Raw genomic sequence first — 461,373 nt, forward strand, 5'->3', positions numbered from 1 at the left:
CAGGACCGTGAAACAACTTTGCGCCGATGATAGTGCTGCAACCAGTGTGAAAGTAGGTTATCGTCAGGCTTGTTATTTGCAGTAGAGAAAAACCCCGCCAGCAATGGTGGGGTTTTTTTTCGTCTGGACATTGACGGGGCAACCCAACAGCAAAGGCTGGGGTCAGACCCCCTCCTGCGTTGGCGTCGAATCTGGCGTTGGCGGTGTGGAGGGTATGACCCCGGTGGTTCGGTTCAGCAGGCGAAAAAAAAGGCAGCGCTGCGCGCTGCCTTTTTTACTTAACGTCGCTTAACTCCCGCGATAAGTCGAATACGACCACGGCGATACCACCAGCGGCACGTGGTAGTTCTCGTCTGTATGCGCAATGCCGAAGGACAGGGTGACCAGGTCGATGAAGCGGGGGGAGGGCAGTTCCACGCCTTGGGCGGCGAAATAGTCTCCTGCATTGAAGACCAGTTCATACTGGCCCGCCTTCATGCTGTCGCCTTCCAGCAAGGGCGTGCTGCAGCGGCCATCGCTATTGGTCATATCCATCTTCAATAACACTTTGCCTTCCTGCGCGACTGAAAACAGGGCCACCTTGACGCCGGCTCCCGGCCTGCCGTGGGCGATATCGAGTACATGCGTGCTGAGTTTTCCCATTTGCTATCCTGTATATAGGGTGAGTGAATGTGCTTATCGTGCAAATCATATACCGGTGACTGCGCCGGGCTATATGATTGGGCATATAGCCAACATTGTCCTCCCATAGGCGCGCCTCCGCATGAACAATTACGAACATTATCCACGCGACTTGATCGGCTATGGCCGCACGCCACCCCATCCGCAATGGCCGGGCAAGGCCCGCATCGCGCTGCAATTCGTCCTCAATTACGAGGAAGGGGCGGAAAACAGCGTGCTGCATGGCGATCCCGCCTCGGAAACGTTTTTGTCGGAAATGATCGGGGCGGCCGCTTTTCCTGCGCGCCACCTGAGCATGGAGTCGATTTATGAATATGGCTCGCGCGCCGGGTTGTGGCGCCTGCTGCGCATGTTCGAGGAGCGGCGCCTGCCGCTGACCGTATTCGGCGTCTCGATGGCATTGAAGCGCAATCCGGAAGCGGTGGCCGCCTTTCAGGAACTGGGGCATGAAATCGCCTGTCATGGCTTGCGCTGGATTTCCTATCAAAACATGGACGAGGCAACGGAACGCGAACACATGCGCGAAGCCGTGCAGATCATCCGCGAATTGACGGGTTCGGCCCCGCAAGGCTGGTACACGGGGCGCGATTCTCCGAATACGCGCAAACTGGTGGTCGAGCATGGCGGTTTCCGCTACGACGCCGATTATTACGGCGATGATCTGCCATTCTGGGACAAGGTAGCGTACACGGATGCCTCCGGCATGCCTGCCGTGCAGCCGCAACTGATCGTGCCTTATACACTGGACACGAACGACATGCGCTTTGCCGCCATGCAGGGCTTTAATTCGGGCACGCAGTTTTTTGATTATTTGAAGGATGCCTTCGATGTGCTGTATGCGGAAGGCGATCCGAATGGCTTGAATCAGCCGAAGATGCTGTCGGTGGGCTTGCATTGCCGCCTGGTAGGACGGCCTGGCCGCGCGGCCGCCCTGGCGCGCTTTCTCGACTATGTGCAGGGCCATGAGCATGTGTGGATCACGCGCCGCATCGATATTGCCGAACATTGGCACGCGACGCATCCCTGTACCGGTTGATAGGTATTGAAATTGGATGATAAGTAAAATCAGTCTTTGCATATAGTTGTCCCATATGCCGGTGTTAATCTCCTATACTGGGACTATACCGAGGCCAGCATGTCAGAACCGATCCGCTTTTACTACCGTGGTGCCGTACAGGAAGTACGCAACGCCGCCCCTACGCAGACTGTGTTGCAGCACCTGCGCGAGGATTTGCATTGCACGGGCACCAAGGAAGGCTGCGCCGAAGGCGATTGCGGCGCCTGCACCGTCGTCATCGGCAGCCTGGTGGATGGGCAAATCGAGATGAAGGCCGTCAACGCCTGCATCCAGCTCACGCCTACACTCGATGGCAAGGCCCTGTTTTCCGTGGAAGACTTGCAACAGCCCGACGGCGCCCTGCACCCGGTGCAGCAGGCGATGGTCGAGTGTCACGGTTCCCAGTGCGGTTTTTGCACGCCCGGTTTTGTCATGTCCTTGTGGGGCATGTATCTGAAAAAAAACGGCGAGACACCCACGCGCGGCGAAATCGACGATACCCTGTCGGGCAATCTGTGCCGCTGCACGGGCTACCGGCCCATCATCGATGCAGCCAGACGCATGGGCGACTTGCCGCACGTCACGTTCGATCGCGATGCCGTGGCGCAGCAATTGCAGGCGTTGCAGCGCAGCAGCCTGACTACGTATGAACATGGCGGCCAGCAATTTCACGCGCCGCGCAGCATCGATGAACTGGTGGCACTGCGCGCGGCAAAGCCGCAAGCCTGCCTGCTGGCCGGTTCCACCGACGTGGGCTTGTGGGTGACCAAGCAATTGCGCGACCTGGGCGACATCATTTATTTGGGCAACGTCGCTGCGCTGAAAACCATCGCCGTGGACGATGGCAAGTTGCACATCGGCGCCGGCGCCAGCCTCAACGATGCCTATGCGGCCCTGTGCGGGCATTATCCGCAGGAATTGTCGGAACTATGGCAACGCTTTGCTTCCTTGCCGATCCGTAACGCCGGTACGCTGGGCGGCAATGTGGCCAATGGTTCCCCCATCGGCGACTCGATGCCGTGGCTGATTGCGCTGGGCAGCGAGATCGTGCTGCGCGGCCCAGGCGGCCAGCGGATCATGCCGCTGGAAAACTTCTATCTGGCTTATCAAAAGAAAGATATGCAGCCAGGCGAATTCGTCGAAGCCGTGCGCGTGCCCTTGCCGCGTGCCGGTGTGCAATTTCGCACCTATAAACTGGCGAAACGCTTCGACCAGGATATTTCGGCCGTGTGCGCCGCGTTTGCTTTTGAGCTCGACGGTGAGCGCATCGTCGATGCGCGCATCGCCTTTGGCGGCATGGCGGCCACGCCGCAGCGCGCCGCGCAAACGGAAGCGTTTTTGCGCGGACAAGCATGGATGGAAGACAATCTCGTCATCGCCATGCGCTTGCTGGCCGACGATTACGCGCCCCTGTCGGACATGCGCGCGTCGAATACTTACCGCATGACGACGGCGCAAAACCTGTTGCGCCGCTTCTGGCTGGAAACACGCCCCGGTGCGCCGCTGTTGCGCACTGCCGTCAACGCCTACGCTTGCCGCGCCTGAAAGGACCAGCATGAACCATCCTGCCACGCCCGAACTGCAAGCGGCCGCCTGGGCCGCCGTGGGCAAGCCCAGGCCGCATGAATCGGCGCAATTGCATGTGCTGGGGCAAGCCACATACACGGACGATATCGCCGAGTTGCAAGGTACCTTGCACGCGGCGCTGGGCCTGTCGCAAAAGCCCCATGCACGCATCACGGCCATGGATTTGTCGGCCGTGCGCAGTGCGAACGGTGTCGCCGCCGTCTACACGGCGCAGGACATTCCCGGCACCAATGACTGCGGCCCGATCATCCATGACGATCCCATCCTGGCTGCGGAACTGGTGCAATACGTGGGCCAGCCCATCTTCATCGTGGTGGCCGATACGCACGACCATGCGCGCCGCGCCGCCCGCCTGGCACAGGTATCGTACGAGGAATTGCCCGCGATCATGACGCCGCAAGCGGCCAAGGCCGCGCAATCATACGTGCTGCCGCCGATGCAGCTGACACGCGGCGATTATCAGGCGGCGTTCGAGAAGGCGCCGCATGTGGTCAAGGGCCAGCTGTATGTAGGTGGCCAGGAACAGTTTTATCTGGAAGGACAGATTTCCTACGCCATCCCGAAGGAAGCGCAAGGCATGCTGGTGCTGTGTTCGACCCAGCATCCGAGCGAGATGCAGCACGTGGTGGCGCATGCGCTGGGCGTGCATTCGCACAACATCACCGTCGAATGCCGGCGCATGGGCGGCGGTTTTGGCGGCAAGGAATCGCAGTCGGCCCTGTGGGCGGCGGCAGCATCGATTGCGGCGGCCAAACTGAAGCGACCCGTGAAATTGCGCGCCGACCGCGATGACGACATGCTGGTGACGGGCAAGCGCCACTGTTTCTACTATGAATACGAAGTGGGCTACGACGATGAGGGCAGGATACTTGCCGCCAAGGTCGATATGACCACGCGCGCCGGTTACTCGGCGGACTTGTCCGGCCCCGTCGCCACGCGCGCCGTCTGCCACTTCGACAACACATATTACCTGTCCGACGTGGATATCCGCGCCGCCTGCGGCAAGACGAATACCCAGTCGAACACGGCTTTCCGGGGCTTTGGCGGGCCGCAGGGCGCCATTGCCATCGAGTATGTGATCGATGAAATCGCCCGCCATTTGCAACGCGATGCGCTCGATATCCGCCTGCTCAATTTCTATGGGCGCAACGATGCCGAGGGGCGCAATGTCACGCCGTATGGGCAGACCATCGTCGACAACGTCATCCACGATCTCGTCGCTGAGCTAGAGGAGAGCAGCGACTACCGCGCGCGCCGCCGCGCCATCGACGCCTTCAACGAGGCCAGCCCGATCCTGAAGAAGGGCCTCGCGTTCACGCCGCTGAAATTCGGCATCGCCTTCAACGTCACGCATCTGAACCAGGCCGGTGCCTTGGTCCATGTGTATGTGGATGGCTCCGTACTGGTCAACCATGGCGGCACGGAAATGGGACAGGGTATCAATACCAAGGTGATGCAAGTGGTGGCCCACGAACTGGGGCTGGACCTGGAGCGCGTACGGGCCACGGCCACGGATACCAGCAAGGTGGCGAACACGTCGGCCACGGCGGCGTCCACCGGCGCCGACCTGAATGGCAAGGCGGCGCAGGATGCGGCGCGGCAGATCCGTGAACGCCTGGCCGATTACGCGGTCAAACTGTACGGCGGCGACGTTGCTGCAGTGCGCTTCTTCAATAACCATATCCACGTGCATGGCCATGTCGTCGCGTTTGCCGAGCTGGTGCAGAAGGCTTATCTGGCCCGGGTGCAACTGTGGTCGGACGGCTTTTATGCCACGCCTGGCCTGTCGTGGGATGCGAAGACGATGACGGGCCATCCTTTTTCCTACTATGCGTATGGCGCGGCAGTGGCTGAAGTGGTGGTCGATACCTTGACGGGGGAATGGAAGCTGCTGCGTGCGGACGCCTTGTACGATGCTGGCCAGTCATTGAATCCCGCGATTGATCTGGGTCAGGTGGAAGGCGCATTTATCCAGGGCATGGGTTGGCTGACGACGGAGCAGCTGTGGTGGAACGCGGCGGGCAAGCTGATGACGCACGCGCCATCGACATACAAAATTCCCGGCATTTCGGATTGCCCCGAAGATTTTCGCGTCAAGCTGTTCCAGAACCGCAATGTGGAAGACAGCATTCACCGCTCGAAAGCCGTGGGCGAACCGCCGTTGCTGCTGCCGTTCTCCGTCTTCTTCGCCATTCGCGACGCCATTTCCAGCGTGGGCCATCACGCCGTGCAGCCACCGCTGAATGCCCCCGCTACCAGCGAGGAAATCCTCAAGGCGGTCATGGCCGTGCAAGCGGCGCATGCCGGCGCCTAGGAGCAGAGGATGAGCGACTGGCTGACAGCAATCGAGAATGACACGCAGGCATCCGTGCTGGTGACGGTCGCCCTGGTGGAAGGCTCGGGGCCGCGCGAGGCGGGCGCGAAGATGCGCGTCACCCTTGAAGGCCAGGCGGACACCATCGGTGGCGGCCACCTGGAATTGCGCGCCGTGGAAATCGCCAAGACCATGCTGGCCACGGCAGAGACCCATGCGCGGCTCGAGCGTTTTGCGCTCGGCCCCAGCCTGGGACAATGCTGCGGTGGCGTCGTCCACCTGGCGTTCGAGTATGTCGATGCCAGCTTGAACGAATTGCTGGCCGCCTTGCGCGAACGGCGCCAGCATGACAGCTGGAAAGTCACGGCGCTTGACGGCGATGCCGCGTCGGCCCTGTTCGATGCTGCCGGTAAACTGATTGCCGGCGCACCAGGCCAGGCACCCAATACGTTCGCGCGCGAACGCAGTACCCATGTCGCTCAGGATGGCAAGGGGCGGCGCTGGCTGGTCGACCCCTGCCTGGCGCCGCGCGCGCACCTGACCTTGTTTGGCGCCGGTCACGTGGGTGCCGCCATCGTGCGCGCGCTGGCTGATTTACCCTGCAATATCACCTGGGTTGATGAGCGCGAAGACATGTTTCCCCTGCAAATGCCGGATAACGTGCGCATCGCCGCCACCGACACGCCCGAGGAATTTGTCGCCATGGCGCCGCCGGGCGGCAGTTTTCTCGTCATGACGCACAGCCATGCGCTCGATCAACGCTTGACTGAAGCGATCATGGCGCGCATGGACGTCGGCTGGTTCGGCTTGATCGGTTCGCACACGAAACGCAAGCAATTCGAGCACCGCCTGCAGGCGCGCGGCGTACCGGACGAACGCATTGCCGCCATGGTCTGTCCGATCGGCATGCCCGGCATCCGCAACAAGGCGCCGGCCGTGATCGCCGCTTCCGTTGCCTGTCAACTACTCATGGTGTGGGAGGAAGCGGCCGCGGCCGCCCTGGCCGCACCGCTGCGGCTGGCTACTGCCAGTGCGCCACCGCGACGCGAGAAACGCGCCGCCATTCACCCGTTATAGAAAGAAGTCATGCCGATAGTTCCTGCCACATTGCAAGCTTACAGTGCCAGCTTGCTGCACTTTCACGCCGATCCCGCTTTCACCGAGGAGGCGCACGCCTGGCATGCGGACGGCTTGCTGATCGTGGCCGACGGCAAGGTCGTGGCCGCTGGCGATTATGCATCGCTGCAACCGACTTTGCCGCCAGGTACCGAGATCGTCGATTACCGCGGCAAGCTGATCGTGCCCGGCTTTATCGACACGCATCTGCATTTTCCGCAGACGGAAATGATCGCCTCGCCTGCCCCGGGTTTGCTGCCATGGCTGGAGACGTACACCTTCCCTACCGAGCGGGCGTTTGAGAATCCCGAGCACGCGCGCAACGTGGCCGAGTTTTTCCTCGATGAACTGCTGCGCTGCGGCACCACCACGGCCATGGTGTATGGCAGCGTGCATCCGCAATCGGTCGATGCCTTCTTTGGCGCCAGCGATGCGCGCGGCTTGCGCATGGTGGCGGGCAAGGTCATGATGGACCGCAACTGCCCCGAGTTCCTGCGCGACACGGCCGAGTCCGGCGCACGCGAAAGCGAAGAGCTGATCCGGCGCTGGCACAAGCACGGCCGCTCGCTGTATGCGATCACGCCCCGTTTCGTGCCGACGTCCACGAATGAGCAGATGCACCTGGCGGGCGAACTGGCGCGCGCCTATCCGGATACGTATTTGCAGACCCACGTATCGGAAAACGAGGATGAATGCCGCTGGGTGCGCGAACTGCATCCGCAGGCGCGCAGCTACCTCGATGTGTATGACCAGTACGGCATGCTGCGCCCGCGCGCCATGTTTGGCCACTGCATCTGGCTCGACGAGCGCGACCGCGCACGCATGGCGGAAACGTCGTCGGCGGCCGCCATTTGTCCTACGTCAAACCTGTTCCTCGGTAGCGGCCTGTTCGATTTCGAGCGGGCCGATGCGGCGAAAGTGCTGCTGTCGCTGGCGACCGATGTGGGCGGCGGCACCTCGTTCTCGATGTTGCAAACCATGAACGAAGCCTATAAAGTAGCACGCTTGAAAGGCAGCTATCTGCCCGCCTTGCGCATGTTTTACCTGGCGACCTTGGGCGCCGCGCGCGCCATGCAGCTGGAAGGCACCCTCGGCAATTTTACGGCAGGCACGGAAGCGGATTTTATTGTGCTCGACAAGCAATCGACGCCGTTGCTCGAACGCCGCACGGCCGGCTGTCAAAGCCTGGAGGAATTGCTGTTTGCCTTTGCGCTGCTGGGCGACGACCGCGCCGTGGCCGCCACCTATTCAGGCGGGCAATGCGTGCATGTGCGGGGGCAGGGCTGACCTACCCGTTGTTCAACACGAATTATCCTGAGCGAGAACGCGAATGCACAAGAAACTCACTGGCCTGGCGCTTGGCGCCGCGCTGGCATTGACTGGAACGGCGCAGGCCGCCAAGGCGCAGGCCACCCCGTCTTCCAACGAAGCGGCCACCGCGCGCCATTTTGCCGCCCTGGTTGCCGGTGCGCAGCCGAAGACAGCCGAGTTGAGCCTGTTCTTTTCCATGATGCCCAAGGGCGGTGATCTGCATCACCATTACTCGGGCGCCATTTACGCCGAGCAATTCCTCGACTGGATCGACAAGGAAAACTATTGCGTCAACAAGACGACGTACCGCATCGAAAGCAACAAGGACGTTGTGGCAGCCGAGCGCGCCAAGCCGGCCGCGCAGCGTGGATGCCTGTCATCCACGGAAGTGTTTGCCGATGCGGGCCTGTATGCGGAATTGCTGCAGCGCTGGTCGACCAAGGATTTCTATAATCACGGCGCCATCCAGACGCCGCCTGACCGTACCTTTTTTGATACCTTCGGCTATTTCGGTCCCGTGGCGTCGAGCAACACGGCTGACGGCTTGAAAACCCTGAAGCAGCGCGCCATCGCGGAAAACCTCAGCTACATCGAGACGATTTTCGAACTGTCGCCATTCGTGCAGAATGCGCAGTTCGACCAGCAGGTGCTGGCGCCCGGCTTGCAGCCGGCAGCATTGCAAGCCGTGCTGGCCAACTGGACAGGCAGCCTGGAGCAGGATGCCAGCTTCCAGAAAAGCATCACTGCCTATAACGACAACGTCAACGCCAGCAGCGCCGGCATCGACGATGCGAACTTCACCATGCGTTACCAGGCGTATGTGCTGCGTTTCCTGTCGCCATCGCAAGTGTTCTCGTCCATGGTGGCCGCGTTCAAGGCAGCGAGCCTGAATCCGCTGCTGGTGGGCGTGAACATCGTGGGCCAGGAAAGCGTGAACGTGTCGATGCGCGATTACAGCCTGCACATGGAAATGTTCAAGTTCCTCAAGGCAAAGTATCCAAACGTCAAGATCGCACTGCACGCCGGCGAGCTGGCGCTGGGCATGGTGCCGCCGGAAGGCATGACTTTCCATATCGCCGAAGCCGTCGATGTGGCAGGCGCCGACCGTATCGGTCACGGCATGGATATCGCGTACGAAAACAATGCGCTGGCAACCATGCAGAAAATGCGCGAGCGTAACATTCCCGTGGAAGTGAACCTGACCAGCAACGATTACATTCTCGGTATCAAGGGCCAGGCGCATCCGATCACCCTGTACCGCAAATATGGCGTGCCATTCGTGATTTCTACCGATGACGCGGGCGTATCGCGCAATACCTTGTCGAATGAATACGTGCTGTTTGCCAGCCAGTACAAGACGGATTATGCGGAAATCAAAAAGCTGTCCTACAACAGCCTGCGCTATTCCTTCTTGGCGGAAGCGGACAAGCAACGTTTGCTGAAAGCGCTCGATGCCCGTTTCACCCGTTTCGAAGCCTTGATCGCAAATAGTGATCGCAAAGCAACTGTTGTAAAACCGTAAAAGTATTTCACCTCTCTTCCTTGCCACGCGACCGCGACTAGCGGTCGCGTAACCTCCTGTTCTTCATAGTTACAAAACCCTCCTTTTATCCTTTTTGTTGTGCCTTTACGACAAAAAATGATGCGCTAGTAGTGCTTTCTTGCAATTATTTTCTGAAACAATTTCCAAGTCTTGCCGCTCATCTATAATTTCGCCCCGATGAGGTGAGCTTGCTCGGTTGATACAAAAAATGCGGCTTCCAGCGGTGATTTATATTTTTTATATATAAATTACTAAAAAAAAACGTATTTGTCAGCCTACAGACCTTAATGCATAGTTGGACGGCGAAGAATTGAATAAGTCATTTTTGATATCGCTTTTGTGACAATTCAGGATGTCTAGCGGCTCCTGTCACATTGCGGTCATATCCGTGTAATGGATTTGAAATATTCGATCTTTATACTGCCGTGTCTAGTTGGATAGTTTCCGTGTTTCACCACAATATAAGCAAGTCAAAATCTTGTAAGTTACAACACACTCTAGGGGGTTCAAATGCAGTTCATTCAACAACCAAAATTGCGACTAAGTATGATCGCAGTGGCATGCCAACTGGCTTGCTTCGGCATCTCTACTGCGCATGCGCAAACCGACGGCGAAGCCGCAAAAGTGGTCATTACCGCGAAAAAAACCGGTATGGGCCTGATGGTGACGGAAGATGCTCCAAAGGCACGCAGCACGATTACGGCAGAAGAACTGGAAAAGCAACGTCCAACGGGCAATGCGTACGAAGCCCTGGAGATGTTGCCAGCTGTTAATAGCTACAACTACGATGCAACTGGCCTGTTCGGCGGCGGCCTGACACTGCGCGGCTTTAACTCCGACCAGATCGGCGCCACGATCAATGGCGTGCCGGTGAATGACTCCGGTAGTTTTGCCATCTACCCACAAGAATATGTTGACCAGGAAAATACCTGCTCGCAAACCGTGACCCAGGGTTCGACCGATGCCGATTCGCCACAAGTGGGCGCCACCGGCGGCAACTTCGGTATCAACACCTGCAATCCTGAAGACAAGCACCGCCTGCGCATGATGCAGACCATCGGTCAACTGAACATGAAGAAAACCTTCGTGCGCGTCGACACCGGCCTGTTCTCGGACAAGCGCACCAAGATGTTCGTGTCCGCTTCGCATGCGGAAGCCGACAAATGGAAAGGCAAGGGCGGCGCCAAGCGCGACCATATCGATGCCGGCATCAACTACGACTGGGATCGTTTCAACTATATTCACGCCACCTTGCTGTACAACGAGGCGATGAACAACAACATCAATAACCTGACCTTGGCTGAAATCAACAAGAACGGTTATAACTTCGACTATGCCGATACCTTCAAAGGCCATCTGAAGCCGGTCAAAGGCACTGCCCAAGTGGAAACCACGCAGTCGCCAGCCTTCTACAAGCTGGGCATCAACCCGTTCAAGAATGCCATCGCATCGGCAACGGCCAAGTTCCGCCTGAACGAGAACCTGGACTTGAAAGTACTGCCATACATCTGGTACGGCTATGGTAATGGCGGCGTGCAACAGCGCGCCCAGTCGGAAAAAGCTTTCTATGACGCAGCCACTGGCATGCGTAATGGCACCGTGGACTTGAACGGCGACGGCGACACCCTCGACACCGTCCTGGTCGCTAACGCCAGCGTCACCAAGACCTTCCGTCCAGGCGTGACCGCGTCGTTGAACTGGTCGTCCGGTAACCATGATGTGCTCGGTGGCTTCTGGTACGAGCGCGCTCGCCATCAGCAAACGGGCCCGATGCTGGCATTGAGCAATGATGGTATCTCGCAAGATCCTTGGCTGCAAAACGGCCAGATCCTGCGTCCGGATGGCACGCCAGCGCAAAGCCGTAACTGGATGTCGATTTCGACCGCTTATCAGTTCTTCCTGCAAGATACGATCAGCCTGAACGATGACAAGCTGAAGATCAATATCGGCGTACGTAGCCCGAACGTGAAGCGTGACTTCACCAACTACGGCGACGAAAACAACAACGTCAAGCCGTACAACCTGATCAAGAAATACAACACCCTGCTGCCGCAACTGGGTGCCCGTTACCGCATCACCAACGACGATCAATTGTTCATTTCGGTCGCCAAGAACGTCAAAGCACCACCTAACTTCGTGTTCGGCAACATCGGTACCAGCGTAAAAGTGGTCAATGGCGTTGCCAACTTTGTTGGTGATGTGAAACAAGAATCGTCGTGGAATACCGATATCGGCTATCGCCACCAGGATGACAAGTTCATCGCTTCGGTGACGGCGTTCTTCGTCGACTTCAAGGATCGCCAGGCAACCACCTTCGATCCAATCACGCAGTCGAGTAGCTACACCAACGTGGGCCGCGTCAGCAACAAGGGTCTGGAATTTGAAATCGGCAATACGCCGATCAATGGCTGGGCAATGTACGGTTCGCTGGGTTTCAATAACAGCAAAATCAAGGACGACATGCTGTCCGCGACGAATGTGTACCTGCCGACTGCTGGCAAGGAAATGATCAACACGCCGAAGAAGAAAGCCGGCCTGTCGATCGAGTACCAGAATGGTTCGTTCTGGACCCGCGTGAAAGCGCGCGCCACCGGCCAGCAGCAAGCATCGATGGTCAATGATGAAACGGCACCAGGCTACACCACCTTCGGTATCGATGGCGGCTACACCTTTGCCAACTTCGGTTACATCAAGCGTCCCAAGCTGACATTTAACCTGAGCAACATCACGGACAAGCAGTACCGCAATCCGTCCTCGACCACCGTCAAGAACACCCAGCCTATCGCTGGCGTGACGACGTCGGTTGATACCCAGCGTTACTACCTGGGCGCACCACGCTTCGTATCGGTCACCCTGTCGATCGATATCTAATCGACGCTGACGCGCAGCCTGCAGGCCAGGCTGCGCGCGATGTGTTGCAACGGGCCTCAGGGCCCGTTTTTCTTTTCTGGCGGCGTTGTGCAGCCGGACCTTGTTTAACCCGTTTGCGCAATGCCGTACCCCGGCCGTTGCGCTATGCTGCGAAGCCTATGAAAACACTGCCCTTATCCCTGATCGCGGTGGCCATCGCCGCCGCCATGACCGGTTGCGCCACCCATCCCGTGGCGCCCGTCGATATCAACCTGGTCGCCCTGAACGATTTTCACGGCAATCTCGACCGCAGCAAATTTACCTACACGAGCGTCGCCGATGCCGAGCGCAAGACGGTGCAGGCCGGCGGCATCGATACCTTGTCCGGCGCATTGACGGCGTGGCGGCGCGAAGATGCGCAGCTGATCTTTGTCGGCAATGGCGACCTGGTCGGCGCCAGTCCCGCCATGTCGGCGCTGTGGGCGGACGAGCCGAGCATCGTCGCCATGAACATGCTGGGCATGAAGGCCAGTTCCGTCGGCAACCATGAATTTGACCAGGGCAAGGCGGAATTGCTGCGCCAGCAGCGCGGCGGCTGTGAATCATCGCGCGCCGACAAGGCGTGCAAATTCACGCCCGACTTCAAGGGCGCCAGCTACACCTATATGGCGGCCAATGTCATCGACACGCAAACGGGCAAGCCCCTGCTGCCCGCCTACCGCATCGAAGAGGCGCATGGCGTCAAGGTGGGCCTGATCGGCGCCGTGCTGAAGGATACGCCGTCCGTGGTGACGGCCGCCGGCATTGCCGGCCTGCAGTTCGGCGATGAAGCGGATGCCATCAACGCCACCTTGCCGCAACTGCGGGCGCAGGGCGTGGGCGTGTTCGTGGTGCTGCTGCACCAGGGCGGCGAGACCAAGGAAGCCGTCGACCGGCCCGACTGCAGCCACCTGAAGGGCGAAGTGGTGGATGTCGTGAAACGTCTCGACCCGGCGATTCAGCTGGTCATCAGCGGCCATTCGCACCAGGGTTATCTGTGCCGTGTCGATGGCCGCCTGGTGACCCAGGCGCAGATGGGCGGACACATGCTGACGCGCATCAAGCTCAAGGTCGATCCCGTCAAGAATGCGGTGATCGATGCCAGCGCGCAAAACGTCGTCATGCTGCCAGGCATGTATGAGCCGGACCCGGCCGTGGCAGCCTACCTGGAATCGGTCAAGCAGCGCAGTGCGGCTGAATTGTCGCGTCCCGTGGCCAGTATCGCCGTGCCGAACGTGGGCCGCAGCACCAAGGGCGGCGGCGCTTCCCCGCTGGGCGACCTGGTGGCCGACAGCACCCTGTTCGGCGCGCGCGCTGCCGGTGCGCAAATCGGCCTGATGAACAATGGCGGCATCCGCAAGGACCTGGAAGCGGGTGCCGACCTGATGACGAACGCGGGCCAGAACCAGGCCGTGGTACCGTTCGGCAATACCCTGATCGTCGTGAGTCTTTCCGGCGCGCAAATCCGTACCTTGCTCGAGCAGCAATGGCCGGGCGAAGAGGCAGGCGAGGGCAACCTGTTGCAAGTGTCCGAAGGTTTTAGTTACCGCTGGGACAGCACGCGGCCGCAGGGCCAGCGCGTGCTGCCGGGCAGCATCATGCTCAATGGCAGCCCTCTTGAAGACAATCAACAATACCGTGTCGCCGCCAACAGTTTCCTGGCCGGCGGCGGCGACCGTTTCACGGTGCTGGCGGCCGGCACGCGCCGGCTCGACACGGGCGTGCGCGACATCGACGCCTTCAGCAATTACCTGATCGACCGTGCGCGCGTCGGCAAACCGGCTGGCAGCGCCACGGCGGCCGGCCGCATCGTGCGCGTCCAATAATCTTTACAAGGAAAAACCATGCGTCGTTTATTTGTTTCCCTGCTCGTCACTACCCTGTTCGCGGGCACGGCCCACGCCGATTTCACTATTCCCGGCTTTGAGCTGGTGCACACTTCGCCCGTGGAAACGAGCTTGACCAATCCCGACCTGCGCGAACCCGTCGCCGTGTGGAGCGAGCTGTTTGATTCGGCCAAGAAAGAAATCGTCATCGCCCAGTTCTACGCCGTCAGCAAGCCGGGCACGGCTTTTGAAAAGGTGCTGGCCAGCCTGACGGCCGCCGGCCAGCGCGGCGTGAAGATCCGTTTCCTGCTGGACCAGAAGGGCGTGGGCCTGTCGGAAGCGGCCACCATTGCCCGGATCAAGGCGATTCCGAACCTGGACTTGCGCCTCATCGACTTCAATAAAATCACGGGCAACGGCATCGTGCATGCGAAATACCTGGCCGTCGATGGCCAGGTGGCGTACATCGGCAGCCAGAATTTCGACTGGCGCTCGTTCGAGCACATCCATGAGACGGGCTTGAAGATCACGGATCCGGCCATGGTGAGCCAGGTGCAAGCCATCTTCGAGCAGGATTGGCAGGCCCAGGCATTGACGTCGCAAGGCAGCCGCGCCACGGTGCTCAACAGCAAGGTCGTGCCGGCCAACTACGCGCAAAACGCTTTCCTGCTGGCCAGCCCGAATGCCTACAACCCGGCCGGCGTGGGCGACTCGGAAACAGGCTTGCCCGCCTTGCTGGCGGAAGCGAAAAGCGAAGTGCGCATCCAGCTGCTCGACTATGCGCCGCTGTCCTATGGCCCGAACCGCACGCGGCCGTATTACGCCGTGATCGACAACGCCGTGCGCGCAGCCGCCCAGCGTGGCGTGAAAATCAAGCTGATGGTGTCCGCCTGGAATACGGAAGCGCCGGCCATCGCCTACCTGAAAAGCCTGGCCCTGGTGCCGAACGTGGAAATCCGCATCGTGACGATACCCACGGCGTCGACGGGTTTTATCCCGTTCGCGCGCGTGATCCACAGCAAGACCATGAGCATCGACGGCAAGCTGGCCTGGGTCGGCACGAGCAACTGGGCGGGCGGTTATTTCGACTTGTCGCGCAACCTGGAAGTGGTGCTGCGCAACGAACAGATGGCGCAGCGCATTGCCGCGCTGCATGAGCAGACGTGGAGCTCGGCGTATGCGCAGCCCATCGACATCAACAAGCAGTATCCGAAACCAGCCAAGGCCGCGCCGCAAGGCAAGGAGTGAACATGAAAAAATTACTGTGCGTGCTGGCGCTGGGTGCCGCTTTCGCTTCCGGCAATGTGCTGGCGTGGGGTAATGACGGCCACCGCGCCGTGGGCGCCATTGCCGATCAATTGCTCAAGGGTAGCGCGGCCCAGGCACAGGTGGCCAAGTTGCTGTTGCCTGGCGAAAGCCTGGAAAAGATCGCCAACTGGCCCGATTGCGTGAAGGGCACGTATTGCGGTCCGCAATCGCCGGAAATGCTGAGCTATGTGGCGGCGAATCCGAAACATGGCGAATACCATTACACGAATGTGCCGTTCCAGAACGCGCACTACCATGACCATGGCGTAGGCACGGCCGACGACGATATCGTGCAAACGCTCAAGCAGGCGATCCTGGTGTTGCAAGGCAAGGCTGACGCGGCCAGCAATCCGCACGGCTTCAGCCAGCGCGAAGCCCTGATCCTGATCACGCACCTGGTAGGCGATATCCACCAGCCACTGCATGTTGGCAATGCGTTTCTCGGCAAGGATGGCCAGTTCTTTGTGCCCGCCACGCAGGCGCAGATCGACGACATCGCCATTTTCAATGCGCGCGGCGGCAACGATTTGCTGCTCGACGATGCGAAGATGACGGCGCTGTCCGATGCCGTGATTCCCGCGCCGCTGCCGGCGGAAGAGGGCACGGCCAAGCCAGCCAGCGCGTATCCGAAGTCGCCCACCAAGCCCCTGCATTCGTACTGGGACACGACCGTGGTCGACTATGCCATGCGCCGCCTGAGCACGCGCACGCCGCAGCAGTTCGCCCGCACGGTGATCGCCAGCGCGCCTGTGGTGAGCGCGAATAGCGGCGACCCCGCCACCTGGCCGTATCAGTGGGCCGATGCCTCGCTGGCGGCGTCAAAGATTGCTTTCACGGACGTGGTGGCTGGCCCTGCCACGCAGCAGACCAGCCGCAAGGGCGAGGTCTACAACGTCTGGACCTTGACGGTGCCCGATAATTATCCGGTGCCCAGCTCGGCGCTGGCGAAGCAGCAGCTGATCGAGGGCGGCTATCACCTGGCGGCCGTGCTGCAGGCGATCTGGCCGCAGTAAGATGGCATTCGAAAGCGGCCTGCGGGCCGCTTTTTTCATGCCAGGATGACGGCGATTCCCATCTCGCGGTAGGGCGCGACCAGCGCATCATCCACGTCGCGGTGCACGATGATGTCGTTGACCTGGCTCAAGGGGGCGATCTGGAACGGCGAGGCCGTATTGAACTTTTCCGGCGAAGCCAGCACGACAGTGCGGCTTGACGCCGCGCTCAGTGCGCGCTTCACGCATGCTTCCTCATAATCGCCGGTGGTGATGCCCGCTTGCGGATGCAGGCTGGACACGCCCATGAAATACAGGTCGGCGCGGATGCGGCCGATGGCTTCCACGGTCGCCGCGCCGACGCCCACGATCGAGTGTTTGTACAGGCGCCCGCCCAGCATCAGCACTTCGATCGATGGGTGATTCACCAGTTCGACGGCAATCGACGGGCTGTGCGTGACGATGGTGGCGCGCAAGTCGCGCGGCAGCTGGCGCGCCAGCTGCACGACGGTCGTGCCGCCATCGAGGAATACCACTTGTCCCGTTTGTATCATGGCGCCCGCCGCGCGGCCGATGGCGGGCTTGGCTTCGGGGGAGATCTGTTCGCGTCCCGCAAACGGCGCCAGCGCGGGCGAGCGCGGCAGCAAGGGCAGGGCGCCGCCATGCACGCGCTCCAATAGTCCTTCTTTTGCCAGCTCGCGCAGGTCGCGCCGTATCGTGTCTTCCGACAAGCCCAGGCTATCGCTGACGGCCTTGGCGACGATCTGTCCTTCGCGCTGGAGCAAATCCAGCAGATATTGCTTGCGTTGATGTGTCAGCATGGTTTTTCTTGTTAATTCTTGATATTGCACGAGTTTGCATGATAAAGTCGAAAAATACAAGCACAAGGAGATGATATGCGCGAAGACAATTTGGGGCAGGAGAGGGTACGCATCCAGCAGGTGCAGACCCTGTCACATGACTGGTATCTATTGCAAAAGACCACGTTCGACTATCTGCGCCACGATGGCGAATGGCAGACGCAGACTCGGGAAACCTATGACCGCGGCGATGGCGCCACCATCCTGCTTTACAACAAGGTAAAACGCACGGTGATTTTGATCCGCCAGTTCCGTTTTCCCACCTACCGCGAAGGCCATGATGGTTTCCTGATCGAATCGGCGGCCGGCTTGCTGGAAGAGGTCAGTGCTGAAGAGCGCATCCGCGCCGAGGTGGAAGAGGAAACCGGTTACCGGGTGGGGCAGGTGCAAAAGATATTCCAGGCCTTCATGAGTCCCGGTTCCGTGACGGAGCGCTTGCACTTCTTTGTCGCCGAATACGACCCCGCCAGCCGCATCGGCGACGGCGGCGGTCTGGCGCACGAGGGCGAGGATATCGAAGTGCTGGAACTGCCCCTGGCGCAGGCGCTGCAGATGGTGGCCGATGGGCGCATCTGCGATGGCAAGACCATCATACTGCTGCAGCATGCGCAATTGCAACTGATGCCGGTCAAACGTGGCATGCAGATACTGGTTGCCGGCCCCTACCGTTCAGGCACGGGCGACGATCCGCTCTTGATGCAGCGCAATGTGGACGCCATGCAAGCCGCTTGCCTGCCGCTGTATGCCATGGGGCACATGCCCGTGCTCGGTGAATGGCTGGCTCTGCCCATGCTGGCGCTGGCCGGTTCCACCCGGGTGGGCGATGCCGTGTACGAGCAACTGTTCCACGCGCATGCGACGCGTTTATTGAGCCATTGCAATGCCGTGCTGCGGATCGGTGGCGCGTCGCAGGGTGCCGACCAGATGGTGGCGGTGGCGCAAGATCTTGGTTTGCCCGTGTATTTCTCGCTGGACGAGATTTCGCAGGCGTAAAAAAAGCGAAGCCCGCGGGCTTCGCTTTTTTGCATCAAGTCACAGCCAGACTTAACGAGACTTGACGAAGGGAATGCCGATCGCTTTCGGTGCGATGGATTTCGCCATCAAGCCCGCCAGCACGATCACGGTGACGACGTACGGCACCATCTGGATCAGCGAGCCGGGGATACGGCCCACGACCGGCAAGTCCACGCCTTCGATTTGAATCTGGATGGCGGCAAAGAAGCCGAACATCAGGCAGCCGAGGAAGGTGTAGACGGGGCGCCAGTTGCCGAACACCATGGCCGTCAAGGCCAGGTAGCCGGCGCCGGCCGACATGTCGCGCAGGAAGAAGCCGCTTTGCACGATGGCCAGGTAGGCGCCCGAGAACGAGCACAGGATGCCGGCCACCAGCATGGCAAGGTAGCGCGTCGCTTCCACGCTCACGCCGGCCGAATCGGCCGCGTGCGGGTTTTCGCCGCAGGCGCGCAGGCGCAGGCCGAAGCGCGTGTGGTACAGCAGCCAGTGCACGAGCGGGATCAGCAGGAACGCCACATAGACGAGGATGGAATGGCCGCCGATCAGATGGGCATATACCCAGCCGATGAAGGGAATGTGCTCCACGTACTGCGTGCCCGGCAAGACCACGTCGAACAGCCGCGCCGAACCGAGGTCGGGCGTGCGGCCGCCTTGCTGGAAGAAGAACTGCGCCAGCACAAACGTCAGCCCGCTCATGGCGATATTGATCGCCATGCCGGCCACCAGCTGGTTGCCCTTTTGCGTAATGCTGACGTAAGCCTGCAGCAAGGCCAGGGCGACGCACACGAGCATGCCGGCAGCCATGCCGTAATACGGGTTTTGCGTCGTGTAGGCCACGGCGGCGGAAGCGAATGCGCTGGCCAGGATCTTGCCTTCCAGGCCGATGTCGATCATGCCGCTGCGTTCGGCAAACAGGCCGGCCATGGCGGCAAAGATCAGGACGGGCGCATTGCGCACGGTCGATACCAGGATGCTGGCGAATTGAAAGTCGTCGAGTGTCATGGTGTTAGCCTTTGGTGCGCTTGAGCAGGGCGGAAATGGCCGGTGCGTAGAAGTTTTCCATGGCGCCGCAGAACAGGATGATCAAGCCCTGGATGAAAATGAAAGTTTCCGTCGGGATATTCGGTTTTTCCAGCGACAGGTCGAAGCCACCCTGGATCAGCGCACCGAACAGCACGGCCGACAAAAAGATGCCGACCGGATGCTGGCGGCCCATCAGGGCGATGGCGATGCCGATGAAGCCGGCGCCGCCGACGAAATTGAGCGACAGATAATGCGTCGAACCCATGATGGAATTGACGGAACCGAGGCCCGCCAGCGCGCCGGAGATCAGCATGACGATGATGATCATCTTGCTGATCGACACGCCAGCATAGTGGGCCGCATGCTTGTTCAAGCCCGTGGCGCGCAGTTTGAAGCCCCATGACGAGCGCCACACCATCACGCCATAGATCACCAGCGCGGCGATCGCCAGAATAAAACTGATGTTCAGCGGCGTGTCGCCCAGCGACGGGAACCAGGTGGAGAGGCGCGGCATTTCGCCGCTTTCCGCAAACACGCGGCTGGCCGTATTCTGTTCGCCAGGCGGGATCAGGTATTTCACGATCACGAAGTTCATCAGGCTGGCAGCGATGAAGTTGAACATGATGGTGGTGACGACGATGTGGCTGCCGCGCTTCGCTTGCAGGTAGCCGGGCAGGAAGCCCCACAGCGCGCCAAACAGGGCCGCGCCGATCATGGCGGCTGGAATCAGGAGCCATGCGGGCAGGGTCTGGTCGAAGGCCAGCATGGCCACCGTCAAGCCCAGGCCGCCGATATACATCTGGCCTTCGGAACCGATATTGAACAGCCCGGCCTGCATCGCCACGGACACCGACAGGCCCGTGAAGATGAAGGTGCTGGCGTAGAACAGGGTGTAGCTCAAGCCTTCCGGATTGAGGACGGCGCTGTTGACGAGGATACCCAGCGATTCGGCGGGATCTTCGCCCAGCATATAAATCACCAGGGCTGCGACCAGCAAGGCCGACAGCAGGTTTAACATGGGCATGACAAAGGCTGTCGCCCAGCGTGGCAAGTCGTTATTCATGATTTATGCATTCCCCCCATCAACAGACCGATGCGGGTGGTATCGAATTCTTCAATTTTCAGTTCGCCGGTGATGCGTCCGCCGCACATGACGAGAATGCGGTCCGCCAGCGCCCGCACCTCCTCCAGTTCAACGGACACCAGCAGGATCGCCACGCCCGCGTCGCGCAGGGCCAGCAATTGCGTATGGATGCTTTCGATGGTGCCGATGTCGACGCCGCGCGTGGGCTGGCCCACGAGCATCAGTTTCGGCTTGGCCAGCACTTCGCGCGCGATCACCACCTTTTGCTGGTTACCGCCCGACAGCAGGCCGATGCGCAGGTCCGGATTGGCCGGGCGCACGTCGAAAGTCTTCAGCAGTTCCGCGCAGCGGGCGCCGATGGCCTTGAAGTTGAACAGGCCCCAGCGGTTTTTCAGGTGATCCTGGTAGCCGAGGATGGTGTTTTGCATGACGGAGAAATTCTTCACCACGCCATCGCGCAAGCGGTCTTCCGGAATGTGGGCGATGCCCAGCTCGCGGAAGGCCAGCGGCAAGCCGTCGGCATCGTGGCGCTTGGCAAACGGCAAGTCCTTGTCGAGAAAACGCAGCTTGCCCGAGGTGGGCAAGCGCATGCCCGACAGAATTTCCAGCAGCTCGCTCTGGCCATTGCCCGAGACCCCCGCGATGGCGACGATTTCGCCGGCGCGCAAGTTGAAACCAATGTCGGCCAGCAGTTTGACCTGTTGCTCGTCGGCCAGTTGCAGACCGTCCACTTCCAGCACCGTGGCGCCCGGATTGTACGGGGCACGCGGCAAGTGGCTCTGGATGGGGCGGCCGACCATCATGTTGGCCAGTTCCTCTTTCGAGGTAGTTGCCGTGGCAACGGCGCCCACCACCGTGCCGCCGCGCATGACGGTGACGTTGTCGGTGATTTCCAGGATCTCTTGCAGCTTGTGCGTGATCAGGATGATGGTCTTGCCCTGCTCCTTGAACAGGCGCAGGATTTCAAACAGCGAGGCCGTTTCCTGGGCCGTCAGCACGGCCGTCGGCTCGTCGAGGATCAGGATATTGGCGCTGCGGTAAATCTGCTTGAGGATTTCCACGCGCTGCTGCGCGCCGACTGACAGGTCTTCGATCTTCGCCAGCGGGTCGACGTCGAGGCGGTAGCGCGCGCAAATCTCGCGCAGCTTGGCTTCCGCTTCCGTGCGGTGGCTGGCCAGGCGAAAGCCGCCTTCCGTGCCCAGCATGATATTGTCGAGGACGGTGAAGTTCTCGACGAGCATGAAATGCTGGTGCACCATGCCAATGCCGAGGTTGATCGCTTCCTGGCTGTTGCGGATAGGCTGTACTTTTCCGTCGAGCAGGATTTCTCCGCCGTCGGCACGGTAATACCCGTACAGGATGCTCATCAAGGTCGATTTGCCTGCACCATTTTCCCCCACCAGGCCATGGATACTGCCCTTGGCGATGGAGAAGCTGACGTCGGCGTTCGCCTTCACATGTCCAAACTGCTTGGAAATGCTGCGAAATTCTACTGCTGGCTGCATAGGTTCATAACTGGATAGTTTCATGGAAACGCGCCGCGCGGAGACTGGCCCCGGCGGCGCGCTAAAAGATACGGAGAAAAATTAAACCGGGCAGCTGCTGCCGACGCGGTAATCGATCACTTTGATCTTGCCATCGATAATGTCCTTACGCGCACCCAACACGCGCTTTTCGATTTCCGGCGTGATCAGCTTGCGGTTGTTCGCGTCGAGCGCCCAATCCACGCCGCCTTCTTTCAAGCCTTTATAGCTGACGCCGCCCTTCCAGGTGCCGTCCTTGACTTGCATGAAGCTGTCGTAGACCGTGTTGTCGACGCGCTTGACCATCGAGGTCAGGATGCTGCCTGGATACAGATGATTCTGGTTCGAATCGACGCCGATGGCCAGCTTGCCTTTTTCCTTGGCCATTTGCAGGGTACCCATGCCGCTGCCGCCAGCGACGGCGAAGACGACATCGACGCCGCGCTCGAATTGCGAGCGGGCCAGTTCGCCACCCTTGGCCGGGTCATTCCAGGCGCCGGACGTGGTGCCGACCATGTTTTGCGTGATTTCCATCTTCGGATTGACGGCCTTCGCGCCCTGCGCGTAGCCGCAGGCAAAGTTGCGGATCAGTGGAATATCGATGCCGCCGATGAAGCCGACTTTCTTGCTCTTGCTGGCCATGGCCGCTGCCACGCCCACCAGGTAGGAACCTTCTTCTTCCTTGAAGACGACGGAATTGACGTTGCTGCCGGCGGCCTGGCCGTCGATCAGCACGAATTTTACGTTCGGGAATTCCTTGGCGACCTTTTGCACGGCTTGCGTTTGCGCAAAGCCGATGGCGGCGATCATGTCGAGTTTCTTGCGGGCCAGGCCACGCATGACTTGTTCAGCCTGCGTATCGCTCGATGCCTGCACTTCGATGAAGGAAATGCCCGTGTCTTTTTTGAAGCGCGATGCGCCTTCGAAAGCGGATTGGTTGAACGACTTGTCGAACTTGCCGCCCGCGTCATACACGACACCCAGTTTTGGGGTAGCCGCGGACGCTTGAGCAGTCAGAAATACGGCTGCGATCGTCAAACTAAATTGTGTAAGTTTCATGAATTGGCTCCTGGAAGATCGATATTGTATATTTTTTATAGGTGAAACATATAATTTGGGGCCGATTTAGCCTGTTTTTGATGCACGAGGTGATAATTCCTTATCAACATTGCACTGTATTGCACAAGATCATTGCTGGCCTCGTGTGCTTTTATGTCGTCAGTGTGATGCTCATGCAACAGTCGCGCCCCGTCTATAGGTACAACATCGAATGGGGCTGCCGGAGCGGGCTGGGATGCGCCGTCAGTTGACGGGCAGGGCAAGCACGGGACCGGCGCCGCGATGGGCGTCCGAATCACTATGCATCATGCCAGATATGTATGACAAATACGTTTTTGTTTATGTATTTATATGCAGTGCATATAAATAGCTAGTGCCGCAGCTTAGACGGCCGGGGGATTGAGGATATTCAGGAAGGCCCGCACGACGGGAGCGTCGTCCAGCGTGGTGTAGCTGATGTACAGGTTGGCCGACGGGGGATTCGTCTTGATCGGCAGAAACACGACGCCGGGCCAGCCGATGCGGCTTGTCGTTTCCGGCACCAGGGTCACGCCCAGGCCCGCGCCGACCATGGCCAGCAGGGTTTGCGGCTCGCTCGCTTCCTGGAAGATTACGGGTTCGAAACCGGCATTGATGCAGCATTGCACCAGGTAGCGGGGAAACGCGGATTTATCGAGGTTCAGGGTGAGCATCGGCTCGTGGGCGATGTCGATCAGCTCGATGGCCGTGTTTTTCGCCAGCGGATGGTGTTCATTGACGGCCACGCAGACATTTTCGCGGAAGCACAGTTCCTGGCGCAGATTATCGTGACGCAAGTCGTCGTCGTTGAGCTTGGGTTCGCGCCAGAAGCCCACGTCGATCTGCTTGGCGCGCAAGGCTTCGTATTGCACCGTGGGACCGAATTCATGGATGGTCCAGGTGACGCGGGGGAATTTGGTCTGGAATTCTTCCAGCAGGCTGGGGATGGGCCCCCACATGGCCGAGCCAACGATGCCCACGCGCAAGCGGCCCACTTCGCCGCGGTCGATCTGGCGGATGGTGTCGATGGTCATGCGCATCTTGGCCAGCAGGTCGGCCGCCTCGTTCATCAGCGCCTTGCCCGCCACGGTCAGCTCGAACGTGCGCGTGGTGCGGGCAAAAAGGCGCACGCCCAGTTCGCTTTCCAGTTTCATGATCTGCTGGCTCAGGGGCGGCTGCGAGATATGCAGGCGCTCGGCGGCGCGGCTGAAGCTTTTCTCCTCGGCAACGGCAAGAAAATACTTTAACTGTTTCAGATCGATGGACATGCTTTCCTTGGCGTTGCGTGTTGCTAGGCGATGGAACGGCGCGCGGACCCGTAAAGGCGCGCGCGCTTTCTTTACAGCAGTCCTATTATCGTGCCACGACTGCCTGCATGGCAATGGCCAGCGCGGTGCCGACCTGGGCATTGTGCTTGACCAGCGCGATATTCGTCGCCAGGCTGCGGCCATCCGTCAGTTGCTTGATGCGCGACAACAGGAATGGCGTGACTTGCTTGCCCTTCACTCCGCCCGCGTCCGCTTCCTGCAGCGCTTGCGTGGTGATGGCATCGATTTCTTCCTTGGGCATGGCTTGCGCGGCTGGCACGGGGTTGCTGACGACCACGCCGCCTGTCAAGCCCAGCTGCCACTTGGTGCCGATGAAGGCGGCTTGTTCGGCGGCCGTGTCGAGGCGGAAATCGGCCTTGAAGCCGCTTTCGCGCGTGAAGAATGCCGGAAAACCTTCCTGGCCCACGCTGATGACGGGCACGCCGTGGGTTTCCAGGTATTCCAGGGTCAGGCCGATGTCGAGGATGGATTTCACGCCCGCGCAGACGACGGCCACCGAGGTTTGCGCCAGTTCCTGCAGGTCGGCGGAAATGTCGAAGCTCGTTTCCGCGCCGCGGTGCACGCCGCCGATACCGCCCGTGACGAACACGGAAATACCGGCCAGTTCCGCACAGATCATGGTGGCAGCCACGGTGGTGGCGCCCAGTTTGCGCTGCGACAGGACGAACGGCAGGTCGCGGCGGCTGACCTTCATGGCGTCGGGCGAGGTGCCCAGCAATTCCAGCTGTTCGGGCGACAGGCCCACGCAGATCTTGCCGTCGATGATGGCGATGGTGGCCGGCACGGCGCCGCCGTCGCGGATGATCTGCTCCACTTCGCGCGCCATTTCCACGTTTTGCGGATACGGCATGCCGTGCGAAATAATGGTCGATTCCAGCGCCACGATGGCCTTGCCGGCGGCGCGCGCGTCGAGCACTTCTTGCGAGAACAAGAGGAAATTCTGTAATTGGGTCATGTTTAATCCTGTTGAAAGAGGGTAGGGGGAGGCGGCGCCAGGTCGGCGTCGTCAATGCTGTCGAGCGCGCCGGCGGAAATCTGGGGGGAGACGGTGGCAGCCGATTCCAGGGTCATGGCGGCCAGCTTCAGGCCGCGCCGGCAAGCCAGTTTCAAATCGCTGCTGTCGTGGTAGAGCGACCAGCAGACGGCGGCGGAAAACGCGTCGCCGGCGCCCGTCACGTCGACGGCGTCCACTTCGCGCGCGGCCAGGTGGACGATAGGCGCGTCCGGGCTGTCGCCATCCGTGAAGTACACGCCTTCGCCGCCGCAGGTGACGATCACCTGGCGCGCGCCCTGGCGCTGTACTTCGCGGCAGGCGGCGCGCAGGTCCGCTGCCGTGGGCAGGGTCCGCGCCACGCGCGTTTCCAGTTCGCCCCGGTTCAGGATCAGCAGGTACAAGCCCGTCAGGTCTTGCGGCAGGTGCGCCATCTTCGGCTGCGAGACGGCGACGATGACGAGCGGCGTCGCGTGGGCCGCATCCTGGCGCGCGTCGGCCAGCAGTGCCTGCACGCTGTCGTGGCCCAGGTTCAGGTCGCAGACGGTGAGGGCGGCGGCGGCGCGCTGCGGCTGGCGGCTATGCAAAAAGGCCGGTGTCAGCTGTTCATAGAGTTGCATGTTGGCCATCGCTAACAGCATTTCGCCATGTTCGTCGAGCACGGCCGTGTAGGTGCCGCTGCTGGTGTTGCTCAAATGTAAGCTGCCGCGCATGTCGATGCCGGCGTCTTCCGCATGCGTCTGCAGGGCGTGGCCGGCCGCATCGTCGCCCAGCGCCGTCAGCAGGGCCACGGGGATCGACAATCGGGCCAGGTTTTCCGCGATGTTGCGGCCCACGCCGCCAAATACTTCTTCCGAGCGCACGGGATTTGAGGTGCCCATCTGCAAGGTCGCCAGGGTGCGCATCTTGCGGTCGAGATTGGCGGCGCCTATGCACAGCACGGGGCGGCTGTCGGGCAGCACGTAGGCGCGTCCCAGCAGGCGCCGCTCGCGGATCAATCCGGCGATGTGGCCGGCGACGGCCGAGCGCGACAAGCCCAGTTCGCTCGCCAGGTCTTGCTGCGAGATGAAGGGGTTGTTGCGGATCAGCGTATACAGCTGGTCTTTTTTATTGGTATCGGTCACTGGGTTTTAGTCGAAGGGTTAAACATTTGTCTGAAACTGTAAACATTTGTCTTGTCGGTGTCAAGCGTGTGTGAAGTTCGTGTCGGGCATGCGCCAAAAGTGGTCGTATGGAGCTTGTATGCAAGCATTTCCCGGGCATGGCGAACCTGGGCTTGTCTCGACTATAATATCGGCCATTTATATTTGAATTGTATAAATGGGCAAGAAAAATGGTATTTGCCATACATATTCCGTTTGATGCATAGTGGCGGCAAATAGAGGCAATACGCATTTCGATATACCTGTAACACCATACTTACCCGATACCTGGGCCGCAGTCCTTCACCGGGCCCGGCCGTGCAGGCAGCAACCCATCATCATTAGTCAATCAGAGGATAACCATGTCGAACAACACCCCTTTCCACGCCGCCGAAATCATCCGTGCCCGCGCTCCTGAAAATTTCAAGCCGCGCGTGGCGATGATCCTCGGCTCCGGCCTGGGCGTGTTGGCCGAGCAGATGACGGACGCCGTCAGCATCAGCTTTGACGAATTGCCAGGCTTCCCGATCAGCACCGTGCACGGCCATGCCGGCGAACTGGTGATCGGCACCCTGTCGGGCGTCGCCGTCGTCTGCATGAAGGGCCGTGGCCACTTCTACGAAGGCTATGGCATGGGCGTGATGACGAGCGCCATCCGCACCCTGAAACTGCTGGGCTGCGAAATGCTGTTCGTCACCAACGCCGCCGGTTCCCTGCGCCCTGAAGTGGACGCCGGCAGCCTGGTGGCCATCAGCGACCACATCAACCTGTTGCCAGGCACGCCGATGGTCGGCCCGAACGACGACCGCTTCGGTCCGCGCTTCTTCAGCATGGCCAACGCCTACGATGCGGACCTGCGCAAGCTGGTCGCGGACACGGCTGCCTCGAACGGCATCACCTTGCACGAAGGCGTGTTCGTCGCCTACCCTGGCCCGAACTTCGAGACGGCCGCCGAAATCCGCATGATGGCCCGCCTGGGCGCCGACACGGTCGGCATGTCGGTGGTGCCGGAAGTGGTCTCGGCCCGCCATTGCGACCTGAAAGTGGTGGGCGTGTCCGTCATCACCAACCTGGCCGAAGGCATGTCGCCATTCGCCCTGTCGCACGAGCAAACCCTGAAATACGCGGCCATCGGCGCGAAAGACCTGGTCAAGCTGATCCTGGCTTTCCTCTCCAAAGTAGCTGAAAAACCGCAAGCCTAAGCACTTTTTTACGCAGTAGCGGCGCGCCGGCCACCGGCGCTGCCGCGCGGCAGGCCGGGAAAAACCGGCCTACACTGTCCGCATCACCCCGCATCAATCCATAAAGCGAGCCTTATCATGTCACGCGCATTTATCCTCCTGCTTGATTCCTTCGGCCTTGGCGCGACGCCAGACGCCGCCAAGTATGGCGACGCAGGTGCCAATACCTTTGGCCACATTGCCAGCACTGTCGCCAAAAGCGGCAAGACCTTGAAACTCCCGAACATGGAACGCCTGGGCCTGGGCGCCGCGGCGCACCTGGCCAGCGGCGAATGGGCCACGGGCTTCGACCAGCGCGACGGTTTCACCGGCGCCTACGGCGCGGCGCGCGAGCGCTCCACCGGCAAGGACACGCAGAGCGGCCACTGGGAAATCGCCGGCGTGCCCGTCGAATTCGACTGGGGCTACTTTCCACGCACCACGCCATCGTTCCCGGCCGACCTGACCGACAAACTGAAAGCCATGTCGGGCGTGCCGGGCTTCCTCGGCGACTGCCATGCCTCGGGCACGGACATCATCAACAAGCATGGCGACGAGCACGTCGCCACCGGCAAGCTGATTATCTATACGTCGGGCGACTCGGTGATGCAGATCGCCGCGCATGAAGAATCGTTCGGCCTCGAGCGCCTGTACCAGGTGTGCGAAATGGCCTTCAAGCTGGTCGAGCCGTACAACATCGGCCGCGTCATCGCCCGCCCGTTCACTGGCAGCAATGGCAACTACACGCGTACGTCGAACCGCCACGACTACGCCGTCGCGCCGCCCGCGCCGACCCTGCTCGATCACGTGAAGAACGCGGGCGGCGAAGTCGTCGGCCTGGGCAAGATCAGCGACATTTTCGCTACCCAGGGCATCTCCAGAGTCGTCAAGGGCGTCGACAACATGGCGCTGTTCGAAGCGCTGTTGAAAACGGCCGATGAAGTGCAGGACAAGTCGCTCACCTTTGTAAACTTCGTCGATTTCGACCAGGCTTTCGGCCACCGCCGCAACGTCGAGGGCTATGCCGACGCGCTGCGCGAAATGGATGCGCGCCTGCCGGAATTCATGGCCAAGCTCAAGGAAGGCGACCTGGTCGTGATCACCGCCGACCATGGCTGCGACCCGACCTGGCACGGCTCCGACCACACCCGCGAACATATACCGATGATCTTCTTCGGCCCCGGCGTCGCCCCGCGCACGCTGGGTATTTCCGAGACCTTCTCCGATATTGGCCAAACCCTCGCCAAGCACCTTGGCGTACCACCACTTGCTAATGGAACCAGCTTGTTATGACACTCATGCACCCCGAATTCAAGCGTAACGAGGCCGTCGGCCTCGACCTGGGCTGGATCAACCAGATCCGCGTCAACCGCGCCGCAACAGACCGCCGCGCGGCCAGCCTGGCGAACCGCCGCACCGTGAAAAAGGAATACCAGGCCGCCTGGCTGGTGAAAGCCATCCAGATGATCGACCTGACCACTCTGGGCGGTGACGATACGCCGGGCCGCGTGGAACGCCTGTGCATGAAGGCCATGCGCCCGCTGCGCGCCGACCTGATGGACGCACTGGGCTTGACGGAACTGAGCACCGGTGCCGTGTGCGTGTATCACGAGATGATCCAGCCGGCCGTGAAGGTCATCCAGGGCCGTTTGCCCATCGCTGCCGTGTCGACGGGTTTCCCGGCCGGCCTGACGAGCATGGAAACGAAGCTGCGCGAGATCGAACTGTCGGTCGCCGCCGGCGCTTCGGAGATCGATATCGTCATCACGCGCCAGCACGTCCTGAACGGCAACTGGCAAGTGCTGTACGACGAAATGCTCGCTTACCGCAAGGCTTGCGGCGAAGCGCACGTGAAGGCGATTCTCGCCACGGGCGACTTGCTGACCATGGAAAACGTGGCCAAGGCGTCGTGGGTCTGCATGATGGCAGGCGCCGATTTCATCAAGACTTCCACCGGCAAGGAGGGCGTGAACGCCACCATTCCCGTGGCCCTGACGATGGTGCGCACGATCCGCGAATACCACGAGCAGACGGGCTTCCAGGTGGGCTTCAAGCCGGCCGGCGGCGTCAGCTCGGCCAAGAGCGCGCTGCAATACCTGACCCTGATGAAGGAAGAACTGGGCAACGAATGGCTGCAGCCGCACCTGTTCCGCATCGGCGCTTCCAGCCTGCTGACCGACATCGAGCGCCAGCTTGAGCACTACGTCACCGGCAGCTACTCGGCCAATCATCGTCACGCACAACCTTAAAGAACAATCGTCATGCCAACAATTAACGAGATTCTCAATACTATGGACTACGGCCCTGCTCCCGAAAGTCAAAAAGAAGCGCAGGCGTGGCTTGATGGCCACCAGCGCACATTCGGTTTGTTCATCGACAATGCCTGGAGCGAGCCTGCGGAACTGTTCGCCTCGACCAATCCTGCCGACGGCACGCAACTGGCGGAACTGACGCAAGCGAGCGATGCAGACGTGGAACGCGCCGTGGAAGCGGCGCGCCGCGCGCTGCCCGTATGGCAAGGCATGGGTGGCCACGGCCGCGCGAAAGTCATGTACGCGCTGGCCCGTCTGCTGCAAAAGCATTCGCGCCTGTTCGCCGTGCTGGAAACCCTGGACAACGGCAAGACCATCCGCGAAACGCGCGATATCGACCTGCCGCTGGCCGCGCGCCATTTCTATCATCACGCCGGCTGGGCGCAGCTGCAGTCGGAAGAATTCGCCGACTACCGCGCCGTGGGCGTGGTGGGCCAGATCGTGCCGTGGAATTTCCCCCTGCTGATGCTGTCGTGGAAAATCGCCCCGGCCCTGGCGGCCGGTAACACGGTCGTCTTCAAGCCGGCCGAATTCACGTCGCTGACCGCCATGCTGTTCGCCGAACTGTGCGTGCAGGCGGGCGTGCCGGCTGGCGTGGTCAATATCGTCACCGGCGATGGCCGCGTGGGCTCGGCCATCGTCAACCATCCTGGCGTCGACAAGATCGCGTTTACGGGTTCCACCGAAGTGGGCCGCCTCATTCGTGAAGCGACGGCCGGCAGCGGCAAGAAGCTGTCGCTGGAGCTGGGCGGCAAGTCGCCGTTCATCGTCTTTGAAGACGCTGACCTGGACGGCGCCGTGGAAGGCCTGGTCGATTCGATCTGGTTCAACCAGGGGCAAGTGTGCTGCGCCGGTTCGCGCCTGCTGGTGCAGGAATCGATCCAGGAGCGCTTCCTGAACAAGGTGCGCGCGCGCATGGAAAACCTGCGCCTCGGCTCGCCCCTGGACAAATCGATGGACGTGGGCGCGCTGGTCGACCCCGTGCAGCGCCAGCGCATCGCCGCGCTGGTCGATTCGGCCCGTGCCGAAGGCTGCGATGTATGGCAGCCGGCGTGTGAATTGCCTGCCGACGGTTCGTGGTTCCCGCCCACCCTGATCACGGGCGCGTCGACCTCGGCCGCCGTGGCGCAGGCTGAGATCTTTGGCCCCGTGCTGGTGGCCATGAGCTTCCGCACGCCGCCTGAAGCGGTGCAACTGGCGAACAACACGGTGTACGGCCTGGCCGCCAGCGTGTGGACCGAGTCGATCAGCCTGGCGCTCGATATCGCTCCCGCCATCAAGGCTGGCGTGGTGTGGATCAACAGCGCCAACCAGTTCGACGCCGCGTGCGGCTTCGGCGGCTACCGCGAATCGGGCTTCGGCCGCGAAGGCGGCCGCGAAGGCATGCTGGAATACATGACTGCCCTGGCCGAAGATGCGCGTCCGGCCTTGCCGGTGGTGGAAGCGAAAGCCAAGGGCAATGTGAAGCCGGCGGCAGCCGATCCGTTCGCCATCGACCGCACGGCCAAGATGTACATCGGCGGCAAGCAGGCGCGCCCTGACAGCGCCTACAGCACCCCCGTGTTCGGCGCGAATGGCACCCTGCTGGCCGAAGTGGGCGTGGGCAGCCGCAAGGATATCCGCAACGCCGTCGAAGCGGCCCATAAAGCGTCCGGCTGGACCGGCGCCACGGCGCACAACCGCGCGCAAGTGCTGTACTACATCGCTGAAAACCTGGCCGCGCGCGCCGACGAATTTGCCGCCCGCATCGCCGCCATGACGGGCAGTAAAAATCCTGAGAAGGAAGTACAGGCATCGATCGAACGCCTGTTCTACTACGCTGCCTGGGCCGACAAGTACGACGGCCTGGCGCACCAGCCGCCAACAAAAGGCATCACCGTGGCGCTGAACGAAGCGGTCGGCGTGATCGGCATCGTTTGCCCGAATGAAGCGCCTTTGCTCGGCTTCATTTCGCTGGTGGCGCCGGCCATCGCGCTGGGCAACCGCGTGGTGGTGGTGCCGTCGGAAGCGCATCCGCTCTCCGCGCTGGACCTGTACCAGGTGTTCGATACGTCCGACTTGCCGGGCGGCGTCGTCAACATCATCAGCGGCAACGCCGATGAACTGGCGCGTACCCTGGCCACACACGCCGACATCGACGCCGTCTGGCGCCATGACGGTTCCGCCGAAGGTTGCGCGGAAGTCGAGCGCCTGTCGGCCGGCACCCTGAAGCGCACCTGGGTAGGCGGCGCGAAGGGCCGCGACTGGTACAGCGCCGCGCAAAGCGGCGGCCGTGCCGTGCTGGCGCATGCGTCGCAAGTGAAAAACGTGTGGATTCCTTACGGCGTCTGATAAGTCACCAGCGTTACAAAGCTGGGGTCAGATCCGCAGGGACTGACCCCAGATCTCATGATTGGAGTTATTCCATGTTGTTAACCCAGGAAATCATTCGCAAGAAACGCGACAAGGGCGTGCTGAGCGCCGAGGAAATCCAGTTTTTTGTGCGCGGCATTACTGACGGCAGCGTCAGCGAAGGCCAGATCGCGGCGCTGGGCATGGCCGTCTATTTCAACGACATGAACATGGACGAGCGCGTGGCGTTCACCCTGGCCATGCGCGATTCCGGTCAGGTGCTGGACTGGCGCTCGCTGAACCTGCCGGGCCCCATCGTCGACAAGCATTCGACGGGCGGCGTGGGCGATGTCGTCTCCCTGCTGCTGGGCCCCATGGTCGCCGCGTGCGGCGGCTACGTGCCGATGATCTCGGGCCGCGGCCTGGGCCACACTGGCGGCACGCTCGACAAGTTCGACGCCATTCCCGGCTATTGCACGGTGCCGGACAATGAACTGTTCCGCAAGGTAGTGCAGGAGATCGGCGTGGCCATCATCGGCCAGACGGCGCAGCTGGCGCCGGCCGACAAGCGTTTCTACAGTATCCGCGACGTCACCGCCACGGTGGAATCGGTGGCCATGATCACCGGCTCCATCCTGTCGAAGAAACTGTCGGCTGGCCTGGATGCGCTGGTGATGGACGTGAAAGTGGGCACGGGCGCCTTCATGCCGACCTACGACAAGTCGGTGGAACTGGCCGAAAGCATCGTCGCCGTCGGCAACGGCGCGGGCATGCAGACGTCGGCGATTCTGACGGACATGAACGAGTCGCTGGCGCCGTATGCGGGCAATGCGCTGGAAGTGCGCGGCGCCATGGATTACCTGACGGGCCGTTCGCGTCCCGCGCGCCTGCATGAAGTCACCTTGGCGCTGTGCGCCGAGATGCTGGTGCTGGGCGGCCTGGCTGCCACGGAAGAAGAAGCGCGCGTGAAATTGATGGCGGCCCTCGATTCGGGTGAAGCGGCCGAGCGCTTTTCGCGCATGGTGTCTGCCCTGGGCGGCCCGGCCGACCTGGTCGAACATCCGGACAAGCACCTGGAACAGGCACCATTCATCGTGCCGGCACCGGCGCTGTCCGCCGGCTTTGCCAACGTGCGCGATTGCCGCGCCATCGGCCTGGCCGTGGTGGCCCTGGGTGGTGGCCGCCGCCGTCCGACGGACAGCATTGATTTCGCTGTCGGCCTGACGGACCTGGTCGGCCTGGGCGAGCAGGTGGCTGTCGGCCAGCCGCTGGCCATGGTGCACGCGCGCACGGAAGCGGCGGCGCAGCAAGCCGTCAGGGAAATCCAGCAAGCGTATGCCATCAGTGCGGTGGCGCTGACGGCCAATCCGGTGATTTACCGTACCATTCGACCGTAACTATTTTTAGCCCCAAAGCAGAGTCCGGGGTCGTACCCTGAGGGTACGACCCCAGCCCTTGCGGGTTTTACAGGTAAATAATCAAATGAACAACCAAGAACTGATCGCCGAAGCCAACGCTGGCCGCGAACTGGCCTACGCGCCATACTCGCGTTTCAAGGTGGGCGCGGCGCTGCTGTGCAAGGATGGCCGCGTCTTCCGCGGCTGTAACGTGGAAAATGCCGCGTATGGCCTGTGCAACTGCGCCGAACGCACGGCGTTTTTCAGCGCCATCGCGCATGGCTGCAAGCCGGGCGACTTTGCCAGGCTGGCCGTCACGGGCGACACGGCGGAACCGATCTCGCCATGCGGCGCCTGCCGCCAGGTGATCTTCGAGATGGGCGGCGCCGACCTGCCGGTGATCCTCACCAATCTGAAAAACGATGTCATGGAAGTGACGGCGGGCTGGCTGCTGCCGCACGGCTTCGGCAATTCCGACCTGGACATGAAGTAACAGGATCCGCTTGAACAAGACGATCGACATCCAGGCCGCCGTGGCGATTGCCGCGGCCGAAGCCATGGCAGCCAAGACGCAGGGGACCTTCGGCGTGGGCGGCGTGCTGCTCGATGGCGCCGGCAACGTGCTGCAATCGATGCACAACAACGTCGTGCGCCAGGGCCTGGTGTTCGACCCCACCGCGCATGGCGAGCGCCAGCTGGTGGATTGGTATTTCGCCGAACGGGCCAAGGGCACGCCCTTGCCGCCGCCGGGCGAACTGACCATCGTCACCTCGCTCGATCCGTGCTGCATGTGTACGGGGGCGATTTTGGCGGCCGGTTTCAACGTGGTGGTGGCCGCTCCCGACGTCAAGGCGGGCATCAATTACGATGGCAGCGCCAGTTTTACCGCCTTGCCGGCGCCGCTGCAGGCGCAGGCCGGCCGCAGCTTTTGCTATCCGGCCGTGCGTGGCGCCACCGAGTATGCGCGCCTGCCTTCCGGCGCCGCGCCCAAATCTTTTTTCATCGGCAAGAGCATCCACGAGGCGACGCAGGCACTGTGCTCGCTCGTGTTCGAGTCGACATCGGCGCAGGTGATGCAGTTGCTGAACGCCGGCGACGACGTGTACTTGCGCGATCCCGCCACCTTGCCGTCCGAGCATGCCGTGGTGCGCGCCCTGCGCCGCCGCTATCCTGATGCCCTCACTTACCGCTGCGCGCCGCATGCGCCGGATGCCGGCCTGGCGCCATTTTTGCAGGCGGCCATGGAGCAGGATGTGCGCGATGGCGGGCAGGGCGACGCGGCCGCCTTGCTCGATTCCTTTGGCAATCTGTTGTTGTGCATGCCGGGAAAATTGGCGCAGTCGGTCATCCGCACGCCATTCATGGAATGCACGCGCCAGTACGCGCAGCTGCGCTTTGAGTTGATGGCGAACGCGGAGCCGGCGCTGCAGGAAGAAATCAAAAGCTACCTGGGGCATCCCAAGCATGGCACCTTCGTGCTGGCCATCGGCCCGGACGACAGCGCCGCCAGCTTCATGACCCTGGGCGCCTACGGCTCCACCATGGAGGGGGCGCTGCCGGAAAATAATCCCGCGCAATTCCAGTATGTGCGCCCGGCCATGGATGAAGACGCGCTGCTGGCGCTGTGCGAGTCGATGCCGCCGTTGTACCGCAAGCTGATACGCATCCGGCCACGCCAGGTGGCGGACCATGCGTTGATCAGCGCACTCGGTTAGGCGTCGTCGTCCGGCAGGTTCTTCAGCAGGAAGTCGCGTACGTTTTCGCCCGCCACGCGGCGGATCTGCGCTTCCGACAGGCCAGCGTCGAGCAGCGCCTGCGTCAATCGCGGCAAGCCCGTCGCATCGATGGCCGTGGTGACGGCGCCGTCGAAGTCCGAGCCATAGGCCACGTGTTCGGCGCCGATCAGTTTGACCGTGTACTTGATGGCGCGCGCGATGGACGCCACGTCCTTGCCGCAGACGGCCGTGTTCCAGAAGCCGATGCCCACCAGGCCACCCTGGGCGGCGATGCGTTTCAACTGGCTGTCGCTGAGGTTGCGGCCGTTGGCGCAAGTGCCGCGCACGCCCGTGTGCGAGACCATCACGGGGCGTTTCGCCATCGTTAACACGTCGTCGATGGTGGCCGGCGAGGCGTGCGCCAGGTCGATGATCATCTTGCGCTGCTCCATGGCGCGCAGCCATTGCCGGCCCAGCGGCGTCAGACCGCCTTTTTTCAGGCCGTGCTGGGAACCGGAGAGTTCCGTGTCGAAGAAATGCGTGGGCGCGGCCATGCGGAATCCGGCCCGGTACAGGGGATCGAGGTTGTCCAGCTTGCCTTCGAGCGCATGCGCGCCTTCCAGTGTCAGCCAGCCGGCCAGCAGGGCGGGGTCTTTTTCGCGCGCGGCGATGAAGCTGCGCAGCTGGGCGCGGCTGCCGATCACCCGGACCTTGCCATGGCTCTTGGCCGCTTGCTGGCGCAGTTCGTCGGCCTGCCAGGTGGCGCGCGCCAGCAGGCTGCTCCAGGTAGCGGGCGGCAAGCCTTGTGCCACCACCAGGGCCGTGATGTTGTCCGTGTCACTGCCATTGCGCTCGATATTCATCTTGCGCGGCGTCTTGGTCACGACGGAAAAGGCTTGTAGCGCCACGTTGGCCCGTTGCAGGCGCGGGAAGTCGACATGCCCGCGCTGGCTGTCGCGGTTCAGGTTGCGTTGCCACAGCAGACTGTCCGCATGCAGGTCGGCGATCCACAGGCTCTGGTGCAGGGCCACGGTGGCTGCCGATGGCGCCTTGCCGGACGGAAGGTGGACACGGTTGAGGTGCTCGTCGACGAGGACGGGAGCGGACAGGAAACCGCCGATCAGCGCAAGGCTGGCGGCGGCGAGGGTACTGATAATCATTGTTCTCCGTTTTACCATGGATCGTAGGTGCCCAGGCTCCAGATATGGCCTTCCGGGTCGCGGCAGGTAAATCCCCGTCCGCCGTAATCTTCATCCTTGATGTCGAGCACGATCTCGGCGCCGGCTTCGCGCGCGCTGCGGTAGACGGCATCGGCATCGCTGACGACCAGGTAGCAGCTTTGCGTATTGGCGCCGCCGATGTCGCCAGGCAGTTTCATCAGGCGGCCATAGTCGCTGTCGAGGGCCGGTGCTACCATGACCATGCCATTGCCGAAGCTCAGCTGCGCATGGGCGACGCCACCGTTGCCGTCAGGCACGATCAATTGTTTTTCAAAGCCGAGCGCCTTGCACAGCCATTCAATGGCGGCGGGCGCGTCGCGGTAGCGCAGGCAGGGAATGGTCGTCGCTGCTGTAGCTTTTGCTGTCGTGGTCATCAGAAAACTCCTATGGCGGTGGGGGAGTAGCTTCGATCATGGATACTGCGTGGCGTTCCGTACCCATACCGTCCATCGGGATGGGTTTGATGCCTGTCAGTGCTGTGCCCATCCATAGTGCCATAGAACAATCATTGCACTCTTGCCACGGCGCAAATTTTTATTGCGGCGACTGCTGCGAGCCCGGCGCTTTTTCGTCTGCGCCGGCATCATCGCTGTTGCTTGCCCATTTCAGCAGCATGACGAGGGCAAACAGCATGATGGCTAGCGGCAAGATGGTAATCAGGAACGCCAGGCCCAGGCAGCACGCCAGCAGCATGGGCCACGACATGGCCCGCAAGGCGGCCATGCCCTGGCGCGTGTAAGCGCACAGCTCGTTCCAGAAAGCGCTGAAGGAAGTGCTGCCCGGTGCGGAATTGATGTCTTTCATGCCGTTCTCCTGTCGTGTGGGTGCCGCTGCCGTATGCATGCTGGCGATGAGTCCACTATAGGCAGAACTATACTGCCGGGCATCGCGTATGCGACGAATGGCAGGAATGGCGGACCGAACGGCGACAGGGCGGGACAAACGGTCAAGTAACCCCCAATAAATTTTTGTGATTTCTGACTTCCATAACCGGCGCTCTACGGCGTTACCCGCTACTAGCAGTGCTCGCACTGCGTCGCAGCGGGTGCCTTGCATAGCATCCAGTTCTGTTCGTCATAACTTCACAATAATTTCCTGAGGATTACTTACTCAAACACCTTGAGTTTCAGCTGGAAACTGAGGGCGCCATACAGGCGGTCCTTGTAGGAAGGCACGACGGCGATATTCACGCCCACGCGCTGGTATTCATAGCTGATGGTGGGGACCAGGGCCGGGAACCAACCGCCATCGCGCATCTTCGGATAGCCGCTGAAGCCGCCAACGACGGCGCCGACGCGCAGCGGGCCTACCTTGATCGGCTGGTAGTACACGCCCAGGTAGTTCGAGTAGGCACGGTCGCTATTGTAGAAGCGGCCCGCCGTGACCGACGCGACCGTGGAAAAGCGGTATTCGGCGCCCAGGCCCGGATTGCTGTCATTCAGGTTCTTGTCGCGCTGAAAGTGGTACGAATAAAAGCCCGCGTTGAGCCAGGTTTCGCTCAGCGGCTGGTTATCGATCATGTTCACAACATCGGCGTGTGCGCCGCAGGCATATGCCAGCATCAGTGCGCCTAGGGACAATCGTTTCATGCGTGCTTCATCCTTATGATTTCGTATTCTGTGGCCTGGCCTGTCTGGCGCTGCCGCGATCGTATCACCAAGTTGGCTGCGCTTCTAAGCAATATTGAAAGAGCAGAACAGACGGCTGTTTTCCCATCTGTTCAAAGCGCCATCCGGATGGCTAAGGCCTTCTCCGGGCAGCGACAGGAAAATAATTTCCATTGTGCAACTGTGTTTGCATAATCGTTACAAAAGTTGTTGATTTGCGACATCTCAAATCAACTAGATATGATATTCTGGCGTCAAGTTAATTTTCTTTTTGGAAATAAAAATGCCAAGCATGCCTAAATTGCCACTCCTTCTCGTTCTGTCGACCGTGTTCGCTGCCGGCGCCGCGCAAGCCGGTGTTGTCGATCTGGGTATCGGTGGCGCCAATTTGTATTCCCTGAGCAACTTCAGCGCGTCCGGCAGCGATGTCGAAGGCGGCGTGCTGGTTGCCGGTAACCTGTCCGCGTCGAGCTATTCGATTAATGACAAGAACAAGGACGCCTACGTCACGCACGGTAATACCGGCTATGCGCTGGTGGTTGGCGGCAACCTGAACTACAGCTCCGGTTCGATCAAGAACGGCAACTATTTTGTGGGTGGCAGCACGACGACGAGCAGCGTGGGCCTGAACACGGCGACCAAGACCACGGCGTCGCCCGTATCGTTTGCCTCCACCTCGGCCCAACTGAAAAGCACCTCGACCTCGCTGGCGAAAGTGGCGTCCACGGGCAGCAGCTCCGTGGCCTACGGCGGCATGACCCTGAAGGGCGGCACGGGTAGCGTGCAAGTGTTCGATCTGACTTCCGCGGCGTTGGGTTCGGTGAACAACTTCAAGTTCAGCAACCTGCACACGAACGACACCCTGATCCTCAATATCAGCGGCAAGAATGTGAACCTGTCCGGCGGCTACGGCGATTTCAGCAAATACAATGTGCTGTACAACTTCTATGAAGCGCAAAACATCACCTTGAACGGTGTGGGCCTGTATGGCAGCATTCTCGCGCCGCTGGCGACCCTGGCCGGCGGCAATGGCCAGATCAACGGCAACGTGGTGGTGGGTAACTGGGCTTCGAACATCCAGGTCAACGCCAACCATTATTTCAACGTCACCAACGTGGCCGGTTATGTTTCGGCCGTGCCGGAACCGGAAACCTATGCGATGTTGTTGGCAGGCCTGGGCCTGGTTGGCTTCATGGCGCGCCGCCGCAAGGGCAAGACGGCAGCATGAGCGTTTGCGCTGTTCAGGAAACCGCCTTGCAAGGCGGTTTTTTTTCGCCTGCGGGCGGCATGGACACGGCCGCCAGCACCATGTGCGCGATCAGGATTTCCGCATCCTCGTAATCCTTGCGCGTGAGCTGCTTGCGCTCCAGCACCAGGGCCATCTGCGCTGAAAAATCCGCATACGATTGCGTCATGGCCCAGATGGCGAACATCAGGTGCGTGGCGTTGACGGGCGCGATCCTGCCGGCCGCGATCCAGGCTTCGAAGACGGCGATATCCTTGCGCAGCAGGGGCACGACCCGGTCGCGTATCTGCGCGCCGTACAGGGGCGCGCCATTGATCACTTCCAGCGCATACACGCGCGAAGCCCACGGCTGTTCGCGCGAAAAACGCAGCTTGGCGCCGATGTAGGCGCGCAGCACGTCGCGCGGCTCGTCGTGTTCATTGGCCAGCGACTCCATGCGCGCCAGCCAGTCGTCGAGCACATCGTCGAGCACGCGCTGGTACAGCAGCTGCTTGGACGGGAAGTAATACATCAGGTTTTGCTTCGACAGGCCGGCCCGTTCGGCGATGGTGGCGATCGACGCGCCCTCATAGCCGCTTTCCGCGAACGCGCGCACGGCTTGTTCCAGGATGTCCGCTTCCAGGCGGTCGCGGTTTTGCAGGCGCCGCCCGCCGGCATTTTTCACGGGAAGGGCAGGGGATTTTTCGCTGGCCATGGCAGGTTCTTTAGCGTGGGCGGATCGATTGCAGGAACGCTTGCAGCACGGGGGTATCGGTGTAGGCCACGTTGAAGCGGAACCACACCGTCTCGGGCGCGCGCAGCATGAAAAATTCGTTCGGCGAGAGCAGGATGCCGGCCTTCAAGGCCATGTCGGCGATGATCTTGCCATTCCATTCCGGCGTTTGCACGTCGGGCCAGCCGGCGCTGACGAACATGCCGCCGCGGGGCCGTGCCACGGGCGCCATGCCCGCCTGCGCCAGGCAGTCTATGCTGCGCTCGCGGGCCGCATCGAGCTGCGCCACCAGCCGCTCGACCATCCGCTTGTAGGGCCGCGCGGAGATGGCGTGGTAGACGGCGCGCTCGTTGATTTCCGACGTCGTCAGTCCCGCCAGCATTTTCACGCGTACCAGTTCGGCCACCAGCGAAGGCGAGGCGCAAATCGACCCCACGCGCAGCACGGGCGACAGGGTCTTGGAAAAGCTGCCCACGCGGATCACGCGGCGCAAGCCATCCATGGCCGCCAGCGATGCGTCGCCGCGCGCCGCCATTTCGCGGTAGATATCGTCCTCCACCAGCCAGAAATCGAATTGCTCGGCCAGCGCCAGCAGCCGGTGCGTCTGCGCCTGGCTGAGCGAGGTGCCGAGCGGGTTTTGCAGTACCGTGTTGACGAACATCAGCTTGGGCTGGGTGCGCGCAGCCTCGCTGGCCAGCGCATCGAGGTCGAGGCCCGCCTCGCCGCGGCTGATGCCGACGGGGATGCAGCCGTGGTGGCGGATCAGCGACTGCAGATTGCTGTAGCCGGGGTCTTCCACCAGCACCGTGTCGCCCGGCTTGGTCAGGCTGCGCAGGATCAAATCGAAGGCATGCGTGGCGCCATGCGTCAGCAAGACCTGGTCCGCCTCCACCTGAAACAGTTCTTCCGACAGGCTGGTGGCCAGGTGCTGGCGCAGCGAGGGAAAACCGAGAGGATGGCCATAGCCGCGCAGCCTGCTGGCGGGAATGCGCATGGCCTGGCGCACGGCATCGAGCACGGTCGCTTCGCCATACATCTCGGGCGGTAGCCAGCCCGCCCCCACGGGCAGGGCATCGGACACGCCCGAATACAGGTCCGGCGTGAGGGCGTCGATGGCGGTGGGACTCGCGTGTACGGCCGCGTGCGGCGAGGCGGCGATATCGTGGCGCGCGACGAAATAGCCGGAACCGCGGCGCGACGACAGCAAGCCCAGGTTGACCAGGCGGTCGTACGATTCGACGACGGTAAACGTCGACACGCCATTGCAGCGGGCGAACTGGCGCACGGACGGCATGCGTGTGCCGATGCGCAGGGCGCGGCTGCCCACCATGACGCTGATGGCGATGACGATCTGCTCGACGAGGCCGCCCTTTTTCTGGCGGTCGATGTCCAGCACGGGCCAGCCGCTTGCTTGCTCGGGGGCATCGTCTGTGCTGTCGCTGTGCTTCACGGTGGCTCCTTATGCTGCCTTGCACAAAACTGTAGTGGTTTTCCGACCTGTACGGTTGGGGTACTTTGCCGTTTGTGTATCTGTGCCATTGGGGATGGCCTGTCTATTATTACATCAGCTTTTTGCCAACTGGTAAATTATTTTACGCTTCGTCAAAAACGATCCTGGCCCCGCGCCAGCCCATCCCAAGGAGAAGGTCATGAACGAAACAAGGCCGGAATCGATGTCGGCATTCTGGATGCCGTTTACGAACAACCGTGATTTCAAGGCCAACCCGCGCCTGCTCGTGTCGGCTGAAGGCATGTACTACAAGGACGTCGATGGCAACGCTATCCTCGATGGCACGGCCGGCCTGTGGTGTGTGCCGTGCGGCCATGCGCAGCCGAAAATCGTCGCTGCCATCCGCGACATGGTGGGCCAACTGGACTTCGCGCCGACCTTTCAGATGGGCCATCCGGCCGCTTTCGACCTGGCGGAAAAGCTGATGGACTACACGGGCCACAAGTTCGGCCACGTGTTTTATACGAACTCCGGTTCCGAAGCGGTCGACACGGCGTTGAAGATCGCGCTGGCCTATCACCGGGCGCGCGGCGAGGGCGCGCGCACCCGCCTGATCGGCCGCGAACGCGGTTACCACGGCGTGGGCTTTGGCGGCATTTCCGTGGGCGGCATCGGCGGCAATCGCAAGACCTTCGGTCCCCTGCTGCCGGGCGTGGACCACCTGCCGCACACGCATAACCTGGACAAGAACGCCTACACGGTGGGCGAGCCCGAATACGGCACCCACCTGGCCGATGAACTGGAACGCATCGTCGCCCTGCACGACGCCTCGACGATTGCCGCCGTCATCGTCGAACCGGTGGCCGGTTCCACGGGTGTGCTGATCCCGCCGAAAGGCTATCTGAAACGCTTGCGCGAACTGTGCACCAAGCACGGCATCCTGCTGATCTTCGATGAGGTGATCACGGGTTTCGGCCGCATGACGACGCCGTTCGCTGCCGACTATTTCGATGTCGAGCCGGACCTGATGACGACGGCCAAGGGCCTGACCAACGGCATGGTGCCCATGGGCGCCGTGTTCAGCAAACAATACATCCACGACGCCTTCATGGACGCGCCGGCCGGCATCGAACTGTTCCACGGCTACACGTATTCCGGCCACCCGCTGGCTTGCGCCGCCTCGCTGGCGACCCTGCAAGTGTTCGAGGAACAGGACATCCTGGGCCACGCTAAAGCGATGCAGGGGTATTGGAGCGACGCCGTGCATTCCCTGAAGGGCCTGCCGCACGTGATCGACTTGCGCAGCATCGGCCTGATCGCCGGCATCGAGCTCGATCCCATCGCCGGCAAACCCGGCACGCGCGCCTTCAACGCCTTCAAGCAGGCGTTCGCCGACGGCGTGCTGATACGCACGACCGGCGACATCATCGCCCTGTCGCCGCCGCTGGTGCTGGAAAAACAGCATGTCGACGAGCTGTTTGGCAAGCTGGCCAAGGTACTCAAAAATCTCGATTGAACTGCGACCCCAAGCAAAACCTGGGGTCGGACCCTGAGGGTCCGACCCCGGCACTTGTTTTTGGGTTTGAAAAAGGAACACCATGAACACTCTCGACACCATCACCCACTTCATCAACGGCGCCAAAGTCGACACCCAGAGCGGCCGCTATGGCGACGTGTATAACCCCGCGCTCGGCGAACCCGTCGCCCGCGTCGCGCTGGGCACCGTGGCAGACGTGGACGCTGCCGTGCAGGCCGCCGCTGCCGCCTTTCCCTCCTGGTCGGCCACGCCGCCCTTGACGCGCGCGCGGGTGCTGTTCCGCTACCTGCAACTGTGCCAGCAGCACACAGACGACTTTGCCGCCATGCTCACGCGCGAGCATGGCAAGACCTTTGCCGATGCGCAGGGCGAGGTGGCGCGCGGCATCGAAATGGTGGAATTTGCCGTCGGCATTCCGCAATTGTTAAAGGGTGAATTCACGGACCAGATTTCGCGCGGCATCGATGCCTGGTCCATGCGCCAGGCGCTCGGCGTGGTGGCCGGCATCACGCCGTTCAATTTCCCCGTGATGGTGCCGATGTGGATGTTCCCCGTTGCCATCGCCTGCGGCAATACCTTCGTCCTGAAACCATCCGAGCGCGATCCATCCGCCTCCCTGCTGCACGCGAAACTGCTGAAAGAAGCGGGTTTGCCCGACGGCGTCTTCAACGTGGTACAGGGAGACAAGGTCACGGTCGATGCCTTGCTCGACCATCCCGTGGTGCAGGCGATCAGCTTTGTCGGCTCCACGCCGATCGCCGAATACATCTATGCGCGCGGCAGCGCCAGCGGCAAGCGCGTGCAGGCGCTGGGCGGCGCGAAGAACCACATGGTGGTGATGCCTGACGCGGACATGGACATGACGGTCGATGCGCTGATCGGCGCGGCCTACGGTTCGGCGGGCGAGCGCTGCATGGCCATCTCGGTGGTGGTGGCCGTGGGCGACGCGGGCGATAAGTTGATCGACGCACTGGCAACGCGCACGGCCGCACTGAAAGTGCGCGACGGCATGGCCGACGGTGCGGAAATGGGGCCGGTCGTATCGCTGGCCGCCAAGCAGCGCATCGAAAAACTGATCGCCTCGGGTGTGGAGCAGGGCGCAACTTTGGTGGTCGATGGCCGCAACCATGTGGTGCCGGGACGCGAGAATGGCTTCTTTGTCGGCGGTACTTTATTTGACCATGTGACGCGCGACATGAGCATCTACAAGGAAGAGATTTTCGGCCCCGTGCTGTGCGTGCTCCGGTGTCCTGACGTGGTGCATGCGGTGGAGCTGATCAACGCCAACGAGTATGGCAACGGCGTGGCTATTTACACGCGCGACGGCGGCGTGGCGCGTGAATTCGTGCGCCAGATCCAGGTCGGCATGGTGGGCGTCAACATCCCCTTGCCCGTGCCGATGGCCTTCAACAGCTTTGGCGGCTGGAAGCGCAGCATGTTCGGCGACCACCATGCGTATGGCCCCGAAGGCGTGCGTTTCTACACGCGGCACAAGGCCGTGATGCAGCGCTGGCCGAATACGGCAAGCGCTGGTGTGGAATTTGCTTTTCCCCAGATGAAGTAAAGGTTTCAAACTACAAGCCGGCCGCACATAACAAGAGGAATACGCGATGATCGAGTCTTTGAACTATTTGCCGCATCCCGCCCTGCCCAACGAGGAACTGGCAGGCCATTTCACCGACCTGGCGCCTCCCTTGAGCGCGCGCCAGGCGGCCATCGAAAGCGCCCGCTGCCTGTACTGCTATGACGCGCCGTGCAGCCGCATCTGTCCGTCGGAAATCGACGTGGCCAGCTTCATCCGCAATATCCACGACAAGAACATCAACGGCGCCGCGGCAGGCATCCTGAAACAGAACATCCTGGGCGGCAGCTGCGCCCGCGTCTGTCCCACGGAAATCCTGTGTGAAGATGTCTGCGTGCGCAACCACGACGCGGAGGGGCAGCCCGTCAAGATCGGCCTCTTGCAGCGCTACGCCATCGACCACATGCATTTCGCAAGCCACCCGTTCAAACGGGCTGCAAGCACCGGCAGGACGATAGCCATCGTCGGCGCGGGGCCGGCGGGCCTGTCATGCGCGCACCGCCTGGCCATGCTGGGCCACGACGTGGTGATCTTTGAAAAGGAAGGCAAGGCAGGAGGCCTGAATGAGTACGGCATCGCCAAATACAAGCTGACGGACGATTTCGCGCAAAAGGAAATCGACTTCCTGCTCGATATCGGCGGTATCGAGATCCGATGTCGCCAGGCGCTGGGCGAGAACCTGCAACTGCGCGACTTGCACGCGCAGTATGACGCCGTGTTCCTGGGCCTGGGCCTGGGCGCCAGCCGCAAGCTGGGTCTGACAGGCGAGGACGCACCGGGCTTGCTGGCCGCCGTCGATTACATCGCCGCGCTGCGCCAGGCCAACGACCTGGCCGCGCTGCCCGTGCCGAAACGGGCGATTGTGATTGGCGCCGGCAATACGGCCATCGACATGGCCGTGCAGATCCAACGCCTGGGCGCCGAGGAAGTCACCCTCGTCTACCGGCGCGGCTTCGACGCCATGACGGCCACCCACCATGAACAGGAGATTGCCAAGGCCAACCAGGTGCGCATGCTGACGTGGGCCCAGCCGCAGCAGGTGCTGCTCGATACTGACGGCAAGGTCGCCGGCATGCGTTTCGAGAAGACGCGCATGCAGGGCACGCGTTTGGCGGGGACGGGTGAAACGTTCGACGTGGCGGCCGACGCCATCTTCAAGGCCATCGGCCAGAGCCTCGACACCGACGTGCTGCATGATCCGATGGCGTCGCTGCTGCAGCGCGAAGGCGACAAGATCGCCGTCGATGCGGGTTTTCGCACGGTGCTGCCGGGGATCTACGCGGGTGGCGACTGCGTGGCGCCGGGGCAGGACCTGACGGTGCAAGCCGTCCAGCATGGCAAGCTGGCCGCACTGGCCATCCATTCCGATTTGTTGAATAAAGTGGAGGCTGCATAATGGCTGATCTCAGCATCGAATTTTGCGGCATCAAGGCGCCGAATCCCTTCTGGCTGGCGTCCGCACCGCCGACCGACAAGGCCTACAACGTGGTGCGCGCCTTCGAAGCGGGTTGGGGCGGCGTCGTGTGGAAAACCCTGGGTGAAGACCCGGCCGCCGTCAACGTCTCGTCGCGCTACTCGGCCCTGTATGGCAAGAACCGCGAAGTGGTCGGTTTCAATAACATCGAGCTGATCACCGACCGCTCGCTGGAGATCAACCTGCGCGAAATCACGCAGGTGAAAAAGGATTGGCCCGACCGCGCCATGATCGTCTCCCTGATGCTGCCCTGCGAAGAGCACTATTGGGCCGACATCCTGCCCAAGGTCGAGGCGACAGGGGCGGACGGCATCGAGCTCAATTTCGGCTGCCCGCACGGCATGCCGGAACGGGGCATGGGCGCGGCCGTGGGCCAGGTGCCCGAGTACGTGCAGATGGTGACCGCCTGGTGCAAGAAGCACAGCCATCTTCCCGTCATCGTCAAGCTCACGCCCAACATCACGGACGTGCGCATGCCGGCGCGCGCGGCCAAGGCGGGCGGCGCGGACGCCGTCTCGCTGATCAACACCATCAATTCCATCACCTCGCTGGACCTGGACCGTATGGTGGCCTTGCCGATTGTCGGTGGCGCCAGCACGCACGGCGGCTATTGCGGGTCTGCCGTCAAACCGATCGCCCTGAACATGGTGGCGGAAATCGCCCGCGATCCGCAGACGCGCGGCTTGCCCATTTCCGGCATCGGCGGCATCGGCAACTGGCGAGACGCGGCCGAATTCCTCGCCCTGGGCGCGGGCTGCGTGCAGGTGTGCACGGCCGCCATGTTGCATGGCTTCCGCATCGTCGAAGAGATGAAGGATGGCCTGTCGCGCTGGATGGACGAGAAGGGCTACGAGCGCATCAGCGACTTTGCCGGCAAGGCCGTGCCCAACACGACGGACTGGAAATACCTGGACATGAATTACCAGGTCATCGCGCAGATCAACCAGGACGACTGCATCAAATGCGGCAAGTGCTACGTGGCTTGCGAAGACACATCGCACCAGTCGATTGCGCAACTGATCGACGCCGCCGGCACGCGCACGTATGAGGTGATCAAGGAGGAATGCGTGGGCTGCAACCTGTGCGAAATCACCTGTCCGGTGCAGGGCTGCATCACGATGGTGCCGCAAGCCACGGGCAAGCCGTACATGAACTGGACGCAGGATCCGCGAAATCCAAGAGCGCTGGCGGAGACGGCATAGGGCACGGTTATTGCGTGCGTTTATTTTTATAAACAGCGGCGCGTCTTTGCAGTAAGCTAGATTACTTAAAAGCCGAGCCGTTTCCACATTGCCGTATCCCTGGCGCCTTCGCGTGCCAGCGGTCTAACCGATGGAGCAACCCTGTGAACCACGACTATTCAGGCAACACGCAACTCTGGAATGAAGACCTGGCGCCCACCACGGCGGCACAGCGCACCTGGCGCTGGTATCACTTCGCCGCGCTGTGGGTCGGCATGGTGATGTGCATTCCCGCCTACACCCTGTCGGCCAGCCTGATTGACAGCGGCATGTCCGGTTACCAGGCCGTGCTCACGGTGTTTCTCGCCAATGCCATCGTGCTCCTGCCGATGCTGCTGATCGGCCATGCGGGCACCAAGTACGGCATCCCGTATGCCGTGCTGGCGCGTGCCTCGTTCGGCACCATGGGCGCGCGGTTGCCGGCCCTGATGCGCGCCATCGTCGCCTGCGGCTGGTATGGCATCCAGACCTGGTTCGGCGGGCAGATGATCTATACCCTGATGGGCGTGCTGGTAGGCCATGAACTGGGCGGCGAGAAGATCGCGGGCCTGGGCATCAACGGCAGCCAGCTATTGTGCTTCCTGGCTTTCTGGGCCATCCAGTTCTATTACATCCTGCATGGCATGGAGTCGATCCGCAAACTCGAAACCTACACTGCGCCGCTGAAAATCCTCATCTGCTTCGTACTGCTATACTGGGTGCACAGCAAGGCCGGCGGCGTGGCCAGCCTGCTGGACCAGCCATCGCAATTCATCCCCGGCGGTAAAAAGGCGGGCCAGTTCTGGAGCGTCTTCTGGCCGTCGCTGACGGCCATGGTGGGTTTCTGGGCTACCCTGGCCTTGAACATCCCCGACTTCACGCGCTTTGCCAAGACGCAGCGCGACCAGGTGATCGGCCAGTCGATCGGCTTGCCGGTGCCTATGGGATTGCTGGCCATGCTGGCCGTGATCGTCACTGCCGGCTCCGTCGTCATGTACGGCAAGGCCATCTGGGACCCGGTCGACCTGGCCAGCCGCATGACGGGCGCCGCCGTGCTGATCGCCTTGATCATCCTCCTGATCGACACGGTCAGCGTCAACCTGGCCGCCAACCTGGTGGGCCCGGCGTACGACTTTTCCTCGCTGGCACCGAAGCAGATTTCCTACAAGATGGGCGGCTACATCACGGCTTTCATCGCCATCGTCATGATGCCGTGGAAGGTGCTCGAATCGACGCAGGGCTATATCTTCACATGGCTGATCGGCTACTCGGCCCTGCTGGGCCCCATCGCCGGCATCCTCATCGTCGACTATTATTTTGTGCGCAAGACGCAGCTCGACGTCAGGCAGCTGTACCGCGACGACGGCGTCTACTCGTATGGCAATGGCTGGAATATGGCGGCGCTGATCGCCTTTGTCATCGCCGTGCTGCCGAATATCCCGGGCTTTTTGAACGCGGCCTTTCCCACGGCGTTTCCCGACGTGGCCGAAGGCTTTAAAACCATCTACACCTACGCCTGGTTCGTGGGCGTGGCCATCGCCGCCGTCGTGTACGGCGTCATGATGAAGGGCAAGGCCGTGGCGCACGTGCAGCAGGCGCCGCAGTCGTAATCACAAAGGAGACAAGATGGCTACACTGATACGTGGCGGTACCGTCGTCAACGCCGACCGCGCATTCCGCGCCGATGTGCTGATTGAGGGCGACACCATCGCCGCCGTCGGCGAGAACCTTTTGGCACCCGCCGGCGCCACGGTGATCGACGCGGGCGGCCTGTACGTGATGCCAGGCGGGATCGACACGCACACGCACATGAACCTGCCCTTCATGGGCACCGTGACGTCCGACGATTTTTTCACGGGCACGGCGGCGGGACTGGCCGGCGGCACCACCACCATCATGGACTTCGTCATCCCGGCACCCAAGCAATCCTTGATCGAGGCCTATCACCAGTGGCGTGTATGGTCGGCCAAGGCGGCTGGCGACTACACCTTCCATGTGGCGATCACATGGTGGAGTGAGCAGGTACATGAAGAGATGGGCACCCTCGTGCGCGAGCATGGCGTGAACAGCTTCAAGCACTTCATGGCGTATAAAAACGCCATCATGGCCGACGATGAAACCCTGGTGAAAAGTTTTACCCGTTCGCTGGAACTGGGCGCGCTGCCCACCGTGCATGCGGAAAACGGCGAGCTGGTTTTTCAATTGCAGCAAGCTTTGCTCAAGAAGGGGATTACCGGGCCGCAGGCGCATCCGCGGTCGCGCCCGCCGGCCGTGGAAGCGGAGGCTGCCAACCGCGCCATCGCAATTGCCAACGTACTCAATACCCCCGTGTACATCGTGCACGTTTCGTGCGCCGAGTCGCTCGACGCCATCACGCGGGCGCGCGCCAATGGCCAGCGCGTGTATGGCGAAGCGCTGGCGGGCCACCTGGTGATCGACGACAGCGTCTACCAGAGCGACGATTTCGACTACGTGGCGGGCCACGTCATGAGCCCGCCGTTTCGCGGCAAGCACCATCAATCGGCGCTGTGGCACGGCCTGCAAAGCGGCAACCTGCAGACGACGGCCACCGACCACTGCACCTTTTGCGCCGAACAGAAGGCGGCGGGCAAGCAGGACTTTACGCGCATCCCGAACGGTTGCGGCGGCGTAGAGGAACGCATGGCCGTCGTGTGGGACGCCGGCGTCAATTCCGGCATGCTGACGCCCTCCGAATTCGTCAAGGTGAGCTCCACCAATGCGGCGCAGATCTTCAATATGTATCCGCGCAAGGGCGTCATTGCCGCTGGCAGCGATGCCGACATCGTGCTGTGGGACCCGCAGGGCACGCGCACCATTTCCGCCGCCACGCAGTTCGCCAAGGGAGGCTTCAACGTCTTCGAAGGGCGCACCGTGCGCGGCATCCCCAGCACCACGATTGCCGCCGGCAAGGTGGTCTTCCACCAGGGCGAACTGACGGCCGTCGAAGGGGCGGGGCGCTATGTCGAACGGCCCGCCTTTTCCGTTACCACCGCATAAGGAGTTGACGATGGATGAATTGCGTATCAATGGCGAGCGCTTGTGGGCAGCCCTGATGGAGCTGGCGCAGATCGGCGCGACAGCGAAGGGCGGCGTCAAGCGCCTGGCCCTGACGGACCTGGACAAGCAGGGGCGCGACCTGGTGGTGGGATGGGGCCGCGAAGCGGGCATGAGCATCACGATCGACCAGATCGGCAATGTCTTCATGCGCCGCGACGGCGCCGACAACAGCCTGCCGCCCGTGATGACGGGCAGCCATATCGACACGCAACCCACGGGTGGCAAGTTTGATGGCAATTACGGTGTGCTGGCGGGCCTGGAAGTGGTGCGCACCCTGAACGACTTGAAAATAAAGACGCAGGCGCCCATCGAGGTGGCTTTCTGGACCAACGAGGAGGGATCGCGCTTCGTGCCCGTGATGATGGGGTCCGGCGTATTTTGCGGCGCCTTCTCGCTGGAGACGGCGTATGCGGCCAAGGATACGGAGGGGAAAACCGTGGGCGAGGAACTGGCGCGCATCGGCTACAAAGGCGAGCAGGTGCCGGGAGACCATCCCATCGGCGCCTATTTTGAAACGCATATCGAGCAGGGACCCGTGCTGGAAGACGCCGATAAAGTCATTGGCGTGGTACCGGCCGTGATGGGCCTGTCGTGGTACGACTGCGTGGTAACGGGCATGGAAGCGCATGCTGGCCCCACCCCCATGGGATTGCGCAAGGATGCGCTGCAGGTGGCCACGACGATCATGCAGGAAGTGGTGGCGATTGCCAACCGCTACCCGCCGTATGGCCGCGGCACGGTGGGCATGGTGCAGGTCTTCCCGAACAGCCGTAACGTGATCCCCGGCGAAGTCACATTCAGCATCGACCTGCGCAATGTGAACGACGAACTGCTCAACACCATGCATGGCGAGATCACGGCCTTCATCGATGCCACGCGTATTGCTACGGGACTGGATATATCTCTTGAACGTGTTTCCTATTACCCGCCATGCCCGTTCCATCCGGACTGCGTGGGCGCCGTGCGCAACGCCACGGAAAAGCTGGGCTACTCGGTGATGGACGTGGTGTCCGGCGCCGGACACGATGCCATCTACGCGGCCCGGCTGGCGCCGGCCGGCATGATCTTCGTGCCGTGCAAGGATGGCATCAGCCACAATGAAATCGAAGACGCCAAGCCCGAGCACCTGGAAGCGGGCTGCAATGTCCTGCTGCACGCGATGCTGGAGCGGGCCGTGGCCGTGTAGCTCCACCGGCCCATGCCCGCTTCAGGGCTTGGGCTGGAAGTTGCGCAGGAACGCCAGCAGCGCGCGCGCCGCGATGTCGGCGTCGTCCGCCGTCATGGTTTCCAGTGGGTTGTGGCTGATGCCGCCATTGCCGCAGCGGGTAAACAGCATGGCCACGTCGGTGATGGCGGCCATGGCCATGGCGTCGTGGCCGGCGCCAGACAGCAGCGCATACGGTTCGATGCCGACCGATTCCACGGCCTGCGCCAGCTGCGCCATCAGCCATGGCGCGCATGGCGCGGCACGCGCCGACAGCAGCAGTTCCAGCTGATAGTCGATCTGGCGCCGCGCGCAGATGGCGGCGATGCCATCGAGAATATCGTCGACGGCCGCCTGGCGTACCGCGTCAACGGCCGCGCGGATGTCGAGCGACAGGGTGCAGGCGCCGGCGATCACGTTGACGGAGCCGTTGGGCACGTGCAGCTGCCCTACGGTGCCCACCAGCGCCTCGCCCTGGTTGCAGCGCTGTTCCACCAGCAGGATGATTTCGGCTGCCGCGCTGGCGGCATCCTTGCGCATGGTCATGGGTGTGGTGCCCGCGTGGCTGGCCACGCCGCCAAGATTGACCAGGTAGCGCGAGCTGCCGGCAATCGCCGTGACGATCCCCAGCGGCAGGTCGCGTTCCAGCAGTACGGGACCCTGCTCGATATGCACTTCCACATAACCGAGCAAGTCGGCGGTATCGCGCGCGATGGCGCCGATGGCGCTTGCCTCGTGGCCGGCGGCGGCCAGCGCGTCGCGCATGCTCACGCCATCCGCATCCACCTGTTCCAGCAGCGATACGTCGAACTTGCCCGTGACAGCCGTGCTGCCCAAAAACGTGCTCTTGAAGCGCACGCCTTCTTCCTCGGCGAAGCCGACGATCTCGAAGTGGAAGGGCAGTTTTTCGCCCCGCTCATGCAGGTGGCGCACGACGGCGATGGGCAGCACGATGCCCAGGCGGCCATCGTACTTGCCGCCGTTGCGCACCGTGTCGTAATGCGATCCCGTCATCAGGGTTTTTGCGTCGGGCGCGTCTGACAGATAGCGCCCGACGACATTGCCGACGGCGTCGATGTGCACCTGCATGCCCGCATCCCGCATCCATTCGGCCAGCTGCGCGGCCGTTTTCTGGTGCGCCGGCGTCAGGTAGGCGCACGTCAGGTTGTAATCGCTGTCGCTCCAGCCAGCCAGCGTTTCCGCCTGCTGCATGATGGCCGGGCCGAAGTCCAGGCGCACGTCGAACAAGTCGTTCAGGCGCAGCTCGGCGATGCGCTTGATCTGCCGCAGCGACTCGGCCAGTTCATCGGCGCGCCGGTTTTTCAGGCGCCGCGCAAACGTGGCGATGATGTCCTGGCGCGTCAAGCCTTCACCCGTCGGGCCCTTGACGGCCAGGATGAAGGGAAAGCCGAACTTGGCGTTGTAGTCGTCGTTCAGGCGCTGCAGGGTGGCGAATTCATCGGCGCTGCACAGGTTCAGGCCGGACTTGGCCTGCTCGCGCGTCGATTCCGCCGTCAGCTGCCCTGCGATGGCGGCCTTGCCGGCCAGCTCCGGGTGGGCGCGTATCAGCCCCAGCTGCTCTTCGGGCGAGGCATGCGCCAGCACGCGCTGCAGCTCCGTCTTGAGTGCCGTCAGGCTGGCAAACGGCCGGGCGGGGGCCGCGCGCTGGGCGATCCAGGGCGAGTGTTCGTAGATGCCATGCAGCCGTGCGATAAAGTCTGCCGGGCTGCCGGCGTTCAGGTCTGAAAGGGTGGTCATGGTTTTCCGATCATGCAAGCGGTGATGATAGCGCCCCGTTCCTGCGTCCATTATATGCGCGTGCTGATAGCGGCTATCGCTGCACCAGCGCCTTGGCGGCCGCGCTGACCTGGTCGCGCAGCCATTTGTGCTCGGGCGCCTGGTGTACGCGCTGGTGCCACAGCTGGTAAAAGCGCATCGGCGGGAATTTCAGCGGCACGGTATACGTTTTCAGCGGCAGCGTCTTTTCATAGAAGCGCATGAATTGCCGGCCCGTGGTGAGTACCAGGTCCGTCTGCGTCAGCATGTAGGGGATCAGGCCGAAATACGCCGATTCCACAACCACGTTACGCTGCAGGTTTTGCCGCTCGAGGAAGGAATCGATCACGCCGTGATAGCCGGGCATCATCTGCGACGGCGCCACGTGGGGCAGGCTCAAATAGTCGTCGAGGGTCATGGCGTCGCTGGCCGTGCGGCGCGCATAGGCATTTTCCGCATGCATGGCGCAGATGATGGGGTCTTCGAACAGCTTCGAAATGTGCAGATGCGCGGGCGGCTCGTCCCAGTTGGCGATGACCAGGTCCAGGCCCCCGTCGGAGAGTTGGCGGATATGGTCGATGCCCGGCCCCAGGCTATGCAGCACGACGCGGCTTTTCGGCGAGCCGCGGCGCAGCAGGGCCACCACGTTGGGCAGGAACTGGCTGTCCAGGTAATCGGGCGCGGCGATATGGAAGGTGCGTGCCTCTTCCTGCGCCACGAACGGCGTCTTCTTGACGAACAGGCTCTCCGTCTGGTCGAGGATACGCTTGGCCGGATTGAGCAGGCTTTCGCCATGCTGGGTCGGCACCATGCCGCGCGCGCCGCGCACGAGCAGCGGGTCGCCCGTCAATTCACGCAGCTTGCGCAAGGAGGCGGAAATCGATGGCTGCGGCTGATTGAGTTTCAGCGCCACGCGCGAGACATTCTTTTCCACCAGCAGCAGGTAGAGGATGCGGATCAGGTGCAGGTCGAGGTGTTGCGGCAGGCTGGACATGTGGCGGCGCCTCTGTTGTATATCGATTTGAATATGTCAAATATACGATATTTTTCATGTGGTGAGCGGTAAATCCGTTTATCTTGTGTAGATTGGCACGAATATTGGTTCGGTCTGACTAGAGGAAATTTATGGAAGTATTTGCCTACCTGATCCCGTACGGCCTTGAGTGGCTGAACCTGATCGTCCGCTGGCTGCACGTCATCACGGGCATCGCCTGGATCGGTGCTTCCTTCTATTTCGTCTGGCTCGATAACTCGATCCGCCCGCCCGCGCCCGGCTCAGAGCTGGCGAAGAAGGGCGTGTCGGGAGAACTGTGGGCCGTGCATGGCGGCGGTTTCTACAACCCGCAAAAATACCTGGTGGCGCCCGCCGAACTGCCGAAGGAACTGCACTGGTTCAAATGGGAAGCGTATTCGACCTGGCTGTCCGGTTTCGCGCTGCTGACCATCGCGTATTATTTCAATGCCCAGGCCATGATGATCGACAAATCCGTGGCGGACATCTCCAGCGGGCAGGCAGTCGGTATCGGCATCGCCACCCTCGTCATTGGCTGGACCGTGTACGATTTGCTGTGCAGGTCAACATTAGCGCAATATGAACTGTGGTTCGGCGTGACCGTGTTCGCGCTGATCGTCGGTGCCGCCTACGTGCTCACGCATTTGCTCAGCGGACGCGCCGCCTATATCCATGTGGGCGCCATGATCGGCACCATCATGGTGGCCAATGTGCTGATGCTGATCATTCCCGGCCAGCGCAAGATGGTCGAGGCCATGGCCGCCGGAAAGCTGCCCGATCCCAAGCACGGCCTGAAAGCCAAGCAGCGCAGTGTGCATAACAATTATTTTACCTTGCCGGTGCTGTTCATCATGATCAGCAACCATTATGCGATGACCTACCGGAACGACCACGCGTGGCTGGTGCTGGCGCTGATCATGGCGGCCGGCGTCTTCATCCGCCACTTTTTCAACCTGCGCCACAAGGGAAGAGTGGAATGGCGCTATCCGGCCATCGGCGTGGCCCTGTTGCTGGCCGTAGCTATCGCCATCGCGCCGAAAGCGCCCGTGGCCGTGGCGGCCGCGCCGGCGGTGGATCCGGCGGCGCAATTCAAAAGCGTGCATGCCATCATCGCCCAGCGCTGCGCCACCTGTCATTCGGCCCAGCCCACGCAACCGGGTTTCGCCACGGCGCCGGCCGGCATGATGCTGGATAATGAAACTGAAATCCGCCAGCACGCGGCGCAAATCTACAAGCAGGCCATCGAATTGAAGGCCATGCCGATCGGGAACCTGACCAATATGACGGAGGCCGAGCGCAGCGAACTTGGCGCCTGGCTGCAACAGACCATGCAAGGAGCAAAATGACAACGCACGCAGAAAAAATCACGGCCTGGATCGATGATCACTTCGACGAGGAAGTCGCATTTTTACAGAAGGTGGTGCAGCAGCCGACGGATACGCCGCCCGGCAACAACGCGCCCCATGCGGAACTGGTGGCGCAGCTGCTGCAGGCGTATGGCTGGCAGGCGGAAAAGCACGCCGTCCCAAACGATCAGGTGGAAGCGTACGGCATGCAAAGCATCACCAATTTGATCGTGCGCCGGCCGTATACGGCAGGCGGGCCGACCGTGGCCCTGAATGCGCATGGCGACGTGGTGCCGCCCGGCGACAACTGGACGTATCCGCCGTATGGCGGCCAGATAGACGGCGGCTATATGTATGGCCGCGCGACGGCCGTCTCGAAAGGCGATTTCGCCACCTATGTATTTGCCGCCCGCGCGCTCGAAGCGCTGGGCATTCCACTCAAAGGCCAGCTTGAGCTGCACTTCACGTATGACGAGGAATTCGGCGGCTTGCTGGGGCCGGGCTGGCTGCTGGAACAGCAGCTGACGAAGCCCGATTTCGTCATCGCCGCCGGTTTCAGCTACGGCATCGTCACGGCGCACAACGCCTGCCTGCAGCTGGAAATCACCGTGCACGGCAAGGCTGGCCATGGTTCCATGCCGGAGACGGGCCATGACGCGCTGCAGGCGGCCAACAAGATACTCAACGCCATCTACGGCCAGTTGCCGGAGCTGAAAAAGATCAAATCCAAAGTGGCCGGCATCGACTCGCCCACCATGCTGGTGGGGCGCATCGACGGCGGCACGAATACCAATGTGGTGCCGGGCAAGGTCGTCATGAAGATGGACCGCCGCATGATTCCCGAAGAAGATCCTGTGGCGGTGGAAGCGCAGGTGCGCGCGCTGATCGAAGACGCCGTGCGGGGCGAGCCTGGCATCCGCATCGAGATCCGCCGCCTGCTGCTGTCGCACGCGCTGCGACCCTTGCCCGGTTCCGAACAACTGGTCGGCAGCCTGCAAAAGAATGCGCAAGCCATCCTCGGCGAGACGATTCCCGCCGTCGGCACGCCCCTGTATGCGGACGCGCGCCTGTATGGCGAGCGGGGCATCCCCGCCGTGCTGTATGGCGCCGGGCCGCGCACGGTGCCCGAATCGAACGCGAAGAAGGCTGACGAGCGCCTGGCGCTCGATGATTTGCGCAGGGCCAGCAAGATCGTCGCCCTGACCCTGCTGGACTTCCTGGGCCAGAAATAAGGCAGCGCGCTTTGGCTTACAATGGGGCGACCACATATTCTGTGAAGAAGTGCCCCCATTGATTGAAGAGCCAAATTGAATACCCGTTTTCTCGAAGCGTTTGTCTGGGCAGCGCGGCTGGGCAGCTTTCGCACGGCCGCCGACAAGCTGCACATCACGCAGGCGGCCATCTCAAACCGCATCGCTTCGCTGGAGCAGGATTTCGGCACGCGCCTGTTCGACCGCGACGCGCGTGAAATCCGCCTGACCTTCGCCGGACGCAACCTGCTCGTGTATGCCGAACGCATGCTGGAACTGTGCCGCGATATGTATGCGGCCAATTCCTCGCCCGCGCAGATCACGGGCGAAGTGCGCATCGGCGTCATCGAAACCATCGTGCATACGTGGCTGATCCCGTTCCTGCAGCGCGTGCAGGAGCGCTATCCGGGCATCGAGATTCAATTGACGTCCGAATCGACGCGCCGCCTGCACGAACAGCTGCAGCAGGGCGAACTCGATATCGCGCTGCAGACGGACATGCTGACGGGCGACCATATCCGCAGCACGGGCAGCGGCGCCATCGCCATGGGCTGGGCCGGCAGGGCCGCCGACTGGCCCGATACGGGCGCGCCATTCACGGTGGCGCAACTGGCGCAGCACCCCATCATCACCATGAACCGCGGTTCGCAGCCGCATTCCGCCTTGAAGGCGCTGTGCCAGGACGAGGGCGTGCAGCTGGGAAGGGTCCACTGCGTCAGCTCGATCTCCGCCATCGTGCGCCTGGTCAAAGCGGGCTTCGGCATCGCCGTGCTGCCGCTGGCGCCCCTGCGCGAGGAAATTGAACAGGGCCACATCGCCCTGATTCCCTGCACCAGCAGCCTGGCGCCGCAGCGCATCGTCATCAGCTACAGCGAAGACATCACGACGGAAGCGATCCAGCTGGTGGCCATGTTGGCGTGCGAGGAGGCGGCCAGGTTCACTTTGGCGCTGGGTGAGGAATATGGGGCAGGGTGATGTCGGCTTACGCTGGCGCTAAGCCGACCTACGATGCCGTGGTCGAGGTGAGTCGCGTAGGTCGGATGAGCGCCCAGGCGCGTAATCCGACAGCATTGTTGGCTCCACCCACAAGAAAAACTTATCAGTCGCGTTCAGAATAACCCGTTTGCCAAGTGACGGCGCGCCACCTATTCTGGGTTGGCACACCATCCATCACGCAGAACGGAACCATCATGACGACGTCCCCCACCTTGCCAGGCATCCTGTTTGTCTGGACCAGCGCCGACCCGGAACACGAGCTCGATTTCAACCGCTGGTACGACCGCGAGCACGTGGAAGAGCGCGTGCGCATTCCCGGCTTCGTCAGCGGCACGCGCTACCAGAGCGTGCGCGGTTCGCGCAAATACCTGGGCCTGTACCGCACCGATTCGCTGGGCGCCTTCCAGACCCCCGACTATTTCAAGGCCTTCGGCCAGCAGACCCCATGGTCGGTGACGAATCTGCAGCGCATGCTCGATCCGATGCGCCGCGTCTGCGCCATCGAGGCGGAAACGGGCATGGGCACGGGCGCCTGGCTGGCCGTGCTGCGCTTGGGCGCGCCCGCCATCGGCCAGGATGCCGCAGCCGTGGCCAGCATGGCAGCGCTGGGCGCGCAGCTTTTGCAGATCGATGGCGTCATTGCCACGCGCTTGCTCACGCCTGACGCGAATCTGTCCGGCCCCCTGCCGGCGGAGCAGAAGGAGGGCCGCGTGCTCGACCCGATCTTCCTGATCGACGCGTCCTCCGAAAGCGCCGCCTTGGCGGCGGCCGATGCCGCCAGCGCGGCGCTGGGCCTGGACGCTGAGCAGGCAGCCATCCTGCAACTGTCCTGGCAACTGCGCGAGGCCGACCTGCACGCTGCCTGACACGGCGGCGCGCATCTTGCCGGCACTGATAACACGAGACACGGGCCACGGCGCAGGGCAACGCATCCTGCGCCGGGCCTGCAATAAAACTGACGAGAGAGGTAGGCAATGACCACATATACAACGGCAAACGCTGCGCATCCGGCGGCCCAGGCGCCGGGCGACAAGCCGAAAACGGGCCGCCTGGCCACGGCCAGCATGGTCGGCACGACCCTGGAATGGTATGACTTCACCGTCTACAACACCATGGCCGCGCTGATCTTCAACCATCTGTTCTTTCCCTCGTTCGATCCGCTGACGGGCACCATCCTGGCCTTTTCCACGTATGCCGTCGGCTATATCTCGCGTCCCATCGGTGGCGTGATCTTCGGCCACCTGGGCGACAAGCTGGGACGCCGCTGGGTGCTGGTGGTGACCCTGATGCTGATGGGCGTGACGACGGGCCTGATGGGCCTCTTGCCGACTTACGCGACGGCCGGCATCTGGAGCCCCATCCTGCTGGTGGCGCTGCGCTTCGTGCAGGGCATCGCTTTGGGCGGCGAATGGGCGGGTGCCGTGCTGATCTCCGTCGAACACGGGGCAGCGGACAAGCGGGGCCGCAACGCGTCGTGGACGCAGGTGGGACCGTCGTTCGGCACCTTGCTGGCGACCGGTTGCATCGGCCTGATCACCTACCTGCTGCCGCATGAAGCGTTCATGGACTGGGGCTGGCGCATGCCGTTCATCGCCAGCCTGCTGCTGGTGGCCTTCGGCATGTGGATACGCAGCGGCATCGAGGAAACCCCGCTGTTCAAGGAACTCGACCAGCAGGATGCGAAGGCGGAAGCGCCGATCGGCGACGTGCTGCGCATCTACTGGCGCCGTCTGCTGATCGCCGGCGGCGTGCGCATCGGTTCGGACGTGCTGTATGCGCTGGTGGTGGTGTTCACGCTCACGTATGTGACGACGGTGCTGCACCTGTCGTCGACGCTGGCACTGACCGCCATCATGATCGGCACGGCTTGCAATGCGCTGGCGGTGCCCGTGTTTGGCGCGCTGTCGGACAAGATCGGCCGCCGTCCCGTGTATGCGCTGGGCGCCATCCTGGGTCTCGTGTGGGCGTTTGCCTTCTTTACCTTGCTCGATACTGCCAGCCCGGCTGCCATCGTCACGGCTGTCGTCGTGGGCCTGGTCATCCACGCCATCATGTACGGCCCGCAGGCCGCCTTCGTCATCGAGCAATTCCCGACCAAGGTGCGCTATGCGGGGTCCTCGCTGGCCTACACCCTGGCCGGCGTCATCGGCGGCGGCTTCGCCCCGCTCGTCATCGCCAGCCTGTACCGCTCGTACAACAGCAGCATGGCCGTCTCGCTGTATGTGGCGGCGGCCTTGCTGATCACCGGCGCCGCCGTTTTTGCTGCACGCGAAACGGGCCGCGGCCCCCTTGAGGAATAAAATCATGACGACATTGAGTTTTCAACTGGCCGGCCACGGCCCCGTCACCTTCGATATCGATCAGTTGATTATCGCCGGCTGGACGGGCCGCGACATGGCGATGGTGGAACACCATATCGCCGAACTGGAAGCCATCGGCGTGGCGCGCCCGAAAAGCGTGCCGACGTTTTACCGGGTTTCGGCAGCGCTGCTCTCGAGCGACGCCGCCATCGAAGTGCCGGGCCTGGACTCGTCCGGCGAGGCGGAATTCGTGCTGTTCTCCACGGAATACGGCTTGCTGGTGGGGATCGGTTCCGACCATACGGAACGCAGGGTGGAAAGCTATGGCGTGACGGTGTCGAAGCAGATGTGCGGCAAGCCCGTGGGCGATACCTTGTGGCGCTATGCCGACGTGGCCGGCCACTGGGACCAGTTGCAGATGCGCTCCTGGCGCGAGCGCGCCGGCGTGCCGGCCCTGTACCAGGATGGTCCCGTGACGCGCATGCTGTCGCCGGAAGATTTGATTTTGCGCTACACGGGGCAAGCGACCCTGCCAGTGGGCAGCGCCATGTTCTGCGGCACGCAGCCCATCATCGGTGAAATGGGCCACGGCGACGCCTTCGAGCTGGAGCTGTATGATCCAGCCTTGCAGCGCCGCTTGCAGCACCGCTATGCCGTGCAAACCCTGCCCGTGGAAGGATAAGAGAATGACCCAGTTGACCAAGACTATCCGCGAACTGGCGGCCGACCTGGCCGCCGGACGCATCACCAGCGTGGAACTGACGCAGCGCATGCTGGCGCGCGCCGAGGCGCACCGGGCGCAGGGCGGCCATGCGTATGTCAGCCTCGATGGCGAACAGGCCCTGGCCGAGGCGCGGGCCAGCGATGCGGCGCGCGCGGCCGGTATCGTTGCCTCGCCCCTGGCCGGCGTGCCCATCTCGATCAAGGACCTGTTCGACGTCGAGGGGCAAACCAGCAGCGCCGCTTCGCTGGCGCTGGCCGACTCCCCGCCCGCCGTGGCCGATGCGGGCGCCGTGGCGCGCCTGCGAGCGGCCGGCGCCGTCCTGCTGGGCCGCACCAACATGAGCGAATTCGCGTTTTCCGGCCTGGGCTTGAATCCCCATTACGGCACGCCGCGCAATCCGCTGGACCATGAACGTGTGGCGGGCGGCTCCACTTCGGGCGGCGCCGTCACGGTGGCTTTGGCAATGGCGGCCGGCGCGCTGGGCACGGACACGGGCGGCTCGATCCGCATCCCTTCCGCCTTTTGCGGTTTGACGGGTTTCAAGCCGACGGCCGCTTCCGTGTCGCTGGCGGGCACGGTGCCTTTGTCGCGCTCTCTCGACTCGGCAGGGCCCATTGCCCGCAGCGTCGACTGCTGCGCCATTCTGTACGCGGCGCTGTCGGGCCATGACATCGGCGTGCAGGCGCCAGCACTGAAAGGCTTGCGCTTCGGCTTTACCCTTGACTATGTCGGTACGCACGTGGAGCCGCAGGTGCAGCGGGCTTTCGACGCCGCGCTGGACAAGCTGCGGCAAGCCGGCGCCCTGGTGGAACAGTTCGATTTCCCCGAGTTGCTGGAACTGCCGGAGATCAATGGCGGCGGCGGCCTGGTGGCGGCGGAAGCCTGGCACTGGCATAAGGTGCTGCTTGAAGAGAAGGGCGCGCAATACGACCAGCGCGTGGCGGCGCGCATCCGACGCGGCCAGCAGCAGGGCGCGGCCGATTACATCGATTTGCTCGATGCGCGCGCGCGCCTGATCGCCGTCGCCCGGCGGCGCCTGGCGCCATTCGACGCCTGGCTGATGCCCAGCGTGGCGATTCTGGCGCCGCAGGTTGCGCCCCTGGAAGCGGATGACGCCACCTTCTTTGCCACGAATGGCCTGGTGCTGCGCAACGCCAGCGTGATCAACTTCCTCGATGGCTGCGCGCTGTCGCTGCCGTGCCATGCCGAGGACGAGCTGCCCGTGGGGCTGGGCATTTGCGGCCTGGCCGGCGCGGATGAAAGAGTGCTGCAAATTGGCCGTGCGGTGGAGGCACTGTTGCTCGAACGTTAACCTTGCAGTGGCGCAAGGGGGGCCTTTGTAATATGATGGCTGGCACTGATATGGAATAGGCACGCACTGTGTACCGGTAAACTTCACACTGTGTTCTGAAACAAGCTGATCATTTGTCATGAATGTGGCTGTTGTAGCGAAAGCGCCCGCTGCGTCTGAGTGAAAATCCGCAAAAGTAACGTGGTCTGTAACATACGCGGATCGCGACGTTGAATGACATTGAGTGTCTTCCACTGTCCTGTGCCCACATACTTTATGCAAAAATTTGTTTCGGGTGCCGGAATTTATCCAAAAAAATCATAACGCCGGAGTTTATTCATGCTGAGAAGTAATTGCGTAGACTTTTACAAGGGGATGTTGATTTTTCTGGTGTCGATCGGACATGCGGTGCAATGTGCAGCATATCAGGAAGAGGGATTCTTCCAAGACCCTACCTTTAAAGCTATCTACATGTTTCACATGCCGTTGTTTATCGCTATTAGCGGTTATGTGAGCCGTAATAGTGTACTCCGCACACCGCCTTTGGAGTTCATTAAATCGAAAATATTTTCCTTACTGGTTCCTATTGCCATATGGGAGATTTTATTTCGGGTTGCGCTTACCCTTGTTTTTAAAAAAAAGATTGACCAGGATTTTCCTTTCTCCTTGCTTCTCAGCATACTGCAGAGCCTTTGGTTTCTATGGGCGTTGTTCGCTAGTCTCGTATTGGTGACGATTGCCAATGTCTTTGGCCGCTATTCGTTCTGGGTATCGTTGATCCTGTTTTTTTTCAGTCTGTTCATTCCGGACTGGGGTATTTTGCCGTTAATTAAATATACATGTCCTTTTTTCTTGGCCGGCTATTATCTGGCCGCTGGCTCGTATGTTGAAAAATTGATGCCATATAAAAATGTAATTTTTCCTGTTTCAGGTGTTCTTGCGCTGATTTGTTTCTTCTTGTGGAATAATCAGACTTATATTTATGTTACAGGAATGGAGTTAAGTTCTGAAAACTTTCAAAATATTGCGCTGCGTTATATTGCCGGTGCAATAGCCTCTGTATTCGCATTGTGTGTGTTTTATGTAGCCTACTTGAAGCTTGGTGAGAGGATCATCCAAGGGTTTATTATCTTTGGTAAAAATTCATTGTATATTTATATCATCGGCCAGTATGCTTTTATCGGTGTCACTAAAATTTCGGTGCGCTATTTTGAGCCGGTGGCGTTTGCGCCGCTTGCCACTCTGGTGGGGTTCAGTATCGGCTTGCTGGTCACATGTATTTGCTGCGCGACTGGTGTCTTGCTGGCAAAAAATAAAATCGCCGCCAAACTGCTTTTTGGCAAAGTGAGCAAGCCGGCGCCAACAGTGGCGACTATCGCCTGAGGCTGCTCGTCTGTCTTCTTTTGCCTGCGGTAGAAGGTTGCTTTGACGTATGATGCAGGGGACTCAACTGCTCATCGTGAACCTGTGCACCGATACGACCTGATTAGCTGTCATGACTGTGGCGTGCTGTACCGCAAACGTCCGCTGCGTCCCCGCGAAAAGGCGCGCTGCATCCGTTGCCGCTCGGTGCTGTACCGCGGCTCGCATGCGCGCGGCGCATCGGCGGAATTGAGCAAGGTGGTGGCGCTGACTCTGGGCGCCGCCTTTGTCTTCCTGATCGCCCAGTTTTTTCCCATCGTCGAACTCGACGTCAATGGCCTGACGTCCAGCGCCACCTTGCTCGGTTCCATCCGCGTGCTGTGGTCCGAGCAGATGCATATCGTGGCGACGATGGTCTTCCTGTTTACCATACTCTTTCCCGCCATCGAACTCGGTTCGCTGCTGTATGTGGCGCTGGGCTTGCGCGGCGGCGTCAAGGTGCCGGGTTTTAACCGCGTGCTGCGCGCCGTGCAGACGGCGCGCGAATGGGGCATGACGGAAGTGCTGATGATCGGCATCTTGATCACCGTCGTCAAGATGACCAGCCTGGCCACGGTGCTGCCACAACCGGGGCTGTTCGCGTTTGGCGCGCTGACCTTGATGCTGGCCATCGTCGTCTCGTTCGACCCCAAGGCCCTGTGGAACCTGGGCGACGACCTGACCCGGCAAGCGCTGCCCGGCATCCGCTACAAGGCCTTTGCGCCCGGCGAGAAGGTCGTGCCCTGCCATGCCTGCGGCCTGGTGGCGCCGCCCTTGGGCAAGGGCAAGCACCTGGCGTGCGTGCGCTGTGGCACGGCCCTGCACGTGCGCAAACCGGACAGCATCAACCGCACCTGGGCCTTGCTGATCGCCGCCATGATCCTCTATATTCCCGCCAACCTGCTGCCCGTGATGGTGACGTATTCCCTGTTTGGCGCACAAAACGATACCATCATGAGTGGCGTGGTGCTGTTCTGGACCAGCGGCTCGAAGGGCCTGGCCATCATCATTTTCATCGCCAGCGTGGTCGTGCCCATGCTCAAGCTGGGCGTGCTGGCGCTGCTGGCGTTCACCGCGCAGCGGCGTTCGCGCTGGCGCCCGCGTCAGCGCACCATTTTGTACCGCATGGTCGAGTTCATCGGCCGCTGGTCCATGCTCGACATCTTTGTCGTCACCCTGACGGTGGCGCTGGTGCGCTTCAAGTCGCTGGCCGTGATCACGGCCGGACCCGGCGCGCTGGCGTTTGGCGCCGTGGTGGTGCTGACCATGCTGGCGGCGATGCAGTTCGACCCGCGCCTGATCTGGGACCCCGTCGACGGGCAGGTGCCTGGCGAGGAAGAACCCGTGGTGGTGGCAAATACCGGAAACAATACAGTGATTGGAGAACAGCATGTCTGACAAAGAAGCGGGCGGCCTTGCCGAAACGGGTGGCCGTCCATTGCCGGAACCCGATGTGGAACAGGGCAGCCGCTGGCTGCCGTCGCTGGTATGGCTCATTCCGCTGCTGGCCGCCCTGATAGGCGCCGGCCTGGCTGCCAGGTCCATCCTTGACCAGGGGCCCACGGTGACGGTCAGCTTCAAGAGCGCCGAAGGCCTGGAGCCGGGCAAGACCAAGGTCAAATACAAGGATGTCGATATCGGCCAGGTGCGCGCCATCACCCTGGGCGACGATTTGAGCAATGTCCTCGTGACGATCGACATGAGCAAGGAGGCGCGCCGTTTCGCCACCGCCGATTCGCGCTTCTGGGTGGTGCGCCCGCAGATCGGCGCCAGCGGCGTGACGGGCCTGGGTACCTTGCTGTCGGGCGCCTATATCGGCGTCGACACGGGCAAGTCGGAAGCCAAAAAGGAGAATTTCGTCGGCATGGAGAGTCCGCCCGCCGTGGCTGGTGACCAGAAGGGCAAGCTGTACACCCTGCATGCGGAAAGTCTCGGTTCCGTCGACGTGGGTTCGCCCCTGTTCTTCCACCGCCTGCGCGTGGGCAAGGTGGTCAGCTTTGCGCTGGACAAGGATGGCAACGGCATTACCATGTCGGTCTTCGTGAACGCGCCATACGACCAGTTCGTCGGCAAGAATGCGCGCTGGTGGCATGCCAGCGGCGTCGATGTGCGCTTGGATTCCAACGGCTTCAAGTTGAACACGCAGTCGCTGGCCGCCATGCTGGTGGGCGGCATCGCCTTCGAGGCGGAAAATGGCCGCAAACCCGAGGAACCGGCGCCGGCCAATACCAATTTCCGCTTGGCGGCCGACGAGGCCAGCGCCATGCGCGAGCCCGATGGCCAGGCGATTACCACCGTGTTCTATTTCGACCAGTCGCTGCGCGGCTTGCAGCCTGGCGCCACGGTGGATTTCCGCGGCATCGTATTGGGCGAGGTGCGTTCGGTCGGCATCGAGTTCGATCCCGTGAAGAAGAACTTCCGCATGCCGGTCACCGTCAATCTGTACCCGGCCCGCCTGGGCATGCGCTTCAAGGCCGCCGTCGACGATGAGGAAGGCTCGGCCGGCCACCAACTGCTCGAACGCATGGTCAGCCGTGGCTTGCGCGCCCAGCTACGCACGGGCAACCTGCTCACCAGCCAGCTGTACATCGCGCTGGACTTCTTCCCGAAAGCGCCGAAGGTGGCGCTCGATCCGAACAAGTATCCGCTGGAAGTGCCGACCGTGCCCAATACCCTCGATGAACTGCAGACGCAGATCGCCAGCATCGCCCGCAAGCTCGATCAGGTGCCTTATGCGGAGATCGGCAATAACCTGAACGCCACCATCAAGCAGGCCAATACCCTGTTCAGGCAGCTCGATGGCCAGGTGGTGCCGGAAATGCGCGATACCCTGACGGCGGCGAAACAGACCTTCGGCACCGCCGAACAGGTGCTGCAAAAGGATTCGCCACTGCAGTCGGACGTGCGCCAGGCTTTGCAGCAGCTGACGCAAACCCTGCAATCGCTGAACGCGCTGTCGGATTACCTGGAACGTCATCCCGAGTCCCTGATCCGCGGTAAAAAAGGAGATGAAAAAAAATGATGAAACCAATTTTTTCCGCGCTGCTGGCGGCCAGCCTGCTGGGCGCCTGCTCCACGCCCCAGCCCGAGCATTTCTATACGCTCAGCGGCGGCGCCGACGCGCAGCCGGCCAAACCCGTCAAATACTATGTCGAGGTGCTGGCCGTCAGCGTGCCGCAGCAGGTGAGCCGCAACCAGTTTGTCGTGACGGGGCCATCGGGGCGCATCGAACTGCTGGAGCAGCAGCGCTGGGCCGGGCCGCTGGCCGGCGAGATCGGCCAGGCCCTGTCGACGGCCGTGACGAATGACCTGGGCGCCATCGATGTGTTCCGCACGCCGCATCCGGACAACCTGCCCGTGTACCGTATCAGCACCAATGTGCAGCGTTTCGAGTCGGTGATGGGCCAGTATGCGCTGATCGATGCCGTGTGGAGCGTGCGCCAGCTGGCCAGCAGCAAGGTGGTCACTTGCCGCACGATAGCCAATGAAAAGGTGGGCGCCGGCTACGATGAACTGGTGCTCGGTCACCGCCGCGCCGTGAACCGTATCGCCGCCGATACGGCGAGCGTGGTGCGCGCTTTTGACAACGGCAACGCCGCTTGCCCGGCCGCCTGAGCCGCTTTCCGCTACCCAGTCCCGGCGGCCGCTGGTAAAATGCGGCCATGGGAATGACCTTGTTCACGCGCCGCTTTGCCGCCTGGATCGCCTGTTTCGCGATCCTGCTGGCGGCGCTCGCGCCGTCGATTTCCCAGGCTGTCGCCAACGCCAAGCAGGAGTCCGGCTCCGGCTGGGCGGAAATCTGTTCGGTGGCCGGCATCCGTTTCGTCCAGGTCGACAATGACGGCGCCGCCGATGAAAAATCCGGCGGCAAGGCCATGCAGATGGAGCATTGTGCCTTCTGTTCCACGCACGCGGGTTCCGTCGGCCTGCCGCCCGCCAGTCCCGTGCTGCCGCTGCTTGTGGCCAGCGGCACGGCCATTTTCCCGGCCCTGTACTACCAGTCCCCGTCACCGCTGTTCATCTGGTCCACCGCGCAGTCGCGCGCGCCGCCCGCTCTCGTCTAGGTTTTTGCATTTTCAATGCTGGCGCTGCCCACCTTGCGGTGTGACGCGCCGCATCCGCACACTTATACGAGAATCACATGAACAAGAAATTATTGGTGCTGGCCGTCGCCATCACCCTCGCTTACCCCTGCGCGCAGGCGCAGCAAACTGACCAAACCGACCACGCCATCGACACCGTCGTCGTTTCCGGTTCGCGCGCGCAATCGTGGCTGTCCGAGACGCCGCAGGCCATCGGTGCCGTCAATGCCAAAATGCTGGAACGCGACAAGCCCAAGACCATGGGCGATATCCTCAACCGCATCGCCGGCGTGTACTGGAATGACCTGGGCAACGAGCAGCACAGCATGAGCATCCGCCAGCCCATCGGCACGAATGCCGTCTACCAGTACCTCGAAGACGGCATTCCCATCCGCCCGCTGGGCGTCTTCAACCATAACTCGCTCAACGAGATGAACATGGCGGGCGCCAGCGGCGTGGAAGTGGTGAAGGGCGCCGCCTCGTCGCTGTACGGCAGCAATGCCGTCGGCGGCGCCGTCAATTTCCTCACGGCCGGCGCCAGCGCGACACCCACGGCAAGCGTGGGCGTGCGGCGCGATAACGTGGGCGGCTACACCCGCTACGACACTTCCGCCAGCGATACCTGGGGTCCGCTGGGACTGCGCTTTTCCCATTACAGCTCGCGCCGTTCGCGCGATAACTGGCAGGAGTACAGCTATGGCGACAAGGATTCGTTCTCGCTGCGCGCCGACTATGCGCTCAGTTCCACCTCGCAGCTGCGCGCCACCATCGTCCACACGGATCTCGATGCGGCCATGACGGGCAGCCTGTTCGAAAACGATTACCGCAGCAATCCCGGCAAGAGTCTGAACACGTTTACCTACCGCAAGGACAAGACCACGCGCATGAACCTGGCGTGGGAAGGCGCGACGACAGCCAATGGCACGAGCACCGTCACCGTGTTTACGCGCAAGAACGACCATGGGCAGATTCCCGCGTATTCCATAGGCAGTTGCGCGGGCATGCTGTGCAAGGGCGTCATCAACAACAACCACGTCGATTCGCTGGGGCTGGACGTGAAGCACCAGCAGGAATTCGCGTGGCTGCGTTCGCGCCTGATCGCTGGTGTGTACGTGGACAAGAGCGACAATCCCTTTGTCAGCGACAATCTGTCCATCGTGCGCGATGCCGCCACGGGCCGCTACCTGCGCTACTCCCTGGCCAATGCCAGCAATCCGCAGGGCGTGCGCGACTACCAGACGGATATCCTCAACACGGCCGTCTTCGCGCAATGGGAATTTTCTCCGCTGGTGGGCACGCGCGTGGTGCTGGGTGGCCGTTCTGACGCCATCCGCTACGACTACCATAACAAGCTGGCGCCCGGCGGCAGCGTCAATTACGGCGCGCCCGACGAGTCGCGCAGTTTTTCGCATGTGAGTCCGAAACTGGGCGCCACCTACGCCATCGGCCATGCGGGCAGCGCGTATGCGAACGTCAGCCAGGGCTTCACGCCGCCGGAAGTGAGCCAGTTGTATGGCAAGACGGGCATCGCCAACTTGCAGCCGTCCGTCTACAACAACTATGAACTGGGCCTGCGCTGGGCCTTTTTGCAGGGCCGTTTGAAACTCGATACGGCCCTGTACCGGCTCGAAGGGCGCGACACGATCGTCAGCTACACGCTCTCGCCGGGCAACAGCGAAAACCGCAATGCGGGGCGCACGCGCAGCGAAGGGCTGGAGCTGGGCCTGAATTACGACAGCGGCCCGTTCGACGCGCGCTTCGCCACGGCCATCGCGCGCCACCGCTACCTGCGCTACCAGCTCTCCAGTACTCTCGATTACAGCGGCCGCGCCATGCCGCAGGCGCCGCGCGACATCACCTCGTTCGAGATCGGCTACAAGCTCGTGGCCGGCGCGCGTATCGCACTTGAAGCCGTGCACCAGGGGCGCTACTGGATGAACAATGCCAACACGGTGGAGTACAAGGGCCACGCCTTGCTGAACCTGCGCGCCAGCTATCAGGTCGCGCGCGGGCTGGAAGCGTGGGCGCAGGTGCGCAACCTGGCCGATAAACGCTATGCCGATTCGGCCAGCAGCAGCTATGCGGGCACGGGCAGCTATGCGCCGAACAGCCAGAACCAGTACACGCCTGGTGCGCCGCGCAGCGTGATGTTGGGCCTGTCCTATACCTATAACGCACTGTGAGGATGGCCATGGACGATTTCACCTTTCTCATCGCGCGGCGCAAAAGCCTGTACTGGCGCATCCACTTCTGGGCCGCGCTGATCGCCTCGCCGTTTGCCCTGCTAGCTACCCTGACGGGCATTTTGTACGTGTTCACGCCGCAGATCGAGGCAAGGCTGTACCAGCACCTGGACCATGTGGCGCCGCAAGCGTCCATGCTGCCGCTGGACGCCGCCGTGGCGGCTGCGGAGCGGGCTGCGCCTCGAGGCTGGGCGGTGCAGCACGTGGTGCCGCCGTTTCAACAGGATGATGCGGTGCAGGTGGCGTTTGCGCCGCCCGGCGGCGCGCAGGATGAACATGCGGGCCACGGCGGACATGCAGCGCCGCTCACGCCCGCCAGGCCGAAGTTCGGCCTGCCCGCGCAGGCCATCGTCGTGTATGTGAATCCCCATGACGCGCGCGTGCTGGGCAGCCTGGCCAGCAGCGAGCGCTTCGGCAACTGGGCGAAAAAGCTGCATTCGCGCCTGCTGCAAAACGATGGCTGGCGCTGGATGATCGAGCTGGCGGCCAGCTGGCTGATGGTGATGCTGGTGACGGGCGTGGTGCTGTGGTGGCCGCGTGGCGCGCAATCGGGCTTGCCGAAGCGGGGCGCGCGGGGCCGCAATGGCTGGCGCCAGTGGCATGCTTTCCTGGGCGTGGCGCTCGGCATCGTCAGCGTTGTGATCCTGACGACGGGCCTGACGTGGAGCCAGCAGGCGGGCGGGCGCATCCGCGCGTTGCGCGACGTCAGCGGCCAGGCGCCGCCGCCCGTGCCACGTGATTTGCACTCGCGCGAGGAGGGCGCTCCGCTCGACTGGCAGGATGCGTGGCAGGTAGCGCGCAGCCACGCGCCCGCCATCGCCGTGCAGCTGACGGCGCCGGCCAGCCAGGACGATGTGTGGCGCGCCACCATGGCTGACCGCAGCCAGCCCACCTTGCGCTTCGACCTGCAATTCGATGCCTATAGCGGCAAGCCCCTGTATTACGCGGGGTGGGAAGCGCAGACGGCGTTCGGCAAGGCCACCGCCATCGGCATTCCGTTTCACCGCGGCGAATTCGGCTGGTGGAACCAGGCCGTGCTGCTGCTGTTCGGCGCCAGCGTGCTGTTCTCGCTGGTGTCGGGCTGGGTGATGTTTTTCAAACGGCGCTTGCCTGGCTCGCTGGGTTTACCCAGGCTGCTGCCGGGCGCCTGGACGTCGCCTTCCGCGCTGGCCTGGCTGGCGGCAGCCGCCATGTGCGCGCTGATGCCGCTGCTGCTCGTTTCCGGCGGCATGCTGTTGCTGCTGGAGCTGTTCCTGGCACGGGCTAGCCGCCGACGATGGGCTGCGCGATGATCCAGAGACTGAGCAAAGTGTAGGCGATCATCAGGGCCAGCATCGGATACTGGCTGCGCAGGGCCGCGCGGCGACTGGCGTACAGGCGCAGCGCGCAGACATGGGCCAGCCAGACGGCCGCCACGTGGCCTGCGACGATGGCGAACAGGGATACGTACCACACCACCTTGGCGTCGATGATGCCAAGGCGGATGAAGTACAGCTTCGTGCCGAACAGGTCCCAGTCCAGGCCCAGCGGGTCCGACGCCAGCGGAATCAGGTACTGGCCCGCCATCGCCAGGAAAGACAGGTAGTGGGCGAAATGGTAGGCGATGGCGATCGGCACCAGGGTCAGCACGAAGTGGCCGGCCACGCGCAGCAAGGGTATGGCCGGCTGGCCATCGCTGGCGCCGCAGCGGGCGATCAGCGCGCAAAACAGCAGGAACACCAGCAGGAACAGGGCCGGCATCAGCAGCAGGGCGGCCGTGGTGATACATGCCAGTGCACCAGGCGCCACGGCGAGGACGGCGTCGACGATGTCGTACCACGTTTGCGTTTCCATCATGCCGTCGAAGCTGACGGAGGCCAGCATGAGGATCACCAGCACCAGGCAGGCAGGGCGCACGGGTTCCACCGCCAGCAGGCCCGCCGCATACGGGCGCACGTAGCAGGCGCCGTCGCGGAATGTCACGGGCGCGAAGCGGGCCAGCAGACCGAAGACGACGTTGAAAACTTCCGCATGGCGCAGCCAGGCGGCGCGGCCGAACAGCGCCATGCCTGCCCACGTGCAGGCGGAATACAGCAGCATGGTCCAGGCCAGGCTGGCCGGCTGCTCGCTGCCTTCCCAGTTCAGCTCCATCCAGATAAAGCCGAAGAACAGGGCCGCCGCCGGCCAGCTGTCGAGCCAGCGCGGCCACGCCAGCGGTGCGCGCCAGCGGGGGAACAGTTGCTGGGCCGCGCGCGCCACGCTGTCGAGCGGATTGACCAGCGCCCACAAGTCGCCCAGCAGCGCCGACACGTAGGCCATGCCGACCCACCAGATGGCCCACACCATGGCGGGCGCGATATTTTTCACGGGGTTTTGCACGCCCACCAGTCCCGCCACGATCACCAGGATATACAACGCCAGCACCAGCAGGCGCAGTGCGAAAGCGATGGCGCGCGCGCCAGGAACCTGCCGCAGGACGAGGCGCGCATAGTCGCCCTGGCAGGCCGCTGTGCCATCCCGGCGCCACAGTGCCAGGAAGGCAAACGACAGCGCCACCGTCAGTCCCGCGCCCAGCAAATATAGCCAGAGCGGCAAGGGCAGGTCGTAGCGCTGGCCGAAGCCGTGCGCATGGGCGATGCCTGGCGCGGCCAGCAGGACGAAAGCGATGGCGCGCCGCATCATCGCGGCAGCACTTCCAGGTACATCAGGGGCGCCTCGCGGTGATGCTTGTGCTGCTTGCCCTTGCCCTCCGTTTGCGCGCCATAGCCGTGCGCGGAAACAGGGAAGCGTCCCGGCACCGTGGCGTCGATGCGCATGGCTTTTGTCTCGCCCGGCTTGACCTCCAGCAGCTGATCGTAGCCATGCAAGTGGATACTGACTATTTCGTCGGTACTCCAATCCACGGTGATCCGGGTGTCCTGCCGGACCCGTATCGTCGGTGGCTTCGCGGCGATTTTGCGCTGCGCGATGGCCAGCGCCACATGCTGTTCCAGTTGCTGCGGTTTTGCCGCAGAGCCGCCCTGCGACTGGCTTTGCGCCGATATGCACAGCAGGAAGATGGCCAGGCCCAGGCTGGCAAGCGGAGGGCGGACTGAGTATTTTTTCATGCTTAAATTTTAGGAAAGATTTCCAGCATTGGCCATCTGAAAAAAAACGCCAGTTTGAAAAAGTGCGGCCGTAGAATGATCGGCGCGGATCCGACGACACTTGGAAAAGGTGGGGGAGATGATGAAAAAAGCGATGTTTGCATTGGCCGTGACATGCCTGGCGGTGTTGCCTGCGTCGGCCGAAATCCTGGCCATGGTCAATTACGAGAGCAAGGCGCCCGAGTCATTGAAGTCGCTGAAAAGCCCTGTCGCGCCGCCGTCGCGCAAGGAGGGCATCGCCATCATCGATGTCGATCCCGAGTCGAAAAACTTCGGCAAGATCGTGCGCGACATCGCCCTGCCGCCGGACCTGGTGGCGCACCATATCTTCTACAACCACGACATGAGCAAGGCTTACATCACGGCGCTGGGCAAGACGCAGCTGCGCGTGATGGACATGCGCCACAAGGACTTTCCCATCAAGGTGATCGAGGTACCGACTTGCCAGGTGGGCGAGGACATCGTCTTTTCGGATGACCACAAGCGCTGGTATCTGAGCTGCATGGGATCGCAGGCCATGCTGGAAGGCGACGCCGTGCACGACAAGCCGGGACGCACCGTCAGGCTGCCGGCGCCATATCCGCATGGCCTGGCCGTCCACGATGGCATCGACCGCACCCTGCTGACGAGCACCATCCGCCCCACGGACCTGGGCGACGCGGGGGAGGTGATCAGCGTGCTGGAAACGAGCACGGGCAAGGTGCTGGGCACGCACAAGCTGTCGAAAAAGCCGTCGCCGTCTGGCGAAGCGCCGGTGGAAGTGCTGTTCGTCCCGGGCAGCAAACCGCCTGTCGCCTACGTCGCCAATATGTACGGCGGCACCGTGTGGACCGCCACGTGGAATCCGGCAACCAGGGATTTCGACACGGCCCAGGTGCATGACTTTGCCGAACAAAAGGCGGGCGTGCCGCTGGAGCTGTATTTCAACAAGGGCGCGACGCGGCTGTACCTGACGACGGCCAAGCCGGGCCACCTGCATATCTTCGACCTGACGGGCGGCATCGGCAAGCCCCGGCTATTGAAATCGATCACTGCCGCCGAAGGCGCGCACCACGTGGCGTTCACCAGGGATGGCCGCTATGCCTTCGTGCAGAATGCGCTGCTCAACCTGCCGGGCATGAGCGATGGCAGCATCACCGTCATCGACATGAAAAAGGAGGTGGTGGCGGGGAGTGTCGACACCCTGAAAAACAAGGGGCTCAATCCGAACAGCATCGTGCTGCTGCCGAAGTGGAATGACTTCATGGGGCATTGAAAGATGCATTCCGCTAGAATGAAAGGGCGCGGCCAGGCTCGTTGCCACAGGCCGCACCTTTGCAATGGCTGAACATGATATTCCTCGACTTTCCCGCCTTGTCCGCGCTGGCCACCGCTTCGGCCACGATCACCAAAAAATGCAGCTGCTGCGCCGTCCCGCTGCACGCCTGGCAGCGCCTGCCTACTTCGCTGGAGCTGGACCGCTTTGAAGAAATCGGCACCCTGCGCGAAGATCCGTACGAGGAACCGACGTTTGCCGAATACCACCCGCACGGCACGCGCTACGACAGCATCGATGCGCCCATCGCCCCGCGCTACTATCCCGCGAACCTGAGCCAGGTGGCCCGCTGCCTGAACTGCGGCCGTTACTACCTGCGCTACAACGAGGCGGGCGGCTACTTCACGGAACTGCGCATCCGCGCGCTGCGCCCGGAATTGCTGGCCGACGCGGCGTAGTCACTGCTACAGGCTTTCCTTGACGTGCGCGATGCCGTGTTCATCGTAGATCGAGTACACGGCGGCGAGGATGTTTTCCAGTTCAGGCGAGCGGTCCATATGCCGCATGCTGAATAAAATCGGCGAGAACGCATGCTTGTCGTCCAGCTTGCGGTATACGACGTTCCGGTGATGCATGGCTTGCACGCTTTCCGGCACGATGGAAATGCCCTGGCCGGCCGCCACCAGTCCCATGGAAATCTGCAGCTCGCGCACTTCCGTGACGGGGCCGGGCGTGACATTGCCTTCGCTGAACATGGCCAGCACCTGGTCTGCAAAGCTGGGGCGGGGCGCTTTCGGATACACGAGCAGGGTTTCGTGGATCAGGTCAGTGAGGCGCAATCCGCCTTCCCCCCTGGCCAGCCGGTGGCCGGGCGGCAGGGCCACCACCAGCCGCTCCTCGCGCAGCAGGATGCGGCGGATGCTGGGGTCTTCGCTTTTCAGGCGCCCGAAACCCACGTCGATGCGGCCTTCCTTCAGGGCCTTGAGCTGCTGCACCGTCGTCATTTCATGCAGGGTCACGTCGACCTCGGGATGGCGCTCGCAAAAGCGGTGCACGATGTCTGGCAATTCCCCATACAGGGTCGACGCGACAAAGCCGATCGACAGGGTGCGTTCCAGTTTGCCGACACGCTGCGTCATCGCCTGCAGGTCGCGCACCTGGTCGAGCAGTGGCCGCGCATGGGCGAGGAAAAACTCGCCCGCTTCCGTCAGGCGCAAGGGACGCGAACCCTTTTCGATCAGCGCCACGCCCAGGATTTCTTCCAGCTGCTGCATCTGCCGGCTCAGCGGCGGCTGCGCGATGTGCAAGCGCGCGGCGGCCCGCGTGAAGTTTCTTTCCTCCGCGACCGCAACGAAGTAGCGCAAGTGCCGTAATTCCATCTTCATACCTTTCAGGTATAGGTTTGATACCAACTCGGTGTTGGACGTGGGGAGATTCGGGGAATATCGTGTCACCACTCCACAGAATTATACGGAATAAATATGATTCAAAATATCGAGACCTACCTGGTCGATGTGCCAACCATTCGTCCGCACCGGATGTCCGTCGCCACCATGAATACGCAAACCCTGGTGCTGGTGCGGCTGCGCTGCGCTGACGGCATCACGGGCTGGGGCGAAGCGACCACCATCGGCGGCTTGAGCTACGGCGGAGAAAGCCCGGAAAGCATCAAGACGAATATCGATACCTATATCGCGCCGCTGCTGGTCGGCATGGAAGCGAGCGAAGTGGCCAAGGCCATGGCCAGGGTGCGCAAGGTCATACAGGGCAACCGCTTCGCCAAGTGCGCGATCGAGACGGCGCTGCTCGATGCGCAGGCGCGCCGCCTGAACGTGCCGCTGTCGGAATTGCTGGGCGGCCGCGTGCGCGATGCACTGCCTGTGGCCTGGGTGCTGGCCAGCGGCGACACCGCGCGCGATATCGCCGAAGGGGAAAAAATGCTGGACTTGCGCCGGCACCGCATCTTCAAGCTGAAGATCGGCATGCGCGACGTGATGGATGACGTGGCCCACGTGCTGGAGATCAAGCGGGCGCTGGGCGAACGGGCCAGCGTGCGCGTCGATGTCAACCAGGCCTGGAGCGAGACGGACGCCGTGCGCGGCATCGCCGCACTGGAAGCCGGCGGCATCGATCTGATCGAACAGCCCGTGAAAGCCGGCAACCGCGCCGCGCTGGCGCGCCTGACGCGGCGCTTCGACGTGGCCATCATGGCCGACGAAGCCTTGCACGGTCCCGCCGATGCGCTGGCGCTGGCCCAGGCCGATGCGGCCGATGTGTATGCGGTGAAAATCACCCAGTCGGGCGGCTTGCTGCCCGCGCTGGAAGTGGCCACCGTGGCGCGCCTGGCTGGCGTGGGACTGTACGGCGGCACCATGCTCGAAGGCGGCGTCGGCACCGCCGCCACGGCCCACGTGTGCTCCACGTTCGCGGAACTGGCCTGGGGCACGGAGCTGTTCGGGCCACTGCTGCTGACGCAGGAAGTCCTGCGCGAGCCGCTGGTCTACCGCGATTTCATGCTGCAAGTGCCGACGGGGCCGGGCCTGGGTGTCGAGATCGATATGGACAAGCTGCGTTCCATGCAGCGCGCCTGAGGACGCCTATCAAAACCTACTGCGCGTCGTGATTTACGGTCTGCGATGCTCACTGTACCTTCGTACAGTTGCGCTTCTCGACCGCAACTCTCTTCCGCTCGCTACGGTTTTGTTTGGCGTTGTAAGTGCCTATAAAAATCTTAAGGAGAAACCATGTTATTCCATGTACGCATGAACGTGAACCTGCCATTGAGCATGCCCGCCGAGCAGGCGGCGCAGCTCAAGCAGACGGAAAAGGCACTGGCGCAGCGCCTGCAGCACGAAGGCAAGTGGCGCCACCTGTGGCGCATCGCCGGCCAGTACGCCAACATCAGCGTCTTCGACGTGGACAGCGTGGAGGAGCTGCACAACTTGCTCACCTCCTTGCCGCTGTTTCCCTACATGCAGATCGACGTGATGCCGCTGTGCCGCCATCCCTCGTCGGTGCGCGACGACGATTCCTGAGGAGACATGCGATGACGGATACAGGCAACGACACTGCCGGGAAAATGTGCGAGGTGGACGGTATCGGCCTGCATCACCGCACGGATGGCGAGCGCAGCAAGCCCTGCCTCGTCCTGTCGAATTCCCTCGGCACGGACCTATCCATGTGGGATGCGCAAGCGGCCGCGCTGGCCGGCGATTTTTTTGTCGTGCGCTACGACACGCGCGGCCATGGCCGGTCGGCCAGCGGCAGCGCGCCGTTCGGCATCGGGCGGCTGGGACTGGACGTGGTGGCACTGCTCGACCACCTCGATATTGCCCGTGCCGCCTTCTGCGGCATTTCCATGGGCGGCTTGACGGGCCAGTGGCTGGGCATTCACCAGCCGCAGCGCCTGACGCAGCTCGTACTGGCAAATACGGCGGCGCGCATCGGTGGCGCCGCGCCGTGGCAGCTGCGGGCGGAGCAAGTGCGCCGCGACGGCATGGCTGCGGTGGCCGGGAGCGCCGCCGCGCGCTGGTTCACGCCGCCGTTCATCGCGCGCGAAGCGGCCACGGTGGCGCGCCTGGCCGGCATTTTGCGCAGCCAGGATGCCGGCGGCTACGCGGCCTGCTGCGACATGCTGGCCCAGGCGGACTTGCACGCCTGCGTCGGCACGATCGCCTTGCCGACCCTGATCATCGCGGGCGAGCACGATCCCGTGACCACCGTCGACGACGGGCGCTGGCTGCAGCAGCAGATCGCGGGCGCCCGCCTGGCAAGCCTGCCCGCCTCGCATATCTCGAACATCGAGGCGGCGGACTTGTTTACGGCGCAGTTGCGCACTTTTTTAGTGTGAGGCTTGCTGTACCGTATCGGTACGGCAGGAATGTGGTTTTCCTCTGAGCACCGCCGCCGGCTGGTCCGGCGTGCGGCAGGGGAAGCTTTCTTGAAAAATAATAATAAGAAAAGCAGACTTGGAGTAGACGGATGGAAAACAGATTGATCATTATCGCGGCAGTCACGGTGGGCTATTTCGCCCTCATGTCGTACATTACGTATAGCGTGCGCAAGCATGCCAACAGCGCCGAGGGCATGACGGCGGGCGGGCGCAACTATCCCGCCTACCTGATCGGCGCGCTCTTGTTGTCGGAATTTATTGGCAGCTCCGTCAGCATCGGCACGGCCCAGAAGGGTTATGAACTGGGTATTTCCGCCGCCTGGAATCTGGTGGCGCTGTCGCTGGGCTTCTTGCTGCTGGCCATCGTGCTGGTGAAAAAATACAAGGAAAGCGGGCAGTCGACGATTTCCGGCATCCTGGCGCAAACCTACGGCGAACCCGTGCGCTATGCGGCGTCCATCCTCACCATCGTTGCGCTGAGCATCGTTGCCGTGGCCCTGTACGCGAGTGGCGGCGCCGTGCTGGCAGCCGTGCTGCATATCAACAAGACCGTGGCCATCTTGCTGGTGGGCGCCATTACCGTGATCTATGTCAGCCTGGGCGGCATGCGCTCGGTGGTGTACACCAATTTTGCCCACTCCATCGTCAAGTACCTGGGCGTGATCCTGGCGCTGGCGTATGCGCTGGAAGCCACAGGCGGCATCGGCGCGCTGCAGGCGCAGCTGCCGGCCAAGATGTTCAACTGGGTCGAGATTGGCTGGGGCCAGATCATCGCCTGGATGATCGGCGGCATCGGTTCCATCTTCGCCACGCAATACGTGATCCAGGCCCTGGTCAGCACGGACAATCCGGCCGTGGCCAAGCGCGCCTGTTACTACGTGTCGTCGCTGATGATCCCGTTCGGCCTGATGGCGGCCCTGATCGGCATGTGCAGTGCCGTGCTGTATCCGGGCATGAAGTCGATCGACGCCTTCCCGACCCTGATCGCCCACATGCCGGCGTTTTCCGCCAGTATCATGATCGTCGGCCTGGCCGGCGCCCTGTTCGGCGGCATTTCCGCCACCACCCTGGCATCGGCCACCCTGGCCATGAAGGATTTTTATGATCCCTGGTACAACAAGGCGAAGAACGACGCGAAATCGCTGATGTTCCTGCGCATCGCCATCGTCGTGGCCGGCTTGCTGCCGCTGGTGCTGGCGCTGTATGCGGAAAAACTGCTGATGATCGCCTTCCTGGGCAAGGCCCTGCGCGCCACCCTGGCCGTGCTGGTGCTGATGGCCTTCTATGCGCCGAAGTTCGGCACGCCGCGCGGCGCCTTCGTTGGCGTGATCGTCTCCGTGATCGCCACCATCGGCTGGTTCCTGGCGGGCAATCCGTACGGTGTCGACAGTTCCTACCTGGCGCTGGCCGGCCCGCTGCTGACCATGGGCATCAGCCATCTGTTCAAGCCGGCGCAAGCGTTGGCGAAGCCGGCATCGTCGTCGCGGCTGTAGCTTGCCCAACCCTCACACCAGTCCCGTCATGTAATAGATGGCAATGACGAGGAACACGGCCACCGTCTTGATGACGGTGATGCCGAAAATGTCGCGGTAGGACTGGCGGTGCGTGAGGCCCGTGACGGCCAGCAGGGTGATCACGGCGCCATTGTGCGGCAAGGTATCCATGCCGCCGCTGGCCATGGCCACCACGCGGTGCATGACTTCGAGCGGAATGTGCGCCTGCTGCGCGGCCTGGATAAAACTGTCCGACATGGCCGCCAGCGCAATGCTCATGCCGCCCGAAGCCGAGCCCGTAATGCCGGCCAGGGTCGTCACGGAGACCGCTGCGTTGACGAGCGGATCGGGCACGCTGCGCAAGGTGTTGCTGACGGCAAGAAAACCGGGCAGGGCGGCGATGACGCCGCCAAAGCCATATTCGGATGCCGTATTCATGGCCGCCAGCAGGGCGCCGCCCACGGCCGCCTTGGTGCCTTCGGCAAAGGCGGCACGGATACGCCCGAAGGCCGTCACGCACACGAGCAAGATGCCCAGCAATAAGGCGCCTTCCACGGCCCAGATACCGGTCACGGACGCTATCGACGTCGACACGGGTGCATGCAAGCCGGGCAGTGCCTCGGCGGTGAGTACGTAACTGTCGCCATACCAGTGGGGAATCAGCTTGGTCAGCGCAAAGTTGGCCACGCCCACCAGCACCAAAGGCGCCACCGACAGCAGCGGATGGGGCAAGTCGCCACCGCCGGTCTTGGCCTGTTCCGCTTCCACGCCATAACCTTCGCCCGTCGCCATGACGGACCGGCGGCGCCATTCCAGGAAGGCCAGTCCCATGATCACCGTCAGCACGGCGCCGATGGTGCCCAGCCATGGCGCGGCCCAGCCGGTCGTATTGAAAAAGGTGGTGGGGATGATGTTCTGGATTTGCGGCGTGCCGGGCAAGGTATCCATGGTGAAGGAAAATGCGCCCAGGGCGATGGCGCCCGGCATCAGGCGCTTGGGGATATTGCTCTGGCGGTACAGCTCGGCCGCGAACGGGTACACGGCAAACACCACCACGAACAGCGACACGCCGCCGTACGTCAGGGCGGCGCACACGGCAACGATGACGGCATTCGCGCGCGAACTGCCGATATAGCGGATGGCGGCCACGACGATGGACTGTGAAAAGCCGGACAGCTCGATCAGCTTGCCGAACACGGCGCCGAGCAAAAAGACGGGGAAATACAGCTTGATAAAGCCGACCATCTTTTCCATGAAGATACCGCTGAAGACAGCCGGCACGGCGGACGGATCGGTGAGCAGCACGGCACCCAGCGCGGCGACCGGCGCAAACAGGATCACGCTGTAGCCACGGTAGGCGGCCAGCATCAGGAAGGCCAGTGCGGCCAGAACTATCAGGAAAGACATCGGTCAGGCCCTTGCGCGAGAAGTGATCAAGATATTAATAATGCAGTTAATATCATACTTCCCGGCAACCTGCCAACGCGCAGATCAAGGTGACGGCAGTTCACGTCAGCCTAGTAAGGAAAAAGCTGGTCGGGGTGAGAGGATTCGAACCTCCGGCCTCTGCGTCCCGAACGCAGCGCTCTACCAGGCTGAGCCACACCCCGCTCCTTCATTACAGCAGATGGTGGCACGGCTTTCAAGCGGCTGCATCAAGGTCTATTTCTTTTCCTGCTGCGCCTTCCTGATTTCCGCTTCGCTCACTTTCTTGGCTGGCGCATTCGTCGCAGGCGAAGTCGGGGCTTTGCGGGTGGCGTTGGCTTGCGCCATGACGGCGGCGCAGTCCGTGTCGGGGGCCTTGTCGACGCTGACCAGCGGCAGCAGGGCGGCCAGCGGCGTGACGACGGTGGCCAGGGCCACGGCGGCGCCGGCTTTCAACGCCAGCGGGCCTTTCTGCGGGCCCACGTCCGGGTTCTTGAACGTGCCTTTCGCATACAGCGGCGTGCGCAGGGTGATGATGCGGGCGCCCTTGGTACGGGGGCGCACGTCGAGGTCCAGGGTTTCGCTTGCCAGGTTGACGTTGCCCGTGACATTCACGACGGCGCTGTCCGTGTCGAGCACGAAGCGGCGCACGTTGGCCTGGCCATTCGTGACGGCGAAGTCGCTGGCCAGGCAGTTCAGGTGGACTTGCTTGTCGCCAAAGATTTTCACGAAAACGGCGTTGGCCAGGTTCAGGCCAGCCAGTTCCAGCATGAACTGGCTGACGGAGCCTTCGCTGACGGTGGCCGCCAGCTCGCCATTCGCGCTGGCCAGCATGGCCGAGACGGAATTGCCGTGGCCCGTCAGCGCCGCATCGCCATACACTTCGCCGAAGCTCGCTTGCATCGATTGCAGCTTGGGAAACAGTTCGCGAATTTTGAGGTGGCGCGCTGCCACCTTGGCTTGCGCGGCGATGGTCTTTTGACGGCCATCGAGCGTGATGTTCGAGGTGATGTCGCCGCCGGCCATGCCGAAGTTGAGCGGCGTCAGACTCAGCACCTTGTCTTTCATGTGGATGTTGGCGACGACATTGTTGAGCGGGATATCGTGCGTGCGCACCAGTTTCTTGCCCGTGAATTTCACGTCGGCGTCGAGCGCATTCCATTTGGCTGTATTGAACTGTTCCACGGGCAAGGCTTTGTTGTCGGGCTGCACAGGCGCCTTGCCGCGCGCCTGTTTCTGCGCATTGCTGTCGGCGCCGATGGTAGGGCCCAGGTCTTCCAGGCGCAATTGCTGCGACGTCACTTCGCCGCGCAGCAAGGGACGCGGCTGGCGCGGCAAGTACTGCAGGGTACCGGCCAGGTCGCTCTGGCCCACCGTGCCCTTGAAGTTTTGATAGGTCCAGTTCCAGATGGCGCCGTCCTTCTTGCCCAGCAGGCGGCCTTTGGTGGCGTAGTCCGGGGTTTCCGGCAGCAGTACACCCGTCAGCGGATACAGGTCGGCCATGCTGGCGCCGGCCAGGCTCAGCTGCAAATCGATGCCCGACAGCGAGCGCGGGTCCGTCAGGGTGCCATCGATGCTGGCCTTGTTCTTGCCCAGCACGGCATGCGCCTGCACGGGATAGACAGTGTTGTTGTCGGTCAAGGACAGCACGGCACCGGCCTTGCCTCCACCCGTCACGGGCGCCTTGCGGTAGCTGCCGCCCAGGGTGAATTCGATGCCGTATTTCTGCACGGGCGCGCTGCCTGGCGCGTCGCCCGGCGTGGCGTCGGGCGCTGTCGAGCTGACCTTGGCGCGCAGGTCCAGCGCGATGCCCTCGTCGAGGTAGCGGATGGCGCCGTCGCCGAAGGCCATGCGCTGGATTTCCACGTCCCATGCCGAAGGGCCGTTATCCTTCAAGGTCCAGCTGTTGCTGCCATCGGCGCGCCGCTGCAGGGCAATATTGGGAGAGTCGAGCGCCAGGTCCGTCAGCACCAGCCTGTGTTGCAGCAGGGGCAGCGGATGGATGGCCACGTCGATGCGTTTCGCGCTGGCCAGTTGCGGGCCGGCCGTCGCCCAGTCCGGGTTGCTCATGCGCACGTCCTGCGCGCTGATGATGGGACGCGGCACGTAGCGGCGCCAGCCCGGCTCCGTTTTCAGCCCTTGCTTCCATTGCACCTGCAAATCGCCACCGATGACGAAAGTGCGGCCCGTGCTTTCCGACACCTTTTCGTTGATGTAGGGGCGGGCGCGGTTCCAGTCGAAGGTCAGCACGAAGATGACCACGATGGCGATCAGGGCCAGCAGGGCGGCCAGGCTCCAGCCGAGGATTTTCAGGGGTGTCGAGCGTGTCATGGGGATGCCAATCGCAGTGATTTTTTCATCAAGATAGACCGATTGATCATGACAGTCGGTGCGCTGGGTTACGTACGCATCGTGATTACTGGCATTGATTCCATAATTCGAGTATTATTGAATTATGGAAAACAACAATACTATCGCAACGCAGGCTGCGCCGCTGACAAGCACGGCCGCCATCGCTGCCCTGGCTGCGCTGGCACAGGAATCGCGGCTGGCCGTGTTCCGCCTGCTGGTGCAAGCGGGGCCGCAAGGCATGGCGGCGACGAAAATCGCCGAAGCGCTGGCGATCGCACCATCGTCGCTGTCGTTTCATTTGAAGGAGTTGGCGCACGCCAACCTGGTGACGGCGAGCAAGGCGGGCCGCTCCATCATCTACGCCGCCAACTATGCGGGCATGAATGGCTTGCTGGCCTTCTTGACCGAGAATTGCTGTGCTGGCGCCTCTTGTTGCGTCAATGAATCTCATTTACTCAAGGACATCACGACATGACGATCACGATCTATCACAACACGGCGTGCGGCACCTCGCGCAATACCCTGGCCCTGATCCGCAACACGGGTGTCGAGCCCGTCATCATCGATTACGTCAAGCATCCGCCGTCGCGCGACGAGCTGGTCGACCTGATCAGCCGCGCGGGCCTGTCCGTGCGCGCGGCGATGCGCGACAAGGGTGCCCTGTATGACGAGCTGGGCCTGGCCAATCCGGACTTGCCGGACGCGGCCCTGCTGGACGCCATGCAAGCCCATCCTATCTTGATCAACCGCCCCATCGTCGTCACGGAACTGGGCGTGCGCCTGTGCCGGCCGTCGGAAAAAGTGCTGGACATCCTGCCGCTGCCGCAGCAAGGGGCCTTCGTCAAGGAAGACGGCCAGGCCGTGGTCGGCGCCGACGGCAAGCCGGTGGCCTGAATGAATGATTTGCCGAATATCAATGCTGCGCACCTGGACGTGCCGGACCTGGACAAGCTGGCGCCGGCCAGCGTGTCCACCCATGCGCCGCGCATCCTGCTGCTGTACGGTTCCTTGCGCGAGCGCTCGTACAGCAAGCTGCTGACCCTGGAAGCGGAGCGCATCCTGCGCCACTTTGGCGCCGACACGCGCGTGTTCGATCCGCATGGCTTGCCCATGGTCGACAGCGTGTCGCCCGAGCATCCGAAGGTGCAGGAATTGCGCGCGCTGTCGCTATGGTCGGAAGGGCAAGTGTGGTGCAGCCCGGAACGCCATGGCGCCGTCACGGGCGTGTTCAAGTCGCAGATCGACTGGCTGCCGCTGGAAACGGGCAGCGTGCGGCCCACGCAGGGCCGGACCCTGGCCGTGATGCAAGTGTCGGGCGGTTCGCAATCGTTCAATGCCGTCAACGGCTTGCGCGTGCTGGGACGCTGGATGCGCATGGTGACGATACCGAACCAGTCTTCGGTTGCCAAGGCGTATCAGGAATTCGACGATGACGGCCGCATGAAGCCATCGCCGTATTACGAGCGCCTGGTCGACGTGATGGAGGAGCTGTATAAATTCACCCTGCTGGTGCGCGACCGCCGCGATTACCTGGGCAGCCGCTACAGCGAGCGGCTGGAAGCGGCGCCGGCCATCGTCCAGGCATTGGCGGGCGCCGCGATGGAGCATGAGCGCAGCAAATAAGCGGCACATAAAGAAAACGGCGCCAGTGGCGCCGTTTTGTATTGCATGGGATGAAACGCGATCAGTGATTGCGGTCCACGGCAAACGAGCACAGCTGCAGCATGGATTGCTTGTAGACGCTGTCCGGCCAGCCGGCGATGGCATCGGCGGCGCGCTGGCCGGCGATTTCCGCCTGCTTGCGCGTGTAGTCGAGGGCGCCGCTGCTGGTGATGGCCGTCAGGACAGCGTCGAAATGCTGTTCGTCGCCTTGCTCGATGCAGCTGCGCACCAGTTCGCGTTGCTCTGGCGTACCGTTTTCCATCAGCCAGATCAGCGGCATGGTCGGTTTGCCTTCGCGCAAGTCGTCGCCCACGTTCTTGCCGATTTCGGCGGCGTCGCCTGCATAGTCGAGCACGTCATCGATCAGCTGGAAGGCCGTGCCCAGCGAGCGGCCGTATTCGGCTGCCGCTTCGATATCGTCTTCGCTGGCGCCGGCGATCAGGGCGCCCAGTTGCGCCGACGCTTCGAACAGCTTGGCTGTCTTCGAGCGGATGACGTTCAGATAGCTTTCCTGTGTCACGTCCGGATCGTGCATGTTCAACAACTGCAGCACTTCGCCTTCGGCGATCACGTTGGTGGCGTCGGACAGGATTTGCATGACGCGCATATTATTCAGCGATACCATCAGCTGGAACGAGCGCGAGTGCAGGAAGTCGCCCACCAGCACCGAAGCGGCATTGCCGAACAGGGCATTGGCCGTCTGGCGTCCGCGGCGCATCGACGATTCATCGACGACGTCGTCGTGCAGCAAGGTGGCGGTGTGGATGAATTCGACCACGGCGGCCAGTTCATGGTGCGCCGTGCCGCGATAGGCGTGGGCATTGGCCACCAGCAAGATCAGCACGGGACGGATGCGTTTGCCGCCTGCGCTGATGATGTATTCAGCGATCTGGTTGATCAGAATCACATCGGAGTGCAACTTTTGGCGGATCACCGTATTGACTGCGTCCATATCGGCGGCAATCGTTTGCACGATGGTGTTTTGGTTAACGTGTTTGTTAGCGTCAGACAAGGCGAACCTGCATTAGATTGTGGGTGCCGCGATTATACGACAAGGCTTGCGCGTGCGTGACGTTTGCCTATGACTGTAGAGCAATTGATTGACCTTGTTGGCACTGGCGCGCGTTTTGCTGTCCGCCTGGCGCAAGCCTGACATGATGGTCAGGTTGTCGACATACCACGATCATCAAGCTTTGTGAATAGTTTTTGACGCAATTTCTCAGTCCGTGTATAATCGCTGGTTCCCCCTGTTGTGCACGGCTTGCTTTTCATGGCAGTGGGACAAATTCTTTCAACATTTGATGAGGTTTCAAATCATGTACGCGGTCATAAAAACCGGTGGCAAACAATACAAAGTTGTCGCTGGCGAAAAACTTAAAGTAGAACAGATACCGGCAGACATTGGTTCCGAAATCACCATCGATCAAGTTCTCGCAGTAGGCGCGGGCGACAGCATCAAGTTTGGTGCTCCATTGGTCGAAGGTGCAACGGTACTGGTTACGGTTGTGGCGCATGGTCGCCATGATAAGGTCAAAATTTTCAAGATGCGTCGTCGTAAGCATTACCAAAAGCATCAAGGCCATCGCCAGAATTTTACCGAAATCCAAATCGTTTCGATCAACGGCTAATCGCCGCTGTTTGAATTAATCAGCTATCAAGGAGTCTTAAATGGCACATAAAAAAGGCGGCGGCACAACGCGAAACGGCCGTGATTCAGAATCAAAACGTCTGGGCGTTAAAGTCTACGGCGGCCAAGCTATCAATGCTGGCGGCATCATCATTCGTCAACGCGGCACCCCAGTGCGCGCTGGCGAAGGCGTAGGCATGGGCAAGGACCACACGTTGTTCGCGCTGATCGCGGGCAAAGTGAAGTTCGTTGTCAAAGGTGCTGGCTCGAAGCAATTCGTGACCGTTGTACCTAACGCAGCAGTACCAGCGTAATTCGTCGCGGAGCGCCAGTTCGCTCCGCAATGATCGCATGATGTAAGGCGCAAGCCTTCAATCGAAAGGCTCTGCCCAAGGTAGAGCCTTTTTAGTTTTATGGCGGCAAAATTATGAAGTTTATCGACGAAGCAAAAATCGAAGTCATCGCGGGCGATGGCGGCAACGGCTGCGCCTCTTTCTGCCGTGAAAAATTCCGGCCTTTCGGCGGTCCCGATGGCGGCGATGGCGGCAAGGGCGGCACCATTTGGGCAGTCGCCGACCGCAATATCAACACGCTCGTCGATTTCCGCTTCTCCAAAATGCACAAGGCTCGCAATGGCGAGCCTGGCCGTGGCGCAGATTGCTATGGCAAGGGCGCCGATGACATCCACCTGCGCATGCCGGTCGGCACCTTGATCATCGACAACGCGAGCGGCGAAATCCTGGCCGATCTGACCGAGCACGGCCAGACCGAAATGCTGGCCAAGGGCGGCGAAGGCGGCTGGGGCAATATCCACTTCAAGTCCTCGACCAACCGCGCACCGCGCCAAAAAGGCGAGGGCAAGGAAGGCGAACGCCGCGAACTGCGCCTGGAACTGAAAGTGCTGGCTGACGTGGGCCTGCTGGGCATGCCGAACGCCGGCAAGTCGACCTTCATTTCGGCCGTCTCGAACGCGCGTCCGAAAATTGCCGATTATCCATTTACCACCCTGCACCCGAACCTGGGCGTGGTGCGCGTGTCGCACGAGAAGAGCTTTGTGATTGCCGACATTCCCGGCTTGATCGAAGGCGCTTCCGAAGGCGCGGGCCTGGGCCATCAATTCCTGCGCCACTTGCAGCGCACGGGCTTGCTGTTGCACATTGTCGACCTGGCGCCGTTTGAAACCAACGTCGATCCTGTCAAGGAAGCCAAGGCGCTGGTCAAGGAATTGAAAAAGTACGACGAGTCGCTGGTCGACAAACCGCGCTGGCTGGTGTTGAACAAGCTCGACATGGTGCCGGAAGAAGAGCGCAAGAAGATCGTCAAGGACTTCCTCAAGCGTTTCGCCTGGAAAGGTCCCGTCTTCGAGATCTCCGCGCTGAACCATCAGGGTTGCCCGGAACTGGTGAATGCGATTTACCAGCATCTGGAAGAGAAGAAACACAGCGAAAGCCGTGCCGAAGAAACGCAGATGACCGAAGAAGCACGCGGTATCTCGTCGATCGACCCGGATGATCCGCGTTTCAAGATCCTCGACTAAGGCTTTACCCTGATGTCGGTACAGACGGCCGCTGTCGCGCCAGCGCGCAAGCAAGCGTGGCAGCGCCGTGTATTGCATCTGATCGCGTATGCTTACGGGCTGAGCGCGGTCGCCTGCCTGTTGTTCGCCGATGAAATGGCGGCCGGCATGGGCATCTTCCTCAATGGCGTCAACGGCTACAGCCAGTTCTACGCTACTCATGTCGGTGTCTGGGGCGCTACCGCGCTCCTGGCACTGTTCGCGGCACGGCAGGGCGAACCGCCTGTCCTCGGCGATATCACTGCAATGTTGGTCCTGGCGCAGCCCGCCGGCCGTTTATTCGCGGCCATCAGCTTCGGCTTGCCTCAGGGTTTTGTGTTGTTCATGTGCGCAATGGAGCTGACGGCGGGGCTGGCCTTGCTGCTGCTGCGTCCTGCGCGCTGACGTCTATTAAGTGAAGAGCGCCGCCCCATGGATTCCGTGATTCAAAAAGCTACCCGCATCATCATCAAAGTTGGTTCTTCGCTGGTCACCAACGATGGCCGCGGACTCGATCATGCCGCCATCGCGCGCTGGGCCGCGCAGATTTCCGGCTTGCGCGCCCTGGGCAAGGAAGTCGTGCTGGTGAGCTCCGGCGCCATCGCCGAAGGCATGCTGCGCCTCGGTTTCGAGCAGCGCCCCACCGATATCCACGAATTGCAGGCTTGCGCCGCCGTCGGCCAGATGGGCCTGGCGCAAATCTATGAAAGCAGCTTCCGCGCCCACAGCCTCGGCACGGCGCAAGTGCTGCTCACGCACGCCGACCTGGCCGACCGCGAACGCTACCTGAATGCCCGTTCCACCCTGACGACCCTGCTGCGCCTGGGCGTGGTGCCGATCATCAATGAAAACGACACCGTCGTCACCGATGAAATCAAGTTCGGCGACAACGACACCCTGGGTGCCCTGGTGGCCAACCTGATCGAAGCCGATGCGCTGGTCATCCTGACGGACCAGCACGGCCTGTTCTCGGCCGATCCGCGCAAGGACCCGGACGCTTACCTGATCACGCAAGGCATCGCCGGCGATCCGGCCCTGGAAGCGATGGCCGGCGGTGCCGGCAGCAGCCTGGGGCGTGGCGGCATGCTGACGAAAATCCTTGCCGCCAAGCGCGCCGCCAAGTCCGGCGCCCATACCATCATCGCCTGGGGCCGCGACAGCGACGTGCTCAGCCGCCTGGCACAGGGCGAAGCGATCGGTACGGAGTTGCGGGCGCAAACGGGGCAATTGACGGCGCGCAAGCAGTGGATGGCCGATCATTTGCATACGGCCGGCGCCGTCGTGCTCGATGCGGGCGCCGTGCAAAAGCTGCGCCAGGAAGGCAAGTCACTGTTGCCTATCGGCGTGACGGGCGTGAATGGCGAATTCGGCCGCGGCGCCGTGATCACCTGCGTCGATGCCGATGGCGCGCCCGTGGCGCGCGGCCTGTCCAATTACACGAGCGGCGAAGCGCGCCGCATCATGCGCAAGCCTTCCACCGAGATCGAGTCCATCCTCGGCTATATGGAAGGCCATGAGCTGATTCATCGCGATAATATGGTCTTGCTGTAAGCTCCCGCTTGCTGCGAATCAAAAAACGGCCCTTGCGGGCCGTTTTTTTTTGCTCTATACCACGGCCGGCATCGGCGACTTGTCCTTGTAATCGCACAGGTCGGCAATCATGCAGTTCCAGCATTGGGGCTTGCGCGCCGTGCACGTGTAGCGGCCGTGCAAGATGAGCCAGTGGTGGGCGTCGTGCAGGAATTCCTTGGGGATGAATTTCAGCAGTTTTTGCTCGACGATATCGACATTCTTGCCCGGCGCGATGCCGGTGCGGTTCGAGACGCGGAAGATATGCGTATCCACGGCCATGGTCGGTTCGCCAAACGCCGTGTTCATGACCACATTCGCCGTCTTGCGGCCCACGCCGGGCAAGGCTTCCAGCGAGGCGCGGTCGCGCGGCACTTCGCCGCCGTGCTGCTCCAGCAGTATCTGGCAGGTGGCGATGACGTTCTTCGCCTTGGTGCGGAACAGGCCGATGGTGCGGATGTAGCTGGCCAGCTCGTCCACGCCCAGGGCCAGTATCGTGGCCGGCGTATTGGCGACCGGATACAGCAAGCGGGTCGCCTTGTTGACGGACACGTCCGTTGCCTGCGCCGACAGCAGCACGGCGATCAGCAGCTCGAACGGCGTCGTGTAGTCGAGTTCCGTTTTCGGGGAAGGGTTGGCGGCGCGAAAGCGCGTAAAGATTTCCAGGCGTTTGGCGGCGTTCATGCGTCTTTTTTCGGGGTGATGGTGGCTGGCTGGGCGGTGTCCGTGCTGGCGGCAGCGGCCTTGGCGCGCGCGCGCTCCATGGCGGCGGCGATGATGGCGCGCTTGCGTTCCTTTTCGGCCTGTTCGTCTGGCGTGACGGGCACTTCCTGCGTCACTTCATGCATCTTGGCGACGGCCTTGGCGGCCAGGCGTGCTTCATTTTCCTCTGTTTCGCGGCGCAAACGCTGCGTGCGGAAATCGTGGCGCGCGCGCGCGTCGTCCGCCTCGGCCTGGCTCCAGGCATCCCAGCCCGTGGCGTCGCCGCTGACCGGGTACATGACGATGCAGTCGACGGGGCAGGGCGCCACGCACAGGTCGCAGCCCGTGCACAGGCTTGTCACCACCGTATGCATCTGCTTGGCGGCGCCGACGATGGCGTCGACGGGACAGGCCTGGATGCACAGGGTACAGCCGATACACAGCGATTCGTCGATATAGGCGACAGATCGCGGACGTTCGAGGCCGTTGACGGGATTGAGCGGGATGACTTTTTTGCCCAGCAAGCCGGCCAGACGCACGATGCCTTGCGCACCGCCCGGTGGGCACTGGTTGATGTCGGCGCTGCCGGCGGCAATCGCTTCCGCATACGGGCGGCAACCGTTGTAGCCGCATTTGGTGCATTGCGTTTGCGGCAGCAAGTCTTCGATCTGGTCGGCAAGTGAGGGAGGGGCAGGGTGCGGCACGGTCATCTTCCACGGTAAAACGCCATTATCGGCCATCCGGCGCGCGCACAAGTAAAAACCTGTTGCGCGAGAGGGGATAGCCGGCGCCATGACAGCCTGTTGCAGGCGCGCCGCAATCGTATTTTATTTCCCATGGGAATGTCAAAGTGCAAATAAACAACTTTGCAATTTCTTTTTTTTGTGGGAGCATGATTTTTATCAAGCCAGTGATCAAAAAAGCCGACCGCCAGTCCTGTTGCCGCGCCTGCATTGCAAGGTGCGCCAGGCCATAGGAGCCAAACATGCGTTTCCTCCGGACAGTTGGTTTGCCCTTCTGTTTGTTCATGCACGCTGCACTTGCCCTTGCACACGGGCAGGCTGGCTCCCCCATGGCGGCGCCGGGCGCTGCCAGCTCGCGCATCGTCCGCTTCGCCGCGGAAGACTGGCCGCCCTTTATTTCCCGCAGCCTGCCTGCCGACGGCATGTCCGGGGCGATGGTCAGCGCCATCTTCGAACGCATGGGCTATGTCGTCAAATATGAGTATTTCCCGTGGAAGCGTGCCATGCAGTTTGGCCTGGCCAGTTCCCGCTATGCGGGGTTTCTGGCTGTCTGGCGTACGCCAGAACGGGAAAAACTCTGCCACTTTTCTGTTCCGGTTGGCAATACGCAAGGCGTGCTGGCCTACCTGAAGGAGGATGGCGTGCCCGGTACCGCCCTGGCCGACCTGGGCAAGCTGCGTATCGGCACCGTGGCCGGCTATTCGAATGGCGAGCAGTTCGACGGCATGGTGGCGCGCGGCGAGTTGAAGACGGAAGAGGGCTTGAACGATGCGACGAATCTGAAGAAACTGCTCATCAAGCGTTACCGCGTGATCGTCATCGAACGCCATGTCCTGCAGCACTTGCTGATGGGACGCAACTTCAGCAAGGCCGAGCGGGAGCGCATCGCCATCATCGATACCGTCTTCAAGGAGCGTCCCGTGCACGTGTGCTTCCAGCGCGACACGGAAGGGGCGGCGCGGCAAAAGCGCTTCAACGAGGCGGCGCGCGACATCGATACGGCCCGGCTGGAACGCGATTACTGGAAGCGGCTCGACCAGAGCCTGGCGACCGCCCCGCCCAGTCCCTGATACGGCGCGCCGCTGTTGTTAGTTGCCAAAACGAAATATCTAAATACGAAACCATTCGTTCTTGTTTGTTTGTCCATCCTTTAGTCTGCAACCACTGTGTTGACGACTTGAAAAGGATGTTTCCGTATGCTGGAATTGATTCACAAGCAAGACCCCATCCCGCGCCTGCGGCAACTGGCGTACGCCGTCTCGGTGGCCGTGCTCGTGCTGGGGGCGCCTGGCGTGGTCCACGCGCAGGCCGCCGCGCCGTTTGACACCGTCATTGTCACGGGGGCGCGCGGCACGGGCCGCACGGTGGCCAACAGCGCCGCACCGATCGACGTGATCAGCGCGCAGCAATTGCAGGCCACGGGCAAATTGAACTTGCTCGATGCGCTGGATACGGCCTTGCCGTCATTCAACTTGCCGGCCCGCGTGCAGCCGGACCTGGGCAGCATCGTGCGCGCCGGGCAGCTGCGCAACCTCGATCCATCGCATACTCTGGTGCTGGTCAACGGCAAGCGCCGCCATACGACGGCCATCGTCAATGAGGATGGTTTTCCGGGTTCCGTCGCCACCGACCTGGCCCTGATCCCCACGGGAGCGATTGCCCGCGTGGAAATCCTGCGCGACGGTGCTTCCGCCATCTACGGCTCGGACGCCATCGCCGGTGTCATCAACATCATCCTGAAGTCGGATGACAAGGGCAATTTCAGCACGCAACTCGGTTCCACCTACGAGGGCGACGGCACGAACGGGTCGGCGCGCATCGATGGCGGCATGCGCCTGGGCGAACACGGCTTTGCCCACTTCGGCGCCGAAGTCCAGCGCCAAGGCATCGCCGTGCGCAATTTTGGACTGAATCCCGCTTATCTGTCGTATCCGGCCGTGCGCAACAGCGATGGCCAACTGGTGAAATTGGGACCGAACAACAGCTTGCCGGCCGGCGCTTCGCCGAACCCGGCCGAAGCAAACCGCAACAGCAATCCATGGCGCAATACGGGCGTGCCGCAAAGCACGACCGCCTCGCTCAGCGCCAACCTCGGCTATGACGTGTCGAACGAGGTGCAACTGTATGGTTTCGGCACCTATGCGCACCGCAATGCCCGCTCGGCGCAGAATTTCCGCCTGCCCAATACCATTTTTAATAACAACAAAGGTTTGCTGGCCGTGTATCCCGACGGTTTCACGCCATATGAAACGACGAGCGAAAACGACTTTTCGCTGACGGGCGGTGTCAAGGGCGAGACGGCGGGCTGGTCCTGGGACCTGAGCACGACGTATGGCCGCGACGATATCGACGTGGGTGTCGAACACTCGGCCAATTACTCGCTGACCTATCCCGGTGGCAAGACCGATTTTACTATCGGCAATCAGCGCTACAGCCGCTCGACCACGAATGCCGATGTGCGCCGCCCCGTGCAACTGGGCTTGAGCGAGCCGGCCGACCTGAGCCTGGGCCTCGAGTATTCGCATGAAACGCAGCAGCGCAGCCCCGGCGAGCCCGCTTCCTGGCAGGGCAGTGGCTCGTCGGCGCTGGCCGGCTATCTGCCCGTCGATGCATCCGACACGGCGCGCCACAGCCATGCGGCGTATATCGGCCTGGGGGCGAAACTGACGCCGCAATTGCTGCTCGACACGGCTCTGCGCGCCGAGAAATATTCCGATTTCGGCAGCAAGACGACGGGCCGCTTGTCCACCCGTTATGACGTGACGTCCACGGTCGCCGTGCGCGCTACCGTCAGCAACGGTTTCCATGCACCTAGCCTGGTGACGCAATCGTATTCGAACACGTCCGACCATGCGGGCGTGCCGTACACCCTGGCGCAGCCCAATTCCGCTGCCGCACGGGCCCTGGGTGCGCAAGCATTAAAACCGGAAAAATCGACGAATCTGTCAGCAGGGCTGACCTTCAATCCTACGCCCACCCTGCGCCTGGCCGTTGACGCGTATCAAATCAAGGTCAGCGACCGCCTGGGCGTGTCGTCGAACATCGGCATCGACCGCAGCTCGGGCGTGGCGCTCGACGGCAGCGGCCGGCCATTGACGGGGGCGCAAGCGAGCGTCATTGAAAACCTGCTGCGCTCGGCGGGGCTGACGGTAGGCAATGGCCTGGTCGCGCATTACTTTGCCAACGTGGGCGACACGCGCACGCGCGGCATCGACTTGACGGCCGAGGATGTCCTGCGCGTGGCCGATGGGAAGCTGCGCTGGACGGCGGCCGCGAATATCAACCATACGAGCCTGGTCGGCAAGGCGGCACTGCCGGCCGTGCTGCAAGGTTTGCCGAACATCGGCACCTTGAGCAAGTCGGCCGAGTACGACTTGCTGTACCGGGCGCCGCGCGACAAGGAGATCGTCACCCTGGCGTATGAAAAAGCCGGCTGGACATTCAACCTGCGCGAAACGCGCTACGGCAAGCTCAAGCGCCTGAACGCCATCACGGGCGGCGACTACCAGCTGAAGGCCGCCTTCGTGACGGATGTCAGCGTCGGCTACGACATCAGCAAGCGCATCAACGTGACGGTGGGCGCCAACAATGTCTTTGACCAGAAGCCCAGCCAGGTGCCGCGCGCAGCGCGCAGCGCCGCGAATCTGGCGCAGTACACGGGCGCCTACGACAATTCGGGACCATTGGGCGTATTGGGCGGTTACTACTACGCCCGCGCCACTGTTCACTTTTGATCTGCCTTCGCTCTCTCCATACTTATCATCAAGAACAGGAACGGATATGTCTGACAATACTCAACACGCGGCCATCGATCTGGAATGGGCCAATCTCCTCTCACCGCAGCGTCGCACGGTCTTGCGCGGCGGCGGTCTGGTGGCGGCATTGGCCGCATCCGGCTTGGCGGGCACAGCCCTGGCGCAGGAAGCCAAACCGTCGCGTGTGAAACCAGCGCCCGGCAAGAGCCCGTGGGGCGAGCATACGGACAAGGCGCCCACGCCGCGCCCCGTCAGCGTGCGGCCCGGCGAGGAAACCTTGCCGTCGACCCCGCGCGCCTACACGGATATCGAGAGCTATCACGCGCATATCTATTTTGACGAAGACAGTTACCAGAAAGCGGCGCTGATACGCAAGTGGGCGGCCGAGCGTTTCCAGATCGAGCTGGGCGACTGGAACCTGGAGCCGCGCGGCCCCCACGTGACGCCGTCGTTTTATTTTGGCTTTACCAATGATCTGCTGCCCGTGATCGTGCCGTGGCTGCAGCTGAACAGCCTGGGCCTGACGATACTGATCCACCCGAATACGGAAGATCCGCGCGCCGACCACCTGTATTACGCGCTGTGGGTAAACCGCTCGCAGCCTGTGAATGGCTATGCGATGAAGAAGCCGGGACCGGGCGAGCCGAGAGTCGAGCAGATCTTTGTCAATACGCGTCCGACGGTGAAAATCGAGCGCGCATGAAAAAAAGCCACACCAGTGTGAACTGGGGTGGCTTTTTGATGGATATGCCGTGTATTAGCCGTGTTTCTGGATGAATTCGCCGATTTTCGGGCAAATGATCTCGCGCCAGCGGCGGCCCGAGAAGATGCCGTAATGGCCGCATTTCGGCGCCACGAAGTCTTGTTGCATCTCGGCAGGGATGCCGGAACACAAGTCATGCGCCGCCTGCGTCTGGCCGGCGCCGGAAATGTCGTCCAGTTCGCCTTCCACGGTGAACAGCGCCACATTCGTGATGTCTTGCGGACGCACCAGCTGGCCGCCCACTTTCCAGGTGCCCATCGGCAGGCTGAATTCCTGGAAAACCGTTTTAATGGTTTCCAGATAGTACTCGGCCGGCATGTCCAGTACGGCGTTGTACTCGTTGTAGAACTGGCGGTGGCCTTCCGCCGGCTCGTCGTCGCCCGTCACCAGGTGCATGTAGAACTCGCGGTGGCTTTGTGCGTGGCGGCCCGGGTTCATGGCGATGAAGCCGGCATGCTGCAGGAAGCCCGGATACACCTTGCGGCCAAAGCCCGGGTAGTTCGGCGGCACCGCGTAGATCACGGTGTTTTCAAACCACGAGAATTTCTTTTCCGTCGCCAGGTTGTTCACTTGCGTGGGCGAGCGGCGCGGGTCGATCGGGCCGCCCATCATCGTCATGGTTTTCGGCATGTGCGGATCTTTGGCTGTCGCCATCAGCGAGATGGCGGCCAGCACGGGCACGGTCGGTTGACAGACGGAAATAACGTGCAAGTCAGGTGCCAGCAGGCGGATGAATTCCTGCACATAGTAAATGTAGTCATCCAGGTGGAACGGGCCTTCCGTCAGCGGTACCATGCGCGCGTCCGTCCAGTCGGTGATGTAGACATCGTGCTCGGCCAGCAAGCCGCGCACGGTATCGCGCAGCAGGGTCGAGTGGTGACCGGACAGGGGGGCAACCAGCAAAACTTTGGGCTGTTGCAAGCCAGTGGCTTCTTTTTTGAAGTGAATCAGGCGGCAAAACGGTTTTGTCACGACAACGTGTTCGCGGATGTCGACGCTCTCGCCTTGGACGAGAACGGATTGGATGTCGAATTGTGGTTTTTCGTAGTCTTTGCCAAGGCGGTACATCAGCTCGTAGCCGGCTGCGATGCGTTGCGAAAACGGGGTGTGGGCCAGTGGAGAAACCGGGTTGGTAAATAACTTGGAGGACATGTCTGCCCATTGCATCACCGGAGTGAGGAAAGAGCGTTGCAGTTCGTGCAGTTGGTAAAGCATATAGAGTCCTTGTTTAATTCCAAGCGCCAATATCGGCTCAAATATCATAATCCAATTCTACGATATTTGTTGAGGACAAAATGTGCTTTACCGCGCACAGGTCCACAGTTTGCGCTTTGGTGTGACAGGGCGCCACACTTGCGTGGATAGAGCTGCAACGATGCTTTAAAAGCAAAAAAAGCAGCGTTTCCGCTGCTTTTCGTCTGTTTTTTCGCCGCCCCGCCCCTGCGGAGAGGAGTCTCTCCGCCAGAACGGCCGCGGCAAGTGCCGTGCGCTTAGCGCACCAGCATGTCGAGCTTGTCCTTGACGTCCTTGAATTGCTCGGCTTCCGGCAAGGCAGCCTTCGTCTTGGTGATCGAAGGCCAGTTACGGGCCAGATCGACGTTGATCTTGATGAAGGCTTGCTGGTCGCCCGGCACGTCTTCTTCCGCGAAAATCGCGTTCACCGGGCACTCTGCCACGCAGACTGCGCAGTCAATACATTCGTCCGGATCGATTGCCAGGAAGTTCGGGCCTTCCCGGAAACAATCTACCGGGCAGACATCGACGCAGTCGGTATAGCGACAGGCGATGCAGGATTCGGTGACAACGTGGGTCATAACAGTCCTATCAATTTGGGGGAGGTGCTGTAGCGCCTGCAGGAAACTCGGCGGCGCATACTAAAGCAAAGCATTGTATTTTAAGGCAATTCGCTATTTCTCACAAATCCCGCTTATATACAATACATATAAGCAAATTCATTTTTTGACAGTGCCGTTGCCGCGCAGAGCGGGTAATTCAGCGACTATCCGGGACGTTGCCATAAAGAACGCGGCAAGAAAGCGACAGTCACCCGATGCGGCAGGGTGCAGGGTGGGCGGTGTGCTGGCTTGCCGTGTGGTGTTTTTGTTTTACTCAAATCAAGACCGGCACAAAATAAGCGCCGGAACAATCAGGCCAAGTGTCGGAACATTCAGGCGCTGGCGCGTATTTGCGTCAGTAACTGTTGCCAACGTGCATTTTCAGCACTGCCATCCTCGGCAAATGTGATGGTGCGGCGCGCGGTGGGCGCGTCGACGGTGATCTGCCATTGGGGGATATCGGCACCCACCTGCTGGCCCGTCGCCTGCGAGTGCGTGAAAAAGCCGCTGCTGGCCAGTGCCGCTTCCAGTCCGGGGCCGGCCGGATGGGCTTGCGTATCGATGTCGTACTGTTCGCTCAGGCCGGCAAAGCCGCCGCTGCTGCGGGCTGAAATTTTCATGCTGCTCCTTCTGGTGGACGGTGGTGGGGACGTGGTGCGGCATGTCATCGCCTGCTGCTGACTATTGACTGGCTTGCGGCGTATGGCATTTATCGGGGCGCGTAGCTGCGGCACCAGGCCGCCAGCGCTTCGCGCTCCGCTTCCAGCAAGTGGTCCGATTCGCTGTATTCCGCATGGTTCATGGTACCGCAGCAGGCGCGCCTGTCTTGCACGGCACCCTCGTCATCGACGATGCCTGCGGCAAAGGTCATTTGCCCATCTTCCGTCATGGAATTGTTCTTGAGCACTTCGCGCACGGTAAAACTGTTGCGGATGAAGTCCAGGTAGGCGGTATAGCCGTCGGCCTGCGCCAGGGTCAGCATCTGGCCGGCCACGTCGGCATACGTGGCCGCATGGTCGGGAGACGCCACCAGGGCGCGCAAGACCAGGCTGCGCAGGTAGTCGCCGCAGCGGTGCAGCACGGCAGCGTCGTCTTCCAGCTGGGGCTGGCGTTCATGGGCAAAGATGTCGGCCAGGATGTCGTAGATGGCGCCTGTAAACACTTGCGAGATGGCGTGCACTTCCGTGCCTGCCTCCGACAATTTGATGTCATTGTCGGCATTGCGCAAACCGTTAGGCCGGCCCAGCGCCAGACCGAACTGTTCCGCCAGGTCGGCCAGGAAGGTTTTGTCGTGCAGATCGGACTTGGTTTGCGCGATCACGGCTTCGACCTGGTCCAGCTGCGACAGGGCCAGGAAGATGGCCGTCAGGTCGCCGAACGATTCGTGCAAGCCGCCCGTCTGCGGCGGGTTATTGTTGAGCAGCCAATTCGGTTTGAGGCCATCGAGGATGGCATGCCCAGTTTCATGCGAGACGATGTCGAGCGAACGGCAGGTATAGACGCGCTCGGTGGCGCCGCTGGGAATGAAATCGCCGAACTTGAGGGCCTTGTCGCTGCGGCTGTAGTACGCATTCATGACATTGGGCAAGCCGTGCGGAAACACGCGCAGCGGGGCCGTATTGCTGGCGCTATTCCATTGCCAGGGCAGGGGAGAGGCCGTGCCGTTGCTGGCCAGCGCACGCTGGTACATGGTGAGCGTCATGCGCACGATGGCAAACGTGTGCACGGCGTCGAACTGGTCGGTATTGGGCGAGACGATGAAGTCGCCAAAGGCGTTCGGGCTGACCTGGGCGATGCCCGGCTCGCCAAAGGTGATGCGTGCATCGCGCGGGCCTTGCAGGGTCAGGCCGGCGAGGAAGGTCTTGCGCGTGCCCAGCTCGCTCACGGACGGGTCTTGCTTCCAGATCAGCACGCGCGAACCGACCGGCACGGCTTCGAGCTTGCGGGTGGTGGGGTCGAGCACGCGAGGCGGACCCGGCTGCAAGGTCAGCTGTGCATTCTTGCGGTGCTGGCGGTAGGGCGCCGATGGGGTGGGGACATAGCCGACGGGCAGGGACACGCATTTGGTCAGCACGGCTTCGACCGGCACGATGACTTTCTGGTCCATGGTAGCTCTCCAAGACACTCGCAACTGGAACTGAGATAGTCGGCCCGCTTCGGTGGTTTCGGTTTGATGCGGCGCAAGTGCGGCGCAGGAAAGCGCGGTTTTTTCTGCGTGCCCGCGCCACCGATGGCCGCGGCTGCCGCATGGCGGCTGGTATGATGCTGGCCGTATTGCCCCCGTTTTTATAATAAAAGGATCGTTTGATGGCGGATATAAATATAGTTCAGCAACATAAGCTGACAGCAGAAAAGGCGCGCGAAGCGGCGCAGCAAGTGGCCGACAAGCTGGCCCAGGAATATGACTTGGCGTGCGCCTGGGATGGCGACGTGCTGCGTTTCGAGCGCAGCGGCGTCGATGGGTCGCTGACCCTGGAAAAAGAGCAGGCGCAACTGCAAATCAAGCTGGGCTTCATGCTCAGCGCCTTCGCCTCCACGATTGAAGGCAAGATTGCCGAGAAGATGCGCAAGGTGTTTGCCGAGCCGGCTTGACGGCCTTGCAACCGCTTGTCTGGCGCCCTGTTTGGTGCTAGGGAACGCGTCGCAGCGATGGGCGAAAAGACGATGAAAACACGTCGCTTTTCGCCTTTTTTACGTCTGACTGTACGCTGGCGAACATTGCTAGCACATTTCTATTTGGAAAGCCATTGGACTTTGATGGCTTTTTGCGTTATACTTGAGTCATATTTACAACAGCTACACAGCGTTTCACCTTCTGCTTCGCAGTACTCCCCACTCGCTGAGTGGTGAATAATTCTTCGGGTTTTACACCCGCATCCAGTTAAAAGTAGCTTGGTCGATTTTTTTTCGGTCAAATACATTTGGTACCATGTATTTGCATGGCGCTAGCGTTGTTAAAAGTCCTGAACCACAGCCTCTTTTAGCCCGCACACGGCACCCCGGCACCGGCTTTGGCCATCCGCTGGTCACACGCGTGTCACCCCCTGTTTCCTGTCGCTCCCGTGCGCTTTTTGCTCCGTGGCGTAGCCGACGCAACAGGGTTTGCTGATTCCCGCCGCAAGCTAGCAGCTTGCTGGGTTTCATTCCATTCGTCAAATCGAGGGAGAACCACATCGTGGCAAAACAAATCATTATCGACCATGTGTTCAAAGTGTTCGGCGACAAGCCAGAAGAAGCACTTGAACTCGTCCACCAAGGCGCCAGCAAGCAGGATATCCTGGCCAAGACGGACTGCACCATCGGCGTTTTCGACGCCACCTTTACCATTGAAGCGGGCGAGATCTTCGTCATCATGGGCCTGTCCGGTTCGGGCAAGTCGACCCTGGTGCGCATGCTGAACCGCCTGATCGAGCCGACCGCCGGCCGCATCCTGATCGACGGCAACGACATCAATACCTTGCCGGACGCCCAGCTGCGCGCTCTGCGCCGCAAGGACATCAGCATGGTGTTCCAGTCGTTCGCGCTGCTGCCGCAAATTACCGTGCTCGACAACACTGCCTTCGGCATGGAACTGGCCGGCATGCCGAAAGCGGAACGCCATGCGCTGGCCCAGCAAGCGCTGGAACAGGTAGGCCTGGACGGCTACGGCGCCAGCTATCCCGACGAATTGTCGGGTGGCATGCAGCAGCGCGTGGGCCTGGCCCGTGCGCTGGCTTGCGATCCATCAATTTTGCTGATGGATGAAGCATTTTCCGCGCTCGATCCGATTATTCGTACGGAAATGCAATCGGAGCTGCTGCGCTTGCAGCAAATCAAGCGCCGCACCATCGTCTTCATTTCGCATGACCTCGACGAAGCCATGCGCATCGGCGACCGCGTCGCCATCATGAAAGACGGCCACGTGGTGCAAGTGGGCACGCCGGAAGAAATCCTGCGCAAGCCTGCCAACGATTACGTGCGCAATTTCGTGCGCGGCGTGGATGCGGCGGCCGTGTTCAAGGCCAGCGATATCGCCCGCAAGAGCCAGATCGTCGTGTCCGAGTCGCCGAGCCGCGGTTCGCGCGCCGCGCTGTCGATGCTGGAAGAGCAGGATCGCGCCTTTGCGTATGTCGTCAATCCGCAGCGCAAGTTCCTCGGCGTCGTCTCGGCCGATTCGCTGCGCAGTGCGCTCGACGGCCATGTGGGACCGCTGGGCCTGGCGCATGCCTATCTGCCCGACGTGCAGACCATCAATGCAGATGAGCCAGTCGCCGGCCTGTTCGGCCAGGTGGCGCAACTGCCTTACGCCGTCCCTGTGGTGGCCAATGACGGCAGCTTCCGCGGCGCCATCAGCAAGACGACCTTGCTGAAGTTTCTCGACCGCGACACGCCAGCCATTGCCGAGCCACAACAACAGAAAGGACAAGCATGAACCCAAGCACCGTTTCCACAGTAGAACCTGTTGTTGAACAGGCCGCCCAAATCAATCCCTGGGCGCTGACGCCACCCACCGACGCCAGCACCGCCTGGCTGGACGCCGCCGCGCCTGCCGTGCAGCCGGAACATGCGAGCGGCTTTCACCTGACACAGATCTTCGACGGCTCGCTGCCGCTGGAAAGCTGGATCAACCAGGGCCTGGGCTGGGTCGTCGCCCATTTCCGTCCTTTCTTCCAGGCCGTGCGCGCACCGATCGACAGCGTGCTGTCCGGCGTGGAAGGCGTGCTGCTGGCGGCCCCGTCGCTGACGGTGATCGCCATCATCGGCTTGCTGGCGTGGCAATTTACCAGCCGTACCCTGGCCATCGGTACCGTGCTGGCGCTGCTGGTGGTGTCGATGCTGGGCATCTGGCCGGAAGCCATGACCACCCTGTCGCTGGTATTGACGTCGCTGGCTTTCTGTCTGGCCATCGGCTTGCCGCTGGGTATTTTCCTTGCCAGCAGCGACCGCGCGCAGAATATCCTGCGTCCCCTGCTGGACGCCATGCAGACGACGCCTGCCTTCGTCTACCTGGTACCCGTGGTGATGCTGTTTGGTATCGGTAATGCGCCAGGCGTGATCGTGACGATCATCTTTGCCCTGCCGCCGCTGGTGCGTTTGACCAACCTCGGTATCCGCCAGGTGCGTCCCGACCTGATCGAAGCGGCCCGCGCCTATGGCGCCTCGCCGTGGCAGCTGCTGACCCGCGTGCAATTTCCGCTGGCCATGCCGTCCATCATGGCCGGTATCAACCAGTCGCTGATGCTGTCGCTGTCGATGGTCGTGATCGCCTCTATGATCGCCGTGGGTGGCCTGGGCCAGATGGTATTGCGCGGCATTGGCCGCCTGGACATGGGCCTGGCAACCGTGGGTGGCCTGGGCATCGTGCTGCTGGCCATCACCCTGGACCGATTGACGCAAGCGATGGGCCAGCCACGCCGTGGCGTGCGCCATTGGTACCAGACGGGTCCTGCCGGTTTCGTGCTGCGCCTGGTGCGCGGCAACACGGACAAAAATAATGTTGAACAGCAAGCAACGCTGGCCAACGCACAATAAGAAAGGATTTACATGCATCAAATCGCACATTTTAAAGTGACGCAAAAATCGCAACGCAAGTTCCAGCTGTTTTCCGCCCTGGCGATCGCCGCCCTGGCCCTGACCACCAGCCTGGCCATGGCGCAGACGCCGGCCGTGGCCGCCGATGCGCTGCCCGGCAAGGGCGTCAAGGTGCAGCCGCTGCAAAGCTCGATCGCGGAAGAAACCTTCCAGACCATGCTGGTCGACAAGGCCCTGGAAAAGCTGGGCTACGAAGTGCAGCCGATCAAGGAAGTGGAGTATCCGACCGCGCATATCGCCATCGCCAACGGCGACGCCACCTTCATGGCCGTGCACTGGGATCCGATGCACAAGGATTTCTATAACAATGCGGGCGGCGACGCCAAGCTGTTGCGCACGGGCCAATACGCCGGTCCTGCCGCGCAAGGTTATCTGATCGACAAGGCGACGGCCGAGAAGTACAACATCACGAATATCGACCAGTTGCGCGATCCCACCTTGGCCAAGCTGTTCGACCACGATGGCGACGGCAAGGCCGACTTGACGGGCTGCAACCCCGGCTGGGGCTGCGAAGCGCTGATCGAGAACCACATGGATGCGTATAAATTACGCGAGACGGTGACGCACGTGCAGGGCAGCTATGCGGCCCTGATCGCCGATACCCTGGGCCGCTACAAGCGTGGCGAATCCATCCTGTATTACACGTGGACGCCGTACTGGGTTAGCGGCGTGCTGGTGCCGGGCAAGGACGTGGTCTGGCTGAAAGTGCCGTTCTCGGCCAATCCGGACAAGGTGAATACCCGCCTCGACGATGGCAGCGACTACGGTTTTGCCGTCAACACGGCGCGCATCGTGTCGAACAAGGCCTGGGCGGAGAAAAATCCCGCCGCGGCCAAGCTGTTCGAAGTGATGCAATTGCCCGTGGCGGACATCAATGCGCAGAACGAGCGCATGCGCCGCGGCGAAAACACGCAGGCCGATATCGCCCGCCATACGGCTGGCTGGATCAAGTTCCACCAGCAAAAATTTGATGGCTGGATCGCGCAAGCGCTGGCGGCGGCGAAGAAGTAAGTTTCAGCGCTACCCGGCATTGAAAGAAGTGGCTACCGATTCGGTAGCCACTTTTGCGTTAACGGCCTGTTTTGGTGGTTTTTGGTGAGTTTTTAGGCCCTTTCGGCCAGTTTCAGGTGCAAAATGGGGAAAGGCTTGCCGAACGGGTCGCATTCCGAGCGGTTTTCCTCGATAAAGCCCAGGTGCCGGTAAAAACCGTGCGCTTGCGTGTTGTGCTCGTTGACGTCGACGGCCGTGGCGCCCAGGGCCGCGATGGCGTGACGGACCAGCGCGCGGCCGGCGCCGCTGCCCCGGTGATCCGGATGGACGAACAGCATCTCGATCTTGGCGTGCTCGACGCACAGGAAGGCCTGAGCGACGCCGTCATCGGCGCGCAGCACGTGCAGCAGGCGTTCCGCCGTCACCCTGGCCAGCTCATCGCGCACGAAGGGCATCAGGAAGGCGATATCGCTATCGGCGAGAAAATCGTGGGTGGCGCGTACGGACAGGTGCCAGACGTCGAACAAACGGGGCAGGTCGTCGGCATGGGCCAGGGAAACTGGGGAAAGCGGGGATGGGGTCATGCAGAAATTATACTGCCCCGGCAAGTGCCGGGGCAGGGGAAGATCAGTCCTTCAAGTCTTCGATCAGGTCGATGTATTGCTGTTGCGCCTCTTCCTTCGAGGTGCCGGCCAGGGCCGCCCAGGCGTCGAACTTGGCGCGGTTGACAAAGTCGGTCATGCCAGGACGCTCGCCCGTGGCGTCGCCGCTCGAGGCTTGCTTGAACAAGGCATAGATTTTCAACAAGGTCATATTGTCCGGACGCTCGGACAGGGTCTTGGAATCGAGCTGCGCTTGTTCGAATTGCTCTTGTAAACTCATGATGGCTCCTGTGTGCTGATGGAATCGCTGGAAAAGTGCGGCAGGCCCGGCGGAGTGGCCACCGTGCGTGCTGCAGTGCCTGACATCATAGTGAAAAAAGCGCGCCGTGCATTAGAGGACACACTCAAAACAAAAACGCCGCCGCTGCGTGAACAGGGGCGGCGTCTGGTACAGTCGCTTGCGCGCTGCGGAGTCTGTTCTTATACGCCCAGCAGTTCAACGTCGAAAATCAGGGTGGCGTTCGGTGGAATCACGCCGCCGGCGCCGCGTGCGCCATAGCCCAGTGCTGCAGGGATGATCAGCTGGCGCTTGCCGCCCACTTTCATGCCTTGCACGCCTTCGTCCCAGCCTTGAATGACGCGGCCGGCGCCCAGCGGGAATTCGAATGGGTCGTTGCGGTCCTTGCTCGAGTCAAATTTCGCGCCGGCGCTGCCGTCGTCGTTTTGCAGCCAGCCCGTGTAATGCACGACAACATTGTTGCCGGCTTGCGCTTCAGCGCCTTCGCCAACGGTGGTATCGATGTATTGCAGGCCGGAAGCGGTAGTGGTGGTGGTCATGATAATCCTTGTGTAGGCGATGAAAGCTTCAGATTGTAGAGCAATGAGTTGCAAAGCGCCATTCCAGGCCCGGCGCAGGGAAAAACCAGAAATTACGACGATGTGTGGCTGCCGGTCGCATTTAAGGGGGGATTTAACACAATAAATACAGTGTTCCACGTAAAATGCATGTTTTGTATTTAACAGTGATTTCTTCCATGTTCCGCAGTCTATGCCGCCTTGTTTTTTCCTCGCTGTGCCTGGTTTCCGCAATATCGACGGCGCAAGCCGAAGTGGTGGTGGTGCTCAATTCCCGTGATGCTACGGTGCAACTGTTGGACCAGAAAACCTATGCTCCCCTGTCTACCTTTGCTGTCGGCAAGGAACCGCACCATCTGATGGAAACGCCGGATGGCAAGTCGCTGATCGTCGCCAGTTCCGTCGGCAACGAGCTGATTTTCCTCGACCCTGTCTCGGGCCAGATCCAGCGCCGCATCAGCAATATCCTCGATCCTTACCAGATCGGCTTTTCGCCAGACCAGAAGTGGTTCATTTCAAATTCGCTGCGCCTGGACCGCATCGACCTGTACCGCTACGACGGCAAGAACCTGACCCTGGCCAAGCGCATTCCGCTGCCGAAGTTGCCCAGCCATATGGCGTTCACGGCCGACAGCACCATGGCTTTCATCACGCAGCAGGGCAGCAACCAGGTCAGCGCCATCGACCTGGCCACGCAAACAGTCAAGTGGACCATGCCCGTCGGCCCGGCGCCAGCCGGCATCACGATGACGCCCGATGGCAAGCATTTGCTGGTCGGCATCATGGGCAGCGATTATGTGGAAGTGATCGACTGGCGCACGCAAAAGACCGTCAAGCGCATCAAGGCGGGCGCCGGCACGCATAATTTCCGCGCGCTGGGGGATAACCGCATGACGTTCGTCTCGAACCGCGTGTCGAACACGATCAACATCATCGACCAGAAGACCCTGGAAAACGTGGGCACCATCAATGTGCCGGGCGGCCCCGACTGCATGGAAATCACGCCCGATGGCAAGACCATGTGGGTAACCCTGCGCTGGATCAAGAAAGTGGCCGTGATCGACCTGACGACGCGCAAGGTCATCAAGACCATACCGGTGGGCCGCTCGCCCCATGGCGTGTATTTCGCCACCCACTCGCCGCGCATGTGATGGCGGGTGTACTGATGAAACGTCTGATTCCCGCGTGCCACTTGCCCGCCATGCTGTTGTGCGCCAGCGCCATGCTGTCGCCCGCGCAGGCCGCCGCACCTGTTGCCCCGGCCGCCTGCAAGGGCACCATCTACATGACTTTCGACACGGGCAGCCAGTCGCAAGCGCAACTGATCGCCGACGTGCTGAATCAACGCCATGTGAAGGCAACTTTCTTTCTCGCCAATGAAAAGACCACGCGCGGCGATTATTCGCTCGATGCCTCGTGGGCGCCGTACTGGAAAGCCCGGGTCGCCGAAGGCCATGCGTTCGGCACGCATACGTTTGACCATGTGTACTGGAAGAAGGATCTGGCCAACGGTTTGATCCAGGTCAAGCCCCAGTTCGGCAAGGATGGCGGCAAGCTGGCGTCGTTCACGGATAAACAGTTCTGCGAGGAATTGCGCCGCGTCGATACGCGCTTCCAGGAACTGACCGGGCACAAGCTCGACCCATTCTGGCGCGCGCCGGGCGGTTACACGTCGCCGCGCACCCTGGCGGCCGGCAGCGCCTGCGGCTACCAGCATGCGGGCTGGGCGCCGGCGGGGTATTCCGGCGATGAGCTGCCCAGCGACAAGTATCCGAACGCCATGTTGCTGAAAAAAGCGCTGGCGAACTTGCGCAGCGGCGACATTTTCATTTCGCACATGGGCATCTGGTCGCGCAAGGATGCGTGGGCGCCCGCCAACCTCGACGCCTTGATTTCCGGCTTGCAAGACAAAGGGTTCTGCTTTGCCACCCTGCGCGAGCATCCTGCCTACGCGCAGAAGAAGGGCCAGCCATGATCGCCGCCGACATCCTCGGCCACGTCACTCCCGTCATCGACGCCATGGTCGACGCCTTTGGCGTGGCGCAAGGCTGGCTGTTCCAGACCATCGTGAACCCCCTCGTATATCACCTGGGCTTTGGCGAATTCACGGAAGAAGCGTTCGAGGGCACGGAGTGGTTGCTGATCGGCCTGTGCGAACTGGTGCTGCTGTTTCTCGTGCTGCGCCCGCTCGAAGCCTTGATTCCCGCGCAAAAGATCACCGATCCGCGCGCCCGCTGGAACGATTTTATCTACACCGTGCTGCACCGCATCGGCCTGTTTTCTGTCGTGGTCTTCTTCACGCTCGATCCGCTGATGGATGCATTGGCGGGCGCCTTGCGTTTCGACAATATTCATCCCCTGAACCTGGAATCGCTGTTGCCCGGCATCAGTCCCTTGCTCAGTTTTATCATTTATTTTGTGATACTGGACTTCGTCGACTATTGCTACCACCGGGCCTCGCACCATTTCGGCTGGTGGTGGGGCTTGCACAGCTTGCATCACAGCCAGCAAAACATGAACTTGTGGAGCGATGATCGCAACCACCTGCTCGATGACTTCCTGCGCGACGTGGTGATGGCCCTGGTGGCGCTCGGTATCGGCGTGCCGCCGGGCCAGTATGTGCTGCTGGTGTCGATTTCGCGCATTCTGCAAAGCTTGCAGCATGCAAATGTGAGGATACACTTCGGCCGCATCGGCGAGCGGCTGCTGATCTCGCCCCGTTTCCACCGCACGCATCACGCGATCGGCGTGGGGCACGAGTCGAAAGGCAAGGGCAGCATGGGCGGTTGCAACTTCGGCGTGGTCTTGCCGATTTGGGATATGCTGCTGGGCACCGCGAATTTCTCGGCCGGCTATGCGCGCACGGGCGTGCGCGACCAGCTGGCCCGTATCGATAGCAAGGGCATGGGCCGGCCGGGGCGCAGCTATGGCCACGGCTTCTGGCAACAGCAATGGCTGGGCCTGCGCCGCATGGTGGAATTTGCAAGAATCAAACGAAAAGGACGCCGTTGATGCGTAATGTGTTGAATTCGTATGGCCGTGCTTTCCTGTCGCAATTGCACGGCAGGATATTGCTGCTGAGCGTGGCGCCGTTCATCCTGTCGCTGGTGCTGTGGGGCGGACTGCTGTATGTGGGCTTGCAGCCGCTGATCGACAGCCTGCATGCGCTGTTTACGCAGTACGATTTCTTCCGCACCAGCGGGCAGGTGCTGTCCACCTTTGGCCTGGGCGTGCTGAAGGCCGTGATCGTGCCGCTGATCGCCATGTTCATGCTGCTGCCGCTGATGATCTTGACGGCGCTGATCTTCATGGGCCTGTTCGCCATGCCGGCCATCGGCCGCCATATCGGCGGACGGCACTTTCCTGAGCTGGAAAAGAAACATGGCGGCAGCCTGCTGGGCAGCGTGGGGACGTCCCTGGCCACCTTTTTGCTGTTCATCATCGCCTGGGTCATCATGCTGCCCCTGTACGCGTTTCCGCCGGCCGCGCTGGCGGGACAAGCCGTGCTGTGGGGCTGGCTGACCTACCGCGTGATGGCGTATGACGCCATGGCCGACTACGCCAGCGCGGAAGAGCGCCACGCCATCATGCGCACGCAGCGCTGGCCCCTGCTGGCCATCGGCATGGTGTCCGGCGCGGCCGGCGCCGTGCCGGGCATGCTGTGGATGGGCGGCGTGATGTCGGTGGTGTTCTTCCCCTTCCTGGCGGCGTTCGCCATCTGGCTGTATGTGCTGATCTTTATCTTCACGGGCCTGTGGTTCCAGTATTACTGCCTGGAAGCACTGTCGCGTTTGCGGGGCGTACGCGGCATGACCGACGTGGCGCCGGCGGACGCCTGAGTATTTTTATCGAATTCTACGAGGGAGCTTCATGGCTATCGGATTGATCATCATCGGCGACGAAATCCTGTCGGGCAAGCGCACGGACCAGCATTTCCCGAAAGTAGTGAGCATGCTCAAGGCACGGGGCTTGCAGCTGAGCTGGGCGGAATACGTGGGCGACGAGCCGGCCCGCCTGGTCGCCTTGCTCAAGCGCAGCTTTGCCAGCGGCGACATCGTCTTCAGCTTTGGCGGCATCGGCGCCACGCCGGATGACCATACGCGCCAGGCTGCGGCCGATGCGCTGGGCTTGCCGCTGGTGCTGCATCCGCAGGGCAAGGTCAATATCCAGCAGCGCATCACGGAAATGGGCGTAGAGGCGGGTGTGCCGGCCGATTTGAACTCGCCGGAAAACCTGCACCGCCTGAAAATGGCGGAATTTGTCGAAGGCGCCGAGCTGATTCCGAATCCGTACAACAAGATTGCCGGCTTTGCCGTACGCGAACATTATTTCGTGCCGGGTTTTCCCGTCATGTCCTGGCCCATGATCGAATGGGTGCTCGACACGCATTATGCGCACCTGTTCAACCAGGTGCCGCATGCGGAACACGCCTTGCTCGTGTATGAAACGGCCGAATCCCTGCTGACGCCGCTGATGGTGCGCCTGGAAACAGATTTTCCGCTGATTAAGGTGTTCAGCCTGCCCAGCGTGGGCGATGCGCAGACGCGCCGGCATATCGAACTGGGCGTCAAGGGCGAGCCCGCGCAGGCAGAGGCCGCCTTCGCGCAGATGTGCGCCGCGCTCGATACCTTGCAAGCGGAATACACCACCATCTGACATGCAGCCAGCCCGGCGCCGGCGGCTTTTTCGCCGGCGTTCAGCCCGCCTTGCATCTATGTACGCAAGCGTACATTCCAAGACGTTGTTTTTTTGCGAAAATCTTCAATGAAGCAAGATTTTTGTGTGCGCTCGTCAGTCGTTCCCATGCCGATGTGGTGGAATGGTGAACAGGAGCCTGGCGTGTCAAACGCGGGGTTGCCTGCCTGTGCAGTAGCGTGTTTTTTTGATTCACCGGTATGGACATCATGTTAAGCAAGCTTTGTCGTGACCGGCCCTGGCCGGCCCTGGTCTTATCCCGCGCGGAGCGGTATCGCTACCGCATTTCCCGCGCCGTCCAAACCCAACCTTACCCCAGCATCCCATGAAAGACACAGGCGTCAATCTGGCCGCGCAAGAGCGGCCCCCCTCTGATCCACTCTCCGACACGGGCGCCGAGGCGCCGCCGCCGGCGCGCCCGCCGAAGAAGCGCCGTTCACGCATCTGGCCCATCTTTGCCATTATCGTGCTGGCGCTGATCGCCGGCGCGGCGTGGTTCGTCATGCGCGAAGTGCGCACCTCGGCCCTGCAGGCGGAGTTTTTCACGCGCCTGGACCGCCAGTTGGCGTTCAAGGTCGAGCCTGGCCCGGCACCGGCGGGCGCCATCCGCTATCCGCAGCACGGCCCCTATGACGAGCGGCTCGGCTATGCCAGCCTGCCGGATTTTATTAGCAAGCTCAATGCGCGCGACTATGAAGTGACGGCGCAGGCGCGCATGTCGCCGAAAATGGTGCAACTGGTCGACCGGGGCATCTTTGCCACGTACCACGAGAAAAACCGCGCCGGACTGACCATCCTCGATTGCCGCGCCGCGCCCCTGTTCGCGGCCAGCTATCCCGAGCGCATGTTCGACGGCTTTGCCGAAGCGCCGCCCGCGCTCGTGCAAAGCCTGCTGTTCATCGAAAACCGCGAATTGCTCGACCCGGGCACGCCCGAGCGCAATCCCGCCGTGGAATGGGACCGCCTGAGCAAGGCCGTCCTCGACAAGGCGCTGAACCTGTTCGGCGGCCATCGCAGTGGCGGCGGCAGCACTCTGGCTACCCAAATTGAAAAATACCGGCATTCGGAAGACGGCCGCACCAGTTCCATGCAGGACAAGTTGCTGCAGATGATTTCGGCCAGCCTGCGCTCGTACCAGGATGGCGAAAATACCATGGAAGCGCGGCGCAAGATCGTCGTCAATTACCTCAATACCGTGCCGCTGTCGGCAAAGAGCGGTTTTGGCGAAGTCAACGGTATTGGCGACGGCATGTGGGTCTGGTATGGCAGGCCATTTGCCGAAGTAAAGACTTTGCTCAAGGGTAATATGGACCAGCCGGGCAGCGCGCTGGCCTACAAGCAGGCGCTGAGCCTCTTGATCGCGCAGCGCCGTCCATCGCATTACCTGGTGGCCGGCGGCGCCGACCTGGAAGAATTGACCAACAGCCATCTGCGCCTGCTGGCGCAAGCGGGCGTGATTTCGCCGCAGCTGCGCAATGCGGCCATCGCCGAGAAGCTGCGTCCGTCGACGGCGTCCGGCGTGCAATCGGAAGCATCGACCTCGTTTGTCACGCGCAAGGCCTCGAATGCCGTGCGCAATCACCTGGCCAGCATGCTGGGCGACCCGCGCTTGTACAACCTCGACCGCCTCGACCTGAAAGTGGTCAGCACGCTCGACGCGCAGGCGCAAAACGCCGTCACCAAGGTCTTGCGAGAATTGCGCGATCCGGAAGTGGCGAAAGCGGCCGGCCTGACGGGCAAGGGCATGCTGGGCAATGGCGACCCGGCCAACGTGGTCTACAGCTTTACCCTGCTGCAAAAGGGCGAGCAAGCCAACTTGCTGCGCGTGCAGACGGATAACTACGACCAGCCGCTCGACATCAACGAAGGCGCCAAGCTGGACCTCGGTTCCACGGCCAAGCTGCGCACCCTGGTCACCTACCTGGACATCATCGACCAGTTGCACCAGCGCTACAGTGGCATGGGCGCCGCCGAGCTGAATAAAATCGCCGTCGATCCCAAGGACATGCTGTCGCAGTGGGCGATTGCCTATCTGAAACCGTTGGCACTCGGCGAGGCGCGCAACCTGCCGGCCATGCTGGCGGCCGCCATGGAGCGCAAATACTCGGGCAACCCGGGCGAAGGCTTCTTCACGGGCGGCGGCTTGCACCATTTCGGCAACTTCTCCAAGCTCGACGACAGCCGCATCATGACCTTGCAGCAGGCGCTGCGCCAGTCGACCAACCTGGTGTTCGTGCGCCTGATGCGCGACGTGGCCCGCTATTACATGTTTTCGCGTCCCGATTCCTCGGCCTCGCTGCTGGCGGATGCGGATGATCCGCGCCGGGCCCAGTACCTGAGCCGTTTTGCCGACAAGGAAGGGCGTGAATTCCTGCACCGCTTCTATCAGAAATACCGCGGCAAGAGCGTTGACGAGCAGGAAAAGATTTTGTTGGCCAGCATCCGCCCGACCCCCGTGCGCCTGGCCAATATCTTCCGCACCGTGAATCCGAAGGGGACCGTGGCGGAATTTGGCGATTTCCTCAATGCCAACTTGACGTCGCAAAACGAAGTACCGCCCGAGCGCGTCGCCAAGATGTACCAGCAGTACGCAATGGAAAACTGGTCGCTGGCCGACCGTGGCTACCTGGCCAATGTGCATCCGCTGGAACTGTGGATGGTGGCGTATCTGCGCCAGCACGAAGGTTCCACCCTGTCGCAGATGGTGGCGGCCAGCGAGAAGGAACGCCAGGAAGTCTATAAATGGCTGTTCAATACGCACCGCAAGCATGCGCAGGACCGCCGCATCGCCAACTTGCTGGAAGTGGAAGGGTTCCTGGAAATCCACCGCCAGTGGAAGAAGATGGGCTATCCGTTCGACTCGCTCGTGCCGTCGTACGCGACGACCCTGGGCGCATCGGCCGACCGTCCCGCCGCACTGGCCGAGTTGATGGGCATCATCATCAACGATGGCGTGCGTAAACCGAGCGTGCGCATCGATTCCATGCATTTCGCCGCCAATACGCCATACGACACCATGGTCAAGCGTGGCAGCAAGGTGGAAGCGGAGCAAGTGCTGTCGCCGGACGTGGCCAAGGCAGTGGCCAAGGCCATCCGCGAAGTGGTGTCGGACGGTACGGCGAAACGGGCGAAGACGGCGTTTGTCGGCGCCGACGGCGTGCCGATCCCGATGGGCGGCAAGACGGGTACGGGCGACCAGCGCTTCGACGTGTACGGCGCCGGTGGCCGCCTGATCGAGTCGCGCTATGTGAACCGCTCGGCGACATTTGTGTTCAATATCGGCGAGCGCTTCTATGGCAGCATGACGGCGTATGTGCGGGGGCCGGAATCGAAGAACTACGATTTCACCAGTGCCTTGCCGGTGCAATTGCTGGTCTCGCTGGCGCCGAGCCTGATGCCGTTGATCGAGGCGCCCGCGCCGGCCGAAGGTGTGGCCAAGCAGTGCACGAATTAAATCGTTGCTGCAATTAAAAGCCGGCCTGAATGGGCCGGTTTTTTTATGGAGGAGAAAGAATCCATGGAAAGAACACAGCAGATCTTTGCGCAATATCACCGCTTTGACGATGGCGCGCTCGTGTCATTCGAGCAAGCATATGGACCCCGGGGCGTGCAGAGCGTGCGCATCGTGGTGTACGCAAGAAATCATGGGCTGGAAGGCAATGTCTGGCGCAAAGTCGCCATCACGGTGGGCGCAGTGCGCGAAGTGCTGGTCAGGACGCCGGGCAACTTCATCAACCGCATCTGCTGCGGCGTGAAGTTGCTGCGTTTCGGCGACGTCTGGTGCGTCGATATCGACGGCACCTACACGCACGATGACCCGGCGACCCTGGATGAGGTGCGCCGCGATGGCGATTGCTACGTCATCGGCGGCACGGTCGAGGCTATCGAACTGGACTAGCCGGCAAACACGGCGGTTTTACCTTCCAGGCGCGCGTGATACGCGGCGATGGCCGGATAGTCGGGGCGCTGCATCGGCGCCATCAACCAGCGCTTGACGGACAGGCCCAGCACGATATCGGCCAGGGTGAACGCCTCGCCGCAGACGAAGGCGCCCGTGCGCTGCAACTGCTGTTCCAGCACGCCCATCATCTTGTTCCAGCCGGCAATACCGGCCGCCAGTTGCGCCGCATCCTGGTGCGCGGGGCTGTGGCGCACCAGCGACATGAAGGCGTAGCGCCAGCTGTTGTTCAAATCACCCATTTGCCAGTCCATCCATTTTTCCACTTCCGCGCGGGCACGCGGATTACTCGGCAGCAAGTCGTCGCGGCCCGCCTGGGCACACAGGTAGCGGCAAATCGTGTTTGATTCCCACAGCACCAGGTCGCCATCGAGCAGCACGGGCACCATGGCGTTCGGGTTCAAGGCCAGGAAAGCGGGGTCGTTCGTGCTGCGAAAGCCGCTGCCCCAGTCTTCGCGTTCATACGGCAGGTCGAGTTCCTCGCACGTCCACAGGACTTTGCGGACATTGATCGAGGCGGCTTTTCCAAGAATTTTCAGCATGCGGGGCTCCATAGGCAGGTGGTCGATCCAGAACTGTAGCCGAATTGGCCACGCCGCGCATGTGAAAGTGCCTTGCATAGTTGGGGTTTTCTTGGCATCGTAGCCACCCATGAAACCTATGCGCCACCACATGTCCAAAATCCTCGCGTTCAGCCGCTTTTCCGTGCGCGACTTCCTCGCCACCGCCGGTCCCACCTTGCTGCTGGTCGGCGCGTTTTGCGCGCTCGCCTACTGGCTGGTCGACCCGGCGCCGCCACGCCAGGTGAGCCTGTCGACGGGGCAGGACAATAGCGCGTATGAGGAGTTCGGCAAGAAATATGCGGCCACCTTGGCCAAGCACGGCATCAAGGTGACCTTGCAGCCGTCGCTGGGTTCGCAGGAAAACCTGCAGCGCTTAAATAGCGGCACGACCGATATCGCCTTCGTGCAAAGCGGCTCGACGGAACATGACGATGCCGAGCGCCATGGCTTGATTTCCCTGGGCAGCCTGTTTACGGAGCCCGTCTGGCTGTTCATGCGCGAAGACAAGGCCGTGACGGAGCTGACGCAACTGAAGGGCATGAAGATCAACCTGGGACCGGAAGGCACGGGCGTGCCCGGCCTGTTTCGCCAGTTGCTGTCTGTCAATGGCGTCGAAGCCAAGGAGCTGACCGTCAGCGACTTGCAGAACACGCCTGCCACGGTGGAGTTGCTGGAAGGGCGCATCGACGGTCTCGTGTTCAGCTCGGCCCCGGAAGCGCCGTTGATCCAGATGCTGTTGCAAACGCCGGGCATCAAGCTGTTTGATTTTTCGCAAGCGGAAGCGTATACGCGGCGCCTGCCTTTCCTCACCCATGTCGTCTTGCCGCGCGGCATCGTCGACCTGGGGCAGAACATTCCCGCGCAGGATTATCACCTGATCGCGCCGACCGCCACTTTGGTCGCGCGCGAAGACTTGCATCCTGCCCTGGTCGACCTGTTCGTGCAGGCGGCGGCCGGCATCCATGGCGGCACCGGCTGGTTCCAGCAGCAGGGGCAGTTCCCATCCGCGCGCTACACGGAAATTCCCGTGGCACCGGAAGCGCTGAAATTCTACAAGGATGGCGCGCCCGTGTTGCAGCGCTACATGAGTTTCTGGCTGGCCAATTTCTTTGACCGCATGTGGGTGCTGGTGGTGGCGCTCGGCGCCTTGATATTGCCCCTGTCGCGCGTGGTGCCGCCCCTGTACGTGTGGCGCATCCGCTCGCGCGTGTACCGCTGGTACGGCCAGCTGCGCACGGTCGAGCAGGCGCTGGAAGACGTGCCGCAAGAGCAGCGCGCGCAAGTCTATGCGGCGCAATTGCAACGGTTGGACCAGATCGAGGAAATGGTCAACCAGATCTCGATTCCCCTGTCGTTTGCCGATGGTTTGTATGGCTTGCGTAGCCACATCAATTTCGTGCGCAAGCGCATCTTGACCCTGATGGGCGAACATCCGGCGCTGGAAACGGGCGAGCCGGCCTGAACGTTGAACCCGCTTAAACGAGGGTGATCGACAGCTTGCGCCCGACCAGCGCGGCGGCCCGCTCCAGGGTGGAGAGCGTCACGTCGCTGCTGGGGTCGAGCAGGCGGTCGAGTTGCGAACGGCTCGTCTGCAGCAGTGCCGCCATGCGCGTCTTCGACAGCGATTGTTCCTGCATGGCCTGCGTCAGTTGCCAGGCGATCACTTCCTTGATAGCACGGGTTTGCGTTTGCTCAAAGATGCCTTCTTCCTTGAGGAAGTCGTCGAGACTGCTGCCGAGGTGGGGAGCGGTGGCGTTCATGTCAATTCCTTGTGGCGTTTGCGGGCCAGCGCCAGGTCGTTGTCCGGCGTGGCGCGGGTTTTCTTGATAAAGCCGTGCAGCGCCACCAGGCAATCGCCGTGATGGCAGATCAGCACGCGCGCGATGCGGTTGCCGGGCAAGCTGCTGCGCACTTCCGACACACCGTGCCCCAAGTGGCGGCACAGGGGCATGCCCACGGGCCAGCGCCATTGCGCATGCATCAAGTCTTGCCCGATCACATGACGCTCTTCGATGGGTAAGGATTTGAGCCAGTCGCGCACGGGTTCGCCGCCATTGCCGTTCGCATAGAACAGCAGGGTAATCTGCCGCAAGCCGGAAGCATCCATGACGCACCTCTACGTTGTACTATATAAGGTACATGTTCGCAAGGAGAATCGGCGCCGCTCTTGAAAAATCGGCGCGCATGGATGGTTGTAGCCGATGGCGGACCGCATGGTGGCCCGCCAGATCAAACACTGTTCAGATAGTTCGGCTGCCAGTGTCAGGCGCCCAGCCACGGCAGGCCCGCCTTGCACCAGCCGCCGATCTGTTTGCGGTGGCCGTCGGCGTCCTTGTCGCCCTCGAAGCCTTCGAGGATGTCGAAGCAGTTCATGTAGCCGTGCTCGGTCGCCAGCTTGGCGGCATGGCGCGAACGCACGCCGGAGCGGCACAGGAACAGCAGCACCTCATCCTTGCCGGCCTGGGCCGCCAGTTGTGCGAGGAAGTCGGGATTCGGCACGCCGCCCGGGTAGGTGGCCCACTGCACCGCACCATGCTGGGTATCGGCGATGTCGACCCGGCCGACCCAGTCGCGCTCGGCATTCGTGCGTACATCGATGAGCTTGGCGGCGGCATCGCCTTGCAGCAGGTCGTACGCCTCCTGCGGCGTGACGGCGCCGGCATACGGCGTGCCTTCATTGGCCCGGCTGCGGGCGGTGGTCAGGATGTCGGCGGCGGTAGTCATGGCGTCCTCGATGAAAGTGGGCAGGTGTGTACGATTATAGTGCGCTGTCCGCGCCCCGCAAACGGGAAACCATGGTGCACAGTCTTTGCACCACAACGAGGCATTTTCCAGAAATCCGCACAAAATGCACGATAATGGTGCGTTATTCGTTTTTTGCACTTGCATAGTGCATTCTTGATTTGACGCAAACGCAGCAGGAAAATCGCGGGCATGAAACTTTCACTGGGATGGCAGTAATTTTGTTGCCGGCACCAGGGGGCTCCTGGAGCTGGCATGGAATCTGCTATGATCCTTATGAGTTTTGGTGGCACGCAATGTTTGCTTCGCTTCATCAGCCCAGACGCACTAAGGTCGGCTCACCCCACATTCATTTAGGAGATACGCATGGCAATGACAGCCGCAGAAGTCTTGAAGATGGTAGAAGAAAACGAAGTCAAATTCGTTGATTTCCGCTTTGCCGATACCCGTGGTAAAGAGCAGCACGTGACGGTTCCCGTGTCGCACTTCGACATGGACAAATTCGAGTCGGGCCACGCCTTTGACGGTTCTTCGATCGCTGGCTGGAAAGGCATTGAAGCGTCCGACATGATCTTGCTGCCGGATCCAAACACGGCCAATATCGATCCGTTCATGGAAGAAACGACCCTGTTCATGCAGTGCGACGTGATCGAACCGTCGGACGGCAAGGGCTATGACCGCGACCCGCGCTCGATCGCGAAACGCGCCGAAGCCTACCTGAAATCGTCGGGCATGGGCGACACCGCCTACTTCGGCCCTGAGCCGGAATTCTTCATCTTCGACAGCGTGCGCTGGAAGATCGACATGTCGGGCTGCTTCGTCAAGATCGGTTCGGACGAAGGTTCGTGGTCGACCGGCAAGGACATCGAAGGCGGCAACAGCGGCCACCGTCCTACCGTCAAGGGCGGCTACTTCCCCGTGCCACCAGTGGACAGCTTCCAGGACATGCGTTCGGAAATGTGCCTGATCCTTGAGTCCTTGGGCATCCCGGTTGAGGTACATCATCACGAAGTGGCCGGCGCCGGCCAGAATGAAATCGGCACCAAGTTCTCGACCCTGGTCGAGCGCGCCGACTGGACGCAAAACCTGAAATACGTGGTGTGGAACGTGGCGCACAGCTATGGCAAGACCGCCACCTTCATGCCGAAACCTATCGTTGGCGACAACGGTTCGGGCATGCACGTGCATCAATCCGTATGGAAAGATGGCAAAAACCTGTTCGCTGGCGACGGCTATGCCGGCCTGTCCGATTTCGCCCTGTACTACATCGGCGGCATCATCAAGCACGCCAAGGCACTGAACGCGATCACCAACCCGGGCACCAACTCGTACAAGCGTCTGGTACCAGGCTACGAAGCCCCAGTGAAACTGGCGTATTCGGCGAAAAACCGTTCCGCCTCGATCCGCATCCCGCACGTGGCCAATCCAAAAGGCCGCCGCGTCGAAGCGCGCTTCCCGGATCCACTGGCGAACCCGTACCTGTGCTTCGCCGCACTGCTGATGGCCGGCCTGGACGGCGTTGCCAACAAGATCCATCCGGGCGAAGCCGCCTCGAAAGATCTGTACCATCTGCCGCCGGAAGAAGACGCACTGATCCCGACCGTGTGCGCTTCGCTGGAAGAAGCTCTGGACGCACTGGACAAGGACCGTGAGTTCCTGACCCGTGGCGGCGTGTTCAGCGATTCGATGATCGACGCTTACCTGGAACTGAAAATGCAGGACGTACAGCGCATGCGCATGACCACGCATCCTGCCGAGTTCGACATGTACTACTCGCTGTAATGGCGCCATGCCGGCAATGTGCCGGTAGTGAATAAAAAACGCGGGTGAGGCGATGGTCTTGCCCGCGTTTTTTTATGCAGTACGCCAAGGCGGTGATCGTGCGGTGTTGTATAGTCGGCCCAGGAACGATGCGGCATGTGCCGACAGGAGTGAAGATTGACCAAGCATTACAGAATGGCGCTGATGGCAGGATTGCTGGGCGCGGCGGCACAGGCGCACGGGCAGCTGTATGTGTGCGCCGATGCGCAAGGACACAAGACGTACACGGACAAGCGGGCTGGCGCGCATTGCCAGTTGCTCGATTTACCGGGCGCCATGACGGAGCCGCCACGCAAGACGGCGCCGCTGGCCGGCGCGCCTGCCCGGCCCGCCATGCAGGCGGCGGCCACGGCGGCGCCTGCCGCCGGCGCGTTTCCCAAGGTCGATGGCGCCGAGCAGCGCGCGCGCGACCTGGACCGGCGCCAGATCCTGCAGGACGAATTGCGCAGCGAAGAGCTGAAATTGGCGGCACAGCGCCTGGAGTTCAACGCCGGCCAGCCCGAGCGTCAGGGCAATGAGCGCAACTATGCGAAATACCAGGAACGGGTGGCGCAATTGAAGGACAACATTAGCCGAACACAGCAGAACGTCGAGGCCCTGAAACGCGAGATCGCGAATATTCGGTAAAGCACATGACACCAGACAACCATTCCAGCCGTCCCGCCCACCTGGCCGGCCTTGATTTGCTCGCTTCAGCCGTGATCCTGCTCGACGGCGACGGCCGCATCAGCTATGCCAACGCGGCGGCGGAAAACCTGCTGGAAAGCTCATTGAAAGCCCTGTCGCGGCAAAAGCTGACGGCGCTGTTCCTCAATCCCGACGAGCTGTCCGGTATTTGCGCGCAGGCGCTCGAACATAAATTTTCCGACTTGCGGCAGGACCTGAGCCTGGAACGCCTGGGGCGCGAACCGCTGCGTGTGCACAGCATCATCAGCGCGCTCGACGCGCCGCGCGACGGCGTGCTGATCGAGCTGCGCGAAAACGTGCAGCAGCTAAAGCTCGACCGCGAGGAGCGCATCCTCGACCAGAGCCAGGTCAACAAGGAGCTGATCCGCAACCTGGCGCATGAAATCAAGAACCCGCTGGGCGGCATCCGCGGCGCGGCCCAGCTGCTGGAGCTGGAATTGCCGGCCCTGCACCTGAGCGAGCTGCGCGAATACACGCAAGTCATCATCAAGGAAGCGGACCGCCTGCAAACCCTGGTCGACCGCCTGCTGGCGCCGCACCGCCGCCCGCATATCGTGGGCGACGTGAATATCCACGAAGTGTGCGAGCGCGTGCGCAGCCTGATCCTGGCCGAATTTCCCAGTGGCTTGACTATTTCGCGCGATTACGATGCCTCGATCCCCGAGTTTCGCGGCGACAAGGAACAATTGATACAAACCGTGCTCAACATCGCGCACAACGCGGCGCAAGCCCTGGCCGAGCGCATCGAGGCGGGCGATGCGGAGCTGATTTTCAAGACGCGCGTGGCGCGCCAGGTGACCTTGGCCAAGGTCCGTTACGGCCTGGCATTAGACTTGCATATCATTGACAATGGACCGGGCATCGCACCCCAGATCCGCGACCGGATTTTCTACCCGCTGGTGTCGGGCAGGGAAGGCGGCAGCGGGTTGGGACTGACCTTGGCGCAAACCTTCGTGCAACAGCACCTGGGCGTGATCGAGTGCGAAAGCCGGCCTGGATACACCGATTTCAGGATCGTTCTACCCTTGCCATAAGCGAGGAGGTATCCCACCCATGAAATCCATTGCGGGACGCACACACTAATGAAGCCAATCTGGATAGTTGACGACGACGAATCAATCCGCTGGGTGCTGGAAAAAGCCCTGGCGCGGGAAAATCTCGCCACCAAGAGTTTTGCCAATGCGCGCGACGCCATCGCCGCACTGGAATTTGACACGCCGCAAGTGCTCGTGTCCGATATCCGCATGCCGGGCGCATCCGGCCTGGAATTGCTGCAGACGGTCAAGTCGCGTTTTCCCGGCTTGCCGGTCATCATCATCACGGCCTTTTCCGACCTCGATTCGGCCGTCGCAGCCTTCCAGGGCGGCGCCTTCGAATACCTGGCGAAACCCTTCGATATCGACAAGGCCGTCGAGCTGATCCGCCGCGCGCTGGAAGAAAGCCTGCGCGAGACCAGCGTCGAGTCGGGCCCGTCGGAGACGCCGGAAATCCTCGGCCAGGCGCCGGCCATGCAGGAAGTCTTCCGCGCCATCGGCCGCTTGTCGCAATCGAATGTGACGGTGCTGATCACGGGTGAATCCGGTTCCGGCAAGGAACTCGTGGCGCGCGCGCTGCACAAGCACAGCCCACGCGCGGCGCAGCCTTTCATTGCCCTGAACACGGCGGCGATCCCGAAGGATTTGCTGGAGTCCGAACTGTTCGGCCACGAACGGGGCGCATTTACGGGCGCGCAAACGACGCGCCGGGGCCGCTTCGAGCAAGCCGAGAACGGCACTTTGTTCCTCGATGAAATCGGCGACATGCCGTTCGACCTGCAGACCCGCTTGCTGCGCGTGCTGTCCGACGGCCATTTCTACCGCGTCGGCGGGCATCAGCCCATGAAGGCGAACGTGCGCGTCATTACCGCCACGCACCAGAATCTCGAGCAGCGCGTGCGCGACGGCCTGTTCCGCGAAGACTTGTATCACCGCCTGAACGTGATCCGCCTGCGCCTGCCCAGTTTGAGGGAGCGGCGCGAGGATATCCCCATCCTGGTGCGCCACTTCCTGGTGCAAAGCGCGCGCCAGCTGGGTGTGGAAGCCAAGCGCATGAGCGAGCCGACGATGCAGTTCCTCAGCAGCCTCGATTTGCCCGGCAATGTGCGCCAGCTGGAAAACCTGTGCAACTGGATCACCGTCATGGCGCCGGGCCAGACGGTGGAAATCAAGGACTTGCCGCTGGAATTGACGCAGGGGCAGGGCGATGGCGCGGCCACCGCGGCGGCGGGCGAAGCTGCGCCGGCGGCCGTGGCTCATCCGCATGGCGGCCAGGTCTTCGAGGCGGCCGCACCCGCCAACGGCGCGCCGCCGGGCTGGATCGGTTTACTGGAATTGCAGGCGGCCGGCATGCTGGGGGCAGGGCAGCAGGAGGTCATGGCCGTGCTGGGACGCCAGTTCGAGTCGGCCCTGATCAAGACGGCGCTCAAGCATACGCACGGGCGCAAGAACGATGCCGCCGTGCGCCTGGGCATCGGCCGCAACACCATCACCCGCAAGATATCCGAACTGGGCATCGACGGCGCCAAGGAAGATTGACGTCTTGCCGGACGGGGGCTCCCCCCGTCCGCTTTTTCTTGCGGTGTTCCTTGCACGCCACAACACCCACAGCAGGCGATAAGGTAAGCTGGCGCCTGCCGGACTGTTTCGTCCGGTGTTAACTTGAACTGTGGAATAGCATGCTCATAAACTGCGTGGCCTACCAGGATGGCAAAAAACTGGCCGACTTGCCGATCGACGACATCAGCGACTACGTCGAGCGCCCCGATTGCTTCGTCTGGGTAGCCCTGCTCGACGCTACGCCGGACGAGCTGAAACAGATGCAGCACGAGTTTTGCCTGCATGAACTGGCGGTGGAAGACGCGCAACGGGGTCACCAGCGCCCGAAGATCGAGGAATATGGCGATTCCCTGTTTGCCGTCGTGAAAACTGTGGAAATGGTCGAGAACGAACTGGTGTTGGGCGAAGTCGACATTTTCGTGGGCGCCAATTACGTGCTTTCGTCGCGCAGCAACAGCTCGCAAGGGTTCCTTGGCGTCCGTGCGCGCGCCGAGCGTGAACCGCACTTGCTGCGTCAGGGCTCCGCCTTTGTGCTGTATGCGCTGATGGACGCCGTCGTCGACCGTTACTTTCCCGTGCTCGACGCGCTGGAATCGGAACTGGAACTGATCGAGGACCGCATCTTCGACCGTGGCACCGAGCGCGACAATATCGAACGCCTGTATCAATTGAAGCGCAAGGTCATGGTCTTGCGCCACGTGGTGGCGCCCCTGATGGAAGCGGTGGGCAAGCTGCATGGCGGCCGCGTGCCGCCCCTGTGCCACGATACCCAGGAGTATTTCCGTGACGTGCATGACCATCTGGCACGCATCAACGGCACGCTCGACACGATCCGCGACACGATCAGCACGGCGATTCAGGTGAATCTGTCGATGGTGGCCATCGACGAGAGCGAAGTGAACAAGCAATTGGCGGCCTGGGCCGCTATTTTCGCCGTGTTCACGGCGTTTGCCGGCATCTGGGGCATGAACTTCAAGTTCATGCCGGAGCTGGACTGGCATTATGGCTACCCGGCCGCCGTGGCAGTGATGAGCTGTGTCTGCGGTTATATGTATTACTTGTTCAAGCGTTCCGGCTGGCTATAAAAAATTCCTGTGTATCTGTATTATTAAACAATAGCCAGGGGTACAATCGCGGCAGGTCCGCTGGGGCGGGCCATGGCTGAGAGTCGCCGCGCCGGCAAGTGTGCCTGCGCTTCCGGTGCTGCGCAGGAGCATTCATGAGTATTCCGTTGTTTGATGTGAATTCGCAAGAACCCCTGTTCGATGCCGAGCAGCGGCGCACCTTGGCGGAAGCGGCGCTGCGCTCGATTACCGCCTCGACGGCGCATGCCCGTGGCGACGACTTCCTGCGCATCCTCGTCAAGGACCTGGCCGAAGCGCTCGACGTGCGCTATGTGATCGCCGGGCGGCTGGTGCGCCTGGACGACGGCAGCGAAGGCATCCGCACCCTCGCCCTGTGGGGCGGCGACGGCTACCAGCCGAATATCGAATACAGCCTGCAGCACACGCCTTGCCAGGACGTGACTTGCCAGAGCATGTGTTTTCATGGCAGCGACATCCAGCGTCGCTTTCCATTCGATAGCCTCCTCGTCGACATGCGGGCGGAAAGCTATGTCGGCATGCCGCTGATCGATACCGATGGCAAGACCCTGGGCATCCTGTCGGCCATCGACACGCGGCCCATCGATGAAAACAAGCGCTTGCTGGCGCTGCTGCTGCTGTCGATCTTCTCGGCGCGCGGCGCGGCCGAGCTGCAGCACCAGGAGCGCACCCAGCAGCTGGAAGAAATCGTGCGCGTGCGCACCGAGTCGCTGCTGGCGGCGCAAGCGAACCTGATCGAGCAGGAACAGATGGCGGCGCTCGGTTCGCTGGTGGCCGGCGTCTCGCATGAAGTCAACACGCCCATCGGCGTGGCGCTGACGGCGGCGTCGAGCATGGGCAGCTATGCCGACCAGCTGGTACAGCTGCTGGGCGGCGCCAAGGTCAGCCGCGCCGAACTGATCGACATTGCCGAATCCTTGAAAGGCGCGGCCGCCCTGGTCGAGCGCAACCTGGCGCGCGCTGCCGACCTGATCGGCAATTTCAAGCAGCTGGCAGTGGACCAGGTCAGCGAATACGTGGCCGACCTGGCCCTGCACGACTATGTGCACGGCCTGGTATCGGCGCACAGTCCGGAACTGCGCAAGGCGGCGCTCGGCGTGGAACTCGATATCGCCCCCGATTGCCAGGTGCGCCTGGCGGCCGGCAAGCTGTCGCAAATCCTCTCGAACCTGCTGATGAACAGCGCCCGCCATGGCTATCCGCAAGGCGGGCCGGGGCGCATCACGATACGCGCGCGCATCGAGGCGGATGGCACTGACGCGCCTGCGCGCTGGCTGCTGCTGGATTTTTCCGACGACGGCATCGGCCTCGCGCCGGCCGTGCGCGAGCATATGTTTGAACCGTTTTTCACTACCAAGCGGGGCCAGGGCGGCTCCGGCCTGGGCATGCACATCGTCTACACGATCGTGCAGCAACTGGGCGGCCAGGTGTGCGCCATCGACAGCACTCCCGGCTGTCATATACAGATCAGGCTGCCGCTGGCCGGCTAGGCTGCTGACCAGGCCTGCGTTTGCGCCACCTCCAGGTGGCCTGCTTGATCCATCCTCCTTTGTTTTCACAATGTTGTATGCACGCCATACACGTGCTGAGTTCTGTTGACACCAAGATTGGCATTGTGATTCTATGTAGTTTCCAAGTTAACTTTCAGTTGTCTAGTGTCTTTTTCCGCGCAAATACGTGGAGCTCCCTGCTGGGGCCGGGACCTGAAAAATGTGCGGTGCAAGAGTGCCTTGAAGTGAACGACTGCAGTGCGGATACCAGATCCGTTGCTTGTATAACGTACAATGAAAAGGGGTCACCATGCTTAAAGAAACCGTCATCTCCCATGCCGTGCGCATCGTTTGCGCTGGCGGCGTGGCAGCGGCGCTGTCCGTTGCGTCACAGTCGGCGATCGCGCAGGATGCGCAAGGGGCCGATACGCAGATCCAGCGCGTGGAAGTCACGGGCTCGTCGATCAAGCGCATCGCCGCCGAAGGCGCCTTGCCGGTCACCGTCCTGACCGCTGAAGCCATCCGAACCTCGGGTGCCACCTCGGTCACCGATCTGGTCAAGAAACTCTCTTCCGCCCAGGGCGCCACCAGTGAAAGTTCCTCGGTGGGCGGCAGCACCTTTGGTTTCTCCGGTATTTCCGTGCATAACGTGGGTGAGACGCGTACGCTCGTCTTGCTGAACGGCAAGCGCCTGGCCCAGTTCGGCGGCCAGACGCTGACCGGTTTTGCCGCCGGTTTCGATTTGAATTCGATTCCCATTTCAGCCATTCAGCGCGTCGAACTGCTGACTGACGGCGCTTCCGCGCTGTACGGCGCCGACGCCATTGCCGGCGTGGTCAACTTCATTACCAAGCACGACACGACAGAAGGCGATGTGTCCATCGGCTATTCCGCACCAAAAAACGGTGCGCGCGAGAAACGCATCAGCGCCACCAAGGGCTTTGGCAACCTGGAAGACGATGGCTACAATGTGGTGCTGACCTTTGGCCACGACGAGCGCGACAAGCTCGCTTCCGTCGACCGCAAGTTCGCCAGCACGGGCAAGGTGCAATTTTCGGCCAACGGCAAGCGCTATCAGAAGCAGCAATTCTCGGCCAGCCCGATTCCGGCCAACGCCACCGATGACAATGGCCAGTTGATCAGTCCTTTCCAGAAGAGCAACGGGTCCTGTCCCGAGAAGACGTTCCGCGTGATCGAACCGTATAACGATGGCAGCGGCCTGGTCGATGACTACTGCGGCTACGATTTCACCAAGGATCTGGAAATCTATCCGGAACGCAAGCGTGACAACTTCATGGCCTCTGGCACCTTCAAGATTGCCGGCCACGAAGTGTTTGCGGACGTGCTGCTGTCGCGCACCAAGCAAACCTCGCGCATCGCGCCCGTCCCTGGCGCCATTGCCGTGGATGCAGGCACGCCCCTGCATGACAAGTATTTATTGCCAATCGGTATTACTGGCGACAGCACGGCTTTTTACCGGCTGTTCGACATGGGCCAGCGTACCTCGAAGGATACGGCTGACTTCGCCAGCGTGGTGGTCGGTACGCGCGGCGTCGCTGCCGGCTGGGATTACAACGCCTCGTACAACTTCTCGGAAAGCCGCGTAAAAGGCAGTATTTCCGGCTATCCTGGCGCCATCGCCGTCAACAATCTCACGTCAAGCGGCTTGCTCGACCCCTTCGTCGGCCCGGGCAAGCAGTCCACTGCGGCGCAGGAAGCCATCAAAAGCGCCACTTTCTCCGGTTACTGGGATGGCGGCACCTCGCGCTTGCAAACCATCAATTTGAATGGGTCGACGGAAGTGCGGCGTCTGGCTGGCGGCGCCATGATGTTGGGCGTGGGCGCCAACATCAACCGCGAGGAATTCTCGGCCAAGCCGAGCCCGTTTGCGCAAGGCATCCTGGCCGATCCCGTAAAAGGCACTTTGTGCGGCGGTACGACGGGCCTGGAATGCGACCAGCGTTTCGGCGACGCGGCCAGCAGCCAGCCATACAGCGCCAGCCGCACCTCGAAGGGCATCTTTGGCGAAGTTATCGCACCTGTGCTGAAAGAACTGGAACTGGGTGCGGCCTTGCGTTTCGATGACTTCTCGGACTTCGGCGGCGCCACCACGGCCAAGGCCAGCTTCAAGTGGACGCCGGCGCCCACCTTGCTGATCCGCGGTTCGGTCGGTAATGGCTTCCATGCGCCGACCGTGCCGCAAGTGAATGCCTTGCAGCGCGGCTATGGTGTCACCAGCGACAAGTACACGTGCTCGCCAGCCTTGCAAGCCATCGCCACGCGCCTGAATGCACAATGCCAGCCAGGCAATCGCCAGTACGATCAGCTGGCCGGCGGCAACCGCGACTTGCAGCCCGAGAAATCGAAACAGGCGACCATCGGTTTCCGTTACGAGCCGATCAGCGCCATCACCCTGGGCGCCGACCTGTGGCATGTGCAGATCCGCGATTCCTTCGGCCAGCTGACGGAACAGCTGGTATTCGCCAATCCGGCCAACTTCCCGAAATCCTGGGGCGTCAACAAGGACGTGGGCACGGGGACGACCTACCTGGCCTTCCTGGCGGATAACCAGAACCTCGGTAAATCGTTTGCCACCGGCGTCGATATCGACGTCAGCGCCCGTTACCGCTCCGGCATCGGCCTGTTCACGTCGCAGCTGAATGCGACGCAGATGCTGCGCGAGGATGTGCAGCTGGAACGCGATGGCCAATATTATTCGGCGCTGGGCAACTTTGCCGATCTGGGCACGGTGACTTTCCGCACGCGCGGCCAGTGGACGAATACCCTGAAAACGGGCAACTGGGCCAATTCGCTGACGGTCAACTTCCTGTCCGGCTACAAGGACCAGGAAACGTCGGTCGATGTGCTTGACGCTTCGGGCGCCGTGACGGGCCAGGAAAAGATCCGAATGAAAGTGGGCTTCTATTCGACGCTCGACTGGCAAACGGTATGGACGCCCAGCAAGAGCTGGGTCCTCACCGCAGGCGTGCTGAACTTGACCGACAAGAGCCCGCCATTCGTGCCATCGACGTCCGGCGCGAACCGCGGCCAGCAATTCGGCTATGACGACCGCTACTACGATCCGCGCGGCCGCACTGGCTACCTGAATGCCTCGTACAAGTTTTAAGCAGCGCGCAGGCGTAAAAAAACCGGCACATGGTGCCGGTTTTTTTTCGTCACGCTGCAGGGCGGGGACAGCGTGCTTAGCCGCGTGCCGCCATCGACAGCGCCACCGCTTCAGCCACCTTGATGCCATCGACGGCCGCCGACAGGATGCCGCCCGCATAGCCGGCGCCTTCGCCCGCGGGGAACAGTCCCCGTGTATTCAGGCTTTGCAGGTCGTCGTCGCGGCGCTTGATGCGGATCGGCGAAGAGGTGCGCGTTTCCACGCCCGTCAGCACGGCGTCGGCCTTGTAATAGCCCTTGATCTGCTTGTTGAACGCCGGAAACGCTTCGCGCAGGGCCGTGATCGCGTATTCGGGCAGTGATGGCGCCAGGTCCGTCAAGTGTACGGCCGGCTTGTACGATGGCACCACGCTGCCAAATTCGGTCGAGGCGCGGCCTGCGACGAAGTCGCCGACCAATTGCCCTGGCGCATCGTAGTTGCCGCCTCCCAGGGCAAACGCGCGCTCTTCCAGTTCGCGTTGCAGGGCGATGCCGGCCAGCGGGTCGCCCGGGTAGTCGGCCGGCGTGATGCCGACCACGATGGCGCTGTTGGCGTTGCGCTCGTTGCGCGAATACTGGCTCATGCCGTTCGTCACCAGGCGCCCCGGTTCCGACGCGGCCGCCACCACGGTGCCGCCCGGGCACATGCAGAAGCTGTAGACGGAACGGCCATTGCTGGCATGGTGTACCAGCTTGTAGTCGGCCGCGCCCAGGATCGGGTGGCCCGCGCTGGGTCCGAAGCGGCAGCTGTCGATCAGGGATTGCGGGTGTTCCACGCGGAAGCCGATCGAAAACGGTTTCGCTTCGATGTACACGCCGCGGCGGTGCAGCATCTCGAAGGTGTCGCGCGCGCTGTGGCCGATGGCCAGCACGACGTGGTTGCTGGCGATGGTTTCGCCATTGTCCAGCACCACGCCACGCACCTGGCCGCCATCGCTGCCTGGCACGATGTCGAGATCGACCACTTTGCTGCTGAAGCGATATTCGCCGCCCAGCCGTTCGATATTGGCGCGCATTTCTTCCACCATCTTGACCAGGCGGAAGGTGCCGATGTGCGGTTTGCTCACGTACATGATTTCTTCAGGCGCGCCCGCCTTCACGAATTCCGTCAAGACCTTGCGGCCGTAGTGCTTGGGGTCCTTGATCTGGCTGTACAGCTTGCCGTCGGAAAAGGTGCCGGCGCCGCCTTCGCCGAACTGCACGTTCGATTCCGGGTTCAGTTCGCGCTTGCGCCAGAAGCCGAAGGTGTCGACCGTGCGTTCGCGCACCTGCTTGCCCCGCTCCAGGATGAGGGGGCGCAAGCCCATCTGCGCCAGGATCAGCGCCACGAACAAGCCGCAGGGGCCCGTGCCGATGACGATGGGGCGCGGTTCATTGGTGTGGCCGGCCAGCTGTTCGCCGCCGGCGACGAATTTATAGTCGGTGTCGGGCGCGGGCATCAGGTGCACATCGTGCTGCAGGCGCGCCAGCACGGCGGCCTCGTTCCTGACTTCAACGTGCAGCGAGTAAATCAGCACCACGGCGCTGCGCTTGCGCGCGTCATAGCTGCGTTTGAAGACGGTAAAGCCGAGCAAATCGGCGGCGGCTATGCCCAGGCGCGCCAGGATGGCGGCGGGCAGGGCCGCTTCGTCGTGTTCGAGGGGGAGTTTTACTTCGTTGAGTCGCAACATAATGATGGGTCCAAGGTTGGGGGCTATCTAGGCCCCATGAATAAAGCACGCAAAGACTGCCTGGCAAGCTGTTGCACCTTGCCAACCATAACTTGCGATGAGAAGGTTTTGCCAGGGAGGGAAGAGCGCAGTCCAGGCGCTATTTTACCCCTAGCGCTGCTATTTGCAGAGCATGTCAATGATGGCTGGCGGGTATGTGGGGCGGACGTTGCATGACGGCTGCGTCGTCGTCGATTTGCCATGGATGGTTCGGTTGTGTGTAAACAATATAAATAGTTAACGAGGTGTGACGGTTTGCTTGTCTTTTTTATTTAACAGTGCCGTAAAAATGTGATCCTTTTGCCAAACTTATTAATTGCGGAACCCGTATTTCTGAGCTACGATTAAAGCACTCGTCGGGCTGTATTTGCCTTCTGGGAACTGCTACTGTTTCCGTACGAGCAACGAACCTGCCAGCAGAAAATTCTTTTATTCCGATCAACTTTCTAGTGGACGTCAAGATGAAAAAAATTACACTCAGCTTTTGCTTAATGATGGCATTCGGGGCTGTACATGCAGATGACCTTGCCGATGCTCAGAAGTCGTGGGAAGCCAAGGATTTTTCAACTGCGTTCCAGAAGTTCACGAAATTGGCTAAGCAGGGTAACAGTGCCGCGCAATTGCAGCTGGGTGAAATGTACGGTTTTGGTGAAGGCACGACAGAGGACGTAGCGCAGGCGACGTACTGGCTCAAGCAGGCTGCTGCCAGCGGCAACCCGGAAGCGGCCGCATCACTGGATCTGGTGCAACAACGGAGCGCACGCAAAACCGACATCGCTTACTACACCACCAACTTTGACGGTGCCAATGTCGCCTATGGAAAATTTAATTGTACCCATCCAGTAATTCCCAAGGTGTCTACTAAAAATACTGAAATTACTTCGGTGAATTCTGCCGTTAATGCATGGGTGGATTGTTATGGGCGTTTCGTAAAGAATCTGAATGCGGCGATGCCAATAACAAATACTATTCCGCCAGATATCCTTAAGCTGATGAGCAATGAGGAATTTGTCAAGGCAGATGTACTGATTTCTGAGACGTATAAAAAAATAGCAAATGACAGCCAGAAGGTCGCGGATGGAATCATTGCCGATAATGTTCGCTGGAAAAAAGATACTGAAGAATTTGTTTATAACAGCAATGCGCAACATAAAGCCCAGTTGGTGAAATTGGAAAATGATAATGATCAGGAAGAGAGAAACTTGCGCAACCTGCAAGAGATGAAGCGTATTGCATATAAAAAGAAATAATTATTTAAATGATAATTCATTTATTTTGAATCCTACTCCAGAGCAGAAACGTTTAGCCATCTGATAGCGGCTGCATATTTCGTTCGATCCCCGTCAGCGTACCCCCTATTCGTGAGGTTTTGGGCGGTGCGTGGCGGGCAGCGGGTCTCTATTTGCGCACTCGCACATAACCGCTTCCTGCGGCCGCACTCCTCCCTTTTTTCATACATGCAAGAGCTGGCAACGCGCTAAAAACGTAATTGCATATGCATTTTTATGCCTTTTCCACGCATCAAAATTGTGCATTGCCGCACCATTTTTGGGTGTGTTTATTTTTTCTGACCTTTTTTGTGCAGGTGTGTTGTTTCTGCGCACCATTCTGTTCTGTTTGTTGACAGTTAAGGTTTGCATATGTTTCCATATGTTGTCTAGTCAGCTAGCTAGGGGACCGGCTATAGGACTATATGACCTGTCATAAAATGACGGAGTGGGGAAAATCGGGACTTAAAATAATATTGACCGTGATTTGTTGTATGCATTCTATCCAAGCTGATCCACGAGAAAAGCTTAACTATAATTAGGAAATCACATGTTTAGAAAAACTGTCTTAGTGCGTGCATTGGCGATTGCATTTAGTGCGACTGCGGTGACTGCAGCTGTCGTTCCTGTCGCAATGGCGCAATCTAACGCTGCCGGTAATATTTACGGTACGGTCGATGGCGCAGCCGCTGGCGCTTCCGTTGTCTTGCAAAATATCGGTACTGGTACCAAACGTACCGTGACGGTCGATGCCGAGGGTCGCTATTTTGCGTCGGGCATGGCTCCAGGCCATTACAAGATTGACTTGGTGCGCGACGGCAAGACCGTCAACACCGTCGAAACCGATGTTATCGTGGGTCAAGGCGTTGATGCATCGTTCGCCAGCAGCGCGGTACAGGCAGTGCAGGTTACCGGTCGTCGTAGTCGCATCGACGTTTCGAGCTCGAACAATGGCGCGACGTTTACCGCCAAAGAACTGGCAAAATTGCCTATCGCGCAAAACGTTGCCGCGATCATTCAGTTGGCGCCTAACACGACCCGTGCTGACTCCCGTTACTCTGCCGGCGCATCGTTCGGCGGCGGCGGCGCTTCGGAAAATGCGTATTACATCAATGGTTTCCCAGTTACCAATCCGCTGACCCAATTGGGCGCATCGGAACTGCCATTCGGCGCGATCGCCCAGGCACAGATCCTGACCGGCGGCTTCGGCGCCGAGTTTGGCCGTTCGGTTGGCGGCGTGGTCAACGTCACGACGAAGAGCGGTACCAACAACTGGGAATTCGGTGCCCAGGTTGCCATCGAGCCTAACGGTTTGCGCTCGACGCCAAAAGACTATTACTACCCGAATACGGGCGCGACCTCGAACGCCGCGACCGACAATACGCTGTACCTGCGCCGCAACGACAGCTCGCGCTCGGAAAAGACGTATGGCGCCTATGTGGGTGGCCCGATCATCAAAGACAAACTGTTCATGTTTGCCGCGTTTGAATCGCGCAGTCTCGATACCGACGCCGCGCTGGGTACCCGTACCTCGGCATCGAACGCCACCACTGGCTGGCAGTCGAACCAGCACAAGATCGACCGCTACATGGCGAAGTTTGACTGGAATATCACGGATGATCACCGTCTGGAAATGACGTTGCTGGGCGACGAAGCCAAGACCGACCGTCAATTGTATGGCTACGACTACACGAACAGCCGTCGTCTTGCCAAGACCGCATCGCAGCACTACAAGAACAGCGAAGACTTCTCGCCATCGGTTGGTGCAGAAACGCAAATTATTCGCTACACGGGTAACCTGACTGAAAACTTGACGGTCAATGCCCTGTACGGTCAAAGCAAAACGCCGAACTCGGCTGTTTATGATCCGATCGGTACCGCACCTGCGGATCTGTTCCAGATCAGCGCCGCCAGCAATGTCCGCGCGCCTGGCTTGAACTACAGCAGCCCGCAAACCTTGAACGGTGCTGTTTCCGCTAACGACTCGGCCAGCAAAATCAAGTCTACCCGTCTGGATCTGGAATACAAGATTGGCAACCACACCATCCGTGGCGGTTTGGATGACAACAAGCTGACCTCGACCAACGTCGGTGACATCTATGGCGGCGGCGGTATCTGGGTGTATGGCCAAACCCGTAAAAACGGTGTTGGTGACGGTACTGTGCCGCTGCAGTTGGGTGGTAGCACCGTGAAGACCTCGAACAATCCTGGTCTGCTGGCTTCCCAGGGTTACTGGGTCAGCAAGCGCCTGTTCTCCAGCGTGACGGATGCTCGTTCCGAGCAAAGCGCACAATACCTGGAAGACCGCTGGCAAACCACGAAGGACCTGTTGCTGACCTTGGGCATTCGTAACGAAGGCTTTAAAAACGTCAACGGCGACGGTGATACCTTCCTGGAAGTGAAGAACATGATCTCGCCACGCTTTGCCGCGGCATGGGACGTCAACGGTGATGCCTCGTTGAAAGTGTACGGTAGCGCTGGTCGTTATGCTCTGCAAATCCCGACCCACCTTGCCGTTCGCGGTGGCAGCCGTTCGACACTGACACGTGAAGGCTACACCTACACGGGTACCGACGCTTACGGTCAGCCGACGGGCCTGCAATCGCTGGCACCGGTTTACTCGGTCAACAACGAATTGGGTCAGTACAAGGATCCAAAAACCGTTGTTGCCCAGGATATCAAGGCAACGTATCAGGATGAGTTGACCATCGGTTTCGAAAAAGCGTTTTCGCCTAGCCTGAACTTTGGCGCGAAAGTGACTTATCGCCAATTGAAAGCCACCATCGATGATTACTGCGATACCCGTTTGATCGATGCTTACGCTGTTGATAACAATATCGATACGTCGAACTACTCCGGCTTTTCGTGTGCATCGTTTAACCCAGGTAAAGACAACACCTTCCTGGTCGACTATGCTGGTACCCGCAGCAACTACACGAAAGTTCACCTGACCAAAGCACAGCTGGGCTTTGACGAAGCGAAACGTACGTACACGGCAATCGATCTGTTTGCTGAGCATCCGATGCGTGATGGCTGGTATGGCCGTGTGAACTACACGTGGTCGCGCAGCAAAGGTAATACCGAAGGTCAAACCCGTTCGGACAATGCCCAAACCGACGTTGCCGCAACGTCGACCTGGGATAATCCAGAGTTGATGGTGAATGCCAACGGCTTGCTGCCAAACAACCGCGAGCACCAAATCAAGGCCTTCGGTTTCTATGAACTGAACCCTGAGTGGACTGTCGGCGCGAACGCCTTGCTGGCTTCGGGTCGTCCGAAGAACTGCTTCGGCTGGAACCCTAACGTTCCTGGCGAAGTGGACTATGGTTCGGTCTACTTCTACTGCGATGGTGCTGCTTCGCCACGCGGCTCCAAAGGCACCCTGCCGTGGGATACGCGTCTGGACATGAATCTGTCCTACCGTCCGCAACTGGTGAAAGGTCTGGCATTGAAAGTTGACGTATTTAACGTACTCAACAAGCAAACCGTGCAGACCCTGGACGAAACGTACAACGTGGACAGCTCGTTGAACGTCAGCCCAACCTACGGCCGCGTTATCAGCTACACCGCACCGCGTTCCGTGCGTCTGACCGCCGAGTACAACTACAAGTTTTAATTGACTTGTTTTTCACCCCTTGCCGTGTCTCACGGCAAGAGGGGAAAAGAAAAACCCCGCTAGCGCAAGCTAGCGGGGTTTTTTTTGCCTGCTCGTCCAGTCTTGACTGCTTACATCCCGCCCCACAAGGCACTCAGCGTGGCCAATGCCGTCAGGCCCGCCGTTTCCGTGCGCAGGATGCGCGGGCCCATGGCCAGGCCGATGGCGCCGGCGGCGAGGGCCGCCTTTTCTTCCGCCTCCGAAAACCCGCCTTCCGGTCCTACCATCACGGTGATGGCTTGCGGCGGCTGGTGGCGGGCCCAGTCGGCCAGGGACTGCTCCGCGCGCGGCGTCAAAATGATGCGTTTATGTAAATCTTGCTGGCTACTCCAGCTATTGAAATCCTGCAGCGGTGCCAGCTGCGCCAGGCGGTTGCGCCCGCATTGTTCCGAAGCGGAAACGATAATGCCTTGCCAATGCGCGAGTTTTTTTTCGGCCCGTTCGCTTGACAAGCGCACGACGCAGCGCTGGGCCGACAGCGGCACGATGCCCGCCGCGCCCAGTTCGATGGCTTTTTCGATGATCCAGTCCATTTTGGATGCTTCCGGCAGCGCCTGCGCCAGGGTCACGGCGTAGGGCAGCTCCGCTTCGCGCGCTATGTGCGTCTGGATTTCAGCCGTCACGCTGCGCTTGGCAACCGTCACCAGGCTCGCTTGCACTTCGCCGCCTTCGCCATTGAACAGGGTGATGACATCGCCCGGCGCCAGGCGCACGACCTGGATATGGTGGGCGACAGCCTCCGGCAGGGCGATGGTGGTGCCGGCAACGAGCGGCTGGGGGCAGAAAAAACGCGGCATGCAAATCCTCAACGGGGGTATATGTGGGGTGGAAAGACGTCAAAGTATAGCCATTTGGCTGGCCAGTACGCCGCAATTCTAATTTGCGGCCCCCCAGTCTGGTAAAATACTTGACCACAGAAAGCAGCCGGCTTCCCTGTCCGTGCTGTTGCAAACGAATCCCAAACTCGCGACTGACCCACACCATCATGACAACTACGCTCCCGACTACCAAAATGGCCAATGCGATCCGCGCACTGGCAATGGACGCTGTACAAAAGGCCAACTCCGGCCATCCAGGCATGCCGATGGGCATGGCCGAGATCGCAGTTGCTCTGTGGAGTGGTCACTATCGCCACAATCCCGCGAATCCAAAATGGCAGAACCGCGACCGTTTCCTGTTGTCGAACGGCCACGGCTCGATGCTGCATTACGCGCTGCTGCACCTGACCGGTTACGACCTGTCGATGGATGACATCAAGGCTTTCCGCCAGATGCATTCGAAAACCCCGGGCCACCCGGAAGTCGATATCACGCCAGGCATCGAGACGACTACCGGCCCGCTGGGCCAGGGCATCGCCAACGCCGTCGGCATGGCCCTGTCGGAGCAATTGCTGGCTGCTGAATTCAACAAGCCTGGCTACGACATCGTCAACCACTACACTTATGCTTTCGTTGGCGACGGTTGCCTGATGGAAGGTATTTCGCACGAAGTGTGCGCGCTGGCCGGCACCCTGGGCTTGAACAAGCTGATCGCCTTGTACGATGACAACGGCATTTCCATCGACGGCAAAGTCGAAGGCTGGTTCACGGACGACACCCCGGCCCGCTTCGAAGCGTACGGCTGGAACGTCATCCGCGCCGTCGATGGCCACGATGTTGCCGCCGTGGCTGCCGCCATCGCCGCCGCCAAGACCGCATCGAAGCCAACCCTGATCTGCTGCAAGACCATCATCGGCAAGGGTTCGCCGAACCTGCAAGGCGGCGACAAGGTCCACGGCGCCGCGCTGGGCGACAAGGAAATCGCTGCCGTGCGCGAATACATCGGCTGGGATGCCGCGCCATTTGAGATGCCGGCCGACGTGTACGCGGCCTGGGATGCCAAGAAACAAGGCGCCTTGCTGGAAGCGGACTGGAACGAGCGCTTTGCCGCCTACAGCCGTGAATTCCCGCAGCAAGCCGCAGAATTGTCGCGCCGCATGCAGGGCGAGTTGCCAGCCGCGTTTGAAACGGCGCTGTCGGCCGCCATCGCTTCCTGCGTCGAGAAAAAAGAAAACATCGCCACCCGCAAGGCCAGCCAGAACGCCATCCAGGCACTGGCGTCGTCCCTGCCGGAATTCCTCGGCGGTTCGGCCGACCTGACCGGTTCGAACCTGACCAACTGGAAAGAGTGCGTGGCCGTGCGCTCGGGCCAGCCGGGCAACCATATCAACTATGGCGTGCGCGAATTCGGCATGAGCGCCATCATGAACGGCATCACCTTGCACGGTGGCTACATCCCGTTCGGCGCCACGTTCCTGACGTTCTCCGACTACAGCCGCAATGCCCTGCGCATGGCTGCCCTGATGAAGCTGCGTTCGATCTTCGTGTTCACCCACGATTCGATCGGCCTGGGCGAAGACGGCCCGACGCACCAATCGGTCGAGCACGTCTCGTCGATGCGCCTGATCCCGAACCTGGACAACTGGCGTCCATGCGACACCGTCGAGTCGGCCGCTGCCTGGGGCGCCGCCGTGCGCCGCAAGGATGGCCCGTCGACCCTGATCTTCTCGCGCCAGAATCTGCCGTACCAGGAGCGTAGCGCCGAACAGATCGACAACATCTACCGCGGCGGCTATGTGCTGAACGACGTGGCCGATGCCAAGGCGATCCTGATCGCCACCGGTTCCGAAGTGGAACTGGCTGTCGCCGCCGCCAGCGCGCTGGCCGCCGAAGGCATCAACGTGCGCGTGGTGTCGATGCCGTCGACCGACGTGTATGACCGCCAGGACGCAGCCTACAAGGCCAGCGTGCTGACGAAAGGCGTGCCGCGCGTGGCCATCGAAGCGGGTGTGACCAGCTTCTGGTACAAATACGTGGGCCTGGAAGGCGCCGTGGTCGGTATCGACACGTTTGGCGAATCGGCTCCGGCTGGCGTGCTGTTCAAGCACTTCGGCTTCACGGTCGAGAACGTCGTGGCCAAGGTCAAAGCCGTTATCGCTGGCTAATATTGATTTCTAACGTCCCTGGCGATGCATTTGCCAGGGTCGTGCATGTACCTTCTTTTTTAATCAGGAGCAGAGTATGACGATCAAAGTTGCAATCAATGGCTACGGCCGCATCGGCCGTAATGTGTTGCGCGCTTTCTACGAAGGCGGCAAGAAACAGGATATCCAGATCGTTGCCATCAACGACCTGGGCGATGCCAAATCGAACGCCCACCTGACCCGCTATGACACCGCGCACGGCAAGTTCCCGGGCACGGTCACCGTCGAAGGCGACAACATGATCGTCAATGGCGATCCGATCCGCGTATTCGCACAGCGCAATCCGGCTGAAATCCCATGGGGCGAGCTGGGCGTGGACGTCGTGCTGGAATGCACGGGCTTCTTCACCACCAAAGAGAAAGCTTCGGCTCACTTGAAGGGCGGCGCGAAAAAAGTCATCATTTCGGCACCCGGCGGCAAGGATGTCGACGCAACCGTCGTGTTCGGCGTCAACCACTCGGTACTGAAATCGACCGACACCGTCATCTCGAACGCTTCATGCACCACTAACTGCCTGGCACCGCTGGTCAAGCCGCTCAACGACGCCATCGGCATCGAAACGGGCCTGATGACCACCGTGCACGCCTACACCAACGACCAGGTGCTGTCCGACGTGATGCATGAAGACCTGCGCCGCGCCCGTTCGGCCACCATGAGCATGATCCCGACCAAGACGGGTGCCGCTGCCGCCGTGGGCCTGGTCTTGCCTGAGCTGAATGGCAAGCTGGACGGCTTCGCCATCCGCGTGCCGACCATCAACGTGTCGCTGGTCGATCTGTCCTTCATCGCCAAGCGTGACACCACCGTGGAAGAAGTCAACGCCCTGATGAAGGCCGCTTCGGAAGGCGCCCTGGAAGGCATCCTGACGTACCAGACCGAACCGCTGGTCTCGATCGACTTCAACCACAACCCGGCTTCGTCGAACTTCGATTCGACCCTGACCAAAGTGTCGGGCCGCCTGGTGAAAGTATCGTCGTGGTACGACAACGAGTGGGGTTTCTCGAACCGCATGCTCGACACCACCGTCGCACTGATGTCGGCCAAGTAATTCCTGGCTAGCATACAAAAAACGCCCTTCGGGGCGTTTTTTTTCGTCTGTTGCCAGGCTTATTCCTTGGGTTCGCACTGGTTGCGCCACTGCTCGCACGACGCCTCGACGCCCTGGTAGCACATGTTGAGGATGTAGTCGCAGTTTTCCGACGGAATCCACGCGCGCACGGCGGCCGTGCTGGAGAACGAAGCTGCGGCGCCGACGGCGATGGCAAAGATAAACAGGGCTTTTTTAATGGAAATCATTTTTCTCGCTTTCACAATTGGACAACGGTAGGGTGTCAAATCAAAAGGCCGTCACGGCAGGCATGGTGAACCGGCCAGACGCAGAAAAATATTAGCATTAAAATCAGTAATTTATTGCTATAAAGAAAAATATTCCTGCTAACGCCAGGCGTGCAGGCGGCGCCGGTAAAAGCGCCATAGCAGGCGCAAGTCGCGCAGCACGGGCACGCCGGAGAGCAGGGTCAGCACGGCGGCGAGCAGGATGGTGGCGGCGGGAAAGCCGATGTGCTTGAAGGCCAGGGCGCCGCTGACGCCGCCGAGGAAGAAGCAGGCGATCAGCAGGCTGTGCGTTCTCAGCTTGCCGCGGTTGACCTTCACCATCCGGTCCGGCAGGTGGCGCCGGTTGTAATATGCCATCTTGCCCAGTTCGATGCCGATATCGGTGGACAGGCCCGTCACGTGCGTGGTGCGGATGACGGCGCCCGAAATCTTGGTGATGATGGCGTTTTGCAATCCCATCACAAAGCACAGCAGCAAGATGGTGACGGGGCCCAGCACGTCGGGCATGGCGGCTAGGTAATTACCCGTCAAGCCGAACAGCAACAGCAAGGCTGCTTCCAGCAGCAGGCTGGCGGCAAACTGGCTGTGCAGCCGGCGCCGCTTGCCCCAGTTCACCATGATGGCCGTGACGGCCGCACCGCTGACAAAGGCCAGCCATGCGCCCAGCGCTGCCAGGGCCACGGTGATATTGCCCAGCGCCAGGTCATCGGCCATGCCCGAGACGATGCCCGTCATGTGCGAGGTATAGCCGCCGATGGCGAGAAAACCTCCCGCATTCACGGCGCCCGCCACCAGCGCCAGCACGCAGCCCAGCTGCAGGTTGGCTTGCGTATCGCGCGCCGATCCGCTCAGGCGCGACAGGTAATGGAGCGGCATGCCCGGGCCGGCCTCAGGCTGCGGCGCCGAAGATGGCTTGCCACAGGCGCACGACGTTATCCGCATGTACGCGCACGCGCTCCGGTTCCACGCGGGCCAGGTCCTGCCCCTGCAGGCGCAACTGGTGCTGCAGCTTGCGCAGCGTGCGGTAGGCGTCGGCGACCAGGGCGGCCAGCTGGGCGTCGATCAGTCCCAGTTCGCCGCACAGGCGCAGCAGGGCGATATTGCCCGAGTTGGCCGTCAGTTGCGGATACTGCGCCGCATGCTGGAGCACCAGGTATTGCACCATGAACTCGATGTCGATCATGCCGCCCGGATCCTGCTTCAAGTCAAAGCTGCCCGGGCGTGGCGGATGCGCATCGAGCATCTTCTTGCGCATGGCCACCACTTCGCCCTTGAGCGGGCCGTTTTCCGGGCGCTCCTTGCGCAAGATCGTGTCGCGGATGCGCTCAAAATGCTTGCCGATGGTGGTATCTCCGGCGCAAAAGCGCGCGCGCGTGAGCGCCTGGTGTTCCCACACCCAGGCTGCGCTGCCCTGGTAGCGCTCGAATGCCTGCACGCTGGAAACCAGCATGCCCGAGGCGCCGTCGGGACGCAGGGCGATGTCGATATCGAACAGAATGCCGGCCGACGTGTGCGAGGTCATCCAGGTAATGAAACGTTGCGCCAGCTTGGCGTACAGGCCGGGCGCTTCCTGGTCGTCGTCGTCGAAGAGGAAAATGACGTCCAGGTCGGACACATAGCCCAGTTCCTTGCCGCCCAGCTTGCCGTACGCGATGACGGCGAATTTCGGCACGTCGCGGTGGCGCGTCGGCAAGGTTTGCCAGACGGCTTGCACGGTGGCCGCGACGATGATATCGGCCAGCTGCGACAGGTAGTCGGCCAGTTTTTCCACGCTCAGGTCGCCCGCCAGGTCTTGCGCCAGGCACTGGAACAGCTGTGCATGGTGCATTTCGCGCAGGATATCCATCTGCCGCTCCGTGTCGCCGGGCGCGTCGTCGAGCTGGCGCTGCAGGTCGAGCGCCAGGGCGGCCGGGTCCGGCACCGTGTTGCGGATGCGCTCATCGAGCAACTCGTCGAGCAGGATCGGGTGCTGCGTGAGGAAGGTGGCGGCCCAGCCGCTGGCGCACACCATGCGCACGACGCGCTCGAGCGTATGCGGGTATTCCGTCAGCAGCGACAGATAGGCCGAGCGGCGCGCAATCGCTTCCAGGAAATCGAGCAGCCGGCCCAGGGTGGCCAGCTGGCTGGCATTACCGTTGGAAACGGAGCAATCGGTGATCAGGGGCAGGGCGGAATTGACGAGGGCGACGAGGCGCGTGCGGCTCGCTTCGGGCAAGGACTGTAAACGGGGCGCCTGCCACGTGGCCAGCAGGCGGCGCGCGCAGGCGGCGGGCTCATGGAAACCCAGGGCGGCAAAGCGCGCTTCGATGGCTTCCTGCTGGTCGGACGCGGCGCAGTCGTTCGACGTTTGCGGGTCGATGCCCGTGTCGGCCGGCGGCGTGCCGCTGCTCTTGTCGCTGAACATCTCGTCGAACTGCCCGGCGACAAATACGCGGTGTGCTTCCAGCTGGGCCAGCAGGGTGGGCGTGTCGGGCAAGCCCATCATCTGCGCCACGGTCAGGCGGTCGGCGTCATTCGCGGGCAGGGTGTGGGTTTGCGCATCATCCAGGTATTGCAGCCGGTGTTCGAGGTTGCGCAGGAAGGTGTAGGAACCCAGCAACTGTTCCACGATGGCCGGCTCCAGCAAGCCCTTGTCTGCCACCGTGCGCAGGGTGGCGCGCGTGGAACGTTCTCGCAGCTCGGCGTCGCGCCCGCCCCGTATCAACTGAAACACTTGCGCGAGGAATTCGATTTCGCGGATGCCGCCACGTCCCAGCTTGACGTTGTTGCTGCGGTCCGGGTGCAGCCGTTCCTGGCGGTTGACCTCGGCGCGGATCTGGCCATGCATGGTGCGGATGGCATCGATGACGCCGAAATCGAGGTAGCGGCGGAAGACAAACGGGCGCACGATGGCGTCGAGCGAGGCGATATCCTCGGCCTTGCCCGTTACGGCGCGCGCCTTGACCCAGGCGTAGCGCTCCCATTCGCGCCCTTGCACGATCAGGTACTGTTCCACCATGCTGAGGCTGGCGGCCAGCGGCCCCGAGTTGCCGTTCGGACGCAAGGCCATGTCCACGCGGAAAGTAAAACCGTCCTGCGTGATCTCGGCCAGGGCGGCGATCAGTTTCTTGCCCATGCGAATGAAAAACTCGTGGTTGGACAGGCTGCGCTGGCCCGCCACGGTGACTTGCGTGTCGCCATCTTCCGGGTAGACAAAGATCAGGTCGATATCCGACGAGACATTCAGTTCGCCGCCGCCTTGCTTGCCCATCGCCAATACCATCAAGGCCTGTTCCTCGCCGGACTCCTCGCCGACAGGCATGCCGTGCAGGGCCACCATTTCGGCCATGATGGCGTCCACATGCGTGCGGATGGCGAAATCGGCAAAGCCCGTCATGGCCGTGACGACTTCGTTCAAGTCGGCCTGGCCGCCAAGATCGCGCGCGATCAGGCCGCAGACGAGCAGGTTGCGAAGGCGGCGCATGGCCCGCTCGGGCGGCAGCGGCGGCGTGGCGGCATTCGCCTGGGCGGCCAACTCGGCGGCAAAGTCGAGCCCGTCCAGCGGCGCGCGCACCAGTTGCGCCACCTGCGCGGCGCGCTCGGGGGCGGCGTCCAGCCAGCGCTGGTAGAAACGGGAGGCGGAGATCAAAGGCTGTGTGCTCATGGTATCGGTAACTGTCTCGTGGATGCTGCGTGCATGTTCTTGCTTAACTTGGCTGCGAACGGCGGGGGATGCGGTAAAATTGTGCCGCCGGTCCAATACCGCCGGCAGTGCGTGCTCTTCCGGACGATGGTAAGGGAGGCTTTGCTCAGACGCAAGCGCAAGGATGCAGGTGCGCACCACGAATGCAGACGATTTTTGCCATTATTTGACGCCGGGCCAGTTTATTAGCTTATTGATGCAAAAACCGCCAGAAGCAAGCGTGACAGAACATGTGCCATTGGCCCTGCGCTGGCAGCGGCTGCGTGCCGCCTATCGCATGGCCAACCTGGCCACCCACCATGTGTTGGGTTTTACCATTAAACTGGTATTGCTGGCGTACTTCGCCTTCGCCGTGCTGTTTTTATTCCTGCGCTACGCGATCCTGCCGAATATCGATTACTACAAAGGCGATATCGAGCGGGCGGCCAGCCGCGCGCTGGGCAACCCTGTCAGCATTGCGCGCATTTATGCCTCCTGGCATGGGGTGCGGCCGAATCTCTTCCTTGGCGACGTGACCCTGCGCGACCAGGCGGGCCGCCAGGCGTTGAGCCTGCCGAGCATATCGGCCACCGTGTCGTGGTGGAGCGTGCTTGGCTCCGTGCGCTTTACTACCCTGGAAATCACGCGGCCCGACCTGGACGTGCGGCGCAGCAAGGATGGCAAGCTGTACGTAGCCGGGGTATTGATCGACAGCACGCAAGGCAGCGATGGCAAGGGCGCCGACTGGCTGCTGTCGCAGCATGACATCATCATTCGCGACGGCAAGGTGCGCTGGACGGACGAAGCGCGCGGCACACCCGAGCTGGCTTTATCGCAGGTCAATGTGCTGTTGCGCAACCGCTGGCGCAGCCACCGGCTGGGCTTGCAGGCCACGCCGCCCCCCAGCCTGGCCGCGCCCATCGATGTGCGCGCCCACTTCACACATCCGCCTTTCAGCACGCGCATCTCGGATGTGTCGATGTGGAAGGGTGAGCTGTACGCCGACCTGAAAAATGCCGACCTGGCCGCCTGGCGCCGCTATCTCGACTATCCGTTTGAACTGAGCCAGGGCAAGGGCGCCCTGCGCGCCTGGTTGAGCCTGGATCACGCGCGCCTGGCCGGCTTCACGGCCGACGTGGGCTTGACGGATGTGCAGGCGCAGCTGGGCGAACATATCGCGCCGCTCGACTTGCTGTCGGTCAGCGGGCGCATTTCGGCAAAAGAAGAGCTGTCGGCGCAGGTGCCGGACGGCAAGCCTACCTTTGGCGCGAATGGGCACCAGGTTGAGTTGACGAATTTTGCGGTGGAAACCCGCGATGGCCTCAGCTTGCCACCCACGACCCTGTCCGAACGCTTTGTTGCCGCCACGAAGCGCAAGCCGGCGCGTACGGAAATCACGGCCAGGTCGCTCGATTTGCAGACCCTGGCCGCATTGGCCGACAAGCTGCCGCTGGGTGAACAGCAGCGCCAGCGCCTCGACGCCCTGGCGCCGCGCGGGCGTTTGCAGGATTTTTCTGCGCAATGGGAAGGCGAGATGGCGACGCCGGCCAGCTACCGTTTGCGTGGCAAGCTCATCGATCTGGGCCTGAATGCGCAGCCGGCGCGCCTGGCCGTGGCGAAGACGGCGACCAACCCCGCGCAGGCGGCCGCACCGGCTATCCCCGGTTTCGATTATTTGACTGGCAGTATCGACGCCAGCGACAAGGGCGGCAAGATCGATATCGATGCACAGGGATTGGTATTGCAACTGGCCTCCTACTTGAGTGAGCCGGCCTTGCCGTTCGAACAATTCGAAATGGAGGCGCGCTGGGCTTTCCAAGCAGACAATATGCTGCAAGTTGACCTGGACAGGCTTGATTTTAATCAACAAGGCATGCGGGTCGCCTTGCATGGTTCGCAGCGTTTGCCGCTCGACGGCAGCAAATTGGGTCAGGTGGATGTGACGGGCACGATCGACAACTTCCAGATCAACACCATCGGCCGCTATCTGCCGCTGCAAACGCCCGAGCACCTGCGCCACTGGCTGATGGGCGCATTGGAGGGCGGCGTGGCGCGCGATGTCAGCCTGCGCCTGCGCGGCGAACTCGAACATTTCCCTTTCAAGGCCGACACCCCGGCCCAGCGCAACCGCGGCGACTTCCGCGTGGCCGGCAAGATCGAGAATGGCACGCTGAACTACGCGCCCGGCGAATTTGCGGAAAGCGGCCCCCTGGCCGGCAAGGCACCGCTGTGGCCGCAGGCGGAAAAGATCAAGGGCAGTTTCGTGTTCGAGCGGGCGCGCATGGAAATCCGCGGCGACACGGCCACCACGGGCGGCGTGGCCTTGACGAATGTCAAAGCCGTGATTCCCGACCTGACCGTCTTCGACACCTTGCTCGATATCGAGGGCAATGCGGCCGGCCCGATGCAGGAATTCCTCAAGTACGTGACGGCCAGCCCCGTGCTCGGCTGGATCGAGCATTTCACGGATGAAACGACGGCAACGGGCAATGCCAAGCTGGCCCTCAAATTGCACTTGCCGACAGAGCGCATGCTCGAGTCGACCGTGCAGGGCAGCTTGCAGCTGGCGGGCAACGACGTGGTGCTGTTCCACGACATGCCGCCCGTGCTCGGCACGCAGGGCAAGATCGAATTCAACGAAAAAGGCGTCAACCTGAATGGCTTGAATGGCAGCCTGCTGGGCGGGCCGCTGGCCATTTCGGGCGGCACGCAGCCGGACAGTTCCATCCAGGTGAAACTGGCCGGCAACATGACGATCGACGGCTTGCGCAAGACCTATCCGGCGCCCGTGCTGCAGCGCCTGGCGAAACATTTGAATGGCGGCGCCCGTTACAGCGGCCTGATCACGGCGCGCGACCACCAGGTGGTCGTCAATGTCGAGTCGCCGCTGACGGGCCTGGGTCTGGATTTCCCCGCCCCCCTGAAAAAGCCGGCCGGCGACAGCCTGCCCGTGAAATTCACCCTGACGGGCAATGCAGCCAACGGCGCGGGCTTGCGCACGGACGATATCCGCATCGCGCTGGGTTCCGGCATCGCTGCCCGCTACCAGCGCCAGAAGCAGGGCAAGGATGCCTGGCGCCTGGTGCGCGGCGGCATCGGCGTGAATGTGCCGGCGCCGGAACCGGACAGCGGCATGATGTTCAACGTCAACATGAAAACCCTGGACGTGGACAGCTGGATTGCCGCCGGCAGTGAAATCGCCGGCAGCGGCACGGCCCCCGCCGACAGCGGCGCTGCCGATGATGCGCCCGATATTGCGCAATACGTGGTGCCTGACATGATGGCGGCCCGTGCCAGCGAACTGATGCTGGGCGAGCGCAAGCTGGAAAACGTGGTCGTGGGCGCCACCCATCAAAAGGATGTGTGGCAAGCCAATATTGACGCGAAGCAGGTGTCCGGCTATGTGACGTGGCTGGAAACGCCGTCCGGCCTGGGCAAGATGACGGCGCGCCTGTCGTCGCTGATCATTCCCGAGTCGGCCGCCAATGACGTGAAGAATCTGTTGGAAGGAAAAAGCGGCGCCCAGTCGATCCCTTCGCTCGATATCGTCGCCGAGCAGTTTGAACTGTTCAACAAGAAGATCGGCCGGCTGGAATTGCAGGCCTATAACACCATGGCGGCGGGCGGGAGAGAATGGCGCGTGGGTAAGCTGCAGCTGTCAAACCCCGATGGCGCGCTGAGCGGCAATGGCAAATGGGTCATCAAGGATGGGCAAAGCACGACCAGCCTGCGTTTTGGCCTCGATATCGTCGATGCGGGCAAGTTGCTCGACCGCTTCGGCTTTGCCGATACGGTGCGTCGCGGCAAGGGCCGCCTGAGCGGTGACATCGCCTGGAATGGCTTGCCGTATTCGCTCGACATTCCCACCTTGTCGGGGCAGATCGAGATGAACGTGGAATCGGGCCAGTTCCTCAAGCAGGATCCGGGCGCGGCCAAGCTGTTGGGCGTGCTCAGCCTGCAAGCCTTGCCCCGTTTGCTGAAACTCGATTTCCACGACGTGTTTTCCGAAGGCCTGGCCTTCGACGGCATCACGGCCAACGCCAGCATCAAGCGCGGCGTCGTGACCACGGACAACCTCAAGATGCATGGCGTGGCGGCCACCGTGCTGATGGATGGTACGGCCGATATCGCCAATGAAACGACGAATTTGCACGTGGTGGTGATCCCCGAATTTAACCTGGGCACGGGGCCGCTCGTGTACGCGCTGGCCGTCAACCCCGTCATCGGCCTGGGCAGTTTCCTGGCGCAATTGTTCCTGCGCGCTCCCGTGATGAAGGCGCTCACTTACCACATGCAGATCGCCGGCCCGTGGAAATCGCCCGTCGTGACCAAGCTCGATGGTGGTAAATTGGAACCTGTCGCCGTGCCTGCCGCTGAAGCCGTGGAGGCCGTGGCGAAATAGGCGAGGCGTTCGAATGGATAAGAGGTGGCAATGATGCATACAGTCGCAGCAGTACAAATGATTTCCTCGCCTTCCGTGGAAGACAACCTGGCCACGGCGCGCCGGCTCGTGGCGCAGGCCGCCGCCGGTGGCGCGCAGCTGGTGGTGCTGCCCGAATACTGGGCCATCATGGGCAAGCAGGAAACGGACAAGCTGGCCCACGCGGAACAGCCCGGCAGCGGCCCCATCCAGGATGGCATGGCGCAGATGGCGCGCCAGCACGGCATCTGGCTGATCGGCGGCACCTTGCCCCTGATTTCCGGCGAGGAGGGCAAGGTACTCAATACGACGCTGGTGTACGACCCGCAAGGCGCGCCGGCCGGGCGCTACGACAAGATCCACCTGTTCGGTTTTACGCGCGGCACCGAGTCGTACAATGAATCGCGCACCATCGTGCCGGGCGCGCAGGTGCGCTCGATCGAGACGCCGTTCGGTCGGGTCGGCCTGTCCATCTGCTATGACCTGCGCTTTCCCGAGCTGTACCGCGCCATGGGCGATTGCGCGCTGATCGTCGTGCCGGCCGCGTTTACCCATACGACGGGCAGCGCCCACTGGGAAGTGCTGCTGCGCGCGCGCGCCATCGAAAACCAGTGCTATGTGCTGGCCTCGGCGCAAGGCGGCTTGCATCCGAACGGCCGCCGCACCTGGGGCCACAGCATGCTGATCGACCCGTGGGGCGAAGTGAAAGCCGTGCTGCCCGAAGGCGAGGGCGTGGTCAGCGGCGAGATCGACCTGGTGTTCCTGGCCGGCGTGCGCGAGTCGCTGCCCGCCCTGGCGCACCGCACCATGTGAATTGAATTGTGAGAAAGAACCATGATCCCATTTGAACCCAATCTGTCCAGCCTGGCTGTGGCGCGCGATATCCTGCTCACGCCGTTCGGCCTGGATGAAGACAAGCTGTTGAAAGCCCTGGGCACGATGTTTACGCACAAGGTCGACTATGCCGACCTGTACTTCCAGTCGACCAAGAGCGAAGGCTGGAGCCTGGAAGAGGGCATCGTCAAGACGGGCAGTTTTTCCATCGACCAGGGTGTGGGCGTGCGTGCCGTGTCTGGCGACAAGACGGCCTTTGCGTACTCCGACGATATTTCCGAGCGGGCCCTGCTGGAAGCGGCGGCGGCCACGCGTACCATTGCGCGCGCAGGTAGCGGCAAAATCAAGATCGCGGGCCAGATGCTTGCGCAGGGCGGCCGTTCCTTGTACCTGCCCAACGATCCGCTCGCCTCGCTGGATGCCACGGCCAAGGTGCAATTGCTGGAACGCGTGGAAAAGATGGCGCGGGCGCAAGATCCCAGAGTGGTGCAAGTGATGGCGGGCCTGGCCGGCGAATACGACGTGGTGCTGGTGCTGCGCAGCGATGGCGTGCTGGCGGCCGACATCCGCCCGCTGGTGCGCGTCTCGCTGACGGTGATCGCGGAACAGAATGGCCGCCGCGAAACGGGCTCGGCCGGCGGCGGCGGGCGTTTCAGCTATGACTATTTCAGCGATGCCGTGCTGGAACAATACGCAACGGACGCCGTCAATTCGGCCCTGGTGAACCTGGAAGCGCGCCCGGCGCCCGCCGGCCCCATGACCATCGTGCTGGGACCGGGCTGGCCCGGCATCCTGCTGCACGAAGCGATCGGCCACGGCCTGGAAGGCGATTTCAACCGCAAGGGTTCGTCCGCGTTTTCGGGCCGCATCGGCGAACGCGTGGCCGCCAAGGGCGTCACCGTGGTCGATGACGGCACCCTGGCGGGCCGGCGCGGCTCGCTGAATATCGATGACGAGGGCAATCCGACGCAGTGCACGACCCTGATCGAGGACGGCATCCTGAAGGGTTACATCCAGGACACCATGAATGCGCGCCTGATGAAGATGCCCGTGACGGGCAATGCGCGCCGCGAATCGTTCGCCCACCTGCCCATGCCGCGCATGACGAATACATATATGCTGGGCGGCGACAAGGACCCGGGCGAGATCCTCGCGTCCGTCAAGAACGGTTTGTACGCCGTCAACTTCGGCGGTGGCCAGGTCGACATCACGAACGGCAAGTTCGTCTTCTCGGCCAGCGAAGCGTACATGATTGAAAACGGCAAGCTCAGCTACCCGGTGAAGGGCGCCACCCTGATCGGCAACGGCCCGGACGTGCTCAACCGCGTTTCCATGATCGGCAACGACATGCGCCTCGATTCGGGCGTGGGCGTGTGCGGCAAGGAGGGGCAAAGCGTACCCGTGGGCGTGGGGCAGCCGACCTTGCGCCTGGATGGCATTACGGTCGGCGGGACGGCTTAGATCGCCATTTCAGGAACCTACTGCGCAGCCCACTCTTGAGTTTGCGTTGCTCGCTGTACCTGAAGTACAGCTGCGCTACTCAACCCAATATTGGGCTTGCTCGCTACGGTTCCTGAAACGCCTGATACGTTGAAAATATGACGAAATTCAGAACTTGTACTTCACCCCCGCGCTGATGAAGCGTCCTGCCGCGCCCGCGTAGTCGAGCGGGTTGTAGCCCGTGGCGCCATATGTGAGCGGATCGAGCGGGGCGATCTTGTCGAACAGGTTTTGCACCGTTGCAAACACTTCCAGCTTGGGCGTGGCCAGCCAGCGGGCCGTCAGGTCCACCGTGGTGAACGAGGCGATGCGGCAGCCGCGAGGGGCATCCGTGCCGTCGGCGAAATGCGTGGCGCAGCCGTCCGGATCATTCTTGAACAGCACGTTGTCGAGCGGCGCGCGGTAGTTGAGGTTGGCCGTGACCCGCCAGTCCTGGCGCTCCCAGGTGGCACCCAGGTTGATGCGGTCGTCCGGCGTGCCCATGCAGTTGGACACATCGCAATTGCCATGCGTGCCGGCAAAATCGCGCTGCGTGCCATCCTGCTCCGTGCGCAGCCATTTGTACAGATGCGTCCATTTCAGGTCGAACACCAGGCTGCCATAGTCGCTGCCCAGGCTGAAGCGCTGACGCGCGTCGATATCGATGCCGCGCACCGTCGTTTGCGCCGAATTCACATAATTGGCCAGCACGGCCGTGATGGCACCCGGATCGCCGGCGATGCCCGTGGCCGTCGACGGGTCGCGCGCCACATGGCCTTCGGCGATGGCGGTGTCCGTTTGCTCCTGGTTGATTTCATTCTTGCGGCGGATTTGCCACAGATCCACGGAAATACTGGTGCGCGGCAGCGGGTCCCACACGGCGCCCACGGAATAGCTGCGCGAACGTTCGGGCGACAGCTTGGGATTGGGCGACGTGATGACGGCGATGGAGGCGGGATCGCAAGCCACCTCCACGCCGAGCCCGCAGCGCAGCGGATCGCTGGCGGTGGAGAACGCGGCCAGGCCGCCGACGCCGTTTTCCGCCGCGCTGGGCGCGCGAAAGCCCTTGGCGAAGGTGCCGCGCAGGGCCAGTTCGCGCAGGGGCGTCCATTTCACGCCCGCTTTCGGGGTATAGGAATTGCCCACGTCGGTGAAATGGTCGGCGCGCAGCGCGCCCGACAGTTCCACGGTTTTCAGCACGGGCGCCAGCACCTCGGCATAGATGGCCGAGGCATTGCGGCTGCCCTTGTAGGCGGAATAGCCGAGGCCAATGATATTGCCCCGTTCCGTGCCCGTGGTAGGTTTCAGTTCCGTCGATTCGTGGCGGAATTCGGCGCCCACGGCCACGCCCAGGCCGCCGCCGTCCAGCTTGGCCACCTCGCGGCTGGCCTTGAAGTCGATCTGCGCGATATGCGTCTTGGCATCGTTGGAAATGCGCGGCGACAGGGCCGCGTACAGCTCGGCTGAGTTGAGGCCCGCGTTTTCCGCGATGCGCCACAGGCTGCCGGCCGGCAGGGCTGCATACGCGGGGTTCAGGCTGGCCGCCGCCACATTCGCGGTAGTCGGGTTGAGCAGGGCGAAGGCGACGTCGCGCTGCAGGTAGCCGTTCAAGTCGTTCGACACCTTGTTCTGCGAGTACAGCAAGGCGCTGTCGATATCCCAGCCCGCCACCGCGCCCTTGATGCCGGCGACAAAGCGCGTGAAGGTGGAATTGACTTCCGACAGGCGCGGCCCCACGTCGGCGGCCAGGTAGCGCAGCCGCGCCGCCGTGCCGAAATACGGATTGTCCGGGTGGGCGGCACCGAGCGACACGCCCGCATTGCTGACAGGGCCGCCCGGGTAGCCGACCGAGCCGCTGACCGTCGATGGCGTGGTGGCCGAGTGCGATTCGCTGTGATATACGTTCAATTCGGCATACGTCTGCAACGCTGGCGTCAGTTGCCAGGCGGCGCGGCCAAAGAAATTGATGTTCTTCTGTTTCGGCTGGATCTGGCCGTATTGTTGCGCCGCATCGGTCAGGCAGCCGCCGCCCGGGTCGCCTTGCGGGTGCGTGGTGAAGTTGCCGCAGGCGGCGCCGGGGAAGGCGCGCGTAAAACCCGCGCCGGCGAGATTGCCGCGGTTGTAGTAGTCGAGCGTGTCGGGATTGCGCACATTGCCATTGACGGCGCTGCCGGCCGCATTGTTGGTGGTGATGGCGCCCGCGCCGCTGAGCGACTCCTGCGCGCTGAAGCCCAGGTCGCGCAAGTCGCTGCGGCCGACGGCACCCCGCCCGGCCCGGTCGCGGTTCCAGATGGCGGCCTTTTCGCTGTATTCGAGATTCAGCAGCACGTTGTAGCGGTCGCTGTCGATGTCGCCGAAGCCGTGCGTGATGGCGGCGCGCGCGTCGCGCCCATCCCATTCCTTGGTCTTGCCGTAATTGCCCTTGATGGCCGTGCCCTGGTAGTCGCGCCGCAGGATCACGTTGACCACGCCGGCGATGGCGTCCGAACCGTAGATGGCCGAGGCGCCATCCTTGAGGATTTCCACCCGTTCCACCGCTTCCAGGGGAATGATGTTCAGGTCGGCAAACACTTTCTGGCCATCGTCGGCCAGGCCGTACGGCGCCACCCTGCGGCCATTCAGCAAGACCAGGGTCGAGGCCGTGCCCAGGCCCCGCAGCGACACGCCGGAAGCGCCGGCGGCAAAGCCGTTGCCGAAGGACGTGGGCACGGAACCCTGGTTGTCGACGGCCAGGGTCTGCAGCAGTTCGGCCACGCTGGACTTGCCCGACTTTTCAATGTCGGCCGCGTTCAGGGTTTGTACGGCCGAAGCCGTTTCCGCCTGCGCGCGGCGGATGTTCGAGCCGGTGATTTCCACGCGGGCAATCGGCGCGGCATCCTGCGCCAGGACGGGTAGACTCAGCAGCGCACTGGCCAGTGCCAGGCCCAGTCTGGGTGGTGAAAAGGTGGTGGACTGTAAGGATGGTGTCGGGATCATGCGGTTCTCCGGAAAGGTCAGGCAGTCAAAGGTCATCGATACGTCCTTGAGTTTTCTCCGTCCCGCGACGCTGGAATTGATCTAGATCAAGTAGTGCCCCGCTTCTCGTCGATAGAATGGCTGGCGTGGCGTGGTTGCCACGACGGACACAGCGGTGGCGTCCGGTATGCAGAGTCACAGCGCAGATGCACAGCGAGAGTCATAGCGCGCAACTTTTTATGCTTTTTTGCGTGTTGTGCAGTGTAAAACGGCGGTGGCATGCGGCTTTGCCGACAAATATGCTTGCCAACCCTTGCAATTTAGGTTTATAGTCGTTCATCACTTACGGATGACTCGCATGTTCGCTCGCCACTTTTTTACCGCTTATTTTTACTTTAGCAATTCCAACCCAAAGGCGGTGGAGTAGCGGTCGGTTCACGTAGCAGCAAAACGAGATCCCAGCAAATTCTAAAAAACCGCCACTCATGGCGGTTTTTTTTTACCCAGATGTTTTACCCATCCTTAAATTTTGGAGAAAATGATGCCCCGCACCGATGATTTGCGTATTCGCGAAATGAAGGAATTGACCCCGCCGTCCCACCTGATCCGCGAATTTGCCTGCTCGGAGCAAGCCGAACAGACCGCTGCCAGCGCCCGCATTGCCCTGCACCGTATCCTGCATGGCCAGGACGACCGCCTGATGGTGGTGATCGGGCCTTGCTCCATCCACGATACCAAGGCGGCCATGGAATATGCGCGTCTGCTGGTCAAGGAGCGCGCGCGTTTCGCGGGCGAACTGGAAATCGTCATGCGCGTGTACTTCGAGAAGCCGCGCACCACGGTGGGATGGAAGGGCCTGATCAACGATCCGTACATGGACAACAGCTTCCGCATCAACGACGGCTTGCGCATGGCGCGCGAACTGTTGCGCGATATCAATGAGCTGGGTTTGCCGGCTGGCACCGAGTTCCTCGACGTGATCAGCCCGCAATACATCGCCGACCTGATCAGCTGGGGCGCCATCGGCGCGCGCACGACGGAATCGCAGGTGCACCGCGAGCTGGCGTCGGGGCTGTCCTGTCCGGTCGGCTTCAAGAATGGCACGGACGGCAATGTGAAGATCGCCGTGGAAGCCATCAAGGCCGCCTCGCAGCCGCACCATTTTCTTTCCGTCACGAAGGGCGGCCACTCGGCCATCGTCTCGACCAACGGCAACGAGGATTGCCACATCATCTTGCGCGGCGGGAAAACCCCGAACTATGACGCAGCCAGCGTGGACGAGGCGTGCAAGGCGATCGCGGCACAAGGCCTGGCGGCGCGCCTGATGATCGACGCCTCGCATGCGAACAGCTCGAAAAAACCGGAAAACCAGATCCCCGTGTGCGCCGACATCGCCAGCCAGGTGGCGGCGGGCGATGGCCGCATCGTTGGCGTGATGGTGGAATCGCACCTGGTGGCGGGACGCCAGGATTTGATCCCGGGCAAGGAATTGATCTATGGCCAGTCTGTCACGGATGGCTGCATCGACTGGAGCGCCAGCGTGGCCGTGCTGGAAAACCTGGCGGCGGCCGTCAAGCAGCGCCGCTTGCAGGGCGACGCGGAATAACGTGGCGCGCAGCATGAAAAAAAGCCCGGAAAGCTAAGCTTTCCGGGCTTTTTTAATGCATTCAAGACGCCTGACAGAAGCGTAGCGAGCGGCAGCAAGTTGCGGCCGAGACGCGGAACTGTGCTTGAGCACAGTGAGCATCGCAGGCCGCAAATCGCGACGCGCAGTAGCTTATGACAGGTGTACTTAGAACTTGTAGGTAGCGCGCACGTAGAAAGTACGGCCCAGCGGATCAGCGTAACGCGGATCGTAGCCGGATTGGAATGTGCCGATCTGGTTACTGAACGGTGGATCTTCGTTCAGCAGGTTTTTCACGCCCACGGTGACTTCGGTGTTCTTGAAGCCCGAGTACGCGCCCGACAGCGACCATACCGAGTAAGCCTTGACGCTTTGCTCGAATTGCGGATCGACATAATTCTGGTCGCGGTAGCCGCTCATGTACTTGTTCGACAGCGTGGCATTCCACTTGTCCATATTCCATTGCAGGGAGGCATTGTGTCTCCAGCGGAATACCGGTGCATTGTCGCCATACACGCCCACGTTTTGCACGAATTCACCGCCGCGCTCATTCTGGTACTCATACTTCTGTACCCAGGTGCCATCGAAGTTGAAGGTGAAGTTGCCGTACTGGCTGCGTGGCAATTTCCAGTTCAGGCCCAGGTCGATGCCCGAAGTGTGCATTTCGCCAAGGTTGCCCAGGGTCGCCAGCACGTAATCGAGCTTGCCGTCAGCCGTGTAGATGAAGTTGCTTTGATATTTATCGTAGTTGTCGAACAGGGTCTGTTCGGCCACGGTGCCGATCTTGTCGCGCAGCTTGATTTTAAAGTAATCGAGCGAGACGGTCAGCGATTTCGTCGGTTCGATGACGATACCGGCGCTGAAGGTTTTCGATTTTTCCGGGCCGACGTCCGGATTACCGCCCGAACGGATGTATTGCTGCGCGCCGCAGGCGACGTTGCTGTTGGCGCCAGGGATCGGTACGCCGCCTGGGCACAGGCGTGGATCGTCATACTTGTTGGCCGTAAAGGTCTTGGTTTGCGGACCATGCAGGTCATACAGCGTTGGCGCGCGGAAACCTGTGTTGTAGGAGCCGCGCAGCAGCACCTGGCTCGTTGGCTGCCAGCGCACGCCGACTTTCGGGTTGAAGCTGCCGCCGACGTCGTTGTAGTGGTCATAACGGGCTGCCAGAGACAGTTCCAGGTCTTTCACGACAGGAATGCTCAGTTCCGAGAAGATGGCGGCGATGTTGCGGCTGCCCGACTGGTTCTGCGCTTCGGCGTAGCCGGAGCTCGATGCCTGGCCAGCCAGGTCGCGGTTCACATTGTATTCCGCCTTGTCGTTGCGGAATTCCGTACCGACGGCGAAACCGACGGCGCCTGCCGGCAGGGTGAACAGCTCACGGCTGACTTTGGCGTCGACCGCAGTGCTGGTCATCTTGGCGCTCAGGTACTCGCCTTTCAGGACGGAGTCATTCAGGTAGGCCTGGCCGGCGGCGCTTTGCTCGCCGAAAGGGTTCAGGATACCATTGCCGATACCGTCGATGATGCGCTGGTCATTCAGGTAGCCGCCCGTGAAGGCGCTGGTGGCCTTGCTGACGGAGTAGCTCAGGCCGACGTTGTAGTCCCATGCGCCCAGGACGCCTTCGGAAGCCAGTACCAGGCGATCCGAGGTGCTGGTGTCGAAACCGCTGCGCTGGCCCGACGCCACTGGACGCCAGCTGATGTCCAGCGGCTCGCCCGACAGGCCTGCCATGGCTGGCACACCGCCGCTGCCGCCCGGGTAGTACGGCGAGCTCGACGACATGAGGATACCGATGTTCGACATCGGCGGCGGCGAGATGCGCGCTTCGTTGGTGCTGCGCGAGTGCAGGTATTCGATGGTGGCCAGGTGATCCTGGTTCAGCTTGAAGCTGGCCTTGCCCAGGAAGGATTCCTGCTGGGTTTTCGGAATGGCCTGGATGAATGGCGTGACATCCATGGCGCACGTGCTCTTGCCCGAGGTATTCTTGTACAGGTTTTCACCCACGCAACCGCCGGCAAAGGCTGGGTTGCCGATCAGGCCATTGCCCGTATCGTAGAAGTTGGCCGGGAAGGTGGTGCCGCTCAGGTTATCCACGCCCTTGCTCGGGATGTAGCCGCTCTTCGAGAAGGAACGGTCGGCCGTGCTCAGCGCCGACTGGCGATGTACGTCGACAACACCGAAGACGTTGAAGCCATCTTTGTTCAGGTCGCCATAGCCGCCGGACAGGTTCAGGCGCGACTCGTCGCCGCCGCCCGATTTCTGTGGCTCGTAATGTTCGACCGTGACGGAGCCGCCTTTGACGGAACGCTTGGTGATGAAGTTGATCACGCCGCCGATGGCGTCGGTGCCGTAGATGGCGGAAGCGCCGTCACGCAGCACTTCGACGCGCTCCAGGGCGGAAATCGGGATGATGTTCAGGTCGACAGACGAACCGTTGAACGGGTGGCTGGCGATACGGCGGCCGTTCAGCAGGACCAGGGTCTTGTCGCCGCCGATGCCGCGCAGGTCGGCGACGGACTGGCCGCCAGTACCGGAACCAACGGATTGCGAGCTGCTTTGCGAGCTCTGGTTCATGGAAATGGTGGACAGGACTTCTTGCGCCGTCGTCAAGCCTTGCTTGGCGAAATCGTCGGCCTTGATCGAGGTGATCGGCAGCGCTGTTTCCGATGCCAGACGCTTGATGCTCGAACCCGTGACTTCCACGCGTTGCATGGGGCTATCTGTTGTTTCTTGTGCATACGCGGCGTGCATGCTCAGGGCCATGCCGCCTGCAAACATCAGGCGCAGCGACCGCGATATTACATTTTCTATCATCATCTGAAATTCCTTGTTATTGTGATAAAGGCGGCAATTATTTTGAAATAACTTGTTGCTAACCAACAATTTATTTGCCTTTTTGAAAATCCACCAATGAAAATTCTGTAAATTTTCAGGGCCCTCATCAAAACATTCACGATTCAGATTGTCAATTTCGCGCGGACTTTTTGGACGAAATGCAACATTTCCCTGTTTTTTTTATAATCCTTCAGTAATAAAGTATCGCGAACCCTTGTCAGACTTGCTCAGATGCGTAAAATAAAACGGCGCACATCATCGCTGATGGCGCCGCTTTTCTGTCGCTGCTACGCTGTTGCCAGCGCTGCCTGTTTTATTTGCCGATCTGAATTTCTCTCCTTAAAACGTATAGCTGCCGCGCAGGTACCAGGCGCGCCCGATCGGGTCCGTATAGCGCGGGTCATAGCCTTTCTGGAACAAGGTGCCCTGGTTCGAAAACGGCGGCTCCTTGTCCAGCAGGTTCTTCACGCCGGCCGTCAGCAGCAAGCCTTTCCACGTATAGCTGCCCGACAGCCCAAGCAGGCTGTACGAGGGCACATCGTGCCGGTATGGCGGCGCGACCAGATTCTGGTCCGTGTAGCCGGACTTGAACGATTGCGACAAGGTGGCGCCCCAGTTACCTTTGCGCCAGTTCAGCGCCGCCGTATGCTTCCAGCGAAACACGGGATTGTTGTCCGCATAGCGGCCCACGTTGGCGATGAAGGCGCCGCCGCGCTCGTTCTGGTAGTCGTACTTGCGGGTCCACGTGCCATCGACCGATACGCTGACATCGCCATACGCGCCGCGTCCCAGCCGCGCATTCAGGCTGACATCGATGCCGTCCGTTTTCACTTCACCGAGGTTGTCGTTCAGGTCGAGAATGGCGTAGGGCGAACCGTCGGGATTGCGCAGGAACAAGGCCTTGTATTTCTCGTAGTTGCCGAAGATCGATTGCTCGGGCAAGGATGCAATCTTGTCCTTCAGATGGATGTTCCAGTAATCGATGGCCACCGTCACTTCCTTCACCGGTTCGAGCACCAGGCCGAAGGCGAAGGTGGTGGATTTTTCCGGTTTCAGGTTTTCATTGCCGCCTTGTAGCTTGAACTGCTGCAAGTCGCAATCGCGCAAGGGATTGGCACCGGGCTGCGGCACGCCACCGGGGCACAAGATCGGGTCGTCATAGCTATCGTTGGTATCGTTCTTCGACGGCGGCGCATTCTTTTCAAACAGGGTGGGGGCACGGAAACCCGTGCTGGCCGAGCCGCGCAGCACCAGCGCGCTGCTGGCCTGGTAGCGCAGGGCCAGCTTGGGATTGGTGGTGCTGCCCACGTCGCTGTAATGGTCGAAACGGGCGGCCAGCTGCACTTCCAGGTCCTTGATCAGCGGCAAGTTGATTTCGCCGAAGACGGCCTGGATCGTGCGCGCACCGCTCTTCGACAGCGAGCCGGACAAGCCGGAACTGGCGGCCTGGCCGGCGATATCGCGGTTCACGTTGAAGTCGGCCTTTTCGCGCCGCACTTCGCCGCCGAGCGCGATGGCCAGCGGGCCGCCGGCCAGCTGCATCAGGTCGCGGCTGCCCTTGAGGTCGACACCCGTGGTGGTGACCTTGGCGTTCTGCACTTCGCCGCGCAGGGCCGTGCTGGCCAGGTAAGCCTTGCCGGCCGCATCCTGCACGCCAAACGGGTTCAGGATGCCGTTCAGCACGCCAGCGGCAAAGCCCGCATCCTGCACATAGCCGTTCGTGAACTTTTCCGACGACTTGCTGATTGCATGGCTGAGCCCCGTCTTGTAATCCCAGCCCGCCAGTTCGCCTTCCAGCGCCAGCACCAGGCGGTCGGCCTTGCCGGTGGAATCGATTTGCCGCTGGCCTGCCTCGACGGGACGCCAGTTGACGCTCAGGGGCTGGCCCGACAAGCCTGGCTGGGCTGGCACGCCACCCGCATTGCCCGGATAGTAGGGGCTGGTGCTGGGCAGGATCAAGCCCGTTTGCGGCGGCGGTGCCGTGCGCGCCTTGACCTTGTTTTCCGAATGCAGATATTCCAGCGTAGCCAGGTGGCCGCCACCGAGCTTGAAGGTGCCCTTGCCGAAGAAAGCCAGTTGTTGCTGGGCCGGCAAGTCGTCGATCTGGCGCGTGTAATCCTGGCGGCAAGTGCCATTCGCCGGCACGGCCGGCACCGACAGCGGCGGCAGGCAGCCGCTGGCCGCGTAGGGATTGCCGGCCAGGCCGTCGCCGCCGTTGGCCGCCGCATCGAAGTAATTGCCGGGGAAAGTCGTGCCGCTGGTGATGGACAGGCCGCGCGAGGGAACGATGCCGGTGGCCGAGAAGGCGCGGTCTTGCGAGGTCAGCACTTTTTGCTTGTGATAGTCGAGCACGCCAAAAATATTGTAGCCATCGGTGTCGAGCTCGCCATAGCCCGTCGACAGGTTGATGCGGTGCTCGCCGCCGCCCTTGTGCTGTGGCGCAACGACCTCGGCGGTGATATTCGTGACGTTGACGGAGCGCTTCGTGATGAAGTTGATGACGCCGCCGATGGCGTCCGTGCCGTAGATGGCCGAGGCGCCGTCGCGCAGCACTTCGACCCGTTCCAGGGCGGCGATGGGAATGATGTTCAGGTCGACACTGGCACCGTCATACGGATGGTTGGCGATGCGCCGGCCATTGAGCAGCACCAGCGTCTTGTCGCCGCCCAGGCCACGCAAGTCGGCGCTGGCCTGGCCGCCCGTGGGCAAGCCGCTGGTATTGCCGCCCACGGCATTGCCGCTGCCCATGCTCGACGCATTCGAGGGGATCCTGCCCAGCACTTCCTGGGCCGTCGTCAAGCCCTGCTTGGCGAAATCCTCGGCCTTGAAGATGGACAGGGGCGTCGCCGTTTCCGAGACGAGGCGCTTGATGGAGGAACCGGTGACTTCGACTCTTTGCATGGCGGGCGTGCCGGCTGCGTCGGTTTCCTGCGCCATGGCCGCATGGCCGAACGCGCCGAGCAAGGCTGCGCACAGCAGGCGCAAGGTAGGGGAGGGACTGCGGGTTTGCGTCATCTGACACTCCTGTGGCATGGTCATGGGCCAAGTGGCTTGCAAGGGAGTTTTACAGGCGCGCAGGAGATAAGGTTTGCGCTGGCGCAATAGGCGTGTGGATGAGTGAACTGGCGCCACAGTCGCCGACGAAAAAAAGGCGGTGATTGCTCACCGCCTCGCGTCAGGATGCCTGTGCCAGCTTAGAAGAACTTGTAGCTGGCGCCCAGTTTGAAGTAGCGGCCGATGGCGCCGCTGGCATCCATCGGGTTGTAGCTCATGCCGCCGTAGGTCAGCGGGTCGAGCGGAGCGATCTTGTCGGTCACGTTGTTGATCGAGGCAAACAGTTGCAACTGTTTGTTGACGTTCCAACGGGAGGACAGGTCGAGCGTGGTGAACGAGGCGAGCTTGCAACCGTTCGGCGCCGGTGTGCCGTTCGCCAGTTTGGAGGCGCAAGGGTCGCCTTCAAACTTGATATTTTTCATGTCCGAACGGTAGTTCAGCACGCCGCTGACGTTCCAGTTGCCCAGGTCCCACGAGCCGGTGAGATTGATCTTGTCCTTCGGCGTGCCGGCGCAGTTGGAGGTATCGCAATTGCCGTGCGTGCCGGCGAACTGGTAGCGCACAGTGGACGACTCGGCCCGCACCCATGAGGCGATGTGGGTCCAGGTCAGGCCGAACGTGGCGCGGCCGTAGTCGCCCAGGCGCACGCGCTGCTTGACGTCCAGATCGATACCCTTGATCTCCGTAAAGCTGGAGTTGCGGTACGGTGCCTTGGTGATCAGCAAAGTGCCCGTGTTCGGCGTGACGACGCCATTGATGGTCAGGTTGTTGTCCGAACGGATGGCGGTCGGCAGGGCGGCCGCTTCGTTGTACGGCAGCGGATTGATCTCGTTTTCACGCTTGATTTTCCAGGCATCGAGCGACAGGCTGGTATCGTTGAACGGATCCCACACCAGGCCCAGGGTGTAGCCCTTGGATTTTTCCGGTTTGAGGCTGGGGTCGCCGACCTTGACGGCCGCCACTTGCAGTTCGCAGTCGCTGGCATTGGCGCCCGGCAGGCGGTTGCCGCCAGGGCAGCGCACGGGGTCGGTCACGGTCGAGGTACCCGTCGATTGCGAATCGGCATTGCTTTCGGCGGGGCCTGGGGCGCGGAAGCCTTCCGAATACGTGCCGCGCACGGCGAAGGTTTTCAGCGGCGTCCACTTGGCGCCCAGTTTCGGCGTGGTCGACGAGAAACGGTCGTATTTGTCGTAACGCAAGGCGCCGGACAGTTCCACCGTCTTGATCACGGGTGCCAGCACTTCGAGGAACACGGCCGAGACCTTGCTGTCGCCCTTGGCCGCCACGTAACTGGCGTTGATGGAGCCGTCTTCCGTGCCCGTCAGGGAGGGATTGTCGAGCTTGTCGCGGCGGTGTTCCGCGCCCACGGCCAGGCCCAGGGCGCCGCCCGGCAACTGCATCAGTTCGCGCGTGGCCTTGACGTCGATGATGTCGAGCTTGGTCGTGGAATCGGAGGTGGCGTTGGTGACCATGGCCGCGTACAGCGAGGCGGGATTCTTGTTTGCCTGCGCACCGATGTAGTATGGGAAATACGGGTTTTTTGGACTGGAATCGCCCAGGGCATCCCTGACAACGGCCATGTTCAGCATGTTGCTGTAATCGAGGTGCAGCTTCGATTCCGAATGCGTATAGCCGGCATCGTAGTCCCAGCCCATGGCATTGCCCTTGACGCCGAGCACGATGCGGTTGAACTCGTTGTTGGCCTTGCGCGTGCTGGGGCCGACGTCGAAAGCCTGGTAGCGCACGCGCACCGGCACGCCATACGGATTTTGCGGGTGGTTGGCCGCCAGCACGATGCTGGTGCCGCTGCCGCTAGCGTAGTTGATGACGCCCGCCTTGTTGCCGGCATTCGGCGGGAAGGCGACGGTGGGCGTGACCGATGGCGGGATCATGGTGAACGCCGTATCGCGTTTCGAGTAGCCCGCTTCCGCATATACCTGGGTGTCGGCATTGACTTGCCAGGTACCGCGCGTGTACAGGTTGACCGATTCGATTTTCGGCTGCATCGAACGGAACTGGTCGTGGTGCCACACGCAGCCGCCTTTCGGATCTTGCGGCGAAGACACGGACAAGGTGGAGCAACCGGGCAGGGAGACATAGTTGTTGGTGACGGGGTCGCGGATCAGGCCTGTCGGCGCGGCATTCGCATCGTTGTTGCTATTGATGTAGCCGCCGGCGAACTGGGTGTTGATCGCATAGCCATACGGGCGCAGGTCGCCCTTGCCTATCCATTTGCGGCCGGCGCGGTCGCTGTTCATCAGCATGTCCGATTTGCTGTATTCGGCATTGACGACGAAGTTGAATTTATCCGTGTCCAGGTTGCCTTTGCCGAAGGTCAGCGAGGCGCGGTGCTGTTTGGCGTCGCTGTCGCCGGAGATGCCCGTGTCGCCCTTCAGGGTCAGGCCTTCGAAGTCCTTGCGCAGGATGATGTTGACGACGCCGGCGATGGCGTCCGCGCCGTAGGTGGACGAAGCGCCATCCTTGAGGATTTCGATGCGTTCGACGATCTGCATCGGCACGGTGGACAGGTCGGTAAAGCTCTTCTGGCCATCGTCGGCGCGCGCGAACGGGGCCATGCGGCGGCCATTGAGCAAGACCAGGGTCGAGGTGGCGCCCAGGCCGCGCAGCGAGATGGCCGTGGAGCCGGCGGCAAAACCGTTGCCGAAGCCCGTCGGCAGGGAGCCGGCGCCATCGGCGGTGAGGGTTTGCAGGTATTCGGCGACGGTGGCCTTGCCCGATTTCATCAAGTCGTCGCGGGTGATCAGCTGTACCGGCGATGCGGTCTCGGCCGTGGCCCGTTTGATGCTCGAGCCGGTAATTTCCACACGTTGCACATTGGCGTCTTGCGCCATTGCCGGCGCAGCCATCATGCCAAGGCCGAGCGCTGCTACGCTACCCGAAAAAATCAGGCGTACGGAGCGGGATATCACTGTTTCCATCATCATTCTCTGAACTCCGAAAGTAAGCTCGGCTGGCCTTCGTGTGGCACAGCTTTGCCAGGGTGATAAAGATTGCTGCGTCGGCAATCGCTGTGGATAAGGCGGCATTTTTATAAGTGCCGTCATCGATAAGACCACTTGCCGAGAAACCTTGTCAACGCGCACACATGCTCTTTCAGCATGGAAACAACAGTGTTTTTTATAATGTTGATGTGTTTCAATATGTGCAATTATTTTAATGTTGCACTGCGCCGCATATTTTCCGTACTGCCATAAAAACCGTTGTCATTCTGGGCCGTAAGGGTTTCTACCAAGTCGGTTTTTCATGGTGGTGAGCCGCCTTTGTTGCACTGCGGAAGATTTCCTCCACGAGGCAGGCGGGCGTGGCTGCGTGCCATGCCCTTGCTGCGGCTTTTCGCCCGGCGAACAAAATATGCGTTATCGTTACGCCTTTTTCCAGCTCGCCTGCATGCAGACGGGACGGACGATGAACAAGGCATAGATCTTGCGAGGATGGACTGGTTTTGGCGGTGGAATCCTGTATCCCAGGGGGAAGCCAGTACAAGCGCACCAATACGGTGCGACAGATAATCGAGATGAAGGGTATTACATGAAGTCACCATGGATGCGGCGCGTGGCGCTGCTCGCCTGCCTGGCCACCCTGCCGCTGGCGGCCGTTGCCGCCGATGCCCCAAGCGCCGCGGCCGCGCCGGTCAAAACCTTGCGCTATATCCTGCCGGCCGCCGAGACGGGCTTCGATCCGGCCACCGCGCGCGACCTGTATTCGAACCACATCACGCAGGCCGTCTTCGACACCCTGTACACCTACGATTACCTGGCGCGCCCCGTCAAGGTGGTGCCCGGCGCGGCCGCCGCCATGCCGGAAGTATCCGCCGACGGCAAGACCTACACCATCCGCCTGAAAAAAGGCATCCTGTTCACGCCCGACGCCGCGTTTGGCGGCAAGCGCCGCGAACTGACGATGGCCGATTACGTGTATTCGTGGAAGCGACTGTTCGATCCGCGCCTGGCTTCGCCGCACAGCTGGCTGTTTGAAGGCAAGGTGGTGGGGCTCGACGACCTGGCCAAGGAAGCGGCCAAGGCGAACAAGCTGGACTTCAACAAGAAGGTGGCCGGCCTGGAAATCCTCGACCCGTACACCTTGCGCATCACGCTGACCAAGACGGATTTCAATTTCCCCATGATCCTCGCCTACGTGCCGACAGCCGCCGTGGCGCGCGAAGTGGTGGACAAATACGGCGACGTGAAGGGCGAAGTAGGCTCGAATCCCGTCGGCACCGGCTACTACACGCTCGGTGAATGGACGCGCGGCAACCGCATCGTCCTGAACCGCAATCCGCAACACTTGCCGGAAACGTGGAATTTCATGGCCGGCGACGACCCGGACGACCAGCGCATCGTGCGCCAGATGCAAGGTAAACGCATTCCCGCCATCGACCGCATCGAAATTTCCGTGATGATCGAAGACCAGTCGCGCTGGCTGTCCTTCCAGAGCGGCGGCACGGACGTGTTCTGGCTCGACGGCCCGCTGGCGCCGAAAGCATTGCTGAACGGCAAGCTGCGTCCCGAACTGGCGGAGAAGGGCGTGCAACTGTCGCGCCTGCTCGACCCTGAGATCAGCTATTACTACTGGAATATGGAAGACCCGACCTTGGGTGGCTTCAGCAAGGAAAAGATCGCCCTGCGCCGCGCCATTGCCATGGCGCACAATATCGATGAAGAAATCCGCATCATCTGGAATGGCCAGGCCAAGCGCCTCGACTATCCGATACCGCCTGGCGTCGTCGGCTACGATCCGCACTACAAATCCCTGCTGCAATACGATCCCGTGCTGGCGAACAAACTGCTGGATAAATTCGGCTACAAGAAGGGCGCCGATGGCTGGCGTACTTTGCCGGACGGCAAGCCGCTGCTGATCCGCTACGCTTCGCGCAACGAAGCCAATGGCGTGCTGCAGGCGGAAATGTGGCGCAAGACGTACAACTCGCTGGGCATCCGCATGGAAAACGACCGCATGATCTTTTCCGACATTTTAAAAACGGAAAAGCAGTGCAAGATGCAGACGCGCACGGCGCCATGGCTGGCCGACTATCCGGACGGCGACAACTTCATGCAGCTGTTCTATGGTCCGAACACGCACCAGAACAACAATGGCTGCTACCAGGATCCCGAATACGACAAGTGGTACGCGGCCAGCCAGGCCATGCCTGCCAGCCCCGAGCGCGACGAGCTGTTCCACAAGATGGCGCGCCGCCTGGAAGTGAACGCGGGCGCCCTGATCGGCTATGCGCGCTACCGCAACATGCTGGCGCAAAAGTCGGTGCAGGGCTACAAGAAGCACCCGATCCTGTTCCAGGAATGGGCGTACATGGATATCGACAGCACGGGTACGCCGGTTGTTACTCCGGCTCCCGCCAGCAAATAAGCGCGGCTTATAACGACAAGGAATCATTATGTTTGCTTATATCCTGCGCCGCTTGTGGCAGATGCTGCCCACCATGCTGGGCGTCGTCCTGCTGGTGTTTATCCTGTTCAACTGGGTGGGCGGCGATCCCGCCTACATCCTGGCCGGCAAGATGTCTAGTGCGGAAAGCATCGCCAACATCCGCCGGCAACTGGGCGTCGACCAGCCGTACTACGTGCAACTGTGGATCTTCATCAAGCAGATCGTCACGTTCGATTTCGGCCAGAGCTGGGCCACGGGCGAATCCGTGTCGCACATCATCACCTCGCGCCTGGGGCCGTCGATGATGGTGCTGATCCCGCTGACCGTGCTGGAAACGTTCTTTGGCGTGGCGCTGGCGCTGGCCATCGCTTTCGTGCGCGGCTCGCTGACGGACCGCGCCGTCATGATCGCCTGCACGGTGGGCATGTCGATTTCCATCCTCGTCTACATCATCGTCTTCCAGTACGGCTTCGCCTATAAACTGGGCCTGTTCCCAGTGCAGGGCTGGGGCGACAGCTTCTGGGAAAACCTGCTGCGCTATGCCACCTTGCCCATCCTGATCGGCCTGGCCGTGTCGATTGCGCCGACCCTGCGCTTGTTCCGCACCTTCGTGCTGGACGAGGCCAACCAGGATTACGTGCGCACGGCGCGCGCCAAGGGCCTCAAGGAAGGCCGCATCATGTGGGTGCACGTGCTGCGCAACGCCGGCATTCCCATCATTACCTATGTGATGTCGAACTTGCCGGCCCTGCTGATCGGCGCCTTCCTGTTGGAACGCTTTTTCGGCATCCCCGGCATCGGGCGTGAAGTGATCCTGGCCGTCGAGCGCAGCGACTTTCCGGTGATCAAGGCGATCACCGTGTATGTCGCCGCCGCCACCATGCTCTTCAACCTGCTCACCGACCTGCTGTACCAGGCGGTCGATCCTCGCGTACAACTGAAGTAGAAAGAGACGATGTCGAAACCTCATACATCGCCCGGCCTGTGGGCCCTGGCGTGGCGCCGTTTGCGCGGCGACAAGATTGCAATGGTATCGCTGGCCGTGGTCGGCGCCTTTTTCCTGCTGGTGCTGGCGTCCGCCAGCGGCCTGGTCGCCTCGAACTGGGAAGACGAAGTGGCCGTCAGCTATGCGCCGCCCACGTTTATGGGTGCCGACAGGGATGTCGCCGTTGATGGCGCGATGCCCGTGACGGACGAGCGCAGCGCACCCACCCCCGTCAACGTGCTCGATCCGCTGGCCGACGATATCGCCGAACTGCGCGCCCAGATGGGCAGTAACCCATCGGCTGGCGTCGAGATGTACGGCGTCACCGACCCGCTGGCCGACGACTTGACGGCCTTGCGCGCCGGCATGGGCAAGGCCAAGAAACTCGTCACGCACAAGGCGGCCACCTTGCCGTTCGGCGCCGACAAGTGGGGCCATGACATTTTGCAGAAAACCGTCAAGGGCGGCGAAACGTCGATCGTCGTGGGCCTGGTGGCCGCCTTGCTGGCCGTCGTGCTGGGCACGATTTTTGGCGCCGTGTCCGGCTACTTTGGCGGTGTCGTCGATGACTTCTTCAACTGGTTCTACAGCATCTTTACGTCGATTCCGTCCATCCTGATGATCTTGACGGTGGCGGCCGTGCTGCAGCAGAAGGGCGTGCTGACCATCGTGCTGATCCTGGGGTTGACGGGCTGGACGGGGCCGTACCGCTTGATCCGCGCCGAATACATCAAGCACAAGGCGCGCGAGTACGTGATGGCGGCCGACGCCATCGGCGCTTCGCACTGGCGCAAGATGTTTTCCCACATCTTCCCCAACGTCAGTCACGTTGCCTTGGTGCAAATGTCGATTCTCGTGGTGGGCTTCATCAAGGCGGAAGTGATCTTGAGCTTCCTCGGCTTTGGCGTGCCGGTGGGTACCGTCTCGTGGGGCAGCATGCTCAACGAGGCACAAAATGAACTGATCCTGGGCAAATGGTGGCAGCTGACAGCGGCCGCCACGGCGATGGCCGTGCTGGTGACGGCGTTCTCGCTGTTTACCGATGCCTTGCGCGATGCGCTCGACCCCAAAGTGAAATAGGAGTTGCTCATGGACCAGAATAACCTGTTGGAAGTGCGCGACCTGCGCGTCACCTTCCGCCTGGACAAGAAGACCACGTTCGAAGCCGTCAAGGGCATCTCGTTCAACGTGCCGCGCAACAGCACCGTCGCGCTGGTGGGAGAATCGGGCAGCGGCAAGTCCGTCAGTTCGCTGGCTGTGATGGGCTTATTGCCCCCGGATAACACCATCATCGATACCGCCTCGAGCATCCAGTTTGGCGGGCGCGATCTGCTCAAATTGTCGATCGCCGAGCGGCGCACCATGTGCGGCAAGGATATCTCGATGATCTTCCAGGAGCCGATGTCGTCGCTGAACCCCGTGTTTACGGTCGGGTTCCAGATCGCCGAAGTGTTGCGCCAGCATATGGGCATGAACCGCAAGCAGGCGCGTGCGCGCACGCTGGCGCTGCTCGAGGAAGTGGGCATACCCGATCCGGCTACCAAGATCGACGCCTACCCGAGCCAGATGTCGGGCGGCCAGCAGCAGCGCGTGATGATCGCCATGGCGATCGCCTGCGAACCGAAACTGCTGATCGCGGACGAGCCGACAACGGCGCTGGACGTGACGATCCAGAAGCAGATCATGGACCTGATCGCGGCGCTGCAAAAGAAGCATCAGATGTCCGTGCTGTTCATTACCCACGACCTGGGCCTGGTGGGCGAGATCGCCGACCAGGTGATCGTCATGCGCCACGGCGAAGTGCGCGAGACGGGGGAGGTGCGGCAAGTGTTTGAAGCGCCGCAAGACAGTTATACCAAGGCGCTGTTGCATTGCCGCCCATCGCTGGACGAGCGCCCATGGCGCCTGCCCGTCATCGCCGATTATATGGACGGCAAGGCGGGCCCCGGCATCGAGGTGAAACAGCGCACGCGCGGCTACACGCCCGGTGACGAACCCGTGCTGGTGGTGAATAACTTGAGTAAAAGTTTTTACACGCGCGAGGGACTGTTCGGCAAGCGCGAGTTCCAGGCCGTCAAGGATGTGTCGTTCACTTTGCCGCGCGGCAAGACGCTGGGCGTGGTGGGCGAGTCCGGCTCCGGCAAGACGACGGTGGGCTTGACCCTGCTGCGCCTGCACCAGGCAACGGGCGGTACGGCCATGTTCCACGGCAAGGATCTGATTGCCATGCCGAACAGGGAATATTTGCCGTATAAACGCCGCATCCAGATCATCTTCCAGAATCCGTATGCGTCGCTGAACCCGCGCTTTACGGTGGGACAGATCCTCCTGGAACCTATGCGCATCCACAAGATCGGCGCGAACGACCAGGAACGTATCGCCAAGGCTTACTGGCTGCTCGACAAGGTTGGCTTGCCGGAACAGGCCTTCCACCGCTATCCGCACGAGTTTTCCGGTGGACAACGCCAGCGCATCGCCATTGCCCGCTGCCTGACCATGCAGCCGGAAATCCTCGTCTGCGACGAATCCGTGTCGGCGCTGGACGTGTCGGTGCAGGCGCAGGTGCTCAATCTGCTGCAGGACTTGCAGGATGAATTCGGCCTGTCCTACATCTTCATTTCGCACGATTTGTCCGTGGTGAAATATATCGCCGACCAGGTGATGGTGATGCACAAGGGGCAAGTGGTGGAATTGGCCGATTCGGATGAGCTGTACCGCAATCCCGTGCATCCGTACACGCGCACTTTGCTCAGCGCCATACCGAAGGGCGTGCAGTTGTAAGGGGCTTTTTACGGTAAGATAGCGGCCATGCCCAACCTCATTTATCTGCTCGAACATTACGGTGTCCTGATTGTCTTTGGCATCGTGCTGGTGGAGCAGCTCGGCCTGCCGATTCCCGCCTTTCCCATCCTTGTGGTGGCGGGCGCGCTGGCCGTCGATGGCGACATGAATGGGGGCCTGGTGCTGGCCGCCGCGCTAAGCGCTTGCCTGATCAGCGACTTCACGTGGTTCCGCGCGGGCCGCCATTTCGGCAAGCGCATCCTGCGGCTGCTGTGCCGCATCTCGCTGTCGCCCGATTACTGCGTCAGCCAGACGGAAGACAAATTCAAGCGCTGGGGCCCGAAAGCCCTGATCGTCTCCAAATTCGTGCCGGGATTCAATACCGTGGCCGCGCCGATGTCGGGCGCGCTGGGCACGCCGCCGGGACTGTTCTTCCTGTACGCGGGCCTGGGCGCCCTGCTGTGGAGCGGCACGGGCATCATCGTCGGCGTGATTTTCCATGCCAGCGTGCAGCAGGTGCTCGACTTGCTCAGCACCATGGGCAGCACGGCCTTGCTGATGCTGGCCACCTTGCTGGGCTTGTTCCTGCTGTACAAATTCCTCGAACGCCGGCGTTTCCGCCAGGCTTTGCAGATCGAACGCATCGGCATCGATGAGTTGCTTGAACTCATAGAGCAGGGCGCAGAGCCGCTGATGGTCGACGCGCGCAGCGCCACGGCGCAGGCGCTGGAGCCGGCCGTGCCGGGCGCCTTGTTTTTCAATGGCAAGGAACCCGTGCCAGCCATGATCGCCATGGACAAGGACCGCCACATCATCGTGTATTGCAGCTGTCCCAACGACGTGACGGCCGCGCAAGTGGCCAAGCTGCTGCACCAGCACGGCTTTCACCGCGCCAAGCCCCTGCATGGCGGCCTCGATGCGTGGAATGCCGCCTACCGCTCGGACCAGCCGGCGCCCGCCAGCCTGCTGGGCGAAGGCTTGCCGTCCTGATCCGGGCTGCCGCCGGCACGCCAGGCTGGCAGTAAGACCCGCAATAAAAAACGGTAGTAATAATACGAAAACACCTTTGCGGCGCCGCCAGGACGGGAGCGCCGCACCGCCGCCGCCGCGTACAAAGCGCCTTTGCGCAAACTCCGGCATACTCTGCTTTCAAGGTGATTCCTGCTGCTGTGCAGCATGCTTTTCGCGTGCCTGGTGAGTGCAAGTACTTACTATAAATCATTGTTTCTAAGCAATTTTGGCGCTGCCTGTTGCATTTGGAGTGGAACTACCAATAAAGGCTTGTTTTGATGTACTTAAACTACAAACTTTGCTTGCCTCCGGGCGCATTCATCCTTTAAGCTTGGCGTCCCATGCGTCCCACTTCATCATTTAAAATCATGAGCGCTTCGTCTTCTCCCGTACTGCCGACTTCCGCCTTCGCCGATGGACCGCGCCTGCTGGCCGACGTGGGCGGCACCAATGCCCGTTTCGCCCTGGAAGTGGCCGCCGGCCACATCACCCTGGTGGAAGTGTTGCCCTGTGCCGATTACCCTAGCCTGTCCGCCGCCCTGCAAGCCTACCTGGCCCTGCCGCACATCGCCGCCGCCGGCGGGCAAGCCGTGCGCCATGCCGTGATCGCCATCGCCAATCCGGTCGACGGCGATTTCCTCAGCATGACGAACCACCACTGGTCGTTCTCGATCCGCGCCATGCGCGACGAGTGCGGTTTCACGACCCTGGACGTGGTCAACGATTTCACGGCCCTGGCGCGCGCCTTGCCGCAGCTGTCGAACGAGCAAAAGCACCAGGTGGGCGCGGGCACGGCCCGTCCGAACACGGCCATCGGCCTGATCGGCGCCGGCACGGGCCTGGGCGTGTCGGGCCTGATCCCGTCGCACGGCGGCTGGATCGCCCTGCAAAGCGAGGGCGGCCACGTCAGCTTCGCGCCGTTCAATGAAGTGGAAGTGAGCATTCTGCAATTTGCCTGGCGCGAATACGAGCACGTCTCGGCCGAGCGCCTGATTTCCGGCGATGGCCTGGAACTGATCTACCGCGCCCTGGCCGACCGCGCGGGCGTGCCGGCGGAAGACTTGCCGGCGGCGGAAATCACGCGCCGCGCGCTGGCTGGCGAGTCCCAGCTGTGTGACGACGTCATCGAAGCATTCTGCTGCATGCTGGGCACGGTGGCGGGCAACGTCGCCGTCACCCTGGGCGCGCTGGGCGGCATCTATATCGGCGGCGGCATCGTGCCACGCCTGGGCGCGCGTTTCGACCGTTCCGGCTTCCGCGCCCGCTTCGAGCGCAAGGGCCGTTTCGCCAATTATGTCTCGCAAGTGCCGACCTTCGTCATCACGGCGCAATACCCAGCTTTCCTGGGTGCATCGGCCATTCTCTCGGAGAAACTCGCCTCCCTGTGATATGCAGGGTGCGGGCGATGTGTCGCGCCAGGGCCGGGTAAAACGCGTGTTTTACCCGGTTTTGCGCTTTTCCGCTTTTTATCAGGTACAATTGGCATCGTTGGATGAAACGACGACTGTCGCTCTCCTGTCTGGCTGGTTCGCCGCCACGGGAAAAGCAGCTGCTCCGGAGTTCGTTTCATTGCTGGTTATTTAAGGCCAGCACCATGGATGGCAGGACTTTCACTGCATCCGCTTTAGTCCCGCTTTGCGCGCATCGGCCAAGGCGTCGGAAAAACAGCCTCAACTAGTAACCCAGCACGGCGTCATCATGATGTCTGCCATCTGTTACGTTGAAATGAACGTTTTTGATTTCTTTCTCTGCATACGAATTGCAACACACATCCGCACAGAATTGCTATGAATACAATTGAGGCTAAAAAAGTCCTCGAAACCGCGTTGCTGTGCGCTCGTGAATCGCTGACGATCCACAGCTTGAAGAAGCTGTTCGTCGATGCGGACGAGAATGGTCGCGTGCGTGGCGTCGGCGTCGGCGCCGACACGATCAAGCAATTGCTGGAAGAGTTGCGGCAGGAGTGGGAAGGGCGCGGCATCGAGATCGTCAGTCTCGCTTCGGGCTGGCGCTTTCAAAGCCGCCCGGAAATGAAGATGTATCTCGATCGCATGACGCCCGAGCGGCCGCCCAAGTATTCGCGGGCGACCCTGGAAACCCTGGCCATCATCGCCTACCGCCAGCCGGTGACGCGCGGCGATATCGAGGAGATTCGCGGCGTTGCCGTCAATTCGCAGACGATCAAGATGCTGGAAGACCGTGGCTGGGTCGATGCCATCGGCTACCGCGACGTGGTGGGGCGGCCGGCCTTGCTGGCCACCACCAAGCAGTTTTTGGATGACCTGGGTTTGCATTCGCTGTCCCAGCTGCCGCCTTTGCAGCAAATCAGTGAAATGCAGGGCAATGGGCTCGAAGCCCTGGAAGCGGCCCTGCAAGAAAATTTTGACAAGGCAAGCAATGAGCTTGTCCCCCAGCTTGGTGCAGGTAGCAATACGGCTGTGACAGATGTAGATGTGACAGCAAGCCTTGATGCCGGCCCCGATGCTTCGCCCACGGACGAAGCCTACACTCACGACCCTGCGCCAGAACTAACGGTTGACGCTGCGCCAGGTCAGCACAGCCAAGAAACGAAGAATGAATAATCCGAACACACCCGAGACAGTAACCGCCAGCGACGAAGCCATCGTTGCCAAGCCCAAGCGCCGCACCAAGGCCCAGATCGAAGCCGATACGGCTGCTGCTGCAGTTGCCGGCGATACCGCCGCTGCCAAGCCGAAGCGCCGCACGAAAGCCGACGTGGCTGCCGACGCGCCCGTTGCCGCTGCTGCGGTAGAAGAAGCTGCGCCTGTCGTCAAGAAAACCCGCGCCAAGCCAGCCCTGAAGGCCGTGGCCGACGCCGCCGAAGCGGCTGCCGAAGCCGTCGCCGCACCTGCGCCGCGTCCACCGCGCGCCCGCGCCGCCGCCAAGGCCGCTGCCGCCGTCGCTGAAACGGCGCCGGAAGCCGTCGCCGACAAGCCGGCCGAAGCACGCCCGACCCGCGGTCCGCGCCAGATGCGTGGCGTGCAGGCGGAACGCGCGCTGCGCCAGCCGCCGCGCGCGGAAGCGCCGCAGGCAGCCGATGCCGTTGCCGCAGCGCCTGCCGCGGAGCAAGCTGCCGCGCCTGTCGCCGACGTGTTCGATGCCGAAGGCAATCTCGTGTCCGGCCCGCGCCTGCCGCGCGGTCCGCGCAACGATGTGCCGGGCGCTGGCAAGAATGCCGGCAAGAGCCGCAAGAAGGGCAAGGGCCGCCAGGCTGCGCCAGGCAAGCTCAGTGACGCTGACGCCGTGTTCTCGTTTGTCACTTCCGACGCTTTCGACAGCGAAGAGGGCGGCACGGGCCGCGTGCAGAAAGCGGCCGTGCGCCGCGACCTGACGTCCGACGACGACGCGCCGAAGCTGCACAAGGTGCTGGCCGAAGCCGGTCTCGGTTCGCGCCGCGACATGGAAGACCTGATCATTTCGGGCCGCGTGTCCGTGAATGGCGAGCCGGCCCACATCGGCCAGCGCATCCTGCCGAGCGACCACGTGCGCATCAACGGCAAGTTGATCCAGCGCCGCGTCAGCAAGAAGCCGCCACGCGTATTGGTCTACCACAAGCCGGCCGGCGAAATCGTCAGCCACAACGACCCTGACGGCCGTCCATCCGTGTTCGACCGCCTGCCGACCATGAAAGCGGGCAAGTGGCTGGCCGTTGGCCGCCTCGACTTCAACACGGAAGGCTTGCTGCTGTTTACCACGTCCGGTGACCTGGCCAACCGCCTGATGCACCCGCGCTACGGCATCGACCGCGAGTACGCCGTGCGTACCCTGGGCGAGCTGGAAGAGGGCATGCGCCAGAAACTGCTGGCCGGCGTCGAGCTGGAAGACGGCCTGGCGCAGTTCTCGAAGATCGCCGATGGCGGCGGCGAAGGCATCAACAAGTGGTACCGCGTGGTGATCGGCGAAGGCCGTAACCGCGAAGTGCGCCGCATGTTCGAGGCGATCGGCCTGACCGTTTCGCGCCTGATCCGTACCCGCTACGGCGCCATGACCCTGCCGAGCGGCCTGAAACGCGGCCGTTGGGAAGAGATGGATGAAAACACCGTGCGCGACCTGCTGACCGCCTACGGCATCGAAAAGAAAATGCCGGCATCGGGCGACCCTCGTGCCGCTGGCGCCGCCAAGGGCCGCGAAGCGCGCAAGGCCAGCCGTGATGACGAGCCGAATGGCAACCGCATCGATGTGAGCAACCGCAACGCCGATCCTTTCCCGGTCGCGCCGCGCCGTGGCCAGCCGCAAGGCCAGTTTGCCCGTCCGCAAGGCCAGGGTCGTCCGGGCGGCGCAGGCCGTCCAGGCGAAGCGCGTGGTCCTGGCCGCGGCCAGCCGCAAGGTCCGTTCCAGGGCGGCCAACCCCGCTCGTCGGCATCGTTCGAAGGTTCGCCGCAAGGCCAGGGTCGTCCGCCGCGTGCGGCAGGCCAGGGCCGTCCGGCCGGTGGTGGCGAAGGCCGCGCGCCGCAGCGCGGTCCGCGCCAGCCCGATCCGCTGCAAACGGCATTCGGCTTCGCCAACACGGGTCCGCGCCGCAATACGGGCGGTGGTGCCGGTGGGCAAGCGCGTTCCGGTGGTCAGCCGCGTGGCGGCATGGACCGTGGCGGCATGGATGGCATGCCGCGCCGCCGCAGCAAAGGTTAATCGGGAAGAGTTTCTTCTTGCGCGCCCGCTGATCTGCCGCGGGTGCGCGCTCTTGTAACTGTTGTAAGCCGGGCCGCTCCTTGCGTGCGGCATTGCGGCGAAGTTAATAAGAGGTTATAATCTGCAGCCTAATAAAAGTTCTCCGCAGGGTTGTTTGGTGGGGAGTGCTTTCATCTGGTTGGGAAAATACAAGAAGATGGGCAGATGCCCATTTTTTTTTTGTTGAACCGTTTGTAATGGCTCCGCAAGGGGCCATATATGACTTGAATGCGTGTTTTTGCATGTTGTCGGCGCTCAATGCGGCGTTCTCATGCTGAAAACGGGCCTTATTTCTGGAGAATTTCTTGCAGCAGTTGGGATTAATTGAAAAGACAGTGATTGGTCTGGGCTATGAGCTCGTTGATGTCGAACGTGCCGAGCGCGGACTGCTGCGCGTCTTTATTGATTTCAGCGCCGCCGATGCCGCTGAAAAAGGTCCGATCACGGTCGAAGACTGTGCCACGGTGAGTCACCAGTTATCGCATGTGTTGACGGTAGAGAACGTTCCTTACGAGCGTCTCGAAATTTCTTCCCCGGGTCTGGATCGTCCGGTGCGCAAGCTGGAAGACTTTGTCCGTTTCGCAGGCCAGGAAATCATCGTCAAGCTGATGGTGGCGATGCCGGGTACGAACAACCGGAAATCGTTCCAGGGGATCTTGCAAGAACCCGTGGGCGATAAATTGTCGTTGGAATTTGAAGGTAAGGATGGTCCGGCGATGTTGGAGTTTACGCTCGCGGATGTGGATAAGGCACGCTTGGTGCCGCAGGTGGTTTTTAAGGGACGCAAAGCATGAGCCGCGAAGTTTTATTATTGGTTGACGCGCTGGCGCGCGAAAAAAACGTCGATAAAGATGTCGTCTTCGGCGCCCTCGAATTCGCGTTGGCGCAAGCCACGAAGAAACGGTATGAGGGTGAGGTAGACATCCGCGTTTCGATCGACCGCGAAACGGGCGAATTCGAATCGTTCCGCCGCTGGCACGTCGTGCCCGATGAAGCGGGCCTGCAATTGCCGGATCAGGAGATCCTGCATTTCGAGGCAAAAGAACAGATTTCCGATATCGAAGTCGATGACCATATCGAAGAACCGATTGAATCCGTTGAATTCGGCCGCCGTTTCGCCCAGGATACCAAACAGGTCGTCCTGCAGCGCGTACGTGACGCCGAACGCGAGCAGATCCTGGTCGACTTCCTGGAACGTGGCGATTCGCTCGTCACCGGCACCATCAAGCGCATGGAACGCGGCGACGCCATCGTCGAATCGGGCAAGATCGAAGCGCGTCTGCCACGCGACCAGATGATCCCGAAAGAGAATCTGCGTATCGGCGACCGTGTGCGTGCCTTCATCTTGCGCATTGACCGCAACATGCGCGGCCCGCAAGTGATTCTGTCGCGCACCGCGCCGGAATTCATCATGAAGCTGTTCGAACTGGAAGTGCCGGAAATCGAGCAAGGCATGCTGGAGATCAAATCCGCAGCCCGCGATGCCGGCGTGCGCGCCAAGATCGCCGTCTACACGGCCGACAAGCGCATCGATCCGATCGGTACTTGCGTCGGCATGCGCGGTTCGCGCGTGCAGGCCGTGACTGGCGAACTCGGTGGCGAACGCGTCGACATCGTGCTGTGGTCGGAAGATCCGGCGCAGTTCGTCATCGGCGCCCTGGCGCCGGCGAACGTGTCGTCGATCATGGTCGATGAAGAAAAACACGCGATGGATGTCGTCGTGGACGAAGAAAACCTGGCAATCGCGATCGGCCGCTCCGGCCAGAACGTGCGCCTGGCTTCGGACCTGACCGGCTGGAAGATCAACATCATGACGGCCGAAGAATCGGCTGACAAAGCTGCCCAGGAAACGGCTGCCGTGCGCATCCTGTTCATGGAAAAGCTCGATGTCGACCAGGAAGTGGCCGATATTCTGGTGGAAGAAGGTTTCGCCAGTCTGGAAGAAATCGCTTACGTGCCAATTTCCGAAATGCTGGAAATCGAATCGTTTGACGAAGATACCGTCAATGAACTCCGTACCCGTGCGCGTGATGCGCTGGTTACCGAAGCGATTGCTTCGGAAGAGGGTCTGGAAGGCATGGACGAGGCGTTGGTGGGTCTGGAAGGCATGGACCGCATTACCGCCGGCAAGCTGGGTCTGGCTGGTATCAAGACCGTTGAAGCATTTGCAGCACTGGCATACGACGAATTTGGCGCAATCCTGGCCTTGTCTGCGGACCGTGCGCGTGAACTGATTACAAGTGAATTTAAAGATGTGACCGACGATGAGATGAAGTTGGTTGACTCGAAATACGACGATCGTGCCAAGGCGTTGCAAGCCAAGGCATGGAGTCTGGCCGAATCCGCAAAGGCTTAATTTGAGTATCTTTATCATCTCCGCGACACATAGAAAAGAGGACTGAATGGCGAGTAACAACGTAGCCCAATTTGCCACCGAACTGAAGATGCCTGCAGATTTGCTGCTGACGCAGCTGCGTTCTGCCGGCGTCGAGAAAAGTTCGACGTCAGATCCATTGTCGAAAGATGATAAGGACAAGCTTTTGGATCATCTGCGCCGCACACACGGCGCAGCGGCTGACACAGAAAAGAAAAAAATCACCGTGACCCGCAAGGAAACGACTGAAATCAAGCAAGCTGACGCAACCGGCAAATCGCGCACCATCCAGGTGGAAGTGCGCAAGAAACGCACTTTCGTCCAGCGTGACGAAGCTGCGCCGGTCGCAGCAGAACCGGTCGCGCCTGCCGCACCGGTGATCGATCCAGCCGACGTGGCGCGCCGTGAAGAAGAAGCCCGTAAACAGGCTGAACTGATCGCCCGCCAGGAAGCCGATCTGCGCGAAAAGCAAGAACGTCTGGCCAAGCTCGACGCGGAAAAAGAAGCCCAGGCGAAAGCCACGCAACAGGCTGAACTGGCTGCGAAGAAAGAAGCTGAAGCGGAAGCGAAGAAAGCCGCTGCCAAGGCTGCTGCCGCGCCTGCCGCCAGCGCTGCTGCGCCTGTCGTTGACGACGCCGCCGCCGAAGCGAAAAAAGCTGCTGCCGCCGAAGAAGCGAAGAAGAAAGCGGCTGCCGCTGCTGTTGCCGCCAAGGAAGCCGCTGACAAAGCGGAAGCCACCGAGCGTGCACGCAAGGCCGTTGCCGACGAAGTTGCCCAGATCAAGGCCATGATGAACGCGCCACGCCGCGCCATCAAGGCACCTGAACCCGTACCGGTTCCGGTCAAGCCGAAGGCGCCGGAAGGCACCCTGCACAAGCCTGCTGACAAGAAACCTGGCGACAAGCCGGGCGACAAGAAGCCTGCTGTTGCAGACAAGAAATCCATCAAGTCGGCCAATGTGTCGTCCACCTGGTCCGATGACGCGAAAAAACGCGGCACCACCGGTGGTCCCAAGCCACGCGGCAATAGCGGCCCAGGCGGCCGTGACAGCTGGCGCGGTGGCGCGAAGGGCCGTCGCCCGACGCACCATGACGACCGTGAATCGAACTTCCAGGCTCCTACGGAAGCCGTCGTCAAAGACGTGCACGTACCGGAAACGATCACCGTGGCCGAACTGGCGCACAAAATGTCCGTCAAGGCATCCGAAGTCATCAAGCATTTGATGAAATTGGGCCAGATGTGCACGATCAACCAGGTGCTGGACCAGGAAACCGCCATGATTCTGGTGGAAGAAATGGGCCACAAGGCGTTCGCCGCCGAACTGGACGATCCGGAAGCGCTGCTGGCCGATGTGGGCGAACACGCGCACTTCGAAACCAAGCCACGCGCACCGGTGGTCACCGTCATGGGTCACGTCGACCATGGCAAGACCTCGCTGCTGGACTATATTCGTCGCGCCAAGGTTGCCTCCGGCGAAGCGGGCGGGATTACGCAGCATATCGGCGCTTACCACGTCGATACGCCACGCGGCATGATCACTTTCCTCGACACCCCGGGCCACGAAGCGTTTACCGCCATGCGTGCCCGTGGCGCCAAGGCAACCGACATCGTGATTCTGGTGGTTGCCGCCGACGATGGCGTGATGCCGCAAACAAAAGAAGCGATTGCCCATGCGAAAGCAGCTGGCGTACCGCTGGTCGTGGCGATCAACAAGGTCGACAAACCGGGCGGCAACGTGGATCGCGTGACGCAGGAACTGGTCGCAGAACAAGTCGTGCCGGAAGAATACGGTGGCGAGTCGCCATTCGTGCCGGTTTCGGCCAAAACGGGTCAAGGTATCGACGACCTGCTGGAACAAGTGCTGTTGCAAGCCGAAGTGCTGGAACTGACGGCACCGGTCGATGCGCCTGCGCGCGGCCTGGTAGTCGAGGCACGTCTGGACAAGGGCCGTGGTCCTGTCGCGACGATCCTGGTGCAGTCCGGTACCTTGAAGCGCGGCGACGTGATTCTGGCGGGCTCTTCGTATGGCCGTGTTCGCGCCATGCTGGACGAGAACGGCAAGTCCATCGCTGAAGCGGGTCCTTCGATTCCGGTCGAAATCCAGGGCTTGACGGAAGTGCCGGTTGCCGGTGAAGAAGTCGTCGTCATGGCTGACGAGCGCAAGGCCCGTGAAATCGGTCTGTTCCGTCAAGGTAAGTTCCGCGACGTGAAACTGGCCAAGCAGCAAGCTGCGAAACTGGAAAACATGTTCGACCAGATGGCCGAAGGCGAAGTGAAAAACTTGCCGTTGATCATCAAAACCGACGTGCAAGGTTCGCAAGAAGCGCTGGTTGGTTCGCTGCAGAAACTGTCGACCTCCGAAGTGCGCGTACAAGTCGTTCACGCAGCCGTCGGCGGCATCACGGAATCGGACGTCAACCTGGCAGTCGCCTCGAAAGCGGTCATCATCGGCTTTAACGCCCGTGCTGATGCCCAGGCACGCAAGCTGGCCGAGTCGAATGGCGTGGACATTCGCTACTACAACATTATTTACGATGCGATCGACGAGATCAAATCGGCGTTGTCGGGCATGTTGGCACCAGAGAAACGCGAAACCGTCATCGGTCAGGTCGAGATCCGCCAGGTTATCCTGGTCTCGAAAGTGGGCGCGATTGCCGGTTGCCTGGTCACCGATGGCGTGGTCAAGCGTGCTTCTTCCGTCCGCCTGTTGCGCAACAACATCGTGGTGTGGAGTGGCGAGATCGACTCCCTGAAACGCTTCAAGGACGATGCGAAAGAAGTTCGCGCCGGTCTGGAGTGCGGCCTGTCGCTGAAGAACTACAACGACATTCAGGTTGGCGACACGCTGGAAGTGTTCGAAGTCCAGGAAATCGCTCGTACCCTGTAATCACAGAAGTAATGGCGCGGACATATCGTTGTCCGCGCAAACACGTGGGGCGCATTGGTCAACGGGCAACCGTTTGACCCATGCGCCCTGCGGCACTTAGGACAGCATAATAATCATGGCTAAACATAGCAAAACCATGCCAGCGCGCGGCTTGCGCGTGGCCGACCAGATCCAGCGCGATCTGGCTGAAATCGTCGCCTACGAATTGAAGGACCCACGCGTCGGCACGATGATCACCATCACCGAAGTGCAGATCACCCCCGATTACGCGCACGCCAAGGTGTTTTTCACGATGTTGAAAGACAGCAAGGAAGCCATCAAGAACACCACCGAAGGCCTGATGGCCGCGTCTGGCTTCATCCGTGGCTTGCTGGGCAAGCGCCTGCACATCCACACCCTGCCGATGCTGCATTTCGTGCATGACAGCTCGACTTCGCGCGGCATGGAAATGTCCTTGCTGATCGACAAGGCCAACGCCACGCGCGCGGCCGACGCCGAGCCGGATGTGAAACCAGAAGCGGACGAGCATGGCGGGTAGTAAGCGGCCGCCCGGCATCAAGCGGGTGCGCGACCTGGTCGATGGTGTCTTGCTCCTGGATAAGCCTGTCGGCTGGTCCAGCAACGATGCCCTGATCAAGGCCAAGCGCGTCTTGAACGCGAAGAAGGCGGGCCATACGGGCACGCTGGATCCGTTCGCCACGGGTTTGCTGCCGCTGTGCTTTGGCGAAGCGACCAAGTTCTCGCAGGACTTGCTGGAAGCCGATAAAACCTACGAGACCCTGGTGCACCTGGGGCAGACGACGGATACGGGCGACACGGAAGGCGAAGTGCTGGAAACGCGCGACGTCAACGTCACCGACGAGCAGATCGAAGCCGTGCTGGCGCAGTTCCGCGGGCCTATCCTGCAGACGCCGCCCATGTACTCGGCCTTGAAAAGGGACGGCAAGCCCCTATATGAGTATGCAAGGGCAGGCATCACCCTGGAGCGCGAAGCGCGCCCGGTGACCATCCACAAGCTGGAGTTCCTCGGCTATGACGCCCCGTTCCTGAAATTGTCCGTGATGTGCAGCAAAGGCACGTATATCCGCGTGCTGGGCGAAGACATCGGCCATGCCCTCGGTTGCGGCGGCCATTTGAACGCCTTGCGCCGCACGCAGGTGGGCAGCCTGACGTTGGACGGCGTGGTCACGCTCGACGAATTGACGGCGCATGCCGAACCGCTGAGCCTGTTGGCGCCCGTCGATGCCTTGCTGTCGAGCTTTCCCGCCGTCCAGCTGACGGAAGAATTGGCCAAGCGTTTCCTGCATGGCCAGCGCATCGCGCTGGGCAAGGAAGACGTCGTCGTACCGGCCGAACCGGGCCGTGTGCGCGTGTATCACGACAGCAAGCTGCTGGGCACGGGCCAGTTGCAGGAGTACAGCATCCTGGCCCCGGAGCGTCTGATCGCCACCGCGCATCAGTGAACACCTGACCAAACCTACTGCGCGTCGTGATTTGCAGCCTGCGATGCTCACTGTGCATGCGCACAGCTGCGCTTCTTAGCCACAACTCACTTCCGCTCGCTACGGTTTTGTCAGGTGTCGTTAAGTCATAGGTAAGTCATATTGATCAGCGACACTGCTAACCCGGTGTCGCATTTTTAAACAAATCGTCCCCGACTGCGGGAGCCGCCAGCATTTTTAGATAGCGTTGCAACGCAACATGCTATACTACGCGGTTCCGGAAATAGATTAGCATTCGGGTATCTCGTACACCTTGTACGCACTCCGCAGTTTTTCAGTAACTACTACGACCATGTCAAATACAAAACGCGCAATTCGTAATATCGCCATTATCGCCCACGTTGACCACGGCAAAACCACGCTGGTGGATCAGCTGCTGCGCCAGTCCGGCACCTTCCGTGAAAACCAAGCGGTCGACACCCGAGTCATGGACTCGAACGACCTGGAAAAGGAGCGCGGCATTACGATTCTGTCGAAGAACTGCGCCGTTGAGTACGAAGGCACCCACATCAACATCGTCGACACCCCAGGCCACGCCGACTTCGGCGGCGAAGTGGAACGTGTTCTGTCGATGGTGGACTCGGTTCTGCTGCTGATCGATGCACAAGAAGGCCCGATGCCGCAAACCCGTTTCGTCACGCGCAAGGCGCTGGCACTGGGTCTGAAGCCTATCGTTATCGTCAACAAGATCGACCGTCCAGGCGCACGTCCGGACTGGGCCATCAACCAGACGTTCGAACTGTTCGACAAGCTGGGCGCTACCGACGAACAACTGGACTTCCCTATCATTTACGCTTCGGGCCTGAACGGCTACGCCGGCCTGACCGAAGACGTGCGCGGCGGCGACATGAAGCCGATGTTTGACGCCATCCTGGAACACGTTCCAGTACGCGACGACAATCCTGAAGGCCCGCTGCAAATGCAGATCACCTCGCTGGACTACTCGTCGTACGTCGGCAAGATCGGCATTGGCCGCGTCAACCGCGGTACCGTCAAGGTCGGCCAGGACGTGCTGGTCATCAATGGCCCAGGCGCCACGCCAATCAAAGGCCGCATCAACCAGGTGCTGAACTTCAAGGGCCTGGAGCGCGTGCTGGTGGACGAAGCCGTCGCCGGCGACATCTGCCTGATCAACGGTATCGACGAAATCGGCATCGGTTCGACCCTGTGCGCAGTGGATACTCCAGAAGCGCTGCCTATGCTGACCGTCGACGAGCCGACCCTGACCATGAACTTCATGGTCAACAACTCGCCACTGGCTGGCCGCGAAGGCAAGTTTGTTACCTCGCGTCAACTGCGTGACCGTCTGGAAAAAGAATTGAAAGCCAACGTTGCTCTGCGCGTGGCACCAACCGACGACGACACGATCTTTGAAGTATCGGGCCGCGGCGAGCTGCACCTGACGATTCTGATCGAAAACATGCGTCGCGAAGGCTTCGAGCTGGCCGTTTCGCGTCCACGCGTGGTCTTCAAAATGGTCGATGGCGTGCGCCACGAGCCGTTTGAAAACCTGTCGGTTGACGTGGAAGAAGTCAACCAGGGCGGCGTCATGGAAGAACTGGGCCGTCGTCGTGGCGACCTGCAAAACATGGAATCGGATGGCAAGGGCCGCGTGCGTCTCGAGTACCTGATCCCGGCGCGTGGCCTGATCGGCTTCCAGGGCGAATTCATGACCCTGACCCGCGGCACCGGCCTGATGAGCCACGTATTCCATGAATACGCGCCAGTCGACAACACCCGTGGCGAAATGGCTGGCCGTCGTAACGGCGTGCTGATCTCGCAAGATGACGGCGCTGCTGTTGCCTACGCTATCTGGAAACTGCAAGACCGCGGCCGCATGTTCGTGTCGCACAATGACCCAGTCTACGAAGGCATGGTCATCGGTATCCACTCGCGCGACAACGACCTGGTCGTCAACCCGATCAAGGGCAAGCAGCTGACCAACGTGCGTTCGTCGGGTACCGACGAAGCGGTGCGCCTGGTACCGCCAATTCAGATGTCGCTGGAATACGCAGTCGAATTCATCGAGGACGACGAACTGGTGGAAATCACGCCTAAATCGATCCGTCTGCGCAAGCGCTTCCTGAAAGAGCACGAGCGTAAAAAAGCGTCGCGTGATTCGTAATCTGTTGTAGAGCATGGCCTGCGGGCCATGCCGCTCCCGGCCCGCTGCGCCGCGTCACCATCACTGGTGAGGCGCGCAGCGGGTTTGTCATTTGCAGCTCCTGTTTTTTTGTAGACACCATGACTTCCTCTTCTTTGCCTTCCCGCCGCCTGTCCGTTGCCCCGATGATGGACTGGACCGACCGCCATTGCCGCAAGTTCCACCGCGAAATCACGCGCCACACCTGGCTCTACACCGAGATGGTGACGACGGGCGCGCTGGTATACGGCGACGTGGAGCGCCATTTGCGCTTCAACGAGGAAGAGCATCCGGTGGCGCTGCAGCTAGGCGGCAGCGATCCGAAGGACCTGGCCACCAGCGCCAAGCTGGGCCAGCAGTGGGGCTACGACGAAGTCAATCTGAACTGCGGCTGCCCGTCCGAGCGCGTGCAAAAGGGCGCGTTTGGCGCTTGCCTGATGGCCGAGCCGCAACTGGTGGCCGACTGCGTGAAAGCCATGCGCGACGTGGTCGATATCGACGTCACGGTGAAACACCGCATCGGCATCGATGACAGCGAATCGTACGACTTCGTGCGCGACTTCGTCGGCACCGTGGCCGACGCCGGCTGCAAGACGTTTATCGTGCATGCGCGCAACGCCATCCTGAAAGGCCTGAGCCCGAAGGAGAACCGCGAAGTGCCGCCCCTCAAGTATGACTATGCCTACCGCTTGAAGCGTGATTTTCCCCAGTTCGAGTTCATCATCAATGGCGGCATCAAGACGCCCGACGAGATCGACCTGCACCTGCAGCACCTGGACGGCGTCATGCTGGGCCGCGAGGCGTACCACAACCCGTATGTGATGGCGCAGTTCGACCAGCGCTACTACGGCGACGACGCTCCCGTCAAAACGCGCGAACAGGTGCTCGAAGCGATGATTCCGTATATCAGCGCGCAGCTGGAAAAAGAAGCGGGGCGCTTGAAACTGAATAGCGTCACGCGCCACATGCTGGGCCTGATGCAGAACCTGCCCGGCGCGCGCGGCTTCCGCCAGACCTTGTCGGATTCGAAGAAGCTGGCTTCGGGCGACCCGCGTTTGCTGCTGGAAGCGGCGGCGCGCTTGTCCTTGCCTGCCTGATGCGCGGCGACTGCCACGCCCATGCACAGCAGTTGCATGGCTACCTGCAAGCCGTCACCGCGCTGAAGGATGATGGCAGTCTGTTTCTTTGCGAGTATCTGGGGCCCATCGCGCCGCAGGCGTCGCTTGACGCGCTGTGCCGCACGCTGAAGCTGCCGCCGGACGGCATGCGCCTGCAGCCGATCGAAAGCATGATATGCAGCGGTGCCTTGTGCACGCCGCGCCAGTGGCTGCTCGAGCGCTTGCTCCCGACGAACGAGGCCGACCGTGAGCCGCTCGACGCCCGTTTATATGATGGTTTCGAGGGCGAACTGGCCGAACTGCTGGGCAGCGAGCCGTACTGGTATCAATTGGTATCATCGGGCCAGGGCATCGTGGCTGGTCGCTTGGGTGCCATCTGGAGCATCTTTGTCTTCGGCACGGACAGCCACACCTATATGATGTATTGCAGCTGGGACCGCTGATCCAAGTTGTCTATACCGCTGCCCCGGCGCAGTGGTATTGTCCGCACCACCCCTTCCTCTGAGTACCTTTCCCAAAACGATGTCACCGGCTATGCCATGTGTTGTAAATGCGCTGTTTCGGCGCACGCCCGCACTGTCGTGGGGCATTTCTAAGGGGCAAGAAACGGCATTGTTGCCATTTCCCCGAAGAAAGTTAATCAGCTATTTATTCAGGTACTTATTGCTTGCTTTGAGGCAAAATTTACACCTATAATTGATTATAGACAAATATTTCTCATATGAATGTTTGATGTTGATCTCACATCAACGGTGTCAAAAATTCAGTGTGTGGAACAAATTTGCATTCGCAGTCACTGGCGTTTTCAGGGCTGTTGTAGACCAGGAAGTACCCCAGGCTGCGTGCGGCCGGAGACCGCCAGCATACCAATGGGTAAGGGCGGATACCGGTGTTACGCAGCCTTCGTCTTGTCGTGCCGGGCAAAATTCTTATCAATAGTTTCATTTACGAAGAGCCGAAATGAATTTAGCAAAAATGAAGGTTGGTACCCGCCTGGGCCTGGGTTTCGCCCTGGTACTGGTTCTGCTGGTGGCCGTGACCGTCCTCGGCATCGCGCGCATGGCGCAAATCCAGGAACGTCTCGATCACGTGATCAATGTCAACAACGTCGTCACCCGCCTGGTGATCGACATGCGTGGCAACGTCAGCGACCGCATCACTTCGCTGCGCATCCTGACCCTGATGACCGATGCGGGCGATATGGAACCTGAAATGGCGCGTATCAAGACGCAGACCAGCACCTATCAGGAAACGCAGAAGAAGCTCGAAGAGAAATTCGCCGTCGAGTCGACTCCTGAAGAAAAAGCCCTGCTGGCCTCGATCAAGGAATATGAAGCCGCCGCCATGCCGGCCATCGCCAAGGCATCCGCGCTGTGGATGGCCAACGATGCGGAAGGCGCCACGCGCGTGATGATCAAGGAAATCCGCCCGGTACAGAAAAAATGGATGGAAGCGCTGGAGCAGCTGGCCGTGCTGGAAGACAAGCTCAATGAGCAGATGCAATCGGACGCCCGCAAGGCCTTCGACAGCGCGCGCCTGTTCATGATCATCCTCGGCGTACTGGCCGTGGCGATGGGCGTGGCAGCGGCACTGGTGATTACCCGCGGCCTGCTGAAACAGCTGGGCGGCGAACCGGACTACACGGCATCGATCGCCGGCAGCATCGCCAATGGCGACCTGTCGATCGGCATCCACACGCAGCCTTCCGATACCTCCAGCCTGCTGGCGGAAATGAAGGAAATGCGCAACAGCCTGGTGGGCATCGTCGGCCAGGTGCGCGTCGGTACGGAAACCATCGGCACGGCCTCGCGTGAAATTGCCGACGGCAATATCGACCTGTCGTCGCGTACGGAAATGCAGGCCAGCGCGCTGGAAAAAACGGCGTCGGCGATGGAAGAGCTGACCTCGACCGTGAAACAGAATGCGGACAATGCGCGGGAAGCCAACAAGCTGGCCGCCACCGCTTCGGATGTCGCCATCAAGGGCGGCTCCGTGGTGTCGCAAGTGGTTGACACCATGAGCTCGATCAATGAGTCGGCGAAGAAGATTGTCGACATCATTGGCGTGATCGATGGCATCGCCTTCCAGACCAACATCCTGGCGCTGAACGCGGCCGTGGAAGCGGCACGTGCCGGCGAGCAAGGCCGCGGCTTTGCCGTGGTGGCGTCGGAAGTGCGCAACCTGGCCCAGCGCTCCGCTGGCGCGGCGAAAGAAATCAAGATCCTCATCGACGATTCGGCCGAGAAAACGGAACGGGGCACGCGCCTGGTCGGCCAGGCTGGCGTGACGATGGGCGAAGTGGTCGACAGCGTGCGCCGCGTGACCGACATCATGAGCGAGATCGCCAGTGCCAGCCAGGAACAAAGCGCCGGCATCGAACAGGTCAACCTGTCGATCATCGAGATGGATGGCATGACGCAGCAAAATGCCGCCCTGGTGGAGCAGGCAGCCGCCGCGGCGCAAAGTTTGCAAGACCAGGCGGCCGAACTGGCCCACGTGGTCAGCATCTTCAAACTGGTCGAAGGCGAAGAGAAGCCGGCAGCGTATGTGCCGGCTCCCGTGGCCGCCGCACCAGTGGCCGTGCGCAAGCCGGCAGCGGCATTGCGCCCGGTGAAGTCGCTGACCCGCAAGGCGGAAGCGGCCGCTCCCGTGGCCGCCGCGGCGCCACGCAAGGCGGCAGGCGCCGGCAGCAATGACGAGTGGGAAGAGTTTTAAGCGCGGTCAACAGCGCACCGGAAATTGTAATTACCGTATCTGATAATCATGGGGAAGCACATGTTTGAGAATAAGCGTTTTATGAGTGTTGCAGCAGCCTTGCTGGTGTTCGTTTCTTCCGCGGCCTTTGCTGCCGAGGTGCCGGCGTCGTTCGATGCCAAGAACTGCAAGGCCGACTATCCGAAAGCCTCGCTGATGAACGAAGAGCAGGGCACCGTGTCGATGTCTTTCCTGGTCAATGCCGATGGTACTGTTGCCGATTCGAAAGTCGACAAGAGCAGCGGCTTTAAGAACCTGGACAAGGCCGCCATCAAGGCCCTGTCCGCGTGCAAGTTCAAGCCGGGCACCAAGGATGGCGCCGCAGCGCAAACCTGGACCAAGGTTGACTACGCCTGGAAGCTGGACTGATCCACGTATTGCAGGGAGCGGGGCTCCCTGCATGGCCATATCCGCTACGGGCGGCGCCTGCAAGGGTGCCGCCCGTACTGTTATGTGCGCCAGCCAACGGCACTGTCGCCGCCGATTCTGTTACCCTCGAAATATACCTTCGGGATCTCCCATTACAAGAGGCCTACCATGCAGCGCATCCTGACACTTTTTTCCCTGGCCGCCAGCGGCTTGCTGCTTTCCGCCTGCGCATCGCTGGGCACGCCCGTGGGCTTGCAGGCGGGGCAGACCGTGGCCGTCGTCAATAGCCTGAGCTGGGATAATCCCCTGACGGGCAAGCGCGACGGCGTGCGCACCAGCTGGCCCATCAAGGATGGCAAGATTGCCCCTGAATATTTTCCACTGGCGCAATTGAAGCAATGCGAGGCCGGCGGCAAGCCTTGCGCCTGGGGCGTGATGCGGGCGCAGCGCAGCGCGCCCACGCTGAGCTATGTGGACGGCGGCGTGGACCTGGCCGTGAGCGTATCGACCGACGTGGCGCGGCGCCAGGATGCGCGCCAGGGCGAGACGCAAACGGCGATGGCGATTCCGCAGGATGTGGCCGCGCTGGCTGGCCGGCAACAGGTGCAGCCCAGCTGGAAATTGAAGTATGGCAAGGTCGAGCAGGTCGAGCTCGATTACGGCGTGCGCTACCAGGTGTGCGTGCAGCGCTACGATGCGGCCGGCAAGGCCATCGATACGTGCGCGATTCCGTTTATTTGAGGAAACATGCCGCACGAGTGGCTTGTGGCGGCTTTGCCACATTTCATGTTGCGGCGTGCGTCGGCGTGTAACAATCGGTAAAAGCGCAGCAAAGCTCGACGTAATTTCTTATAGTACTTAATTAAGGTAGTACATGGAATTGGTACTCGAGGAGAATTGCAATGAAAACCCTGTTGGCAGTAATTTCGCTGGCCGCCCTGGGTGGCTGCGCCGTGGCACCCCCCGGTCCCGCATATTACGGTTCGCGCGCGCCGCAGGGGGCCTACAATCCCTATGAATGGCATACGGTCTCGTCCGAGCCGGTGCAGTCGGGCCGCGTGATGAGTGCACCGCGCGTGGAATACACGAATGAACCCGTGTACGTGCAACAGCAGCAGCCGGTGTACGTGCAGCAACCCGTATATGTGCCGGCGCCCGTGTACGCGCCGCAACCGTATTATTACAATCCGCCCGTGACGATCGGGCTGGACTTCATGTTCGGCTTTGGGCGCTACGGTGGACATCGCGGCGGCTGGGGCGGGCATGGACGCTACCACGGCCGCCGCTAGACTATTGCACTTGCATGCAGGACAAAGCCGGACAAGCGTTGCTTGCCCGGCTTTGTCATTTTATTAGTGGAAATAAACCGAACCCTGGTGCAGCACGTCCGCCGAACACAGGATGTACATCGCCGCCGCTGCCAGACCTATTTGCAAGGCGCCAAAGCTGATCGGGATGAGGCGAGACATGTCGTACTCCTGAGTGGTGTGAGGTGTGGTCAGGCTTTCATCATAGGATGAGTTGATGCCTTTGGGCATCGGATGAATGTCCGCCGCCATGTAGGACAACACCTCGTGCCTGGCGCCCCGCCTCGCTCTCCGGCTGCCAGAGTAACCCCCAATAAATTATTGCGATTTCTGACTTCCATAACCGGCGCTCTGCGGCGTTGCCCACTGCTAGCAGTGCTCGCACTGCGTCGCAGTGGGCGCCTTGCATAGCATCCGGTTCTGTTCGTCATAACTTCACAATAATTTCCTGAGGATTACTTAGCGGTTTTTCCAGCGCACCACCGGCTCTTCCGGCGCCGTGTCCGGCACGTTCGAGATCGCCAGCCAGTGCGTCAGGCGTTCCGGGTGCTTGAGATTGATGCCCATGCCATCGATGATGCCGACCTGTTCCAGCATGCGCGCATCGATTTTCGCTTTCGACACCGTGGGCGCGCCCATGACCATGCGGTCATACGCCTTGCGCGCCTTGTGTTCCCACTTGTGCAGATTGCTTTCGTCGAAGCGGTTCGCTTCGAAATATACGGTCAGGGTGCCATCGAGGTTGCCGAAGCCGACAATGCCCGCGCCCTTGCGGATGGTGGTGTTGTTGATGTCAAATTCCGCCGTGGGCACGAAAATGCCGGCGCGGCCATCGATGTCAGGACGCCCTACGGGCGTTTCCTTGCCGTAGGAACTCGTTTCGGTAATGGTTTTTTCTGCGGACATGGTGCGTGTGTGGTGGCCGTGCCGGGAGCGCGATCGGGCCCGGCAGCGCCAGTCATCCTGTTCAAAAAATGCGTGCTGATGATCAGGGCGGGGTAGGGGCCCTGGCGGAGCGATGCTTGGCATTGCTTGATACCCCGCTATTGTAGCGTCAATTTAATTCTTCTTGGCAACATTTACTGATGTGATGCTCCCGTTTTCCCATGAAAAAAGCCGCCTGGTCAGGCGGCGGAGCGGCTGTTGCGCGACGGCTTTTCAGATTCAGGCGGCTGCCTTGCGGCGCACCATGAAACCCAGCAAGCCCAGGCCCAGCTGCAATTTTTCCCCACAGCGAATGCGGCCTGCAGCGTGCTTGCAGCAAAGAATTTTTGTGACATCGGGGGTGTAAAAAAACCTGCACCATTACAACAATGGTGCAGGTTTTTGCGTGCAGCAAGCGTGCGCCCTCGCCTATCGACTCGATAGGCGGAGGCAGCAATCAGGTCAGAACGCCAGGCGGCCCTGCAGGTAGACCATGCGCGGCGCACCCACCATCTTGCCCAGGTTGCCGTCCGATGTGCGCGTGAAGTAGCGTTTGTCGCTCAGGTTGTTGACGCCGGCGACCAGCTCCAGGCCCGCCTGGCCCGGCACTTTCCATTTCACTTGCGTGTTCCAGGTGCGGAAGCCGGGAATGACGCCCAGGTTGCCGGCCGGGTTTTCCGCCACGGTGTTGGCTTCGTCGGCGAACTGGCGGCTCTGATGGTTGCTCGACAAATCGAAGCCCCAGGCGCCCAGCTGGTAGTGGGCGCCGACGGTATCCGTGTTGCGCGAATAGAAGGGCACGTCATTGCCCGCGTTTACGCCATCCTGCAAGGTCGCCTTCGTATAGGTGTAGGTGGCGTAGGCATTCAATCCGGCCAGCGGGCCGGACTTGTCGAAATGGTAGTCGATGGCCGTTTCCAGGCCCCGGTGATGCGTGGCGCCCACGTTGTAGAAGACGGCGCTTTCGCCGCTGCCGACGGACTGGATCTGGTTGTCGAACTTGATGTTGAACAAGGTCGCTTCGGCCGACAGCTGGCTACTCTTCCAGCGCGCGCCCAGTTCGGCCGTCTTGGCCAGTTCCGGTTGCAGCGGATTCTTGTCCGATTGCGAGTTCAGCTGCGTGTTTTGCACGGCGCCAAACGAGCTGTTGTAGTTGCTGAACAGGGTCACGTTGTTGTTGAGCAAGTACGCCACGTTCAGCGAAGGCAGGGCCTTGTTGTTGAGCAACTCGATCTTCTGGTCGGCCGGCAAGTGGTTGAAGCGTTCCGTCTTGATGTGTTCGTAGCGCACGCCGGGCGTGATGCGCCAGGCATCGATGGCGATCTTGTCATCGATATACACGGCTTGCGCATCGGTGGAATTGTCGGCGAAGCGCGTCGGCTTTTGCTTTACACCGCTGGCAATGACGATGTTGTAGATGGTTTCGTCGGCCCGTTCGGCCAGGTAGCGATAGCCGACGGTGATGTCCTGCGATACCTTGCCGGTCGTGAAGCGCTGCGTGTAGCGCGGCTCGATGGCCGTCGTTTCATAGTTGCGCGGCTGGCGGCCCAGGCCCGTGCGGCCAGTGTTGATCAGGGTGCTTTCGCGCGAGCTCTTGTTGTAATAGGCGCGCACTTCGAATTCCTGCGTGCTGGAAATGGCGTTCAGGTAGCCGATGTCGAAGGCCTTGCGCTCGCCGCTCCAGTAATCGGTCGGGCGCGTGTTCTGGAACGGGTCCTGCTTGTACTGGGCGGCGGTCAGGCCGCCCGGCGTGCGCGACGTCACATCGTAGTAGGACAGCTTGGCGTATACCTCGGCCGTCGGGCTCAGGTCGTAGCGGAATTTCAGGGCGAAATCGTTGACTTTTTCATCGCTGCCCACGCGCCAGTCGCTGCCGCGGATGCCGGAATACAGCACCGCCAGGCCCAGGCCGCTGTCGAGCTGGGTGCCGGCAAAGACACTGGCCTGCGTATTGTGGCCCACTTCGCTGTACGAGTTGTAGCGCACGGTGGCGTCGCCCGTGATGCCTGGCGTGGTGGGCACGCGGCGTGTCTTGAAGTTGATGATGCCGCCCACGTTTTGCGGGCCGAAGCGCACGGCGCCGCCGCCGCGCACCACGTCGACCGTCTCGACATTGGCCAGGCTGACGGGTGCGAATGACAGTTGCGGCTGGCCATACGGCGCCACCGACATCGGGATGCCGTCCAGCAAGACCGTGCTGCGCGGCGAATAGCGTCCGGCCAGGCCGCGCACGCCGATGTTCAGTGAAATGGCGCTGCCGGCGCTGCCCGAGTTGTCGCTGATCTGCACGCCGGGAATGCGGCGCATCACGTCGCTGAGGCTGGTCGCGCCCGAGTTCTCGATGTCATCCTTTTGCACCACGGTGCGTGCGCCCGCGAAATTCTTCGTGCTGGCGGCCATGCTGGTGCCCAGCAGATTGCTGCTGACCTGGATGGATTCCAGGATGGTGCCGGCGTTATCGGCGGTATTGGCCGCATTGGCCTCCTGTGCCTGCGCGGAAAAAGAAGCGCCCAGGCAGGCGAGGGCGATGGCCAGCGCGCACGGGCGCAGCGAAAAGGGCAGTGTGAAAGGTGTGGCAGCCATGCATGGATCTCCGTAATGACAATGTTTGCGCGGGCAATCGGGCGGCGCGACAACATCGTGGCGTGGACATCCGGCGCAAGGGGATGATAATGATAATGATTCTCATTTTATCCGTCAATTGCGAATATTGCGTAGTGGCCATATGGCTGCCAGCGGGCGGGGAAGTGTTGCTGGCCCGGTACAGCGGGCGGCTTGGATTGCCGCCTGGCACCATTGCTCGGGTGCGGCGGCATTGCGCGCGCTTCTTGTATACTCCCGCTTTTGCAGCCGTCAGACGTAAACGTACAATGAGCCAGACAACTGAAACGACACCAGGCAATCCCCCCGTGGAACGCCGTCAAGGCGACCAGCCGGCAAGTGCTGCTCGCAAATTGAATCTGCTGGTGGTCGACGACAACCAGGAAGTGGGCGAATCGCTGGCCATGCTGCTCGAAGCGCTGGGCCACCACGCGGTGGTGGTGCGCAACTGGCAGATGGCCGTCGAGCAAGTCAAGCTGTGCGTGCCCGATGCCGTCTACCTCGACATCGAAATGCCCGGCATCAGCGGCATCGAAATCGGCCGCCGCCTGCACCACAATCCCGAGACGGCCAACGCCGTGCTGATCGCCGTCACGGGCCACAGCCTGCCCATGTACATGGACGATGCGCTGGCCGTGGGCTTCCGCCACTTCCTCGTCAAACCCGTGCGTCTGGACGACCTGGCGACGACGGTGCAGTCGGTGCTGGCGGGCTAGTTCCCGATCCTACGGCCGGCTCAGCGACCACTGCTGGTTGTTCGCGTTGGTCAGATTCCACTGGATGATCTGCGCGTTTTCCGCCGTGCTCAGGTTGAGTACGTCCAGGGTCAGGTTGCTGTAGCGGTTGCTGATCGTCTGGTAGCCGGCAGCGGGACTGGCGAAACGCCATTGCTGGCCCAGTCCGCCCCAGTAGTTCCATTGCGCGATATTCGTGCCGGCCGTGGTCGAATTGTTGTAGTCGTCCAGGCCCAGCAGGCTGTTCGCATTGATCAGGCTATAGTAGCCATCGCCGTGTCCCACTACATACCATTGCTGGTGTTTTGCTCCCGTATAGGTTTGCTGCTGCACCAGCGCGCCATTCGTCGTGCCGGCGCCCGCCACGGCCAGCGCCTTGCCGCTCAGGCGCGAGCGCAGCACCGTGGGGCCGTCCGAGATGCCGCCGCAGCTGGCGACTGAGAAATTGCGCGTCAGGCTGGGCCAGCCGCTGTCATACGTCATCTTCAAAATGTCGAGCTTGGCCGCGCCATTGTCGTTGACGTCGTAGTAGTGGATCGAGGTGTAGTTGCAGCCATCCTGCTTGAGCACGCCGATATGGCCCGGTCCCTTGTATTTGCCATCGAGGTTAGGCAGCAGCGTGCGCGTGCCGCTGTACGGCCCCGTCACGCTGCTGGCGCGCAGCACTTCCACGTAATACGTGCTGGCGGCGCCCTGGCAGCATTTGCCGCGGTTGACGAACAGATAGTAATACTCGCCGTCGTGCGTGATGTAGGGCGCTTCGATATCCTTGCCGCCGCCACCGACGATGGTGGTGACGTTGCCGCTCGTCTTGCCTGTGGCCTGGTTGATTTCCGTCACGCCGATGCCGCCAAAGAACGAGCCGTACGACATGTAGACCTTGCCGTCATGATCGCGGAACAGGGCCGGGTCGATGGCATTGATTTCCGCACCGCCCCCATACGATTGCACGACGATGCCCAGGTCCGTCCAGCTGGGATTTTTCAGCGACGCCGAGCGGGCCACGCCGATGGCCGACACGGACGTGCCGAAGGTGGAGACCGAGTAATACAGGTAATAGTAGCCGTTCATGTGGATCACGTCCGGTGCCCAGTACGAGCCGCTGAAGTTGGGGATTTTATTGGCGATCCAGGCCGGCGGCGTGCTGAACACGGGCGCGGGGCCGGCCGACCATTTCAGCAGGTCCGTCGAGGTGGAATACCAGATGCCGTCGCCCGTCGTGAAATTGAAATACGTGTCGCCGTCGCGCGTGAGGGTGCCGGGGTCGTGCGCGTTCGGCACCCCCGTCAGGTTGATCGCGTGCGCATGGGCGCAGAACATCAGGCACAGTGCTGCCAGGATTTGCTTCATCGTTGTCTCCGTACTGTTTTTATGGGGCGGTCCAGGCCGCACCCCAGAGTAGGGCGATGGTCAAATTTGCACTAATGAATTTTTTGCAGGAAGCGATACCGGGGCCGGTATCGGTGAAGAAATCGCTGAAGAAATAAAAGCGGCGCCGGAATAGAAAAAGCCCGGTTCGAAAACCGGGCTCTTCTTTATTCTGTGGGGTGGCTGATGGGGCTCGAACCCACGACAACAGGAATCACAATCCTGGACTCTACCAACTGAGCTACAGCCACCACTGTCTTACTTACCTGTTTAGCTGTTTTGCTGAACAGGTGCCGAATTATACAAAGAACTCGGCAAAGTGGCAAATCTAAATGCAGTCTTTTTTAAAGAATCGAAAGATTGCATGAAAACGGTCGCTTTTGCTCACGCCGCTCACACGGACAGGTGTTCGACGGGCGGCTGCAAGTCCAGCAAACCGGCGAAGGCTTTCGCCAGGGATTCGACCTTGGCCGTCGTGTAGCCTTGCAGTCGTGGTGCGTCGTTGTTGATGCGGCGTAAACTTGCCGCATCGAGCAGACGGGCCAGCTGGCGCGCCACGGCGTCGCCCGTGTCCACCAGCGTGATCTGTTCCTGCGTATGCGCGCGTACCGTGCGTTCGATGGCGTCCTGCACGAAAGGGTAGTGCGTGCAGCCGAGCACAAGCGTGTCGACGCCTTGTTCCAGCATGGGAGCGATGTAGCGTTCCAGCATGGCGTTGGTGGCGTCCAGCGGATCGGTGCCCAGCTCGCACTGCTCGATGCGGTCGGCCAAGCCGATGCAGGGCTGCAAGATGAACGTGGCGCCCGTGGTGGCGCTGACCTGCTCGCGCAAGGCCAGCAGCTTGTCGCCGCGCAAGGCGCGTTCCGTGGCCAGCACGGCGATCTTGCCATTGCGGCTGATGGCGGCCGCCGGTTTCAATCCCGGTTCGACGCCGACGATGGGCAGGTCGGGATAGCGCGCGCGCAGCGCCTTGATGGCGGCGATGGTGGCCGTGTTGCATGCCACCACCAGCGCCTTCGCGCCTTGCTGCAATAAAAAGGCGGTGATCGCCAGCGAACGGTCGACCACTTGCTGTTCCGTCTTGTCGCCATACGGCGCATAGCCGGAATCGGCAAAGTAAATCAGGTCTTCCTGCGGCAGCTGCGCGCGGATATGGCGCAGCACCGACAGGCCGCCCACGCCGGAGTCAAAAATGCCGATGGGGGCGTCCGGGCGGGCATTGCTTGCAATAGAAGTCATATAAAGCCGAAGAAGATAAAAAAACGCCGCGCTGTGTTGCCGCGCGGCGTTAATGGTAGTGCTTGTTTAAGCGACCGTCACGGGAATCTTGCTGACGCTATTGAGTTGCTCGATCTTCGCCTGCCACTCTTTCGGACCCGTGTTGTGCACCGAAGTGCCTTTCGCATCCACGGCCACCGTCACCGGCATGTCGACCACGTCGAATTCGTAGATCGCTTCCATGCCCATGTCGGCAAAGCCCAGCACCTTGGCGTGCTTGATGGCTTTCGACACCAGGTAGGCGGCGCCGCCCACGGCCATCAGATAGGCCGACTGGTGTTTCTGGATCGATTCGATGGCCACTGGTCCCCGTTCGGCCTTGCCGATCATGGCGATCAGGCCCGTTTTTTCCAGCATCATGTCGGTGAACTTGTCCATGCGCGTGGCGGTCGTCGGACCGGCCGGGCCGACGGCTTCGTCGCGCACCGGGTCGACTGGGCCGACGTAGTAGATCACGCGGTTCTTGAAATCGACCGGCAACTCTTCGCCCTTGGCCAGCATGTCCTGGATGCGCTTGTGCGCGGCGTCGCGGCCCGTCAGCATCTTGCCGTTCAACAGCAAGGTCTGGCCCGGCGTCCACGAAGCGACTTCTTCTTTCGTCAGGGTGTTCAGGTCGACGCGCTTGGATTTTTCCGTGTCCGGCGTCCAGTGCACTTCCGGCCACGACGACAGCGATGGCGGTTCCATGTAGGCTGGGCCCGAGCCGTCCAGCACGAAGTGGCCGTGGCGCGTGGCGGCGCAGTTCGGGATCATGGCGACGGGCTTCGACGCGGCGTGCGTCGGGTGCATCATGATTTTCACGTCGAGCACGGTCGTCAGGCCACCCAGGCCTTGCGCGCCGATGCCCAGCGAGTTGATCTTGTCGCACAGTTCGATACGCAATTCTTCCAGCTTGTTCTGCGGGCCGCGTTGTTTCAGCTCAAACATGTCGATGTCTTCCATCAACACCTCTTTTGCCATCAGCATGGCTTTTTCGGCCGTGCCGCCGATGCCGATGCCCAGCATGCCAGGCGGGCACCAGCCGGCGCCCATGGTCGGCACGGTCTTCATGACCCAGTCCACCAGCGAGTCGGACGGGTTCATCATGATCATCTTGGATTTGTTTTCCGAGCCGCCGCCCTTGGCAGCCACTTTCACGTCGACGGTATTGCCTTCGACCAGTTCCATGTGCACGACGGCTGGCGTGTTGTCCTTGGTGTTCTTGCGGTCGAAATGCGGGTCGGCCACGATGGAAGCGCGCAGCTTGTTGTCGTCGAAGTTGTACGCGCGGCGCACGCCTTCGTTGACGGCGTCGGTAACCGTGCCGCTGAAACCTTCGAAGCGCACGCCCATGCCGATTTTCAGGAAGACGTTGACGATACCCGTGTCCTGGCAGATAGGACGCTTGCCTTCCGCGCACATGCGCGAGTTGGTCAGGATTTGCGCGATCGCATCTTTTGCCGCCGGGCTTTGCTCGGCCGCGTAGGCGCGCGCCAGGTGCTCGATGTAATCAGCAGGGTGGTAGTAGCTAATGTACTGCAACGCTGCGGCGACGGATTCGATCAGGTCTTCTTGCTTTATGACAGTCATGGTGTTCTCGCGGTGGATAAGAAGGGTAAGACTTTTGCTAATTAATGGTTACTGGTTGCGGCATCGGAAATGACAAAGCCCATGGCCGCCGCTGGCAGCCATGGGCTTCGGATTTAATGCGGTCGTGCCTGGTTCTGGGTTACCGTCATGATGCGGTCGGTGTACGCAATGGCCATGGCCGAAATGATGAAGACCATGTGGATCACCGTTTGCGCAATGATCACTTCCATCTTGTAGGAATTGGCATTGATAAATGTCTTCAGCAGGTGGATGGACGAGATGCCGATGATGGCCATCGCCAATTTCGTCTTCAGCACGGAAGCATTGACGTGCGACAACCATTCCGGCTGGTCTGGGTGGTCATCGAGGTGCATGCGCGAAACGAAGGTTTCGTAGCCGCCAATAATGACCATGATCAACAGGTTAGAAATCATGACCACGTCGATCAGGCCTAATACCACCAGCATGATGGTCGCTTCATTGAGCTTGGTCGGCAGGGCGCTGCCCGGCACGGCAACGGCCGTCAGCACGTGCTGCAGAGCTGCATCATTGCCGAACACGGCGCCGATCAGGTCGGACAATTCCACCCAGAAATGGAAGACATACACGCATTGTGCGAGGATCAGGCCCAGGTACAGCGGTAACTGCAGCCAGCGCGACATAAAGATGAAGGAGGACAGCGGGTGCAGCTTGGTATGTTTGGATGACGGTGGTAGGTGGTCGATCATGTGGGGTTTCCTGGGGGAGTAAATACCAATTTTTGGTATGCCCGACATTTTACACTTGCTGCTGATTACTGCGCATGGCCTTGCTCCTGATTATTAGGTTTGATGAAACACGAAGTGGTATTGAACCTTCGGCACAGCATGCATTTTTCCAGTGAAAATACTGTACGGCGTCCCCTTGACTCCCATTGCCGAAGGCGCTTATGGTTAGCCTTGATAGGGGTAAAACGCTGCATAAACGCGACATGTAAGGCGTCCGTAAGACACGGGGTCTATCGTGTTAGCAAACAATTACTACACTGGAGACAAGCATGAGCGCTACAGAAAACCAAGGGCAGGGCACGGAACAGCAGGGACCGGAAGAGTCGCGCGTATTTGACCCGTCGGCGTCGTTTGCCGCACAGGCCACCATTTCCGGCATGGGCGCCTACCGCGCCATGGTGAAAGAGGCGGAAACCGACTATGAAGGCTTCTGGGCCAAGCTGGCGCGCGAAAACCTGAGCTGGAAGAAACCGTTCACCCGCACCCTGAACGAAGACAATGCCCCGTTCTACAAATGGTTCGAAGACGGCCAGCTGAACGTATCGTACAACTGCCTGGACCGCAATATCGAAAATGGCCTGGGAGACAAGACGGCCATCATCTTCGAAGCGGACGATGGCACCGTCACCAGGGCAACATATACAGAGCTGCACGAAAAAGTCTGCAAGTTCGCCAACGGCCTGAAAGCCAAGGGCATCGCCAAGGGCGACCGCGTGATCATCTATATGTCGATGTCCGTCGAAGGCGTTGCTGCAATGCAAGCCTGCGCGCGTATCGGCGCCACCCACTCGGTGGTCTTCGGCGGCTTCTCGGCGAAATCCCTGCAGGAACGCATCATCGACGCGGGTGCCGTGGCCGTCATCACGGGCGACGAGCAATTGCGCGGCGGCAAGAAGTTGCCATTGAAATCCATCGTCGACGAAGCGCTGGCGCTGGGCGGCTGCGACTCCGTGAAAAACGTCATCGTGTATAAACGTACGGGCAGCGACTTGTCGATGGTGGCCGGCCGCGACACGTGGCTGCACGACCTGGTCGAAGGCCAGTCGGCGCAATGCGAGCCGGAATGGGTCGATGCCGAGCATCCACTGTTCATCTTGTATACCTCCGGCTCGACGGGCACGCCGAAGGGCGTGCAGCACTCGAGCGGCGGCTACCTGCTGTGGGCCGCGCTGACGATGAAGTGGAGTTTCGACATCAAGCCGGACGACGTGTTCTGGTGCACGGCCGACATCGGCTGGGTGACGGGCCACAGCTACATCGCGTATGGCCCGATGGCCGTGGGCGCCACGCAAGTGGTGTTCGAAGGCATCCCGACCTACCCGAACGCGGGCCGTTTCTGGGAAACCATCAAGAAGCACAACGTCAGCATTTTCTACACGGCGCCCACGGCCATCCGTTCGCTGATCAAAGCGGCCGACGTGGACCCGAAAGTCCATCCGGGCAACTACGACCTGACCAGCCTGCGCCTGCTGGGCACGGTCGGCGAGCCGATCAATCCGGAAGCGTGGATGTGGTACTACAAGCACATCGGCGGCGAGAAATGCCCGATCGTCGATACCTTCTGGCAAACGGAAACGGGCGGCCACATGATCACCCCGCTGCCGGGCGCCACGCCGATGGTGCCCGGTTCCTGCACCCTGCCATTGCCGGGAATCATGGCTGCCATCGTCGACGAAGCGGGCCAGGACGTGCCGAACGGCCAGGGCGGTATTCTGGTGGTAAAACGCCCATGGCCATCGATGATCCGCACGATCTGGAATAACCCCGAGCGTTTCAAGTCCAGTTATTTCCCGGAAGAACTGGGCGGCAAGATGTACCTGGCAGGCGACGGCGCCATCCGCAACAAGGACACGGGCTACTTCACCATCACGGGCCGCATCGATGACGTCTTGAACGTGTCGGGCCACCGCATGGGCACGATGGAAATCGAATCGGCCTTGGTCGCCAACCCGCTGGTGGCCGAAGCGGCCGTGGTGGGCCGTCCGGACGACACGACAGGCGAATCGATCTGCGCCTTCGTGGTGCTCAAGCAAGCGCGTCCGACGGGCGAGGAAGCGAAGAAGCTGGCCCTGGAGCTGCGCAACTGGGTCGGCAAGGAAATCGGCCCGATCGCGAAACCGAAGGAAATCCGTTTCGGTGACAACCTGCCGAAAACCCGTTCCGGCAAAATCATGCGCCGCCTGCTGCGCGTGCTGGCCAAGGGCGAGACGATCACGCAAGACGTGTCGACCCTGGAAAACCCGGCGATTCTGGATCAGCTGAAGGAAACGTCTTGATGTTGCTTGGGTCGCCGAAACCCAGAGCAATATCTGGGGTCGGACCCTCAGGGTCCGACCCCAGCCCTTACCGGGTTACTGTCTGGCGCTACTTTTACCCCAGGGTAAATAACTTTGGCAGTCTGTAGAATCTTTGCTATAATCTGCGGCTTCGCGACAAGCGATATGCAGTACACAATGTGAGCAAGCAAGACGCGCGCATTGCCTTCAGGAGAGATGGCTGAGCGGCTGAAGGCGCACGCCTGGAAAGCGTGTATAGGGTAATACTCTATCGGGGGTTCGAATCCCCCTCTCTCCGCCACGGATAGCAATTAAGTAACATCAGGACGTCTCAGGAAGTCCCTCAAAAACCGCTTAGAGCCTTGATTCTAAGCGGTTTTTTCGTTTTTCAGCGTCTCGAAATGTGCCAAGACGTTTCGGTACGTCTAACTTTTTTGAGGGAAGGCGCCGGGCCGCATTCCCCCATCCTTGACTACCATTCCCGCATAACTGTCCTATAGTGGTTTCAGACGCATTTGCGAAGGAGGCCACCATGGCAAAGCTCATCGTACCGCTGTCCGAACTTCAGGTCAAAAACGCCAAACCAAAGGATAAACCATACAAGCTATCCGACGGCGGCGGCCTGTTCGTAGAAGTTATGCCGAGCGGGTCTCGCATCTGGCGCTGGAAGTTTCGCCAGGCCAACGGCAAGGAGAACGCACTGACGTTTGGTCCTTATCCGGAAATTACGTTGCAGGATGCGCGTGAAAAGCGCTTGGCAGCGCGGCGCCTGGTGCTGCAAGGGATCGACCCGGCTAAGCATCGCGACGACGCCAAACGACTGTTGAAAGAGCGCGCCGCCAACACATTTGAAAAGATCGCCCGCGAGTGGCACGCCAACAAGGTGCCAACCTGGAGCGAGCGCACCGCCAAGAACGTCCTGCAACGGCTGGAGGCAGATATCTTCCCGGCCATTGGCCGCAGGCCCATCGATGAACTCAAGCACCTCGATGTAATCGCTGCGCTGCGCAAGATCGAGGAGCGCGGCGCAAGCGAAATCGCCCATCGCCAGAAGGCCGTATGTGCTTCAATTTTCAGTTACGCGATTCAATGCGGATTCACAGAGCGCAATCTGGTCACCGATATGAAGGATGTGTTGAAGACCGTCCGTGCCGGACACTTCGCCGCCATTGAAACCGATGAACTGCCGAAGTTTCTGGCCATTCTAGACCGCAACGAAGCACGCATGTTCGCGCCGACCCGCATTGCGCTGCGTCTGATGCTGCTGTGCTTTGTACGCACCAGCGAGTTGATCGAGACACCCTGGAGTGAAATTGACCTGGAGCGCGGTGAGTGGATCATTCCATGGCAACGCATGAAGCGTGGCAAGCTGACCGTCAATCCGGATATGACCAACCATCACGTATGCCTGTCGCGCCAGGCGCTGGAGCTGTTGCGTGAACTGCATGCGATCACGGGCCGCAGCAAGTATCTGTTCCCGAATCAGCGCGACCACGAAAAGTCGATCAGCAATAACACGATACTGGTGGCGCTTGGACGCATGGGATACAAGGGCAAGATGACCGGCCATGGCTTCCGGGCGCTGGCCATGAGCACCATCAAGGAGCGCCTGGGCTACCGGCATGAAGTCGTGGACCGGCAACTCGCACATGCACCGAAGGATAAGGTGGCCAGCGCCTATGACCGCGCCCAGTTCCTGGCGGAACGGCGCCGGATGATGCAGGATTGGGCCGACTACATCGATGCCGTCAGCGGCAAGGGCGCGCCGCCGCAGGCGCCAAGATTAACGCTGGTCAGCGGCGAATTCAGCCGGGATGGCGGAACAGGAGGGCACCATGTCTGAGTATGTACTGCGCCTCACGGATGCGCTTATCAAGCAGACCGCTTCCAAGGAAAAATTACATAAACTAGCTATCGGAGCCTTTGTCCGGGCTGCAACGCTGCCGGTCAATCCAGTAGCAGCAGCCCAGTCCGCGCCGGTCCCAATTCTGCGTACTACGAAAAGCGCACTTGACGAAACGAACCACTTGCAAACGTCGATATCAGGCATAGAATGAAGCTCTCTTATGTGGGAATCGCTCCCACGAGGGCATGCATCGAGCATGTCCCTATGCTTAGCGGCATAGGCGTTGCGGTCGTCACCCGCCACCATGATACTTAGCAGTTTCTGCTAGATATATCGCCGGGCCATGCAGAAGCATGCACATCTCGGCACGATAAAGCGCTGCCTTCAGCGTCTTCATATCCCACAATCCGCAAGTCGGATTGCCTGGATGATTGCGCCCGATGGGCGCTTCCTCAAACAGGAGCAAGACTCCTGCCCCGATTGGTTCGCATGCCCCACGAGGTAGCGCACCGTATGAAGCACAGCATGGCTTTGCCGCAAGCCGCACCGTCAGCAGAAATGCCAGCGATGCGATGCCATCGCGGCTGCCGCCAGCGCATGTGCTTCAGAGTCGCCAGTATCGTCACCGCGAGTGCGATGCTGGCGTGTATGCCGTCACATGCCATGGCTACGTGCGCGCGTCGTTACTGGCGGCTTGCTGCCAGTGACGACGCGCCGCCGATGGCATAGGCCCAGGCGGCAAGTACAGAGCATCCGCGTGAGGGTGCTCAGTGACGAGGCCAGATGCCTCTCCATCGCAGGCTAGCCTTGCGATGTCCTTTGCCCGCTACGGGCTGATTAGTAGAAGTTGATCCGTGCACGATGTGCACTCCATGGACCCTGGGTGATTGGTCCCCGCTGCGGCAGCTCCCTCCGGGAGCGCGCAGCGGTGCCACACGCGCATGCGGCGCGGGCAGGCAGTAACAGCAACCGCATACACGGGAGTGGTGTCCCGAGGCCCTTGATTCAACCTTTTCTGCTGAGGCAGTGAGGGTGGCCAGAAACACTTACCTGACAGGATTACACCACGCGGCATCGATGTGAGAACCAAAGATCGAAAGGATGACTTTGCCATGCGCGACCTGAACTACCAGCTCAAGCAACTGTGTCACCGCAACCGGGATGGCAGCTTTGCGACGCAGGCCGACCGCGAGCGCTTATTGAACCTGTGCGCCAACGACCTGGCGGAACGGGGCTTCCAGCATATGAGCGTGGACAGCCTGAAACCGAAGCATGTGGCGGCGCTGCTCGACAAGTGGAAGCAGGATGGCGTCAGTACCGGAACGATCAAGAATCGCATGAGCGCCCTGCGCTGGTGGGCCGAGAAGATCGGCAAGGAAAACATCATTGCGCGCACCAACGGCGAATACGGCATCGCGGAGCGGGTGTTTGTCACCAATATCTCGAAGGCGAAGGTGCTGGACGCCGACACGCTGGCCCGCGTGAATGATCCGTATACGCGCATGTCCCTGCAGTTGCAGGCGGCGTTTGGTTTGCGGCGCGAGGAAAGCATCAAGATCAAGCCGGGATGGGCCGATGGCGGGAACATCCTGCGGCTGCAGGATAGCTGGACCAAGGGCGGCAAGTACCGGGAGGTGCCGATTACCACCATGCAGCAGCGCGCCGTGCTGGAGGCGGCCAAGGCGCTGGCGGGAAAAGGCAGCTTGATTCCGGCGCAGTTGCGGTATCGGGACCAGTTGAACCGCTTTCGTGCGCAGTGCGACAAGGCTGGCATCCATGGCGTGCATGGGCTGCGCCATGAGTACGCGCAACGCCGCTATGCCGAGTTGACTGGCCGACCTAGCCCAGCCTGTGGCGGCGCGACTTCCAGACAGCTGGATGCGTCGCAAAAATTGGTGGATAACGCTGCGCGACTGAAGATTTCGGCGGAGATGGGGCATGGTCGTGAACAGGTCACCTCAATCTATCTAGGCAGATGACCGCCCACTTGTATCAGAGGCAGCGTATGGAGCGGAAGATATGTAAGGGGTGCAGCCCTGACGCTGCCGGAAATATCGCGGAGAGTCGGCATGACTCTCCATTGTTTGCTGTTCATCAATCGAAGGAGAATCGTATGACCACGACTAAAAAATTCCTCCGCTTGCCTGCGGTAATCGAGGCCACCGGCTGGTCCCGTGCCACGATCTGGCGCAAGGTGAAGGCAGGTGTGTTGCCAGCACCAATTCCTATCGGCCCTAAGTCCATCGCCTGGGACGCAGAGGAAATCGCTCAATGGCAGCAGCGCTGTATTGACGCTAGGCGTGGAGTCGCTTGAGTGGTAGTTAATACTGGCTGGATTAGAAGCGCCTCACCTCGTAAGACGTCACGGGGCGGGCCTACCGGACCTCTCCGAATCGTCCAACTGCTGCCGCTGTGCGGCTGCCACGCGCGCCTATGGCGCGCGTTCGTGGTTCTAATTAGGTATCGACTGAGCATGCTTTACGGCGTCCAATGCATCAGCCTGTGTCCGAATGGCGGAAATGACCCTGCGGCACTTTCGTACCTGCAAAAAAATGGTTCGGTCGAAGTTGCGTCCGATGATTTTTGTGGTTCAGTCGCAGCGCGAAGCGGGGCAGGAGAGGTGAAGTTAGCTAACCTCCGGTTAGCTAACTTCACACCTGCTTATTCGCACTTCGTGCTCAACCGGTACCAAGCGCAGCACCAGCTTCGGCTCCGCCAAGCGCGGCGGCGGCGCTACCGGTCGCGCCTGCGGCCGCGCCCACAGCACCGCAGGACTTACGGCCATAATCCCGCGTGGCAATGCGGGTCGAGTTACAGCGGGGGTATAAAAGGGAATGATTCATATCGGCCTCATCTGGGGCTAGGGCAAACGGAAATGCCCAAGCAATCCAGGCGGATGCTCGATGAGGTGATATGTGTCTGAAAATTTCTGCAACTCGAAAGAGACGTATGCCGCCGTACCCAGTTTCCTAACGGTTGATCCAGCTGTTGCAAACCTAGAACAAACTAGCCTCATCTTGTAATCTAGTAAAATGCAGTACATTTGCAGCACAAACCTTTCAGGCCTCTGTCGTGAAACATACCAAGAACGAAACTCTATCCATCCGCACGTCAGCAAACATCAAAGATTTGCTGCGAATGGCTGCCGAAATAGAACACCGTTCCATTGCGTCGATGATGGAAGTGCTGATCCTGAATTATGCAAAAGAGCATGACCTAAAGGTCGATGCGCAGCTAACGGATGGTGCAAAAAAGAAGAAGGTAAGCGATGGAACTCATTGACAACATCAGTCGCCTTCTCGGAGATGACCTGAAGCAAACCCTCAACCCGGGAGTGCGATTAAAAATCGCCGCTTCCTGCTTTTCGATGTACGCATTCGAAGCCCTGAAGACGGAATTGGAAATGATCGAGGGATTGGATTTCATTTTCACCTCGCCGACCTTTGTTACCAATGAGGTCGCTGACAAAATCCGCAAGGAGCGCCGGGAATTCCACATCCCCAAGGTTGATCGTGAGCGCAGCTTGTACGGCAGTGAGTTTGAAATCCAGCTGCGCAATAAGCTTACCCAGCGGGCGATTGCGAAGGAGTGCGCAGACTGGATGCGGCGCAAAACCCGCTTCAAGAGCAATCGCACCAAGGCCCCCATGCAGCAGTTCGCCTGCGTACAGTCTCCGGCTGGGGATAAGTGCGACGCTGCTTACATGCCACTGCATGGGTTCACGGCAGTCGATCTGGGCTACCAACAAGGGAATGCGGTGTCGAACTTCGTCAACAAGATGAACGAGCCGACCTTCGCGGCCACATACCTCAGCTTGTTCGACCAGATCTGGAACGACCCAGAAAAGCTGGAAGATGTGACGCAGCAAATCAGCGAGCACATCGCCTCGGTCTACCAAGAAAATTCCCCGGAGAGCATCTACTTCCTGATGCTCTACAACATCTTCGGTGAATTCCTGGACGACATTGATGAAGACGTGCTGCCCAATGATCGGACCGGCTATCAAGATACGTTGATCTGGAACAAGCTCTTCAATTACCAGAAAGATGCGGCCATCGGCATCATCAACAAGTTGGAAACCTACAACGGTTGCATCCTGGCCGATAGTGTCGGCTTGGGCAAGACCTTCACGGCGCTGGCTGTGATCAAGTATTACGAGCTGCGGAACCGTTCCGTGCTGGTTTTATGCCCGAAGAAGCTGGCTGACAACTGGCTTAACTACAATCGCAACCTCAAAACCAACATCTTCGCCAGGGATCGCTTCAACTACGACGTGCTGTGCCATACCGACCTAAGCCGCACTAGCGGAGAGTCGTTCGGCACACCGCTGAACCGTATCAACTGGGGCAATTACGACCTGGTGGTCATTGATGAGTCGCACAACTTCCGCAACAACGATGCTTACAAAGACAAGGAAACGCGCTATCAGAAGTTGATGAACAAGGTCATCCGGGAAGGCGTAAAAACTAAAGTGCTGATGCTCTCAGCTACTCCAGTCAACAACCGCTTTGCTGACTTGCGCAATCAGTTGGCCTTGGCCTACGAAGGCGATTCGGAAAACCTGAGCAAGAAGCTCAAAACCAGCAAGAGCGTGGAAGAAATTTTCCGTCTCGCACAGGCCGCCTTCACCGCGTGGTCAAAGCTGCCGGCAGAAGAACGAACGGCCCGCGCCATTTTGGATTCGCTTGATTTCGACTTCTTCGAGTTGCTAGACAGCGTAACCATTGCACGCTCCCGCAGGCACATCCAGACCTTCTACGACACGAAGGACATCGGGCAATTCCCGGAGCGCCGTAAGCCGCTTTCCTTCCATTGTGCGCTGACCCAACGCGCGGATGTGCTGGGCTTCAACGAGATTTTCGAGCAGCTTTCCCTGCTGAAGCTGTGCGTCTACACGCCAGCAGCCTACATCCTTCAAAGTCGCGTCAAAAAGTACATTGACCTCTATAACGCGCAATCGGGCGACAACAAGGAAAACCTAAGCCTGTACGGGCGCGAGAAAGGCTTGCAGGCGCTGATGACCACGAACTTGCTTAAGCGCCTGGAAAGCTCCATCGAATCGTTCCGGCTGACCTTACGCTCCCTGCGCGCCAATCATGCAAACATGTTGGCGAGCATCCGCCGCTTTAACGAAGGGGGTGGTGGGGCAGAAATTACTGACCTCTCCGATGTACTGGAAAGCCTGGACGCCGAAGACGACGATCTGTCGATGCTTAACGGCGGCGAGATCGGCGGTAAGGTCAAGATCGGCCTAACGGACATGGACCTGCCTTCTTGGGAACACGACCTGAGTGTCGATCTGGAGATCATCGATGCTTTACTGGCTTCGATGAACAAGATCACCATCGAAGACGACGCCAAGCTGCAGCACCTCAAGGCACGCGTGCTGGACAAGATCGCCAACCCGATCAACACCGGCAACAAGAAGATCATCATATTCACGGCTTTCGCTGATACTGCCGACTATCTCTACGCCAACCTCGCGCCGGACTTGTTGCTCCACCATCAGCTTCACAGTGCTAAGATCACGGGCACAGGATCGCCCAAGTCCACTCTCAAGAAGAGCTATGATTTCCAGGAGTTGCTGACCCTTTTCTCGCCGCGCTCCAAGTCAAAGGAGCAAGTACTTCCCCAAGAGCCTGCCGAGATCGATCTGCTGATTGGTACCGACTGTATTTCCGAAGGCCAGAACCTTCAGGACTGCGACTACCTGATCAATTACGACATCCACTGGAACCCGGTCCGCATCATCCAGCGCTTCGGGCGCGTGGATCGCATCGGCTCACCCAACGCCAGTATCCAGCTGGTGAACTATTGGCCCGACATTTCTCTTGACGAGTACATCAACCTGAAGGAGCGGGTAGAAAGTCGGATGATGATCGCCGACGTTACTGCTACCGGCGACGACAACGTGCTTTCCGCGCAGGCCAACGACGTCACCTATCGCAAGGAACAGCTACGCCGGCTGCAAGAAGAAGTAATCGAGCTGGAAGACTTGAAAACCGGCGTGTCGATTACAGACCTCGGGCTCAACGACTTCCGCATGGACTTGCTCAACTACGTGAAGGCACATGGCGAACCCAGCCATTTGCCTAACGGGATGCACGCCGTAGTACCCGCCAATTCCACACTCGGCCTAGAGCCTGGCGTGATCTTCACCCTGCGCAACCGTAACCCCGAGGTAAACGTTAACCTGCACAACCGGCTGCACCCGTACTACCTCGTCTACATCGGGCGCAATGGTGAGGTCATCAACGATCACACCGAGGTCAAACGCCTGCTGGACCTCGTGCGCAGCGGCTGCAAGGATCGCCCTGAATCCATTTCTATGGCATATGAATCGTTCAATACAGAAACTAACGACGGCAGGAAAATGCAGCTCTACTCCGAGCTGCTGAGCAAGACCATTCGCTCCATGATCGAGGTGAATGAAGAAAAGGACTTGGACAGCCTGTTCAGCAGCGGCAAGACTACGGCACTGACCAACAACATCAGCGGCTTGGATGACTTTGAACTCATTACCTTCCTTGTGATTCAGGAGGTCGGATGAGTGGAAGGATGAATACAGCCAAGCGCTCGGCTCTGATCAACTACCCGAATCAGGCCTCGTTTGGACGCGTGCTGCCAAAAAACAAGATTTACGAACATAGTGGGGCCAACACACGCCTGAAAGCCCTGTTCGTAGAGCAAGTCGAGCAAATTGTGTGGCAGTACAAACTTGCGCCAGAAACCGTTAACCTCCCCGCCAAGCCGGGGGTGCCGGAGGTGCAGATTTTACGAGTCGTGCTGAAGAAGCCGGAGGTGTCATTCGAAGTACTGAAGTGCATCGACGGTGCAGTGCAGTTCCCCATCGTGTTCGAGCTGGAGCACGAGGGAAAGATTAGGGTCATCGCTGCCCACAAGCGCCCCAGTGAAGCCGACGCTAGCAAGTGGGTCGTCAGCGACTATTTTTCTACCGCATGGGTTTCCGCCGACTGTGAGCGCGACAGTATGCCCATGGTACTAGACCTGGCCGGACTCTACGAAGCGCTGCTACAGCGATTGATTCCGCTGTCACCGCGTACGGGAGAAAGCTTTGCGGCCTTGGTTGAGCGCTTAGCGGGCCTGAGAGCCATGCAGCGCGAAATCGAAAAAATCCGCGCCAAACTAGCGAGGGAAAAGCAATTTAATCGCAAAGTGGAAATCAACGCCACTCTGCGCCAACTTAACAACGAACTTAAGGAACTGAGCCACTGACAAGCCGTGGACAGAAAAAATGGATAAATTAAAAATGCATTCTCCTGATTTAACGCAAAAAAACATTGCTCATATTCGAGAGTTGTTTCCCTGTTGCGTGACGGAAGCCAAGGGCGAAGACGGTAGCCTAAAGCTGGTTGTAGATTTTGATCAGCTGCGCCAGGAGCTTTCGGGAGCGATCGTTGAAGGCCCGCAGGAGCGTTACCAGTTGAGTTGGCCGGGTAAGCGCGAAGCGCTGCTGACGGCCAACGCACCGATTGCCAAAACGCTCCGCCCTTGCCGCGCAGAAAGCGTAGACTTCGACAGCACGAAAAATCTGTTTATTGAGGGTGACAACCTTGATGCGCTGAAGTTGCTGCAGGAGGCTTATCTTGGTAAGGTCAAACTAATCTACATTGACCCACCGTATAACACGGGCAAGGATTTTATCTACAGAGATGACTTTGCGGAAGATACTGAGGAATACCTCGCCCGCTCTAATCAGAAGGATGAGTATGGAAACCGACTTGTAGCAAACCCTGAATCCAATGGACGGATGCACTCGGATTGGTTAACTTTGATGTATTCAAGACTAAGGCTTGCTCGCAATTTGTTGAAAGATGATGGAGCGATCTTTATATCTATCAATCACAAAGAGGTTGCAAATATCCGAAAGATCGCCGATGAGATTTTTGGTGAAGACAATATGCTTTGCTTGTTTGCTTGGCGCACCGATGGCAATTTCGATAATCAGGCAAAATTCAAGTACTGCCACGAATACGTAATAGCCTACGCAAAACAGGAGGCGGCATTTCCGCATCCACTTGTTGTTGATCCGGGAACGGCCGCAGATAGCAAAATATTCCGCCCTGAGATCAGAAACACTATTGTCAAGAATGGCCCAAAAAATCCCCCCAGCGAGATAACGCTTCCAATCGGCTTTCCTGCTGCATTTGATAGCGGTGTAATCGCAGTTCGCACAGATTCTTGGCCGAATATTTGCGAAGAAATTACCGTTAAAGATGGAAAATTAACACATGGTGCGAAGGTTTATAGCGGCTGGAGTTCAAAGGAACTTGTTGAAGAATTTATAAATAATAAGTGCCAAGCCATTCTTGATGCAAAGAGTCAGAAGACTGTATTCGAGATCACATCAACTGGCGCCATTGAAGCTGTTAAAGTTAGGGGTGAGCCTAGTCATGTAATCTCAATGCTATCTGGGTTTGGTGGCCCACAGAAGGCCACGGCTGATTTGCTGGAATTAGGGGTGCCATTTGACGACTATCCAAAGCCGGTCGAACTGATTAAATACCTTTCAAAAATGATTAGAGAGAAAGACTTTATTGCAGTCGATTTTTTCTCAGGATCGGCGACAACAGCTCATGCAATTCTAAATCTTAATGCCGAGGATGGTGGGACGCGGAGATTCATTATGGTGCAGCTTCCTGAACCATGCGATGAGAGTACGGAAGCCTTCAAGGCTGGGTATAAGACAATTGCTGAAATAGGAAAAGAGCGTATTCGAGGCGCTGGCAGGCAAATCGGTGAATTAGGGCAACTTGATGTTGGATTCCGCGTATTGAAGATCGACACATCTAACATGGCTGACGTTTTCTACGAGCCTGATACGCTAAACAAGGCTAACCTCGATTTTTTTGTGGATAACATCAAGCCAGACAGGACAGCGGAAGACCTGCTTTTTCAAGTGATGCTCGATTGGGGCGTTGATTTGGCACTGCCTATTTCCAAAAAAGTAGTCCAAGGTAAAGAGGTATTCTTTGTCGATGGCAATGCACTGGTGGCTTGCTTCGATGACCATGGCAGCATCGATGAAGGCTTCGTCAAGGAACTGGCGAAGCATCAGTCCCTGCGTGTGGTGTTCCGCGATGCCGGGTTCAAGGACAGTGCCGTCAAAATCAACGTCGAGCAGATTTTCAAGTCGCTCTCTCCTTCCACTGAAGTGAAATGCATCTAAGGGTTGAGAGATGAAACTGAAATTTAAGACACAGTCCTACCAGACCGCTGCCGTTCAGGCAGTGGTGGATTGTTTCAAGGGTCAAACGCCGCAACATGGCGGGGTTCGCTATCGCCTGGACCCTGGCGTGAAAAAGGCGGCACTGGTCAGTCCGCAGTCCGCCCTTGATTTGGCGGCGGACTCGGGTTTTGACCAAGATGCTGCGTTCCGCAATGCCGATGTGACCTTGTCCGAGTATGCCCTGCTGGAGAACATCCAGCAGGTGCAACGCTTACAGAACTTGCCCGTTTCGAGCTTACTTGATGGTTACTTCACCATCAATGGAAACAAGGAGCGCGTTCCCGCCACAAAACAGTATAAAGACAGCGCTAAGTCCATATCCAAAATCCATCTCGACATCGAGATGGAAACCGGTACCGGAAAGACCTACTGCTACATCAAGACCATTTTCGAACTGAACAAGCGATACGGCTGGAGCAAGTTCATCATTGTGGTGCCCAGCATCGCCATCCGCGAAGGCGTGACCAAATCGCTGGAGATCACGGCTGATCACTTCTTGGAGACGTACCAGAAGAAGGCCCGTTTCTTCATCTACAACTCTAAGGCGCTGCATCATCTGGAGAGCTTTTCGTCCGACGCGGGCATCAACGTGATGGTAATCAACGTTCAGGCCTTCAATGCGACGGGCAAGGATGCCCGTCGCATCTACGAAAAGCTGGACGATTTCCAATCACGCAAGCCAATCGATGTGATCAATGCCAATCGCCCCATCTTGATCCTTGACGAACCCCAGAAGATGGAAGGAGGCAAGACGCTGGATTCGCTGGTCAATTTCAGGCCATTGATGGTGTTGCGCTACTCTGCCACGCATAAAACCACGCACAACAAGATTCACCGTCTGGACGCGCTGGACGCCTACAATCAGAAGCTGGTCAAAAAAATTGCCGTGCGCGGTATCTCGGTCAAGGGCCTGGCTGGCACCAATGCATATTTGTATCTGCAAGGCATCGACATATCAACTAAGAAGTCACCAGAGGCTCGTGTCGAGTTCGAGCGAAAATTCGAGAGCGGGATTATCAAGCCTGTAGTGAAAAAACTCTCCAAGGGCGACAACCTCTTTGTGCTGTCGAACGAACTGAACCAGTACCGTGGCTATGTGGTGTCCGACATTAACGCCATTACCGACACATTGAGCTTCACCAACGGTGTCGAGTTGTCAGTGGGCGAGGCAGACGGAGATGTGAACGAAGCCGCTCTGCGCCGCATCCAGATTCGGGAGGCGATCAAGGCGCACTTCGACAAAGAACAAGCCCTGTTCCAGCAGGGCATCAAAGTGCTGACCCTCTTCTTCATTGATGAAGTGGCGAAGTACCGCGATTACAACGCCAGCGATGAGAAGGGGGAGTATGCTCACGTCTTCGAAGAGGAATACCAGCTCTACCTAAACGAAGTTCTGGACCAGGATGAAACACCTTACATCAAGCACCTAAAGAGCATTCCCGTCGAGAAGACCCACAAGGGCTATTTCTCAATCGATAAAAAGACCAAGAGACTGGTTGACCCAGAGATGGGGAGGAAGGTCACCGAGGCCGACGATGTAGACGCTTATGACCTAATCTTGAAGGAAAAAGAGCGCCTGTTGTCGCTGAGCGAGCCGGTGCGTTTCATCTTCTCGCATTCGGCCCTGCGTGAAGGCTGGGACAACCCAAACGTGTTTGTCATCTGTGCACTCAAGCACAGCGACAACACGATTTCCCGACGTCAGGAAGTGGGCCGGGGGTTACGCTTGTCTGTGAACCAGCATGGCGACCGGATCGACCACCCTTCCATCGTTCACGACATAAACGTGCTGACCGTGGTGGCAAGCGAAAGCTACAAGGACTTCGTGGCCGCTCTGCAAAGGGACATCAGCGAATCGCTGTCGGCTCGCCCTCGTATTGCAGACAAGGCCTACTTCACAGGCAAGGTGCTCAACACCACAGAAGGTCCGGTTACGGTTTCCGACGAACAAGCCACAGACATCGATTTCTACCTGATCCAGAACGGCTACGTTGATAAGAAGCGCAATATCACTGAGAAGTACCATCAGGCCAAGAAGGACGGCGTGCTGGTGGCGTTGCCAGACGAACTGCTGCCGTACTCAGAGCAAGTTTTCCAGCTGATCGACAGTGTGTTCAGCGAAAGCCAAATCATGCATCCCGAAGATGGCCGTAAGGCGAAGAAGCTGGAGCCTAACGCCAACTTCGAGAAGAAGGAATTCAAGGAACTGTGGGCCAGGATCAACCGCAAGGCGGCATACAGCGTACAGTTCGACTCTGGTGAGCTTGTCTCCAAGGCAGTCAAAGCCTTGGACGAGCATCTGCACGTGACGCCTTTGCAGTACACCATTCAGCGCGGTGAGCAGTATGCACAAATAACTTATGATGGTATCAAGAACGGCGACGCCTTCGTGCTGAAGGTCACGGAGACAGAGCACAACGCACACTCCATCCATTCAGCCGTGAAGTATGACCTGATTGGGAAATTGGCTGAAGGCACACAGCTCACGCGGCGTGCCGTGGCAGACATCCTGCGCGGCATCGGCATGGCCGTGTTTTCTCAGTTCAAGACCAACCCTGAAAACTTCATCGCTGAAGCGGTTCGGTTGATCAACGAGCAGAAGGCGACGGTGATCATCGAACACCTAGCCTATGACCCAGTAGCCGATCAATTCGATCTGGACATATTCACGGCTGGGCAAACCAAGCAGGATTTCAGCAAAGTCGGAGGTAAGCTCCAGCGCCACATTTATGACTATGTGCTGACCGACTCCAACATCGAGCGTGAGTTCGTAAAGGAGCTGGACACCTGCACCGATGTGGTAGTTTACGCCAAGCTGCCGCGAGGCTTCCTGATCCCCACCCCAGTGGGAGACTACAATCCGGACTGGGCCATTTCCTTTAAGGAAGGGACAGTCAAGCATGTGTACTTCGTGGCGGAAACCAAAGGTTCCATGTCATCGATGGTTCTCAATGAGATCGAGAAAACCAAGATTCGTTGTGCCCGTAAGTTCTTCGACGAGATAAACAAGAAGTATGCACCTGAGAACGTGAGGTACGACGTCGTAAATAGCTTTGGGAAGCTTATGGAATTGGTGAAGTGACGGAATATCCTGAGAAGACCGCATCGATTCCTGAGCGGCGCAGGAAGCGGTGGCTACAACACAGACCTGTCGGAGGTCATTCAGAGCATGCTTGAGGCAAAAAAAAATTGTCATCGTAGATGAGGTGCATTTGCGTCTGGACAAGTAAAGTATAAAGAACAGCTAGGACGGGGATACCCGTCCTAGCTGATCATTGTAGTAGCTGAGACTTGACCTGACACAAGCTGTCAGATGGGTTAGAGTTCTGATATGCCCGCCACCGGCCAAGAGCGGACGTTGCTGCAATAAATACTGAGGAAGGCAAGAATGTGTTCCTTTGCTCCCAAACTTGCCTCGTTCCAGCTGCCCGCCTCCCACTGTCCTGGCAAAGGCAGCCAAGCAGTTGTATGACTTTTCAGTATGACTCTTTCATTCCCCAGTTCTTTCAAATTTAGGCGAAGCTGTTTTAAGTTGCTCCGTTGCTTACGAGACTTCGTGGCCTCGGCCGTGGCGGTGCTTACAGAGAAGTTACTGAGTAAACGATGTTTTTGGTGGCTTAGAGAGGAATCGAGCCAGCAACACAATGATTTCAATCTTCAGCTTGAATAGATATATTGATTGTTGAACCAATTTACGGTGAGGTTAGGCAACCTTCTGGTGTGGGTAAGATTAGGGGTATTCTTAAATTTACCATCCATCAAAATTAGCTAGTTATGCGGGTTGCTGGCTATGATTTGAATCCCCCTCTCCCATCTTCACCACCAACCCCGTCAACATGCCCACCATCATCCACCGTTGCACGGCCACTCAAGTTGGACGCTGGGCTTGGAATCCTGCCATCGACCCCAGCATCATTGCAATCACCGAATTCACGGCGATGCCGACGATGATCTGCACGCAACCAAGTTACGCATTCCGCTAACCCAACCGACAAAACTGCCGCCTTCCCGCAGCTCAGACGCAAAAAAGCCCGCCAAAGCGGGCCTTCTTACTCTACAACCAAACCAAAAGCTCAGAACTGGTTCATCGTGTTGTCTTTACCAGCCGCCTTCAGCGCCGCTTCGCCGCTGAAGTAATCCTTGTGATCGTCGCCGATGTCCGAGCCGGACATGTTTTGATGTTTCACGCAGGCGATGCCCTGGCGGATTTCCTTGCGCTGCACGCCGGCCACGTAGCCCAGCATGCCCTGGTCGCCGAAGTATTCCTTGGCCAGGTTGTCGGTCGACAAGGCGGCCGTGTGGTAGGTCGGCAGGGTGATCAGGTGGTGGAAGATGCCGGCTTCGCGGGCCGAGTCGGCCTGGAAGGTGCGGATTTTCTCGTCGGCGGCGATCGCCAGTTCCGTCTGGTCGTATTCCACGCTCATCAGCTGGGCACGGTCGTAGGCGGACACGTCCTTGCCTGCCGCTTTCATGCCGTCGAAGATTTGCTGGCGGAAGTTCAGGGTCCAGTTGAACGACGGGCTGTTGTTGTACACCAGCTTGGCGTTCGGGATGACCTTGCGGATTTCGCTGACCATGCCGCCGATTTGCGCGATATGCGGTTTTTCCGTTTCGATCCACAGCAGGTCGGCGCCGTTTTGCAAGGAGGTGATGCAGTCGAGCACGCAACGCTCTTCGCCGGAACCGGCGCGGAACTGGAACAGGTTGCTCGGCAGGCGTTTCGGACGCAGCAGCTTGCCTTCGCGCTTGATGATGACGTCGCCATTGCCCAGCGCATCGGCCGACACTTCTTCGCAGTCGAGGAAGGAGTTGTATTGGTCGCCCAGGTCGCCTGGTTCGTTGGTGACGGCGATCTGCTTGGTCAGGCCGGCGCCCAGCGAATCGGTGCGGGCGACGATGATGCCGTCGTCCACGCCCAGTTCCAGGAAGGCGTAGCGGATGGCGCGGATCTTGGCCAGGAAATCTTCGTGCGGTACCGTGACTTTACCGTCCTGGTGGCCGCATTGTTTCTCGTCGGACACCTGGTTTTCGATCTGGATGCAGCAGGCGCCCGCTTCGATGAACTGTTTCGCCAGCAAATAGGTGGCTTCGGCATTGCCGAAACCGGCATCGATGTCGGCGATGATGGGCACGACGTGGGTCACGTGGCCGTCGATCTTCGCCTGGATGGCTTGCTTGGCATCACCTTGGGCCGCGTCCAGCTGACGGAACAGGCCGCCCAGTTCGCGGGCATCGGCCTGGCGCAGGAAGGTGTACAGCTCCTTGATCAAGGCGGAAACGGCGGTTTTCTCGTGCATCGACTGGTCCGGCAGCGGGCCGAACTCGGAGCGCAGGGCGGCGACCATCCAGCCTGACAGGTAGAGGTAGCGGCGGTCGGTGCTGTTGAAGTGCTTCTTGATCGAGATCATCTTCTGTTGACCGATGAAACCATGCCAGCAACCGAGCGACTGAGTGTACTTGGATGGGTCCGCATCGTAGGCGGCCATGTCGTTGCGCATGATCTTTGCCGTGTACTTGGCGATATCCAGGCCGGTCTTGAACTTGTTCTGGGCGCGCATGCGGGCGGCGGACTCGGGATTGATGGCGTTCCAGGCGCTACCTTGTTGGTCTTTCAAACCAGCAACAGCCTTGATGTCGTCTTGATATTGGGACATGTGAATCTCCTAAAAAGAAAAGCTATGTTTGAGAAAATCGCCGAGTGCGCCACAACGTCTTGTCGAAGCAAACTGCATGACTAAATAGTAGGCCGATTCGCGCCGATCTTCAAGTCTTATATAAGACATATAACTTAAATTTAATCGTTCTTTTTCAACGACTTAATTATAATTTTTCAGGATGTGAAATGAATTTTCAAAAAGTGAGAGCATTAATGGATGAGTCTGCCGTTTGAAATCCCGCGATGTGAAACGCCTTTTCAGATTTTGGTGCAGCGCGACAAATCGGCGCGAAAAAAAAGCCACCCGAAGGTGGCCTGGGCCGCTGGCGGCTGATCTAGCGTCCCACGGTCTGCCGCTGGTCCTTGATGAACAGCGCCGTCAGCATGCCCACCACGCACACGCCGATCACATAATAGGCGGGACCCAGCACGTTGTTCTTCAGCATCAGGGTCACGACCACGGGCGTCAAGCCGCCGAAAATCGCGTACGACAAGTTGTAGGAAAACGACAGTCCCGAGAAGCGCACCTGGGCCGGAAATGCTTGCACCAGCACGTAGGGCACGGCGCCGACGACGCCGACGAACAGGCCCGTCATCGCGTACAGAGGCAGCAGCAGGTCGGGGCGCGTGCCGACGGTGGTGTAGAAGATATATGTACTGATGGCCAGCAGCACGGAGCCGACGAAGATCACGCGCTTGCCGCCCAGGCGGTCGGCCAGCATGCCGGCGATGATGCAGCCGAAAGCCAGGCACAGGGTGGCCACGGTATTGGCGACCAGGGTGGTGCGCGGCGCGATGTGGTGGATCTTTTGCAGCAGGGCAGGCGTCATCAAAATGACGACGACGATGCCGGCCGACAGCATCCAGGTCAGCAGCATCGACACGACGACGGCGCCGCGGTGGCTGCGCAGCACGGATTTCAAGGGCATTTCCGTCGCCAGGGCCTTGCGCTGCTGCATTTCGGCAAACACCGGCGTTTCATGCAGCCAGCGGCGCAAATACATGGCGCCGAAGCCGAAGATACCGCCCAGCAGGAATGGATAGCGCCAGGCGCCATCGGTGATTTCTTGCGGCGTGTAGACGGTGTTCAAGCCCGTCGCCACCAGCGAACCGAGCAGAATGCCGACGGTCAGGCCGGCCGTCAGTACGCCGCAGGCAAAACCCGTGAAACGGCTGGGCACGTGTTCGGAGACAAATACCCAGGCGCCCGGCACTTCGCCGCCCACGGCCGCACCCTGGAAGATGCGCATCAGGAGCAGCAGCAGCGGGGCGGCCAGGCCGATGGTGGCGTAGGTGGGCAGCAGGCCGATCAGCAGTGTCGGCACGGCCATCATCAGGATGGACAGGGTGAACATGCGTTTGCGGCCCAGCAAGTCGCCGAAGTGGGCCATGACGATGCCGCCCAGCGGACGCACGACGTAGCCGGCGGCGAAGATGCCGAAGGTTTGCAGCAAGCGCAGCCATTCCGGCATTTCCGGCGGGAAGAACAACTGGCCGATGGCGTTGGCAAAGAAGACGAAGATGATGAAATCGTAGAATTCCAGCGCGCCACCGAGGGCGGCCAGCGACAGGGTTTTATAGTCTTGTTGGGTGAGGGGACGCGTTGCGGCGTTGCTTGCGGCGGTGTCGGAAGTAGGCATGTGTCTCGTTCTTGTGTGTTATCGGAGATTGCCAGATCTAGCATACGCATTTCCGCCGCGTGAGTAAATGCTGTGACAGGCGCGCGCGTAGGGGGAGCCGCCTCAGCTGTGCTTAATACAACGCCGCTATCATCGGCGTTGACTTCATTGGAAAGGACACAGTATGCATATCATGATCGTGGGCGCCAGCCGGGGCCTGGGACGCGCGCTGGTGGACGGCTTGCTCGCTGACGGACATGCCGTTATCGGCGTATCGCGCCAGCAACCTGCCGACTTGCCCGCAGGCCAGGGGACGCAACTGCAATGGATCGCGGCGGACCTGGCGGCGCCGTCGGAGGCCGTCGAACGCATCGCGCGTGCAGCGCCCGCCGCGCTGGACGCGGTGATCTATAACCTGGGCGTGTGGGAAGAAAAAGCCTTCTGCGACGAGTATGCTTTTCTCGGCGATGCGGACGATGCCATCGTCGACATGGTCAATACCAATATTACGGCGACGATATTGCTGCTCAAGCGCCTCGTGCCCCGCTTGCTGGCCAGCAGCAAGCCGCAACTGATACTCACGGGCTCGACGTCCGGCCTGCGCCAGAGCGGCCGCCCGGAAGTGACGTTCAGCGCGTCGAAATTCGCCCTGAACGGCATCGCCGATGCCTTGCGTGAAGGTTTCCGCGAACAAGGACTGGCCGTGACGGCGCTGCAGCTGGGCTACTTGAATACCTACGACGGCTTGTCCGTGCCGCTGGCGGACGCCGCCGTGCGGGGCGAAGGCGAGCTGATTCCCGTGCATGATGTCGTCGCCGTCGTGCGCACCTTGCTGAGCTTGTCGAATGCCTCGTTCGTGCGCGAACTGGTGATGCCGGCGCTGCGCGACGAGCGTTTCTGACTCTTAAGCGTCCTTGCCGTAGACTTCGGACCAGCCGAGATGCTCTTCCAGCCATTCGTCCACTTCCGAGCTATCCATGTGCATCAGGGCGGCGCCCAGCCGCAGCTTGCCCTTGGCCAGGGCCAGCACGGCGAACACGGATTCCAGCATGACGGGATCGAGCTGGCCCTGCAAGTCGCGCGCGGCGATGGCGGGCAGTTGCGCCCAGGCATCGCGGTAGCTGTCGGCCAGCCAGTCCGGCAGAGGCGGATTGTGCTGGCGGTGGCGCTCGATTTCAATCAGGGCGATGAGCGCATAGAAATCTTCCTCGCGCGACTCGGCGCCGCCCAACATGTGCACGAGCTGGGGCACGGCAGCATACGAGGCGACGCCCACGTCGCCCTGGTGGTGCAACTCTTCCCATAGCTCATGCCAGACGTCTTCGCCCGCCAGCATGGCCTTGAGCGCCTCGGCCACGTCGTAAGGTACGCGGTAGCCGCCTTCCAGGGTGGGCCAGAGGGGATCGTCGAGTGATAACAGCATGGTTTTCCTTGATGGGACAGCTCGGCTGAGCAAACGCGCACTATACAAGCACCCGGCGCACGCAGCGCGCATAGCCGTCAAACTCGCGCGCGTTCTGATAGGCGACGCCCGTGTCAAAGTCCTTGCACCAGGCTTCGTCTTCGATGTCGCCCGGCTCGCTCGACCAGTGCCAGTTTGGCCGGAATGCATCTTTCAATGTCGCATACAGCAAGGTCTGCTCGCGCCGATCCGGCAAGCTGTGGCCCAGGCTGGCGGCCCAGTCTGATGCGGCTTGCCACGAGTTGTACTCCGACTCGAACTTGTCCGGCTGCAACAGCAGATGGTAATCGGGCGCGCCATCCGTGCCGAGGATCAGCCCGGCATAGCGTTCGCCCTGCCGCAAAGGGACGGGCGCGGCGGCCGATGGCGGCAGCGCCACCCGGCGAACGGCGCAGGCGCGGCCCGAGTAGGTCTTGCGAAAGTTGTACTGGGTGCCGTTATCGAAATCGTGGCTCCAGGCCATGCGGGGCAGGATGGCGTCCGCTTCCGACGACCAGTACCAGGCGTCCGGGAAGACGTGGCGCAAGTTGGCGTGCAGCAGGGCCAATTCGCTGCGCGTCGGCAGGCAGGCATCGCGTGCCGCGGCCCAGTCGAGCGCGGCTTGCCAGGGCAGGGCATCGGCTTCGCTGGGCAGCAGGAACAGCCGGTAGCCGGCGCCGCCAGCGTGGCCAGGCATGATGCCCGCGTAGCGCTCGCCGTCAATGGCGCCCTGGTGGTTATGGCTGGCGCGCATACGCAAACATATGTTGTACATACTCGGCCTTGCCAAGCGGCACGCCGTTATGGCGCAGGATGTTATACGCCGTCACCAGGTGAAAATAGAACTGCGGCGTGGCCCAGTTGAGCGCGTATTCCTGGCCCGCCATGTCGAAGGTCAGGCCACCGGCCAGGGTGATCGACACTGGCTGCTGCGCGCCAGCGTCGATGGCTGCACGGTCCGCCGAAGCGAGCATCGCCAGGGTGTCGTCGATCAACGCCTTGGCTTGCGGCATGTTGGCGGGCGTGGCGAGTCGGGGCAGCGCTTGCTGTGTCAGCCGGCACACGGCTTCCTGCGCCTGGGTACACGTGAATTCCACCTGGCGCGCCAGGGTGTGCATGTCGGGCGCCAGCCGCGCGTCGAGCAAATTTTGGGGATCGAAACCCAGCGTCTGGGCGCGCTCCTCGCCTTTATTTAACAGCGTCGTCAGGGAGCGCAGCATCTGTGCAAAGCAGGGGATGGTAATGGCGTAGACCGACATGCATATTCCTCAAGTAATGATATTGACAGGGAGTGGAAAGGCGCCCGGCCTTGACGGTTGCCCCAGTACGCCAGGGCAATGGTCGAACCAGCCGTCGTCTTCTTCCTGTGCAATAAAGGCCGCGATCAGCGCCTGATGCGCCGGTGGCGTGGTGGCCAGCACGGTGTTGAAGCAGGTGATGGTCGAGGCGCTGGGCGTGCCGGCGCCGTTGGCGATACCGACGAGAAATTCTCCAGCCCAGTCGGGCAGGCTGGCGATCAGGCGCGGCAGTTCGTGTAGTAGTGCCGTGCAATACACTGTTTCACCGAAGCGCCAGGCGGCGCGGTTGGCCGTCTGATAGGCGCCGTAGTCGTGCTCGGCCTGCACAGATTGAAAAATGGCCAGTGCGTAGTGCGCGCCTTCCGCGCCCGTCAGCGCATCGAGCATGGCGCAGTAGCGCTGGAAGCGCCGATGGGCCTCATCGGGCGGCGTGGAGGTATCGTCATCCTGGACGATGTTACCCACAATTAAAAGTTCGGCTTTCCAGAGTTCAAAGGCGGTTGGCATGGCTGTGACTGGCGAGAGTGGCGGCGGCCATTATTATGCCTCGCTCATTGGTGTTTCAGCGTGTTAATTGAACATGTTACAGTCCGCCACTGCCGCCAGCCTGGCGCGGCTTTGCCTGGATCAATGACCGATGCCCACCTGGACTTCCCCGCCACAACTCGTCGCCCTTGCCGCCTTTTATGCGCAGGCGCAAGCCCATCCGGAAACGCTCAGTGATGCTGTCTTCCTGGAAAATGTGAAAAACGCCCACTGGCCCACCAATTGCTGGAATTATGCGGAAGCGTCGTTCGCCATCATCGCGCCTGCCTGCCTGCTGCGTCCGCATCTGACCGCCGAGCTGATCATCTTGCCCATCGACGCCATGATCGCGGGCGGCCTGGAAGATGCGGGGCAAGTCATCGCGATTGGCCTGGCCTGCGCCACGCGCGACGCGCCGTATGTGGCGGTGAGCGAGGAGGGCAAGCGCTGGCTGACGCAGGTGTGGCCGACCTTGGACGAGATGGCCGGGGCAGTGTTCCGAGCCAGGCTGCAAGCGGCGCTGGCCGATGAAGATTGATATAAATATAAACTGAAAGGTTACTCATGATTGCAGGAAATTTCTTCCCTCCCGACTATAAAACTTTTCCTTTCGAGCAAGGAGACCTGCTGCTTTCCCAAGACGAGGGCGGCAAGTTTTCTGTTTCCAAGGTCTTGAAGATAGATACAGTCGAGGTCGGCCGCGGCGAGGCGATTTACATGGGCGGCAAGGACATCGTGGCAACGGAGGACGATTACCTGCTGATCATCGGCTGTGCATACGGCGAATACGAGTTCGACTCGGCCGAAGAGGCGCAGGCCGCTGCGCTGGAAGGCAGCTGGACGGTCAGGATAGGCCACGCTCCGAATCGCAGTCCGGGCGCGGCGGAGGGGCAGTCATTGATAGGCCATGAAGCTGTTCATGAAAGCGAACTGGAGGGCTACCATCTGTGGAAAGAAGCCTTTGATGCGGGCAAGGCTGGCGTGTTTTGACTTCGACGTGCCTGTCGTGCGGCGAATACTTCTTCTTGACCAAGGAAACTGGTTTACGTTAGGGTATACGTAACTACTTACATATATCCTGCCAAACATGTCTTCCACCCTGCAAACCTATGGCTCCCTGATGCTGGCCAGCCGCCTGCGCCGTCTTTCCGATCAACTGTATGCCGGCGTCGATACTAGCTATCTGGCGGCCGGTGTCGAGCTGACGTCGCGCTGTTTCCCTTTGTTATTGCTGCTGCGCGACAATGGCCCGACGGCGATCACGGCCCTGGCCGCGCAGATCGGGCAGACGCACCCTGTGGTGGTGCAGCTGGGGCGCAAGCTGCTCGATGCGGGCGTGGTGGCGGAGATGCCGGACGCCAAGGATGAACGGCGCCGCCTGCTGGCGCTGTCCGACGCCGGGCAAGCCTTGCTGCGCAACATGGCGCCCCTGTGGGACGATGTGCGCGCGGCCGTCGATGTGGTGTTCGAGCAGGGCGCGCCGCAACTGATGGCCAGCCTGGACCGGGCCGAGGCGCGCCTGCAATCGCAGGGATTCGGCGAGACGATCGCCACCTGTCGGCGCCAGCGCGAACGGGCTGCCGTGGAGATCATCGATTACGCGGCGCAGTACGGAGCAGATTTCAAGCGCCTGAATATCGAATGGCTGGAACGCTATTTCTATGTCGAGGCGCTGGACGACAAGGTGCTGTCCGATCCGCAACGCTCGATCCTCGACGACGGCGGACAGATTTTCCTGGCGCGTTTGGACGGCAAGATCGTCGGCACTTGCGCCCTCATCCACGCCGGCGATGGCAGTATCGAGCTGTCGAAGATGGCCGTCACGCCCGAATGCCAGGGCCTGGGCATCGCGCGCTGGCTGATCGAACGGGCTTTCGATGCCTTCGAGGCCAGCGGCGCGCAATTGCTGTTCCTGGAGTCGAACAGCAAGCTGGCGCCCGCCATCCGCCTGTATGAAAGCAGCGGCTTTACCCACGTGGCGCGGCCCGCCGGCGACGCCCATTACCAGCGTGCCGACGTCTACATGGAGTGGCAGGGCAGGTAGCACACGCGAGGGCGCCACGCGGCGCTCCCCATCGGCCGTCTCCCGCGTTACAATACGCGCACCCATAACGGAACCCAGGTTCCACTATTTCGAGACGCCGACGCCGCATGCCTTCCTTCCCGATGCCCTTCCCGCAGTTGATCGTTCCACCCGAGCCCACCCAGGCGCGCAGCAAGCTGGCCTTCGAACGCCTGCTGCTGGTGGGTGAACAGTTGTTGGCGGAAAACCGTTTCGATGAAATCGGCGTGGCTGACCTGGCCAAGCTGGCGGAAACCTCGGTGGGTACGTTTTACCGTTTATTGGGCGATAAGGACACCCTGAGCCGCTTGCTGCTGCAGCGCTTTTTTTCCGACATGGTGGAAAAGGTCGAGACCCTGACGGAGCTGCGCCAGTGGGAAGGGCGCAGCCTGGAAGAGTTCATCCGCGCCATGGTGGCCATGTTCGTGGCCGTCAACATGGGCCGGCGCGGCGTGTTGCGCGCCCTGATCACCCGTTGCTCGCAGGATGCGCAATTCCGCGACAAGGTGCACCAGATCAACCATCTGATCTCGCAGCGCACGGTGGCCGTGCTGGCCAGCAAGTCGGCCAGCATCCGCCACCCGAACCCCACGCAGGCGATGATGGTGGTGCCGCCCGTGCTGCTGGGCATCCTGAACCAGCACGTGTTGTCGGGCTCGCTCTCCTTTTTATCGGCCGCCGCGCTGGAGGATGAGCTGGTGCGTGTTGCTTTAAATTACCTGACTTGAGATATTTAGCGATTTAACTTGAAATCGGAATTCGGATTCCGTATTATGTTTTCCAACAGCAGGAAAATATATTCCTGCACCTGAACACAAAGCATGTTCAACAGCAAGGAGACAGAATGCGGCGTCACACGACATCCGATGTTCCATTGCATTACCTCGACCTCGATCTGGGCACCGAGACAGGGCAGGGCGATCCCGTGTTTTTGTTGCACGGCCTCGGTTCCTGCGCCGAAGACTGGCGCCCGCAAATCGACGCCCTCGGCAGCAGCTACCGCCTCATCGTGCCCGACCTGCGTGGCCATGGCGCCAGTCCCGCGCCAAATGGCGACTGGCAGATCGGCGACTTCGCCAACGACCTCTTCAACCTGATGGACCAGCTAGACGTGCCGCGCGCGCACATCGTCGGCTTTTCCCTGGGCGGCATGGTGGGCCTGGAAATGGCCAACCGCGCCCCCGGCCGCGTGGCCAGCTTGTGCCTGATCAATTCCCAGCCATTCCAGGGCAGCAAGCCGGTGGCGCTGCTGTTTGCCTACTGGCTGCGCCGCACGGTGATCGCCACTTTCGGCCTGAAAGCCATGGGCAAGATCATCGGCAAGAAACTGTTTCCCGATCCTGCCCAGCAAGCCCTCGTCGAGCGCTTCGCCACGCAGATGGCGGGCATGGACAAGCGCGCCTACCTGGCGGCGCTGGACGCCATTTTCCACTGGGATATCGACATTCATTTCCAGGCCCTGGCCATGCCCGTCTTCATCATGGCGGCGGACCAGGATTACACGCCCGTCGCCAGCAAGCGGGCCTTTGCCGCACAGTTTCAGCAGTGCGAGATCGAGATCATCGCGAACTCGCGCCACGCCACGCCTCTGGACCAGGCGCAGCGTGTGAATACCTTGTTGCAGTCCTTCCTTACTCTACATTCAAAATAAACAGGCCACTCGCCGCACGGGCCGAGGGTCGGGAAACAGTCATCGCAGGGCAGGTGCTCGCATTGCGCGCGCGGGTACCGTTACGTCTTGCGATTCTGGAATCCGGCCGTCTTCCCTGGCGGTAAGCAAGCCTGACATTGGAGACGCTATGAAACTTGCTTTGAAATTGATGCCCGCCGCCCTTGCCGTTGCCGGTGCCTTCAGCTTTTCCACCCAGGCCCTGGCACAGGAGGCCACCACGTCTGGCGCCGCCAGCGCCCAAAGCGCCAGCGAGGCCAGCGATGCGAAAGAACGCATGGAAACCGTCACCGTTTCCGCCCGCCGCCGCGAAGAGCGGCTGCAGGACGTGCCGCTGGCCGTCACGGCGTTTTCCGCCAAGGCCCTGGAACGGGCGAATATCCAGAACCTGGCCGACTTGCAGGAGCGCGTGCCGAACCTGACCGTGTACGCTTCGCGCGGCACGAATACCACCCTGACGGCCTTCATTCGCGGCGTGGGCCAGGCCGACCCCGTCTGGGGCGTGGACCCGGGCGTGGGCATATATTTTGACGATGTCTACATGGCCCGTCCGCAAGGCGCCCTGCTCGACGTGTTCGACGTGCAGCGCATCGAAGTGCTGCGCGGTCCGCAAGGCACCTTGTACGGCAAGAACACCATCGGCGGCGCCATCAAGTACATCTCGCGCCCATTGGCGAAGGAAAACGGCGCCTCGGCGGAAGTGGGCATCGGCAACTACAACCAGCGCAACTTCAAGGCCGCCTTTAACCTGGCCAACGAGAACGGTACCTGGCGCGCGCGCCTGGCAGCTGCCAAGCTGGACCGCGACGGTTTCGGCCGCAACACCTTCAATGGCGAACAGGTCAGCGACCAGGACAGCACGGCCGCGCGCCTGTCCGTCGGCTATTTTCCGCAGGACATCCCGCTCACCGTCGTGCTGAGCCTGGACGCCACGGACGACAAATCGGGCGTGCGCGGTTTCCAGCGCATGGGCGTGAGCGCCTTCGATCCGCTCAAGCGGCCGGCCAGCACGGATGCCTATGACATCCAGAGCGGCATGCCTGGCAACAACTTCACGCACAACCGGGGCGGTTCGCTGGTGGCCAATTACACCTTGTCAAATGACTGGTCCGTCAAAGTGATCGGCGCCAAGCGGCGCAGCACGTCCGAGCAAACCATCGACTTCGACGGCTTGCCGCTGCCCATTGCCGACGTGTTCGGCGACTCGCGCGACGAGCAGAAAAGCCTGGAATTGCAGGCCTCGTACAGCGGCGACTATGGCGCCGGCGTGATCGGCCTGTACCGCTTCGAAGGCATGGCCGGCGGCGGCATCTACAACAATTTCCTGGGGCGCCAGTTCACGGCCGCCGTCAGCACGGTGGAGACGGACAGCACGGCGCTGTACACGGACTGGACCTGGCCGCTGGGCAAGGTGTGGAGCATCAATGCGGGCTTGCGCCACACGCGCGAGGAAAAGCGGGCCATCGTGCTCAACCGTGCTTTCGCCGACGTGGGCTTTACGCGGCCTATCCAGACGGCGGCCGACTTCGACAAGTCCTTGTCGGTCAGCAATACCTCGCCGAAACTGTCCGTGCGCTACGAAGCGTCAAAGACGACGAATTTCTACAGCAACCTGTCGCGCGGTTTCAAGTCGGGCGGCTACAACGTGCGCGCCAACAACCTGGTGGTGCCAGACTCGGCGCGGCCGTACAAGGATGAAAAACTCGACGCGCTGGAAGTGGGCATGAAGTACGCGGCGCCGGACGACACGTTTGACGCCAACGTGGCCCTGTTCTACAACCGCTACAAGGATATCCAGTTGTCCGTGTTCACCAGCTATGTGCAGCCGGGCGGCGTGCCGGGCTTCTATGGCGACTTCACGAATGCGGGCAAGGCCACCGTCAAAGGCGCCGAGTTCGAATTCTCATGGCGTCCCAACCGCCAGTGGGAAGTCAACGGCTTCCTCGCCCTGCTGAGCGCCGGCTATGACGAGTTCATGAGCGGCGGCAAGAATATCGCGGATACGCAAAAGTTCAGCAATACGCCAGCCCGGCAAGTGGGCTTGAACCTGACGCGCACGGACCGCGACGTGTTCGGCGGCGCGCTGCGCAGCATGGTCGGCTACGGCTACCGCAGCAAGGTGTATCCGACCACGGACTTGAGCGAAACCCTGGCGCAGGGCGGCTACAGCATCTGGACGGCTGGCGTCGTGTGGGAAGCGCCGAAGAACTGGACCTTCAGCTTGCATGGCAGCAACCTGGGTAATAAACGCTACCGTACGGATGGCTACAACATTCCCGCCGTGTTCATCCTCGACGGTTTCTATGGTCCGCCACGCCAGATCATCGCCAAGGCTGGCTACAAATTTTAAGAAGTTGTAGAAGTGCCGGCTTGACGGGCGTCAAGCCGGTTGGTTGTCGCTGTTTTCGTCGTGAATAATAATCAGGAGACTGGCATGGCAAATCTGCATCAACAACTGCGTCATTTATTATCTGCACTGATCACCGCCTGCGGCTTGCTGGCCGCGCTGCCGGCTGCTGCCGGGCAGTGGGATTTCGGCCTGTACGCGAGCCTGTGGGGTACGCGTGAATACCAGGTCTGGCTACCGAGCAACTACAACGCCAACACGCCGCTGCCCGTCGTGTTGATGCTGCACGGCTGCGGTTCCGAGCCCAACAGCATGGCCGCCGTCAGCCGCTACAACCAGCTGGCCGACAGCGAAAACTTTATTGTTGTCTATCCGCGCCAGAACGCCACGGCCAATCCCATGCGCTGCTGGAATTTCATGTTGCCGCTGAACCAGGAGCGGGGTACGGGCGAGCCGGCCGTGCTGATGGGCATCTTGAACAAGGTCAAGAACAAGTATGCGGTGCAGGACAGCCGCGTGTATGTGACGGGCATCTCGGCCGGTGGCGCCATGGCTTCCATCATGGCCGCCTGTTATTCCGATGTGTTCGCCGCCGTGATGGTGCATTCGGGCGGCATGTACAAGGGCGCCATCGGCATGATCACGGCTGCCGACTCGCTGTTCAACGGCAGCTCGTTCGACCCGAAAGTACGGGGCAAGGATGCCTGGCGCTGCTCCGGTTCGCCGCGCCGCCTGATGCCGACAATGGTGTTCCATGGCACCTCGGACATCGTCGTCAATCCCGTCAACGGCGAGCAAACCATCGAGCAATTCCTGCAGACCAGCGATTATGGCGACGATGGCCTCGACAATGACAGCGTGCGCTACCGTGCCGACAGCATCGTGCGCCAGACGGTGCCGTACGGCCGCAGCTATTCCATCGACACGTACCTGCACAACGGCGCCGTCATCGCGCAAAAGTACACGGTGGAAGGCATGAACCACGCGTGGAGCGGCGGTCCTCCCGGCTGGCCGTTCAGCGATGAGCTGGGTCCGGACGCCACCGTGATCAGCTGGAATTTCTTCAAGAATTACCAGCGCTGATGGGTTGAGAAACTTGCAGCTTGTACAATGGGGCGCAGTGATTGCGCCCCATTGTGCCGCTCAAGGCCCGTCCTGCTGGCCAAGCGGCAAAGGTTGACGGAAGTTATGGGAACCTTGTCGGGTTCTTACTAAATATCAAGTATTTCCTTGCCATCCCATGGCATTGTCGGTTCTCCAGCTTGATGAGATGCAAGCGCGCATGAGGAGAATGCCATGGACGGTGACGAGTCGATATCGGGTGCCCAGCGTCCCTTGCGCCTGCGCCTGGGGGTATCGCCCAAGGTGCCCGCCGATGTGCTGATACCGCAGCGTATCGCCGGCAGCGAGGCCATCTGTGGTGGCGTCGAGTACCGTGTGCTGTGCGTCTCGACGCATGCGGACTTGCCGCTGAATAGTTTGATCGCCTTGCCCGCCGCTATCGATATCGTTACCGACCAGGGGCAGCTGCGCAGTATTTGCGGCATCGTCGCGCAAGCGAGTGCCGGTGACAGCGATGGCGCGCTGGCCAGCTACCAGCTGGTGCTGGAGGACGCCTTCGCCATCATGGAAAAGCGCTGCAATACGCGCGTCTTCCGGCGCCTGACGGATATCGAGATCGTCAAGACCCTGCTCGACGAATGGATACGCAGCAATACCGTGCTGGCGCACGCCTTCCAGTATGCGTTTGCCGATTTCTTCGAAGCGCAGGCATACCCGCAGCGCGAATTTGTCATGCAGCACAATGAGTCCGATGCGGCCTTTGTGCGGCGCCTGCTCAAGCGCAGTGGGGTCGCCTGGTTTTTTCGTGCCGCAGACAATACGGATGCACATGCCGAGCCGGCGCATACCCTGGTGCTGTTCAACCATGCCGACGGCTTGCGGAAAAACATGGCGGACACCGTGCGCTATCACGCGGACCGCGCGACGGAGCAGCGCGATACCCTGACGTCGTGGAGCGAAGTGCGCAAGCTGCAGGCGGGCAAGGTGACGCGCCATAGCTGGAATGAGGAACACCCGCGTGCGCGGCCGTTCATGACTGCCGATGCCTTGGGGCGGGGGCAGCAAGGCATGCATGGCAATGCCATTGCCGCCACCCTCGATGATTACCGCGTGCTGCCGCCGCGCGCGGGCGCGGATCATGAGGCTTTGTGCCAGCTGGGCATGCTGGCCATGCAGCAGCACGATTACGAGAGCCACTGCTTTCACGCCGAAGGCAGCGTGCGCGACCTGTGCCCAGGCGAGTACTTCAGCCTGGCCGAGCATCCCGATATCGACGCCTTGCCAGCGGCCGAGCGGGATTTTGTCGTCACGTCGCTGCAGGTGGCGGCGCAAAATAATCTACCCAGGGAGCTTGCCGTCAGGGTGGAGCGCCTGTTTGCGCGCAACCGTTGGCTGGCCGATGACGGATCGCTGCCGCAGCGCGAGCTGGCGGCGGCGGTGGACGATGGCCCCTTGCGCATGCATATTGAACTGGCTGCCGTGCGGCGCGGCGTGCCCATCGTTCCAGCCTACGATCCGTGCATCGACCTGCCGCCAGTTCCCATGCAAAGCGCCGTGGTGGTGGGGCCTGCGAATGAGGAAGTCCATTGCGACGCCATGGGGCGGGTCAAGGTGCGCTTTCCCGCCACGCGCACGCTGGATCACGAGCATGCAGGCGGCACGGGCGCCTCCGACACGGATGCCGATTCGGCCTGGGTGCGCGTCGCGTCGAGCTGGGCGGGTAACGGTCCCGGCAGCATGCTGCAATGCGGCTATCTGGGCTTGCCCCGCGTGGGCAGCGAAGTCTTGCTGGCCTTTCTCGGTGGTGATCCGGACCGGCCCATTATCGTGGGCCAGTTGTACAACCACAACGCGCAGCCGGCTGCCTTGAGCAAGGCAGGCGACTTGCCCGGCAACCGTTATTTGTCCGGCATGAAGAGCCGCGAAATCAAGGGCACGCGTGGCAACCAGCTGCGCTTTGATGATGTCCACGGACAAATCAATACCCAACTTGCCAGCGATCATGGTTCCACCCAGCTCAACCTGGGCTGGCTGACGCAGGACCGGCGCAATGGCCAGGGCGATGCGCGGGGCGAGGGCGCTGAATTGCGCACCGACGAGCAGTTGGCGATGCGGGCGGGCAAGGGCATGCTGATTTCCGCCTGGAAGCGCCTGAACGGCGATGGCGGCCACATGGCGCGCAGCGAATATCTGGGCTTGATGGAAAACTGCCTGGAATTGTTTCGTTCGCTGGGCAGCTATGCGGCGACGCATCAGGCACTGGAACAGGAAGATCACGCGCAGCAGGAGTTGCAGCACAGCTTGAAAGGCTGGGAAGGCGGCAGCAATACGGCGCCCCGTGCCGAGTTGGGTGGGGCGGCGGCGATAGCCGTCACGGCGCCCGCCGGCATCAGCTTTGCCAGTTCGAAGGCTATCGTCAGCTACGCCGCCGGCAGCATCGATACCGTGGCGCAGCAGCACCTGCAGGCGGTGGCTGGCCAGCGCTACAGCGTGAATGCGGGCAAGGGTATCTCGCTGTTTTCCCACGCGGACGGCATCCGCGCCATCGCCCACCATGGCAAGTTCCTGCTGCAAAGCCAGCATGACGACATGGAACTCAATGCGGCGAAAAACCTGAAGCTGACGGCCAGCGAAGGCAAGGTGATTGGCATGGCCGATGAAATCGTGTTGATTTCCAAGCACGGCGCTTTCATCCGCATCGCCGACGGCATCACCTTTGGCAGCAAGTCGCCGCTGCAGTTCAATGCGCCCAACTTTGTCTTCAACGACCCGCAAAGCATGGCAGTGCAATTGCCAAGCTTTGCCGAAGGCAAGGCCGATCAGCAATTCATCTTTCAGTACGCGGGCGACGACAGTGCCGTCGATGGCGTGCCGCCAGCGCCGCAATTGGCGCCGCAGGCGCACTTCGCCGTGAAGCTGGGCGATGGTTCGGCGGCCGATGGGCGCAGCGATGGGAGCGGCAAGACGGACGTGCTGGAGCGCGCGGCAATGCACCTGGCCGCCATCGAAGTATTCAACAACAAGGATTGATGAGGCCAGGAGAGTGCGATGGGCAGCTATCCGAAAGTACCGTACGTCGTGGGTGAGGACGTGGCGATCCTGCATTGCGAACGCAGCGTGTGCAAAAAGGTCAAGATACGCCGCAACCTGCCGGGAAATGTCATCGTCATCCATGGCGTCAACGATGTGGGCGTCAGCTACAAGGCGGTGGAACATGGCTTGTGCGAAGGCTTGACGCAAAGGCTGGGGCGCGGCTTTACGCCAGCTTCTTACCGCATGCCCGTGGCGGCGGACAAGGACAGGCTGGAAGACGATCCCGACGCCGTATTCTTCAAGCGCACGATAGCCAAGGACACCGATAGCCCCGTGATTCCGTTTTACTGGGGCTACCGTGAAGTCGAAGGTAAGACGAGTATCGTCAACGGCCAGTTTGTCGACCGTTACGGTAACCGCCTCGACAAGGACCTGTCCAAGGAAGGAGGTCCCTTCGGCAACGCCACCAGTAATTTGCCCGATATGTGGCGTCCGGGAATCTATGCGCCAGCCGATCCCATGGGGGATGCCTTGCGGCCACTGAGGACGGCGCCTGGACGCATGTACATGGTGCTGGCGGCCCAGCGGCTGGCCGCGCTCATTGCCATGATTCGCGATTACGATGCGGATGATACCGTCAGCATCGTTGCGCATAGCCAGGGTTGCCTGCTGTCGCTGCTGGCGCAAGCCATGTTGATGGAGAAGGGACTGGCGCCAGCCGATAATTTGATACTCACGCATCCGCCGTACAGCCTGGTGGACAGCCTGCCTCTGTTGATGCGAGGCGCTGCCTGGTTCGATGGCGGTGAGGATGCGGCGATGAAGCCCTATTACCATTTGCTCAGTGGTGCGCAGACGCTGGGTGCGCGTCTGAAGACCTTGGTGAATATAGTTGCCGGGGTGGCGAAGGGTAACGGTCAGCCCTGCATGCCGCCGTTTGCCGACCTGAAGAAAGACGAACATCGCGGCATGGTCGGCGGCCGCTGGCAGAGTGCAGAGGACCGCGACAATCGCCGCAAGGTCTATCTGTATTTTTGCCCTGAAGATATGACGGTGGCGCTGGATAATATCCAGGGCATAGGATGGGATGGCGTGCCCGATTATGCCTCGGGAAGTGAATTGATAGAAGAAGAGGAGACATCCAGTCTTGATGGGTACAGTATCTCCTCCGGGCATACCAAGATGGTGGAGCACAAGCAGGTACGCGGCGCGCTGGCGGAACTGGGCGGCAGGTTTTATCAGCGGGTATTCAGCAACAAGACCAGACTGGATCCGGCTACGGGAAAGACCACGGTGTCGTTGGTTGGGAGACCGCCGCCTTTTGATTTTCCACTAAGGCTCGCGACAGAAAGCGAACAGTCCCATGTGGAGGTTTCCTTGCGTAGTCATCGTGCGCTACACAAGGCGGTGGCGTGGCCTGTCAATACCAGGTTGAGCAAGGCGGAACAGCGCAATGGCGTACGCACCATCACTGGCGAAGCGTTGAAACAACCGGTACCGGCCGACTTGCGTGGCACCTCGCAAATTGATCCCGCCAATATTCCCACAACGTCCATGATGCGAAACCGTAAACCTGAAGATCAGGGACCTGTGGAAGAAGTCGATCCCTGCGATGCGTCGGTAGCACCGACCAGCGGAAGCGGCATGCAGATACGCAGCGAATATCGTCCTGACCCGGGAGGTTATCAAAAGTTTCCCGAAAGGGAAGAATATCTCAGTCAACGAGAGTTGGCATTGATGACGGCAAGCTACAACAAGGAAAAAGGACTGCACGTGAAAGACAAGCGGGATCAACGCGAAGTTGTTTCCGCGAAACGCTACCCAGACAGCAAGGTCGTGGCACAGATTCAGGAAAGCCCGAATGAGTCACGCTTGCGCTGGCAACGTGAGGTGAGTCCAAGATCCTTCCATAGTTCCATCATCGGCAGCGCGAAGAATCACAGCCAGGTGACGGCGTATGACGTGGCCATAGGCAGTGGCAAGGCGTCGTCAGATCCGCAGTTTTATGCATATCTGTGTGCGGTGGCGGATTGGCGAGTGAAGATTCTGAAGAAAGGTGAGCAACCGAGAGACGGAATACTATTAATGCATCGATTTCGTGCTTTGTATTCTTCTTATCTGGATGTTGAGCCAGCATGGCGGCAATCAATTATTGAAGGGAATATTGGCTATTACAACAGCGGAAGTTTGCCTGCAGGACTTCCATTACTGTCGGGCGCTTTATGGAAGATTGTCGTATCGCAAACAAAAAATATGAAAATAGTGGCCGAAAAAAAGATAAGTAGCGTGTCCAAGACGCATCGATAACAGATGATTTGAACTGACTGTGCTTCCTTCGGAATTGCTGACTCAAAAGGTGAGAACTATGATGATGCTTCGTTGGTTGGGGATATCGATAGTTGTTGTAATTCTATTTGCTGGCTGGTTATGGCTAGGCGCCGCATCTAAGAGTCAGGCACGTGAAATTGCGTCACAGTTGCAGGCGCAACAGAAAAAGCTGCCTTTGGAATTAGGACGAGAGTATGTGCTGGAAGTGATCGGATTTGGCGTGACGTTGGATAAATATCGGCAGGGTAAATTGTGGGAATCCTTACAAAAGGGAAGTGCTTATACCAGCATACGTGAGCAGGATCCGACGAAGTATCCGTGGAAAGGGATGGATAAGGATGGGCAAGGGGGAGGCCGAGCCTGCGACGCATTGGAAAACGGCGTTAATTTCACGCCCATGTATTGGGGCTTGCCATCGTTTTATGCTGGTTCTCCCATTCTTGATCCTGATGAGCAGCCCAGTTTGTACGAGCCGATGGCCGGACTGGTAGCAGGTGCATCGACAATTGGTCTGCCGGCACATTTATTTTCCATAGGACCTTGGAAACTGGATGAGAGACCGGATCGCTTGTTGATTGAAGTCTTTGAATTTTTCGACCAACATCCAGAGCTGCCTTATGTTGTTGTACATTCCGAAGATAGTTTGGGTACGCGCGATGGAGGTCGCAAGCCGGGTGATGCAATGAAACTAAAGGATGGCTATTACGTCCCCGAGATGCCCGATACCACCGCCGTGTTTGTGTTGGCGCGCCGCGAAAGAATAGATCCTTTGCGTCCTTACGTATGGGAGGATCCCGAGAATAAGTTTGTACAGGGGCAATTCAAGGCCATGTATTACGATTTGAAGAGTTCATTGGCCAGGCCAGTCAAATCAATATGGTCCAGTTTTAGCATGTCTCGTCAACCCACCGTCGCCGAATGGCTCGACGCTGCTGCCGCCTTCGCCCAGCGGCCCGATATCCGCGGGGCGGGCTTGCATACTTTCGACAAACTCAACCCCTGGGAAAATCGTCCCCCGCGTGACTGGAAACCGACGCCTTGGTTTCCCATTCCGTGGAACCGGGAACAGATGGAAACCTTTGACCGTTTGCCCTCGTTCGGTTTCGTGCATCGGCCCGTGTTTGTCAAATTTGCGGATGAAGAGGGCAAGCCCGTCACGCGGCGTGACCAGCGCCAGAAGATGTTCAATGCAGGCTGGCAGCAGGCGCTGCAGACCTTGCCGGAAGCAGAGCGCGGCAAGGGGGCGGCGCGCATCGTGGCAGGGACGGGAAACCAGCCCGAGCAGTTACTGATGTTGGAAAGCATGCTGCACGACTACGCGTCACAGGGTGGACCGGAAATCGACAGCAGCAAGAGCGCGCAGTTCATCAATACCGACCATCGCCTGGGCAATACCGGTGCGGCGACCTGGTTCATGCAGATGGCCATTGGCGTGATGGGCAGCTATCGCGATGGCGGCGCCAGTGCGGCGATCAATCTGCGCGACAATAATGAAGCGAGCATCATCTTCATCACGCCGCCATCGGACACCAAACGCCGGCAGCAGGATGCCAATGGCGATATCTTCCGCAGCCGCGTCACGCCGGCCGTCGATCCGGCCAACTACGCGGCGCCATCGGTGGAAGCCATCCTGGAAAGCCAGGCGGGGCAATAATTCGGGAGGCAGCATGCGCAAAGTCATCCGTTTGGGCGACGCCACGTCGCATGGCGGCAAGGTGCTCAGTTGTGCCGCCACGCATTGTACGGTCAACGGGATTCCTGTCGCCTGCGTCGGGGATTTGTGCAGCTGCCCCATCAAGGGACATCAGGGCTGCAAGATTGCCAGCGGCTCGTCCCGGCACAGCATCAACGGCATTGCCATCGCCTTCGAAGGCGATACCACCACCTGTGGCGCCAAGTTGCTCGCTGGCGGCGCCACCTTGCGCACCTCCTGACGCCGCGTCCGCCTGCCATTTCCCGGTAACTATATAATCTGCGCTTGGGCGATACCCGCCCTGGACTCAGATTGAAGGAATGCCATGCCAGGATATTTCGTGCGCCCCTTGGCGCTGTGTGTAGTGTCGGCCATGTGCCTCTCTGCCAGTGCCGCCGAGGCGGTGGCGGTGGATGCGCAGCAGCGCGCGTCCTTGCTGGAATTTTATGCGCAGCAATATCCGGACGAGCCGGCTGCACGCACCGTGTTCGAGAGCGTGCCCGTGGTGGGGGGACGTGGCAGCGAAGTGGTGGGCAGCGTGGAAACGTCGCCGTATCGTGGACATGGCGCGCTGTGCCGTACGCAGCGCACCAAGTTCGTGCTGCACGGCGAGGGCAAGCAGGCGCGCTGGCAAGAGGCGGGCATGGAGTATTACGCCTGGCTCGACCGTGGCGCCTGCCGCGCGGTGGCCGAACCCGTGCGCATGCTGCAGCGCGTCCCCGATGTGGAACTGGAAGGCGTGTTGTTGTACCAGAAGCCGCTGCTGGAGCGGGCGCGATTATTGATGGCAGGTAATACGGCCTGCGCCCCGTTGCGGGCGCTGAAGTTTGCGCTGGCAGCTGTCGACGTGGGCACGGCCGCACCGCGTGCCGAAGAGCGCTATGCGCTGGTGTTCAAGAGCGACCGCGACAGCTACGCCCGCGTCTGGCTGCGCAAGAGCGGTGCCCAGTATGACGCGTGGAATGTGACTTGCCCGCCAGTGCTGTAGACTGCTCGCCCTTTGCCCGATTTCACTTTTTGACTGTTGCAACCATGAACGAAAATTCCACTTCCGCCCGCAGTTGGGGCACCATCGTCACGCATAGCGACGAGATGGCCATCATCTACCGCTATGTCGACGCCTTCCATGACGACTGGGACCTGTCGTCCCAGCCGGACCGCATCATCATCGCCTGGCGTTACGAGGACGAGACGGGCATGCCCGCACCGAACGAGCGCGAGCACATGGAAGAGCTGGAAGCGGCGCTGGCGCCCGTGGTGGAAGAAGACGGCTTCGCCACCCTGGCCCTCGTATCGACGGGTGAAAATCTGCGCGAATGGATTTATTACACGCAGTCGGGCGAAGAATTCTTCAATCGCCTGAACACGGCGCTGGCGCCGCGTCCAAAGTTCCCGATTGAAATCCGTAGCGCGGCCGACCCTGCCTGGTCCACGTATGCGGGCTTCATGGCTGCGCTACCGAAATAATCAGACCAACGCGGCCGTCACGATCCGCGTGGCGGCCGTGATGATGTCCTGATTCGTGTCCGCTTTTTTCTGTTCGCGCGTGTAGTACACGGCGATCACCAGCGGCGCGCCGCTGGCCGGGTAGGCCACGCCGATATCGTTGACGCTGCCATACGCGCCCGAGCCCGTCTTGTCGGCCACCTGCCAGCCGGCCGGTACGCCGGCGCGGATGCGTTTGTCGCCTGTCGTGTTGCCGCGCATCCAGGCGTCCAGTTGCTGGCGCTGCGGCGCTGGCAAGCTATTTCCCAATAACAATTGCTGCAAGCTGTGCGCCATCGACGCGGGGCTGGCCGTGTCGCGCACTTCGCCGGGGATGGCGCTATTCAATTCCGTTTCCCAACGCTCCAGCTGGAACACCGTATTGCCGATGCTGCGCGCAAACGCCGTCACGGCTTGCGGCCCGCCTAATAATGTCATCAAGAAATTGGCCGCGCTATTGTCGCTGTACTGCAAGGTGGCGGCGCACAGATCGGCCACGTTCATGCCGTCGGCCAGATGCTTTTCCGTGATGGGCGAGTAGGTGACCAGGTCTTTTTTCTCGTAACGCACGTGCTGGTCCTGCAAGCCCGGCTGGCTGACGCTGCGGGCCAGCACGGCGGCCGCCAGCATCGCCTTGAAGGTGCTGGCCAGGGGAAATCGTTCGTCGGCGCGATAGGCAACGCGCAGGTCGCTGCCCTGGCGCCAGGCGGCAACGCCGAGGCGTCCGCCGGCGGCCTGTTCCAGCGCGGCCAGTTGTGTCTGTGCTGCGGCGATGCTGGTGGCGGGCGCGGCAAACAGCAGCGGTGCCGGGCACAGCAGGGCGGCGCCGCCGGCCAGCAGGAGGTTGCGGCGGACGTGGTTCAGGGATTCAGTCATGGTTTGTGGGAGTGTTGGGAGTGGAAAGGGCGGCCAGCAGTTCGCCGATGGCGAGCAGGTTGGCCGGTTTGGTCAAATGGTGGTCGAAGCCGGCCGCGCTCGATTGACTGCGGTCGTTTTCGGCGCCCCAGCCCGTCAATGCCACGAGCACGACGTTGGCGCCGGCCGGTATCCGGCGCAGCGTGCGTGCCACTTCATAGCCGCTCATGCCGGGCAGGCCGATATCGAGGAATATAACGTCTGGCAGGAATTGCGGCACCAAGGCCAGGGCTTGCGCGCCATCGTGGGCCACTTGCGCGGCATGGCCCATCATGTCGAGCACGGCGGCGAGGGTATCGGCCGCATCGACATTGTCGTCGACCACCAGCACGCGGAAGTGCGGGCCGCCGGTGGTGTTGGCAGGCGCAGCCAGTACGGCAGGCGCCTTCGCTTCCTCCTCCAGCAGTGGCAGGCGCACGCTGAAGGTGCTGCCCAGGCCGGCGCCTGGACTGGCCGCCGTGGCGCTGCCGCCATGCAGCTCGGCCAGGCGCCGCACCAGCGACAGGCCGATGCCCAGGCCGCCCTGAGCCCTGCCCATGTTCTGCCCCACCTGTGTAAACATATCAAACACGGTCGTGATCGATTCGGCGGGAATGCCGACGCCGCTGTCTTTGACTTCAATCAATGCCTCGTTGCCATCGCGTAAGGCGCGCAAGCTGATATGACCGCCGGCAGGTGTGTACTTGGCGGCATTGTTGAGCAAATTGCCCAGTACTTGCGCCAGGCGCGTGGGGTCGGCCTCAAGCGGCAGCGGCTCTTCAGCAAGTTGCACCTGCAACTGGTGGCGGCCCGCTTCGATCAGCGGCATGCTCGTTTCCACGGCGCCCGCGATGATGGTTTTCAAGTCCGCGCGTTCCAGCTTGAGTTCGATCTGGCCCCGCGTGATGCGGGCCACGTCCAGCAAGTCGTTGACCAGATGCACCATCTGATTGACTTGCCGCTCCATCACGTCGCGCACTCTCGCCACGGTGGCGGGCTTGTCGGCGGCCAGGCGCATGATCTGCAAGCCGTTGCGGATGGGGGCCAGCGGGTTGCGCAGTTCGTGCGCCAGGGTGGCAAGGAATTCCGTCTTGCGCCGGTCCATTTCGGACAGGTTGTCGGCCAGCTGGCGCAATTGCTGCTCAGAACGCTTGCGCTCGCTGATGTCGCTGAACAGCACCGTCAGCAGGCGGCTGCCGGGGCCGCCCAGGCGCGCGGCGAAGACTTCGAACCAGCGTTCCATGGCCACGGCTTCGTTTTCGTAGCGCACGGGTTCGCCCGTCTTGACGACCTGCTCGTACAGGTCGAACCAGTGCTGGTCGTGGTCGGGCACGAAGCTGCGGATGGTCTTGCCGATGGCATTGTCCAGTCCCGATTGCTTGACGAAGGCGGCGTTGCCTTCCAGGTAGCGGAAGTCGACAGGGCGGCCTTGTTCGTCGTACAGCATTTCGATGACGCAAAAGGCCTGGTCCATCAGCTCGATCAGGGTGCGGTAGCGTTCCTCGCTGCGGCGCAGCGCATCTTCCACCTGTTTCTGGCGCGTGATGTCGAGCAGGACGCCGGGAAATTGCAAGGGCGTGCCATCGGGGGCGTATTCCGCGCGGCCCCGCGCGATGACCGAGCGGTACTGGCCATCGCCGGCAGCGACGCGGTAGCTGGCCTCGAACGGCGCGTGTGCGTGCAGCGCCTGGGCAATCTGCGCGCTGACTTGCTCGCGGTCATCGGGATGGATGATGTCCAGGTAGCGCGCCAGCGGCGCCGCCGTCGCCGCATCGGCATTGACGGGGAACAAGCGTGCCAAATTGCTGTCGGCCGTGACCCGGTCGGCCACGATGTCCCAGTTCCAGGTGGCCACTTCGCCGGCCGCCAGGGTCAGGCGCAGGGTTTCCTCGTTCTGCTTGCTGGTCGTCAGGTCGAGCGAGATGCCGGACAGGGCGATTACATTGCCGGCGCCATCGCTGGCGCAGGTGCCGCGCATGTGCGCCCAGTGCAGCGATCCATCGGGCCAGCGCACGCGGATGTCGATTTCGAAATCGCTGGCGCTGGCGATGGCGGCGTGCACCACCGCCTGCCAATGCTGCAGGTCGCCGTCGAGCATGGCGCCCGTCAGTTGCGCGTAATCGATGTGGCTGGCAGGCGGCAGGCCCAGGTTGGCCTTGAAGGCATCGGAGGCGGCCATGCTGCCGCTGCCCAGGTCGATTTCCCACGTGCCCATGCGACCGCCCTGCATGGCCAGGCGCAGCCGCTGTTCCGTCTGCCGTTGCTGCGTCACGTCGCAATGCGAGCCCAGCCATTCAACGATGCTGCCGTCGGGCGCCAGCACAGGCAGCATGCGCACGAGCATGTTGCGGTAGGCGCCGCTGATGTGGCGCAGCCGGTATTCCGCTTCGAACACGCTGGTCAGGTGCGACGGCATGACGTAAGGCAAGTTGCGGTCGTCGGGATGCAGGGCATTGACCCAGCCGCGACCCAGCAGTTCGGCCTCGGTCTGGCCTGTGAAGGCGCGCCAGGATGGCTGGTCGGCATCGAACTGGCCGAAGGTTTTCGTGCTCCAGACGATGTCGCAATGGGCGCTCAGCAGTAAATGCGCCGCCTGGGCGGCGACGGTGGAGGACGGGGCGGCGTTGCTGGGCTGGCTGGGTTCTGGCATGGAGGTGATGGACGATGGTGCAGGGGGCCCCGCCGCACCGGAATGGGGCGGCCTGGCAACTCAATTCTGGCGATATTACAACTATTTATACGCTCTGGGCTGTCTTGCAGGACGCCGTTTCCACTTTCTCAGGGTTGGCGAAAAAATCGCGCCAGGCGGCAAGTGATCGGGGGAAATAGCAAGGAAATAGCAAGACAAGGGCGCTATTGTGGCTGAATAACCACTAGTCAGCGCATTATGTTGATGAATGAATATTTTACATAACAATATTCTTGCAGCGCATAAGGCGCTTGAATTAAATTGGCGCCTTACTCAAAAGTTGGTGTTCATCAGACATCCCAGAGATGCGGCCAGACCGCTGTCGGCGTGGACGACAGCCAGGGCAGAGCCAGTGACGCCATGGGCGGAGAAACATCCGCTCGCGCTGCTGCACCGTGATGGTGCAGACGATCATCCAGCGCCGTACATAACCCGGAGACAGGTTTCGCAATTCTTTTTTAAACTTCTGGGAAACAACATGATCAAGATGTCCAAGATGCACAAGCGTTTGTGCGCCAAAAGCGCTGCTATGCTGGCACTGTCCGCTGCCTTGCCTATCGGCTCGGCTTATGCTGATGAAGTCGCTGCTGATACGACCCCTGCCGCCAGCCAGCTGGAAACCGTGACCGTGACGGCGCAGCGCCGCAAGGAAAATATCCGCGACGTGCCCGTCTCCGTGTCGCTGCTGCGCGACGAGAAGCTCGACGTGCTGGTGTCCAGCGGACAAGACATTCGCGTGCTGGCCGGCAAAGTGCCGAGCCTGAACGTGGAATCGTCGAATGGCCGCACCTTCCCCCGCTTCTACATCCGCGGCTACGGCAATACCGACTTCAACATTTTTGCATCGCAACCTGTTTCCCTGATTTACGACGATGTCGTGCAAGAAAATCCGATCCTCAAGGGCTATCCGATTTTCGACGTGGCTGGCGTGGAAGTGTTGCGCGGCCCGCAAGGCACCTTGTTCGGCCGCAATACGCCTGCCGGCGTGGTCAAGTTCGAATCCGTGAAGCCGAACCTGGACAAGGTTGAAGGCTACTACAACGTTTCCGCCGCCACGCACAACACGACCAACTTCGACGGCGCCGTCAACGTGCCGCTGAGCAAAGAATGGGCGCTGCGCTTCTCGACCCTGCGCCAGCACCGCGACGATTACGTCGACAACACCTTTACCGGCCAGAAAAACGCGCTGGACGGCTACAACGAACACGCCGAGCGGGTGCAACTGATGTACGCACCGAACACCACCTTCAATGCCCTGTTCAATGTGCACCAGCGCAACACCACGGGCAGCGCGCGCGTCTTCTACGCCAACATGATCAAGCAGGGCACGAACGACATCGTCGACGGTTTCGACCCGAACAAGTCGTTCACGAATGCGCCGAACTTCCAGCGCCTGCGCACCAACGGCGCCAGCGCCCGCCTGAGCTGGGACCTGGACGGTATTAAACTGTACTCGATCACGGGCTTTGAACAGGTCGGCAATTACGTGTCGCATGGCGATATCGACGGCGGCACGCCGACGGGCCCAGGCTTCATTCCTTTCCAGGTTGAAACGGCTGGCGGCATCACCAGCGTGAAACAATACTCCCAAGAATTCCGCGCCGAATCGAAGAATGCCGGTCCCCTCAACTGGCAGGCAGGCGTGTACTACTTCAACGAAGATGCCAACGGTTTCACCGACAACTTCAATACCGACACGCATGTGCTGACCACGCACCTGGCCAGCCGCCAGAAGAACTCGGCCTGGGCAACGTTTGGTTCCGTCAACTACGCCGTCAGCGATGACTTCATGCTGCGCGCCGGCTTGCGCTACACCAAGGACAAGAAGGATTTCAACACGGTGGAAGCGACCAACATCGTGCAGGTCAACCCGACCAGCGCCGATGTCAGCAAAGCCAAGGTCAACTGGGACTTGAGCGGTACCTATAAATACAACAAGGACGTGAACTTCTACGGCCGTGTCGCTACCGGTTTCCGCGCGCCAAGTATCGCCCCGGCCAGCACCAGCGTGCCTGTCACCGTGGCCGATGCTGAAACGATCACCTCGTTCGAAGCGGGCATCAAGGCCGACCTGTTCGAGCGCCGCGCCCGCGTTGCCTTCAGCCTGTACAACTACCAGGTGAAGAACCAGCAATTGACGGTCGTTGGCGGCACTTCGAACGTGACGCGCCTGATCAATGCAGCCAAGACGAATGGCCGTGGCGCCGAGCTGGAACTGGAAGGTTTTGTCACGCCTAGCCTGAAGATGTCCCTGGGCGGCAGCTACAACTTCACGGAAATCAAGGACCCGAGCCTGTCGATCGCCACCTGCGCCCAAACGCGTTGCACCGTGACCGATTCGCTGACCACCGGCAACCGTGCCATCATCGACGGCAATCCATTGCCGCAAGCGCCGAAGTGGACGATCACCGCCACGGGCCGTTATTCGATCCCGATGGAAAACGGCGAATTCTTCGTCTTCACGGACTGGGCTTACCGCAGCAAGATCAACTTCTTCCTGTATGAAGCAACCGAGTTCACCGGCAAGCCGATGGTCGAAGGCGGCTTGCGCGTAGGCTACACTTGGGATGCCGGCAAGTATGAAGTGGCCGCTTTTGGCCGCAACATCACCGACACCCAGCGTATCACGGGCGCCATCGACTTCAACAACCGCACGGGCTTCATCAATGAGCCACGTCAGTTTGGGGTGCAATTTAAAGGCAACTTCTAATTGCCAGACTTCAGGCGCCGGCCATGTGCTGGCGCCTGCATTGCAACCCGCCCGGTTCGCCGCGGCGGGTTTTTTTATGCCCGCTCGGGAAGTTGTGCCAGCCGCTGTGCCCAGGCGGGAATGGCTTGCTGCCAGAAATCTTCCACCTTGTCGGCGCGCACGTCGAGTCCCAGGAAGCGGGCGGCCGGCTGCAGCGCCGACGCCAGAAGGTCGGCAGCATTGCTTGCCGTATCGAAGGCGAGGGCGCCCGTCTGCTTGGACAGTTTTTCGCCGCTGTCGTTCGTGACGACGGGCACGTGCAGGAAGCCGGGATGCGGCAAGCCCAGCACGTCCTGCAGATACAGTTGGCGCGGCGTGGAATCGAGCAAGTCCGCGCCGCGCACCACCTGCGTGATGCCCTGCGCGCCATCGTCGACCACCACGGCCAGCTGGTACGCCCAGTAGCCATCGCCGCGCAGCACGATGAAGTCGCCCACTTCACTGGCCAGATCCTGCCGCTGCGGACCCGCCCAGCGGTCGGCAAACGCGTACACCGCATCGGCCCCCTGCGGTACCCGCAGCCGCAAGGCCCGCGCCGCCTTGCCCGGTGCCAGTCCATGACGGCAGGTGCCCGGATACACGGCGGCCCCACCCTTGGGTCCGCCCGCCTGCAGCACCGAATCCTGGATCTCCTTGCGCGAACAGCCGCACGCATACACGAGGCCATCATCCTGCAACTGTTTCAGCGCCGCCTCGTACAGCGGCAAGCGCTTGCTCTGCCACGTCGCCTCGCCATCCCAGTACATGCCGCAGCGCTGCAGGCTGGCCAGGATGCCGAGATCGGCGCCCTCGACATTGCGGTCATAGTCCAGGTCCTCGATGCGCAGCAGCCACGTGCCCCGATGCACCTTCGCATCGAGATAACTGGCCATGGCGGCAACGAGCGAGCCCATGTGCAGAGGGCCGGAGGGGGAGGGGGCGAAGCGGCCGATGTAGGGGGAGGAGGGAGAGGGCATGCGTGGATGTCGTATTTGGATCTGATGTGCTGATTGTGTCGCTGAATGGCCTGTCTTAAGGCAGTCAATGCGAAGTATGGTTCAGCTTGAAAACCAAGTCAAACAGTTAAGAATCTTATTGATGTCATCTATGATAATTTGACTTGATAATTTCTTTTGTTTTTTTTGAAATGGTATAGGTGATGGATCTTCCTAAAGATGTTTTTCCACCTAGTATTTTTTCTCCTGGTGAGAAATTTGGTACGAAGGTTATTTCAACATCTTCGTTGTTGTCTTGGATGTAGATTTCGAAATCGGAAATATTTTTTTGCATTTTTTTGAATTCATAAAAAGCTATAAGTAATATTTCAAATTTTTTTCCGGAAATTTTTTCTTCTGAGTTTTCTGTGTTGGACATATATTTTTTCACATTCGTATTTTGATCGGGAAAATTTTTTGAAATACTTTGCTGGTTGATAAATTCTAGGTTAAGTGCAAAAAAACAAGATATGATTTTTCTCATAGCGTATAGGTGATTCCACTCTTCGAATTATATCCTTTGAATACGCCACTTGGAGTGCCTACGTATCCTCGATACTCTGTTTTTCCTTGGCCGCTCAATTTTGCTGCATTTTTATCTGCTGGGGAAAAATCGTTGCTGTTGAAGTAATCATTTTCTTTTGTTGTCGGTGTTCCATCTCTTTTTGAATAATTTCCGTGCGTATGCCAATATCCTGTTTCTTCACAATTCTTGGAAATTTTTTTTCCACTCCAGGGATCTACTCCATCAAGATCGCCTCGCGTCGCTTTTGTGAAATCGTATTTTCCATTTTTACCTTTGTAAATTAGCCCACCATACTCAAGATTGTCTCGAATTGACTTTGAATTGTAGCGAGTTAACGCTGCTCGGGCAGCTCCGTCAGCACTGGAGAACCGGCCACCGATACAACAGGGATTACATTTTTTTTGTAGTCCGAGTGGATCAATCCACATCGTGGGATTAGGGGCGTAGGTATACAAATTAACCCCGCCAGAGAGTCCCACTGGATCCTGACTGAGATATCTTGAAGTTTCAGGTTCGTAATAGCGATACCGGTTGTAAAACAGTCCAGTCTCTTGATCCTCATACTGCCCCTGAAACCGCAGCGGCTGCTCGATTTCCCCTTCCACATAAAGCAAGCGTCCCCAGGCCTTGTAGCGCCCGCTCCAGACCAGGTTCCCTTGCGCATCCGTCAACTCGCGCGGCGTGCCCAGGTGGTCGCAGTGGTAGTGGGTGATGCGGTCGTGTGCTGCCGCGCCGTCGGCTAACGCCTGGGTACGCTGCCATACCGATACATGCTGCGCTTCGGTGTCCGCCTGTTCTTGCGTAATGGCTGCCTGGAGTTCGGTGTCGTGCCGGGAGGCAGGTAAATCCCATTGCGCGATGCGCGGCAGGTGGACGGCGCTTGCCTGGCGACAGGCTGGCGAACCGATCCTGGCCAGCGGCACGAAGCTGTCCGGCTCGTACAGGTATGTGACCGTCTCGTCGCGCCCAAGTTCCTGCGCCAGCGTGTCGCCATCCCAGACGAAGAAGGTGGTGCTGCTACCCCAGTGGGCGGGCTGGTCTTTGGTGATGTCTTGCTGCTTGCCCCAGTGTGCTTCCTCGACGCGTTTGGCGATGCGGCGGCTGAAGGCGTCATAAAAGTAGCGGGCGCGGTGGCGCGATTGGCGTTCCGTTCGGGTGGCATGGCTGAGGCGGTTTTCGGCGTCGTATTCAAGCTCCAGGTCGCTCCAGCTCGACTCCCTGCCCGGCGGATGGAAGCGCTTGGCGGTGGCATTGCCTTGTTCGTCGTAGTCGTATTCGGAATTGCCGTAGCGTTTCAGTACGTTGCCGGAGGCGGGCGCAGTGTCGACCAGATTGCCTGCCGGGTCGAAGGCGAAGTGTTCGGCCAGGCCGGGTTGCACGGCGGACAGCAATTGCCCGACGGGGTCATAGGCGTAGCGCAGTTTGCCGAGCGGGCCGGCGGCCGTAATGCCCGTCTGCGAGATGGTGCGCAAGTTGCCCTGCGCATCGTAGTCAAAGTATCGCTCGCGCACGGGGACGGGCGCGTCGGCGCCGCGTGCCAGGGTCAGCCGGGTGAGGCGCGATTGCGGGTCGTACTGGCGCGTGGCGAGCAAGCCGCTGGTGCCCAGCTGCCGCTGCTTTTCGCGGTGCAGTTTGTCGCGTTCGACATCGACCACGGTCTTGCCATGCCACAGCACGCCGTGCCAGTGGCCGGAGCCGTAGCGCAGGGTGTCGACGCGGCGTCCATTCGGCAGGACGGTCTGGATACGGTTGCCCAGTTCGTCATAAGAGTGCGTCATGACAAAGCTGGCGTCCGGCGCGCGCGGGGTATTCGGCAGCCTGGCCGCTTCGGGCAGCGTTTGCAAAAAGCAGGCGCTGCGTTCTTCGATCAGTTGGCCCAGCGCATCATGGAAGAAACGCTGTTCGGCTTGTGGCGCGGAGACGGCCGTCAGGCGGCCCAGCGCATCGTAGGCGTAGCGCAGCGCACCGTCCGCCGTGGTCTTGACTTGCAACAAACCGAGCGCGTCGCGCAGCAACTGCGTGCGCTGGCTGCCGCACTCGGTGGCAGTGAGGTTGCCGGCAGGATCATAGCTGTAGTGCGTGCGCTTGCCGTCGAAGCCCGTTTCCGACGACAGCCAGCCTTCCGCGTGATATGCGAGTTGGTAGCTTTCGCCCTTGGCGTTGATCAATTCTGTCAGTTGCAGCGCAGCATCGTAGCGATACTGCAAGGTCTGGCCGATGGCGTCCGTGCGCTCCACGGGCAAGCCCTGGCCGTTGTAGCGGTAGCGTGTCTGCTGACCGGCCGCATCGACGTGCAAGACCAGATTGCCGTCCCCATCGTAGGCATATTGCTCCCGGATCTGATCGGGCGCCGTGAGGCGGATCAGGCGGCCCAGCGCGTCATATTCGTAGCGGGTGGCATGGCCGAGCGCATCGCGGGCCGCTTCCAGCCGGCCCAGCGCATCGTAGGCGAATTTGCTGGTGTGGCCGGAGCAATCCGTGTAGCTGGTGAGCCAGCCATGACGGTTGTACTGGAAATGTTTGCTGCCGCCCCTGGCGTCGATCAGTTCCACCAGCTGGCCGCGCGGGTCGTAGCGGTAGCGCGTGACGTGGCCCAAGGCGTCCGTGATGCTGACGGGGCGGCCTGCAGCATCGTAGTCGCGGCGTGTGGTGTTGCCCAGCGCATCCGTGAAGGCGACGGGCTGGTTCTGACTGTCGTAGTCGATGCTGTTGCTGTGTCCTTTGGCATCGGTGCTGCGGGTCAGGTTGCCGGCCGCATCGTAGGCATAGCGCGTGGCGGCGCCGTTGGCGTCGATATCGGCCAGCAGCATGCCATCGCGGTCCCACTCGCGCCGGCCCAGCGAAGCAGCCTTGCCGTCGAGCACGCGGCGCACTTCGGTGACCAGCCAGTTGGCGTCGAAGGTGTACTCGAGGACACCGCCGTTTTCAGTGACGCGGCTGGTGTCGTTGTCCACGTAATCGATGCGCGTGTGCTCGCTGCCATCGCACGCCCGCGTGGCGATGGCGCGCGCCTGGTAGCTGTTGGCCAGGGTCACGGGATGGTGCTGCGGCAGCTCCTGCTCGCTCAGCGGCGATCCGCTCCAGCGGGCGCGCAGCGCGTCCAGGCTGATCCATTCCAGCTCGTACGTAAAACCCGTGTAGCTGCCGCACGACGTGAGCAGGTGGTGGCGATAGCTGTAGCGGCGCGTGTCGCCCAGCGCATTCGACTGGCTGACCAGGTTGTGGCGGGGCGGGAAGGGCGGCTGCGTCTCGTTTGTTTCGGCTGCGTATTCGTAGCGTACGTGGCAGAGGCGGCCGCCGTCGGGCAATATCTCGTCGATGCTGCCGATGTGGATGGCCTTTTCTGCTTCCCCGCGCATGGCTTCGAGCACGCCGCCATCGTCGCTGCGCAGGCGCAGCAGCACGTCGCCCGGCTTGGCATCGATCAAGCGGTCGATGCTGATGCCGCGCCCATCGCGTCCCTCGCTACGCACGAGTGCAAAGCGTTGCGTGGCGACGGGAGCGGACGGGACCAGCATGGCGTTGACGCCGTCGTAGCCGTGCGGCAGCCAGCCGCCTTCCGCGCGCGCAAAGCGGTCGACGCTGCCATCGCGCCACAGCAGGCTGAAGCTGTCGGCACTGTCGCGCGTGAGCGTAAAACCTTCCTTGCGGCTGTCGTGTTGCTGACCCGGTTCCAGGCCAGGCAGGCGCAGGGCGCGGCCGCTGTCGTCGTGGTAGACGATGCCGGCATCGCATAGCGACAGGCTGGTGGTGTAGGGCGTGGACCAGCGCGCGCCCAGCAAGCCCCAGTCTTCGCATTCGGCACCGGAGCGGTAACAGCGCGTCCAGGCGATGGGGATGCTGCGTTCGAGCGCGAAATCCGTCTGGTACAGGATTTCCTGGCCCGTGCCGAAATGCACGGGCTTGCGGCCCTTGACGGGTTTTTTCGCGGGGCCGCTATCCTTGGGGCAGCAGTCGGACGGCGGCTCCGATTTCGGCTCCTTCCTGCCACGGCTCTTGCCGTCGTCGCCGCCGTTTTTTGGGGGCGGTTTGTCGAGTTTTGGCGGTGGCTTGTCCGGCTTTTTCCCGACCAGCTTTTCCTTGACCTTGTCGATGGTCGGCGCCGCCTTTTTGCCGAGGAACTTGCTCAGTATTTTCCCGCCCGGAACCTTGCTGAACACCGCCGTTTGCAATACTGTGCCTGCAGCATTCGTGACGATGTCTGCGGCCGTATTGAGTAAATCGGGGGTCTTGCCTGTCAATATGTAGTCGGCCGCCTGGTCGAGCACCGTGGACGATGCATCCATGGCCGTGCCTGTCGCAACGGTCGCCGTGCCGGCCACAGCGCCCGCTGCCGCGCCCGCTTCCATCGCGGCAGCAGCGGGGGCGCCGACCCCCGTTGCCGCAACGCCCACTCCGGCGACGCCCAGCACGGCGCTGCCTGTCAGGACGGTGCCGCCCACGTCTACCAGATCTTCGGCGGCGCCATGCATTTTCTTCGATCCATGCTCCTTGTAATCGTGTGCCGCTTCCCGTATCGCCGCCTTCAGTTCCTTGAGCACGGGCTTGGCCGCCTCCCCACCCCGCTCATAAATCTTGCCCACGGTATTGCGCGAATTCATCCATACTTCGCGCCCCATCTGCACCAGGTAGGCGCCGTTGGCGCGGTGGATGCTGCTGGCGACCTTGGTGTCGACCTGCTTGCCGACGGTGCCGCTCTTGACGCCGCCCGCCTTGCCGGCCGCGTCGCCCTTGACGATGGGAATGATGCTGCGCTGGTGCAGGATGACGGGCTCGCTGTGCGACTTGACGTTGGGCGAAGCGTTCTGCGTATCCGCAAATTCGCCGGTGATGCTGTAGGGAATGGGGGGCGTGCTGGAGCCGACGGGCGTCTTGCAAATATCGGGGCTGAGGCTGACGCAATAGAAACGCGCCGACTTGGTGACGGTTTCATTCGTCATGGTTTCTTGCCTTGCCCGGTGGCTTCGCTTAGCGCTTCCTGCGCCTGCTCCAGCAGTTCGATGCGGGCGATCTGCGCCGGCTCCATCACGTGCAGCAGGCGCGACGCGACCTGGCCCGCGTCGGCCGGCACGATGGCGCGCCAGACCAGTTCCACGCTGGCCGCCTCGGGGTCGACCAGCACCGTATCGATGGCCAGGCGCCAGACGAGCAACTGGTCGTTCCTGTCCGCCAGCAGCAGGCACAGCACTTGTCGCGGCAGGGCGAAGCGCAGCACGGTGTTGCCGCGCGGGTCGATGCGGGCCGACGGATGGTCGTGGCGGCACAGATTGGTCAAGGTGACTTGTTCCAGTCCCGCCAGGTAGGGGCATTGCTGGTCGGGCGGCGTGCTGTTCCAGTAGGCAAAATCGAAGTCTTCCGGCAATGTGGGGACTTCATCGGCATCCCATTTGTCCTTGATTGCGATGTGACCCGCCAGCGCGCGGCGCGGCAGCCAGCCACGGCCGATAGCTGCCAGCCCCGTCGGTGCCGGCAGCTCCTTGCCGCCCGCGCCTTGCCAGAACTGGTCGGCCGTGCACGGCTGCGACGGCTGCGTGATGCGGGGAGCGGGCACCTCATTGATATGCTGCGCATCGAGGTACCAGTGGCGCGCAAAGCCCCGCCCCAGCGGATTGGCCTGGCAAGAGTCATGCGCCGCCGCGTTGCAGTCATCGGCCTCGATGCGGCATTGCCCGCCATATGCGTAAGCATAGTGCAGCGGCAATTGCTGGAATGGTTCTGGCGCCGACAGGTGCCAGGGGTTGGGCCGCAGCCAGCCCACGGTGCCGATGCGGATGCAGCCCTGCGCCAGGCGCGTGAGGACGGCTTTCTTGCGGAAAGCGCGTTCGCCACTCACTTGCAGAGTCTTGCCGATCAGGGTTTTCTTTTCCGACTGCACCTTCAGGTTGACGAGAAATTGCGGCATCGCTTGCCCGCGCGGTGCGTGCGCCACGCCATTGACGATCACGTCGCAACGCGGCTTGTAGGGCGCGAAGTCGCTCTCCTGCACGGTGCCCGCCTGCGTGTCGCCATCCAGGTGCCGGTCTTCCGTGGCCAGCGGCGATGGCCGTGCCATGGGCAGCAGGCTGGCCAGGCCGTCCGCGCCGCAGGGAGCAAGCGTGTAGCCCATGCGCGCCACCACCACGTGGAAGGCTGCGCCAAACTGGTCAATCATGTCGAACTGGCTGGCCGCATGCGGCGTGCGGTTGTCGAAAAGCAGGTTGGGAATGTTGAAATGGGCTGTGCCGGCGTTGTTCATCGTCAGCCCGGATTGTTGTCGATGTCGTCGCCATGGATCTGCACCTTCGATCTGCCGCGGATGATGATTTCATCGGCAATCAGTTCGATGCGGCCTGGCGTCATGGTGATGCTGGACGTGCCCACCGTCATCGTGTGCGAATCGGTGGCCGTGAGCGTACTGTCGGCGCCGACGATGACGCTTTTCGCCAGGCCGATCTGCTCCGCCTGCGCCAGCACCACGGTGGTGTTCATGGCGCCGATGACGGTGGTCTGGTAGGCGGCGCCGATGGTCAGCACTTTGGCCAGGCCGATGCTCTCTTCCTTGGCCAGGGTCACCCGTTCCGAACGGTGGCCGTCGATCTGCACCTGCTCGTTGCCGCCCACGTGTTCGCGGCGGTTGTCGCCGATGTCGATGTGTTCGTCATGGTCGACGCGCTCCCTGCGGTTGTTATGCACGGTGATGTCTTCATCGTGGTCCACGGTTTCCGTGCGGTCGCGCTTGACGTGCACGGTTTCATCGCGATCCACGGTTTTCCTGCGGTCATTGCCCACCCAGTGCGATTCATCATGTTCGACCTCGATGCGCTGGTCTTTTTCCGCATGCAGCCACAGTTCTTCCGCATCCTTGCGGTCTTCGAAACGCAGGGCGTTGGCGTGCGCGGTGGAACCCTTTTTTGAGGAACGGCTCAGCATGCCGCTTTGCGTCTTGTTGGCCGGCAAATCCCACGGCGGCATATTGCGCGCGTTGTAGACGCAGCCGATGATGAGGGGCATGGCGACGTTACCGTCGAGAAATTGCACGGCTACTTCCATGCCGACCCTGGGCAGGCTGATGTGGCCGAAATTCGGGCCGGCCCAGTTCGATATCACCCGTATCCACGGCGAACTCTTGTCGTCGAAGGTACCGAGTCGGTCCCAGTGAAATTGCAGCTTCACCCGTCCGTAACCATCCGTATGGATTTCCTCGCCGGGCGGCCCGACGACGGTGGCCGTTTGCACGCCGTAGATCTTCGGTTCGCGGCTGTGGAAGTTGCGTCCCGGGCGCCAGGGGATGGCGCGGGGGATGCAGGTAAATGTGTTGCTGTATTGCGAGGTGGCGCCGTGCCCTTGCTGGTAGTTGTTGCTGGCGTGGTGGTGCACAGAGAGGATCAGATATTCGCTGGCTGCACTGTCGAAATGCCCGCCCAGCGTGAACCAGCGTCCCGGTTGCGCCGTGCGGTCATTGCCTTGCGCTTCGAACAGCTGTCCCTGCGCGTCAACCTCTTCCATGCGGCGCCGCGCCAGCGCCTCGCCATCGTCGATGTTTTTAAAACCGTAGCTGCCCGTGTTTTCATACACTTCCAGCGATGGCACGGCCCCCTGCCTGTTCAGCGAGTCGCGGCTGGCGCGGGCACTGCGCGGGTTCTTGAAATTGAAGCTGGCCACCGTCATCTGGCTTGGCGCCATGCGCCGCACCGTGCTCCATTGATGCACACCATCGTCCTCCAGGGAACCGGCCTGGTGCTGGAAGGGCATTTCGCTGAGATCGCCATCGATGGGCTTGCCGGTAGTGCTGTCGTCGGACAGCCACAAGGTGTGGCCGTCAGGGCGGTGTTCGTAGCGGTAGTGCCAGCCCAGTTGCTCCCAATGGCGGTGCAGGAGGTTGTGGTCGCTCTCGTTGTGCTGGCACGTGTAGGTGATGGCAGGGTCGATGCCGCTGGCGGCAAGCTTGTAGTCGCGCATCAGGTAGTCATCGAAGACCTTGTCCGTCAGCGCCGCCACCGTCACGCCGTGGAAGGCAACATTGTTTTGCCGCAAGTGCAGGTGCGACAGCCACGGTTCCAGCACCATTTCATAAAAGGCGAAGCCGCCGTCCGTGCGCAGGAAGCGGAATTCGAACACATAGCCATTGAAGTAGCGCAAGGTGCCGTCTTCGCGCACCAGTTCGATGCTCACCATCTTGCCCATCACCTTGTCGAGCGCGATGCTGGCATTATCGGACAGCACTTCCACCACATAGGAAAAGTCGCGCGACAGGCTTTCGCTCGCGTCGAGGCTGTTGGCGAGGAACTGGATGCCGGCAGGCCCGTCGCCATGCGGAAACTGCAGGCGCAGCAGGCGCTGGCCCTGCATGTCGCCCGTTAATGCCGTCCATGCCGCCGTCGTATCGGGGAACAGGCTCATCGCACATCGCTTCACGGTAGGGATCGTTGGCCGACTGTAGCAATAGCAAACACAAGCGTTTTGTGCGGCCGCAAGGATCAATCGTTGAATGAGGGCATCAATTGCATCTCGTAATGTTTGTCATCGCGGTGGCGTGGCGTTGCCGCACTGCCAAGGAAACTGTTGCAGCCCAGGCCAGCTTGCCTGGTGGCCGTCAATGCCGTCCCCCGCACATCGCTGGCGCGCAGCACCAGCACGATGTCGTAGCGCACGAGCGGCTGGCCGAACAGCATCAGCATGTGCCGCAACGCCTGGCTACCAGGGGCGCGCGGCAGGAAGCTGGCGTGCTGCTGCGCCGTGAGCGGACCGAGGCGCAGGCGTACGGCCAGGTCGGGACGGCGGCAGCGTTCGCCGACGAGGGCGCGCTGGCCCAGCATGGCATTTTCCATGCCCAGCGCCGTTTGTTCGCGCGGCGCCAGCACGTCCATGGCGCCCGTCGCTTCGTCGATATGGCAAGGCACGCCGAAGTGGTCGCCGAGGATGCGCGCCATGACGATGGACGAGATGTTGTGCTGCTGTAGCAAGCCGCTGTACAAGCCGGCCGCTGCCTCGTCCTGGCCCTGGTCCTGGCCCGGTTGGCATGCGGCCAGGGCCAGCAGGCGCGACAGGAAGTCCCCGCTGTGGCCGGCCTGCTCGATGCGGTATTTTCGCCATGCCTGGTAAAACAGGGCGATGGTGCGGCTGGAAAACAGGTCGAGGAAAGCGCGCGGGCTATTCTCGCGTTCGCTATGCTGGTGCGCGGCAATGCGCTCCGAATAGTGGCTGGGCAAGCTGCCTTGGCAGCCCAGGAGGCCCATGAAGGTGGGCGTGAGGTGGATGTGCTGGCCGTGACCGGACAGCAGCGCTTGCAGCAGGGCATCCGCATCGCCGATGCTGTTTGCCGTGAGCGTTTCGACCTGGCTGGCGGGAAAACGCAGCGAGACGCTGTTGTCGAAGCGTATGTGCTTTGCCAGCGCCGTGTGCTCATCGATGCCGTGTTCGGCCAGCCACGCCAGCAGCAGGCGCAGCGCCTGGAAGCACTCGAAGCGCTGCGGCGCATCGAGCAATTGCTGGATCACGCTGGCGTGGCGTCGGCGCTGCGTTCTGGGCATCGCAGGAGTTCCTCGCCGCTGCGATGAGACAGCAGCGTCAGTTGGCTAAAGCAGTTGAGCTGGCTGTTCAGGGCGAAATAGCGTTGCAGCACCTGGGCAAAAATATAGATGCTGCTGCCGACGAAGGCTTGCTCGTCGATGCCCAGGCGGATGGCGATGCCGGGCATCAGGGTGGGAAACGGGACCGTTGGCATCCACGCGCGCGTGCTGCCGTGCTCGAGCGTGACGATGCCCTGGATCAGGCGTTGCGTGGCGGGCGAGCGGGGCAGGTCGTACAGACTCAGCATTTTCTGGAATTCACCCAGGCCCGCCTGCGTGAGGCTCGAGTAATTGAGCGACAGGTGCGCGATCAGGCGCCAGTGCGTGTCCGCCAGGAAACGCATGCTGGGTGACGGTTTGCGCAGGAAGCGCGCGGGGATGCCGTCGGGTACGTCCTCGGCCAGCAGGTCGCCGCCGGGCAAACCGTAGTGCAACTGCACGGGCAAGTCGCGGTTGCTGCACAGCAGTTGCGTCGAGACGGTGGCGCAGGCCGCGCTGCTTGGTGAAAACTGCGGGTCGATCAGGCTCAGGCGCATTTCATGGCCTGGGCTGATGGCCGCCACGGTTTCGTCGCGGCGCGTCAGCCAAAACTGTCCATGCTCCTGGCCACGCTCTTGACCGTGTTCGGCCTGGGCGCCTTGCAGCGAGGCATACAGCGGCAAGAAGCTGCTCAGGCGCTCGCCGGCCTCGTCCTTGCGCACTACGGTGACGGCTTCGATGCTGTGGATGTCATAGGCAAACGCATGCGTGGCATCGGCCGCCAGGGCGTAGTCGGGTTCGGTATGCGTGAGGCGGATCGGCACGCCGGATTTGGCAAACAGGTTGACGACGGGCGTGCAGCCCAGCAAGAGGTTGTCGCGGCTGACGCCGGACAAGAGCCGCGCTTCGTGGCTGTCGCTGCGCACGCCCTTGAGCGGCAGGTGCAAGGTGAACTGGCGGCACTGTTTTGGCAGTAGGGCAGCCAGCAGGGACCATCCGATATCGATGAAGTGAAATTTTTCCGGAAACGCAAAGTACTCGGTCAGCAGGCGCAGGGCCGGGTGCGAGCGGGCGGAAATGGGGATCAGTGCGTCGTCTTCCGCATAGCCGGCCGGCGCCAGCGGCGTGCCATCGACGGCTTGCCACGGGCTGTGTTCGTCCAGCGCCACGTACGCGCCCGCGCCGCGCAGGAACAGGGCGTCGAGCAGGGCCGCGCGCACGGACGGTTCGCCATCGGCAAACAGGCGCAAGCTGGCAAAACCCGGCTGATCCAGATGATAGTTGTCGCTGCTGCTGGTGAACTGGATGCTGAGCAAGGCGCTGGCGCCAGCGGGCAGGCGCAGGCCGGGCGGCGCGTCGATGACAGGTGAGAAATGCAGGCGAGAAATGACCAGCGGCGCCAGGGTCACGTCATACGCGCTCGTAAATTTGCAAGCCACGCCCTGCACCGGCTGCGAGCGCAGCACCGTGCCGCGCGCCACATGCGCCACCTGGTCCAGCTGGCCGCCGCCCGGCGCTTCGTCGGTGGCGATGCGCACGATGGAGCACGAGGGAAACGGCCGCAGGTAGTGCGGGTACAGGGTGTCGAGCAGGGAATGGGTAAATTGCGGATAGGCGTCGTCGAGGCGCTTGGCGACCCTGGCCGTGAGCAGGGCGACGGACTGGATCAGGCGCTCGATGTGCGGGTCTTCGCAGGTTTCTCCGGCGATCAGCAGTCGCCCGGCCGCCTTCGGATAGCGGCTGGAAAACTCGCGCGTGTACTGGCGAAACAGGCCCAGCTCGCGCTCGTAATACGGCAGTAGTTGTTCCACGGTCGCGCTCTCCGCCAGTGGGAAAGCTTCATGCTGGCATCAGGCGCGATCGTGGGTGTTGATGCGTAACAATGAATTTTAGAAATGGTACTCCGCGCGTATCATCGGCGTCTTTGCCGTCTGGCCCACATTGCCCGTGGTGGCGGGCGAATTGCCGAACTTGTTCTTCCAGTACTGGTATTCGAGGCCCACGCGGAAGGTGTTCTTGGCGCTGCCCAAGGCAGCGCCCACGTCGTACATTACTTGCATGTCGATATTCGTTTCCACCGCCGTGTCGCGACCCACTTCATCCTTGCCTTTCGAGTCGATGAGGTTGAAGAAACCTTCGAACGAGAACAGCGGCGACAGGGGGATGGCCCAGGCGCCCGTCAGCATGGCGTGCGTTTTATACGTGTAGCGGCCCGTCACCTGCGAGATGGGCGGGAAGGCGCCGCTGGGGGCGTTGCTTTCGCGCAGCAACAGCAGGCTGGTATTGAAGAAGCCGGGCACGTCCCACATCAGGGTGGGGCCAGCCACCAACATGCGCTTGCGCGAGTTGTAGCCGACGTCATTTTTCGTGTTGACGTCGAAGCCCAGGGTGACGCCGACGCCGCGCACGGGGCCGAACTTGATGTCGCTGCCGCGCACCTTGCCGATGTCGATGGTGTTGCGGTAGACCAGGTACGCCTCCTGTGCGCCCGACGTTTTGCCCAGTGCGCCAGGGTCCTTGCTGTCGGACATGAGGAAATCGAGGTTGACGAAATTGCTGCCGTATTTGTAGCCGCTGGCGTGCGTGATGGCAAAGATGTTTTTCTTGATGTCGTCCGGATTGAACGGCTCGCGGTAATCATTGCCGGCGCGCCAGCTCAGCGCGGTATCGCTCCATTCGGCAGCCTGGGCGGTCGCGCCCACGCCGAGGATGGTAGTGAGGCAGAGCAACAGACACGGTATGGTTTTTGGCACTTTCGGCTCCTGATGGCGGTGTGGGAAAACGGGAACTGGGGATGGCTGGACGCGTAGTCTGCATGTAGCGCTGCAATGGGTTAACGCGCGCCGTTCAATCCATGATGCGAGCATCGCCGCGCCGGGCGATATGTCTTGTGCGCATACTTACTATCAGTTCCTGCATATAATCATCGCACCTTCTCGTCCTTGCGGGGCAAGGCGGACGCTGCAAAGCTGATAATTTTTTTCAAAATTGTATACAGGTGTTGTTTTTTTGTGGAAATAGAAATGCACGCCGCCGCGCCCGCCCCCCAAGCGCCGCGGATGCCGATACGATAGAGACTGAGTGTTGATTTTTTCCACCGATCGGCATCCCGCATACCACGCAGCGAGGCACGAAAAAAACAATGACGGCACGCCTGGAACTCATCGATATCAGCAAGCGCTATCCGGCCGTGGTGGCCAATGACGGCATCTGTCTCACTGTCGCGCCCGGACAGATCCATGCCGTGCTTGGCGAAAACGGCGCCGGCAAATCGACCTTGATGAAAATCATCTACGGCGCCGTGCAGCCCGATGGCGGCCGCATCCTGTGGAATGGCCGCGAAGTGGACATCGCCAACCCGTCGGCCGCGCGGGCGCTGGGCATCGCCATGGTGTTCCAGCACTTTTCCCTGTTCGACACCTTGACGGTCACGGAAAACATCGCCCTCGGTTTGCCCGCGGGCACCAACATGGCGGAGCTGGCGCAGCGCATCGAAGCGACGGCGCGCCAGTACGGCCTGGACCTGGAGCCGCAGCGCCACGTGCACACGCTTTCCGTTGGCGAATGCCAGCGCGTGGAAATCGTGCGCGCCTTGCTGGCCAAGCCGCAACTGCTGATCCTCGATGAACCGACGTCCGTGCTGACGCCGGGCGCCGTGGAAAAGCTGTTTAGCACCTTGCGCCAGTTGGCCGCCGAAGGCTGCAGCATCCTGTACATCAGCCACAAGCTCGACGAGATCCGCGCCCTGTGCCATACCTGCACGGTGGTGCGCGCCGGCAAGAATGCGGGCATGTGCGATCCTTCGCAAGAGTCGGCGGCCAGCCTGTCGCGCATGATGATCGGCGCCGAGCCGCCCGCCGTCACGCGCGTGGCGCGCACGCCCGGCGCGGCCATGTTGAGCGTCAAGAATTTGCAGTTGCCGAAGAGCCATCCGTTCGCCACGCAGTTGACGGACATCAGCTTCGACGTGCGCGCAGGCGAGATCGTCGGCATTGCAGGCGTGTCCGGCAATGGCCAGCAGGAATTGCTCGCCACCCTGTCGGGCGAGGACATGCGCGCAGCCGCCGGCAGCATCGTGCTGAACGGCACGCCGGCGGGACGCTTGCCGCCGGGACGCCGGCGCGCCCTGGGCTTCGGCTTCGTGCCGGAAGAAAGGCTGGGGCGGGGCGCCGTGCCCGACATGGCGCTGGCCGACAACGTGCTGTTGAGCTTGCAGACACAAGCCACCATCCGCCACGGCTTCCTGCGCCGTGGCGCGATTGCGCAGCGGTCGGCCGCCATCATCGCGCGCTTTCAGGTGAAGGCGGGCGGGCCGCAGGCGCTGGCGCGCAGCCTGTCGGGTGGCAACTTGCAGAAATACATAGTCGGACGCGAAGTCATGCGCGAACCCACCGTGCTGGTGGTGGCGCAGCCGACTTGGGGCGTGGACGTGGGCGCGGCCGCGCAAATCCGCGCCGAATTGCTGGCCTTGCGCGACGCGGGCTGCGCGCTGCTGGTCGTGTCGGAGGAGCTCGATGAATTGTTCGAGATCAGCGACCGCTTGCTGGTGATGGCGAAAGGAAAGATTTCACCATCGCTCGATGTGGGCGAGGCCAGCGTCGATCTCGTTGGGCAATGGATGAGCGGGCTGTGGCCGCAGGAGGCAATCAATGGCTAAGTTCGCCTTGCGCCTGGAAGCCCGTCCTTCTCCGTCGCGGCTGATGTCGTGGCTGTCGCCCGTGCTGGCCGTGCTGCTTACCGTGCTGTGCGGCGCGCTGCTATTTATTGCACTGGGACACGATCCGCTGGCGGGACTGGCCGTCTTCTTTGTCGAACCCTTGCGCGACGCGCACGGCTGGTCCGAGCTGGGCATTAAAGTCGCGCCTTTGCTCCTGATCGCCGTCGGCCTGGCCATCTGCTTTCGCGCCAACATCTATAACATCGGCGCGGAAGGTCAGCTGACCCTGGGCGCCATCTGCGGCGGCGCGGCGGCCCTGTACCTCGATGACGGTGTCGGCGGCGCGGGGAGTATTGCCATCATCGGCGTGTCCTTGCTGGCCGGCATGGCGGGCGGCATGGCGTGGGCGGGACTGGTGGCCTGGCTGCGCGACCGCTACAACGCCAGCGAAATCCTCGTTTCGCTGATGCTGGTCTATATCGCTCAATTGCTGCTCAGCTATCTCGTGTATGGCGTGCTACGCGACCCGGAAGGATTCAACTTCCCTCAATCGAAACTGCTGTCCGACGGCTTGCTGTTGCCGATGGTGATCAGCGACACGCGCTTGCATGTGGGCATCGTGTTTGCCTTGCTGGCCTCGCTGGGCGGCTGGCTGTACTTATCCAGAAGCATTGCGGGTTTCCGCCTGCGCGTGGGCGGCATGGCGCCTGCCGCCGCCCGCTATGCGGGCTTTTCCTCGCGCAAGACCTTGTGGTCGTCCCTGCTGATCTGCGGCGCCCTGTCCGGCCTGGCGGGTGCGTGCGAAGTGCTGGGACCGATGGGGCAGTTGACGCCCACGGTCTCGCCCGGCTACGGCTTTGCCGCCATCATCGTCGCCTTTGTCGGGCGCCTGCATCCGGTAGGCGTGATTTTCTCCAGCTTCGTCATGGCCCTGTTCTATATCGGCGGCGAACTGGCGCAGTCGCGCCTGGGCTTGCCCAGCGCGATCACGGGTGTGTTCCAGGGCATCTTGCTGTTCGCCTTGCTCGCTTGCGATGTGCTGATCCAATACAAACTGCGCTGGAGGAAACATGGATAACCTGGCCCTGACGATAGCGCCGCTGGTCGCTGCCAGCATCAATGCGGGCACGCCGCTGATGCTCGCTGCGCTGGGGCTGCTCGTCAATGAAAAGGCGGGCGTGGTCAACCTGGGGGCGGAAGGCATGATGCTGGTCTCGGCCATCACGGGTTTTGCCGTGGCTGTCAACACGGGTAGCCCCACCCTGGGCTTTCTGGCGGGCGCGGGCGCCAGCATGGCGCTGTCCGGCTTCTTTGCCTGGCTGACCGTATGGCTGGGCACGAACCAGTACGCGACGGGCCTGGCCTTGTCGCTGTTCGGCGCGGGCGCCTCGACGTACATCGGCTTGAAGTACGTGGGCAACAGCTTGCAGAATGGGCGCTTCGGCATCCCCTTCCTGGAAGACATTCCCGTGCTGGGCCCGGCCCTGTTCCGCCAGCATCCGATGGTCTATCTGTCGTTGCTGCTGTGCCTGGCCATCGCCTGGTTTCTGTACCGCACGCGGGCCGGCCTCGTGCTGCGCGCCGTGGGCGAGTCGCCCGCTTCCGCGCATGCGCTCGGCTACCCCGTGCGCCGTATCCGTCTGGCGGCCGTGCTGTTCGGCGGCGCCTGCTGCGGCCTGGCCGGCACCTTCCTGTCGCTCGTCTACACGCCGCTGTGGGTCGAAGGCATGGTGGCGGGACGGGGCTGGATCGCGCTGGCGCTGACCACCTTTGCCACCTGGCGTCCCGCGCGCGTGGTGGGCGGCGCCTACCTGTTCGGCGGCATCACGATTCTGACCTTCCACGCGCAGGCGCTGGGCGTGCCCATCGCGTCGCAACTGCTGTCGATGCTGCCGTATGTGGCAGCCATCGTCGTGCTGGTTTTGATCTCCAGCAACGCCAATTACATCAAGCTCAATATGCCCGCTTCGCTGGGCAAGAATTTCAATCCGGGAAATTAATCACTCACCACAAGGAAAACCATGTCCAAGAAACTAGTATGCGCCGCCGTTTGCAGTGCTGTTTTGATGCCCGTCATGGCCGCCGCTCCCGCCACCGCGCCGCTGAATGTCGGCTTCGTGTATATCAGCCCCATCGGCGACGCGGGCTGGACCACCCAGCATGACCTGGCCCGCAAGGAAATGGAAAAGGCGCTGGGTAGCAAGATCACCACCAAGTACGTGGAAAACGTGCCGGAAAGCGCCGATGCGGAACGGGTGATCCGCGACCTGGCGCAAACGGGCAGCAAGCTCGTCATCACAACCTCGTTCGGCTACATGAATCCCACCTTGAAAGTGGCGAAGCAATTTCCTAATGTGAAGTTCATTCATTTGACGGGCTACAAGACGGCCGTCAACGTGGCCAATACCAACGCCCGTTTCTACGAGGGCCGCTACCTGGCCGGCGTGTTGGCAGGCAAGATGAGCAAGACCCATGTGGCCGGCTACGTGGCGGCATTCCCGATCCCGGAGGTGTTGCAGGGCGTTAACGCTTTTACGCGCGGCATGCGCAGCGTCGACCCGAAGGCGGAAGTGAAAGTGGTGTGGGTGAATAGCTGGTTCGATCCGGGCAAGGAACGCGACGCCGCCATCACCCTGATCGGCCAGGGCGCCGACGTGGTTACCCACCACACGGATTCGACCGCCGTGGTGCAGGCGGCGGAAGAAAAGGGCAAGTACGCGATCGCCTACCATTCGGACATGAAAAAGTACGGGCCGAAGGCGCAGCTTGCTGCCGTCACCCACCATTGGGGCGACTACTATACGAAGCAGGCGCAAGCCGTGCTGGACGGCACGTGGAAGTCCAGCAGCACCTGGGGCGGCATCAAGGATGGCATGGTCAAGCTGGAAGGCATCAACGCCACAGTGCCGGCCGACGTGAAACAGTTTGTATTGGCACGCGAGAAAGACTTGGTAGCTGGCAAGCTCAATCCTTTCAGCGCGCCGATCAAGGATAACGATGGCAAGGTGCGCCTGGACAAAGGCGTGCTGGACGATGCGGCGCTGACTAAGATGGATTATTTTGTCGAAGGCGTGGCAGGAAAAGTTTCCGGAAAGTAATAGGTTTGAGTTTGAACTTGCTGTAATATTGCCGGAAACGGGAGCCGGGCCGGGAGTGCATTCCCGGCCCACCCACACAGCAGAGCCTGAACAGGCCCGTACCGGAGATTGACCCATGGACAGACTGGAAGTATTCAAGATTATCGCGCTGCAAGCGAGCAAGGGCGAGCTGACGTTCCCCGCCAACGTCAAGGCCACCTTGAAGCTGCAGGAAGCGCTGGACGACCCCGATTGCCATATCGAGGCGGCCGCCCGCATGGTCATGGCCGAGCCGCTGCTGTCGGCGCGGGTCGTGGCATTGGCCAACTCGGCCGCCTACAACCGTTCCGGCAATGAAATCGCCAATGTGCGCGCAGCCGTCTCGCGCCTGGGCTTTGCCACCCTGAAATCGATGGTGGCATCCGTCATCGTGCGCCAGCTGGGCAGCCAGATTACCGACCCGCAATTGCGCGCCAAGGCGGCCAAGCTGTGGGAACACACGGCTCACGTGGCCGCGCTGAGCCAGGTAATCGCCAAGAAAGTCACGCATGTGGACGTGGAAACGGCCATGTTCGCCGCCATCGTGCACGAAGTGGGCGGCTTTTATCTGCTGTCGCGCGCCGAGGAATATCCAGGTTTGCTGGACGACAATACGGAAGACTGGATCGAATACGGCGAAAAACTGATCGGCCGCGGCGTGCTGCGCCAGTTGCAAGTGCCGGACATGGTCTTGCAGGCCGTGGAAGGCATGTGGCACGGCGGCAGCACGTTCCCGCCCCGCACCCTGGGCGCGACCCTGGTGCTGGCCAACGATCTGTCGCCCGTCGGCTCGCCCCTGCACCCGCCGGAAAGCGCCGCGCGGCGCCAGGCTGCAGCGAAGATCGACTTCGGCATCGGCGGCAGCACCTTGCACACCATCCTCGAGGAATCGGCGGAAGAGATCGAATCCCTGGCGGCCGCTTTGCTGGTCTGAACGTTTCCCCTGCAAAATCCCCGCCCTTGCCGCGGGGATTTTTTTCGTCCGCATTTTGATGCATCTTTCCCTATGGCATACAATCGCCGGCTCGGCCATCCGCCGGACTGAATGTCTCCTCTTACCCAAAGGATCTTATGCAGAAGCTGTTTTCTTCCCTGGCCGTCACGGCGCTCGCTTCCAGCCTGGCGCTGGCGTTTTCCGCGCACGCCGCGACCGGCTTGCCCGTGGTGCAGGAAGCGCCGCTGCGCGCCCACCTGGCCTTCCTGTCCAACGATTTGCTGGAAGGCCGGGGCACGGGCCAGCGCGGCGCCGACCTGACGGTGGCTTACCTGGAAACCCAGGCGCAGATGGCCGGACTGCAACCCGTGCGCGGCAATAGCTACCGCCAAAGCGTGCAGATCGCCGGCGTGAAATCCTTGCCACAAGACAGCAGCCTGCAAGCCGTGGCGGGCGGCAAGCCCGTGCCGCTGGCTTTCGGCCCGGACTGGGTGTGGGCCACGGGCGACTCCGTTGCCGCCCACACCTTCGATGCGCCGCTCGTCTTCGTCGGCTATGGCATCACGGCGCCGGAAGAAGGCTGGAACGATTTCAAGGGCGCCGATGTCAAAGGCAAGATCGTCGTCATGATGGTCAACGACCCGCAACCGACTAGTGCCGAGCCGAACCGCTTTGCCGGCAAGGCGCTGACCTATTACGGCCGCTGGACCTACAAATTCGAGGAAGCCAAGCGCCAGGGCGCGGCTGGCGTATTGCTGATCCACACGAAACCGTCCGCATCGTACGACTGGAGCGTGGTGCAGAACAGCTGGAGCGGCAGCGAGCGTTTCCAGTTGGCCGACCGCACGGCCGGCACACCGCTGCAGGGCTGGATCGCGGAAGACGCGGCGCGCCGCCTGTTCGCGGCCGGTGGGCTGGACCTGGACGCCTTGCGCGCGCAAGCGGAAAGCAAGGATTTCAAGGCCGTCGCCTTGAATGCCAAGCTGAGCGGCGAAATGAAGTCCGCCGTGCGCAAGGTGGAGCAATTCAATATCGCCGGCATGGTGCCGGGTACCGACCCGGCATTGAAGGATGAAGCCGTCATCTACAGCGGTCATTGGGACCACCTGGGCAAGCAGGGTGACAGTGGCGACACCATCTACAACGGCGCCGTCGACAACGCTTCCGGCACGGCCGGCTTGCTGGCCATGGCGCAGGAAGCTGTGAAAAAGCCTGCGAAGCGCACGCAGATCTTCCTGTGGGTGGCGGCCGAAGAGCAGGGCTTGCTGGGTAGCGCCGCCTACGCGGCCGACCCCTTGTGGCCCTTGAACAAGACGGCCGCCGCGCTGAACCTGGACAGCCTGAACTTTGTCGGTGCCACGCATGACATCGGCGCGCAGGGCAGCGAGCGCACGGAGCTGGGCGCCATGGCGGCCACGGTGGCCAAAGCCATGGGCATGCATATCGCGCCAGCCCGTCCCGACCTGGCCGGCGGCTACTTCCGCAGCGACCATTTCAGCTTTGCCAAGGCGGGCGTGCCCGCGTTTTCCATCAATGGCGGACGCGAGTACATCAAGGACGTGGCAGCGTCGAAAGCCAAGGCGGCCGCGTATGGCCCCCGCTACCATCAGGTTACCGATGAGTACGATGCCAGCTGGGATTTGTCCGGCATGACGCAGCAGGCGCAATTTACCCTGAACCTGGGGCAAGCCGTGGCGAATGCGGCCAGGATGCCGGCGTGGAAGGCGGGCGATGCGTTTGGCAAGGCGCGTGCGTCAACGAAGTAACTGTCCCGGCATAAAAAAACCGCTCAATCGTGAGCGGTTTTTTTTTTTGCGCCTCAGGCTTGACTTGCGCGTTCCAGCCGGCGCTGCGCGTGCCGGTACTTGCTCCACACGATCAGCATCAGCAGCGGCATGGCGCCGCCCACCATGCACAGGGCGGGCCAGCCGCCGGCGGCAAAGCTGGCGCTGGCCAGTGCCGAGCCTGCCGACGCGCCGATGAAGCCGCCCGCGATGAACACGGTGGTGACCCGCGCCCGCGCATGCGGCGCCAGTTTATAGATGATGGATTGGTGCGTCACTTGCAAGCCCATCACGCCCATGTCCAGCAGGACGATACCGATCAGCAGCAGCACCAGCGAATGGGCGCCAAAGCCGATCAATGCCCAGCCCGCGATGGAAGCCACGGCCAGCAGCCAGGTGGCCTGGCGCGCATAGCCGCGGTCGGCCATGCGGCCCGCCGTGTTGGCGGCAAAGGCGCCCGTGGCACCGGCCAGGCCGAACAGGCCGATCTGCATTTCCGAGTAGTGGTACGGCGCGCCGCTGAGCAAAAAAGTCAGGCCCGTCCAGAACACGCTGAAGGTGCCCAGGCCCAGGCCCGAGAACAGGGCGCGTTGGCGCAGCAACGGTTCCTGGCGGATGATGTCGGCCAGCGAGGCCAGCAATTTTCCGTATTGCAGCTTGCCCCGTGGCGCCTCGTTCGGCAGGATGCGGCGCAGCATGACGAGCAGGGCGGCCACGACGATGGCGGCCAGCACGTACACGGTGCGCCAGCCGCCGCTGATCTGCGACACGGTGCCGGACACGGTACGCGCCAGCAGAATCCCCAGCAACAAGCCCGTCATGACGGTGCCCACCATGCGGCCCCGGCTGTGGTCGGGTGCATACGACGCGACCATGGCCGTGACTACCATCAAGGCACTGGACGTGATCCCCATCAAGACACTGGCGATGGCAAAGATAATAATGTTCTGGCTGGTGGCGGCCAGCAGCAGGGCGCCGATCTTGGCGATCAGCATCCACGTCAGCAACTGGCGGCGGTTCAGCACGTCGCTGAGGGGGACCAGGAACACGATGCCCAGCACATAGCCGATTTGCGTGGCCGTGACCAGGTAGCCCGCCTGCGGCACGCTGACGCCGAACGAGGCGGCCAGCATGGAAGTGAGCGGCTGCACATAGTAGAGGCTGGCGACGAGCACGCCGGCGGACAGGGCGAACAACAGGATGCGGGTCGACGTCAGCAGGGCGCTGGCATCGACGGTGGATGGTGCAGATTTCATGCGAGACAACTTTCTTGGAGTGATGCTTTTGGATGAGCATGATAGCGGGGCTGCGCATTTCTTGCCGGACGCGGCCGATTTTGCGGTGGGGCGGCAGGCAACGCAGCAGGCAAAAAAATCCCGGCGATCGTTGCCGACGGCCGGGAAAAGGGTATAGGGGGATATACCAGGGGAGACTTAAAACTTACTGTGCGCGCGCCAGCTCCGCATGCACCTGCGCCGTGATTTCATACGAACGCAGCCGGTGCTGGTGGTCGAAGATCTGCGAGGTGATCATCAGCTCGTCGGCGCCCGTTTCGGCAATGAACGCGGCCATCTTCGCCTTGACGGTACCCGGCGCGCCGATGGCCGTGCAGGACAGCACGGAATCGAGCATGGCGCGTTCCTGCGGGCCCAATTGCTCCAGATAGCCGGGCACGGGCGGCTGCAGGCGCGACGGGCGGCCCGTGCGCAGGTTGACGAAGGCTTGCTGCATCGACGTGGCGCGCAGGTGCGCCTCGGCATCCGTGTCGGCGGCAAACACGTTAAAGCCCAGCATCACGTACGGTTTCGCCAATTGTTTTGAAGGCTTGAAATGTTCGCGGTAATAGGCCACGGCTTGCAGCATCATTTGCGGCGCGAAGTGCGAGGCAAACGCATACGGCAAGCCCAGGTGGGCGGCCAGCTGGGCGCCGAACAGGCTCGAGCCAAGTATCCACACGGGCACTTTCGCACCCTTGCCGGGCACGGCCAGCACGCGCTGGCGCGGCTCGTCGGACATATAGTCGATCAATTCCAGCACGTCTTGCGGGAACTGTTCCGCATCGGACTGCAGGTCGCGGCGCAGGGCGCGCGCCGTCGTCTGGTCGGAGCCGGGCGCGCGGCCCAGGCCCAGGTCGATGCGGCCCGGGTGCAGCGCTTCCAGGGTACCGAACTGTTCCGCGATGACCAACGGAGAATGGTTGGGCAGCATGACACCGCCCGCGCCCACGCGGATGGTCCTGGTGCCGGCCGCCACATGGGCGATGACGACGGCCGTGGCGGCGCTGGCGATGCCGGGCATGCCGTGGTGTTCGGCCAGCCAGTAGCGGTTGTAACCCCAGCGTTCGCCGTGCTGCGCCAGGTCGAGCGTGTTCTTGAACGACTGGCTGGCGTCGCTGCCTTCGGCGATGGGGGCCAGGTCGAGTATGGAAAATGGAATCATGGTAGCGATATCGGGACGTGGTGGAAAATCACAATGGACGATTTGTCTATCCCCTGACGACAATAGGGTCGGCCTTGGAAGCGGCAGGGATGACAGGCTGTGCACATGATAATGCGAATCGGGAATTTGCGTACTGATCGGTAAAAAACTCGTATCGATTGGAAATCGGTGCGGGCAATGCTAGAGTGGGCCTCCCCACTTTATGCGCCCCGCCATGTTCAAGAAACCCGTCCTGCTGACTTTGATAAGCCTGCTGCTGCAGCCCTCCGTTCACGCCGCGCCCATCAGCCTGCAGGCGCAGGAAACGGCGCGCTACGCGTTGGCCACTTATCCCGAACCGCTGATCGCCAGCCTGGCGAAGATGGTCAGTTTCAACACGGTGGCAGACCCGGCCGTGCCGTTTGCCGCGAATCCCCAGCACACGGGCTTCAAGCGCTACCTGGCGGCCGAGGCGCAGCGCCTGGGATTCGACTTCCAGGAGCATGGCCATGTGGTGATCATCGGCATGGGCAGCGGCAGCGAGCGCGTGGGCGTGATCACGCACGGCGACGTCCAGCCCGTGAATCCCGCCAAATGGGCCCGCTCGCCGTTCGAGCTGGACCGCACCAGCGAACCGGGAAAATTACTGGGACGGGGCACGGAAGACGACAAGGGGCCGATCGCCACGGCCCTGTACGCGATGAAGGCTATCCAGGACCAGCAGGTGCCGCTGAGCAAGCGTATCGAGCTGTACGTCTACATGGCCGAGGAATCGGACTGGGAACCGCTGAAACAGTTCCTGAAAACCCATACGCCGCCGCAAGTGAACATCACCATCGATGCGGAATACCCGGTGGTGACCGCCGAGAAGGGCTACGGTTCCATCAAGCTGACCTTGCCGCCGCGCACGGCCATGCCGGCGGGGAAGGGCCCTGTGCTGACGCAACTGACAGGCGGCTTTTTCGGCAGTCAGATCCCGGAAGATGCACAAGCCGTGATCGACCACGCGCCAGCCGCGCTGGAAGCGGCCATCCGCGCCCGCGCGCAGCAGCAACAGGGCGTGCGCTACAGCTATGCGCGCGATGGCGACACCTTGACGGTGACGGCGCTGGGCGTGTCGGCCCACTCGTCGAAACCGGAAGATGGTGTCAACGCCATCAGCATGCTGGCCGACGCGCTGGCCGTGCAGCCGTGGCAGGGCACGCAGGCGGCCGACATGCTGTCGTTCCTGAATGAACTGGTGGGCACTGGCATCTACGGCGAACGCTTTGGGCAGATCGCTTACCGCGACGGCTTCATGGGGCCGATGACGGTAGCACCGACCGTGCTCAAGCAGAACGGCGGCGCGCTGGAGCTGACTATCAATTTGCGCCGTCCGCAAGGCAAGACGACGGCCGTGCTGCAACAGCAGGTGACGGCCGCGTTCGACGGCTGGAAGGCACGGCGCCGCGTGCCGGCTACCCTGCAGGTGCAGATCGGTGAACCGTGGCTGCAGACGGCGGCGCCGCAGATTCCCACCTTGTTGTCCGTCTTCGAACACTACACGGGCATCGCCAATCCGCAACCGGTGGCCATCGGCGGCGGCACCAATTCGCGCCTGTTCCCGAATGCCGTGAGCTTTGGCCCGGCCATGCCGCACACGGTCTACACGGGGCATTCCGAACATGAGTTCATCACGGAAAAGCAGTTGCTGTTGAACTTGCAGATGTACACGGCCGTGTTGATTGAACTGGCGAAATAGCCGCTTGCAAAAATAGCGGGAAGTCATAGACTGCAAGCCTGAGACGAGGCCAGGCACTGAACTTTTTATGCGCGTGCCGGTCTTAAGTTTCCATGTAGGAAGAGGGGGCAGCTATGCATGCACAACAGGATTCCCGGCTGGTGCCAGGCAGGGCAGGCGGGGTGGCGCCGTGCCGCATCCCGCACGCGGGGCGGTCATGAACTGGCCGCTGGAGCTGGAAGTGGCGCACAAGCTGGCGCAGATGCGGGGCTGGCTGGAAGACCAGCGTGCCGGTGCCGTGCGCCTGCGCGGCGTGGACTGGTTTGCTTGGGCCACGGCGGGCGCATCGAACAGCCATTGCCAGACAGCCGAGTGCGGCTGCGCGGAAGTACTGGTGACGCGCGATGCCGCCTACATCCTGACGGACGAAGCCGAAGCCATGCGCATGCGCGAGGAAGAAGTGCGCGGGCCATGGACGTGGCAGGTGTCGCCCTGGATGCAGCCGCAGCTGTATGAATTGCGCGAGCATTTCGTGCAGCATGTGGCCGGCGGCGCGCCTGTCCTGTCCGACCGGCCCGGCTTGCACGAACGCAGCCTGCCTGTGGCCCTGCGCGAAGAGCGGCTGGTGCTGCTGGAATCGGAGCAGTTACGCTACCGGCAGGTGGGGCTGCTGGCAGCTGGTGCGGCCGCGGATGCGCTGCGCCAGGCCCGCCCCGACTGGAGCGAGCTGGAACTGGCTGCCGCGTGTGCGCGCGCGCTGTGGCTGCGCGGCTTGCAAGCCGTGTACGTGCTGGCCAGCGGTGGAGAGCGCCAAAACCGTTATCGGCGCGCGCCGCCAGCCCAGGCGGTGCTGGGCAAGCAAGCCGTGCTGGCCTTGTGCGCGCGGCGTTTCGGCCTGTGCGCCAGTCTCAGCCGTCAACGGCGCTTCGGCCCGGCGCAGCATCGGGCCGACGGCGCGGCGGTGGTCATGGACGATGCCGATGCGGCCATGCTGGCGCTGGAAGCGGTGGCGCTCGACGCTTGCGAAACGGGCCATGCGCTGAGCATGGTGTATCACGCGCTCGACAGCGCCTACGCCTATGCCGGCCAGCCCGACACGGTGCGCACCAGCCGGCAGGGCGGTATCCATGGCTACCTGGCGCCCGAAGTGGCGGCCGGCGCGCACACGGAAATCATCCTCAAGCGGGGCATGGCGCTGGCCTTTCACCCCAGCCTGCCCGGCAGCACGGTGGAAGACACGTTTTTGCTCGACGGCAGCCATTTGCACAATCTGACGCACGACCCGGCCTGGCCTTCGGCCGTGGTGCAGGGGCGCAGCCGGCCGTTGACCCTGGCGCTGGCTTGATGCGGTCAGTTGCGACCAGCATCGGCCAGTGCCGGTACATATCAATAGCGCTGCATCACGCCTTTTTGCACGCTGACCCGCTCGCCGATCTGGAAGGCGGGCTGGGTATTTTGCACAAAGGTGCGCGTCGTGCCGTCGTCCAGGCGCAAGGTGACGCGATACAGCATATTGCCCGCCGCCCCCGAGGTGCTGCCGGCCGTGCCCGACGTGCCCGCTTGCATGTCGGCACTGCCTTGGTCCATGCTGCGCGGCACGGTTTCTATCGACTGCACCGTGGCCGAGCTGATGTTCAGGGTGGACTGGTTCGCGTCATTGCGCATGTCGCTGCTCATGGCGTTGCCGGTATCGGTGGCCGTGCTGCTGGTGGCGCTGGCCGTACTGCTTGGCGGTGTCGTGCCGGCCGGTGCGGCATAGGTTTCGCCGCTATTGCTGCGTGCCAGGCTAGTTTTGTCCGTGGACTGGCAGGCCGCCAGCAAGGCGCATGTCAGGCCGGTCAGCAGCAGGGTTGTTTTCGATCTCATCTTGGTCTCCTCATGGTCGCACACTAGGATCGGCACCCGCGGTGATTGCGGATAGCCGCGATTGCTGCATGTAAGAGCATGGCGGGGCAGGGATGTTCGGCGCCCGTCATTGTCGATTGAGCTAGATCAAGAGTCCAATTGCCGTGCTTGGTATAAAAGATGCTGGCAATTACCACTTCGTGCGGCTGCACGCTTCCTCACTGTTGAATCGGGAGAAAAAATGTCATCTGGCCCTACCGCAAAACTGATCGATGAGTTGGTGCTGGCCGTCGGCGGCACCGCGCGCGATGCCCGCGCGCGCCATGTCCTGGCCCAGGCCTTGCATGGCCTGGTGCGGCTGGCGCGCTCGGAACAGTTGCTGGACATGCAGCGCGATGCGGCACGCGCCATGGGGGCCGGCAGCCGGCGCGAGGCGCGCGCCCTGATGCGCCGCCTGGGCACGCGCAGCGCGCGTGGCCAGGGACAGTTGCGGCTGGAATTGCAAGATAGCGAAGCGGACCGCGCCTGACGGGCGCGAGTCATCTCACCGTTCAGGCTTCAGGCCGCGGCACGCCCTTGCCAAGGGCAGCGGCGACCATTTTCGGCCAGAGGAAATACAGCGGCAGGCAGACCGCCACGGCGGCCGTGATATCGACCACCCAGTCGCTGACGGCGCCACGGCGGTAGGGCAGGAAACTCTGGATGAATTCGTCCAGCGCGCCCATGGCCGCCACCATCAGCACCGACAGCAGCGCCCGGCGCGCCATGCCGCCGCCCGTGCCGCTGAACAGGATCAGGGCCAGCACGCCATAGCCGACGGAATGCAGCACGCCGCCTGACGCATACTGGCCCACATCTGCGCGCACGCCGGGAATGTCGCCGATCAGGATCACCAGCACATACAGCAGCAGCGCAGTGCGGTAGCGCAGGCGTTCGTAGCGGTCGGCAAAACAGAGTTCGAGCAATGGTGCAGGCATGATGCGTCAGGACAGGTGGAAAGGCCGTCACAATATCATGTGCATGGCAGGCCGCCATGTTTTTGCGCAAGAGCTTGCCGTGCAGGCAAAAAAAGGCCCGCGGGGAGGCGGGCCAAAAACCCAAATGAAATGGGTCAAGAGTTGAGAGTTGCTCGGTACTCACCATGTCGCGCGCCTTGCCGGCGCCCGCCACGGTCATGAAAGGGGAGTGGTGTGCCATCGCGGCACACCTGTCTGTAGTCAGGCATATCGGTTGCCTGTACAGCAGATGAAGCAAGTATAGGGGGCGAAGATGACGGGCTGATGACACGCCGCAACATTTTTTTGCGGCGAGCAGAAGGACAGTGAAGAACGTCTGTCATGGCAAGAATGTCCATGTTTCAGCAGTGATAGCAAAAAAAAGCCCGCTGGTGAAAGCGGGCTTAAAACTATTTTCTTGGAGGAGAATAGTGGAGACAGGTGCATTATGCTGCGTCGCACGATATGTGTCTAATGGTCTTTTCAGATAACCATTATCGTTTTTTGATATAACTGCCTGTCGTTCTGCCTGTCGCTGCCTTCATTCCTTCACGGCCACCGTGTAGTTGAGCGCCATGCGCCCGCCATCGACATAGATGGTCTGGCCCGTCATGTAGGTGGCGTCGTCGCTGGCCAGGAAGGCGGCGATGCCAGCCACTTCTTCCGGTTCGCCGCAGCGGCCCAGCGGCGTGCGCGACAGGATCGTATGGCGCGCCTCCGGGCTCGACAGCACTGCCTGCTTGGCCAGTTCCGTCAGGATGGTGCCCGGCCCGATGCCGTTCACGCGCACGCCATGCGAGGCCAGGTTCAAGGCCATGACCTTGGTCAACTGGTTGATGGCGCCCTTCGACACCACGTACGGTACCTGGTTCGGGATCGCCAGTTCCGCATTCACGCTGGACATGTTGATGATGCAGCCAGTGTTGCGCTTGACCATTTCGCGCGCCACGGCCTGGCCGCACAGGAACATCGATTTCAGGTTGATGCGCATGACCCGGTCGAAATCGTCTTCGCAGACGTCGAGGAAATCGGCCGCGTGCGTGACGCCCGCATTGTTGACGAGGATATCGATGTGGCCGAACTGGGCCAGGGTTTCCTTCAGCATGGCATCGACGTCCGCCTTCTGGCTGACGTCGGCGCAAAAAAAGCGCGCCTGCGGGCCGAGGGCGCTCGCCGCCTGTGCGCCTTCTTCCTTGATGTCGACCAGCATCACCTGCGCCCCTTCGGCGATCAGGCGGGTGGCGCAAGCCAGGCCGATGCCTTGCGTGGCGCCCGTGACGATGGCGGTTTTATTGACTAGTTTCATGTGTGCTCCTCGGCGGTAATAGGGGCCGCTGCCCGGGCCACCGGCCCGCGCGGCAATGGGCAGATTTTAATCCCTGGGCGGGAATCAGAGGAGGATGGGTTCGTTTGGCAACTGGTTGCCGCGCGTGCCATCGGCAGGGAAGTGGCTTTGCAACAAGGTATTCAACTGCTGCAAGGCATCCAGCGTGCTGTCGTGGTAATTGCCGTCCTTGAAGCCTTTGGTCATGGTGCGGCACACGGCTTGCCATTGTTCCGGCGTGACGCGCCGGCCCACGTTGCGGTCGGCGACGATATCGACCTGGTGCTCGGCCAGGTTGATATAGATCAGTACGCCGACGTTGTCTTCCGTATCCCACACGCCATACTGGGCAAACAGTTCGCGCGCCCGCTCGCGGTTGCTCACGCCCTGGTACGCCATGCCCGGCGTCAGGGCCGCTTCGACGATCAGGCGCACTTCCGCCTGGTGCATCGCTTCACCGTTGGCAATCGCTGTCTCGATGGCTTTCAGGGTGCGTTCCGGAAAGGCCTGGCGTGCCGTCGCCGGCGTGCCCCGCAAATGTTTCAAGGCCCGTCCGCAGCGCTGTCCGAATGTCAGTTGTTTCGTCATTACCAATCTCCCGAGGCGCCGCCGCCGTCAAAACCGCCGCCGCCGCCACCGAAACCACCGCCGCCACCGCCACCGCCAAAACCACCACCGCCGCCGAAGCCTCCGCCGCCGCCGCGGTTGTTCAGCGCCTGGCTCAAAATGCTGCCCAGCACGACGCCGGTGGCGCCGCTGGACCAGTTGCTGCCGCGCTGCAGCCGCGTGGGGCCGCCGCGCGAGCGGAACAGGGTCAGCACGACGAGGAAGCCGAAGAACAGCAGCGGCAGCCAGAAGGTCATGCCGCCCGCTTCCACGGTCGCCGGCGCTTTCTGCTGTGCCGGGGCGGGGAATTGCTCCTGGTTCAGCAGGGTGGCAATCGAGCCCACGCCGGCCACCAGGCCGCCGTAATAATCATTCTGCTTGAAATGCGGCGCGATCACGTCTTGCAGGATGCGTTTCGATTGCGCATCCGTCAGTACGCCCTGCACGCCGCGGCCCGCTTCGATGCGCAGGCGGCGCAGCGACGATGGGTTGTCCTTTGCCACCATCAGCAGCACGCCGTCATCGACGCCCTTGCGGCCCAGCTTCCAGGCATCCGTCACGCGGATGCTGTATTGCTCGATCGCTTCCGGCTCCGTGCTCTTGACCAGCAGCACGGCGATCTGGCTACCCGTCTTGGCTTCGTAATCGGCCAGCACGCCTTCCAGCGCCGCTTTCTGTTTGGCGTCCAGCATGCCGGCGTTGTCCGTCACGCGCGCGGCCAGCGGCGGCACGGGCTGCAAGCCCTGTGCGCCGGCCGGCGGCATCGTCCACAGCAGCAGTGCCGTCGCCAGCGCCGCCAGATAAGACCAGGCTTTCATCTTATTTGCCGAAGTTGACGGTCGGTGCGGTCGAGATGGCTTTTTCATTTTCCACCGTGAACGATGGCTTGACCTTGTAGCCGAAGACCATGGCCGTCAGGTTGTTCGGGAAGCTGCGCGCATGCACGTTGTAATCCTGCACGGCAACGATGTAACGCTGGCGCGCCACGGTGATGCGGTTTTCCGTGCCTTCCAGCTGCGACTGCAAGTCGCGGAAGCTGGTGTCAGCCTTCAAGTCCGGGTATTTCTCGGACACCACCATCAGGCGCGACAGGGCCGACGACAGCTGGCCTTGTACCTGCTGGAATTTCTCGAACGCGGCCGGGTCGTTCAGCACTTCGGGCGTGATCTGGAAACTGGTGGCGGCGGCGCGCGCCTTGGTCACCGCTTCCAGGGTTTCGCGCTCGTGCGTCGCATAGCCCTTGACGGTGTTGACCAGGTTGGGGATCAGGTCGGCGCGGCGCTGGTACTGGTTGACTACTTCGCCCCAGGCTGCCTTGGTGGCTTCATCCTTGCTCTGGAAGTCGTTGTAGCCGCAGCCCGTCAGGATGCCGGCCAGGACGGTGACGCTCAGCGCCAGGCGCAGCCATTTGGTGAATTGATTGGTGATTTGCATGATGGGTTCCGTGCAGAGTAAGGGAGGTGAGGCAAATATACCTGAAACGGCCCGCAATGTCGGTTTAATAAGCGCTGGCCGCCGCGTCTGGCCGCGTTGCCACGCCGTGGCAACCCCGCGCCGCGTTACAATACGGGGTTTGCAACTGAATATAGAGAAGGTGTGCCGTGAATTTCATCAATAAATTATCCGCCGCGTGGACGGCCAATAATTCCCTGCTGTGCGTGGGCCTGGACCCCGACCTGGCGAAACTGCCGGCCGAACTGCGCGATCTGCCTGATGGAATCACCACCTTTTGCACGCGCATCATCGATGCCACGGCCGACCTGGCCTGCGCCTTCAAACCGCAGATCGCGTATTTTGGCGCGCTGGGCGCGGAAAAGCAGCTGGAAGACATCTGCCGCTACGTGCGCGAAAACTATCCGCACATCCCGCTGATCCTCGACGCGAAACGGGGCGACATTGGCGCGACGGCCACGCAGTACGCGCGCGAAGCGTTCGAGCGCTACGGCGCCGACGCCGTCACCGTGAACCCGTACATGGGCGAGGATTCGCTCGATCCCTACCTGGCGTGGCAAGACCGCGGCGTGATCATCCTGTGCCGCACCTCGAACCCGGGCGGCTCGGACCTGCAATTCCTTGACACGGATGGCGTGCCCTTGTACCAGCGCGTGGCGCGCCTGGTGGCCGACAAATGGAACAAGAACGGCCAGTGCGCGCTCGTCGTCGGCGCCACTTTCCCGGAAGAACTGGCGCAAGTGCGCGCCATCGTCGGCGACATGCCGCTGCTGGTGCCCGGCATCGGCGCCCAGGGCGGCGACATTGCCGCCACGGTCGGCGCGGGCCAGACGGCCAACGGCATGGGCATGATGATCAGTTCGTCGCGCGCCATCATCTATGCCACGCCGCAGGCTGGCGAAGACTACGCCGACGCGGCACGCCGCGTGGCCATTGAAACGCGCGATGCGATCAATGCGCATCGTTCGGTCTAAGAACGATATACAGTCAGCTACACAGCGCCTGACAAAACCGTAGCGAGCGGAAGGGATAGGTGGCCGAGAAGCGCAACCGTACTGGAGTACGGTGAGCATCGCAGGCCACCTATACCGACGCGCAGTAGGTTTGGTTAGGTGCCACTAATCGCGCATGGGCGCCACCATCTCCACGTAATCGTACAACTCCCCCAGAATTTCCTCGCCACGCTCATCCACGGATTCCGACAGCATGTCGATTTCCGTAAACAGCATTTCGATGGTGCGGGCGCCGCCGTCGCCGTCGAACAGGCGGGCAGCGCGGTGCTGCTCCCAGCGCAGGCTTTCCGCTTCGCTCAGGGTTTGCGGGAAATTGCGGGCGCGGTAGCGGAACAGCAGTTCCTGCAGGCGTTCGTCGGCAAACGAGGGACGGGCCGTGGCCAGCTTGGCCGGCGTGTCGCGGCGCAGGGATTCGAGCAGGCGGCGGTCGTCGTTGCTGACGAAACCATTGTACAAATCCTCATCCACGTCCAGCGCGACATTTGCGCCTGGGCGCTGGAACACTTCGGCCCAGATGGCATCCATGTTCGGCGCCGTGGCGGCCAATTGCGCGTTGACCTTCGCCGCGTCCAGATCGATGCCCCACTGCGCGGCCATGGCCGGCGACAGGGTCTTTAAATTGCCAACCAGCATGGGCGACTTGTTCAAGTGCACGCTTTTCACGGGCAGGCGCGTCATGCCTTCCGGCATGGCGTCCTTGCGCGTAAACAAACGCGTGCGGATGGTGTCGGCGTCCAGGGCGAACAGTTCGCGCGGATCGTAGGCGCAATCCCAGACGAGGATTTCGTTTTTATTGCTCGGATGCGTGGCCAGCGGCCAGACGACGCCCAGGCAGCCCCGTTCGGCGGGGAACATGCCGGACACGTGCAGGAAAGGCTGGCGCTCGCTGGCGGCCAGGTGCATGCCCATTTCGCTGGCGACCCTGTCCTTCTTGTGCAGTGCCAGGCAGAATTCGAACAGTTTCGGCTGTTTTTCCTTGATCAGGCGTGCCAGGGCGATGGTGGCGCGCACGTCGGACAGCGCATCGTGCGCCGCTTCGTGGGCCAGGCCATTGGCCTTGCTCAAGTGTTCCAGCCTGAAACTGGTCTGGCCATCGTCGCGCTTCGGCCATTCGATGCCTTCCGGGCGCAGCGCGTGCGTCATGCGCACGACGTCGAGGATGTCCCAGCGGCCGCAATGGTTTTTCCATTCGCGCGCATATGGATCGATCAGGTTGCGCCAGAACAGGAAACGCGTGACTTCATCGTCGAAACGGATGGTGTTGTAGCCCACGCCGATGGTGCCCGGTTCCGAAAAGGCCGCTTCGACGGTGGCGGCGAACTGGTGTTCGGGTACGCCCAGCTGCAGACATTGCTGCGGCGTGATGCCCGTGATCAGGCACGATTGCGGGTCGGGCAGGAAATCATTGGCAGGCTGGCAATACAGCATGATCGGTTCGCCGATCTCGTTGAGGTCTGCATCCGTGCGGATGGCGGCGAACTGGGCCGGGCGGTCGCGGCGCGGCTGGGCGCCAAAGGTTTCGTAGTCGTGCCAAAGAAAGGTCTGGTTAGTCATTGATGGTCGTTGCTTGATGGGTTATCCGGGCCCGTGAAAGGGCCGCTGCTACAGTTTTCTGAAAACCTGCCGATACTACACGAGAGGATGGTCATCATCGCGTTTCCCGCATGGTGGCATACATTGCCCGTTCAAGGAGGTCTATCGTGTCAATTCCCATCGCCGCAAGCGGCAATTCCAACCCTTCCGTGACTTCCGTCAGTACGGGCGTTGCCGGCAAGGACGATAAAGTCCAGCACGGCGTCAACACTGAAATGAGCGTGAATGACCGTACCAAGCTGCAATTGAACGCGTCCATCATGCAGGCGTCGCTGAGCGTGTCGATCGGCGCGGAAAACGAGCCGTTGGCGCTGCTGTACAAGACGGCCATCACCAACATCAATGAAGCGCTGAGGGGCCAGTACGGCGAAGACGCGATCCAGAACGCGGCTTCGCAGGATAACAGCGCCGAAGCGACGGCGAACCGCATTGTATCGCTGTCGACGGGATTTTTTGACGCCTTCAAGAAACAGAATCCCGGCCTGGACGACGATACTGCCCTGAGCAAGTTCATGGACACCATCAGCGGCGGCATGGAAAAAGGCTTCAAGGAAGCGCGCGATATCCTGGGCGGCTTGAAAGTGTTGCAAGGCGATATCGCCGGCAATATCGACAAGACGTATGAACTGGTGCAGAAAGGCTATGCGGACTTCATCGCCGCGCACAGCAGCAAGAAGGATGATGCCGCCAAGCCGGCCGACAGCAAGGCTGCCTGAACTACAGCATGACCCTGTTGCGCCCGCCCGCCTTCGCGCGATATAGCGCCGCGTCGGCCGCGGCGATCAGCGCATGGTCGTCCTGTTCGGCCGCCAGGCTGGCTACGCCGAAGGAACCCGTGATGTGCGGCAACGCGCTGCGCATGTCGGCGAAGATGACGGCGAGCTGCATGCGTTCGCACAGGCGCTCGGCGACCCGCAGGGCCACGTGTTCGTTGGTATCGGGCAAGATCACCATCATTTCCTCGCCTCCGTAGCGCACGGCAAAATCCGTGGGCCGCAGGGCCGCGCCCAGCACTTGCGCGGCGATGCGCAGTGCCTGGTCGCCAGCCTGGTGGCCATGCGTGTCGTTGAAGCGCTTGAAATGGTCGAGGTCGATCATCACCAGTGACAGCGGAGAGCCGCTGGCGTGGGCCGTGACGATCATGTTCGGCAGTAAATCCGTCAGCCAGGCGCGGTTGTACAAGCCCGTCAGGCTGTCGACCATCGACAGCTGGCGGTAGAATTCGCCCAGTTTCTGCCGGCGGCGCAGCAGGGCATTGGCGGCGCGGATGCGGAAGGACAGCAGCCGCAGCAGGTTGCGCGCCAGGCCGTTCGACTGTTCGATCAATTCCCAGACGATGGCCGCGTCGATCACCAGCAAATCGGTTTCTTCCAGGGCGGAAATGGCGGCCAGGTTGCTCGCTTCATCGAGCACCGATTGTTCGCCCACGCTTTCTCCGGGCAAGACTTTGCTGACGGTGCCGTCATCCATGCCCGTGTGGGTGTCGGCGGCCACGGCCAGCGAGCCGCGCAGGACGATGTACAGGCTGGCGCCTTGCGTGTCGGCAATGGCTTCGCCCGCTTCGAGGCGCATGACGGGGCAGGGCGCCAGCATGGCAGCCGTCTGGCTATCCGCCCCATCGCGAAATAGCTGTAAATCGCCGATGTTGCAGCCTGAAGCGCCGAAGTTGCCGATCTGTTCCACAATCACACTTTCAAAAAGCCGGCGCGCGAGCAGGGTGCCGGTATCTTCATGATAGCGTAAAGCAGCCTTGGCTGTAACGGCAAAGGCTTGCTTGAGGTCACTTACTGTGAGAAATACGACAATTATTTCATTGCCGCGTTAATACGTTGGAACACTTGCTGTTTTAGTATGAATGTTGCCGCGCGTGAACTGCGGGGCAGATGTGCAAAGGCAGCCTTGAACGGCTGCCTCAGTCTCTGGAAATCCTGCGGGTGGGGAGTTACTCGGCGGTTTCTTCCGCTTCGGCCGTATCGATCACGGCATTCTTGCCGGTGGCGTGGCGCTTGCTGTCTTGCAGGCGGCCCAGGGCGCTATCGATGGCGCGTTTCAGTTTATCGGTGGCGCCGGCAACGGATTGATGCACGGTGGCGTTCTGTTCGGTCACGGCAATCGGTTGATAGCCAGCAACGCGTGCTTCCATGACGCAGCGGATATCGTCGGCGCCGCCTTTCGGGCCATTCGTATCGCTGATGTGGACTTCGATGCGGGTCAGGTTGTCGCGGAAGCGGTTCAGTGCGCTTTCAAGTACGGATTGCACATGTTCGTTCAGTCCAGCGGTGTTGGCGATGGTGCTGTCGGTATGAATATTGATTTGCATATGCTTACTCCTGTCAATTCAAAAAAAACCCATCTCAGGCGTGATGCGGCCTGGTTGCTGCCTCATGCACATGACCTCGTGCATGGAACTTATCTTACTCCTCTTTCCAGTATTTCAAGAGGGTGCGCACGATTAAGATGGGCTTAACCCTTCAGCCAGGTCAAGTTTCCACTACGAAATTATTTACCCTCAGCCATTAATGAGACCGGCCGCGATATTGATCGACAGCCCCAGCACGACCAGGTTGAAGAAAAAGCTCAGCACGGATTGTCCCAGCACGATCTGCCGCATCATGCGCGTCTGCACGGAAACGTCCGACGTTTGCACGGCCACGGCGATGGTGAAGGCGAAATACAGGAAATCCCAGTAATCGGGGTCTTGTTCGTCGTCGGGAAACTTCAGGGGGCGCAGTGCGGGGTCGGCCTGGTAATACAGGTGGGCGTAATGAAAGCAGAACAGGGTGCCGACGAGGAACCAGGAACCGACCAGGGTGAGGATGGTCAGGCCGTAGTGCAGCGCGCGCTCGTCCGGCGCCATGTCTTTCATCGAGGACAGCTGCGAGACGATGGCCACCAGGCTCATCACGGATGCGACGGACAGGGCCGACAGGACGGTTGCCGCCCGCTCGTCCTGGCGCGCCGCCATGGCTTTGACCTTGTGATGGTTGGCGCGCATCATCATCCAGGCCATCGTCGCCAGGTAGAACCAGACGGCCACGTTCCACGCCGTCAGCAAACGCGTCATCTGTTGCCAGGAGGCGGGCAACAGCAGGCCGGCCGCCACGCCGATGGCCGTGGCCATGCTCAGGTGGGGGCGGCTGCGGATGAAGCTGTGGAACGGAAGCGTGATTTTCATGGTGCGGGTTCGTCAGTGGCGATAGCGCATCTTAGACCTTATGGGCTTGCCGTGGTGGCCGTCCTGGCGGCCGCTTCCTTCTCGTGGTGGGGGAAGCGGTCCATGCGCGACAGCACGGGGAACATCACGGCCCAGATGCCCGTCACGGCCAGGGTGGCGGCGCCGCCGAAGAGCACAGCGCGTACCAGGCCGAACCAGCCGGCCGTCAGGCCCGATTCGAATTCGCCCAGTTCGTTCGAGGCGCCGATGAAGACGGCATTCACGGCGCTGACCCGGCCGCGGATCTCGTCCGGCGTCTCGAACTGCACCAGCAGGTGGCGGATGTAGACGCTGACCATGTCGCCGGCGCCCATCAGGAACAGCGCCGCCAGCGCCAGCGGGAAATAGCTGGTGCTGCCCAGCACCAGGGTGCCCAGGCCGAAGACGGCCACGCCGCCGAACATCCAGGCGCCCACGCGGCGCGTGATGGGGAAGATGGCCAGCGCGATCGAGCACAGGGCCGCGCCGGCCCCCGGCGCCGTGCGCAGCAAGCCCAGGCCGCTGGGGCCGATATGCAGCACGTCATGCGCCAGCGCCGGCAGCAGCGCCGTGGCGCCGCCGAACAGCACGGCAAACAGATCGAGCGAAATGGCGCCCAGTACGATGGGTTTCGACCAGACGAAGCGCAAGCCTTCGAGCAGGGTATGCCAGCTGACGGGTTCGCGCTTGACCACTTGCGGCGCGGGCGTGGTGGCGCGCATCAGCAGGACGGACACGACCAGCAGTGCGGACGAGATCAGATACACCACCTTGGGGCCGAAGTAGTACAGCAAGCCGCCCAGGGTGGGGCCCAGGATGATGGCCACGTGGGAACTGGACGAGCTGAGCGCCACGGCGCGGCTGAAATGTTGCGTGGGCACCATGTTGACCAGCACGGCTTGCGTGGCCGGCATCATGAAGGCGCGCGCGCTGCCGAACAGCACCAGCACGGCAAACACGGGCCAGACGATGGACAGGCCGCTCAGGGTGAACGCCAGCAGGGCCAGCGCGCAAGCCAGTTGCGCCGCCAGGCACCAGGCGATGATATTGCGCCGGTTATAGCGGTCGGCCACGTGGCCGGCAGGCAGAATCAGCACGAGGAAGGGGGCGAATTGCGCCAGGCCGATCAAGCCCAGGTCGAACAGGCTGCCCGTGATCTGGTACACCTGCCAGCCGATGGCCACGCTTTGCATCTGCACGGCCACCGTGCCCAGCACGCGGGCGGAAAGATAAAAGGCGAAGTTGCGGTGACGCAGGATACTGAAGCCGTTGCCGGCAGAGGCGAGAGACATGAATACTTTCCAGGACACGACGGGGTGAGGCGGGTGGCGGCAGCGGATGCCGCGCCAGCAGCACCCCGCTGTCTGGATGCTTACTTGGCCAGGTCGGCTTCCGTGGTGAAGGCGTCCGCGTAGAACTCGTCGGCTGGCAGCTGGCACAGTTGCACGAAGTCGCGGTGGGCCGCATCGACCATCACGGGCGCGCCGCAGGCATACACCTGATACGCGGACATGTCGGGCAAGTCGGCGATGACGGCCTGGTGCACGAAGCCCGTGCGGCCTTCCCACGCGTCTTCCGGCAGCGCGTCCGATACGACGGGCACATAGGTGAACTGCGGCAAGTCGGCGGCCCACTGGCGGCACAGCGCATCCATGTACAGATCGTGCGGACGGCGGCCGCCCCAGTACAGGGTGATCGGGCGCGTGGATTGCTCGTTGATCATGTGCTCGACGATGGCTTTCAAGGGAGCAAAGCCCGTGCCCGAGGCCAGCAGCACGACGGGCTTGTCGGAATCTTCGCGCAGGAAGAAAGTGCCCATCGGGCCTTCGAAGCGCAGGATGTCGCGCTCCTTCATGCTGCCAAACACCTGGTCGGTGAACAGGCCGCCCGGCAGGTGGCGGATGTGCAGGGTCATCGGGCCGCCATCGGCGGGCGCGCTGGCCATGCTGTAGCTGCGGCGTTTGTTGTCGCGTAACAGGATTTCGATATACTGTCCGGCGCGGTAGTTGAGGCGCTCGCTGGCTGGCAACTGCAGGGTCAGCACGACGACGTCGGGCGCGACTTTCTCGATGGTGGTCACGCGCGACGGCATTTTCTTGATCGGGTAGTCGCTGCTGCCCGCCACTTCGCGCGCTTCGATGACGAGGTCGGCGTTGGTGGTGGCGCAGCAGAACAGGGAAAAGCCGGCCGCTTCCTCTTCCGGCGTCAGGGCGCGCTGCTGGTGCGCCTTGTGCTGGACGGTGCCGGAAACCACTTTGCCCTTGCAGGAACCGCAGGCGCCATTTTTACAGCCATACGGCAGGCCGACGCCGGCGCGTATCGCCGCCGCCAGCACGGTTTCGTCCGCTTCGCAGCTGAACTGGTGGCCGCTGGGCTGAACAGTAACTTGAAAAGTCATACAATCCTTGAGATGAAAAATATGTTAATGCACTCTTTGCGCAAGCCGTCAGGCTTGCCGCGCCTGCTGATCCTGGGCTGCGGCGACGTCGGCATGCGGTTGCTGCCCTTGCTGCGTACGCGCTTTCGCGTCTTTGCCGTCACCAGCCAGCCGGCGCGCTGCGCGCAGCTGCGGGCGGCCGGCGCCGTGCCCATCGTGGCCAACCTCGACGAGCGCGCCAGCCTGAAGCGGCTGGCGGGACTGGCGACGATGATCGTGCACCTGGCGCCGCCCCGGTCGTCGGGCTTGCTGGACCGGCGCACGCGCAATCTGGCCGCCATTTTACCCGAGCACGCACGCATGGTGTATGTGAGTACCAGCGGCGTGTATGGCGATTGCGGCGGCGCCTGGGTCGATGAGACGCGGCCGACGGCGCCGGCGAATGCGCGCGCGAAGCGGCGCGTCGATGCCGAGCAGGTCTTGCGCGGCTGGGGCGCGCGCCGCCGCGCCAGCGTGGCCATCCTGCGCGTGCCCGGCATCTATGCGGATGACCGCCTGCCGCTGAAGCGCCTGCGCGAAGGCACGCCGGCCCTGGCGGCAAGCGACGATGTATACACCAACCATATCCATGCCGATGACCTGGCGCGCATCATCGAACGGGCCTTGTGGCGCGGCAAGCCGGGGCGCGTGTATCACGCCAGCGATGACAGCGAACTCAAAATGGCGGAGTATTTCGATGCCGTGGCCGACACGTTCGGCTTGCCGCGCCCGCCGCGCCTGCCGCGCGCCGAACTGCAGCAGGTGGTCACGCCTATGCTGCTGTCATTCATGTCCGAATCGCGCCGCCTGCACAATACGCGCATCAAGCGCGAGCTGGGCGTGCGCTTGCGCTACGCGCGCGTGGCCGATGCCTTGCGGCCGCTGTCTGCCGACGGGGCCGGCATCGGGTAAAATGGCCGGTTATCTGCGCACTTTTCCTGGGCCGGCGCGCAGCGCGCCGTTCCGGCGGTGCGCCATTCACTTAAGGAATACCGCATGAGCACCCTCACTTACGAAGAATACCTGGACGAGGTCACCACCGTCCTGACGGAACTGTATGACCTCGACGACGACGCCGCCATCAAGCTGGTCGTGGCGGCGCAGGACGCCGAATTTTTTGTCCCGCACGATGCCCATGAAGAAATGCGTACCGCCGAACAAGCCAAGAAGGATGCGGTCACATTGTTCGAGCGCAAGCAGAATCGCCAGCAAACGCAGGAAAAACAGCAGCAGCGCGTGCGCCAGCAAAAGAAATAAGAACGGATCACCGGGCTTCTGGCCGCCAGGCCGTGGGGCAACATGGGCTTCGGCGCAATGCCGGGGCCCGGCCATTTGATGCAGCGCAAACGTGCCATGGCACGCTGGCGATATGGTGAGCAATGTCGTCACGCGTCTGGGCTCTTGTGGCGGGCTCGGCATCCACAATGAGCGTGACGTTGTTTCCCGTCAGCAGGAGCGAGCCATGCGAGCTACGAGTCACCCCAGCAAGGAACAGGTACGCGCCTATATGCGCCGGCGCGAACGCGCGCTGCAGCCGCCGCCGCCTCCCGATGAAATCCGCCGGCAACTGGCCTGGTGCCGCGTGGATGCCATTCCGGGCACTTGCCCGCTTGCCACCCCGGCCGGCGTGGCTGTGCAAGGCTGGCATTTATCAGCGGAAATGGCCCGCCTGAGCACCCTCATGGCCATAGCCTGGCTCATGCATAGCGGTGTTGCTCATCGTAAAAATTGATGACGTGCAGCAAATTTTTTCAATTTGAGTTATCCTCTAGCACATTCCAAGTGCGTCAATTCTCTTCAATTATCACAATTTTGCTTTAAGTTACGCAAAAATCAACAATAGCGTGTATTATATTGTTTGCGGCGTAAAAGCCGCATAAGTGATGGCGCTTTTTAGTGTGTTTACCCTGAATTATTGCAGAAGAGACATTCGGTTTCTTTTTGCCTTAATACAACAAGTACGGATTTTCGATCATGTCTCTCAAACAAATTACCTCTTTGCCTACCTACAACCCGAATCGCGTCCTCGATGCGATCATCGACAAGCTGCAACTGAAGAACGATGCCGCCCTGTCGCGAGCACTGGAAGTGGCGCCACCGGTCATCAGCAAGATTCGTCACAACACCTTGCCGATCGGCGCCACGATCCTCATCCGCATGCATGAAATCAGCGATTTCAGCATCCGTGAACTGCGCGAGTTGATGGCTGCCTAAGAGCGCCTGACAGACGGCAAACTGAGAGGTGCCGTCTGCGTTAGCCAAGCTTGCCGCGTGCGGCAGCCATACCTGCCTTCCCGTTTTCTATTGCGTGTCCGGGCTCAGCGTCGGACGATCTGTATAGAAGCGCCCTGTTTCCAGACCAGTCGGGGATGACTCGACCAGCGCTGCGGCCACTTTGCCGGGCGCGCTGGAAAATGCGGTCTGGGCAGCACCGGTGGCGCGGCCCGAATACGCGGTCGCTTGCACCGCAGCACTGGAAAACGCCGTCTGCACGGCCCGGCCAGAATACGCCGTTGCCTGTACCGCGGCACTGGAAAACGCCGTTTGTACGGCGCGCCCCGAATACGCCGTCGCCTGCACGGCCGCGCTGGAAAATGCCGTCGCCTGCACGGCCGCGCTGGAAAATGCCGTCGCCTGTACTGCCGCACTGGAAAATGCCGCCTGCACGGCGCGTCCCGAATACGCCGTCTCCGCGCGGAGATAATCTTCCCCGAATGTCTGCTCGTACAACTGCTTCATGCGTTCGCCCACGCGGTGGTGCGCCGCTTCGTCGTCTTCGCCGCGCAAGCCGATGTACGGGAAGTGATGCAGGAAGTAGCCGAACACCTGTTCGCAATCCGCCGCATATTTGAGGGTATCGAGGATGTGGTAGTGCCAGAAGGTATCGACGTCCATCAGCGGCGCCGTTTCTTCCTGCGGAAACTGTTTCATCAGGATCAGGAAGCGGCGGTATTCGAATTCCACCGCATTCGCCTTCTCGAGGCTCCATCCTTCGCCTGACTCCCGGTGCATCAGCTTGACCTTGATCGCGTCCAAATTCAAATCGGCAATTGCCTTGAAACTGTCGTTCGTATCCATGAATGTCCTTTGGTAAAGAGCGTTGTGGGAACTGCGGTAAAACAAGGGAAAGCGGTGGCTGTGTACTCCTGGCAAGTAGTCGGGAAATGCCTGGCCGATGGCGGGCAGGCGCTAAGTTGTTCTACATCAATATTGCATCTAATTACAAAATACGCAAGCTGAGCTTGTTTCATGCGGAACGCGCGCCGCTCAGCTGCTGGCCCGGCTTTCTTCCTGGTAGGGAAACGCGGTGGCGTCCGCGCCCAGCGGTACGCTGACATGCACGCTCATGCCGGCGCCGGGGCTGCTTTCAATGTAGAAAGTACCGCCCAGCAACTTTATACGTTCTTCGATACCCACCAGGCCAAACGAGCCCAGCTTGTTGCGCCCGTCGATGGCCGCGCCCACGCCGTTGTCGCTGATGCTCATCGACACCGTATCGCGGCACTTTTCCAATTTGACTTGGACGCGGCTGGCATTCGCATGCTGGGAAATATTGCTGAGCGACTCTTGCAGGATGCGGAACAGGGCCGTCGCGCATTGGTCGCTGAGGCAAATGTCGTCATGGCTTTCGCTCACTTCGCAGGCGATGCCCGTGCGCTGGCGAAATTGCGCCACCTGCCATTCGACGGCCGCATTCACGCCCAGGTCCAGCACGGTAGGGCGCAAGTCGTTGATGATCTGCCGCACGCTCTTGATGGTGGCGTCGATCTGCTCCAGGGTGGAGCGGGCGCGGGCGTTCAGGCGCGGGTGGCGGCGCTGCGTGCGCGAGGCCAGCATGTCGGCGTCGATGCGCAGCACCAGCAGGTTCTGTCCCAGGTCGTCGTGGATTTCGCGCGCGATGCGCTTGCGCTCTTCTTCCTTGATCTGGTCGGCGTGGGCCGCCAGGCGGCGCAGTTTCTGGTGCGACAGCTGCAGGCGGATCTGGCTGGCGCGCAATTCTTCCGTCATGCCTGTCGCCATCTGGATGGCGCGCCGGCGCGACGATGCCAGGGTGTGGAACAGCACATACAACAGCATGGTGCTGGCAAAGCCGATCAGCAGGGCCAGCCACGGCAGGAAGGCGTCGAAGCGCGAATACAGGTCGCTCTTGCGCACGCTGAACAGCGCTTGCCAGGCGCGGCCATTGTGCTCGATCAGCAGCGTGCTGCTCAGGTAGCGGCCCGAACTGCCGGGCTGCCACCATGGCGCATGCATGCCCGCCGCCGTGCTGTCGAAGATGGGGCGCATGTCGTGCGGCAACTGCAGCGGCACCTCTCGCTGTTGCAGCGCCTGCGGGCCGATATCGAACAGGGTCAGGCGGACGTTGCGTACCGGCATGTCGGCCAGCGCGCTGCGCATCATCGTCACCAGGTCGTAGCCGATGCCGACGGAACCCTGGTAAGCCGCGCGCCTCTGCTCCACCGTATCGACGGGCATGCCGAAGCGGTACACGGGCAGGCGCATGGCCATGCCCGTCAGCTGGGGACGGCTGTCCATCGGCACGGGCACGCCGGAATTGCTGATGCGGCCGGAATCGCGCGACTCCGCCAGCGCTTCCGCGATCTGCGGGCGCGAGGCGATGTCATGGCCATACTTTTCCGGGGCGCTGGCGATCGGCTCGATGTATACGAGCACGGAATACTGGGCGCGCGGCCCGGGCGGGTGGATGGCAAACGCCGGATAGCCGTCGCGCCCGGGCGGATAGTCGCGTCGCATGGTCGCTTCGTAGGCGGCGCGCTGCGTCTCGTCGAGTTCCTGGCTGTAATTGAGGTTCATCACGCCCGGGTAGTTCTGTTGCAGGGCGATGTTAGCCACGTAGCGGTGGAATTGCTCGCGGCTCACGTGTTCGTTGGCCTGGAACAGGCTGGCCGTGCCGCGCAGCAGGTTGGCATACGACTTGGTGCGCGATTCGATGTTTTTCTGGGTGTTGTGCGCCAGATTGTTGAATTCTTCGCTGGCATCGCTTTCGATCGACAGCGAAGCGGCCATGTAGAACAGCAGGCCCACCATCGTCGACACGACAAAGCCGAACAGCCACAGCGGTCTTTTTTCAGCAGCTAAGGGGTGTTCGCCGGCAGTAGAAGGCATTGCCATCCGCATCAGGAAGAGGAATCGGGTGCCGCCTGGTGGCGGAGGCTAGGCTAGGTTGTACAAGCACTATTAAAATTGCAAATTGCTCAATAGCTGCCTAATATACAAAATTATCGTTATTATAGTCAACAGGCAATATTTCCCGTTGAAACGAAAAAAAACCGCCGCAGCGGTTTTTTTGTGGGTCGTCCCGGTGCCTTACTTGGCGGGCTGCCAGCTGTCTTTCAGGGTGACGATGCGGTTGAAGACGGGCTTGCCAGGCTGGCTGTCTACCCGGTCGGCCGCAAAGTAGCCGTGGCGCTCGAACTGGAAGCGCTGTTCCGGCTGGGCCAGTTCCGCGCCCGGTTCCAGCCACGCTTGCACCACTTCCTTGGCCAGCGGATTCAAGGCCAGCTTGAAGTCCTTGCCGCCCGCGTCCGGCTGCGGGTCCGTAAACAGGCGGTCGTACAGGCGCACTTCGGCGGGAATCGCCGTCGGCGCGCTGACCCAGTGCATATTGCCCTTGACCTTGTAGTTGGCGCTGCCTTCCGTGCCCGACTTGCTGTCCGGGAAATAGGTGCAATGCACGGCGATGACCTTGCCGTCCGCATCCTTGTCAAAGCCCGTGCACTCGATCACGTAGCCGTAGCGCAAGCGTACCTTGCTGCCCGGCTTGTCGTCGATCGGCGGATACAGGCGGAAATAGCCTTTGTTCGGCACTTCCATGAAGTCGTCTTCCTCGATCCACAGCTCGCGCGAGATGGGGAAGGTGCGCAAGCCGCGTTCCGGGAAGTGTGGGTGCACGGGCGCCGTGCATTCCACGCTTTCGTTTTCAGGGAAATTGTCGATGATCAGTTTCAACGGACGCAGCACAGCCACCGTACGCGGTGCCTTCGGATCCAGGTCTTCGCGCAGGCAGCCTTCCAGCACGCTGTAGTCGATCCAGCCGTCGGATTTCGTCACGCCCGTGCGTTCGCACATCAATTGAATCGCTTCCGGCGTGTAGCCGCGGCGGCGCATGCCCACCAGGGTCGGCATGCGCGGATCGTCCCAGCCGTCGACGATTTTTTCTTCCACCAGCTGGCGCAGCTTGCGCTTGCTGGTGACGATGTAGGTCAGGTTCAGGCGCGAGAATTCGAACTGGTGCGGCACCGGCTTGGCGAAGAAGCCGCCGGCCGACAGGGTTTCCAGCAGCCAGTCGTAGAATGGGCGGTGGTCCTGGAATTCCAGCGTGCAGATCGAATGCGTGATGTTTTCCAGCGCGTCCGAGATCGGGTGCGTGTAGTCGTACATCGGATAGATGCACCAGGCGTCGCCCGTGCGGTGATGGTGCGCATGGCGGATGCGGTAGATGGCCGGATCGCGCAAATTCATGTTCGGCGAACTCATGGCATCTTCGCTCATCTTCGCGCGCAGGATGTGCTCGCCATCCTTGAACTGGCCCGCCTTCATGGCGCGGAACAGGGCCAGCGATTCGTCGCGCGGACGGTCGCGGAACGGCGAGTTCTTGCCGGCCTGGCCGAAATTGCCGCGGTTGGCGGCCATGTCTTCGGCGCTCTGGCTGTCCACATAGGCAAAGCCGGCCGTGATCAGGTATTCGGCCATCGCGTACAGCTGGTCGAAATAGTCGCTCGCGTAGTGCAGGTGGCTCTGGCCATCGGCATGCTTCGGCTCCCAGTCAAAGCCCAGCCATTTCACGCTGTCCATGATGGTGTCGACGTATTCCTGCTCTTCCTTCGCCGGATTGGTGTCGTCGAAGCGCAGGTTGCACTGGCCGGCGTAATCGCGCGCCAGGCCGAAGTTGACGCAGATCGACTTGGCGTGGCCCACGTGCAGGTAGCCGTTCGGCTCCGGCGGGAAACGCGTGATCACCTGGGGCAGGCCGGGACGCACGTGGGCGCCGGCAGCCAGGTCGGCTTCGATGATGTTACGCAAGAAATTGGGCGCCAGCGCTGGCGCGGCGGTATTCGGTTTATCGTTGCTCATTGATCAATGCGGAAGAGTGACAGTAAAAAGCATTTTACCGTACCGCAAGCGCTTTATAAGCACGTATTTGCCCCCATATCCCAGCATGCAAGCGACGCGGGCGCCGTTCTATAGGATAATTCGCCTTTAATTAGTAGAAAAACGTGACCCCGGAGCCTTTTATGGAAAATTTATATAACGTCCTCGGTGTCGCGCCCAATGCCAGCGACGATGAAATCAAGAAGGTTTACCGTTCGCTGGCCATGCGCTTCCACCCCGACCGCAACCAGGCCCCCGGCGCCGAGGCGCGCTTCAAGAGCGTCACCAAGGCGTATGAAATCCTGGCCGACCCGGCCAAGCGCGCCGAGTACGACCAGAGCGTGAACCACCGCATCATCATCGACCCGGAAGCGGAAGCCTATGCCCTGTGGTGCGGCGTGTTCCGCCTGCATGGCACCGTCCTACCGGCAGATTAAGCCTGCTGGCGGCTGTCCGGCCAGCCTGAATGATTTGAAAAACAACAAACAATGGTGCTTTTGCTTCTAAGTAAAAGTGCCGCGCACCACATTGGAAAGCACAGCATGAGAAGAGTACACCCTGAATTCGCGTACCAGTCGCGCGAGCTGGAAGGCCAGATCGAAGGCATCCTCGGCGACCCGCCGAACCGCAAGAACTACAAAAGCATGGTCGACGCCCTGGTCGGTGAATACGCGAGCGGCGGCGGCATCGAAGACGTGAACATGCTGGCCTTCGCGCTGGTCGACCACATCACCTTCAGCGACCCGAAAGGCTTGCTGGCCGAAAGCGAAGACTACGAATTCGGCGATACGGCCCGCGTGTTTTCCATGGCCGCGTGCGCCGCGCCGGAAGCGGCGAAGATGTACGCCGCCATCGAAGAGAGCTTCCCCGACCTGGCGCGCCAGGCCATCATCACGGCCTTCCTGCACAAGAATCCGCGCCTGTGGGACGACGACGACCAGTCGCTCGACCAGCTGGCCGCCAATGACGACGGCGACGACGATCACGACGAAGACGAAGCCACCGACGATTTCGCCCAGATGTTTGACCAGGATGGAGATGACCATGGCAGATAATGACAAGCAAAATGCGGATCAAAAGAGCAATCTTCCCGCGCTGACGAAACAGGTCACGGAATTGGTGCTGTCCGGTTCGCTGGGCCACGCCGAGCAGGCGTTTGCCGATGCGGCCGACCAGTATGGCGATCTTGCCGTGGTGGAAGTGTTGAATGCCATCCCGCCACAGGTGACGGCCCTGCATTTGGCCGGTTTCGACGGCGGCAAGATGTCGCTGGCGACCTTGCTGGTGCCGCCGAAAGCGTGGGCCGACAGCCTGGCCTTCATCGCCGCCACCTGGAGCGACGACCAGATCGAGGACGATCCTGAACGCATCGCCGAAGCCCTGTTCGCGCACATCCACGGCGTGGTGTTTTCCACCGACGACGCCGAGCGCCGCCGCGAACTGCTGCTGGAAGCATCGGCCACCGACTGGGGCGCCACGGCGTTTGCGATCCTGTTCTCGATGGCGCCGAAGGAAATCCTCGAAGTGGCGGGCGAGATCGTCATCAAGGGACCGTATGTGACGGGCGTGACCTCGTCCGACAACGACGTCGTGCCGCTGGCCATTGAACTGGCGCAAGCGAATGAAGACGGCTGGGACCGCTCGTTGTTCGAACTGTTCCCCGACTTCCGCCATAGCGCCGACCTGGCCGACGCGGAATACTCGGACGACCCGGACGAAGAGCCGACCATGTTGCAGCGTAGCACCAAGGAATTGCTGTACCGCCTGCGCAAGCAAGTGCCGAGCACGCGCAGCGCGCCACGTTCCAGCACGCGCCGCAGCCTGGGCACCGGCATTTTCTCGTAATGAAAGCAGGGAACGTCTAATGCTGCCAGCAATTGTTGTAGAGAATCTTCCGCGCCTGGTGCGCGCCATCAAACTGTTGCCGCGCGACCCGCGCGAGGACGCGGCGCTGAACCTGGCCGACGAATTGACGGGCATCACGGCCATGGTGGCCGAGAAGTTCACGAATGAACGCACGGCCGATGGCATCCAGAAAGCGCTGTACCTGACGGTGGGCGGCGTGTCGCTGGGCCTGGAGCAGGCCGTCACGCATGAAGGCGACCAGGCCGCGCTCGATTTTCTCGTCGAGCACGGCGCCGAGCACGCGTTCCAGGTGGGTTTTCGCCTGATCAAGGACCTGTCGCAGTTGCCGGAAGACGCCCTCGTCGGCGAATACGACCAGGATCCCGTCTACCTGCAGCGCCGTTTGCGCGAGCTGTTCATCGATATTTGCCAGGCCGACCCGAACCAGAACTGGGCCGGCTATGAAAAGTATGCGCTGCAGTTGCAACAGCGCAAGGAAGTGCAAGCCGTCGTGCGCCTGGCCGGCTGGCTGCGCCGCCACCACGATAACGGCCCCGTCAGCGACAGCGACTTGAATGCCGAGGGCGTCATCGCCCTGGCCATCATCTTCGCCATCGAAGGCGGCGGGCGCATCATCGCGCGCACGGGTCAAAAGGAGTTTGAACGCTTTGTGCGTTCCGTGCGCAAGAACAAGCCCGACTTCGAGGAAGGCTGGGCCGCCCTGGTGGCCAAGGTGCCTGTGCAGCACCATCCCGTGTTGCTCGACCGCATAGACTCGTACCGCCGCAGCTGCACCGTCGTGCATAAAATCCTCACGCGGGCCAGCATGAAGAGCCTGTTCGAGGACCTGGAAAACTACGCGGGTTCGGAGCTGGACGCGGATTATTCGTGATCGCTGGTGTCGGATTACGCCCTGCGGGCTAATCCGACCTACGACGGCGCGCGTCCCGTAGGTCGGCTTAGCTGCGGCACAGCCGCAGCGTAAGCCGACACGCCGGCCTACGCTCCCCCTTCCAGCGCCGCTTCCTCGGCCAGTTTCACGAATGCCGCCACCAGTGGCGATGTCTCTTCCTCCCTTTGTGCAAGCAATAAGCTGGTCGTCGCCTGCGGGTCGGCGATCGGGCGGTAGCACACGCCATCCATGCGGATGCGGTCGAACGAGGCGGGCAGCACGGAAATGCCGCAGCCGGCCGCCACCAGGCCGATGATGGTGGACGCTTCGCCCGCTTCCTGCGCGACCTGGGGCACGAAGCCGGCCGCCTTGCACAGGCGGAAGATCTGCGGATAAATCCCCGTGCCCGCATCCTTGGGGTACATGACAAAGCCTTCGCCCGCCATGTCGGCAATGGCAATCGCCTTCTTGGCCGCCAGCGCGTGGGCGACGGGCAGCACGAGGAACAACGGGTCTTGCCGCAATTGCGTCAGCTTGATATCGGAGGGGTACGTCGTTTCCGGCGGGCGCACGAAGCCCAGGTCCATGGTCCTGCCCGAGATCGCTTCGAGTTGATGCAGGGTCGCCATTTCGTGCAGGGTCAAGGTGACATGCGGGAATTGCTGGCGGTAGCGGTTGATGACGGTGGCAAAATACGGCGTAAACGGCGTGGAAAACGTAAAGCCGATGCGTAATTCGCCCGCTTCGCCCCGCTGCGCCCGGCGCGCCGTCACGGCCGCCTGTTCCGACAGGACCAGGATGCGCCGCGCATCGTCGAGGAACAGCGTGCCCGCCTGCGTCAGCCGCACGGAGCGCTTGTTGCGCTCGAACAACTGCGCCCCCAATTCCGCCTCCAGCGCCTGGATTTGCTGGCTCAGCGGCGGCTGGCCGATATGCAGGCGCTCGGCCGCGCGCGTGAAGTGCAGCTCCTCGGCGACGGCGATAAAGTAACGCAGGTGGCGCAGTTCCATATTCGTTCAGTAATCGTTTTAAAGTATGAGTTGGGCCTTGAATATATATTGGACGATATGAGTTGGCAATCCTAAGATGAAGACTCGCTTCTTTCCCGAACACGGCCATGTCTGATTCATCGCTTGCTTTTGCCTCCGCCGCCACCCCGGCGCTTGCTCCTGTCGCTCCTCCCGCTCCCCGTTCGGCCATCGCCAAAGGTACGGCGGAATTCAAGCGCAGCAACCGCGCCCTGTTCTTTGGCGGCTTTTCCACCTTCAGCCTGCTGTATTGCATCCAGCCCCTGTTTCCGCTGCTGTCGCACCAGTTTCATCTGACGCCGGCGCAAAGCAGCTGGTCCCTGTCCGTGTCGAGCGGCTTGCTGGCCATCTCGCTGGTGCTGCTGAGCGCCGTCTCGGACCGGGTCGGCCGCAAGCCCTTGATGGTGGCGTCGATGTTTTCCGCCGCGATCCTCACCATCTTGTCCGCCTTCGCGCAGGATTATGCGCAGCTGCTGGCGATTCGCGCCGCGCTGGGCATTGCCCTGGGTGGCATGCCGGCCGTGGCCATGGCTTATCTGGGCGAGGAAATCGAGGGGCCATCGCTGGGCCTGTCGATGGGCTTGTATATTGCGGGCAGCGCGTTTGGCGGCATGTCGGGGCGGCTGGTGGCGTCCATGCTCAGCGATTTCCTGTCGTGGCGCTGGGCCCTGGGCGTGCTGGGCGTGGCTGGCGTGCTGGCGGCGGCCGAATTCTGGCGCAGCCTGCCTGCATCGAAGAACTTCGTGCCCAGTACCAAGGGCTGGAACGCCTTGCCGCACGCCATCAAGCAGCATTTTTCCGACCGGGGCTTGCCGTGGCTGTTCTGCCTGGCGTTCGTGCTGATGGGCTGTTTCGTCAGCTTGTACAACTACATCGGCTACCGCCTGCTGGCCGCGCCATTTGGCCTGCGCCAGAGCACGGTCGGCTTGCTGGCCTTCTTGTACCTGATCGGCATCTTCAGTTCCGTCTGGGCGGGCCGTCTGGTGGACCGCCTGGGGCGCCGGGGCGTGCTGTGGATCATGCTGTCGGTGATGCTGTCCGGCATTTTGCTGACCCTGTTCGATTCCCTGCCGCTGATCGTCATCGGCATGGCGCTGGCCACCTTCGGCTTTTTTGCCTCGCATTCGATCGCCAGCAGCTGGGTCAGCCGCCGTGCCCGCGCACCGCAGGCCCTGGCCTCGGCCTTTTATTTGCTGTTCTATTACCTGGGATCGAGCCTGATCGGTTCCGCCTCGGGCATGATGTGGGGCTTCGACGGCTGGACGGGCGTGGTCATCATGCTGGGCCTGTGCCTGGGCGGCGGCCTGCTGATCGCCTTGCGCCTGCGCCATTTGCAGCCGCTGGGGGCGCGCGAAGCGGTGGGCTGAGGCAGCTATTTGGGACACATGCCGATCATCGTTTCCCCCTGCTTGCCCGCGCGCGTGGTCACGCACAAGGTACCCAGCGCGCTGGTGATTTTATACGTGCGGCTGCCTTTGGCCTCATTCGCGCCGATCTCCTCGATTCTTGACGCTTCATACCATTTCGGCGGCACGGCTGCGTAGGCCTCGGCAAAGCCTTGCTGCATGCGCTTGAAGGCTGTGTCGTCCAGTTTTTGCTCTCCCCGCTGCGGGAATTCCTTGCGCAACTCTCTGTCGATCTTGCCCACGTCGCGCTTGGCTTGCGCGAGGATATCGGCCGCGCTGGGTGGCGCGACGAGTGTGATCGCTTCCGGCGTTGCTGGCACCGGCGCCTGCTCGGCGGCGGGAGCGGGCAAGGGGCGGCTGACGGGCGCCGGCACGGGCAGGCGCGGCCGGCGCGCGGCGGCTGGTTTTACGTTGGGCAACGGTACGGGGACAGGCTTGGGCGGCGCCGGGGGCGTGTAGCGCAGCCAGGCGATGGCCGGGCCCTGCGGCAGGTGTTCGTCCGTGATAGCGCGGGGCCGCGATTGCAAGACACTATATGCCAGGCCCACGTGCAGCAGGACGATCAGCAGCAGGCCGGGAGCGCGGCGGGGCAAGGTAGTCAGCGAGGTCATGGATGGCATGGTGGTTCAGGTACGCCAATGTATCTGAAGGATTTGATAATTATCTAAAATGTCACAAGCGCTTACAAAAAAGTGCCGCATGGAAATTTTGATGTGATGGCCGCTGGTGGGGAACCCTGCGCCAGGCTGGTGATCCAACCCGGACACCACGCGAACAGGAGATCATCATGATGCAAGTAAAGGAAGTGGCACGGCGCTTTGGCGCCATTGAACACGCGATCGGCCAGGCAGCCCAGCTGTGCGGCAAGCAGCAGGGCATGCCGATGGACTTGAAGGATTGCATCAACCAGCTGGACCAGCAAAAGAACGCCGTGCGGCAAGCCATCGACACGCAAGACGATGCGCGCATCCGGCAAGCGGTTGACCAGATGGAATCACTGGGCGACCGCGCCAAGCGGGCGTGCGGCACGGCGACCAGCGTGACGCCGGAAATGAAGAGCGCCGTGCTCAAGGTGCACGATGAATTGTCGGACCTGAAGCACCAGCTGCACTAGGCCCTACCTTTTGACCGCTTCACATCTGGCGGAACAAATGGGCATATAGAGGGCTGACGCGCAATTGCGCCGGGTGCTGGCGCAGGGTCAGCGACAGCTTGCCCGCCTCGTCGCGCACGGCCGTGGCGATGGCGCCGGCATTGACGATGGTGCCCCGGTGGATTTGCCAGAATTGTTGCGGGTCCAGCTGGGGCAAGAGTTCCTTCAGGCTCGTGCGTATCAGCGCTTCGCTGTCCTGGCACACGACGTTGATGTATTTGTCCAGCGCTTCGAAATACACGACGTCGGCCAGGGCGATCATGCGCACGCTGTTGCCGACGGCTGCCCGTATCATTTGCAGGCGCGGCGCGGGTGGCAGCATGGCTTGCAGCTGGCTCAGCAGGCGGGCCATGTTGCCGTCGCTGGCCGATTCGGCAGCCGGCGTCATCGTGGCGGCCGTCGCTGTCGCTGTCGCGTTCGTCGGCGCTGCCGCAGCATTGCCACCGCTGCTGTCGCGCAAGCGCTGCTGCAGGCGTTCCACCGTCTTGCCCAGTCGTGCATCGTTGACGGGTTTTAAGACGTAATCGGCGGCTGCGTGCTCGAAGGCGGCCAGCGCGTATTCGTCGTAGGCGGTAACAAACACGATGTGAGGAAAAGGGACGCCGTCCGGCCATTGCTCTGCCAGCTCCTCGGCCGCTTCCAGGCCCGTCTTGCCTGGCATCTTGATGTCGAGAAAGAGGATGTCGGGCTGCAGCGCCAGGCCTTGCCGCAAGGCTTCCACGCCGTTGGGGCAGGTGGCGACAATGTCGAGTTCCGGCCACAGCCGCTGCAAGGCGTGCGCGAGGGCGGCGGCGAGTATCGGTTCGTCTTCGGCGATCAGGGCGCGTGGCGCGCGTGCGGTGTGTTGGCTCATGCGAGGGGACTCGTGGTGGTGGGTGGAAGGGGGAGTGTCAGGCGGGCGGTCGCGCCTGCCGGATGGTTGGCGGCCAGCGACAGGCTGGCGGCATCGCCGTGCATGCCGCGCAGGCGTTCGCGGATATTTTCCACGCCCAGCTGCGTGCCCTTGGTCTGGCCCGGATGGTCGAGGCCCAGGCCATCGTCGCTGACGGTAAGAATCAGCACGCCAGCGTCAGTGGAGGCTTGCACATGGATATGGCCGCCTTCGATCTTTGGTTCCAGGCCATGCTGGATGGCGTTTTCCACCAGCGGCTGCAGCAGCATGGGCGGTACCTTGACCTGGCGCAAAGCCTCGGGCAAGTCCAGCGCAAAGCTCAGGCGCGCGCCCATGCGGATGGACATCAGGCCCAGGTAGGCTTGCATCAGGGAAAACTCCTGCTCGAGAGTGGTCGATTCGGCGCGCGAGGAAGAGAGGGTAGCGCGCAAATACTGGATCAGCTGGTCGAGCAGCAACTGGGCGCGGTCCGGATCTAAGCTGATCAGGCCCTGCAGGTTGGCCAGGGTGTTGAACAGCATGTGTGGTTCGATCTGCGCTTGCAGCAATTGCAGCTGCGCCTGCATGGCCTGGCGCGCCACGGATTCGGCGCGGGCCTTTTCCTGCGCCGCTTCCATTTGAAGGCGCGCAATCTTTTCTCGGCTGCTAAAGAACAGGATGGCCGCACTGGCCGCCGCCAGCGTAAAAACCGTCATGCTGACATTGCGTGGCGACATGGAGACGGGTGCGGGAACGTCGATATTGGCCAGCCAGCCGAACAGCATGGTGCCGGCCACCTGTGCCACGGCGGCGCTGACGATGATGAGGGCAGTGAAGGGCAGCCATGGGGCACGCCGCTGTTCGCCCCACCACGCCAGGCGGATGCCGTCGATGAGCAGGAAGGCGATGCCGCCGATGCACATGGACGCTAGCAGGTTGAGCCAGAAGCTTTGTCCACCGCTCAGCACGTAGGTGATGAAGAGGGCGCACAGGACGTTGAGTAGCAGTGCATAGCGCGCATCGCCCAGCAGGCGCCGGTAGGGAAAGCCCTTCTTGCGTGGGGCGGTGTCGGTAGTGTGCATGCGGGACCGCTTTCAGGTGGGCGTTCGGGTTGGCAATGCGGCAATTATGGGCGGCTCTGCATGCGGGTGCAACGCCGCTGCGACGAAACAGGGCGGAGACGGCGCCAATCGCCTGATCGCGTCCTTTACATGGTGGCGCTTGCACGCGATGATGGCAAGACGTCCTGATCGACAACCTCATCATCATAAAGGAACAGCATGTGGCCCTATCCACGTACCCTGGCGCACCGCGGCGGCGGCATCCTGGCGCCTGAAAATACCTTGGCTGCCCTGCGTTGCGGCCTCGCCTACGGCTACCATGCCGTGGAATTCGACGTCATGCTGGCGTCCGACGGCATGCCCGTCGTCGTGCACGACCCCGAGCTGGGGCGCACTGTGGCCGGCAGCGGGCATATCAGCGATTACACGGCCGCGCAGCTGGGAGCGATGGAGGCGGGCGCCTGGTTCGGCGCCGCATTCGCCGGTGAAGGCGTGCCCACGTTCGAGGCTGTGGTGGCGTATTGCAAGGCGCAGCGCATCTGGATGAATATCGAAATCAAGCCAGTGCCCGGCTTCGACGTGCCCACGGGCGAGGCGGTGGCGCGCGCCACGCGCGGTTACTTTGCGCAGGAAATCGCGGCAGGGGAATTGCTGCCGCTGCTGTCATCGTTCAGCATCGAAGCCTTGCAGGCGGCGCGGCAGGCAGCGCCGGAACTGGCGCGCGGCTGGCTGGTCGAACAGATACCGGATGGCTGGGAACGACAGGCGCGCGAACTGGGCGTGGTGGCGCTCCATTGCGACCACCAGCAGCTGACGCCGGCTTTGGCGGTAGCCGTCAAGCAGGAGGGATTGGGACTGTTCTGCTACACCGTCAACACGCCCGAGCGGGCCAGCGAGCTGCTGGCCTGGGGCGTGGACGGTTTTTGCACGGACAGGATCGATCTGATCAAGGCGTAGGTCGGATTAGCGTAGCGTAATCCGACTTCATGGTGCCGTGGCAACGTCCGCTTAGGCGCCACGCGCCAAGCCGACCTACGCTTCCATCCTTAGTACGTCACGCGCATGCCGACGGTGACATTGCGCCCCATCAACGGCGCCGCATTCTTGATGAACGAGGTGTGGCTGTACGCCAGTTCATTCGTCAAGTTGTTTGCCTTGATGTAGAACTGGGCCGGCGTCGTGCCGATGCGCGTGTCGTAGTTGGCGGACAGATTGAGCATGTTGTAGCCCGGGGTTGCCGTTTCGAACGCTGCCACTTTATCCTGCTTGCCCACGCGGTAGAACTCGGCCACGCCGCTCCACGCCTGCCAGTTGGCATCGAATTTCACGCCAAAACGCTGGGCCGGGATGCGCGGCAAGTTGCCGCCACCATCGGCCAGCTTGGCGCGTACATAATCGCCGAAGACGCTGGCGCCGAACATGGGGTTCAGCTGCTGGCGGACTTGCCCTTCGACGCCCGTGAACGTGGCGTCGCGCTGGGCGTACTGGATCAGCTGGAAGCCTTCGTGGTTATCCAGGGTGGAGCCGAAGATGTAATTATCTACCTTGTTGCGGTAGGCGCTGGCCGAGAAGGTCGTGGCGCCCGCATATTTGCGCAAGGTCAAGTCGATATTGTTCGACGTTTCCTTGCCCAGGTTTTCATTGCCCAGCTCATACGTGGCCGTGGCCATGTGCACGCCGTGCGCATACAGTTCCTCGGCGCTAGGCAGGCGGTGGGTGCGCGAGATGGTCGAACCGAGCGAGTACTGGGGCGCGAATTTCCACACGGCGCCCAGAGACACGGACGTGCCCTTGGCGCTGCGGTCTTGCAAGGTGGCGCTGTCGACCGTGATGTCCTGCCATTCGTGGCGCAAGCCCGCTTCGAAGCGCCATTGGTCGAGCTTGTATTCTTCCACCAGGAAGGCCGCGTGTTTCTTCGTTACCGTCGGCGCCACGTACGCTTCTTCACCGAGAGCGGAGAAATCGCGTTTCGACGTTTGCAGGCCGACCACGCCGCGCCAGCCGAAGACGGGATGATGTTCCATTTCCAGGCGCGCATCGTGGCCCTTGTTCTTGAAGGTGGTGGCGATTTCCGTGCCTTCGATTTCATCGTGCTTGTAATCGGTGAACGCGGCGCGCAGGCGCAGCTTGGCGAAGCCGGGCACGGGGTCGCGCAATTCGCCGCGGACATCCCAGCGTTCGCTCTTCAGCTTCACGTACGGCACGCTTTCATGCTCGTGATCGTGGTCGTGTTCCTCTTCATCGCCATGGTCGTGGCCTTCGTGGCCGCCGCAATGCAGGTGCGTGCCGTGCGGGTGGCAGCTCTCGAATTCGTGGTTGTGGCCAGGCAAGCCGTATTCCGCGTGCTGGCTGGTGAAGGCCAGGCCCAGGAAGCCGCGTGATCCCACCCACGACACGCCCACGCTGCCCGTGTCCGTCTTGTTGTAGCTGCCGCCTACTTTCGAGCCGCCTTCCCAGCCGCTGCCGACCTTGTATTCCTTCGCGTCGCGCTTGACGCCTTCCGCGTGGAAGGCGATGTTGCCGGAGCCGCCAGTCACTTCAAAGGCGCCCGCCTTTTCGCGCGCGGCCGAGTTGGCGCGCACTTCCGCGCTGCCTTCAAAACCTTTTGCCGGCACGCGCGTGGGGATTTTCTTGTCGATCACATTGACCACGCCACCGACGGCGCCGCCGCCATACGCGAGCGCGGACGGGCCGCGCAAGACTTCAATCTGTTCCGACAGCATCGGTTCGGCCGCGACAGCATGGTCGGGGCTGATGGTCGATGCATCCTGCACTTCGGCGCCATCGGAGAGCACCTTGACGCGCGGGCCATCCATGCCGCGGATGATGGGGCGGCTGGCGCCGGCGCCGAAATGGCTGGACGTGATGCCGGGCTGGCCGGCCAGGGTTTCACCGAGCGTCGCTTCGCGGGCGCGCACCAGTGCCTCGCCTTCGAGTACGGTCACGGGCGTGCTCATGTCGTCGCTGCCCAAGGCCAGCGCACTGGCCGAGACGGTGACGGCAGGCAAGGTGGCGGCTTGCTGCGCCAGGGCGCTGGCGGGAGCGGCAAAGGCCAGCATGATGGCCAGCGCGAGGGGAGTGGGTTGGTGAGGACGGACGGACATGGGCAAGGTTCCTTATCGGCTATCAGTGTTGGCAGGGTTGGGGCAGCGCGTGAAAAGGAAATAGCCTGCCCTAAGATGATAATGATAACCCATTATCATTACTGTGTGACAGTTTTTCCGGACGGTAGATATAGTCGGATGGTGTATTCTGTCGGCTATGGAACGCACAACACGTCAAAAAACCGCTATTCAAGCCGCCATCGAGTCGGCCCAGCGCCCCCTGTCGGCGCAGGAAATCCTCGAACAGGCCAGCTTGCAAGTGACGCAGCTGGGCATCGCCACCGTCTACCGTAATTTGAAGTCCCTGGTACTGGAAGAAAAAGTGCACGTGGTGACCTTGCCGGGTGAAAACCCGCGCTACGAGTCGAACACGGTCGCCAATCACCACCACCACCATTTCCAGTGCACCACATGCCAGCGCGTGTTCGACGTGCATGATTGCCCGGGCGACTTGAAGCGCATGGCGCCGCAAGGCTTTGTTGTCGAGCGCCACGAGCTGACCTTGTACGGCCGCTGCTCCGACTGCAATGCCGCCGCCGGCGCCACAGGCTCTTCGGCCAAAGGCGCCGCCGCCGGGGCCAAGGCCGCGCCTGCACCGCACGCCTGCGCCAGCCACCACGACCCTGCCTGAGCGGGCAGGTCGTCGATGTTGGCACGGGCGCAACAATGCCCTGGCCAGCCGTCATTGCCGCACCCCATATCACGTATAATCTTCCCTTTAAAGCTGCCGCCACTCTTTGCCAAAAAAACATGAAATCAACTGAAATCCGCGACAAGTTCCTCAAATTTTTCGAGTCCAAGGGCCATTCCATCGTCCGTTCCAGCTCCCTGGTGCCAGGCAACGATCCGACCTTGCTGTTGACGAACAGCGGCATGGTGCAATTCAAGGATGTGTTTACGGGCACGGACAGCCGTCCGTACACGCGCGCCACCTCGGTGCAGCGCTGCGTGCGCGCTGGCGGCAAGCACAACGACCTGGAAAACGTCGGCTACACGGCGCGCCACCATACTTTCTTTGAAATGCTGGGCAACTTCAGCTTCGGCGACTATTTCAAGCGCGATGCGATTCAATACGCGTGGGAACTGCTGACCAAGGTGTACGGCTTGCCAGCTGACAAGCTGACCGTCACCGTCTACATCGAAGATGACGAAGCGTATGACATCTGGGCGAAAGAAATCGGCGTGCCAACCGAGCGCATCATCCGCATCGGCGACAACAAGGGTGCGCGCTACGCATCGGATAATTTCTGGCAGATGGCGGACACGGGCCCATGCGGTCCATGCACGGAAATCTTCTACGACCATGGCGCCGACATTCCTGGCGGCCCGCCGGGCTCGCCTGACGAAGATGGCGACCGCTTCATTGAAATCTGGAACCTGGTGTTCATGCAGTTCAACCGCGACGAAGCCGGTGTCATGCACAAGCTGCCGAAGCCGTGCGTCGACACGGGCATGGGCATGGAGCGCCTAGCGGCCGTGCTGCAGCACGTGCATTCGAACTATGAAATCGACCTGTTCCAGCACCTGATCAAGGCCGCCGCGCGCGAAACGGGCGCCACGGACCTGGAAAACAAGTCGCTGCGCGTGATCGCCGACCACATCCGCGCCGCCGCCTTCATGATCGTCGACGGCATCATCCCGGGCAGCGAAGGCCGCGCGTATGTCCTGCGCCGCATCATCCGCCGCGCCTTGCGCCATGGCCACAAGCTGGGCCAGACGAAACCGTTCTTCTACAAGCTGGTGGCCGACCTGGCCATCGAGATGGGCGGCGCCTATCCCGAGCTGGAAGAAGCGAAGGACAACGTCGCCAGCATGCTGAAAGCCGAGGAAGAGCGTTTCGGCGAAACCCTGGAAACGGGCATGAAAGTGCTGGAAGCGCAGCTGGCCAAGGATGCCACCGGCATCGACGGCGCCACCGCCTTCACCCTGTATGAAACGTACGGCTTCCCGCCAGACCTGACGGCTGATATCTGCCGCGAGCGCAATATCAGTTTCGACCAGGCCGGCTACGACGCTGCCCTGAAGGAAAGCCAGGAATTGTCGCGCAAGGGCGGCAAGACGCACAAGGACAGCAAGGTCGAGTACACGGGCGAGAAAAACACCTTCGTCGGCTACGATCAATTGACGTTCAGCAGCAAGGTCGTGGCGCTGTACGCGGCCGGCACGCCAGTGCAGGAACTGAAGGCGGGCCAGGATGGCATCGTCGTGCTCGACACCACGCCGTTCTATGCGGAATCGGGCGGCCAGGTGGGCGACCAGGGCGTGATTTCCTCGGGCGCAGGCAGTTTTGCCGTCAGCGACACGCTGAAAATCCAGGCCGACGTGTTTGGCCACCACGGCGTGCTGGAATCGGGCGTGCTGAAGGTAGGCGACGCCGTCTCGGCGCAAGTCGATACGGCCAAGCGCGCGCGCACCATCCGCAACCACTCGGCCACGCACTTGATGCACAAGGCCTTGCGCGAAGTGCTGGGCAGCCACGTGGCGCAAAAGGGTTCGCTGGTCGACCCGGACAAGACCCGTTTCGACTTCAGCCACAATGCGCCGATGACGGCCGAGCAGATCGCCGCCGTGGAAACCATCGTCAACAAAGAGATCCTGGAAAACCGTGCCACGCAAGCGCACCTGATGTCGTTTGACGATGCCGTCAAGCATGGCGCGATGGCCCTGTTCGGCGAGAAATACGGCGACGAAGTGCGCGTGCTCGACATCGGCAGCTCGAAAGAGCTGTGCGGCGGCGTCCACGTGCAGCGCACGGGCGACATCGGCCTGTTCAAGATCATCGGCGAAAGCGGCGTGGCCGCCGGCATCCGCCGCGTGGAAGCCGTGACGGGCGAGGGCGCGCTGGCGCTGGTGCAAACCATCAACCGCCGCCTGGTCGAAGCGGCCAACGCCCTGAAGGCGCAGCCGGAAGAGCTGACTGCCCGCATCGGCCAGGTGCAGGACCATGTGAAGGCGCTGGAAAAGGAACTGGCCGCGCTGAAATCGAAACTGGCCTCGGGCCAGGGCGATGAACTGGTCACGCAAGCCGTCGATGTCAACGGCATCAAGGTGCTCGCCGCCGTGCTGGACGGCGCCGACGTGGCCCGCTTGCGCGAAACCATGGACAAGCTGAAGGACAAGCTGAAAACGGCCGCCATCGTGCTGGCCAGCGTGGCGGACGGTAAGGTCAGCCTGATCGCCGGCGTGACGGCGGACGCGACTTCCAAGGTCAAAGCGGGCGAGCTGGTGAACTTCGTTGCACAGCAAGTGGGCGGAAAAGGCGGCGGACGCCCCGATATGGCGCAAGCTGGCGGCACCGATCCGAGCGGCCTGGCGAATGCCCTGGCTGGCGTGCCGGCCTGGGTCGGCGAACGCGCAAAATAAGGCGTAAGCTAGAGGGCATGCGGGGTTTTCGTCCCACAGCCCCTTGAAAACGGCCCGCAGACACTGTTTGTGGGCCGTTTTGCCGTGTGGAATCTCGTTGTGACACCACAACAGCCGATGAACTATTTTGGTGCAGCGCGTCAATGCCCCTGATTTAGAGTAGTATGTCGAAAATCAGTACAACAAAACAATGGTGGGATATTGATGATGAGCGACACACTACTTGATACCGAGATTATGGAATTTCACAAAGAACTCGACGCGCGGGGCTTGAATTGCCCGTTGCCGATTCTGAAGGCGAAAAAGGCTTTGTCAGAGCTGCAGAGCGGGGAAGTGCTGCGCATCATGGCAACCGATCCCGGTTCCGTGCGCGACTTCCAGGCTTTCGCCAAGCAAACGGGCAATGCCCTGCTGTCGCATGTGCAGACGGGCACCGAGTTCGTCTTCCTGATGCAGCGCAAATAATTCTGCCAGCCGGGGCCGCCGTGGTGCGGCCTGGTTTCTCCTTGCCGTGCCGCGTCACTTTCAGGCCCTTTTGCTGCCCTGCAGCGTAGCGGCCGAGCCCCCTGAAATCCTCAAAGCTGGACAGTTTAGATGGATTGCTCTAACAAAAAATCGCACGATCGTGCTTAAATTCGGTTCAGGATTCAAATTTCTCTTATAATCGAACGCACAATCAGCACTTGATCCGTCATTTTTATAATTTCCCAAAGGCATAGCTATGAAAGTCTTGGTACCCGTCAAACGCGTGGTCGACTACAACGTCAAAGTCCGCGTCAAGAGTGACGGCACTGGCGTCGATACCGCCAACGTCAAAATGTCGATGAACCCTTTCGATGAGATCGCACTGGAAGAAGCGATGCGCCTGAAAGAAGCTGGCAAGGTCACTGAAGTGGTCGCCATCTCCTGCGGCGTGACGCAGTGCCAGGAAACCCTGCGCACGGCCATGGCCATCGGCGCCGACCGCGGCATCCTGGTGGAAACGACGACTGAACTGGAACCGCTGGCTGTCGCCAAGCTGGTGAAATCCCTGGCCGAGAAAGAGCAGCCGCAACTGATCATCCTGGGCAAGCAAGCCATCGATGACGACAGCAACCAGACCGGCCAGATGCTGGCAGCCCTGCTGGGTTGGCCGCAAGCCACGTTCGCTTCGAAAGTCGTGCTGGAAGACGGTAAAGTCACCGTTACCCGCGAAGTCGACGGCGGCCTGGAAACCCTGGCATTGACCTTGCCAGCGATTATCACCACCGACCTGCGTTTGAACGAGCCACGCTACGTGACCTTGCCGAACATCATGAAGGCGAAGAAAAAGCCGCTCGAGACCGTCAAGCCGGAAGACCTGGGCGTCGACGTTGCGCCACGCCTGAAGACCCTGAAAGTCGTCGAGCCAGCCAAGCGCTCGGCCGGCATCAAGGTGCCTGACGTCGCTACCCTGGTCGCCAAGCTGCGTACCGAAGCCAAAGTCATCTAAGCGCGGCCCCGCCGTTTATCCAGAACAATTACAGGACACATCATGGTCGCATTAGTTATTGCTGAACACGACAACGCTACCTTAAAGGGCAGCACCCACCACACCGTGACCGCGGCCGCCCAGTGCGGCGGCGACGTGCACGTACTGGTCGCAGGTTCGAACGCATCGGCCGCTGCCGCTGCCGCCGCGCAAATCGCCGGCGTGACGAAAGTCATCGTGGCCGACGCGCCATACTTTGCCGACGGCCTGGCCGAAAACGTGGCCGAGCAAGTGCTGGCCATCGCCGGCAACTACAGCCATATCCTGGCGCCAGCCACCGCCTACGGCAAGAACATCCTGCCACGCGTGGCCGCCAAGCTGGACGTCGCGCAAATCTCGGAAATCACCAAGGTCGATTCCCCTGACACCTTCGAGCGTCCGATCTACGCCGGTAACGCGATTGCTACCGTGCAATCTGGCGACAAGATCAAGGTCATCACCGTGCGCACCACCGGTTTCGACGCGGCTGCCGCCACCGGCGGTTCGGCTGCCACGGAAACCGTCGCCGCCGTTGCCGACAATGGCAAATCGGCCTTCGTGGGCCGCGAGCTGGCCAAGTCCGACCGCCCTGAACTGACCGCCGCGAAAATCATCGTGTCGGGCGGCCGTGGCATGGGTTCGGCCGAGAACTTCCACATCCTCGAGCCGCTGGCCGACAAGCTGGGCGCCGCCATGGGTGCTTCGCGCGCCGCCGTCGACGCCGGCTTCGTGCCGAACGACTGGCAAGTGGGCCAGACGGGCAAGATCGTCGCGCCATCGCTGTACATCGCCGTCGGTATCTCGGGCGCGATCCAGCATCTGGCCGGCATGAAAGACTCGAAAACCATCGTCGCCATCAACAAGGATCCTGAAGCGCCGATCTTTGCCGTGGCCGACTACGGCATCGTGGGCGATCTGTTCGAGATCGTGCCGCAACTGGTCAAAGAACTGGGTTAAGTCACACCCCTTCCGGTTTTGTTACTGACAAAGCCACGCCGGCCCGCCCCACACGGCGAGCCGCGCGTGGCTTTTTTCTTGGAGAAAAGAAGATGAGCTATCAAGCCCCGCTGAAAGACATGTTGTTCGTGATGAACGAACTGGCCGGCCTGGCCGAAATCCACACCTTGCCGGGCTGCGAAGACGCCACGCCCGACACGGCCGAAGCCGTGCTGGAAGAGAACGCCAAGTTCTGCGGCGGCGTGGTGGCCCCCTTGAACGGCCCCAGCGACAAGGAGCCGAGCTTCTGGCACGACGGGCAGGTCACGACCTCGAAAGGCTTCAAGGAAGCGTTCAAGGCGTATGGCGAAGCGGGCTGGCAGGGCGTGCAGCATCCGACGGAATTCGGCGGCCAGGGCTTGCCCAAGCTCCTGGCCACGCCGTGCATCGAAATGCTCAACTCTGCCAGCATCTCGTTCGCCCTCGTGGCACTGCTGTCGGACGGCGCCATCGAAGCGCTGCTGACGGCCGGCAGCGATGAGCAAAAGGCGGTTTACCTGGAAAACCTGGTGTCCGGCAAGTGGACGGGCACCATGAATCTGACGGAGCCGCAGGCCGGTTCCGACCTGGCAGCCGTGCGCACGCGCGCCGTGCCGCAGGGCGACGGCACGTATAAAGTGTTCGGCACGAAGATTTTCATCACTTACGGCGAACACGACATGGCGGAAAATATCGTCCACCTGGTGCTGGCCCGCACGCCGGATGCGCCCGCTGGCGTGAAAGGCATCTCGCTGTTCATCGTGCCGAAATTCCTCGTCAATGCCGATGGCAGCCTGGGCGCGCGCAACGACGCCCACTGTGTTTCCATCGAACACAAGCTGGGCATCAAGGCCAGTCCGACGGCGGTATTGCAGTTTGGCGACCACGGCGGCGCCATCGGCACCCTGGTGGGCGAGGAAAACCGCGGCCTCGAATACATGTTCATCATGATGAACGCGGCCCGCTTCGGCGTGGGCTTGCAAGGCATCGGTCTGGCCGAGCGCGCCTACCAGCAGGCCGTGGCGTTCGCCAAGGACCGCGTGCAGTCGCGCGACCTGGCGGGCTCGCCCGGCCCGGTGTCCATCATCCACCACCCGGACGTGCGTCGCATGCTGATGTCCATGCGCTCGCAGACGGAGGCGGCGCGCGCGCTGGCCTACGTGGGCGCGGCCATCAGCGACGTGGCGCACCACCATCCGGAGGCGGACGTGCGCGCGGAAAGCCTGGCGACGTATGAATACCTGGTGCCCGTGATCAAGGGGTGGGCCACGGAAATGTCGCAGGACGTCACGCGCGATGGCGTGCAAGTGCATGGCGGCATGGGTTTTATCGAAGAGACGGGCGCCGCCCAGCATTACCGCGACGCCAAGATCCTCACCATCTATGAGGGCACGACGGCCATCCAGGCGAACGACCTCGTTGGCCGCAAGACGGTGCGCGACGGCGGCGCCGTGGCGAAAGCCATCATCGCCCAGGTGCGCGCCACGGAAGCCCAGCTGGGCGAGCTGACCGGCGCCGACTTCCAGGCCATGCAGCGCCACCTGGCCGAAGGCAGCGCCGCGCTGGAAGCCGTGGTCGAGTACGTGGTGGCGAACATGAAGACGGACATCAAGGCCGTGTTCGCGGGCAGCGTGCCCTATTTGAAACTGGCCGGCATCGTGCTGGGTGGCTGGCAAATGGCGCGCGCGGCCGTGGTGGCGCAGCAAAAGCTGGGCGAGGGCAGCGGCGACGCTTCGTTCTACAAGGCAAAAATCGCCACGGCGCGCTTCTTTGCCGACCACATCCTGTCGCAAGCGCCAGGACTGCGCGCCACCATCATCGATGGCAGCGCCGGCGTGATGGCCTTGTCGGAAGAGCAGTTTTAAGTTGAAGCTTGGCCAGTGCAAGCTGGTTGAATGCAAAAAGCGCTGGAGATCACTCTCCAGCGCTTTTTCTTTTTTTAGCCCCAAAGCAAATTCCGGGGTCGTACCCTCAGGGTACGACCCCGGTCTTTCTTGGGTTGGGCTTATCTTCTGGCAATACCATTACCGGAATTGCGCACCAGGTCGCCAGCCGCCAGTCCAGGATCCTGGTCAAATGCGAAGTCGGCCTTGGCGCCTGTTTCGTATTGCACGGTGACAGTCCACACCTTGCTGTTTTTCATGTGGCCTTCGACTTGCTTGCCTGCGAAAGCGCCGCCGGCGGCGCCGGCCAGGGTGGCCAGGTCCTTGCCGCGTCCGCCGCCGACCTGGCGGCCCAGCAGGGCGCCGGCCACGCCGCCGCCGATCATGCCCAGCGCGCCGCCTTCGCCCGCTTTTTCAGCGACGTTGACTGCCAGCACCTTGCCGCACTCGGCGCAGATTTGCTGTTGGGCTGGCTTGTTGTTCTGGCCTGCGTACGAATTGCCAGCCTTTTGCGCGGCCTTGGCGTTGATGATGGCCTGGTCGTATTCGCCCTTGGCGTCGCGCAGGCATTGCATGCGGGCTTTCGAGCTGCTTTCTTCTGCGCACAGTTTCTTGTCGTCCGCATAGCGCGTGCTGGCTTGCTTGGTGTCGTAGGCGTATTGCGCCTTCGGCGACAGGTTTTGCGCGAAGGTGGAGGTGCTGAACAGGGCCGTGATGGCGACTGCGAGGATGAGTGGGCGACGAATCATGATCTTCTCCTAGGGGGTGTTAAATGTGCCAGTAATGTCGGCATTGTGAATGCAGTATAGAGGAAAATCATGATTGCTTACCAACACTTACATGTGCGTGTGGCGCGCCATATCTGAAGTCATTTTCCGCATGGAAATTAACCGTAGGCACCGCCTGTATATAGCAAGTCGAACAGGCGCGCCATGGTGGCGATCAGCACGCCTGCGCCTAGCATCAAGGTAGCGACCAGCACCACGGCCAGGGGCCAGCCCGTGTCCGACAGGCGGCCGGAGGCGGCGTTGTAGCGCGCATCCCACTTGTCGTCCGGCATCAGGCCCAGCACCAGCGCTTCCAGGAAGCCGCCCAGGGCGGACAGGGTCAGTGGCAAAATCTGGTAAAACCAGTCGGCCTCGGGAAACAGCTGGCGCAGCAGCAAGCTAGCGGGCAGGGCGGCCAGGTGTAGCCAGCCCCAGCGGTCTTTGCTGCCATGCAGGTAGAAGCGGTGGGCGCCCAGCATGCCCAGCAGGAAGGCCAGTAGTGTTGTGAATGCCTTGTTCTTGTGCGACTGTTGCAAAATGGTGGCGGTGGTCATGGGACTCCAGAGTTGCTCATCGGTAAAGATTGCCAGTATCGGTCATTGCTTGCCGCAACGATAGCACTTTCAGACGGCATTCAGGCGATGCTGTCGTGCAAGATCATCGCCTGGACGTGGCATGGCAGGCACGATAGACGCACGCGCCTATTGCGTCTTCGGCCATGACTGGTCATAATGTTTGATTAGCCCAAATTACACGCCCGTCATCATAACGCTTGCTGCCTGGCGGTAAAGCGCGCTATAATTTGCGGCTTTTTCCGCCTCAGCACACTTTTTGGAAATATTATGGTCGTTATTCGTTTAGCTCGTGGAGGCGCCAAGAAGCGCCCGTTCTTCAACATCGTCGCTACTGATTCGCGCAATCGCCGCGATGGTCGCTTCATTGAGCGTATCGGTTTTTACAACCCGATGGCGCAAGGTGGCGAAGTTCCACTGCGTATCACCGCAGACCGTCTGGCCTACTGGCAAGGCGTTGGCGCACAATTGTCGCCAACCGTTGCTCGCCTGGTAGCCAGCAACAACAAAGCAGCAGCTTAATTAGATCACTGGTTTGACGGTCAAGACTGCATCCGGGGTGAAAGTCCCCGATGACCTGGTACAGGTAGGCTATGTCTCCGGTGCTTATGGCATTGCTGGCGGAGTCAGGATCACTCCTTTCTCCGAAGATGCGGATGCATTATTAAGCGTCAAAACCTGGTGGTTTGATAAACCGACCTTGCATGATGTTCAAGTCAGGCAAGCGAAGTTACACGGCGGCGACGTCGTGGCCCAGCTGGTGGGTGTGGTCGGGCGGGATGCCGCAGAAGCGCTGAAAGGCGTCTCTGTGCAAATTCCGCGTAGCCATTTCCCGACGCTGACGGCCGATGAATTTTATTGGTCCGATCTGATCGGGCTGACAGTCGAGAATTTGCAAGGCGAGTGCCTCGGCACAGTGCACGACATGATGAGCAATGGTCCGCAGTCGATCTTGCGCGTTACGCCCGTCGCCACTGCCGATGAGACCGTTGAAAAGGCGCCTGAGCGCCTGATCCCGTTTGTTGGCCAGTTTGTCATTAACGTTGACAAGGCTGCCAGCAAGATCACGGTCGACTGGGGCCTCGATTATTAAACCGCCTGCGCTTAACTTTGCGCCGGGCAAACTTTGCAGGATGGTGAACGATGCAATTTGATGTCGTGACCCTGTTCCCGGAAATGTTTGCCGCGCTGACGCAGTCGGGTGTGACCCGGCGCGCCTTCGAGCAGGGGAAATGTGGCTTGTCGCTGTGGAATCCCCGTGATTTCACGACCGACAATCACCGTACCGTGGATGACCGCCCGTATGGCGGCGGCCCCGGCATGGTGATGATGGCCCGTCCCCTTGAAGCGACAATTACTGCCGCGAAGCAGCGTCAGCTTGACCTCGGTCTGGCGGCGCCCCGCGTGGTGTTCATGTCGCCGCAAGGCCGTCCGTTGACGCACGAGCGCGTCACGCAACTGAAAGCCGAACCTGGTTTGGTGATCCTGTGTGGCCGCTATGAAGCCGTGGACCAGCGTTTGCTGGACCGTTGCGTCGACGAAGAAATCAGCGTCGGCGACTTTGTCCTGTCGGGCGGTGAGTTGCCTGCCATGGCGCTGATGGATGCGGTGATCCGCCTGTTGCCGGGTGTCTTGAACACCGAGGCATCGGCCATCGAGGACAGCTTCGTCAATGGCTTGCTCGATTCGCCGCACTACACGCGGCCGGAAACATATGAAGGCATGGCCGTGCCGCCCGTCTTGATGGGTGGAAACCATGCCGAGATCGTCAAGTGGCGCCGCCAGCGCATGCTGGAAGCGACCGCGACAAAGCGGCCTGACCTGCTGGTCAGCGCGCGTGCCGCCGGCTTGCTCAGCAAGACCGACGAAAAATTCCTGGCCAGCCTGTAAGCCGTTTTCGGACGGCAAGCAGGGTGGCCTTGCAGTGCCGGGCATGTTGCCCAAATTGGTAATACCCATCCTCTACCGGGCGGATACTTGCTATCCACAGTGCGCCGGCATGATGGTTTTCGGAGTTATAAAATGGACTTGATTCAACAATTAGAGCAGGAAGAAATTGCTCGTCTGGGTAAAACCATTCCTGAATTCGCACCAGGCGATACCGTTATCGTCAGCGTCAACGTAGTCGAAGGTACGCGCAAGCGCGCCCAGGCTTACGAAGGCGTCGTTATCTCCCGTCGTAACCGTGGCCTGAACTCGAACTTCATCGTTCGCAAGATCTCGTCCGGCGAAGGAGTTGAGCGTACGTTCCAACTGTACTCGCCGCTGATCGCTTCGATCGAAGTGAAACGCCGTGGTGACGTTCGCCGCGCCAAGCTGTACTATCTGCGTGAGCGTTCGGGTAAATCGGCGCGTATCAAAGAAAAATTGCCAAATCGCCGCGTTGTGGCGAAAGCAAGCGCGTAATATCAGCGTCTGCGTTGGGAAAAGGGTGCCTCGCGGCGCCCTTTTTTTATTTTGAATTGCCAATGGGACAAGCTGCATGGCCACCATCGCATTTGATCCAAAACAACTAGCCATCGATTCGATCGCCGGCGAGGCGGCGCTGGACGCCGTGCGCCTGACGCCCGGCTGGCTGCGCCAGCGCCTGGCCGAACAGCCTGACTGGCAGCCCGAGATTACCCAGGATTTTCTTTCCGCCCGTGCCGTGCCCGTGCGCGCCGCCGTGCTCATTCCCCTGGTGCAACGGCCACAGGGCTTGACCATCTTGCTGACCATGCGCACGGACCACCTGAGCAGCCATGCGGGCCAGGTCAGCTTTCCAGGCGGGCGCAGCGAAGCCTTCGATGCGTCGCCCATCGCCACGGCCTTGCGCGAAACGGAAGAAGAAGTGGGCCTGGCGCGCGAGCATATCGAAGTGCTGGGCTGCCTGCCCGATTACCTGACGGGTACTGGCTACCAGGTCACGCCCGTGGTGGGCCTGGTGACGCCGCCGTTCGAGCTGCGCGCCGACCCGTCCGAAGTGGCGGAAATCTTCGAAGTGCCGCTGGTCTTCCTCATGGATGGCCTCAACCATCAGCGCCTGTCGGTGGAATTGCCCGGCGGACGGCGCTCGTTCTACGCCATGCCGTACGAGCGCTTCTACATCTGGGGCGCCACCGCCGGCATGCTGCGCAATCTGTTTCACCTCTTGCGCGCGTAAAATGGCGCCCCGCACGTAATAAGTTTGATTCCAGCACTGCACTGCGCTATCGTAGCGGGCATTGCGGTATTGCTGAAAAAGACAAAAAGGACGTTTGATGACATTTCTCTCCATACTTTGCGCATTGCTGATCGAGCAGCTCAAACCTTTGCGCGCGGACAATCCGATCTACGCCGAAATCAAGAGCCTGGCAATGCGCATGGAGACCTGGTTCAATGCCGGCCACGCCAACCATGGCCGCATGGGCTGGTTCCTCATGATCGGCGTGCTGATGGTGCCGACGGCCGGCATTTACTGGCTCTTGCAGCATTATCAGCTGACCCTGCTGGCCTTTGCCTGGAACGTCCTCATCGTCTACCTGACCCTGGGCTTCCGTCACTACAGCCATTACTTCACGTCGATCCAGCTGGCCTTGAGCGCCGGCGACGAAGCGACCGCGCGCACCTTGCTGGCCGAGTGGACCAAGCTCGACACGGTGGGCATGGAAGCGAGCGAAATCGCCCGCATCGCCGTGGAAAAAGCCCTGGTCACCACGCACCGCAATGTATTTGGCGTGTTCTTCTGGTTCCTCATGCCGCTGGGCCCTGCCTGTGCCGTGATGTACCGTGTGGCCGAATACCTGGCGCGCGCCTGGAACGAACCCGAGCACATGCGCAATGAAGCGTTCGGCCAGTTCGCCGCGCGCGCCTTTTACTGGATCGACTGGATCCCCGTGCGCCTGACGGCCGTGGCGTTTGCCGTGGTCGGCAATTTCGAGGATGCCATCTACGCCTGGCGCAACTTCGCCCAGCGCTGGCAGGATGAGGCCATCGGCATCATTCTGACGGCCGGCGGCGGCGCCATGGGCGTACGCCTGGGCACGCCAGCGGAAACGGCGGCCCGCGTGCTCGTCACGCCGGACATGGCCGTCGATGACAGCGACAGCGAAAGCGATATCCTGCCAGGCGAAGAGCCGGGCGCGCGCGCCTTGCAGAGCACCGTGGGCCTCGTGTGGCGCGCCTTGCTGCTGTGGATGCTGCTGCTGCTGTTGATGTCGGGCGCCGTTTTCCTCGGCTGACGCGGGCGCACATGCGCCATCCATGCGCCTTGCGCGTGGAACAAGGTTAAAATAGGGGCTGGCGCGCAAGGCGTGCCGGCCCCTGTTTGCATAGTCAGGGCAGATCGAGGTAGAACCCAAGTCTTCTATAAGATATAATACTGGCTTACCGCAGCAAACGTAGTTGAATTACCAGCCCGGCTTACCCGCCGGGGCCATTCACGCAATCCAGTCCCGACAAGCCACATGGCCGAGTTATCTCAAAAAACAGGGGAACTCTCAGACGAGTTCTTCATCCTTGGTCTCACCAGCAATGGCAAGCAATTCCGACCCAGCGATTGGGCCGAGCGCCTTTGTGGAGTGATGTCCTGTTTCAATCCCGAAGGTGGCGGGCGCAATGCGCACCTCCAGTATTCGCCCTACGTGCGCCCGACCGTCGTCAATGGCGTCAAATCGGTGGTGGTCAACACGAAGTTGCGCGAGATCGAGCCGATGGCGTTTCACTTCGTGCGCGAATTCGCCAAGGATAACGACCTGCAAATCGTCGAAGCCTGTTTCCTGCCGCCCCCCGAAGAAAAGTAAGACCCGTTTCATTGATGTGCCTCAAGCCCGCCACGGTGGGCTGGCGTAGCGTGGACACTCTGCCTCAAACGGAGTGGCGACATGCGCATCGGCGACATCTGTACCCTGCACACCATCCATTGCCAGCGTGACACCAGCGTGCAGGACGCGGCGCTGCTGATGCGCCAGCACCACGTGGGCGACCTGATCGTGGCCGAACAGCCGAACGGCGAGCGCGTCCCCATCGGCATCCTCACCGACCGCGATATCGTCATTTCCGTCATTGCCCTGGGCCTCGACCCCGCCAGCCTGCTGGTGGGCGACATCATGAGCGCGCAGCTGCTTACCGCCAGCGAAGACGAGGACGTCTATGACATCATCGAACGCATGCGCGTCAACGGCATCCGCCGCCTGCCCGTGGTCAACAGCCTGGGCGCGCTCTCCGGCGTCGTCAGCATCGACGACCTGCTTGCCTTCCTGGCCCAGGAAATGGCCGAGCTGGCGCGCATCAGCAGCGGCCAGCTGGTGTACGAAAAGCGCACCCGGAAATAAGCCCGTATTGCGCAATTCCAGTCAAATCCACTTCCCCCGAAAATGCTACAGTCGCTGCTCGTTCAACGGGAAGCGTTCATGCACTATCTGGCCAAGGCACTCTGGTATATCGAATCGCACTATGCGGAGAATATCTCGCTCGGCGACATCGCCCACGTGGGCGGGGCCTCGCCGTGTCACCTGACGCGCGCGTTTGGCCTGGCCACGGGCCACTCCGTGATGCGCTATGTGCGGGCGCGCCGGCTCAGCGAGGCGGCCCGCGCGCTGGCGCAGGGCGCGCAAGACATCCTCGCCGTCGCGCTGGAAGCGGGCTACAGTTCCCACGAGGCATTTACGCGGGCCTTCCGCGAGCAGTTCCAGATCACGCCGGAGCGGGTACGGGCCCAGCGCCATGTCGCCAACCTCGCGCTGGTGGAGGCCATCAAACTGGATGTGGCGCCGGGCGTGCCCCTGGAAGCGCCCCGTTTCGAGCAGGGCCCCGCCTTGCTGGTGGCGGGCTTCGTCGAACGTTATCGCGCAGAAACGGCTGCCGGCATCCCCGCCCTGTGGCAGCGCTTCCTGCCCCATGTGGCGCCCGGCCAGCTGGTGTATGGCGTGTGCTGCAACAATGACGACGCAGGCAATTTCGATTACCTGTGCGCCATGCCGGTAAGCGACTTTTCCCAGGCCCCCGAGAGCTGGACGCGGCTGCGCATCGCGCCGCAGCGCTACGCCGTGTTTCATCACCGCGCGCATATTTCCACCATCCGCGCCACCTGGCACACGGTGTGGAACGAATGGCTGCCCCAGTCCGGGCTGGAAGTGGCCGACGCGCCCGATTTTGAACGCTACGACCAGCATTTCGATCCCGCCAGCGGCATCGGCGGTGTGGAAATCTGGCTCCCCTTGAAAGCCTGAGCATGTTCCCGACCTTGACTGCATCGGCTGCGTTTGCCGGTGGCACCGCGCTGCGCCAGCGCCTGTTGCAAACCGCCGCCGCGCTGGCGGCGGGCCTGCCCCTTCACTGGGTGCTGGGACCGCAGCCGCTGGGCTGGCTGGCCTGGTGCGCGCCGCTGCCCGTGCTGTGGCTGGCCCTGCGCTCGTCGCGCCGCGATGCGGCCTGGATGACGTTCCTGGCCGCCGTGCTGGGCCTGTCATCGAACTTTGCCTATTTCCGCCTGCTCATGCCCTTGCCGGCCGTGCTGGCCGTGATCGCCGTCAAGGCACTGTTATGGCTGCTGGTGGTGCTGGCCGCGCGGCGCCTCGTGCTGCGCTACCGGGCGTCCTGGACGGTACTGGCGTATCCCGTGCTGTGGGTGGCCATCGATACGCTGATGGCGGCCTTGCTGCCCGATGGTAACTGGGGCAGCCTCGCGTATTCGCAAGCGGATAACCTTGCCGTGCTGCAGGTGGCGGCCTTGGCGGGCGTGCCTGGCCTGCTGTTTTTGCTGTGCCTGGCGCCCTCCGCGCTGGCCTTGCTGCTGGCAGGCGGTCGCGCGTATGCGCCAGCGGCGGGCGCTGCCGTGTTGCTGCTGGCGGTGGCGTTTGCCGGTGGTGCCTGGCGCGTGCAGGGCGCGCCGGCACTGGCGCCGGCAGGGCCGCTGGCGGGGCTGGTGGCCATCGATGACTTTATCGGCCTGGCCACGCCGCCAGCGCGCGCACAAGCCATCTGGGAGCAGTACGCGCGCCATGTCGAAGAACTGGCCGGGCAGGGCGCCAAGCTGGTGCTGTTGCCGGAAAAGATAGCCGTGCTGGCCCCAGCGCAGGCGGACGCCGTGCAACAGCGTTTCCAGGCGCTGGCGCGTAGCACGGGCGTGTGGATCACCCTGGGGCTGGGCGTGCAGGACGCTGCCGGCCGGCGCAACCTGGCGTGGCTGTTCGCGCCCGATGGCGCGGTGCCTGTCAGCTATCAAAAACATCATCTGGCGCCGCCCGAGCGCGAGTTTCTTGCCGGCAACGCCTATGCCGTGCAGCCGGTAGCGGGGATGGCCATGGGACTGGCCATCTGCAAGGACATGCATTTCGCGCCCCTGGGACAGGCGTATGGCGCGGCCGGGGCGCAGGCGATGCTGGTGCCGGCCTGGGATTTCCAGCTGGACGCCTGGATGGGGGCGCGCATGACGGTGGTGCGCGGCGTGGAAAACGGTTATGCCGTGCTGCGCGCGGCGCGCGAGGGTGTGCTGACGGTCAGCGATGCATATGGACGCGTGCTGGCGGAGCGGGCCAGCAGCGCCATGCCGGGCAGTACCGTGCTGGCGCCGCTGCCGGCGCACCCGAGCGTCGCTACCTGGGCAGGATGGCTGGGGCCGCTATTCGGCTGGCTGTGCGTGGCGCTGGGCGTGATTTTGCTGTGCGTGGGCCGCCGCGCCGCGCCCGCTTCCTGACGGATAATCACCGTTTTGCTGCGATGCGCAAAACCGCATTGCGCGGCGTTCTTTTATATTCTCCGCACGCAGACTCATAATCGCCGCCGATGATTGCACCATTGTCGTGCATATATAGCCGCGATGCCGGCATATATATTGCACTGCAATAAGTGGTTTTATCTGGTATTCAGAAATTCGGGCAGCTGGTATTAATTGGTACTTAATTCAGCCACGAAGTCATACATATCGCCGCGGAAGTAGGAGCGGCAAAATTCCACGGCACGGCCATCGCGCAAAAAGCCCAGTCTTTCCACCGACAATCCCGCGTCGCCTTCCTCCGCCTGCAACAGGCTGGCCTGCTCCCCCGTCAACAACAAGGCGCTGAGCCGTTGCAAGGCGCGCACGGGCCGGTTGCCCGCCTGTTCCAGCGCGTCATACATGGAGATATCGACAGCGTCGAGGTTCGGCAGGCAACTGGCGACGATGGTCGCGTATTCCAGGCACATCGGCACCTCGTCCGCATAGCGGATGCGGTGGAAGCGGTACACGGGCGCGCCCGGCGACAGCCGCAGGCGCAAGGCCTCTTCCGGCGTGACGGTGCCCTCCGCGCGCTTGAGCCACACGCTGCGCGGCGTGCGTCCGCGTGCCCGCATATCCTCGGAAAACGAGGTCAGCTTGGCGAAATTTTTCTCGATGCGCGTATTGATGAAATTACCCGAGCCGGGGCGCCGCACCAGCAAGCCCTCGTTGACGAGGCCATCGATCGCCTTGCGCACGGTGATGCGCGAGACGGACAGGTCGCTGGCCAGCTGGCGCTCGGCCGGCAGGGCTTCTTCGGGGCCGAGGATGCGCTTGTCGATCGCTTCGCGCAGCGCGCGCTGCAGTTGCTGGTACAGGGGCAGGCTACTCGTCTGCCCCAGGCCTTGCATGATGTGAGCCAGGGTTGTCATACGCTGAGGGTCTCCGTTACGGCGCGTTGCAGACGCGCTCTGTATCTGTTTTGTGTCGCTGGATAATACCAAAAAAGGCCGTTATAAAACCAATTTGAATTGTCATGCCAGCAATTTATGCCTGGCTTCGCTGGGATTTAGCCTGCTCATACGGGCTACGGATTGATTTAGATAAAGTGGTCTGTGTGATTCAAGCAACGTTATAAAAAAAAAGTTGCAACTGGTAGTGTTCTGGTATTGGATAGTAGTATATTGGCGTTGAATTGGTTTTGTAAGTGGTTGTGCCGAAGGGTCTGCAGCATGCCGGCGAGAGTGGGCGGCTGGAAAGAAGACCTACATTAAAAATGAAAAGGATCCAATCCTGGAGCCTAAATCAAGGGGGAGTACATGAAACGCAATTTGACAGCTAGCTCTGCAGCACGCAATTTGACGCCTATCGCCGCTGCTGTGGCTATGTTGATGGCAGGCGCGAGTTTCTCGGCGCATGCGCAGGAAGCCGTGGCAGCCAAGCCGGCAGCAGCGGCCGAAGTTGACGAAGGCCAGACCGTCGTCGTGACGGGTATCCGTGCATCGCTGCAACAATCCTTGAACCAAAAACGCAATTCCGACAGCCTGGTCGAAGTGATCACGGCTGAAGACGTGGGCAAGATGCCTGATAAAAACATCGCCGACTCGCTGCAACGCGTGCCCGGCGTCAGCGTCGCCGCCGCAGGCGGCAACGAAGGCAGCTTTGGCGAAAATGACCGCGTGGCACTGCGCGGCACACCGTTCGGCCTGACCCTGACCACCTTCAATGGCCACTCGGTCAGCAGCGGCGACTGGTTTGCCGACAACATCATCGGCGGTGGCCGCAGCGTCAGCTTCTCGCTGTTCCCTTCCGAACTGATCGGCCGCGTCACCGTGCACAAAGGTTCGCAAGCGAACCTGCTGGAAGGCGGCGCACAGGGCGTGATCGATATCGAATCGCGCAAACCGCTGGACTTCAAGAAACAAATTACGGGCCAGGTCAGCCTGGGCGCCGTGTACTCGTCCAACTCGGGCAAGAAAGATCCGCAAGTGAGCGGCATGCTGAACTGGAAGAACGATAACAACACCATGGGTGTGATGCTGCAGGGCTTCTATCAGAAGCGCAAACTGAGCCGCGTCGGCCAGGAAAATGGCGTCTGGTATGACGGCGTTGCCGCGGATTCGGCAGTCGCTGGCGCCTTGCCAGGTTCGGCCGGTGGCCGCGTCAACTACATGGGCGGCACCGCCTGGTTCGAACAGGAACGCACCCGCAAGGGCGGCCTGATCGACGTGCAGATCAAGCCGAGCAGCGCGCTGACCCTGGACTTCACGCTGTTCCACTCCGAACTCGACGCCCCCAACATCAACCATAACTTCATCCAGACCGTGGGCCTGGAAACGGGCAGCAAGGGCGGTTATCCTGTCGGCAACGTCAGCGGCACCTACAAGGGTGGTATCGTTACCGGCTTGCACACCACCGTGCCAGCCAATTGCGGCGCCATCTGCGCCGGCTATTCCAGCGCAGTGCAGGAAGAGTTCAGCCGTCCTGTGGCGGAAAGCAAGTCCGACTTCTTCAACATCGATGCCAAATACCGCGTCAATGACCGCCTGACTTTCTCGGGTAAAGTCGGCACGACCAAGGGCGTGGGCAACACGGAAAGCGGCGCGCTGGGCGTTTGGATGCCTTGGACGGGCGGCGGCTACACCCAGAACGGCGCCAGCCATGGCGTGATCTACGATACCCCGGGCGCGAACAAGTTCTCGATCGGCGGCCGTCAGGCAACACCTTACACCTACGGTTCGCACGTCACCGCGAACGACAAGGAAACCTATGGCCAGATCGACGGTATCCTGAAACTGGACTTGCCAGCGATCTCGTCGGTGGAATTCGGTGCCCGCGTCGCGGAACACAAGCGTGACCTGACCGCCATCGGCATCGTCGCCAAGCCATCGCTGGGCGTCACCGCCAACCTGCCGATGGATGGCCTGACCTCGTTCCCGAGCAACTTCAAGGACCTGGGCGTGAACGGCGCCGGCTACTGGACGTTCTCGCAAGCGAGCGTCAACAAGTGGCTCAAGGATAACGCCACGTATGAAGGCAACCTGCGCCAGTCCGAGTTCAACATCAAGGAACCGACCCAGTCGGTCTACGCGATGGCGAACTTCAGCACGGAAGGCCTGTCGGGTAACTTTGGCGTGCGCTATGTGCATACCAAGGAAGACGTCAACCGCTACGAGCTGAACCCGGCTGCCCAGTACGAAATCAAGAACTACACCAACACGTATAACGATTTCTTGCCTAGCGCCAACTTCCGCCTGGATGTGACGAAGGATATCATCGGCCGTTTCGGTATCAGCCGCACCATGGCCCGTCCTGAACTGGGCATGATGGCTGGCCTGGATCTGCGCGACAACCAGCTCGACGGCAACGCCGGCAATCCTAACCTGCGTCCTATCCGTTCGAACAACGCCGACATCGGCGTGGAATGGTACTTCGCGCCAAAATCGATGGTCTCGGCTGGTATCTTCTACTCGTCGCTTGATGGGTATGTCACCTACGGCAAAGGTGTGACGACGTTCTACAACCAGTTGCAGAACAAGTTCACCCAGTATGAAGTTGGCACGCCAACCAATACCACGGCGGAAGTCAAAGGCCTGGAACTGTCGTATGTGCAAGCGTTGCCAGCAGGCTTCGGTGTGAACGCCAACTACACCTATACCGATGGCAAGGAAACGGGCAACGTCAAGGGTTCGCCATGCGGTGATTTCGGCGAATGCACGATGATCGGCACCTCGAAAAATGCGTATAACATTGGCGCGTTCTTTGAAAACGACAAGTTCAGCGCACGCCTGACGTACAGCTACCGTTCGGAATTCCTGAACGGCACCTCGCGTCGCAGCGCCGCCTACCAGGCTGGCATCGGCGGCCTGTCCGCATCGATCGCCTACCAGTTGACGGAAAACCTGGCCATCACCCTGGACGGCAAGGACTTGAACAATCCACTGTCGCGTTCGACCATCAAGACCCCAGGTTCGGATGACATGCCGGGCGCGTTCTACAAGAACGGCCGTCAGATCTACCTGGCACTGCAAGGCAAGATGTAAGACGTTTTATGTAGTTGATGCCTCCCGGCGGACACCCGGGATGGCATGACAATGGCGGAGCGCAGCTGGCTCCGCCATTTTTTTATTGCAAGATGGTTTTCTTTACATGGTGGGATACATCCGATGACATTACACGCAATGCTGGCTTGCTTCGCCTGCGCGCTGCCACTGGCCGCCTCCGCCGCGCCTGCCGCTCCGGCCTTTGCGCCGGAAGTGGTGGCTTATTATCCCGGCTGGAAATCGGCCGATTTTCCCGTTAACGAGCACAATATTCGCGCTGGCAATGTCAGCCTGATCCAGTACGCGTTCGCCGACATCTGCTGGGATGGCGAACATGGCAATCCCGCGCCCGATGGCGGCGGCGTGAGCGCCTGCCTGGATGCGGACGGCAAGCCGTCCCGACCGGCCAATGGCAGCATCGTGCTGTCGGCACCGCAAACCGATGCCGACAACTTGCGCAAACTCAATGCTCTCAAACACAGCAATCCGCGGCTGCGCGTCCTGCTGTCGGTGGGCGGCTGGATCTGGTCGAACCGCTTTTCGGACGTGGCCGCCACGCCTGCCGCGCGCCGGGTATTCATCGCCTCCGCGCTGGAGCTGGTGCGCCGGCATGGCCTCGATGGCGTCGATATCGACTGGGAGCACCCGGCCACGGGGGGAATTCCCTGCATCGAAGGCAAGGTCTGCCACCGCGGCGACGACAAGGAAAACTATGTGCGCCTGGTTGCCGAATTGCGCAGCGCCTTCGACCAGGCTGGCAAGCAGGCGGCCGGCCGCCATTACCTGATCACCATCGCCGCTGGCGCACATGCCAGCCTGACCGATGACAGCGACGCCGCGCCGGGCTGGATCGTCCGCCTGGCGGCACAGCTGGACTGGATCAACCTGATGACGTATGACTACCGTGGCGTGTGGGATGCCGAGAATGGCCAGCTGGCACCCCTGTATGCGGATCCCGCCGACCCGCAGCGCGACAAGGGGCTGCACGCGGACGCCACCGTGACGCGCTTCCTGCGCGCCGGCGTGCCTGCCGCCAAGCTGGTGCTGGGCGTGCCCTTCTATGGCTATGGCTGGAAGCAGTGCGCCGCCGGTCCCCGCGGTGACGGCCTGTACCAGCCTTGCCAGGGCGCGGCCAGCGGCAATGACGGTACGCCGACATTCACGTACCGGCATCTGCTCGAGCAGGGTTACCTGGTCGATGGCAAGGGCGCGCGCGGTTTCCAGCGCCATTGGAATGCTGCATCGCAAGTGCCGTATCTGTATAACCGCGACAGCGGCGTTTTCATCAGCTATGAAGATGCGCAATCGGTGGCCCGTAAAGTGCGCTATATCCGCGACAAGGGCTTGCGCGGTGGCATGTTCTGGGAATTGAGCGGCGATGCGCAGCAGGTGCTGGGCACGGCCCTGGCGCCTATTCTGAAGGGGGCGCAGCCATGAACCAGCGTTACCTCGCCCTCGACGTCCTGCGCGGCCTGACCGTCGCCCTGATGATCGTCGTCAATACGCCGGGCGACTGGGGCAGCGTGTATGCGCCGTTCCTGCATGCCGAATGGCATGGTTTTACAGTGACGGACCTGGTCTTTCCCAGCTTTTTGTTTGTCGTCGGCAATGCGCTGGCCTTTGCGCTGGGCAAGTATGAAAACCTGGGTCATGGCGCCGTGCTGGCCAAGCTGTGCAAGCGCAGCGCGCTGATCTTTTTACTGGGCTTCCTGCTGTACTGGTTTCCCTTCTTCAAGCTCGACGATGCGGGCCAGTTCGCCTGGTCGCCCCTGTCGCACACGCGCATCCCCGGCGTGCTGCAGCGCATCGCCGTGTGCTACCTGGCCGCCGCCCTGATCCTCCATTGCTGGAAGACGCGGGGCGCGCTGGTCTTCAGCGCCTGCGCCTTGCTTGGCTACTGGGCCATCCTGGCGACCTGGGGCGACTACAGCCTGCACGGCAACGCGCCGGCCAAGCTGGATCTGATCCTGCTGGGCGACAGCCACCTGTACCACGGCGAAGGCATCGCCTTCGATCCGGAAGGGATCCTCGGCACCTTGCCAGCTATCGTCAATGTGATTGCCGGCTACCTGGCGGGCAGCTTCCTGCGCCAGGCGGCACCGATGCAATTGCGCTCGAGCCTGTATCAGCTGGCCGTGGCCGGCGCCATTTGCGGGGCGGTGGCCCTGTGCTGGAATGAAGTGTTTCCGATCAACAAGAAGCTGTGGACCAGCTCTTACGTGATGCTGGGTATCGGCCTGGACTTGCTGCTGCTGGCGCTGCTGATGTTCATCATCGACGTGCGCAAGATCACGGGCTGGACGTATTTTTTTGAAGTCTTCGGCAAGAACACCCTGTTCATCTACCTGGTGTCGGAAGTGCTGGTGATCATCGCGTTTACCGTGCGCATCGGTGGCGGCAACCTCTACCAGTGGCTGTACCAGCAGTGGTTTACGGGCTGGGCGCCGGCGCGCGTGGGCTCCTTGCTGTTTGCCGTCAGCTTCATGCTGCTGTGCTGGCTGATCGCCTACGGCATGGACAAGCGCAAGATCTATATCAAGGTCTAAAACTTCAGCTTCAGGCCATGGCGTGTGGCCAGGGCCGTGAAGAGCAGCATCAGGGCGGTGACGGCGGCGGCATTCCACAGGCCGGCCGCGCCGCCCGTTTCAAGATACGGCCACCAGAAGTGCGGCAGGTGCAGCACGGTTGCCAGTTGCTGCCACAGGTCGGGCACGATGTAGGCGAACAGGGCATTGGTTCCGGCGGGCAACAGCACCACCGCCCAGGCACGCCAGCGCCACACGTCGATGACGACATAAAACACGAGGAACAGGGCCAGGATGATGGCGCTGCACACTAGCGTGTAGGATTCCGTTGCCGTGATCTTGTTGATGTGGTGATACGGCCGCAGCAGCAGGCCGGCCACCAGCAGGCCCAGCGCGAACCACGCCATGAAACGTATCTTCTGGGCATGGTTCAATGCCGCGCCACGCAGGAACAGCCGGCCCACCAGGGTGCCGGCCAGCACATTGGCCGCCGTCGAACCGAGCACTTGCGGCACGTTGACAAACCCGTTGATACCCGCCGGCAGGAAATCCAGGCTGCCCGCCATGCCGCCCATGTACAGTGCGATCAGCAGGGAAAGCATGCCCATCAGCGCCGTGCCGCTGCCCTGGCATGCCAGGTACAGCAGGCTGCACAGCAGGTAAGACCAGCCGATCATGCCGAGGATGCCCCACCAGGACGGTTGCAGCCAGGTGCTGGAAAATTCCGCATTCAATTCACCGCGAAACGTCGCCAGCAGGAACAGCATCAGGGCGCCGCCCGCAGCCAGCTCAAGCTTGCCCGCGCCCTGGCGCCACAGCAGGATCATGGCCACGTAAAACAGCAGGAAATACACGGCGTGCGGCAGCAGCGCCGCCTGCGCATCGTAGCGGTAGGCGTTCGCCAGCACCACGCCGGCCAGCATCAGGCTGGCGGAGCGCCACAGCAGGCGTCCCAGCAGGGCTGGCGTGACGTGGCCGCAATGGCGCTGCAAGGCCAGCGGAATAGCCATGCCGACCATGAACAGAAAGCCGGGAAAGACCAGGTCCGGCATGCTGATGCCGTCGGCGCGGGGACCCGCATGTTCGAGCCACCAGGCAATGCCGGGCATGCCGGCCAGGTAGTTGACCCAGATCATGGTGACGATCACGAAGCCGCGAAAGGCGTCCAGGCTGGTCAATCGTTCGGCGGCGGTGGCGGTGGCGACAGTGGCTGGCGGCATGGAAGGATGAAAAAAGGTCGAAAAAAAAGCAGCCCCGGCCTGAGCCGGGAACTGCCTTGCGCATGCTGGACGGAGCGGGAATTACTGTGCCGCTGCTGCCGGTGCCGCCGCTGCCGTGGCAGGACGGTTCAGCCACAGGATCCAGTAGCGGGCCAGGTCGCCCACGCCGTCGCCGCCCTTGACCGTTTCCAGGACCTTGATGGCGTCATCTTTCTTGCCAGCCATGGCGTAGGAGTAACCGAGGCGCAGCTTGGCGTCTTCAGCACGTTTCAGGCCGCCCTTGGCGATGCCTTTCTGGATCAGGTCGATACCTTTGTCGAACTGGTCCATCGTCACGAAGGCGTAGCCCAGGTTGATCAAGCCCGTGCCATCCTTGCTCTTCATGGCCGACGCTTCGCCGCTGGCGATGTTTTTTGCATCGTCGGCGGCAGCCTTGTTGGCCTGGTCGCGCAGTTTCTTGTGCTTGGCCGCATTCGCGCCCGTGCCCAGCACGCCTTTGGCAAAGCCGGCGTCGAGGACTTTTTTCGCTTCCGTCGGGAAGGCGTTTTGCAAGGCGATTTCAGCCATGTCGCTGTAATCTTGCGGCGACATGGTGCCGACGGCCTGGAATTGCAGGCGCAGCACGTCCAGCGCGAAGCGGTCGGAATAGCCGGCCTTGCCCTGCAAACGGCCCAGCAGGTCGGTCCAGTAGTCGTCCGACGGGTAGTAGCGCACCAGGTTTTCCATGGCGATCAGGTAGGTGGCCGGATCCTTGCTTTTCGAGCCCGTGTTGGCCAGCAATTGCAATTCTTCCAGGCTAGGTGTCTTGCCCGCTTGCTGTTGTGCCGTGATATCGGCCAACAATTCCTGCTTTGCGCGCGCAAAGTCATTGCCCAGGTAATAGGCGCGCACGATGTACTTGCGTACGCTGGCGACATCGCCCGTTTCCGTCTGGTAGCGGGTGAACCATTTGATGGCGTTCGGGTAATCCTTGGCGTTGTAGTGGTAGTTGGCCAGCGCCTGGATGAAATCGCCCTTGACGTTCTTTTCCAGCTTGCCCGATTCGATCACCGCTTCCAGTGCCGTCATGGCCATGGGCGCATTGTTGGTGGCCGATGCCAATGCCACGCGCAGGCGGTTCAGCACGAACGTTTCATACGGCGTCAGGGCCGGAATGGCGGCAGCCTGGTCGATGCGGCTTTGCACGTCGGCGTAGTTCTTGGCATCCATCGATGCCTTCACGGCGGTCGGATCGAGCAGCTTGAATACTTCAGGGCGCACCGATTCGGCCGGAGCGGCAGCCGCGGCGGCGGCTGGCTTGGCATCCTGCGCGTGCGACAGGGATGGCAGGACATTCAGGCCGATGGCGGCCAGGAGCAGGCTAAGACGGGCAAGACGGAATTGGGACATGGGTTATCCTTCAATCAATAACAAAAATACGCACCTGCACTGGCAACCGCAACATCGTGCAGTGGCATTGCCAGAGGGGCAAGGAAGCTCGAAAAACACATTTCTGCCGTTCTGCCTGCGTAAGTCAAACAGAAGCGGCATGATACAAAACGGCTATTGTCACATAAACGGCTGAGCGGGTGCGGCAAACGTGCGTGCCAGGGCTTGCCCTGCGGCATCGAATAGCAGGCAGCGCTGCGCTGGCAGGTGCAGGCGCATGGCGTCGCCCGCGTGGCGCAAGCCTTCCTCGGCCGGCAGCTTGACGGCCAGCATCTCGGCCACGCCTGGCATGCTGGCGTAGACGATGGCCACGTCGCCCAGGTATTCGACATGGCTGACGGCCGCCTCGATCACGTTGCCGTCCGCATTGTCCCCGTGCTGCAGGCTGACATGCTCGGCGCGCACGCCCAGGGTCAGCCCGTCGCCCGGCGCCACGCTCCCGCCCTGCGCTTCGACGTCGATGACGGCGCCGCCGGGCAGGCGCACGGCCACCGAGCCGGGGCCGCTGGCAACGGCCGTGCAAGCGATGAAGTTCATCTTAGGCGCGCCGAGGAAGCCGGCCACGAACAGGTTGCCGGGATTGTTATACAGCGCGTGCGGACTGCCCACCTGCTCGATGCGCCCGCCATTGAAGACGACGATGCGCTCGCCCAGGGTCATCGCCTCGACCTGGTCGTGCGTGACGTAGATCATGGTGGTTTTCAGTTCCTGGTGCAGGCGCGAGATTTCCACGCGCATCTGCACGCGCAGCGACGCGTCGAGGTTCGACAGCGGTTCGTCGAACAGGAAAACCTGTGGCTTGCGCACGATGGCGCGGCCGATGGCCACGCGCTGGCGCTGGCCGCCCGACAGGTCCTTCGGTTTGCGTTTCAACAGTGGCGTGATCTGCAGGATGTCGGCCGCGCGCTCGACGGCGGCGCGCACCTCGGCCTTCTTGTGTCCCGCCAGGGAGAGGGCGAAGGCCATGTTTTCGTACACCGTCATGTGCGGATACAGGGCGTAGCTCTGGAAGACCATGGCCAGGCCCCGCTCGGCCGGCGCGATATCGTTGGCCAGCTTGCCGCCGATATGCAGCTCGCCATCCGTGATGTCTTCCAGCCCGGCGATCATGCGCAGCAGGGTCGATTTGCCGCAGCCGGAGGGCCCCACGAAGACGACGAACTCGCCGTCGCGGATATCGAGGTCGATGCCGTGGATGACCGGGTGCTTGTCGTCATACAGCTTGACGATATTCTTTAATGCGATGTGTGCCATGGGCTGTGCGATTCCTAGCTTGCGCTGGCCGGCGCGGACGTGGCGCCGGCGTCAGACTGGTCGGAGGTATCCTTCGGGCCGATGCGCATGAAGCGCGACAGGATCAATACGGGCACGGCCGACACCAGCACCCACAGGAAAAACGTCTTGTAGCCGAGCGCCGTCTGGATGTCGCCGCTGATCATCTTGAACAGCACGAAGCCCAGCTGCATCACGCCGGTGGCGAACGCATAGTGGGCCGTCTGGTACTTGCCCACGGAGACCACCTGCATCATGAACAGGATCAGGCCGACGAAGCCGAAGCCATAGCCGAACATCTCCACGCTGAGCGCGGCCGTGATCAGGGTCAGGTCGGTCGGCATGCTGTGGCTCAGGTAATAGAACACCAGGTTCGGCAAGTTCATGGCCAGGATCAGGAAGAACATGGCGCGCTTCAGGCCCAGCCACGAAGTGAAGTAGCCGCCGCCGATGCTGCCCAGCAGGAATGCCACGGTGCCGGCCGTACCGTACACGGCGCCCACTTCCGTCGTCGACAGGCCCAGGCCGCCCAGTTCGCGTGCTTCGCGCAGGAACAGCGGGCCGATGGTCTGCACTTGCGCCTCGCCGGCGCGGAACAGGATGATGAAGGCGATCATGCCCCAGATGCCGGGCTTTTTCAGGAAGTCCACCAGCACGTCCCACAGGGTGCGGCTGATGCCGGCCACGCTCTTGTCGGCCACGGCCGCATTGCGCACCTGCGGCAGCGCCCACAGGTGGTACGCGGCCAGCGACAGCATCATGGCACCGATGATCAGGAAGATCACCGACCAGGCGGGCTTGATGCCGATTTTTTTCTCCAGGTAGCCGGCCAGGATCACCAGGCCGCCCAGCGAGATGAACTTGCCCGCGTTGAAGAAGGCGCCTTGCCAGCCCGCGTAGGCCGCCTGCTGCTTGTCCGACAGGCTGGCGATATACAGGCCGTCGCAGACGATGTCGTGCGTGGACGAGGCCAGCGCGGCGACGAACAGCACGGCGATGCAGGCGGCGAACCACAGCGGCGTTTGCAGGGCCAGCGCGATCAGGCCCAGGCTCAGGCCACCGGCGAACTGGAACAGCACCACCATGGTCTTCTTGCTCGACGCCAGTTCCAGGAAGGGGCTCCACAGCGACTTGAAGACCCAGGCAAAGCCGATCAGGCCCGTCCAGCGGGCGATCTGGTCGTTCGGCACGCCCATGCTCTTGAACATCAGGCCAGCCACCAGGGCCACGGCGTAGAACGGCAAGCCCTGGGCGAAGTACAAGGTGGGCACCCAGGAAATCGGGCTGCGGACTTTTTTGCTGATGCTGATGCGCTGGTCGTGCATGGGAGCTTCCTTATCGAGAGACGTTTTCATTTGACTGCGCCGTCCATGCCGCGCATGAAGAAGCGTTGGGTAAACAGGAAGGCGAGCAGGGTCGGCACGATGGTGATCAGGGTGCCGGCGGCGATCACGCGCGTGCTGCTGCCGAAGGTGCCGCGCAAGTACAGCACGCCCACCGACAGGGGAAATTCATCGGGTTTGCTCATGACGATGGACGGCCAGATGTATTCATTCCACGATTCGACGGCCGTCAGGATGCCGACGGTGGCCAGCCATGGCGTAATCAGCGGCAGCATGATGCGGCTGAAGATCACCCACTCGGTAGCGCCATCGACACGCGCCGCGTCGATCAGGTCTTGCGGCACTTCCTCGAACGCCTGCTTGAGCAGCAAGATGGCCACGGCCGTCACCACGTTGGGCAGGATCACGCCTGTGTAGGTATCGACCAGGCTCATTTGCGTGATGGTGATGAAGTTGACGAGGAAGTTGACCTCGGACGGCAGCACCAGGGTGGCGAGGATCAGGCCGAACACGAGCTTGCGGCCACGGAATTTCAGGCGCGCCAGCGGATACGCGGCCAGTGAACACAGCAGCAGTTTCCAGAATACGGTGAACACGGCGATCAGCACGGAGTTCTTGAAGAACGACCAGATCGGGATCGCATTGAACACTTCGATGAAGTTGTCGAAGGACGGCGCCTTCGGCCAGAAGGTGGGCGGGAAGGCGAAGATATTGCCTTCCGTGGAAATGGCCGTCACCAGGGTCCACCAGAAGGGGAAGACGCAGACGACGGCGATCGCGCACAGCACGGCATAGTGGCCCAGTATGTGCAGGCGCGTTTTCAGGGAGCGGGAACGGGTTGTCATGGTCATTCCCTGTCAGCGGTGCTTCGGTTTGAGGTAGCGCAGACACAGCAGGGCGATGCCGATGCAGAACAGCGAGACGACGAAGCTGGCCGCCAGCGCGCGCGGCAGTTTCAAGTGCTTGAGGCCCTGGTCGTAGGCGTAGTACAGCGCCGTGAAGGTGGAATTCATCGGGCCGCCCTGGGTCAGCACATCGACTTCCTGGTAAGCCTTCAGGGCCGCCAGCACGGACAGGATGGAGCACAGCATGATGGTGGGGCGCAGCATCGGCACGGTGATCTTCCAGAAGCGCTGCCAGCGGTTGGCGCCATCGAGCATGGCCGCTTCCTGCATGTCCGACGGGATCGATTGCAGGGCCGCCAGATACATCACCATGTACCAGCCCAGGCCGCGCCACAGGGTGACGAACATCACGGCAAACAGGGCCAGGCTGTCGTTCGACAGCCAGCCCACGGGCGCGTTCACCAGCTTCAAGGTCATCATCACGTAGTTCAGCGCGCCCTGTTCGTGGAACATGAAGCCCCACATGATGCCGACCACGGAAACGGTGGTCACCACGGGCACGTAGAAGGCGGCGCGGAACAGGCGGATGCCGGGCAGGCGGTTGTTGACCAGCACGGCCAGCACGATGGCGCCCACCTGCACGAAGGGCACCATCAGCAAGAACATCAGCGAGTTTTTCAGGCCCGAGACGAACATCTCGTTGTTGAAGATGTAGCGGAAGTTATCGAGGCCGACAAAGCGCGTCTCGCGTATCAGGCTGTAATCGGTGAAGGCCAGCACGGAGCCGTAGCCGACGGGCCAGAAGGAAAAGGCGGCCAGCAGCAGCAGGGCGGGGGTGAGGAAAAGCCAGGCTTGCACGGTATGGCGGTGGGTAAGTTTCATGGCGTCCTCAGTGGCGCGGCAGGGTGGCCAGCTTGCGGTTCCAGATGGCGACGGCCTGGTCCAGCGCCTGCTTCACATCCTGCTTGCCCGTCACGCCCGCCTCGACGGCTTTCACCAGCGAGCGGCGCAACTCGTCGTAGTCGTCGATGCCGGCCACGTACAGGGTGCGCGAGTGGCCCATCGACAGGGCGCCGGCGGCCACCGCCTTTTCGGCCGCACCCGCGTTCTGCGGCGTGGCGAGGAAGAACGGGTCGGCCGCCGCTTTCACCGTGGTGGGGAAAACGCTGGCCTGCTTGGCGAAGGCCAGCTGGTTCTCGTCGTTCGTCAGGAAGCGCGCGAACTTGCCGACCGATGGCAGCTGGCGCGCCGGCACGCCTTTCGGAATGGCGAAGTGCACCAGCCAGCCGCCGTCGGCGATGCCGGTCGGACCCAGCGGCGCGGGCGCCACGTCGGTGATGGCGTAGATGTCTTTCGCATCGCCGCGGATGCGCTGCATGGCCGTGGGCGGCGCCAGCAGCATGCCCAGGCGGCCGCCCTTGTAGGCGTCGATCACGGCGGGGAAATTGTCTTCGGCGAACAGGCTTTCCTTCAGCAGGCCGCCCACTTTATAGGTGTCGGCCAGTTTCTGCACCAGCGCCACGTGCTGCGGCGAATTGAAGACGGCGCGGTTCCCGGTGATGACGGCCAGGCCCTGCTGCATGAACAGGCCATCGATCTTCGACAGGGCGGGCGCGATGCCGGCCTTGCCCGTGCGTTGCGCGATCTGCCGCGCGTACGCCAGCTGTTCATCGAGGCTGGCGGGGCCGCGCGTGAGTCCCGCCTGTTTGAAGATGGCGGTATTGAAGGCGATCACCGCGACATTGCTGTACATGGGGAAGCCGTAGGTGCGGCCCTTGAAGCGCAAGTCGTCCAGGGCGCTGGGAATGTAGCTGGCGCGCGCTGGCGCGATCAGGCCATCGACGGGCGTGAGCAAGCCGTCGCGCGCAAATTCGTCGGCCCAGGGCACGTTCAGGCTGACCAGCGCGGGCGGCGTGCCGGCCACGATGCGCGTGACCAGCTTGGTCTGGATGACGTCCCACGGGAAGTCGATCCATTCGATCTTGACGTCGGGATTCTGCGCCTCATAGCGCGCCACCACCGCATTGAAATACGGCGTGAACTTGGGCTTCATGCTGAAGGTCCAGAATTCGATTTTCTCGGCAGCCCATGCCTGCGGCGCGAGCAGGCCCGCGCAGGCAACAACCGCCAACAGTCTCTTGATCGTCATTTTTATCCTGGAGCGTGGCGCTCCAATGTCCATGAGTCCGCGGCGCGGGTACATGCCCTTGCCGTCGCTTATATTCGGGTGCTTCTGCCGGCAGCCCCGCCCCGTGCCGGGGGCGGGTTGCCGGGTACTGCTTAATTGGTTTTCGTGACCTTGCTCAGGTGACGCGGCGCATCCGGGTCCATGCCGCGCGCGGCCGACAGTTTCGCCGCCATCACGTAGAAGGACTGGATGGCGACGATCGGGTCGAGGTCCGGCGTGGCCGCCACGGGCAGGGTCAGGTCGCGCTCGGCCACATCGCTTGGCGCCGCCAGCAAGACCTTGGCGCCACGGCCGCGCATCTCCGTTGCCAGCTGCAGCAGGCCGGCTTGCGTTGGGCCGCGCGTGGCGAAAATCAGCAGCGGGTAACCGTCTTCGATCAGGGCCATCGGGCCGTGCTTGATTTCGGCGCCGCTGAAGGCTTCCGCCTGCAGGGCCGAGGTTTCCTTGAATTTCAGCGCCGCTTCCAGCGCCACGGGGAAGCTGATGCCGCGTCCCACAACCATGATGTTGCGGGCCGGAGCTAGCACGTCGATGGCGGGCGACCAGTCGACGCGGGTTGCTTCGAGCAGCGCTTCAGGCAGCGCTTCCAGGCCGGCCTGCAGTTCAGGGTCGTTCTGCCACTGGGCCACCATGCGCGCGCCGGCGACCAGGCTGGTGATGAAGCTCTTCGTCGCGGCAACGCTTTGTTCCTTGCCGGCGCGCAGGGGCATGGCCCATTCGGCGGCGTGCGCCAGCGGCGACTCGATATCGTTGACCAGGGCTACGGTGGTGGCGCCGCCGTCGCGGAAGTAGCGGATCGGCTCGACCACGTCAGGGCTCTGGCCCGATTGCGAGATCGAGATGGCCAGGGTGTCGCGCGTCACCAGCGGTGACTTGTTCAGGGTCACCAGTGACATCGGCAAGGACGCGACGACACGGCCCAGGCGCGCCATGATCAGGTAGGCGACGTAGTTGCAGGCGTGGTCCGAGCTGCCGCGCGCGATGGTCAGCGCGGTCGAGAACGAGGTGCTCCTCAATTTGCGGCCCAGTTCCGCGTAGCGTTCCGTGTCGCTGGCCAGTTGCAGGGCGACGCATTCGGCGGCGGAAATGGCTTCTTTAAGCATCATTGAGGTCACAGATTTCTCCTTCTATATACACAGCTTTGAGTTTGAGATCGCGATCGAGTACCACCAGATCGGCGTAAGTACCGGGGGCCAGCCGGCCGCGTTCTTCCAGGCCCAGGTAATCGGCGGCGTTGGTCGACACGCGCTTGGACGCGTCGGCCAGGTCCAGTCCCAGTCCCACCAGGTTGCGCAGCGCCTGGTCCAGGGTCAGGGTGCTGCCCGCCAGCGTGCCGTCGGGCAGACGCACGCCGCCCATGCATTTCTGCACGGCGTGGCGGCCCAGCATGTATTCGCCGTCCGGCATGCCGGTGGCGGCGGTCGAATCGGTGACGCAGTACAGGCGCGGGATGGCGCGCAGGGCCACCTTGATGGCGCCCGGATGCACATGCAGCAGGTCGGGGATCAGTTCGGCGTATTCGGCGTGCGCCAGGGCGGCGCCGACCATGCCCGGCTCGCGGTGGTGCAGGCCGCTCATGGCGTTGAACAGGTGCGTGAAGCCCATGGCGCCATGCTCCAGCGCGGCCACGCCGTCTTCATAGGAGCCGAGCGTGTGGCCGATCTGCACGCGCACGCCGGCGTCGGCCAGGGCGCGCACCAGTTCCAGGTGGCCGGCGATTTCCGGCGCGACGGTAATGACGCGCAGCTTGGCCAGGGTCTGCAGGCGTTCGATTTCGGCCAGGTTGGCGGCGCGCGCATAGTTCGGCTGCGCCCCGAGCTTGCCGGAATTGATGTACGGGCCTTCCAGGTGGGCGCCCAGCACGCGCGCCGTGTTCGGGCGGCGGTGGTTGGCGGCGATGCCGATGGCCGTCAGGGCCATGTCGATATCTTCCGGCGGCGCCGTCATGGTGGTGGCCAGCAGGCTGGTAGTGCCGTGGCGCGCATGGATGGCCGCGATGGTGTAGACGGCTTCGCCGCCTTCCATGATGTCCTTGCCGGCGCCGCCGTGCACGTGCAGGTCGATAAAGCCCGGCAAAATATAGTCGTCGCTGTTGCCCGACGGGTGAAGGGATTCGCCCGTGATGCTGTCGACGCGCTCGCCGAAGGCGATGGCGCCGTGGATCCAGCCGCCGGGGGTAAGGATATTGCCTTTGATAGTGCTGCTCATCTGCGCGACTCCGCTACGAATTCATAATAATCACTGCGGCAATACGAGTGGGTCAGTTCCACCGCTGCGCCGTTGTCGAGATAACTGACACGGGTGATGTGCAGCATGGCTTCACCCGTCTTGATATTGGCCAGCTTGGCCTGTTCCGCCGTGGCGTTGACGGCGCGGATATGCTGCAGCGCGCGCATCGGGATGGTGCCGCGCGACTCCAGGTAGCCGTACAGCGAATCGGTCACCTGCTGCGGGTCCGGCATGTAGAGCGCGGGGATGGTGGTCGTTTCGATCGCCATCACCACTTCGTCGGCCGTGCGCAGGCGGCGCAAGCGCGCCACCGGCATGTGCGGCGACAATCCCAGCGACAGCAGCTCCAGCGGCGCGGCCGAGCCGATATCGCGCTGCAGCCAGCGCGAGCCGGCGGTAAACCCCCGTTGGCGCAACTCTTCCGAAAAGCTCGTCAGGCGCGACAGCGGCTGTTCCAGCTTGGGCGTGATGTAGGTGCCCGAGCCGCGCTTGCGTGTCAGCATGCCCCGGTCGCACAGCATGTCGATGGCCTTGCGCGCCGTGACGCGCGAAATTTCCAGGATGTCCGACAGTACACGCTCGGAAGGCAAGGCCTGGTTGGCGCGCCAGTCGCCGCTGGCGATGCCGTCCGACAGCATGTTCGCCAGCTGCATGTAGAGCGGCGTGTCGCTGGCCGGATTGGGTTTGAAGGCGGACAGTTTGGCCAGCATGGTCATTGCTCCTGCAAGTGCTTGCGTATCAGGCGCAGGCCGCCTGCGGCCGAGTCGCCCTGTGCCGGCACGACCAGTTGCAATAAGTCCGCCGGCAGGTAGCTCGACAAGGGCGCCGCCAGGCCGCCGCACAGGGCCACGGGCAAGGTGCCAGCCGGATCGAGCGCCCTGGCGATGAGGGCGATCTGCTGCCCCGCATCCATCAGGATGGTGCGCGCCACGGCATTGCTGGCCGCGTGTTCGAGCACCAGCCGCGCCAGTTGCGCGAAATTGGTCTGGCTGGCGGCGGCCAGCCACACCTGCATGGCGTCGCGCTGGCCGCCGCAGGCATCGATGATGGCCGTGGCGAAGGCGCTGCCGGGCACGCGCCCGTCGACCACCTGCTGCGCGTGGTTGATGGCGCGCATGCCGATCCAGGCGCCGCCCGCCTCGTCGCCCGAGGGGAAGCCCCAGCCGCCCACTTCATGGCGGCTGCCGTCCGCGTGCAGCACTTCGCCCACGCTGCCCGTGCCGATGGCAACGATGGCGCCCGGCTGGCCCGCGTGCGCGCCCAGCAGGGTGGTCAGGGCATCGGATTCGAGTGCCACAAAGGCATAGCCGGGATTGTGTTCGACGAAGCTGGCGGCCCACTGCTTGTTGTGCACGCCGGCCAGGCCCAGGCCGATGGCCATGCGCTGCAGCGGCGGCTGTTCCAGGCCGGCGGCGCGGAAGGCCAGGGTGACGGCATGCGCCACGGAAGTCCAGGCCCGTTCGATGCCCAGTCCCAGGCCGGAAGGGCCGCTTTGTCCCTGCGCCAGTTCCTGGCCGTCGAGGCGTGCCAGGCGTACGCGGGTTCCGCTGCCCCCGCCGTCGACGCCGATTATGTATTCGATCATGTTGTGCAGTCCCGCGTTTGGTTGAATGCGCCTGTCTCGGTTCTTTTATTTGTCGGGCGGCGAAAAAGCTGAAGGCACTATATTGTCGCCCAGATGGCTTGTCAACAGGTATTTAAGTGGTATTAGCAAATGCGTTGCGCGATGGCGCGCCATGCCCGAGGGAATGATTGCAAGTGATTGTTAATAAAGGGGTTTTTGTGCGTCGTGAATGGTATTGAAATTGGCCTTGTTTAATGCCAATTTTTTCAGACTGGTCTGTGCCTGGTGTTGCGTTATTGCTTGTAAGCATGCTTGGCAAGGGACGCCATGAAGAGTAAAGTCCGCCTTTTACACCTGAGTTGGAAGAGCATGATGAACGACAAGGCAGCAAAGAGCGAGTACTGGGACGACTGGCAGCAAGAGGCGCTGGCCGCCGGCGTGTCGGCGCCGCTGGCCGCGCTGGGCATGGAAATGATGCGCACGCACCGCAAGAACCGCTGGCCGAAGGATTTCCTGGGCCGCGAAAGCGATGGCCCGGTCATGATCGAAATGTGCCTGGAAGACGAGGCGGAAACGGAATTGTTCTTTATCGAGAACCTGTATCCCTACGATGCGGCGCTGATCGAAAAGACGCGCCGCCGCCTGTGCCTGCACTGATAGTGCGCTGACGTGTGGATGGAACGGCCGCCTTGCGCGGCCGTTTTCACGTCAGGTACTGAATTTTTCGCTGCTGGGGCGCGCGCGCATGCGCAGGCTCAGCAGCAAGATGGCGACCAGCAGCAGCGAATGGGTGCCCGGTTCATGCGGGCCGGAGGCGTGCCGGCTGGCGTTCGGTGACTGGAAGCTGGCCAGTTGCATGGCCAGGGTGGCGGGCGCCGCCTGGTAGGCGGCCACTTGAATCGGCGGCGTGTCTGCCGCATGCATGTTGCCAGCGGCCCAGAGTGACAGGGCCGCGCCCAGCAAGATCATCTTTCTCATCATATTGTCTGTTTCCGCCGAGGGCTGTAAGTCGATGACACATGGTCCCGCCGTATGCCGGCCCATGTCCTGTCCCCAGTTGGTATGCTTTCCGGTGCTGCTCATGCCGCACCGAAATGATATCTATTTATAAATTTCGTGTATTAAAACATAATAAAATAGAAATGCAAACGTCTTTTTGCAAATAAGTGCATGCGCTGCCTGTGCTTGCCGGGCGGGATTGATTGCATGGGGGAAATGACGTGGCATTTTCATGGGGGAGTGTCATAATGGCCCAGGCATTTCCGCCCAGGCATGGAGTAGATGATGAGCAAGGCACAGGACAGCAAGAAGGAAGCCAAGAAGGAACCGGCCAAGACCATGAAGGAAAAGAAGGAAGCCAAGAAGGTCAAGAAAGAAGAGCGCAAGCGCTGATCATGCGCGTGCGCCGTGCATTGATGCGCCCGTGGCGTGCGCCGGCCCTGCTGGCGGCGTTCGCCTTGCTGGCCATTGGCGTGCCCGTGTCCGGCGTGCTGGCGCAGCAAAAGCCGCCGCCGTCCACGTTCGGGCAAGTGGTGGGCAATGCCGTGCTGTGCATCGACCAGATCGACAACAAGGCCTTCTATGCCTATTTGCTGACGGCCTTCGGCCCGGCCTACAAGCATGAAGGGGGCGCCTACTGGTTCCGCACGGACGCCACCTTGTGGGGCGCGCCGATTACCGACGTGATCGTCAGCGACGACACCAGCCCCCTCGTCTTCATGGGCGTGGTGGCGGACGCGACGCCGGAAAAGCTGGAACCCGCCATCCGCGGCGCCTCGGGCCTGCGTTTCAATAAACTCGACAATTCCGCCTTTCCTGTCCGTGGTTCCGTGCCTGGCAGTAAAATCGTCTACTTCCGTAGCAAGGCGAAAGTGTATTGCGCCAAATACAAGCCGTTGCCGCCCGCCCGCACCCGATGAGGGGTTCGGCTTGGCGCCGCGCATTTTGATCGTTTCATCCGCAGGGTCTCCATGTACACGCATTATTTCCAGCTCAAGCAATCGCCGTTCTCGATCGCCCCCGATCCGCGCTACCTGTTCATGAGCGAACGCCACCGCGAAGCGCTGGCGCACCTGCTGTATGGCGTGGGCAGCGGCGGCGGCTTCGTGCTGCTGACGGGAGAAATCGGCGCCGGCAAAACCACCGTGTGCCGCTGCTTCATGGAGCAGATTCCGGAAAACTGCCAGCTCGCGTATATCTTCAATCCGAAACTGTCCGTCGAGGAATTGCTGCTGTCGATCTGCGAGGAATTCCGCATCGCCGTGGCGCCCGGCGTGGCCAGCGTGAAAGGCTATGTCGACGCCATCAATGCGCACCTGCTGGCCAGCCATGCGCAGGGCAAGAACAATGTGCTGATCATCGACGAAGCACAAAACCTGTCCGCCGCCGTGCTGGAGCAGTTGCGTTTGCTGACCAACCTGGAGACGAGCGAGCGCAAGCTGCTGCAGATCATCCTCATCGGCCAGCCGGAATTGCGCGCCATGCTGGCCCGGCCGGAACTGGAGCAGCTGGCGCAGCGCGTGATCGCCCGCTATCACCTGGGGTCGCTGACGGCGGACGAGACGGCCAGTTATATCCGCCACCGCCTGGCCGTGGCGGGCAGCACGGCGCAGACGCCGTTCGCGCCGCGTCTGATGGCGCCCATCCATGCCATGAGCCACGGCGTGCCGCGCCGCATCAACCTGCTGTGCGACCGCGCGTTGCTGGGCGCCTACGTGGAAAACCAGCCGCAGGTGACGCGCCAGATCCTGCGCCGTGCCGCCGAGGAAGTGTTTGCGGAAGAGGGCAAGCCGGCTGCCGGACGGGGCCTGCGCTGGCTCCACGTGACGGGCGGCGTGCTGGCCGGCGCCGTGGTCACGGCCGCGCTGGCCTGGCATTTCATGCCGCGCCCGTCCGCTGTACCTGCCGTGGCAGCCTCTGCGCCGGCCGCATCCAGCGTGGTGGTTGCCGCCGCATCCGCGCCCGCGCCCGTCAGCGTGCCGGACCGCAACGCCGTGCTGCGCCAGCTGGCCAGCCTGTGGGGCGAGCAGTTGCCGGCCGGCGACGCTTGCCAGGCGGGCGCCCGCGCCGGCCTGCGCTGCCTGCACAGCCGGGGCGGCATCGCCGAACTGCGCGTGCTGGACCGTCCCGCCATGCTGGCCTTGCGCGGTGCGCAGGGTGTGGAACAGCTGGCGCTGCTGACGCGCTTGCAGGACGAGACCGCCACATTGATGCTCGATGGCAAACAGCAAAGCCTGTCGCTGGCCCAATTGGCGCAGCGCAGCGATGGCAGTTTCACGACCTTCTGGCGCGCTCCGCGCAACTGGCGCGACGAAGTGCCGCTGGGTGCCCGCGGCGCCGACGTGGACTGGCTGGCGCAGCGCCTGGCGCAGCAGCAGGGCTTGCCGGCGCCGGCGGCCAATCTGCCGCTAGATGCCGAGATGCAAGGCCTGTTGCGCGCCTTCCAGCAGCGCCAGAACCTTCGGGCCGATGGCCTGGCAGGCCCGAAAACATTCATGCGCCTGATGCAGCTGGGTGACAATTCGGAGCCGCGCCTGAGCAGCGCAGCTCCTGCCGTGGCGGCGCCCGCTGCGACGGCGCTGGTGGCGGGGAAATAAGATGTCCTACATACTTGAAGCACTGAAAAAATCACAAGCCGAGCGCCAGCTGGGCGAGTTGCCGTCGATCCACGCACCGCAGGTGCAGCTGCACGACACCGCCGCGTCCGGCGTGGCTCGGCGCGCGCCCGTCTGGCTGGCGCTGGGCGGCGTGACGGTGGCCGTGGCTGCCGCGCTGCTGCTGTGGCAGCCCTGGCAAGCGGCGGCCAACGCTCCTGCGGCGATTCCTGTCGTTCCAGCCGTGCTGGCCCAGGCCGTGCCCGCGCCGATGCCGGCAGCTCCGCCACCAGCGGCTCCCGCGCCTGCGCCAGTTCCCGTCGCGCAAGTCCCCCCCGTGCCGGCGGCGGTCACCGCCGCCCCCGTGCACCATGCCAGACCGGTGCCGGAGCCGAAACAAGAGTCGCCAGGGCAGGCGACTGCTGCCGTCCCCGCTGCGGCGCCGGCCATGCCCGCGCCCGCGCCGTCAGCCGAAGAGACGGTGCCCGGCATGCGCGACTTGCCAGAGCCGATACAGCGGCAAATCCCCCCGGTCGCCATCGGCGGCTATATCTACTCGAAGAATCCGGCTGACCGCCTGTTGTTGATCGACAAGGTCCTGCGCCACGAAGGCGAGGAATTGGCGCCCGGCCTGGTGTTGGAAAAGTTGCAGCCGAAGACAGCCATCTTCAGTTTCAAGGGCTACCGCTACCGCGTGCCGTATTGAGTTGTTGCGCATCAAGACCGGACCGCCATCGCTGAACCATACTGGCCAGGCCTGGTCGAACCAGGGTCGCTGCGACCGTGTGCGCGGCCGGGGAGTTCCGATGATTGCTGCCGCAGCTGGTGAGGGTGTCCTTGATGTGGGTGTGCCTGGAAACCTGGCGCGCATCGACCATATCGTCGTGCTGATGATGGAAAACCGCTCGTTTGACCACATGCTCGGCTACCTGAGCCTGGAAGGCGGGCGCGCCGACATCGACGGCTTGCAGGCCAGCCATGCCAACCTGCATGCGGGCGTGACCTACCCCGTGCACCATTTGCGGCGCACGGCCTTCGGGCCGCAGCAAGACCCGTCGCATACGGGTATGTCGGTGGCGCAACAATTGCAAAACAATAACGGCGGCTTTGTCGGCGACTATGCGCAAACGCATCCGGGCGACCTCGATATCGACCTGGTGATGGGTTATTACAATGGCGCCGACTTGCCCATGTACGATTTCCTGGCGCAGCAGTTCTGCGTCTGCGACCGCTGCTACAGTTCCGTGCCGGGCGCTACCTGGCCCAACCGCCTGTATGCGCTCAGCGGCAAGGCGGCCGGCAGCAAGGACAGCAAGCGCGTGCCCCTGTATGCGAACAAGTCCTTCGTACGCCACCTCGAGCGTGCCCAGGTCAGCTGGAAATTTTATTCCGCCTGGAAGCCCTGGAGCCTGGCCCTGACGGATGACCATTACCGCTCGTCCGAGTGGTACGAACCGTTTGGCTCGAGCGCGCGCCGCTATGGTTTCATCGGCGATGCGCTGGCGGGCACCTTGCCCTCAGTCAGCTGGATCGATCCGCATTTCTTTGAGAATGACGACCATCCGCCGGCCGATATCCGCGCCGGCCAGGCGCTCGTGGCGCAGGTCTACCAGGCCCTGTCGCGCGGACCGGCCTGGGCGCGTACCTTGCTCGTCCTCAGCTATGACGAACATGGCGGCTTTTTCGACCATGTGCCGCCTGGCGCCGCCATCGACGACGACCCCGCGTTTCGCCGGTACGGCGTGCGCGTGCCCATGCTGCTGGTGTCGCCGCTGATCGCGCCGGGCAGCGTCAGCCACGAGGTATACGACCACACGTCGATCATCAAGACCATCCTGCAGCGCTTTTGCCGCGCCGCCGATGGCGCCTTGCCCCAGATGGGCGCGCGCGTGGCGGCCGCCAGTGGCCTGGGGAACGTGCTGACCCTGGCGCAGCCGCGCGCGGCGCCTGCCGTGCCCGCCGTCGTGCTGGCGCAGCGCGCCGCATGGGAGGCGGATGTGCGGGCGCAGGATTTCATGCCGCTGGCGCCCGCCCGCCCGTCTGATGGTGAGGTGGCCGCCGCTGTCGCCGCCCCGTCCCAATCCGATGCCGAGGCGGGCGCGATCGCCGCCCATCGGCAATTGGCGCGCATGGCCAGGAATGCGCAGGCGGTGAATAATAAAACTGCGAGCAAAACGGCGGGCAGGACGGTGGACAGGCGCCGGCGGCAGGGCGGCAAGCCGGCGTCCGCCAGCGCCGGGAATGGCGGAAAATCCACAGGCGCTTGACTTGGGCGATGAGGTGGGCAATGCACGGCGCCTGCGCCAGGCGGTGGCGCCCGTGGGGCTGCGTATAATCATTCCTTCTCAATCAAGGAGTGACCATGCACGATGCGATGCCCGCACACCCGGTACTTGGTGTGATCGGCCGTTCCGGTAGCGGCAAGACGACCCTGCTGGAATTTGTGGTGAAGGAACTGGCGGCGCGCGGCTTGCGCGTCAACCTGGTCAAGCACAGCCACCATGACCTGGCGCTGGAACCGCCGCAAAAGGACAGCGCCCGCCTGCGCCTGGCCGGTGCGGCGGAAGTGCTGGTGGCGTCGCCGTACCGCTTTGCCATCGTGCATGAGCTGCGCGGCGCGCCGGAACCGAGCCTGGCGCAGCAATTGGCCCGCATGGGACCGGCAGACCTGACCCTGGTCGAAGGTTTCAAGACGGACCCCATCCCCAAGCTGGAAGTGTTCCGCCCGGAAGTGGGGCAAGCGCCCCTGTATCCGCACGACCCGCATGTGGTCGCCGTCGCGTCCGACAGCCCGGCGCCGGCCGATTTGCGCGAGGGTGTAGCATGGCTGGACTTGAATGCGCGCGAGCATGTATTGGCCTGGCTGCTGCACAGATTGGAAAAATAAGCTAAAGGTTTGCCGGCGGCATCCGTTAACAAGGGTAGAACCTCATTGGAGAAACGTATGGACGTCGGAAGCATTGCTCAACTGTCAACCACGATGGCGGAGACAGGCACGCGGCAAGCCGTCGGCTTGACTGTCCTGAAAAAAGCCCAGGATATCCAAAGCTCGACTGCCACAGCCTTGCTGGCAGCGCTGCCACCGGTACAGTCGGCGCCGAGCCTGCCGGCCCACCTCGGTAACCGCATCAACACGACAGCCTGAGCGCAGTCCCGCGGCGCCGGTCTGGCGCTCGCCATCGCTATGCCCACACCACCGTCATCGACGGTGCGAGTGGGCGTTTTTGTCTGTCTTCCTGCCTTCCCTTCCTTTCTGTAAATTGACTAATTGACCATGGTTCGCCATGGCGCGGCCAATTCAGTAAAATGATGTCCACCACCTCGCGTTGCCCATGGCGCAGCCCGGGGCGCGCCATCACTTTGACCCGTGCAAGAGGAATCACCATGAACAAACGTCAAGCTCTCATCGCTGCCGCCCTCGCGGGCATCTGCGCCGGTACCACCATCAACGCGGCCGCACACGATGGCCCCGCCCCCGGCGACAAGGAAAAATGCTATGGCGTGGCCAAGGCGGGGCAGAACGATTGCGCCTCGTCCGATGGCGCGCATTCCTGCGCCGGCCAGGCGGAAGCGGACAACCTGCCCACGGAATGGACGTATGTTGCCAAGGGCACGTGCGAACAGGCGGGCGGTTCCGTCAAGCCCATCAAGGCCGGCAAGGCTGCCAAGCCGGCCACGCAACCGTAAGCGTCCGCCGCCTGCCCATGCCGCCGAGCATCCAGGCCCTTGCCGGCGTCGGCCTGCGCGCCGTGCACTACCGCGACTTCCTGGCGCGCCGGCCCAAGGTGGGCTGGCTGGAAGTACACACTGAAAATTATCTGCAGCCGTCGGGCTGGGATCATCATGTGCTGCAGACCCTGCGCCAGGATTACCCGATCAGCCTGCATGGCGTGGGCCTGGGCCTGGGTTCCGCGCGCGGTTTTTCCGAGGCGCACCTGCAGCGCGTGCGCGCCGTGGCCGAGCGCATCGAGCCCGCCCTCGTGTCGGAACACCTGTGCTGGGGCGCCGTGGCACAGCGGCAACTCAACGATCTGTTGCCGCTGGCCTTGAATGGCGCCGCCCTCGATTTGCTGTGCGCAAGAGTGGGGCGGGTGCAGGATGTGCTGAAAAGGCCGATCTTGCTGGAGAATGTCTCCACTTACCTGCGTTTTGCCGACGATGCCATGAGCGAGGCGCAATTCCTGGCGGAACTGGCGCGCCGCAGCGGCTGCGGCCTGCTGCTCGATATCAATAACTTGTATGTGAACCAGTGCAACCACGGCGAAGACGCCTTGACGGCCATGCAGTCCATTGCGCCGGGCAGCGTGGGTGAGCTGCACCTGGGCGGCCATCTGCTGACGCCGCATGCCGTGGTCGATCACCATGGCGCCGCCGTGGCCGATCCCGTCTGGGACTTGTATGCGGCCGCCTTGCTGCGCTTTGGCGCCGTGCCCACCCTGGTCGAATGGGATACGGATCTACCGCCGCTGGATATCCTGCTGGGCGAGGCGGACAAGGCGCAGGCCATGCTGGCGCGGCATGTGCCGCAGACGCCATGGCAGGGAGCGGCGCTGCCGTCCTCGCCAGCGCCAGTGCCGCTCGACGCGCTGGCGGCTGGCCAGCAAGCGTTTGCCGCAGCCTTGCTGGATACGGCGGCAGCCTTGCCGCCGTTCGCGGGAGACGCGGTGCCGCAGCGCTTTTCACTGTACCGCGGCAGCCTGGGCGCCAACTGGCGCCGCACGCTGAGCCAGGTCTACCCCGTCGTGCTGGCGCTGGTGGGGGAGGAATTCTTTGGCGGCCTGGCGCACGCGTATGGCCGGAAGATGCCATCCGATAGCGCTGATTTGAATCAGTTTGGTGCCCGTTTCGCCGATTTTCTCGCTGTGTTCCCGCCCGTGGCGGAGTTGCCCTATCTGCCGGACATGGCGCGCCTGGAATGGGCTTTGCACCTGGCACATTACGCAGCCGATGCGCAGGGCCTGGCGCCAGAGGCGCTGGCCGCCCTGCATCCCGATCAACTGGAAGCGCGGCGTTTTACCTTGCATCCCGCTTGCGTTTTGCTGGCGTCCGGCTGGCAGGTGGCAGCCCTATGGCAGGCGCATCAGGATGGTGAAGGGCAGGGGATGTTTCCGCAAGAGATGCAGGTGGCCAGCTACGCGCTGGTATGCCGGACGCGCTGGAAGGCGCAGGTGCTGGTACTGGATGCAGCCGCGCATGCGGCATTGCTGGCCTTGCAGCAGGGGCAGACCTTTGGCGCCGCGCTCGATGCGGCGTTCGAGCTGGATCCGGCATTTGACCTGGCCGCATACTTGCGCCAGTGGCTGGCGCATGCGGTATTGACGACCTGACGGTTTAGTACGCCTATCAAAACCTACTACGCGTCGTAATTTGCGGTCTGCGATGCTCACTGTACCTTCGTACAGTTGCGCTTCTCAACCACAACTTCCTTCCGCTCGCTACGGTTTTGTCAGGCGTTGTTATTCGAAGGCCCGCAGCACGCGCGCTTCGCCTGTCTGATCGCGGTACAGGGTATTCGCGGCCAGGGTGGCGTCCATCATGCGCGTCACTTGTTCTTCTTCAAAGCGGGCCAGCTCGGCCGTGGCAGCGACGAGGGCCAGTTCCAGCCTGGCGCGCGCGCCCTGGTACAGGCTGCTGGTGTATTTGTCTGTGTTACGCAGCAATTCTTCCGCGTTTTCTATTACCTGGCGCAAGTCGCCGATCAGGCGTTCCTGGCTGCGCGTACCTTGTTCGGGATGGTCCATGGCGCTTCCCTTCTGCAATCGATATTTATCTGGCAATAACGACATGTTGCAGCTTGATCCAGGCAGCCGGCTGGCAGCGGTGATGGCTGGAAGCATGGGGCTGCTTTCGCGCCCCATGCCGGCATCAAGCGGGGCCGACGACCGTGATCCGGATATCGCCCACGCTGACGACCTGGCCGGCGCGGATCTTGGCGGTCTTGCGCAATTCCTTCTTGCCATCGACCTTCACCACGCCGCTATCGACCATGACCTTGCCTGCGCCACCGCTGTCGCACAGGCCGACCAGCTTCAACAGCTGGTTCAGCTCGACGAACTCGGATGTTAAATCAAAGCTTACTTTTTGCATTGTATCCCTTATTGCAATGATGTGTTTTAAACACTTGATGACGACCTCAACTAATCCCTAGTTTACCTGAAGCCGCCAGCAATGCAGGGTGCAGCCTCAGCTTTTGTTGGGACGCGTCATCTCCAGGGGCACGATCCAGGCACTGAATTGCTCGTCAGTCACAAAGCCCAGGGCCAGCGCCGCTTCCTTCAGGGTCGTGCCTTCATGCTGGGCCTGCTTGGCGATTTGCGCCGCCTTGTCGTAGCCGATGTGCGGCGCCAGCGCCGTGACCAGCATCAAGGAACGCTCCATCAGTTCGGCGATGCGTTCGCGGTTCGGCGCGATGCCGTGGGCGCAATGCTCGTCGAAGCTGCGCATGCCGTCGCCCAGCAGGCGCGCGCTTTGCAGAAAGTTGTGCGCAATCAAGGGTTTGAAGACATTCAGCTCGAAATTGCCCGAGGCGCCGCCCACCGTGATGGCCACGTCGTTGCCGAAGACCTGGCAGCACAGCATGGTCAGCGCTTCGCACTGGGTAGGATTGACCTTGCCGGGCATGATGGAGCTGCCCGGCTCATTTTCGGGGATGGTGATTTCGCCCAGGCCGGAACGGGGGCCGGAGGCCATCCAGCGCACGTCGTTGGCGATTTTCATTAGGGCCGTGGCCAGGGTTTTCAGCGCGCCATGGGCGGCCACCAGCGCATCGTGGGCGGCCAGGGCGGCAAACTTGTTGCTGGCCGTCTCGAACGGCTGGCCCGTCAGGCGCGCCAGTTCATGCGCGATGCGACCGGCAAATTCCACGTGGGCATTCAAGCCTGTGCCCACGGCCGTGCCGCCGGCGGCCAGCTGCAGCAGCGGCGGCAACGATGCCATGATGATGTGCTCGGCAAAGTCCAGTTGCGCCACGTAGCCGGAAAATTCCTGGCCCAGGGTCAGCGGCGTCGCATCCTGCAAATGGGTGCGGCCGATCTTGACGATGTCGGCAAATTCCGTGGCTTTCGCATCCAGGGTGGCGCGCAGCTGGCGCAGCGGCGGCAAGACCGTGTTGGCAACGGCCAGGGCGGCGGCCACGTGGATAGCGGTCGGAAAGATATCGTTCGAGGACTGGCCCAGGTTGACGTCGTCGTTCGGGTGCAGCAGGCGCTCGGCACCCCGCAAGCCGCCGATCAGCTCGGAACCGCGGTTGGCCAGCACTTCGTTCATGTTCATATTGCTTTGCGTGCCAGAGCCCGTCTGCCAGACGGCCAGCGGGAATTCTGCGTCGTGCTTGCCGGCCAGCACTTCGTCGGCCGCTTGCGTGATGGCCACGGCTTTCTTGCCATCTAGTAATCCCAAGTCCAGGTTGACGTGGGCGGCCGCGCGCTTGATGGTGGCCAGGGCGGCGATCAGTTCGGGCGGCATCTTTTCCGTGGAAATGTGGAAGTGCTCGAGCGAGCGCTGCGTTTGCGCTCCCCAAAGCCGGTCGGCGGGTACGTCGATCGGGCCGAAACTGTCGCGTTCGATTCTGCTACTCATGACATCCCTTTCATCGATAGAGGTGGATCGAGTGTACTCCAGGCGCAAAAAAGGCACAGGATGATGCTGTAATGCATCATTTTTACCCTGGCCTATCTATATTTTTGCGTTTTCCTGCCGTTAAAGACAGGCGAGTTCCCCTTATTTATCCTGTTATCAAAGTGATCAGTCCATGCAGAGCAGCAGTCTTCCCCGTTGGTCCCTGATCGCGTGCGCCGCCGCCAGCCTGGCCTTGCCGCCCGTCATGGCGGCCGAACTGGGCGAGATGGCCGTGCTGTCGCATGTGGGCCAGCCGCTGCTGGCCGAAATCGAACTGACGGCCCTGGCGCCCGAGGAAGCCAATGGCGTGGCCGTGCGCCTGGCTTCGCCCGATGTGTACCGCGGTGGCGGCATCGGCATGGATCCGGCCTTGCAAACCTTGACGATCAGTCCGCTGGAACGCGGCGGGCGCCACTATGTGCGCGTGAGTACCCGGCAAGCGATCCAGGCGGGCCATGTGCATCTGTATTTGTTGCTGGGCAGTGGCAATGGCGCCGTCGTGCGCCTGGGCACCGTGTGGCTGGCAGCGGCCCCGCCTGCTGCCGCTGCCGTCAGTGCGCCAGTCCGGCCCGCGATTCCGTTGCCTGCGCCCGTATCCGCACCGCTGCCACGGGCTGCGGCCGGTGCGCCGTCACCCGATGCCGCCGCGCTGGCGGCCCGCGCGCGCGCCGAGGGCCTCGTGCGCCCGGCGCGCGCGTTCGTGCCGCCGGCCGCGCCCGCGCCGGCTGTACCCGCGCTGCGTCCGTCGCCGTTGCGCCGCGCGACGGCGCCCGTCGCCGCTTGCGCGCCGCAGGCCAATGTGGAGCAGGCGCAAGCGTGCGTTGCGCTGGATGAGAAAAACGCGGCTTTGAATGAGAAGCTCGGCGAATTGGAAGGCAAGCTCGGCGCCTTGCAAAAGGCGCTGGCTCAGCCTGCCATCGCTGCCGCCGTCGCTGCGCCTGCTGCCGCGCCGGCCGAGGCGCGGGTGCCGCATGCCAAGCCCAAGCCCCTGGTGCCGCCAGCGGGCGAGAAGGCGGCGGGTGGCAATGGCTTGCTGTGGCTCGGTATCGGCACTCTGGTCTTCCTGTTGCTGACGGCGGTCATCGTGTATGTCGCGCGCAAGCGCAAGCAGGCGGCCGGGCCGGGCGCGCCGTCGAAATACTGGGTCTTGCTGCGCAAGCCCTTCAGCCGCAAGAAGAAGGATGTGCCCGTGCTGACGGAAGCGGTGGAAGGCGGGGTAGAGGCCGAGCCGGAACCGGAGCCGTTCTCGCGTTAACGCGATGCAAGGCGGCACGACAATTTGATATAAAAAAAGATATTGAAAAAATACATGGAAACGCTTGCCAATCGCGTTGCTTATTTCTTAAAGATGGTGATATGATTAATTCAGTGGACTTGCTCTACGATAAAACAGTCCCAGCCTGGCGCAGTCACCAACGATAGTGTGGCGCGGCAAACAGGTGTAGCGTTGCATAAACGCCTGGGTCTGGAAGCGGTTTGCGATGCCGACGATGTGCTCGCGAACGCCGGATGCAACCGGCAGCGAGGCGACGCCAGGAGATACCTGGGGTTCGCCTTCCAAATTTCCCCTCCTCGCCTGGTGCCGCAGATGGCGCGCTCCCTGGCACGGAGGCAGACGTAAAAAAAGCACCCGCAGGTGCTTTTGTCGTTTCTGGTGTGGCAAGTTTCTTACATGCGGGCGCGCGAACCTTGCATGGCGCTCGGCAGCTGCGTCATCCACGGTTCCGTGATGCTGCGGATTTCGCGGTCATTTGCCAGGATTTGCTTGAGCAAGTCGATCTTGCGCAGGCGCGAGGCGCCGGCCAGGGCGGGCACCTTGCCTGTCATGGTCGCGCTGGCGGCGCTGGCGCACTGGTTTTCCAGGGTATCCAAGCCATCCCAGTCGCTCGAACGTGCGGCCACGACCATTTTATTGGTCATTCCTGCAATATTTTCATACATCGAGAGAACGTCGTTGGAGGTCATGAGCACACCCGTAACTAGTGAATGGATTACCGCTTGTCTAGATTAACGGCAGCTGCAACGGGAACTTGAGGGTGTTTTTGAAAAAAAATGAAAATAATTTAGATGATTGCTTACCTGCTGCCGGAATCGCCTCCCAAGCCGCATGCCTGCTGGCGTCGTGGTGACAGGGGAATGTGTTGCGGCGCTTCAAAACGCGTTATGATTTTGCATACTACTGTCGTTACTTTGCCTGAAAGGATCACCATGCGCGTTGTCACTGCTGCCGCTTCCTCTTTCCCTGCTTCCTGGCGCAAGCGCGCCATGGCGCTGGCCCTGTCCGGCATCGCTCTGGCCGGGGGGGCCGTCCACGCGCATGGCCAGGAGGCGGCCGCCAGTCCTGCCGCCGCGATGGCGGCACCCACGGCTGTCTTGCCCGGCGACGATTTCTACGATTACGTGAATGGCGACTGGCTGCGCGGCACGGAGATTCCCGCCGACCGCAGCAGCTGGGGTTCGTTCGCCATCCTCGCCAATGCGACCAACGAGCGCATCATCGCCCTCGTCGAAGGCCTGGCGGCGGCGCCGCAGGCGGATGCATCGGCGCGCCAGGTCAGCGATTTCTACCGTTCCTGGATGGATGAGTCAGCTATCGAAGCGAAAGGCTGGGCGCCGATCAAGCCGCTGCTGAAGAAGATCGATGGCATACGCGACCAGGCAGGGCTGGCCCGCGCGCTGGGCGAGAGCTTGCGCGCCGATGTCGATCCGCTCAATGCCACCAATTTTTATACGGAAAACCTGTTCGGCCTGTGGGTGGCGCAAGACTTGAACGACACCACGCGCAACGTGGCCTACCTGCTACAGGGCGGGCTGGGCTTGCCCGACCGCGCGTTCTACCAGGGGGACAGCGCCCGCATGCAGGGCTTGCGCGCGGGCTACCAGGCGCATATCGCCGCCATGCTCAAGCAGGCCGGATACAGCGATGCGCCGGCCCGTGCTGCGCGCGTGTTTGCGCTGGAACAGAAAATTGCCGCGAGCCACGCCAGCCGCGAGGATTCGGCCGATGTCGCCAAGGGCAATAACGCGTGGCGTGCCGCCGACTTCGCCAGCAAGGCGCCTGGCCTGGACTGGAAGGCCTTCTTCCAGGCGGCCGGCCTGGGCAGGCAGGCGGACTTCATCGTCTGGCATCCGACGGCCATGACGGGCAGCGCGGCGCTGGTGGCGAGCGTGCCGCTGGCCACATGGAAGGATTTCCTCGCCTTCCACGCGATCAACCATTTCAGCACGACCTTGCCGAAGGCCGCCGCCGACCAGCGCTTCGCCTTCTACGGCAGCGCCCTGAGCGGCACGCCGCAGCAGTCGCCGCGCAGCAAGCGTGCGCTGGCGGCAACCAACGCGGCTCTGAGCGACGCCGTCGGCAAGCTGTACGTGGAGCGCTATTTCCCGCCTGAATCGAAAGCCCGCGTGCAAGACATGGTGACGAATATCGTCGCCGCCTTCTCGCGCCGCATCGACAAGCTGGACTGGATGGCGCCGGCCACCAAGGCGCAGGCGCAGGAAAAACTCAAGACCCTGTACGTGGGCGTCGGCTATCCGGAACGCTGGGACAACTATGCGGGCTTGCGCGTGGTGCGCGGCGATGCGCTGGGTAATGTGCAGCGGGCGGAACAGTTCCACTACCGGCAGGAGCTGGCCAAGCTGGGCCAGTCGCCTGACCGCAAGGCCTGGGCCATGCCGGCACAGCTGGTCAATGCCGTCAACCTGCCGCTGCAAAATGCGCTGAACTTTCCGGCCGCCATCCTGCAGCCGCCATTCTTCGACCCCCAGGCATCCGATGCGGCCAACTATGGCGGCATCGGCGCCACCATCGGCCACGAGATCAGCCACAGCTTCGATGACCAGGGCGCCCAGTTCGACGCCCAGGGCAAGTTGCGCGACTGGTGGACGCCAGCCGACCTGGCGCATTTTCAGACCGCATCCAAGCAATTGGTGGCGCAGTTCGCGGCCTACAAGCCGTTTCCCGACCTGGCCGTGAATGGCCAGCTGACTCTGAGCGAAAACCTGGCCGACCTGGCCGGCGTGGCGGCCGCGCATGACGCGTTCACCTTGTCGCAGCAGGGCAAGCCGGTGCAGGCGGATGCGGACCGCGATTTCTTCACGGGTTATGGCGTCAGCTGGCGCAGCAAGGCACGCGAAGCGGCGGCGCGCCAGCAAATCCTCACGGATGGCCATGCGCCGGCGCAATACCGGGCCGCCACCGTGCGCAACCTCGACGCCTGGTACCCGGCCTTCGACGTCCAGCCGGGGCAGCAGCTGTATCTGGCGCCGGAACAGCGCGTGCGCGTCTGGTAGGTTATAAAGCGGTGCCAGCGCGCAGTGCGCTGGCACCGTAAAATGGCGGCACATATCGACAGGACCGCCATGAAGCCAACCCCACCGCAAGACCCCATCCACGCCATCACCCATCGCACCCTGGCTCATTACGACGCCAGTGCCGAGCAGTTTTTCGAAGGCACGCGCGACCACGACGTCAGCCAGAACATCGCCGCGCTGCTGGGGGCCATCGGCAAGCCGGCGCCCTTGGATATTCTCGACCTGGGCTGCGGCCCTGGCCGCGATCTGAAAGCGTTCACGGCCATGGGCCACCATGCCACTGGCGTCGATGGCTGTCCCCGCTTCGTCGAGATGGCGCGCGCCTACAGCGGCTGCACTGTCTGGCAGCAGGATTTCATCGACCTCGATCTGCCCGCGGCGCACTTCGACGGCGTGTTTGCCAATGCCGTGCTGTTCCACGTGCCCAGCGCCGCCTTGCCCGGCGTGCTGCGCGCTTTGTACGCGTGCCTGAAGCCCGGTGGCGTGCTGTTCAGCTCGAACCCGCGCGGGCAGAACCAGGAAGGCTGGAATGGCGCGCGCTATGGCAGCTATCACGACGAAGCGACGTGGGCCGACTACGTGCAGGCGGCCGGTTTTACCTTGATCGAGCAGTACTACCGCCCGCCCGGCTTGCCGCGCGACCAGCAGCCGTGGCTGGCCACCGTCTGGCGCAAGCCCGTGTGATCGCCGATATTGGCGCAAATTGAGCATGTGTTAGGAACCGTACAGAGCCTTTGATCCCCCTTGCGTACTATGGATACATCGACACGCAGCAAGCAGTTTGCAACAGCGTGTGAGCCGCAGTACCGGCCCTTCGGGGCCGGACAACAGATGTACCAACTACAGTGAGGATCCATCATGAACAAAGATCAAGTCGAAGGTAAACTGAAGGAAGTCGGCGGTAAAATCCAGGAAGCCGCTGGCAAAGTCGTCGGCAGCGAAGAACAGCAAGCCAAGGGCCTGGCAAACCAGGTCGAAGGCAAAGTGCAGAAGAAGGTTGGCGATGTGAAAGACGCGGTGGAAACCGTCACGCGCAAGCCATAATTTTTGCTCCAGCATAAAAAAACCGCCGCCTGTCGCGAGACAGGCGGCGGTTTTTATTTGTGGACGCGCTTTACTTCGCTACGCCCAGGTTCTGCTTGAAGAACATCTCGATTTTCTTGTACACGTGGCGCTGGCCCGCGCGCGACGAGATGCCGTGCTTGGCGCCCGGATACGTCATCAGGTCGAATTGCACGCCGCGGTTCACCAGCGCGTCGATCAATCGCGTGCTGTTGCTGAACAGGACGTTATCGTCGGCCATGCCGTGCACCAGCAGCAGCGGCGACTTCAGGCCGTCGAGGTGGGCGAACACGGTACTGGCCTTGTAGCCATCGACGTTTTCCTTCGGCATGCCGAGGAATTGCTCCGTGTAGTGGGTGTCGTACAGCGACCAGTCGGTGACGGGCGCCACCGAGACGCCCATGGCGATCTTGTCGGAGGCCGCCGACAGCAGGCGCAGGGTCATGAAGCCGCCGTAGCTCCAGCCGAACACGCCGATGCGTTTTGCATCGACGAAGCTTTGCTTGCCCAGCCAGTCGATGCCGACCAGCTGGTCCGCCACTTCGGCCGCGCCCAGGTTGTGGTAGATGGCGTCCGTGAATGCGCGCTCGCGGCGCGACGAACCGCGGTTATCGAGGCGGAAGACGACAAAGCCCTGCTGCGCCATGTACTGGTCGAAGTTGTTGCCCCAGCGGCGAGCCACGTGCTGCGAGTGCGGGCCGCCATACGTCGACAGGTAGACGGGGTAGCGTTTGGCAGCGTCGAAGTTCGACGGCTTGACGATGGAGTAATACAGCGTCTGGCCATCGTTGGCTTTCAGGGTGCCGTACTCCGTCGGCAGGTGGTCCGCCTTGTATTTCGCGTATGGGTGGCTGGCGTTCAGCGCGTTTTCTTCCAGCCAGCCCACCATGGCGCCGTCCGGGCGGCGGATGCTCACTTGCGGCGGCGTGGCCGGGTCGGAATACGTGTCGACGAAGACTTCGCCATTGCGCGAGAACGTCGTGTCGTGCCAGCCATCGGCTTTCGTCACGCGCTGCGGCTTGTCGGCCGTGCTGCCATCGAGGGCCAGCGCGTAGGTCTGCTTGTCGATCACCGCGTCGCGGTTCGATGAGACGAACACCTTGCCCGTCTTCTGGTTCACGGCCAGCACGCTGTCGATGCCCCATGCGCCGGAAGTGACCGGGTGCAGCAGCTTGCCGCCCATGTCGTACAAATACAGATGGTTGCGGCCCGTGCGTTCGGACGACCAGAGGAAGGTGCCGTTCGACAGGAAGCGCAGGTCGTCATGGATGCTGACCCAGGTTGTCGACGTTTCCGTCAGCAGGGTGCGCTGCGCCAGGGTGGCCGCATCGACGGCGACCAGGTCCAGCGTCTTCTGGTCGCGCGACTGGCGCTGGTACACGAGCGACTTGCTGTCCGCGCTCCAGTCGGCGCGCACCAGGTAGATGTCCGGGTTCGTGCCCAGGTCCACCTGGCGCTGCGCGCCCGTTTCCGGCGAGACGATCAGCAGTTGCACCAGCACGTTCGGGTCGCCGGCAGCCGGGTAGCGCTGCTCGACGACGTCGGTGCGGTCGGCGAAGATTTCGAAGCGGCGCACGACGGGCACCGGTGTTTCGTCATAGCGTTTATAGGCGATGGCGGAATCGTCGGGGGCCCAGTAGTAGCCGGTGCGCTGGCCCATTTCTTCCTGCGCCACGAATTCGGCTTCGCCGTTGCGGATGGTGCCCTTGCCGTCCGTCGTCAACTGGCGTTCCTTGTTTGTTTTGAGGTCGATGACATAGATGTTCTGGTCGCGCACGAACGACACATAGCGGCCTTTCGGCGAGATTTTCGGGTCGAGCACATTGCCCTTGGCGACCAGGCGCGCCTTGTCCGGGTGGGCCGCGTCGACCAGGTACAGATTGCCGGCCAGCGGCACCAGCAGCTGCTTGCCGTCCGGCGACCAGCTGTAGCTGAGAATGCCGTTCAGGCTGGCCGTGCGCTCGCGTTCGCGGCGCGCCTGCTCTTCGGGCGAAATCGTTTCATTCGGCACCAGCGCCTTCGAGTCGACCAGGCGGTGCGTGCTCTTGTCCTTCAGCTTGAATTCCCACAGGTCGAGCTGGAACTGGTTGTCGGCGCGGCCGCGCAGGAACGTGACGCGCTCGCCGTCGGGCGAGACCTTCAGGTTGCGCACGCCGGGGCCGGCCAGCGCCGGATCGGCGTGGATGCGTTCCAGGGTCAGCTTTTCAGCCGATGCGGGAACGCTGGCCATCGCGGCCAGGAAACAAAGAATAAAACGCATGGATGTCTCGGTAGTTGGAAGGGAAGGGCACTGCATGTTAAGGCGAGCTTGAGCGTTGCCTAAGCGTAAGACGATACCAGAGCGTGCCTGTTTATGCGATAGCCCATGCCACGGAATATGGCGTTCCTGGCCATATTTCCTTCGTCAAAAATATCCAAGCGCCGCCCATTCCATGGCGCTTTGCTTGGTCAGGCCAATATCGACCCTGCGACCACGGTCAGGCATGCGCCGCCTATCCAGGCGTGGCCATCGCGGAAATTGACGGACACGCGGCCGTCGCGCTGAAGGCAGGTACCCTGGCGCACGCGGTAGTCGGCGCCCGCCAGCAGGTGGGCGATGCAGGCGTTGGCGCTGCCCGTGACGGGATCCTCGACCAGCGCGCCATGCTCGCTGAGCAGCGCGCGCACTTCGTAGTCGGCCGGCCCGCCTGCGCCGTGCGGGCCGTACAGCGCCAGGCCGTCGGCGCCGGCGGCGGCCAGCAAGGGCGTCAGCGCGGCGATGTCGGCGCGCACGGCCAGGCAGGCGGCGGCGCTGGCCAGCGGCACGCACAGCCAGCGGATGCCCATGTCGGCGACGGTGGCGCCAGCGGCGGGTGTGCCGCCCAGCGCCGTTTGCAGCAGCGGCAGCAGCGCAGAGGGGAGCGTGCGCGCGGTGCAGGGCGGCGCCTGGAACGCCAGCAAGCCGCCGGCGCCCCGTTCTATCTGCACCAGGCCGACGCCGCACTCCTGCACGATGCGCGCGCCCCTGGGCTGCATGCCCGCATCGAGCAGGGCGTGCGCCGTGCCCAGGGTCGGGTGGCCGGCGAACGGAAATTCCATCTCGGGCGAAAAAATCCGCACGCGGTAATCGGCGGCCGGGTCGCGCGGCGCCAGCACGAAGGTGGTTTCCGACAGGCCCGTCCAGCGCGCGATGGCCTGCATCTGCGCCTCATCGAGGCCATCGGCGCCCAGCACCACGGCCAGCGGATTGCCGAGGAACGGTACGCTGCTGAAGACATCGACTTGCCTGAAGGGGCGTTGTTGCGGCATGGCGGCTTCCTCGCTGGCTTATCGGGCTGCGCGCAGGCGCTGCAGCGACAGGCGGTTCAAATACCAGGTCAGCAGCACGGCCGCCACCGTCAGGCCCGTGACGAGGCCGATCCAGAAACCGGCGGCGCCCATCGGCTCAGCCGGCGACCAGATGAAGCTTGACGGCGCGAGGCCCAGCACGTAGCCGATCGGCAGCGAGAAGCCCCAGAACGCCAGCAACTGGATCAGCATCGGCTGGCGCGTCACCTTGTAGCCGCGGATGGCGCAGGACGTCGCCACCTGCGTTGCGTCGGACAGCTGGAACAGGGCGGCGAACAGCAGCAGCTGCGCGCACAGGGCCTGCACCTGCGGGTCGGACGTGTAGGCTTGCGCGATCTGGTGGCGGAACACGGTGATCAGGGTGGCCGAGACGATGGCCGCCGTCAGCGACATGGCCACGCCCACCCAGGAAATGAAGCGGGCGCGGCGCAGATTGGCTTCGCCCACGGCGTGGCCCACGCGCGTGACCAGCGCGATGCCGAACGTGAGCGGCACCATGAAGACGACGGACGAGAAATTCAGGGCGATCTGGTGCGCCGACACCTGGATCACGCCGAAGCGCGCCACCAGCAGGCTGATGACGCCAAAGGCGCTCACTTCGGCAAAATAGGTCACGCCGATGGGCAGGCCCAGGCGCAGCATGGGGCCGATGGACGACAGCTGCGGCCATTCCCAGTGCGTGAACGGATACGTGGCGCGGTAGGCGGGGGCGATCCTGATCCAGGCCAGCATGGCCAGCAGCATCATCCATACGCAGCAGGTGGTGGCCACGGCGCAGCCCACGCCGCCCATCTTCGGCATGCCCCAGTGGCCGTAGATCAGCAGGTAGTTGACGAGGATATTGAGGCCCAGCGCGGCCAGCGCGATCACCATCACGGGCTTGGTCTGGTTGATGCTGGTGCTGTAGCCGTACAGCGCGCGGTAGGCGGCGAACGGCGGCAGCGCGCAGCTGATGATGTGCACGAACAGCTTGGCCTTGGCCGCCACGGCGGGTTCCAGCATCAGGTGGTCGAACACCAGCGCCGCCATGTTCGTCAGCAAACAAGCCACCAGGCCCACGAGCAGCGCCTTCCACAGCGACTGGCGCACGATGTGCGGCACCCGGTCGTGGCGCGCGGCGCCGATTTCATGCGCCACCAGGGTATTGATCGCCATCATGATGCCGCTCACGGTGACGAGCACGATGGACCAGATGGCCGCGCCCAGCGACACGGCGGCCAGTTCCTCGGGATTCGTATGGCCCGTCATCGCCACGTCGGCCGCGCCCATGCCGACGGTGGCCAATTGGCCGATCAGGATGGGCCAGGCCAGCTTCCACAGAGACGAGACTTCAGTGCGGATGGCGGGCAGGGTGAACGAGGTAGTGTGTGGCATGGGCGGCAAGCTTGACTAAACACAAGATTCTACCGGCATTCGCCGTGCTTGTCCGCCGCCGCTCCCGGGAGATGCCCGGAGGGGCGCCGGGCGCGGTAATCATTTGTTACAGCTAAGTGGGCCGGTCGCGGATAGACTGCGTGCTCTATTTGGCAAAATGACCAAATAGTCAACCGCAGTACCCTGACTATGGAGTAAGACCATGTTGAAGAAAGCCTTGAATTGCGCCCTGTTGCTGGGCGCCGCCATGACGGCCGAACTGGCCGGCGCCGGCGAACTGACCCTGTATTCGCGCGACGATTATCACGGCCGCTCGCAGACCGTGCGCGATGCCGTCGCCGACCTTGAAGACCTCCGTTTCAACGACACGACGCAAAGCATCCGCGTGCGCTCGGGCCGCTGGGAAGCATGCGAGGAAGCCGATTTCCGCGGCGCCTGCTTCCTGCTGGAGGCGGGCGAGTATCCCTCGCTCGATGGCCGCGCCAACAAAATCACCTCGCTGCGCGAAGTGCGCGGCGGCTGGGGTGGTCATCCGGGCCGCGATCGCGACGGTGATCGTGACCGTGACCGCGGGCGCGACTGGGACGGCCGCCGGGACCGCGACCGTGAGCACGGCCATTTGCCAGGGCGCTCGCTGGGCGGCGAACTGACCTTCTATACGCGCGACGATTTCGCCGGCCGCAGTTTGACCGTGCGCAACGCCTCGGCCGATTTGCGCGAGCGCGATTTCAACGATACGGTGCAAAGCGTGCGCGTGCGCTCCGGCTATTGGGAAGTGTGCGAGGACGTGGATTTCCGCGGCCGTTGCCGGACACTGGTCCCTGGTGAATACGCGAGCCTGGAGCGCATGAGCAACCGCATCTCGTCCGTGCGCGAAGTGCGCTGACGCCAAGCGGGCAAGAACGGCCGGTCCCTGCCGGGGCCGGTTATTGCTTTTGGTAACAATTTATTGTGCTTTTCCCATACTTTGTTACACCGTTTTTTTCTGCGGATGGTTACACTGGCATCAGTTGTCATGTCGATCACTGATTGACCTTTACCGGTACTGGAGACCACCCGATGAATCGTCCGCTGAGTCTTGCGCTGCTGTGTGCCAGTGCGCTGTTAGCCCATGTGTCGGCGCACGCCGCTGAAATCAGCTTGTACACCGATGATAATTTCAAGGGCCGCATGGTGGTCTTGCGCGACACGACGGACGATTTGTCGCGCATGAATTTCAATGACAAGGTGTCGAGCATCAAGGTTGCTTCGGGCCGCTGGGAGGTGTGCGCGCATGCCAACTTCAAGGGCGCATGCAAGACGTTCGAGCGCGGCGATTACCCTTCGATGCCCGGCATGAACGACAAGATTTCCTCGGTGCGCCTGGCGGACGGCAGGGGCGGCGGCAGCCGGCCCGAAACGCCATCCGCGCCGTCGCCATCCTCGCCAGAAGTGTCGCCGTCGCCAGAAACGTCGCGGCCACCGCCAGAGCGAGAACGCGAGCGCGAACGCGGTGCGGCGCTGCAAGTGTTTGATACCTCGGCGCAGCGCGGTGCCTCGGTCGACATCAATAGCGACCGCGACGACTTTGTCGATATCGGCTTCAATGACCGCTCCGCCAGCATTCGCGTGCGCCACGGTTACTGGCAACTGTGCAGTGACTCCAATTTCCATGGCAGCTGCCGAGTGTATGCCCCGGGCAGCTACGAGTTGCCACGCAATCTGCAAGGCAAGACGTCATCGGCACGCCTGGTTGACCCGCGCGAGGAAAACCAGCCGGCCAGCGAAGACCCGATGCTGCTGCTGTACCCGCGCTCTCATATGGGGGGACGCGGCCTGCCGGTGAATCGCGATGTGAGCGATCTGGTACGCATGAACTTCAACGACCAGACCAATTCCATCGTGATCAATGCCGGCGACTGGGAAGTGTGCGCCGATGCGCATTACGGTGGTCGCTGCGAGATCCTCGAGCCCGGTATCTACAATACGCTTGATGCACTCGACGGCCGCATTTCCTCGCTGCGCCGCCTGCGTTGACACGGCACCGCAATGCATGAAGAATAACGATTAATTAACTGGAGTTGAGAATGATATCCCCTAGCCTGAAACTGGCGCTGTTTTCCAGCGCCGTCCTGTTCACCCACCTGGGCGCCCATGCGGGCGAGATCACCCTGTTCGAGGATGATAATTTCCGTGGCCGCGCCGTGACCCTGCGCGAAACGACGGACAACCTGTCGCCCCAGGGCTTCAACGACAAGGCGTCCAGCATCATGGTGCGTTCGGGTACCTGGGATGTGTGCACGGACTCCGGCTTTCGCGGCAATTGCCGCAGCCTGGGGCCAGGCGAATACCGCTCATTGCCAGGCATGAACGACGCCATCACCTCGGTGCGCGAAACGGGGCGCGGCGATGGCTACAATCCGGGACGCCCGGGCCGCGACCCAGACCGTGGCCATGGCGGCTATGGCCGTGGCGGCAGCCTGGAAGTGTATTCGGGCGCGGGCCAGAATGGCGGCTCGGCGCGCCTGAACCGCGACACGGACGATTTCGTCAGCATCGGTTTCAACGACCGCACCAGCAGCATCGTCATCCATAACGGCTACTGGCAGCTGTGCAGCGACTCGAACTACCAGGGCACTTGCCGCATTTTCGGCCCCGGCCGTCACGACGACCTGGGGCGCAGCCTTGACGGGCGCGTCTCCTCGGCGCGCATGGTCGACGAGCGCGAAGCGCGCCGCCAGCAGCAGTATGAGCGGCCGCAGTACGAGCAGCAGTATCCGCAATACCAGCAGCCGCAGTACCAGCAGCGCGGCGCCGTCCTGCTGTTCCCCGAGGCGGGCATGCGCGGCGAACCGCTGACGCTGGATCGCAGCACGGAAGACCTGGTGCGTCTCAATTTCAATGACCGCGCCTCGTCCATCGTCGTCAACGAGGGCCAGTGGGAAGTGTGCAGCGATTCGAACTTCCGCGGCCGCTGCGAAGTGATCGGGCCGGGCGAATATGGCCGCCTGAATGGCATGGAAAACCAGATTTCCTCGCTGCGCCGCGTCCGCTGACCGCGTCCTGACGCCGTGCTGACAGGCCGCCTGCCGGGAATGCCCCGCCAGGCGGCTTTTACATTCCCAGCCGTGTGCTGACATTTGCTTGCCCTTTGTTACACTCGCCGCCTGCCGCCTGGACTACACTGGCGAAAATGTCTCAGTATTGGAGTTGTCATGGTTCGATCTTTCCGCCCCGCGCTGCTGTGCGCCGCCACCTTCCTCGCCCCCCTTGCCGCATCCGCGGGCGAAATCACCCTGTTCGAGGACGCCGGTTTCCGCGGCCGTCCCGTCACCCTGCGTTCTGACGCGGGAGATTTGTCGCGCATGGGCTTTAACGACAAGACCTCCAGCGTGATCGTGCGCTCGGGCACCTGGGAAGTGTGCAAGGACGCCAATTACCGGGGCAACTGCCGCACCCTGGGACCTGGCCGCTACAGCAGCATGCCGGGTATGAACGACGCCATCTCTTCGGTGCGCGAAGCGGGCCGCCCGGGCCATGGCGGCGATCACCGTCCCTATCCGCCGCGCCCTCCGCGTCCTGAGCCGGAGCGTCCTTATCCCGGCTATCCCGGCCACGGCGGCGGACACCGTCCCGACATGAATGGCGCCGTGCTGATGTTCCCTGACGCCGGCATGCGCGGCCGGCCCGTGCGCCTGGACCGCGAAGTGCATGACTTGAACCGCTATGGCTTCAACGACCGCGCCGAATCGATCGTCGTCAATTACGGCCGGTGGGAGTTCTGCGTCGATGCCAATTTCCGCGGCCGCTGCGTGGTGATGGGGCCGGGCAGCTATGGCCGCCTGCATGGAGGCCTGGACCGCCGCATTTCCTCGGTGCGCCGCGTGCGCTAGGCATTTTCCGCTGCCATTTTCACCGCCCGCGCGCCCCGTGCCCCGCGGGCGGTGTTGTATTGTGCGCACGCGCTGTCGGCGCCAATTCGTGTACTCTTCCCATAGGCAGTTCAACCATGGGGAGCAAGCACGGTGGAATACAAGGACTACTACAAGGAGTTGGGCGTCGAGAAGACGGCGACCGAGGCCGAGATCAAGAAGGCGTACCGCAAGCTGGTGCGCAAATACCATCCCGACGTGAGCAAGGAACCGGACGCCGACAAGCGCACCAAGGCCCTCAACGAAGCCTACGGCGTGCTGGGCGACGCGGAAAAGCGCGCCGCCTACGATGAACTGGGCCGTAACCAGGGCGCGCAGGGCCAGCCCTTCCGTCCGCCGCCGGACTGGGGTTCGGGCTACGAATCGTCGGGCGCCGACGACAGCGATTTCTTTGCCGACCTGTTCGCCCACGTGGGCGGCCGGCGCCGCGCCAACAGCACCTTCCAGATGCAGGGCGAGGACAGCCACGCGGCCATCACCATCGACCTGCAGGACAGCTACCAGGGCGCCAAGCGCCACATCGTCATGCGCGTGCCCGAAGCGGATGCGCAAGGCCACGTGGTAACGCGCGAGCGTACCCTGGAAGTGACGATACCGAAAGGCGTCACGGAAGGACAGCAGCTGCGCATGAAAGGGCAGGGCAATCCCGGCAGCGGCGGCGCTCCCGCCGGTGATTTGTACCTGGAGATCCGCTTCCGGCCCGATGCGCGCTACAAGGTGGAAGGGCGCGACGTGTTCGAGACGGTGCCCGTCACGCCATGGGAAGCGGCGCTGGGCGGCGAGATCGACGTGCCCACGCCATCTGGCACGGTGTCCGTCAGCGTGCCGCCCAATTCGCAGACGGGGCGCAAGCTGCGCCTGAAAGGGCGCGGCATTCCCGCCGCCCAGCCGGGCGACCTGTATCTGCTGCTGGAAGTGGTGCTGCCGCCGGCGAACGACGACAAGGCGCGCGAACTGTATGCAACCATGGCGCGCGAGATGGCTTTCAATCCGCGCCAGAAGCTGGGAGGGTAAATCATGACAAACAAGGTAATTGGCGAATTGCTCGAAGACCGTGCCCTGAGCCTGGAAGAACTGGCGCGCGCCTGCGCCGTGGAACCGGACTGGGTGGTGCAGCACGTGCAGACGGGCGTGCTGCTGCAGGACGGCCCGCCGGCGGGGCAGCTGACGGCCTGGCGCTTCACGAGCCTGGACCTGGTGCGCGCGCGCCGCCTGCACGAAATTGAATCCGTGTTCGACGCGAACGCCGAACTGGCCGCGCTGGTGGTCGACTTGTCGGAAGAAGTGGCGCGTTTGCGCCGCCGCCTGCACGTGCTGGGCGTCGAGTAGTCCTTATGCAGGCTCGCCGTGCCGCTGCACGGTGAGCCTGCCGATATAGAATTGCCCATTGACGACGACCCGGTGCGGGATGCCGGCCACGTCGAAGCCGGGGCCGCCGTCTTCCATCCATTCCTGCGCCAGCGAGTCGAACTGCTGCGGCGTCATGCGCAGCATCTGCGCCGTGATGACGAAGCGCGCGCCAGGTTTTTGCTTGTTGACGAAGTCGTCGATGCCGGCCATGTGAATCCTTGTAATTAAAAGTTGACCCAAGTAAAGGCCGGGGTCGGACCCTCAGGGGCAGCCCGTCCCAATGGGACGGGTTGCGATCCCGCAGGGACCGACCCCAGTGTCTGCCGTTGGGGGCCAATCATACCTGTGGCCCACTTTTTCTAAAACCCCTGCGCCAGCAGCGGCAACTGCTCCGCAAACCGCTCCGTCAGCCACTTGCCAGCCTGGCCCGGCGGCGTGTCGGCGCGCTGGATCAGGTAGATCGGGTAATTCTCGCCATTGTCGACGGCCAGCGGCAGGTGCACCAGGCGGCCTTCGGCCAGGTCTTCCCGCACCATCGCTTCGGGCATGTTGCCCCAGCCCAGGCCCGCGCGCAGCAGCGCGTGCTTGGAACCGAGGTCGCCCAGGCGCCAGTTGCGCAATCCCAGTACGCCAAAATCCTGTCCCTCCGTCAGCACGCTGCGGTCGCTGAGCACCAGTTGCACGTGTTCGCGCGCCACGCTGGAGGCAATCGGCCCTGCCAGCTGCGCCAGCGCGTGGCTGGGGGCGGCCACGGGAATCAGGCGCACGTGGCCGACGGCGAGGCGCTCGAAGACGCTGGCCGTGGCCGTCATCCAGCCACCGAGACCGATGTGGCAGCTGCCATCCATCACCAGCTGCGCCACGGCGCCCATGGCCTCGATGCGCAGGCGCAGGGCGACCGTGGGGAACTGCGCCTGGAACGCTTCGAGCACGCGCACCAGCACGCAGGTGGGAAACATCACGTCCACCACCACCGACACTTCCGCTTCCAGTCCGCCGGCCAGCGCCTTGGCGCGCGCGCGCATGCCGTCCACCTTCAGGGCCACGGCGCGCGCGTCGGCCAGCAAGGCCTTGCCCGCATCCGTCAGGGTGGGCTTGCGCTTGCCGCGGTCGAGCAGCACCACATTCAGTTGTTCTTCCAGGTTGGCGATGGTGTAGCTGATCACCGACTGCGTGCGGTGCAGCTGGCGCGCCGCGTGGGCGAAGCCGCCCGCGTCGATGACGGCGACGAACACGCGCAACTGGTCGAGCGAAGGCTGGCCCGGTTCTCTCATGGTGACTCCATATCTAGAAATTCGATGCTAATCATTTATATTTATACGGTTTCATCGATGGTAGACCCGAACTATGCTGTGTGCAAGGGCCGCGATGCGGCATTCCAGTCTACCGTTTTCGAAGGAGCATTTCATGAGCAAAGTCTTGTACATCAATAGCAGCGTGCGCAACAGCGGTTCCCTGTCGCGTCAATTGTCCGGCGAATTCGTCGACAAACTTGCCGCGCAAGGCGCCAGCGTCGTTGCACGCGACCTGGCGGCGCAGCCCGTGCCGCACCTGACGGAAGAAGTGATGGGCGCCTTCTTCACGCCAGTTGAACAGCGCAGCGCGCAGGCGGCAGCGGCCGTGCAATTGTCCGATATCCTGGTCGATGAATTGCTGGCCGCCGACGTGCTGGTACTGGCCGCGCCCATGTACAACTTTTCCGTGCCCTCGACCCTGAAGGCGTGGATCGACCACGTGGCGCGCGCGGGACGCACGTTCCAGTACACGGCGACGGGCCCGGTCGGCCTGGCCACGGGCAAGAAAGCGGTGATTTTCACGGCCAGCGGCGGCGTCTACAGCGAAGGCCCGGGCGCCGCGTATGACTACCTGAGCACCTATCTGCGCACGGCGCTGGGCTTCATCGGCATCATCGATATCGAGTTCGTGCAAGCCGAAGGCGTGGCCATGGGCGAGGAAGCCGTCAGCAGCGCGATCGCCAAGGGGCGCGCCTCGATCGAAGCCCTGGCTGTCTGAGTCAGGCTCTCCTCTAGTTCCAAAGAGGGATTGCCAATCTGCCATGGTTGACATAAGCTTGCCGGCGGCACGCCCCGTGCCGGCCCGGCGAGCGGTTCGCCATGAAAGTCCCTCATGCACAAGTTGGCAAGCGCGGTATTGTTCGGATGTTCCTTGTTTTCAGCAGGCATGGCGCTGGCGCAGACTGCGCCAGCTGCGCCGCCTCACGTGGGACGCCACGCCTCCACGCCCGAGGATATCCGCGCCATCGAAAAAGTCGTCGCCGACTTCCAGGCGGCCCTGATCGCCAAGGATGTCAAGCTGCTGTCGTCGTTGATGCTGCACACCAACATCCTGTTCGCCTCGCCGGCCGACGACGGTTTCATCAAGAAAATGCGCGACACGACGGACGTCCACTTCGACGGCATCGGGGCGGCCGGCTATGTCGGTTTCGCCAACTTCATCAAGCGCGAACCGCAGCGCACGGAAGAAAAATTCTACAACGTCAAGATCACCCAGGACCGCCATGTAGCGTGGGTCAACTTCGACTATGAATTCCTCGTCGGCGACAAATTGTCCAACTATGGCGTGGAAGCGTGGCAGATGGTCAAGCGCGACGGACTATGGAAAATCCTCAGCGTCGTCTGGTCCATGCATCCCGCGGCCGCGGCGGGAAAATAGGCGCCAGACAGGCCGCGTCAGTCGCGCGGCAGTTCGCGAATTTCCACCGTTCCCCCTGCGTTCAGTACGGGGTTTCCGATTAACAATTTTTTTGCATCGTCTATACTTTCAGCTTGCACACGTAGATAGCCTGACAAGTGTGGCGTGACCGGCCTCGCCTGGCCGGACTGGTGCACGCAGATACCGGGCCCGATGGAACTGCCACCGCAGAAGCGGCCACTGGCCCTGAGCATGGCGAAGTAGTCTTCCCAGGCTGAGGTGGCGACGTCCACCGGTGTTTCCGTGTCGTCGTGCATGAAGATAATGTAGTCATTCATCTTTTTCTCCTGTGCCGCGTTATAAAAAGAGAGCTGAATTGAGTATCCTGAGCAATCGCGAGCGCATGGTTTTACCCTCACCGCGTCAGTCCGTAGAGACAAGCTGTCCGGCCATGTCATTTTTGGAGCGAACATCGTGCCGATAAAGTATGTTGATTTTTATGAGGTGAATTACACGGCAGAGCGCTTGCCTGGCTGCAAGCTATGGGGCGCCTACGTCGCCATCTATGCCCCTTCGCCCAATCCCATGCACCGGATGAATCTGGTTCGCAAGCGCCGGGTGTCGGCCGACCACCAGTTTACAACGGAAGCGGACGCCATGGCCGAAGCGGGCGAGGTGGCCGTCAAGCTGGTCGAGCGGCGCCAACGCCGTTACGTCTTCCATCCCTGAACCGTCGCGCAGCTTGTTCCGGCGCAATTTGTTGCGAATGAGCACAGTCCTGGCGTAGCCGGTGCAGGCGCGCCGGCGAAGTTGCCCGTATCATGCGAACTATTGCCACGCCAGAGGACCATCATGAAACGCCAGTTGCACCTGCTCGTCATCGATCCGCAAAACGATTTTTGCGACTTGCCCGCCGCCTGGCTGCCGCCAGATACGGCACCGGCGCTGGCCGTGCCTGGTGCCCACGCTGACATGCTGCGCGTGGCGCAACTGATCCGCGAAGGGGGCAGCGGTCTGACGCAGATCAGCGTGACCCTCGACGCCCACCACCGCTACGATATCGCCCACCCCGCCTTCTGGCGCATGGGCGATGGCGGCGCCGTGCCGCCGTTTACGCAGATCAGCGCGCAGCAGGTGCGCGACCGCCTGTTCCTGCCCGCCGCCAGCGGCGCCTTGCCGCGCGCGCTGGCTTATCTGGATGCCTTGCTGCAAGCGGGACGCTATCAATTGATGGTGTGGCCCGTGCATTGCGAGATCGGCAGCTGGGGCCAGAATATCCATGCGGCCGTGCGCGCCGCCTACAATGCCTGGGAAGTGGATCACCTGCGAGTGGTGGCCAAGTTGAGCAAGGGTTCCAATCCGTGGACCGAGCATTACTCTGCCGTCATGGCGGAAGTGCCCGATCCTCAGGATGCGGCTACCCAGCTGAACCTGGATTTCCTTGCCACCCTGCTGCCGGCGCAGCAGATTTATGTCACCGGCGAGGCGGGCAGCCATTGCGTGAAAGCCAGCACCGAGCACATCGCCGATTACCTGGAAGCGCAGCAAGGCAAGCCGGCCCTGTCGCGCCTGGTCTTGCTGACGGACTGCATGAGCCCCGTCACGGGCTTTGCATCGCAGCAGCGCGACTTCCTTGCCGCCATGCATGCACGCGGCGCGCGGCTGGCCACCTCCGCCGACGTCTTGCCCGAATTGCTGGCCAACGCGGCTGCCTGAGCCACTGTTAATCGTGCCCTGCTGAAATGCTTGCGGTGGCGTACTATTCTGGCTTCAGGAAGTTGGAGAAAACACACATGACCCCGATAGTGCGCAGTTTGCTGGAAACCGATCTGTATAAATTTACAATGTGGCAAGCATTGCTGCACGGTCATCCGAATACCCATACCGAATACGAATTTGTCTGCCGCAACGCCACCGCTTTTCCCCTGGCCGAACTGAAGGGCGAACTGGAGGAACAGCTCGACCATTTATGCTCGATGTCGTTTGCCGACGACGAGCTGGCCTATCTGCGCACCCTGCGCTTCATGAAGAGCGATTTCGTCGACTTCTTGACGGTGTTCCGCTTCCAGCGCAAATTCATCGACGTCAGCACGGATGGCGACACCCTGCTCGTGCACGCGGCCGGGCCGCAGGTGCACGTGATGGGCTTCGAGATTTTCGTGCTGTACATCATCAACGAACTGTATTTCCGCCGCTTCGACCTCGATGCGGCCATGCGCGAAGGGCGCCACCGCCTGGGCTTGAAAGTGGCGGCCGTCAAGGAATTCGGCAAGTTGCCGCGGCGCAAGCATCCGTTCGAGTTTTCCGACTTCGGCGTGCGCCGGCGCTTTTCCGGCGCCTGGCATGACGAGGTGGTGCAACGGCTGGCGCGCGAGGTGCCCGAATATTTCAAGGGCACGTCGAATGTCTACCTGGCGAAAAAGCTGGGCATCGTGCCGATCGGCACCATGGCGCATGAATACATGCAATCGTTCCAGTCCTTCGGCGTGCGCCTGCGCGACTTTCAAAAGGCGGCACTGGAAGACTGGGTGCAGGAATACCGGGGCGACCTGGGTATCGCCCTGACGGACGTGGTCGGCATGGATGCCTTTTTGGCCGACTTCGACCTGTATTTCGCCAAGCTGTTCGACGGCTTGCGCCACGATTCGGGCGACCCCGTCGAGTGGGGCGAGAAGGCGCTGGCCCACTACGCGGCCCTGCGCATCGACGCCAATACCAAGCGCCTCGTGTTTTCCGACGGGCTGGACCTGGACAAGGCGTTTGCCCTGTACCAGCACTTCGCCGACCGCATCATGACGGGCTTTGGCATCGGCACCAATCTCACCAACGATGTCGGTTTGACGCCGCTCAACATCGTCATGAAACTGGTGCGCTGCAATGGCCAGTCCGTGGCGAAACTGTCTGATTCGCCGGGCAAGACCCTGTGCAAGGATGAAACCTTCCTCGCATATTTACGGCAAGTGTTTCACCACCCGGCAGTGTAGGTGCCTGGCTAGAAGCCCGTCACTACCGTGTTCATGTGCTCGACTTGGGGCGGGGCGGCGAAAAACTCACCGACGAGGCCGCGCCATGCCTGGAAGTCGTCGCTGCCACGGAAATGCACGGTATGGTCTTCCAGGGTCGTCCAGCCCACCACCAGGCGGTAGGCGTCGCCGTTTTCGATCGAGCGCTCCAGGCGCATCGATTCGCAGCCGCGTGCGCGCTGGAACAGGGGGATGGCTTTCGTCACGGCCGCTTCGAAGGCAGCATGCGTGGCCGATTTGATCTGGATGTGGGCAATTTCAAAAATCATGGCAAGTTCCACTGTGGAATGAAGGAATGCTGATCTTGCCATAATTTCGCCGCGCAGGGGGAGGACGTCAGCCTGCAAGCGCCTGTGCGCTTGCGCGCTGGCCGCCCGCGTGGCTGGCCGTGCGCTGGTCGATATCGCAGCCGTGATACGCCTGCACGATGGCGTGCTCCCGTTCCCGTTCCTGCGGGGTGCCGATGGCCACGACGAGGCGGAACATGCCGCGCCATGCGGCCTTGCCCTGTATGGGGACGGTGGGGACGGCCTCGTCGTCGACCGTGTCGAGCTGCACGGCGTATGCGGGGAACCCATCGTCGAGCAGGGCGCTGCGGGCCTGCTGCGCATCGGCAAAATGGTCGAAGATACGGATCAGGGCAGATGGGGCAAGGGAATGCGTGGCGGTGCTCATGGTCTGGCTCCCGGAAGGTGTCATTTGAATTTGACCGGCAAGCCTGTAAAAAATTCTGCCTCAGCCTGTAAAATCCTCGATCAAGGCGCAAAAGTTTGATAAATATCCAGTATGGCTGCCAAGTCGCGCTAAGATACGCCTTGCGGTGCGTCCTGCAGGCAGGGATGCGGGATCAATCTTTCATAGGAGAACCAAATGGCAGCGAAGAAAATTCTGTTTTTGACCGGCGATTTTGCAGAAGATTATGAAACGATGGTGCCCTTCCAGGCCCTGCTGATGCTCGGCCATACCGTGCATGCCGTCTGTCCCGGCAAGAAAAGCGGCGAGACGATCAAGACGGCCATCCACGATTTCGAGGGCGACCAGACATATACAGAAAAGCCGGGCCATTTGTTCACCCTGAACGCCAGCTTCGACGACATCGACCCGGCCCACTATGACGCCGTGATGATCGCCGGCGGCCGCGCGCCCGAATATCTGCGCCTGAACGAGAAGGTCATCGCCGCCGTGCGCCATTTCGCCGAAGCGGGCAAGCCTGTCGCGGCCGTCTGCCACGGCGCGCAATTGCTGGCCGCCGCCGACGTCATCCGCGGCAAGCGCATTTCCGCCTATCCCGCCTGCGCGCCGGAAGTGAAACTGGCGGGCGGCACGTATGCCGACATCGCCGTCACGGACGCCGTCACGGATGGCCAGTTCGTCACGGCCCCCGCCTGGCCTGCGCATCCGGCCTGGCTGGCGCAGTTCGTCAAGCTGCTCGGTACCGAGATCCGTTTGTAACCTTTACCAGCCCGGCAGGCCGCAGCGCTTGCCAGGCGCACCACTTTTCAGATTCGAGTTCTTCATGCATGCGCTGCGCAGTCAATCTTCCCGCAAACAACTTCCAGCCTCGCGCTGGCGCCAGCGCCGTCTGGCGCAAGCCGCATCGGGCCTGAGCGCCGCGCAGGAACGCCAGCTGGCCACCCTGCACGAGATTTCCACCTTGCTGGCGGGGCAGCACGCCATCGATGCGCTGTGCCGTGGCTTCCTGCGCCATGTGATGCAGTTCGCGCAGGCCGAAGGCGGCACCGTGCGCATCCTCGACCCGCAGCACGATACCGTGCACATCATCGTGCACGAGGGCATTTCCGATGCCATGGTGGAAGAGGAACACTGCATCCGCAACAACGATTGCCTGTGCGGCGCGGCCGTGGCGCAGGGCGTTATCCAGATCCGCGATTTCCGCCAGGTCGATGCGCTGCAGCGCTACCGTTGCCAGGACGAAGGCTTTATTGCCATCGCCGTCTTTCCCATCCTTGCGCGCGAGCAGGTAGTGGGCAGTTTTTCGCTGCACTTTGCGCAGCCGCAAGCCGTGCAGGCGCAGCAGCAGGGCTGGCTGGAAACCCTGGGTCAGAGCCTGGGTATCGCCATCGAAAACCAGCGCCTGATTGCGCGCGAAAAGGAATTTGCCGTGGCGCGCGAACGCAGCCTGCTGGCCGAAGGCTTGCACGACAGCATCGCGCAAAGCCTCAATTTCATCAGCCTGCAAGTGCAGATGCTCGACGATTCCGTGCGCCGGGGCCAGCTCGACGAAGCGGCCGAAGTGTTGCCGCTGATGCGCATGGGCGTCGAACAAAGCTACCAGGACGTGCGCGAATTGCTGGTCAATTTCCGCACGCGCTGGCATGGCAGCGACCTCGAAAGCAAGCTCACGGAAGTGCTGGCCAAGTTCGAGCTGCAGACGGGCGTCACGGGAACCCTGGAGATGAGCGGCAATGGCGCGCCGCTGGCGCCGGAACAGCAGTTGCAGATCCTGTTCATCGTGCAGGAGGCGCTGTCGAATATCCGCAAGCACGCGCAAGCGGGCAGCGTGACGCTGCGCGTGGAAAACGGGCGCGATTTTGCGCTGCAGGTGCGCGACGATGGCGAAGGCTTTGCCGCCAACTTGCGCGACAAGAAAACGGAATTGCAGATCGGCTTGCGTATCATGCAGGAACGGGCCGAGCGGCTCGGTGCGCACTTTGCCATCGACAGCCGGCCCGGCGCCGGCACGACGATCTCGCTGGCCTTGCCGGCAGCCCGGCGCCAGGCCGCGTAACAGATGACTTATCCCTATCAGGCAACAAACATAGTGAACGCACCAATCAAAATCCTGCTGGTCGATGACCACACCTTGCTGCGCAGCGGCGTCAAGCTGCTGTTGCAGCGCAATCCTCAATTCCAGGTGGTGGGCGAGGCTTCGAACGGGCTGGACGGCGTGCGCCTGACGGCCGAACTGCGGCCCGACGTGGTGCTGATGGATTTGAACATGCCCGGCGTGTCCGGCGTCGAGGCGCTGCAGCTGATCTTGCAGGACCTGCCGCAGATGGTCGTGCTGATGCTGACCGTGTCGGAAAACGCGGCCGACCTGGGCGCGGCCCTGCGCGCTGGCGCACGCGGCTACCTGCTGAAAAATATCGAAGCCGAGCAGCTGGGCCAGGCCATTTGCCGCGCCGCCGCCGGCGAATCCGTGATTGCCGACGCCATGACGGCCAAGCTCGTGTCGCAGTTCCGCGCGGGGCAGAATGCGCCCCAGGCCGACTATGACAAACTGACGCCGCGCGAACGGGAAGCCATGGCCTGCCTGGCGCAAGGACTGAGCAACAAGGAAATCGCGCGCCAGCTGGACGTGGCCGAAAGCACGGTGAAAATCCACGTGCAAAACATCCTCAAAAAGCTTAAGCTCAGCAGCCGCGTGCAGATCGCCGTCTACGCCGTCGAGCGCGAATTGAGTAAATAAAGATCAAACAACGCGCAAATAGTGCGCAAGGAATCCGCGATTGTTTGATCTGCATGGCGTTCCGGCCTAGACAACCCTAGTTCCTTTGACGTATGGCCTTGACCGTGCCTGCGCATTACACTCTTAGTCATTCGCTAATCTAATAAGAGAGTGTCATGCATAAGGTCAACGTCGATGGCTTGCTATCGAGCCAGGCTCTGTTCCGCCATATTTCCCCTTCGCAATTAGAGCAATTGCGCCAGGATGTCGTGCGCGTCGAAGTGGAAAAAGGCAAAGTGCTGTTCCGCAAGGGCGAAGTGGCGGAAGGCGCCTATGTGGTGGTCTTCGGCCTCGTCAAGCTGAGTGTGTTTTCCATGGAAGGCACGGACAAGGTACTGGAACTGATCCGTCCGGGTCAGAGTTTCGGCGAAGCCATGATTTTCCTCGATGAACCGTACCCGTTCTGCGCCGAAGCGCTCGAGCATTGCCTGCTGCTGCGCATCCCGCCGCACGCGCTGCTGCGCCTGCTGGACCAGTCGCCACGCATCGCGCGCCAGATGATGAACAGCCTGTCGCATCACCTGATGGGTTTTATCCGCAACGTGGAGCGCTGCTCCGTGCAGAACGCCACCCAGCGCGTGGTCGAGTACCTGTTGCAGGCGTCGGACCAGCAGCGTTCGAACGAGGTCAAGCTGGACCTGAAGAAAAGCTTGCTGGCATCGTTTTTGAACCTGGCGCCCGCCACCCTGTCGCGCGTGCTGCACCAGCTGACGGACTTGCATTTGATTAAAGTCAGCGGTTCGCTGATCCAGATCCAGCCGGACGCCTTGAAAACCTACCGCCATGGTTCTACCGCGGCCATGCTGAACTAAGCTTTTTCAGCAGGCAAGGTCAGTCGCCAGAACAGCAGGGCGAGCAAGCTGACCGCCGCGCCCAGCGCGCACACCCCATGCCAGCCCGCCAGCGCATACACGCTGGTGGCGGCAATCGCACCGAGTCCGCTTCCCACCGCATAAAACAGCATGTAGCACGCCACCAGGCGGCTGTGCGCATCGCTGTCCTGCTTGAAAATCAGGCTCTGGTTCGTCACGTGGATGGCCTGGCCCGCCAGGTCCAGCGCGATGATGCCAACGATCAAGGGCCATAGGGCTGCGCCCGCAAAGCTCAGCGGCAGCCACGCGGCCAGCAGCAGCAACAGGGCCGCGCCCGTCGTCCACTGCGCGCGTCCACCGTCGGCCAGCGCCCCGGCGCGCGCCGCGCCCAGCGCGCCGATCACGCCCACCAGGCCAAACGCGCCGATGGCCGCATGCGAATAGCCTTGCGCCGTCAACGGCAGCACCAGGGCGCTCCAGAAAATATTGAAAACGGCAAACATCAGCAGGGCCAGCATGCCCCTTACGCGCAGCACCTTGTGGTGCAGCAGCATGTCCAGCATCGAGGCGAGCAGGGCGCCATACGCCAGCTTCCGGCCTTGCGGCCTGGCCGGCGGCAGCTTGCGCCACAGCAGCAACAGCAGGGCGCAAGCGATGGCCGCCGAAACAAAATACACGGCGCGCCAGTCGGCGAGATCGGCCACTACGCCGGACAGGGTGCGCGCCAGCAGCAAGCCGATCACCACGCCGCCCTGCGCCATGCCGACGACTCTGCCCCGCTCATGGCTGGCTGCCGCGCTGGCCGCATAGGCGATCAAACCCTGCGTCATGGCCGTGCCCAGCAGACCCACCAGCAGCATGCCGCCCAGCAAACCGGCCGTGGAACGGGCGCAGCCCAGCGCCGCCAGCGTGACGGCCAACATGCCCAGCTGGAACAGGGTCAGCCGGCGCCGGTTCAGCATGTCGCCCAGCGGCACGAGCAAGAGCAGGGCCAGCGCGCAGCCGAGCTGCGTGGCCGTGACGACCATGCCGCTGGCAGCGTCCGTCATGCCGAATTCGTGCGCCAGGGTGGCGAGTAAAGGCTGGGCGTAATACACATTGGCCACGCTGAGGCCGGCCGCCGTGGCAAACAGCCAGACGAGGGAAGGGGGAAGTGCTGTCGTGATGGGTGGGTTGGTATCGCGCATGGGCTTGTATGTAAGTAGTTTCAAATTAAAACTAGTTGGAGTCTACGCCGAGAAGTTTTAAAATGCAACCAGTCAATCCTGGAGAATGCCCGTGGCCAAGCGCAAGAGCCTGAAAACCGACCCCTGTCCCGTGGCGCGCGCGCTTGATGCGATCGGCGAGCGCTGGTCGCTCCTGATCGTGCGCGACGCCTTCGACGGCATGCGCCGCTTTGGCGAATTCCAGAAAAGCCTGGGCGTGGCGAAGAACATCCTGGCCGACCGCCTGCACACCCTGGTGGAAGAGGGCATCTTTACGGTTGCCCCCGCCTCGGACGGCACGGCGTACCAGGAATACGTGCTGACGCAAAAGGGGCTGGCCCTGTTTCCCGTCGTCGTAGGCTTGCGCCAGTGGAGCGAGGCGCAATTGTTCGAAGCGGGCGAGGCGCATTCCACCTTGCTGCAACGCGGTTCAGGCTTGCCCGTGCGCCGCATGGATGTGCTGGCAGCGGATGGACACGTGTTGCAGGCGGGCGACACGGTCGTGCACAAGGTGTTGCTGCAATGAGCCGCGTGGCCGTGCTGGGCGGGGGCATCACGGGCGTGACGACGGCGTATGCGCTGGCGAAACGGGGCGTGAACGTGACCCTGATCGAGCGTCACCGCTATGCCGCCATGGAAACGTCATACGCGAACGGCGGGCAATTGTCGGCCTCGCATGCGGAAGTGTGGAATCACAAGGCAACGATACTCAACGCCTTGAAATGGATGGCGCGGCGCGATGCGCCGCTGCTGCTGCATCCATGGCCCAGCTGGCACAAGCTGAGCTGGTTTGCGGAGTTTCTTGCCGCCATGCCCGCCTACGAGCGCAACACCATCGCCACGGCGCGCATGGCGATCGCCGCGCGCGAACATTTGTTTGCCTGGGCGAAAGAGGAAAATATAGCTTTCGATCACCGCCGCGCCGGCATCCTGCATGTGTACCGGGAGCGTGCCGGCTTCGAGCGGGCGGCAGGCGTCTCGCGCCTGCTGGCGCAGGGCGGACTGGAGCGGCGCGCCGTCACGCGGCAGGAAATGCGCGCCATCGAGCCGACCTTGCAGGGCGACTTTTACGGCGGCTACTATACGGACAGCGATTCCACGGGCGACATCCACAAGTTCACCAGCGGCCTGGCCGATGCCTGCGTGCGCCTGGGCGTGGCGTGCCGCTATGGTGCACAGGTCACGGCGCTGGCGCGCGAACACGGCAAGGTGCGCATTAGCGTGGGAGACGGCGTGGGCGAGGACAGCAGCCTGTTCGACGCCGTCGTGATTTGCGCGGGCACGGCCAGCCGCGCCCTGGCCGCATCGCTGGGCGACCATGTGAATGTGTATCCCGTGAAAGGGTACTCGATTACCGTGCAGCTCGATGACCTTGCCAGCCGCGCGGCGGCGCCGAAGGTGAGCCTGCTCGACGATGCCACCAAGCTGGTCAGTAGCCGCCTGGGCGAAGACCGGCTCAGAGTGGCGGGCACGGCCGAATTCAACGGCATCAACCACGATATCCGCGCCGACCGCATCCGGCCACTGCTGCAGTGGGTCGAGCAGTGCTTTCCTGGTATCAATACGCGCAAGGTGATCCCTTGGGCGGGCTTGCGTCCCATGCTGCCGGACATGCTGCCGAAAGTGGGGCCGGGCAAGGCGCCGGGCGTGTACTACAACACGGGCCATGGCCACCTGGGCTGGACCCTGGCGGCGGCCACGGCCGAGATGGTGGCGCAGCAAGTGGCTGCCGTGGCGCGGGGTTGAGCCATGCCAACGATCGCCATCCTGATCTTTCCCGGCGTGCAGGCGCTCGACGTCAGCGGGCCCATGGACGTGTTTGCCGAGGCGAACAGCTTTCTGCCGCCAGAACGGCAATACCGGATCGAGGTGCTGGGCACGCAGGAAGGCTTGCTGCGCTGCTCCAACGGCTTATGCCTGGCCGCGCACCGGCATTATGCGCAGGCGCACGACGCCTATGACCTGTTGCTGGTGGCAGGCGGCCCCGGCTTGCCGGCGCAACCGGTTGACGCGGACCTGAGCGCCTGGCTGGCCAGTGCGGCCGGCAAGGCGCGCCGCCACGGTTCCATCTGCAATGGCGCGTTTTTGCTGGGCCACGCGGGCTTGCTCGATGGTAAAAAGGTGGCCACGCACTGGAACGATGCGGCCGCGCTGGCCGCGCGTTTTCCGCTGGCGCAGGTTGATGCGGACAGCATCTATGTGCATGACGGCAATCTGGTCAGCTCGGCGGGCGTAACGGCCGGCATCGACCTGTCGCTATCGTTGCTGGCCGAAGCAGGCGGGGTGGGCGGGGCGCAGCTGGCGCTGCAGGTGGCGCGCCGCCTGGTGGTGTACACGCAGCGCCAGGGCGGGCAGTCGCAGTTCAGTCCGTATCTGACGCCCGTGGTGGTTGCGGCTTCTCCCGTGGCGCAGGCGCAGCAATACGTGCTGGCACATCTGGGCGAGGCGCTCGACGTGGACACCCTGGCGAGGCTGGTGGCCATGAGTCCGCGCAACTTTGCCCGCGTCTTCGTGCGCGAGCTGGGTGTGACGCCAGCCCAGTTCATCGAAAGCGCCCGGCTCGATGCGGCGCGCGCCCTGCTCGAAGCGAGTAGCGATCCGCTGAAAACCGTCGCCTGGCGCTGCGGCTTCGGCACGGCCGACCAGTTGCGCACGGTGTTCCTGCGGCGCCTGGGCTTATCGGCCAAGCAATACCGGCAACATTTCTCCAGTTACCGGCAAGGATGACATCGCGCATGGCAGGAATCCCCGCCATGCTGTCCGGAAAGCGCGGCAGCCAGCACCCCCGCTGCGCCGGGCGTAAATCTATACTTTTCCTGCTGGCGCGCCACTTCGGCCGTGCCCTTGAGGAAAGTCAAACATGCACACGACACTGGACGCCGAGCGGGGCGGCCCCGCTTATACCGAGGACGGCATGCTGCTGGCGCGCCGCAAGACGCGCGAGGCGATTGCCGCCATCGCCGCGCGCATCCGCCCCGGCATGCTGGAAGAAGACGCCGTCGCCATGGCGAAGCAGGTGCTGCTGGACATGGGGCTTGCGCTGAGCTGGCACCCCACGCGCGTGCGCTTCGGGCGCAATACCACGAAACCGATGAAACGTGCCTCCGAGCCCGGCGTGATCCTGCAAGAGAGCGATATTTTCTTCCTCGATATCGCACCGCGTGTGCAGGCGTGGGAAGGCGATGGCGGTGCCTCGTTTACGGTGGGCGCCAGCGAACAGCAGGCGGACTATGCCCGCTGCGCGCGCGATGCGGAATGCCTGTTCCACCAGGTGCGCGCCGTGTGGCAGCGCGACAGGCTGACGGGGCAAGCCCTGTATGCCTACGCAGAAGAGGAAGCGCGCAAGCTGGGCTGGGAATTGAACTTTGACCTGGGCGGCCACCGCGTGTCCGACTTCCCGCACGCGACGATCTACGCGGGCGCGCTGGCCGACGCGGATTTTTCGCCGTCACCGATGCGCTGGATCCTGGAAATCCATCTGCGCCATCCGACCTTGCCGTATGGCGCTTTTTTCGAGGACATGCTGCTCGATGACAGCTACTATGCTTAGTTCTTCGGCAGCAGATCGCTGAGTGCGGCGCGGCCCTTGACGGTGAGGAAGGGGCCGACCTTGCTGTAGGGAAGTAAAAAATCGTTTTCACAGCCGCTGCCGTTCGAGTCTTCCCAGAAGGACACGCCTTCGGGTTTCAATGACAGGTGGAAGCGGCCACGGCCGTCGTAATCCGTGCCCTTGCACTCGGCGTCGATTGTCACATTCTTGAAGAGGGCCTGGCGCAAACGGTCGGGCAATTCGGCCTTGTCGTCGCCATCGCTGGCGCTGGCGCCAAACCAGTTCCACACGTCCGTTTCCTGGCCCGTCTTCACGTCCCAGGTGCGGAATTTGATGGAGATGCCGCGGGCGCCATAGCCGGCCGGCCAGCGGTAGAACTTGACCGTTACCCAGCGCGGCGACCAGTAGGTGGGTTCCGCATACACTTCGTCTTCCGTCGTGAAGCCGTTGCGGCCCAGGTATTCGCGCCGCGTCGCGTAGAAGTCTTCCAGGTCCTTCTTGTTCCTGGCCAGCACGGCGCGCAGCTGCGCATTGATTTTTGCCACGCCATCGCCGGGCGCGATCAATTCCACGGTGATGGTGTCGCCCACTTGCAGGTTGCGGTATTGCTTGCCTTCGAAGGCAATCGGTTTGCTCACCTTGGTGCCGGGAAACGCTTCCAGCGCCAGGTTGTAGGCATCGCTGGCGCAGGATGGGTGTTCGCGGTCGCCCGCCGCCTCCAGCAGAGTCAAGGCCACGGGCAAGGTCTTGCCGCTTTTCGGCTCCGTCCAGGTGCCGGTGACCTTGCCGTCTTGCGGGGCATTCAGGGACCAGGTGCCCGTCGTGTCGCCCTTGGCGTTGAGTTCCTGCCACAGCGCCTTGCCATTCGGCTTGGACAGCATGATCGGCGTCTTGTAGCGCGTGTAGTAATAGTTGCCGCTGCGATCAGACCCTTGCGTGGGACTGGGCTGATTGAAGCAGGCCACGATATTGGCCTTGCCCACAGTGCCCTGCCACACCCCTTGCACGGGCGGCTCGGCAGCCATGGCGGCATGCAGGGCGGGCAGGGTCAGGCAAGCAAACAGAAAGCGGCGCATCGGTTTTTCCTCTCGTGGGCGAAGGCCGATTCTACATGGCCCCGCCCACGAGATGCCACACGTCAACTTATTTGGCGGGACGCTCCTGCGCCACCACGGCCATCGCCGCGCCCAGGTATTGCAGCATGGTCGCGTCGACAAAGCTGCCTTCCATCAGACGCGGTTCCTGCTGGTGCGCTTGGCGGAATTTCAGCTGCGTGGCCGGGTTCGTGCCTGCATACGAGCGGAACAGGTCCAGCCACTGCCGCGCCAGCTGGAGCACGGCCGGATCCGTGGGCGGCGTGCGTGCATCCATGGCGGCGCGCACGGCGGCGATCAGGGCCGGCCACTCGCCCGAACGCTTGCCGTAGTTGGCCACCAGGTGCGCGTATTCCTGCTCGTCGAGGAAAGGCCGGTACAGCGCCATGCGCGAGGCATTGAAGGCGGTGAGGATGAACTGCATCAGTTGCGCATCGATGCTGGTCGTGGCCTGCATGATGGGCTCCTGCGCGTGCATGTCGTTCAGGCGCGCGAACAGGCCCGGATGGGCGCCCGTGTCGCGCACCAGCTTGACCATCCATTCCGTGGCCAGCGCCTGCGCCGGCGCATCGCCGGGGCTGACGCCTGACTCCATGGCGGCGCGCACCCGCGCCACCAGTGCTTTCCATTCCTCTTCCACGGCCGCATCGGACAGCAGCGGCAGTTGTTGCAGTTCTTCGTGACTAAAGTATTTGTCGTACATGGTCATCAACTCCATAGTGGTGAGCCACTCGGCCAGTTCCGGCGCCTGCCCCTGTGCCAGTTGCGCCTGCAAGCTGCACAGGCGTTCGCGCAAGGTGGAAGCCTGCGCGATCTGGTGTTCCAGCATGGCGATCTGCTGCGCCACGATGGTATGCAAAGGAAGATCCGGGCCGGCGAGGGCGTTGGCGATATCGGCCAGCGACAGCCCGAACTTGCGCAGCGCCATGATCCGGTGCAGCCGGTCCATGTCGCCGTGCTGGTACAGGCGGTAGCCAGCTTGCGTGCGCGCCGAAGGCGAGAGCAGGCCGATGCTGTCGTAGTGGTGCAGGGTGCGGATAGTCAGGCCCGTGAGCCTGGCCAGTTCCCCGATTTTCAACAGCATCGCCTTCTCCTTGTCTCCAGTGCGTGCAACCACGATGGCGCCTGACGTAACGTCAGGGTCAAGCAGAAATGTAGCAGAGGAACTGAAAAAGCCGGTAAAAGAATCCGTTGACCTTCATTTTTTTGTACGGTATATTTATAAAACCGAACGACGACTGCGGCATGAACGGTGCGTTCGAGCCACATGGAATGACGAATGGATCGTTGTGCGGCGCAGCAAGAAGCGCCGTTGGCAGGACTGGAAAGACAATCCGCGCAGACGGATTTTTTTCACAGTTGGTTTGTACGTTAAATATAATATGCCACCGGCAAGATTCGGGCGGCGAGAGGGACGACCATGATGAAAAGTATCGTTTGCGATACGCCCGGCAGTTTGCGCATGGAGCAGCGCCCCGTGCCCGTACCCGGCGAGGGCGAAGTGCTGCTGCGCATACGCCGCGTCGGCATCTGCGGCACCGACATGCATATCTTCCGCGGCACCCAGCCTTTCCTCAGCTACCCGCGCGTGATGGGGCATGAACTGTCCGGCCATATCGACAGCGCGCCAGCCGGCTCGCGCCTGGCCGTGGGCGACCAGGTCTACGTGATGCCCTACCTGTCGTGCGGCAGCTGCGTGGCCTGCCGCCAGGGCAAGACCAACTGCTGCACCCGCATCGAAGTGCTGGGCGTGCACCGCGACGGCGGCATGACCGAATACCTGGCGCTGCCAGAGCGCTTTGTCTTCAAGACGGAGGGCATCTCGCTCGACGACGCGGCCATGATCGAATTTCTCGCCATCGGCGCGCATGCCGTCAAGCGCGGCGCGGTCGATGCCGGCAAGCGCGTGCTGGTAGTGGGCGCCGGCCCGATCGGCATGGCCGTGATGCTGTTCGCATCGTTGAAGGGCGCCGACGTGGCGGTGCTCGATGGCCGCGCCGACCGTCTGCAGTTTTGCCGTGACGCGCTGGGCATCGCCCGCACGGTGGCGCTGGGCGAGGGCGACAAGGAGCAGCTGCTGGACGCCACCGGCGGCGAATTCTTCGACGTGGTGTTTGACGCCACCGGCAATATCGCCGCCATGGAGCGGGGCCTGGACTTCGTCGCCCATGGCGGGTCCTATGTGCTGGTGTCCATCGTGCGCGACCGCCTGTCCTTTTCCGACCCTGAATTCCACAAGCGCGAAACGACCTTGCTGGGCAGCCGCAACGCCACCGTCGACGATTTCGAGGAAGTGGTGGCGGCCATGAAGGCGGGCAAGGTACCCACCGCGCTGCTCAATACCCACCGCACCACGCTCGACGAATTTACCGGCGTGCTCGATCGCTGGATGCAGCCGGAAGCTGGCGTCATCAAGGCCATCGTCGAGGTCTGAGATGAGCGACATCAACCCGATACTTCAATTTGGCACCAGCCGCTTCCTGCAGGCGCACGCCGACCTGTTCGTCAGCGAAGCGGCCAAGACAGGCGAGGCGCTGGGCAATATCACCATCGTACAGACCACGCACAGCGCGCAGGGCGCGGCGAGGGTGGCGGCGTTTCGCCGCAGCGACGGCTACCCCGTGCGCATCCGCGGCTGGCAGGACGGCGCGCAAGTCGATGAAGAGCGCCGTGCCGACGCCGTCACGCAGGCGTGGCAAGCCGGCAGCGACTGGCGGCAGGTGCGCGATGCGGCCGTGGCCGCGCGCGTGATCATCTCGAATACGGGCGACACGGGCTACCAGCTCGATGACGCCGACCACGCCGGCATGCTCGACGGCGCGGCCGTTCCCGCCAGCTTTCCCGCCAAGCTGCTGGTGCTGCTGCACGGGCGCTTCCTGGCCGGCGCCGCGCCCATCTCGATTTTTCCGTGCGAACTGGTGGCCGACAACGGCCATGTACTGCGCCAGGTGATCGTGACATTGGCGCGGCAGTGGGGTTGCGCTGCCGCGTTCATCGGCTACCTGGAAACGGGCTGCCTGTGGATCAATTCCCTGGTCGACCGCATCGTTTCCGAACCGATCGAACCGATAGGCGCGGTGGCCGAGCCCTATGCCCTGTGGGCCATCGAGGCGCAGGAAGGCATGCTGCTGCCGTGCCGCCACCCGCAAGTGGTGGTGACGGGCAGCCTGCGCGAATATGAACAGCGCAAGCTGTTTTTGCTCAACCTGGGCCACACCTATCTGGCGCAGCTGTGGATGGAGCGGGGCAGCCCGGCCGGCATGACGGTGCGCGAGGCGATGGACGATGGCGCCATGCGCGCCGCGCTGGAAGCGGTATGGCACGAGGAAGTGCTGCCCGTGTTTGCCGCCATGGGGGCGCAGCACGGTGACGCCGCGCTGGCCTACGTGGCGCAGGTCAGGGAGCGCTTCGGCAATCCCTTCCTCGCACACCGCCTGGCCGACATCGCCCAGCACCACGCCGGCAAGATCGCGCGCCGCATGGCGCCCGTGGCATCGCTGGCGCGGCAGCTCTGTCCCTCCCTGGCGCAGCCGCGCCTGCGCGCCATGCTGGCGCCGGGAGCGCTGCCATGAACGCCCCGGTCAACGCAGTTGTTTCTTTTTCGGCATGCCGATCCAATCCGATATCGACTAAAATGGCCCACTCATCCACTTTCCCCTTCGCTGGCATAGCGCGTTCATTCATCCATGTCCAAACCCGCCACCGTCTTCAAGCGCAGTACCAATCTGCTGTTGCAATTTCTCGCCGAGAATGCCGCAGTGGGCGAGATGCTGCCGACGGAGCAGTTCCTGACCACCATCTGCCAGGGCAGCCGCACGGCGATCCGCAGCGCGATCGCCTACCTGTCGACGCGGCGGCTGATCGCCAGCCCGGCGGACCGGCGCTTGCTGAGGAAGCCCATACCGGGCGACTACTTCGATATCTCCGAATTGCAGTCGGGGGCGGAGCGCATCCAGCAAGTGCTGATGGAACGCGTGTACCAGCGCGACATGCCGCCCGGCGCGGAATTTTCGGAAGCGGAGCTGGCGCGCGAGGCGGGCGCCAGTACCGTCAGCGTGCGCGAATTCCTGATCGGCTTTTCGCGCTTCGGCCTGATCGAAAAGAAACCGCGCGGTGGCTGGCGCCTGTGCGCGTTCGACCGCTCGTTTGCCACCGAACTGGCGGATATGCGGCGCATGTTCGAGATGGCGGCCGTGGAGCAGTTTGCGCACCTGCCGCACGGCGATCCGGCGTATGCGGAACTGGCGCGGCTGATCAAGCAGCACGAGAAGCTGGCGGCCAGGATCGACACGCGCCACAACGCGTTTCCGGCGCTGGACCGCGAGTTCCACACCTTTCTGATCGGCTTGCTGAACAACCGCTTCGCGCAGGGCTTCTACGATATCGTCTCGTTTGTCTTCCACTACCATTACCAGTGGGACAAGGGCGAGGAAAAAGGCCGCAACCAGTACGCGGTGCAGGAGCACCTGGCGATCCTGCGCGCGTTGGCGGAGCACGACATACCGAAGGCGCTCGAGGGCATGCGCTCGCACCTGGATTCCTCGCGCCGCACCATGCTGTCCTCGATCGGCACGCGCGAAAAACTGAGCCAGCCGGGCGCCTAGCCATCCTTGCTGGGGAGGGTGCGCCATGAGCCTCGCTTCCCAGCCTGCCAGCCTGCTGCTGATGTCGCCCGAGGATAACTGCCTGATCGCCAGGACGGCATTGGCCTGCGGCGACGTCGTCGCCATCGATGGCTTGCCCGTCACCCTGGCGCAAGACATCCACATCGGCCACAAGGTGGCGCGCCGCGCGCTGGCCGTGGGCGACAAGGTGCTGCGCTACGGCGCCCTGATCGGCAGCATCACGGCCCCCGTCGCCATCGGTGAGCATATCCACACCCACAACCTGGCAAGCGATTACATCCCCACGTTTACCCTGGGCCAGGACGGCCACCATTTCCTGGACAAGGACGACCAAGCATGAACGCTCCCGTAACGACACCGGCCCTGTCGGGCTATCTGCGCGCCGATGGCCGCAAGGGCATCCGCAATATCGTGGTGGTGGCCTATATGGTCGAATGCGCGCACCACGTGGCGCGCCTGATGGTCAACGCCTTTCCCGGCCAGCCCGTGCACCTGATCGGCTTTACGGGCTGCTTCCCCAATGAATACGCGGACCAGGTGATGCGCCGCCTGCTGACGCATCCGAACGTGGGCGCCGTGCTGCTGGTGTCCCTGGGCTGCGAAGGCTTCAACAAATATGGCCTCTCCAGCGCCGTGGCCGACAGCGACCGCCCCGTGCATACGATTACCATCCAGGAAAACAGCGGCACGCGCCCCAGCGTGAGCAGCGGCGTCGAGTGGATCAGCTGGGCCCTCGAGCACCTGGCGCAGCAGGAGCGCGTGCCGATGGGCATCGATGAACTGGTGGTGGCCACCATCTGCGGCGGCTCCGACAGCACCAGCGGCATCAGCGCCAACCCGGCCGTCGGCGTGGCGTTCGACACGCTGATCGCGGCCGGCAGCCCCTGCATCTTCGAGGAGACGGGTGAACTGGTCGGCTGCGAATACCACATGCAGCGGCGCGCCGTCAGCCCGGACCTGGGCAACGCCATCGTCGACACCGTGGCCAAGGCGGCCCGCTACTACACCATCATGGGCCATGGCAGCTTCTCGCCGGGGAATGCCGATGGCGGCCTCACCACGCAGGAAGAAAAGTCGCTGGGCGCCTACGCCAAGAGCGGTTCCTCGCCCATCGTCGGCATTTTGAAACCGGGCGATCAGCCGGCGGGCGGCGGCCTGTACCTGCTCGACGTGGTGCCGGACGGCGAGCCGCGCTTCGGTTTCCCTAACGTGTCGGACAACGCGGAAATCGTCGAACTCATTTCCTGCGGCGCCCACATCACCTTGTTCACGACGGGCCGCGGCTCCGTGGTGGGCTCGGCGATTTCGCCCGTCATCAAGGTGTGCGCCAATCCGCAGACCTTCGAGCGCCTGGCCGACGACATGGATATCAACGCCGGCAAGATCCTCACGGGCGAGGCCACGCTGGAAGAAGTGGGTGCGGAGATCGTCGCCGCCGTGCTGAACGTGGCCAATGGAGCACTGAGCCGCTCGGAAGACCTGGGCCACCAGGAATTCGTGCTGACCTATAAACAATTCGAGGCGGTGGGGCCAGGCTGCTTCCCGCTGCGCGCAGCATGAGGGCCACGGTGATGGATGTCATGGATACCACGCGCCGCCGTACCTTGCCGCGCGGCGGCCTCTCGCTGCCCTGCATCGGCATGGGCTGCGCGCCGCTGGGCGGCCTGTACCACCCGGTCAGCGATGCGCAGGCGCGCGCCACCCTCGATGGCGCCTGGGATGCCGGCGTGCGTTTCTTCGACACGGCGCCGTTCTATGGCTACACCCGGTCCGAACACCGTCTCGGCGCGGCGCTGCGCGGGCGGCCCCGCGATCATTTTGTTGTCAGCACCAAGGTGGGACGGCTGATGCGGCCCGACGCCTCCGTGCGCCCAGGCGATGATGGTTTTGCCGCGCCGCTGCCGTTCCGCCCCCATTACGACTACACGTATGACGGCGTGCTGCGTTCGCACGACGACAGCCTGCAGCGGCTGGGGCTTGATCGCATCGACATCCTGTTCGTGCACGATATCGGCAAGGCCACGCATGGCGAACGCGATCAGCACTACTGGCGCCAGCTGACGGATGGCGGCGGCTTTCGCGCCCTCGATGAACTGCGCGCCAGCGGCCAGGTGAAAGCCGTGGGCCTGGGTGTCAACGAATGCGACGCCGTGCTGCGCGCGATGGTGGAATTCGACCTCGATTGCACCCTGCTGGCCGGCCGCTACACCTTGCTGGAACAGGCCTCGCTGTCGCCATTGCTGGACGTCTGCGTGGAGCGCGGCAACGCCATCGTGATCGGCGGCCCGTTCAACTCGGGCGTGCTGGCCGGGAACGGCAAATTCAATTACGCCGATGCGCCGGCCGCGATACTCAAGCGCGTGGCGCGCCTGGACGCCGTCTGCCGTGACTTTGGCGTGCCCTTGCAAGCTGCCGCCCTGCAGTTTCCGCTCGCCCATCCCGCCGTCGCTTCCTGCATCCCGGGCGGCCAGGACCTGGCGCAGCTGCGGCAAAATCTGGACTGGTTCGCCACGCCGCTGCCCGACGCCCTGTGGCTGGCGCTGCGGGACGCGGACTTGCTCGATGCGCGCGCGCCGCTGCCTGCGGGAGTGGCCGCATGATGCGCATCGACGCCCACCAGCACTTCTGGCAGCTGGCCGCGCGTGCCGGCAGCTGGCCGCCGCCATCCCTGGCCGCCATCCACCGCGATTTTGCGCCCGCCGACCTGGCGCCCCTGCTGGCTGCGCACGGCATCGCCGGCACAGTGCTGGTGCAGTCGCTGCCGTCCGAAGACGATACGCACGGGCTGCTGGCGCTCTCCGAAGAAAGCAGCTTTATCCGCGCCGTCGTGGGCTGGACGGAGCTGCGGGCGCCCGACGCGCCGGCCAATATCGCCCGCCTGGCGTCGCACGGCAAGCTCAAAGGCTTGCGTCCCATGCTGCAGGATCTCGATGACGATGCATGGATCGCCGATCCCGCGCTGGCGCCAGCTTTGAACGCCATGGTGGAACACGGTTTGCGGCTGGACGCGCTGGTGCTGCCGCGCCACCTGCCCGCGCTGCTGCAATGCGCGCGCGACTATCCGCGGCTTCCCATCGTGATCGACCATGCGGCCAAGCCGCCGATAGCCGATGCCGCCTTCGGCACCTGGCGCGAAGACATGGCGCAGCTGGCAGCGCTGCCGAACGTGCATTGCAAGCTGTCCGGGCTGGTGACGGAAGCGCGGCCCGGCTGGTGCGTGGACGATTTGCGTCCCTATGCCGCACATGTGCTGCAAGTATTCGGCCCCCAGCGCGTGATCTGGGGCAGCGACTGGCCCGTGGTGGACCTGGCCGGCGGCTATGCGGCGTGGCTGGCCGCCAGCGAAGCGCTGCTGGCGCATCTGGGGCAAGCGGACAGGAACGATATCTTCGGCCTCAACGCACAGCGCTTTTACGGTATCAACGAGGAAACGCCATGAAAAGAATGGGCATGCTCATCGGCATCGCGCCGGAGCGTATCGCCGAATACAAAACCCTGCACGCCGTTGTCTGGCCGCAGGTGCTGGCCAAACTGGCAGCCGCGCATGTCAGCAATTATTCGATCTTCCTGCGCCAGCCGGAAAACCTGCTGTTCGGTTACTGGGAATACCACGGCGAGGACTTCGAAGCCGACATGGCGGCCATCGCCGCCGACCCCGAAACGCAGCGCTGGTGGACCTTTTGCGCCCCGTGCCAGCAGCCGCTGGCCTCGCGCGCCGAAGGCGAGCACTGGGCGATGATGGAACAGGTTTTTCATATGGATTAGTCGTAGACCCCAAAGCGAAGACCGGGGTCAGACCCTGAGGGGCTACCCCCGGCAGTTCAGGTGTTGGGGTAATAAATATAAAACAAAGGAGACAACATGACCGCCAGACTACAAGGCAAAATCGCCCTGCTCACCGCCGCCGGCCAGGGCATCGGCCGCGCCACGGCCGAAGCGTTCGTGCGCGAAGGCGCCACCGTGATCGCCACCGATATCAACCAGTCCCAGCTCGACGCGCTGAAGGAGGCGACTGGTTGCGCCATCCGCCGGCTCGACGTGACCGATGGCGCGGCGATCGCCGCGCTGGCCGACGAGATCGGCTCCGTCGATATCCTGTTCAACTGCGCCGGCTTCGTCGACGGCGGCACCATCCTCGACTGCGACGATGCGGCCTGGGACCGTTCCTTCGACATCAACGCGCGCTCCATGTACCGGCTGATGCGCGCCGTGCTGCCCGGCATGCTGGCCAGGGGCGCCGGCTCCATCGTCAATATGTCGTCCGTGGCGTCCAGCGTGAAGGGCGCGCCGAACCGCTTTATCTACGGTACCTCGAAGGCGGCCGTGGTGGGCATGACGAAATCGGTGGCGGCGGACTTTGTCACGCGCGGCATCCGCTGCAATGCGATCTGCCCCGGCACCATCGAATCGCCTTCGCTGAAGGAACGCATTGCCGCGCAGGCGGCAGCGACGGGCGTGAGCATCGATGAAGTGCAAGCCGCTTTCGTGGCACGCCAGCCGATGGGAAGAGTGGGCAGGGCAGAGGAAATCGCCGCCCTGGCCGTCTACCTGGCTTCCGATGAATCCGCCTTTACCACCGGCATGGTCCATGTGATCGACGGTGGTTGGTCAAATTAATCACTACAACGAGAGAACCCCATGAAACTGATGCGTTATGGCGCCAAGGGCGCTGAAAAACCTGCCTTGATCGATGCTGACGGCGCCGTGCGCGACCTCTCCGGCGTGCTGTCGGATATCACGGGCGCGACCCTGGGCAAGGATGGCCTGGCGACCCTGGCCGCCATCGATATCGCCAGCCTGCCGGTGGTGGACCATCCCGGCCGCATCGCGCCGCCGTGGAAAGGCGTGGGCAAATTTTTGTGCGTGGGCCTGAACTATGCCGACCATGCCGCCGAATCGGGCATGGCCGTGCCGTTTGAACCGGTGCTGTTCATGAAAGCCACCAGCGCCATCATCGGCGCCAACGATGCCGTGGTGATGCCGCAGGACTCGAAGAAAAGCGACTGGGAAGTGGAACTGGGCGTGGTGATCGGCACCACCGCCCGCTATGTGAGCGAAGCGGATGCGCTGTCGCACGTAGCCGGCTACTGCGTCGTCAATGACTTGTCCGAACGCGAGTATCAACTGGAGCGCGGCGGCCAGTGGGACAAGGGCAAGGGCTGCGATACCTTCGGCCCGATCGGCCCCTGGCTGGTGACGGCCGACGAAGTGGCGGACCCGCAAAACCTGGGCCTGTGGCTGGAAGTGAACGGCAAGCGTGTGCAGGACGGCAATACCAGGACGATGGTCTTCGGCGTGGCCAATCTGGTCAGCTATATCAGCCGCTTCATGACCCTGTACCCGGGCGACATCATCAGCACCGGCACGCCACCGGGCGTGGGTATGGGCCGGAAACCGTCGGCCGTGTACCTGAAGCCGGGCGACACCATGCGCCTGGGGATCAACGGCCTCGGTGAGCAGAACCAGACCGTGCATGCCTGGAATCCGCAGCTGATCGACAGTTAATGAAGTAGCAGACCGGCGTGCCGCCAAGGTGCTCAGACATCGGCGCGCCGGCCTATGGCAGTGGAGTGGAGGAGACACACCATGAATGAATCCGAAGAGATACTGGCGCTGAACAAGGTCAGCAAGCGCTTTCCCGGCGTGCTGGCGCTCGACAATGTCAGTTTCAGCCTGCGCAAGGGCGAGGCGCATGCGCTGTGCGGCGAAAACGGCGCCGGCAAGTCCACCCTGATGAAGGTGATGAGCGGCGTGTACCAGGCCGACGAGGGGGAACTGGTCTACAAGGGCAAGGTATGCAGTTTTGCCTGCAGCGTGGATGCGGAGGCGGCAGGCATCGCCATCATCCACCAGGAACTGAATTTGATCCCGCACCTGAGCGTGGCGGAGAATATTTTCCTCGCGCGCGAACCGGTGCGCGGCATCTTCATCGACCGCAAAAAAATGCGTGCCGACGCGCAGGCGCTGCTGGACCGTTTGAAGCTGCGCATCGACCCGCGCCAGCTGGTCAAGAACCTGTCGTGCGCGCAGCAGCAGATGGTGGAAATCGCCAAGGCCCTGTCGCTCAATACGGAAGTGCTGATCATGGACGAGCCCACGTCGTCGCTGACGGAAAGCGAGACGTGCCAGCTGTTCGACATCATCAATGAACTCAAGCGCAATGGCGTGAGCGTGGTCTACATCTCGCACCGCCTGGAAGAGATGCAGCACATCATCGACAGGGTGACGGTGCTGCGCGACGGGAAATTCGTCTGCACCGACGATTTTGCCGCCACCACCCTGGATGCCATCGTGGCCAAGATGGTGGGCCGCACCCTCGATGAAAAATTTCCCGACCGCGTCTCGACGCCGACCGCTGACGTGCTGCTGCGCGTGACCGATTTGCACCGCAAGGATGTCTTCGGCCCGCTGAGCTTTGATTTGCGGCGCGGCGAGATCCTCGGCTTTTCCGGCCTGATGGGCGCGGGACGCACGGAAGTGGCGCGCGCCATCTTCGGCGCCGATCCCCTCACCGGCGGCGCGATCCACCTGGGCGACATGGCGGTGACGATCGCCAGCCCCATCGACGCCATCGGCCACGGTATCGCCTACCTGTCGGAAGACCGCAAGAGCCACGGCCTGGCGATCCGCATGTCGGTGGCGGCCAACCTGACACTGACGAATGTCTCGGGGCTGGCGAACCGTTTCGGCTTCATCGATTTCGCCAGGGAAGAAGCGGTGGCGCAGCAGTACATCGCGGCGCTGGGTATCAAGACGCCGACCTCGAAACAGATCGCGCGCAACCTCTCGGGCGGCAACCAGCAAAAGATCGTCATCAGCAAATGGCTGTACCGCGAATCGAAAATCATCTTCTTCGACGAACCCACGCGCGGCATCGACGTGGGGGCCAAGTTCGCCATCTACCAGCTGCTCGACAAGCTCGCGTCGGAAGGCATCGGCGTGGTGCTGATCACGTCCGAGCTGCCCGAGATCATGGGCATGACGGACCGGGTGGCCGTGTTCCACGAAGGGCGCATCAGCGGCATCGTCAATACGCGCGAGTCGTCGCAGGAAGAGATCATGCAACTGGCGTCGGGGCGCGTAGCCAGTCCCGCACCTGGCCAGGCGGCAGCCCATTAAAAACAGAAAGCTTAAAAAAATGAATAAAGAACTGATACAAAAATTCGCCGCGCTGGGCAGCCTGTCGCTGTTGCTGCTGGTGTTTTCCCTGACCAGCAACGCCTTTTTCTCCGTCAGCAACGGCATGAGCGTGGCCTTGCAGGTGACGTCGATCGCCTACCTGGGCATTGCCGCCACCTGCGTCATCATCACGGGCGGCATCGACCTGAGTTCCGGCTCCGTGCTGGCGCTGGCCGGCGTGGCCGCCGCGCTGCTCGTCAAGAGCGGCGTGCCCGTGCCGGTCGCCATGCTGGGCGGCGTCGTGGTGGGCGCCATGTGCGGCGCCGTCAACGGCTTTTGCATCACGCAATTGAAACTGCCTCCTTTCATCGCCACCCTGGGCATGATGCTGATCGCCCGTGGCCTGGCGCTGCAGGTGACGGGCGCGCGCGCCATTTCCGGCCTGGGCGACTCGTTCGGCGAACTGGGCAACGGCGTGCTGTGGCGCATCGAGCGCGACACGGGCGGCACCTTTCCCGAAGTCGTCTTCCCTGGCATTCCGTATCCGGTGGTGCTGATGGTGGTGATCGCCGTGGCCGTGTCCATCATGCTCAGCCGCACCACCTTTGGCCGGCATATCTATGCCGTCGGTTCGAATGCGGAAGCGGCGCGCCTGTCTGGCGTGAAGGTGGGGCGCGTGACCCTGCTGGTGTACACCTTGTCCGGCGCCCTGTCGGGCCTGACGGGCTGCGTGCTGATGTCCCGCCTGGTGACGGCGCAGCCGAACGAAGGCGTGATGTACGAACTCGATGCGATCGCCAGCGCCGTGATCGGCGGCGCCTCGCTGATCGGCGGCATCGGCACCATTTCCGGCACCGTCATCGGCTCCTTCGTCATCGGCATCCTGCGCAACGGCTTGAATATGAACGGGGTATCGAGCTTTATCCAGCAAATCATTATCGGACTGGTCATCTTGCTGACCGTCTGGATCGATCAGAAGCGCAACCGCGCCTGAGGCAGTGCAGCAACGCAGTCTTACCTATAAATCTATAATTAAATGAGGACGACAATGAAAACCATCCAAGCCTTCAACACCATCCTGTTCGGTCTGTCGACCGCAGTATTTGCCCTGAGCTCCAGCGCCGCCTTCGCCGCCCCGGGCGAAATCGCCGTGATCGTCAAGACGACCAATTCCAACTACTGGCAAAACGTCAAGAAGGGCGCCACGGCCAGCGCCGCCGATGCCAAGGGCTACAGCCTGACCTTCCAGGGTCCGGCCTCGGAATCGGCCATCGCCGACCAGGTCAGCATGGTGGAAAATGCCGTCACGCGCAAAGTGGCCGGCATTGTGCTGGCCGCGTCCGACCCGGACGCGCTGGTGCCGGCCCTGAAGAAGGCGTGGGAAGCGAAGATTCCCGTGGTGCTGATCGATTCGCTGGTGGCCGACAGCGGCAAGCGCTATTACCAGTCCTTCCTCTCGACCGACAATGAAGCGGCCGGCGAGCAAAGCGCCAAGGCCCTCATTTCGCAGGTCGGCAAGACGGGCAAGATCGCCGTGATGTCGTATGTGGCGGGCGCCGGTTCCGAAACGGGCAGGGTGGGCGGCTTCAAGCGCTATATCGAAAAGAACTCGCAGTTGCAGATCGTCGGCACGTATTACTCGCAGTCGCAGATGGCCACGGCGCTGAACCAGACGACCGACGTGCTGGCCTCGAATCCGGACTTGAAGGGCATCTTCGGCGCCAATGAACCGACGGCCGTGGGCATGGGCCGCGCCATCGCGCAGGCGGGCAAGGCTGGCAAGGTGATCGCCGTGGGCTTCGACGGCAATGAAGACCTGAAAAACTTCGTCAAGGACGGCACCCTGTATGCGACGGCCGTGCAAGGCTCGTACTCGATGGGCGCGCTGGGCGTGAAAACCCTCGTCAGCCTGATCGAAGGCAAGAAGGTCGCGCCGTTCGTCAACACGGGCGTGGTGATCGTCACCAAGGCCAATGTCGAACTGCCGGAAGCGAAGAACGTGTTGTACTGATTTTTCACGTCTTCAGATCCTCAGATCGTCAGGCGCTGGCGCAACTCCTGCAGCAGGGTGCCCGTCTTCGGCGTCAACTGGCGCGCCAGCGGCCATGCCAGATACAACGGCAGGCCTGGCGTGGCCAGCTGCGGCAGCACGGCGACGATGGCGCCTGACGCCAGGTGTTCTTCCACCAGCCACGTGGCCAGCTGCGCCACGCCCAGGCCCGCCAGCACGGCGGCGGTGCGCGCCTCGGCGTCGCCCACCGTCATGCGCGGCGCGGCCACGCGGTATTCCAGCTGGCCGCCCTTGTCCTCATCCGGGAACAGCCACGGCATGGGCGAACCGTCGCCACGGCCATAGGCGATGCAGTCGTGCCGCTCTAGTTCTCCGATGGCGGCGGGCGTGCCGCGTCGCGCCAGGTAGGCGGGCGCCGCGCACAGGATCAGGCGTTCCGCCCCCAGCTGCATCTGGCCCAGCGCGGCGGGCCAGTGCGATGGCGTGCCGATGCGCACGGCGATATCGATGCGCTCTTCGAACAGGTCGACGAAGCGGTCGCTGAAGGCGATCGATGGCTGCAGCCCGGGATACTGCGCGCACAGGGCCAGCAGCGCCGGCATGACGCGCAGGCGGCCGTACGAGGCGGGCACGCCGATGCGCACCTTGCCTGCCAGCTCCCCATCCTGCTCGGCCAGCACGTTTTCCGCATCGACCAGTTCCTGCAGCACGCGCTTGCAGGTGGCGTAATAGGCATGCCCCGCACTGCTCAACTGTAAACGCCGCGTGCTGCGCTCGAACAGGATCACGCCCAGCCGCGATTCCAGGCGCGCCACGCTCTTGCTCACGGCCGAGCTGCTCAGGTGCAGCCGTGCGGCCGCCTTGGTGAAACTGCCGGCGTCGGCGGTGGCAAGAAAAGGCGCGATGCCTTTCAAGTGTTCTGACATGATTGAAGAATATTATTCATGAATGAGGTGAAATACTATCGCGGATAAGAATTTCTGTCCGATATATCATGGTTTTTTTACACAGGCATGGGAGTACGCATGAACAAGCACGCATTGATTATCGGCGCCAGCGGCGTTATCGGCAGCAGCCTGGCCACGCATTTGCTGGCGCAGGGCTGGCAGGTGACGGGCGTCTCGCGCGGCCGCACGCCAGTCCCCGCAGGCTGCGCATGCTTGCCGCTCGATGCCACGGATGGCGCGGCCGTAAGCGCCGCCCTGGCGGGCTTTGACGCCAGCCACGTCTTTTTCACGGCCTGGGCACGCCAGGCAAACGAGCAGGAAAACATCCGCGTCAATGGCGCCATGGTGGCCAATGTGCTGGCTGCCCTGGGCCCCACTGGCCACTTGCGCCATGCGGCGCTGGTGACGGGTCTCAAGCATTACCTGGGACCGTTCGATGCCTATGGCAAGGGCAGCGTTCCCGTCACGCCGTTCCGTGAAGAGCAGGGCCGCCAGGATGTTGATAATTTTTACTATGAGCAGGAAGACCGGCTGTTCGACGCGGCCGCGCAGTACGGTTTTACGTGGAGCGTGCACCGCCCGCACACCATCATCGGCTACGCGCTGGGCAATGCCATGAACATGGGATTAACTTTGGCCGTGTATGCCAGCCTGTGCAAGGCCGGCGGCCAGCCTTTCGTCTTTCCCGGTTCAAGCGCCCAATGGCACGGCTTGTCCGACATGACGGACGCGGGCCAGATCGCGCGCCACCTGGCATGGGCGGCCGACAGCCCCGCCGCGCGCAACGAGGACTTCAATATCGTCAATGGCGACGTGTTCCGCTGGAAGTGGCTGTGGCCGCGCCTGGCCGCCTACTTTGGCGTCGAGGCGGCGGACTTGCCCGGGACGATGGCGCCGCTGGCCGGGCGCATGCAGGATGCGCCCGCGCAGTGGCGCGCCATCGCGCAGCAGCACGGCCTGGTGGAAGCCGACATCAGCCGCCTCGCTTCCTGGTGGCATACGGATGCCGACCTGGGACGGCCGATGGAAGTGATGACGGACATGGGCAAGAGCCGCAAGGCGGGTTTTCTCGATTACCAGGATACGCAGGATGCCTTCATCGCCCTGTTCGAGCGCCTGAAGGCGGAGCGCGTCATTCCGCGCTGACCTGCTCCGCTGCGGCCGGTGGCGCGGCTGCCGCTGCCGCCGCCGCATTGGCCGCATTTGCCCTATGCTGCAGTGCCCGCTGCCACTCGAGGCCGGGGCGGTCGACGCGAAATTGCAGCAGCCGTCCCTGCACCACTTCCGTCACGTACGCCGTGCGGCCATCGGGGCCGCCGAAGGTGATGTTGCTGGGCTTGGCGCCGGGCACGCTGATCTCGCGCAGGATGCGTCCCTGTGGCGACAGTTTCACCACGCTGCCCTTGCCGTAGCGCGTCACGTACAGGTTGCCGTCGACATCCACGCGCATGCCATCCATGCCGAAATCGTCGAACTTGATCAGCAGGCGCTTGCCGCTCAGGCTGCCGTCCGCGCCGATGTCATACATCCAGATATTGCGCTGCACACTTTCATTTACATACAAGATCTTGCCGTCGGGGCTGACTTCGATGCCATTGGCCGTACCCATGGTATCGAGCGCCAGGGTCACCGTGCCATCGGCCGCGATGCGCCACACGCGGCCCGTGTTTTCTTTCCAGTTCGGGTCGCTCGCATACAGCACGTCGTCCTGCGTGATGGCGATATCGTTCGGCTGCGTCATGCGCGGCTCGCGCGCGTGGATGGTCAGCGCGCGCGTGGCCGGATCGACCAGGTAGATCGTGTGTTCCATGTAGTCGGCCAGGTACATCTGCCCACGGCTGCCGAAGCGGATGCCGTTGGCGATGCTGGTGCCGGGCAGGCTCAGGTACACCTCGCCCATGCCGCCGGGGCTGACCTTGCCGATAGTCTGCTGGCGCGCAAAGTTGACGGCATAGATATTGCCATCCGCATCCACGGCCGGGCCTTCGATGCCCTTGGTGAAGGAATGCGGGGCCGTCAAGGTGGTGGCGAGGAACAGCGTTTCGTGCGCGGGGGGACTGGCACAGGCGGACAGGTTGGCCAGCGCGGCGGCCAGCACGGCCGTGCGCAGCGACGGCAGGGCGTATCGGGAATGGGGCATCGAGTGTTCTCTGTATGGCAAAGGTGGGGTATGTTACCCGACGCGCGCCAGCCGGGGCGCCATTCTAAGCCTCACCTCAGGCCGCTACCACGACGAGGTCGGGGAAGTTAGCCTGCCAGCCGTCCCATTCGTCTTGCAGATGGGCGTGCATGCCGGCCCGGTCTTGCGCCTGATCAAAGGTGTCCGCGCTGGCCAGCAGGAAGTGGGCGATGGCGCGCAGGGTGGCCGGGTCGGCCTGTATGGTGACGTCGGAACAGCGTTTGGGGCGTTCTGCGGCCTCGTCCTGCAGATAGCAGTGCAGCGATAAATGTGTGGTCATGGGTATCAATTGTTGATGTAGGCGCCCAGCATGGCGTGTGCGTTCAGTACGGCGCGGGCGGCGTCCAGTTCCTCGTTCGATAAAAACCAGTGGATCCGCCCATGCTTCTCTTCGCTGCGGCCATGGGCTTGCATGCTCTGGCGCAATGCCTGCAGTCTTGGCGGCGGCAGCGCAGCCAGTTTTCCGTGGTTGAAGATATTGACGGGATATACATCGCGCAGGTGCGAAGCTTGCAACCCGCGCCGCTTGATGGCGGCCCAGTTATTTGCGGGGCAAGGAGTGCCAAAGGTCATCGGATGGGCTGCATCGAGCTGCCGGTAGCCGCGTGCGTAGCCGGTGCCGTAGCCCAGGGTTTCACTATAGCCGTACACATACTCGCAATGATCCAGCAAGCCGGGTATGCTTGCCGCGCCGTCGAACAGCTGTTGCAACGGCAGCTTGCTGGCGCGCATCGCCAGCAGCAGCGAAACTGTCGGCTCATACACGGCGAGCGCGTCGCAGTTCGTGACCTCGTCGGCCTCGTCGGGCGGCAAGATCCGAGGTGAAAACAACTCGATGCTGCTGGTATCGGGCGCCAACAGGGTTTTCTCGTAGTTTCGCTGCGAAAACTTGACGACCTTACCGCTCTTGCTGCCGTAGCGCTCGACGGGTTCGCCGATGTGCGCGAACCAGGCGAACAGCTGCGCGCTGGCCGCGGCGGGAATGAAGGGACTATCCTTGGTGAATTCGCCGACGAGGAAATGGTATTGGTCCATAGGGCAATGCGGGGGGAGGGTATCGAAGCACATATTTTTGCACGGGATGCCAAACGCTGCCAATGCGTGCGTGCGGACCCTCCCTTGAGACGAACTGATGCGTATGTATTTGATTTAAATGAAATTCGGGCCGCATTGCGGTTAGACTAAGTCTGGCTATACTGCAATGACAGCCGTGGTTCTTGTTCTCGGCGGCGCTGGCAATCCCACGGAGGCCTCATGTCTTATGCGAATCCCACCACCCATAACGGGTTCCTGATCTCGGCCTACGCTTGCGAACTGCCCGAGGGGTGCTGGCAGGGACAGTTGGTGCTGAGCAAGTGCGGCTTCGAAGATGTCAGGCAAGCCAATCTGGAAAATCGTGAGACGCAGCACGAAGCGGAGCAATCTGCCTTGGCCATGGGCTGGCAGCTGGCCAATTACGTGCTACCCCTGCGCACTGTTGACGATAAGTAATCTAATGCTTTCATTTGGTAAGGGAAATAGAGTATCGTGTTCGGATAGAAAGCAATACACCGTATGCAGCAATAGAGCTGGCGTGCGCGGCGATGTCTGAGTGAACGCCGCGGAGCGAAGAGTTGTCCTTGAGGCCGGCCCCCACAGGCCGTACACCGTCACCATGCACTACACAGCACTCTCGCCGGATCCTGAGGATGCGTCCGCCCAGCAGTTGCCCCCCCCCGAGCACAATCTGCATGCCTTGCATAGCCGCGAAGTCAAGCTGCTGCGGGAGACGATCAATCAATTGTTGATCATGGCCAAGATGCAGGTGCAGGAAAAGGATAAATCCGACGCCTTCGGCCTGCTGATCATGCAGTTGCGCGAAGCCAATCAAAACCTCGTGCTGGCAACGTTTGGCGCGCAGGACATGCAAGCGTCCGCCGAGGCGACGACCTTGCGCCAGACGGAATTCCTGGCCATGCTCGCGCATGAGTTGCGCAATCCCCTCCAGCCACTGGCGATGGCCAATGACTTGCTGGCCAAGAAGGTCGACCTCGATCCCCAACTGGCGCATGTGCATGGCGTGATCGGCCGCCAGGTGGCGCACATGGCGCGGCTGATCGACGACTTGCTCGATGCTTCGCGCGTCAGCAGCGGGAAGATTACCTTGCAGCTGGCGCCCATCCTGCTGAGCGACATTCTCGCCAGCGCCATGGAAGTTGGCCAGGCCAGCATCAGCCAACGCCAGCAAGTGCTGAGCGTGAGCCTGCCGGACGAACCGCTGGTGATCGAAGGGGACCTGGTACGTCTGACACAGGTGTTTGCCAACTTGCTCATCAATGCCAGCAAATTCACGCACGAGTTTGGCCACATCGACATCGTCGTCAGGCGCCACGATAATCTGGTGGAAATTGCCGTCACCGACGATGGCGCCGGTATCGCCCTCGATATCCAGCCCTTCATTTTTGACCTGTTTACGCAGGGATTCCGCTCGCTGGAACGGGCGCAGGGCGGCCTGGGTATCGGCCTGTCGCTGGTGCGTATCATTACCCAGCTGCATGGGGGAACCGTGGACGTGTTCAGCGCAGGGGTCGGCTTCGGCAGCCAGTTTGTCTTGCAGCTGCCCCTGTCGTCGCTGGCGCCACCGTCGCAGCACTTGCAAGTGGAGCATGCGGCGCATGCATCGCCACGCCGCATATTGTTGATCGAGGATAATACCGATGCGGCGGAACTGCTAGCGCTGCTGCTGACGCAGGATGGCCACCATGTCGATGTGCGCAATGACGGCCCCAGTGGCTTGCGCGCCGCGCTCGATGCACCCTACGATGTGATCGTATGCGATATCGGCTTGCCGGGCATGGATGGCTTTCAAGTCATCAGTTCTGCACGCGCGGCCCTGCCGCCGCCGCTGCCGTGCTTTGTCGCCGCGTCCGGATACAGCCAGCTTGGCGAGTTCGACCGTGCTGGCCAGGCAGGGTTTGACCATTACCTGGTAAAACCCATCAATATCGACGCTTTGTCGAAAATAATCACGGCAAAGGTTACCCGCTGACGGGCGAAGGAGTCCTGATGCTTTTTTTTAACATGGTCCATGCACCGAAAACCGCAGAGAAAAGATCCGATTATGGCCACAGTCCATGAACAGCGGCAGCGCAGGATAGAGCACGCGCTGTTACGCGACCCAGGTGCGGTGGTAGACGTCAGTATTCGCCTTTGGGAGCAGCTGGCCACTGAGTTGAATCAGATCATTGGTGAGCGGGGCGTGGAGTCGATGTATGCCCGCAGCCTGCACCAGAGTCAGAAACAGTTCAACTGGCTGACGCCCCATCCGCCGCAAGCGCTGGAAGCTGCCATGAGAGCCTTGCGCGCCAGCTTGCAGGGACAGGCAGAGACCGCCGCCTGCGCGGCGAGCACGGCGATGATGATGCACTTCATCAACACCCTTATTTTATTAATTGGCGAACTCTTAACGAATAGCATCCTCCTCAAGGCCTGGGGTGATGACGTTGTGAATAATGCTGGAACGGAGCCGAACGAATGAACAAAGTCACCATCCAACGCCTGGCCACTGGCGTGCCGGGGCTGGACGAACTGCTGGGCGGCGGAATACCGGAGTTTTCCTTCAATCTGGTAGCGGGCACGCCCGGCAGCGGCAAGACGACGCTGGCGCACCAGATCATGTTTTCCCTCGCCGCGCCGGAGCGCAAGGCGCTGTTTTTCACGGTACTGGGCGAACCACCGCTGAAGATGCTGCGCTATCAGCAGCAGTTTCCTTTCTTCGACGTGGACAAGATCAACCAGTCGATCAAGTTCGTCAATCTGTCGGCTGACTTGCTGGAGGGCGATTTCGACCGCGTGCTGGCGCGCATCGCCGAAGAGGTCGAGGCGTTCTCGCCCAGCCTCGTCTTCGTCGACTCCTTCCGCTCCGTGGTGCAGTCGGCAAAGTCCATGGACACGGGCGCTGCCGGCCTGCAGAATTTTGTGCAGCAGCTGGGCGCGCAAATGACCAGCTGGCTGGCCACGACTTTCCTGATCGGCGAATACCTGGCACCCGAGGCTGAGTCCAGCGCCGTGTTCACGGTCGCCGATGGCATCCTGTGGCTGTCGCAGCTCGTGCACCGCGACGCCATGGTGCGCAAGATCCAGGTGGTCAAGATGCGCGGCCAGTCACAAAGCCTGGGCGCGCATACCTTCCGCATCAATGACGATGGCGTGGAAATCTTTTCCCGCGCCGTGCTGAAGGCCAGTGGCACGGGAAAGGTCAGCATTTCCGGTAATGAACGCCTGTCGCTGGGCGTGCCGGAGCTCGACCAGATGATGGGGGGCGGCTTGCCGGCCGGCTATTCGCTGCTGCTGGTGGGACCGTCAGGTTCCGGCAAGACCGTGCTGGCCACCCAATTTCTCGCGGAAGGCGTGCGCTGCGGCGAGCCCGGCGTGATCGCCGCCTTCGAGAAAAGCCCGAACCAGCTGCTCAGCCATCAGCTGAATGCCCTCGTCGATTCCGGCCAGATCGGCGTGATCAACACGCGTACGCTCGACCTGTCGCTCGATGAAATCCTGCACGACCTGCTGAGCATGATCACGCGCATGAGGGCCAAGCGCGTGGTCATCGACTCGCTATCCGGCTTTGAAATGGCGCTGGCGTCCATGTTCCGCGAGGATTTCCGCGAATCGCTGTATCGCCTGGTGGCGGCCTTGACGGACATGGGCGTGTCCGTGCTGATGACGGCCGAGCTGGAAGACCAGTACACCATGCTGCGATTCAGTTCCTATGGCAACGCTTTCCTGGCCGACGCCATCGTCATGCAGCGCTACATCGAACTCGAAGGCCAGTTCAAGCGCGTCGTATCGGTGGTGAAGGTGCGCGGAAGCGGCCACAGCAAGGATATCCGCTTCTACGATATCGACGCCGAGGGCATGAAGATCGGTGCGACTCTCAGCCAGTACCAGGGCATCCTGTCGGGCGAGCCTTACCGGGCCTAGGTGCGCGCTGTTGGTGACAGCTGAGTTGAGGCGTATGATGGAAGTGCGGCCATGCTGGCGGTGATGGCTGTACGCAGAGCAGACGAATGCTGCGTCTGCTGTGTTTCCGAGCCGATCAAGAGGAGATATGATGGACAAACCCGAATTCATCCTGGCCGCGAAAGCCATGGAAACGCTGGAGATGTATCAGACCTTCTATGGCCATTCGCAGGAATACCAGGCGCACCAGCAGGAAGTATTGAAACTGCTGCGCCACAAGGGCGCCTCGCTGCTCGTTTCCGAGCATGGCCCGGCGAAGTTTTTGCTGGCGTTTGCCGATGCGCTGGAAGCGGCCAGCTTGCCGGGGGAGTATGTGCCGTTGAGCCGGCGGTAGGGTAGGCTGCTGCTGCTGCTGCTGCTGCTGCTGCTGCTGCGTCATGTGCCTGGCCTTGGTTTTACCAACGCCAGGCAGCGTTCAGGCTAGCAGATCGCTCCAGACGTCCCTTTTCCCGTACGCAGGTCCAGTCCGAAATAGCATTCGTATTCTGCCCCTTTTGTATGAACACAGGCAATATCTCCCCTGCACCGCTCCCGGTAGTCCGCCGAAAAACTGCATGCCTGCTCCTGTTTCACATCGGGGCCAATCTGGGTAAACAGTTCCCTTGCCAATCCCCCTATGACCATGATTGCCACTTTCCGGTCGTTTCGCGTGGGCGGTAGCATTTCGGACAACATTCCACCATAGATCTGATAGTCACCCCGCATGGGCCGGGGTTCGCCAGTCCATACCGGCTGCTTGTCAGCGGCTTGCGACGGTGAGAATAGAACGAGCGCCATGGCGCAGCATGCAAGGTGAATATTCATCAGTGTTCTCTGATTTCAAGCTGAAGATGGTCGTCGTGCCCTTTCAGAGACCGGACGGGCCCACCGGCTATCATCTTTTGCACCTCGCCATCGTTAAAGAATACCGTGGTGGCCATTGGGTGCTGCAGAAACAGGCGTATCAATTTGATGGTGGCGTTCCGGTCATGCACGTCATCAAAGCGCGACACGCGTGCGGACTGGCCTTCCAGCTTGTCCTTCCGCATGGGGCGTAAATCCATTTCAATGCCCTTTCGGTGGCTGACATGCTTGTCGTACCCTAACCCTCCGGCGATACTGATATTGCCGATGTCAAATTTCCCATCATCAATGGCCTGCCATTCACGTGCGATGTAAAAGATTAGGGATAGCATGCTGGGGTACGCATACTGGGCCAGATGACCAGAGCTTGGCATGTGGTGCAGATTGCCATAGACGTAGTAGCCTGCACCTTCCGAAGCCTGGGGCAGGATGAAGAAGCCGCGCTTATCCCTGGACTGAACTTCAAGCATGGTCAACTCCGCTAGGCGAAACGGTGGGAGAGCTGGCATTGTTTCGCATTCCGTTCAATATGGGATTGCTCTACCGCAAACAATTGCGAACTGGCGCTGGGGGCAGCGATGCCATAGCCGAGAGGACACGTTGCGCAGCAAGTGTGGTAGTAACTTTTTTATATCTTGCTTGTTACGATGTGTGAGTATGTTGCTGCCTATTTGGTGCACACTTTGCCGGATATCAAACCGGGAGTGTATCCATGATCAGGTCACGCAGCTTGCCGCCACGATTGCTGGGAGCTGGCTTCCGTGGTTTTTCCTTGCTGCCGCTGGCTATCTCATTTGTCGTGCTGGTGTGCCTGTCGCTCCTGGCGATCCAGTTATGGATGACCTTGCGCGCACGGGAAGTGCAGCTGAATGAAGCGGCCCGTGAAAGCGCCAACCTGGCGCAATCCGTTGCACAGCATGCCTATGACACCATCAAGGAGGCCGATACGGTGCTGGTCGGACTGGTGGAGCGGGTGGAGACAGACGGCGTGTCCGAGCTTGAACTGGCCCGTATCCATAAATTGCTGGTCACCCGTGTTGCCGAGCTGCCGCAGCTGCATGGCATCTTCATCTACGCCAAGGATGGCAGCTGGCTGGTGAACTCCCAGAAAGCGCTGTTGAGCAATCTGAATAATTCCGATCGAGATTATTTCAATTACCATCTAACGCATGAGGATCGGGGACCCTATGTCGGACCTCCCGTGCGCAGCAAATCGACGGGACACTGGATAGTCACGGTGTCGCGGCGGATCAATATGCCTGATGGAAGTTTCGGCGGGGTGGTGCTGGCGACCCTCAATATGAATTATTTCAGGCTGTTTTATGAACGTTTTTCGATAGGGGAAAAGGGCGCCATCTTCATCGCAAATGGAGCGGGTATTCTTTTATTGCGCAGGCCATTCGATGAAAGTTTGCTGGGGCGCGATATTTCACAATTCCCCGTGTTTCATGATTATTTACCCAAAAGTCCCGTTGGCACTGCCGTGATCAAGTCGGGAGTCGATGGCGTGACGCGCATCAATAGCTACCGAAGAATCGAGGAGTACCCGCTGGTGGTCTCTGCCGCCTTGTCACAGGATGAGGTGCTTGCCGAATGGCGTCTCGATACGATTTTACAGAACGCGGTGGGCGGCGTATTGGTACTGCTGATTGCCTTCATCGGATACCGCGTGGTGCGGCAAATCGATTTGCGGGTCAAGAGCGAGGCGGGACTGCTCGAGGCGCGCAATGAGCTGGAATTGATCAATGAAACCCTGGCCCGTCTTGCCAGCCAGGATGGGCTGACAGGGTTGGCAAACCGGCGCCACTTCGATCAGTCGCTGCTTGCCGAGTTCAGCCGTGCGCAGCGTGAAAAAAGCGTTCTGGGACTGGTCTTGATCGATGTCGACTTCTTCAAACAATACAACGATATCTATGGCCATGTGGCCGGCGACGAGTGCCTGCGAAAAATTGGCAAAGTGGTGGCCTACAGCATGCGCAGACCGGGCGACCTTGCAGCGCGCTATGGTGGCGAGGAACTGGTCATTTTATTGCCCGGTACGGATCTGCCGGGCGCGTTGGCGGTGGCGGAGGGCGTTCGCGATGCCGTGCAATCGCTGGGCATCGAGCATCGGGGCAATCCCCTTGGCGTGGTGACGGCCAGCGTCGGCGTGGCGGCTTTCATGCCGACACACCTGGAAAACCAGGCGGTCGAGCTGGTTGAACTCGCTGACAAGGCCTTGTACAAGGCCAAGGCATCCGGCAGAAATCAGGTCTGTTATGCATCGTCTCGCGAACCTGCCGAACAGGCCACGACGGCTTTTGCGTTTCGATAGCAATTTTTGAAGACGCAGGGCCGGTGCCGGCTTTGCGCTGTGTCCAGGGCGGCGCGTGCGCCAGTCTGATCCATGTACAATCGGCAACATACGGATCGACGTATCCGCTCCTTCCCTGCGGAGTACGCTTGAGCGTGACACAAATATTGCAAACCTGGCTGCTGGCCTGGCGGGAAGCCTTCATGTGCGTTGGCCTGGGACTGCGCGATGCGCGTCATGCGGGGCTGTGGTGGCGCTCCGCGCTGTGGTGCATGGCGGTCGTGGCTCTGTGGCTGGGACTGTATGGCTACTTCGGCCGTTTTTTTGTCGAGCTGAGCGCCATGCTGGCGCTGGTGTCGGTTACCGGATTGCTGGGGCTGGGCGTGATGGATGGCGTCGGGACACTGGCCAACGGGCCTGCCACGCTTTCGCAGATGGGCAATATCGCCGGTGGCCTGGGCAGCGCCGCCAAGGCCCTGCTGTCGATCGGCCAGATCGCCCTGGTCTTGCTGGCGCTGGCTGCCTTTTTCTATGGGATGGTTTTTATCGTCGGCGCCATCGGCACGGCGCGCTTGCCGCTGCGCTGGTTGTTGCTGGAGCGCGCCAAGGCTGTGGCGGCGCGCCGCTATGTCGCGTGGCAGGCACCGGCCGGCCTGGAGCGGTCCGCCGCGCCCCCCGCCTGGCGGCGGCGTCTGCTGCTGTTGCTTTCCCTGCTGATCCCCGTGTGGGCCATGTGCGTGCTGATCTCGTACTTGCTGGCCTGGAATGTCCAGATGGTCTACGGCGCGGCAGCTGAAGATGTGCTCGGCGCGGAACAGCAAGCGGCGTTGCGCAGCGAACAGCGTCCGGTGATTTTTGCCCTGGGCCTGCTGTTGTGCTTGCTGATGCTCGTACCGGTCCTCAATTTATTGTTGCCAGCCGTGCTGTGCACCAGCGTTTGCCATTTGCAGCGCCGCGGCTGGCGCGCAACGAACGCATCAATCAACGTGGAGTGAACAAGGAGTGAACATGAGTGAACACGCAAGACGCGGCACCCTGGAGCGCGCGATTGAAATCGCCGCCGCCACCCATGCCGGCCAGACGGACAAGGGCGGCGCGCCGTACATTCTCCACCCCTTGCGCGTCATGCTGCGCGTCGCCCCCGGCGCCCAGCAGATTGTCGCCGTGCTGCATGATGTGGTGGAAGACAGCGACGGCAAAGTCACCTTTGACGACCTGGCACGCGAAGGGTTCTCGCAGGAAGTCATCGACGGCGTGCGCGCCGTGACCAAGATCGAAGGCGAGTCCTACGATGCGTTCATCGCCCGCGCAGCATTGAACCCCGTCGGCAAGGCCGTCAAGCTGGCTGATCTGGCAGAGAATAGCGACTTGTCGAGGATAGAGAATCCGACGCAGAAGGATTTGGAGCGGGTGGCAAAGTATCGGAGGGCTATTCAGCAACTCATATCGCAGCAATGATTCTTTCATGCCGAGAGCGTATCCGAGTGGCTCTGGCCCCCGAGATCACGGGGTACGGGCAAGAGCCTTGCGGATGGCCTGCTCGACGGGACGGTCTATCAGCGCCAGGACGATGACCACGACAGCGGTAACAATCAGTCCCTCCAGTAAAGCTGGATCAGGGAAAAGTTGCTGATTGGCGATAGGAGCGGGCACTGTTGCACGCTTCCAGACAAGCAGCACCAGGGCGGCGCCAGCGGCGAGCAGCATGGCCGGTCGACGATGGTGCAAGCGGGCGATTTGCCCCATCAGCAGCAGCGCGATACCCCACGCAAAAGGATAGAAGCCGTGATCGAACAAGATCATGCGTTCATCATAGTATGCGCCGGTGTACCAGGCAAAACGGGAGAAGCCGAAAAGACCATAAGCGACGAGGGCCACCGCCAGCACGAGGAAACTGGAGGAAAGCAGGCGAGCAATTTTCATGGTCGGGATTTCTTTGCCAATGCTTCGAGATCGCGTTCGGCCAGATGGCGCTTCTGCTTGGTGACTTGGATAATCTTGCCTTTGCTGAAGATAACTCGTTGGCCATGCCTGTAATCCTGCTCACTATTTTTTTCGCCGCCGCCATTGATGTTCGGGTTGGCCTGGTCGGCGTGACCGATAACAACGGACGCAGACGTGAGTCTAGATTTTTAGTGTTAGTAAATATAGCATATTTACCAATTGCATTAGCGTTATGCTGGTGCTCGGGTATGGCTGGTTTTAATTCTGGGGGGGGAGCCGCCGCGCTGCAGCACATTAGGCGTCTTGAAAGTTTTGCTGGCAAAGTGCAGACAATTAACCGGCCAAGAGCGGATGTGGAATAAGCTTGCGCTGCTTCTTGCATTCCGTTACGGGCCAGAATACAAGTTGTTTAATTCAGGGCGTGCAGTCGCCTATTTCTAAATATGGAATCAATCACAGTGATGGCAAAAAAGTGGAAGAACCAAGAGGTGCGAAGCTACAATGGCCTCGTGTGCACCAACGGTGATATCTACGAAGTGCACGAAACCTGGATGGCCAAAGTACATGAAGAACAGGAGCTTGGCAGTTGGCTCAATGTCGCGATTCTGGCACAAGAAGAGCTGTATGGTGGACAGTACATAGTCAAGTGCGGAGAGGCTATGGAACACGGCTCAATCGGCGTAGTCGTTTTGGAATCGCTGCAAAATCATGAACCTGTTTGGACGTTTGTTTCGGATCAATCCAATCCATTTGATCAAATAACAATCAAGGCTGGCTGGGTTGTGGTGCTGTCAACGTCAGGTGCCGTATTTCGGTTTGGTACTCCAATAAGGGAGGCAAGGCTTCTGCTTGCGAGTCCTTCGACCCATGGCGCTAAGGACGGGAATTTGTAAAGTGAACGCTGCGCCTCCGCTCTCTGGCCGCACGGGTTCCGTAGTGCAGACTCAAGCCGGCGATGTAGTGGCAAGCGATAATTGGCTGCTGGATTTAAGCCCTCGATCTTTTAATCTCTGGGCCCGCTGGCTCAACTACAAGTCAGGTTGCGACATGGAGCATTCGGTTTCACGCTTGATAATTGCGGCTGGTGTGGCGTGTTTAGTCATGGGCATGGCCGCTATTCAGCAAATGCGGCTGAATCGTCCCACCGGTAAAGTAAAATATTTTCTGCTTAAACTAGCGATGTTAGTCTGGCTGGTGAGTGGACTATTTGTCGGAACGCTCTACAGTCACGGAGTCGATGTGGCGTGGTACATTTTTGGTGTCGCCGTTAGCCTGGCCGGATGTGTCGTTGCAGGCATTGTGGTGTTTGCCTGGCCGTTTTTCACAGGGCGCAAGCCGGACAGTTAATATACTTTATGAAGTTGCATTACTTACGGATTTAGTTGCAGACCGACATCTTTACGATATATGTAATCCGATTCTATGAACCAAATTCTTGGCTTTGCCTCACTAATTGGCTTTGCAACCGCACTGATTGTGCACATTGCGGCATTGATGGGAGTCAATGTATCTGATAATTTTCCTGCGATCTGGTGGCTGCACGGCGGCATTTTCATTGTGTTCATTCCGTTTGTCTTCTCCAGTCGAAAGTCACTCGGCCCCAAACCAACGTTCGCTGAACTACGCGCAGCTTTTCCGAAGTGGGTGGTCGGACTGGGACTCTGTATAGCTGCTTACGCATTGGTGAATTTTGCACTCTTCATGATGAACGCGGCGGGCGGTAATCCTTCGATCGTTGACGGGAAATTTGTGCTATTGAACCGTGGAAATTTCATTCGCGAACTGACCGTCGTGGAGTATTCCACTTTCAAGGTAAATCAAGTGCGAGGTTTCTCCGGACACTGGCTAGTGTTCTACTTTGTGCCATTTGCGTATTTCATGTTCCATAAGAGATCTCAGCCGTTCAATTCGACGCCTTCAGCGCGGCTGCATTGATGCATGGGGTTTTTCTGTCCAAGTGGCCGTATCAAGCAATACTGATGGCGGTAACGACGCCGAAACTGCCGCAGTCCAGGCGGCATCAATCGTCATGACCCAAAAACACAATGAGACTGGGCTACCGAGGTCGCTGTTATGAAACCCGGCCTGCTCGGACGCTCCATGTCCGCTGTGGGGCGGACGCGGACGGAGCCGATTAGCGCTGCGAATCGCCATCAGTAGCCTAAGGCCGCGATTCTCAGCGCGGGAATTTATACCGTACCAGGAGCGTAGGTCCTTTGCCGCCGGGTGGTGTCAGCAGTATCTCGTCACCCGGCCGCATCTCTTCATACATTACCGTGCAACAGGTCGGCATCGAGTGGCCGCGCGCCGGATAAACGCCAACGTCGGTGTGCAAGTTCGCAGCGCGTACGTCCACGCTGGACTTGCCGGCCTTTCCTTCTTCTTGCAGCAGCTTGCGCAGTGCGGCGACGAAGTCCCCTTTGCTGAGCTTGGCAGGTGCCTGGGTTGCTTGCGGGCGAGCGTTTGTGTCGTTTTTCATGGCAGTTTTCTTCAGTGAGTACATTCCCGCCACTATATCATTGGCCCCTTATGTTGCAGGACAGACAGCCGTTAGATTTAGAGCGCCTAACAAAACCGCTGAATGTATCGCCAGCAGATGAGTATGCAAGCAAGCGAAAGAAACGCCTGGTGGATATCCGCCCGGCGTTCGTAGCGGATGCGTAAGCGGCGGAAACGGTGCAGCCAGCCCAGCGTGCACTCGACCACCCAGCGCCATTTGCCCAGGCGTTCGCCCGACTCGATGCCGTAACGGGCAATGCGTGGCGAAATGCCCCGGCTGCGTAGCCAAGCACGATGCGCGCGCGAGACATACGCTTTATCTGCATGCAATTTGGTCGGGCGTTTGCGTGGCCGCCCCACCAATCCTGGCACTGGCCGAACGGCTTGGAGCAGCGGAATCAGCATCCGTGAATCATGTACCTGAGCCCCTGATATGCTCGCCACCAGAGGCAGACCGCGTTGATCGACGAGCAGATGGTGCTTGCATCCGCGCTTGCCGCGGTCGGTGGGATTGGGGCCGGTATGCTGGCCGCCGAGGGGGGGGATGGCGCGCTGGCCGAGTCGACACTGGCGCGTTCCCACTGAATTTGGTCGTATTCCTGCAAGTCCTGCAGCATGGCGTCATGGATGCGTTGCCACGTGCCGGTTTGTTGCTAGGTATGTAGGTTTGACCACCATCAATGCCCTTTGTTTCCCTGAACGACGTTTTGTTAGGCGCTCTAAATCTGGTTACGTCGTTATAATGAAAAAAAATCAATAAAAACTTTAGGAAACCGAACATCAGGCCGCAGCTTTTGACGGGCGTTCATTGATGGTTTTATCAAATTCTCGCTCTACCAGCGACCGAACAGTTCGCTCAAGCTGCTGCGAGATTTGCTTCTTTGACTCTGAATTTACTTGGTTGGCGTGCGTGATTCTGTCAAAATCCATCGTCAACTCGGCTTCATTTTTTGCCGCTTCAGTTTTACTTGCAGCGCTGAAGGAAAAGCCTACTCTGCATGTGCCAGAGTTCACACCAAACCCGTAATTAAAAGTCACATCCATTTGCTGAACGTGATAGAAAGGGTAATATTTTTCATCAGAAATCAAAAAGACATCATTCAACCGAGTTCCGTCGATTTTCATCCTCGTAACACTTTGCTTCATCCACGCAATTTGTGGGTCGTCGGGCAATGGAGGCGCTTTAGTGTCGCGGCTGATCTCTATTTCATTAACAGCGCCTAAAGTTAGTTCTTTTGAAAAACCTGCCGTCAGGCGCTTAAAAAAGCGCACCCTCTCGACATTATCGAATGCACTAAACGTTATCTTTTTTGGCTCTTCAGATTTAACCAATTTCTCTGCGCACAGAAGTTTACAAATCTTGCCAGTTATCTTTCTATTTATCGCCTCAGTTTCCTTTGAGGAATGACGAGACGCAAAATCCAGCTTAAGGTAATTCCCTTGCCGTTCTATTATGATCGCGCCACCAAAACTAAGTTCACGTTCGACCCAATCCTTACTGAAATCCTTTCGAATAACCTCGTACGGAATAGTCAACCGCTGGTTGACACTATCAACAACCACGTCGGGCATCTGTGAAAATTCAATACTCGGAAGACTCGAAAGGATATCCAGATCTTGATCAAATAGGCCCTTGATGGGCGTCATCCAATCGGCATTATCAGAAACCAAATCAAGTCCGGATATCTTAGTTTTTGGTCTCGATTCCCTGTCAATAGACGAACTAACCAATGCATGGAAATCTGATGGAGTTAAGAGCGAGGAGGAGAGCAAAGGGACAGTTACCAGCTTATCACTGTTGCCGACGAATATTCCTTTCTCGCGCAAGGTTGACTGCACTTCTCCGGGAGAGATGTGGTCACTATTCAGCAGAACTCGAAGCTCACTCCCCACCGGGATCGACTTACGTTTTTCTAATGCAGACGTACTCACGTATCGTCCTCCCCTAAAAGATCTAATATGGAACGTTTGAAAGAGAACGGGACAATCTTTTCCGTTCTGGCATGAAAGGCCATTCTCGCCATCCGTGCAGTTGCCTCATCTTGCGCCGGATTATAATCCTCTAGACCAATGTGGATTTTCTCCACCAGCCCGTTTGCGAAATTTAGCCCATAAGCAATCATCTTTTCATAGGCGTCTTTATCAAACTTTTCATTGGCAAACAACACCAATTCGTTCGTCTCGCCCACACGAATTATTGCAGGGATAATGTCCGCACCAACTAGCTCAAGGGGAAGTATCTTTCCTTTTCTATTTTCGTCCACGGTGAGAGCAGTTCCTATCCTTGGGTAATAAAACTCGTACTCACCGTTGCTTGTCAGGCGTTTAAGACTGTCGGTAACGTTTAGCAAAAAAGTTGCCCTGGAATTATCAACTACATAAACTGGAGTAGTGAAATCGGTATCCAAACGCACATTCGATATCTCAGATATTATGCCTCGCTCCAAGTCCGAGTCATCGTTTTGCATCCAGATTAACAGACCCACATGCGACTTTGTCTTCTTAGTTTGAAAGCTATTTGCCAGCTCCTTGAGTTCCGGGCTGAACTTGGCACACTCAATGGTCTCAAGAAGCTCTTTTAAATGCCCCTTAAACTGACTTTTAAGGGTTTGCCCTTTAGCATACGCACCAAGGTGATTTTTATTTGAGATATGGACAATGTCCGTTCGATCATCGTGAAAAGGATTGTGATAAATAAATATCTGATCTTCACCGTGTGTAACTCTACGATTCCCCTCAGCGTTTACATGGACGGGTGTATTACAAGCTATAGGAATGTTTTGCAGTGCGTTTTTCCAACCCATGATGATCAAAAGTCGGTTTGCGAGCTTTTCACCTATTTCGCCTGATCTCTTAGACTTCTCTCCGCCGCTCATTTTTTCTCCTCGACCCTAATTTCTATCGTTGCCTTTATACCAGCCGAGGTTTTCCTCACGTCGATGGTAGAAACGCGAGCATCAGCTTTGGTGATCACCAAGTTGATTCCCTCTGCAATTCTTGATTTGCGGACCATATCTCGCGTGTACTTCGAAAGCTCATGCGTAGGAACAACAGAGCTTTCGTCAAAATTAATTCCAACCCGACTCTCAATGCCCCTAACGATTTCCGTGACATCAGAAGGGGGGAGAAAACGACCCGAGATTTCCTTGATACTAGAAATGGTAGCGGTTTCCGCCCCTGCTAACTCATCATGCAGAACATGGATAAACTGAACCGCTTCTGTAGGCGTATCCACCCGCTCGGATACAGCTTTCAAAATTGCCCCTATGGCTTTGGCTCGCACAACAGTGGTGTCTTCCGCTTTAACTTGGAGAAAATCCTCTTTCCAGTACTTTGTCTTTTGTCCGAGTGTGTCGATTGCAAGAACCTTCTCTGCCTTAGGTATAACTAACGCCCCTTTCTGAATCTTGCTGATCGCTATGCCAACACGACCAACTAGCTCAATGCTTCCGGACTCTTCACGCACGTCTAGGAATTCATCTTTAGCTTCAATACGGTACAAGCCGACGCCATCAACCGCCCGCCCTTCAATATGAATTCCACGAAATTTTATAACGATGAATTCGCCGCCACCAATATTGGGGTGTGCGGAGGCATCGTAGAGATGCTTCGCCAATGACTTGGAACCTTCGATGAAAGACGTCTTGGATTCAATCACCGCAGAGCAGAAGTGTCGCACTTCATTAAGCTGAATATCGGAGGGATGATCAAAAACACAAGCTTCACCTCCGTTTATTAGCGGCAACAAATAATGCATTAAGAAGAGATCGCTTAGTTTCTCCGTCAGAGAAACCTCTCTGCTAGAGAGAAGATAACCCTCCTCGCGCATCTTATTGCCGATCCGATGTACGGCTACGGCCTCCACCTTCGCTAAACTGACGTCCAAAGCATCTCCTCACTCAAAGTGTTGCCGAAACGCATCTTACCATTGTATTGTCAACAACGAACGAATTTCCAGGACGACTTTTGCACACCGTCGCTAATTGTTCGTTTTGGTGAAATTCTCACTAAGGCAGGGCCTTGTGATCCTAACCCTGCACCTCAACAAAAACTATCAAATAGTGTATCAGGCTAGATCCTATTGATAATTTCACCATTTCTAAACCCTTTTGGTAATAGGAAAAATTATGACCGTGTACGGATACGCGCGTACCTCGACCGTTTAACAGATCGCGGGGCTCGCAGACCAAATAGCAAAATTAAAAGAAGCAGGCTGTACCGATCAGTCGATTTATCGAGAACAGATCAGCAGTCTCAAGATGGAAGACCGGGTCGAGTTCATCAAAGTTCTGGCTGGACTAAAGATGGGCGACCTGTTGGTGTTTCGTAGCCTGTCTCGTGCCGCCCACTCGATGATCCACATGATCGAGATCGAGGCACAAGTTGATGGCGTTGGAACCACGAGGCGCAAGTCCGCCATTCGTACATAGCCTGAACAGCTAACGTTGCTGTTAGGAAAAACCGCCTGCGGCGCAAGAGCTAGTCAGAGGAATTGGAGAGGGTTGCGCTTGCAAGCGCAACCCGGTTTTGCGGCACCGAGCTGCGCTCGCCGAAGTCCCGCAAAATCCCCGCGCCCGTACCGGACGCGGATTTGACGCCGGCGTTCTGCATGCATGGAATAAATAAAAAGGGCCTCCCCGCCAAAACGGGGAAGCCCTTTTATTTATTCAGTGGTGGAGACGGCGGGAATCGAACCCGCGTCCGCAAGCACTCTACAGACAGTTCTACATACTTAGCACTATCATTTAATTTAACTCAGCCAGCACGGATGTGCACGTTATGGGCAAGCGAGTTACCTATTATTTAGTCGGACGCTAAGTAACCCAGCATACGACGAGTCCCTGTAAATGACTCTAGAGCTTTTGACGGCCCACCCCAGGGACGAGGTGTTCTAGAGCTAACAGCGATTAAGCTGCCAGTGCGTACGAGTTATCGTTTGCAGTTAAGTTTTTTCAGGTTGTATTTACGAGGTAGCCCGCCCTCGGTATGCCCTGCGCTGCTTTGCAACCCACGTCGAAACCAGGTCGTCCCCACAGAACCTTCATTGTAGCGCAATCTGCCCACTCTTGCATGATGCATTCGCTTGCCGTCGTGCCAGATCAAGCGCAGGCCATTTATGCCGCCAGCTGCCGCGCCTGCGCCGCCTTCACCACGGCGCTGACCAGCTCGAGCAGCGCTTGCGGCGTGTCCAGCAAATGGTCGGCGTTCCAGTGCTGCGGCTCGACGGGGCCACAGTAGCCCCAGGCGCAGGCGACCGTGCGCATGCCGGCGGCGCGGCCGGCCTGGATGTCGCGCAGGTCGTCGCCCACGTACCAGCAGTCTTCCGGCGCCAGCTCCAGGCGGCGCGCCGCTTCCAGCAGGGGGGCAGGGTGGGGTTTCGGGTGCGCCATGGTGTCGCCCGAGATCACGCAGCCGGCGGCGCCCAGGCCGATCTGGCCGACCAGCGGCTCGGTGAAGCGGGCCGCCTTGTTGGTGACCACGCCCCAGGCCAAGCCCAGGGCTTGCAGGCCTTCCAGCAGGGCGGGGATGCCGTCGAATAAACGGCTTTCCACGGCCAGGGCCGCTTCGTAATTGTTCAGGAAGCCGTCTTTCAGGGCTTCGTAGCCGCTTTCGCCCGGTTGGACGCCATACGACGCGCCTATCATGCCGCGCGCGCCGGCCGAGGCCGTGGGGCGCAGGATGTCATACGGGGTCGGCGCCAGGCCGGCGCGCGCGCGCAGCAGGTTGATGGCCGCTGCCAGGTCGGGCGCGGTGTCGGCCAGGGTGCCGTCGAGGTCGAACAGGATGGCGCGCGGTGCTGGCAGATAGTCTGTGATCATGGCGGGCAAAGTGTGTCAAGTGGGAATGAAAAATGGCGGCCGCAGCCGCCTTGTATTGTGCGTGATGGTTACAGCGGCCGGGTGCAGGCCACCAGGTAATTGACGCTGGTATCGCTATTAAGTGAGTAAATCTTGGTCAATGGATTGTAGCCCATGCCGCGCATGCTGTTGACGTCCAGCCCGGCGCTGCGCAGGTATTGCGACAGTTCCGCCGGGGTGATGAATTTGTCATAGTCGTGCGTGCCTTTCGGCAACAGACGCAGCAGGTATTCGGCGCCCAGGATGGCGAACAGATACGCTTTCGGGTTGCGGTTCAGGGTCGACAGGAACACGTGGCCGCCCGGTTTCACCAGTGCGGCGCAGGCCTTGACGATGGCGGCGGGGTCCGGCACGTGCTCGAGCATTTCCATGCAGGTCACGACGTCGTACTGGCCCGGCTCTTCCTCGGCCATGGCTTCGGCGGCGATCAGCTTGTAGCGCACCTTGGCGCCCGATTCCAGGCTGTGCAGGTCGGCAACTTTCAATGCCTTGTCGGACAGGTCAATGCCCGTCACGTCGGCGCCCTTGCGGGCCATCGATTCGGCCAGGATGCCGCCGCCGCAGCCGATGTCGATCACGCGCTTGCCGGCCAGCGGCACTTTCGCGTTGATCCATTCCAGGCGCAGGGGGTTAATTTCGTGCAGGGGACGAAACTCGGAAGTGGGGTCCCACCAGCGGTGGGCCAGCTCACTGAATTTTTGGATTTCAAGAGGGTCGGCGTTCATAGGTCGAATAATAGCGGCAATTTTACAATTGGGCAGCCACGGACGAAAAAAAACCCCGCCGTAGCGGGGTTTTTCATGCTGTTCTTGACTTGCGCGATGACTTGCAGCAAGTCCAGGGAATCAGCTATTACTTGTTGCGGGTACCAACAACTTCGATTTCCACGCGACGGTTTTTCGCACGGCCTTCGGCAGTTTTGTTATCAGCAACAGGTTGTTTCTCGCCTTTTCCTTCGGTGTACACGCGGTTGCTTTCAACGCCTTTGGTGACCAGGTAGGCTTTGACAGCATCAGCACGACGTACCGACAGTTTTTGGTTGTAAGCATCGGTGCCGACGGAGTCGGTGTGACCCACAGCGATGATGACTTCCAGGTTGATGCCGCCCAGTTGTGCGGACAGTTCGTCCAGCTTGGCTTTGCCTTCTGGCTTCAGCGTAGCTTTGTCGAAATCGAAGAATGCATCAGCAGCGAAGCTGACTTTTTCCGAGGTAGGAGCAACGACGACTGGTACTGGTACGACAACGACTGGTGCCGGTGCTGGTACGACTGGTGCTGGAGGAGCCACGCATTTGCCGTCTTGCAGGGTTTCTGGCTCTACGCACAGTGGCACGTCGCAACCTGGCACTGCGTCAGCAGGTGTCCAGTAGCCGGTACGCCAGCACAGGCCGAATGGGTCACGCACGATTACGCCGCGGGCATCTTGCACGTAAGCGCTTTTTGGGCTTGGTGCTTTGATGTCAGTGGTAACTGGCGCGAATGGTGGGGAGGTTGGGGTTTGGGCCGAAGCCGAGCCAGCAATCACTGCGGATGCAGCGAAAAACAGCGTTACAAATTTATTCATTCTTTTTTCCTTTCGGGGGGTGATATCCGCAGAACAACACTGCGCTACTGGTGCTACGTGCCAAGATTTTATCATGTAGACCATATGCGCTCGTTTCAGATTGCGAAACTAGCAATTAACTTCCCAGTCATTTTGCCACACGCATCAGGGGCACACGACCGTGGTTAAATCAAAGCTTGCCCGATTTTAGACCGTGCGTTGTTTTTGCGCAACGAAAATGCCTATTTGTAACGCGCCTGTAACAATTGATCGCTTTTTTTGCCTCTTTTAAGGGCAGGTATCTTGAACTGATATTGCCATTGTGCATTATCGACAGGTCAACGTGCACGTCCCCGGTGCAAACTGCCAATCTTGTTGGTATGGCCAATTTGTACAGGTAGCTGGGCGCGCATGCTAAAATCGTGCGCTTGACTGTTAAGAGTGTCGAGCAAATGCCCACGGCGGCACTGCATGGCCAGGACGTACCCTTGCGGTACCCGTACTGGCCGTGCCGCCAGCCCGCCGATTTGTCTGGCACTCTGCGACATGGAAGCCGGGCCGCGCCAGCAGCGCGTGGCGCGGCGTCCACGACGACAGCCACCCAGGATATGCAGTATTGCGTCATACATTGCGTAACAGATAAGTTAACCACAGCCTGAGATCAGTCGAACCGCCAATGGATCAATTCGCAAAAGAAACAATTCCTATTTCCCTCGAAGAAGAGATGCGCAAGAGCTACCTCGATTACGCCATGAGCGTGATCGTCGGTCGCGCCTTGCCCGATGCGCGCGATGGCTTGAAGCCAGTGCACCGCCGCGTCTTGTTCGCGATGCATGAAATGAATAACGTGTGGAACCGCCCTTACGTCAAGTGCGCCCGCGTGGTCGGCGAAACCATGGGTAAATACCATCCCCACGGCGATGCCTCGATCTACGACACGCTGGTGCGCATGGCGCAAGATTTTTCGCTGCGCTACATGCTCGTCGATGGCCAGGGCAACTTCGGTTCCGTCGACGGCGACGGCGCCGCGGCGATGCGTTACACCGAGTGCCGCCTGGACAAGATCGCCGGCGAACTGCTGGCCGATATCGACAAGGATACCGTCGACTTCCAGCCCAACTACGATGGCAAGGAAAAGGAACCGACGGTCTTGCCGACGCGTATCCCGAACCTGCTGATCAATGGCTCGTCCGGTATCGCCGTCGGCATGGCGACGAACATTCCGCCACACAACATCACCGAAGTCATCGACGGCGCGCTGCACGTGCTGCGCAACCCCGATTGCACGATCGATGAATTGATCGAGCTGATCCCGGCGCCGGACTTCCCGACGGCCGGCATCATCTATGGCGTGTCCGGCGTGCGCGACGGCTACCGCACGGGCCGCGGCCGCGTGGTCATGCGCGCCAAGACCCACTTCGAAGAATACGGCAAGGATGGCGGCCGCATCGCCATCATCGTCGACGAACTGCCATTCCAGGTCAACAAGAAGTCCTTGCTGGAACGCATCGCTGAAAACGTGCGCGACAAGAAGCTCGACGGCATTTCCGACATCCGCGACGAATCCGACAAGTCGGGCATGCGCGTGGTGATCGAGCTGAAACGGGGCGAAGTGCCGGAAGTGGTGCTGAACAATCTGTACAAGCAGACCCAGTTGCAGGATACCTTCGGCATGAACATGGTGGCCCTGGTCGATGGACAGCCGAAGCTGCTGAACCTCAAGCAGATGCTGCAGTGCTTCCTGTCGCACCGCCGCGAAGTGGTGACGCGCCGTACCGTGTTCGAACTGCGCAAGGCGCGCGAACGCGGCCACGTGCTCGAAGGCCTGGCTGTCGCGCTGGCCAACATCGATGACTTCATCGCCATCATCAAGGCTGCGCCGACGCCGCCGATCGCCAAGGTCGAGCTGATGGCCAAGGCCTGGGATTCGTCCGTCGTGCGCGAAATGCTGGCCCGCACGGGCGACGGCACGACGCCAGGCGGCATCGATGCCTACCGTCCGGAAAACCTGCCGAAACACTATGGCATGCAAACGGATGGCCTGTACAAGCTGTCGGACGACCAGGCGCAGGAAATTCTGCAGATGCGCCTGCAGCGCCTGACCGGCCTGGAGCAGGACAAGATCGTCAACGAGTACAAGGACGTGATGGAGCATATCGCCGACTTGCTCGACATCCTGGCCAAGCCTGAACGCGTGACCGTCATCATCACCGATGAAATGACGGCGGCGAAGAACGAATACGGCATTGGCAACAAGGACGCGCGCCGCTCGCAGATCGAGTTGAACGCGACCGACCTGGAAACGGAAGACCTGATCACGCCGCAGGACATGGTCGTGACCCTGTCGCACACCGGCTACATGAAGGCCCAGCCGATCACCGAATACCGCGCGCAGAAGCGCGGTGGCCGCGGCAAGCAGGCCATGGCGACGAAAGAGGAAGACTGGATCGACCAGCTGTTCATCGCCAACACGCACGACTACATCCTGTGCTTCTCGGATCGTGGCCGCATGTACTGGCTGAAAGTGTGGGAAGTGCCGCAAGGCTCGCGCAATTCGCGCGGCAAGCCGATCGTCAACATGTTCCCGCTGCAGGACAACGAAAAGATCACCGTGATCCTGCCGCTGTCGGGCGAGAACCGCACGTTCCCGGAAGACCATTACGTCTTCATGTCGACCAGCCTCGGTACCGTCAAGAAAACGCCGCTGAAGGACTTCAGCAATCCACGCAAGGCCGGCATCATCGCGGTCGACCTGGACGACGGCGACTTCCTGATCGGCGCGGCGCTGACCGACGGCCAGCACGACGTGATGCTGTTCTCCGATTCGGGCAAGGCAGTGCGCTTCGATGAAAACGATGTGCGTCCGATGGGCCGTACGGCGCGCGGCGTGCGCGGCATGAACCTGGAAGAAGGCCAGCACGTGATCGCCCTGCTGGTGGCCGAGAACGAGCAGCAATCGGTGCTGACGGCAACGGAAAACGGCTACGGCAAGCGTACGCCGATCACCGAGTACACGCGCCATGGCCGTGGCACGAAAGGCATGATCGCCATCCAGACCAGCGAGCGCAACGGTAAAGTGGTTGCCGCGACCCTGGTCGATACCAGCGATGAAATCATGCTGATCACCACCGGTGGCGTATTGATCCGCACCCGCGTGTCGGAAATCCGCGAGATGGGCCGCGCGACGCAGGGCGTGACCCTGATCGCCGTGGAAGACGGCACCAAGCTGTCCGGCCTGCAGCGCGTGGTGGAAACGGATATCGACGAAGTCGAACTGACGACGGAGGCGGGCACGGAGGCCGCGCCGGCGGCGGCCGACCCGGTTGATCCGGTCGATCCGGCCCAGCCGGAGTAAGATGATTGGGGCTCTTTCGGGAGCCCCAATTGCTATTGGCGCGCCAGTTGCGGCGCCAGCCTGCGTGTCCCATTTGTTCCCCGCTTTTATAAAGTCCCGCATGCCATGAGAAAAATCGTCGCCACCTTCTTCGCCGCGTTTTCGCTGGCTTTCCTTGCGACCCTGCCGGCCCTGGCCCAGAGCACGCAAGCCACGCCTTCGCGCCAGGCGGCGCCCAGCCCCGCCATGAAAGTGGCCGTGCGGCGCATGCTCGACGCGATGCAGTTCCCGCAACTGACGCGCAATATCTTCGACCAGATGCTGCAATCGGTGCCCGCCATGATCCGCCAGTCGGCGCAGCAGCAAATCAACGGCAACCCGAAGCTGGACGAGCAGCGCAAGGCGCGCGCGCTGGCCAGTGCCGAAGAGGAAATTCCCCTGGCCATCGCCACTCTGACGCAGGTGCTGGCCGATCCGACCCTGATCGATGAACTGGGCGATGAAATGGTGCCCCTGTACGCGCGCTTTTACACGGTGCCGGAAGTCGAGCAGCTGACGGCCTTCTACAAGACGCCGCTGGGCCGCAAGATGCTGGCCACCATGCCGCAACTGTCCGCCGAATCGATGGCCATCAGCCAGCGCGTGCTGATCCCCCGCGTGAATGCCGTGCTTGACCAGGTCATGCGGGCGGCCACGCAGTCGCCCCAATAATTTCATTTTACTAAGGACCGTATCGTGACCCATATCTACAACTTCTCCGCCGGCCCCGCCGTCCTGCCCAAGGAAGTGCTGGCGCAAGCGGCCGCCGAGATGCAGGACTGGCATGGCAGTGGCATGTCGGTGATGGAAATGAGCCACCGTGGTCCCGAATTCATTTCCATCTACAAGCAGGCAGTGGCCGACCTGCGCGAGCTGCTGGCCGTGCCCGCGAACTACAAAATCCTGTTCCTGCAGGGCGGTGGACTGGGCGAGAACGCCATCATCCCGATGAACCTGGCGGGCCTGGCCGCGCAGCAGCCGGCCACCGTGGACTTCGTGCACACGGGTTCATGGTCGGGCAAGTCGATCCAGGAAGCGGCCAAGTATGCGAACGTCAACGTGGCCGCGTCGTCCAAGGCGGCCCGTTTCACGGGCGTGCCACCAGTCTCCGAATGGAAGCTGACGCCAGGCGCCGCCTACCTGCACATCTGCACCAATGAAACCATCGACGGTGTGGAATTCCAGCAGGCGCCAGACGTGCCGGCAGGGACCACCATCGTGGCAGACATGTCCTCGCACATTCTGTCGCGCGTGATCGACGTGTCGCAATACGGCGTCATCTTCGGCGGCGCGCAGAAAAATATCGGCCCGGCCGGCCTGACCCTGGTCATCGTGCGCGAAGACTTGCTGGGCAAGGCCTTGCCGATCTGCCCGTCGGCCTTCGACTGGACCATCGTTGCCGAACATGAGTCGATGTACAACACGCCGCCCACCTACGGCATCTATATCGCCGGCCTGGTTTTCCAGTGGCTCAAACGCCAGGGTGGCGTTGCAGCCATGGAACAGCGTAATATTGAGAAAGCGGCGCTGCTGTACGCGGCGCTCGATGCGGACGACTTTTACCAGAACCGGGTCGACCCCGCATACCGCTCGCGCATGACCATCCCGTTCTATCTGCGCGACGAAAGTCTGAACGATGCATTCCTGGCCGGCGCCAAGCAGCGCGGCCTGCTGCAACTGAAGGGCCACAAGTCCGTCGGCGGCATGCGTGCATCGATCTATAACGCGATGCCGATCGAGGGCGTGCAAGCCTTAGTGAATTATCTGAACGAGTTTGCCGGACGCTGAGTCGCCTAGACGACCGCGCCGGCCCGCCGCCGGCGCAGGCCGCGCGGCCATGATTGAAGTACAGCTGACGAAACAAATCACCATGACCGATAAATTGAAACCGCTGCGCGAACAGATCGATGCGATCGACGCGCAAATCCTCGAGCTGCTGAACCGCCGCGCGCAAATCGCCCAGCAAGTGGGCCATGTGAAGGCCGAGACGCAGGCGCCCGTGTTCCGTCCCGAGCGCGAAGCGCAGGTGCTGCGCGGCGTGGCCGAGCGCAATCCCGGGCCCATGGGCGACCGCGAAGTACAGACCATCTTCCGCGAAATCATGTCGTCCTGCCGCTCGCTGGAAAAGCGGGTCACCGTGGCGTATCTGGGTCCGGCCGGCACCTTCAGCGAACAGGCCGTGTATCAGCAGTTCGGCAGCGCCGTCGAAGGCTTGCCGTGCGCATCCATCGATGAAGTGTTCCGTTCCGCCGAAGCGGGAACGGCGGACTTCGGCGTGGTGCCGATCGAGAATTCCTCGGAAGGCGCCGTCAACCGCACCCTGGACATGATGCTGCAGACGAGCCTCATCATCAGCGGCGAGGTGGCGATCGCCGTGCACCACAGCCTGATGACGAAGAGCGGCAACATGGACGGCGTCACGTCCATCTGCGCCCATTCGCAGGCGCTGGCGCAGTGCCAGGTGTGGCTGAACCAGAATTATCCGCACGTCGCGCGCCATGCCGTGGCCTCGAACGCCGAGGCGGCCCGCATGGCCGGCGAGGACGGCACGGTGGCGGCCATCGCCAGCGAACTGGCGGGCGCGCAGTACAAGCTGGGCGTGGTCAAGGGCCATATCCAGGACGACCCGCACAACCGCACGCGCTTTGCCGTCGTCGGTACCTTGGAGACGGCGCCGTCGGGCAAGGACCAGACGTCGCTGGTGCTGGCTGTGCCGAACAAGGCGGGCGCCGTGTACCAGTTGCTGGCGCCCCTGGCGAAACACGGCGTGTCGATGACGCGCTTCGAGTCGCGCCCGGCGCGCATGGGCAGCTGGGAGTATTATTTCTATGTCGACGTGGAGGGCCACGTGCACGACGCGGCCGTCGCCCAGGCGCTGGCCGAGCTGCAAAGCAATGCGGCGTTTTTCAAGGTGCTGGGGTCATATCCGGTCAGTCTGTGACTTCGTTGACTGGTGTCGGATTACGCTGCGCTAATCCGACCTACGGTAAGCTGTAGGTTGGGTTAGCGCAGCGTAACCCAACAAACAACCACGGTAAGCCGTAGCTTGGGTTGGGCAGCGTAACCCAACAACAGCCACCAGCCTAATCATTCACCAACTTTTAAAGAACACCATGTCTAAAAATATCGGTCCAGAATACGTCCGCGCCATCGCCCCTTACCAGAGCGGCAAACCGATCGCGGAAGTCGCGCGCGAATTCGGCCTCGACGAGGCAGCCATCGTCAAGCTGGCGTCGAATGAAAACCCGTACGGCATGCCGGAATCGGCCAAGCAGGCGATGCTCGCCGCCATCGATGACCTGGGCCGCTACCCGGACGCCAACGGCTTTGACTTGAAAGCCGTGCTGTCGAAGCGCTATGACGTGCCGGCCGACTGGATCACCCTGGGCAATGGCAGCAACGACATCCTGGAAATCGCCGCGCACGCCTTCGTGCAGCATGGAGAATCCGTCGTGTACTCGCAGTATTCGTTCGCCGTGTACGCGCTGGCCACGCAAGGCCTGGGCGCGCGCCACATCGTCGTCCCGGCGCAAGCCTACGGCCATGACCTGGACGCCATGGCGGCGGCGATTGCCGACGACACGCGTCTGGTTTTCATCGCCAACCCGAATAACCCGACCGGCACCTTCCTGACGGCGGCGCAGCTCGAAGCCTTCCTGCAGAAAGTGCCGGCGCATGTGGTCGTCGTGCTGGACGAGGCCTACAACGAATTCCTGTCGGCCGACGACCAGTACGAGTCGACGGCGTGGGTGCGCCAGTATCCGAACCTGGTGGTCTCGCGCACCCTGTCGAAGGCCTACGGCCTGGCCGGCCTGCGCATCGGCTTCGCCATCGCCCAGCCTGTGCTGACGGACCTGATGAACCGCATCCGCCAGCCGTTCAACGTCAACTCGCTGGCGCAGGCGGCCGCGATTGCCGCCCTGAACGACAAGGACTTCCTCGAGCAAAGCGCGCGCAACAACGCGGCCGGCTACCAGCAGTTTACGGAAGCGTTTACGCAACTGGGCCTGGAATACGTGCCATCGCACGGCAATTTCGTGCTGGTCAAGGTGGGCGACGACGATGGCGCCGGCGCGCGCGTGAACCTGGCGCTGCTCAAGCAGGGCGTGATCGTGCGTCCCGTGGGCAGCTATGGCTTGCCGCAATGGCTGCGCATTTCCATCGGCCTGCCGCAGGAAAACGCCATCTTCATCGCCGCGCTGACGAAAGCGCTGGCCTGACGATATGACGACGCCTGCACTGAACAAGGTAGTCATCTTTGGCGTAGGCCTGATCGGCGGTTCGTTCGCGCGCGCCCTGAAACATGCGGGCGTGGCGGCCACCGTGGTCGGCATGGGCCGCTCGCAGGCGTCGATGGTGCGCGCGCTCGAACTGGGCATCATCGATGAAATCGGCGGCGACATGGCGCAAGCCTTGCATGGCGCCGATCTGGTGCTGCTGGCCGCGCCCGTGGCGCAAACGGGCGCCATCCTGGCAGCCATCGCACCGCACCTGCAGCCGGGTACCATCGTCACCGATGCGGGCAGCACGAAGAGCGACGTGGTGGCGGCCGCGCGCGCGGCGCTGGGTGGAAAATTCGGGCAATTCGTGCCCGGCCACCCGATCGCGGGGCGCGAGACGAATGGCCCCGACGCCGCCATCATCGATCTGTATCAGGGCAAGAAAGTGGTGCTCACGCCGCTGGCGGAAAACGCCGCGGCTGACGTGGCGCGCGTGGCGGCCGCGTGGCGCGCCTGCGGCGCCATCCTGCACACTTTGAGCCCCGAAGAACATGACAAGGTGTTTGCCGCCGTCAGCCATCTGCCGCATCTGCTGGCCTTTGCGCTGGTCGACGACATCGCCAACAAACCGCACGCGGGCCTGCTGTTCCAATACGCGGCCAGCGGCTTTCGCGACTTTACGCGCATCGCTGGCTCATCGCCTGAAATGTGGCGCGACATCAGCCTGGCCAACCAGCCGGCGCTGCTGCACGAACTGGATGCCTACCTGGCGCAGTTGACGACCTTGCGCGCCCATCTGGCCGCGAATGACGGCGCCGCCATCGAAGGCGTGTATGCGAACGCCCAGCACGCGCGGCAGCAATGGATCGAGGCGATTGAAACGGCGGAAGTGCCAGCCTTGCCCTCACGATAAATACTCAAGGATTCCAGCATGACCCAGACCAAGCACTACCCCCACCATATCGATTTGAAGCCGGTGATGCATGCCGAAGGCACGGTGCGCTTGCCCGGCTCGAAAAGCATTTCCAATCGCGTGCTGCTGCTGGCCGCGCTGGCCAAGGGCACGACGAAGATCGTCGACTTGCTCGCCTCCGATGACACCTTCGTCATGCTGACGGCATTGACGTCGCTGGGCGTGAAATGGACGCAGGACGAGCTGACGGGCGATCCGGCCACGGCGCATCAGATCCACCACGTGGAAGGCTGCGGCGGCGTGTTCCCGCACCACGAGGCGGACCTGTTCATGGGGAACGCCGGCACGGCGATCCGCCCGCTGACGGCGGCGCTGGCCGTGATCGGCGGCGACTATACCCTGCATGGCGTATCGCGCATGCACGAGCGCCCCATCGGCGACCTGGTCGACGCGCTGAACGCCGTCGGCACGCAGATCGAATACACGGGCGAGCAGGGCTTCCCGCCGTTGCGCATCCGCCGCGGCCACATCCACGCGCAGCGCATCGCCGTGCGCGGCAACGTGTCGAGCCAGTTTTTGACGGCCCTCCTGATGGTGGCGCCGCTGATGGCGCGCGACCATGCGGTGACCATCGATGTCACTGGCGAGCTGATTTCGAAGCCGTACATCGAGATCACGCTGAACCTGATGCGCCGTTTCGGCGTGACGGTCGAGCATGACGGCTGGCAGTCGTTCACCGTGCAACCGGGCCAGCAATATCAAAGCCCGGGCACCATCCACGTGGAAGGCGATGCGTCGTCGGCCTCGTATTTCCTGGCGGCCGGCGCCATCGGCGGCGGTCCCGTGCGCGTGGAAGGCGTGGGGCGCGACAGCATCCAGGGCGACGTGCGCTTCGTCGAAGCCTTGCAGCAGATGGGCGCGACCATCACCATGGGCGAGAACTGGATCGAAGCCCGTTCGAGCGGCGTATTGAAAGCCGTCGACATGGATTTCAACCATATTCCCGACGCGGCCATGACGATCGCCGTGGCCGCCCTGTACGCGGACGGCACCAGCACTTTGCGCAATATCGCCAGCTGGAGGGTGAAGGAAACGGACCGCCTGGCCGCCATGGCGACGGAATTGCGTAAACTCGGCGCGGAAGTGGAAGAGGGCGCCGATTACCTGCGCGTGACGCCGCCGGCCGAGATTCTTGCCGCCACCATCGACACGTATGACGACCACCGCATGGCCATGTGCTTCTCGCTCGCCTCGCTGGACGGCGCCGCGCGCCGCGGCAATGAGATGCGCATCAACGACCCGAAATGCGTGGCCAAGACCTTCCCCGAGTATTTCGCCGCGTTTGCGGGGATTGCAAAAGACACCCTGATTTAATTGATTGCTCATACTATGCCGACCTCCCACATCCCAGTCATCGCCATCGACGGCCCCACCGCTTCCGGCAAGGGCACGGTGGCGCACCGCGTGGCCGACAAGCTGGGCTTTCATTACCTGGACTCGGGCGCGCTGTACCGCCTGACGGCCTTAAGCGCGCTGCGCCGCGGCACGGACTTGCGCGACGAGCACGCGCTGGCCAAGCTGGCCGAACACTTGCCCTGCCATTTTGCGGGCGGCGAGATCCTGCTGGCGCATGAAAACGTCACCGAGCAGATCCGTGCCGAAGAGGTGGGCAATACGGCGTCGAAGATTGCCGTATTGCCAACGGTGCGCCATGCCCTCGTGGGCTTGCAGCTGGGCTTTCGCAAGACGCCGGGCCTGGTGGCCGACGGGCGCGACATGGGCACGGTGATCTTCCCGCATGCGCAATTGAAGGTCTTCCTGACGGCCAGCGTCGAGGCGCGCGCGCAACGGCGCTACAAGCAATTGATAGACAAGGGTTTTTCTGCTAATATGGAAGACCTTCTGATGGATTTGCAGGCGCGGGACGAACGTGATACTCACCGTGCGATTGCGCCGCTGGTCCCCGCGGAAGGGGCGCATGTCCTCGATACCTCGGCCATGACAGCTGATGAAGCTGTCGAAACCGTGTTGAAATGGTATGCGTCAATTGTAAAATAAGCAGCAAAATAGCGTGTATTGATGTGTAGTGCGTGCTATGTGGTGCCCGTTGACGGCTCCTGGCCTGTCCGGGTGTGTCAAAAACCTAACCCAGTTTAAGTCGCATCGTGCGATCTCTGCTGGATAACCTGTGTGAACCCTATGTCTACTGTTACAACTAACGAATCTACCGGTATGGAAAGTTTTGCTGCGCTCTTCGAGGAATCGTTGTCGCGTCAAGATATGCGCTCCGGCGAAGTTATTTCCGCTGAAGTCGTGCGCCTCGACCACAATTTCGTGATCGTGAACGCCGGCCTCAAATCCGAAGCATTCATCCCTGTCGAAGAATTCAAGAACGACCACGGCGAACTGGAAGTCAAAGTTGGTGACTTCGTTTCCGTGGCGATCGAATCGCTGGAAAACGGTTTCGGCGATACCATCCTGTCGCGCGATAAAGCCAAGCGTCTGGCTTCGTGGCTGGCTCTGGAAAAAGCGATGGAATCGGGCGAAATCGTCGTCGGTACCGTCAATGGTAAAGTCAAAGGCGGTCTGACCGTGTTGACCAACGGCATCCGCGCATTCCTGCCGGGCTCGCTGGTTGATACCCGTCCTGTCAAAGACACCACCCCATTCGAAGGCAAAACCCTCGAATTCAAAGTGATCAAGCTGGACCGCAAGCGTAACAACGTGGTTCTGTCCCGCCGCGCCGTCATCGAAGCTTCGATGGGCGAAGAGCGTCAGAAACTGATGGAAACGCTGAAAGAAGGCACGGTCGTGACCGGCGTCGTCAAAAATATCACCGACTACGGCGCGTTCGTGGATCTGGGCGGTATCGATGGCCTGCTGCACATCACCGACCTGGCATGGCGCCGTGTACGTCACCCGTCGGAAGTACTGACGGTTGGCCAGGAAATCACCGCCAAAGTCCTGAAATACGATCAAGAGAAAAACCGTGTTTCGCTGGGCGTGAAACAACTGGGCGACGATCCTTGGACCGGTCTGTCCCGTCGTTACCCACAAAGCACCCGTCTGTTCGGTAAAGTAACGAACCTGACCGACTACGGCGCGTTCGTTGAAGTGGAACAGGGTATCGAAGGTCTGGTACACGTTTCCGAAATGGACTGGACGAACAAAAACGTTGCTCCTAACAAAGTTGTCCAACTGGGCGACGAAGTAGAAGTAATGGTTCTGGAAATCGACGAAGAGCGTCGTCGTATTTCGCTGGGCATGAAACAGTGCAAAGCCAATCCATGGGACGACTTCGGTGTTACCCATAAGAAAGGTGACAAAGTCCGCGGCGCGATCAAATCGATCACCGACTTCGGCGTGTTCATCGGCCTGGCCGGCAACATCGACGGTCTGGTGCACCTGTCCGACCTGTCCTGGACCGAAACCGGCGAAGAAGCCGTGCGTCGCTTCAAGAAAGGTGACGAACTGGAAGCCATCGTTCTGGCCATCGACGTTGAGCGCGAGCGCGTTTCCCTGGGCGTCAAGCAACTGGAAGGTGACCCATTCAACAACTTCGCAGCCATGAACGACAAAGGCTCGCTGGTAACCGGTACCGTTAAATCGGTTGAGCCTAAAGGCGCCGTGATCCAACTGTCCGAAGAAGTTGAAGGCTACCTGCGCGCTTCCGAAATCTCGCGCGACCGCGTTGAAGATGCTGGTACGCACCTGAAAGTCGGCGACACCGTCGAAGCAATGGTGTTGAACATCGACCGCAAAGCCCGTGGTATCCAACTGTCGATCAAAGCGAAAGACAACGTTGAAACCCAGGAAGCTATGCAAAAAATGGCAGCTACCGACAACAACGCAGCTTCGGGCACCACCAGCCTGGGCGCCTTGTTGAAAGCTAAGTTCGATAACAAGAACTAAGACTGCGGATACGGCAGATGACAAAGTCCGAGCTGATCAACCGCCTCGCTGAGCGTTATTCTCAGCTGGTGGCGAAAGATGCGGAGTATGCCGTCAAGACCATTCTCGATGCGATGACCAACGCCTTGGCGACCGGTCAGCGTATCGAGATCCGCGGTTTTGGCAGTTTTGCCCTGAACAGCAGGCCCCCGCGCATCGGCCGCAACCCGAAGTCCGGCGACAAGGTGATGGTTCCCGAAAAACGGGTACCCCACTTCAAGCCGGGCAAACAGTTGCGCGAGCGGGTGGACGCGATGGTCGGGCAACCGATTATCGAGGATTAATCGTCTGCTGGAAGGCGACATAGAAAGCGGCGTCCTTGGATGCCGCTTTTTTTTGTTAATATGCTGAGAATACCTGACATAAGCTACTGCGCGTCGCGCTTTGCGGCCTGCGATGCTCACCGTACTTCAGTACGGTTGCGCTTCTCGGACCAAAGGGGGCGCCGAGCCTCGCTGACGCTCGCTACGGTTTGATCAGCGCTCTACGTTTGTGTCATGTGGCACGGGCTTTTTTTTTGTTCACTCTGGACCTATCGATGAAAATCATCTCCACCATCGTTGGCTGTGTTCTTTTCGTCCTGTTCTTCAGTTTTGCGCTGAAGAATGCGCAGGTTGTCGACCTGCATGTTTTCCTCAATTATGAAATTCGCGGCCCCCTGGTCCTGATGCTGCTGGGCTTTTTTGTCGCTGGCGCCAGCCTGGGCGTACTGGCCTTGACGCCGACCGTGTTCCGTCACCGCCGCGAAGCAACCAAGCAAAAAACCACCATTGCCGCGCTGCAGACCGTTGGTGTGGCCAGCAATGTCCAGCCGCAACCGGACAGCGTGAGCGCGCAGTAAGCGGCGCCGTCGCTCCTATCTCTCTTACTCGAATAAAAACAATCGCATGGATTTTGAACTCTGGTGGCTCTTGGGTATCCCGGTGTTTTTCGCGCTGGGCTGGATTGCCGCGCGTGTGGACATTCATCAACTGGTGTCCGAATCGCGCAGCCTGCCGCGCAATTACTTCAAGGGCTTGAATTTCCTGCTCAATGAACAGCATGACAAGGCCATCGATGCCTTCATCGAAGTCGTCAAGCTGGACCCGGAATCGGCCGATATGCACTTTGCGCTGGGCAATCTGTTCCGCCGCCGCGGCGAAACGGAACGCGCCATCCGCGTGCACCAGAATTTGCTGGCGCGCCCGGACCTGCCGCTGGAACAGCAGGGCCATGCCGCCTATGAGCTGGGCATGGATTACCTGAAGGCAGGCTTGCTGGACCGCGCCGAAGAAACCTTCAACAGCCTGGTCGACACGCAATATGCGGCCCAGGCTCGCCGCGCGCTGCTGGAAATCTACCAGCGCGAAAAGGAATGGCCGCGCGCCATCGAAGCGGCCGTGGGCTTGCAGGAATCGGGCGCCGGCGCGCGCCAGAAGGAAATCGCCCAGTTCTATTGCGAACTGGCGCATGACGCCCTCGTGCACATGAAGCCGGACGACGCCATGCCGCTGCTGGAAAAAGCCTTGCAGACGGACCGCAAGAGCGTGCGTGCCACCATCCTGACGGGCGACGTGCTGCTGGCGCGCGGCGACGTGGAAGGCGCGTTGACCACCTGGCGCCGCGTGGAGCAGCAAAGCGTGCCGCACGTGGCCCTGGTGGCGCAGCGCCTGATGGACGGGTATACCAAGGTCGGCCGTGCGCAGGAAGGCGTCAACTTGCTGCGCTCCTATCTGGAAGAGGCGTCGTCGATCGACCTGATCGAAGTCGTCTTCAAGGCCGTCATCGAGCTCGACGGCGTGGAAGCGGCGAAGCAGCTGGTCAGCGCCGAGCTGCGCCGCACGCCGACCCTGCTGGGCCTGGATAAACTGCTGGAAGCGCGCATGATGGATGCGCCGGCCGCCATCTGGTCCGAGCTGTCGATGGTGAAAAACCTCGTGCACGGCTACACGCAGAAGCTGGCCCGCTACCAGTGCAGCCACTGCGGCTTCAAGGCGCGCCAGTTCTACTGGCACTGCCCTGGCTGCAACAAGTGGGAGACTTACCCACCACGCCGCACAGAAGAACTCAATGTCATGAACTGATTCGTACACGTCACCTTGCCCTGAGCAATGTGGCGTGTACTTCTATGTAAGACCTGCTTTTTATCCATACGGTACATCCATGAAAATCACCATTATCGGCACCGGCTATGTTGGCCTCGTGACCGGCGCCTGCCTGGCGGAGCTGGGCAACGACGTCTTTTGCCTCGACCTGGACGCACAGAAGGTCGCCTTGCTCAACAGCGGCGGCATCCCCATCCATGAACCTGGCCTTGAAGAAGTCGTGGCGCGTAATCGCGCCGCCGGCCGCATGACCTTTTCCACCGACGTCGAGGCTGCTGCCGCGCACGGCGTGATGCAATTCATTGCCGTCGGCACGCCGCCCGATGAAGACGGCTCGGCCGACCTGCAATACGTGCTGGCGGCCGCGCGCGGCATCGGCAAGTACATGACGGACTTCAAGGTCATCGTCGACAAGTCGACCGTGCCCGTGGGCACAGCTGAAAAAGTGCGCGCCGCCATTCAGGGCGAACTCGACGCACGCGGCGTGGCCGCCACGTTCTCGGTGGCGTCGAACCCGGAATTCCTCAAGGAAGGCGCTGCCGTCGAAGATTTCATGCGCCCCGACCGCATCGTCATCGGTGTCGATGCGACGCCGGACGGCGAGCGCGCGCGCGAATTGCTGAAAAGCCTGTATGCGCCGTTCAACCGCAACCACGAGCGCACCTACTGGATGGATGTGCGCTCGGCTGAATTCACGAAGTATGCGGCCAATGCCATGCTGGCCACGCGCATCTCGTTCATGAATGAATTGGCGAACCTGGCCGACAAGGTGGGCGTCGACATCGAGGCCGTGCGCCACGGCATCGGTTCCGACCCGCGCATCGGCCACAGCTTCCTGTACGCCGGCTGCGGCTATGGCGGTTCCTGCTTCCCGAAAGACGTGCAGGCGCTCGAGCGCACGGCGCGCGGCCATGGACAGGAACTGCTGATCCTGCGCGCCGTCGAAGCCGTCAACGACCAGCAGAAGCAGGTGCTGGGCCGCAAAGTGGTCACTCGCTTCGGCGCCGACCTGACGGGCCGGCATTTCGCCGTGTGGGGCCTGGCCTTCAAGCCGAATACGGACGACATGCGCGAAGCGTCGGCCCGTGTCCTGCTGGCGGACCTGCTGGGACGCGGCGCCACCGTGGCCGTGTATGACCCCGTCGCCATGGCCGAGGCGCGCCGCGTGCTGCAACTGGACTTGACGCCGGAGCAACTGGCCAAGGTGCGCTTTGCCGACAGTCCGAAGGATGCGCTGCAGGACGCCGATGCGCTGGTCATCGTGACCGAATGGAAAGCTTTCCGCAGCCCCGATTTCGAGCAGATCAAGGCGCGCCTGAAGCAGGCCGTGATCTTTGACGGGCGTAACCTGTTCGAGCCGGCCGTCATGGCCGAGAATGGCATCGAATACCACGGGATCGGTCGCTCGATCCTGACGCGCGCATGAGCGCCCAAGAGGTGGTCGCCTTGACGGCGCCGGCCGCATTGGCCCAGGTACGCCTGCTGGTGGTGGGCGATGTGATGCTGGACCGCTACTGGTTCGGCGATGTCAGCCGCATCTCGCCTGAAGCGCCCGTGCCCATCGTGCGCATCGAGAAGCGCGAAGAGCGCCTGGGCGGGGCGGCCAACGTGGCGCGCAACGCGGCCGCGCTGGGCGCGAAGACGAGCTTGCTGGGCGTGGTGGGCGACGACGAGGCCGGCAGCCAGGTCGAGCGCCTGCTCGAAGGCGGCGGCATCCATAGTTATCTGCAGCGCGATGCGGCCATTTCCACCATCATCAAGCTGCGCGTGATCGGCCGGCAGCAGCAGATGCTGCGCATCGACTTCGAAGATGCGCCCAGCGATACGGTGCTGCGCGACAAACTGGCGCAGTTTAATGCCCTCTTGCCGCACTACGATGTGGTGGTCCTGTCCGATTACGCCAAAGGCAGCCTGGTGAACGTGGCCGAGATGATCAAGGCGGCGAGAAAGGCCGGCAAGATCGTCATGGTCGACCCGAAAGGTGATGATTTCAGCCGCTATTCGGGTGCGTCAGTGCTCACTCCGAACAAGTCCGAACTGCGCCGCGTGATCGGCAGCTGGAACACGGAAGAGCAACTCACGGAGCGCGCGCAGCAGATGCGCGCGCAACTGGGCCTGGACGCCTTGCTGCTGACGCGCTCGGAAGAGGGCATGAGCCTGTACACGGCCGATGAGGTGGTGCACATGCCCACCGATGCGCGCGAAGTGTTCGATGTCTCGGGCGCCGGCGACACGGTGATCGCCACCATGGCGGCCATGCTGGGCGCCGGCATGAGCCTGGGCGACGCCGTGCGCACGGCCAACCGCGCCGGCGGCATCGTCGTCGGCAAGCTGGGCACGGCCACCGTCACCCGAGAAGAGCTGTTCCCGCAGTAAATATGCTGTATCACCTGCGCCGGCCTGTTTGATCTGGCGCAGGTTTCCCCGCCGTTTCGCTATCCCGTCTTGTCAACCGTATCACGCCACAGCCGTTAAGCCGTTAAGGCGCTGTTCCTCCTTTGCGTTCGAGTCATCTTGAAACCACATTACGGAGAGATACCCATGTTCAAAAAAATACTGCTGGCCATCGTCACCCTGATCGCGACGATGGGCTTTGCCTTTGCCCAGGTCGATGTCAACAAGGCGGATCAGGCGGCACTCGACAGCGTCAAGGGCATCGGCCCCGTCACGTCGAAAGCCATCATCGATGAACGCGCCAAGGGCGGTGCCTTCAAGGATTGGGCTGATTTCGAAACACGCGTGAAGGGCATCGGCCCGAAAAGTTCCGTGAAGCTGTCGGAAGCGGGCTTGCAGGTGAATGGCCAGGCCAAGTCCGGCGCGCCAGCGGCGCCCGCTCCGGCGGCGAAAGCTGCCCCGGCAAAAAAGGACGCTGCTGTGAAGGAAGTTGCAGCGAAAGAAGCCGCACCGAAGCCAGCTGCTGCGACCGACACCGCTGCGGCGCCAGCCAAGACAGCTGCTGAAACGAGGAAGGAAGCTGCTGCTGCCAAGAAAGAAGCCAAGGCCGCCGCCGCTGCCGCGAAAAAAGAAGCTGCCGCCGCCAAGGTAGTGCCTGCAGCAGCCGTTGCTCCTGCTGCCGCGGCGGCCGATGCCGCCCCCGTGAAAACGGCTGCCGAAACGAAGAAGGAAGCCGCTGCCGCGAAGAAAGCGGCAACGGCCGCCAAGAAAGAAGCCAAGGCTGCGGAAGCGGCTGCGAAGAAGGAAGCCAAACTGGCTGCTGCCGACGCGAAGAAGGCCGAAGCCGAGAAAAAGTAAGCGTGTCGTTGTGAAGCGTGTTGCGTGGTGGTGCCACGCAGCACGAGAAGAAAACCCCGCGTGGTACCGGCCGCGCGGGGTTTTTTTTATTCCGCAGCCTGGACTTCCGGCTTGCCAGTGCGCCGGAATGGCGCAGCCAGTTGCCCCGCCAGCGTCTGCGGCATGGCGGCCTCGATGCCGCAGGCGGCCGGCCAGGCGCGCGGCAGGTGATATGTGCCGAACAGCCGGTCCAGCACGGGTAAGGTAGAGGCGTAGTTGCGGTTGATGTGCTCGAATTTGCTGTGATGCCAGTGGTGGAAGGCGGGCGTGGCCACCAGCCATTCCAGCGGGCCGAAGCGCCAGCGCAGGTTGGCGTGGATGAAGAAGCCCCAGACGGTGCCGATCAGCAACAGCAGTACGGGGGCGGCGCTGCCTGCCGCACTTGGGCCGGCCAGGCCCAGCAGATACAGGGGTGTCAGGCCGAACAGGCGCGTGACGACCATGTCGACTGGATGGGTGCGCGTATTGGCGAGGAAATACAGCTGTTCCGTGCTGTGGTGCACGGCATGGTAGCGCCACAGCCATGGAATTTCATGGCTGAGCCGATGGCCCCAGTAAGTGCCGACTTCGCCGATCAGCAAGCCCAGCAGTATCTTGCCCCACAGGGGCAGGGCGGACAGGGCGGCGGGGATGGCATCCGGCAGCAAGCGCTGGCCAGCGACGGCGAGCAGGGCCAGCGGCGCGGCCAGCAAGGCGGCCGGCAGCAGACTGCTGATGAAATAAAAGCCCAGGTCGCTGAACAGTTCCGTGCGGGCACGCCCCGCGTGACGCTCGCCAAAGAAGCGCTCGAGCGGCACGAAAATCAGAGCCAGGAGCACCAGCCACAGGACCAGGCGCAGCACATCGATGGCGATGCCGGGCAAGTGGGTTTGCAAGGTATGCAGCAGGCTCATTTCATTCCATCAGATAAGAACAAAAAAAATCCGGACAAAGCTGGGCTGGTCCGGATTCTGTTATGCGCGCTGGCGGCTCAGACTGCAACAACAGCCTTGCGGCGGCGCGCCATGAAGCCCAGCAAGCCCAGTCCACCGATCAGCATGCCCCAGGTCGATGGTTCCGGCACGGCCGACACCAGCGATACGCCATCGAGCAGCATGAACGGTGGCGCGCCCGTCGGGCTGCCCTTGGCCATGAACGACAGCAATTCGCTGCTGTTCGTGGCCGTGAAGGTCATGCTGGCCTGGTGCCAGCCCGTGAAGCCCTGGCTGACGTTGGCCAGCGATGCCGTCTGCTGCTTGCTGCTGCCCAGCGCAACGTCCCAGTAATTGACGAGGTTATCGCCGCGGAAGCCCACTTGCTGGCCCGCGCCATACGAAAAACTCAGGGTGTAGGCATGGCCGGCCACCAGGCCGCTGACCAGCTGCGTGACGGGACCAGGGAAATAATCCCAGTCGGCAGCCAGCACATTGCCGCCCGTGGGGCTGACACCCAGGCCGTTTTTCGGTCCCGCACCGCTATACGAATTCGGGCCCCACAAGGCCAGCGCCGTCGCGGCGTTGGTGTCGTCGATGTTGTTACCGTTCAAGACGAAGTTATAGCCCTTGCTGGACCAGTCGCTCAGGTAGGTGCGGTCCGCGCGGGCGTAGGTGCCTTCGTTCAGCTGTTTCGAGGTGCCGTTGCTGGTCAGTTCGAAATCGCCATTCTTGACCAGGTTGGTTGTGGCGGCCTGGGCAGCAGTGACGCACAGGGAAGCGGCGGCCAGCGCCAGCAAGATAGATGTTTTGCGCATGATAAAGCTCCAAAAGTGACAGGGTAGTGTTGCAGTCTGTCGGCGAGCTTTTGGCCAACGTTGGATTCAATCGCGGAAGGGCGAGAAAGGTATTGCGGAGACAGCGGTGGTGTCTCGTTGAAGCGATTATAGCAGCATTTGGTAAAACGGCATCTAACATGTTTCGAAAACAACAAATATTTTTATATGGCAATCTTGCCAGGATTAAAGTTTTTGCATGTCATGCGCGCCTACAGCTGCGACTCGATCGGCAGCCAGCGCATCACGCACACCAGCATGCGGCGCCAGATGCCTGCTTCCGGGTCGTGCGTCCACACCTTGGCTGGCTCTTCTGTGGCGTCGGACCAGCGCAGGGCGCCGTTGTCGAGGAGCAAACGATAGCTGGTGTCGCTAGCCGTCGAATGCAGGAACAGTGTGCGCATGTCGGCCGCCAGTGCGGCGTCGTTGAACAGCACGCCCATCTCCGTATTGAGCTGGGCCGAGCGGGGATCGAGGTTGAAGGAGCCGACGAAGCCCCGCTGGCCGTCGATCACCACGGCCTTGGTATGCAGGCTGGCGCGGCTCGAACCCATCAGGCTGATGCGCTTGCGGTGCAGGGTCTTCAATTCATACAGCTCGATGCCGCCACCCAGCAGCTCCTGGCGGTAGCGCGCATAACCCGCATGCACGAGGGCCACGTCGGTGGCGGCCAGCGAGTTGGTCAGCACCTGGACCTTGACGCCGGCCGCGACTTTTTCGCCCAAGGTCTGCGTCAGCGCCGTGCCGGGCACAAAATAAGGCGAGGTCAGCAGCGCTTCTTCGCGCGCGTCCGTCAACAGGGGCAGCAAACTGTGCATGAGCCAGTGTTCGTTGCGTTGCAAACTGGCCACGGGCGCGGCTTTTTCCGGCGGGTCAGACAGCACTTGCACTTGCCCGCTCCAGTGCAGGCGTATCCGGCCATCGAGGTGGGCTTGCAGCTGGCCCGTATCCGTCAGTTGCCGCAGGTAGGGCGAGGCGCCCAGTTCGCCCGTGAGCGCGTCGAGGCGGGCGCGCACAGCCTGCAGTTCCGGCGCGCTCGCGTCCTTGCCAGCGTGCAAGGCGCCGATGGGGATGACGGCGCGGCTGTTCCAGAAGCGGTCGAAGATATCGCTCGTCTGCTGCACGGCGGGTCCCACCAGCAGCAAGTCCGCATCCTGGAAATTGACTTGCTCGGCGGCATCAAAGTATTCATCGCCGATATTGCGCCCGCCGACGAGGGCCACCCTGCCGTCGACGATCCATGCCTTGTTGTGCATGCGCCGGTTCAGGCTGACGGCGCGCAAGGCCATTTCCACGGCGCGCAGCCAGATGCCGTCGCGGTTGCGGCTCGGATTGAAGATGCGCACGTCGATCAGCGGGTGGCTGTCGAGTGCGAGGATGGCGGCGTCCTGGCCCCGCGCGTTGATATCGTCGAGCAACACCCGCACGCGCACGCCGCGGTCGGCCGCGCGTAGCAGTTCGCGCACCAGCAACCGTCCCGTGACGTCGTTATGCCAGATGTAGTACTGCAGGTCGAGGCTGCGTCCCGCTTCGCGCGCGCTCAGGGCGCGCAGGGCGAACGCTTCCAGATTGTCGTCGATCAGGGCCGTGCCACTGTGGCCCGGGCGTTGCTCCAGTTGCGGCGCCAGCACGCGGTCGAGCAGGGTGGCGTCTGCCGCCACGGGCAGGGCCATCCCTGGCGGCCCCAGCGACCGCTCGGCGAAACGCCCGTAGCTGTACAGGGCGCCGATGCTGAGCACGGCAAACAAGGTGGCCAGCAGCAGCAACTTGACGAGCATGCGGCGCACCGTCAGCGGGCCGCGGGCATGCTACGGCGCGAGGAAAGCTTGGCGGTGTGGGGCATGCGGACTCTTTCAGCTGGATGGCAACAGCCGATTGTAGCAGTTTCTACAATGCACGATTTTCAGGCCGAGCCCGCCGGCAGCCGCGCCAGGAAGCCGTGAATCTGCGACACCACGGCCGCCCCTTCGCCGACGGCGGCGGCCACGCGCTTGGTCGAGCCGGCCCGCACGTCGCCGATGGCGAACACGCCCGGCACGCTCGTTTCCAGCGCGGCCCGCTCCGGCAAGTCGGGGGAATACACCACGTGGCCGTGGCCATGGGCGCGGCATTCGGCGCGCGTGACGTCGAAGCCCGTGCGGATGAAACCCTGCTCGTCGACGGCCACGGCGCAGTCGTGCAGCCAGTCCGTGTTCGGATCGGCGCCGACGAAGAGAAACACGCGGCGCACGGCGCAATCGGCTTCCTCGCCCGTACGGTTGTTGCGCCAGCGCACCTCCGTCAAGCCATCGTCGTCGCCTTCGAGGGCGATGATTTCCGTGTGCGTATGCAGGGTGATGTTGGGCGTGGCGGCGATGCGCTCGATCAGGTAGCTTGACATGCTGGCCGCCAGCCCTTCGCCGCGGATCACCATGTGGACCTTGGCGGCGTGGCCGGAGAGAAACACGGCCGCCTGGCCGGCCGAATTGCCGCCGCCGACCAGGATGATCTCTTCCTGCCGGCACAGCTTGGCTTCGATGGGCGAGGCCCAGTAATACACGCCCCGTCCCTCATACGTTTTCAGGTTCGCCAGCGAGGGACGGCGGTAGCGCGCGCCGCAGGACAGCACCACCGTGCGGGCGCGCACCTGGGTGCCGTCGCACAGATTGACGCGCAGCGGCCAGGTGTCGCAGAGCAAGTTGGCGGCGCTGGCCGGAGTGGCGATCTCGACGCCGAATTTTTGCGCCTGCACGTAGGCGCGTCCTGCCAGTGCACGGCCGGAGATGCCTGTGGGAAAGCCCAGGTAATTTTCGATGCGCGCGCTGGCGCCCGCCTGGCCGCCATACGCGCGCTGTTCCAGGGCCAGCACGCTCAAGCCTTCGGATGCCGCATACACGGCCGTGGCCAGGCCGGCAGGACCGGCGCCCACCACCAGCACGTCAAAAATCTTGTCGCCGGACAAATCGGGCAGCATGCCCAGGCAGCGTCCCAGTTCCGCATTGCCGGGATTCTTCATGATCTTGCCATCAGGACAGACCACCAGCGGCCATTCCTGCGGCGTGGGCTGGTAGCGCTCGGCCAGCGCGGCGGCGGCCGCATCAGTGGCCGGGTCGAGCACTGTGTGCGGATGGCCATTGCTCGATAAAAAGCTTTGCAGATGGAACAGATTGCCATTGCCGCGCGGTCCCACCAGCACGGGGCCGCCCGAATTGGACTCGATCAGCGCCACGCGGCGCAGGATCAGGGCGCGCACGATGCGTTCGCCCATCTCCGCCTCGGCCACGATCAGTGCGCGCAAGGATTCCGAACTGATGTCGAGCAATTCCACCGCGCCCACGGCGCTGCCGTTGACGAGGGTAGGGCGGCCGGACAATTGCGCCACCTCGGCAATGAAGTGGCCGACACCCACTTCGCGCAGCTGCGACGCCTGCCCCAGCACCTCGTGGCGCTTGATGCTGACCCGCCCCGACAGTATCACCAGCATGCCGAAACTGCTGCTGCCCGCCTCGAACAGCGTATCGCCATCGGCAAAGTGTTGCCGCGTGCCATAGCGCTGCAAGCGCTGCAGTTCGGGCGCATTGAAGACGGGCGAGATCTGGTGGCTGCGGCCCTGCAAGTCGAGCGTGGCGAACTGGACGGGATCGTCCTGCGTCGTTTCGGGAATGAATTCAGGTGTGCTGCTGGCCATGGGGAGTCCGTTCGAAGACTGAATAAGCAAATAACAAAAATAACTAACAGTGACGAGTCTAGCGCATGCGGCGCGCGCCTGCCGCAATATCCCTGGCGCACGCCCGGAAATGGCGGCGCGGCAGGCGTCATGCGGCATGTGGCGGCGCAGCCGGACGCGCCCGCGGGCCCGGATGCCGGCGCCGATGAGCGATACACCGTCCAGCATCTCATATTAGAATGGGTCTTTGTTGAATCCACTCAAACAGACACGATGGCATACAAGACACTTGAAGATACGATAGGCAATACCCCGCTGGTGCAGCTGACGCGCTTGCCGGGTGCCGATGCGCTTGCGCGCAACAACGTCATCCTTGGCAAGCTGGAGGGTAATAATCCTGCCGGCTCCGTAAAGGACCGCGCTGCCATGTCCATGCTCAAGCGCGCCGAAGAGCGCGGCGTCATCAAGCCGGGCGATACCCTGATCGAGGCGACCAGCGGCAATACGGGCATCGCACTGGCCATGGCCGCCGCCTTGCGCGGCTACAAGATGCTGCTCTTGATGCCGGATAACCTCAGCGTGGAGCGCCGCCAGAGCATGGCTGCCTACGGCGCCGACATTTTATTGACGCCGAGGACGGGCGGCATGGAATATGCGCGCGACCTGGCCGAGCAGATGCAGAAGGATGGCCGCGGCGTGATCCTCGACCAGTTCGCCAACGAAGACAATTCGCGCGCCCACTATGAAAGCACGGGACCGGAAATCTGGCGCGACACGGAAGGCCGGATCACGCATTTCGTCAGCGCCATGGGCACGACGGGCACCATCATGGGCGTGTCGCGCTATTTGAAAGAGCAGAATCCCGCCATCCAGATCATCGGCGCCCAGCCCGAGGAAGGTTCGCAGATCCCCGGCATCCGCAAGTGGCCGGAAGCATACTTGCCGAAAATCTACGACAAGTCGCGCGTCGACCAGGTGGAATACGTGAGCCAGGGCGTGGCCGAGCGCATGGCGCGCAGCCTGGCCGCGGAAGAGGGCTTGTTCTGCGGCATCTCGGCAGCCGGCGCCTGCGAAATTGCGCTGCGCATCTCGCAAACGGTGGAAAACGCGACGATCGTGTTTGTCGTCTGCGACCGTGGCGACCGCTATCTGTCCACAGGTGTTTTCCCTGCGTAATGGTGTAATTGAATTGATATCGGCCAGAACGGCCTGAGAACTGCTGGAAATACCCCCTCCCCATGGCGGGGAGGGAAAACCTGCGAAACTGGCAGGATCAGCCTTGTGGCGTTTCGCCTTCTTTTGGCTTGAATTGCTTGTCGCTGATGCGGAATTTGTTGCGGCGGTCACCCATCAGGTAACGCAGGTCGCGGATGCTCAGGTCGCTGACTTCGTGCATGCGGATCAGCAGCGATGCGCCGACCGGCAGGCGGTGGTGGCGGATTTTGCTGATGACTGGTGGCGCTACTTCCAGCGCGCGGGACAGGGCTGCATCGTTTTTCAGGCGCAGGTTTTCGATCAGGGTATCGAGCAATCTGTTTGGGTTGTATTGAAGCAGATCGTCGGAGTCCGAATCGCTGTTCATATCAATGCCGACTTGGTTTGTCATGATGTTATTGTTCCTTCTGTAGTTGCACTGCAAAGTAAAAAACACTCGGAGCTCGCTCTTGCTGCGTTCATGTTCATTCTTTACTAAAAGGAACGAATTCACACACGGTACGATCCGGGATACAGTTTTTCATGATATATACACAATTGTACAACAGGATTCAATTTCAGGCGGGAAAGCCCGATAATCTTGCCTGGTACAGAATCGGTGTTGTCTAGCTGCAACACCTATTTATTCTTTATTATGCTCTATGATAGAACAAAAATTGTACTTTGACAAAAGTTAAGTATAAAACCATTTCCGTATTCCGTGCCGCACAAAGGCTGGCGAGCAAGGCTGGCACATGTTATCGGCCCTTACCATAGACCTGTTTTCTGGTCGCTTCAATATCGCTTACGCTTTCTTACAAGTAATATTATAACTTTACACTGACTTTCGGTTAGCGTGCGCGCACTTGACTGATGGCCTTGCCTAAGTCAATCACTGACATGGCATAAAAATAACTTCTGTTGTACTGAGTTATAGCAAAGAAGTTATTGGTTGCCAAGTGATACTCAGTTGCTTCTGAACCATTTTGCAAGTCGATCAAGCCAAACAACATGTTCTGAGGCGTGGAAGGGGCGGCACTCACGCCAGCTTCCTGCAATTCCGCCAGCCGGTACTTCGCCTGCAAGCCCTGGCCGATGAACTTTTCCCACGCGCGGCTGGCCGAAACGGTGACGGGATACGTGCTGATGGCCGGATCGTCGCGCCGCCAGCCGTGTTCGACGAGGAAATGCGCGACGCTGCCGATGGCGTCGGCCGTTGAATTGCGCAGGTCGATGTGACTATCGCCATCGAAGTCCACCGCATATTTCATGATGCTGCTAGGCATGAACTGGGGCAGGCCGATGGCGCCCGCATACGAACCGAGCAGGGTCAAGGGATCGATGCCATCCTTGCGCGCGTACAGCAGCGCGTTTTCCAGTTCTCCCTTGAAAAACTCCATGCGCGCGGCCCGTGTCGGGCTTTCCGGATAGGAAAACGCCAGGGTGGTCAGCGCGTCGAGCACGCGGAAGCGGCCCGTATTGCGTCCGTACACGGTTTCCACGCCGATGATGCCGACGATGATCTCGGCCGGCACGCCATATTCGCGTTCGGCGCGCGCCAGCGCTTCCGCGTTCTCTTCCCAGAATTTCACGCCCGCATTGATGCGCACCGGCTCGATGAAGCGGGCGCTGTACGCTTGCCAGTTCTTTGGCTTGCCCGGCGGGGCTGGCTTCATCAGTTGCACGGTCGACTCGACATAGCGCACCTTGCCGATCAGGGTATCGAGTTCGGCGCGGTCAAAGCCGTGCTTGGCGGACATGTCGTCGAGGAAGGCGCGTACTTCTTTCCAATTGGCATAGTCGACAAATTCGCCTTCGAAGTCGAATTTCGCCGGTGCTTTCTTCGCCGCCGGCTTGCCAGCCGCTTTCTTGACGGGCTGGGCCTTGGCTGCGCGCACGGCACGGGCGCGGTCGGCAGCGGAAATGTTGCTGTTTTCGCCAGCATGCGCGGTGGACAGGCACAGGGGAAGGGAGAGGAGCAGGGACAGGGCGGAGTATTTGATCGGTAACAAGGAGCGTCTCATCGGCATTGGGTTAACAGGCGGCGCAAGCTGCGCCGCGCGCGGAGTTGTTCGTCTGGGTTGGCATTACCATACTTCATCGCGGCATAGATTGCCAGAAACTGTGTGATGGCGGCGTGCGCCTCTTGTGTGGCCTTGCCCGCGGCCAGCCGGGCAGCATAACCGTGCGGGCCTTCATGCGGCGCACGGCTGTAGCCGCGCCGTGCCTGCTGGCGGCAAAATTGCGCGTACAGGATGTCGAGCGGATCGCCTTGCCGGGCCTGCCGCCACCAGACCAGTACGCCCGCCAGGGCGCACAGCAGGGCCAATACGGCACAAGCGAGTGCCAGCTTTTTCGCCGGCACGTTTTTCAAGCCATCGAGGATGGCGCGCTGGCGTTGCGGCGAGGTGTCGAGCACCCAGCTGCTCCAGGCGTGCTCGGCTTGCTGCCATTGCTGGCGCCACGCGGCAACCGCCCCGTGCGCTCCGCCATCGAGGCCGGCCAGGGAACGCCATGCCGTCAGCGGCGACGGGGCCGGCGGCAGGGCGGCATCAAGGTTGCGCTCCGTGCGCAGGGGCGCGACGGCGCTGGTGGGATCGATGCGCACCCAGCCCCGGCCCGCCAGCCACACTTCGCTCCAGGCATGGGCGTCTGACTGGCGCACGCTCAAGCTGTTGCCTGCCCCGTTGCGCAGGCCGCCCTGGTAACCCGTGACGACGCGCGCGGGTATGCCCATGGCACGCATCAGCACGACAAAGCTGCCGGCGTAATGTTCGCAAAAGCCCGCCTGCGTGGTGAACAGGAAGTCATCGACGCCATGCTTGCCCAGCAGCGGTGGCTGCAAGGTGTAGCGGAAGGGCGCACGGCGGAAGTGCTGCAACACGGCGGCGATGGCGTCGGCGGGCGCCAGCGCCTGCGCGCCATGGCCGCGCAATGCGCGGGCCCAGGCCACGCTGCGCGGATTGCTGCCAGCAGGCAAGGCCAGCCATGGCTGTTGCTGCGCGACCGACAAGCCTGCCTGCAGCCGGTAGCTGGGCTGGGAACTGGCGCGGTAACGCACGGTCAAAGTAATGGGTTGTACGGTCAGCACTTCCAGCGCGGACGACACGACATACGGATTGCCGGGCAAGCGTTCAATGCTGCGCGGCACGTCGAGCGCGAAGATGCGCCGCTGGCCGCTCGCTTGCAACGTCACTTCGTACTGGCTGGGCTGGCCTTCCAGCGCGATGTCTATCCGGCTGTCGCCGGCAGGCGTGCGCCGGCCGGCGCCCCTGCGCGTCCAGGTGGCGCCATCGTAGTCGCCCAGCACCACGCCGCGCCAATACAACTGGTCTTGCGGCGGGATAGCTGTGCTGAAATCGGCAGTAAAGACGGGTTCGCTTGACAGGGCCAGCGAGGCGATGGCGCCCGGCTGCATGCTGTCGGACAAGCCCGTGCGCGCCTGCGCGCCTTCTTGTGCCGTGCCCCACAGGGGGCCGTCGATGCGTGGCACGGCAAGAAACATCACGGCCGACAGGGGAATGGCCAGCGCCAGCATGCGTCCCAGCAAGCCCAGCCTTTGCGCCAGGCGCGGCTGCATGGCGCCGTACTGGGCCGACAACAGGCAGGCCAGCAAGACGATGACGGTGGCCAGCATCCAGGCGGCGCTGAGGATGCCTTGCGCATGAAAGAAGTTTGCCAGCAGGAGGAAAAAACCGAGGAAGACGAAGACGAAGATGTCGCGCCGGCCATGCATTTCCAGCGATTTCAAGGCTAGCAGCAGGACCAGCATGGCCACGCCCGCATCGCGTCCCAGCAGCGTGCCATAGCTGGCGTAGACGGCGGCGATGCCGAGCAAAGCCAGCGGCGCGAGCACGGCTAGCTGAGGCTGGCGCCGGCCCCGCACGGTGATAACGGCGCGCCACAGCAGCGGCGCGGCAGCGGCGGCCGACAGCCACGGGGGCAGGTGCAGCGCGTGCGGCGCCAGCACCATGGCGGCGGCCAGCAACAGCAGCAGGATGTCGGCCTTGTCACGCGGCAAGTTGGCCAGCCATTGCCTCATGCCATGGCCTCATCCTGTGGCAAATCGTGCGGCACATCATGCAGGGCCAGCGCGCGCAGGCAGGCGTCGCGCTGGCTGGCGCCCAAGGCAGGCGCCAGAGTCAGCGTGCCCAGGCGCAAACCATACGGCAAGCCCGTGCGTTCCGCCTGCAGCACCCAGGCGGCCAGGCGCGACAGGCGCGCTTCCGGCGCCAGCGCGTGCAGGGCGGCATGATCGAACACGATGCTGCCACGGGTTGCGCCCGTCTGTGCGTCGGCGGCAGGCTGGAATTGCTTGCTGAATAAATGCTCGCCATCATGCCGGGCGATCTGGCGCCAGGCCAGGCGGTGCAAGGGATCGCCTGGCTGGTAGGCGTGCACGCCGGCCAGTTCCAGGGCACCGCCGGAGGAGCGTGATTGTTGTGTTTGCTGCGCCTGTTGCACCGTGCCGGCCGGCAAGGGCAGCGGCGGCGCGTTCTGCTCGGGCTGCGGATATACGAGCAAGCGCGCTTCGGGTTGCCAATGGCACCAGGCAATAAACAGGCCCAGCGGGAAACTGCCGGACAGGCGCATGGAGGGCGCATCGAGCCAGCCGCGTTGCCGCGCCGCCACGACGATGCTGACGGACGTTTCCCCGTAGGCGGCGATATCTGCCTGGCCGGGTGCTGCAGTGGAATTGATCACGGCCAGCCGGATCGCATGGCGCGTGCGCGTGCTGCGGTTGATCAGGCGCAAGGTGAACGTGGCCTGGCTGCCCGCGAACACGGGCTCGCCCGGCGTGGCGGCCAGCGCCAGGCCCGCCAGGTTGCGGCTGGCAAACAGCATGTCGGCGATGGCGCAGGCGGCCGCGAAATACGTCAGCGCGTAGCCCAGGCCCAGATGGTAATTGACGGCGGCGATCCACAGCGCCAGCAGCAGCGCGGCAAAGGCCAGGCCCGCGCGCGAGGGGCGGATGTGCACGCGCTGCGCGCCCAGCCAGGGGCGCGCCGGCAGCCATCGGATATCGCGCAAGCGCACGGCTGTCAGACGGGTGTCGCCAGCAGCAATTGCTGCAGCAGGCTGCGGCTGTCCGTGGACCCTTGCGCGGCATGCAGGCGGTGGGCGCAGACGGGAATGAGTACGGCTTGCACATCGTCGGGCGTGACGTGGTCGCGTCCGGCCAAGGCGGCCCAGGCGCGTGCTGCCTGCAGCAAGGCCAGCGCGGCGCGCGGGCTCAGGCCATCGGCAAACACGCCCGGCGCACGGGTGGCATGCACGAGGGTCAGCACGTAGTCGACGACGGCAGGCGAGGCGTGGATGCCGCGCAGGTCCGCTTGCGCCTGCAGCAATTCTTCCGCGTTCATCACGGCCGGCAAGGTTTGCAGCATGGCGCGGCGGTCGGCGCCCAGCAGCAGTTCCCGTTCGGCGGCCGCATCGGGGTAGCCCAGGGTGACGCACATGAGAAAACGGTCGAGCTGCGACTCGGGCAGGGGGAAGGTGCCCAGCTGGTGCGCGCAGTTCTGCGTGGCGATGACGAAAAACGGCTGCGGCAGGGCGCGCGTGACGCCATCGAGACTCACTTGCCGCTCTTCCATCGCTTCGAGCAAGCCCGATTGCGTCTTCGGCGTGGCGCGGTTGATCTCGTCGGCCAGCAGCACCTGGGTAAACAGGGGACCAGGGTGGAAGATGAAACTGCCACTGCCCCGGTCATACACGCTCATGCCGGCCACGTCGGCAGGCAACAGGTCGCTGGTAAATTGCTGGCGCTTCCATTGCAGGCCCAGCGAGATGGCCAGCGCGTGGGCCAGGGTCGTCTTGCCCACGCCGGGCACGTCTTCGATCAGCAGGTGGCCGCCTGCCAGCACGCAGGCGAGGGTCTGGCGGATCTGCAAGTGTTTGCCGACGAGAACTTCGCCGATCTGCCGTGCGGCCTGGTGTATTTTCGAAAACATGCTATTTCTATCACAGTAAGACGGATTATTTAATTTACAATCGCTTTGGCCAGGTCAAGCCGTGCCGCCCGCCCGTGCCGCGCACGTGGTAGATTAGTGCAGCGGCGGCACAGACCAGCCAGTGATTTTATGCGAGAACGCGCAGGGCGAACAGGAATGCCATGCAGTGTTCCAGTATGCACAGAGAATGGACAGAGACAGAGGTAACCAGTACAGCGCATGAGCACAGCCATTTATACCCATCCCGATTGCCAGCGCCATGAAATGGGCGACTGGCATCCCGAATCGCCGGCCCGCTTGCAGGCCATCAACGATCAATTGATTCTGGCGCATATCAGCGACCTGGTCGAGCACCGCGACGGCGTGCGCGCGCAATTGTCCGATATCGAGCGCAACCACAGCGCCACAGCCATCGGCCTTGTGCGCGACAACGTGCCGCCGGCGGGCGACTATTACCCGCTCGATGGCGACACCCTGCTCAACGCGCACAGCTACGACGCGGCGCTGGCGGCGGCAGGCTCGGCCGTAGCAGCCACCGATGCCGTCATCGACGGCGAGATCAGCAACGCCTTTTGCGCGATCCGCCCGCCTGGCCACCATGCGCGGCCCAGCGAACCCATGGGTTTTTGCCTGTTCAATAATATCGCCATCGCCGCCAAGCACGCGCTCGATGTGCGCGGGCTGGAACGGGTCGCCATCGTCGACTTCGATGTGCACCACGGCAATGGCACGGCCGAGTCCGTGGCACACGACCCACGCATCCTGATGGTCAGCTTTTTCCAGCACCCGTTCTATCCGTACAGCGACGTGGAATCGTATACGGACACGCGCGTCAACGTGCCCGTGCCGGCCCGCTCGAAAGGCGATGCCGTGCGCCAGTTGGTGCTCGACCATTGGCTGCCCGCGCTGCACCGGCAGCAGCCGCAGATGATTTTCATTTCCGCCGGTTTCGATGCCCACCGCGAAGACGACGTGGGCGGCATGGGCCTGGTGGAGGCCGACTACACGTGGATGACGCAGCAAATGATGGCCGTGGCCAGGCAGTATGGCAAGGGCCGCATCGTCAGCTGCCTGGAAGGGGGCTACAACCTGTCGTCCCTGGGCCGCAGCGTGGCCGCGCACGTGAAGGCGCTGGCGGAGCTGTAAGGGGGCAGGGTTACTACAGCAAGGTGGGCCGGCTGCGGGAATTCGTGTGGCGGTGCGTCTGGTAGTCGAGCGCGTCGCCAGCCATGAAGCAGCGCCAGGCTTGCGTGTAGACGAGCGATGATTTATCCGCGTCGAAGCTGTCGAGCTGCAACATGTCGCGGTGGTGCTTGATTTCATTGACCAGCTGGTCATACAGCACTTGCAAGCCATAGCTGTCGGCGCTCTGGCGCTTCAACCGCTCTTCCAGCTGCGCCACTTGTCCCTGCAATTGCCGGCATTCTTTCTTCCAGTCATTGCGCGGCACGCGCTTGGGCGCCGTGCCAGTGTGTTCCATCATCATATCGAACTATCCCCATCGCATATTTCCCTGGCGGGAGCCAGCCTGGAAATAATTGCTTTTCATTTAAGAGGCGATATTAGAGCATACTTTTTTGTTTCTTTCAGTAAATATAAGAATCCATGTGGAAATAATTGACCTGGCTTTCCGGGCGCGCCTTACTGGTGCTGCGCCGCCTGCAAGGGCGCAGCCGGGGCGGCTCCGGCCATTTTTCCGTCGTCGGCGTAGGTCAGGGTGAGCAGGGTATTGTCGTCCCAGTTCCCGTCATGCAGCGGCGGCACATAGCGCTGCCGGTCTTCCGTGACGCGGATGTCCAGCGTGCGCTCGCCCGAGCGCGCCTGCACGGCAAGCAGCTTGCGGGCCACGGGAAACGGCACGTGGATCAGCGACGAGTGGCACGGTCCGCCCGCCAGGCGGAACAGGTTGCGCCGCACAAAGGACAATTCATCCTGCTCGACGGCCCAGCGGATTTCACATTCCAGGCGCAGGTCGCCCAGGCGGCGCACATTCTGTGGCAGGCCCGGCGTGTGGATGTCGGCGCGCCAGCGTAAGGTGTCGCGCTTCTTGTTGCTGATCAAGTCGGCATTCGCATCGTAGGCGGTCTTGTCGCGCGACAAGGTGAAGCCGCCGTCCGCTGCCAGCGGCACGGGGATCGACAGGTTATCGGCCGACAGGTGCAGGGTCACGCCATCGAGCCTGGCCTGGGGCGTGGCGGGAATCAGCATGAAGCGCAGCGGCGCGCCTGGTGCCAGGCGCTGGTGATCGGCATACGCGTCGAGCCCCTTGAGCATGGTGCGGTAGGGACGCAGGTCGGGATCGCGCGTGCTTTGCACGTCGACGATCTGCTGCATTTCCTGGTTCGCCGCGTCGCCTGGTGCCGCCGGTTTTTCCTGGGCCATGGCAGGCGGCAGGCAGGCGTAAAGGGAGGCGAGGAGGCAGCAAAAGCGGGAAAAGTGCATGGAATGCGTGTCAGGTTAAGCGTGCGATGGGGAACCGGCCAGGCTGGACGGACTGCGAATCTTATCATTCATGTAACTGCCAAATTATCACCAATTGTCTCGTTCGTGTCGCACGGCTGGCGCTGGCGGCGGAAAATGGGACGTCGGGGCGGCAACCACGTAAAATAGCGGATTGACCGAACGATTTTGAAAGCAAGAGCATGGCGATACAATGGTACCCAGGACACATGAACGCGGCCCGCAAGAAAGCGGCCGAGACCATGGAAAACACCGATCTGGTGATTGAAGTGGTGGACGCGCGCCTGCCGGCAGCCAGCTGCAATCCCATGGTGGACGAGCTGCGCCTGTTCCGCCAGCGTCCTTGCCTGAAAATCCTCAACAAGACCGACCTGGCCGATCCTGCCGCCACTGCCGCCTGGGTGGCCTATTTCAATGCCCAGGAAGGCGTGACCGCATATGCGATGACGACCAAGAAGCCGGGCGACGTGGCGCGCATTCCGGACCTGGCCAAATCGCTGGCGCCGCACCGCGGCGTGCCGACGAAGCCGCTGCGCATCATGATCATGGGCATCCCCAACGTGGGCAAATCGACCCTGATGAACGCGCTGCTGAAAAAGCGCGTGGCCAAGGTGGGCGACGAGCCGGCCGTCACCAAAATGCAGCAAAAGCTGTATCTGGACAAGAACACGATTTTGGTCGACACGCCCGGCATGCTGTGGCCGAAGATCGCCATCCCCAGCGACGGCCTGATGCTGGCGGCCAGCCACGCGATCGGCTCGAACGCGCTGATCGAAGAGGAAGTGGCCGTATTCCTGGCCGAGGAATTGCTCAAGCGCTACCCGGACTTGCTGGCAACCCGCTATGGCACCAAGGTCGATGAAGTCGACGCCATCGGCGTGGTCGAAGGCATCGCCGCCAAGCGCGGTTTCCGCATCAAGGGCGGCGATTACGATTTCGAGAAAGCGTCGCACACCCTGCTGCTCGACTACCGCAGCGGCATCCTCGGACGCATTTCGCTGGAAACGCCGGACACGCGCGCGGCCCTGCTGGCCCAGCACGCGGCCGAGATGGCGGAAAAAGCGGCCAAGGCAGCGGAGATCGCCGCCGAGAAGGCGAAGAATGCGGCGCGCGGCAAGCGCGGCACGTAAGTAACCGCTTCACCATGAAAAAAGCGCCGCGACAGCAATGTCGCGGCGCTTTTTTCATGCGCTATCCGATTATCCGAATTTGAAACTGGTCACCGCCAGCGCCCCAAAGAAATTCTCCTCGTGGTACACCACCTGCGCCGCTTCCTGCTCGGCCGCGCCCAGCGCCACCATCAGCGGCAGCAGATGGTCTTCCTGCGGATGGGCCTGGCGCGCGCCCGGCGCCTGGTCCCAGGCCAGCAATTGCTCCAGCCTTTGTTCTGGCGGCAAGGCCATGGCTTGTCGCAGCCAGGCGTCGAACTGGTGCGAGGCGACGGCGCCCGCCTGGCCGAACTGGCGCAGGTTATGGTAAGACAGGCCGCTGCCGAGTATCAGCACGCCTTGCCGGCGCAGGCTGGCCAGCGCGCGGCCCACCTCGATGTGCGTGAGCGGGTCGTAGCCGTGTTTCAGCGACAGCTGCACCAGCGGCATGTCGGCCTGCGGGTAGATGGGGAACAGGGCGCTGAAGGTGCCGTGGTCGAAACCCCGCTCGTGGTCCAGGCGCGCCGGATGGCCCGCCGCATCGAGCAACTGTTTGACTTGCGCCGCCAGTTCCGGCGCGCCGGGCGCCGGGTACTGGATCTGGTACGTATGCGGCGGAAAGCCCGAATAATCGTAGATCATGCCCGGGCGCGGGCTGGCCGAGACGAGAAATTGCGGCCCTTCCCAGTGTGCCGTGACGACCAGCACGGCTGTCGGCCGCGCGCCGATCTGGCGCGGAATATCCTGCAACGATGCTTCCAGCACGTCGTAGCGGCCGCCGAACTGGTCTTTCATGAACGGCCACGGGCCGCCGCCGTGCGACAGGAAATACGTGGGGAAGGTGTGCTCTTGCATGGCGGCTCCTGGGGGAATGGCTAACGATGGGACCATGATAGTCATGCGCAGTCAGTTGATCAAGATCGCTATTATTGATATATCATTTCCAATTTGTTGATGATTGGATAGTCATGGATACCTTGCGCAGCATGCGCGTGTTTCGCGCCGTGGTGGAGCTCGACAGTTTCGTGCGCGCCAGCGAGCGCCTCGACCTGTCGCCGGCCATGGTCAGCAAGCACGTGATGCATCTGGAGCGCCACCTGGGCGCGCGCCTGCTGAACCGCAGCAGCCGCCACCTGAGCCTGACGGAAATCGGCAAGGTGTATTTCGAACAGTGCCGCGACATGCTCGACAATCTCGACGAGGTGGAAGCGACGGTCGGCCGCACGACGGTGGTGCCGCGCGGCATGCTGCGCCTGAGCGCCCCCGTCTGGTTCGCCAACGCCATCTTTACGCGCACCCTGGCCGCCTACCGCGAACGCTTTCCGGAAGTCACGTTCGACATCGATTTGAGCGGAAGAGTGGTCAACCTGGTGGAAGAGGGTTTCGACCTGGCCCTGCGCGTGAGCCAGGCGCCATCGCCGACCCTGATCGCGCGGCCCATCGGCAGCATCGAATTCCACCTGGTGGCCGCGCCCGCCTACCTGGCGCGCGCGGGCCACCCGCACCTGCCGCAGGACCTGGCGCGGCACGCCATGATCAGCTATTCCTTGTTGGCAAACGGCAATGAACTGGCCTTCGACGGGGCACAGGGGCGCGAGACGGTGAAGTTCTCGCCCGTCCTGCAATGCAATAACGAAAGCCTGCTGCACGCGGCCGCGCTCGACGGCATGGGCATCGCGCTGCTGCCGTCGTGGCAGACGGATGCGGACCTGGCGGCGGGGCGGCTGGTGCGCCTCTTCGACGATTTCAAGCTGGCGGGCGGCAGCGTGTACGCCGTCTACACGAGCCGCCGCTACCTGTCGTCGAAGGTGCGTACCTTCATCGACTTTCTCGCCGATGAAGGGCGCCTGGGGAGTTGATTACGCGAGCGAGCGCTTGACGTCGATCAGCGCGAACAGGCGGGCGCTGCGCATCCACGCCAGCACCAGCGCCGCCAGCTGCGTCACCAGCAGGCCGGCCACGATGGCCAGTGGACCGGGCGCCGCCAGGTTCAGGCGCGCCACGCCCAGCAGCGCATACAGCGCCAGTCCCAGTACGGTGATGACGAGGTAGATGGCCAGGCTGGCCAGCGGACGCCGGCGCAGCATGCCGAGGCCCCGCCACCATGCCTTGACGGCCGAGGTGCGGCGACGGTCGACGGCCAGGGCCGCGCGGCCGGCGTCGAGCGTGGCGCAGGCCAGCAGGAACAGCAAACCCGTCAACAGCAAGGCCAGGTGACGGGCCAGGTCCGCATCGGCTTCCAGGATGGCTTTCGCCGCGTGCTTGTCGGCCAGTTTCAGCGCGCCGGCGCCGATCGTCAGCGCCAGGCCCAGCGGCACGATGCTCCACAGCAGCATGCGCAGCATGCGGCCGTATTCGCTGAATGCGCCCGTCAGCAGGGGACCGAAGCCGGGTGGCGCAGGCGCGCGCGCGGCCGTCACCACCAGGCCGCTCAGCAGCGGCGACAGCAGCAAGGCCAGCACGATGCCCGTGATGGCGGCCTGGCTGATGGCGGCGCCGTTGCGTCCCGCATTGGCCACCAGGTCGGCCAGGGTCATCAGGTCGAGCTTGTGCGCCAGGGCCGCCGCATGCACGGCGTTATCGAGGCTGGCGCTCAAGGTGCGCCAGAGGGGAATGACGGCAAGGATGGCGGGGATCAGCAGCAGGCTCGCCCACAGCAGCAGCAAGCGCCATTGCAGGGCGGCGCGGCTGGCGCGCGTGGTCAGGGTCAGGCCGCTGGCCCGTGTCGTGGAAGTGGCGCTCATACGATGGCAATCAGGGAAAGGAGGTATTGGAAGGCGGCCGCAAGGTCGAAGCTCCAGCGCTGCGAGGCGGATTTGTCTGCCTTCAGGGTGCGGCTGTCATCGAGCTTGTTGACGTCGAGATAGTGCACGCGGTCAGGGTCCAGTTCGGCCGAGACGGCCTTCACGGGCTTGCTCCAGGTGTAGCGCTGCCACAGCTGCTCGTTATCCCACACCACGCGTTCGGAGCTGCCGTCGGCGAATTTCACCAGCAGCACCTGCGGCACGGGCGCGCCGCGGCGGCGCAGGACCACGCTGGTCAGGTATGGATACGGTCCCGTGCCCGGCTTGGCGTCCGGATGCGCCTTGTCCCATGCATCGCGTACCTTTTTTTCCTCTTTTTCCAGCGCTTCGGCCGTATGCTCCACGCGTTTGCCGTTCACCAGCGCCATGCCGGCCAGCGGCGTCTGCTCTTCGCTGGTGAAGGTGCCGATGCGGTCGTCGATATTCGCGCTGGCATAGACTTGCTGCGCGAAGACCTGTTCCACGATGCGCCGCTGGCCCGTCGCCTCGGCCAGCGTTTCGCGCAGGTCGGCCACGCTCGGGTGGCGGAATTTCCACTGTTCGTAGTAGGCCTTGAAGCCCCGTTCCATGGCTTCGCTGCCGATGCGCGCTTCCAAGTCGCGCATGGTGATGGCCGTGCGGCTGTAGACGGGCCCCACGCCCTGCAGGCGGTCCCAGGCGTTCTGGCCCAGCGGATCTGCCGCATCCTGGCGCGGCGCGGCCATGCGCTCGAATTCGAAGACCTTGAAGACGGGATCGAAGCCCAGGCGCTTGAGCAGGGGCGTGGTGGCGTGGATGTGCTGGCCGCGCGCGCGCAGCATGCGCTGGTCCCAGTACTCGTTCAAGCCTTCGTCGAGAAGGGGTTCCTCGAACTCGTTCGACGCCAGGATGCCGTAGAAATAGCCATGGCCAAATTCATGGATGGTGACGAAATCGAGGCCGAATTCGGGTATGGTCTTCGGCTGCAGGTTGGCGTAGCTCGAGGCCGTGATGAAGGTCGGATATTCCATGCCGCCCGCTTCGGCCGCATTGAACGGCGGGATCACCACCGTCAGGGTCTTGTACGGATACGGGCCCAGGGTGCGCGAGAAATACGTGAGCGCATCCTTGGCCGCCTGCAGCGCCGGCGCCGCGTTCGATGCGTATTCGGGCGGGTACAGCACCTTGATGGCCACCGGCGGACTGCCGGGGCCGCTCCAGCTGCCCGTCAACGGCTGCGCGCTGCGCTTGTCGGCCGTCCAGGCGAAATCGTGCACGTCGCCCTGCACATAGTGATGCGTGAGCATGCCGTTCTTTTCCTGCGGCGCGCCTTGCAGCTCGCCCGTGGCGCCCACCGTGTACTCCTTGGGCACGGTCAGCTTCACGTCATAGTTGCCGAAATCGGCGTAGAACTCCGAATTGAGGTGGAATTCATGCGCATTCCAGCGCGGCGCGGTGGCGCCCCGTTCGCCGGGCAATTCCAGCACCGCGATCTTGGGGAACCACTGGCCCACCAGGTGGAAGCTGCCGAAATAGCCGGTGCGCGCGATGACGCGCGGCAGCTGGTCGAAGAAGCGGATGTCGAGCGTCGTCTCGGCGCCCGGCGCGACGGCCTGCGGCAAGTCGACGCGCACCACGGTGCGGTCGGTGGCCGGGCCGTTGTCGGGCTGGACGAAATGCCAGGGCGCCTTGGCGCCGTTCTGCGTCATGCTGCGCAGTTCGATGTAGCCCCACTCGCCGTCGCGCGTGTCGACGCCCGAGCGGAAGCCCGTATCGAGCTTGCGCTTCTCGGTGAAGAAGGTCGAATGCTCGCCTTCGAACGCGTTCAGGTACAGGTGCAGGTAGACGCTGCTGACGGCTTGTGCGCTGCGGTTGCGCCAGCGTAGTTTCTGCTGGCCGGCTATGGTGTGCTTGACGGGATCGAGCGTCGCTTCGATCTGGTAATCGACCACGCGGTCCGACAGGGTCGCTTGCGCGCCCGTGCGCGCACCGCCCCAGGCGTTGCTGGCGCTGGGCGTGCTGACGGCGGAAGCGTGCGGCGACGCCAGGGCGATGCCGTCGGCGGACGGCGCCAGCGGCTTGGGCGCGCTGGCCGGCTTGCCTTGGCCCGGCTGGGCGAACAGGTCGGCCTGCAGGGCCAGGCCGGCCAGCAGCAGGGCGGCGATGGAGAGGGCTTTGAGCTTGCCCGAGATGGGGAAAAAACCAATGCTGCGGCGCGTGCCGCGGGGACTTGGCGGCCCCTGGCGCGTTGTGCTACGACTTTCCATGCGTGACTCCCACAGTGACTTCTTATTGTTGATTTTCAAATGCAGTCGGCTGCGCCCAGGATCGCCGGGCGCAGCTTAATATACCTACAAAAATGCCAAATCACCAATAAAATATTGGCATAAGGAAAGTACCATCGGGCCGGCGCTTGCGGCGCCGCGCGCCGTGCGTATAATGATTCGCTTTTGCCATCCCCCCGTCCCACCAGCGTGCGTCCGCGCCGCGATGACGCCTCAAGCCTGCCGCCATGATGCCTGCCCCTCCCGTCCTGACCATTGCCGCGCGCGCCTTGCTGCTGTGCGCCCTGGCCATGCCGGCGTGCGCGCAGGATGGCGTGGATGGCGGCGCGGCCGGCGTCACGCATGGCGACTTGTCCGCCGAGCTGGCGCAGGGCGGCCAGCACAGCGTGCGCGGCGCCTTGTCGCGCGAGCAGGGCGGCATGACGCTCGATGTGGCCATGGACGGACTGCGCAATGGCAATTACCGCGATGGCAGCGTGTTTCACCAGCGCGGCTTCAATGGCGGCGCGGAATGGAAGGTGCGGCAGGGCCGCTTCGGCTTCAGCGCCGACCAGCTGAACCAGGACACCAGCTATCCCGCGCCCGAGGCGCCGTTCCTGGCCATGCTGGCGGCCCGCCCGGAAGACCTGTACCGCTATGAAGTGCGGCGCGCCAGCGCCTTCGTGCAGCGCTATGTGGGCAGTTTCGAGCTGGGCGTGGAACTGTCGCAGCGGGAAAAGCGCGCCACGGCCCACTATGCGGGCGAGGAGGGCAGCAGCGAATCGAGATACAGCAGCCGCCGCCGGCAGCTGGCGCCGCGCCTGCGCCATTACGGCAAGGTGGGCGGCGTGGGCACGGATACGGAAGTGGGCCTGGACCTGATGCAGTGGCAGCGGCGCTCGGGCAGCGATGGCGATGGCCAGCGCCGCCAGTATTCGCGCGCGCTGCTGCTGCGCGAGGAGCTGGCCTTCGGCGGCCTGTATGCGCCGCGCCTGTTGCTGGGACTGCGGCATGAACAGTTCCAGCTCGATCCAGCCGACATGCCCGCCGGCGGCAGCGACTGGGAAAACCAGAATGCCTGGGACGTGCAGGGCAGCCTGCAATTGCGCCCGCAACTGAGCGTGTACGCCAAGGCCGCGCGCAGCTACCGCATCGACGACGATGGCTATACCCGCGCCGGCTACCGCCCCCTGGCGGGACAGCTGCGGCGCGAAATGGAAGTGGGCGCCACCTTCGGCGACGCGGCGCGCAGCGCTTCCGTGCGCGTGTTCAGCGAGCGCCTGAGCAACCAGATCGTTTTCGACCAGAGCCTGGGCCAGCTGGGCTTTGCGGGCAACCTCGACCCCTCGCGCCGCGACGGTATCGCCATCGAGGCCAGCATGGCGCTGGCGCGCGACTGGCGCCTCGACGGGCAACTGCGGCAAGTGCATGCGCGCTATGACGATTACGCCTATGACGGCCCGGATATCGCCCTCGTGCCGAAAACCCTGGCCAGCCTGCGCCTGTACTGGACGGGGCAGGCCGGCGCCAGTGCCGACGTCGGCGTGCAATGGCTGCGCGCGCTGCGCTACGGTCCCGATTTCGCCAACAGCTGCCTGGCGCAGGTGCCTGCGTTTGCCACCGTGGACGGGCGCTATGTGCGCAAGCTGGGCGCCTGGGAGCTGGAACTGGCCGGCAGCAACCTGGCCAACCGCCGCCATTACGGCGATGCGCCAGGCTGCCGCTCCAGCATTTATCTCAAGGATGCGCGCCAGCTGCGCGTGTCGGCGCGCTACCATTTTTGAGGCGCGGGCGCGGCGGGGCTTAAATGCGGCTTAAGCGGGCGCAAACCGGGGCGATAAAGACGGTTTTTTTCCGCCCGGGCTTCATCGCCCGGCGCAAAAAGTGGTAATCTCGCCCCGTTCACGACCATTTATGATGAAGGATTATTATGCGTTTTCTGCGTTTCTTGCGTCCCCTGCTTGCCGCCGTCACCCTGGTGGCGGCCACCGGCGGCGCCATGGCGGCCGATACCGGCTTTACCACGCTCCCGACGCCAGTGCGCACGGACACGGGCAAGAAGGTGGAAGTGGTCGAGTACTTCATGTATTCCTGCCCGCATTGCTACGCGCTCGATCCGCTGATGCACGACTGGGTCAAGAAGCAGGGCGACAAGATCGCCTTCCGCCGCATCCACCTGGCCTTCAATGGCCCGAAGGATCCGCAGGCGCACGCCTATGCCACCCTGGAGGCGATGGGCCAGCTGGACCAGTTCCACGACAAGATCTTCCGCGCCATCCACGTCGAGCGCAACCGCCTGAACCGCGATGACGCCATCCTCGACCTGCTGGTCAAGAACGGCATCGACAAGGCGAAATACCTGGACATGTTCAATTCCTTCGGCGTGCAGACCAAGCTGAAACGCAATGAACAGCTGATCACGGCCAGCAAGATCGACAGCGCGCCGACCATCGTCATCGATGGCCGCTTCGTGACGTCGCCGGCGCAGCTGTCGCGTCCGGGGCAGTCCGAGCCGCAGACCCAGACAGCGACCCTGCGCGTGATGGATGAACTGGTAGCGCGAGTGCTGAAAGAGCGCGCCCCGGCGCCAGCGAAGAAGTAAGCGGAGCGCATCATGAAACAGCTGCCCTGGACCTTGTGCGCACTGGCTCTTGCCCTCGTGGCGTGGCTGGCGATTGCGATCGTCAGCGTGGAAAACCAGCGCAATGCGCTGGTCACCAAGGCGTGCGTGGACCCCGCGTTCAAGAACGAGGTCGACGCGAAATGCCTGGCGTCCGTGCAGTCGCGCGAGCACTGGTGGCAGCATCTGACGTACGCCATGACGCACTTCAGGAACTGAAAACGACTGCAGAAAAACCCGCCATGCGCGGGTTTTTTTTCGTCCGCGTATGATGGAACCACAACCATTCAGGAGGAACGATGAAGGAAGTGATCTTGATTACCGGTAGCAGCCGCGGCATCGGCGCGGCGACGGCACAGCTGGCGGCGCGCCAGGGCTATGCCGTGTGCGTCAATTATGTGCGCGATGCGCAGGCGGCCGACGCGTTGTGCGCGCGCATCGTGGCCGATGGGGGCGAAGCCATCGCCGTGCAGGCCGACGTCAGCGACGCGCAAGACGTGGAACGGCTGTTTGCGGAAGTCGATGCGCGCCTGGGGACGCTCACGGCGCTGGTCAACAATGTGGGCGTGCTGGAGCAGAAATGCCGGCTGGCCGATATCTCCGTGCAGCGCCTGGAACGCGTGCTGCGCACCAACGTGATCAGTTATTTCCTGTGTTGCCAGCAAGCCGTGCGGCGCATGTCGACGGCCAGCGGCGGGCAGGGCGGGCGCATCGTGAATGTCTCGTCGGCAGCCGCGCGCATCGGCTCCCCGGGCGAATACATCGATTACGCGGCCTCGAAAGGCGCCGTCGATACCCTGACCCTCGGCCTGGCGAAGGAAGTGGCGGCCGAGGGCATCCGCGTCAACGGAGTGCGGCCCGGCATCATCTATACGGAGATCCACGCTTCCGGCGGCGAACCGGGACGGGTGGCGCGCCTGGCGTCCGGCGTGCCGATGCAGCGGGGCGGCCAGCCGGAAGAAATCGCCGACGCCATCCTGTACCTGCTGGGACCGGGCGCCAGCTATGTGACGGGCAGCATCCTCGACGTGGCGGGCGGGCGCTGATTTTCCACGCATTTTCAACTCATTATCAACTGCTGCAATCAAGTGATTCAAGCGCGGGGCCAATTATCAAATAGGGCAAGCGAGTCCAGAATGGCGGGGTGCCATTGCAGCAGGCACACCGATCAACCCACCTGGATTCATTATGCCCGCACCTGTTCTTGCCCCCGCCATCCTGGCCCTTTCTCTGCTGGCTGCCGCGCCAGCCCATGCCGCCGTAAATCTGCCCATGCCGGCCCACCTGG

General features: G+C 61.7%; 402 protein-coding genes, 3 tRNA genes, 1 other RNA gene and 2 pseudogenes (1 of these 408 only partly in view). 255 read left to right on the forward strand and 153 right to left on the reverse strand.

The window, feature by feature from the left end; translation table 11 throughout:
• Positions 1-288: 288 nt before the first annotated feature.
• Entirely contained in the window at positions 289-642 is a 354-nt protein-coding gene (gene uraH, locus IGS58_RS17610) for a hydroxyisourate hydrolase (RefSeq protein ID WP_070260187.1), read from the reverse strand.
• Positions 643-763: 121 nt separating this feature from the next.
• Here uraH and puuE point away from each other — a divergent pair, with 121 nt between their 5' ends.
• From puuE to IGS58_RS17660, 10 genes are all read left to right on the forward strand, one after another.
• Positions 764-1,717 (forward strand): allantoinase PuuE, encoded by a 954-nt coding sequence (gene puuE, locus IGS58_RS17615; protein WP_070260185.1) that lies wholly within the window; start codon positions 764-766, stop codon positions 1,715-1,717.
• 99 nt (positions 1,718-1,816) lie between these two features.
• Complete coding sequence (xdhA, locus tag IGS58_RS17620; protein ID WP_230522251.1) at positions 1,817-3,283, forward strand: xanthine dehydrogenase small subunit; 1,467 nt, start codon at positions 1,817-1,819, stop codon at positions 3,281-3,283.
• A gap of 10 nt (positions 3,284-3,293) precedes the next feature.
• Positions 3,294-5,639, forward strand: coding sequence for a xanthine dehydrogenase molybdopterin binding subunit (gene xdhB, locus IGS58_RS17625; RefSeq protein ID WP_230522252.1), 2,346 nt, complete (start codon positions 3,294-3,296; stop codon positions 5,637-5,639).
• A 9-nt stretch (positions 5,640-5,648) separates the two neighbouring features.
• Positions 5,649-6,716 carry a xanthine dehydrogenase accessory protein XdhC gene (gene xdhC / locus IGS58_RS17630; RefSeq protein ID WP_230522253.1) on the forward strand — a complete coding sequence of 356 codons (1,068 nt, stop codon included), beginning with the start codon at positions 5,649-5,651 and terminating at the stop codon, positions 6,714-6,716.
• A 9-nt stretch (positions 6,717-6,725) separates the two neighbouring features.
• Positions 6,726-8,042: a guanine deaminase gene (gene guaD / locus IGS58_RS17635; RefSeq protein ID WP_230522254.1), complete on the forward strand. Its 1,317-nt coding sequence runs from the start codon at positions 6,726-6,728 to the stop codon at positions 8,040-8,042.
• 43 nt (positions 8,043-8,085) lie between these two features.
• Positions 8,086-9,588, forward strand: coding sequence for an adenosine deaminase family protein (locus IGS58_RS17640; protein WP_230522255.1), 1,503 nt, complete (start codon positions 8,086-8,088; stop codon positions 9,586-9,588).
• 567 nt (positions 9,589-10,155) lie between these two features.
• Entirely contained in the window at positions 10,156-12,480 is a 2,325-nt protein-coding gene (locus IGS58_RS17645) for a TonB-dependent receptor (RefSeq protein ID WP_230522256.1), read from the forward strand.
• A 158-nt stretch (positions 12,481-12,638) separates the two neighbouring features.
• A complete protein-coding gene (locus IGS58_RS17650; protein ID WP_230522257.1) occupies positions 12,639-14,324 on the forward strand; it encodes a bifunctional metallophosphatase/5'-nucleotidase in 1,686 nt (561 codons plus the stop codon).
• Between the two features lie 18 nt (positions 14,325-14,342).
• Complete coding sequence (locus IGS58_RS17655) at positions 14,343-15,572, forward strand: phospholipase D-like domain-containing protein (protein WP_070280858.1); 1,230 nt, start codon at positions 14,343-14,345, stop codon at positions 15,570-15,572.
• Positions 15,573-15,574: 2 nt separating this feature from the next.
• Positions 15,575-16,645 carry a S1/P1 nuclease gene (locus IGS58_RS17660; protein WP_230522258.1) on the forward strand — a complete coding sequence of 357 codons (1,071 nt, stop codon included), beginning with the start codon at positions 15,575-15,577 and terminating at the stop codon, positions 16,643-16,645.
• A 35-nt stretch (positions 16,646-16,680) separates the two neighbouring features.
• On the opposite strand, the gene IGS58_RS17665 is transcribed toward IGS58_RS17660, so the two are convergent.
• Complete coding sequence (locus IGS58_RS17665) at positions 16,681-17,445, reverse strand: DeoR/GlpR family DNA-binding transcription regulator (protein ID WP_070260166.1); 765 nt, start codon at positions 17,443-17,445, stop codon at positions 16,681-16,683.
• A 75-nt stretch (positions 17,446-17,520) separates the two neighbouring features.
• Here IGS58_RS17665 and IGS58_RS29240 point away from each other — a divergent pair.
• Positions 17,521-18,105: pseudogene (locus tag IGS58_RS29240) on the forward strand (NUDIX domain-containing protein); the annotation flags it as partial.
• Between the two features lie 423 nt (positions 18,106-18,528).
• Here the strand turns inward: IGS58_RS29240 and IGS58_RS17675 are convergent.
• From IGS58_RS17675 to IGS58_RS17705, 7 genes are all read right to left on the reverse strand, one after another.
• Positions 18,529-19,500, reverse strand: a complete 972-nt coding sequence (locus tag IGS58_RS17675) for an ABC transporter permease (protein ID WP_034754516.1) — start codon at positions 19,498-19,500, stop codon at positions 18,529-18,531.
• Positions 19,501-19,504: 4 nt separating this feature from the next.
• Positions 19,505-20,584 carry an ABC transporter permease gene (locus IGS58_RS17680; RefSeq protein ID WP_034785591.1) on the reverse strand — a complete coding sequence of 360 codons (1,080 nt, stop codon included), beginning with the start codon at positions 20,582-20,584 and terminating at the stop codon, positions 19,505-19,507.
• Positions 20,581-22,110 (reverse strand): ABC transporter ATP-binding protein, encoded by a 1,530-nt coding sequence (locus tag IGS58_RS17685; protein ID WP_070260161.1) that lies wholly within the window; start codon positions 22,108-22,110, stop codon positions 20,581-20,583. Before IGS58_RS17685 ends, IGS58_RS17680 begins: the two co-directional genes overlap by 4 nt.
• Positions 22,111-22,191: 81 nt before the next feature.
• Entirely contained in the window at positions 22,192-23,187 is a 996-nt protein-coding gene (locus tag IGS58_RS17690; protein WP_034785587.1) for a BMP family lipoprotein, read from the reverse strand.
• A gap of 383 nt (positions 23,188-23,570) precedes the next feature.
• On the reverse strand, positions 23,571-24,473 hold the full coding sequence (locus IGS58_RS17695; RefSeq protein ID WP_034785584.1) for a LysR family transcriptional regulator: 903 nt from the start codon (positions 24,471-24,473) through the stop codon (positions 23,571-23,573).
• Positions 24,474-24,558: 85 nt separating this feature from the next.
• Positions 24,559-25,488, reverse strand: coding sequence for a pseudouridine-5'-phosphate glycosidase (locus tag IGS58_RS17700; protein WP_034785582.1), 930 nt, complete (start codon positions 25,486-25,488; stop codon positions 24,559-24,561).
• Between the two features lie 2 nt (positions 25,489-25,490).
• Positions 25,491-26,648, reverse strand: a complete 1,158-nt coding sequence (locus IGS58_RS17705; RefSeq protein WP_070260158.1) for a carbohydrate kinase — start codon at positions 26,646-26,648, stop codon at positions 25,491-25,493.
• A 380-nt stretch (positions 26,649-27,028) separates the two neighbouring features.
• Between IGS58_RS17705 and xapA the strand changes: the two genes are divergently transcribed.
• The 7 genes from xapA to IGS58_RS17740 all read left to right on the forward strand — a co-directional run bounded on the left by xapA (position 27,029) and on the right by IGS58_RS17740 (position 35,641).
• Complete coding sequence (gene xapA, locus IGS58_RS17710) at positions 27,029-27,868, forward strand: xanthosine phosphorylase (protein WP_230522259.1); 840 nt, start codon at positions 27,029-27,031, stop codon at positions 27,866-27,868.
• A 117-nt stretch (positions 27,869-27,985) separates the two neighbouring features.
• Entirely contained in the window at positions 27,986-29,179 is a 1,194-nt protein-coding gene (locus IGS58_RS17715) for a phosphopentomutase (RefSeq protein WP_230522260.1), read from the forward strand.
• Complete coding sequence (gene deoC / locus IGS58_RS17720) at positions 29,176-30,135, forward strand: deoxyribose-phosphate aldolase (RefSeq protein ID WP_046685481.1); 960 nt, start codon at positions 29,176-29,178, stop codon at positions 30,133-30,135. The genes IGS58_RS17715 and deoC overlap by 4 nt, the downstream gene beginning before the upstream one ends.
• Before the next feature lie 12 nt (positions 30,136-30,147).
• A complete protein-coding gene (locus IGS58_RS17725; protein WP_370452791.1) occupies positions 30,148-32,529 on the forward strand; it encodes an aldehyde dehydrogenase family protein in 2,382 nt (793 codons plus the stop codon).
• A 74-nt stretch (positions 32,530-32,603) separates the two neighbouring features.
• Positions 32,604-33,926 (forward strand): thymidine phosphorylase, encoded by a 1,323-nt coding sequence (gene deoA / locus IGS58_RS17730; RefSeq protein WP_230522261.1) that lies wholly within the window; start codon positions 32,604-32,606, stop codon positions 33,924-33,926.
• An 85-nt stretch (positions 33,927-34,011) separates the two neighbouring features.
• The gene (locus IGS58_RS17735; protein ID WP_034785574.1) at positions 34,012-34,419 is read left to right on the forward strand and encodes a cytidine deaminase; all 408 of its coding nucleotides are present in this window, start codon (positions 34,012-34,014) and stop codon (positions 34,417-34,419) included.
• 10 nt (positions 34,420-34,429) lie between these two features.
• A complete protein-coding gene (locus tag IGS58_RS17740; RefSeq protein WP_230522262.1) occupies positions 34,430-35,641 on the forward strand; it encodes a nucleoside deaminase in 1,212 nt (403 codons plus the stop codon).
• Here the strand turns inward: IGS58_RS17740 and IGS58_RS17745 are convergent.
• The 4 genes from IGS58_RS17745 to IGS58_RS17760 all read right to left on the reverse strand — a co-directional run bounded on the left by IGS58_RS17745 (position 35,638) and on the right by IGS58_RS17760 (position 38,450).
• Positions 35,638-36,801 carry a dipeptidase gene (locus IGS58_RS17745; protein ID WP_230522263.1) on the reverse strand — a complete coding sequence of 388 codons (1,164 nt, stop codon included), beginning with the start codon at positions 36,799-36,801 and terminating at the stop codon, positions 35,638-35,640. The two genes, IGS58_RS17740 and IGS58_RS17745, sit on opposite strands and share 4 nt — an antisense overlap.
• An 11-nt stretch (positions 36,802-36,812) precedes the next feature.
• A complete protein-coding gene (locus tag IGS58_RS17750) occupies positions 36,813-37,235 on the reverse strand; it encodes a VOC family protein (protein WP_070260147.1) in 423 nt (140 codons plus the stop codon).
• Between the two features lie 160 nt (positions 37,236-37,395).
• A complete protein-coding gene (locus IGS58_RS17755) occupies positions 37,396-37,665 on the reverse strand; it encodes a hypothetical protein (protein ID WP_070260145.1) in 270 nt (89 codons plus the stop codon).
• 302 nt (positions 37,666-37,967) lie between these two features.
• Positions 37,968-38,450, reverse strand: coding sequence for a hypothetical protein (locus tag IGS58_RS17760; RefSeq protein ID WP_070260143.1), 483 nt, complete (start codon positions 38,448-38,450; stop codon positions 37,968-37,970).
• 310 nt (positions 38,451-38,760) lie between these two features.
• On the opposite strand from IGS58_RS17760, the gene IGS58_RS17765 reads away from it, so the two are divergent.
• Positions 38,761-39,696, forward strand: coding sequence for a choice-of-anchor A family protein (locus IGS58_RS17765; RefSeq protein WP_070260217.1), 936 nt, complete (start codon positions 38,761-38,763; stop codon positions 39,694-39,696).
• Positions 39,697-39,709: 13 nt separating this feature from the next.
• Here the strand turns inward: IGS58_RS17765 and IGS58_RS17770 are convergent, their stop codons facing one another.
• Both IGS58_RS17770 and IGS58_RS17775 read right to left on the reverse strand, forming a co-directional pair.
• Positions 39,710-40,408 (reverse strand): TetR/AcrR family transcriptional regulator, encoded by a 699-nt coding sequence (locus IGS58_RS17770; RefSeq protein WP_099389594.1) that lies wholly within the window; start codon positions 40,406-40,408, stop codon positions 39,710-39,712.
• 10 nt (positions 40,409-40,418) lie between these two features.
• Positions 40,419-41,876, reverse strand: coding sequence for an aminotransferase-like domain-containing protein (locus IGS58_RS17775; protein WP_230522264.1), 1,458 nt, complete (start codon positions 41,874-41,876; stop codon positions 40,419-40,421).
• A gap of 199 nt (positions 41,877-42,075) precedes the next feature.
• Here IGS58_RS17775 and IGS58_RS17780 point away from each other — a divergent pair, with 199 nt between their 5' ends.
• The 7 genes from IGS58_RS17780 (at position 42,076) to IGS58_RS17810 (ending at position 51,953) form a co-directional block, all read left to right on the forward strand.
• Positions 42,076-43,392, forward strand: coding sequence for an aspartate aminotransferase family protein (locus IGS58_RS17780; RefSeq protein WP_230522265.1), 1,317 nt, complete (start codon positions 42,076-42,078; stop codon positions 43,390-43,392).
• Positions 43,393-43,474: 82 nt separating this feature from the next.
• Positions 43,475-44,977: a CoA-acylating methylmalonate-semialdehyde dehydrogenase gene (locus IGS58_RS17785; protein WP_230522266.1), complete on the forward strand. Its 1,503-nt coding sequence runs from the start codon at positions 43,475-43,477 to the stop codon at positions 44,975-44,977.
• Between the two features lie 46 nt (positions 44,978-45,023).
• Positions 45,024-46,391 carry an NAD(P)-dependent oxidoreductase gene (locus IGS58_RS17790; protein WP_230522267.1) on the forward strand — a complete coding sequence of 456 codons (1,368 nt, stop codon included), beginning with the start codon at positions 45,024-45,026 and terminating at the stop codon, positions 46,389-46,391.
• A complete protein-coding gene (gene preA / locus IGS58_RS17795) occupies positions 46,391-47,671 on the forward strand; it encodes an NAD-dependent dihydropyrimidine dehydrogenase subunit PreA (protein WP_230522268.1) in 1,281 nt (426 codons plus the stop codon). The genes IGS58_RS17790 and preA overlap by 1 nt, the downstream gene beginning before the upstream one ends.
• Before the next feature lie 143 nt (positions 47,672-47,814).
• The gene (locus IGS58_RS17800) at positions 47,815-49,299 is read left to right on the forward strand and encodes an NCS1 family nucleobase:cation symporter-1 (protein WP_034782401.1); all 1,485 of its coding nucleotides are present in this window, start codon (positions 47,815-47,817) and stop codon (positions 49,297-49,299) included.
• A 16-nt stretch (positions 49,300-49,315) separates the two neighbouring features.
• Positions 49,316-50,707 (forward strand): dihydropyrimidinase, encoded by a 1,392-nt coding sequence (gene hydA, locus IGS58_RS17805; protein WP_070260128.1) that lies wholly within the window; start codon positions 49,316-49,318, stop codon positions 50,705-50,707.
• Positions 50,708-50,717: 10 nt separating this feature from the next.
• Positions 50,718-51,953: a Zn-dependent hydrolase gene (locus tag IGS58_RS17810; protein WP_230522269.1), complete on the forward strand. Its 1,236-nt coding sequence runs from the start codon at positions 50,718-50,720 to the stop codon at positions 51,951-51,953.
• Positions 51,954-51,974: 21 nt separating this feature from the next.
• Here IGS58_RS17810 and IGS58_RS17815 read toward each other — a convergent pair whose 3' ends face one another.
• Together IGS58_RS17815 and IGS58_RS17820 are read right to left on the reverse strand one after the other, a co-directional pair.
• Positions 51,975-53,729 (reverse strand): allantoate amidohydrolase, encoded by a 1,755-nt coding sequence (locus IGS58_RS17815; RefSeq protein ID WP_230522270.1) that lies wholly within the window; start codon positions 53,727-53,729, stop codon positions 51,975-51,977.
• A gap of 73 nt (positions 53,730-53,802) precedes the next feature.
• Positions 53,803-54,741 (reverse strand): LysR family transcriptional regulator, encoded by a 939-nt coding sequence (locus tag IGS58_RS17820; protein ID WP_034754583.1) that lies wholly within the window; start codon positions 54,739-54,741, stop codon positions 53,803-53,805.
• 131 nt (positions 54,742-54,872) lie between these two features.
• On the opposite strand from IGS58_RS17820, the gene IGS58_RS17825 reads away from it, so the two are divergent.
• From IGS58_RS17825 to IGS58_RS17890, 14 genes are all read left to right on the forward strand, one after another.
• Positions 54,873-56,105, forward strand: a complete 1,233-nt coding sequence (locus tag IGS58_RS17825; RefSeq protein ID WP_070260122.1) for a urate hydroxylase PuuD — start codon at positions 54,873-54,875, stop codon at positions 56,103-56,105.
• Complete coding sequence (locus IGS58_RS17830) at positions 56,102-57,337, forward strand: M20/M25/M40 family metallo-hydrolase (RefSeq protein WP_230522271.1); 1,236 nt, start codon at positions 56,102-56,104, stop codon at positions 57,335-57,337. The genes IGS58_RS17825 and IGS58_RS17830 overlap by 4 nt, the downstream gene beginning before the upstream one ends.
• 75 nt (positions 57,338-57,412) lie before the next feature.
• Positions 57,413-58,330, forward strand: a complete 918-nt coding sequence (locus tag IGS58_RS17835) for a LysR family transcriptional regulator (RefSeq protein ID WP_034782414.1) — start codon at positions 57,413-57,415, stop codon at positions 58,328-58,330.
• A gap of 215 nt (positions 58,331-58,545) precedes the next feature.
• Positions 58,546-59,217 (forward strand): DUF4286 family protein, encoded by a 672-nt coding sequence (locus tag IGS58_RS17840; protein ID WP_230522272.1) that lies wholly within the window; start codon positions 58,546-58,548, stop codon positions 59,215-59,217.
• Positions 59,218-59,325: 108 nt separating this feature from the next.
• Positions 59,326-60,651, forward strand: a complete 1,326-nt coding sequence (locus tag IGS58_RS17845; protein WP_230522273.1) for an MFS transporter — start codon at positions 59,326-59,328, stop codon at positions 60,649-60,651.
• A gap of 4 nt (positions 60,652-60,655) precedes the next feature.
• The gene (locus IGS58_RS17850) at positions 60,656-61,333 is read left to right on the forward strand and encodes a DUF2848 domain-containing protein (RefSeq protein ID WP_230522274.1); all 678 of its coding nucleotides are present in this window, start codon (positions 60,656-60,658) and stop codon (positions 61,331-61,333) included.
• 4 nt (positions 61,334-61,337) lie between these two features.
• Positions 61,338-62,687: an amidase gene (locus tag IGS58_RS17855; protein ID WP_070260106.1), complete on the forward strand. Its 1,350-nt coding sequence runs from the start codon at positions 61,338-61,340 to the stop codon at positions 62,685-62,687.
• 318 nt (positions 62,688-63,005) lie between these two features.
• A complete protein-coding gene (locus IGS58_RS17860; RefSeq protein ID WP_081345898.1) occupies positions 63,006-64,049 on the forward strand; it encodes an acyltransferase family protein in 1,044 nt (347 codons plus the stop codon).
• A 123-nt stretch (positions 64,050-64,172) separates the two neighbouring features.
• The gene (locus IGS58_RS17865) at positions 64,173-65,465 is read left to right on the forward strand and encodes a paraquat-inducible protein A (protein ID WP_442908372.1); all 1,293 of its coding nucleotides are present in this window, start codon (positions 64,173-64,175) and stop codon (positions 65,463-65,465) included.
• Positions 65,458-67,089 (forward strand): PqiB family protein, encoded by a 1,632-nt coding sequence (locus IGS58_RS17870; protein ID WP_230522275.1) that lies wholly within the window; start codon positions 65,458-65,460, stop codon positions 67,087-67,089. Before IGS58_RS17865 ends, IGS58_RS17870 begins: the two co-directional genes overlap by 8 nt.
• Positions 67,086-67,682, forward strand: a complete 597-nt coding sequence (locus tag IGS58_RS17875; protein WP_052140127.1) for a PqiC family protein — start codon at positions 67,086-67,088, stop codon at positions 67,680-67,682. The genes IGS58_RS17870 and IGS58_RS17875 overlap by 4 nt, the downstream gene beginning before the upstream one ends.
• A gap of 47 nt (positions 67,683-67,729) precedes the next feature.
• Positions 67,730-68,131, forward strand: coding sequence for a DUF2946 domain-containing protein (locus IGS58_RS17880; RefSeq protein ID WP_230522276.1), 402 nt, complete (start codon positions 67,730-67,732; stop codon positions 68,129-68,131).
• Positions 68,132-68,208: 77 nt separating this feature from the next.
• Positions 68,209-70,332 (forward strand): TonB-dependent receptor family protein, encoded by a 2,124-nt coding sequence (locus IGS58_RS17885; protein WP_230522277.1) that lies wholly within the window; start codon positions 68,209-68,211, stop codon positions 70,330-70,332.
• Between the two features lie 8 nt (positions 70,333-70,340).
• Positions 70,341-71,684, forward strand: coding sequence for a PepSY-associated TM helix domain-containing protein (locus tag IGS58_RS17890; RefSeq protein ID WP_230522278.1), 1,344 nt, complete (start codon positions 70,341-70,343; stop codon positions 71,682-71,684).
• Here IGS58_RS17890 and IGS58_RS17895 read toward each other — a convergent pair.
• Together IGS58_RS17895 and IGS58_RS17900 are read right to left on the reverse strand one after the other, a co-directional pair.
• The gene (locus tag IGS58_RS17895) at positions 71,656-73,053 is read right to left on the reverse strand and encodes a hypothetical protein (RefSeq protein ID WP_230522279.1); all 1,398 of its coding nucleotides are present in this window, start codon (positions 73,051-73,053) and stop codon (positions 71,656-71,658) included. The two genes, IGS58_RS17890 and IGS58_RS17895, sit on opposite strands and share 29 nt — an antisense overlap.
• Positions 73,050-73,478 carry a hypothetical protein gene (locus tag IGS58_RS17900; RefSeq protein ID WP_230522280.1) on the reverse strand — a complete coding sequence of 143 codons (429 nt, stop codon included), beginning with the start codon at positions 73,476-73,478 and terminating at the stop codon, positions 73,050-73,052. Before IGS58_RS17900 ends, IGS58_RS17895 begins: the two co-directional genes overlap by 4 nt.
• Positions 73,479-73,611: 133 nt before the next feature.
• On the opposite strand from IGS58_RS17900, the gene IGS58_RS17905 reads away from it, so the two are divergent.
• Together IGS58_RS17905 and IGS58_RS17910 are read left to right on the forward strand one after the other, a co-directional pair.
• Positions 73,612-74,772, forward strand: a complete 1,161-nt coding sequence (locus tag IGS58_RS17905) for a YncE family protein (RefSeq protein WP_230522281.1) — start codon at positions 73,612-73,614, stop codon at positions 74,770-74,772.
• A gap of 74 nt (positions 74,773-74,846) precedes the next feature.
• Positions 74,847-75,230 carry a hypothetical protein gene (locus tag IGS58_RS17910; protein WP_230522282.1) on the forward strand — a complete coding sequence of 128 codons (384 nt, stop codon included), beginning with the start codon at positions 74,847-74,849 and terminating at the stop codon, positions 75,228-75,230.
• A 6-nt stretch (positions 75,231-75,236) separates the two neighbouring features.
• On the opposite strand, the gene IGS58_RS17915 is transcribed toward IGS58_RS17910, so the two are convergent.
• Positions 75,237-76,151, reverse strand: coding sequence for a LysR family transcriptional regulator (locus tag IGS58_RS17915; RefSeq protein ID WP_070260212.1), 915 nt, complete (start codon positions 76,149-76,151; stop codon positions 75,237-75,239).
• Positions 76,152-76,253: 102 nt separating this feature from the next.
• Here IGS58_RS17915 and IGS58_RS17920 point away from each other — a divergent pair, with 102 nt between their 5' ends.
• From IGS58_RS17920 to IGS58_RS17935, 4 genes are all read left to right on the forward strand, one after another.
• Positions 76,254-77,363 carry a muconate/chloromuconate family cycloisomerase gene (locus tag IGS58_RS17920; protein WP_070260092.1) on the forward strand — a complete coding sequence of 370 codons (1,110 nt, stop codon included), beginning with the start codon at positions 76,254-76,256 and terminating at the stop codon, positions 77,361-77,363.
• A gap of 153 nt (positions 77,364-77,516) precedes the next feature.
• Complete coding sequence (gene catC, locus IGS58_RS17925; protein WP_034782430.1) at positions 77,517-77,807, forward strand: muconolactone Delta-isomerase; 291 nt, start codon at positions 77,517-77,519, stop codon at positions 77,805-77,807.
• 11 nt (positions 77,808-77,818) lie between these two features.
• Positions 77,819-78,622 carry a 3-oxoadipate enol-lactonase gene (gene pcaD / locus IGS58_RS17930; RefSeq protein WP_230522283.1) on the forward strand — a complete coding sequence of 268 codons (804 nt, stop codon included), beginning with the start codon at positions 77,819-77,821 and terminating at the stop codon, positions 78,620-78,622.
• 131 nt (positions 78,623-78,753) lie between these two features.
• On the forward strand, positions 78,754-80,157 hold the full coding sequence (locus IGS58_RS17935; protein WP_034782432.1) for a sodium:solute symporter family protein: 1,404 nt from the start codon (positions 78,754-78,756) through the stop codon (positions 80,155-80,157).
• Positions 80,158-80,169: 12 nt separating this feature from the next.
• Here IGS58_RS17935 and IGS58_RS17940 read toward each other — a convergent pair whose 3' ends face one another.
• The 3 genes from IGS58_RS17940 to IGS58_RS17950 all read right to left on the reverse strand — a co-directional run bounded on the left by IGS58_RS17940 (position 80,170) and on the right by IGS58_RS17950 (position 83,913).
• Positions 80,170-81,564, reverse strand: a complete 1,395-nt coding sequence (locus tag IGS58_RS17940) for a GntP family permease (RefSeq protein ID WP_099389573.1) — start codon at positions 81,562-81,564, stop codon at positions 80,170-80,172.
• A gap of 126 nt (positions 81,565-81,690) precedes the next feature.
• Positions 81,691-81,767 (reverse strand) — tRNA-Pro (locus IGS58_RS17945).
• Between the two features lie 52 nt (positions 81,768-81,819).
• A complete protein-coding gene (locus IGS58_RS17950; RefSeq protein WP_230522284.1) occupies positions 81,820-83,913 on the reverse strand; it encodes an AsmA family protein in 2,094 nt (697 codons plus the stop codon).
• A 124-nt stretch (positions 83,914-84,037) separates the two neighbouring features.
• Here IGS58_RS17950 and IGS58_RS17955 point away from each other — a divergent pair, with 124 nt between their 5' ends.
• From IGS58_RS17955 to arsH, 3 genes are read left to right on the forward strand one after another with little or no spacing between them, the layout of a single operon-like run.
• Positions 84,038-84,409, forward strand: coding sequence for an ArsR/SmtB family transcription factor (locus IGS58_RS17955; protein WP_174718093.1), 372 nt, complete (start codon positions 84,038-84,040; stop codon positions 84,407-84,409).
• Positions 84,406-84,828 carry an arsenate reductase (glutaredoxin) gene (gene arsC / locus IGS58_RS17960; RefSeq protein ID WP_070260082.1) on the forward strand — a complete coding sequence of 141 codons (423 nt, stop codon included), beginning with the start codon at positions 84,406-84,408 and terminating at the stop codon, positions 84,826-84,828. The genes IGS58_RS17955 and arsC overlap by 4 nt, the downstream gene beginning before the upstream one ends.
• Positions 84,829-85,557, forward strand: coding sequence for an arsenical resistance protein ArsH (gene arsH / locus IGS58_RS17965; protein ID WP_070260078.1), 729 nt, complete (start codon positions 84,829-84,831; stop codon positions 85,555-85,557).
• Between the two features lie 61 nt (positions 85,558-85,618).
• On the opposite strand, the gene ispB is transcribed toward arsH, so the two are convergent.
• Positions 85,619-86,608, reverse strand: coding sequence for an octaprenyl diphosphate synthase (ispB, locus tag IGS58_RS17970; RefSeq protein WP_077400159.1), 990 nt, complete (start codon positions 86,606-86,608; stop codon positions 85,619-85,621).
• A gap of 304 nt (positions 86,609-86,912) precedes the next feature.
• Between ispB and rplU the strand changes: the two genes are divergently transcribed.
• The 5 genes from rplU to proB all read left to right on the forward strand — a co-directional run bounded on the left by rplU (position 86,913) and on the right by proB (position 90,329).
• Entirely contained in the window at positions 86,913-87,224 is a 312-nt protein-coding gene (gene rplU, locus IGS58_RS17975; protein ID WP_034754730.1) for a 50S ribosomal protein L21, read from the forward strand.
• A 40-nt stretch (positions 87,225-87,264) separates the two neighbouring features.
• Positions 87,265-87,537 (forward strand): 50S ribosomal protein L27, encoded by a 273-nt coding sequence (gene rpmA, locus IGS58_RS17980; RefSeq protein ID WP_010395157.1) that lies wholly within the window; start codon positions 87,265-87,267, stop codon positions 87,535-87,537.
• 113 nt (positions 87,538-87,650) lie between these two features.
• Positions 87,651-88,760 (forward strand): GTPase ObgE, encoded by a 1,110-nt coding sequence (gene obgE, locus IGS58_RS17985; RefSeq protein WP_034754647.1) that lies wholly within the window; start codon positions 87,651-87,653, stop codon positions 88,758-88,760.
• Positions 88,761-88,772: 12 nt separating this feature from the next.
• Entirely contained in the window at positions 88,773-89,183 is a 411-nt protein-coding gene (locus IGS58_RS17990) for a hypothetical protein (RefSeq protein ID WP_034782445.1), read from the forward strand.
• 27 nt (positions 89,184-89,210) lie between these two features.
• Positions 89,211-90,329, forward strand: coding sequence for a glutamate 5-kinase (gene proB, locus IGS58_RS17995; protein WP_034782447.1), 1,119 nt, complete (start codon positions 89,211-89,213; stop codon positions 90,327-90,329).
• Positions 90,330-90,383: 54 nt separating this feature from the next.
• Here the strand turns inward: proB and nth are convergent, their stop codons facing one another.
• Genes nth through IGS58_RS18010 form a run of 3 tightly spaced genes read right to left on the reverse strand, consistent with a single transcriptional unit; the run spans position 90,384 to position 92,078 of the window.
• The gene (gene nth, locus IGS58_RS18000) at positions 90,384-91,031 is read right to left on the reverse strand and encodes an endonuclease III (RefSeq protein ID WP_034782448.1); all 648 of its coding nucleotides are present in this window, start codon (positions 91,029-91,031) and stop codon (positions 90,384-90,386) included.
• Entirely contained in the window at positions 91,028-91,759 is a 732-nt protein-coding gene (gene rsxB, locus IGS58_RS18005; protein ID WP_070260072.1) for an electron transport complex subunit RsxB, read from the reverse strand. The genes nth and rsxB overlap by 4 nt, the downstream gene beginning before the upstream one ends.
• 19 nt (positions 91,760-91,778) lie before the next feature.
• Positions 91,779-92,078: a hypothetical protein gene (locus IGS58_RS18010; RefSeq protein ID WP_230522285.1), complete on the reverse strand. Its 300-nt coding sequence runs from the start codon at positions 92,076-92,078 to the stop codon at positions 91,779-91,781.
• Positions 92,079-92,121: 43 nt separating this feature from the next.
• Between IGS58_RS18010 and IGS58_RS18015 the strand changes: the two genes are divergently transcribed.
• The 3 genes from IGS58_RS18015 to IGS58_RS18025 all read left to right on the forward strand — a co-directional run bounded on the left by IGS58_RS18015 (position 92,122) and on the right by IGS58_RS18025 (position 96,250).
• Complete coding sequence (locus IGS58_RS18015) at positions 92,122-92,862, forward strand: substrate-binding periplasmic protein (protein ID WP_230522286.1); 741 nt, start codon at positions 92,122-92,124, stop codon at positions 92,860-92,862.
• Between the two features lie 126 nt (positions 92,863-92,988).
• On the forward strand, positions 92,989-95,526 hold the full coding sequence (locus IGS58_RS18020) for a TonB-dependent receptor plug domain-containing protein (RefSeq protein ID WP_230522287.1): 2,538 nt from the start codon (positions 92,989-92,991) through the stop codon (positions 95,524-95,526).
• A gap of 46 nt (positions 95,527-95,572) precedes the next feature.
• The gene (locus IGS58_RS18025) at positions 95,573-96,250 is read left to right on the forward strand and encodes a DOPA 4,5-dioxygenase family protein (RefSeq protein WP_070260066.1); all 678 of its coding nucleotides are present in this window, start codon (positions 95,573-95,575) and stop codon (positions 96,248-96,250) included.
• Between the two features lie 54 nt (positions 96,251-96,304).
• Here IGS58_RS18025 and IGS58_RS18030 read toward each other — a convergent pair whose 3' ends face one another.
• From IGS58_RS18030 to IGS58_RS18045, 4 genes are all read right to left on the reverse strand, one after another.
• Complete coding sequence (locus tag IGS58_RS18030) at positions 96,305-97,525, reverse strand: polyhydroxyalkanoate depolymerase (RefSeq protein ID WP_070260064.1); 1,221 nt, start codon at positions 97,523-97,525, stop codon at positions 96,305-96,307.
• A gap of 275 nt (positions 97,526-97,800) precedes the next feature.
• Positions 97,801-98,124, reverse strand: coding sequence for a ferredoxin FdxA (fdxA, locus tag IGS58_RS18035; RefSeq protein WP_034782458.1), 324 nt, complete (start codon positions 98,122-98,124; stop codon positions 97,801-97,803).
• A 353-nt stretch (positions 98,125-98,477) separates the two neighbouring features.
• On the reverse strand, positions 98,478-98,765 hold the full coding sequence (locus tag IGS58_RS18040; protein ID WP_034782459.1) for a protealysin inhibitor emfourin: 288 nt from the start codon (positions 98,763-98,765) through the stop codon (positions 98,478-98,480).
• Between the two features lie 89 nt (positions 98,766-98,854).
• Entirely contained in the window at positions 98,855-100,252 is a 1,398-nt protein-coding gene (locus tag IGS58_RS18045) for a hypothetical protein (protein ID WP_230522288.1), read from the reverse strand.
• Positions 100,253-100,452: 200 nt separating this feature from the next.
• Between IGS58_RS18045 and IGS58_RS18050 the strand changes: the two genes are divergently transcribed.
• The 4 genes from IGS58_RS18050 (at position 100,453) to proX (ending at position 104,727) form a co-directional block, all read left to right on the forward strand.
• Positions 100,453-100,737 (forward strand): polyhydroxyalkanoic acid system family protein, encoded by a 285-nt coding sequence (locus IGS58_RS18050; protein WP_230522289.1) that lies wholly within the window; start codon positions 100,453-100,455, stop codon positions 100,735-100,737.
• 583 nt (positions 100,738-101,320) lie between these two features.
• Entirely contained in the window at positions 101,321-102,556 is a 1,236-nt protein-coding gene (gene proV / locus IGS58_RS18055; protein WP_034782568.1) for a glycine betaine/L-proline ABC transporter ATP-binding protein ProV, read from the forward strand.
• Positions 102,553-103,656, forward strand: a complete 1,104-nt coding sequence (proW, locus tag IGS58_RS18060; protein WP_034782464.1) for a glycine betaine/L-proline ABC transporter permease ProW — start codon at positions 102,553-102,555, stop codon at positions 103,654-103,656. The genes proV and proW overlap by 4 nt, the downstream gene beginning before the upstream one ends.
• A gap of 12 nt (positions 103,657-103,668) precedes the next feature.
• A complete protein-coding gene (proX, locus tag IGS58_RS18065) occupies positions 103,669-104,727 on the forward strand; it encodes a glycine betaine/L-proline ABC transporter substrate-binding protein ProX (RefSeq protein ID WP_230522290.1) in 1,059 nt (352 codons plus the stop codon).
• A 92-nt stretch (positions 104,728-104,819) separates the two neighbouring features.
• On the opposite strand, the gene IGS58_RS18070 is transcribed toward proX, so the two are convergent.
• The 3 genes from IGS58_RS18070 to IGS58_RS18080 all read right to left on the reverse strand — a co-directional run bounded on the left by IGS58_RS18070 (position 104,820) and on the right by IGS58_RS18080 (position 106,145).
• Positions 104,820-105,290 (reverse strand): GNAT family N-acetyltransferase, encoded by a 471-nt coding sequence (locus IGS58_RS18070; RefSeq protein ID WP_230522291.1) that lies wholly within the window; start codon positions 105,288-105,290, stop codon positions 104,820-104,822.
• A 43-nt stretch (positions 105,291-105,333) separates the two neighbouring features.
• The gene (locus IGS58_RS18075) at positions 105,334-105,588 is read right to left on the reverse strand and encodes an acyl-CoA-binding protein (RefSeq protein WP_034782468.1); all 255 of its coding nucleotides are present in this window, start codon (positions 105,586-105,588) and stop codon (positions 105,334-105,336) included.
• A 200-nt stretch (positions 105,589-105,788) separates the two neighbouring features.
• Positions 105,789-106,145, reverse strand: a complete 357-nt coding sequence (locus IGS58_RS18080) for an FKBP-type peptidyl-prolyl cis-trans isomerase (RefSeq protein ID WP_034782471.1) — start codon at positions 106,143-106,145, stop codon at positions 105,789-105,791.
• A gap of 197 nt (positions 106,146-106,342) precedes the next feature.
• Between IGS58_RS18080 and IGS58_RS18085 the strand changes: the two genes are divergently transcribed.
• From IGS58_RS18085 to IGS58_RS18115, 7 genes are all read left to right on the forward strand, one after another.
• On the forward strand, positions 106,343-107,314 hold the full coding sequence (locus IGS58_RS18085) for a YVTN family beta-propeller repeat protein (RefSeq protein ID WP_070260058.1): 972 nt from the start codon (positions 106,343-106,345) through the stop codon (positions 107,312-107,314).
• A 14-nt stretch (positions 107,315-107,328) separates the two neighbouring features.
• A complete protein-coding gene (locus IGS58_RS18090; protein ID WP_230522292.1) occupies positions 107,329-108,138 on the forward strand; it encodes a polysaccharide deacetylase family protein in 810 nt (269 codons plus the stop codon).
• Positions 108,135-109,175 carry a sterol desaturase family protein gene (locus tag IGS58_RS18095; RefSeq protein WP_429239251.1) on the forward strand — a complete coding sequence of 347 codons (1,041 nt, stop codon included), beginning with the start codon at positions 108,135-108,137 and terminating at the stop codon, positions 109,173-109,175. The genes IGS58_RS18090 and IGS58_RS18095 overlap by 4 nt, the downstream gene beginning before the upstream one ends.
• Complete coding sequence (locus tag IGS58_RS18100) at positions 109,175-110,002, forward strand: EI24 domain-containing protein (RefSeq protein WP_070260056.1); 828 nt, start codon at positions 109,175-109,177, stop codon at positions 110,000-110,002. The genes IGS58_RS18095 and IGS58_RS18100 overlap by 1 nt, the downstream gene beginning before the upstream one ends.
• A 31-nt stretch (positions 110,003-110,033) precedes the next feature.
• Complete coding sequence (locus IGS58_RS18105) at positions 110,034-110,819, forward strand: competence/damage-inducible protein A (protein WP_230522293.1); 786 nt, start codon at positions 110,034-110,036, stop codon at positions 110,817-110,819.
• A gap of 364 nt (positions 110,820-111,183) precedes the next feature.
• The gene (locus IGS58_RS18110; protein WP_230522294.1) at positions 111,184-114,312 is read left to right on the forward strand and encodes a transglycosylase domain-containing protein; all 3,129 of its coding nucleotides are present in this window, start codon (positions 111,184-111,186) and stop codon (positions 114,310-114,312) included.
• A 63-nt stretch (positions 114,313-114,375) separates the two neighbouring features.
• Positions 114,376-114,756 carry a hypothetical protein gene (locus IGS58_RS18115; RefSeq protein ID WP_230522295.1) on the forward strand — a complete coding sequence of 127 codons (381 nt, stop codon included), beginning with the start codon at positions 114,376-114,378 and terminating at the stop codon, positions 114,754-114,756.
• Here IGS58_RS18115 and IGS58_RS18120 read toward each other — a convergent pair.
• Entirely contained in the window at positions 114,753-115,358 is a 606-nt protein-coding gene (locus IGS58_RS18120; protein WP_230522296.1) for a glutathione S-transferase family protein, read from the reverse strand. The two genes, IGS58_RS18115 and IGS58_RS18120, sit on opposite strands and share 4 nt — an antisense overlap.
• Positions 115,359-115,488: 130 nt before the next feature.
• On the opposite strand from IGS58_RS18120, the gene IGS58_RS18125 reads away from it, so the two are divergent.
• Complete coding sequence (locus tag IGS58_RS18125) at positions 115,489-116,841, forward strand: TAXI family TRAP transporter solute-binding subunit (protein ID WP_230522297.1); 1,353 nt, start codon at positions 115,489-115,491, stop codon at positions 116,839-116,841.
• A 13-nt stretch (positions 116,842-116,854) separates the two neighbouring features.
• On the opposite strand, the gene IGS58_RS18130 is transcribed toward IGS58_RS18125, so the two are convergent.
• The 3 genes from IGS58_RS18130 to IGS58_RS18140 all read right to left on the reverse strand — a co-directional run bounded on the left by IGS58_RS18130 (position 116,855) and on the right by IGS58_RS18140 (position 118,103).
• Positions 116,855-117,139 carry an XRE family transcriptional regulator gene (locus IGS58_RS18130; RefSeq protein WP_077400232.1) on the reverse strand — a complete coding sequence of 95 codons (285 nt, stop codon included), beginning with the start codon at positions 117,137-117,139 and terminating at the stop codon, positions 116,855-116,857.
• Positions 117,136-117,486: a type II toxin-antitoxin system RelE/ParE family toxin gene (locus IGS58_RS18135; RefSeq protein WP_230522298.1), complete on the reverse strand. Its 351-nt coding sequence runs from the start codon at positions 117,484-117,486 to the stop codon at positions 117,136-117,138. Before IGS58_RS18135 ends, IGS58_RS18130 begins: the two co-directional genes overlap by 4 nt.
• Before the next feature lie 155 nt (positions 117,487-117,641).
• The gene (locus tag IGS58_RS18140; RefSeq protein ID WP_092611821.1) at positions 117,642-118,103 is read right to left on the reverse strand and encodes a rhodanese-like domain-containing protein; all 462 of its coding nucleotides are present in this window, start codon (positions 118,101-118,103) and stop codon (positions 117,642-117,644) included.
• A 384-nt stretch (positions 118,104-118,487) separates the two neighbouring features.
• On the opposite strand from IGS58_RS18140, the gene glnA reads away from it, so the two are divergent.
• The 7 genes from glnA to IGS58_RS18175 all read left to right on the forward strand — a co-directional run bounded on the left by glnA (position 118,488) and on the right by IGS58_RS18175 (position 128,943).
• Complete coding sequence (glnA, locus tag IGS58_RS18145) at positions 118,488-119,903, forward strand: type I glutamate--ammonia ligase (RefSeq protein WP_029496182.1); 1,416 nt, start codon at positions 118,488-118,490, stop codon at positions 119,901-119,903.
• A gap of 156 nt (positions 119,904-120,059) precedes the next feature.
• The gene (locus IGS58_RS18150) at positions 120,060-120,569 is read left to right on the forward strand and encodes a DUF4124 domain-containing protein (RefSeq protein ID WP_329958009.1); all 510 of its coding nucleotides are present in this window, start codon (positions 120,060-120,062) and stop codon (positions 120,567-120,569) included.
• Between the two features lie 5 nt (positions 120,570-120,574).
• Positions 120,575-121,663: a nitrogen regulation protein NR(II) gene (gene glnL, locus IGS58_RS18155; protein ID WP_034782484.1), complete on the forward strand. Its 1,089-nt coding sequence runs from the start codon at positions 120,575-120,577 to the stop codon at positions 121,661-121,663.
• A 48-nt stretch (positions 121,664-121,711) separates the two neighbouring features.
• Positions 121,712-123,202, forward strand: coding sequence for a nitrogen regulation protein NR(I) (gene ntrC / locus IGS58_RS18160; RefSeq protein ID WP_230522299.1), 1,491 nt, complete (start codon positions 121,712-121,714; stop codon positions 123,200-123,202).
• A gap of 140 nt (positions 123,203-123,342) precedes the next feature.
• On the forward strand, positions 123,343-124,308 hold the full coding sequence (corA, locus tag IGS58_RS18165; RefSeq protein WP_034760218.1) for a magnesium/cobalt transporter CorA: 966 nt from the start codon (positions 123,343-123,345) through the stop codon (positions 124,306-124,308).
• Positions 124,309-124,442: 134 nt separating this feature from the next.
• Positions 124,443-125,816: a GAF domain-containing sensor histidine kinase gene (locus IGS58_RS18170; protein ID WP_230522300.1), complete on the forward strand. Its 1,374-nt coding sequence runs from the start codon at positions 124,443-124,445 to the stop codon at positions 125,814-125,816.
• Positions 125,817-126,126: 310 nt separating this feature from the next.
• Positions 126,127-128,943 (forward strand): TonB-dependent receptor plug domain-containing protein, encoded by a 2,817-nt coding sequence (locus IGS58_RS18175; RefSeq protein WP_070260042.1) that lies wholly within the window; start codon positions 126,127-126,129, stop codon positions 128,941-128,943.
• 76 nt (positions 128,944-129,019) lie between these two features.
• Here the strand turns inward: IGS58_RS18175 and IGS58_RS18180 are convergent, their stop codons facing one another.
• Positions 129,020-130,651, reverse strand: a complete 1,632-nt coding sequence (locus IGS58_RS18180) for an NAD(P)/FAD-dependent oxidoreductase (RefSeq protein ID WP_070260040.1) — start codon at positions 130,649-130,651, stop codon at positions 129,020-129,022.
• A 500-nt stretch (positions 130,652-131,151) separates the two neighbouring features.
• Here IGS58_RS18180 and IGS58_RS18185 point away from each other — a divergent pair, with 500 nt between their 5' ends.
• A complete protein-coding gene (locus IGS58_RS18185; protein ID WP_139144284.1) occupies positions 131,152-131,940 on the forward strand; it encodes a tetratricopeptide repeat protein in 789 nt (262 codons plus the stop codon).
• A 201-nt stretch (positions 131,941-132,141) separates the two neighbouring features.
• Here the strand turns inward: IGS58_RS18185 and IGS58_RS18190 are convergent, their stop codons facing one another.
• Positions 132,142-132,330: a hypothetical protein gene (locus IGS58_RS18190; protein ID WP_230522301.1), complete on the reverse strand. Its 189-nt coding sequence runs from the start codon at positions 132,328-132,330 to the stop codon at positions 132,142-132,144.
• Between the two features lie 178 nt (positions 132,331-132,508).
• On the opposite strand from IGS58_RS18190, the gene IGS58_RS18195 reads away from it, so the two are divergent.
• Positions 132,509-135,574: a TonB-dependent receptor gene (locus IGS58_RS18195; protein WP_070260036.1), complete on the forward strand. Its 3,066-nt coding sequence runs from the start codon at positions 132,509-132,511 to the stop codon at positions 135,572-135,574.
• Between the two features lie 110 nt (positions 135,575-135,684).
• Here the strand turns inward: IGS58_RS18195 and IGS58_RS18200 are convergent, their stop codons facing one another.
• Positions 135,685-136,410, reverse strand: a complete 726-nt coding sequence (locus tag IGS58_RS18200) for a 16S rRNA (uracil(1498)-N(3))-methyltransferase (protein WP_070260034.1) — start codon at positions 136,408-136,410, stop codon at positions 135,685-135,687.
• Between the two features lie 188 nt (positions 136,411-136,598).
• Between IGS58_RS18200 and tkt the strand changes: the two genes are divergently transcribed.
• Both tkt and gap read left to right on the forward strand, forming a co-directional pair.
• Positions 136,599-138,596 (forward strand): transketolase, encoded by a 1,998-nt coding sequence (tkt, locus tag IGS58_RS18205; protein WP_070280969.1) that lies wholly within the window; start codon positions 136,599-136,601, stop codon positions 138,594-138,596.
• A gap of 76 nt (positions 138,597-138,672) precedes the next feature.
• A complete protein-coding gene (gap, locus tag IGS58_RS18210) occupies positions 138,673-139,683 on the forward strand; it encodes a type I glyceraldehyde-3-phosphate dehydrogenase (protein WP_010395244.1) in 1,011 nt (336 codons plus the stop codon).
• A gap of 59 nt (positions 139,684-139,742) precedes the next feature.
• Here the strand turns inward: gap and IGS58_RS18215 are convergent, their stop codons facing one another.
• From IGS58_RS18215 to glnE, 3 genes are all read right to left on the reverse strand, one after another.
• The gene (locus IGS58_RS18215) at positions 139,743-139,931 is read right to left on the reverse strand and encodes a hypothetical protein (RefSeq protein WP_070260030.1); all 189 of its coding nucleotides are present in this window, start codon (positions 139,929-139,931) and stop codon (positions 139,743-139,745) included.
• A gap of 138 nt (positions 139,932-140,069) precedes the next feature.
• Positions 140,070-140,846: a YoaK family protein gene (locus tag IGS58_RS18220; protein ID WP_070260028.1), complete on the reverse strand. Its 777-nt coding sequence runs from the start codon at positions 140,844-140,846 to the stop codon at positions 140,070-140,072.
• A 13-nt stretch (positions 140,847-140,859) separates the two neighbouring features.
• The gene (gene glnE / locus IGS58_RS18225; protein ID WP_230522302.1) at positions 140,860-143,613 is read right to left on the reverse strand and encodes a bifunctional [glutamate--ammonia ligase]-adenylyl-L-tyrosine phosphorylase/[glutamate--ammonia-ligase] adenylyltransferase; all 2,754 of its coding nucleotides are present in this window, start codon (positions 143,611-143,613) and stop codon (positions 140,860-140,862) included.
• Between the two features lie 259 nt (positions 143,614-143,872).
• Between glnE and IGS58_RS18230 the strand changes: the two genes are divergently transcribed.
• Genes IGS58_RS18230 through tldD form a run of 3 tightly spaced genes read left to right on the forward strand, consistent with a single transcriptional unit; the run spans position 143,873 to position 150,346 of the window.
• Positions 143,873-148,033 (forward strand): YhdP family protein, encoded by a 4,161-nt coding sequence (locus IGS58_RS18230; RefSeq protein WP_329958011.1) that lies wholly within the window; start codon positions 143,873-143,875, stop codon positions 148,031-148,033.
• 30 nt (positions 148,034-148,063) lie between these two features.
• On the forward strand, positions 148,064-148,864 hold the full coding sequence (locus IGS58_RS18235) for a carbon-nitrogen hydrolase family protein (RefSeq protein ID WP_034782501.1): 801 nt from the start codon (positions 148,064-148,066) through the stop codon (positions 148,862-148,864).
• 21 nt (positions 148,865-148,885) lie between these two features.
• Positions 148,886-150,346: a metalloprotease TldD gene (tldD, locus tag IGS58_RS18240; RefSeq protein ID WP_230522304.1), complete on the forward strand. Its 1,461-nt coding sequence runs from the start codon at positions 148,886-148,888 to the stop codon at positions 150,344-150,346.
• Between the two features lie 147 nt (positions 150,347-150,493).
• On the opposite strand, the gene IGS58_RS18245 is transcribed toward tldD, so the two are convergent.
• Positions 150,494-153,376, reverse strand: coding sequence for a TonB-dependent receptor (locus IGS58_RS18245; RefSeq protein ID WP_230522305.1), 2,883 nt, complete (start codon positions 153,374-153,376; stop codon positions 150,494-150,496).
• Positions 153,377-153,860: 484 nt separating this feature from the next.
• Here IGS58_RS18245 and aroG point away from each other — a divergent pair, with 484 nt between their 5' ends.
• Positions 153,861-154,925, forward strand: a complete 1,065-nt coding sequence (gene aroG, locus IGS58_RS18250) for a 3-deoxy-7-phosphoheptulonate synthase AroG (protein ID WP_092612071.1) — start codon at positions 153,861-153,863, stop codon at positions 154,923-154,925.
• Between the two features lie 186 nt (positions 154,926-155,111).
• On the opposite strand, the gene IGS58_RS18255 is transcribed toward aroG, so the two are convergent.
• From IGS58_RS18255 to IGS58_RS18265, 3 genes are all read right to left on the reverse strand, one after another.
• Positions 155,112-157,763 carry a TonB-dependent receptor gene (locus IGS58_RS18255; RefSeq protein ID WP_070280979.1) on the reverse strand — a complete coding sequence of 884 codons (2,652 nt, stop codon included), beginning with the start codon at positions 157,761-157,763 and terminating at the stop codon, positions 155,112-155,114.
• A gap of 357 nt (positions 157,764-158,120) precedes the next feature.
• Entirely contained in the window at positions 158,121-160,796 is a 2,676-nt protein-coding gene (locus tag IGS58_RS18260; RefSeq protein ID WP_230522306.1) for a TonB-dependent receptor, read from the reverse strand.
• Positions 160,797-160,975: 179 nt separating this feature from the next.
• Positions 160,976-163,705: a TonB-dependent receptor gene (locus tag IGS58_RS18265; protein WP_230522307.1), complete on the reverse strand. Its 2,730-nt coding sequence runs from the start codon at positions 163,703-163,705 to the stop codon at positions 160,976-160,978.
• 679 nt (positions 163,706-164,384) lie between these two features.
• On the opposite strand from IGS58_RS18265, the gene IGS58_RS18270 reads away from it, so the two are divergent.
• The 20 genes from IGS58_RS18270 (at position 164,385) to IGS58_RS18365 (ending at position 190,143) form a co-directional block, all read left to right on the forward strand.
• Positions 164,385-166,220 (forward strand): ABC transporter substrate-binding protein, encoded by a 1,836-nt coding sequence (locus IGS58_RS18270; protein ID WP_083299791.1) that lies wholly within the window; start codon positions 164,385-164,387, stop codon positions 166,218-166,220.
• Positions 166,221-166,248: 28 nt separating this feature from the next.
• Positions 166,249-167,187, forward strand: a complete 939-nt coding sequence (locus tag IGS58_RS18275) for an ABC transporter permease (protein WP_230522308.1) — start codon at positions 166,249-166,251, stop codon at positions 167,185-167,187.
• Positions 167,188-167,196: 9 nt separating this feature from the next.
• Positions 167,197-168,306, forward strand: coding sequence for an ABC transporter permease (locus IGS58_RS18280; protein WP_230522309.1), 1,110 nt, complete (start codon positions 167,197-167,199; stop codon positions 168,304-168,306).
• 9 nt (positions 168,307-168,315) lie between these two features.
• Positions 168,316-170,007 (forward strand): ABC transporter ATP-binding protein, encoded by a 1,692-nt coding sequence (locus tag IGS58_RS18285; RefSeq protein WP_230522310.1) that lies wholly within the window; start codon positions 168,316-168,318, stop codon positions 170,005-170,007.
• Positions 170,008-170,034: 27 nt separating this feature from the next.
• Positions 170,035-170,997 (forward strand): VTT domain-containing protein, encoded by a 963-nt coding sequence (locus tag IGS58_RS18290; protein WP_070260501.1) that lies wholly within the window; start codon positions 170,035-170,037, stop codon positions 170,995-170,997.
• 389 nt (positions 170,998-171,386) lie between these two features.
• Positions 171,387-172,406 carry a glucokinase gene (locus IGS58_RS18295; RefSeq protein WP_034782520.1) on the forward strand — a complete coding sequence of 340 codons (1,020 nt, stop codon included), beginning with the start codon at positions 171,387-171,389 and terminating at the stop codon, positions 172,404-172,406.
• A 399-nt stretch (positions 172,407-172,805) separates the two neighbouring features.
• The gene (gene scpB / locus IGS58_RS18300) at positions 172,806-173,600 is read left to right on the forward strand and encodes an SMC-Scp complex subunit ScpB (protein ID WP_034782524.1); all 795 of its coding nucleotides are present in this window, start codon (positions 172,806-172,808) and stop codon (positions 173,598-173,600) included.
• Positions 173,593-175,668 carry a 23S rRNA pseudouridine(2605) synthase RluB gene (gene rluB, locus IGS58_RS18305; protein WP_230522311.1) on the forward strand — a complete coding sequence of 692 codons (2,076 nt, stop codon included), beginning with the start codon at positions 173,593-173,595 and terminating at the stop codon, positions 175,666-175,668. Before scpB ends, rluB begins: the two co-directional genes overlap by 8 nt.
• 344 nt (positions 175,669-176,012) lie before the next feature.
• Positions 176,013-176,501 (forward strand): ribosome maturation factor RimP, encoded by a 489-nt coding sequence (gene rimP / locus IGS58_RS18310; RefSeq protein ID WP_034782527.1) that lies wholly within the window; start codon positions 176,013-176,015, stop codon positions 176,499-176,501.
• On the forward strand, positions 176,498-178,063 hold the full coding sequence (gene nusA / locus IGS58_RS18315; RefSeq protein ID WP_034782529.1) for a transcription termination factor NusA: 1,566 nt from the start codon (positions 176,498-176,500) through the stop codon (positions 178,061-178,063). Before rimP ends, nusA begins: the two co-directional genes overlap by 4 nt.
• A 46-nt stretch (positions 178,064-178,109) precedes the next feature.
• Entirely contained in the window at positions 178,110-180,968 is a 2,859-nt protein-coding gene (gene infB, locus IGS58_RS18320) for a translation initiation factor IF-2 (protein WP_034760145.1), read from the forward strand.
• Positions 180,969-181,083: 115 nt separating this feature from the next.
• Positions 181,084-181,506: a 30S ribosome-binding factor RbfA gene (rbfA, locus tag IGS58_RS18325; RefSeq protein WP_230522312.1), complete on the forward strand. Its 423-nt coding sequence runs from the start codon at positions 181,084-181,086 to the stop codon at positions 181,504-181,506.
• A complete protein-coding gene (gene truB / locus IGS58_RS18330; protein ID WP_230522313.1) occupies positions 181,496-182,431 on the forward strand; it encodes a tRNA pseudouridine(55) synthase TruB in 936 nt (311 codons plus the stop codon). Before rbfA ends, truB begins: the two co-directional genes overlap by 11 nt.
• A 331-nt stretch (positions 182,432-182,762) precedes the next feature.
• Entirely contained in the window at positions 182,763-184,595 is a 1,833-nt protein-coding gene (gene typA / locus IGS58_RS18335; protein ID WP_034782534.1) for a translational GTPase TypA, read from the forward strand.
• A 119-nt stretch (positions 184,596-184,714) separates the two neighbouring features.
• Entirely contained in the window at positions 184,715-185,710 is a 996-nt protein-coding gene (gene dusA, locus IGS58_RS18340) for a tRNA dihydrouridine(20/20a) synthase DusA (protein ID WP_268989939.1), read from the forward strand.
• Positions 185,710-186,174, forward strand: a complete 465-nt coding sequence (locus tag IGS58_RS18345; RefSeq protein ID WP_230522314.1) for a hypothetical protein — start codon at positions 185,710-185,712, stop codon at positions 186,172-186,174. Before dusA ends, IGS58_RS18345 begins: the two co-directional genes overlap by 1 nt.
• A 532-nt stretch (positions 186,175-186,706) precedes the next feature.
• Positions 186,707-188,446, forward strand: a complete 1,740-nt coding sequence (locus IGS58_RS18350; protein WP_034782537.1) for a methyl-accepting chemotaxis protein — start codon at positions 186,707-186,709, stop codon at positions 188,444-188,446.
• An 81-nt stretch (positions 188,447-188,527) separates the two neighbouring features.
• Positions 188,528-188,854, forward strand: coding sequence for an energy transducer TonB (locus IGS58_RS18355; RefSeq protein ID WP_230522316.1), 327 nt, complete (start codon positions 188,528-188,530; stop codon positions 188,852-188,854).
• Between the two features lie 168 nt (positions 188,855-189,022).
• Complete coding sequence (locus tag IGS58_RS18360) at positions 189,023-189,595, forward strand: hypothetical protein (RefSeq protein ID WP_070280998.1); 573 nt, start codon at positions 189,023-189,025, stop codon at positions 189,593-189,595.
• Positions 189,596-189,756: 161 nt separating this feature from the next.
• Entirely contained in the window at positions 189,757-190,143 is a 387-nt protein-coding gene (locus IGS58_RS18365) for a hypothetical protein (protein ID WP_070257128.1), read from the forward strand.
• 63 nt (positions 190,144-190,206) lie between these two features.
• On the opposite strand, the gene IGS58_RS18370 is transcribed toward IGS58_RS18365, so the two are convergent.
• The 3 genes from IGS58_RS18370 to IGS58_RS18380 form a co-directional block, all read right to left on the reverse strand.
• Entirely contained in the window at positions 190,207-190,413 is a 207-nt protein-coding gene (locus IGS58_RS18370; RefSeq protein ID WP_070257130.1) for a hypothetical protein, read from the reverse strand.
• 207 nt (positions 190,414-190,620) lie between these two features.
• Complete coding sequence (locus IGS58_RS18375; protein ID WP_070257132.1) at positions 190,621-191,067, reverse strand: hypothetical protein; 447 nt, start codon at positions 191,065-191,067, stop codon at positions 190,621-190,623.
• A gap of 480 nt (positions 191,068-191,547) precedes the next feature.
• Positions 191,548-193,668, reverse strand: coding sequence for a TonB-dependent receptor family protein (locus tag IGS58_RS18380; protein ID WP_230522317.1), 2,121 nt, complete (start codon positions 193,666-193,668; stop codon positions 191,548-191,550).
• A gap of 287 nt (positions 193,669-193,955) precedes the next feature.
• On the opposite strand from IGS58_RS18380, the gene IGS58_RS18385 reads away from it, so the two are divergent.
• Complete coding sequence (locus IGS58_RS18385; RefSeq protein ID WP_161789566.1) at positions 193,956-194,402, forward strand: response regulator; 447 nt, start codon at positions 193,956-193,958, stop codon at positions 194,400-194,402.
• A gap of 9 nt (positions 194,403-194,411) precedes the next feature.
• Here the strand turns inward: IGS58_RS18385 and IGS58_RS18390 are convergent, their stop codons facing one another.
• The 5 genes from IGS58_RS18390 to IGS58_RS18410 form a co-directional block, all read right to left on the reverse strand.
• Complete coding sequence (locus IGS58_RS18390) at positions 194,412-195,770, reverse strand: family 43 glycosylhydrolase (RefSeq protein ID WP_230522318.1); 1,359 nt, start codon at positions 195,768-195,770, stop codon at positions 194,412-194,414.
• Between the two features lie 193 nt (positions 195,771-195,963).
• A tRNA-His gene (locus tag IGS58_RS18395) sits at positions 195,964-196,039 on the reverse strand.
• Between the two features lie 142 nt (positions 196,040-196,181).
• Positions 196,182-197,027, reverse strand: coding sequence for a glutamate racemase (gene murI, locus IGS58_RS18400; protein WP_230522319.1), 846 nt, complete (start codon positions 197,025-197,027; stop codon positions 196,182-196,184).
• A gap of 66 nt (positions 197,028-197,093) precedes the next feature.
• On the reverse strand, positions 197,094-198,635 hold the full coding sequence (locus IGS58_RS18405) for a fumarate hydratase (RefSeq protein WP_034784516.1): 1,542 nt from the start codon (positions 198,633-198,635) through the stop codon (positions 197,094-197,096).
• 113 nt (positions 198,636-198,748) lie between these two features.
• Positions 198,749-199,363, reverse strand: coding sequence for a YqhA family protein (locus IGS58_RS18410; protein WP_034784515.1), 615 nt, complete (start codon positions 199,361-199,363; stop codon positions 198,749-198,751).
• 308 nt (positions 199,364-199,671) lie between these two features.
• On the opposite strand from IGS58_RS18410, the gene acs reads away from it, so the two are divergent.
• From acs to IGS58_RS18465, 11 genes are all read left to right on the forward strand, one after another.
• Positions 199,672-201,678 carry an acetate--CoA ligase gene (gene acs, locus IGS58_RS18415; RefSeq protein WP_230522320.1) on the forward strand — a complete coding sequence of 669 codons (2,007 nt, stop codon included), beginning with the start codon at positions 199,672-199,674 and terminating at the stop codon, positions 201,676-201,678.
• A 210-nt stretch (positions 201,679-201,888) separates the two neighbouring features.
• Positions 201,889-201,979: transfer RNA gene (locus IGS58_RS18420), tRNA-Ser, on the forward strand.
• A 231-nt stretch (positions 201,980-202,210) separates the two neighbouring features.
• Positions 202,211-203,521 carry a tyrosine-type recombinase/integrase gene (locus tag IGS58_RS18425; RefSeq protein ID WP_230522321.1) on the forward strand — a complete coding sequence of 437 codons (1,311 nt, stop codon included), beginning with the start codon at positions 202,211-202,213 and terminating at the stop codon, positions 203,519-203,521.
• A complete protein-coding gene (locus IGS58_RS18430; protein ID WP_230522322.1) occupies positions 203,514-203,735 on the forward strand; it encodes a hypothetical protein in 222 nt (73 codons plus the stop codon). The genes IGS58_RS18425 and IGS58_RS18430 overlap by 8 nt, the downstream gene beginning before the upstream one ends.
• 901 nt (positions 203,736-204,636) lie before the next feature.
• Positions 204,637-205,503, forward strand: a complete 867-nt coding sequence (locus IGS58_RS18435) for a phage integrase N-terminal domain-containing protein (protein ID WP_230522323.1) — start codon at positions 204,637-204,639, stop codon at positions 205,501-205,503.
• 134 nt (positions 205,504-205,637) lie between these two features.
• Positions 205,638-205,838 (forward strand): helix-turn-helix transcriptional regulator, encoded by a 201-nt coding sequence (locus tag IGS58_RS18440; protein WP_034760447.1) that lies wholly within the window; start codon positions 205,638-205,640, stop codon positions 205,836-205,838.
• A 758-nt stretch (positions 205,839-206,596) separates the two neighbouring features.
• Entirely contained in the window at positions 206,597-206,806 is a 210-nt protein-coding gene (locus IGS58_RS18445) for a hypothetical protein (RefSeq protein ID WP_230522324.1), read from the forward strand.
• Positions 206,793-210,074, forward strand: coding sequence for a helicase-related protein (locus tag IGS58_RS18450; protein ID WP_230522325.1), 3,282 nt, complete (start codon positions 206,793-206,795; stop codon positions 210,072-210,074). Before IGS58_RS18445 ends, IGS58_RS18450 begins: the two co-directional genes overlap by 14 nt.
• A gap of 8 nt (positions 210,075-210,082) precedes the next feature.
• Complete coding sequence (locus tag IGS58_RS18455; RefSeq protein WP_230522326.1) at positions 210,083-210,760, forward strand: DUF4391 domain-containing protein; 678 nt, start codon at positions 210,083-210,085, stop codon at positions 210,758-210,760.
• A gap of 19 nt (positions 210,761-210,779) precedes the next feature.
• Positions 210,780-212,714, forward strand: coding sequence for a site-specific DNA-methyltransferase (locus IGS58_RS18460; protein ID WP_230522327.1), 1,935 nt, complete (start codon positions 210,780-210,782; stop codon positions 212,712-212,714).
• 10 nt (positions 212,715-212,724) lie between these two features.
• Positions 212,725-215,856, forward strand: coding sequence for a type III restriction-modification system endonuclease (locus IGS58_RS18465; protein WP_230522328.1), 3,132 nt, complete (start codon positions 212,725-212,727; stop codon positions 215,854-215,856).
• A gap of 991 nt (positions 215,857-216,847) precedes the next feature.
• On the opposite strand, the gene IGS58_RS18470 is transcribed toward IGS58_RS18465, so the two are convergent.
• A complete protein-coding gene (locus tag IGS58_RS18470; protein WP_034784508.1) occupies positions 216,848-218,428 on the reverse strand; it encodes an isocitrate lyase in 1,581 nt (526 codons plus the stop codon).
• A 337-nt stretch (positions 218,429-218,765) separates the two neighbouring features.
• Positions 218,766-220,070: an MFS transporter gene (locus IGS58_RS18475; protein WP_230522329.1), complete on the reverse strand. Its 1,305-nt coding sequence runs from the start codon at positions 220,068-220,070 to the stop codon at positions 218,766-218,768.
• Between the two features lie 163 nt (positions 220,071-220,233).
• Here IGS58_RS18475 and IGS58_RS18480 point away from each other — a divergent pair, with 163 nt between their 5' ends.
• A complete protein-coding gene (locus IGS58_RS18480) occupies positions 220,234-220,950 on the forward strand; it encodes an SDR family NAD(P)-dependent oxidoreductase (RefSeq protein WP_230522330.1) in 717 nt (238 codons plus the stop codon).
• Between the two features lie 3 nt (positions 220,951-220,953).
• Here IGS58_RS18480 and IGS58_RS18485 read toward each other — a convergent pair whose 3' ends face one another.
• From IGS58_RS18485 to IGS58_RS18500, 4 genes are read right to left on the reverse strand one after another with little or no spacing between them, the layout of a single operon-like run.
• On the reverse strand, positions 220,954-221,472 hold the full coding sequence (locus tag IGS58_RS18485) for a hypothetical protein (RefSeq protein WP_230522331.1): 519 nt from the start codon (positions 221,470-221,472) through the stop codon (positions 220,954-220,956).
• A gap of 40 nt (positions 221,473-221,512) precedes the next feature.
• Positions 221,513-222,244 carry a DUF1566 domain-containing protein gene (locus IGS58_RS18490; protein WP_230522332.1) on the reverse strand — a complete coding sequence of 244 codons (732 nt, stop codon included), beginning with the start codon at positions 222,242-222,244 and terminating at the stop codon, positions 221,513-221,515.
• Positions 222,228-222,749 (reverse strand): DUF1993 domain-containing protein, encoded by a 522-nt coding sequence (locus tag IGS58_RS18495; protein ID WP_230522333.1) that lies wholly within the window; start codon positions 222,747-222,749, stop codon positions 222,228-222,230. The genes IGS58_RS18490 and IGS58_RS18495 overlap by 17 nt, the downstream gene beginning before the upstream one ends.
• A 9-nt stretch (positions 222,750-222,758) precedes the next feature.
• Positions 222,759-223,253: a hypothetical protein gene (locus IGS58_RS18500; protein WP_230522334.1), complete on the reverse strand. Its 495-nt coding sequence runs from the start codon at positions 223,251-223,253 to the stop codon at positions 222,759-222,761.
• A 172-nt stretch (positions 223,254-223,425) separates the two neighbouring features.
• On the opposite strand from IGS58_RS18500, the gene IGS58_RS18505 reads away from it, so the two are divergent.
• The 13 genes from IGS58_RS18505 (at position 223,426) to IGS58_RS18565 (ending at position 238,974) form a co-directional block, all read left to right on the forward strand.
• On the forward strand, positions 223,426-223,851 hold the full coding sequence (locus tag IGS58_RS18505; protein WP_230522335.1) for a hypothetical protein: 426 nt from the start codon (positions 223,426-223,428) through the stop codon (positions 223,849-223,851).
• A gap of 26 nt (positions 223,852-223,877) precedes the next feature.
• Positions 223,878-224,303 carry a hypothetical protein gene (locus IGS58_RS18510; protein WP_070257214.1) on the forward strand — a complete coding sequence of 142 codons (426 nt, stop codon included), beginning with the start codon at positions 223,878-223,880 and terminating at the stop codon, positions 224,301-224,303.
• Positions 224,304-224,400: 97 nt separating this feature from the next.
• Complete coding sequence (locus IGS58_RS18515; protein WP_230522336.1) at positions 224,401-225,357, forward strand: bifunctional helix-turn-helix transcriptional regulator/GNAT family N-acetyltransferase; 957 nt, start codon at positions 224,401-224,403, stop codon at positions 225,355-225,357.
• Positions 225,358-225,464: 107 nt separating this feature from the next.
• Complete coding sequence (locus IGS58_RS18520) at positions 225,465-226,103, forward strand: TetR/AcrR family transcriptional regulator (RefSeq protein ID WP_034784500.1); 639 nt, start codon at positions 225,465-225,467, stop codon at positions 226,101-226,103.
• Positions 226,104-226,219: 116 nt separating this feature from the next.
• Positions 226,220-227,026 carry an alpha/beta fold hydrolase gene (locus tag IGS58_RS18525; protein WP_230522337.1) on the forward strand — a complete coding sequence of 269 codons (807 nt, stop codon included), beginning with the start codon at positions 226,220-226,222 and terminating at the stop codon, positions 227,024-227,026.
• Positions 227,027-227,174: 148 nt separating this feature from the next.
• Positions 227,175-229,394, forward strand: a complete 2,220-nt coding sequence (locus tag IGS58_RS18530; protein WP_230522338.1) for a TonB-dependent receptor — start codon at positions 227,175-227,177, stop codon at positions 229,392-229,394.
• Between the two features lie 84 nt (positions 229,395-229,478).
• Entirely contained in the window at positions 229,479-230,474 is a 996-nt protein-coding gene (locus IGS58_RS18535; protein ID WP_230522339.1) for an extracellular catalytic domain type 1 short-chain-length polyhydroxyalkanoate depolymerase, read from the forward strand.
• 213 nt (positions 230,475-230,687) lie between these two features.
• Complete coding sequence (locus tag IGS58_RS18540; RefSeq protein WP_230522340.1) at positions 230,688-233,483, forward strand: type VI secretion system Vgr family protein; 2,796 nt, start codon at positions 230,688-230,690, stop codon at positions 233,481-233,483.
• A gap of 18 nt (positions 233,484-233,501) precedes the next feature.
• Positions 233,502-235,793: a T6SS effector phospholipase Tle3 domain-containing protein gene (locus IGS58_RS18545; RefSeq protein ID WP_230522341.1), complete on the forward strand. Its 2,292-nt coding sequence runs from the start codon at positions 233,502-233,504 to the stop codon at positions 235,791-235,793.
• 58 nt (positions 235,794-235,851) lie between these two features.
• Positions 235,852-237,468 (forward strand): type VI lipase adapter Tla3 domain-containing protein, encoded by a 1,617-nt coding sequence (locus IGS58_RS18550; RefSeq protein ID WP_230522342.1) that lies wholly within the window; start codon positions 235,852-235,854, stop codon positions 237,466-237,468.
• Between the two features lie 13 nt (positions 237,469-237,481).
• Complete coding sequence (locus IGS58_RS18555; RefSeq protein ID WP_070257239.1) at positions 237,482-237,748, forward strand: PAAR domain-containing protein; 267 nt, start codon at positions 237,482-237,484, stop codon at positions 237,746-237,748.
• 84 nt (positions 237,749-237,832) lie between these two features.
• Positions 237,833-238,495: a hypothetical protein gene (locus tag IGS58_RS18560; RefSeq protein ID WP_230522343.1), complete on the forward strand. Its 663-nt coding sequence runs from the start codon at positions 237,833-237,835 to the stop codon at positions 238,493-238,495.
• A 44-nt stretch (positions 238,496-238,539) separates the two neighbouring features.
• The gene (locus IGS58_RS18565) at positions 238,540-238,974 is read left to right on the forward strand and encodes a DUF695 domain-containing protein (protein ID WP_051992096.1); all 435 of its coding nucleotides are present in this window, start codon (positions 238,540-238,542) and stop codon (positions 238,972-238,974) included.
• Here IGS58_RS18565 and bla read toward each other — a convergent pair whose 3' ends face one another.
• Positions 238,975-239,868 carry a class A beta-lactamase gene (gene bla / locus IGS58_RS18570; protein ID WP_230522344.1) on the reverse strand — a complete coding sequence of 298 codons (894 nt, stop codon included), beginning with the start codon at positions 239,866-239,868 and terminating at the stop codon, positions 238,975-238,977.
• Positions 239,861-242,536, reverse strand: a complete 2,676-nt coding sequence (locus IGS58_RS18575) for a hybrid sensor histidine kinase/response regulator (protein ID WP_230522345.1) — start codon at positions 242,534-242,536, stop codon at positions 239,861-239,863. The genes bla and IGS58_RS18575 overlap by 8 nt, the downstream gene beginning before the upstream one ends.
• A gap of 517 nt (positions 242,537-243,053) precedes the next feature.
• Here IGS58_RS18575 and IGS58_RS18580 point away from each other — a divergent pair.
• Positions 243,054-245,285 (forward strand): TonB-dependent receptor, encoded by a 2,232-nt coding sequence (locus IGS58_RS18580; protein ID WP_099395280.1) that lies wholly within the window; start codon positions 243,054-243,056, stop codon positions 245,283-245,285.
• 74 nt (positions 245,286-245,359) lie between these two features.
• Here the strand turns inward: IGS58_RS18580 and gluQRS are convergent, their stop codons facing one another.
• From gluQRS to IGS58_RS18620, 8 genes are all read right to left on the reverse strand, one after another.
• Entirely contained in the window at positions 245,360-246,280 is a 921-nt protein-coding gene (gene gluQRS, locus IGS58_RS18585) for a tRNA glutamyl-Q(34) synthetase GluQRS (RefSeq protein WP_230522346.1), read from the reverse strand.
• A 124-nt stretch (positions 246,281-246,404) separates the two neighbouring features.
• On the reverse strand, positions 246,405-246,677 hold the full coding sequence (locus tag IGS58_RS18590; protein WP_230522347.1) for a hypothetical protein: 273 nt from the start codon (positions 246,675-246,677) through the stop codon (positions 246,405-246,407).
• Between the two features lie 101 nt (positions 246,678-246,778).
• Entirely contained in the window at positions 246,779-251,764 is a 4,986-nt protein-coding gene (locus tag IGS58_RS18595) for an RHS repeat-associated core domain-containing protein (RefSeq protein ID WP_230522348.1), read from the reverse strand.
• Positions 251,761-253,059: a DUF2169 family type VI secretion system accessory protein gene (locus IGS58_RS18600; protein ID WP_230522349.1), complete on the reverse strand. Its 1,299-nt coding sequence runs from the start codon at positions 253,057-253,059 to the stop codon at positions 251,761-251,763. The genes IGS58_RS18595 and IGS58_RS18600 overlap by 4 nt, the downstream gene beginning before the upstream one ends.
• Before the next feature lie 2 nt (positions 253,060-253,061).
• Positions 253,062-255,203, reverse strand: coding sequence for a type VI secretion system Vgr family protein (locus IGS58_RS18605; protein WP_230522350.1), 2,142 nt, complete (start codon positions 255,201-255,203; stop codon positions 253,062-253,064).
• 77 nt (positions 255,204-255,280) lie between these two features.
• Positions 255,281-256,333 (reverse strand): type VI secretion system baseplate subunit TssG, encoded by a 1,053-nt coding sequence (gene tssG / locus IGS58_RS18610; RefSeq protein WP_230522351.1) that lies wholly within the window; start codon positions 256,331-256,333, stop codon positions 255,281-255,283.
• Positions 256,297-258,162, reverse strand: a complete 1,866-nt coding sequence (tssF, locus tag IGS58_RS18615; protein WP_230522352.1) for a type VI secretion system baseplate subunit TssF — start codon at positions 258,160-258,162, stop codon at positions 256,297-256,299. The genes tssG and tssF overlap by 37 nt, the downstream gene beginning before the upstream one ends.
• Before the next feature lie 78 nt (positions 258,163-258,240).
• Positions 258,241-259,053, reverse strand: a complete 813-nt coding sequence (locus IGS58_RS18620; protein ID WP_080753567.1) for an outer envelope protein — start codon at positions 259,051-259,053, stop codon at positions 258,241-258,243.
• 440 nt (positions 259,054-259,493) lie between these two features.
• On the opposite strand from IGS58_RS18620, the gene IGS58_RS18625 reads away from it, so the two are divergent.
• The 6 genes from IGS58_RS18625 to IGS58_RS18650 all read left to right on the forward strand — a co-directional run bounded on the left by IGS58_RS18625 (position 259,494) and on the right by IGS58_RS18650 (position 266,824).
• Complete coding sequence (locus IGS58_RS18625; RefSeq protein ID WP_230522353.1) at positions 259,494-261,008, forward strand: ABC transporter ATP-binding protein; 1,515 nt, start codon at positions 259,494-259,496, stop codon at positions 261,006-261,008.
• Positions 261,001-262,086: an ABC transporter permease gene (locus IGS58_RS18630; protein ID WP_230522354.1), complete on the forward strand. Its 1,086-nt coding sequence runs from the start codon at positions 261,001-261,003 to the stop codon at positions 262,084-262,086. Before IGS58_RS18625 ends, IGS58_RS18630 begins: the two co-directional genes overlap by 8 nt.
• Positions 262,079-263,008 (forward strand): ABC transporter permease, encoded by a 930-nt coding sequence (locus IGS58_RS18635; protein ID WP_230522355.1) that lies wholly within the window; start codon positions 262,079-262,081, stop codon positions 263,006-263,008. The genes IGS58_RS18630 and IGS58_RS18635 overlap by 8 nt, the downstream gene beginning before the upstream one ends.
• Before the next feature lie 21 nt (positions 263,009-263,029).
• Positions 263,030-264,106 carry a BMP family ABC transporter substrate-binding protein gene (locus IGS58_RS18640; protein WP_070257271.1) on the forward strand — a complete coding sequence of 359 codons (1,077 nt, stop codon included), beginning with the start codon at positions 263,030-263,032 and terminating at the stop codon, positions 264,104-264,106.
• 115 nt (positions 264,107-264,221) lie between these two features.
• Positions 264,222-265,058, forward strand: coding sequence for an HDOD domain-containing protein (locus tag IGS58_RS18645; RefSeq protein ID WP_034784492.1), 837 nt, complete (start codon positions 264,222-264,224; stop codon positions 265,056-265,058).
• A 137-nt stretch (positions 265,059-265,195) separates the two neighbouring features.
• The gene (locus IGS58_RS18650) at positions 265,196-266,824 is read left to right on the forward strand and encodes a M28 family peptidase (RefSeq protein WP_230522356.1); all 1,629 of its coding nucleotides are present in this window, start codon (positions 265,196-265,198) and stop codon (positions 266,822-266,824) included.
• 53 nt (positions 266,825-266,877) lie between these two features.
• Here IGS58_RS18650 and IGS58_RS18655 read toward each other — a convergent pair whose 3' ends face one another.
• Together IGS58_RS18655 and IGS58_RS18660 are read right to left on the reverse strand one after the other, a co-directional pair.
• Positions 266,878-268,098 (reverse strand): MFS transporter, encoded by a 1,221-nt coding sequence (locus IGS58_RS18655; protein ID WP_230522357.1) that lies wholly within the window; start codon positions 268,096-268,098, stop codon positions 266,878-266,880.
• A 184-nt stretch (positions 268,099-268,282) separates the two neighbouring features.
• Entirely contained in the window at positions 268,283-269,281 is a 999-nt protein-coding gene (locus IGS58_RS18660; RefSeq protein ID WP_230522358.1) for an LLM class flavin-dependent oxidoreductase, read from the reverse strand.
• Positions 269,282-269,495: 214 nt separating this feature from the next.
• Between IGS58_RS18660 and IGS58_RS18665 the strand changes: the two genes are divergently transcribed.
• Positions 269,496-271,001 (forward strand): dipeptidase, encoded by a 1,506-nt coding sequence (locus IGS58_RS18665; protein ID WP_230522359.1) that lies wholly within the window; start codon positions 269,496-269,498, stop codon positions 270,999-271,001.
• Between the two features lie 196 nt (positions 271,002-271,197).
• A complete protein-coding gene (locus IGS58_RS18670; RefSeq protein ID WP_230522360.1) occupies positions 271,198-272,325 on the forward strand; it encodes a peptidase M24 in 1,128 nt (375 codons plus the stop codon).
• A gap of 41 nt (positions 272,326-272,366) precedes the next feature.
• Here IGS58_RS18670 and IGS58_RS18675 read toward each other — a convergent pair whose 3' ends face one another.
• Positions 272,367-272,846 carry a hypothetical protein gene (locus tag IGS58_RS18675; protein ID WP_034784488.1) on the reverse strand — a complete coding sequence of 160 codons (480 nt, stop codon included), beginning with the start codon at positions 272,844-272,846 and terminating at the stop codon, positions 272,367-272,369.
• A 220-nt stretch (positions 272,847-273,066) separates the two neighbouring features.
• Between IGS58_RS18675 and IGS58_RS18680 the strand changes: the two genes are divergently transcribed.
• A complete protein-coding gene (locus tag IGS58_RS18680; RefSeq protein ID WP_034784487.1) occupies positions 273,067-273,354 on the forward strand; it encodes a hypothetical protein in 288 nt (95 codons plus the stop codon).
• Between the two features lie 22 nt (positions 273,355-273,376).
• Here the strand turns inward: IGS58_RS18680 and IGS58_RS18685 are convergent, their stop codons facing one another.
• From IGS58_RS18685 to IGS58_RS18705, 5 genes are all read right to left on the reverse strand, one after another.
• Positions 273,377-273,802, reverse strand: a complete 426-nt coding sequence (locus IGS58_RS18685; RefSeq protein WP_070257290.1) for a VanZ family protein — start codon at positions 273,800-273,802, stop codon at positions 273,377-273,379.
• 559 nt (positions 273,803-274,361) lie between these two features.
• Entirely contained in the window at positions 274,362-275,126 is a 765-nt protein-coding gene (locus IGS58_RS18690; RefSeq protein ID WP_230522361.1) for an SDR family NAD(P)-dependent oxidoreductase, read from the reverse strand.
• An 84-nt stretch (positions 275,127-275,210) separates the two neighbouring features.
• Positions 275,211-275,732 (reverse strand): TPM domain-containing protein, encoded by a 522-nt coding sequence (locus tag IGS58_RS18695; RefSeq protein WP_070257294.1) that lies wholly within the window; start codon positions 275,730-275,732, stop codon positions 275,211-275,213.
• On the reverse strand, positions 275,732-276,568 hold the full coding sequence (locus tag IGS58_RS18700) for a TPM domain-containing protein (RefSeq protein WP_115057426.1): 837 nt from the start codon (positions 276,566-276,568) through the stop codon (positions 275,732-275,734). The genes IGS58_RS18695 and IGS58_RS18700 overlap by 1 nt, the downstream gene beginning before the upstream one ends.
• Position 276,569: 1 nt before the next feature.
• Positions 276,570-277,184, reverse strand: a complete 615-nt coding sequence (locus tag IGS58_RS18705; protein WP_034759964.1) for a LemA family protein — start codon at positions 277,182-277,184, stop codon at positions 276,570-276,572.
• Positions 277,185-277,351: 167 nt separating this feature from the next.
• On the opposite strand from IGS58_RS18705, the gene pyrF reads away from it, so the two are divergent.
• Positions 277,352-278,176, forward strand: a complete 825-nt coding sequence (gene pyrF / locus IGS58_RS18710) for an orotidine-5'-phosphate decarboxylase (protein ID WP_034781724.1) — start codon at positions 277,352-277,354, stop codon at positions 278,174-278,176.
• 144 nt (positions 278,177-278,320) lie between these two features.
• Here the strand turns inward: pyrF and sbcB are convergent, their stop codons facing one another.
• Positions 278,321-279,769, reverse strand: coding sequence for an exodeoxyribonuclease I (sbcB, locus tag IGS58_RS18715; RefSeq protein WP_230522362.1), 1,449 nt, complete (start codon positions 279,767-279,769; stop codon positions 278,321-278,323).
• A gap of 146 nt (positions 279,770-279,915) precedes the next feature.
• On the opposite strand from sbcB, the gene IGS58_RS18720 reads away from it, so the two are divergent.
• A complete protein-coding gene (locus tag IGS58_RS18720) occupies positions 279,916-280,524 on the forward strand; it encodes a DUF5610 domain-containing protein (RefSeq protein WP_230522363.1) in 609 nt (202 codons plus the stop codon).
• A gap of 1 nt (position 280,525) precedes the next feature.
• Here the strand turns inward: IGS58_RS18720 and IGS58_RS18725 are convergent, their stop codons facing one another.
• From IGS58_RS18725 to IGS58_RS18745, 5 genes are all read right to left on the reverse strand, one after another.
• The gene (locus IGS58_RS18725; protein ID WP_070257586.1) at positions 280,526-281,491 is read right to left on the reverse strand and encodes a GGDEF domain-containing protein; all 966 of its coding nucleotides are present in this window, start codon (positions 281,489-281,491) and stop codon (positions 280,526-280,528) included.
• Positions 281,492-281,750: 259 nt separating this feature from the next.
• Positions 281,751-282,128, reverse strand: a complete 378-nt coding sequence (locus IGS58_RS18730; protein WP_034781728.1) for an HPF/RaiA family ribosome-associated protein — start codon at positions 282,126-282,128, stop codon at positions 281,751-281,753.
• A gap of 189 nt (positions 282,129-282,317) precedes the next feature.
• Positions 282,318-282,983 carry a DUF1345 domain-containing protein gene (locus tag IGS58_RS18735; RefSeq protein ID WP_034781730.1) on the reverse strand — a complete coding sequence of 222 codons (666 nt, stop codon included), beginning with the start codon at positions 282,981-282,983 and terminating at the stop codon, positions 282,318-282,320.
• Between the two features lie 38 nt (positions 282,984-283,021).
• Entirely contained in the window at positions 283,022-284,293 is a 1,272-nt protein-coding gene (locus IGS58_RS18740; protein WP_230522364.1) for an MFS transporter, read from the reverse strand.
• A gap of 80 nt (positions 284,294-284,373) precedes the next feature.
• Complete coding sequence (locus IGS58_RS18745) at positions 284,374-285,399, reverse strand: CDP-6-deoxy-delta-3,4-glucoseen reductase (RefSeq protein ID WP_070257477.1); 1,026 nt, start codon at positions 285,397-285,399, stop codon at positions 284,374-284,376.
• Between the two features lie 12 nt (positions 285,400-285,411).
• Between IGS58_RS18745 and IGS58_RS18750 the strand changes: the two genes are divergently transcribed.
• From IGS58_RS18750 to IGS58_RS18765, 4 genes are all read left to right on the forward strand, one after another.
• Positions 285,412-286,329 carry an SDR family oxidoreductase gene (locus IGS58_RS18750; protein WP_230522365.1) on the forward strand — a complete coding sequence of 306 codons (918 nt, stop codon included), beginning with the start codon at positions 285,412-285,414 and terminating at the stop codon, positions 286,327-286,329.
• Between the two features lie 84 nt (positions 286,330-286,413).
• Positions 286,414-286,674 (forward strand): hypothetical protein, encoded by a 261-nt coding sequence (locus IGS58_RS18755; RefSeq protein ID WP_070257479.1) that lies wholly within the window; start codon positions 286,414-286,416, stop codon positions 286,672-286,674.
• Positions 286,675-286,786: 112 nt separating this feature from the next.
• A complete protein-coding gene (locus tag IGS58_RS18760) occupies positions 286,787-287,149 on the forward strand; it encodes a hypothetical protein (protein WP_070257480.1) in 363 nt (120 codons plus the stop codon).
• Positions 287,150-287,391: 242 nt separating this feature from the next.
• A complete protein-coding gene (locus tag IGS58_RS18765) occupies positions 287,392-287,631 on the forward strand; it encodes a hypothetical protein (protein WP_029496207.1) in 240 nt (79 codons plus the stop codon).
• A gap of 87 nt (positions 287,632-287,718) precedes the next feature.
• Here the strand turns inward: IGS58_RS18765 and IGS58_RS18770 are convergent, their stop codons facing one another.
• From IGS58_RS18770 to IGS58_RS18780, 3 genes are all read right to left on the reverse strand, one after another.
• Positions 287,719-288,495, reverse strand: coding sequence for a glycine-rich domain-containing protein (locus IGS58_RS18770; RefSeq protein ID WP_230522366.1), 777 nt, complete (start codon positions 288,493-288,495; stop codon positions 287,719-287,721).
• A 189-nt stretch (positions 288,496-288,684) separates the two neighbouring features.
• The gene (locus IGS58_RS18775) at positions 288,685-290,544 is read right to left on the reverse strand and encodes a CHASE domain-containing protein (protein WP_230522367.1); all 1,860 of its coding nucleotides are present in this window, start codon (positions 290,542-290,544) and stop codon (positions 288,685-288,687) included.
• A 201-nt stretch (positions 290,545-290,745) separates the two neighbouring features.
• On the reverse strand, positions 290,746-292,512 hold the full coding sequence (locus IGS58_RS18780; protein WP_099395258.1) for a glutamine--tRNA ligase/YqeY domain fusion protein: 1,767 nt from the start codon (positions 292,510-292,512) through the stop codon (positions 290,746-290,748).
• A gap of 161 nt (positions 292,513-292,673) precedes the next feature.
• Here IGS58_RS18780 and IGS58_RS18785 point away from each other — a divergent pair, with 161 nt between their 5' ends.
• From IGS58_RS18785 to IGS58_RS18800, 4 genes are all read left to right on the forward strand, one after another.
• Positions 292,674-292,967 (forward strand): DnaJ domain-containing protein, encoded by a 294-nt coding sequence (locus IGS58_RS18785; protein ID WP_010395442.1) that lies wholly within the window; start codon positions 292,674-292,676, stop codon positions 292,965-292,967.
• A gap of 105 nt (positions 292,968-293,072) precedes the next feature.
• Positions 293,073-293,585, forward strand: coding sequence for a hypothetical protein (locus tag IGS58_RS18790; protein ID WP_035828715.1), 513 nt, complete (start codon positions 293,073-293,075; stop codon positions 293,583-293,585).
• Positions 293,575-294,375, forward strand: a complete 801-nt coding sequence (locus IGS58_RS18795) for a hypothetical protein (RefSeq protein ID WP_034781755.1) — start codon at positions 293,575-293,577, stop codon at positions 294,373-294,375. Before IGS58_RS18790 ends, IGS58_RS18795 begins: the two co-directional genes overlap by 11 nt.
• A gap of 19 nt (positions 294,376-294,394) precedes the next feature.
• Entirely contained in the window at positions 294,395-295,267 is an 873-nt protein-coding gene (locus IGS58_RS18800) for a hypothetical protein (protein ID WP_034781756.1), read from the forward strand.
• Positions 295,268-295,374: 107 nt separating this feature from the next.
• Here the strand turns inward: IGS58_RS18800 and IGS58_RS18805 are convergent, their stop codons facing one another.
• Positions 295,375-296,277, reverse strand: coding sequence for a LysR substrate-binding domain-containing protein (locus IGS58_RS18805; protein WP_230522368.1), 903 nt, complete (start codon positions 296,275-296,277; stop codon positions 295,375-295,377).
• Positions 296,278-296,384: 107 nt separating this feature from the next.
• On the opposite strand from IGS58_RS18805, the gene IGS58_RS18810 reads away from it, so the two are divergent.
• Entirely contained in the window at positions 296,385-297,662 is a 1,278-nt protein-coding gene (locus IGS58_RS18810; protein ID WP_230522369.1) for an MFS transporter, read from the forward strand.
• Positions 297,663-297,667: 5 nt separating this feature from the next.
• Here IGS58_RS18810 and IGS58_RS18815 read toward each other — a convergent pair whose 3' ends face one another.
• On the reverse strand, positions 297,668-298,321 hold the full coding sequence (locus IGS58_RS18815; RefSeq protein WP_230522370.1) for a hypothetical protein: 654 nt from the start codon (positions 298,319-298,321) through the stop codon (positions 297,668-297,670).
• A 167-nt stretch (positions 298,322-298,488) separates the two neighbouring features.
• Between IGS58_RS18815 and IGS58_RS18820 the strand changes: the two genes are divergently transcribed.
• Complete coding sequence (locus tag IGS58_RS18820; protein ID WP_034781762.1) at positions 298,489-298,815, forward strand: hypothetical protein; 327 nt, start codon at positions 298,489-298,491, stop codon at positions 298,813-298,815.
• 19 nt (positions 298,816-298,834) lie between these two features.
• Here IGS58_RS18820 and IGS58_RS18825 read toward each other — a convergent pair whose 3' ends face one another.
• The gene (locus IGS58_RS18825; RefSeq protein WP_230522371.1) at positions 298,835-299,707 is read right to left on the reverse strand and encodes a LytR/AlgR family response regulator transcription factor; all 873 of its coding nucleotides are present in this window, start codon (positions 299,705-299,707) and stop codon (positions 298,835-298,837) included.
• Entirely contained in the window at positions 299,704-300,807 is a 1,104-nt protein-coding gene (locus tag IGS58_RS18830; RefSeq protein ID WP_230522372.1) for a sensor histidine kinase, read from the reverse strand. Before IGS58_RS18830 ends, IGS58_RS18825 begins: the two co-directional genes overlap by 4 nt.
• A 198-nt stretch (positions 300,808-301,005) precedes the next feature.
• Between IGS58_RS18830 and ugpQ the strand changes: the two genes are divergently transcribed.
• Positions 301,006-301,743: a glycerophosphodiester phosphodiesterase gene (gene ugpQ, locus IGS58_RS18835; RefSeq protein WP_230522373.1), complete on the forward strand. Its 738-nt coding sequence runs from the start codon at positions 301,006-301,008 to the stop codon at positions 301,741-301,743.
• 89 nt (positions 301,744-301,832) lie between these two features.
• Here the strand turns inward: ugpQ and IGS58_RS18840 are convergent, their stop codons facing one another.
• On the reverse strand, positions 301,833-303,890 hold the full coding sequence (locus tag IGS58_RS18840; protein WP_230522374.1) for a TonB-dependent receptor domain-containing protein: 2,058 nt from the start codon (positions 303,888-303,890) through the stop codon (positions 301,833-301,835).
• A gap of 157 nt (positions 303,891-304,047) precedes the next feature.
• Between IGS58_RS18840 and IGS58_RS18845 the strand changes: the two genes are divergently transcribed.
• The 6 genes from IGS58_RS18845 to IGS58_RS18870 all read left to right on the forward strand — a co-directional run bounded on the left by IGS58_RS18845 (position 304,048) and on the right by IGS58_RS18870 (position 311,582).
• Positions 304,048-304,521, forward strand: a complete 474-nt coding sequence (locus tag IGS58_RS18845) for a Fur family transcriptional regulator (RefSeq protein WP_230522375.1) — start codon at positions 304,048-304,050, stop codon at positions 304,519-304,521.
• A gap of 119 nt (positions 304,522-304,640) precedes the next feature.
• Complete coding sequence (alaS, locus tag IGS58_RS18850) at positions 304,641-307,253, forward strand: alanine--tRNA ligase (RefSeq protein ID WP_230522376.1); 2,613 nt, start codon at positions 304,641-304,643, stop codon at positions 307,251-307,253.
• Between the two features lie 237 nt (positions 307,254-307,490).
• Positions 307,491-307,718 (forward strand): sulfurtransferase TusA family protein, encoded by a 228-nt coding sequence (locus tag IGS58_RS18855; protein ID WP_010395510.1) that lies wholly within the window; start codon positions 307,491-307,493, stop codon positions 307,716-307,718.
• A gap of 256 nt (positions 307,719-307,974) precedes the next feature.
• Positions 307,975-308,724: an electron transfer flavoprotein subunit beta/FixA family protein gene (locus IGS58_RS18860; RefSeq protein ID WP_034759884.1), complete on the forward strand. Its 750-nt coding sequence runs from the start codon at positions 307,975-307,977 to the stop codon at positions 308,722-308,724.
• Between the two features lie 42 nt (positions 308,725-308,766).
• The gene (locus tag IGS58_RS18865; protein WP_034781780.1) at positions 308,767-309,699 is read left to right on the forward strand and encodes an electron transfer flavoprotein subunit alpha/FixB family protein; all 933 of its coding nucleotides are present in this window, start codon (positions 308,767-308,769) and stop codon (positions 309,697-309,699) included.
• A gap of 92 nt (positions 309,700-309,791) precedes the next feature.
• The gene (locus IGS58_RS18870) at positions 309,792-311,582 is read left to right on the forward strand and encodes an acyl-CoA dehydrogenase (RefSeq protein ID WP_230522377.1); all 1,791 of its coding nucleotides are present in this window, start codon (positions 309,792-309,794) and stop codon (positions 311,580-311,582) included.
• A 140-nt stretch (positions 311,583-311,722) separates the two neighbouring features.
• Here the strand turns inward: IGS58_RS18870 and IGS58_RS18875 are convergent, their stop codons facing one another.
• Both IGS58_RS18875 and IGS58_RS18880 read right to left on the reverse strand, forming a co-directional pair.
• Positions 311,723-312,349, reverse strand: a complete 627-nt coding sequence (locus IGS58_RS18875; protein ID WP_230522378.1) for a glycine zipper 2TM domain-containing protein — start codon at positions 312,347-312,349, stop codon at positions 311,723-311,725.
• Positions 312,350-312,486: 137 nt separating this feature from the next.
• The gene (locus tag IGS58_RS18880; protein ID WP_034781788.1) at positions 312,487-312,921 is read right to left on the reverse strand and encodes an NINE protein; all 435 of its coding nucleotides are present in this window, start codon (positions 312,919-312,921) and stop codon (positions 312,487-312,489) included.
• A 288-nt stretch (positions 312,922-313,209) separates the two neighbouring features.
• On the opposite strand from IGS58_RS18880, the gene rpsP reads away from it, so the two are divergent.
• From rpsP to IGS58_RS18930, 10 genes are all read left to right on the forward strand, one after another.
• Positions 313,210-313,461, forward strand: a complete 252-nt coding sequence (gene rpsP, locus IGS58_RS18885) for a 30S ribosomal protein S16 (RefSeq protein WP_010395524.1) — start codon at positions 313,210-313,212, stop codon at positions 313,459-313,461.
• A gap of 13 nt (positions 313,462-313,474) precedes the next feature.
• The gene (rimM, locus tag IGS58_RS18890) at positions 313,475-314,032 is read left to right on the forward strand and encodes a ribosome maturation factor RimM (protein WP_070282501.1); all 558 of its coding nucleotides are present in this window, start codon (positions 313,475-313,477) and stop codon (positions 314,030-314,032) included.
• Positions 314,033-314,082: 50 nt separating this feature from the next.
• On the forward strand, positions 314,083-314,829 hold the full coding sequence (gene trmD, locus IGS58_RS18895; RefSeq protein WP_070257497.1) for a tRNA (guanosine(37)-N1)-methyltransferase TrmD: 747 nt from the start codon (positions 314,083-314,085) through the stop codon (positions 314,827-314,829).
• A gap of 132 nt (positions 314,830-314,961) precedes the next feature.
• Complete coding sequence (gene rplS / locus IGS58_RS18900) at positions 314,962-315,345, forward strand: 50S ribosomal protein L19 (protein WP_010395528.1); 384 nt, start codon at positions 314,962-314,964, stop codon at positions 315,343-315,345.
• A 76-nt stretch (positions 315,346-315,421) separates the two neighbouring features.
• Positions 315,422-316,081: a CoA pyrophosphatase gene (locus IGS58_RS18905; RefSeq protein WP_070282504.1), complete on the forward strand. Its 660-nt coding sequence runs from the start codon at positions 315,422-315,424 to the stop codon at positions 316,079-316,081.
• Between the two features lie 97 nt (positions 316,082-316,178).
• A complete protein-coding gene (locus IGS58_RS18910; RefSeq protein WP_034759859.1) occupies positions 316,179-317,138 on the forward strand; it encodes a CobD/CbiB family protein in 960 nt (319 codons plus the stop codon).
• Between the two features lie 225 nt (positions 317,139-317,363).
• Positions 317,364-317,699 carry a DUF3579 domain-containing protein gene (locus tag IGS58_RS18915; RefSeq protein WP_029496213.1) on the forward strand — a complete coding sequence of 112 codons (336 nt, stop codon included), beginning with the start codon at positions 317,364-317,366 and terminating at the stop codon, positions 317,697-317,699.
• Between the two features lie 81 nt (positions 317,700-317,780).
• Entirely contained in the window at positions 317,781-318,230 is a 450-nt protein-coding gene (locus IGS58_RS18920) for a CBS domain-containing protein (protein WP_035825422.1), read from the forward strand.
• Between the two features lie 78 nt (positions 318,231-318,308).
• Positions 318,309-319,127, forward strand: a complete 819-nt coding sequence (locus tag IGS58_RS18925; RefSeq protein WP_230522379.1) for an AraC family transcriptional regulator — start codon at positions 318,309-318,311, stop codon at positions 319,125-319,127.
• Between the two features lie 2 nt (positions 319,128-319,129).
• Complete coding sequence (locus IGS58_RS18930; protein WP_230522380.1) at positions 319,130-320,593, forward strand: carbon-nitrogen hydrolase family protein; 1,464 nt, start codon at positions 319,130-319,132, stop codon at positions 320,591-320,593.
• Between the two features lie 191 nt (positions 320,594-320,784).
• Here the strand turns inward: IGS58_RS18930 and IGS58_RS18935 are convergent, their stop codons facing one another.
• Positions 320,785-321,525, reverse strand: a complete 741-nt coding sequence (locus IGS58_RS18935) for a GntR family transcriptional regulator (RefSeq protein WP_034781815.1) — start codon at positions 321,523-321,525, stop codon at positions 320,785-320,787.
• Between the two features lie 459 nt (positions 321,526-321,984).
• Between IGS58_RS18935 and IGS58_RS18940 the strand changes: the two genes are divergently transcribed.
• From IGS58_RS18940 to IGS58_RS18950, 3 genes are all read left to right on the forward strand, one after another.
• The gene (locus IGS58_RS18940; RefSeq protein WP_170846469.1) at positions 321,985-324,636 is read left to right on the forward strand and encodes a TonB-dependent receptor; all 2,652 of its coding nucleotides are present in this window, start codon (positions 321,985-321,987) and stop codon (positions 324,634-324,636) included.
• Positions 324,637-324,759: 123 nt separating this feature from the next.
• Positions 324,760-326,073, forward strand: a complete 1,314-nt coding sequence (locus IGS58_RS18945; protein ID WP_230522381.1) for a glycoside hydrolase family 18 protein — start codon at positions 324,760-324,762, stop codon at positions 326,071-326,073.
• Positions 326,070-327,182, forward strand: a complete 1,113-nt coding sequence (locus tag IGS58_RS18950; RefSeq protein ID WP_230522382.1) for an acyltransferase family protein — start codon at positions 326,070-326,072, stop codon at positions 327,180-327,182. The genes IGS58_RS18945 and IGS58_RS18950 overlap by 4 nt, the downstream gene beginning before the upstream one ends.
• Here the strand turns inward: IGS58_RS18950 and IGS58_RS18955 are convergent.
• The 11 genes from IGS58_RS18955 to IGS58_RS19005 all read right to left on the reverse strand — a co-directional run bounded on the left by IGS58_RS18955 (position 327,179) and on the right by IGS58_RS19005 (position 339,271).
• Positions 327,179-328,381, reverse strand: a complete 1,203-nt coding sequence (locus IGS58_RS18955; RefSeq protein ID WP_230522383.1) for a DUF5009 domain-containing protein — start codon at positions 328,379-328,381, stop codon at positions 327,179-327,181. The two genes, IGS58_RS18950 and IGS58_RS18955, sit on opposite strands and share 4 nt — an antisense overlap.
• A gap of 81 nt (positions 328,382-328,462) precedes the next feature.
• Positions 328,463-329,770 carry a tetratricopeptide repeat protein gene (locus IGS58_RS18960; RefSeq protein ID WP_070257505.1) on the reverse strand — a complete coding sequence of 436 codons (1,308 nt, stop codon included), beginning with the start codon at positions 329,768-329,770 and terminating at the stop codon, positions 328,463-328,465.
• A 159-nt stretch (positions 329,771-329,929) separates the two neighbouring features.
• Positions 329,930-331,063: an ABC transporter ATP-binding protein gene (locus IGS58_RS18965; RefSeq protein WP_230522384.1), complete on the reverse strand. Its 1,134-nt coding sequence runs from the start codon at positions 331,061-331,063 to the stop codon at positions 329,930-329,932.
• 14 nt (positions 331,064-331,077) lie between these two features.
• The gene (locus tag IGS58_RS18970; RefSeq protein ID WP_052140085.1) at positions 331,078-332,406 is read right to left on the reverse strand and encodes an MFS transporter; all 1,329 of its coding nucleotides are present in this window, start codon (positions 332,404-332,406) and stop codon (positions 331,078-331,080) included.
• A 26-nt stretch (positions 332,407-332,432) separates the two neighbouring features.
• Positions 332,433-333,269, reverse strand: a complete 837-nt coding sequence (locus IGS58_RS18975; protein WP_080753349.1) for a carbohydrate ABC transporter permease — start codon at positions 333,267-333,269, stop codon at positions 332,433-332,435.
• Positions 333,270-333,281: 12 nt separating this feature from the next.
• Positions 333,282-334,151 (reverse strand): carbohydrate ABC transporter permease, encoded by an 870-nt coding sequence (locus tag IGS58_RS18980; RefSeq protein WP_034781832.1) that lies wholly within the window; start codon positions 334,149-334,151, stop codon positions 333,282-333,284.
• A gap of 7 nt (positions 334,152-334,158) precedes the next feature.
• Positions 334,159-335,418: an ABC transporter substrate-binding protein gene (locus tag IGS58_RS18985; RefSeq protein WP_230522385.1), complete on the reverse strand. Its 1,260-nt coding sequence runs from the start codon at positions 335,416-335,418 to the stop codon at positions 334,159-334,161.
• Between the two features lie 131 nt (positions 335,419-335,549).
• A complete protein-coding gene (locus tag IGS58_RS18990) occupies positions 335,550-336,563 on the reverse strand; it encodes an SIS domain-containing protein (RefSeq protein ID WP_034781837.1) in 1,014 nt (337 codons plus the stop codon).
• Entirely contained in the window at positions 336,553-337,665 is a 1,113-nt protein-coding gene (gene nagA, locus IGS58_RS18995) for an N-acetylglucosamine-6-phosphate deacetylase (RefSeq protein ID WP_230522386.1), read from the reverse strand. The genes IGS58_RS18990 and nagA overlap by 11 nt, the downstream gene beginning before the upstream one ends.
• Positions 337,662-338,396 (reverse strand): GntR family transcriptional regulator, encoded by a 735-nt coding sequence (locus IGS58_RS19000; RefSeq protein ID WP_052140116.1) that lies wholly within the window; start codon positions 338,394-338,396, stop codon positions 337,662-337,664. The genes nagA and IGS58_RS19000 overlap by 4 nt, the downstream gene beginning before the upstream one ends.
• A 2-nt stretch (positions 338,397-338,398) precedes the next feature.
• Positions 338,399-339,271: a BadF/BadG/BcrA/BcrD ATPase family protein gene (locus IGS58_RS19005; RefSeq protein WP_176374859.1), complete on the reverse strand. Its 873-nt coding sequence runs from the start codon at positions 339,269-339,271 to the stop codon at positions 338,399-338,401.
• A 348-nt stretch (positions 339,272-339,619) separates the two neighbouring features.
• Here IGS58_RS19005 and IGS58_RS19010 point away from each other — a divergent pair, with 348 nt between their 5' ends.
• The gene (locus IGS58_RS19010) at positions 339,620-339,907 is read left to right on the forward strand and encodes a hypothetical protein (protein ID WP_034759823.1); all 288 of its coding nucleotides are present in this window, start codon (positions 339,620-339,622) and stop codon (positions 339,905-339,907) included.
• A 51-nt stretch (positions 339,908-339,958) separates the two neighbouring features.
• Here the strand turns inward: IGS58_RS19010 and IGS58_RS19015 are convergent, their stop codons facing one another.
• Positions 339,959-340,231 carry a hypothetical protein gene (locus IGS58_RS19015; RefSeq protein WP_139144179.1) on the reverse strand — a complete coding sequence of 91 codons (273 nt, stop codon included), beginning with the start codon at positions 340,229-340,231 and terminating at the stop codon, positions 339,959-339,961.
• 413 nt (positions 340,232-340,644) lie between these two features.
• On the opposite strand from IGS58_RS19015, the gene IGS58_RS19020 reads away from it, so the two are divergent.
• From IGS58_RS19020 to bufB, 8 genes are all read left to right on the forward strand, one after another.
• Positions 340,645-341,169: a hypothetical protein gene (locus IGS58_RS19020; protein WP_176374860.1), complete on the forward strand. Its 525-nt coding sequence runs from the start codon at positions 340,645-340,647 to the stop codon at positions 341,167-341,169.
• 51 nt (positions 341,170-341,220) lie between these two features.
• Positions 341,221-342,846 (forward strand): ExeA family protein, encoded by a 1,626-nt coding sequence (locus IGS58_RS19025; RefSeq protein ID WP_230522387.1) that lies wholly within the window; start codon positions 341,221-341,223, stop codon positions 342,844-342,846.
• Between the two features lies 1 nt (position 342,847).
• Positions 342,848-343,549, forward strand: a complete 702-nt coding sequence (locus tag IGS58_RS19030; protein WP_230522388.1) for a general secretion pathway protein GspB — start codon at positions 342,848-342,850, stop codon at positions 343,547-343,549.
• Positions 343,550-343,649: 100 nt separating this feature from the next.
• Positions 343,650-345,110: an alkaline phosphatase family protein gene (locus IGS58_RS19035; RefSeq protein WP_230522389.1), complete on the forward strand. Its 1,461-nt coding sequence runs from the start codon at positions 343,650-343,652 to the stop codon at positions 345,108-345,110.
• Between the two features lie 95 nt (positions 345,111-345,205).
• Positions 345,206-345,730, forward strand: coding sequence for a molybdopterin-guanine dinucleotide biosynthesis protein B (gene mobB, locus IGS58_RS19040; protein ID WP_151093090.1), 525 nt, complete (start codon positions 345,206-345,208; stop codon positions 345,728-345,730).
• A gap of 57 nt (positions 345,731-345,787) precedes the next feature.
• Positions 345,788-345,988 (forward strand): YjfB family protein, encoded by a 201-nt coding sequence (locus IGS58_RS19045; protein WP_034781856.1) that lies wholly within the window; start codon positions 345,788-345,790, stop codon positions 345,986-345,988.
• A gap of 239 nt (positions 345,989-346,227) precedes the next feature.
• Positions 346,228-346,530 (forward strand): BufA1 family periplasmic bufferin-type metallophore, encoded by a 303-nt coding sequence (locus tag IGS58_RS19050; protein WP_034781859.1) that lies wholly within the window; start codon positions 346,228-346,230, stop codon positions 346,528-346,530.
• Positions 346,531-346,547: 17 nt separating this feature from the next.
• Positions 346,548-348,170 (forward strand): MNIO family bufferin maturase, encoded by a 1,623-nt coding sequence (gene bufB, locus IGS58_RS19055; protein ID WP_230522390.1) that lies wholly within the window; start codon positions 346,548-346,550, stop codon positions 348,168-348,170.
• Positions 348,171-348,299: 129 nt separating this feature from the next.
• On the opposite strand, the gene IGS58_RS19060 is transcribed toward bufB, so the two are convergent.
• The 3 genes from IGS58_RS19060 to fumC form a co-directional block, all read right to left on the reverse strand.
• Positions 348,300-348,584, reverse strand: coding sequence for a hypothetical protein (locus IGS58_RS19060; protein WP_034781863.1), 285 nt, complete (start codon positions 348,582-348,584; stop codon positions 348,300-348,302).
• A gap of 124 nt (positions 348,585-348,708) precedes the next feature.
• Complete coding sequence (locus tag IGS58_RS19065; RefSeq protein WP_034781865.1) at positions 348,709-348,930, reverse strand: RNA-binding S4 domain-containing protein; 222 nt, start codon at positions 348,928-348,930, stop codon at positions 348,709-348,711.
• Between the two features lie 96 nt (positions 348,931-349,026).
• Positions 349,027-350,421 (reverse strand): class II fumarate hydratase, encoded by a 1,395-nt coding sequence (fumC, locus tag IGS58_RS19070; RefSeq protein ID WP_230522391.1) that lies wholly within the window; start codon positions 350,419-350,421, stop codon positions 349,027-349,029.
• Positions 350,422-350,593: 172 nt separating this feature from the next.
• On the opposite strand from fumC, the gene IGS58_RS19075 reads away from it, so the two are divergent.
• Positions 350,594-351,715, forward strand: a complete 1,122-nt coding sequence (locus IGS58_RS19075) for a type IV pilus assembly protein FimV (RefSeq protein WP_230522392.1) — start codon at positions 350,594-350,596, stop codon at positions 351,713-351,715.
• A 413-nt stretch (positions 351,716-352,128) separates the two neighbouring features.
• On the opposite strand, the gene IGS58_RS19080 is transcribed toward IGS58_RS19075, so the two are convergent.
• Entirely contained in the window at positions 352,129-352,380 is a 252-nt protein-coding gene (locus tag IGS58_RS19080) for a flagellar protein FliT (RefSeq protein ID WP_230522393.1), read from the reverse strand.
• 288 nt (positions 352,381-352,668) lie between these two features.
• Between IGS58_RS19080 and IGS58_RS19085 the strand changes: the two genes are divergently transcribed.
• From IGS58_RS19085 to IGS58_RS19095, 3 genes are all read left to right on the forward strand, one after another.
• A complete protein-coding gene (locus tag IGS58_RS19085; RefSeq protein WP_230522394.1) occupies positions 352,669-354,753 on the forward strand; it encodes a M13 family metallopeptidase in 2,085 nt (694 codons plus the stop codon).
• Between the two features lie 69 nt (positions 354,754-354,822).
• Positions 354,823-355,458, forward strand: a complete 636-nt coding sequence (locus IGS58_RS19090) for a class I SAM-dependent methyltransferase (RefSeq protein ID WP_230522395.1) — start codon at positions 354,823-354,825, stop codon at positions 355,456-355,458.
• 174 nt (positions 355,459-355,632) lie between these two features.
• On the forward strand, positions 355,633-355,818 hold the full coding sequence (locus tag IGS58_RS19095) for a CsbD family protein (RefSeq protein WP_034759763.1): 186 nt from the start codon (positions 355,633-355,635) through the stop codon (positions 355,816-355,818).
• A 70-nt stretch (positions 355,819-355,888) separates the two neighbouring features.
• Here IGS58_RS19095 and IGS58_RS19100 read toward each other — a convergent pair whose 3' ends face one another.
• The 3 genes from IGS58_RS19100 to IGS58_RS19110 form a co-directional block, all read right to left on the reverse strand.
• Entirely contained in the window at positions 355,889-358,096 is a 2,208-nt protein-coding gene (locus tag IGS58_RS19100) for a S9 family peptidase (RefSeq protein WP_230522396.1), read from the reverse strand.
• Positions 358,097-358,284: 188 nt separating this feature from the next.
• Complete coding sequence (locus IGS58_RS19105; RefSeq protein ID WP_230522397.1) at positions 358,285-359,124, reverse strand: PhzF family phenazine biosynthesis protein; 840 nt, start codon at positions 359,122-359,124, stop codon at positions 358,285-358,287.
• Positions 359,125-359,142: 18 nt separating this feature from the next.
• Positions 359,143-360,537 carry an MATE family efflux transporter gene (locus tag IGS58_RS19110; protein ID WP_230522398.1) on the reverse strand — a complete coding sequence of 465 codons (1,395 nt, stop codon included), beginning with the start codon at positions 360,535-360,537 and terminating at the stop codon, positions 359,143-359,145.
• Between the two features lie 202 nt (positions 360,538-360,739).
• On the opposite strand from IGS58_RS19110, the gene IGS58_RS19115 reads away from it, so the two are divergent.
• The 6 genes from IGS58_RS19115 (at position 360,740) to IGS58_RS19140 (ending at position 365,777) form a co-directional block, all read left to right on the forward strand.
• Positions 360,740-361,423: a beta/gamma crystallin family protein gene (locus IGS58_RS19115; RefSeq protein WP_034781882.1), complete on the forward strand. Its 684-nt coding sequence runs from the start codon at positions 360,740-360,742 to the stop codon at positions 361,421-361,423.
• Positions 361,424-361,596: 173 nt separating this feature from the next.
• Complete coding sequence (locus IGS58_RS19120) at positions 361,597-362,553, forward strand: beta/gamma crystallin-related protein (RefSeq protein ID WP_070282564.1); 957 nt, start codon at positions 361,597-361,599, stop codon at positions 362,551-362,553.
• A gap of 50 nt (positions 362,554-362,603) precedes the next feature.
• Entirely contained in the window at positions 362,604-363,572 is a 969-nt protein-coding gene (locus IGS58_RS19125; protein WP_230522399.1) for a beta/gamma crystallin-related protein, read from the forward strand.
• A gap of 159 nt (positions 363,573-363,731) precedes the next feature.
• Positions 363,732-364,409 (forward strand): beta/gamma crystallin-related protein, encoded by a 678-nt coding sequence (locus IGS58_RS19130; protein WP_230522400.1) that lies wholly within the window; start codon positions 363,732-363,734, stop codon positions 364,407-364,409.
• Between the two features lie 132 nt (positions 364,410-364,541).
• Positions 364,542-365,462: a DnaJ C-terminal domain-containing protein gene (locus IGS58_RS19135; protein WP_034781891.1), complete on the forward strand. Its 921-nt coding sequence runs from the start codon at positions 364,542-364,544 to the stop codon at positions 365,460-365,462.
• A gap of 3 nt (positions 365,463-365,465) precedes the next feature.
• Positions 365,466-365,777, forward strand: a complete 312-nt coding sequence (locus IGS58_RS19140; protein WP_034759737.1) for a MerR family transcriptional regulator — start codon at positions 365,466-365,468, stop codon at positions 365,775-365,777.
• 3 nt (positions 365,778-365,780) lie between these two features.
• Here IGS58_RS19140 and IGS58_RS19145 read toward each other — a convergent pair whose 3' ends face one another.
• Both IGS58_RS19145 and IGS58_RS19150 read right to left on the reverse strand, forming a co-directional pair.
• The gene (locus IGS58_RS19145; RefSeq protein WP_034781896.1) at positions 365,781-366,008 is read right to left on the reverse strand and encodes a hypothetical protein; all 228 of its coding nucleotides are present in this window, start codon (positions 366,006-366,008) and stop codon (positions 365,781-365,783) included.
• Between the two features lie 149 nt (positions 366,009-366,157).
• Positions 366,158-367,072: a LysR family transcriptional regulator gene (locus IGS58_RS19150; protein ID WP_230522401.1), complete on the reverse strand. Its 915-nt coding sequence runs from the start codon at positions 367,070-367,072 to the stop codon at positions 366,158-366,160.
• A gap of 133 nt (positions 367,073-367,205) precedes the next feature.
• Between IGS58_RS19150 and IGS58_RS19155 the strand changes: the two genes are divergently transcribed.
• Together IGS58_RS19155 and IGS58_RS19160 are read left to right on the forward strand one after the other, a co-directional pair.
• Positions 367,206-367,811: an FMN-dependent NADH-azoreductase gene (locus tag IGS58_RS19155; RefSeq protein ID WP_230522402.1), complete on the forward strand. Its 606-nt coding sequence runs from the start codon at positions 367,206-367,208 to the stop codon at positions 367,809-367,811.
• 153 nt (positions 367,812-367,964) lie between these two features.
• Complete coding sequence (locus IGS58_RS19160; protein ID WP_230522403.1) at positions 367,965-368,471, forward strand: nuclear transport factor 2 family protein; 507 nt, start codon at positions 367,965-367,967, stop codon at positions 368,469-368,471.
• Positions 368,472-368,488: 17 nt separating this feature from the next.
• Here the strand turns inward: IGS58_RS19160 and IGS58_RS19165 are convergent, their stop codons facing one another.
• Positions 368,489-368,788 carry a hypothetical protein gene (locus IGS58_RS19165; protein ID WP_092611522.1) on the reverse strand — a complete coding sequence of 100 codons (300 nt, stop codon included), beginning with the start codon at positions 368,786-368,788 and terminating at the stop codon, positions 368,489-368,491.
• A 136-nt stretch (positions 368,789-368,924) separates the two neighbouring features.
• Between IGS58_RS19165 and IGS58_RS19170 the strand changes: the two genes are divergently transcribed.
• From IGS58_RS19170 to pncB, 3 genes are all read left to right on the forward strand, one after another.
• Positions 368,925-369,179 carry a hypothetical protein gene (locus IGS58_RS19170; protein WP_034781908.1) on the forward strand — a complete coding sequence of 85 codons (255 nt, stop codon included), beginning with the start codon at positions 368,925-368,927 and terminating at the stop codon, positions 369,177-369,179.
• A gap of 123 nt (positions 369,180-369,302) precedes the next feature.
• Positions 369,303-370,166, forward strand: a complete 864-nt coding sequence (locus IGS58_RS19175) for a cysteine hydrolase (RefSeq protein WP_230522404.1) — start codon at positions 369,303-369,305, stop codon at positions 370,164-370,166.
• A gap of 77 nt (positions 370,167-370,243) precedes the next feature.
• Positions 370,244-371,434 carry a nicotinate phosphoribosyltransferase gene (pncB, locus tag IGS58_RS19180; RefSeq protein ID WP_034781917.1) on the forward strand — a complete coding sequence of 397 codons (1,191 nt, stop codon included), beginning with the start codon at positions 370,244-370,246 and terminating at the stop codon, positions 371,432-371,434.
• Positions 371,435-371,442: 8 nt separating this feature from the next.
• Here the strand turns inward: pncB and IGS58_RS19185 are convergent, their stop codons facing one another.
• On the reverse strand, positions 371,443-371,742 hold the full coding sequence (locus IGS58_RS19185) for an antibiotic biosynthesis monooxygenase family protein (protein ID WP_034781921.1): 300 nt from the start codon (positions 371,740-371,742) through the stop codon (positions 371,443-371,445).
• A 67-nt stretch (positions 371,743-371,809) separates the two neighbouring features.
• The gene (locus tag IGS58_RS19190) at positions 371,810-372,148 is read right to left on the reverse strand and encodes a hypothetical protein (RefSeq protein ID WP_230522405.1); all 339 of its coding nucleotides are present in this window, start codon (positions 372,146-372,148) and stop codon (positions 371,810-371,812) included.
• A 195-nt stretch (positions 372,149-372,343) separates the two neighbouring features.
• Here IGS58_RS19190 and IGS58_RS19195 point away from each other — a divergent pair, with 195 nt between their 5' ends.
• The 4 genes from IGS58_RS19195 (at position 372,344) to IGS58_RS19210 (ending at position 375,754) form a co-directional block, all read left to right on the forward strand.
• Positions 372,344-372,925 (forward strand): DJ-1/PfpI family protein, encoded by a 582-nt coding sequence (locus tag IGS58_RS19195; RefSeq protein WP_230522406.1) that lies wholly within the window; start codon positions 372,344-372,346, stop codon positions 372,923-372,925.
• 64 nt (positions 372,926-372,989) lie between these two features.
• The gene (locus tag IGS58_RS19200) at positions 372,990-374,222 is read left to right on the forward strand and encodes a GAF domain-containing sensor histidine kinase (protein ID WP_230522407.1); all 1,233 of its coding nucleotides are present in this window, start codon (positions 372,990-372,992) and stop codon (positions 374,220-374,222) included.
• A 3-nt stretch (positions 374,223-374,225) separates the two neighbouring features.
• The gene (locus tag IGS58_RS19205; protein ID WP_170846465.1) at positions 374,226-374,903 is read left to right on the forward strand and encodes a response regulator; all 678 of its coding nucleotides are present in this window, start codon (positions 374,226-374,228) and stop codon (positions 374,901-374,903) included.
• Between the two features lie 155 nt (positions 374,904-375,058).
• On the forward strand, positions 375,059-375,754 hold the full coding sequence (locus tag IGS58_RS19210) for a Crp/Fnr family transcriptional regulator (RefSeq protein WP_034781930.1): 696 nt from the start codon (positions 375,059-375,061) through the stop codon (positions 375,752-375,754).
• Here the strand turns inward: IGS58_RS19210 and IGS58_RS19215 are convergent.
• Entirely contained in the window at positions 375,751-376,941 is a 1,191-nt protein-coding gene (locus IGS58_RS19215; RefSeq protein ID WP_230522408.1) for an MFS transporter, read from the reverse strand. The genes IGS58_RS19210 and IGS58_RS19215 overlap by 4 nt on opposite strands.
• 91 nt (positions 376,942-377,032) lie before the next feature.
• Here IGS58_RS19215 and IGS58_RS19220 point away from each other — a divergent pair, with 91 nt between their 5' ends.
• The 4 genes from IGS58_RS19220 (at position 377,033) to IGS58_RS19235 (ending at position 380,509) form a co-directional block, all read left to right on the forward strand.
• The gene (locus tag IGS58_RS19220) at positions 377,033-377,485 is read left to right on the forward strand and encodes a winged helix-turn-helix transcriptional regulator (protein WP_230522409.1); all 453 of its coding nucleotides are present in this window, start codon (positions 377,033-377,035) and stop codon (positions 377,483-377,485) included.
• Positions 377,482-378,705 carry a D-amino acid dehydrogenase gene (locus IGS58_RS19225; protein WP_230522410.1) on the forward strand — a complete coding sequence of 408 codons (1,224 nt, stop codon included), beginning with the start codon at positions 377,482-377,484 and terminating at the stop codon, positions 378,703-378,705. Before IGS58_RS19220 ends, IGS58_RS19225 begins: the two co-directional genes overlap by 4 nt.
• Positions 378,706-378,708: 3 nt before the next feature.
• Positions 378,709-379,686, forward strand: a complete 978-nt coding sequence (locus tag IGS58_RS19230; protein WP_230522411.1) for a GlxA family transcriptional regulator — start codon at positions 378,709-378,711, stop codon at positions 379,684-379,686.
• A gap of 133 nt (positions 379,687-379,819) precedes the next feature.
• Positions 379,820-380,509 carry a M24 family metallopeptidase gene (locus IGS58_RS19235; protein WP_070257539.1) on the forward strand — a complete coding sequence of 230 codons (690 nt, stop codon included), beginning with the start codon at positions 379,820-379,822 and terminating at the stop codon, positions 380,507-380,509.
• Here the strand turns inward: IGS58_RS19235 and IGS58_RS19240 are convergent.
• Positions 380,506-381,585, reverse strand: coding sequence for a hypothetical protein (locus IGS58_RS19240; protein WP_070257540.1), 1,080 nt, complete (start codon positions 381,583-381,585; stop codon positions 380,506-380,508). The two genes, IGS58_RS19235 and IGS58_RS19240, sit on opposite strands and share 4 nt — an antisense overlap.
• A 67-nt stretch (positions 381,586-381,652) precedes the next feature.
• Positions 381,653-382,687 carry a MerR family transcriptional regulator gene (locus tag IGS58_RS19245; protein WP_230522412.1) on the reverse strand — a complete coding sequence of 345 codons (1,035 nt, stop codon included), beginning with the start codon at positions 382,685-382,687 and terminating at the stop codon, positions 381,653-381,655.
• A gap of 339 nt (positions 382,688-383,026) precedes the next feature.
• On the opposite strand from IGS58_RS19245, the gene IGS58_RS19250 reads away from it, so the two are divergent.
• The 13 genes from IGS58_RS19250 to IGS58_RS19310 all read left to right on the forward strand — a co-directional run bounded on the left by IGS58_RS19250 (position 383,027) and on the right by IGS58_RS19310 (position 395,358).
• On the forward strand, positions 383,027-384,037 hold the full coding sequence (locus IGS58_RS19250; RefSeq protein ID WP_230522521.1) for a zinc-binding alcohol dehydrogenase family protein: 1,011 nt from the start codon (positions 383,027-383,029) through the stop codon (positions 384,035-384,037).
• 1 nt (position 384,038) lies between these two features.
• Positions 384,039-385,175: a mannitol dehydrogenase family protein gene (locus tag IGS58_RS19255; protein WP_230522413.1), complete on the forward strand. Its 1,137-nt coding sequence runs from the start codon at positions 384,039-384,041 to the stop codon at positions 385,173-385,175.
• Positions 385,176-385,289: 114 nt separating this feature from the next.
• The gene (locus IGS58_RS19260) at positions 385,290-386,207 is read left to right on the forward strand and encodes a GntR family transcriptional regulator (RefSeq protein WP_034781954.1); all 918 of its coding nucleotides are present in this window, start codon (positions 385,290-385,292) and stop codon (positions 386,205-386,207) included.
• Positions 386,208-386,232: 25 nt separating this feature from the next.
• Positions 386,233-386,568: a UxaA family hydrolase gene (locus IGS58_RS19265; RefSeq protein ID WP_070257544.1), complete on the forward strand. Its 336-nt coding sequence runs from the start codon at positions 386,233-386,235 to the stop codon at positions 386,566-386,568.
• On the forward strand, positions 386,565-387,788 hold the full coding sequence (locus IGS58_RS19270; protein WP_034781960.1) for a UxaA family hydrolase: 1,224 nt from the start codon (positions 386,565-386,567) through the stop codon (positions 387,786-387,788). Before IGS58_RS19265 ends, IGS58_RS19270 begins: the two co-directional genes overlap by 4 nt.
• Before the next feature lie 20 nt (positions 387,789-387,808).
• Complete coding sequence (locus tag IGS58_RS19275; RefSeq protein WP_442908373.1) at positions 387,809-388,828, forward strand: aldo/keto reductase; 1,020 nt, start codon at positions 387,809-387,811, stop codon at positions 388,826-388,828.
• Positions 388,825-389,667 carry an amidohydrolase family protein gene (locus IGS58_RS19280; protein ID WP_230522415.1) on the forward strand — a complete coding sequence of 281 codons (843 nt, stop codon included), beginning with the start codon at positions 388,825-388,827 and terminating at the stop codon, positions 389,665-389,667. Before IGS58_RS19275 ends, IGS58_RS19280 begins: the two co-directional genes overlap by 4 nt.
• Positions 389,664-389,993 (forward strand): L-rhamnose mutarotase, encoded by a 330-nt coding sequence (locus IGS58_RS19285; protein ID WP_230522416.1) that lies wholly within the window; start codon positions 389,664-389,666, stop codon positions 389,991-389,993. Before IGS58_RS19280 ends, IGS58_RS19285 begins: the two co-directional genes overlap by 4 nt.
• Positions 389,994-390,089: 96 nt before the next feature.
• Complete coding sequence (locus IGS58_RS19290) at positions 390,090-390,845, forward strand: SDR family oxidoreductase (RefSeq protein ID WP_070282603.1); 756 nt, start codon at positions 390,090-390,092, stop codon at positions 390,843-390,845.
• 21 nt (positions 390,846-390,866) lie between these two features.
• Positions 390,867-391,733 carry a fumarylacetoacetate hydrolase family protein gene (locus tag IGS58_RS19295; RefSeq protein WP_230522417.1) on the forward strand — a complete coding sequence of 289 codons (867 nt, stop codon included), beginning with the start codon at positions 390,867-390,869 and terminating at the stop codon, positions 391,731-391,733.
• An 81-nt stretch (positions 391,734-391,814) separates the two neighbouring features.
• Positions 391,815-393,347 carry a sugar ABC transporter ATP-binding protein gene (locus IGS58_RS19300; protein WP_230522418.1) on the forward strand — a complete coding sequence of 511 codons (1,533 nt, stop codon included), beginning with the start codon at positions 391,815-391,817 and terminating at the stop codon, positions 393,345-393,347.
• Positions 393,348-393,366: 19 nt separating this feature from the next.
• Positions 393,367-394,341 carry an ABC transporter permease gene (locus IGS58_RS19305; RefSeq protein WP_070257549.1) on the forward strand — a complete coding sequence of 325 codons (975 nt, stop codon included), beginning with the start codon at positions 393,367-393,369 and terminating at the stop codon, positions 394,339-394,341.
• Positions 394,342-394,395: 54 nt separating this feature from the next.
• The gene (locus IGS58_RS19310; protein ID WP_070257550.1) at positions 394,396-395,358 is read left to right on the forward strand and encodes an ABC transporter substrate-binding protein; all 963 of its coding nucleotides are present in this window, start codon (positions 394,396-394,398) and stop codon (positions 395,356-395,358) included.
• A gap of 20 nt (positions 395,359-395,378) precedes the next feature.
• Here the strand turns inward: IGS58_RS19310 and IGS58_RS19315 are convergent, their stop codons facing one another.
• Positions 395,379-396,284, reverse strand: coding sequence for a LysR substrate-binding domain-containing protein (locus IGS58_RS19315; RefSeq protein ID WP_230522419.1), 906 nt, complete (start codon positions 396,282-396,284; stop codon positions 395,379-395,381).
• 99 nt (positions 396,285-396,383) lie between these two features.
• Here IGS58_RS19315 and IGS58_RS19320 point away from each other — a divergent pair, with 99 nt between their 5' ends.
• A complete protein-coding gene (locus IGS58_RS19320) occupies positions 396,384-397,451 on the forward strand; it encodes an SDR family oxidoreductase (protein WP_230522420.1) in 1,068 nt (355 codons plus the stop codon).
• On the opposite strand, the gene IGS58_RS19325 is transcribed toward IGS58_RS19320, so the two are convergent.
• The 3 genes from IGS58_RS19325 to IGS58_RS19335 form a co-directional block, all read right to left on the reverse strand.
• Entirely contained in the window at positions 397,438-398,445 is a 1,008-nt protein-coding gene (locus IGS58_RS19325; protein ID WP_230522421.1) for an SMP-30/gluconolactonase/LRE family protein, read from the reverse strand. The genes IGS58_RS19320 and IGS58_RS19325 overlap by 14 nt on opposite strands.
• A 76-nt stretch (positions 398,446-398,521) precedes the next feature.
• Complete coding sequence (locus tag IGS58_RS19330) at positions 398,522-398,764, reverse strand: Imm32 family immunity protein (RefSeq protein ID WP_070257553.1); 243 nt, start codon at positions 398,762-398,764, stop codon at positions 398,522-398,524.
• A 5-nt stretch (positions 398,765-398,769) separates the two neighbouring features.
• Positions 398,770-399,519 carry a hypothetical protein gene (locus IGS58_RS19335; RefSeq protein WP_070257554.1) on the reverse strand — a complete coding sequence of 250 codons (750 nt, stop codon included), beginning with the start codon at positions 399,517-399,519 and terminating at the stop codon, positions 398,770-398,772.
• 219 nt (positions 399,520-399,738) lie between these two features.
• Here IGS58_RS19335 and IGS58_RS19340 point away from each other — a divergent pair, with 219 nt between their 5' ends.
• From IGS58_RS19340 to IGS58_RS19360, 5 genes are all read left to right on the forward strand, one after another.
• Positions 399,739-399,975 (forward strand): hypothetical protein, encoded by a 237-nt coding sequence (locus IGS58_RS19340; RefSeq protein WP_070257555.1) that lies wholly within the window; start codon positions 399,739-399,741, stop codon positions 399,973-399,975.
• Between the two features lie 163 nt (positions 399,976-400,138).
• Positions 400,139-401,512 (forward strand): hybrid sensor histidine kinase/response regulator, encoded by a 1,374-nt coding sequence (locus IGS58_RS19345; protein WP_230522422.1) that lies wholly within the window; start codon positions 400,139-400,141, stop codon positions 401,510-401,512.
• Between the two features lie 72 nt (positions 401,513-401,584).
• Positions 401,585-402,001, forward strand: coding sequence for a hypothetical protein (locus tag IGS58_RS19350; protein ID WP_070257556.1), 417 nt, complete (start codon positions 401,585-401,587; stop codon positions 401,999-402,001).
• The gene (locus IGS58_RS19355; RefSeq protein ID WP_070257557.1) at positions 401,998-403,443 is read left to right on the forward strand and encodes an ATPase domain-containing protein; all 1,446 of its coding nucleotides are present in this window, start codon (positions 401,998-402,000) and stop codon (positions 403,441-403,443) included. The genes IGS58_RS19350 and IGS58_RS19355 overlap by 4 nt, the downstream gene beginning before the upstream one ends.
• A gap of 130 nt (positions 403,444-403,573) precedes the next feature.
• Positions 403,574-403,816 (forward strand): hypothetical protein, encoded by a 243-nt coding sequence (locus IGS58_RS19360; RefSeq protein WP_070221783.1) that lies wholly within the window; start codon positions 403,574-403,576, stop codon positions 403,814-403,816.
• Positions 403,817-404,285: 469 nt separating this feature from the next.
• On the opposite strand, the gene IGS58_RS19365 is transcribed toward IGS58_RS19360, so the two are convergent.
• Positions 404,286-404,795: a hypothetical protein gene (locus tag IGS58_RS19365; protein WP_139144181.1), complete on the reverse strand. Its 510-nt coding sequence runs from the start codon at positions 404,793-404,795 to the stop codon at positions 404,286-404,288.
• Between the two features lie 242 nt (positions 404,796-405,037).
• Here IGS58_RS19365 and IGS58_RS19370 point away from each other — a divergent pair, with 242 nt between their 5' ends.
• From IGS58_RS19370 to IGS58_RS29205, 3 genes are all read left to right on the forward strand, one after another.
• A complete protein-coding gene (locus IGS58_RS19370) occupies positions 405,038-406,639 on the forward strand; it encodes a sensor domain-containing diguanylate cyclase (protein ID WP_230522423.1) in 1,602 nt (533 codons plus the stop codon).
• A gap of 128 nt (positions 406,640-406,767) precedes the next feature.
• On the forward strand, positions 406,768-407,613 hold the full coding sequence (locus IGS58_RS19375) for a hypothetical protein (protein ID WP_139144182.1): 846 nt from the start codon (positions 406,768-406,770) through the stop codon (positions 407,611-407,613).
• Positions 407,614-407,626: 13 nt separating this feature from the next.
• A complete protein-coding gene (locus IGS58_RS29205; protein ID WP_329958012.1) occupies positions 407,627-408,076 on the forward strand; it encodes a hypothetical protein in 450 nt (149 codons plus the stop codon).
• Positions 408,077-408,121: 45 nt separating this feature from the next.
• On the opposite strand, the gene IGS58_RS19385 is transcribed toward IGS58_RS29205, so the two are convergent.
• Positions 408,122-408,541 carry a hypothetical protein gene (locus IGS58_RS19385; RefSeq protein WP_070257563.1) on the reverse strand — a complete coding sequence of 140 codons (420 nt, stop codon included), beginning with the start codon at positions 408,539-408,541 and terminating at the stop codon, positions 408,122-408,124.
• Positions 408,542-408,585: 44 nt separating this feature from the next.
• Between IGS58_RS19385 and IGS58_RS19390 the strand changes: the two genes are divergently transcribed.
• The 4 genes from IGS58_RS19390 (at position 408,586) to IGS58_RS19405 (ending at position 410,497) form a co-directional block, all read left to right on the forward strand.
• Complete coding sequence (locus IGS58_RS19390) at positions 408,586-408,924, forward strand: hypothetical protein (protein WP_230522424.1); 339 nt, start codon at positions 408,586-408,588, stop codon at positions 408,922-408,924.
• 96 nt (positions 408,925-409,020) lie between these two features.
• A complete protein-coding gene (locus IGS58_RS19395) occupies positions 409,021-409,455 on the forward strand; it encodes a hypothetical protein (RefSeq protein ID WP_139144184.1) in 435 nt (144 codons plus the stop codon).
• A gap of 67 nt (positions 409,456-409,522) precedes the next feature.
• The gene (locus tag IGS58_RS19400) at positions 409,523-409,909 is read left to right on the forward strand and encodes a hypothetical protein (RefSeq protein ID WP_230522425.1); all 387 of its coding nucleotides are present in this window, start codon (positions 409,523-409,525) and stop codon (positions 409,907-409,909) included.
• 75 nt (positions 409,910-409,984) lie between these two features.
• A complete protein-coding gene (locus tag IGS58_RS19405) occupies positions 409,985-410,497 on the forward strand; it encodes a hypothetical protein (protein ID WP_230522426.1) in 513 nt (170 codons plus the stop codon).
• A 241-nt stretch (positions 410,498-410,738) separates the two neighbouring features.
• Here IGS58_RS19405 and IGS58_RS19410 read toward each other — a convergent pair whose 3' ends face one another.
• The 5 genes and pseudogenes from IGS58_RS19410 to IGS58_RS19430 form a co-directional block, all read right to left on the reverse strand.
• Entirely contained in the window at positions 410,739-411,041 is a 303-nt protein-coding gene (locus IGS58_RS19410) for an HNH endonuclease (protein ID WP_230522427.1), read from the reverse strand.
• 86 nt (positions 411,042-411,127) lie between these two features.
• A pseudogene (locus IGS58_RS19415) lies at positions 411,128-411,714 on the reverse strand (IS5 family transposase); the annotation flags it as partial.
• 127 nt (positions 411,715-411,841) lie between these two features.
• A complete protein-coding gene (gene gapS4b, locus IGS58_RS19420; protein ID WP_230522428.1) occupies positions 411,842-412,993 on the reverse strand; it encodes a GapS4b family protein in 1,152 nt (383 codons plus the stop codon).
• Positions 412,990-413,937, reverse strand: coding sequence for a GapS4a family protein (gene gapS4a / locus IGS58_RS19425; protein WP_230522429.1), 948 nt, complete (start codon positions 413,935-413,937; stop codon positions 412,990-412,992). Before gapS4a ends, gapS4b begins: the two co-directional genes overlap by 4 nt.
• Entirely contained in the window at positions 413,934-414,947 is a 1,014-nt protein-coding gene (locus tag IGS58_RS19430; RefSeq protein WP_230522430.1) for a nucleoid-associated protein, read from the reverse strand. The genes gapS4a and IGS58_RS19430 overlap by 4 nt, the downstream gene beginning before the upstream one ends.
• A 283-nt stretch (positions 414,948-415,230) precedes the next feature.
• On the opposite strand from IGS58_RS19430, the gene IGS58_RS19435 reads away from it, so the two are divergent.
• Complete coding sequence (locus IGS58_RS19435) at positions 415,231-415,491, forward strand: recombinase family protein (protein WP_329958014.1); 261 nt, start codon at positions 415,231-415,233, stop codon at positions 415,489-415,491.
• Between the two features lie 241 nt (positions 415,492-415,732).
• Here the strand turns inward: IGS58_RS19435 and ssrA are convergent.
• The 4 genes from ssrA to ompA all read right to left on the reverse strand — a co-directional run bounded on the left by ssrA (position 415,733) and on the right by ompA (position 418,482).
• Positions 415,733-416,093: a transfer-messenger RNA gene (gene ssrA, locus IGS58_RS19440) on the reverse strand.
• Positions 416,094-416,175: 82 nt separating this feature from the next.
• Positions 416,176-416,880: an HAD family hydrolase gene (locus IGS58_RS19445; protein WP_230522431.1), complete on the reverse strand. Its 705-nt coding sequence runs from the start codon at positions 416,878-416,880 to the stop codon at positions 416,176-416,178.
• 68 nt (positions 416,881-416,948) lie between these two features.
• Positions 416,949-417,644 carry a bifunctional 2-polyprenyl-6-hydroxyphenol methylase/3-demethylubiquinol 3-O-methyltransferase UbiG gene (gene ubiG / locus IGS58_RS19450; RefSeq protein ID WP_034751812.1) on the reverse strand — a complete coding sequence of 232 codons (696 nt, stop codon included), beginning with the start codon at positions 417,642-417,644 and terminating at the stop codon, positions 416,949-416,951.
• 127 nt (positions 417,645-417,771) lie between these two features.
• Positions 417,772-418,482, reverse strand: coding sequence for an outer membrane protein OmpA (ompA, locus tag IGS58_RS19455; protein WP_034782001.1), 711 nt, complete (start codon positions 418,480-418,482; stop codon positions 417,772-417,774).
• A gap of 655 nt (positions 418,483-419,137) precedes the next feature.
• Between ompA and gyrA the strand changes: the two genes are divergently transcribed.
• From gyrA to IGS58_RS19530, 15 genes are all read left to right on the forward strand, one after another.
• The gene (gene gyrA / locus IGS58_RS19460) at positions 419,138-421,816 is read left to right on the forward strand and encodes a DNA gyrase subunit A (protein ID WP_070257569.1); all 2,679 of its coding nucleotides are present in this window, start codon (positions 419,138-419,140) and stop codon (positions 421,814-421,816) included.
• Positions 421,817-421,921: 105 nt separating this feature from the next.
• Positions 421,922-422,506 carry a DUF2059 domain-containing protein gene (locus IGS58_RS19465; RefSeq protein WP_070257570.1) on the forward strand — a complete coding sequence of 195 codons (585 nt, stop codon included), beginning with the start codon at positions 421,922-421,924 and terminating at the stop codon, positions 422,504-422,506.
• 24 nt (positions 422,507-422,530) lie between these two features.
• Positions 422,531-423,622 (forward strand): 3-phosphoserine/phosphohydroxythreonine transaminase, encoded by a 1,092-nt coding sequence (serC, locus tag IGS58_RS19470; RefSeq protein WP_034782008.1) that lies wholly within the window; start codon positions 422,531-422,533, stop codon positions 423,620-423,622.
• A gap of 82 nt (positions 423,623-423,704) precedes the next feature.
• The gene (gene pheA / locus IGS58_RS19475; protein WP_034782276.1) at positions 423,705-424,775 is read left to right on the forward strand and encodes a prephenate dehydratase; all 1,071 of its coding nucleotides are present in this window, start codon (positions 423,705-423,707) and stop codon (positions 424,773-424,775) included.
• A gap of 172 nt (positions 424,776-424,947) precedes the next feature.
• Positions 424,948-426,054, forward strand: coding sequence for a histidinol-phosphate transaminase (gene hisC, locus IGS58_RS19480; RefSeq protein WP_230522432.1), 1,107 nt, complete (start codon positions 424,948-424,950; stop codon positions 426,052-426,054).
• 4 nt (positions 426,055-426,058) lie between these two features.
• A complete protein-coding gene (locus tag IGS58_RS19485; RefSeq protein ID WP_230522433.1) occupies positions 426,059-426,967 on the forward strand; it encodes a prephenate dehydrogenase in 909 nt (302 codons plus the stop codon).
• 18 nt (positions 426,968-426,985) lie between these two features.
• Positions 426,986-428,341 carry a 3-phosphoshikimate 1-carboxyvinyltransferase gene (aroA, locus tag IGS58_RS19490; RefSeq protein WP_230522434.1) on the forward strand — a complete coding sequence of 452 codons (1,356 nt, stop codon included), beginning with the start codon at positions 426,986-426,988 and terminating at the stop codon, positions 428,339-428,341.
• 15 nt (positions 428,342-428,356) lie between these two features.
• Positions 428,357-429,025: a (d)CMP kinase gene (gene cmk / locus IGS58_RS19495; RefSeq protein WP_230522435.1), complete on the forward strand. Its 669-nt coding sequence runs from the start codon at positions 428,357-428,359 to the stop codon at positions 429,023-429,025.
• A gap of 141 nt (positions 429,026-429,166) precedes the next feature.
• Positions 429,167-430,879: a 30S ribosomal protein S1 gene (gene rpsA / locus IGS58_RS19500; RefSeq protein ID WP_071650172.1), complete on the forward strand. Its 1,713-nt coding sequence runs from the start codon at positions 429,167-429,169 to the stop codon at positions 430,877-430,879.
• 17 nt (positions 430,880-430,896) lie between these two features.
• Positions 430,897-431,202 carry an integration host factor subunit beta gene (locus tag IGS58_RS19505; protein WP_008446215.1) on the forward strand — a complete coding sequence of 102 codons (306 nt, stop codon included), beginning with the start codon at positions 430,897-430,899 and terminating at the stop codon, positions 431,200-431,202.
• Between the two features lie 254 nt (positions 431,203-431,456).
• Positions 431,457-431,759, forward strand: coding sequence for a LapA family protein (locus IGS58_RS19510; RefSeq protein ID WP_034751796.1), 303 nt, complete (start codon positions 431,457-431,459; stop codon positions 431,757-431,759).
• A gap of 46 nt (positions 431,760-431,805) precedes the next feature.
• Positions 431,806-432,981 (forward strand): lipopolysaccharide assembly protein LapB, encoded by a 1,176-nt coding sequence (lapB, locus tag IGS58_RS19515; RefSeq protein ID WP_034782020.1) that lies wholly within the window; start codon positions 431,806-431,808, stop codon positions 432,979-432,981.
• A gap of 79 nt (positions 432,982-433,060) precedes the next feature.
• Positions 433,061-434,428, forward strand: coding sequence for a UDP-glucose dehydrogenase family protein (locus IGS58_RS19520; protein WP_070257575.1), 1,368 nt, complete (start codon positions 433,061-433,063; stop codon positions 434,426-434,428).
• Complete coding sequence (gene rfaE1, locus IGS58_RS19525) at positions 434,425-435,378, forward strand: D-glycero-beta-D-manno-heptose-7-phosphate kinase (protein WP_052140095.1); 954 nt, start codon at positions 434,425-434,427, stop codon at positions 435,376-435,378. The genes IGS58_RS19520 and rfaE1 overlap by 4 nt, the downstream gene beginning before the upstream one ends.
• A 165-nt stretch (positions 435,379-435,543) precedes the next feature.
• Complete coding sequence (locus IGS58_RS19530) at positions 435,544-436,254, forward strand: ComEA family DNA-binding protein (RefSeq protein WP_230522436.1); 711 nt, start codon at positions 435,544-435,546, stop codon at positions 436,252-436,254.
• A gap of 86 nt (positions 436,255-436,340) precedes the next feature.
• Here IGS58_RS19530 and IGS58_RS19535 read toward each other — a convergent pair whose 3' ends face one another.
• From IGS58_RS19535 to IGS58_RS19550, 4 genes are all read right to left on the reverse strand, one after another.
• On the reverse strand, positions 436,341-437,186 hold the full coding sequence (locus IGS58_RS19535) for a sterol desaturase family protein (protein ID WP_230522437.1): 846 nt from the start codon (positions 437,184-437,186) through the stop codon (positions 436,341-436,343).
• Between the two features lie 77 nt (positions 437,187-437,263).
• Positions 437,264-438,022: a PEPxxWA-CTERM sorting domain-containing protein gene (locus IGS58_RS19540; protein WP_070282647.1), complete on the reverse strand. Its 759-nt coding sequence runs from the start codon at positions 438,020-438,022 to the stop codon at positions 437,264-437,266.
• A gap of 230 nt (positions 438,023-438,252) precedes the next feature.
• The gene (locus IGS58_RS19545) at positions 438,253-439,818 is read right to left on the reverse strand and encodes a phospholipase D family protein (RefSeq protein ID WP_230522438.1); all 1,566 of its coding nucleotides are present in this window, start codon (positions 439,816-439,818) and stop codon (positions 438,253-438,255) included.
• 125 nt (positions 439,819-439,943) lie between these two features.
• Positions 439,944-441,707, reverse strand: coding sequence for an FAD-dependent oxidoreductase (locus IGS58_RS19550; protein WP_070257579.1), 1,764 nt, complete (start codon positions 441,705-441,707; stop codon positions 439,944-439,946).
• A gap of 252 nt (positions 441,708-441,959) precedes the next feature.
• Between IGS58_RS19550 and cysM the strand changes: the two genes are divergently transcribed.
• On the forward strand, positions 441,960-442,862 hold the full coding sequence (cysM, locus tag IGS58_RS19555; RefSeq protein WP_034782030.1) for a cysteine synthase CysM: 903 nt from the start codon (positions 441,960-441,962) through the stop codon (positions 442,860-442,862).
• Positions 442,863-442,959: 97 nt separating this feature from the next.
• Here cysM and IGS58_RS19560 read toward each other — a convergent pair whose 3' ends face one another.
• From IGS58_RS19560 to IGS58_RS19580, 5 genes are all read right to left on the reverse strand, one after another.
• The gene (locus IGS58_RS19560; protein WP_034751784.1) at positions 442,960-443,292 is read right to left on the reverse strand and encodes a hypothetical protein; all 333 of its coding nucleotides are present in this window, start codon (positions 443,290-443,292) and stop codon (positions 442,960-442,962) included.
• A gap of 439 nt (positions 443,293-443,731) precedes the next feature.
• The gene (gene mltB, locus IGS58_RS19565) at positions 443,732-444,892 is read right to left on the reverse strand and encodes a lytic murein transglycosylase B (protein WP_230522439.1); all 1,161 of its coding nucleotides are present in this window, start codon (positions 444,890-444,892) and stop codon (positions 443,732-443,734) included.
• A gap of 8 nt (positions 444,893-444,900) precedes the next feature.
• Complete coding sequence (locus IGS58_RS19570; RefSeq protein ID WP_230522440.1) at positions 444,901-446,922, reverse strand: transglutaminase TgpA family protein; 2,022 nt, start codon at positions 446,920-446,922, stop codon at positions 444,901-444,903.
• Positions 446,919-447,917 (reverse strand): DUF58 domain-containing protein, encoded by a 999-nt coding sequence (locus IGS58_RS19575; RefSeq protein WP_442908374.1) that lies wholly within the window; start codon positions 447,915-447,917, stop codon positions 446,919-446,921. Before IGS58_RS19575 ends, IGS58_RS19570 begins: the two co-directional genes overlap by 4 nt.
• Positions 447,918-447,922: 5 nt before the next feature.
• On the reverse strand, positions 447,923-448,831 hold the full coding sequence (locus tag IGS58_RS19580) for an AAA family ATPase (RefSeq protein ID WP_230522442.1): 909 nt from the start codon (positions 448,829-448,831) through the stop codon (positions 447,923-447,925).
• Between the two features lie 219 nt (positions 448,832-449,050).
• On the opposite strand from IGS58_RS19580, the gene IGS58_RS19585 reads away from it, so the two are divergent.
• On the forward strand, positions 449,051-449,977 hold the full coding sequence (locus IGS58_RS19585; RefSeq protein WP_034782036.1) for a histone deacetylase family protein: 927 nt from the start codon (positions 449,051-449,053) through the stop codon (positions 449,975-449,977).
• Between the two features lie 13 nt (positions 449,978-449,990).
• On the opposite strand, the gene IGS58_RS19590 is transcribed toward IGS58_RS19585, so the two are convergent.
• Both IGS58_RS19590 and IGS58_RS19595 read right to left on the reverse strand, forming a co-directional pair.
• The gene (locus tag IGS58_RS19590) at positions 449,991-450,317 is read right to left on the reverse strand and encodes a BREX-1 system adenine-specific DNA-methyltransferase PglX (protein WP_230522443.1); all 327 of its coding nucleotides are present in this window, start codon (positions 450,315-450,317) and stop codon (positions 449,991-449,993) included.
• A 155-nt stretch (positions 450,318-450,472) separates the two neighbouring features.
• Positions 450,473-451,213, reverse strand: a complete 741-nt coding sequence (locus IGS58_RS19595) for a hypothetical protein (protein ID WP_230522444.1) — start codon at positions 451,211-451,213, stop codon at positions 450,473-450,475.
• A 287-nt stretch (positions 451,214-451,500) separates the two neighbouring features.
• Between IGS58_RS19595 and ylqF the strand changes: the two genes are divergently transcribed.
• Complete coding sequence (gene ylqF, locus IGS58_RS19600; RefSeq protein ID WP_035825692.1) at positions 451,501-452,421, forward strand: ribosome biogenesis GTPase YlqF; 921 nt, start codon at positions 451,501-451,503, stop codon at positions 452,419-452,421.
• Positions 452,422-452,490: 69 nt separating this feature from the next.
• Here ylqF and IGS58_RS19605 read toward each other — a convergent pair whose 3' ends face one another.
• Positions 452,491-453,294 (reverse strand): DODA-type extradiol aromatic ring-opening family dioxygenase, encoded by an 804-nt coding sequence (locus tag IGS58_RS19605; protein ID WP_230522445.1) that lies wholly within the window; start codon positions 453,292-453,294, stop codon positions 452,491-452,493.
• 113 nt (positions 453,295-453,407) lie between these two features.
• On the opposite strand from IGS58_RS19605, the gene IGS58_RS19610 reads away from it, so the two are divergent.
• A complete protein-coding gene (locus IGS58_RS19610; RefSeq protein ID WP_230522446.1) occupies positions 453,408-454,298 on the forward strand; it encodes a LysR family transcriptional regulator in 891 nt (296 codons plus the stop codon).
• Here the strand turns inward: IGS58_RS19610 and IGS58_RS19615 are convergent, their stop codons facing one another.
• Positions 454,299-455,183 (reverse strand): hypothetical protein, encoded by an 885-nt coding sequence (locus IGS58_RS19615; RefSeq protein ID WP_230522447.1) that lies wholly within the window; start codon positions 455,181-455,183, stop codon positions 454,299-454,301. It abuts the gene before it with no gap.
• On the reverse strand, positions 455,180-457,468 hold the full coding sequence (locus IGS58_RS19620; RefSeq protein ID WP_230522448.1) for a M1 family metallopeptidase: 2,289 nt from the start codon (positions 457,466-457,468) through the stop codon (positions 455,180-455,182). Before IGS58_RS19620 ends, IGS58_RS19615 begins: the two co-directional genes overlap by 4 nt.
• Before the next feature lie 245 nt (positions 457,469-457,713).
• Here IGS58_RS19620 and IGS58_RS19625 point away from each other — a divergent pair, with 245 nt between their 5' ends.
• From IGS58_RS19625 to IGS58_RS19645, 5 genes are all read left to right on the forward strand, one after another.
• Positions 457,714-459,249: a TonB-dependent receptor domain-containing protein gene (locus IGS58_RS19625; RefSeq protein WP_230522449.1), complete on the forward strand. Its 1,536-nt coding sequence runs from the start codon at positions 457,714-457,716 to the stop codon at positions 459,247-459,249.
• Positions 459,250-459,395: 146 nt separating this feature from the next.
• On the forward strand, positions 459,396-460,067 hold the full coding sequence (locus IGS58_RS19630) for a thiol:disulfide interchange protein DsbA/DsbL (RefSeq protein WP_034782052.1): 672 nt from the start codon (positions 459,396-459,398) through the stop codon (positions 460,065-460,067).
• Positions 460,068-460,079: 12 nt separating this feature from the next.
• Positions 460,080-460,304 carry a hypothetical protein gene (locus IGS58_RS19635; RefSeq protein WP_230522450.1) on the forward strand — a complete coding sequence of 75 codons (225 nt, stop codon included), beginning with the start codon at positions 460,080-460,082 and terminating at the stop codon, positions 460,302-460,304.
• Between the two features lie 80 nt (positions 460,305-460,384).
• Positions 460,385-461,131, forward strand: a complete 747-nt coding sequence (locus IGS58_RS19640; protein ID WP_230522451.1) for an SDR family oxidoreductase — start codon at positions 460,385-460,387, stop codon at positions 461,129-461,131.
• A 142-nt stretch (positions 461,132-461,273) separates the two neighbouring features.
• Positions 461,274-461,373: the 5' portion of an ester cyclase gene (locus IGS58_RS19645; protein WP_230522452.1), read on the forward strand. Its footprint extends 437 nt past the window's final position; only the first 100 of its 537 coding nucleotides appear in the window; it begins with the start codon at positions 461,274-461,276; its stop codon lies beyond the right edge, outside the window.

The sequence above is a fragment of the Janthinobacterium sp. EB271-G4-7A genome (assembly GCF_020858075.1).
Classification (GTDB): Bacteria; Pseudomonadota; Gammaproteobacteria; order Burkholderiales; family Burkholderiaceae_D; genus Janthinobacterium; species Janthinobacterium lividum.

Coding starts and splice junctions, on each gene's coding strand:
- IGS58_RS18905 (WP_070282504.1), top strand. CDS start 315,422: ATGGCCACCATCGCATTTGATCCAAAACAACTAGCCATCGATTCGATC.
- IGS58_RS19245 (WP_230522412.1), bottom strand. CDS start 382,687: ATGCTGTTGAAAATCGGGGAACTGGCCAGGCTCACGGGCCTGACTATC.
- IGS58_RS18810 (WP_230522369.1), top strand. CDS start 296,385: ATGTCTGATTCATCGCTTGCTTTTGCCTCCGCCGCCACCCCGGCGCTT.
- IGS58_RS18495 (WP_230522333.1), bottom strand. CDS start 222,749: ATGTCGGTCTACGCCATTACCATCCCCTGCTTTGCACAGATGCTGCGC.
- IGS58_RS19330 (WP_070257553.1), bottom strand. CDS start 398,764: ATGACCACACATTTATCGCTGCACTGCTATCTGCAGGACGAGGCCGCA.
- IGS58_RS17655 (WP_070280858.1), top strand. CDS start 14,343: ATGCGTCGTTTATTTGTTTCCCTGCTCGTCACTACCCTGTTCGCGGGC.
- IGS58_RS18295 (WP_034782520.1), top strand. CDS start 171,387: ATGAGCGCTTCGTCTTCTCCCGTACTGCCGACTTCCGCCTTCGCCGAT.
- IGS58_RS18785 (WP_010395442.1), top strand. CDS start 292,674: ATGGAAAATTTATATAACGTCCTCGGTGTCGCGCCCAATGCCAGCGAC.
- IGS58_RS19100 (WP_230522396.1), bottom strand. CDS start 358,096: ATGCGTTTTATTCTTTGTTTCCTGGCCGCGATGGCCAGCGTTCCCGCA.
- IGS58_RS19270 (WP_034781960.1), top strand. CDS start 386,565: ATGAACGCTCCCGTAACGACACCGGCCCTGTCGGGCTATCTGCGCGCC.
- IGS58_RS18510 (WP_070257214.1), top strand. CDS start 223,878: ATGATTGCAGGAAATTTCTTCCCTCCCGACTATAAAACTTTTCCTTTC.
- IGS58_RS19065 (WP_034781865.1), bottom strand. CDS start 348,930: ATGCAAAAAGTAAGCTTTGATTTAACATCCGAGTTCGTCGAGCTGAAC.
- IGS58_RS18520 (WP_034784500.1), top strand. CDS start 225,465: ATGCCTTCCTTCCCGATGCCCTTCCCGCAGTTGATCGTTCCACCCGAG.
- IGS58_RS19130 (WP_230522400.1), top strand. CDS start 363,732: ATGGTTCGATCTTTCCGCCCCGCGCTGCTGTGCGCCGCCACCTTCCTC.
- hisC (WP_230522432.1), top strand. CDS start 424,948: ATGTCTAAAAATATCGGTCCAGAATACGTCCGCGCCATCGCCCCTTAC.
- IGS58_RS19120 (WP_070282564.1), top strand. CDS start 361,597: ATGAATCGTCCGCTGAGTCTTGCGCTGCTGTGTGCCAGTGCGCTGTTA.
- IGS58_RS19390 (WP_230522424.1), top strand. CDS start 408,586: ATGGCGCTTCTGCTTGGTGACTTGGATAATCTTGCCTTTGCTGAAGAT.
- IGS58_RS18650 (WP_230522356.1), top strand. CDS start 265,196: ATGCAGAAGCTGTTTTCTTCCCTGGCCGTCACGGCGCTCGCTTCCAGC.
- IGS58_RS18625 (WP_230522353.1), top strand. CDS start 259,494: ATGACGGCACGCCTGGAACTCATCGATATCAGCAAGCGCTATCCGGCC.
- IGS58_RS18100 (WP_070260056.1), top strand. CDS start 109,175: ATGCGTAATGTGTTGAATTCGTATGGCCGTGCTTTCCTGTCGCAATTG.
- IGS58_RS18555 (WP_070257239.1), top strand. CDS start 237,482: ATGCGCAAAGTCATCCGTTTGGGCGACGCCACGTCGCATGGCGGCAAG.
- xapA (WP_230522259.1), top strand. CDS start 27,029: ATGTCGAACAACACCCCTTTCCACGCCGCCGAAATCATCCGTGCCCGC.
- IGS58_RS17770 (WP_099389594.1), bottom strand. CDS start 40,408: ATGGCCAGCGAAAAATCCCCTGCCCTTCCCGTGAAAAATGCCGGCGGG.
- IGS58_RS18565 (WP_051992096.1), top strand. CDS start 238,540: ATGAACGAAAATTCCACTTCCGCCCGCAGTTGGGGCACCATCGTCACG.
- obgE (WP_034754647.1), top strand. CDS start 87,651: ATGAAGTTTATCGACGAAGCAAAAATCGAAGTCATCGCGGGCGATGGC.
- IGS58_RS18170 (WP_230522300.1), top strand. CDS start 124,443: ATGAGTATTCCGTTGTTTGATGTGAATTCGCAAGAACCCCTGTTCGAT.
- IGS58_RS17840 (WP_230522272.1), top strand. CDS start 58,546: ATGACGACGTCCCCCACCTTGCCAGGCATCCTGTTTGTCTGGACCAGC.
- corA (WP_034760218.1), top strand. CDS start 123,343: ATGCTCATAAACTGCGTGGCCTACCAGGATGGCAAAAAACTGGCCGAC.
- mobB (WP_151093090.1), top strand. CDS start 345,206: ATGCACGATGCGATGCCCGCACACCCGGTACTTGGTGTGATCGGCCGT.
- IGS58_RS19290 (WP_070282603.1), top strand. CDS start 390,090: ATGACCGCCAGACTACAAGGCAAAATCGCCCTGCTCACCGCCGCCGGC.
- IGS58_RS19295 (WP_230522417.1), top strand. CDS start 390,867: ATGAAACTGATGCGTTATGGCGCCAAGGGCGCTGAAAAACCTGCCTTG.
- IGS58_RS19635 (WP_230522450.1), top strand. CDS start 460,080: ATGAAACAGCTGCCCTGGACCTTGTGCGCACTGGCTCTTGCCCTCGTG.
- IGS58_RS19080 (WP_230522393.1), bottom strand. CDS start 352,380: ATGACCAATAAAATGGTCGTGGCCGCACGTTCGAGCGACTGGGATGGC.
- proB (WP_034782447.1), top strand. CDS start 89,211: ATGGATTCCGTGATTCAAAAAGCTACCCGCATCATCATCAAAGTTGGT.
- IGS58_RS17815 (WP_230522270.1), bottom strand. CDS start 53,729: ATGACCACCCTTTCAGACCTGAACGCCGGCAGCCCGGCAGACTTTATC.
- IGS58_RS19165 (WP_092611522.1), bottom strand. CDS start 368,788: ATGAATGACTACATTATCTTCATGCACGACGACACGGAAACACCGGTG.
- IGS58_RS18600 (WP_230522349.1), bottom strand. CDS start 253,059: ATGAACAACGCCGGCACAGCCCATTTCAACATTCCCAACCTGCTTTTC.
- IGS58_RS18370 (WP_070257130.1), bottom strand. CDS start 190,413: ATGGCGGCGGACATTCATCCGATGCCCAAAGGCATCAACTCATCCTAT.
- IGS58_RS18980 (WP_034781832.1), bottom strand. CDS start 334,151: ATGAAACTTACCCACCGCCATACCGTGCAAGCCTGGCTTTTCCTCACC.
- IGS58_RS19025 (WP_230522387.1), top strand. CDS start 341,221: ATGTACACGCATTATTTCCAGCTCAAGCAATCGCCGTTCTCGATCGCC.
- IGS58_RS18990 (WP_034781837.1), bottom strand. CDS start 336,563: ATGATGCTTAAAGAAGCCATTTCCGCCGCCGAATGCGTCGCCCTGCAA.
- fdxA (WP_034782458.1), bottom strand. CDS start 98,124: ATGACCCACGTTGTCACCGAATCCTGCATCGCCTGTCGCTATACCGAC.
- IGS58_RS19620 (WP_230522448.1), bottom strand. CDS start 457,468: ATGGAAAGTCGTAGCACAACGCGCCAGGGGCCGCCAAGTCCCCGCGGC.
- IGS58_RS17750 (WP_070260147.1), bottom strand. CDS start 37,235: ATGACCACGACAGCAAAAGCTACAGCAGCGACGACCATTCCCTGCCTG.
- xdhA (WP_230522251.1), top strand. CDS start 1,817: ATGTCAGAACCGATCCGCTTTTACTACCGTGGTGCCGTACAGGAAGTA.
- truB (WP_230522313.1), top strand. CDS start 181,496: ATGGCGGGTAGTAAGCGGCCGCCCGGCATCAAGCGGGTGCGCGACCTG.
- IGS58_RS18115 (WP_230522295.1), top strand. CDS start 114,376: ATGGAAAGAACACAGCAGATCTTTGCGCAATATCACCGCTTTGACGAT.
- IGS58_RS19615 (WP_230522447.1), bottom strand. CDS start 455,183: ATGAGCGCCACTTCCACGACACGGGCCAGCGGCCTGACCCTGACCACG.
- IGS58_RS19125 (WP_230522399.1), top strand. CDS start 362,604: ATGATATCCCCTAGCCTGAAACTGGCGCTGTTTTCCAGCGCCGTCCTG.
- IGS58_RS18655 (WP_230522357.1), bottom strand. CDS start 268,098: ATGAAATCTGCACCATCCACCGTCGATGCCAGCGCCCTGCTGACGTCG.
- IGS58_RS18860 (WP_034759884.1), top strand. CDS start 307,975: ATGAAAGTCTTGGTACCCGTCAAACGCGTGGTCGACTACAACGTCAAA.
- IGS58_RS18530 (WP_230522338.1), top strand. CDS start 227,175: ATGAAACTTGCTTTGAAATTGATGCCCGCCGCCCTTGCCGTTGCCGGT.
- IGS58_RS18830 (WP_230522372.1), bottom strand. CDS start 300,807: ATGCACACTACCGACACCGCCCCACGCAAGAAGGGCTTTCCCTACCGG.
- catC (WP_034782430.1), top strand. CDS start 77,517: ATGTTATTCCATGTACGCATGAACGTGAACCTGCCATTGAGCATGCCC.
- IGS58_RS19345 (WP_230522422.1), top strand. CDS start 400,139: ATGCACTACACAGCACTCTCGCCGGATCCTGAGGATGCGTCCGCCCAG.
- IGS58_RS18410 (WP_034784515.1), bottom strand. CDS start 199,363: ATGATCGACCACCTACCACCGTCATCCAAACATACCAAGCTGCACCCG.
- IGS58_RS17650 (WP_230522257.1), top strand. CDS start 12,639: ATGAAAACACTGCCCTTATCCCTGATCGCGGTGGCCATCGCCGCCGCC.
- IGS58_RS18760 (WP_070257480.1), top strand. CDS start 286,787: ATGGTGAGCAATGTCGTCACGCGTCTGGGCTCTTGTGGCGGGCTCGGC.
- IGS58_RS19305 (WP_070257549.1), top strand. CDS start 393,367: ATGAATAAAGAACTGATACAAAAATTCGCCGCGCTGGGCAGCCTGTCG.
- fumC (WP_230522391.1), bottom strand. CDS start 350,421: ATGAGTAGCAGAATCGAACGCGACAGTTTCGGCCCGATCGACGTACCC.
- IGS58_RS19015 (WP_139144179.1), bottom strand. CDS start 340,231: ATGATGAGAAAGATGATCTTGCTGGGCGCGGCCCTGTCACTCTGGGCC.
- IGS58_RS17870 (WP_230522275.1), top strand. CDS start 65,458: ATGTCTGACAAAGAAGCGGGCGGCCTTGCCGAAACGGGTGGCCGTCCA.
- rplU (WP_034754730.1), top strand. CDS start 86,913: ATGTACGCGGTCATAAAAACCGGTGGCAAACAATACAAAGTTGTCGCT.
- IGS58_RS18540 (WP_230522340.1), top strand. CDS start 230,688: ATGGACGGTGACGAGTCGATATCGGGTGCCCAGCGTCCCTTGCGCCTG.
- IGS58_RS17900 (WP_230522280.1), bottom strand. CDS start 73,478: ATGAAAAAATACTCAGTCCGCCCTCCGCTTGCCAGCCTGGGCCTGGCC.
- glnE (WP_230522302.1), bottom strand. CDS start 143,613: ATGAGCACACAGCCTTTGATCTCCGCCTCCCGTTTCTACCAGCGCTGG.
- IGS58_RS19105 (WP_230522397.1), bottom strand. CDS start 359,124: ATGCCGCAACAACGCCCCTTCAGGCAAGTCGATGTCTTCAGCAGCGTA.
- IGS58_RS19230 (WP_230522411.1), top strand. CDS start 378,709: ATGCCAACGATCGCCATCCTGATCTTTCCCGGCGTGCAGGCGCTCGAC.
- IGS58_RS19060 (WP_034781863.1), bottom strand. CDS start 348,584: ATGGACCATCCCGAACAAGGTACGCGCAGCCAGGAACGCCTGATCGGC.
- rpsA (WP_071650172.1), top strand. CDS start 429,167: ATGTCTACTGTTACAACTAACGAATCTACCGGTATGGAAAGTTTTGCT.
- IGS58_RS19315 (WP_230522419.1), bottom strand. CDS start 396,284: ATGTCAGAACACTTGAAAGGCATCGCGCCTTTTCTTGCCACCGCCGAC.
- IGS58_RS18040 (WP_034782459.1), bottom strand. CDS start 98,765: ATGAAAATTTCAGCCCGCAGCAGCGGCGGCTTTGCCGGCCTGAGCGAA.
- xdhC (WP_230522253.1), top strand. CDS start 5,649: ATGAGCGACTGGCTGACAGCAATCGAGAATGACACGCAGGCATCCGTG.
- IGS58_RS19520 (WP_070257575.1), top strand. CDS start 433,061: ATGAAAATCACCATTATCGGCACCGGCTATGTTGGCCTCGTGACCGGC.
- IGS58_RS19535 (WP_230522437.1), bottom strand. CDS start 437,186: ATGAGCCTGCTGCATACCTTGCAAACCCACTTGCCCGGCATCGCCATC.
- IGS58_RS18365 (WP_070257128.1), top strand. CDS start 189,757: ATGAAAACCCTGTTGGCAGTAATTTCGCTGGCCGCCCTGGGTGGCTGC.
- IGS58_RS18465 (WP_230522328.1), top strand. CDS start 212,725: ATGAAACTGAAATTTAAGACACAGTCCTACCAGACCGCTGCCGTTCAG.
- IGS58_RS18285 (WP_230522310.1), top strand. CDS start 168,316: ATGGACCAGAATAACCTGTTGGAAGTGCGCGACCTGCGCGTCACCTTC.
- IGS58_RS18220 (WP_070260028.1), bottom strand. CDS start 140,846: ATGCCGCTCCATTACCTGTCGCGCCTGAGCGGATCGGCGCGCGATACG.
- IGS58_RS18195 (WP_070260036.1), top strand. CDS start 132,509: ATGTTTAGAAAAACTGTCTTAGTGCGTGCATTGGCGATTGCATTTAGT.
- IGS58_RS18345 (WP_230522314.1), top strand. CDS start 185,710: ATGCGCGGCGACTGCCACGCCCATGCACAGCAGTTGCATGGCTACCTG.
- IGS58_RS18090 (WP_230522292.1), top strand. CDS start 107,329: ATGAAACGTCTGATTCCCGCGTGCCACTTGCCCGCCATGCTGTTGTGC.
- IGS58_RS18755 (WP_070257479.1), top strand. CDS start 286,414: ATGAGCACCCTCACTTACGAAGAATACCTGGACGAGGTCACCACCGTC.
- IGS58_RS18070 (WP_230522291.1), bottom strand. CDS start 105,290: ATGACCCCATCCCCGCTTTCCCCAGTTTCCCTGGCCCATGCCGACGAC.
- IGS58_RS18730 (WP_034781728.1), bottom strand. CDS start 282,128: ATGCAAATCAATATTCATACCGACAGCACCATCGCCAACACCGCTGGA.
- IGS58_RS17765 (WP_070260217.1), top strand. CDS start 38,761: ATGCCTAAATTGCCACTCCTTCTCGTTCTGTCGACCGTGTTCGCTGCC.
- IGS58_RS17645 (WP_230522256.1), top strand. CDS start 10,156: ATGATCGCAGTGGCATGCCAACTGGCTTGCTTCGGCATCTCTACTGCG.
- IGS58_RS19010 (WP_034759823.1), top strand. CDS start 339,620: ATGATGAACGACAAGGCAGCAAAGAGCGAGTACTGGGACGACTGGCAG.
- tldD (WP_230522304.1), top strand. CDS start 148,886: ATGATCCCATTTGAACCCAATCTGTCCAGCCTGGCTGTGGCGCGCGAT.
- pncB (WP_034781917.1), top strand. CDS start 370,244: ATGACCCCGATAGTGCGCAGTTTGCTGGAAACCGATCTGTATAAATTT.
- IGS58_RS18460 (WP_230522327.1), top strand. CDS start 210,780: ATGGATAAATTAAAAATGCATTCTCCTGATTTAACGCAAAAAAACATT.
- IGS58_RS17885 (WP_230522277.1), top strand. CDS start 68,209: ATGAACAAGAAATTATTGGTGCTGGCCGTCGCCATCACCCTCGCTTAC.
- IGS58_RS18425 (WP_230522321.1), top strand. CDS start 202,211: ATGGCAAAGCTCATCGTACCGCTGTCCGAACTTCAGGTCAAAAACGCC.
- ompA (WP_034782001.1), bottom strand. CDS start 418,482: ATGAATAAATTTGTAACGCTGTTTTTCGCTGCATCCGCAGTGATTGCT.
- IGS58_RS19235 (WP_070257539.1), top strand. CDS start 379,820: ATGCACACGACACTGGACGCCGAGCGGGGCGGCCCCGCTTATACCGAG.
- IGS58_RS18575 (WP_230522345.1), bottom strand. CDS start 242,536: ATGCCAGAACCCAGCCAGCCCAGCAACGCCGCCCCGTCCTCCACCGTC.
- IGS58_RS19355 (WP_070257557.1), top strand. CDS start 401,998: ATGAACAAAGTCACCATCCAACGCCTGGCCACTGGCGTGCCGGGGCTG.
- IGS58_RS18260 (WP_230522306.1), bottom strand. CDS start 160,796: ATGACGCAAACCCGCAGTCCCTCCCCTACCTTGCGCCTGCTGTGCGCA.
- IGS58_RS18700 (WP_115057426.1), bottom strand. CDS start 276,568: ATGAAAGCCTGGTCTTATCTGGCGGCGCTGGCGACGGCACTGCTGCTG.
- IGS58_RS18790 (WP_035828715.1), top strand. CDS start 293,073: ATGAGAAGAGTACACCCTGAATTCGCGTACCAGTCGCGCGAGCTGGAA.
- IGS58_RS17950 (WP_230522284.1), bottom strand. CDS start 83,913: ATGACACGCTCGACACCCCTGAAAATCCTCGGCTGGAGCCTGGCCGCC.
- IGS58_RS19410 (WP_230522427.1), bottom strand. CDS start 411,041: ATGAAAAACGACACAAACGCTCGCCCGCAAGCAACCCAGGCACCTGCC.
- IGS58_RS18685 (WP_070257290.1), bottom strand. CDS start 273,802: ATGCCTGCACCATTGCTCGAACTCTGTTTTGCCGACCGCTACGAACGC.
- IGS58_RS17955 (WP_174718093.1), top strand. CDS start 84,038: ATGGAAAACAACAATACTATCGCAACGCAGGCTGCGCCGCTGACAAGC.
- rplS (WP_010395528.1), top strand. CDS start 314,962: ATGGACTTGATTCAACAATTAGAGCAGGAAGAAATTGCTCGTCTGGGT.
- IGS58_RS18680 (WP_034784487.1), top strand. CDS start 273,067: ATGTCATCTGGCCCTACCGCAAAACTGATCGATGAGTTGGTGCTGGCC.
- ubiG (WP_034751812.1), bottom strand. CDS start 417,644: ATGAACGCCGACCCTCTTGAAATCCAAAAATTCAGTGAGCTGGCCCAC.
- IGS58_RS17860 (WP_081345898.1), top strand. CDS start 63,006: ATGCTGAGAAGTAATTGCGTAGACTTTTACAAGGGGATGTTGATTTTT.
- rsxB (WP_070260072.1), bottom strand. CDS start 91,759: ATGACCGTGCCGCACCCTGCCCCTCCCTCACTTGCCGACCAGATCGAA.
- IGS58_RS18270 (WP_083299791.1), top strand. CDS start 164,385: ATGAAGTCACCATGGATGCGGCGCGTGGCGCTGCTCGCCTGCCTGGCC.
- IGS58_RS18075 (WP_034782468.1), bottom strand. CDS start 105,588: ATGAGTTTACAAGAGCAATTCGAACAAGCGCAGCTCGATTCCAAGACC.
- IGS58_RS19465 (WP_070257570.1), top strand. CDS start 421,922: ATGAGAAAAATCGTCGCCACCTTCTTCGCCGCGTTTTCGCTGGCTTTC.
- IGS58_RS19300 (WP_230522418.1), top strand. CDS start 391,815: ATGAATGAATCCGAAGAGATACTGGCGCTGAACAAGGTCAGCAAGCGC.
- IGS58_RS19605 (WP_230522445.1), bottom strand. CDS start 453,294: ATGCAAGAGCACACCTTCCCCACGTATTTCCTGTCGCACGGCGGCGGC.
- IGS58_RS18865 (WP_034781780.1), top strand. CDS start 308,767: ATGGTCGCATTAGTTATTGCTGAACACGACAACGCTACCTTAAAGGGC.
- IGS58_RS19325 (WP_230522421.1), bottom strand. CDS start 398,445: ATGCCCCATTCCCGATACGCCCTGCCGTCGCTGCGCACGGCCGTGCTG.
- IGS58_RS17755 (WP_070260145.1), bottom strand. CDS start 37,665: ATGAAAGACATCAATTCCGCACCGGGCAGCACTTCCTTCAGCGCTTTC.
- pcaD (WP_230522283.1), top strand. CDS start 77,819: ATGACGGATACAGGCAACGACACTGCCGGGAAAATGTGCGAGGTGGAC.
- IGS58_RS19365 (WP_139144181.1), bottom strand. CDS start 404,795: ATGCTTGAAGTTCAGTCCAGGGATAAGCGCGGCTTCTTCATCCTGCCC.
- IGS58_RS18455 (WP_230522326.1), top strand. CDS start 210,083: ATGAATACAGCCAAGCGCTCGGCTCTGATCAACTACCCGAATCAGGCC.
- IGS58_RS19280 (WP_230522415.1), top strand. CDS start 388,825: ATGATGCGCATCGACGCCCACCAGCACTTCTGGCAGCTGGCCGCGCGT.
- tkt (WP_070280969.1), top strand. CDS start 136,599: ATGACAACTACGCTCCCGACTACCAAAATGGCCAATGCGATCCGCGCA.
- IGS58_RS18805 (WP_230522368.1), bottom strand. CDS start 296,277: ATGGAACTGCGCCACCTGCGTTACTTTATCGCCGTCGCCGAGGAGCTG.
- IGS58_RS18670 (WP_230522360.1), top strand. CDS start 271,198: ATGAACTGGCCGCTGGAGCTGGAAGTGGCGCACAAGCTGGCGCAGATG.
- uraH (WP_070260187.1), bottom strand. CDS start 642: ATGGGAAAACTCAGCACGCATGTACTCGATATCGCCCACGGCAGGCCG.
- ntrC (WP_230522299.1), top strand. CDS start 121,712: ATGAAGCCAATCTGGATAGTTGACGACGACGAATCAATCCGCTGGGTG.
- IGS58_RS18640 (WP_070257271.1), top strand. CDS start 263,030: ATGTCCAAGAAACTAGTATGCGCCGCCGTTTGCAGTGCTGTTTTGATG.
- IGS58_RS19580 (WP_230522442.1), bottom strand. CDS start 448,831: ATGTTTTCGAAAATACACCAGGCCGCACGGCAGATCGGCGAAGTTCTC.
- IGS58_RS19240 (WP_070257540.1), bottom strand. CDS start 381,585: ATGCGCCGCTTTCTGTTTGCTTGCCTGACCCTGCCCGCCCTGCATGCC.
- rpsP (WP_010395524.1), top strand. CDS start 313,210: ATGGTCGTTATTCGTTTAGCTCGTGGAGGCGCCAAGAAGCGCCCGTTC.
- IGS58_RS19310 (WP_070257550.1), top strand. CDS start 394,396: ATGAAAACCATCCAAGCCTTCAACACCATCCTGTTCGGTCTGTCGACC.
- IGS58_RS18385 (WP_161789566.1), top strand. CDS start 193,956: ATGAGCCAGACAACTGAAACGACACCAGGCAATCCCCCCGTGGAACGC.
- IGS58_RS19050 (WP_034781859.1), top strand. CDS start 346,228: ATGAACAAACGTCAAGCTCTCATCGCTGCCGCCCTCGCGGGCATCTGC.
- IGS58_RS19385 (WP_070257563.1), bottom strand. CDS start 408,541: ATGAAAATTGCTCGCCTGCTTTCCTCCAGTTTCCTCGTGCTGGCGGTG.
- IGS58_RS19350 (WP_070257556.1), top strand. CDS start 401,585: ATGGCCACAGTCCATGAACAGCGGCAGCGCAGGATAGAGCACGCGCTG.
- arsH (WP_070260078.1), top strand. CDS start 84,829: ATGAATGATTTGCCGAATATCAATGCTGCGCACCTGGACGTGCCGGAC.
- IGS58_RS18215 (WP_070260030.1), bottom strand. CDS start 139,931: ATGATTTCCATTAAAAAAGCCCTGTTTATCTTTGCCATCGCCGTCGGC.
- IGS58_RS18390 (WP_230522318.1), bottom strand. CDS start 195,770: ATGAAGCAAATCCTGGCAGCACTGTGCCTGATGTTCTGCGCCCATGCG.
- IGS58_RS18960 (WP_070257505.1), bottom strand. CDS start 329,770: ATGTCCCAATTCCGTCTTGCCCGTCTTAGCCTGCTCCTGGCCGCCATC.
- IGS58_RS18280 (WP_230522309.1), top strand. CDS start 167,197: ATGTCGAAACCTCATACATCGCCCGGCCTGTGGGCCCTGGCGTGGCGC.
- IGS58_RS18875 (WP_230522378.1), bottom strand. CDS start 312,349: ATGATTCGTCGCCCACTCATCCTCGCAGTCGCCATCACGGCCCTGTTC.
- cysM (WP_034782030.1), top strand. CDS start 441,960: ATGGCATACAAGACACTTGAAGATACGATAGGCAATACCCCGCTGGTG.
- IGS58_RS19140 (WP_034759737.1), top strand. CDS start 365,466: ATGACAAACAAGGTAATTGGCGAATTGCTCGAAGACCGTGCCCTGAGC.
- alaS (WP_230522376.1), top strand. CDS start 304,641: ATGAAATCAACTGAAATCCGCGACAAGTTCCTCAAATTTTTCGAGTCC.
- aroG (WP_092612071.1), top strand. CDS start 153,861: ATGCCCCGCACCGATGATTTGCGTATTCGCGAAATGAAGGAATTGACC.
- IGS58_RS18985 (WP_230522385.1), bottom strand. CDS start 335,418: ATGACGATCAAGAGACTGTTGGCGGTTGTTGCCTGCGCGGGCCTGCTC.
- IGS58_RS17880 (WP_230522276.1), top strand. CDS start 67,730: ATGGGAATGACCTTGTTCACGCGCCGCTTTGCCGCCTGGATCGCCTGT.
- IGS58_RS17715 (WP_230522260.1), top strand. CDS start 27,986: ATGTCACGCGCATTTATCCTCCTGCTTGATTCCTTCGGCCTTGGCGCG.
- IGS58_RS18695 (WP_070257294.1), bottom strand. CDS start 275,732: ATGACGAAACAACTGACATTCGGACAGCGCTGCGGACGGGCCTTGAAA.
- IGS58_RS18175 (WP_070260042.1), top strand. CDS start 126,127: ATGCTTAAAGAAACCGTCATCTCCCATGCCGTGCGCATCGTTTGCGCT.
- IGS58_RS18380 (WP_230522317.1), bottom strand. CDS start 193,668: ATGGCTGCCACACCTTTCACACTGCCCTTTTCGCTGCGCCCGTGCGCG.
- IGS58_RS17675 (WP_034754516.1), bottom strand. CDS start 19,500: ATGACACTCGACGACTTTCAATTCGCCAGCATCCTGGTATCGACCGTG.
- pheA (WP_034782276.1), top strand. CDS start 423,705: ATGACCGATAAATTGAAACCGCTGCGCGAACAGATCGATGCGATCGAC.
- IGS58_RS19630 (WP_034782052.1), top strand. CDS start 459,396: ATGCGTTTTCTGCGTTTCTTGCGTCCCCTGCTTGCCGCCGTCACCCTG.
- IGS58_RS18955 (WP_230522383.1), bottom strand. CDS start 328,381: ATGCCGCCAGCCACTGTCGCCACCGCCACCGCCGCCGAACGATTGACC.
- IGS58_RS18130 (WP_077400232.1), bottom strand. CDS start 117,139: ATGAACGCCACCGCTCCCCACCTCGGCAGCAGTCTCGACGACTTCCTC.
- IGS58_RS18665 (WP_230522359.1), top strand. CDS start 269,496: ATGTTCAAGAAACCCGTCCTGCTGACTTTGATAAGCCTGCTGCTGCAG.
- infB (WP_034760145.1), top strand. CDS start 178,110: ATGGCGAGTAACAACGTAGCCCAATTTGCCACCGAACTGAAGATGCCT.
- IGS58_RS19260 (WP_034781954.1), top strand. CDS start 385,290: ATGTCCAAACCCGCCACCGTCTTCAAGCGCAGTACCAATCTGCTGTTG.
- IGS58_RS19030 (WP_230522388.1), top strand. CDS start 342,848: ATGTCCTACATACTTGAAGCACTGAAAAAATCACAAGCCGAGCGCCAG.
- IGS58_RS18095 (WP_429239251.1), top strand. CDS start 108,135: ATGATCGCCGCCGACATCCTCGGCCACGTCACTCCCGTCATCGACGCC.
- IGS58_RS18870 (WP_230522377.1), top strand. CDS start 309,792: ATGAGCTATCAAGCCCCGCTGAAAGACATGTTGTTCGTGATGAACGAA.
- IGS58_RS18580 (WP_099395280.1), top strand. CDS start 243,054: ATGATCAAGATGTCCAAGATGCACAAGCGTTTGTGCGCCAAAAGCGCT.
- rfaE1 (WP_052140095.1), top strand. CDS start 434,425: ATGAGCGCCCAAGAGGTGGTCGCCTTGACGGCGCCGGCCGCATTGGCC.
- IGS58_RS18255 (WP_070280979.1), bottom strand. CDS start 157,763: ATGATGATAGAAAATGTAATATCGCGGTCGCTGCGCCTGATGTTTGCA.
- IGS58_RS19360 (WP_070221783.1), top strand. CDS start 403,574: ATGGACAAACCCGAATTCATCCTGGCCGCGAAAGCCATGGAAACGCTG.
- IGS58_RS18930 (WP_230522380.1), top strand. CDS start 319,130: ATGTTCCCGACCTTGACTGCATCGGCTGCGTTTGCCGGTGGCACCGCG.
- rluB (WP_230522311.1), top strand. CDS start 173,593: ATGAATAATCCGAACACACCCGAGACAGTAACCGCCAGCGACGAAGCC.
- IGS58_RS17745 (WP_230522263.1), bottom strand. CDS start 36,801: ATGATTATCAGTACCCTCGCCGCCGCCAGCCTTGCGCTGATCGGCGGT.
- IGS58_RS18795 (WP_034781755.1), top strand. CDS start 293,575: ATGGCAGATAATGACAAGCAAAATGCGGATCAAAAGAGCAATCTTCCC.
- IGS58_RS17685 (WP_070260161.1), bottom strand. CDS start 22,110: ATGCAGCCAGCAGTAGAATTTCGCAGCATTTCCAAGCAGTTTGGACAT.
- glnA (WP_029496182.1), top strand. CDS start 118,488: ATGGCAATGACAGCCGCAGAAGTCTTGAAGATGGTAGAAGAAAACGAA.
- IGS58_RS18190 (WP_230522301.1), bottom strand. CDS start 132,330: ATGCAAACCTTAACTGTCAACAAACAGAACAGAATGGTGCGCAGAAAC.
- IGS58_RS17905 (WP_230522281.1), top strand. CDS start 73,612: ATGTTTGCATTGGCCGTGACATGCCTGGCGGTGTTGCCTGCGTCGGCC.
- scpB (WP_034782524.1), top strand. CDS start 172,806: ATGAATACAATTGAGGCTAAAAAAGTCCTCGAAACCGCGTTGCTGTGC.
- IGS58_RS18355 (WP_230522316.1), top strand. CDS start 188,528: ATGAGTGTTGCAGCAGCCTTGCTGGTGTTCGTTTCTTCCGCGGCCTTT.
- IGS58_RS17695 (WP_034785584.1), bottom strand. CDS start 24,473: ATGTCCATCGATCTGAAACAGTTAAAGTATTTTCTTGCCGTTGCCGAG.
- IGS58_RS19035 (WP_230522389.1), top strand. CDS start 343,650: ATGATTGCTGCCGCAGCTGGTGAGGGTGTCCTTGATGTGGGTGTGCCT.
- sbcB (WP_230522362.1), bottom strand. CDS start 279,769: ATGACTAACCAGACCTTTCTTTGGCACGACTACGAAACCTTTGGCGCC.
- IGS58_RS18920 (WP_035825422.1), top strand. CDS start 317,781: ATGCGCATCGGCGACATCTGTACCCTGCACACCATCCATTGCCAGCGT.
- deoA (WP_230522261.1), top strand. CDS start 32,604: ATGTTGTTAACCCAGGAAATCATTCGCAAGAAACGCGACAAGGGCGTG.
- acs (WP_230522320.1), top strand. CDS start 199,672: ATGAGCGCTACAGAAAACCAAGGGCAGGGCACGGAACAGCAGGGACCG.
- IGS58_RS18735 (WP_034781730.1), bottom strand. CDS start 282,983: ATGAAAATCACGCTTCCGTTCCACAGCTTCATCCGCAGCCGCCCCCAC.
- IGS58_RS18480 (WP_230522330.1), top strand. CDS start 220,234: ATGCATATCATGATCGTGGGCGCCAGCCGGGGCCTGGGACGCGCGCTG.
- IGS58_RS19595 (WP_230522444.1), bottom strand. CDS start 451,213: ATGGCCCAGGAAAAACCGGCGGCACCAGGCGACGCGGCGAACCAGGAA.
- IGS58_RS18050 (WP_230522289.1), top strand. CDS start 100,453: ATGGCGGATATAAATATAGTTCAGCAACATAAGCTGACAGCAGAAAAG.
- IGS58_RS19370 (WP_230522423.1), top strand. CDS start 405,038: ATGATCAGGTCACGCAGCTTGCCGCCACGATTGCTGGGAGCTGGCTTC.
- IGS58_RS18485 (WP_230522331.1), bottom strand. CDS start 221,472: ATGCTGTTATCACTCGACGATCCCCTCTGGCCCACCCTGGAAGGCGGC.
- IGS58_RS29205 (WP_329958012.1), top strand. CDS start 407,627: ATGAGTGAACACGCAAGACGCGGCACCCTGGAGCGCGCGATTGAAATC.
- IGS58_RS17690 (WP_034785587.1), bottom strand. CDS start 23,187: ATGAAACTTACACAATTTAGTTTGACGATCGCAGCCGTATTTCTGACT.
- nth (WP_034782448.1), bottom strand. CDS start 91,031: ATGAACGCCGCCAAACGCCTGGAAATCTTTACGCGCTTTCGCGCCGCC.
- IGS58_RS19550 (WP_070257579.1), bottom strand. CDS start 441,707: ATGGCCAGCAGCACACCTGAATTCATTCCCGAAACGACGCAGGACGAT.
- gyrA (WP_070257569.1), top strand. CDS start 419,138: ATGGATCAATTCGCAAAAGAAACAATTCCTATTTCCCTCGAAGAAGAG.
- IGS58_RS19340 (WP_070257555.1), top strand. CDS start 399,739: ATGTCTTATGCGAATCCCACCACCCATAACGGGTTCCTGATCTCGGCC.
- typA (WP_034782534.1), top strand. CDS start 182,763: ATGTCAAATACAAAACGCGCAATTCGTAATATCGCCATTATCGCCCAC.
- IGS58_RS19530 (WP_230522436.1), top strand. CDS start 435,544: ATGTTCAAAAAAATACTGCTGGCCATCGTCACCCTGATCGCGACGATG.
- IGS58_RS18675 (WP_034784488.1), bottom strand. CDS start 272,846: ATGAGATCGAAAACAACCCTGCTGCTGACCGGCCTGACATGCGCCTTG.
- IGS58_RS17780 (WP_230522265.1), top strand. CDS start 42,076: ATGAACGAAACAAGGCCGGAATCGATGTCGGCATTCTGGATGCCGTTT.
- IGS58_RS18125 (WP_230522297.1), top strand. CDS start 115,489: ATGTCCAAAATCCTCGCGTTCAGCCGCTTTTCCGTGCGCGACTTCCTC.
- proW (WP_034782464.1), top strand. CDS start 102,553: ATGAACCCAAGCACCGTTTCCACAGTAGAACCTGTTGTTGAACAGGCC.
- IGS58_RS18605 (WP_230522350.1), bottom strand. CDS start 255,203: ATGAGCCTGTTCCCCGATACGACGGCGGCATGGACGGCATTAACGGGC.
- IGS58_RS18815 (WP_230522370.1), bottom strand. CDS start 298,321: ATGCCATCCATGACCTCGCTGACTACCTTGCCCCGCCGCGCTCCCGGC.
- IGS58_RS18470 (WP_034784508.1), bottom strand. CDS start 218,428: ATGTCCCAATATCAAGACGACATCAAGGCTGTTGCTGGTTTGAAAGAC.
- IGS58_RS19185 (WP_034781921.1), bottom strand. CDS start 371,742: ATGATTTTTGAAATTGCCCACATCCAGATCAAATCGGCCACGCATGCT.
- IGS58_RS19215 (WP_230522408.1), bottom strand. CDS start 376,941: ATGCGCGATACCAACCCACCCATCACGACAGCACTTCCCCCTTCCCTC.
- IGS58_RS18030 (WP_070260064.1), bottom strand. CDS start 97,525: ATGCTTTACCAACTGCACGAACTGCAACGCTCTTTCCTCACTCCGGTG.
- IGS58_RS17845 (WP_230522273.1), top strand. CDS start 59,326: ATGACCACATATACAACGGCAAACGCTGCGCATCCGGCGGCCCAGGCG.
- ugpQ (WP_230522373.1), top strand. CDS start 301,006: ATGTGGCCCTATCCACGTACCCTGGCGCACCGCGGCGGCGGCATCCTG.
- rpmA (WP_010395157.1), top strand. CDS start 87,265: ATGGCACATAAAAAAGGCGGCGGCACAACGCGAAACGGCCGTGATTCA.
- IGS58_RS19285 (WP_230522416.1), top strand. CDS start 389,664: ATGAAAAGAATGGGCATGCTCATCGGCATCGCGCCGGAGCGTATCGCC.
- IGS58_RS19505 (WP_008446215.1), top strand. CDS start 430,897: ATGACAAAGTCCGAGCTGATCAACCGCCTCGCTGAGCGTTATTCTCAG.
- IGS58_RS18515 (WP_230522336.1), top strand. CDS start 224,401: ATGTCTTCCACCCTGCAAACCTATGGCTCCCTGATGCTGGCCAGCCGC.
- IGS58_RS17875 (WP_052140127.1), top strand. CDS start 67,086: ATGATGAAACCAATTTTTTCCGCGCTGCTGGCGGCCAGCCTGCTGGGC.
- IGS58_RS19195 (WP_230522406.1), top strand. CDS start 372,344: ATGGCAGCGAAGAAAATTCTGTTTTTGACCGGCGATTTTGCAGAAGAT.
- IGS58_RS18435 (WP_230522323.1), top strand. CDS start 204,637: ATGCGCGACCTGAACTACCAGCTCAAGCAACTGTGTCACCGCAACCGG.
- IGS58_RS18925 (WP_230522379.1), top strand. CDS start 318,309: ATGCACTATCTGGCCAAGGCACTCTGGTATATCGAATCGCACTATGCG.
- bla (WP_230522344.1), bottom strand. CDS start 239,868: ATGACTGAATCCCTGAACCACGTCCGCCGCAACCTCCTGCTGGCCGGC.
- IGS58_RS18915 (WP_029496213.1), top strand. CDS start 317,364: ATGGCCGAGTTATCTCAAAAAACAGGGGAACTCTCAGACGAGTTCTTC.
- IGS58_RS18430 (WP_230522322.1), top strand. CDS start 203,514: ATGTCTGAGTATGTACTGCGCCTCACGGATGCGCTTATCAAGCAGACC.
- IGS58_RS19045 (WP_034781856.1), top strand. CDS start 345,788: ATGGACGTCGGAAGCATTGCTCAACTGTCAACCACGATGGCGGAGACA.
- IGS58_RS18750 (WP_230522365.1), top strand. CDS start 285,412: ATGAAAAATATGTTAATGCACTCTTTGCGCAAGCCGTCAGGCTTGCCG.
- IGS58_RS18965 (WP_230522384.1), bottom strand. CDS start 331,063: ATGGCACACATCGCATTAAAGAATATCGTCAAGCTGTATGACGACAAG.
- IGS58_RS19610 (WP_230522446.1), top strand. CDS start 453,408: ATGGATACCTTGCGCAGCATGCGCGTGTTTCGCGCCGTGGTGGAGCTC.
- IGS58_RS19075 (WP_230522392.1), top strand. CDS start 350,594: ATGCAGAGCAGCAGTCTTCCCCGTTGGTCCCTGATCGCGTGCGCCGCC.
- IGS58_RS18200 (WP_070260034.1), bottom strand. CDS start 136,410: ATGCCGCGTTTTTTCTGCCCCCAGCCGCTCGTTGCCGGCACCACCATC.
- IGS58_RS18275 (WP_230522308.1), top strand. CDS start 166,249: ATGTTTGCTTATATCCTGCGCCGCTTGTGGCAGATGCTGCCCACCATG.
- glnL (WP_034782484.1), top strand. CDS start 120,575: ATGACACCAGACAACCATTCCAGCCGTCCCGCCCACCTGGCCGGCCTT.
- IGS58_RS17820 (WP_034754583.1), bottom strand. CDS start 54,741: ATGTCCAGCCTGCCGCAACACCTCGACCTGCACCTGATCCGCATCCTC.
- IGS58_RS18770 (WP_230522366.1), bottom strand. CDS start 288,495: ATGGATACGAACGACAGTTTCAAGGCAATTGCCGATTTGAATTTGGAC.
- IGS58_RS19085 (WP_230522394.1), top strand. CDS start 352,669: ATGCGCGTTGTCACTGCTGCCGCTTCCTCTTTCCCTGCTTCCTGGCGC.
- IGS58_RS17915 (WP_070260212.1), bottom strand. CDS start 76,151: ATGGAATTACGGCACTTGCGCTACTTCGTTGCGGTCGCGGAGGAAAGA.
- IGS58_RS18405 (WP_034784516.1), bottom strand. CDS start 198,635: ATGACTGTCATAAAGCAAGAAGACCTGATCGAATCCGTCGCCGCAGCG.
- IGS58_RS18705 (WP_034759964.1), bottom strand. CDS start 277,184: ATGCAAATCACCAATCAATTCACCAAATGGCTGCGCCTGGCGCTGAGC.
- IGS58_RS19155 (WP_230522402.1), top strand. CDS start 367,206: ATGAGCAAAGTCTTGTACATCAATAGCAGCGTGCGCAACAGCGGTTCC.
- IGS58_RS18825 (WP_230522371.1), bottom strand. CDS start 299,707: ATGAGCCAACACACCGCACGCGCGCCACGCGCCCTGATCGCCGAAGAC.
- IGS58_RS18630 (WP_230522354.1), top strand. CDS start 261,001: ATGGCTAAGTTCGCCTTGCGCCTGGAAGCCCGTCCTTCTCCGTCGCGG.
- IGS58_RS18645 (WP_034784492.1), top strand. CDS start 264,222: ATGGACAGACTGGAAGTATTCAAGATTATCGCGCTGCAAGCGAGCAAG.
- IGS58_RS17640 (WP_230522255.1), top strand. CDS start 8,086: ATGCACAAGAAACTCACTGGCCTGGCGCTTGGCGCCGCGCTGGCATTG.
- IGS58_RS18085 (WP_070260058.1), top strand. CDS start 106,343: ATGTTCCGCAGTCTATGCCGCCTTGTTTTTTCCTCGCTGTGCCTGGTT.
- IGS58_RS18180 (WP_070260040.1), bottom strand. CDS start 130,651: ATGTTGCGACTCAACGAAGTAAAACTCCCCCTCGAACACGACGAAGCG.
- IGS58_RS19445 (WP_230522431.1), bottom strand. CDS start 416,880: ATGATCACAGACTATCTGCCAGCACCGCGCGCCATCCTGTTCGACCTC.
- IGS58_RS17990 (WP_034782445.1), top strand. CDS start 88,773: ATGTCGGTACAGACGGCCGCTGTCGCGCCAGCGCGCAAGCAAGCGTGG.
- IGS58_RS18120 (WP_230522296.1), bottom strand. CDS start 115,358: ATGCTGAAAATTCTTGGAAAAGCCGCCTCGATCAATGTCCGCAAAGTC.
- IGS58_RS17850 (WP_230522274.1), top strand. CDS start 60,656: ATGACGACATTGAGTTTTCAACTGGCCGGCCACGGCCCCGTCACCTTC.
- IGS58_RS18880 (WP_034781788.1), bottom strand. CDS start 312,921: ATGACCACCGCCACCATTTTGCAACAGTCGCACAAGAACAAGGCATTC.
- IGS58_RS19255 (WP_230522413.1), top strand. CDS start 384,039: ATGAGCGACATCAACCCGATACTTCAATTTGGCACCAGCCGCTTCCTG.
- IGS58_RS19205 (WP_170846465.1), top strand. CDS start 374,226: ATGACTTATCCCTATCAGGCAACAAACATAGTGAACGCACCAATCAAA.
- IGS58_RS17830 (WP_230522271.1), top strand. CDS start 56,102: ATGACAACGCACGCAGAAAAAATCACGGCCTGGATCGATGATCACTTC.
- IGS58_RS19210 (WP_034781930.1), top strand. CDS start 375,059: ATGCATAAGGTCAACGTCGATGGCTTGCTATCGAGCCAGGCTCTGTTC.
- IGS58_RS18290 (WP_070260501.1), top strand. CDS start 170,035: ATGCCCAACCTCATTTATCTGCTCGAACATTACGGTGTCCTGATTGTC.
- IGS58_RS17725 (WP_370452791.1), top strand. CDS start 30,148: ATGCCAACAATTAACGAGATTCTCAATACTATGGACTACGGCCCTGCT.
- IGS58_RS19095 (WP_034759763.1), top strand. CDS start 355,633: ATGAACAAAGATCAAGTCGAAGGTAAACTGAAGGAAGTCGGCGGTAAA.
- xdhB (WP_230522252.1), top strand. CDS start 3,294: ATGAACCATCCTGCCACGCCCGAACTGCAAGCGGCCGCCTGGGCCGCC.
- hydA (WP_070260128.1), top strand. CDS start 49,316: ATGGCTACACTGATACGTGGCGGTACCGTCGTCAACGCCGACCGCGCA.
- IGS58_RS19175 (WP_230522404.1), top strand. CDS start 369,303: ATGAAACGCCAGTTGCACCTGCTCGTCATCGATCCGCAAAACGATTTT.
- IGS58_RS18080 (WP_034782471.1), bottom strand. CDS start 106,145: ATGACCACCACCACTACCGCTTCCGGCCTGCAATACATCGATACCACC.
- arsC (WP_070260082.1), top strand. CDS start 84,406: ATGACGATCACGATCTATCACAACACGGCGTGCGGCACCTCGCGCAAT.
- IGS58_RS18185 (WP_139144284.1), top strand. CDS start 131,152: ATGAAAAAAATTACACTCAGCTTTTGCTTAATGATGGCATTCGGGGCT.
- IGS58_RS18595 (WP_230522348.1), bottom strand. CDS start 251,764: ATGACGAATGAAACCGTCACCAAGTCGGCGCGTTTCTATTGCGTCAGC.
- IGS58_RS19485 (WP_230522433.1), top strand. CDS start 426,059: ATGACGACGCCTGCACTGAACAAGGTAGTCATCTTTGGCGTAGGCCTG.
- IGS58_RS19265 (WP_070257544.1), top strand. CDS start 386,233: ATGAGCCTCGCTTCCCAGCCTGCCAGCCTGCTGCTGATGTCGCCCGAG.
- cmk (WP_230522435.1), top strand. CDS start 428,357: ATGCCGACCTCCCACATCCCAGTCATCGCCATCGACGGCCCCACCGCT.
- IGS58_RS17910 (WP_230522282.1), top strand. CDS start 74,847: ATGATATTCCTCGACTTTCCCGCCTTGTCCGCGCTGGCCACCGCTTCG.
- IGS58_RS19405 (WP_230522426.1), top strand. CDS start 409,985: ATGAACCAAATTCTTGGCTTTGCCTCACTAATTGGCTTTGCAACCGCA.
- nusA (WP_034782529.1), top strand. CDS start 176,498: ATGAGCCGCGAAGTTTTATTATTGGTTGACGCGCTGGCGCGCGAAAAA.
- IGS58_RS18450 (WP_230522325.1), top strand. CDS start 206,793: ATGGAACTCATTGACAACATCAGTCGCCTTCTCGGAGATGACCTGAAG.
- IGS58_RS18140 (WP_092611821.1), bottom strand. CDS start 118,103: ATGACTACCGCCGCCGACATCCTGACCACCGCCCGCAGCCGGGCCAAT.
- puuE (WP_070260185.1), top strand. CDS start 764: ATGAACAATTACGAACATTATCCACGCGACTTGATCGGCTATGGCCGC.
- IGS58_RS18490 (WP_230522332.1), bottom strand. CDS start 222,244: ATGCGCGCCAGCCATAACCACCAGGGCGCCATTGACGGCGAGCGCTAC.
- IGS58_RS19640 (WP_230522451.1), top strand. CDS start 460,385: ATGAAGGAAGTGATCTTGATTACCGGTAGCAGCCGCGGCATCGGCGCG.
- IGS58_RS19335 (WP_070257554.1), bottom strand. CDS start 399,519: ATGGACCAATACCATTTCCTCGTCGGCGAATTCACCAAGGATAGTCCC.
- IGS58_RS19005 (WP_176374859.1), bottom strand. CDS start 339,271: ATGATCGAATACATAATCGGCGTCGACGGCGGGGGCAGCGGAACCCGC.
- IGS58_RS17825 (WP_070260122.1), top strand. CDS start 54,873: ATGGAAGTATTTGCCTACCTGATCCCGTACGGCCTTGAGTGGCTGAAC.
- IGS58_RS19590 (WP_230522443.1), bottom strand. CDS start 450,317: ATGATGATGGAACACACTGGCACGGCGCCCAAGCGCGTGCCGCGCAAT.
- IGS58_RS17935 (WP_034782432.1), top strand. CDS start 78,754: ATGGAAAACAGATTGATCATTATCGCGGCAGTCACGGTGGGCTATTTC.
- IGS58_RS18855 (WP_010395510.1), top strand. CDS start 307,491: ATGGAATTTCACAAAGAACTCGACGCGCGGGGCTTGAATTGCCCGTTG.
- IGS58_RS18945 (WP_230522381.1), top strand. CDS start 324,760: ATGACATTACACGCAATGCTGGCTTGCTTCGCCTGCGCGCTGCCACTG.
- IGS58_RS18660 (WP_230522358.1), bottom strand. CDS start 269,281: ATGATTCCATTTTCCATACTCGACCTGGCCCCCATCGCCGAAGGCAGC.
- proX (WP_230522290.1), top strand. CDS start 103,669: ATGCATCAAATCGCACATTTTAAAGTGACGCAAAAATCGCAACGCAAG.
- preA (WP_230522268.1), top strand. CDS start 46,391: ATGGCTGATCTCAGCATCGAATTTTGCGGCATCAAGGCGCCGAATCCC.
- nagA (WP_230522386.1), bottom strand. CDS start 337,665: ATGAGCAGCACTATCAAAGGCAATATCCTTACCCCCGGCGGCTGGATC.
- IGS58_RS18740 (WP_230522364.1), bottom strand. CDS start 284,293: ATGTCTCTCGCCTCTGCCGGCAACGGCTTCAGTATCCTGCGTCACCGC.
- IGS58_RS17680 (WP_034785591.1), bottom strand. CDS start 20,584: ATGAATAACGACTTGCCACGCTGGGCGACAGCCTTTGTCATGCCCATG.
- IGS58_RS17665 (WP_070260166.1), bottom strand. CDS start 17,445: ATGCTGACACATCAACGCAAGCAATATCTGCTGGATTTGCTCCAGCGC.
- IGS58_RS19510 (WP_034751796.1), top strand. CDS start 431,457: ATGAAAATCATCTCCACCATCGTTGGCTGTGTTCTTTTCGTCCTGTTC.
- IGS58_RS19115 (WP_034781882.1), top strand. CDS start 360,740: ATGTTGAAGAAAGCCTTGAATTGCGCCCTGTTGCTGGGCGCCGCCATG.
- IGS58_RS19150 (WP_230522401.1), bottom strand. CDS start 367,072: ATGAGAGAACCGGGCCAGCCTTCGCTCGACCAGTTGCGCGTGTTCGTC.
- IGS58_RS19090 (WP_230522395.1), top strand. CDS start 354,823: ATGAAGCCAACCCCACCGCAAGACCCCATCCACGCCATCACCCATCGC.
- IGS58_RS17785 (WP_230522266.1), top strand. CDS start 43,475: ATGAACACTCTCGACACCATCACCCACTTCATCAACGGCGCCAAAGTC.
- IGS58_RS19320 (WP_230522420.1), top strand. CDS start 396,384: ATGAACAAGCACGCATTGATTATCGGCGCCAGCGGCGTTATCGGCAGC.
- IGS58_RS18360 (WP_070280998.1), top strand. CDS start 189,023: ATGCAGCGCATCCTGACACTTTTTTCCCTGGCCGCCAGCGGCTTGCTG.
- IGS58_RS19625 (WP_230522449.1), top strand. CDS start 457,714: ATGATGCCTGCCCCTCCCGTCCTGACCATTGCCGCGCGCGCCTTGCTG.
- IGS58_RS18550 (WP_230522342.1), top strand. CDS start 235,852: ATGATGATGCTTCGTTGGTTGGGGATATCGATAGTTGTTGTAATTCTA.
- IGS58_RS18375 (WP_070257132.1), bottom strand. CDS start 191,067: ATGTCCGCAGAAAAAACCATTACCGAAACGAGTTCCTACGGCAAGGAA.
- IGS58_RS18025 (WP_070260066.1), top strand. CDS start 95,573: ATGTCTGACAATACTCAACACGCGGCCATCGATCTGGAATGGGCCAAT.
- IGS58_RS17810 (WP_230522269.1), top strand. CDS start 50,718: ATGGATGAATTGCGTATCAATGGCGAGCGCTTGTGGGCAGCCCTGATG.
- IGS58_RS18475 (WP_230522329.1), bottom strand. CDS start 220,070: ATGCCTACTTCCGACACCGCCGCAAGCAACGCCGCAACGCGTCCCCTC.
- IGS58_RS19020 (WP_176374860.1), top strand. CDS start 340,645: ATGCGCGTGCGCCGTGCATTGATGCGCCCGTGGCGTGCGCCGGCCCTG.
- IGS58_RS18545 (WP_230522341.1), top strand. CDS start 233,502: ATGGGCAGCTATCCGAAAGTACCGTACGTCGTGGGTGAGGACGTGGCG.
- IGS58_RS18845 (WP_230522375.1), top strand. CDS start 304,048: ATGGAACGCACAACACGTCAAAAAACCGCTATTCAAGCCGCCATCGAG.
- IGS58_RS19275 (WP_442908373.1), top strand. CDS start 387,809: ATGGATACCACGCGCCGCCGTACCTTGCCGCGCGGCGGCCTCTCGCTG.
- IGS58_RS17660 (WP_230522258.1), top strand. CDS start 15,575: ATGAAAAAATTACTGTGCGTGCTGGCGCTGGGTGCCGCTTTCGCTTCC.
- aroA (WP_230522434.1), top strand. CDS start 426,986: ATGACCCAGACCAAGCACTACCCCCACCATATCGATTTGAAGCCGGTG.
- lapB (WP_034782020.1), top strand. CDS start 431,806: ATGGATTTTGAACTCTGGTGGCTCTTGGGTATCCCGGTGTTTTTCGCG.
- IGS58_RS19250 (WP_230522521.1), top strand. CDS start 383,027: ATGAAAAGTATCGTTTGCGATACGCCCGGCAGTTTGCGCATGGAGCAG.
- IGS58_RS18800 (WP_034781756.1), top strand. CDS start 294,395: ATGCTGCCAGCAATTGTTGTAGAGAATCTTCCGCGCCTGGTGCGCGCC.
- guaD (WP_230522254.1), top strand. CDS start 6,726: ATGCCGATAGTTCCTGCCACATTGCAAGCTTACAGTGCCAGCTTGCTG.
- IGS58_RS19110 (WP_230522398.1), bottom strand. CDS start 360,537: ATGCCACACACTACCTCGTTCACCCTGCCCGCCATCCGCACTGAAGTC.
- IGS58_RS18560 (WP_230522343.1), top strand. CDS start 237,833: ATGCCAGGATATTTCGTGCGCCCCTTGGCGCTGTGTGTAGTGTCGGCC.
- IGS58_RS18590 (WP_230522347.1), bottom strand. CDS start 246,677: ATGTCCAACACAGAAAACTCAGAAGAAAAAATTTCCGGAAAAAAATTT.
- IGS58_RS17700 (WP_034785582.1), bottom strand. CDS start 25,488: ATGACCCAATTACAGAATTTCCTCTTGTTCTCGCAAGAAGTGCTCGAC.
- ylqF (WP_035825692.1), top strand. CDS start 451,501: ATGAACGCGGCCCGCAAGAAAGCGGCCGAGACCATGGAAAACACCGAT.
- IGS58_RS18010 (WP_230522285.1), bottom strand. CDS start 92,078: ATGAACAAACAGAAGGGCAAACCAACTGTCCGGAGGAAACGCATGTTT.
- trmD (WP_070257497.1), top strand. CDS start 314,083: ATGCAATTTGATGTCGTGACCCTGTTCCCGGAAATGTTTGCCGCGCTG.
- IGS58_RS17895 (WP_230522279.1), bottom strand. CDS start 73,053: ATGATGCGGCGCGCCATCGCTTTCGTCCTGCTGGCCGCGCCAGGCATC.
- IGS58_RS18690 (WP_230522361.1), bottom strand. CDS start 275,126: ATGAAACTAGTCAATAAAACCGCCATCGTCACGGGCGCCACGCAAGGC.
- IGS58_RS18840 (WP_230522374.1), bottom strand. CDS start 303,890: ATGTCCGTCCGTCCTCACCAACCCACTCCCCTCGCGCTGGCCATCATG.
- IGS58_RS18950 (WP_230522382.1), top strand. CDS start 326,070: ATGAACCAGCGTTACCTCGCCCTCGACGTCCTGCGCGGCCTGACCGTC.
- IGS58_RS18940 (WP_170846469.1), top strand. CDS start 321,985: ATGGCAGGCGCGAGTTTCTCGGCGCATGCGCAGGAAGCCGTGGCAGCC.
- IGS58_RS18525 (WP_230522337.1), top strand. CDS start 226,220: ATGCGGCGTCACACGACATCCGATGTTCCATTGCATTACCTCGACCTC.
- IGS58_RS19585 (WP_034782036.1), top strand. CDS start 449,051: ATGAGCACAGCCATTTATACCCATCCCGATTGCCAGCGCCATGAAATG.
- IGS58_RS18635 (WP_230522355.1), top strand. CDS start 262,079: ATGGATAACCTGGCCCTGACGATAGCGCCGCTGGTCGCTGCCAGCATC.
- IGS58_RS18045 (WP_230522288.1), bottom strand. CDS start 100,252: ATGGACCAGAAAGTCATCGTGCCGGTCGAAGCCGTGCTGACCAAATGC.
- IGS58_RS18105 (WP_230522293.1), top strand. CDS start 110,034: ATGGCTATCGGATTGATCATCATCGGCGACGAAATCCTGTCGGGCAAG.
- IGS58_RS19570 (WP_230522440.1), bottom strand. CDS start 446,922: ATGAGGCAATGGCTGGCCAACTTGCCGCGTGACAAGGCCGACATCCTG.
- IGS58_RS19560 (WP_034751784.1), bottom strand. CDS start 443,292: ATGACAAACCAAGTCGGCATTGATATGAACAGCGATTCGGACTCCGAC.
- IGS58_RS18535 (WP_230522339.1), top strand. CDS start 229,479: ATGGCAAATCTGCATCAACAACTGCGTCATTTATTATCTGCACTGATC.
- IGS58_RS18235 (WP_034782501.1), top strand. CDS start 148,064: ATGATGCATACAGTCGCAGCAGTACAAATGATTTCCTCGCCTTCCGTG.
- IGS58_RS18265 (WP_230522307.1), bottom strand. CDS start 163,705: ATGATGGCTGCGCCGGCAATGGCGCAAGACGCCAATGTGCAACGTGTG.
- IGS58_RS18015 (WP_230522286.1), top strand. CDS start 92,122: ATGGCGGCGCCGGGCGCTGCCAGCTCGCGCATCGTCCGCTTCGCCGCG.
- IGS58_RS18110 (WP_230522294.1), top strand. CDS start 111,184: ATGAAAGACACAGGCGTCAATCTGGCCGCGCAAGAGCGGCCCCCCTCT.
- IGS58_RS17890 (WP_230522278.1), top strand. CDS start 70,341: ATGGACGATTTCACCTTTCTCATCGCGCGGCGCAAAAGCCTGTACTGG.
- dusA (WP_268989939.1), top strand. CDS start 184,715: ATGACTTCCTCTTCTTTGCCTTCCCGCCGCCTGTCCGTTGCCCCGATG.
- IGS58_RS19145 (WP_034781896.1), bottom strand. CDS start 366,008: ATGGCCGGCATCGACGACTTCGTCAACAAGCAAAAACCTGGCGCGCGC.
- IGS58_RS18245 (WP_230522305.1), bottom strand. CDS start 153,376: ATGACCTTTGACTGCCTGACCTTTCCGGAGAACCGCATGATCCCGACA.
- IGS58_RS18440 (WP_034760447.1), top strand. CDS start 205,638: ATGACCACGACTAAAAAATTCCTCCGCTTGCCTGCGGTAATCGAGGCC.
- gapS4a (WP_230522429.1), bottom strand. CDS start 413,937: ATGAGCGGCGGAGAGAAGTCTAAGAGATCAGGCGAAATAGGTGAAAAG.
- IGS58_RS18780 (WP_099395258.1), bottom strand. CDS start 292,512: ATGAGCAACGATAAACCGAATACCGCCGCGCCAGCGCTGGCGCCCAAT.
- gluQRS (WP_230522346.1), bottom strand. CDS start 246,280: ATGCCCTCTCCCTCCTCCCCCTACATCGGCCGCTTCGCCCCCTCCCCC.
- IGS58_RS18935 (WP_034781815.1), bottom strand. CDS start 321,525: ATGACAACCCTGGCTCACATCATGCAAGGCCTGGGGCAGACGAGTAGC.
- gap (WP_010395244.1), top strand. CDS start 138,673: ATGACGATCAAAGTTGCAATCAATGGCTACGGCCGCATCGGCCGTAAT.
- IGS58_RS18505 (WP_230522335.1), top strand. CDS start 223,426: ATGCCCACCTGGACTTCCCCGCCACAACTCGTCGCCCTTGCCGCCTTT.
- IGS58_RS18745 (WP_070257477.1), bottom strand. CDS start 285,399: ATGACTTTTCAAGTTACTGTTCAGCCCAGCGGCCACCAGTTCAGCTGC.
- bufB (WP_230522390.1), top strand. CDS start 346,548: ATGCCGCCGAGCATCCAGGCCCTTGCCGGCGTCGGCCTGCGCGCCGTG.
- IGS58_RS18020 (WP_230522287.1), top strand. CDS start 92,989: ATGCTGGAATTGATTCACAAGCAAGACCCCATCCCGCGCCTGCGGCAA.
- IGS58_RS18820 (WP_034781762.1), top strand. CDS start 298,489: ATGATGCAAGTAAAGGAAGTGGCACGGCGCTTTGGCGCCATTGAACAC.
- IGS58_RS18765 (WP_029496207.1), top strand. CDS start 287,392: ATGTCTCTCAAACAAATTACCTCTTTGCCTACCTACAACCCGAATCGC.
- IGS58_RS19540 (WP_070282647.1), bottom strand. CDS start 438,022: ATGCGCAAAACATCTATCTTGCTGGCGCTGGCCGCCGCTTCCCTGTGC.
- IGS58_RS17855 (WP_070260106.1), top strand. CDS start 61,338: ATGACCCAGTTGACCAAGACTATCCGCGAACTGGCGGCCGACCTGGCC.
- IGS58_RS18970 (WP_052140085.1), bottom strand. CDS start 332,406: ATGCACGACCAGCGCATCAGCATCAGCAAAAAAGTCCGCAGCCCGATT.
- deoC (WP_046685481.1), top strand. CDS start 29,176: ATGACACTCATGCACCCCGAATTCAAGCGTAACGAGGCCGTCGGCCTC.
- IGS58_RS18975 (WP_080753349.1), bottom strand. CDS start 333,269: ATGACAACCCGTTCCCGCTCCCTGAAAACGCGCCTGCACATACTGGGC.
- IGS58_RS18135 (WP_230522298.1), bottom strand. CDS start 117,486: ATGGATGCTTCCGGCTTGCGGCAGATTACCCTGCTGTTCTATGCGAAC.
- IGS58_RS18910 (WP_034759859.1), top strand. CDS start 316,179: ATGACATTTCTCTCCATACTTTGCGCATTGCTGATCGAGCAGCTCAAA.
- IGS58_RS19225 (WP_230522410.1), top strand. CDS start 377,482: ATGAGCCGCGTGGCCGTGCTGGGCGGGGGCATCACGGGCGTGACGACG.
- IGS58_RS19190 (WP_230522405.1), bottom strand. CDS start 372,148: ATGAGCACCGCCACGCATTCCCTTGCCCCATCTGCCCTGATCCGTATC.
- murI (WP_230522319.1), bottom strand. CDS start 197,027: ATGACTTCTATTGCAAGCAATGCCCGCCCGGACGCCCCCATCGGCATT.
- IGS58_RS19000 (WP_052140116.1), bottom strand. CDS start 338,396: ATGCTGGCCAAACTGTCCGCCTTCAAACCCAATCCGGCCAGCGACACG.
- IGS58_RS17760 (WP_070260143.1), bottom strand. CDS start 38,450: ATGAAACGATTGTCCCTAGGCGCACTGATGCTGGCATATGCCTGCGGC.
- IGS58_RS17920 (WP_070260092.1), top strand. CDS start 76,254: ATGATTCAAAATATCGAGACCTACCTGGTCGATGTGCCAACCATTCGT.
- rbfA (WP_230522312.1), top strand. CDS start 181,084: ATGGCTAAACATAGCAAAACCATGCCAGCGCGCGGCTTGCGCGTGGCC.
- IGS58_RS17790 (WP_230522267.1), top strand. CDS start 45,024: ATGATCGAGTCTTTGAACTATTTGCCGCATCCCGCCCTGCCCAACGAG.
- IGS58_RS17735 (WP_034785574.1), top strand. CDS start 34,012: ATGAACAACCAAGAACTGATCGCCGAAGCCAACGCTGGCCGCGAACTG.
- IGS58_RS19200 (WP_230522407.1), top strand. CDS start 372,990: ATGCATGCGCTGCGCAGTCAATCTTCCCGCAAACAACTTCCAGCCTCG.
- IGS58_RS18775 (WP_230522367.1), bottom strand. CDS start 290,544: ATGCCTTCTACTGCCGGCGAACACCCCTTAGCTGCTGAAAAAAGACCG.
- IGS58_RS17940 (WP_099389573.1), bottom strand. CDS start 81,564: ATGTCTTTCCTGATAGTTCTGGCCGCACTGGCCTTCCTGATGCTGGCC.
- IGS58_RS19545 (WP_230522438.1), bottom strand. CDS start 439,818: ATGCTCGTCAAGTTGCTGCTGCTGGCCACCTTGTTTGCCGTGCTCAGC.
- IGS58_RS18350 (WP_034782537.1), top strand. CDS start 186,707: ATGAAGGTTGGTACCCGCCTGGGCCTGGGTTTCGCCCTGGTACTGGTT.
- tssG (WP_230522351.1), bottom strand. CDS start 256,333: ATGCCCAGAACGCAGCGCCGACGCCACGCCAGCGTGATCCAGCAATTG.